Annotated in this window: 405 protein-coding genes, 2 tRNA genes and 9 pseudogenes (2 of these 416 running past the window's edge); 245 read left to right on the top strand and 171 right to left on the bottom strand. The window is 52.9% G+C overall.

What is annotated here, in order from left to right; translation table 11 throughout:
* A protein-coding gene (gene ppsR, locus F822_RS03445; RefSeq protein ID WP_025040635.1) for a posphoenolpyruvate synthetase regulatory kinase/phosphorylase PpsR crosses the window boundary here: on the bottom strand, positions 1-673 show its 5' portion. Its footprint begins 167 nt before the window's first position; only the first 673 of its 840 coding nucleotides appear in the window; its start codon is at positions 671-673; its stop codon lies beyond the left edge, outside the window.
* 121 nt (positions 674-794) lie between these two features.
* Here ppsR and ppsA point away from each other — a divergent pair, with 121 nt between their 5' ends.
* The 4 genes from ppsA to F822_RS03425 all read left to right on the top strand — a co-directional run bounded on the left by ppsA (position 795) and on the right by F822_RS03425 (position 4,993).
* Positions 795-3,185: a phosphoenolpyruvate synthase gene (ppsA, locus tag F822_RS03440; protein ID WP_025040634.1), complete on the top strand. Its 2,391-nt coding sequence runs from the start codon at positions 795-797 to the stop codon at positions 3,183-3,185.
* Between the two features lie 48 nt (positions 3,186-3,233).
* Entirely contained in the window at positions 3,234-3,848 is a 615-nt protein-coding gene (locus tag F822_RS03435) for an undecaprenyl diphosphate synthase family protein (RefSeq protein ID WP_025040633.1), read from the top strand.
* Positions 3,849-4,103: 255 nt separating this feature from the next.
* A complete protein-coding gene (locus F822_RS03430; protein WP_025040632.1) occupies positions 4,104-4,283 on the top strand; it encodes a hypothetical protein in 180 nt (59 codons plus the stop codon).
* A 302-nt stretch (positions 4,284-4,585) separates the two neighbouring features.
* Entirely contained in the window at positions 4,586-4,993 is a 408-nt protein-coding gene (locus F822_RS03425; protein ID WP_025040631.1) for a hypothetical protein, read from the top strand.
* A gap of 99 nt (positions 4,994-5,092) precedes the next feature.
* Here the strand turns inward: F822_RS03425 and F822_RS03420 are convergent, their stop codons facing one another.
* The 10 genes from F822_RS03420 to petA form a co-directional block, all read right to left on the bottom strand.
* A complete protein-coding gene (locus F822_RS03420) occupies positions 5,093-5,428 on the bottom strand; it encodes a YegP family protein (protein ID WP_025040630.1) in 336 nt (111 codons plus the stop codon).
* 518 nt (positions 5,429-5,946) lie between these two features.
* Positions 5,947-7,713 carry a putative bifunctional diguanylate cyclase/phosphodiesterase gene (locus F822_RS03415; protein ID WP_025040629.1) on the bottom strand — a complete coding sequence of 589 codons (1,767 nt, stop codon included), beginning with the start codon at positions 7,711-7,713 and terminating at the stop codon, positions 5,947-5,949.
* A gap of 23 nt (positions 7,714-7,736) precedes the next feature.
* The gene (locus tag F822_RS03410; protein WP_025040628.1) at positions 7,737-9,191 is read right to left on the bottom strand and encodes an ATPase domain-containing protein; all 1,455 of its coding nucleotides are present in this window, start codon (positions 9,189-9,191) and stop codon (positions 7,737-7,739) included.
* Positions 9,184-9,606 (bottom strand): hypothetical protein, encoded by a 423-nt coding sequence (locus F822_RS03405; protein WP_025040627.1) that lies wholly within the window; start codon positions 9,604-9,606, stop codon positions 9,184-9,186. The genes F822_RS03410 and F822_RS03405 overlap by 8 nt, the downstream gene beginning before the upstream one ends.
* A 418-nt stretch (positions 9,607-10,024) precedes the next feature.
* Positions 10,025-10,100: transfer RNA gene (locus F822_RS03400), tRNA-Thr, on the bottom strand.
* A 67-nt stretch (positions 10,101-10,167) separates the two neighbouring features.
* The gene (locus F822_RS03395; protein WP_025040626.1) at positions 10,168-10,593 is read right to left on the bottom strand and encodes a ClpXP protease specificity-enhancing factor; all 426 of its coding nucleotides are present in this window, start codon (positions 10,591-10,593) and stop codon (positions 10,168-10,170) included.
* Positions 10,590-11,189: a glutathione S-transferase N-terminal domain-containing protein gene (locus F822_RS03390; protein WP_025040625.1), complete on the bottom strand. Its 600-nt coding sequence runs from the start codon at positions 11,187-11,189 to the stop codon at positions 10,590-10,592. The genes F822_RS03395 and F822_RS03390 overlap by 4 nt, the downstream gene beginning before the upstream one ends.
* Positions 11,190-11,244: 55 nt before the next feature.
* Positions 11,245-11,982, bottom strand: coding sequence for a cytochrome c1 (locus tag F822_RS03385; protein WP_025040624.1), 738 nt, complete (start codon positions 11,980-11,982; stop codon positions 11,245-11,247).
* On the bottom strand, positions 11,979-13,226 hold the full coding sequence (locus F822_RS03380) for a cytochrome b (RefSeq protein ID WP_025040623.1): 1,248 nt from the start codon (positions 13,224-13,226) through the stop codon (positions 11,979-11,981). The genes F822_RS03385 and F822_RS03380 overlap by 4 nt, the downstream gene beginning before the upstream one ends.
* Positions 13,227-13,832: a ubiquinol-cytochrome c reductase iron-sulfur subunit gene (petA, locus tag F822_RS03375; protein ID WP_036575410.1), complete on the bottom strand. Its 606-nt coding sequence runs from the start codon at positions 13,830-13,832 to the stop codon at positions 13,227-13,229.
* Between the two features lie 580 nt (positions 13,833-14,412).
* Here petA and yacG point away from each other — a divergent pair.
* Positions 14,413-14,616: a DNA gyrase inhibitor YacG gene (yacG, locus tag F822_RS03370; RefSeq protein ID WP_025040620.1), complete on the top strand. Its 204-nt coding sequence runs from the start codon at positions 14,413-14,415 to the stop codon at positions 14,614-14,616.
* Between the two features lie 166 nt (positions 14,617-14,782).
* On the opposite strand, the gene F822_RS03365 is transcribed toward yacG, so the two are convergent.
* Both F822_RS03365 and F822_RS03360 read right to left on the bottom strand, forming a co-directional pair.
* Positions 14,783-15,787: a Nudix family hydrolase gene (locus F822_RS03365; protein WP_331458272.1), complete on the bottom strand. Its 1,005-nt coding sequence runs from the start codon at positions 15,785-15,787 to the stop codon at positions 14,783-14,785.
* A 75-nt stretch (positions 15,788-15,862) separates the two neighbouring features.
* Positions 15,863-16,726 (bottom strand): ATP-binding protein, encoded by an 864-nt coding sequence (locus F822_RS03360; protein ID WP_025040618.1) that lies wholly within the window; start codon positions 16,724-16,726, stop codon positions 15,863-15,865.
* Between the two features lie 427 nt (positions 16,727-17,153).
* Between F822_RS03360 and F822_RS03355 the strand changes: the two genes are divergently transcribed.
* The gene (locus F822_RS03355) at positions 17,154-17,660 is read left to right on the top strand and encodes a penta-EF hand family protein (protein ID WP_231623561.1); all 507 of its coding nucleotides are present in this window, start codon (positions 17,154-17,156) and stop codon (positions 17,658-17,660) included.
* Positions 17,661-17,832: 172 nt separating this feature from the next.
* Here the strand turns inward: F822_RS03355 and argJ are convergent, their stop codons facing one another.
* On the bottom strand, positions 17,833-19,077 hold the full coding sequence (gene argJ / locus F822_RS03350) for a bifunctional glutamate N-acetyltransferase/amino-acid acetyltransferase ArgJ (RefSeq protein ID WP_025040616.1): 1,245 nt from the start codon (positions 19,075-19,077) through the stop codon (positions 17,833-17,835).
* A gap of 339 nt (positions 19,078-19,416) precedes the next feature.
* Here argJ and F822_RS03345 point away from each other — a divergent pair, with 339 nt between their 5' ends.
* Entirely contained in the window at positions 19,417-19,644 is a 228-nt protein-coding gene (locus F822_RS03345; RefSeq protein ID WP_025040615.1) for a sulfurtransferase TusA family protein, read from the top strand.
* Between the two features lie 289 nt (positions 19,645-19,933).
* Here F822_RS03345 and F822_RS03340 read toward each other — a convergent pair whose 3' ends face one another.
* The 4 genes from F822_RS03340 to F822_RS03325 form a co-directional block, all read right to left on the bottom strand.
* Complete coding sequence (locus F822_RS03340) at positions 19,934-20,890, bottom strand: ADP-ribosylglycohydrolase family protein (protein WP_025040614.1); 957 nt, start codon at positions 20,888-20,890, stop codon at positions 19,934-19,936.
* A 90-nt stretch (positions 20,891-20,980) separates the two neighbouring features.
* Positions 20,981-21,160, bottom strand: a complete 180-nt coding sequence (locus F822_RS03335; RefSeq protein WP_025040613.1) for a Trm112 family protein — start codon at positions 21,158-21,160, stop codon at positions 20,981-20,983.
* A 233-nt stretch (positions 21,161-21,393) separates the two neighbouring features.
* Entirely contained in the window at positions 21,394-21,810 is a 417-nt protein-coding gene (locus F822_RS03330; protein ID WP_025040612.1) for an ExbD/TolR family protein, read from the bottom strand.
* A 149-nt stretch (positions 21,811-21,959) separates the two neighbouring features.
* Positions 21,960-22,616 (bottom strand): MotA/TolQ/ExbB proton channel family protein, encoded by a 657-nt coding sequence (locus F822_RS03325; protein ID WP_025040611.1) that lies wholly within the window; start codon positions 22,614-22,616, stop codon positions 21,960-21,962.
* A 291-nt stretch (positions 22,617-22,907) separates the two neighbouring features.
* Between F822_RS03325 and xseA the strand changes: the two genes are divergently transcribed.
* The 5 genes from xseA to htpX all read left to right on the top strand — a co-directional run bounded on the left by xseA (position 22,908) and on the right by htpX (position 27,981).
* On the top strand, positions 22,908-24,251 hold the full coding sequence (xseA, locus tag F822_RS03320; RefSeq protein ID WP_025040610.1) for an exodeoxyribonuclease VII large subunit: 1,344 nt from the start codon (positions 22,908-22,910) through the stop codon (positions 24,249-24,251).
* A complete protein-coding gene (locus tag F822_RS16000) occupies positions 24,244-24,822 on the top strand; it encodes a DUF423 domain-containing protein (RefSeq protein WP_407938226.1) in 579 nt (192 codons plus the stop codon). Before xseA ends, F822_RS16000 begins: the two co-directional genes overlap by 8 nt.
* A gap of 45 nt (positions 24,823-24,867) precedes the next feature.
* On the top strand, positions 24,868-26,046 hold the full coding sequence (locus F822_RS03310) for a THUMP domain-containing class I SAM-dependent RNA methyltransferase (RefSeq protein WP_025040608.1): 1,179 nt from the start codon (positions 24,868-24,870) through the stop codon (positions 26,044-26,046).
* Between the two features lie 418 nt (positions 26,047-26,464).
* Positions 26,465-26,959, top strand: coding sequence for a disulfide bond formation protein B (locus F822_RS03300; RefSeq protein WP_025040606.1), 495 nt, complete (start codon positions 26,465-26,467; stop codon positions 26,957-26,959).
* Between the two features lie 143 nt (positions 26,960-27,102).
* Positions 27,103-27,981 carry a protease HtpX gene (gene htpX, locus F822_RS03295; RefSeq protein ID WP_025040605.1) on the top strand — a complete coding sequence of 293 codons (879 nt, stop codon included), beginning with the start codon at positions 27,103-27,105 and terminating at the stop codon, positions 27,979-27,981.
* 366 nt (positions 27,982-28,347) lie between these two features.
* Here htpX and F822_RS03290 read toward each other — a convergent pair whose 3' ends face one another.
* A complete protein-coding gene (locus tag F822_RS03290) occupies positions 28,348-29,322 on the bottom strand; it encodes an MlaA family lipoprotein (protein ID WP_231623560.1) in 975 nt (324 codons plus the stop codon).
* A gap of 291 nt (positions 29,323-29,613) precedes the next feature.
* The gene (murJ, locus tag F822_RS03285; protein WP_025040603.1) at positions 29,614-31,152 is read right to left on the bottom strand and encodes a murein biosynthesis integral membrane protein MurJ; all 1,539 of its coding nucleotides are present in this window, start codon (positions 31,150-31,152) and stop codon (positions 29,614-29,616) included.
* 448 nt (positions 31,153-31,600) lie between these two features.
* Between murJ and rpsT the strand changes: the two genes are divergently transcribed.
* The gene (gene rpsT, locus F822_RS03280; RefSeq protein ID WP_025040602.1) at positions 31,601-31,867 is read left to right on the top strand and encodes a 30S ribosomal protein S20; all 267 of its coding nucleotides are present in this window, start codon (positions 31,601-31,603) and stop codon (positions 31,865-31,867) included.
* Positions 31,868-32,037: 170 nt separating this feature from the next.
* Here the strand turns inward: rpsT and F822_RS03275 are convergent, their stop codons facing one another.
* Entirely contained in the window at positions 32,038-32,814 is a 777-nt protein-coding gene (locus tag F822_RS03275) for a slipin family protein (RefSeq protein ID WP_025040601.1), read from the bottom strand.
* A 28-nt stretch (positions 32,815-32,842) separates the two neighbouring features.
* Positions 32,843-34,240 (bottom strand): NfeD family protein, encoded by a 1,398-nt coding sequence (locus F822_RS03270; protein WP_025040600.1) that lies wholly within the window; start codon positions 34,238-34,240, stop codon positions 32,843-32,845.
* Positions 34,241-34,384: 144 nt separating this feature from the next.
* Here F822_RS03270 and F822_RS03265 point away from each other — a divergent pair, with 144 nt between their 5' ends.
* The 5 genes from F822_RS03265 (at position 34,385) to F822_RS03245 (ending at position 40,988) form a co-directional block, all read left to right on the top strand.
* Positions 34,385-36,364 (top strand): aminotransferase class I/II-fold pyridoxal phosphate-dependent enzyme, encoded by a 1,980-nt coding sequence (locus F822_RS03265; RefSeq protein WP_025040599.1) that lies wholly within the window; start codon positions 34,385-34,387, stop codon positions 36,362-36,364.
* Positions 36,365-36,825: 461 nt separating this feature from the next.
* Positions 36,826-37,998: an aspartate aminotransferase family protein gene (locus tag F822_RS03260; protein WP_025040598.1), complete on the top strand. Its 1,173-nt coding sequence runs from the start codon at positions 36,826-36,828 to the stop codon at positions 37,996-37,998.
* Positions 37,999-38,087: 89 nt separating this feature from the next.
* Positions 38,088-39,011 carry an ornithine carbamoyltransferase gene (gene argF / locus F822_RS03255; protein ID WP_025040597.1) on the top strand — a complete coding sequence of 308 codons (924 nt, stop codon included), beginning with the start codon at positions 38,088-38,090 and terminating at the stop codon, positions 39,009-39,011.
* 179 nt (positions 39,012-39,190) lie between these two features.
* On the top strand, positions 39,191-40,432 hold the full coding sequence (locus tag F822_RS03250) for an argininosuccinate synthase (RefSeq protein WP_025040596.1): 1,242 nt from the start codon (positions 39,191-39,193) through the stop codon (positions 40,430-40,432).
* 70 nt (positions 40,433-40,502) lie between these two features.
* Complete coding sequence (locus F822_RS03245) at positions 40,503-40,988, top strand: YajQ family cyclic di-GMP-binding protein (RefSeq protein WP_025040595.1); 486 nt, start codon at positions 40,503-40,505, stop codon at positions 40,986-40,988.
* 14 nt (positions 40,989-41,002) lie between these two features.
* Here the strand turns inward: F822_RS03245 and F822_RS03240 are convergent, their stop codons facing one another.
* The 6 genes from F822_RS03240 to F822_RS03215 all read right to left on the bottom strand — a co-directional run bounded on the left by F822_RS03240 (position 41,003) and on the right by F822_RS03215 (position 44,835).
* The gene (locus tag F822_RS03240; RefSeq protein ID WP_025040594.1) at positions 41,003-41,719 is read right to left on the bottom strand and encodes a type 1 glutamine amidotransferase; all 717 of its coding nucleotides are present in this window, start codon (positions 41,717-41,719) and stop codon (positions 41,003-41,005) included.
* Positions 41,720-41,877: 158 nt separating this feature from the next.
* Positions 41,878-42,396: a FecR domain-containing protein gene (locus F822_RS03235; protein ID WP_025040593.1), complete on the bottom strand. Its 519-nt coding sequence runs from the start codon at positions 42,394-42,396 to the stop codon at positions 41,878-41,880.
* 108 nt (positions 42,397-42,504) lie between these two features.
* Positions 42,505-42,924: an ExbD/TolR family protein gene (locus tag F822_RS03230; RefSeq protein ID WP_025040592.1), complete on the bottom strand. Its 420-nt coding sequence runs from the start codon at positions 42,922-42,924 to the stop codon at positions 42,505-42,507.
* Positions 42,924-43,688, bottom strand: coding sequence for a MotA/TolQ/ExbB proton channel family protein (locus F822_RS03225; RefSeq protein ID WP_025040591.1), 765 nt, complete (start codon positions 43,686-43,688; stop codon positions 42,924-42,926). Before F822_RS03225 ends, F822_RS03230 begins: the two co-directional genes overlap by 1 nt.
* A gap of 3 nt (positions 43,689-43,691) precedes the next feature.
* Complete coding sequence (locus tag F822_RS03220) at positions 43,692-44,372, bottom strand: energy transducer TonB (protein WP_082204592.1); 681 nt, start codon at positions 44,370-44,372, stop codon at positions 43,692-43,694.
* Complete coding sequence (locus tag F822_RS03215; protein WP_025040589.1) at positions 44,353-44,835, bottom strand: thioredoxin domain-containing protein; 483 nt, start codon at positions 44,833-44,835, stop codon at positions 44,353-44,355. The genes F822_RS03220 and F822_RS03215 overlap by 20 nt, the downstream gene beginning before the upstream one ends.
* A gap of 722 nt (positions 44,836-45,557) precedes the next feature.
* On the opposite strand from F822_RS03215, the gene F822_RS03210 reads away from it, so the two are divergent.
* The 4 genes from F822_RS03210 to F822_RS03195 all read left to right on the top strand — a co-directional run bounded on the left by F822_RS03210 (position 45,558) and on the right by F822_RS03195 (position 47,420).
* The gene (locus F822_RS03210; RefSeq protein WP_025040588.1) at positions 45,558-46,130 is read left to right on the top strand and encodes an RNA polymerase sigma factor; all 573 of its coding nucleotides are present in this window, start codon (positions 45,558-45,560) and stop codon (positions 46,128-46,130) included.
* Positions 46,127-46,495 carry a DUF3619 family protein gene (locus tag F822_RS03205; protein ID WP_025040587.1) on the top strand — a complete coding sequence of 123 codons (369 nt, stop codon included), beginning with the start codon at positions 46,127-46,129 and terminating at the stop codon, positions 46,493-46,495. The genes F822_RS03210 and F822_RS03205 overlap by 4 nt, the downstream gene beginning before the upstream one ends.
* Positions 46,477-46,860: a DUF3106 domain-containing protein gene (locus F822_RS03200; protein WP_025040586.1), complete on the top strand. Its 384-nt coding sequence runs from the start codon at positions 46,477-46,479 to the stop codon at positions 46,858-46,860. Before F822_RS03205 ends, F822_RS03200 begins: the two co-directional genes overlap by 19 nt.
* A gap of 80 nt (positions 46,861-46,940) precedes the next feature.
* A complete protein-coding gene (locus tag F822_RS03195; RefSeq protein WP_407938225.1) occupies positions 46,941-47,420 on the top strand; it encodes an RDD family protein in 480 nt (159 codons plus the stop codon).
* A 122-nt stretch (positions 47,421-47,542) separates the two neighbouring features.
* Here F822_RS03195 and tldD read toward each other — a convergent pair whose 3' ends face one another.
* The 4 genes from tldD to F822_RS03175 form a co-directional block, all read right to left on the bottom strand.
* A complete protein-coding gene (gene tldD / locus F822_RS03190; RefSeq protein WP_025040584.1) occupies positions 47,543-49,003 on the bottom strand; it encodes a metalloprotease TldD in 1,461 nt (486 codons plus the stop codon).
* Positions 49,004-49,037: 34 nt separating this feature from the next.
* Positions 49,038-49,901, bottom strand: coding sequence for a carbon-nitrogen hydrolase family protein (locus tag F822_RS03185; protein WP_025040583.1), 864 nt, complete (start codon positions 49,899-49,901; stop codon positions 49,038-49,040).
* A gap of 401 nt (positions 49,902-50,302) precedes the next feature.
* On the bottom strand, positions 50,303-50,896 hold the full coding sequence (locus F822_RS03180; protein ID WP_025040582.1) for a GNAT family N-acetyltransferase: 594 nt from the start codon (positions 50,894-50,896) through the stop codon (positions 50,303-50,305).
* 604 nt (positions 50,897-51,500) lie between these two features.
* On the bottom strand, positions 51,501-55,334 hold the full coding sequence (locus F822_RS03175) for a YhdP family protein (RefSeq protein ID WP_231623559.1): 3,834 nt from the start codon (positions 55,332-55,334) through the stop codon (positions 51,501-51,503).
* A 384-nt stretch (positions 55,335-55,718) separates the two neighbouring features.
* On the opposite strand from F822_RS03175, the gene glnE reads away from it, so the two are divergent.
* The 5 genes from glnE to F822_RS03155 all read left to right on the top strand — a co-directional run bounded on the left by glnE (position 55,719) and on the right by F822_RS03155 (position 62,039).
* Positions 55,719-58,508 carry a bifunctional [glutamate--ammonia ligase]-adenylyl-L-tyrosine phosphorylase/[glutamate--ammonia-ligase] adenylyltransferase gene (gene glnE, locus F822_RS03170; RefSeq protein ID WP_036575406.1) on the top strand — a complete coding sequence of 930 codons (2,790 nt, stop codon included), beginning with the start codon at positions 55,719-55,721 and terminating at the stop codon, positions 58,506-58,508.
* Between the two features lie 162 nt (positions 58,509-58,670).
* A complete protein-coding gene (locus tag F822_RS03165; RefSeq protein WP_025040579.1) occupies positions 58,671-59,591 on the top strand; it encodes a branched-chain amino acid transaminase in 921 nt (306 codons plus the stop codon).
* Positions 59,592-59,629: 38 nt separating this feature from the next.
* Entirely contained in the window at positions 59,630-59,836 is a 207-nt protein-coding gene (locus tag F822_RS14810; RefSeq protein ID WP_082204591.1) for a zinc-finger domain-containing protein, read from the top strand.
* A 109-nt stretch (positions 59,837-59,945) separates the two neighbouring features.
* Positions 59,946-61,322 carry a phosphomannomutase/phosphoglucomutase gene (locus F822_RS03160; RefSeq protein ID WP_025040578.1) on the top strand — a complete coding sequence of 459 codons (1,377 nt, stop codon included), beginning with the start codon at positions 59,946-59,948 and terminating at the stop codon, positions 61,320-61,322.
* Positions 61,323-61,538: 216 nt separating this feature from the next.
* On the top strand, positions 61,539-62,039 hold the full coding sequence (locus tag F822_RS03155) for a low molecular weight protein-tyrosine-phosphatase (RefSeq protein WP_025040577.1): 501 nt from the start codon (positions 61,539-61,541) through the stop codon (positions 62,037-62,039).
* Positions 62,040-62,189: 150 nt separating this feature from the next.
* Here F822_RS03155 and F822_RS03150 read toward each other — a convergent pair whose 3' ends face one another.
* Entirely contained in the window at positions 62,190-65,036 is a 2,847-nt protein-coding gene (locus tag F822_RS03150; RefSeq protein ID WP_025040576.1) for an Rne/Rng family ribonuclease, read from the bottom strand.
* Positions 65,037-65,453: 417 nt separating this feature from the next.
* Between F822_RS03150 and F822_RS03145 the strand changes: the two genes are divergently transcribed.
* The 3 genes from F822_RS03145 to F822_RS03135 all read left to right on the top strand — a co-directional run bounded on the left by F822_RS03145 (position 65,454) and on the right by F822_RS03135 (position 67,990).
* The gene (locus F822_RS03145; protein WP_407938243.1) at positions 65,454-66,473 is read left to right on the top strand and encodes an RluA family pseudouridine synthase; all 1,020 of its coding nucleotides are present in this window, start codon (positions 65,454-65,456) and stop codon (positions 66,471-66,473) included.
* A 15-nt stretch (positions 66,474-66,488) separates the two neighbouring features.
* The gene (locus tag F822_RS03140; protein WP_025040574.1) at positions 66,489-66,794 is read left to right on the top strand and encodes a hypothetical protein; all 306 of its coding nucleotides are present in this window, start codon (positions 66,489-66,491) and stop codon (positions 66,792-66,794) included.
* 245 nt (positions 66,795-67,039) lie between these two features.
* Complete coding sequence (locus F822_RS03135) at positions 67,040-67,990, top strand: S49 family peptidase (protein WP_025040573.1); 951 nt, start codon at positions 67,040-67,042, stop codon at positions 67,988-67,990.
* A 20-nt stretch (positions 67,991-68,010) separates the two neighbouring features.
* On the opposite strand, the gene F822_RS03130 is transcribed toward F822_RS03135, so the two are convergent.
* Positions 68,011-68,718, bottom strand: a complete 708-nt coding sequence (locus F822_RS03130) for an SAM-dependent methyltransferase (protein WP_025040572.1) — start codon at positions 68,716-68,718, stop codon at positions 68,011-68,013.
* Positions 68,715-69,311 (bottom strand): Maf family nucleotide pyrophosphatase, encoded by a 597-nt coding sequence (locus tag F822_RS03125; protein WP_025040571.1) that lies wholly within the window; start codon positions 69,309-69,311, stop codon positions 68,715-68,717. Before F822_RS03125 ends, F822_RS03130 begins: the two co-directional genes overlap by 4 nt.
* A gap of 225 nt (positions 69,312-69,536) precedes the next feature.
* Here F822_RS03125 and F822_RS03120 point away from each other — a divergent pair, with 225 nt between their 5' ends.
* The 38 genes from F822_RS03120 to F822_RS02930 all read left to right on the top strand — a co-directional run bounded on the left by F822_RS03120 (position 69,537) and on the right by F822_RS02930 (position 107,160).
* On the top strand, positions 69,537-70,034 hold the full coding sequence (locus F822_RS03120) for a YceD family protein (RefSeq protein ID WP_025040570.1): 498 nt from the start codon (positions 69,537-69,539) through the stop codon (positions 70,032-70,034).
* A 25-nt stretch (positions 70,035-70,059) separates the two neighbouring features.
* Positions 70,060-70,239, top strand: a complete 180-nt coding sequence (gene rpmF / locus F822_RS03115; protein ID WP_025040569.1) for a 50S ribosomal protein L32 — start codon at positions 70,060-70,062, stop codon at positions 70,237-70,239.
* Positions 70,240-70,294: 55 nt separating this feature from the next.
* A complete protein-coding gene (gene plsX / locus F822_RS03110) occupies positions 70,295-71,356 on the top strand; it encodes a phosphate acyltransferase PlsX (protein ID WP_025040568.1) in 1,062 nt (353 codons plus the stop codon).
* Positions 71,353-72,312, top strand: coding sequence for a beta-ketoacyl-ACP synthase III (locus F822_RS03105; RefSeq protein ID WP_025040567.1), 960 nt, complete (start codon positions 71,353-71,355; stop codon positions 72,310-72,312). The genes plsX and F822_RS03105 overlap by 4 nt, the downstream gene beginning before the upstream one ends.
* A gap of 197 nt (positions 72,313-72,509) precedes the next feature.
* Positions 72,510-73,460 (top strand): ACP S-malonyltransferase, encoded by a 951-nt coding sequence (gene fabD, locus F822_RS03100; RefSeq protein ID WP_025040566.1) that lies wholly within the window; start codon positions 72,510-72,512, stop codon positions 73,458-73,460.
* Positions 73,461-73,543: 83 nt separating this feature from the next.
* Complete coding sequence (gene fabG, locus F822_RS03095; RefSeq protein ID WP_197272878.1) at positions 73,544-74,284, top strand: 3-oxoacyl-ACP reductase FabG; 741 nt, start codon at positions 73,544-73,546, stop codon at positions 74,282-74,284.
* A 159-nt stretch (positions 74,285-74,443) separates the two neighbouring features.
* A complete protein-coding gene (gene acpP / locus F822_RS03090; protein WP_011380423.1) occupies positions 74,444-74,680 on the top strand; it encodes an acyl carrier protein in 237 nt (78 codons plus the stop codon).
* 35 nt (positions 74,681-74,715) lie between these two features.
* The gene (gene fabF, locus F822_RS03085; RefSeq protein ID WP_025040564.1) at positions 74,716-75,963 is read left to right on the top strand and encodes a beta-ketoacyl-ACP synthase II; all 1,248 of its coding nucleotides are present in this window, start codon (positions 74,716-74,718) and stop codon (positions 75,961-75,963) included.
* Between the two features lie 323 nt (positions 75,964-76,286).
* The gene (mltG, locus tag F822_RS03080; RefSeq protein ID WP_025040563.1) at positions 76,287-77,276 is read left to right on the top strand and encodes an endolytic transglycosylase MltG; all 990 of its coding nucleotides are present in this window, start codon (positions 76,287-76,289) and stop codon (positions 77,274-77,276) included.
* Positions 77,277-77,555: 279 nt separating this feature from the next.
* A complete protein-coding gene (locus tag F822_RS03075; protein ID WP_025040562.1) occupies positions 77,556-78,506 on the top strand; it encodes an HpcH/HpaI aldolase/citrate lyase family protein in 951 nt (316 codons plus the stop codon).
* A 342-nt stretch (positions 78,507-78,848) separates the two neighbouring features.
* Positions 78,849-80,039, top strand: a complete 1,191-nt coding sequence (locus F822_RS03070) for a malate--CoA ligase subunit beta (protein ID WP_025040561.1) — start codon at positions 78,849-78,851, stop codon at positions 80,037-80,039.
* The gene (gene sucD / locus F822_RS03065; protein WP_025040560.1) at positions 80,040-80,927 is read left to right on the top strand and encodes a succinate--CoA ligase subunit alpha; all 888 of its coding nucleotides are present in this window, start codon (positions 80,040-80,042) and stop codon (positions 80,925-80,927) included.
* 63 nt (positions 80,928-80,990) lie between these two features.
* Complete coding sequence (locus F822_RS03060; protein ID WP_025040559.1) at positions 80,991-81,380, top strand: hypothetical protein; 390 nt, start codon at positions 80,991-80,993, stop codon at positions 81,378-81,380.
* A gap of 379 nt (positions 81,381-81,759) precedes the next feature.
* Complete coding sequence (locus F822_RS03055; protein WP_025042261.1) at positions 81,760-83,472, top strand: multiheme c-type cytochrome; 1,713 nt, start codon at positions 81,760-81,762, stop codon at positions 83,470-83,472.
* A gap of 33 nt (positions 83,473-83,505) precedes the next feature.
* A complete protein-coding gene (haoB, locus tag F822_RS03050; RefSeq protein ID WP_051536780.1) occupies positions 83,506-84,543 on the top strand; it encodes a hydroxylamine oxidation protein HaoB in 1,038 nt (345 codons plus the stop codon).
* A 367-nt stretch (positions 84,544-84,910) separates the two neighbouring features.
* Positions 84,911-85,618 carry a cytochrome c-550 CycA gene (gene cycA / locus F822_RS03045; RefSeq protein ID WP_025042259.1) on the top strand — a complete coding sequence of 236 codons (708 nt, stop codon included), beginning with the start codon at positions 84,911-84,913 and terminating at the stop codon, positions 85,616-85,618.
* The gene (locus tag F822_RS03040; protein WP_053111332.1) at positions 85,618-86,217 is read left to right on the top strand and encodes a NapC/NirT family cytochrome c; all 600 of its coding nucleotides are present in this window, start codon (positions 85,618-85,620) and stop codon (positions 86,215-86,217) included. The genes cycA and F822_RS03040 overlap by 1 nt, the downstream gene beginning before the upstream one ends.
* Before the next feature lie 351 nt (positions 86,218-86,568).
* On the top strand, positions 86,569-87,513 hold the full coding sequence (gene pstC / locus F822_RS03035) for a phosphate ABC transporter permease subunit PstC (RefSeq protein WP_025042032.1): 945 nt from the start codon (positions 86,569-86,571) through the stop codon (positions 87,511-87,513).
* Between the two features lie 118 nt (positions 87,514-87,631).
* Entirely contained in the window at positions 87,632-88,558 is a 927-nt protein-coding gene (pstA, locus tag F822_RS03030) for a phosphate ABC transporter permease PstA (RefSeq protein ID WP_025042031.1), read from the top strand.
* Positions 88,552-89,361, top strand: coding sequence for a phosphate ABC transporter ATP-binding protein PstB (gene pstB, locus F822_RS03025; protein ID WP_025042030.1), 810 nt, complete (start codon positions 88,552-88,554; stop codon positions 89,359-89,361). The genes pstA and pstB overlap by 7 nt, the downstream gene beginning before the upstream one ends.
* Positions 89,362-89,594: 233 nt before the next feature.
* On the top strand, positions 89,595-90,350 hold the full coding sequence (gene tpiA, locus F822_RS03020; RefSeq protein ID WP_025042029.1) for a triose-phosphate isomerase: 756 nt from the start codon (positions 89,595-89,597) through the stop codon (positions 90,348-90,350).
* An 18-nt stretch (positions 90,351-90,368) separates the two neighbouring features.
* The gene (gene secG, locus F822_RS03015) at positions 90,369-90,722 is read left to right on the top strand and encodes a preprotein translocase subunit SecG (RefSeq protein ID WP_025042028.1); all 354 of its coding nucleotides are present in this window, start codon (positions 90,369-90,371) and stop codon (positions 90,720-90,722) included.
* An 81-nt stretch (positions 90,723-90,803) separates the two neighbouring features.
* Positions 90,804-90,888: transfer RNA gene (locus F822_RS03010), tRNA-Leu, on the top strand.
* Positions 90,889-90,962: 74 nt separating this feature from the next.
* Positions 90,963-91,319 carry an NADH-quinone oxidoreductase subunit A gene (locus tag F822_RS03005; protein WP_025042027.1) on the top strand — a complete coding sequence of 119 codons (357 nt, stop codon included), beginning with the start codon at positions 90,963-90,965 and terminating at the stop codon, positions 91,317-91,319.
* Between the two features lie 3 nt (positions 91,320-91,322).
* The gene (locus F822_RS03000) at positions 91,323-91,802 is read left to right on the top strand and encodes a NuoB/complex I 20 kDa subunit family protein (protein ID WP_025042026.1); all 480 of its coding nucleotides are present in this window, start codon (positions 91,323-91,325) and stop codon (positions 91,800-91,802) included.
* Between the two features lie 7 nt (positions 91,803-91,809).
* Entirely contained in the window at positions 91,810-92,427 is a 618-nt protein-coding gene (locus F822_RS02995) for an NADH-quinone oxidoreductase subunit C (protein ID WP_025042025.1), read from the top strand.
* A gap of 3 nt (positions 92,428-92,430) precedes the next feature.
* The gene (locus F822_RS02990) at positions 92,431-93,684 is read left to right on the top strand and encodes an NADH-quinone oxidoreductase subunit D (RefSeq protein ID WP_025042024.1); all 1,254 of its coding nucleotides are present in this window, start codon (positions 92,431-92,433) and stop codon (positions 93,682-93,684) included.
* A 28-nt stretch (positions 93,685-93,712) separates the two neighbouring features.
* Positions 93,713-94,189, top strand: coding sequence for an NADH-quinone oxidoreductase subunit NuoE (nuoE, locus tag F822_RS02985; RefSeq protein WP_025042023.1), 477 nt, complete (start codon positions 93,713-93,715; stop codon positions 94,187-94,189).
* On the top strand, positions 94,186-95,463 hold the full coding sequence (gene nuoF / locus F822_RS02980) for an NADH-quinone oxidoreductase subunit NuoF (RefSeq protein ID WP_025042022.1): 1,278 nt from the start codon (positions 94,186-94,188) through the stop codon (positions 95,461-95,463). Before nuoE ends, nuoF begins: the two co-directional genes overlap by 4 nt.
* An 82-nt stretch (positions 95,464-95,545) precedes the next feature.
* Positions 95,546-97,981, top strand: a complete 2,436-nt coding sequence (nuoG, locus tag F822_RS02975; protein WP_025042021.1) for an NADH-quinone oxidoreductase subunit NuoG — start codon at positions 95,546-95,548, stop codon at positions 97,979-97,981.
* A gap of 22 nt (positions 97,982-98,003) precedes the next feature.
* Positions 98,004-99,104 (top strand): NADH-quinone oxidoreductase subunit NuoH, encoded by a 1,101-nt coding sequence (gene nuoH / locus F822_RS02970; RefSeq protein WP_025042020.1) that lies wholly within the window; start codon positions 98,004-98,006, stop codon positions 99,102-99,104.
* A gap of 14 nt (positions 99,105-99,118) precedes the next feature.
* Positions 99,119-99,607, top strand: a complete 489-nt coding sequence (gene nuoI, locus F822_RS02965; protein WP_025042019.1) for an NADH-quinone oxidoreductase subunit NuoI — start codon at positions 99,119-99,121, stop codon at positions 99,605-99,607.
* Positions 99,608-99,772: 165 nt separating this feature from the next.
* Positions 99,773-100,378 (top strand): NADH-quinone oxidoreductase subunit J, encoded by a 606-nt coding sequence (locus F822_RS02955; RefSeq protein ID WP_025042017.1) that lies wholly within the window; start codon positions 99,773-99,775, stop codon positions 100,376-100,378.
* Between the two features lie 50 nt (positions 100,379-100,428).
* Positions 100,429-100,734, top strand: a complete 306-nt coding sequence (gene nuoK / locus F822_RS02950) for an NADH-quinone oxidoreductase subunit NuoK (RefSeq protein ID WP_025042016.1) — start codon at positions 100,429-100,431, stop codon at positions 100,732-100,734.
* A gap of 60 nt (positions 100,735-100,794) precedes the next feature.
* The gene (nuoL, locus tag F822_RS02945) at positions 100,795-102,750 is read left to right on the top strand and encodes an NADH-quinone oxidoreductase subunit L (RefSeq protein ID WP_082204590.1); all 1,956 of its coding nucleotides are present in this window, start codon (positions 100,795-100,797) and stop codon (positions 102,748-102,750) included.
* A gap of 71 nt (positions 102,751-102,821) precedes the next feature.
* Positions 102,822-104,306: an NADH-quinone oxidoreductase subunit M gene (locus tag F822_RS02940; RefSeq protein WP_025042014.1), complete on the top strand. Its 1,485-nt coding sequence runs from the start codon at positions 102,822-102,824 to the stop codon at positions 104,304-104,306.
* 35 nt (positions 104,307-104,341) lie between these two features.
* Positions 104,342-105,787: an NADH-quinone oxidoreductase subunit NuoN gene (gene nuoN / locus F822_RS02935; RefSeq protein WP_025042013.1), complete on the top strand. Its 1,446-nt coding sequence runs from the start codon at positions 104,342-104,344 to the stop codon at positions 105,785-105,787.
* A gap of 491 nt (positions 105,788-106,278) precedes the next feature.
* Complete coding sequence (locus F822_RS02930) at positions 106,279-107,160, top strand: EipA family protein (RefSeq protein WP_025042012.1); 882 nt, start codon at positions 106,279-106,281, stop codon at positions 107,158-107,160.
* Between the two features lie 149 nt (positions 107,161-107,309).
* On the opposite strand, the gene F822_RS02925 is transcribed toward F822_RS02930, so the two are convergent.
* Positions 107,310-108,425 carry a PQQ-dependent sugar dehydrogenase gene (locus tag F822_RS02925; protein WP_025042011.1) on the bottom strand — a complete coding sequence of 372 codons (1,116 nt, stop codon included), beginning with the start codon at positions 108,423-108,425 and terminating at the stop codon, positions 107,310-107,312.
* 540 nt (positions 108,426-108,965) lie between these two features.
* Between F822_RS02925 and htpG the strand changes: the two genes are divergently transcribed.
* Positions 108,966-110,885: a molecular chaperone HtpG gene (gene htpG / locus F822_RS02915; protein ID WP_025042010.1), complete on the top strand. Its 1,920-nt coding sequence runs from the start codon at positions 108,966-108,968 to the stop codon at positions 110,883-110,885.
* Between the two features lie 37 nt (positions 110,886-110,922).
* Here htpG and nhaR read toward each other — a convergent pair whose 3' ends face one another.
* Positions 110,923-111,858 carry a transcriptional activator NhaR gene (nhaR, locus tag F822_RS02910; protein ID WP_025042009.1) on the bottom strand — a complete coding sequence of 312 codons (936 nt, stop codon included), beginning with the start codon at positions 111,856-111,858 and terminating at the stop codon, positions 110,923-110,925.
* Positions 111,859-112,105: 247 nt separating this feature from the next.
* Positions 112,106-112,450: a hypothetical protein gene (locus F822_RS16090; RefSeq protein ID WP_231623558.1), complete on the bottom strand. Its 345-nt coding sequence runs from the start codon at positions 112,448-112,450 to the stop codon at positions 112,106-112,108.
* Between F822_RS16090 and F822_RS02905 the strand changes: the two genes are divergently transcribed.
* From F822_RS02905 to F822_RS02875, 7 genes are all read left to right on the top strand, one after another.
* Positions 112,428-113,618, top strand: a complete 1,191-nt coding sequence (locus F822_RS02905) for a TolC family protein (protein WP_231623557.1) — start codon at positions 112,428-112,430, stop codon at positions 113,616-113,618. The genes F822_RS16090 and F822_RS02905 overlap by 23 nt on opposite strands.
* A complete protein-coding gene (locus tag F822_RS02900) occupies positions 113,615-114,778 on the top strand; it encodes an efflux RND transporter periplasmic adaptor subunit (protein WP_025042007.1) in 1,164 nt (387 codons plus the stop codon). Before F822_RS02905 ends, F822_RS02900 begins: the two co-directional genes overlap by 4 nt.
* A 4-nt stretch (positions 114,779-114,782) precedes the next feature.
* The gene (locus F822_RS02895) at positions 114,783-117,917 is read left to right on the top strand and encodes an efflux RND transporter permease subunit (RefSeq protein WP_025042006.1); all 3,135 of its coding nucleotides are present in this window, start codon (positions 114,783-114,785) and stop codon (positions 117,915-117,917) included.
* 727 nt (positions 117,918-118,644) lie between these two features.
* A complete protein-coding gene (gene argB, locus F822_RS02890; RefSeq protein ID WP_025042005.1) occupies positions 118,645-119,529 on the top strand; it encodes an acetylglutamate kinase in 885 nt (294 codons plus the stop codon).
* Positions 119,530-119,722: 193 nt separating this feature from the next.
* A complete protein-coding gene (gene slmA / locus F822_RS02885; RefSeq protein WP_025042004.1) occupies positions 119,723-120,331 on the top strand; it encodes a nucleoid occlusion factor SlmA in 609 nt (202 codons plus the stop codon).
* Between the two features lie 163 nt (positions 120,332-120,494).
* Positions 120,495-120,776: a hypothetical protein gene (locus tag F822_RS02880; RefSeq protein ID WP_231623556.1), complete on the top strand. Its 282-nt coding sequence runs from the start codon at positions 120,495-120,497 to the stop codon at positions 120,774-120,776.
* 17 nt (positions 120,777-120,793) lie between these two features.
* Complete coding sequence (locus tag F822_RS02875) at positions 120,794-122,410, top strand: tetratricopeptide repeat protein (RefSeq protein ID WP_231623555.1); 1,617 nt, start codon at positions 120,794-120,796, stop codon at positions 122,408-122,410.
* A 740-nt stretch (positions 122,411-123,150) separates the two neighbouring features.
* On the opposite strand, the gene F822_RS02865 is transcribed toward F822_RS02875, so the two are convergent.
* The 4 genes from F822_RS02865 to gpmA all read right to left on the bottom strand — a co-directional run bounded on the left by F822_RS02865 (position 123,151) and on the right by gpmA (position 127,940).
* Positions 123,151-123,915, bottom strand: a complete 765-nt coding sequence (locus tag F822_RS02865; RefSeq protein ID WP_025042000.1) for a HesA/MoeB/ThiF family protein — start codon at positions 123,913-123,915, stop codon at positions 123,151-123,153.
* A 443-nt stretch (positions 123,916-124,358) separates the two neighbouring features.
* The gene (locus tag F822_RS02860) at positions 124,359-125,801 is read right to left on the bottom strand and encodes a S41 family peptidase (protein WP_025041999.1); all 1,443 of its coding nucleotides are present in this window, start codon (positions 125,799-125,801) and stop codon (positions 124,359-124,361) included.
* Positions 125,802-125,838: 37 nt separating this feature from the next.
* Positions 125,839-127,071: a murein hydrolase activator EnvC family protein gene (locus F822_RS02855; RefSeq protein ID WP_231623554.1), complete on the bottom strand. Its 1,233-nt coding sequence runs from the start codon at positions 127,069-127,071 to the stop codon at positions 125,839-125,841.
* A gap of 119 nt (positions 127,072-127,190) precedes the next feature.
* On the bottom strand, positions 127,191-127,940 hold the full coding sequence (gene gpmA / locus F822_RS02850) for a 2,3-diphosphoglycerate-dependent phosphoglycerate mutase (RefSeq protein ID WP_025041997.1): 750 nt from the start codon (positions 127,938-127,940) through the stop codon (positions 127,191-127,193).
* 310 nt (positions 127,941-128,250) lie between these two features.
* On the opposite strand from gpmA, the gene F822_RS02845 reads away from it, so the two are divergent.
* The 5 genes from F822_RS02845 (at position 128,251) to F822_RS02825 (ending at position 131,159) form a co-directional block, all read left to right on the top strand.
* On the top strand, positions 128,251-128,667 hold the full coding sequence (locus F822_RS02845; protein ID WP_051536768.1) for a rhodanese-like domain-containing protein: 417 nt from the start codon (positions 128,251-128,253) through the stop codon (positions 128,665-128,667).
* Between the two features lie 10 nt (positions 128,668-128,677).
* Positions 128,678-128,935 (top strand): glutaredoxin 3, encoded by a 258-nt coding sequence (gene grxC, locus F822_RS02840; protein WP_025041995.1) that lies wholly within the window; start codon positions 128,678-128,680, stop codon positions 128,933-128,935.
* 246 nt (positions 128,936-129,181) lie between these two features.
* The gene (gene secB / locus F822_RS02835) at positions 129,182-129,673 is read left to right on the top strand and encodes a protein-export chaperone SecB (protein ID WP_025041994.1); all 492 of its coding nucleotides are present in this window, start codon (positions 129,182-129,184) and stop codon (positions 129,671-129,673) included.
* 2 nt (positions 129,674-129,675) lie between these two features.
* The gene (locus tag F822_RS02830; RefSeq protein ID WP_025041993.1) at positions 129,676-130,161 is read left to right on the top strand and encodes an SH3 domain-containing protein; all 486 of its coding nucleotides are present in this window, start codon (positions 129,676-129,678) and stop codon (positions 130,159-130,161) included.
* Entirely contained in the window at positions 130,158-131,159 is a 1,002-nt protein-coding gene (locus F822_RS02825) for an NAD(P)H-dependent glycerol-3-phosphate dehydrogenase (protein ID WP_025041992.1), read from the top strand. The genes F822_RS02830 and F822_RS02825 overlap by 4 nt, the downstream gene beginning before the upstream one ends.
* Before the next feature lie 36 nt (positions 131,160-131,195).
* On the opposite strand, the gene trmL is transcribed toward F822_RS02825, so the two are convergent.
* Both trmL and F822_RS02815 read right to left on the bottom strand, forming a co-directional pair.
* A complete protein-coding gene (gene trmL, locus F822_RS02820) occupies positions 131,196-131,660 on the bottom strand; it encodes a tRNA (uridine(34)/cytosine(34)/5-carboxymethylaminomethyluridine(34)-2'-O)-methyltransferase TrmL (RefSeq protein WP_025041991.1) in 465 nt (154 codons plus the stop codon).
* Positions 131,661-131,673: 13 nt separating this feature from the next.
* Positions 131,674-132,375 (bottom strand): ComFC family protein, encoded by a 702-nt coding sequence (locus F822_RS02815; RefSeq protein WP_036576686.1) that lies wholly within the window; start codon positions 132,373-132,375, stop codon positions 131,674-131,676.
* Positions 132,376-132,706: 331 nt separating this feature from the next.
* Here F822_RS02815 and bioB point away from each other — a divergent pair, with 331 nt between their 5' ends.
* From bioB to bioD, 5 genes are read left to right on the top strand one after another with little or no spacing between them, the layout of a single operon-like run.
* A complete protein-coding gene (gene bioB / locus F822_RS02810; RefSeq protein WP_025041990.1) occupies positions 132,707-133,738 on the top strand; it encodes a biotin synthase BioB in 1,032 nt (343 codons plus the stop codon).
* Positions 133,739-133,796: 58 nt separating this feature from the next.
* Positions 133,797-134,966: an 8-amino-7-oxononanoate synthase gene (bioF, locus tag F822_RS02805; RefSeq protein WP_025041989.1), complete on the top strand. Its 1,170-nt coding sequence runs from the start codon at positions 133,797-133,799 to the stop codon at positions 134,964-134,966.
* 55 nt (positions 134,967-135,021) lie between these two features.
* Positions 135,022-135,828, top strand: coding sequence for a pimeloyl-ACP methyl ester esterase BioH (gene bioH, locus F822_RS02800; protein ID WP_025041988.1), 807 nt, complete (start codon positions 135,022-135,024; stop codon positions 135,826-135,828).
* Between the two features lie 7 nt (positions 135,829-135,835).
* Entirely contained in the window at positions 135,836-136,726 is an 891-nt protein-coding gene (gene bioC / locus F822_RS02795) for a malonyl-ACP O-methyltransferase BioC (protein WP_025041987.1), read from the top strand.
* A 13-nt stretch (positions 136,727-136,739) separates the two neighbouring features.
* Entirely contained in the window at positions 136,740-137,408 is a 669-nt protein-coding gene (gene bioD / locus F822_RS02790; RefSeq protein WP_025041986.1) for a dethiobiotin synthase, read from the top strand.
* Between the two features lie 232 nt (positions 137,409-137,640).
* Here the strand turns inward: bioD and F822_RS02785 are convergent, their stop codons facing one another.
* A complete protein-coding gene (locus F822_RS02785) occupies positions 137,641-138,051 on the bottom strand; it encodes a phage holin family protein (RefSeq protein ID WP_025041985.1) in 411 nt (136 codons plus the stop codon).
* A gap of 22 nt (positions 138,052-138,073) precedes the next feature.
* On the opposite strand from F822_RS02785, the gene F822_RS02780 reads away from it, so the two are divergent.
* Both F822_RS02780 and F822_RS02775 read left to right on the top strand, forming a co-directional pair.
* Positions 138,074-138,487, top strand: coding sequence for a hypothetical protein (locus F822_RS02780; RefSeq protein WP_036576682.1), 414 nt, complete (start codon positions 138,074-138,076; stop codon positions 138,485-138,487).
* 358 nt (positions 138,488-138,845) lie between these two features.
* On the top strand, positions 138,846-141,101 hold the full coding sequence (locus tag F822_RS02775) for an EAL domain-containing response regulator (RefSeq protein ID WP_025041983.1): 2,256 nt from the start codon (positions 138,846-138,848) through the stop codon (positions 141,099-141,101).
* A gap of 34 nt (positions 141,102-141,135) precedes the next feature.
* On the opposite strand, the gene F822_RS02770 is transcribed toward F822_RS02775, so the two are convergent.
* Positions 141,136-141,399 (bottom strand): hypothetical protein, encoded by a 264-nt coding sequence (locus F822_RS02770; RefSeq protein ID WP_025041982.1) that lies wholly within the window; start codon positions 141,397-141,399, stop codon positions 141,136-141,138.
* On the opposite strand from F822_RS02770, the gene F822_RS02765 reads away from it, so the two are divergent.
* A complete protein-coding gene (locus F822_RS02765) occupies positions 141,398-142,165 on the top strand; it encodes an MBL fold metallo-hydrolase (protein ID WP_025041981.1) in 768 nt (255 codons plus the stop codon). The two genes, F822_RS02770 and F822_RS02765, sit on opposite strands and share 2 nt — an antisense overlap.
* Positions 142,166-142,293: 128 nt before the next feature.
* On the opposite strand, the gene F822_RS14805 is transcribed toward F822_RS02765, so the two are convergent.
* The 7 genes from F822_RS14805 to cysB form a co-directional block, all read right to left on the bottom strand.
* The gene (locus tag F822_RS14805) at positions 142,294-142,659 is read right to left on the bottom strand and encodes a hypothetical protein (RefSeq protein ID WP_197272877.1); all 366 of its coding nucleotides are present in this window, start codon (positions 142,657-142,659) and stop codon (positions 142,294-142,296) included.
* A gap of 233 nt (positions 142,660-142,892) precedes the next feature.
* On the bottom strand, positions 142,893-143,180 hold the full coding sequence (locus tag F822_RS02755; protein ID WP_025041979.1) for a hypothetical protein: 288 nt from the start codon (positions 143,178-143,180) through the stop codon (positions 142,893-142,895).
* Between the two features lie 185 nt (positions 143,181-143,365).
* Complete coding sequence (locus F822_RS02750; RefSeq protein ID WP_025041978.1) at positions 143,366-143,602, bottom strand: hypothetical protein; 237 nt, start codon at positions 143,600-143,602, stop codon at positions 143,366-143,368.
* 162 nt (positions 143,603-143,764) lie between these two features.
* Positions 143,765-144,031, bottom strand: a complete 267-nt coding sequence (locus F822_RS02745) for a hypothetical protein (protein WP_025041977.1) — start codon at positions 144,029-144,031, stop codon at positions 143,765-143,767.
* Between the two features lie 326 nt (positions 144,032-144,357).
* Complete coding sequence (locus F822_RS02740) at positions 144,358-145,497, bottom strand: cupin domain-containing protein (protein ID WP_025041976.1); 1,140 nt, start codon at positions 145,495-145,497, stop codon at positions 144,358-144,360.
* A gap of 153 nt (positions 145,498-145,650) precedes the next feature.
* The gene (gene mutL, locus F822_RS02735) at positions 145,651-147,498 is read right to left on the bottom strand and encodes a DNA mismatch repair endonuclease MutL (RefSeq protein WP_025041975.1); all 1,848 of its coding nucleotides are present in this window, start codon (positions 147,496-147,498) and stop codon (positions 145,651-145,653) included.
* Positions 147,499-147,556: 58 nt separating this feature from the next.
* Positions 147,557-148,483, bottom strand: a complete 927-nt coding sequence (cysB, locus tag F822_RS02730; RefSeq protein WP_025041974.1) for an HTH-type transcriptional regulator CysB — start codon at positions 148,481-148,483, stop codon at positions 147,557-147,559.
* A 335-nt stretch (positions 148,484-148,818) separates the two neighbouring features.
* On the opposite strand from cysB, the gene F822_RS02725 reads away from it, so the two are divergent.
* The 17 genes from F822_RS02725 (at position 148,819) to F822_RS02645 (ending at position 172,080) form a co-directional block, all read left to right on the top strand.
* A complete protein-coding gene (locus tag F822_RS02725; RefSeq protein ID WP_025041973.1) occupies positions 148,819-150,924 on the top strand; it encodes a nitrite/sulfite reductase in 2,106 nt (701 codons plus the stop codon).
* Between the two features lie 31 nt (positions 150,925-150,955).
* The gene (locus F822_RS02720; protein WP_025041972.1) at positions 150,956-151,696 is read left to right on the top strand and encodes a phosphoadenylyl-sulfate reductase; all 741 of its coding nucleotides are present in this window, start codon (positions 150,956-150,958) and stop codon (positions 151,694-151,696) included.
* A gap of 134 nt (positions 151,697-151,830) precedes the next feature.
* The gene (gene cysD / locus F822_RS02715) at positions 151,831-152,766 is read left to right on the top strand and encodes a sulfate adenylyltransferase subunit CysD (RefSeq protein WP_051536769.1); all 936 of its coding nucleotides are present in this window, start codon (positions 151,831-151,833) and stop codon (positions 152,764-152,766) included.
* A 383-nt stretch (positions 152,767-153,149) separates the two neighbouring features.
* Entirely contained in the window at positions 153,150-154,433 is a 1,284-nt protein-coding gene (gene cysN, locus F822_RS02710; protein ID WP_025041970.1) for a sulfate adenylyltransferase subunit CysN, read from the top strand.
* A gap of 251 nt (positions 154,434-154,684) precedes the next feature.
* A complete protein-coding gene (locus F822_RS02705) occupies positions 154,685-158,236 on the top strand; it encodes an FAD-dependent oxidoreductase (protein ID WP_025041969.1) in 3,552 nt (1,183 codons plus the stop codon).
* A gap of 265 nt (positions 158,237-158,501) precedes the next feature.
* The gene (locus F822_RS02700; protein ID WP_025041968.1) at positions 158,502-159,629 is read left to right on the top strand and encodes a Re/Si-specific NAD(P)(+) transhydrogenase subunit alpha; all 1,128 of its coding nucleotides are present in this window, start codon (positions 158,502-158,504) and stop codon (positions 159,627-159,629) included.
* A 104-nt stretch (positions 159,630-159,733) separates the two neighbouring features.
* On the top strand, positions 159,734-160,039 hold the full coding sequence (locus F822_RS02695) for an NAD(P) transhydrogenase subunit alpha part 2 (protein WP_025041967.1): 306 nt from the start codon (positions 159,734-159,736) through the stop codon (positions 160,037-160,039).
* 3 nt (positions 160,040-160,042) lie between these two features.
* A complete protein-coding gene (locus F822_RS02690) occupies positions 160,043-161,422 on the top strand; it encodes an NAD(P)(+) transhydrogenase (Re/Si-specific) subunit beta (protein ID WP_025041966.1) in 1,380 nt (459 codons plus the stop codon).
* 236 nt (positions 161,423-161,658) lie between these two features.
* On the top strand, positions 161,659-162,429 hold the full coding sequence (locus F822_RS02685) for a dienelactone hydrolase family protein (RefSeq protein WP_025041965.1): 771 nt from the start codon (positions 161,659-161,661) through the stop codon (positions 162,427-162,429).
* A 230-nt stretch (positions 162,430-162,659) separates the two neighbouring features.
* Positions 162,660-163,778 carry an alanine dehydrogenase gene (ald, locus tag F822_RS02680; RefSeq protein WP_025041964.1) on the top strand — a complete coding sequence of 373 codons (1,119 nt, stop codon included), beginning with the start codon at positions 162,660-162,662 and terminating at the stop codon, positions 163,776-163,778.
* Between the two features lie 63 nt (positions 163,779-163,841).
* Entirely contained in the window at positions 163,842-164,774 is a 933-nt protein-coding gene (locus F822_RS02675; protein WP_025041963.1) for a PEP-CTERM sorting domain-containing protein, read from the top strand.
* Positions 164,775-165,140: 366 nt separating this feature from the next.
* Positions 165,141-166,844: a cation:proton antiporter domain-containing protein gene (locus F822_RS02670; RefSeq protein ID WP_025041962.1), complete on the top strand. Its 1,704-nt coding sequence runs from the start codon at positions 165,141-165,143 to the stop codon at positions 166,842-166,844.
* Between the two features lie 110 nt (positions 166,845-166,954).
* On the top strand, positions 166,955-167,308 hold the full coding sequence (locus F822_RS02665) for an arsenate reductase family protein (protein WP_025041961.1): 354 nt from the start codon (positions 166,955-166,957) through the stop codon (positions 167,306-167,308).
* Between the two features lie 580 nt (positions 167,309-167,888).
* Positions 167,889-168,299 carry a hypothetical protein gene (locus F822_RS02660; protein ID WP_025041959.1) on the top strand — a complete coding sequence of 137 codons (411 nt, stop codon included), beginning with the start codon at positions 167,889-167,891 and terminating at the stop codon, positions 168,297-168,299.
* Positions 168,300-168,675: 376 nt separating this feature from the next.
* Positions 168,676-170,181, top strand: coding sequence for a sensor histidine kinase (locus F822_RS02655; RefSeq protein WP_051536767.1), 1,506 nt, complete (start codon positions 168,676-168,678; stop codon positions 170,179-170,181).
* A complete protein-coding gene (locus F822_RS02650) occupies positions 170,178-170,705 on the top strand; it encodes a dihydrolipoamide acyltransferase (protein ID WP_025041957.1) in 528 nt (175 codons plus the stop codon). The genes F822_RS02655 and F822_RS02650 overlap by 4 nt, the downstream gene beginning before the upstream one ends.
* Before the next feature lie 13 nt (positions 170,706-170,718).
* The gene (locus F822_RS02645) at positions 170,719-172,080 is read left to right on the top strand and encodes a sigma 54-interacting transcriptional regulator (RefSeq protein WP_025041956.1); all 1,362 of its coding nucleotides are present in this window, start codon (positions 170,719-170,721) and stop codon (positions 172,078-172,080) included.
* 121 nt (positions 172,081-172,201) lie between these two features.
* On the opposite strand, the gene F822_RS02640 is transcribed toward F822_RS02645, so the two are convergent.
* Positions 172,202-173,770 (bottom strand): LodA/GoxA family CTQ-dependent oxidase, encoded by a 1,569-nt coding sequence (locus F822_RS02640; protein WP_025041955.1) that lies wholly within the window; start codon positions 173,768-173,770, stop codon positions 172,202-172,204.
* A 272-nt stretch (positions 173,771-174,042) separates the two neighbouring features.
* On the opposite strand from F822_RS02640, the gene F822_RS02630 reads away from it, so the two are divergent.
* The 13 genes from F822_RS02630 (at position 174,043) to F822_RS02570 (ending at position 188,070) form a co-directional block, all read left to right on the top strand.
* Positions 174,043-174,753, top strand: a complete 711-nt coding sequence (locus F822_RS02630; RefSeq protein WP_025041953.1) for a dienelactone hydrolase family protein — start codon at positions 174,043-174,045, stop codon at positions 174,751-174,753.
* Positions 174,754-175,446: a phosphoribosyltransferase gene (locus F822_RS02625; RefSeq protein ID WP_025041952.1), complete on the top strand. Its 693-nt coding sequence runs from the start codon at positions 174,754-174,756 to the stop codon at positions 175,444-175,446.
* A gap of 9 nt (positions 175,447-175,455) precedes the next feature.
* Positions 175,456-176,817: an erythromycin esterase family protein gene (locus F822_RS02620; protein ID WP_025041951.1), complete on the top strand. Its 1,362-nt coding sequence runs from the start codon at positions 175,456-175,458 to the stop codon at positions 176,815-176,817.
* Between the two features lie 426 nt (positions 176,818-177,243).
* Positions 177,244-180,786 carry a beta strand repeat-containing protein gene (locus F822_RS02615; protein WP_053111330.1) on the top strand — a complete coding sequence of 1,181 codons (3,543 nt, stop codon included), beginning with the start codon at positions 177,244-177,246 and terminating at the stop codon, positions 180,784-180,786.
* 131 nt (positions 180,787-180,917) lie between these two features.
* Positions 180,918-181,691 carry a Kazal-type serine protease inhibitor family protein gene (locus F822_RS02610; protein ID WP_025039463.1) on the top strand — a complete coding sequence of 258 codons (774 nt, stop codon included), beginning with the start codon at positions 180,918-180,920 and terminating at the stop codon, positions 181,689-181,691.
* Between the two features lie 302 nt (positions 181,692-181,993).
* Positions 181,994-182,176: a hypothetical protein gene (locus F822_RS15595; RefSeq protein ID WP_197272876.1), complete on the top strand. Its 183-nt coding sequence runs from the start codon at positions 181,994-181,996 to the stop codon at positions 182,174-182,176.
* A gap of 98 nt (positions 182,177-182,274) precedes the next feature.
* Positions 182,275-182,721: an Hsp20/alpha crystallin family protein gene (locus F822_RS02600; RefSeq protein WP_025039465.1), complete on the top strand. Its 447-nt coding sequence runs from the start codon at positions 182,275-182,277 to the stop codon at positions 182,719-182,721.
* A gap of 372 nt (positions 182,722-183,093) precedes the next feature.
* Positions 183,094-183,597: a BCAM0308 family protein gene (locus F822_RS02595; protein ID WP_025039466.1), complete on the top strand. Its 504-nt coding sequence runs from the start codon at positions 183,094-183,096 to the stop codon at positions 183,595-183,597.
* Positions 183,598-183,709: 112 nt separating this feature from the next.
* Positions 183,710-184,159 (top strand): CBS domain-containing protein, encoded by a 450-nt coding sequence (locus F822_RS02590; RefSeq protein WP_025039467.1) that lies wholly within the window; start codon positions 183,710-183,712, stop codon positions 184,157-184,159.
* A gap of 295 nt (positions 184,160-184,454) precedes the next feature.
* Entirely contained in the window at positions 184,455-184,967 is a 513-nt protein-coding gene (locus F822_RS02585) for an Hsp20/alpha crystallin family protein (protein WP_025039468.1), read from the top strand.
* 168 nt (positions 184,968-185,135) lie between these two features.
* Positions 185,136-185,609, top strand: coding sequence for a YbhB/YbcL family Raf kinase inhibitor-like protein (locus tag F822_RS02580; RefSeq protein WP_025039469.1), 474 nt, complete (start codon positions 185,136-185,138; stop codon positions 185,607-185,609).
* 526 nt (positions 185,610-186,135) lie between these two features.
* Complete coding sequence (locus tag F822_RS02575) at positions 186,136-187,098, top strand: rhamnan synthesis F family protein (RefSeq protein WP_025039470.1); 963 nt, start codon at positions 186,136-186,138, stop codon at positions 187,096-187,098.
* 177 nt (positions 187,099-187,275) lie between these two features.
* Positions 187,276-188,070: an FkbM family methyltransferase gene (locus F822_RS02570; protein ID WP_025039471.1), complete on the top strand. Its 795-nt coding sequence runs from the start codon at positions 187,276-187,278 to the stop codon at positions 188,068-188,070.
* Between the two features lie 151 nt (positions 188,071-188,221).
* On the opposite strand, the gene F822_RS02565 is transcribed toward F822_RS02570, so the two are convergent.
* The 3 genes from F822_RS02565 to F822_RS02555 all read right to left on the bottom strand — a co-directional run bounded on the left by F822_RS02565 (position 188,222) and on the right by F822_RS02555 (position 190,934).
* Positions 188,222-189,976, bottom strand: coding sequence for an ABC transporter ATP-binding protein (locus tag F822_RS02565; RefSeq protein ID WP_025039472.1), 1,755 nt, complete (start codon positions 189,974-189,976; stop codon positions 188,222-188,224).
* 133 nt (positions 189,977-190,109) lie between these two features.
* Complete coding sequence (locus F822_RS02560) at positions 190,110-190,613, bottom strand: DUF2165 family protein (RefSeq protein WP_025039473.1); 504 nt, start codon at positions 190,611-190,613, stop codon at positions 190,110-190,112.
* 78 nt (positions 190,614-190,691) lie between these two features.
* Complete coding sequence (locus tag F822_RS02555; RefSeq protein ID WP_231623553.1) at positions 190,692-190,934, bottom strand: hypothetical protein; 243 nt, start codon at positions 190,932-190,934, stop codon at positions 190,692-190,694.
* A 23-nt stretch (positions 190,935-190,957) separates the two neighbouring features.
* On the opposite strand from F822_RS02555, the gene F822_RS02550 reads away from it, so the two are divergent.
* From F822_RS02550 to ligD, 3 genes are all read left to right on the top strand, one after another.
* A complete protein-coding gene (locus F822_RS02550; protein ID WP_025039475.1) occupies positions 190,958-191,188 on the top strand; it encodes a hypothetical protein in 231 nt (76 codons plus the stop codon).
* 482 nt (positions 191,189-191,670) lie between these two features.
* On the top strand, positions 191,671-192,582 hold the full coding sequence (gene ku, locus F822_RS02540) for a non-homologous end joining protein Ku (RefSeq protein WP_025039477.1): 912 nt from the start codon (positions 191,671-191,673) through the stop codon (positions 192,580-192,582).
* 24 nt (positions 192,583-192,606) lie between these two features.
* Positions 192,607-195,147 carry a DNA ligase D gene (ligD, locus tag F822_RS02535; RefSeq protein WP_025039478.1) on the top strand — a complete coding sequence of 847 codons (2,541 nt, stop codon included), beginning with the start codon at positions 192,607-192,609 and terminating at the stop codon, positions 195,145-195,147.
* 166 nt (positions 195,148-195,313) lie between these two features.
* Here the strand turns inward: ligD and F822_RS02530 are convergent, their stop codons facing one another.
* From F822_RS02530 to F822_RS02500, 6 genes are all read right to left on the bottom strand, one after another.
* Positions 195,314-196,348, bottom strand: coding sequence for a methyltransferase (locus F822_RS02530; protein WP_025039479.1), 1,035 nt, complete (start codon positions 196,346-196,348; stop codon positions 195,314-195,316).
* 76 nt (positions 196,349-196,424) lie between these two features.
* Positions 196,425-196,898 carry a PAS domain-containing protein gene (locus F822_RS02525; protein ID WP_025039480.1) on the bottom strand — a complete coding sequence of 158 codons (474 nt, stop codon included), beginning with the start codon at positions 196,896-196,898 and terminating at the stop codon, positions 196,425-196,427.
* 36 nt (positions 196,899-196,934) lie between these two features.
* Positions 196,935-197,417 (bottom strand): SRPBCC family protein, encoded by a 483-nt coding sequence (locus F822_RS02520; RefSeq protein ID WP_025039481.1) that lies wholly within the window; start codon positions 197,415-197,417, stop codon positions 196,935-196,937.
* A gap of 464 nt (positions 197,418-197,881) precedes the next feature.
* Entirely contained in the window at positions 197,882-198,736 is an 855-nt protein-coding gene (locus F822_RS02510) for an SDR family oxidoreductase (protein WP_025039483.1), read from the bottom strand.
* A gap of 106 nt (positions 198,737-198,842) precedes the next feature.
* A complete protein-coding gene (locus F822_RS02505; RefSeq protein ID WP_025039484.1) occupies positions 198,843-200,861 on the bottom strand; it encodes an AsmA family protein in 2,019 nt (672 codons plus the stop codon).
* A gap of 475 nt (positions 200,862-201,336) precedes the next feature.
* Positions 201,337-202,062 carry a Crp/Fnr family transcriptional regulator gene (locus F822_RS02500; protein WP_025039485.1) on the bottom strand — a complete coding sequence of 242 codons (726 nt, stop codon included), beginning with the start codon at positions 202,060-202,062 and terminating at the stop codon, positions 201,337-201,339.
* Between the two features lie 587 nt (positions 202,063-202,649).
* Here F822_RS02500 and F822_RS02490 point away from each other — a divergent pair.
* The gene (locus F822_RS02490; RefSeq protein WP_082204589.1) at positions 202,650-211,373 is read left to right on the top strand and encodes a glycoside hydrolase family 94 protein; all 8,724 of its coding nucleotides are present in this window, start codon (positions 202,650-202,652) and stop codon (positions 211,371-211,373) included.
* A gap of 242 nt (positions 211,374-211,615) precedes the next feature.
* Here the strand turns inward: F822_RS02490 and F822_RS02485 are convergent, their stop codons facing one another.
* Positions 211,616-212,104 carry a Crp/Fnr family transcriptional regulator gene (locus tag F822_RS02485; RefSeq protein ID WP_025039488.1) on the bottom strand — a complete coding sequence of 163 codons (489 nt, stop codon included), beginning with the start codon at positions 212,102-212,104 and terminating at the stop codon, positions 211,616-211,618.
* 298 nt (positions 212,105-212,402) lie between these two features.
* Between F822_RS02485 and F822_RS02480 the strand changes: the two genes are divergently transcribed.
* The 3 genes from F822_RS02480 to F822_RS02470 all read left to right on the top strand — a co-directional run bounded on the left by F822_RS02480 (position 212,403) and on the right by F822_RS02470 (position 214,309).
* Positions 212,403-212,717, top strand: coding sequence for an ElaB/YgaM/YqjD family protein (locus F822_RS02480; protein ID WP_025039489.1), 315 nt, complete (start codon positions 212,403-212,405; stop codon positions 212,715-212,717).
* Positions 212,718-212,878: 161 nt separating this feature from the next.
* A complete protein-coding gene (locus F822_RS02475) occupies positions 212,879-213,937 on the top strand; it encodes an SGNH/GDSL hydrolase family protein (protein ID WP_025039490.1) in 1,059 nt (352 codons plus the stop codon).
* A gap of 54 nt (positions 213,938-213,991) precedes the next feature.
* Positions 213,992-214,309: a DUF1840 domain-containing protein gene (locus F822_RS02470; RefSeq protein ID WP_025039491.1), complete on the top strand. Its 318-nt coding sequence runs from the start codon at positions 213,992-213,994 to the stop codon at positions 214,307-214,309.
* A gap of 187 nt (positions 214,310-214,496) precedes the next feature.
* Here F822_RS02470 and F822_RS02465 read toward each other — a convergent pair whose 3' ends face one another.
* A complete protein-coding gene (locus F822_RS02465; protein ID WP_025039492.1) occupies positions 214,497-216,575 on the bottom strand; it encodes a hybrid sensor histidine kinase/response regulator in 2,079 nt (692 codons plus the stop codon).
* A gap of 246 nt (positions 216,576-216,821) precedes the next feature.
* On the opposite strand from F822_RS02465, the gene F822_RS02460 reads away from it, so the two are divergent.
* From F822_RS02460 to F822_RS02450, 3 genes are all read left to right on the top strand, one after another.
* On the top strand, positions 216,822-217,853 hold the full coding sequence (locus tag F822_RS02460) for a sulfate ABC transporter substrate-binding protein (protein ID WP_025039493.1): 1,032 nt from the start codon (positions 216,822-216,824) through the stop codon (positions 217,851-217,853).
* Between the two features lie 467 nt (positions 217,854-218,320).
* On the top strand, positions 218,321-218,923 hold the full coding sequence (locus tag F822_RS02455; protein WP_025039494.1) for a BON domain-containing protein: 603 nt from the start codon (positions 218,321-218,323) through the stop codon (positions 218,921-218,923).
* 56 nt (positions 218,924-218,979) lie between these two features.
* Entirely contained in the window at positions 218,980-219,192 is a 213-nt protein-coding gene (locus tag F822_RS02450; RefSeq protein WP_025039495.1) for a CsbD family protein, read from the top strand.
* 17 nt (positions 219,193-219,209) lie between these two features.
* On the opposite strand, the gene F822_RS15720 is transcribed toward F822_RS02450, so the two are convergent.
* Positions 219,210-219,491 (bottom strand): hypothetical protein, encoded by a 282-nt coding sequence (locus F822_RS15720; protein WP_025039496.1) that lies wholly within the window; start codon positions 219,489-219,491, stop codon positions 219,210-219,212.
* Between F822_RS15720 and F822_RS14800 the strand changes: the two genes are divergently transcribed.
* A complete protein-coding gene (locus F822_RS14800) occupies positions 219,441-219,557 on the top strand; it encodes a lmo0937 family membrane protein (RefSeq protein WP_231623616.1) in 117 nt (38 codons plus the stop codon). The genes F822_RS15720 and F822_RS14800 overlap by 51 nt on opposite strands.
* 313 nt (positions 219,558-219,870) lie before the next feature.
* Complete coding sequence (locus tag F822_RS02435) at positions 219,871-220,581, top strand: REP-associated tyrosine transposase (RefSeq protein WP_025039498.1); 711 nt, start codon at positions 219,871-219,873, stop codon at positions 220,579-220,581.
* A 789-nt stretch (positions 220,582-221,370) separates the two neighbouring features.
* Here the strand turns inward: F822_RS02435 and F822_RS02425 are convergent.
* Positions 221,371-221,763 carry a mannose-binding lectin gene (locus F822_RS02425; protein WP_025039500.1) on the bottom strand — a complete coding sequence of 131 codons (393 nt, stop codon included), beginning with the start codon at positions 221,761-221,763 and terminating at the stop codon, positions 221,371-221,373.
* Between the two features lie 250 nt (positions 221,764-222,013).
* On the opposite strand from F822_RS02425, the gene F822_RS02420 reads away from it, so the two are divergent.
* On the top strand, positions 222,014-222,511 hold the full coding sequence (locus F822_RS02420; protein ID WP_025039501.1) for an REP-associated tyrosine transposase: 498 nt from the start codon (positions 222,014-222,016) through the stop codon (positions 222,509-222,511).
* A 237-nt stretch (positions 222,512-222,748) separates the two neighbouring features.
* Here F822_RS02420 and drt3b read toward each other — a convergent pair whose 3' ends face one another.
* The 4 genes from drt3b to F822_RS02400 all read right to left on the bottom strand — a co-directional run bounded on the left by drt3b (position 222,749) and on the right by F822_RS02400 (position 227,964).
* On the bottom strand, positions 222,749-224,821 hold the full coding sequence (drt3b, locus tag F822_RS02415; protein ID WP_025039502.1) for an antiviral reverse transcriptase Drt3b: 2,073 nt from the start codon (positions 224,819-224,821) through the stop codon (positions 222,749-222,751).
* Complete coding sequence (gene drt3a, locus F822_RS02410) at positions 224,814-226,160, bottom strand: antiviral reverse transcriptase Drt3a (protein ID WP_025039503.1); 1,347 nt, start codon at positions 226,158-226,160, stop codon at positions 224,814-224,816. The genes drt3b and drt3a overlap by 8 nt, the downstream gene beginning before the upstream one ends.
* Positions 226,161-226,324: 164 nt before the next feature.
* On the bottom strand, positions 226,325-226,519 hold the full coding sequence (locus F822_RS02405) for a hypothetical protein (RefSeq protein WP_025039504.1): 195 nt from the start codon (positions 226,517-226,519) through the stop codon (positions 226,325-226,327).
* 170 nt (positions 226,520-226,689) lie between these two features.
* On the bottom strand, positions 226,690-227,964 hold the full coding sequence (locus F822_RS02400) for a GIY-YIG nuclease family protein (RefSeq protein WP_231623552.1): 1,275 nt from the start codon (positions 227,962-227,964) through the stop codon (positions 226,690-226,692).
* Positions 227,965-228,174: 210 nt separating this feature from the next.
* Here F822_RS02400 and F822_RS15995 point away from each other — a divergent pair, with 210 nt between their 5' ends.
* Positions 228,175-228,315, top strand: a complete 141-nt coding sequence (locus F822_RS15995; RefSeq protein ID WP_407938242.1) for a transposase — start codon at positions 228,175-228,177, stop codon at positions 228,313-228,315.
* Position 228,316: 1 nt separating this feature from the next.
* Here F822_RS15995 and F822_RS02395 read toward each other — a convergent pair whose 3' ends face one another.
* The 4 genes from F822_RS02395 to guaB form a co-directional block, all read right to left on the bottom strand.
* Positions 228,317-229,000 (bottom strand): hypothetical protein, encoded by a 684-nt coding sequence (locus F822_RS02395; RefSeq protein ID WP_025039505.1) that lies wholly within the window; start codon positions 228,998-229,000, stop codon positions 228,317-228,319.
* Positions 229,001-229,008: 8 nt separating this feature from the next.
* Positions 229,009-229,293: a hypothetical protein gene (locus F822_RS02390; protein WP_025039506.1), complete on the bottom strand. Its 285-nt coding sequence runs from the start codon at positions 229,291-229,293 to the stop codon at positions 229,009-229,011.
* Positions 229,294-229,689: 396 nt separating this feature from the next.
* Positions 229,690-231,252, bottom strand: a complete 1,563-nt coding sequence (gene guaA / locus F822_RS02385; RefSeq protein WP_025039507.1) for a glutamine-hydrolyzing GMP synthase — start codon at positions 231,250-231,252, stop codon at positions 229,690-229,692.
* A 205-nt stretch (positions 231,253-231,457) separates the two neighbouring features.
* A complete protein-coding gene (guaB, locus tag F822_RS02380; RefSeq protein WP_025039508.1) occupies positions 231,458-232,918 on the bottom strand; it encodes an IMP dehydrogenase in 1,461 nt (486 codons plus the stop codon).
* 336 nt (positions 232,919-233,254) lie between these two features.
* Between guaB and F822_RS15140 the strand changes: the two genes are divergently transcribed.
* Positions 233,255-233,470: a hypervirulence associated TUDOR domain-containing protein gene (locus F822_RS15140; RefSeq protein WP_025039509.1), complete on the top strand. Its 216-nt coding sequence runs from the start codon at positions 233,255-233,257 to the stop codon at positions 233,468-233,470.
* A 38-nt stretch (positions 233,471-233,508) separates the two neighbouring features.
* Here F822_RS15140 and F822_RS02370 read toward each other — a convergent pair whose 3' ends face one another.
* The 4 genes from F822_RS02370 to F822_RS02350 all read right to left on the bottom strand — a co-directional run bounded on the left by F822_RS02370 (position 233,509) and on the right by F822_RS02350 (position 236,707).
* Positions 233,509-234,426, bottom strand: coding sequence for a DNA-3-methyladenine glycosylase family protein (locus F822_RS02370; RefSeq protein WP_036574350.1), 918 nt, complete (start codon positions 234,424-234,426; stop codon positions 233,509-233,511).
* A gap of 204 nt (positions 234,427-234,630) precedes the next feature.
* Positions 234,631-235,659 (bottom strand): DUF6607 family protein, encoded by a 1,029-nt coding sequence (locus tag F822_RS02365; RefSeq protein WP_025039511.1) that lies wholly within the window; start codon positions 235,657-235,659, stop codon positions 234,631-234,633.
* A 309-nt stretch (positions 235,660-235,968) separates the two neighbouring features.
* Positions 235,969-236,283: an RnfH family protein gene (locus F822_RS02355; protein WP_025039513.1), complete on the bottom strand. Its 315-nt coding sequence runs from the start codon at positions 236,281-236,283 to the stop codon at positions 235,969-235,971.
* Complete coding sequence (locus tag F822_RS02350; RefSeq protein ID WP_025039514.1) at positions 236,270-236,707, bottom strand: type II toxin-antitoxin system RatA family toxin; 438 nt, start codon at positions 236,705-236,707, stop codon at positions 236,270-236,272. Before F822_RS02350 ends, F822_RS02355 begins: the two co-directional genes overlap by 14 nt.
* A 90-nt stretch (positions 236,708-236,797) precedes the next feature.
* Between F822_RS02350 and smpB the strand changes: the two genes are divergently transcribed.
* The 3 genes from smpB (at position 236,798) to F822_RS15135 (ending at position 238,695) form a co-directional block, all read left to right on the top strand.
* Positions 236,798-237,241 carry an SsrA-binding protein SmpB gene (gene smpB / locus F822_RS02345; protein WP_025039515.1) on the top strand — a complete coding sequence of 148 codons (444 nt, stop codon included), beginning with the start codon at positions 236,798-236,800 and terminating at the stop codon, positions 237,239-237,241.
* A gap of 89 nt (positions 237,242-237,330) precedes the next feature.
* Complete coding sequence (locus F822_RS02340; RefSeq protein WP_025039516.1) at positions 237,331-238,344, top strand: COX15/CtaA family protein; 1,014 nt, start codon at positions 237,331-237,333, stop codon at positions 238,342-238,344.
* A gap of 249 nt (positions 238,345-238,593) precedes the next feature.
* On the top strand, positions 238,594-238,695 hold the full coding sequence (locus F822_RS15135; protein ID WP_156304329.1) for a flagellar basal body rod C-terminal domain-containing protein: 102 nt from the start codon (positions 238,594-238,596) through the stop codon (positions 238,693-238,695).
* Between the two features lie 196 nt (positions 238,696-238,891).
* On the opposite strand, the gene ccmI is transcribed toward F822_RS15135, so the two are convergent.
* From ccmI to ccmA, 9 genes are all read right to left on the bottom strand, one after another.
* Positions 238,892-240,199 (bottom strand): c-type cytochrome biogenesis protein CcmI, encoded by a 1,308-nt coding sequence (gene ccmI / locus F822_RS02335; protein ID WP_025039517.1) that lies wholly within the window; start codon positions 240,197-240,199, stop codon positions 238,892-238,894.
* Positions 240,196-240,681 (bottom strand): cytochrome c-type biogenesis protein, encoded by a 486-nt coding sequence (locus tag F822_RS02330; RefSeq protein ID WP_231623551.1) that lies wholly within the window; start codon positions 240,679-240,681, stop codon positions 240,196-240,198. Before F822_RS02330 ends, ccmI begins: the two co-directional genes overlap by 4 nt.
* On the bottom strand, positions 240,678-241,202 hold the full coding sequence (locus tag F822_RS02325; RefSeq protein ID WP_025039519.1) for a DsbE family thiol:disulfide interchange protein: 525 nt from the start codon (positions 241,200-241,202) through the stop codon (positions 240,678-240,680). Before F822_RS02325 ends, F822_RS02330 begins: the two co-directional genes overlap by 4 nt.
* Positions 241,199-243,244 (bottom strand): heme lyase CcmF/NrfE family subunit, encoded by a 2,046-nt coding sequence (locus F822_RS02320; RefSeq protein WP_025039520.1) that lies wholly within the window; start codon positions 243,242-243,244, stop codon positions 241,199-241,201. The genes F822_RS02325 and F822_RS02320 overlap by 4 nt, the downstream gene beginning before the upstream one ends.
* Before the next feature lie 104 nt (positions 243,245-243,348).
* Positions 243,349-243,798 carry a cytochrome c maturation protein CcmE gene (ccmE, locus tag F822_RS02315; protein ID WP_025039521.1) on the bottom strand — a complete coding sequence of 150 codons (450 nt, stop codon included), beginning with the start codon at positions 243,796-243,798 and terminating at the stop codon, positions 243,349-243,351.
* Positions 243,782-243,946, bottom strand: a complete 165-nt coding sequence (ccmD, locus tag F822_RS14785) for a heme exporter protein CcmD (RefSeq protein WP_231623614.1) — start codon at positions 243,944-243,946, stop codon at positions 243,782-243,784. Before ccmD ends, ccmE begins: the two co-directional genes overlap by 17 nt.
* 29 nt (positions 243,947-243,975) lie before the next feature.
* Positions 243,976-244,722, bottom strand: coding sequence for a heme ABC transporter permease CcmC (ccmC, locus tag F822_RS02310; protein WP_025039522.1), 747 nt, complete (start codon positions 244,720-244,722; stop codon positions 243,976-243,978).
* A 94-nt stretch (positions 244,723-244,816) separates the two neighbouring features.
* Positions 244,817-245,476 carry a heme exporter protein CcmB gene (ccmB, locus tag F822_RS02305; protein ID WP_025039523.1) on the bottom strand — a complete coding sequence of 220 codons (660 nt, stop codon included), beginning with the start codon at positions 245,474-245,476 and terminating at the stop codon, positions 244,817-244,819.
* A 1-nt stretch (position 245,477) separates the two neighbouring features.
* The gene (gene ccmA / locus F822_RS02300; RefSeq protein ID WP_036574353.1) at positions 245,478-246,098 is read right to left on the bottom strand and encodes a cytochrome c biogenesis heme-transporting ATPase CcmA; all 621 of its coding nucleotides are present in this window, start codon (positions 246,096-246,098) and stop codon (positions 245,478-245,480) included.
* Between the two features lie 1,069 nt (positions 246,099-247,167).
* On the opposite strand from ccmA, the gene F822_RS02290 reads away from it, so the two are divergent.
* A complete protein-coding gene (locus F822_RS02290) occupies positions 247,168-247,647 on the top strand; it encodes a tautomerase family protein (protein ID WP_025039526.1) in 480 nt (159 codons plus the stop codon).
* A gap of 156 nt (positions 247,648-247,803) precedes the next feature.
* Here F822_RS02290 and F822_RS02285 read toward each other — a convergent pair whose 3' ends face one another.
* Positions 247,804-248,709, bottom strand: coding sequence for a LysR family transcriptional regulator (locus F822_RS02285; RefSeq protein WP_025039527.1), 906 nt, complete (start codon positions 248,707-248,709; stop codon positions 247,804-247,806).
* Between the two features lie 182 nt (positions 248,710-248,891).
* Between F822_RS02285 and F822_RS15130 the strand changes: the two genes are divergently transcribed.
* The 5 genes from F822_RS15130 (at position 248,892) to F822_RS02265 (ending at position 252,210) form a co-directional block, all read left to right on the top strand.
* Positions 248,892-249,047, top strand: coding sequence for a hypothetical protein (locus tag F822_RS15130; RefSeq protein ID WP_156304328.1), 156 nt, complete (start codon positions 248,892-248,894; stop codon positions 249,045-249,047).
* 122 nt (positions 249,048-249,169) lie between these two features.
* On the top strand, positions 249,170-249,985 hold the full coding sequence (locus tag F822_RS02280) for a methane monooxygenase/ammonia monooxygenase subunit C (RefSeq protein WP_025039528.1): 816 nt from the start codon (positions 249,170-249,172) through the stop codon (positions 249,983-249,985).
* A gap of 151 nt (positions 249,986-250,136) precedes the next feature.
* On the top strand, positions 250,137-250,709 hold the full coding sequence (locus F822_RS02275) for a hypothetical protein (protein ID WP_025039529.1): 573 nt from the start codon (positions 250,137-250,139) through the stop codon (positions 250,707-250,709).
* Positions 250,710-250,805: 96 nt separating this feature from the next.
* Complete coding sequence (locus F822_RS02270; protein ID WP_231623550.1) at positions 250,806-251,279, top strand: winged helix-turn-helix transcriptional regulator; 474 nt, start codon at positions 250,806-250,808, stop codon at positions 251,277-251,279.
* Between the two features lie 133 nt (positions 251,280-251,412).
* Positions 251,413-252,210: a glutathione S-transferase family protein gene (locus tag F822_RS02265; protein WP_025039531.1), complete on the top strand. Its 798-nt coding sequence runs from the start codon at positions 251,413-251,415 to the stop codon at positions 252,208-252,210.
* A 378-nt stretch (positions 252,211-252,588) separates the two neighbouring features.
* Here the strand turns inward: F822_RS02265 and F822_RS02260 are convergent, their stop codons facing one another.
* The 7 genes and pseudogenes from F822_RS02260 to F822_RS02235 all read right to left on the bottom strand — a co-directional run bounded on the left by F822_RS02260 (position 252,589) and on the right by F822_RS02235 (position 258,815).
* Positions 252,589-253,344 (bottom strand): ABC transporter permease, encoded by a 756-nt coding sequence (locus F822_RS02260; RefSeq protein WP_025039532.1) that lies wholly within the window; start codon positions 253,342-253,344, stop codon positions 252,589-252,591.
* Positions 253,341-254,264, bottom strand: a complete 924-nt coding sequence (locus tag F822_RS02255; RefSeq protein WP_025039533.1) for an ABC transporter ATP-binding protein — start codon at positions 254,262-254,264, stop codon at positions 253,341-253,343. The genes F822_RS02260 and F822_RS02255 overlap by 4 nt, the downstream gene beginning before the upstream one ends.
* A gap of 38 nt (positions 254,265-254,302) precedes the next feature.
* Positions 254,303-254,425, bottom strand: a pseudogene (locus F822_RS14775) (glutathione synthase); the annotation flags it as partial.
* Positions 254,426-254,525: 100 nt separating this feature from the next.
* Positions 254,526-256,184, bottom strand: a complete 1,659-nt coding sequence (gene gshA / locus F822_RS02250) for a glutamate--cysteine ligase (protein ID WP_025039534.1) — start codon at positions 256,182-256,184, stop codon at positions 254,526-254,528.
* A gap of 171 nt (positions 256,185-256,355) precedes the next feature.
* Positions 256,356-256,613, bottom strand: a pseudogene (locus F822_RS02245) (LysR substrate-binding domain-containing protein); the annotation flags it as partial.
* Between the two features lie 603 nt (positions 256,614-257,216).
* A complete protein-coding gene (locus F822_RS02240) occupies positions 257,217-257,696 on the bottom strand; it encodes a VOC family protein (RefSeq protein WP_025039536.1) in 480 nt (159 codons plus the stop codon).
* A gap of 180 nt (positions 257,697-257,876) precedes the next feature.
* Positions 257,877-258,815, bottom strand: a complete 939-nt coding sequence (locus tag F822_RS02235; RefSeq protein WP_025039537.1) for a DUF5996 family protein — start codon at positions 258,813-258,815, stop codon at positions 257,877-257,879.
* Between the two features lie 610 nt (positions 258,816-259,425).
* Here F822_RS02235 and tadA point away from each other — a divergent pair.
* The 5 genes from tadA to ftsB all read left to right on the top strand — a co-directional run bounded on the left by tadA (position 259,426) and on the right by ftsB (position 264,337).
* Positions 259,426-259,917, top strand: coding sequence for a tRNA adenosine(34) deaminase TadA (tadA, locus tag F822_RS02225; protein WP_025039539.1), 492 nt, complete (start codon positions 259,426-259,428; stop codon positions 259,915-259,917).
* Positions 259,914-260,393 (top strand): L,D-transpeptidase, encoded by a 480-nt coding sequence (locus tag F822_RS02220; protein WP_025039540.1) that lies wholly within the window; start codon positions 259,914-259,916, stop codon positions 260,391-260,393. Before tadA ends, F822_RS02220 begins: the two co-directional genes overlap by 4 nt.
* 284 nt (positions 260,394-260,677) lie before the next feature.
* On the top strand, positions 260,678-262,372 hold the full coding sequence (gene pyrG / locus F822_RS02215) for a CTP synthase (protein WP_025039541.1): 1,695 nt from the start codon (positions 260,678-260,680) through the stop codon (positions 262,370-262,372).
* A gap of 218 nt (positions 262,373-262,590) precedes the next feature.
* Positions 262,591-263,874, top strand: coding sequence for a phosphopyruvate hydratase (gene eno, locus F822_RS02210; RefSeq protein ID WP_025039542.1), 1,284 nt, complete (start codon positions 262,591-262,593; stop codon positions 263,872-263,874).
* A 136-nt stretch (positions 263,875-264,010) separates the two neighbouring features.
* Positions 264,011-264,337: a cell division protein FtsB gene (gene ftsB, locus F822_RS02205; protein ID WP_025039543.1), complete on the top strand. Its 327-nt coding sequence runs from the start codon at positions 264,011-264,013 to the stop codon at positions 264,335-264,337.
* Between the two features lie 291 nt (positions 264,338-264,628).
* Here ftsB and F822_RS02200 read toward each other — a convergent pair whose 3' ends face one another.
* The 4 genes and pseudogenes from F822_RS02200 to F822_RS15715 all read right to left on the bottom strand — a co-directional run.
* Positions 264,629-265,255, bottom strand: a complete 627-nt coding sequence (locus F822_RS02200) for a hypothetical protein (RefSeq protein WP_025039545.1) — start codon at positions 265,253-265,255, stop codon at positions 264,629-264,631.
* Positions 265,252-265,872: an SCO family protein gene (locus F822_RS02195; RefSeq protein ID WP_051536541.1), complete on the bottom strand. Its 621-nt coding sequence runs from the start codon at positions 265,870-265,872 to the stop codon at positions 265,252-265,254. Before F822_RS02195 ends, F822_RS02200 begins: the two co-directional genes overlap by 4 nt.
* Positions 265,873-265,984: 112 nt before the next feature.
* Positions 265,985-267,505: an NHL repeat-containing protein gene (locus tag F822_RS02190; protein ID WP_025039547.1), complete on the bottom strand. Its 1,521-nt coding sequence runs from the start codon at positions 267,503-267,505 to the stop codon at positions 265,985-265,987.
* A 747-nt stretch (positions 267,506-268,252) separates the two neighbouring features.
* Positions 268,253-268,708 (bottom strand): annotated as a pseudogene (locus F822_RS15715) (IS3 family transposase); the annotation flags it as partial.
* A 377-nt stretch (positions 268,709-269,085) separates the two neighbouring features.
* Between F822_RS15715 and F822_RS02175 the strand changes: the two are divergent.
* Complete coding sequence (locus F822_RS02175) at positions 269,086-272,946, top strand: autotransporter outer membrane beta-barrel domain-containing protein (RefSeq protein ID WP_036574359.1); 3,861 nt, start codon at positions 269,086-269,088, stop codon at positions 272,944-272,946.
* Between the two features lie 236 nt (positions 272,947-273,182).
* Here F822_RS02175 and F822_RS02170 read toward each other — a convergent pair whose 3' ends face one another.
* Positions 273,183-273,734 (bottom strand): YaeQ family protein, encoded by a 552-nt coding sequence (locus tag F822_RS02170; RefSeq protein WP_025039551.1) that lies wholly within the window; start codon positions 273,732-273,734, stop codon positions 273,183-273,185.
* 303 nt (positions 273,735-274,037) lie between these two features.
* Between F822_RS02170 and nikR (F822_RS02165) the strand changes: the two genes are divergently transcribed.
* Positions 274,038-274,490 (top strand): nickel-responsive transcriptional regulator NikR, encoded by a 453-nt coding sequence (gene nikR, locus F822_RS02165; protein WP_025039552.1) that lies wholly within the window; start codon positions 274,038-274,040, stop codon positions 274,488-274,490.
* 78 nt (positions 274,491-274,568) lie between these two features.
* Here nikR (F822_RS02165) and F822_RS02160 read toward each other — a convergent pair whose 3' ends face one another.
* Positions 274,569-275,204 carry a response regulator gene (locus F822_RS02160; protein ID WP_025039553.1) on the bottom strand — a complete coding sequence of 212 codons (636 nt, stop codon included), beginning with the start codon at positions 275,202-275,204 and terminating at the stop codon, positions 274,569-274,571.
* Between the two features lie 69 nt (positions 275,205-275,273).
* Positions 275,274-277,250, bottom strand: coding sequence for an ATP-binding protein (locus tag F822_RS02155; protein ID WP_051536542.1), 1,977 nt, complete (start codon positions 277,248-277,250; stop codon positions 275,274-275,276).
* A 425-nt stretch (positions 277,251-277,675) separates the two neighbouring features.
* Here F822_RS02155 and F822_RS02150 point away from each other — a divergent pair, with 425 nt between their 5' ends.
* From F822_RS02150 to yut, 9 genes are all read left to right on the top strand, one after another.
* Positions 277,676-278,974 (top strand): hypothetical protein, encoded by a 1,299-nt coding sequence (locus tag F822_RS02150; RefSeq protein ID WP_025039554.1) that lies wholly within the window; start codon positions 277,676-277,678, stop codon positions 278,972-278,974.
* Positions 278,975-279,334: 360 nt separating this feature from the next.
* Positions 279,335-280,276, top strand: a complete 942-nt coding sequence (locus F822_RS02145; RefSeq protein WP_036574362.1) for an urease accessory protein UreD — start codon at positions 279,335-279,337, stop codon at positions 280,274-280,276.
* 106 nt (positions 280,277-280,382) lie between these two features.
* On the top strand, positions 280,383-280,685 hold the full coding sequence (locus F822_RS02140; RefSeq protein ID WP_025039556.1) for an urease subunit gamma: 303 nt from the start codon (positions 280,383-280,385) through the stop codon (positions 280,683-280,685).
* A gap of 32 nt (positions 280,686-280,717) precedes the next feature.
* Positions 280,718-281,026 carry an urease subunit beta gene (locus F822_RS02135; protein WP_025039557.1) on the top strand — a complete coding sequence of 103 codons (309 nt, stop codon included), beginning with the start codon at positions 280,718-280,720 and terminating at the stop codon, positions 281,024-281,026.
* A gap of 36 nt (positions 281,027-281,062) precedes the next feature.
* Entirely contained in the window at positions 281,063-282,769 is a 1,707-nt protein-coding gene (gene ureC / locus F822_RS02130; RefSeq protein ID WP_025039558.1) for an urease subunit alpha, read from the top strand.
* A gap of 221 nt (positions 282,770-282,990) precedes the next feature.
* Positions 282,991-283,530 (top strand): urease accessory protein UreE, encoded by a 540-nt coding sequence (gene ureE, locus F822_RS15120; protein ID WP_025039559.1) that lies wholly within the window; start codon positions 282,991-282,993, stop codon positions 283,528-283,530.
* On the top strand, positions 283,531-284,214 hold the full coding sequence (locus tag F822_RS15115) for an urease accessory protein UreF (protein ID WP_231623549.1): 684 nt from the start codon (positions 283,531-283,533) through the stop codon (positions 284,212-284,214).
* A 21-nt stretch (positions 284,215-284,235) separates the two neighbouring features.
* Positions 284,236-284,889 carry an urease accessory protein UreG gene (gene ureG / locus F822_RS02115; protein WP_025039561.1) on the top strand — a complete coding sequence of 218 codons (654 nt, stop codon included), beginning with the start codon at positions 284,236-284,238 and terminating at the stop codon, positions 284,887-284,889.
* A 292-nt stretch (positions 284,890-285,181) separates the two neighbouring features.
* A complete protein-coding gene (gene yut / locus F822_RS02110; protein WP_025039562.1) occupies positions 285,182-286,141 on the top strand; it encodes an urea transporter in 960 nt (319 codons plus the stop codon).
* 288 nt (positions 286,142-286,429) lie between these two features.
* On the opposite strand, the gene F822_RS15990 is transcribed toward yut, so the two are convergent.
* The 5 genes and pseudogenes from F822_RS15990 to F822_RS02090 form a co-directional block, all read right to left on the bottom strand.
* Complete coding sequence (locus F822_RS15990; protein WP_407938241.1) at positions 286,430-286,759, bottom strand: trimeric intracellular cation channel family protein; 330 nt, start codon at positions 286,757-286,759, stop codon at positions 286,430-286,432.
* Between the two features lie 99 nt (positions 286,760-286,858).
* Positions 286,859-287,089: pseudogene (locus F822_RS15985) on the bottom strand (trimeric intracellular cation channel family protein); the annotation flags it as partial.
* A 66-nt stretch (positions 287,090-287,155) separates the two neighbouring features.
* The gene (locus F822_RS02100) at positions 287,156-288,424 is read right to left on the bottom strand and encodes a M20 family metallopeptidase (RefSeq protein ID WP_025039564.1); all 1,269 of its coding nucleotides are present in this window, start codon (positions 288,422-288,424) and stop codon (positions 287,156-287,158) included.
* 364 nt (positions 288,425-288,788) lie between these two features.
* A complete protein-coding gene (locus F822_RS02095; protein WP_025039565.1) occupies positions 288,789-289,334 on the bottom strand; it encodes a Dps family protein in 546 nt (181 codons plus the stop codon).
* Positions 289,335-289,472: 138 nt separating this feature from the next.
* Positions 289,473-290,114: an NAD(P)-dependent oxidoreductase gene (locus tag F822_RS02090; RefSeq protein WP_025039566.1), complete on the bottom strand. Its 642-nt coding sequence runs from the start codon at positions 290,112-290,114 to the stop codon at positions 289,473-289,475.
* Between the two features lie 331 nt (positions 290,115-290,445).
* Between F822_RS02090 and F822_RS02085 the strand changes: the two genes are divergently transcribed.
* From F822_RS02085 to F822_RS15110, 3 genes and pseudogenes are all read left to right on the top strand, one after another.
* A complete protein-coding gene (locus F822_RS02085; RefSeq protein ID WP_025039567.1) occupies positions 290,446-291,021 on the top strand; it encodes an NADPH-dependent F420 reductase in 576 nt (191 codons plus the stop codon).
* 113 nt (positions 291,022-291,134) lie between these two features.
* Positions 291,135-292,634: an aldehyde dehydrogenase family protein gene (locus tag F822_RS02080; protein ID WP_025039568.1), complete on the top strand. Its 1,500-nt coding sequence runs from the start codon at positions 291,135-291,137 to the stop codon at positions 292,632-292,634.
* Between the two features lie 227 nt (positions 292,635-292,861).
* A pseudogene (locus F822_RS15110) lies at positions 292,862-293,450 on the top strand (IS5 family transposase); the annotation flags it as partial.
* On the opposite strand, the gene F822_RS02065 reads toward F822_RS15110, so the two are convergent.
* The 4 genes from F822_RS02065 to F822_RS02050 all read right to left on the bottom strand — a co-directional run bounded on the left by F822_RS02065 (position 293,449) and on the right by F822_RS02050 (position 298,082).
* The gene (locus tag F822_RS02065; RefSeq protein WP_156304327.1) at positions 293,449-294,135 is read right to left on the bottom strand and encodes a DODA-type extradiol aromatic ring-opening family dioxygenase; all 687 of its coding nucleotides are present in this window, start codon (positions 294,133-294,135) and stop codon (positions 293,449-293,451) included. The pseudogene F822_RS15110 and the gene F822_RS02065 overlap by 2 nt on opposite strands.
* A 472-nt stretch (positions 294,136-294,607) precedes the next feature.
* A complete protein-coding gene (locus F822_RS02060; RefSeq protein WP_231623548.1) occupies positions 294,608-295,303 on the bottom strand; it encodes a carbonic anhydrase in 696 nt (231 codons plus the stop codon).
* Between the two features lie 104 nt (positions 295,304-295,407).
* A complete protein-coding gene (nikR, locus tag F822_RS02055; RefSeq protein ID WP_025039571.1) occupies positions 295,408-295,869 on the bottom strand; it encodes a nickel-responsive transcriptional regulator NikR in 462 nt (153 codons plus the stop codon).
* Between the two features lie 29 nt (positions 295,870-295,898).
* Positions 295,899-298,082 (bottom strand): TonB-dependent receptor, encoded by a 2,184-nt coding sequence (locus F822_RS02050; RefSeq protein ID WP_051536544.1) that lies wholly within the window; start codon positions 298,080-298,082, stop codon positions 295,899-295,901.
* A gap of 395 nt (positions 298,083-298,477) precedes the next feature.
* Between F822_RS02050 and F822_RS02045 the strand changes: the two genes are divergently transcribed.
* Genes F822_RS02045 through F822_RS02035 form a run of 3 tightly spaced genes read left to right on the top strand, consistent with a single transcriptional unit; the run spans position 298,478 to position 301,165 of the window.
* Positions 298,478-299,446, top strand: coding sequence for a metal ABC transporter substrate-binding protein (locus tag F822_RS02045; protein WP_025039573.1), 969 nt, complete (start codon positions 298,478-298,480; stop codon positions 299,444-299,446).
* Positions 299,418-300,275 carry a metal ABC transporter ATP-binding protein gene (locus F822_RS02040; RefSeq protein ID WP_051536545.1) on the top strand — a complete coding sequence of 286 codons (858 nt, stop codon included), beginning with the start codon at positions 299,418-299,420 and terminating at the stop codon, positions 300,273-300,275. Before F822_RS02045 ends, F822_RS02040 begins: the two co-directional genes overlap by 29 nt.
* Positions 300,275-301,165: a metal ABC transporter permease gene (locus tag F822_RS02035; protein WP_025039575.1), complete on the top strand. Its 891-nt coding sequence runs from the start codon at positions 300,275-300,277 to the stop codon at positions 301,163-301,165. The genes F822_RS02040 and F822_RS02035 overlap by 1 nt, the downstream gene beginning before the upstream one ends.
* 81 nt (positions 301,166-301,246) lie before the next feature.
* On the opposite strand, the gene F822_RS02030 is transcribed toward F822_RS02035, so the two are convergent.
* Positions 301,247-301,744, bottom strand: a complete 498-nt coding sequence (locus tag F822_RS02030; RefSeq protein ID WP_025039576.1) for a hypothetical protein — start codon at positions 301,742-301,744, stop codon at positions 301,247-301,249.
* A 73-nt stretch (positions 301,745-301,817) separates the two neighbouring features.
* A complete protein-coding gene (locus tag F822_RS02025; protein ID WP_025039577.1) occupies positions 301,818-303,485 on the bottom strand; it encodes an alpha-glucosidase in 1,668 nt (555 codons plus the stop codon).
* Positions 303,486-304,194: 709 nt separating this feature from the next.
* Here F822_RS02025 and F822_RS02020 point away from each other — a divergent pair.
* The gene (locus F822_RS02020) at positions 304,195-304,908 is read left to right on the top strand and encodes a hypothetical protein (RefSeq protein ID WP_025039578.1); all 714 of its coding nucleotides are present in this window, start codon (positions 304,195-304,197) and stop codon (positions 304,906-304,908) included.
* Between the two features lie 103 nt (positions 304,909-305,011).
* Here the strand turns inward: F822_RS02020 and F822_RS02015 are convergent, their stop codons facing one another.
* Positions 305,012-306,484: an amino acid permease gene (locus F822_RS02015; RefSeq protein ID WP_025039579.1), complete on the bottom strand. Its 1,473-nt coding sequence runs from the start codon at positions 306,482-306,484 to the stop codon at positions 305,012-305,014.
* 272 nt (positions 306,485-306,756) lie between these two features.
* On the bottom strand, positions 306,757-307,326 hold the full coding sequence (locus F822_RS02010) for a DNA-3-methyladenine glycosylase family protein (protein ID WP_231623547.1): 570 nt from the start codon (positions 307,324-307,326) through the stop codon (positions 306,757-306,759).
* 581 nt (positions 307,327-307,907) lie between these two features.
* On the opposite strand from F822_RS02010, the gene ahr reads away from it, so the two are divergent.
* From ahr to F822_RS01995, 3 genes are all read left to right on the top strand, one after another.
* Positions 307,908-308,921, top strand: coding sequence for an NADPH-dependent aldehyde reductase Ahr (ahr, locus tag F822_RS02005; protein ID WP_025039581.1), 1,014 nt, complete (start codon positions 307,908-307,910; stop codon positions 308,919-308,921).
* A gap of 542 nt (positions 308,922-309,463) precedes the next feature.
* Entirely contained in the window at positions 309,464-310,153 is a 690-nt protein-coding gene (locus F822_RS02000) for a VIT1/CCC1 transporter family protein (protein WP_025039582.1), read from the top strand.
* A gap of 416 nt (positions 310,154-310,569) precedes the next feature.
* Entirely contained in the window at positions 310,570-311,928 is a 1,359-nt protein-coding gene (locus F822_RS01995; RefSeq protein ID WP_025039583.1) for a hypothetical protein, read from the top strand.
* 131 nt (positions 311,929-312,059) lie between these two features.
* Here the strand turns inward: F822_RS01995 and F822_RS15105 are convergent, their stop codons facing one another.
* Positions 312,060-312,215, bottom strand: a complete 156-nt coding sequence (locus tag F822_RS15105; RefSeq protein WP_156304326.1) for a hypothetical protein — start codon at positions 312,213-312,215, stop codon at positions 312,060-312,062.
* Between the two features lie 512 nt (positions 312,216-312,727).
* On the opposite strand from F822_RS15105, the gene ada reads away from it, so the two are divergent.
* The 7 genes from ada (at position 312,728) to F822_RS01960 (ending at position 320,239) form a co-directional block, all read left to right on the top strand.
* The gene (gene ada / locus F822_RS01990) at positions 312,728-313,831 is read left to right on the top strand and encodes a bifunctional DNA-binding transcriptional regulator/O6-methylguanine-DNA methyltransferase Ada (protein WP_025039584.1); all 1,104 of its coding nucleotides are present in this window, start codon (positions 312,728-312,730) and stop codon (positions 313,829-313,831) included.
* The gene (locus F822_RS01985; RefSeq protein WP_025039585.1) at positions 313,828-314,577 is read left to right on the top strand and encodes a 2OG-Fe(II) oxygenase; all 750 of its coding nucleotides are present in this window, start codon (positions 313,828-313,830) and stop codon (positions 314,575-314,577) included. The genes ada and F822_RS01985 overlap by 4 nt, the downstream gene beginning before the upstream one ends.
* A gap of 17 nt (positions 314,578-314,594) precedes the next feature.
* Positions 314,595-315,248 (top strand): DNA oxidative demethylase AlkB, encoded by a 654-nt coding sequence (gene alkB, locus F822_RS01980; protein WP_025039586.1) that lies wholly within the window; start codon positions 314,595-314,597, stop codon positions 315,246-315,248.
* Between the two features lie 167 nt (positions 315,249-315,415).
* Positions 315,416-316,087: a hypothetical protein gene (locus F822_RS01975; protein WP_025039587.1), complete on the top strand. Its 672-nt coding sequence runs from the start codon at positions 315,416-315,418 to the stop codon at positions 316,085-316,087.
* A 260-nt stretch (positions 316,088-316,347) separates the two neighbouring features.
* On the top strand, positions 316,348-316,755 hold the full coding sequence (locus F822_RS01970; RefSeq protein ID WP_025039588.1) for a hypothetical protein: 408 nt from the start codon (positions 316,348-316,350) through the stop codon (positions 316,753-316,755).
* A gap of 334 nt (positions 316,756-317,089) precedes the next feature.
* Complete coding sequence (locus F822_RS01965) at positions 317,090-319,330, top strand: TonB-dependent receptor family protein (protein WP_025039589.1); 2,241 nt, start codon at positions 317,090-317,092, stop codon at positions 319,328-319,330.
* Between the two features lie 90 nt (positions 319,331-319,420).
* A complete protein-coding gene (locus F822_RS01960; RefSeq protein ID WP_051536546.1) occupies positions 319,421-320,239 on the top strand; it encodes an OBAP family protein in 819 nt (272 codons plus the stop codon).
* 114 nt (positions 320,240-320,353) lie between these two features.
* Here F822_RS01960 and F822_RS01955 read toward each other — a convergent pair whose 3' ends face one another.
* Positions 320,354-320,662, bottom strand: a complete 309-nt coding sequence (locus F822_RS01955) for a putative signal transducing protein (protein WP_025039591.1) — start codon at positions 320,660-320,662, stop codon at positions 320,354-320,356.
* Positions 320,663-321,234: 572 nt separating this feature from the next.
* Here F822_RS01955 and F822_RS01950 point away from each other — a divergent pair.
* The 15 genes from F822_RS01950 to F822_RS14765 all read left to right on the top strand — a co-directional run bounded on the left by F822_RS01950 (position 321,235) and on the right by F822_RS14765 (position 337,760).
* A complete protein-coding gene (locus F822_RS01950) occupies positions 321,235-322,686 on the top strand; it encodes an ankyrin repeat domain-containing protein (protein WP_025039592.1) in 1,452 nt (483 codons plus the stop codon).
* A 530-nt stretch (positions 322,687-323,216) separates the two neighbouring features.
* Positions 323,217-324,146 (top strand): universal stress protein, encoded by a 930-nt coding sequence (locus tag F822_RS01945; protein ID WP_025039593.1) that lies wholly within the window; start codon positions 323,217-323,219, stop codon positions 324,144-324,146.
* Between the two features lie 172 nt (positions 324,147-324,318).
* Positions 324,319-325,179: a hypothetical protein gene (locus F822_RS01940; protein ID WP_025039594.1), complete on the top strand. Its 861-nt coding sequence runs from the start codon at positions 324,319-324,321 to the stop codon at positions 325,177-325,179.
* A gap of 15 nt (positions 325,180-325,194) precedes the next feature.
* Positions 325,195-325,611, top strand: a complete 417-nt coding sequence (locus F822_RS01935) for a hypothetical protein (protein WP_025039595.1) — start codon at positions 325,195-325,197, stop codon at positions 325,609-325,611.
* A 112-nt stretch (positions 325,612-325,723) separates the two neighbouring features.
* Complete coding sequence (locus F822_RS01930; RefSeq protein WP_025039596.1) at positions 325,724-326,743, top strand: HlyD family secretion protein; 1,020 nt, start codon at positions 325,724-325,726, stop codon at positions 326,741-326,743.
* Complete coding sequence (locus tag F822_RS01925; RefSeq protein ID WP_025039597.1) at positions 326,743-328,578, top strand: ATP-binding cassette domain-containing protein; 1,836 nt, start codon at positions 326,743-326,745, stop codon at positions 328,576-328,578. Before F822_RS01930 ends, F822_RS01925 begins: the two co-directional genes overlap by 1 nt.
* Positions 328,575-329,804, top strand: coding sequence for an ABC transporter permease (locus F822_RS01920; protein ID WP_082204582.1), 1,230 nt, complete (start codon positions 328,575-328,577; stop codon positions 329,802-329,804). Before F822_RS01925 ends, F822_RS01920 begins: the two co-directional genes overlap by 4 nt.
* On the top strand, positions 329,708-330,916 hold the full coding sequence (locus F822_RS01915) for an ABC transporter permease (protein ID WP_231623546.1): 1,209 nt from the start codon (positions 329,708-329,710) through the stop codon (positions 330,914-330,916). The genes F822_RS01920 and F822_RS01915 overlap by 97 nt, the downstream gene beginning before the upstream one ends.
* Before the next feature lie 136 nt (positions 330,917-331,052).
* The gene (locus F822_RS01910) at positions 331,053-331,790 is read left to right on the top strand and encodes a hypothetical protein (RefSeq protein WP_025039600.1); all 738 of its coding nucleotides are present in this window, start codon (positions 331,053-331,055) and stop codon (positions 331,788-331,790) included.
* Between the two features lie 221 nt (positions 331,791-332,011).
* Positions 332,012-333,121, top strand: coding sequence for a hypothetical protein (locus F822_RS01905; protein ID WP_197272872.1), 1,110 nt, complete (start codon positions 332,012-332,014; stop codon positions 333,119-333,121).
* A gap of 107 nt (positions 333,122-333,228) precedes the next feature.
* A complete protein-coding gene (locus tag F822_RS01900; protein ID WP_036574365.1) occupies positions 333,229-334,224 on the top strand; it encodes a hypothetical protein in 996 nt (331 codons plus the stop codon).
* Positions 334,225-334,283: 59 nt separating this feature from the next.
* Complete coding sequence (locus F822_RS01895) at positions 334,284-335,192, top strand: hypothetical protein (protein ID WP_156304325.1); 909 nt, start codon at positions 334,284-334,286, stop codon at positions 335,190-335,192.
* An 84-nt stretch (positions 335,193-335,276) separates the two neighbouring features.
* Positions 335,277-336,599 carry a S1 family serine peptidase gene (locus F822_RS01890; RefSeq protein ID WP_025039604.1) on the top strand — a complete coding sequence of 441 codons (1,323 nt, stop codon included), beginning with the start codon at positions 335,277-335,279 and terminating at the stop codon, positions 336,597-336,599.
* 82 nt (positions 336,600-336,681) lie between these two features.
* Positions 336,682-337,113 carry a hypothetical protein gene (locus F822_RS01885; protein WP_025039605.1) on the top strand — a complete coding sequence of 144 codons (432 nt, stop codon included), beginning with the start codon at positions 336,682-336,684 and terminating at the stop codon, positions 337,111-337,113.
* A gap of 413 nt (positions 337,114-337,526) precedes the next feature.
* Positions 337,527-337,760 carry a metallothionein gene (locus F822_RS14765; RefSeq protein WP_082204581.1) on the top strand — a complete coding sequence of 78 codons (234 nt, stop codon included), beginning with the start codon at positions 337,527-337,529 and terminating at the stop codon, positions 337,758-337,760.
* Positions 337,761-337,925: 165 nt separating this feature from the next.
* On the opposite strand, the gene F822_RS01875 is transcribed toward F822_RS14765, so the two are convergent.
* Entirely contained in the window at positions 337,926-338,612 is a 687-nt protein-coding gene (locus tag F822_RS01875) for a Spy/CpxP family protein refolding chaperone (RefSeq protein WP_156304324.1), read from the bottom strand.
* A gap of 50 nt (positions 338,613-338,662) precedes the next feature.
* Between F822_RS01875 and F822_RS01870 the strand changes: the two genes are divergently transcribed.
* Both F822_RS01870 and F822_RS01865 read left to right on the top strand, forming a co-directional pair.
* Positions 338,663-339,361: a response regulator transcription factor gene (locus tag F822_RS01870; protein WP_025039608.1), complete on the top strand. Its 699-nt coding sequence runs from the start codon at positions 338,663-338,665 to the stop codon at positions 339,359-339,361.
* Positions 339,362-339,363: 2 nt separating this feature from the next.
* The gene (locus tag F822_RS01865; RefSeq protein ID WP_025039609.1) at positions 339,364-340,731 is read left to right on the top strand and encodes an ATP-binding protein; all 1,368 of its coding nucleotides are present in this window, start codon (positions 339,364-339,366) and stop codon (positions 340,729-340,731) included.
* Positions 340,732-340,850: 119 nt separating this feature from the next.
* On the opposite strand, the gene F822_RS01860 is transcribed toward F822_RS01865, so the two are convergent.
* The 3 genes from F822_RS01860 to F822_RS01850 all read right to left on the bottom strand — a co-directional run bounded on the left by F822_RS01860 (position 340,851) and on the right by F822_RS01850 (position 345,207).
* Entirely contained in the window at positions 340,851-342,626 is a 1,776-nt protein-coding gene (locus F822_RS01860; RefSeq protein WP_231623545.1) for an FAD-dependent oxidoreductase, read from the bottom strand.
* 505 nt (positions 342,627-343,131) lie between these two features.
* The gene (locus tag F822_RS01855; RefSeq protein ID WP_025039611.1) at positions 343,132-343,806 is read right to left on the bottom strand and encodes a response regulator; all 675 of its coding nucleotides are present in this window, start codon (positions 343,804-343,806) and stop codon (positions 343,132-343,134) included.
* 12 nt (positions 343,807-343,818) lie between these two features.
* Positions 343,819-345,207: a cache domain-containing protein gene (locus tag F822_RS01850; protein ID WP_025039612.1), complete on the bottom strand. Its 1,389-nt coding sequence runs from the start codon at positions 345,205-345,207 to the stop codon at positions 343,819-343,821.
* 203 nt (positions 345,208-345,410) lie between these two features.
* Here F822_RS01850 and F822_RS01845 point away from each other — a divergent pair, with 203 nt between their 5' ends.
* From F822_RS01845 to F822_RS01820, 6 genes are all read left to right on the top strand, one after another.
* Positions 345,411-347,495 carry a carbon starvation CstA family protein gene (locus tag F822_RS01845; protein ID WP_025039613.1) on the top strand — a complete coding sequence of 695 codons (2,085 nt, stop codon included), beginning with the start codon at positions 345,411-345,413 and terminating at the stop codon, positions 347,493-347,495.
* Positions 347,496-347,514: 19 nt separating this feature from the next.
* Positions 347,515-347,742: a YbdD/YjiX family protein gene (locus F822_RS01840; RefSeq protein WP_036574380.1), complete on the top strand. Its 228-nt coding sequence runs from the start codon at positions 347,515-347,517 to the stop codon at positions 347,740-347,742.
* A 168-nt stretch (positions 347,743-347,910) separates the two neighbouring features.
* A complete protein-coding gene (locus tag F822_RS01835; protein ID WP_025039615.1) occupies positions 347,911-348,966 on the top strand; it encodes a PEP-CTERM sorting domain-containing protein in 1,056 nt (351 codons plus the stop codon).
* 82 nt (positions 348,967-349,048) lie between these two features.
* Positions 349,049-349,630, top strand: coding sequence for a hypothetical protein (locus F822_RS01830; RefSeq protein WP_025039616.1), 582 nt, complete (start codon positions 349,049-349,051; stop codon positions 349,628-349,630).
* Between the two features lie 175 nt (positions 349,631-349,805).
* Positions 349,806-350,207, top strand: coding sequence for a hypothetical protein (locus F822_RS01825; RefSeq protein WP_025039617.1), 402 nt, complete (start codon positions 349,806-349,808; stop codon positions 350,205-350,207).
* A 55-nt stretch (positions 350,208-350,262) separates the two neighbouring features.
* Entirely contained in the window at positions 350,263-350,799 is a 537-nt protein-coding gene (locus tag F822_RS01820) for a hypothetical protein (protein WP_025039618.1), read from the top strand.
* 352 nt (positions 350,800-351,151) lie between these two features.
* On the opposite strand, the gene F822_RS01815 is transcribed toward F822_RS01820, so the two are convergent.
* The gene (locus F822_RS01815) at positions 351,152-351,841 is read right to left on the bottom strand and encodes a response regulator transcription factor (RefSeq protein ID WP_197272871.1); all 690 of its coding nucleotides are present in this window, start codon (positions 351,839-351,841) and stop codon (positions 351,152-351,154) included.
* A gap of 23 nt (positions 351,842-351,864) precedes the next feature.
* Positions 351,865-353,202: a cache domain-containing protein gene (locus F822_RS01810; RefSeq protein ID WP_025039620.1), complete on the bottom strand. Its 1,338-nt coding sequence runs from the start codon at positions 353,200-353,202 to the stop codon at positions 351,865-351,867.
* Between the two features lie 470 nt (positions 353,203-353,672).
* Here F822_RS01810 and F822_RS01805 point away from each other — a divergent pair, with 470 nt between their 5' ends.
* The 3 genes from F822_RS01805 to F822_RS01790 all read left to right on the top strand — a co-directional run bounded on the left by F822_RS01805 (position 353,673) and on the right by F822_RS01790 (position 356,543).
* Positions 353,673-355,013 carry an anaerobic C4-dicarboxylate transporter gene (locus F822_RS01805; protein WP_025039621.1) on the top strand — a complete coding sequence of 447 codons (1,341 nt, stop codon included), beginning with the start codon at positions 353,673-353,675 and terminating at the stop codon, positions 355,011-355,013.
* 503 nt (positions 355,014-355,516) lie between these two features.
* Positions 355,517-356,338, top strand: coding sequence for a glycine-rich domain-containing protein (locus F822_RS14760; protein ID WP_197272870.1), 822 nt, complete (start codon positions 355,517-355,519; stop codon positions 356,336-356,338).
* Positions 356,331-356,543, top strand: coding sequence for a hypothetical protein (locus F822_RS01790; RefSeq protein ID WP_197272869.1), 213 nt, complete (start codon positions 356,331-356,333; stop codon positions 356,541-356,543). Before F822_RS14760 ends, F822_RS01790 begins: the two co-directional genes overlap by 8 nt.
* A 44-nt stretch (positions 356,544-356,587) precedes the next feature.
* Here F822_RS01790 and F822_RS01785 read toward each other — a convergent pair whose 3' ends face one another.
* From F822_RS01785 to F822_RS01770, 3 genes are all read right to left on the bottom strand, one after another.
* On the bottom strand, positions 356,588-357,019 hold the full coding sequence (locus F822_RS01785) for a hypothetical protein (RefSeq protein ID WP_025039625.1): 432 nt from the start codon (positions 357,017-357,019) through the stop codon (positions 356,588-356,590).
* Positions 357,020-357,224: 205 nt separating this feature from the next.
* Complete coding sequence (gene yoaA, locus F822_RS01780) at positions 357,225-359,198, bottom strand: DNA repair helicase YoaA (protein WP_025039626.1); 1,974 nt, start codon at positions 359,196-359,198, stop codon at positions 357,225-357,227.
* A 728-nt stretch (positions 359,199-359,926) separates the two neighbouring features.
* Entirely contained in the window at positions 359,927-360,229 is a 303-nt protein-coding gene (locus tag F822_RS01770; protein ID WP_331458271.1) for a hypothetical protein, read from the bottom strand.
* A gap of 173 nt (positions 360,230-360,402) precedes the next feature.
* Here F822_RS01770 and F822_RS01765 point away from each other — a divergent pair, with 173 nt between their 5' ends.
* Positions 360,403-360,603 (top strand): hypothetical protein, encoded by a 201-nt coding sequence (locus tag F822_RS01765; RefSeq protein WP_025039628.1) that lies wholly within the window; start codon positions 360,403-360,405, stop codon positions 360,601-360,603.
* Between the two features lie 12 nt (positions 360,604-360,615).
* Here the strand turns inward: F822_RS01765 and ppk2 are convergent, their stop codons facing one another.
* Both ppk2 and F822_RS15100 read right to left on the bottom strand, forming a co-directional pair.
* The gene (gene ppk2, locus F822_RS01760; protein WP_025039629.1) at positions 360,616-361,428 is read right to left on the bottom strand and encodes a polyphosphate kinase 2; all 813 of its coding nucleotides are present in this window, start codon (positions 361,426-361,428) and stop codon (positions 360,616-360,618) included.
* A 175-nt stretch (positions 361,429-361,603) separates the two neighbouring features.
* Positions 361,604-361,858, bottom strand: coding sequence for a hypothetical protein (locus F822_RS15100; protein ID WP_156304322.1), 255 nt, complete (start codon positions 361,856-361,858; stop codon positions 361,604-361,606).
* Between the two features lie 223 nt (positions 361,859-362,081).
* Between F822_RS15100 and F822_RS01750 the strand changes: the two genes are divergently transcribed.
* The 3 genes from F822_RS01750 to F822_RS01740 are packed head-to-tail and all read left to right on the top strand — an operon-like array spanning position 362,082 to position 368,399.
* On the top strand, positions 362,082-363,650 hold the full coding sequence (locus tag F822_RS01750; RefSeq protein ID WP_231623544.1) for a TolC family protein: 1,569 nt from the start codon (positions 362,082-362,084) through the stop codon (positions 363,648-363,650).
* A complete protein-coding gene (locus F822_RS01745) occupies positions 363,647-365,272 on the top strand; it encodes an efflux RND transporter periplasmic adaptor subunit (protein WP_025039632.1) in 1,626 nt (541 codons plus the stop codon). The genes F822_RS01750 and F822_RS01745 overlap by 4 nt, the downstream gene beginning before the upstream one ends.
* Position 365,273: 1 nt before the next feature.
* Entirely contained in the window at positions 365,274-368,399 is a 3,126-nt protein-coding gene (locus F822_RS01740) for an efflux RND transporter permease subunit (protein ID WP_025039633.1), read from the top strand.
* A 455-nt stretch (positions 368,400-368,854) separates the two neighbouring features.
* On the opposite strand, the gene F822_RS01735 is transcribed toward F822_RS01740, so the two are convergent.
* Both F822_RS01735 and F822_RS15095 read right to left on the bottom strand, forming a co-directional pair.
* Entirely contained in the window at positions 368,855-369,871 is a 1,017-nt protein-coding gene (locus F822_RS01735) for a PstS family phosphate ABC transporter substrate-binding protein (protein ID WP_025039634.1), read from the bottom strand.
* Between the two features lie 151 nt (positions 369,872-370,022).
* The gene (locus F822_RS15095; RefSeq protein ID WP_156304321.1) at positions 370,023-370,160 is read right to left on the bottom strand and encodes a hypothetical protein; all 138 of its coding nucleotides are present in this window, start codon (positions 370,158-370,160) and stop codon (positions 370,023-370,025) included.
* 156 nt (positions 370,161-370,316) lie between these two features.
* Here F822_RS15095 and F822_RS01730 point away from each other — a divergent pair, with 156 nt between their 5' ends.
* The 3 genes from F822_RS01730 (at position 370,317) to F822_RS15710 (ending at position 373,260) form a co-directional block, all read left to right on the top strand.
* Positions 370,317-372,539, top strand: coding sequence for a copper-transporting P-type ATPase (locus F822_RS01730; RefSeq protein ID WP_025039635.1), 2,223 nt, complete (start codon positions 370,317-370,319; stop codon positions 372,537-372,539).
* Between the two features lie 67 nt (positions 372,540-372,606).
* Complete coding sequence (locus tag F822_RS01725; RefSeq protein ID WP_025039636.1) at positions 372,607-372,957, top strand: hypothetical protein; 351 nt, start codon at positions 372,607-372,609, stop codon at positions 372,955-372,957.
* A gap of 81 nt (positions 372,958-373,038) precedes the next feature.
* On the top strand, positions 373,039-373,260 hold the full coding sequence (locus tag F822_RS15710; protein ID WP_442934965.1) for a GDCCVxC domain-containing (seleno)protein: 222 nt from the start codon (positions 373,039-373,041) through the stop codon (positions 373,258-373,260).
* Positions 373,261-373,334: 74 nt separating this feature from the next.
* On the opposite strand, the gene F822_RS01720 is transcribed toward F822_RS15710, so the two are convergent.
* The 5 genes from F822_RS01720 to F822_RS01700 all read right to left on the bottom strand — a co-directional run bounded on the left by F822_RS01720 (position 373,335) and on the right by F822_RS01700 (position 381,033).
* Complete coding sequence (locus F822_RS01720; protein WP_025039637.1) at positions 373,335-374,525, bottom strand: GIY-YIG nuclease family protein; 1,191 nt, start codon at positions 374,523-374,525, stop codon at positions 373,335-373,337.
* Positions 374,518-376,638 carry a DEAD/DEAH box helicase gene (locus F822_RS01715; RefSeq protein ID WP_036574385.1) on the bottom strand — a complete coding sequence of 707 codons (2,121 nt, stop codon included), beginning with the start codon at positions 376,636-376,638 and terminating at the stop codon, positions 374,518-374,520. The genes F822_RS01720 and F822_RS01715 overlap by 8 nt, the downstream gene beginning before the upstream one ends.
* Positions 376,635-379,433 (bottom strand): class I SAM-dependent DNA methyltransferase, encoded by a 2,799-nt coding sequence (locus tag F822_RS01710; RefSeq protein WP_025039639.1) that lies wholly within the window; start codon positions 379,431-379,433, stop codon positions 376,635-376,637. Before F822_RS01710 ends, F822_RS01715 begins: the two co-directional genes overlap by 4 nt.
* Positions 379,434-379,445: 12 nt before the next feature.
* The gene (locus tag F822_RS01705) at positions 379,446-379,640 is read right to left on the bottom strand and encodes a hypothetical protein (RefSeq protein ID WP_156304320.1); all 195 of its coding nucleotides are present in this window, start codon (positions 379,638-379,640) and stop codon (positions 379,446-379,448) included.
* An 811-nt stretch (positions 379,641-380,451) separates the two neighbouring features.
* A complete protein-coding gene (locus tag F822_RS01700) occupies positions 380,452-381,033 on the bottom strand; it encodes a hypothetical protein (RefSeq protein ID WP_331458270.1) in 582 nt (193 codons plus the stop codon).
* Between the two features lie 336 nt (positions 381,034-381,369).
* On the opposite strand from F822_RS01700, the gene F822_RS01695 reads away from it, so the two are divergent.
* The 4 genes from F822_RS01695 (at position 381,370) to F822_RS01680 (ending at position 384,091) form a co-directional block, all read left to right on the top strand.
* On the top strand, positions 381,370-381,750 hold the full coding sequence (locus tag F822_RS01695; RefSeq protein WP_025039642.1) for a winged helix-turn-helix transcriptional regulator: 381 nt from the start codon (positions 381,370-381,372) through the stop codon (positions 381,748-381,750).
* A 142-nt stretch (positions 381,751-381,892) separates the two neighbouring features.
* Positions 381,893-382,456 carry a sugar O-acetyltransferase gene (locus F822_RS01690; protein ID WP_025039643.1) on the top strand — a complete coding sequence of 188 codons (564 nt, stop codon included), beginning with the start codon at positions 381,893-381,895 and terminating at the stop codon, positions 382,454-382,456.
* 105 nt (positions 382,457-382,561) lie between these two features.
* The gene (locus tag F822_RS14750; RefSeq protein ID WP_082204577.1) at positions 382,562-383,014 is read left to right on the top strand and encodes a DUF3293 domain-containing protein; all 453 of its coding nucleotides are present in this window, start codon (positions 382,562-382,564) and stop codon (positions 383,012-383,014) included.
* A 135-nt stretch (positions 383,015-383,149) separates the two neighbouring features.
* Positions 383,150-384,091: a D-hexose-6-phosphate mutarotase gene (locus F822_RS01680; protein ID WP_025039645.1), complete on the top strand. Its 942-nt coding sequence runs from the start codon at positions 383,150-383,152 to the stop codon at positions 384,089-384,091.
* A 28-nt stretch (positions 384,092-384,119) separates the two neighbouring features.
* Here F822_RS01680 and hrpA read toward each other — a convergent pair whose 3' ends face one another.
* Positions 384,120-388,013, bottom strand: coding sequence for an ATP-dependent RNA helicase HrpA (gene hrpA, locus F822_RS01675; RefSeq protein ID WP_025039646.1), 3,894 nt, complete (start codon positions 388,011-388,013; stop codon positions 384,120-384,122).
* 444 nt (positions 388,014-388,457) lie between these two features.
* On the opposite strand from hrpA, the gene F822_RS01670 reads away from it, so the two are divergent.
* The 3 genes from F822_RS01670 (at position 388,458) to F822_RS01665 (ending at position 391,024) form a co-directional block, all read left to right on the top strand.
* On the top strand, positions 388,458-390,209 hold the full coding sequence (locus tag F822_RS01670; RefSeq protein WP_156304319.1) for a hypothetical protein: 1,752 nt from the start codon (positions 388,458-388,460) through the stop codon (positions 390,207-390,209).
* 147 nt (positions 390,210-390,356) lie between these two features.
* Entirely contained in the window at positions 390,357-390,521 is a 165-nt protein-coding gene (locus F822_RS15585; RefSeq protein ID WP_197272868.1) for a hypothetical protein, read from the top strand.
* Between the two features lie 260 nt (positions 390,522-390,781).
* On the top strand, positions 390,782-391,024 hold the full coding sequence (locus tag F822_RS01665; RefSeq protein ID WP_025039648.1) for a CopG family ribbon-helix-helix protein: 243 nt from the start codon (positions 390,782-390,784) through the stop codon (positions 391,022-391,024).
* A 631-nt stretch (positions 391,025-391,655) separates the two neighbouring features.
* Here F822_RS01665 and F822_RS01655 read toward each other — a convergent pair.
* A complete protein-coding gene (locus F822_RS01655; RefSeq protein ID WP_025039650.1) occupies positions 391,656-392,786 on the bottom strand; it encodes a TIGR03118 family protein in 1,131 nt (376 codons plus the stop codon).
* 397 nt (positions 392,787-393,183) lie between these two features.
* Between F822_RS01655 and F822_RS01645 the strand changes: the two genes are divergently transcribed.
* The 3 genes from F822_RS01645 to msrA all read left to right on the top strand — a co-directional run bounded on the left by F822_RS01645 (position 393,184) and on the right by msrA (position 395,487).
* Positions 393,184-394,116, top strand: coding sequence for an NAD-dependent epimerase/dehydratase family protein (locus tag F822_RS01645; RefSeq protein ID WP_025039652.1), 933 nt, complete (start codon positions 393,184-393,186; stop codon positions 394,114-394,116).
* A 112-nt stretch (positions 394,117-394,228) separates the two neighbouring features.
* Complete coding sequence (gene msrB / locus F822_RS01640) at positions 394,229-394,753, top strand: peptide-methionine (R)-S-oxide reductase MsrB (RefSeq protein WP_025039653.1); 525 nt, start codon at positions 394,229-394,231, stop codon at positions 394,751-394,753.
* Positions 394,754-394,773: 20 nt separating this feature from the next.
* Positions 394,774-395,487, top strand: a complete 714-nt coding sequence (gene msrA, locus F822_RS01635; RefSeq protein WP_231623543.1) for a peptide-methionine (S)-S-oxide reductase MsrA — start codon at positions 394,774-394,776, stop codon at positions 395,485-395,487.
* A 212-nt stretch (positions 395,488-395,699) separates the two neighbouring features.
* Here msrA and F822_RS01630 read toward each other — a convergent pair whose 3' ends face one another.
* On the bottom strand, positions 395,700-396,440 hold the full coding sequence (locus tag F822_RS01630; RefSeq protein ID WP_025039655.1) for a hypothetical protein: 741 nt from the start codon (positions 396,438-396,440) through the stop codon (positions 395,700-395,702).
* Positions 396,441-396,687: 247 nt separating this feature from the next.
* Between F822_RS01630 and tmk the strand changes: the two genes are divergently transcribed.
* From tmk to F822_RS01595, 7 genes and pseudogenes are all read left to right on the top strand, one after another.
* Positions 396,688-397,320, top strand: a complete 633-nt coding sequence (gene tmk, locus F822_RS01625) for a dTMP kinase (RefSeq protein WP_025039656.1) — start codon at positions 396,688-396,690, stop codon at positions 397,318-397,320.
* Positions 397,320-398,453, top strand: coding sequence for a DNA polymerase III subunit delta' (gene holB, locus F822_RS01620; RefSeq protein WP_025039657.1), 1,134 nt, complete (start codon positions 397,320-397,322; stop codon positions 398,451-398,453). The genes tmk and holB overlap by 1 nt, the downstream gene beginning before the upstream one ends.
* Before the next feature lie 167 nt (positions 398,454-398,620).
* Positions 398,621-399,385: a TatD family hydrolase gene (locus F822_RS01615; RefSeq protein ID WP_025039658.1), complete on the top strand. Its 765-nt coding sequence runs from the start codon at positions 398,621-398,623 to the stop codon at positions 399,383-399,385.
* Positions 399,386-399,388: 3 nt separating this feature from the next.
* On the top strand, positions 399,389-400,042 hold the full coding sequence (locus F822_RS01610; protein WP_025039659.1) for an ankyrin repeat domain-containing protein: 654 nt from the start codon (positions 399,389-399,391) through the stop codon (positions 400,040-400,042).
* A gap of 40 nt (positions 400,043-400,082) precedes the next feature.
* Complete coding sequence (locus F822_RS01605; RefSeq protein WP_025039660.1) at positions 400,083-400,493, top strand: VOC family protein; 411 nt, start codon at positions 400,083-400,085, stop codon at positions 400,491-400,493.
* Positions 400,494-400,595: 102 nt separating this feature from the next.
* On the top strand, positions 400,596-401,339 hold the full coding sequence (locus tag F822_RS01600; protein WP_025039661.1) for an SDR family oxidoreductase: 744 nt from the start codon (positions 400,596-400,598) through the stop codon (positions 401,337-401,339).
* A gap of 99 nt (positions 401,340-401,438) precedes the next feature.
* Positions 401,439-401,719 (top strand): annotated as a pseudogene (locus F822_RS01595) (ExeA family protein); the annotation flags it as partial.
* A 315-nt stretch (positions 401,720-402,034) separates the two neighbouring features.
* Here F822_RS01595 and F822_RS01590 read toward each other — a convergent pair.
* Entirely contained in the window at positions 402,035-403,990 is a 1,956-nt protein-coding gene (locus tag F822_RS01590; protein ID WP_025039663.1) for an aconitate hydratase, read from the bottom strand.
* 161 nt (positions 403,991-404,151) lie between these two features.
* Between F822_RS01590 and F822_RS15980 the strand changes: the two genes are divergently transcribed.
* Positions 404,152-404,631 (top strand): DDE-type integrase/transposase/recombinase, encoded by a 480-nt coding sequence (locus F822_RS15980; RefSeq protein WP_025039664.1) that lies wholly within the window; start codon positions 404,152-404,154, stop codon positions 404,629-404,631.
* A 331-nt stretch (positions 404,632-404,962) separates the two neighbouring features.
* Complete coding sequence (locus tag F822_RS01580) at positions 404,963-407,797, top strand: AMP-binding protein (RefSeq protein ID WP_025039665.1); 2,835 nt, start codon at positions 404,963-404,965, stop codon at positions 407,795-407,797.
* 336 nt (positions 407,798-408,133) lie between these two features.
* On the opposite strand, the gene F822_RS01575 is transcribed toward F822_RS01580, so the two are convergent.
* Positions 408,134-408,400 (bottom strand): hypothetical protein, encoded by a 267-nt coding sequence (locus F822_RS01575; RefSeq protein ID WP_025039666.1) that lies wholly within the window; start codon positions 408,398-408,400, stop codon positions 408,134-408,136.
* 274 nt (positions 408,401-408,674) lie between these two features.
* On the opposite strand from F822_RS01575, the gene F822_RS01570 reads away from it, so the two are divergent.
* The 3 genes from F822_RS01570 to F822_RS01560 all read left to right on the top strand — a co-directional run bounded on the left by F822_RS01570 (position 408,675) and on the right by F822_RS01560 (position 410,635).
* Complete coding sequence (locus F822_RS01570; protein WP_036574388.1) at positions 408,675-409,370, top strand: MgtC/SapB family protein; 696 nt, start codon at positions 408,675-408,677, stop codon at positions 409,368-409,370.
* Between the two features lie 293 nt (positions 409,371-409,663).
* A complete protein-coding gene (locus tag F822_RS01565; protein ID WP_025039668.1) occupies positions 409,664-410,101 on the top strand; it encodes a YciI family protein in 438 nt (145 codons plus the stop codon).
* A gap of 30 nt (positions 410,102-410,131) precedes the next feature.
* Entirely contained in the window at positions 410,132-410,635 is a 504-nt protein-coding gene (locus F822_RS01560) for a VOC family protein (RefSeq protein ID WP_231623541.1), read from the top strand.
* A 186-nt stretch (positions 410,636-410,821) separates the two neighbouring features.
* Here F822_RS01560 and F822_RS01555 read toward each other — a convergent pair.
* From F822_RS01555 to F822_RS01540, 5 genes and pseudogenes are all read right to left on the bottom strand, one after another.
* Positions 410,822-411,049: pseudogene (locus tag F822_RS01555) on the bottom strand (Y-family DNA polymerase); the annotation flags it as partial.
* A 210-nt stretch (positions 411,050-411,259) separates the two neighbouring features.
* A pseudogene (locus tag F822_RS14735) lies at positions 411,260-411,521 on the bottom strand (IS3 family transposase); the annotation flags it as partial.
* 8 nt (positions 411,522-411,529) lie between these two features.
* Entirely contained in the window at positions 411,530-414,433 is a 2,904-nt protein-coding gene (locus F822_RS14730; RefSeq protein WP_082204575.1) for a LamG-like jellyroll fold domain-containing protein, read from the bottom strand.
* Positions 414,434-414,492: 59 nt separating this feature from the next.
* A complete protein-coding gene (locus F822_RS01545) occupies positions 414,493-416,205 on the bottom strand; it encodes a fascin domain-containing protein (RefSeq protein ID WP_197272865.1) in 1,713 nt (570 codons plus the stop codon).
* 838 nt (positions 416,206-417,043) lie between these two features.
* Complete coding sequence (locus F822_RS01540; protein ID WP_231623540.1) at positions 417,044-418,060, bottom strand: NAD(P)H-quinone oxidoreductase; 1,017 nt, start codon at positions 418,058-418,060, stop codon at positions 417,044-417,046.
* 360 nt (positions 418,061-418,420) lie between these two features.
* On the opposite strand from F822_RS01540, the gene F822_RS01535 reads away from it, so the two are divergent.
* Entirely contained in the window at positions 418,421-419,140 is a 720-nt protein-coding gene (locus F822_RS01535) for a type 1 glutamine amidotransferase domain-containing protein (protein WP_025039674.1), read from the top strand.
* 196 nt (positions 419,141-419,336) lie between these two features.
* Complete coding sequence (locus F822_RS01530) at positions 419,337-419,555, top strand: hypothetical protein (RefSeq protein WP_025039675.1); 219 nt, start codon at positions 419,337-419,339, stop codon at positions 419,553-419,555.
* 153 nt (positions 419,556-419,708) lie between these two features.
* Here the strand turns inward: F822_RS01530 and F822_RS01525 are convergent, their stop codons facing one another.
* The 4 genes from F822_RS01525 to F822_RS15580 form a co-directional block, all read right to left on the bottom strand.
* On the bottom strand, positions 419,709-422,801 hold the full coding sequence (locus tag F822_RS01525; RefSeq protein ID WP_025039676.1) for an efflux RND transporter permease subunit: 3,093 nt from the start codon (positions 422,799-422,801) through the stop codon (positions 419,709-419,711).
* Positions 422,802-422,879: 78 nt separating this feature from the next.
* Entirely contained in the window at positions 422,880-424,076 is a 1,197-nt protein-coding gene (locus F822_RS01520) for an efflux RND transporter periplasmic adaptor subunit (protein WP_025039677.1), read from the bottom strand.
* A 73-nt stretch (positions 424,077-424,149) separates the two neighbouring features.
* On the bottom strand, positions 424,150-424,776 hold the full coding sequence (locus F822_RS01515; RefSeq protein WP_025039678.1) for a TetR/AcrR family transcriptional regulator: 627 nt from the start codon (positions 424,774-424,776) through the stop codon (positions 424,150-424,152).
* Positions 424,777-424,873: 97 nt separating this feature from the next.
* Positions 424,874-425,056, bottom strand: coding sequence for a SpoIIAA family protein (locus F822_RS15580; RefSeq protein WP_025039679.1), 183 nt, complete (start codon positions 425,054-425,056; stop codon positions 424,874-424,876).
* 387 nt (positions 425,057-425,443) lie between these two features.
* On the opposite strand from F822_RS15580, the gene F822_RS01505 reads away from it, so the two are divergent.
* Positions 425,444-426,070 (top strand): tetratricopeptide repeat protein, encoded by a 627-nt coding sequence (locus F822_RS01505; RefSeq protein WP_025039680.1) that lies wholly within the window; start codon positions 425,444-425,446, stop codon positions 426,068-426,070.
* Between the two features lie 325 nt (positions 426,071-426,395).
* Here F822_RS01505 and F822_RS01500 read toward each other — a convergent pair whose 3' ends face one another.
* Positions 426,396-427,121, bottom strand: a complete 726-nt coding sequence (locus F822_RS01500; RefSeq protein WP_025039681.1) for a glycosyltransferase family 2 protein — start codon at positions 427,119-427,121, stop codon at positions 426,396-426,398.
* A 288-nt stretch (positions 427,122-427,409) separates the two neighbouring features.
* On the opposite strand from F822_RS01500, the gene F822_RS15575 reads away from it, so the two are divergent.
* Positions 427,410-427,586, top strand: a complete 177-nt coding sequence (locus F822_RS15575; RefSeq protein ID WP_197272864.1) for a hypothetical protein — start codon at positions 427,410-427,412, stop codon at positions 427,584-427,586.
* A gap of 91 nt (positions 427,587-427,677) precedes the next feature.
* Here the strand turns inward: F822_RS15575 and F822_RS01490 are convergent, their stop codons facing one another.
* A complete protein-coding gene (locus F822_RS01490) occupies positions 427,678-428,325 on the bottom strand; it encodes a glutathione S-transferase family protein (RefSeq protein ID WP_197272863.1) in 648 nt (215 codons plus the stop codon).
* Between the two features lie 218 nt (positions 428,326-428,543).
* On the opposite strand from F822_RS01490, the pseudogene F822_RS15975 reads away from it, so the two are divergent.
* Positions 428,544-428,678: pseudogene (locus F822_RS15975) on the top strand (recombinase family protein); the annotation flags it as partial.
* Positions 428,679-428,846: 168 nt separating this feature from the next.
* On the opposite strand, the gene F822_RS01485 reads toward F822_RS15975, so the two are convergent.
* Positions 428,847-429,500, bottom strand: coding sequence for a choice-of-anchor K domain-containing protein (locus tag F822_RS01485; protein WP_156304318.1), 654 nt, complete (start codon positions 429,498-429,500; stop codon positions 428,847-428,849).
* An 884-nt stretch (positions 429,501-430,384) separates the two neighbouring features.
* On the opposite strand from F822_RS01485, the gene F822_RS01480 reads away from it, so the two are divergent.
* The 3 genes from F822_RS01480 (at position 430,385) to F822_RS01470 (ending at position 432,541) form a co-directional block, all read left to right on the top strand.
* Positions 430,385-430,912 (top strand): hypothetical protein, encoded by a 528-nt coding sequence (locus F822_RS01480; RefSeq protein ID WP_025039685.1) that lies wholly within the window; start codon positions 430,385-430,387, stop codon positions 430,910-430,912.
* A 658-nt stretch (positions 430,913-431,570) separates the two neighbouring features.
* On the top strand, positions 431,571-432,062 hold the full coding sequence (locus F822_RS01475) for a hypothetical protein (RefSeq protein WP_025039686.1): 492 nt from the start codon (positions 431,571-431,573) through the stop codon (positions 432,060-432,062).
* Between the two features lie 134 nt (positions 432,063-432,196).
* Positions 432,197-432,541 carry an NrfJ-related protein gene (locus tag F822_RS01470; protein WP_197272862.1) on the top strand — a complete coding sequence of 115 codons (345 nt, stop codon included), beginning with the start codon at positions 432,197-432,199 and terminating at the stop codon, positions 432,539-432,541.
* A 49-nt stretch (positions 432,542-432,590) separates the two neighbouring features.
* On the opposite strand, the gene uvrB is transcribed toward F822_RS01470, so the two are convergent.
* Positions 432,591-434,675, bottom strand: a complete 2,085-nt coding sequence (gene uvrB, locus F822_RS01465; protein ID WP_025039688.1) for an excinuclease ABC subunit UvrB — start codon at positions 434,673-434,675, stop codon at positions 432,591-432,593.
* Between the two features lie 98 nt (positions 434,676-434,773).
* Here uvrB and F822_RS01460 point away from each other — a divergent pair, with 98 nt between their 5' ends.
* Positions 434,774-435,967: a pyridoxal phosphate-dependent aminotransferase gene (locus tag F822_RS01460; RefSeq protein WP_025039689.1), complete on the top strand. Its 1,194-nt coding sequence runs from the start codon at positions 434,774-434,776 to the stop codon at positions 435,965-435,967.
* 37 nt (positions 435,968-436,004) lie between these two features.
* On the opposite strand, the gene F822_RS01455 is transcribed toward F822_RS01460, so the two are convergent.
* From F822_RS01455 to F822_RS01445, 3 genes are all read right to left on the bottom strand, one after another.
* Positions 436,005-437,378 (bottom strand): alkaline phosphatase family protein, encoded by a 1,374-nt coding sequence (locus F822_RS01455; protein ID WP_025039690.1) that lies wholly within the window; start codon positions 437,376-437,378, stop codon positions 436,005-436,007.
* Positions 437,365-438,015, bottom strand: coding sequence for a hypothetical protein (locus tag F822_RS01450; protein WP_025039691.1), 651 nt, complete (start codon positions 438,013-438,015; stop codon positions 437,365-437,367). The genes F822_RS01455 and F822_RS01450 overlap by 14 nt, the downstream gene beginning before the upstream one ends.
* A gap of 159 nt (positions 438,016-438,174) precedes the next feature.
* Positions 438,175-439,263: a hypothetical protein gene (locus F822_RS01445; protein WP_025039692.1), complete on the bottom strand. Its 1,089-nt coding sequence runs from the start codon at positions 439,261-439,263 to the stop codon at positions 438,175-438,177.
* Between the two features lie 472 nt (positions 439,264-439,735).
* Here F822_RS01445 and F822_RS01440 point away from each other — a divergent pair, with 472 nt between their 5' ends.
* Complete coding sequence (locus F822_RS01440) at positions 439,736-440,485, top strand: hypothetical protein (protein WP_025039693.1); 750 nt, start codon at positions 439,736-439,738, stop codon at positions 440,483-440,485.
* Positions 440,486-440,833: 348 nt separating this feature from the next.
* On the opposite strand, the gene F822_RS14715 is transcribed toward F822_RS01440, so the two are convergent.
* Positions 440,834-441,001: an integrase core domain-containing protein gene (locus F822_RS14715; RefSeq protein ID WP_197272861.1), complete on the bottom strand. Its 168-nt coding sequence runs from the start codon at positions 440,999-441,001 to the stop codon at positions 440,834-440,836.
* 432 nt (positions 441,002-441,433) lie between these two features.
* Here F822_RS14715 and F822_RS01430 point away from each other — a divergent pair, with 432 nt between their 5' ends.
* Positions 441,434-442,576 carry an efflux RND transporter periplasmic adaptor subunit gene (locus F822_RS01430; RefSeq protein ID WP_036574391.1) on the top strand — a complete coding sequence of 381 codons (1,143 nt, stop codon included), beginning with the start codon at positions 441,434-441,436 and terminating at the stop codon, positions 442,574-442,576.
* Positions 442,577-442,596: 20 nt separating this feature from the next.
* Positions 442,597-445,773, top strand: coding sequence for an efflux RND transporter permease subunit (locus F822_RS01425; RefSeq protein ID WP_025039696.1), 3,177 nt, complete (start codon positions 442,597-442,599; stop codon positions 445,771-445,773).
* Between the two features lie 235 nt (positions 445,774-446,008).
* Here F822_RS01425 and fliR read toward each other — a convergent pair whose 3' ends face one another.
* From fliR to fliF, 13 genes are all read right to left on the bottom strand, one after another.
* Positions 446,009-446,821 carry a flagellar biosynthetic protein FliR gene (fliR, locus tag F822_RS01420; RefSeq protein ID WP_025039697.1) on the bottom strand — a complete coding sequence of 271 codons (813 nt, stop codon included), beginning with the start codon at positions 446,819-446,821 and terminating at the stop codon, positions 446,009-446,011.
* A gap of 248 nt (positions 446,822-447,069) precedes the next feature.
* Positions 447,070-447,339, bottom strand: coding sequence for a flagellar biosynthesis protein FliQ (fliQ, locus tag F822_RS01415; protein ID WP_025039698.1), 270 nt, complete (start codon positions 447,337-447,339; stop codon positions 447,070-447,072).
* Positions 447,340-447,474: 135 nt separating this feature from the next.
* On the bottom strand, positions 447,475-448,215 hold the full coding sequence (fliP, locus tag F822_RS01410) for a flagellar type III secretion system pore protein FliP (protein WP_051536556.1): 741 nt from the start codon (positions 448,213-448,215) through the stop codon (positions 447,475-447,477).
* Between the two features lie 31 nt (positions 448,216-448,246).
* Complete coding sequence (gene fliO / locus F822_RS01405) at positions 448,247-448,831, bottom strand: flagellar biosynthetic protein FliO (RefSeq protein ID WP_025039700.1); 585 nt, start codon at positions 448,829-448,831, stop codon at positions 448,247-448,249.
* An 82-nt stretch (positions 448,832-448,913) separates the two neighbouring features.
* Positions 448,914-449,369: a flagellar motor switch protein FliN gene (gene fliN / locus F822_RS01400; protein ID WP_025039701.1), complete on the bottom strand. Its 456-nt coding sequence runs from the start codon at positions 449,367-449,369 to the stop codon at positions 448,914-448,916.
* Positions 449,366-450,343, bottom strand: a complete 978-nt coding sequence (gene fliM, locus F822_RS01395; protein ID WP_025039702.1) for a flagellar motor switch protein FliM — start codon at positions 450,341-450,343, stop codon at positions 449,366-449,368. The genes fliN and fliM overlap by 4 nt, the downstream gene beginning before the upstream one ends.
* A gap of 7 nt (positions 450,344-450,350) precedes the next feature.
* Positions 450,351-450,854, bottom strand: a complete 504-nt coding sequence (fliL, locus tag F822_RS01390) for a flagellar basal body-associated protein FliL (protein ID WP_025039703.1) — start codon at positions 450,852-450,854, stop codon at positions 450,351-450,353.
* Positions 450,855-451,429: 575 nt separating this feature from the next.
* Positions 451,430-452,857, bottom strand: a complete 1,428-nt coding sequence (locus F822_RS01385) for a flagellar hook-length control protein FliK (protein WP_025039704.1) — start codon at positions 452,855-452,857, stop codon at positions 451,430-451,432.
* A 49-nt stretch (positions 452,858-452,906) separates the two neighbouring features.
* Positions 452,907-453,356 (bottom strand): flagellar export protein FliJ, encoded by a 450-nt coding sequence (gene fliJ / locus F822_RS01380; protein WP_025039705.1) that lies wholly within the window; start codon positions 453,354-453,356, stop codon positions 452,907-452,909.
* A 76-nt stretch (positions 453,357-453,432) separates the two neighbouring features.
* Positions 453,433-454,860, bottom strand: coding sequence for a flagellar protein export ATPase FliI (gene fliI / locus F822_RS01375; protein ID WP_025039706.1), 1,428 nt, complete (start codon positions 454,858-454,860; stop codon positions 453,433-453,435).
* A gap of 121 nt (positions 454,861-454,981) precedes the next feature.
* Positions 454,982-455,668 carry a flagellar assembly protein FliH gene (locus F822_RS01370; RefSeq protein WP_025039707.1) on the bottom strand — a complete coding sequence of 229 codons (687 nt, stop codon included), beginning with the start codon at positions 455,666-455,668 and terminating at the stop codon, positions 454,982-454,984.
* A gap of 236 nt (positions 455,669-455,904) precedes the next feature.
* Positions 455,905-456,903 (bottom strand): flagellar motor switch protein FliG, encoded by a 999-nt coding sequence (gene fliG / locus F822_RS01365; RefSeq protein ID WP_025039708.1) that lies wholly within the window; start codon positions 456,901-456,903, stop codon positions 455,905-455,907.
* Positions 456,896-458,587, bottom strand: coding sequence for a flagellar basal-body MS-ring/collar protein FliF (fliF, locus tag F822_RS01360; RefSeq protein ID WP_025039709.1), 1,692 nt, complete (start codon positions 458,585-458,587; stop codon positions 456,896-456,898). The genes fliG and fliF overlap by 8 nt, the downstream gene beginning before the upstream one ends.
* Before the next feature lie 323 nt (positions 458,588-458,910).
* On the opposite strand from fliF, the gene fliE reads away from it, so the two are divergent.
* Both fliE and F822_RS14705 read left to right on the top strand, forming a co-directional pair.
* The gene (gene fliE / locus F822_RS01355; RefSeq protein ID WP_025039710.1) at positions 458,911-459,252 is read left to right on the top strand and encodes a flagellar hook-basal body complex protein FliE; all 342 of its coding nucleotides are present in this window, start codon (positions 458,911-458,913) and stop codon (positions 459,250-459,252) included.
* Between the two features lie 396 nt (positions 459,253-459,648).
* A protein-coding gene (locus F822_RS14705) for a bifunctional diguanylate cyclase/phosphodiesterase (RefSeq protein WP_025039711.1) crosses the window boundary here: on the top strand, positions 459,649-461,373 show its 5' portion. Its footprint extends 1,113 nt past the window's final position; only the first 1,725 of its 2,838 coding nucleotides appear in the window; its start codon is at positions 459,649-459,651; its stop codon lies beyond the right edge, outside the window.

Genomic DNA, 461,373 nt, shown 5'->3' with positions numbered 1-461,373 from the left:
GTTTGCGCTCGCTACGTATGCGGTGCAGCCGCCCGGGATCGATGGTAAAGCCGTACAGCTTGTGGCGAATATCCTTGAGCTGGGCTGGCAACCCCAAGCGATTGAAGTCCTCCGGGATGAGCGGATAATTTGCGGCAAAAATACCATATTGCAGCGCGAGATAGAGGCAGGTGGGGGTTTTGCCGGTACGCGAAACGCCTATCAGGGTAATATCCGCTTTGCGCCAATTCTTCCGGGAAAGGCCATCGTCGTGCTCAAGGGTATATTTTATTGCCTCGATGCGCGGGAGGTGATCGACGGCGCTATCGACCCGATGGGAAAGGCCCACGACATGCGACGAACGTACGCCAAGCTCAGCCTCCATCTGGCCGATAAAAATACTGAAGCAATCCAGATGCAGTGCGTTGACAGCGCCAAGAATGAGCCGGAATTCCGGATTTACGAAAGTACTGAATACCAGCGGGCGCACCCTATCAGCGTTAGCCCGCGCATTGATTTGCCCGGCAGCGGCTGCAACTTTCTCTCGGGTATCAAGATAGGGTAGGGCAATTTCCTCAAACGGCACATTTTCGAACTGCCTGAGAAGACTATGCCCCAGCGTTTCGACAGAAATACCCGTTCGGTCCGAGAGGAAAAACGCGGTTCGCTGGGGTGGCCTCGTTAGGGTTGACATTTATCACCGGTTCATCAATAACAATAATTTCGACTGGTCAAAATATCGCTTTTTAGCGTATAACACAATCGTTATCCCGGCGCGATTCACGCAATTCTGACCACTGGAACAGGAGCAGAAATTGAACGATTCACGATACGTGTTATGGTTTGATGAGTTGCGCATGGTCGATGTGAGCAGTGTCGGAGGAAAGAATGCGTCCCTGGGAGAAATGATCAGCCAACTGGCCGAGGCAGGCGTCCGGGTTCCCGGTGGTTTTGCAACGACCGCTGATGCCTATCGCGATTTTCTGGATCAAGGCGGGCTGACGCTGCGTATCGAAAAGAGGCTCTCGGTGCTTGATATCGGAGATATCAAGGCGCTGGCAGCGGCTGGCGCGCAGATTCGCGGCTGGATAGTCGACACACCCATACCGCCGCGTCTGGAAAAAGAAATTTCGGTCGCTTACGACAAAATGCTGCGCGATGCGGGAGAGAGCGGGATTTCCGTCGCAGTGCGTTCCTCCGCAACCGCCGAGGATTTGGCAGACGCTTCATTTGCGGGACAGCAGGAAACCTTTCTTAATATCCATGGATTGGACAATTTGCTGAAGGCGGTCAAGGACGTGTTTGCGTCACTCTACAACGACCGTGCTATTTCTTATCGCGTGCACAAGGGTTTTATTCATTCTGAAGTGGCGCTATCCGTCGGCGTACAGCGGATGGTTCGCAGCGACATCGGCGCCGCCGGCGTGATGTTCACGCTGGATACCGAATCCGGTTTTGATGAGGTGGTTTTCATCACAGCCTCCTATGGACTCGGTGAAACCGTGGTCCAAGGTGCGGTGAATCCGGACGAATTCTACGTTTATAAACGTACGCTGGCGCAAGGGAAACCTGCAATTCTAAGGCGCAACCTCGGCTCCAAGCTCATCAAGATGCAATTCGCAGCAGGCAAGGACACCGGTCGTTCGGTGGAAACCCTGGATGTGGAAGAGGGCGAGCGCAGGAAGTTTTCCATTACCGATGCGGAGGTGGAGGAGTTGGCCCGCCACGCGGTTGTCATCGAGCGGCATTATCAGAGGCCGATGGATATCGAATGGGGCAAGGACGGCCTGGACGGCAAGCTCTATATATTGCAAGCTCGGCCCGAGACAGTGCAGGCGTTGGCCGGGGTGGATACGTTGCGGCGCTATCGCTTGAAGGGAAAGTCGGATGTGTTGGCTTCAGGGCGAGCCATCGGCCAGAAGATAGGCAGTGGACCGGTGCGCCTGATCCTGGACGCCAGCGAAATGTCGCGCGTGCGGGAAGGTGACGTTCTGGTGACCGACATGACCGATCCCGATTGGGAACCTGTAATGAAGCGCGCTTCGGCCATTGTGACCAATCGCGGTGGCCGGACTTGCCATGCCGCCATCATTGCGCGTGAATTGGGCATTCCGGCGGTGGTGGGCTGTGGTAACGCAACCGGTTTATTGACGGAAAACGAGATGGTCACGGTATCTTGCACGGAGGGCGACACCGGCCATATCTACCGCGGTGTGCTGGAAATTGAAGTAACCGATCTCGCGCTCCAAAGTATGCCGAAGCCGCCGGTCAAGATCACCATGAATGTAGGCAACCCCGAACTGGCATTTGGATTTCAGCGGTTGCCGAATGATGGCGTAGGGCTCGCGCGGCTGGAGTTCATCATCGCTCGCATGATCGGCATACATCCCAAAGCGGTGCTGCATTATCCTGATCTTCCACGGGACTTGAAACAGCAGGTGGAAAGCCAAAACGCAGGTTACCCCGATCCGGTCAGCTTCTATGTGGAGAAGTTGACAGAGGGCGTCGCCATGCTGGGCGCCGCGTTTTTTCCTAAACCCGTCATTGTCCGTCTGTCCGACTTCAAGTCCAATGAATATTCCAGTCTTATTGGCGGCCAACAGTATGAGCCCACCGAGGAAAACCCCATGCTGGGCTTTCGTGGCGCTTCGCGCTATGTCGCAGCAGATTTTCGTGACTGTTTCGAACTGGAATGCCGGGCATTGAAAAAAGCGCGAATTGAAATGGGTCTTACCAATCTGGAAATCATGGTCCCCTTCGTGCGGACGCTGGCTGAAGCCAGGCGAGTAATAGAGTTACTTGAAGAGAACGGCTTGAAGCGCGGCGAGAACGGATTGCGGCTCATCATGATGTGTGAAATTCCCTCCAATGCGCTGCTGGCGGATCAATTCCTGGCGTACTTCGATGGTTTTTCCATTGGGTCCAATGATCTTACACAGCTCACTCTTGGGTTGGACCGCGATTCCAGCCTCGTCGCCGAATCCTTCGACGAGCGTGACCCGGCGGTGAAGGCGCTGCTGCGGATGGCTATTCAAGCATGCCGTAGAGCGAATAAATATGTGGGGATATGCGGCCAAGGCCCATCCGATCATCCGGATTTGGCACGATGGCTAATGGAAGAAGGAATCGAAAGCCTGTCGCTGAATCCTGATACAGTGGTCGATACTTGGCTGTATCTGGCAGAGGAAGCGAAAAAAAAGATATAATTTCAGCGCCCTGCCGCGCAATCTCGAATGTTTTGTATAAGGATATAAATGGCAAAAAACCGTACGCCTCGTCATATCGGCTTCATTCCCGATGGTAATCGCCGCTGGGCCCAGCATCGCGGCCTGCCTAAAGAGGATGGGTATGGTTGTGGCATCGACCCGGGACTCGCCTTATATGAAATATGCAAAGATCGCGGAATAGATGAAGCTTCTATTTATTGTTTTACGCAAGACAATACCAAAAGGCCCAAGGCTCAGAAACTTGCTTTTACCGATGCATCCGTGGCATTTGCTTTTGAAATTGCGCGGAGGGGAGCGGCCCTGCTTGTTGTAGGCGATGAGACTTCAGCGCAGTTTCCCACCGTACTGGAAGAATTCAGGACGCGTCAGGGTACAGGCATGAAAGTCAACTTACTTATTAACTATGGCTGGGAATGGGATCTGGGAGGCCTTAAAGATGGCAATTTGCGTTCAAACGACGTTTCGCGCCTGGATCTCATTGTAAGATGGGGAGGAGGGCGTCGTCTGAGCGGCTTTCTGCCGGTGCAATCGGTTTATGCCGATTTCTATATCCGGGACGAATACTGGCCGGATTTCCAGCCTCAGCATTTTGAGAATGCCCTATCCTGGTTCAAGCGACAGGATAGGTCATTTGGCGGATGATTCAAGGCCACGTCTTTAACCCAGATAATTCATTAGGCGGCTCTGCGAGCCTACGCGAGTGCTGGCGGTTAGTTTGTGGCCATTTTCGCCGCCATCTTTGCTACCTGCGCGGCGTCCATAGACCAAGCTATGGACTTCTCTCAACCGGCAAAACTGTCTCGCAATCTGCCTCGCCATCATCTCGCGTCCTAATGGGTTATCCGGGTTGAATTGAACCTCGAACCCGTCAACTATTCATAGTACCGGAGATCTGACATGTCAGTTGCCTCAGATGCGAAAAGAATGTTTGTGGAAAACCTTAATTTGTATGGTGACGAGCAAGCCCAGCCGGAAAAATATAATCTTTACCTTGGCCTTATCTATCTGGCTGCATCAGTGGAACAAATTCAGCAGGATTTAGAACAAATCGAGCAAGCGCTAGCCAAGCGCGATTAACCAGGCGCTCGCAAAAGCCGCCCTGCACCTCAGACAGTCATGTCTTCCTTCCGTTTGCCAATTAATTTCAATTGTTAACAAGTTAATCACATTTATGTGACGTCTTCTTCACATATCTTGTGGCAGTCTAGTGCATAACATATGGGAACCGCAAGGCTGCCTGTACGGCTCATGATCATACGGGGCGTAACATACAACCATGAGACGGGTACGTAATTGATGAATTCGGCTGACTTACTAGGCTATTCCTGAAGTAACAATTCTTTGATACTTGTTTAGAGTCCAAAAGAGAAGGGGGAGCTATGAAACAGGCTTTTTTTCATGTTCTGATGATTTGTTTATTTCTCCCGATGTTATGGGTGATTTTCGTCTCGCTGAATAGTTTTGGTTATCCCTTGATGGAGCAATATGCGGACAAATCCATCAAGTTCCTTATCGCGCTTCCCTACTTTCTTCTTGTTGCGGCGGCATTATATGCGTCGGGCTGGATCGCCGAGCGATTGGCAGTGTATTTGGTAAGGAATTTTGGTAAACCAGAGGAGCGGGACTGTCAGCCTGACGATATGGCATGGCCAGGCAAGATACTTGATTCGGTCTTATCGGAAAAAAATCGTCCCGTTTTCACCCAAAAGGTCGAGGCTTGGCTAAAAGACAATATAGTGGCAAAAATCGTAGTGGGGGTTATTATTGGTTTTGTACTGACGATATAGAAATTCGATCTCGTAAGAGACGTCAGCGGGAACATTCCAGCCTGTTCCCGCAATCCGGTGAGTGGATGAGAAGGGCTTCCTGATGGAAGCCCTTCCACATCAGCCAGTGGTATCGCTTATCGAAGCATCGGGTGCGTTTTTCTTGACCGACTCGATGCCATTATCTCGAGCAGATTCTGATTCATAAGACTCGCTCGTGCCGATTACCTGATGATTCCCTGATTTGAGGTTGAACCTGAATTTGCCGCTTTCGGTTGTTTTGCGCTCATAGCGCGCATCGTCAGGCGCATTTTTTTTGACGGATGCTATGCCGTTGGTGCAGCCGGCTTTAGCCTCGTAGCCTTCGCTTGCAAGGATGGTTTGTCCGTTGCTTGCTTTCAATCTGAATCTGAATTCACCCGCTTTATCTTTATAAATCTCGAATTTCCCAGCCATTTTGATTCCCCTCTTGTTGTTGCAAAGCTTGAAAAAACTACATTATTTCTTAAGTACTTGATTTTACGGAGTAGTCTATGACTCTTAAACTACATAAGTCAGAACAGTTAACGCAGAGCAATTAGCTATGGTTGACGTTCTTATTATTTGCCAAGGATAATGATCTGAAAAGTAAATTTGCCATTGATTATTGAACCATGAAGGTTTCCTATTATTGCGCGTAGAGAGCCTATGAGATCAGACGCGATCGATAAGAATTGTTCCAACCGTCTAGACCATACGTACCCAAGCTCGCAGAAAGAATCGATATATTGCCTTTCCTGTTGCGATCGGGTGTTTTCTGAACCGGGGTAAATTGAAGATGCGGTTAGATCCGCGGCAAGGATGGAGACAGCGATCAGAACAATACAAGATCAATTGAGTCTGACTTTATAGATTGTGTGAAGGGTTGGAGCGTGCTGTCGCCATCTAAATACGGCTCATGCGGGCTATGAATCAGAAGCAAAAAGTTTTAGTTGTCAAATGTGAGGGGCAGGTTTAATACCGGTTTGCAATAAGGTGGTGAGCGCCTCTGCCGTTATCGGATGGCTGAAATAATAGCCTTGGCCCTCATCGCAATGCTGAGCCAGAAGAAATGTACGCTGTTCTGGTGTTTCCACGCCTTCCGCGATGACGCGCAGCTTGAGGCTTTTGCTCATGTTGATTACGGCGCTGACAATGGTGGCATCGTCCGGGCTGCTGGTAATTCGGCTCACGAACGACTGGTCGATCTTCAGGGTATCGATCGGAAACTGCCTCAAATAGCTGAGGCTGGAATAGCCTGTGCCGAAGTCATCGATCGCGAGCTTGACGCCCAGGTCTGCGAGTCCATGCAGTATGGAATCGGTAAACTCGGCATCCCGCATAAGGACGCTTTCGGTCAGTTCGAGCTCCAGATAGCGCGGCTCCAGGCCCGTATCGTCAAGCGTCGCGCGTATATTTTCCAGAAAATCCGTGGCGTTGAACTCGAGTGCAGAGGTATTGACTGCAATGGTGATCGGCCGCAAGCCAATCCGTATCCAGGCTTGGGCCTGAAGACAGGCTTCGCGCAGAACCCATCGGCCAATGGGCAGGATTAACCCGCAGTCTTCGGCGATGGGTAAGAACTGCAATGGCGGCATCAGCCCTCGTTCCGGATGCTGCCAGCGAATAAGCGCCTCGACACCGACAATCAAGTTGCTGTGAAGATTTATTTTTGGCTGATAGTGCAGCACGAATTCCTGCCGTTCCAGTGCTCGGCGCAGACCGACCTCGATCGACTGACGCTGAACGGCCCGAATATTCATGGCCTGCTCGAAGAATTTGTAATTATCGCGTCCATTTTCCTTGGCGTGGTACATCGCCGTGTCCGCACTTTTGGTCAGGGCTTCCGCGTCCCGCCCGTCGTCTGGGTAAATGCTGATGCCGATACTTACCGACACGTGGAGCTCAAGCTCACCGATGAGATGTGGAACAGCTAGCGCAGTAAGTATTTTTTGTGCACTGATTGCCGCGTCGTCTGGATGCTTGATAGTAGAAAGCAGCACCACGAATTCGTCGCCACCCTGCCGACTGACAGTATCCGAATGGCGCATACAACGCACCAGGCGGCGTGCAACCGACTGTAGCAGCTGGTCGCCAACCGCATGTCCCAGGGAATCGTTGATGTGTTTAAATCGATCCAGATCCATGAACAGCATCGCAAATTGCCGACCTTGGCGACGGGCCAGCTCAATCGCGTAGCTAAGCCGGTCCTGCAGGAGCATTCGATTAGGTAAACCGGTAAGAACATCATGGTGGGCCAGATGATCCAGCTGAGCTTTAGCGGTTTCGACTTGCTGGGTCATTTTATGGGCTTCAATTCCAGAGATGACCAGCTGTGCGTTCGCGTCCTGCATCATCCTCAAGCGATCTTCGGACCTTTTTGCCTGTGCCGCATCTTCGGCGCGGATTACCCCCTCACGCAAGGTGGCCACCCCTTCTCGTGCGTGGGCTTCCCCTTCCCGTATCTGTGCCGCTCCTTCGCGCAGATGGGCAGCATCTTCGCGTAAGTCGGCGGCTTTTTCACGCAAATGCGCGGCGTCTTCCCGTGCGGTAGCGGATTTTTCGCGCCGCAAAACAGCCGCCTCATCGTCAACGACAGCACTTTCCCTGCGTGGGATATCCTTTTCCCGAGAAGCTGTCAACCTATCCTTGTGCTGGCTTGAAAAGTGCGGTTGATCTGATTCGTCGGGGTCAGAAGCGCTGTCATTGTCATTTCCGCTCATTGCCACCTTGAATCACCTGATCCCTAACCAGGGCTGATGGTTGGCTTGCCCGACAGGATGCCGGCATACCCGGACAAGGCCTCACCGATAATGATGCCTTCGCTGGTAATATCGAACAATCGAACGTCCTTACTGTGATTGCTGCCACGGACTTTAACGACGGAGAAGACGCGTTTGAGCTGGCCTTCGAGTTCGACATAGCGCTGCACGATAATTGCATCGGCGAGAAAAGCACTTCCAAACGGACTGAAGCGCAAATCAGTGTAACGATCTTCCAGTTCAGAGGTCATTAATATGGTCACGCCCATGTTAGTAAGCTGGGCAATCATCCTGTACAGCGATCCGCGAAAATCTTCGCTAAACTCGGGTGCCAGTGCCAACTCAAATCCGGACAAGGAGTCAATGACGAGCCGCTTTGCCCCCATTTGATTAATCATTTCAATCAAATCCTGCAAGGTTTCGTCAATCGACAAATCCAGGGAGCGTGTGTTAATCACCCCAACTTTCCCACTCTTCACCAAGGCAGACAGCTTGTTGCTCAGCAATTGGCTTGGGCTCTTCTCAAACGCCGCAATGACACCTGGCTCTCCTCTGCGCGCACCTTCGCTCAGAAATTCTGTTGCCACTATTGTTTTTCCAGAACCGGATGGCCCGACCACGAGTAGCGAATATCCCGCTGGCAAGCCGCCACCAAGCATTTCATCGAGGCCAGGTATTCCCAGGGAAATGCGTTTCTCGCCGATAGATACCGACTCAACCGTTGTGCCTTGTTCGATAATCGCACGGGGAAAAACTTCGATTCCTTCATCACTGATTCGAAACGTATGCAAACCCAGTGCCTGAGCCTGGCCGCGCATTTTGATCACTTGCATCTTGCGTACCATTGAATTCCGATGCATATTCTGGGAAAGCCACAGAATGCCATCCGCCACTGTAAAGACGGGGCTTGACTCTGATTCCGGCGCCAGATATTCACCGATTAAAAATGTCGTTGCCTGCCAGGTCGTCATTTGCATGCCCAGTTGCTGGATAAACCGCTGCAGTTCGAACACGCTCTGTTCCCCCTGCCTCGCTGCCTGTACCACCGATCGAAAAGAATCAACAAATACAAAGCTGGGAGCAAAGTCTTTCACCTCTTCCGCAATGCGCATTAATACGCGGTCAAAATTTCCCTCCATGAGATCGGCAGACAGGTTGATGAAGCGAATGGATTCCGCAATTTTATCAACTTCAAAAAACGGAAACTGCTGTTGATAACGAAGCATCTTTAAAGCAGGTTCGCCGAGTACCGTGAAGAATAGCGCCCGATTATTTGGCGTTGCCAACGAAAACATGATTTGATGAGCGAGGGTCGTTTTTCCACTTCCCGGCGAACCTGCTATAAGGTTAAACGAAAATTCCGGCAGGCCTCCGCCCAACAGGCTGTCCAGACCCGGTACGCCCGTTGCCAGGCGACGTATGCTCAGTTTTTCACTCATTTTTGAACTCCTTGCCAGTCTCGTTCGGAATTTCCGCGCCCCAAGCCAAACGTAGAATACGGTTGACTAACTGCTCGCCAATTAACGAGGCCAGGATGTCAGTTAAAGTGATTAATAACAGACTATTGGCTTCGCTGGCTTGCGCAGGGGGTCGTCCTTCAAAGCTCATTTTTAAATCCGCGAATGGGTGATCAGTCTGTGGTGGAAGAGAGCCCGTAGGAAGCCAGGGAAATGTACGTTGGTTCAGAAATATGCTCCTCACGTAAAGGGCATTGAAACCATCTTCACCTACGATCGAAATGATTTGGGCTGTCAGATGCTCCCATAAGGTAATCGCGGCATCGGCAGCTCCCTCGGTAGGCGTTGCTGTGAGACTTCTAATTAACTGATGTCGCGGCAGATCACTGGTTTCCATAAGAAAAATATGCGCTTCAACTGATTGGGCTAAAGATCCCAGGATTTTGTGACCGGATTCGGGTATAGATATTGGACCGGCTTCAGGTACATTACGGTACCTGATTGTATGCCCGTTATGAAACGGCTACATTATATACAACAGCATGAGTCTATGAACGGAGGCACTGAGGCCTCATTAGATAAAGCCATCCGATAGCAAAAATATGAGCGTCCCTGGTTCCGTTCTGTCAACACGAAAAACGACTTTATCCGCGCCAAAAGGGGAAACTCACCAGCTGAGAGGGCAGTACGATTAGATCATGCAGCGACATCTCCGGATAGCTGTAATATGTTACAGGTATGAAACCGATGGTAAGAGTGAGCGCCACACCCATACACATCTTAGATTGAAGGGGAAAAGCTAAGCTTTTGTTTCTTGGTGCCGACACCAAGAGTCGAACTCGGGACCTTCTGATTACAAATCAGCTGCTCTACCAACTGAGCTATGCCGGCGCGGGTGCAATTATAGAGACTGGGGGGCGGGGTAGCAAACCCTCAAGGAGCTGACAAACAATGCGGGCTATTTTACGATCTGAAAGCGTCGTTTGACACCTTTGGAGGGTGACGTACCTTCGGATGAGGGCAATTTGGCCGGTTCTTCAATACCAGCGTCCGCCTGCGTTGTATTGGCGTCACCCTCAAGGGTGAAAAGAACGCCCTGCGAGGTCTCCTTGGCGAATATTCCCTGGACAGCACCAACCGGAACTGAAATTTCACGCGAGACACCGCTAAACCGGGCGGAGAACTGGATCACATCGTTACCTAGAGTAAGATGATGCGCGGCATCGGAGCTGATGTTAAGTATGATTTCACCATCTTTCACAAAATTATTCGGTACGCGAGTCTGGGTATCTACTTTAACTGACAGATAAGGCGTGAGGCCGCTATCGGAACACCATTCGTAGATAGCGCGAATCAAATAGGGCTTGGTCGACAGTTCCTTCACTTTCGCATTGCCTTCTCGGAGGCCGTGAGCGCGTCAATGAAGGCGGGCCTGCTAAACAACCGTTCGGCGTATTTCAGCAGCGGCGCAGCCTGTTTCGGTAGCTGAATGCCATAATGATCCAATCGCCACAGCAGTGGTGCGATCGCCACATCCAGCATGGAAAATTCATCCCCAAGCATGTGCTTCTGTTTGGCAAATACGGGCGCAATCACGGTCAGGTTATCGCGAATCGCCGCACGTGCTTTATCCGCGGTTTTCGGATTTCCATGCTCGACCGCGTCAATATGGCAAAAAAGCTCCTGCTCAAAGCGATGCAGGAACAACCGCGCACGGGCCCGCATGACCGGATCGGCGGGCATCAGTTGTGGATGAGGAAACCGGTCATCAATATATTCATTGATGATGTTGGATTCGTACAGGATAAGATCACGTTCTACCAGCACGGGAACCCGGCTGTAGGGCGTCATTATCGCCAGATCTTCCGGCTTGTTATGCAGGTCGACATCGATGATCTGAAAATCCATGCCCTTCTCGTACAGCACAATACGGCAGCGGTGACTGAAAGGGCAGGTGGTTGCTGAGTATAACGTCATCATATTTGGTTACTTTCAGCGCAAACGAGCTGGGTGCATCTTTCGTAACGGGAAATAATCAATGAATGTCCTTCCAATATTCATGTTTCAGGGCGTAGGTAAGCGCCAGCATGCCAAACAGGAAGAGCATCACAATAATTCCTATTTGCACTCGCTTTGTCGCAGCCGGTTCACCTAGATAAACCAGGAAGTTCACCAGATCGGCCACATAGGCTTCATATTCTGTTTTCGAGAGCGCACCTGGCTTATCCAGCTTCAATTCCTTTACCTCATGCTTACCACCGTGACCGTCGTCGACGATGGTCGTCACCAGCGATTGCTCGCCCTGCAACTGATAGAGTACATGAGGCATGGCAGCTTTATCGAATACAAGGTTATTCCAGCCCGTAGCGGTGGAGTCATCGCGATAAAACTTCCGGAGATACGTATAGAGCCAATCAGCACCACGAGAACGGGCGATTACCGATAGATCGGGCGGGGCGACCCCGAACCACTGTTTGGCCTCTTTGATTTTCATGGCGACAGTCATGAGTTCACCTGCTTTCTGCCCGGTAAATATTAGATTGTCGCTGACCTGGGTCTCGGTCAGGCCGATATCGCGTAGCCGGTTGTAGCGCATGTATTCCGCGCTGTGGCACGACAGACAGTAGTTGACAAAGGTCTTGGCGCCGCGTTGCAGCGAGAGCTTATCGCCCGACCGGATCGGTGCATGATCCAGCTTTACGGTTGACTCGCTGGCAAATGCGACAAGCGGGGCCAAGCATAACATAACTAAAATAGTTGTTATTTTTCTCATTCTTTCACCCTGGTTGGTTCAGGCTTGGTTTTATCTATCTTGCTGTACCACGGCATAAGAATAAAGAAGGCGAAGTAGATTACCGTGAATATTTGCGCAAGCGTTGTGAACAGCGGGGTGGGCGATTTGGTGCCAAGGTAGCCAAGCACAAAGACGCTAATGACAAAAAGCGTGAGGGCAAATTTGAAAATAGGGCCTTTGTAGCGAATAGACTTTACGGGACTACGGTCCAACCAAGGTAACAGCGCGAAGATTGCGACCGATCCGCCCATCAGCACGATGCCCCAAAGCTTGGCATCTATCCACAGGAAGTTGATGGTGACCGCTCTCAGCATCGAATAGTATGGTGTGAAGTACCATACCGGGGCGATATGGTCAGGCGTCTGCAACGTATTGGCAGGAACGAAGTTGTTGTACTCAAGGAAATAGCCGCCCATCTCGGGTGCGAAAAATATGATTCCGCAAAACACGATCAGGAACACGATGACGCCGAAAATATCCTTGACGGTATAGTATGGGTGGAACGGGATACCATCGACGGGAATGTGCGTTACGGGATCTTTATATTTTTTGATTTCAATCCCATCAGGGTTACTCGAGCCGACCTCGTGCAGTGCCAATATGTGAACGACTACCAGCGTCACAAGTAAAACGGGCAGAGTCACAACATGATAGGCAAAGAAACGATTGAGTGCGGCATCCGACAGCATGAAGTCACCCAGCAACCAGTTCGAGAGCGTTTCGCCTACTACCGGAATCGCGCCGATCATGCTTACGATCACCTGCGCACCCCAATAGGACATTTGCCCCCATGGGAGGATGTATCCGGTAAACGCCAGCATCATCAGCATGAAAAATATTCCCATGCCGATTAGCCAGAGAAGTTCGCGCGGCTTGCGATACGAGCCGTACATCATCCCGCGGAACATGTGCAGATAGACCACCACGAAGAACATGGATGCGCCGGTGGAGTGCATGTAACGGATCAACCAGCCGAAATCCACGTCCCGCATGATATATTCCACCGAGGCGAACGCCATGCTGGCGTCCGGCTTGTAGTTCATGGTGAGGAAAATGCCGGTAAGAAGCTGATTCACCAGCACGAGCATGGCCAGGGAGCCGAAGTAGTACCAGAAATTGAAGTTTTTCGGCGCGTAGTATTCGGTGAGATGAGCCTTCCAGTTGGAAGTCAGGGGAAAACGTGCGTCTATCCAGTCGACCATGGACGCTAATCGCTTGCTCATTTATGCGGACTCCTTGCGATCAGACCCGATCAACAGGGTGGTATCGCTTAAATACATGTGGGGGGGGACGACAAGGTTGGTAGGCGCAGGGACGCTTTTGTAGACGCGGCCCGCGAGATCGAACTTGGAGCCGTGGCAGGGGCAGAAAAAACCGCCCAGCCAGTCGGAACCGAGGTCCGCGGGCGCAATATCTTTGCGATATACGGGAGAACATCCCAGATGGGTACAGACCCCTTCGGCTACCAGAATCGCCGGTTTGATGGAGCGTGTTTCATTCTGTGCATACTTGGGTTGCTGGTCTTTTTCCGATTTTGGATCGGATACCTGACCGTCAAGCTTTTTCAGGTTGGCCAGCATTTCCGGGGTGCGATTCAATACCCATACCACCTTGCCGCGCCATTCGACCATCAGCAGCATGCCTGGTTCAACCTTGCTGATGTCCACCTCAACCGGCGCTCCCGCCGCTTTTGCGCGTTCGCTGGGCATCATGCTCATCATGAAAGGGGTTGCCACGGCAACGCCCGCGATCCCGCCCGCAATCGAAGTTGCGGCGATGAGAAAACGTCTCCTGCCGTTCATTTCCTGTTTTTTCTCAATATCTGCCATATTTTGCAGTCCCGTTTTTAATTTCGGACCTTCTAAAAAAACTCATAAAAAACTTAACCATTTTACCATAATACATATCGAAAAATAAATATGCATTACAAAAACTATTGATTGGATGGTGGAAAAACGCACCTGACCGTTTTTATCGATCAATGGGTTATGAGCGAGATACTTGTGTCTACATGCATTCTTTCCGGCGATATCCGCCATGAATTTAACTTGTTACAAAAACCGGAAACCGCGCAACATCGGTGGATATTTATGAGGTTACGGCATTCATATGACATAATTTTATGTTTCCGGCGGAGCGAGCGGTCCGGAACGCCGTCCAACAATCTGTCGGACTTAAAGTAAATCGGCTGCAAAAGCGTCTGGGTGGTTCATATTTCGCCGCTTTTTCGGCCAATGGAATAACTACTGGTCTTCAAAATCCTCAAAATCTGCCTTCGCCCAGTCACTTTTTCGCTGCGATTCTTAAAGCCCGACAGGCTGCTGGCTGGCTTGATTCGCACAATCAAGCCATAATAGCCAAGTGGTCTGGTGATGTTTCAACGAATAGGATATTTTCAGGTTCACGATTATGAAGCAACCCATCGTCAATTGCCCACATTGCGGCAAGATTATCGTCTGGGATACGAGCAATCGTTATCGGCCTTTTTGTTCGGAGCGCTGCAAGATGATCGACCTGGGGCAATGGGCTTCGGAGTCCTATCGAATTCCGGATGCGGAAACGGACGCGGACACGGAAAAACCGAACGAAGATGTGTTTAAGGATGAGCAATAACGATCAGGCGCTGGAGTTCGAAGAATTGGCGCTATCGCAAAACGAATGACCCTAATAAATCCGAACATTACCCCAGTGCTACCTCAGCCTCGGGCTGTTGCCCCAATGTCTTTCACCGCGGGTCCTTCAGTTGGCAAACCTTCTTTTGCTCTGCAGGGCTGAATCTTTAGCCGATACCCCGCATCATGGCCACGCCATGCCCGCCGTGTTCCCATGCCGTAGTTAAATCTTCCCGGCGCAACCCGCCTAGCGCATAAACGGGTATCGAGCAATCCCGGATGAGTGCGGCAAATCTTTGCCAGCCTAGCGTCGCAGAGCCAGGGTGACTCAACGTCGGCAGTACCGGCGCAAGCACCGCAAAATCCATGCCTAATTGCTCAGCGCGAAAAAGCTCTTCTGCATTATGGCAAGAGGCGCCACACCACTCGACATCCGGACGTTTCACGATGTTCATCAATTGTCTTGACGCAAGATGTAGCCCGTCCGCCTCAGCTTTCCGATAAAGGTCGATATTGTCTATGCTGCCGTTCACCAATACTTTGGCACCATGACGATGACCGAGCGCAATCACAGCGTCGATAAAAGCATTCAACGCTTTCTCCGGCATCGCCTTCTCGCGTACCTGCAACAGCCGTACACCGCCTTTCAATGCGCGTTCAATCCGGATTAGAGCAATATCCGTCCCCAATTCCGCAGCATGGGTTATTGCATAGATTGCCGGCAAATCCAGCGCCCGCAATACCGGTGTATTTGCCGGCAACATCGGTTCAACCCGGACATTGTCCGCGGATTGCCAGGCCAGCTCCTGGTTTTCGCGGGGCTGCGGCTCGCCATGCCATTTCACTACACGGTAAAAGTGGAGACGGACAGAGGCGTGGCTATAATTAAACGTGCGGGTGATCCAAGGGTAGGCATGCTCGACAAATATACCCAGCTCTTCCAGTAATTCGCGCCTTAACGCATCCAATATCGATTCATCGGGGTTCACTTTGCCGCCGGGAAATTCCCAGTAACCCGCATAAGGTTTGCCCTCGGGCCTGCGCGCAAGCAGAAAACGGCCATCAGGGGCAGTGATAACCGCAACGGCGACTTCAGTGATATGAGTGGGAGAGGGCATGGTGAGGTGGATAAGCAGCAACCGACGAATGAAACACGCTACGCCAACGTTCAAATTTTAAATTTGCGCAAATCTGGCTTGTATATCCCGTGCTGCCCTACTTGGGGCAATGACCGGATTCTTTGAAAATCATGGCAGATTCTGCTTTCCCGCGCAGTCGCGTGCAAATTGCCATGCTACACGCCCGCTTCGTGAGCCGCGCCCCAATGCCCATTGCAGAGCCGCTTCACGTATAGGGGGAGTCATTTCTTCGATACCGAAATGGTTGAGCCAATGCCCGGCAATGTCCAGGTACTGCTCTTGATCAAACGGGTAGAAGGATACCCATAGGCCAAAACGCTCCGATAAAGAAATTTTTTCTTCGACCGATTCACTTGGATGAATTTCTCCCCCCAGATGCCGGGTGTCCAGATTGTCTCGCATGAAATCGGGCATCAAGTGGCGGCGATTGGAAGTCGCGTAGACAAGAACGTTTTCGGACGCCGTGGCGATAGAACCATCGAGTACGACTTTCAAGGCCTTATAGCCGGGGTCGCCCGGCTCGAATGACAAGTCGTCGCAATACAGAAGGAAGCGTTCAGGGCGCTGGTATATCTGTTCGACAATATCGTGCAGATCGGTAAGGTCATGCTTTTCCACTTCAATCAAGCGTAACCCCATGGCAGCATATTTATTCAGCATTGCTTTTACCAGCGATGACTTGCCTGTGCCGCGCGCGCCCGTAAGCAATACGTTATTGGCGGGATGTCCCTGTACGAACTGACGTGTATTTTGATCGATGAGATTTTTTTGACGTTCTATGCCTTGCAAAGCATCGAACGTTACGTGGTGAGGGTGATTCACAGGTTGAATAGAGCCCGTACGGCCGGACTTTCGCCAGCGAAATGCAATGGCGGAATTCCAGTTGGGGTCAGCCTGGCCCGCCGGCAGCAGCTCCTCAAGACGGGAAAGCAGCGCTTCGGCCCGATCGTACAGCTTGTCCCAACCTTTCATAAGTCTCCAGATCAAACGTCAATTTTAAATTATAACAATCACAATCGCGCGATGAGAATCATGGCAGCCTCCATCACGAATATCCCATATAACCGGTAAATACGGTTTTCGTTTTTTGCATGTTGCGAGTTTCTCCAGACTGTCCCAAGCAAAAAGTGGCGATCTGAATAATCTGAATAATGTAAACCCGTGGATTCAAATGGAGTTCATATGTGTGCTATCGAACGGAACCGCTCAGCTAAGAAGGCCATGATTCGGCATGTTACGTCCAGCGTATGCAAGGTGCCGCGGTTAAGGTATCTATCGTAACAGACTGTAAATAACGGAAACAAATAAGGTGGAATCATTGATGAGATGCAGCACTTGTATTGCATGCTCTCCCGAAAGCTTCCTTTAAATCAAACAAAATATTTAGGAGAAAAACATCATGAATAATATGCCGAGTAAAAAATCAATTATTTCTCTTGCTCTGGGATCCGCACTGGCCGCCGCGCTCGGCACCGCATCCATTGCGTCCGCGGCTGAAAACCCTTTTGCCATGCAATCCCTCGATAAAGGTTACATGGTCGCCGCGTCTGACGACTACGGTGACAAGAAGGATGAATATGGGGACAAGACGGATGGGTATGGCGACAAGAAGCGCGGAGAGGGCCGATGCGGGATGGCTATGGCGGATACCAACAATGATGGGCGGGTTAGCCAGGAAGAACATGCAAACCATTGCCAGTTAATGTTCGACAAGATGGACACCAACAAGGATGGGTACATCGATAAGGATGAAGCTAGCGCAATGAGGAAAAAGCATGGCCATCATTCCCGCAAGTCTGGGGATAAGTATGGGTCATCCGGGTCGTCTGGATCAGGCTATAACTATGGCTCCGGGATGGATTGGACCAACCCCAACCTGGAACACATGAAGACAATGGGCGAGTAGAAGACGCTTGTTGACGATTTGCGCCATCTTGCCGGGATCGGAAGTCAGCAGGAAGAGCGGAAAAAACTTGTCCATGAAAGTGCTGCAGTCGCATACGATGGTGTGCGACTGACAGCTGACAGCGTGATGCTTTATTACGTTGCGCTCGCGCTGCTAGCGGTCTGCCTGTTTGCTAACTACGATAATCCGCGTTGATCTTCACGTAATCATACGATAGATCGCATGTCCAGATGGTGGTCGAAGCCTGCCCTCTGTTGAGCACGACACGCACGGTGATTTCGGCTTGCTTCATTACTTTTTGACCATCTGCTTCCCGGTAAGTGCGCGCCCGGCCACCATTTTCTGCAACCAGAACGTCATCGAGATAGAGCTGCAATTTATTGACGTCAAGGTCTTCTATGCCCGCATAGCCTATTGCCGCCAGTATTCGGCCAAGATTTGGATCAGATGCGAAAAAAGCGGTTTTAACCAGTGGAGAATGTGCAATGGCATATGCAGCCTTGCTGCATTCGTCGAGTGTCTTCCCACCCTCCACTTGGACCGTAATAAACTTGGTTGCCCCCTCACCGTCGCGTACGATAGCCTGCGCAAGCGATGCTGCGACCTCGGTTATCGCGTTTTGCACCTGTGTGAATTGGGCACTTTCATTATCTGAAATGACCGAATTGCCGGCCTGGCCCGTTCCTATCAGAACGAGCGCGTCATTGGTTGAAGTATCTCCATCCACGGTGATGCGGTTAAATGTATTCTCCGCTGCATGCCGCACGATTTGTTCCAGCAGTGGCTGGCTCAGCGCCGCGTCGGTCGCAATGTAACTCAGCATCGTTGCCATGTTTGGATGGATCATTCCTGAACCCTTGGCAATGCCCGTAATGGTCACGGTTGTGCCGTCGAGGGAAATCTGTTTCGATACCGCCTTGGGCACGATATCCGTCGTCATGATTGCCTGGGCGGCCGCAAACCAGTTGTCTGCCTTGAGGTCGGCCACCGCCGCAGGCAACCCGGCAATAATTCTTTCCAACGGCAGCGGCTCCATAATGACGCCGGTAGAAAATGGCAGTACCTGCCGACTATCACAACCGAGCAAGTTGGCGAGTTCGGCGCAGGTGGCACGGGCATCCGCAACGCCGCCTTCACCTGTGCCGGCATTGGCGTTGCCGGTATTGATAATCAATGCCCGGATCGGGCAGGCGGAAGTGGAGCCCGGATTCAAAAGATGGTCTTTAGCGACTGCCACAGGTGCCGCACAAAACCGGTTTTGCGTAAATACACCCGCTACCTTTGCGCATTCCGCCAAAACGATGACAAGCAGGTCCTTTCGGCCGGGTTTCTTGATTCCCGCTTCGGCGATGCCGAGTGTTACGCCTTTAATAGGAAGCAGATGTTCGGGTAGTGGAGGGGTAAAGTTGACTGGCATAATGACGCTATCGGTAATTCGCGGAATCTGACGTGTTGTCGAGTCTCAATCAAAACAACAAGGTGGTATTATCTTCGGCCCTCGTCTTCGAGGCTCGAAAAAAGATCTTCTCAAGCATATGCTAACTCATCTTTAACGCTTCTTTCATATTTTCGTTTTTTGGCTTCTAATGATTATCAATACCAGCGTAACAAACAGAACTTCCAGTTGCACCATAAATAACCGCTTATCCGTTTTTTTCTTGGATTTTTCGCAGGTCATGAAAATAATTTTGGCAAATCACTTGCTGCATTCCATGGGCAGGCAACTATTCCGTAACCAGGAATCGAGGAGAAATGCATGAATTGCGATAAAGAACTGGATGTGTGCGGCCTGAACTGCCCGTTGCCTATCCTGCGCACAAAAAAATCCCTGGTGGATATGACTACCGGGCAAGTGCTGAAAATAACCGCTACCGACCCTGGCTCAGTAATTGATTTCCAGGTCTTCGCCGATCAGACGGGCAACGAATTGCTGTCCTTGTCGGAGATAGCTGGAGAATTTATCTTTTATATGAGAAAGAGGTGACAATCAGGATTTAACCCAGATAATTCATTAAGCGGGCTCTGCGAGCCTACGCGAGTGTCGGCGGTCAGTTTGCGGCCATTTTCGCTACCTGCGCGGCGTCCATAGACCGTGCTATGGACTTCTCCCAATCGGCAAAACTGTCTCGCAACCTGCCTCGCCATCATCTCGGGTCCTAATGAATTATCTGGGTTTATATGAGGAAATATTGCCGAGTTCGGTTCTTGCCGTAATCGCTTGGATGCAATCGAAACCAGATTTATAAACTGTACCGTCGGGTTTTTTGCATCATTCAAAGCGCTGCGCAGGCATCGGCAGCCTCGGCAAGTTTCCGGTATCGCGCCAGCCAAGGCAGTGGAATGGGAAAGGTAGAATCGTCTTGCATCGCCGCATGCGTTGCAACCAGGGCGCCGAGCATGATCGAGCGGCCACAGCTGTCTCCCCCGGCGCGAATGTTGGACTCTATTGCAGTACGATAGTCAGTGGCACATTGTGCAATATGAAAAATGACCGGCAGGCCTTCCGCGACATGACACGCGCGGCCGAAGCGCTCGGTAGCCTCGATGCTATCCAGCGTCGGTATGGCAAGCGCCTGTTCGAGTAATGGTTCGAGGATGGGTCCCGCAAATGGCAGAGCATCCGCCAGCGCCTGCGAAACGGGTACACCATGCAACAGCTTGAACAGTGCTGCCGAGGAAGACTGTGCCGCGGCGATCGCCAGTTCATTATTATTTGTTACCCGTACCCCCTCCTCAATGCGCTTCATAAGATCTTCCAGCGTCCCGGAGTGGGTCGCAACCAATGCTGGAAGCGCTGCCAGGGCCGGTTGTTGATCGTCATCGGCGCCGGATGTGGCGGGAAATTCCGCCGGTTCAAGGGATAACAGCGTGCGTAGCGTCAGGCGGGTGGGGGAATCGATATAACCGACGAATTCGCCGCCAGGCCCAAAATACGCGCGGTATTCCGCCTGATATTCATTACGGCTGAAGGTGCCGTGCTTTGCCAGATGCTTCAGCATCAATAAGCAGACCTCTCCGTAGCCGGTAGAGTCGCCGGATACTTTCCGACCATGCGCGACGAAGTAGCCCTTCGCCACGGCATAGTCTGCTGCCTCCGGTTGAAGAAATACGAGTCCCTTTGCTGCTTCAATCTCTGCAATGCGCGCAGGATCATAAAGCCAGTGCAGGCCAAGTGCGGCGGAATCAGCAATAAGTGCACCCAGAATGGCGGCGCTATTCGCATTTTTCATCGTTTATATTCGACTCCCATTCAGGAGAAAATGCGTTCCATCAAAAATCGAAACCTATTCGAAGTTCCGGGAATTGGAATTTTCCATGAACTAAATTTCTTCTTCTACAGGTAGTCTTCGTGCCTCGTCTTCCAGCATTATGGGAATGCCATCCTTGATGGCGAAAGCCAACCGGTCTCCTTTGCAGACTAGTTCATTTTCGGATTTTCTGTAGAGCAGCGGGCCTTTGCACAGCGGACAAACCAGGATATCCAATAATTTTAGGTCCATAATTTCCTCGACTTCCTCAGCCTTAAAGGGTTACATCAATCAGGTCGATTATACTCTCCGAGAGACGGCGGTTATGTAACGAAAACTACACTTCGTGAAAGCGCTACATCGCAGTGTATTCTTTCCGCGCTTGTATACGCCGCCACCCGGTTGAATTGTTATGTTTCCCTCACAACCCCGAATACTATAGCTGTCCGCCGCGCCGGAAAGGCATGTTGCGCCAATGAGGAGCCCTATCTGGGGTTTTCAGTGGTGAAAGTGATATGGTTGTATCCCGCTAAACGCGCGGCTTCCATCACCGTTATAACGGATTGGTGTGTAGCGTCGGCGTCCGCATTGATGACAATCACCGGGTCCGGTCGATTACCCGCAGCCACGCGTAACTCCTCGCTAAGCCGCTCCATGCTGGAATCTTTGACGGGGATGCGGTTGACGGTATAGTCCCCGCTGGCATTTACCGAAATATCGATAACATTTGGATGGTCGGCGGACTTGTCGGACGTTGCTTGCGGCAGACTGATTTCAAGTTCGGAAAACCTTGAGTAAGTAGTCGTGATCATCAGGAAAATAAGTATCACCAGCAACACGTCGATCATGGGCACCAGGTTGATTTCCGGGTCTTCTTTTTGCCTGCCGCGTTGAAAGTTCATCGTTTTTGCTATATTCCCGTAGGTGAACGGTAATCGGAAAAGTGGATCATGTCCGGAAATCAAGAGCTGATTCTATCAGTTGTGCGCGGATTGCTCGGCTCAGCTACTTCCCTGTCCTGTCTCGGCAGGATATTTATAAGTCATTTCCCTCAGGAACCGGCCAGCGGCTGTACTATTCCTTGTCTCGCTGGAGAATCATCTTGACGTTCGCCATGAACGATTTCCACCAGCTTTAACGCCTGCAATTCCATTTCAATCACCAGTGCATCCACTTTAGCGCGGAAGTGACGATAAAACATCATGCTGGGAATGGCTACTAGGATGCCGAATGCGGCATTGTAGAGTGCAACGGAAATACCATGGGCGAGTTGTGTCGGATCGCTACCGCCAGTAGGAGAGTTCACGCCAAAAATTTCGATCATGCCGACCAGCGTTCCGAACAAGCCCATCAGTGGGCTCATGGAGGCAATAGTTCCCAAGGTAGTGAGATAATGCTCGAGGTCGTGAGAGACGGCGCGACCAGCTTCCTCAATCGATTCTTTCATGACTTCGCGCGTGCTTCTGTCGTTTCTCAATCCCGCGGCAAAAATCTGCCCAAGTGGAGAATGTTTCTGAAGGCGCGCGATCATATCGGCACTCACGCCGCTGTTACGATACTCATATACCACTTTGGGCAGCAGATCTCTTGGTGTAACCATGCTCAGACGCAAGGCCCACATGCGTTCACCGATAATGCCCATAGCGACGATAGAAGCTAAAATGAGTGGCCAAATCGGCCAACCCGCCGCTTGAATCAAAGCGAACACGCAATCACCTCCGGTACAAAAATCAGAGTTGTAATGTATCTTGCCCCTGTGATTTCGGCAAGGACGCGTTTTTTTCTTGTCCACAATTACTGTGGATAAGTTTGTGGGTAATCTGCAAATAGGACCATTAAGTCGCCCTGCCATAACGACTTTTTCTGAATAGATTAATTTTTGTACTTATTAATATTGATTAAAAACAAATACTTATAAGTATGCTTTAGTATTCATGCGGGTTTGCCGGCACAATTACGCAATTTTCGTGACAGGTGGGGATTATTGTAGAATGTCAAGATGAATTTCATTATGGAAATGGAGATCGCCCGCACCGTCTTGAGCGTGAGCGAACTGAACCGTAGCGCCAAGGATTTGCTGGAGCAGGCTTTCCCATTGTTATGGGTAGGGGGCGAAATTTCGAATATCAAACGCTACGGGTCGGGCCATTGGTATTTTTCACTCAAGGATGCGGATGCCCAGATACGTTGCGTTATGTTCCGCGATAAAAATCAGTATCTGGATTGGCAGCCCAGCGATGGTATGCGGGTAGAGGTGCGCGCACTGGTGACGTTGTACCAATCCCGGGGGGATTTTCAATTAAACGTCGAGACTATTCGACGCGCCGGACTTGGCTCGCTATTCGAGGCTTTCGAGCAACTCAAGGCCAGACTGGGAAAGGAGGGGCTGTTTGATCCCGACCGCAAAAAACCGCTACCGCTATTCCCGAAGCAGATCGGTATCATCACCTCTCCGGCGGCTGCTGCCTTGCACGACGTACTGTCCACGCTGAAGCGGCGTATGTCTTTCGTGCCGCTGATCATTTATGGCACGCCGGTGCAGGGAGCTGGTGCTTCAGTCAAAATAGCGGCAGCCATTCGAAACGCGGGAAACCGCGCCGAGTGTGACGTGCTTATTCTATGCCGCGGCGGCGGTAGTATCGAAGATTTGTGGGCATTCAATGAGGAGGCGGTGGCACGTGCGATCGCCGCCTGTCCCATTCCTATCGTGAGTGGCATAGGTCATGAGACTGATTTCACCATTGCCGATTTTGTGGCTGACGTCCGTGCTCCGACACCTACCGGCGCGTCCCAGCTCGTCTGCCCCGACCGGGAGGAATTAATACGGCATGGAGAAATCATGCATGGACGCCTGCAGCGGGCAATGCAGCGTGGCATTGAAAGCCGCATGCAGCATGTCGATATGCTCGAATGCCGCCTGGTGCATCCTGGAAAACGGATCAATGATCAGCTTGCGCATCTTCAGCGTTTGCGCGACCGCCTGTCTCGCTCATGGCAACAGGATCTGGCACGCCGCTATTGGCGTCTGCGCGAGCTTGACCAGCGTACCCTGATCGCCAGCCCCGATATTCCCCGTCTGGTTGAACGCCAGCATGACCTCGGGCTGCGCTTGCGCCGGGCTATTGCCGTTCGCATCGAAACGCTTGTAATGAGCTTGCAGCGCCACCAGGAAAATCTTGCCCATCTTAACCCGGAGTCGGTGTTGGAGCGGGGCTACAGTATTGTTTATGGCACCGATGGTGCAGTGGTGAGAAGTAGCGATCAGATCGACGTCGGCGATACCATTCGGGTGGCGTTTGCCAAAGGGGGCAGCAAGGCGCGCGTGACAGAGAAAAATGAGTAACTTCCGACCATGTTTGAAATTTACGATCGGTATAGACATTTGGGCAGGGGTGATGCAGACTACAAATGTTTTAAATATCCGTATCGATTATCAATCCTTCAGTGCCCCGGCTGTCTTTAGAGAAAAAGATGTATATGCTGGGCCTGCGCCCTATCTGCCGCATTCTTTAGTCCTCTCATCAGAAAATAGGTCTCCGATGTCAAGAGTTTTCCTCACCCTGGGTGCTGTCAATGCATTTTTATGCGTCGCTTTGGGCGCTTTCGGTGCGCATGGCTTAAAACAACGGCTTTCGACAGACATGCTCGCCGTATACCAGACGGGTGTTCAGTATCATTTCTATCACGCGCTGGGCCTGATCGCCGTCGGCCTCATACTGCTGCATCTGCCTGCGTCCAGGCTGCTCACTTGGTCGGGCTGGCTGATGCTTGCCGGAATTGTTCTTTTTTCCGTCAGTCTTTATGTCCTGAGCCTGACGGGAATACGCGGGCTCGGTATAATCACGCCATTTGGCGGCGTCGCATTCTTGAGCGCCTGGGCAATGTTTGGCTATGGGGCTTGGACTGCAAAATAAACGGCACGAAGTCGCAATGCTAATTATTGTGCTCCCGGCTTTACCGTGACGCCTTACTATTTTTTCGCCCCCTGCCCGCGAGGACTGGAACCGACACTCGTGGCCGAGCTGGAGCAGCTTGGGGCCTCTTTTGCAAAGGCGTGCGACGGCGGGGTCCAGTTCCAGGGTGACTGGCAAACCTGCTACCGGGCTAATATGGAAAGCCGCATCGCCAGTCGAATTCTTTGGCGGGTGGCGCGCAACCCCTACGTCGGCGAAGCCGATGTGTACGAAACAGCCCGTGCATTGCCATGGAATGAATGGTTTGCCCCGGCTTCAACGATTCGGGTCAATGTGGCTGCCATCAAGTGCCCCCTACGCAGCCTGGATTTTGTCACGCTCAAGATCAAGGATGCGGTCTGCGATAAATTTCGCAGTACGGTTGGCTGCCGTCCCAGTGTCGATACGATGCAACCGGATATTCGCATTCATGGCTTTTTGGATGCCCGGGAATTTTCCTTATATATCGATACTTCTGGCGATGCCTTATTCAAGCGCGGCCTCAGAAAAAATACCGTCGAAGCGCCCATAAGAGAAAACCTTGCCGCCGGGATTCTGGCCTTGGCGGGTTGGCAGCCAGGCATTCCACTGCTCGATCCAATGTGTGGCAGCGGCACATTTTTGCTCGAAGCAGTGCAAATTTCATTGAATATCGCGCCGGGGCTAGGCCGCAGCTTTGCTTTTGAAAAACTGGCGAGCTTTGATAGAGGGCAATGGGAGCAGGTTAAAGAAGCAGCGTTGGCACGGCAGAAACCGAGAACGCTCCAGCCGATTTTCGGCAGTGACTTGTATGGGGATGCGGTTGCCGTCGCGCGTGCGAATCTAACTGCCGCGGGCTTCTCTGAAACGGTGACGCTCAAGCAGGCGAACCTGCTGGAAATTTCCGCACCTGCGGCTTCCGGATTTCTCGTAACCAACCCCCCTTATGGGGTACGTTTAAGTGAGCAGCAGGAACTCGCGGAGTTTTACCCGAAGCTGGGGGACGTCCTGAAGAAAAAATTCAGTGGATGGAATGCTTATATTTTCACCGCCGACCCGTTTCTGCCAAAACTCATACGCTTGACACCCTCGCGCCGTGTTCCGTTATTCAACGGTGCGCTGGAATGCCGCTTGCTGGAATATAAAATGGTACCGGGCGGAATGCGAAGGGTGAAGAAAACCGACGTCAGCCAGCAGCCCGATTAAACCTAAATCCGGTAGTTGACCGCTCATTTATAGATCAAAGTTATGATTAATAATAATATTTTATATTATTTGACGCGCCCCTTCCAGGTGAGGGCGCTACGGGGTGAATTGCACAGTTTTTGGGGCACATGGCTGCGTTGCAACTTCTTGGAATGGAACGGCGCCCCGAAGCGTCGCCCGAGGGACCCCGCGCAGCGGGGATCGGGCAGCGCAGGGGATGCCGCGATCGCGCTTCACACGCAAAGGGGCGCCCGCATTCCGCTTCGGGGTCGCACCTTCCTGCGGAAGGCACTGCTCCGCCCTGCGCGGTCGCATTCCGCGTCGTTGCGCCTTGCCCTGCACCCCAAAAACCGTACACTTCACCCCGTCCAACTACCGGATTTAGGTTAAACCCTTTAAGCCGGGTCATGTGAGCCGCATGAAACCAGGAACAAGAGTCATTTTTCTATCGATATTTCTCGGTTGCGCCAGCCTGGTCAGTTATGCCCTTTATCTACAGCTGGTAAAGAACCTGTTGCCTTGTCCGCTTTGTGTCGTTCAGCGCGTTGCGTATTGGCTGGTCGGATTAATCGCGCTATTGGCATTTTTTCACTCTCCCCGCGCAAAAGGGTCGGGAATATACAGCGGCTTGATGGCTGTCTTTGCATTCTCCGGAGCGGCGGTTGCTTTGCGTCAGGCGTGGCTGGTGCGCTTTCCCGAGGCATTCGAATGCGGTATCAGTCCCGAGGAAAAGTTCCTGAACGCGTTGCCGTTGGCACAATGGTGGCCCAGCATGTTTGAAGCAAATGGGGATTGTGCCGATGTCACCTGGCAGTTCGCATTGCTCACGCTTCCGGACTGGTCCGCAATTTTTTTCATGATTTTTGGCGGTTTAGGGGTGTATATTTTATTTGCCGCGCGCAATCGCCATTGATGAGGTGAGCAGGAAAAAGCGCGCCGGAAAGCATTATTCAACCCAGCCGGATATCAACAAATTGCAGGAATAACGGCCTTGAAATCCCGGCTTGTGCCCCTATTTACAATGTGTCTTTTACAATTAGAAACGGAATACACTCTATGAAACGAATTTTTCTGTTTATAATCACAAACTTGGCAGTGTTGCTGGTGCTAAGCATTACGTTGCGGATATTGGGCGTAGACCGCATGCTGGATGCCGAGGGCGGTATAGACTTCAATTCATTGCTTATCATGTCCGGGGTGATAGGTTTTGGCGGTTCGTTGATTTCGCTTGCCATGTCCAAGTGGTCTGCAAAACGCATGACCGGCGCGGTTGTCATTGAGCAGCCTTCTGACCCGACCGAGCGCTGGCTGGTTGAGACAGTCCGGCGCCAGGCCGAGCTTGTCGGTATCGGCATGCCGGAGGTGGCAATCTATGACGCGCCGGATATCAATGCATTCGCTACCGGCATGAACCGCAATGATGCATTGGTGGCTGTGAGCTCGGGCCTGCTCCAGAGCATGCATAAAGATGAAATCGAGGGTGTATTGGCGCACGAAATAAGCCACGTCGCCAATGGCGACATGGTTACACTCGCACTGATCCAGGGCGTGGTCAATACGTTCGTAATTTTCCTGTCAAGAATAATCGGTCATTTCGTAGACAGGGTTATATTCAAAACCGAAAGGGATCAGGGTCCGGCTTTTCTGATTACAACCATCGTGGCGCAAATGGTGCTGGGAATACTTGCCAGCATGATAGTCATGTGGTTTAGCCGCCAGCGCGAGTTCCGCGCAGACGCAGGTGGTGCGCGTCTGGCAGGACGTAACAAGATGATCGCCGCACTGGAGCGCTTGAAACAGCGGCATGAACCGACACAATTGCCGGAGCGACTGGCGGCATTTGGTATTTCGGGCGGAGAGGGCGGTCTCAAGAGTTTATTTATGTCGCATCCGCCACTTGAAGTGCGCATTGCAGCGCTACGTGCAATGCCCTGATTCGTTCATCGTTTTAATATAAAACGGCGGTAGGCTGATATGGTCACTGCCGTTTTTTCTTGCCCTATCCAGCAGAAAGTAGATTGGTTCCCGCAGAAACGGGACAGTTCGGCAAGTCGCCAAGTGTTGCGGTACGTCCAGAAAGCCAAACGTAACCGTACTAATGCTTAAGGGGGACGCTAAGGGTTATTCGCCGCGGGAATTGCTGTGGGCAAGCAGGCGCTAAATATAGCTGGCAACGCAATCATTTACCTACAACGGCTATGGATTGCGTTGCTTTCGCGAGCAGGCAACGAAATAATATCTTAAATCTTTTTTATAAGGAAGCAGAAGGAGCGCCGGCGATTTCAATTTCAGAATTCAAAATTAATCGTTATCTTCATCCTCTTTTGGCTGAGGAGGATTTCCGTCATGCACCAAATTGCGCCGACGCTGGAGGTAGGCTTCACGTATGAACTCGTATTTATCCAGCGCAGCCTCGTCCAGTGTTTTCTCGGATTTGAGCAAGCCAGCGCGCGTGTCGGCGGCTCTGCTTGCGCCTACCACCGGACCTATGAAGGGAGCAACGAAGAAGCTTCCGACGAAAACAGGATCGGAAGCTGCGTCGATTAAACGCGCGCCCGCATCACGGATCGAGCTGGGACCGAAAAAAGGAAGCACCAGATAAGGACCGCTTGCAACGCCGTGATACCCCAAGGTTTGCCCAAAGTCTTCATCATGTTTTTCCAGGCCGACATCGCTCGCCAGATCAAATATCCCCACCAGGCCAAAAGTGGTGTTGACTATCACGCGCATGCCGCTGGTCGCCGCATTGCCGAATTTCAGTTGCAGAAGGTTATTCAGCGTCACCGGTATGTCGTTGATGTTTGAAAAAACATTTCCCACCGCAGTTTCGAGCGGGTCGGGCATCAACCATCTATAGCCTTTGGCCATCGGCCTGAACACATAATCGTCAGCGGATTCGTTGAACCTGAATACGGCGCGGTTCATCGGTTCCCAGGGGTCTCTTTTACTAAAACCCGGATAGGTCGCCGGTGGGGCGGCATTCTTGAATACTGGACCTTCAAACGGTTCCCGCTGTTCTTTTATCAGGTTATCAGTCGTGGGGACAGTATCACTAACCGACGCGTTCGTGCTCGTGTTGAGCAGGATACCTGTATCATCCGAAGCGCTCGAGTTTATATTGGCCGAGGTGGTGGTATTCGTATCGGTGATTTTATCGGCGGTGGTGTTCTTGTTGGTTGTGGCGCAACCAGTGAGGAGAAACCCCAAAAGCACCATTGATAAGGTGGAATATCTGACGAAGTGAGTCATAGGTCGGGAGATAGAATGTTCTGCCATTGATGGGGGTTGATTAACCTAACCATTATAGGGTTAATCCAAGCGGGACGTGCGAATTTTTTCCAACAAAAAAGAGGGGTTTTTCTTGTGCTTTCTTTTCGATGAACACGCCTGTCGAAAGAAATGACCCAATGCAAAGATCAGACTGTTTATAAGGAATTCGCCCGAGCTGATCAGCAAAAGACATCGGAAAATAAAGGTGGAACGGCCTTAATTCATGCCCGGTCTCCGACCCTCGGGCCGGCCTTGATTTCAACGCCTATGTTCCGATATCAGGGTGCATGTTTATGCTTATTCCGCACCCCGCCGTGAGAAGTTCTTGAGACGGAAACCGAGCAGCCATAATGTGAAAAAGTAACTGGTTGCGCCGATCGCCACCACCCACGTCAGCCGTGCCGCTCGCTCGAAAGTGGAGCCCAGCAGCCACGACGCGTCACTGCTCGAAGCGAACCATAGCGTCCCGCCCATGATCGCCAGCGCTATCGATATCTTCACCATGAACATTGCCCATCCCGGCTGAGGTTGGTAGATTTGATGGCTGCGCAACTTGTAGTAGAGCAATCCGGCGTTAAGGCATGCGCCTAGCCCGATGGCCAACGCCAGTCCGGCATGGCGCAACGGTATAATGAATGCGAGGTTCATTAATTGAGTAACAACAAGTGTGATGACGGCAATTTTCACTGGTGTCCGGATATTCTGCCGGGCGTAAAATCCGGGAGCCAGTACTTTTACCAAAATCAGCCCCAGCAGTCCCGAGCTGTAAGCCACTAACGCATTGCGCGTCATCCATACATCGTTGGCGGAAAATTCGCCGTGATAAAAAAGGGTGGTGATGAGCGGTGTCGCAAGCAGTGCCAGTGCCAGCGCCGCCGGCAGCGTTAAAAGCACGGTCAAGCGTAGACCCCAATCCAGCAGGCGACTATATTCCTCAGTGCTGTTATCTGCATAATGCCGCGACAACGACGGCAGTAATACCGTTCCAAGCGCCACCCCTAGAAGGCCTGCGGGAAATTCCATCAAACGATCGGCATAGTAGAGCCAGGAAACGCTGCCAGTGACAAGAAAAGAAGCGAATATCGTATTGATCAACAAGCTGATCTGGCCGATCGATACACCGAACACCGCCGGCCCCATTTGCTTGATGACGCGCCATGCGCCGTTATCTCTCGATCTGAGACGCGGGCGTGGCATTAATTTGATACGCATGAGAAACGGTACCTGGAAGGCTAACTGGAGCACGCCGCCGATGAATACGGCCCATGCGAGCGCCAGTATCGGTGGGTCTACCAGGGGAACCAGCCACAGCGAACAGCCAATGAACGACAGGTTGAGCAATGCCGGGGTTAACGCCGGTACGGAAAACCTTCCAAAGGTATTGAGAATGCCACCTGCCAGCGATACAAGCGAGATGAACAGAATGTACGGAAACGTGATGCGCAGTAGTTCCACAGTCAATGCGAATTTCTGCGGGCTGGCGCTGAAGCCCGGTGCGCTCACGTAAATTATGAGCGGCGCAGCAATGATTCCTATGGTCGTGACTAAAAATAAAGCGATGGACAACAGCGTCGCAACTTGATTGATTAGCTCACGGGTCTCTTCGGGTGTGCGGCGGTTCTTGTATTCCGCAAGTATTGGCACGAATGCCTGTGAAAACGCGCCTTCGGCAAACAATCGGCGCAGCAGGTTGGGAATGCGAAAGGCCACAAAAAAAGCATCGGTTGCGACGCCTGCACCAAAAATACGGGCAATGAGTACATCCCGAACGAATCCCAGGATACGGGATATCATCGTCATTCCGCTGACGGTAGCGAGGGCTTTAAGCAGATTCATGGATGAGTATGTTAACCTGAATCCTCCCTGGGGTTCGGTTCGGTAGATGAACAACGGAAAAAGTTACGCATGAACGCATGAGTAAACCTCTTGACAAAAATATTCCGGATTTACCCACAATCAGCAACAATCGGCAGGGTAGGATTAACTCACCCACGATAAAGCAATGATGATCCGTAGGGCGGGTTTCACCCGCCGCGTCAAGCTGGCAAGTTCGCGAGTGTATGGGGATTCCCCCCAAGCATCATGTTGCAATGGCGCCGGTGTGAAGGTCGGCAGGACCCTCGATAGCGTGAGGATCAATAGATATCTTTGAGAAGAACCGGTTGATGTTTCGAACATCATGAGACGCTCATGGCTTATAATACTCCCCAGTTTTCCTTGCAATATGCCGGAAACATCCGTATCATTCAAAAAATTTGCGTAACATTTAATTCGAGGAATTTTAATGGCCAATAGTGCACAAGCCAGAAAACGTGCGAGACAAAATGTCAGCCAGCGCGACCGCAACACGAGCCTGCGCTCGGAATTGCGCACTGCGATCAAGCATGTGCGAAAAGCTATCGAGTCTGCCGATAAAACCATTGCGCAGGCTGCGTACGCGGCTTCCCTCGGTACGATAGATTCCATTGCGGACAAGGGTATCATCCATAAGAATAAGGCAGCTCGCCATAAAAGCCGGCTATCTGCCGCGATCAAGACGATGGCCGCCTAATCGTTCGACGCACAAAAAAGCCCGGGTTACCGGGCTTTTTTTATGTGCCCAGCATGAGCGTACTCTTGTGGGTGAAAGTTCCACCGTAATCGCAGCAAACGAAGTGGAACTGGAGCGCAACTGCATGAGGGCACCGGGTCTGGAAAGGAAGATGGAGCGGAGTTCCCGTGTCAGCGAACTTCTGGATTGCGATTCTTGAGCACATCCATCAGCGGCGATACCAGGTCCATAGGTATCGGAAAAATAATGGTATTGGATTTATCGCTGGCGATGTTCGTAAGCGTCTGGAGGTAGCGCAACTGCATTGCCCCGGTTTGCTGAGAAAGAATTTGCGCCGCTTGCATCAATTTGTCCGATGCCTGCAATTCGCCTTCAGCATGAATCACCTTTGCCCGTCGCTCACGTTCCGCCTCTGCCTGCCGGGCGATGGCTCTTATCATGGATTCATCGATATCCACATGTTTGATTTCGACGTTGGATACCTTGATGCCCCAAGCGTCTGTCTGAATATCCAGCACCTTCTGAATATCCAGATTGAGCTTCTCACGTTCCGCCAGCATTTCATCCAGCTCATGCTTGCCCAGCACGGAGCGCAGGGTAGTCTGTGCAAACTGACTGGTGGCGGCAAGGAAATTTTCCACCTGAATGATGGATTTTTGTGGATCGACTACCCGAAAATATACCACGGCGTTGACTTTTACCGAAACGTTGTCGCGCGAAATCACGTCTTGGCTAGGGACATCCATGACCACGGTACGCAGGTCGACTCGTACCATTTTCTGAATACCGGGGATTATGATGATCAAGCCCGGGCCTTTTACATTTTGAAAGCGGCCAAGCAGGAAGATAACCCCACGTTCATATTCGCGTAATATACGAAATGCCGAGAAAAGCACTGCGATAAGAATGATAATGAGCGTACTAAAAAAACCGAAATTGGCTAACATGGAAATCTCCTTTGGTTATTTCTCTGCCTTATTTCTCTGTCGGGATTACATGTAAAACCAGACCGTCGATTCCTGTTACACGCACTTTCTGTCCTCGGACCAGAGGTTGCTCACTATGCGCGTTCCACAGCTCGCCATGAACGCGCACCATGCCCTCGCCCGAAGTATCCTCCAGCATCTCGCCTATGGCGCCGATCATTGCTTCATGTCCGCTGACGATGGGGCTGCGCCGTGACTTCAGCGCCATGCCGACGACGAAAATCAGGAATAATGCGCTAGCCACGGATATCCCTGCGATCATGGGCCAGGGAATGCCGTAGCCGGGAAGGTCGGTGTCGATCAGCATCAACGAGCCGGCGATAAAAGCAATCATCCCGCCGACGCCAAGCGCACCGAAGCTTGGCAGGAAGGCTTCCGCCGTGATGAATGCGATGCCGAGCAGAATCAAGGCAAGTCCGGCATAGTTGACCGGCAGCAACTGGAATGCGTACAGGGCAAGCAAGAGGCAGATGGCGCCCGCCACGCCGGGCAACACAAAACCTGGATTGGAAAACTCGAAGAACAATCCGTAAATGCCGATAAGCATCAGTATGTACGCGACGCTGGGGTTGGTGATGACGGCAAGCAGTCGCGTGCGCCAATCGGGCTCGACAACCTGTATTGTGGCTGAAAGGGTATCAAGGGTGAGGTTCTGCCCGAGTATGATCACTTCCCGGCCATTCAGCTGCCTTAACAGATCCGGCACGTCAGCGGCGACATAATCGATGACGTTGAGATTCAGCGCGTCGACCGCTGATAAGCTTACGGCTTCATGCACAGCGCGTTCCGCCCATTCCACATTGCGTTTTCGCATCTGCGCCAGCGCGCGGATATAAGCGGCAGCGTCGTGGATCACTTTGCGCGACATTGCGTCTTTTTTCGGCATCTTGTCTTCCGCCGCTATATGTCCACCGCCGCTCTCATCTGCCTGATTTGCGGATGAGCCCGGAGACGGTTTCGGCCTGGATTCCGGCTCAGGCTCCGATTCCGGCAAACCGCCGATCTGTACCGGGGTCGCTGCGCCCAGATTGGTGCCGGGTGCCATCGCTGCGATGTGGCTGGCATACAGGATATAAGTTCCGGCACTCGCTGCCCGCGCCCCGCTCGGCGCCACGAAGGCCGCTACCGGCACGGGTGAGGCAAGAATGCCACGTATGATCTGCCGCATCGAGGTATCGAGGCCACCCGGTGTATCCAGCTGCAATACGACAAGTAGTGCCCCCTCAGCGGTTGCACGCTCCAGGCTACGCTGGACGAAGTCAGCGCTGGCCGGCGCAATAGGACCGTCTACCGTCGTTACCATCACCGGCGCTGCCGGAACGAACGTCGGCAACAGGAGCAGTATCGCTGCCATGCCACTACGCAGCATGAGGACGAACAGTTTCATTCTGTCACTATAGACTGTTCCAATCCAGGCTGCATTTCAGCCGGGGAAAATGCGACTCGCGCAGTTTATTTAGAGGTCCTGCGACTTGCAATCATCATTGTTTTGGCGCATAAAGCGATTTTCATATTTTAAGAAACGGTGTTCATGAAGAAACCGACGAGCCGAATTCTCATCATCAATGACGAGAACCTGATACTGAAGGAATTCATCAAGGGATTGAATGGGGCCGCCAAGTCCCTGGAAAACCCGTTGGGCATCACTTTTTCCGGTGTTACCACCGCACGCGAAGCACTGCAAGCGATCCAGGATGACGGCGATATTCAATCGGTACTGGTGGACGATACGCTTTATACGCTGAAAAATGGCGAGAAGAGTTCCCGCAACCTCCAAATGACTGCATTGAAGCTGGTGCAGGAAATTACCCGTTTTCGCCCTGAGCTGGATATCTATATTTTAATTGCCCAGGAGAAAGAAGATGAGGTGGTGGATGCCCTCTTTACCGAAACGGTCGATGGCTATTTCTACCGCGAAGAACGCGATTACCGGGGCATGTACCGCATCCTTAATGCCCAGCTTCAGGAAAAAGCACGCACACCTTTTTATGATCAGCTCAAGAATTACGTATTGATGGCAAAGGATGCCTGGCATACACCGGGTCATTCCTCAGGCGATTCGCTACGCGACAGCCCTTGGGCCAGCGATTTTTATCAGTTTATCGGCGAGCATATTTTTCGTGCCGATCTATCGGTCTCGGTACCGATGCTCGATTCGCTGATGGAACCGACCGGCGTTATCGCCGAAGCGCAAAAGATTGCCGCAAAGGCATTCGGCGCGCGACGAACCTTCTTTGCAACCAATGGCACCTCCACCGCCAACAAGGTGATATTCCAGACATTGCTCGCCCCGGGCGAGAAGTTGTTGCTGGATCGGAACTGCCATAAGTCCGTGCACCATGGAGTCGTATTATCCGGCGCTCATCCGATTTATCTCGACTCATCCGTCAACAAGAAATTCAGTGTTTACGGGCCGGTACCGAAACAGACGCTGTTCAATGCCATCGAAGAACATTCCGATGCACAGGCGCTTATCCTGACCAGTTGCACTTACGATGGCCTACGTTATGATTTGCCGCCCATCATCAAGGCAGCTCATGCGAAAGGTATAAAAGTTATCATCGATGAAGCCTGGTACGGTTTTGCCCGTTTTCATCCGGCTTTCCGCCCGACGGCGCTGGAGGCGGGCGCCGATTATGCTACCCAGAGTACGCACAAAGTGCTGTCGGCTTTTTCTCAGTCCAGCATGATTCATATCAATGATCCCAGCTTCAATGAGCACCTGTTTCGCGAGAATTTCAACATGCATACTTCCACCAGTCCGCAGTACAGCATGATTGCAAGCCTCGACGTCGCGCGTAAGCAGGCGACACTGGAGGGGTACAAGTTATTGTCGCGCACGCTGGAATTGGCGAAGGAGGTGCGTGAGCAGATCAATTCGACCGGCGTCTTTCGCGTGCTGGAACTCGCAGACCTGCTGCCCGATGAAGTAAAACATGACAATATCCAGCTCGACAGCACCAAGGTTACCGTGGATATTTCCCGCTGCGGCTTTACCGTGGAGGATTTGATCCGGGAATTGTTCGAGCGTTATAATATTCAGGTAGAGAAGTCTACATTTAATACCCTTACTCTACTTCTTACCATTGGTACTACCCGGAGTAAAGTATCGCGCCTGTATGATGCACTGATGCGAATCGCGCGTGAGGGTCGTGCCCCCAGAAGGCTCTATCAGATTCCGGAGATTCCCGGTTTTACCGACCTTAGATATCTGCCGCGTGACGCGTTCTACTGCGGTGGCGAACTGATGCCTTTGCTGGATGAGCAGGAACGTATAAACAACGATCTGGATGGCAAGGTTTGCGCAGATCAAATTACGCCCTACCCGCCGGGTATCCCGGTGCTGGTGCCGGGGCAAACGATCACGCGCGAGGTCGTACAATACCTTGTCAGCATGTTGCGTTCCCAGAAACGTGTTGAAGTGCATGGAATCGTTTACGACGGCTACCTGCCATGTTTGAGGCTGCTTACCGCTGCTGAGGAAAAGGGCTTGAAAAAGCTGGTTAAATAGGTAAAGATAACAGGTTGCACATAACCCGGATGTTTCATAAATTGACGTGCGCGCTTACTGGTCTTTGTTTCGTATGAAAATTTCGTTCAGTTGGGCGTATGAATAACTACGCCACTCTTTCACGAAATCTCCCTACAAAACAAAATCCTGCGCAATCATCACGCGAATTTATGAAACATCCGGGCTAAAAATTATTCTTGCGGCGCACGGCGGCTTTGGCCGCCGTGCCGCTTTCAGACTTGGTAAACATGATACCCACCTATGGAATTCCTGAACAAGTCCTCCGCGGACCCGACGGCAGCACCGCCCCATGTGGACTGCAGCAGGAGGATATCTCTACCCTGGTATTGGTACCTTTCCCGGCTTTGTATAGTTGGCCCCTGCATTCGCTCCGCGCCATACAATCATCCGGATTTTTCCGGCAGTTTACTTCACAGAGAATTTATTCAGAGGCCTCTTAAATGTCCAATTTGATGAACACCTACCTGCCGCTGCCCGTTACATTTGCAAGGGGAGAAGGGGTATGGCTGTGGGATGAGGAGGGCAAACGTTATCTCGACGCCCTCGCCGGCGTCGCCGTGTGCGGCTTGGGGCATTGCCATCCAGAGCTTGTGAAGGCGCTTTGTCATCAGGTCGGGACACTTATTCATACTTCCAATCTTTACCATATTGGAAAGCAGGAGCAGCTAGCCAGCCAGCTTGCCATACTGTCGGGCATGGATAATGCGTTTTTCTGCAATTCGGGTGCCGAAGCAAACGAAGCCGCAATCAAACTGGCAAGACTATATGGACATGGTAAAAATATCGATCTGCCTACCATTATCGTAATGGAGAAATCCTTTCACGGCCGAACCATGGCAACCTTGACTGCAAGTGGCAATCGCAAGGTGCAGGCAGGTTTCGAACCGTTGCTCACCGGATTTGCGCGGGTTCCATACAATGACCTCGAAGCAGTGGCGCAGGTGGGCGTGCACAACAAGAACGTTGTCGCCATATTGGTTGAGCCCTATCAAGGCGAAGGGGGCGTGAATGTGCCGCAAGCAAGCTATCTGCAAGGATTGCGCCATTTGTGCGATCAGAACGGTTGGTTGCTGATGCTGGATGAGGTGCAGTGTGGGATCGGCCGCAGCGGCAACTGGTTCGCTTTCCAGCACAGCGGCATCGTTCCTGATGTGGTAACACTGGCCAAGGGCTTGGGTTCGGGTGTGGCCATCGGCGCCTGTCTGGCAAAAGGTGTGGCATCGGAAGTATTCAAGCCCGGTAATCACGCCTCTACTTTTGGTGGCAACCCGCTGGCTTGTACTGCTGCGCTGACCACGCTTAGGGTAATCGAAGAAGCCGATTTGCTAAGGAACGCGATGGAGGTGGGCGACTTCATGCGCAGTATGTTCAAGGCACAGCTCGCCGACTTGCCCGATGTAAAACAAATTCGCGGTCAGGGATTGATGATCGGCATCGAACTCTCCAGACCTTGTGGCGAACTCGTAATCGCAGCGTTGAAGAAAGGACTTTTGATCAACGTAACCTCGGATAAAGTAGTGCGTCTGCTGCCGCCGTTAGTGATTCAACGGAGCGAGGCGGAACAGGTGGTAAACATCTTGTCCGGTCTGGTGAAAGAATTTTTGGCGGCATGACAAAATAGTTAATCTCGAAAAATGAGCCTTGAAAAAACACGGCCAGCTCATGTTTTTCCAAATCGGCTCAATCTATGGTTCAGCATATCATGCAGATCAAGCATTTTTTACAGTTCAACGATTTCTCCCGGGAGGAGTTCGAATATCTGTTCGAGCGTACACGCTGGATCAAGCATGAGTTCAAGCAATACCGGCGCTATTGGCCGCTGCAGGATCGCACTCTCGCCATGATTTTCGATAAGCATTCGACTCGTACCCGGCTTTCGTTTGAAGCCGGTATGCATCAATTGGGTGGCGCAGCAATATATTTATCCACCCGGGATACCCAGTTGGGTAGAGGCGAACCGGTGGAAGATGCAGCGCGCGTGATCTCGCGTATGGTGGATATCGTCATGATCCGCACCTATGAGCACGACATCATCAGGCGTTTTGCGGCGCATTCGCGGGTGCCCGTTATCAACGGACTGACCGACGAATATCATCCTTGCCAGATCATGGGCGATATTTTTACTTTTATTGAGCAATTCGGCACTATCTCCGGCAAGACGGTGGCGTGGATTGGAGATTCAAATAACGTCTGCAACACTTGGCTCCAGGCAGCTGAGGTGTTCGATTTTAACGTACATGTCTCTACGCCTCGCGGTTACGAAGTGGAGCCGGAACGAGCCGGGCTCTATGGCACAGATCATTATGAGGAATTTGCCGATCCGCATGATGCAGTGAGAGATGCGGATCTCGTTACGACGGACGTATGGACCAGCATGGGTTTTGAAGCGGAAACCGAGGAACGCAAAAAAGATTTTGCGGATTTTCGCGTAGATGCGGAAATGATGTCCTGCGCCAAGAAAGAAACGCTGTTCATGCACTGCCTGCCTGCTCATCGCGGCGAAGAGGTGGCGGCGGAGGTTATCGACGGTCCTCAATCCATCGTATGGGAAGAGGCCGAGAATCGTCTGCATACCCAAAAGGCGCTGATAGAATATCTACTGTTGGGAAGACTGGAAGAGATCTGATAACTCGCATTTTCAAACAGCTATCCCCTTCTCACGGCTGATGGAGTGGTTTATTTAGCATGGGTAAAGCGCAGCGTAACCCATCAAGATCCGTTATAGCGCGGCACCATCAAGTGTCCATAAAACACAAAGTTATATTGTAAAGAACGCATTCGCGCATTTTTATTGACGAGCCAAGCATGAAAAAAATAAAGCAAGTTGATGTATCTAAAATTAATAAGGTTGTTCTTGCGTTTTCCGGCGGTCTGGATACATCGGTAATTTTAAAGTGGCTGCAGGATACTTATCAGTGTGAAGTGGTGACCTTTACTGCCGATATCGGGCAAGGGGAGGAAGTAGAGCCGGCACGCGCAAAGGCGATGCAATTAGGGGTGAAAGAAATCTTCATCGAAGATCTGCGTGAAGAGTTCGTCCGTGATTTCGTTTTTCCCATGTTTCGTGCCAATGCGGTATATGAGGGCGAATATCTGCTTGGCACCAGTATCGCCCGTCCGTTGATCGCCAAACGGCAAATCGAGATTGCGCAGCTAACCGGAGCAAATGCGGTTTCCCATGGGGCGACAGGAAAAGGTAATGACCAGGTGCGGTTTGAGCTCGGCTATTATGCGCTTCAGCCCGATATCCAGGTGATCGCGCCATGGCGCGAATGGGACCTTACTTCCAGGGAAAGCCTTTTGAACTATGCGGAAACGCATGGTATTCCGGTGGAGATGAAGAAAAAGGGCGGTTCCCCTTACAGCATGGACGCCAATCTGCTGCATATTTCCTATGAAGGTCGAATCCTTGAAGATCCTGCGCATGAGGCGGAGGAATCCATGTGGCGATGGAGCGTATCGCCTGAGAACGCGCCGGATAAGGCGGAATACACCGAACTGGAATTCGGGCAAGGCGACATCATCGCCATAAACGGCCAGAAGCTCTCCCCGGCGGCGGTACTTGCCGAGCTTAATCAGTTAGGTGGCAAGCACGGAATCGGGCGTCTGGACCTGGTGGAAAATCGTTACGTCGGCATGAAATCCCGTGGATGCTATGAAACTCCCGGCGGTACCATCATGCTGCGCGCGCATCGGGCCATCGAATCCATCACCCTTGATCGCGAGGTGGCCCACCTGAAAGACGAGTTGATGCCGCGCTATGCCGAACTTATTTACAACGGTTACTGGTGGAGCCCGGAGCGCAGAATGATGCAAACGATGATTGATGCGTCCCAGGCACGTGTAAACGGCTGGGTGCGAATAAAGCTCTATAAAGGAAATGTAATCGTGGTCGGACGAGACTCAAAAACAGATTCTCTGTTCGATCCGCACATTGCCACTTTTGAGGAAGATCAGGGCGCGTATAACCAGACAGACGCGGCCGGATTCATCAAGCTCAATGCGCTACGGATGCGTATCGCCGCAAATCTGAAAAACAGGCAATAATTATTGAGGCTATACCTCATATTTACTCAGCGTATCAATTTGCCGCAGCCCCGAACCAGGAAGAGATATCATGCCATCATTCGACATTGTCTCCGAAGTTGACAAGCAGGAAGTCAGGAATGCAATTGACCAGGTGAACAAGGAGGTCACCACGCGCTTTGATTTCAAGGGATCGGACGCGCGCGTGGAGCAGGCGGATTACACGCTCACCGTTTATGCGGATGACGACTTCAAGCTGAGCCAGGTTCTGGATATTCTGATGGCCAAGCTCGCCAAGCGCGGTGTCGATGTACGCTGCCTGGACGAAGGGAAGCCGGAAAAAATCAGCGGCAATAAAGTCAAACAGCAAGTCACGGTTAAAACGGGAGTGGAAAGCGAGCTTGCAAAAAAGATTATCAGGCTCATCAAGGATAGCAAACTCAAGGTACAAGGCAGTATCCAGGGTGAGGCGGTGCGTATTTCAGGTGCAAAGCGTGATACCTTGCAAGAGGCAATACAGCTTGTCAAGAAGTCGATTACCGAATTTCCGCTGCAATTCCAGAATTTCCGCGAATGATTCACGCTACTATTTCACTCGGTTGTTTTGTTCATAAGACCGGAGATCCAGCGCTCATATAAGCGGCAAGCGACCTGATTCAGTGCCGATACTCGCTCGGCCAGGTTCGTCTGTATTGCCTCTGTCGATTGCACCGATGGTCCGGGGTTGTTGGTAATTTCCTCAGCGCCTGCTTTGCACCAGACTTTTACCATTTCCTCAGTCATTTCGACATGGCACTGTAGCGCCAGATGCATGTCCATCGCGAATGCCTGATTTTCGCAATAAGGACTTGAAAGCAGGAGAGTTGCTCCTTCCGGAGCGGTAAAACCCTCGCCATGCCAGTGGAACGCCTCAAAGTTTGACAATTCTCCAAGCCAATTACATGCAATGGAGCTGTCCGCGACACTTACTTCACCCCAGCCGATTTCGCTGATGGGGCTCCTGCTTACCACTCCCCCCAGCGCTTTCGACATCAATTGGCCGCCGAGGCAATGGCCTAAAACCGGAATATCGTCTCTCACCGCCTGCTGGATTAATGCGAGGGCTGGCGCAATCCACGGCAGATCGTCGTTTACGCTCATGGGTCCGCCCATGAATACCAGTCCGCTAAAATAGCCGGCGTGGGCGGGTAATGCCTCATTGGAGTCGATCTTGACGAGTTGGTAAGGGATAGAATGGGAATCCAGAAACGGGGCAAGATAACCCGGACCCTCTATTGGAAAGTGCCTGAAGATTGCAACGGGTTTCATGAGGCGTGCGATTTACAATTGATGCGCCTGAGGTTGGCGCCGAGGCGAACGTTGCTCTGCTCTTGGTGTCGGTGCAGTGCTGAAGGAAATGTTTGAATCATACAGCGGGATCGGTAGCGCATGGGGGCGCGTTGGTCGCGTGATGCTGTGCCGGGTTCTTATCGATTTGGGCGCCACGCCGCTATGTCCGCATCCGCAATCACTCTCTGGCCGGTGACCCTTATGCCATCGAAATCCGCTTGTTCGTGAGCACCGACCAGATAGGTTCCCATCTCTACCAGAATCTCCACCTGTCCGTCAGCCACCGCAATAGTGCCGCCATTCACTCGTTTGCTGACGCTGAAACGGGTTCCGACATCGTTGATATACGTAGTACCGACTTTCACTTGCAACTTGCCTGCTCCGCCGCCTTTGGCGTCAAAATAAGCGTTGCCTCGCAGCAATTCGATCTGGGGAGGCTCGCCGTTGCTGACGGTGACGCTGCTGTCGGCATCCAGACTGATGTCAATATTCGGTGTGGCGGTAATGGTCAGCCGTTCTCCCGGTACAGTCTGGTGGATTCGGGTGGCCATCGGCTTGGCGATGAACCATGACATTAAACCCAGACCGAGAGCCGTGGTCGCAATGGAGCCATGCAGCAGAAGGCTTCGCCATCGGATGCGAGCGGCTAGAGCCATATAATCCTGACCCCTGAGACAGTAAGGCGTTTGCCGCGTGGCATGCATATGCTCGAATTTCCGGCCATTGACATCGCGTTTCCCCAACCATGTTTCGGCAGTCCGTTACTATTGTGTAGTCGGATCGGTAACAAACCCGATTCGTACTAACCCGGCTTTTGCTGCGACAGACATCACCCTTGCCACGTGCTCGTACTGGACTTGCTTATCAGCGCGAATATGCAGTTCGATATCGGGATTCTGTTTTGCCGCTGCGGCGAACCGGGGTGCCAACTCATCCATGGTTACCGGTTCACCATTCCAGTATAGGCTAGCGTCGTCCCGAAGCGCAAATTCAACGTGATCGGGTTGCGTAATATTCGGACTGCTCGATGCTTTCGGCAGATCGACTTTAACTGAGTGTGTCAGCAAAGGCGCGGTGATGATGAAGATCACAAGTAACACCAGCATCACGTCCACCAACGGCACCACATTGATTTCGGACATCGGTATCTGACGGTTGCCGCCGCCCATGCTGCCAAATGCCATCACGATCTCCTTTCATTGGGCGTAATCGCGGGATTCATTGCGGGCGCGACTACACGCAGTTGGCGCTCATCCCCAGCAGAGCTGTTATTTTTGGCGCCCACCGCAATCAGTACAAATAGATCGTGCGCAAAGGCATCCAGGCGCGCCAGCCAGATACGATTGCGCCGCACAAACGTGTTATAGGCTAAAACCGCCGGAATTGCCACGGCCAGTCCCAACGCCGTCATAATCAACGCTTCACCTACCGGGCCGGCCACTTTATCCAAGGTACCCTGGCCGGACAGTCCGATTTGCACCAGTGCATGATAGATGCCCCATACCGTGCCGAATAGCCCGATATAAGGTGCAGCGGAACCGGCCGAGGCTATTACCGTGAGTCCGTTTTCGACGCGGGTCGCTTCCTGGTCGAGGCCGTTACGCAGTACGCGTGTAATGAACTCGCTTGCGCCGCCCGCCGCGGCAAGTTTTTGCAAGCCGTGTTTCTCAGAGTCAGCCGCAGCCTCTAGCGCGAGGTGCGCCAATTGCGCAAACGCATTATCGCCCGAGCCTTCGTGCAGCGTCGAGTTTACCTCCTGTAGCGAACCGGCTCCCCAGAAACGCTTGAGAAAAGCTTCGGCGTGCCGGTTTGCCAGAAAATTGGAGATACCTTTGGTGAGTATGAGATACCAGCTTGCCACGGAAAGCGAAAGCAGCAGTACAAGCACGCTGATACCGACGCCATCGAGCTGGGTAAGAAAATTTGAAAAGCCGAGACTTTTTTCCATCGATCAATCTCCTTGGAGCACAAAGTTGAAGGGTTGCAGGGCAATGGCACGGGCCGGTTGGCCATCGCGTATGGGCGGATTGCATCGCCAGGTTTTTACCGCGGCCATAGCGGCTTCATCCAGACGCTTAAAACCGCTACTGTCGATTACCTGTACCACGTTGACGCGGCCTTTTTCATCCAGTTCCACTCGCAGCATCAGCTTGCCTTCTTCGCCGAGTCGCCGTGAGAGGGCGGGATAAGCGGGCGCATTCAGTTCGGGGCACGCGACAGATAGTTCCGAGGAGAGCGTAACGGGCCCCGGTGACATCTGAGGAGGAGCGGCTACCGACACTGGCTCCGGTGCTGGTTCGGGCTCGGGTTCGGGAAGGGAAGGGGGTGCGACCCGCTCACTTTCGGCCACTACCGGTTTTTCCGCAACCAATTGCTGTGATTTAGGCTTCTTTGGCGGTTGAGGCTTGGGCAAGGGGGGAGGTGGCTCAGGCTTGGATTCTTCCTTCGGCTGGAAGGAAGGGATAAAATTGACCATCAACGTCGCCAGTTGTTGCGGCGGGGGGATCAATTGTTGCTTGAACAGATAGTAGAGTAATGCCCCATGAACGGCAAGGACAAACATCAGGCCGGGTAAAAAGGCAGGATTGTGCTTCATCGCTTTATATTCGATATCACGAGTCGGTTGTCGCATTGCGCGCTAGCCAATCTTCTACAAACTTCTTGTTGATGAGGCCGGTCTTGGCCTCACGTTGGTGCTTGCGATCATAAAAATATGCTCGAGGTATTTCACCATACCAGCGACTATCGATTTCAAAACGCAAGCGTTCTGGCATGTCCTCTGCAAAAACCCATTGCTCAACCTTGTTCATACCGTAGCTCTCTGCCCGGGAGACGAGTTGAGGCGTGTCGCTTACTGTATCGGTGGCAATCAATACGACGTCCAGCTTGGGATGGCTGCGTTTGAGTTCGCTCAACATCTTCAACTCGGTCGGGCAATATTGGCATTCAAGAGACCACAAAACGAGAATGAAAGGCTTGCCTTCCCGGGGCGAAAGAACCTTCTGGAGACTCCCCGAGGTAAAAGGGCGAACGCTTTCAGCGGCAGCGACGGCCGTTACGAAGCTTAGTATTAACATGAGAACTAAATGGCGCATTATTGAATGTCCTCCGCTGGGCTAAGTATGAGGGACAGCTTCTGTTGACTACCCATGAGCAGTGGTAAAATAACGGTACGATTCGTGATCAGAGCAGAAATTACAGATACAACAATTAACGGGCATTTTTACCATTAAGCCCGGTTCGGGCCCGAACATCAGTAATGTAAATCTAATTAAGAATCAATCGCAATCCGCATTTAAAATTTTACCACTAAACTTGGATATTTACGTATAGATATTATAGAGAGCGATACAGAAACTTTTAGGTTGAAGGCCCCTGCCGGATTTTCCGCAGATTGAAACAAGGCCATAATAGGCGTGAAATATGATTATCACAATGCGGCATATTGTCGCATGCGCGCAAACCTGAACTCGGCAAAATCCCGATGCTAACCCCTTCAGATTCCCAATCGGCTGGAGCACAGCATGGGAGTCGGAGTTGATAGTGCGTTCCGGAATCTTTCACGCTGCTTTACGTGCAACTGCTTGGCGAGGAAATATGGCGCTTCACCTTGGTTCACTGTCGGCAAACGAGCCATATCACAGCGGGCCTGACTGGTATATGTCACTTTTCACTTTTGTAAACTCTTAAGGTATCAGAGCGTTATGGATCGGCCTTCTTGGAGGTAAACTGTTCCGGCAAACCAAAAATTTGCTAGTATTGCGGCGGGGACGTGAGATCATCTCACGTTTTTTCATTTTTCCAAGGGCGAACCCTCCTGGCTACTCAACAGGAACTTTCCGGATTTTTAGCTGAAATCGAACGGCGCGCGTATAAGCAGGCATTGTTCGCAGTAAGAGACGAACATCTGGCGCTGGATGTTGTTCAGGATTCGATGACGAAACTGGTTGAAAAATATTCTGCCAAGCCATTGGAAGAATTACCTCTCCTGTTTCAACGTATTCTGCAAAATACCATAAGGGATTTTTATCGGCGCCAGAAGACCCGCTCCTTGTGGACTACCCTGTTTTCATCATTTATACCCCGCAATCAGGAAAAGGAAAATGAAGATTACGATCCGCTGGAAACTTTACAGCTGGACGGTCCCTCCAGTTTTGGTGATCCACATCAGCAATTGGAACAATCGCAACTTCTCAATTTATTGGAAAAAGCGATTGAAACCCTTCCGGAACGTCAACGACAAGCTTTTCTTCTGCGTTATTGGGAGGAGATGGATGTTGCAGAAGCGGCAGCGGTCATGGGGTGTTCTGAAGGAAGCGTGAAAACTCACTGTTCGCGTGCAACCCATCGTCTTGCTGCACTGCTGGAAAAAAATGGAATCGAGTTATGAACGAACACGAAGCAGGTAAGAAGATAACGAAGTTATTGGACCTCGGCCTTGATGATATCAAGCAGAGTACGCTAAATCGACTTCAATCCGCACGCAGGGCCTCCCTGGAAAACTACCATGTGGCCGAATCAGTGGCGAATGTCGGACAAGGTGTCTCAGCGCGGAATGGGAATGATTGGCACGTCAAGTCTCGAAAGCTGCTATCGATTATTGCGCTGTTGTTTGCTCTGGCGGGTATTTTCTACTGGCAGGCTCTACAGCAGGGCGACGAAAATGATGAAATTGACATCCTGGTGCTTGCCGATGACTTGCCGATAAACGCTTATCTAGACGACGGGTTCGATGCATGGCTAGATCAGCACTAGTAGTAGCGTTCTGTTTATGTTTTTCACTTTCCGCCGACGCCTTATCCGGCGAGCCTTCCTGGGAGGAATTGAAACCGCAGCAAAGAGAAGTCCTGGCTCCGCTTGCGCAGGAGTGGAACAACATGGACTCCGCAAAAAAAAAGAAGTGGCTGGGCATTGCCAAGCGATACTCGGGCATGACCCCTGCCGAGCAGCATCGCGCCCAGTTGCAGATGCGCGACTGGTTTTCGCTCACTCCAGAGCAGCGCGAACTGGTCCGGGAGAAATATAAAACCATTAAAAAACTGCCCCCGGAGAAGCGTCATGAAATAAAGCAAAAATGGCGCGAATACGAGCAGACATCCGAAGATCACAGGGGAAAATAGCAGATGAACGCGCTAGTTCCAAATATTTCTGGCGCTCTATCAGAGCAAGAATATCATCAAAAAAATAACAAGAACGTCCTGTGAGTGAGTTTTCCGAAGCGATAAAAATCGCCTCCCCGGGATTGGGGCGGCGACTGCTGAGCATGCTTTACGAATTTCTCATATTGATTGCCGTTCTGTTTATTGCGAGCTTTGTTTTTCATCTTGTGTTCCGGGATACCAGTTCCCTGTTTTTCCGGCCTGGGCTTCAGCTTTATCTCCTGGTAATTGCGGGCATGTATTTCACCTGGTTTTGGACCCATGGCGGACAAACGCTGCCCATGCAGACCTGGAAGCTTCGAGTGGTGAGCGCCAGCGGAGACCGGGTTTATCTGAAACAGGCGCTCGCACGCTATCTATTTGCTGTGATCGGTATTTTTTGCTTTGGCGTCGGAATAGTTTGGGCGTTATTCGATCGCGACCGTCAATTTCTGCATGACAGGCTGGCCGGTACCAGAATCGTGAGAATTGAGGGTAAGGCGGAGCAAATTTCGGATGAGAGCGACACAACCGGAACGTAGCTATTCATGTCCTCGGTTGCAGTTATCGATTATGCACGGGGTTTCAGCTTCAGAAAGTGGCTGATTACCGAAGTTTGCAGCGCTAGCGGAGATACTCCAGCTTATTTGCGTATTTTTGGCCCTTAACCGGTTCCGCCTACCGTCAACCCATCTATGCGTAGCGTAGGCTGACCGACGCCTACTGGCACACTTTGGCCCTCCTTACCGCAGGTGCCGACACCGGGATCGAGCGACATATCGTTACCGATCATCGAAACTCGGGTGAGTATATCGGGACCATTGCCTATCAGCGTTGCACCTTTCACCGGATAAGAAATTTTCCCATCCTCGATCATGTACGCTTCCGCAGCGGAAAATACGAATTTCCCGCTCGTGATATCCACCTGGCCGCCCCCAAAATTCACTGCGTATAAACCATGCTTCACCGACGCAATGATCTCTTCAGGGCTTTTATCCCCGTTCAGCATATACGTATTGGTCATGCGTGGCATGGGAATATGAGCAAACGATTCGCGCCTGCCGTTACCGGTGACCGGAACATTCATCAGCCGCGCATTCAAGCTGTCCTGCAAGTAGCCCTTCAGTATTCCGTTTTCGATCAAAACCGTGCACTGAGTGGGATTTCCCTCGTCATCGATATTAAGCGATCCGCGCCGCCGCGCGAGCGTGCCATCATCCACTACGGTAACGCCCGCCGCAGCCACACGTTCGCCGATGCGGCCAGAAAATGCGGAACTACCCTTGCGATTGAAATCTCCTTCCAGTCCATGACCGATGGCTTCATGCAATAGTATTCCTGGCCAACCTGCACCCAATACTACCGTCATTGTTCCAGCCGGCGCAGGTTTCGCATTCAGGTTGACGATAGCCTGATGTACGGCTTTCTCGGCATAATCGCGCAACACCTCGTCCGTAAAATATGCATAATCAAAACGTCCGCCCCCTCCGGCAACGCCTTGTTCCCGTTTTCCGTTTTCTTCGGCGATGACTTGCACCGAGATCCGCACGAGAGGTCGAACATCAGCTGCCAGCAGGCCATCGCTCCGCGCCACCAGCACCACGTCGTATTCTCCCGCAAGAGACGCCATAACCTGGATAATGCGCTTGTCAACAGCGCGTGCGTAACCCTCGAGTTTTTCGAGCAACGCCACCTTGTCGGTATCCTTGAGGCTGGCGATAGGATCTTGCGGCAGATAAAGTTCGCGTCCCTTGCTGCGTCTGACCGCTTGTACGGACTGCCCGACACCGGTACGTGCAATGGCGCGAGTGGCCTCGGCTGCCGAAGCGAGAGCGGGCATGCTGATATCGTCGGAATAGGCGAACGCCGTCTTGTCGCCGCTCACTGCGCGTACGCCTACTCCTTGATCAATATTAAATGTACCTGATTTGACTATACCTTCTTCCAGAGCCCAGCCTTCGGAACGACTGTATTGAAAATACAAGTCGGCATAGTCGACATGGTGCGTAAGCATTTGACCAAACACCTTCTGCAGCCCGGCGGTATCTATCTGGTGAGGTGCCAGCAGGCATTGGTTGGCGGTGGCGAAAAGATCGCCAGGTTGAATGATGGGTTCTGTGATCATGGTATCCAGGGGTCGAAAAAAATCATCGGTAATCTTAACAGTGATGCAAGGTTCGGTGATTCAGCGCGGGCAAGCTATTGCGCAAACTGGCCTGATATTCGGGGTTGATCTCCGCAACCACTACGCCTGCTCCACGCGGCAGACGATTGAGTACTACCCCCCAGGGGTCGACGATCATGCTGTCGCCGTGCGTTTCCCGACCATTGATATGATAACCCCCCTGTGCGGGAGCAACCACATACGCGAGATTTTCAATTGCACGGGCACGAATCAACGTTTCCCAATGCGCCTTGCCGGTAGTTGCGGTAAAGGCAGCCGGCGCAAAAATGATATCCACTTGCCCCATGGAACGGTAAAGCTCCGGAAAGCGCAGATCGTAACAAATTGAAAGACCGATCCGGCCAAACGGTGTCTCCAGGGCCACGACTTCACAACCTGCTTCGATGGTTTCTTCCTCGGCATAGCGCTCGTTCCCGAGCTCCAGGCCAAATAGATGTATCTTGTCGTATCGGGCAACCTGCTTCCCTTTGTCATCATACACCAGGCAACTATTTCTAACCTTGTCCGGCTTCGACGATACCAACGGTATGGAACCGCCCACCAACCAGATACCGAGGCGCTTTGCGATATTGCTCAGGAATTCCTGTATCGGCCCGCTATCCACCTGCTCGCGCACCGCTACCTTATCCGCATCCTCCATGCCCATAATACAGAAATATTCGGGTAGCGCCGCCAGCCTGGCCCCTTGGGCGGCTGCTATTTCAAGTAGTCGGGCAGCCTCTTCCAGGTTGCCGGCTATTTTTGGTCCCGCCGACATCTGAATGGCGGCAATACGGATAGGCCCGCTTTTTACTTCTCTTGAGACATCCGTTTCGCGAACGGCTGAGTTATCAAACATTATGATGCAGATTCCATAGACCGCAATAAGAAGGCCTCAGTTCACCCACACTTGGCATCCCCAATAAATCAAGCGTGCAAGCGTGCAGCGTAATAAGGTAGGTGAGACAGAGTAACTGAAAACGATATCTTTATAAAGGGCGTGCTTAAAGCGAAATGTAGTGAAACACCGCATACCATTTTCATTTTACCGTTCTGCTTGGTCTCACGTCATTATTACATCGGGCTCAGACTTGACGAAGTTGCGGCAAAACCACGAAAAAGCCATCTCTTGGTATTCCAATTAAAGGGCATTTACTAAGCGGGGTTCGGAGTGACCGTTCTACAAGAATTCAGGAGCGCGATACTCGGTCCCGCTTTGGTAAAGATACCACTGGCAGACAAACGCCCTATTAAAAATAGTCAGCGGTTGACTGATTGACTTTGACCTGGCCGTTCTTGAGAGATGACTCTGCGAAGCTCTAATCTGAAGGGCTTATTCCTTATACGCAGGGAAATTTCGATTACGGTTGCCACACGATTCCAGCCAGCGCTTTCGAACGCTCTTAAGGACGGCATGTTCGATCGCCAGATGCGCGCATACACATATTTGAACCCTCTATGAGACATATCTCGTGTAGCAAATTGTATGAGGCTTTTACCGATACCCTGCCCGCGCATTTCGGGAAGAACGAATAACTGCACTAACTTTGCTTCTTGATCTGTGAGCGGCCAGAAGTTTCTTTTTTTATAGCGCTCACCGTGCCAGAAAAAACATAGACCGACGATTCGAGAGCCTTCAATACAGGCATACGCGTGAGCATTCTGGCCATGATACCAAGCTTGATCGACAATTATCCTGTCTCTGGCGCTGTCAATTTCCTTTTTTTCAATCGTCTCAAACCTTAATTCCTTTGTTAATAATGGTTTTTCTCCCGCACAGTAGCGCCCATAGATATGGTAAAAGGAATAATCTCGAAGCAAAAGCCGAGCCAAGCTTTTAAGGTATTTTGTCATTAACAATCTCAGGTTCCGAATACCAGCACCGTAACTTTATTGACTTCAGGAATTCAGCTTACTGAGTTGCGTAACGTTTGCCTATTGGACTGAAGTACATCTATTGCAAACGGGTCTATATCATTACTCACCAATTGTGCCGATTGACGCAGAAATACGATTTCTCCCAGTTTTAGCTGTACCTATAGACATCTAATATCCTATGTTAGCAAGCGAGCTCACATTTATCCTTGGATAAGAATTCCATCTGTGCAAACGGAACAGCAGGGAAGAACGTTTCGGGGTCATCAACAGGACCCGGATCAGTATGGTCAAGCATCCGAGTGGCGCTCAAATTGGATGACAGTTTGATGCCTGATGCCGTTAAATTCTATATGAGAGATATTGATCACTACGTCCCACCCTTCATGCGATTGATCCCTACCATCATGGTCCGGTTCGATGAATTTCGGTATTAGACTGATGCGTTATCTGCTGCGCTCAGCCCATTGGTAGCTAATTTGGTTGGACCCATAGATGCCGTTTATTTTGGAGAATCGCCCAAAATACCGACTGGTGTCGTTTTGAATGAAAGTCGCTAAACGCATTATCTACCCCCCCAATTTTATTGTTCATGTTCGCTTGATTCGTGTGCTCCCCCGGCCTTTTTGATAACGGTCGGATCGGTCCAGGTACCGGTAATGTCGTATTCATTGGATGGGGTTGGGTTTTGCATTGCCGTATTTGCAATTGCAGAGGCCACGCCGACCACCGGAGCAGCCAATCCTAATGATGGATTCACTATGATATGCAATTTCTGGGTTTCTGCCTCCAGGTTTATTTCACCGTTTATGGCAACCTTTGCAGCGGGTCCTTCTATTTTAAGATCATCGGTGACGGCCACCCCACGGCCGATTTTCACATCACCAGAGATATTATCGAAACCGAAGCCTTCGCTGAATACATCATGAAAGTCCAATGTGATTCTTCGTGGTAATGATCGCAGGTCGAAAATACCGAACAGTCTGCCAATTCCCGGCTCGAATCTAGGAAACTGCCCTCGCTTGGCACTCACCTTGAAGTTGCCCGACAGCGTAGGGTAATCTACCGATTGTGGACCGCCGGACCACGACAAAACGCCCTCGAGCTTGCCGCTGCCACGTTTCACGCGATCTGGATGGCCAAGGCGCGCCAGAAATAGGCCAATATCGCTCGCCTCTACCGTAAGATTGGCTCGCATAACGGGTTGTGTGGCGCGATTGTGCCATAGGCCGCGCGCCGTTATTGAACTGTCCGAATTGGATATATGCAATTTCTCGATGTGCCAGTTTCTCTCCTCCTGGTTAGCTATCAGTTCAAGTTGGCCCAGTTGCTTCTCGCCAATAAAAAAGTTATCCGCCGTTACGTCAAGGGCAGGCAAATCTCTTTCCTGCTGGGTTTGTGCTCGTACCGCTGATTTGGGTGGACGAGAATTGGCGGGAATTATCAATCTATTCAATCGAGCCACTATTTTACCGTTGCCGGATGGGTCCCAGCTGATACCACCATTGATTTGCTCGCTTGTGATGGTGGAATACCATATCCCGTCTTCCCGGTCGGCGTCCAGGGTGACATCTTTCAGATGGCTTCCCAGAAAGTCGAGCGCGCCAATATGGAAATTGATGCTTGTCAGGCCGAGGCCCGGCCCGGGTTCATTACTGCTTTGTGTCAGCAAGCTACGCCATCGGTCCAGATTCAGGGATGGCATCTCGCCAGTGGCCGATATACCGTTCCGGGGCAAAATGGCGGGCGCCGTGCCAAAACTTACTATACCCCTCTCTACACGATAATTGCCGGCATCATCCCGGCCACGTTCGAATTTTGCCGTTACCAGATCGCCATAGCTCAAGCTTAGCTCGTCGCTATTCGAATCCATGGCTCTCCTCTCGAAACGTAGCCGTGCAGTATCGGTGGCAGCCTTCGAAAAAGGCTCGGGTAAATCGGAGGTAATGCCGACCAGCGATGATTCGATGGATACATCTGCCGACTTGTTGCGTATATCGACGGTGGCCAGCCAATCGGTATCGCCACGCAAATGGCGTCTCCATAACGGTACGGCGCGCGCTGATCCCTGCGGCGGTTCGCTCATTTTGCTGAGGTTAACCTTGCCAACGGCGGATAAACGTATACTACCGTCTGGCATATCAGTGGAGTTTATAACCACCGGTCCGCCAAGGAAATGGGCAGTCATATTTTCTGCCTTTATCCCCGAGCCGGTAAAAGCCACGACACCGTTAATGTCATTCAGGTTGGGCAGGCGAGAGCCCGGATCAATGTGATTATCGATAAACCGATAGCTACCTGATACGTTGACCGCTTCGGGATGATCCAGCGGAATATTGAGCTCGAGCAGCAGTCTTCCCTCTCCAGCGATATTGATGTTATCGACAAGGCTGCCATTGTCGCTGCTGTCCGTGCGCGATGTGGCGAATTTGAAGAATTGCTGCGTCGGGCCGCTTGCTTCCATTTCGCTTCTTAACGTGGCATCGGGCGCAGCCATGTCGGCAATGTTCAAGTTCACCCTGCTTAATTTTGTTCCAGAGATATAGGCTTGGGAAGCATCAAATTCCATGCGGCTGTTATGAAATTGCAGATTCCCGGACATATCCTCTATTCGAGGCCATCCGGGGATGCGATCCAGCGTTACCCCGGACACCTTTGCCTGTAACCTGAAAATACCGCTTTCACCGTGGGCGAAAGGAAATTGGCTCAGGTCTCCCTTGAGATGAAGCCGCGCATCCAGCGCTCCCGCCTCAACGATCGAATCGTCGAGCCAGTCGCGATAATTCACCGCCATCGGCATGTAATGCATCAAATAACGTGCATCGGCACGCGTCAGATTGGCTACCAGGTCGATCCTGCCCGGGCCGTCAACGGTGAAATGGTAAGTTCCGTAAGCCAATCCCGCAGCATTTTTATTGGAAAAGGAAATATTGTTGAACTTGAATGCAACGGAATCCTTATCGGGTAAAACATTCCAGCTCGCCTGACCGGTGAGGATATCCAGCGCCAGCGGCACACGAAATACTTCAGGCAATTCCACGGTGGCATTTTGAGAATTCAGGGTCAGGGTGCCGCCTCGCTCGGTAATGTCGATATTGCCGGAAACGCCCTTGAACGCAGGCAGCCTGCCGGATTTTCTCATCCCCAGATTGGTGAATCCTCCTTTTGCGCTGAAATGGGGTGGCACTGGCAGTTCACCACTCCAGTTTGCCCTGATATGACGAATTTCTCCGCGGGGCGCCATCTTGTTGAGCCGCTCACGCAATGATGCGCTAATTGGCAAGTATTTCACCGCATCTTTCAAAACTTCCAGATTCAGATTGTCGATACTTAATTTCGTTCTATGAGGTTCAGTCACATTAGCAGGCATTGTCTGCAGCGAAAAACTTACCGGCTGTAATATCCACCTTCGTTTGCCACGAGCGGAAGTGCTCAGTTTTTGCGCGAAAATTTCGGTGCCTCCGCCGTTTATCTTTTGCCATCCGACTCTGCCCTGCAAACGGATAAGGTCAAATTCGGGTAAATCCGGTGCCAATTGTGCTCTGACATTACGTAAGCGCATGTCCGTAGTGAGCTTCTTCATATCCGCCCCGTCAATTCCGGCCCACATACGTAGCGCTCCAACGCCTCGATTCAACCTGATTTCTTGTGGGAAAGGCAGCCAGACACCCCAGGCGGCAATGTCGGCATTATCCATCTGCATGAACAGTCGACCTTGCCAAAGATCAGAGTTAGCCAGCGATTCCCCGGTAAAATCGCCGCGCATATCCAACTGTGCAGCAAGCTCGGCGGGCGGCGTGGCGCGTATGCCGAAGCGATGACGGTGACCCCTGTTTTCAAGACGCAAGTTGACGAGTAACTCCAGTTCTGGCGCGCCACGCTGGTCATCCTGCCAGAGAATGCTGGCATTATTGATCCTGACTCGACTCTGATTCAAAAGCCAATCGGAAAAATCGTTTTCACTTCCAGTCAGTTCTTTGCTGAGCGCGAATCCGGCGACGTGGATTACACCTTTGGCATCACGGCGCACGATTAAATCGGGCTGCTCGATCTCGATTTCGCGAAAGTACAGTTTGCCGTGTAATATTGAACGCCATGAAAGCGTGCCTGACAGTTGATTCAACAGCAACGTAATGTCGCCCTCTTTATCATGTACTTTTACGGCGCGCAGCATCATATGAGGGCGGAATCCGTCCCAATTTGCGCTGATCTCACCTATCGTTATGTGCTGCCCGGAGGCATGGCTGATGGCGGAAGCGATATTTTCCCGGTATTGCTCGATATCGGGCAGCAGCCAGTAGCGCAGCAATAGCAGCAGTAAAGAAAAACAGGCTGCAACCACGATCAGCGCCCATGTCAGCAGCCCGGACAACAAGCCGGACCGTGGAGGAGGGGGAGGCGTTATTGATAAGTTCAATAAATAGATCCGGTTGATATGCGTGGGGCGATATGTTCTTCTCCACCTGCGGCTGAGCGGGAAGTATGTTTGTACTTGATCTAACCCGGATGTTTCATAAATTGACGCGCGCCCTTGCTGGTCTTTTGTTTCGTATGAAGATTTCGTTCAGTCGGGTGTATGAATAACTACGCCACTCTTTCACAAAATCTCCCTACGAAACAAAATCCTGCGCAATCATCACGCGAATTCATGAAACATCCGGGCTAAACGATAAGGTGCAAAAACGTGAAAGAGAGATTAGAGATATCCGCACCGTCTTTGTTCAACCCTGATGACCTCATAATACCCATGCAGATGGAATACAGATATTTTGATAATTTATTGTAACTCCGAATCTCGACCATGCATACTGATCGTTCTGCAACTGAAATAATCGAACGCATCCTTCCGTTCAGTCGTTACGCATACCGGATACTGGAGAGCGAGCCTGGATTACGGACCGAGCTCAAGCAAAACTTGCAATCTCCTTTTCTGCGGAAGGAGATGCAAGCATTCCTGAACACGAATGCCAAAGCTGTAAATGACGAGGCATGTCTGAATAGCGTTTTGCGCAGTCTGCGCAAACGGGTAATGCTGCGTCTGGCAGCACGGGATCTGGGAGGCTTGGCGACGCTTGCCGAGGTGATGACGAGCATGACCGATCTGGCGGAGCTCACTATTGATTTCGCCCTGGAGCGTCAACAGACATGGCTGGCTGATCCCGACCGCTATGGCCAGCCAAGAAATACCAAAAACAGAATTCAGGAGATGCTGGTGATCGCCATGGGCAAACTGGGTGGTTGTGAGCTCAACGTTTCCTCGGATGTAGACCTGATTTTCGTCTATCCGGAAGACGGCGAAACCAGCGGCCCCAGATCGATATCCAATCATGATTTTTTTGCTCGTCTTGGGCGGAAACTGATAGGCAGCCTCAACGATATCACGCCGGACGGGTACGTTTTTCGCGTGGATATGCGGTTACGTCCATATGGCGAAAGCGGCCCGCTGGTGATGAGCTTTGCCATGCTTGAAGAATATTTCATCAGCCAGGGGCGCGAATGGGAGCGCTATGCCTGGATCAAAGGCCGAGCTATAGCGGGCCCGCGGGCAGAGAGGGCAGTGATTATCGAACAAATAGCGCAACCATTCGTGTTCCGGAAATATCTGGACTTCGGCGCTTACGAATCCATGCGGGATTTACATGCGCAAATACGCCGGGAGGTAACTCGCCACGAGATGCATGGGGATATCAAGCTCGGGCCGGGCGGGATCCGTGAGATCGAGTTCATTGCCCAATTGTTCCAGCTGATCCGTGGTGGGCGGGATGCCGATTTGCGCATCCGTTCTACACTCGCCACATTGGCGTTGCTGCGGGAAAAACAGCAACTACCAGATAAAACTGTATTGGAGCTCACGGATGCTTATCGCTTTCTGCGCAATCTCGAGCATCGCTTACAGTATCTCGATGATCAACAAACGCAGATGTTACCGGAAACGCATACCGATCAATCATTGATAGCGGTTTCCATGGGCTTCTCTTCCTATGGCGAATTCTTGCAGCGGCTGGATACCCATCGCTGCAATGTTACCCGCCATTTTGAGGATATATTTGCTGCTCCACGCAAACCGCAAACTCATCATTCCTTCGCATGGTTGTGGCCGGAGAGAAACGATGGAGGGATCGAAGCCGAGGTCGCCACTACGCAACTGGTTACGATGGGATTTTCCAGTGCGGAAAAAATTGTGCGGCGCTTACAGGAATTTCATGTAAGTACCCGCTATCGCCAATTGCCGCAAGCGAGCAAAAAGCGCGTTGATGCGCTCATTCCCGCCCTGATCGAAGTGGCTGCCACACTCCCCCCGGCAGACACCACACTGGAGCGTTTACTGCAGTTACTGGAAAGCGTGAGCCGGCGCGCAGCCTATCTCGCGCTGCTGCTGGAGTATCCCCAGGCCCTGGAGCGGGTAGCCAAACTTGTCAGCACAAGCCAGTGGGCCAGCGAGTATCTGAGCAGACATCCCATATTGCTGGATGAGCTGCTCAATCCGGCTGATCTTCAGACCGCGCCGGATTGGTCTCGAGTCAAGTCAAGGTTGATTCAGCAATTAAACGAGGCTTGTGGACCCGCAGGCAATGATATCGAGCAACAAATGGATGTACTGCGGCATTTTCAACACGCTCAGGTATTTCAATTGCTCGCTCAGGATGTGGAAGGATTGCTGCCGCTGGAAACCTTGAGCGATTACCTGACCGATCTGGCAGATCTGATACTTGATTCCGTATTGGGCTTGGCTTGGTCAGGGTTGAGAAAAAAGCACCGGGATGAACCGCCTGCTTTCGGCATCATCGGCTATGGCAAACTGGGTGGGAAAGAATTGGGTTATGCATCGGATCTCGACATCATTTTTCTTTATGACGACAACCATCCTGATGCAGCGGAAATATACGCCAGGCTGAGTCAGCGCATCAACTCCTGGCTGACAAGCTACACTTCAGCCGGCTTGTTGTATGAGACCGATTTACGCCTGCGCCCGAACGGCAGCAGCGGCTTGCTGGTAAGTTCGGTCCAGGCTTTTGATCAATACCAGCGGAATCATGCCTGGGTCTGGGAGCATCAGGCATTGACACGGGCGCGATTCGTAGCGGGAGATGTTCATGTAGGGGAAGCTTTCGAGCGCACTCGCAAGGAAGTGCTTCGCCAGCGTCGCGAACTGGAAAGCCTGAAACGCGAGGTGTCGGCCATGCGGCAAAAAATGCTTGATGCCCATCCCAATTCAAGCGGGTTATTCGACGTCAAGCACGACCGTGGGGGCATTATCGATGTTGAATTCATCGTGCAATACCTGGTCCTGGGCCATGCCTGCGACCATCCGGAATTGACCAACAACATCGGCAACATTGCGCTGCTGCGGCTTGCTGGAAAACTTGGGCTTATCCATGAGGAAACTGCGGAGCGAGCGCTCGGCGCCTATCGGGAATTCCGGCGGATTCAACATCGACTAAGATTGAGCGGGGACTCGGGCCTGGCGGGAACACCCTCGACGGAAGGCAAATCGCGAAAGTTTGCACGAGTTGAAGCAGATTATTTGAAAGACGGATCCTTCGCAGTATTGCGATTGTGGGATGAAGTATTTGGTACATCCCATCTTTAGCCGATCATCTTTGATCTGTGTTTATCCCTTTGCCAACGCTCTGTTGAATTTCAGCGACTGCTGCTGATAAGCAGCGGAGTGGGTGTATGCAGCCAGCGTTTTCATTTTTCAAGGAAAAATGCGTTAGAATACGCAATTCTCAATTTTCTCCGGAGTCCCTGAATGTCAATGTCCAACCGCGACGGCGTGATCTGGAGCGATGGAAAAGTAATTCCGTGGCGTGATGCTACCACTCATGTGCTTACCCACACCCTGCATTATGGGTTAGGCGTATTCGAGGGTTTGCGTGCCTATCAAACGCCCCGAGGCCCTGCGATTTTTCGTCTGCAGGAGCATACGGATCGTTTGTTTAATTCCGCACATATTTTCATGATGAAAATACCTTATGACAAGGCGACGCTGATGGAGGCGCAGCGCGATATGGTCAGGCAGAACAAGCTGGAATCGTGCTATATCCGGCCGATCGTTTTCTACGGCTCCGAAGCTATGGGTATTTCAGCCACGACGCTTTCCGTGCATGTGGCTATCGCAGCTTGGCCATGGGGTGCCTATTTGGGCACGGAGGGCCTGGAAAACGGCATTCGTGTCAAGACATCCTCATTCTCGCGTCATCATGTCAATGTCAACATGTGTCGTGCCAAGTCGGTTGCGACCTACGCAAATTCGATATTGGCTCACCAGGAGGTTGCGACTGACGGCTATGATGAAGCGCTGCTGCTGGATGTGGACGGCTATGTGGCAGAGGGAGCGGGCGAAAATATATTTATCATCAAGCATGGCAAGCTCTATACGCCGGATATGACCTCCTGCCTCGAGGGTATCACGCGTGCTTCCATCCTGACGTTTGCCGAAGAAATCGGAATTCCGGTAATCGAGAAGCGAATTACCCGCGATGAAGTTTATTGTGCTGATGAAGCCTTCTTTACCGGTACTGCAGCGGAAGTGACCCCGATTCGGGAACTCGATAATCGTAGAATCGGCAGCGGAAAACGCGGCCCGATAACGGAAAGGCTGCAAACCATGTTTTTTGACTGTGCCAGGGGCAAGACCGAAAATCATGCCGACTGGCTCACCTACGTCTGATTCCGCGAATCTATATTTGATACAAGCTGAGAGAAACGATGCAGAATCACGCCAGCAATAATAAAGAGCGCCAAATCGAAGTCACCCTTGATGATTTGCCGCTTCATTGCCCAATGCCATCAATGTTGTTATGGAATTCGCATCCCCGCGTGTTCTTGCCGATAGAAGGCACAGGCGAAGCACTATGTCCATACTGCGGTACGCGCTATAAGCTCAAAGGGGGCGCGGCGCCAGGTCATCATTAACGAAAGCCGGTATTTGATGCTGAATACAGAAAGCCATAGTCCTGATCGGTGACTATGGCTGTTTTTTGAACTGTACTCAAATATTGCTATTCAACCTCACGCCAATCTCATGCACACATTCCCGCAAGAAATTTTCAAGGCTTACGATATTAGAGGTATTGTCGGGAAAACACTGACCGCTGAAATCGTCGAAGCCATCGGCCAGGCTATCGGATCTGAAGCACGAACACGCGGACTTGCATCGATAGCGATAGGGCGCGATGGCAGGTTATCAGGCCCGGAATTGGCGCAGGCACTCGCGAAAGGTTTGCAAAAAAGCGGTATCGACGTGATAGACGTCGGGATGGTCGCCACCCCCATGCTCTACTTCGCTGCCCATATGTTGTGCAATTATTCAGGTATTATGGTTACCGGCAGCCACAATCCTCCGGAATATAATGGCTTGAAGATGGTATTGGGCGGTGAAACCTTGGCCGCTGAATCCATTCAAGCCTTGAGTGTGCGGATTGAAAATAATGATTTTTCTTACGGCAATGGCGACTATCGCACGCACGATATTGCCGAAACATATCTTCAACGCATAACCAGCGATGTGAAGCTGACGCGTCCCATGAAAATCGTCATTGATTGCGGTAATGGTGTACCCGGCCGGTATGCACCTGAGCTATATCGCAGATTGGGATGCGAGGTAACCGAGTTGTTCTGCGAGGTTGACGGGACTTTTCCCAATCATCATCCCGACCCGTCCGTTCCCGAGAACTTGCGAGATCTGATTGAGGCGCTTAAAACCGACGATGCGGAAATAGGTCTTGCCTTCGACGGCGACGGTGATCGTGTGGGGGTGGTTACCAAGAGCGGCACCATTATTTATCCCGATCGCCAATTGATGTTGTTTGCTGCCGACGTATTGTCCAGAAATCCGGGCGGACGGATCATTTTTGACGTGAAATGTACTCGCAATCTTGCTCCCTGGATCAGGCAACATGGTGGCGAGCCTATCATGTGGAAGACAGGACATTCATTCATAAAAGGTAAATTGAAAGAAACCGGTGCGTTGCTGGCCGGAGAAATGAGTGGACACATTTTTTTTAATGAACGCTGGTATGGATTTGATGATGGACTCTATGCAGGTGCGCGTCTGCTGGAGCTACTCAGTTCCACAACGGATATCAATCTTGCACTCCATGAAATTCCGGATGCCCTTAGCACCCCTGAGTTGCAGATAAGATTGCAAGAAGGCGAAAACTACCACGTTATCGCGCAATTACAGAAAACTGCGCACTTCGATAATCCGGAGCGCGTGATTACCACCGATGGACTGCGGGTCGAATATAAGGACGGTTTTGGATTGGCACGCTCATCCAATACCATGCCCGTGATCGTGCTACGATTTGAGGCTGACAACGAGGCAGCTTTAAACCGTATACAGAAGGATTTTCGCAAGGTTATTTTACAGGTCAAACCGGATGCGGAGTTGCCGTATTAGGTAACCTCAACAGCGTTCCCGCTTTGCGGTTCAGTTGCCAGTCCAGTTGATCGGCGCGCTCAGCAGTCGTCGCACTTGTTGAAAAGTTCGCTATTATGCGGAATTTCGATTCTTCAACTTGCGGGACAGCACCGGCAATACTTGATATGACAATGTAGTATAATATTATGTGTGGATAAGATGGAATAGGGGCAGAAGGAGGTATTGCTGATTATTATGAACAGAGGAGAAAATACCAAGACTCGTGTTTTGTTTGTTTGCATGGGCAATATTTGTCGCTCTCCCACTGCGGAGGCTGTCTTTAGACATCAAGTTATCGCTGCCGGCTTTGAGAATGCCATCCACATCGATTCCGCCGGTACGCATGATTATCATATCGGTGCACCGCCGGATCCGCGGGCTCAGAAAGCGGCAGCGCGGCGAGGTTATGACGCAACGGAATTGCGCGCGCGTCAGGTGGATGAAACGGATTTCGAGGTTTTTGACTATATTCTGGCGATGGACAGGGCCAACCTGGCCATACTCGAACGAGAATGTCCGCCCCAATACAGCCATAAGCTTGGGTTGTTTATGCAATACAGTGAGCGATATTCGGAAGGCGTGGAGGAAGTGCCTGATCCCTACTTCGGAGGAAATCAGGGTTTCGAGCACGTACTGAATATGGTCGAGGAAGCGGGACGCGGATTGCTCATCCGGCTTCGCGGTGAAAATAGCTAACAGCCTGTCGGATTGAAGAATTGCGGCGAGAGAGTGTCTGGCCGGTCCTACAGGCTGCTTGAGAACGGCGCCTGAACAAGTACTTCGCAGGTGCAGTAAAAAAGGCGGGAGTGTTCTGTCCCGCCTTTTATCTTTTGCAGATACCGAATCCTATTTATGCGTTTCGACTTGCACTAACGGTTCTTCCTGGTTAACTACCGGAGGAGGGGGTGTTCTTTTCCGCCGGCGTTGCGGTAGCGCTGATTCTACTGCCGCCTCGGTTTCAGCCGTTTTTATCTTCTCCGGTTGGGTTTCGATCATGATTAATCCACTCGCCACCAGGTTCAACGGTTCGATTGCCGGCGATCGCTGGGGCAAACGGGTTTCTTCCCGTTCGGGTACAGGGATCATTACCTCGATATCGGCAGCGGCAGCTCCATTGTTTGTGTTGCCAATTTCAATTTCATCCGGAGACGGTTCCGGTATGGTTGTGATAGAGGCGGGCGAGCTTGCTGTTGCTAGTTCCTTAACGGGTTCATGAGCGGACTCATGAATGGGTTCCTGAACGGTTTGCTGCTTATCCTGCTCCGTTTCCGGCTCGGGCGCTATCGGGACAGGTAAGGGCGAGGTCGGTGCTGCCGACACTGGCTGGGTAATTACCGGCATATCAATTACCGGCATATTTTCATCCTCATGCAAAGATTCAGAATGAGGGTTACCCGTTGATTCCGAAGGTGTCTCCGCTCCCTGCAGAGGAGGGAGGGTAAGGATGAGCGCCGATGGCTCCTGCATTGATGCGGAAAGGGTTTCCGGAATGGGGCTTTTTTCATGCGTCGCCTGGTCAGCGGCTCGCTGAGTGTGAGAATCTGTCACCGCTGACTGTTTATTTTCATGGGGAGCCCGCTCTGTGCGGTCGCCCCGATCACGCTGCCTCCCGCCACGACGTCTACGTCGTCCGCTGTCTTCACCCTGCTGCAAGGTTTCTTCAGCTACAGGCTGTTCTTCTGGTCGTGATTTGAGTTCGGTTCGGATTTTCTCTTCGCGTGGTGGCCGCGGATGCTTTTTTTGAGCGGAGCGTTCACCCTGCAACTTCGCATCACTACGTTCCCCACGCTGAGGCGTAGCGTCCCGGGCAAGACTTGATGCATTAGCGGCTTCACCGCCATGCTCACCACGATCGTCGCGCCCACGCTGAGTGACCCGCGGTGTTTTTTCGTGCTCGCCATCGCGCACTTCGCGCCCGCGCTCCCGTCGACCACGGCCGCGGTCTACTCGTTGCGGACCGGTCTTTACCTGCTCTGGCCGCATGTTTTTTTCTGCCACACCCATCTGCTTGAACCAGCTGAATATTCTATCCAGAAAAGAAAGCTGCTCGGGTTCATGATGAGGTTTATGCTCACGTATCGGAGCGGGTTGCGGCGGCGTAATACCTCGCACAGCAGCTTGCTGCCGTGCCGGCTTGGCCTCCTGCGCAGCTGAGGGTAACGAAATTTCCGGGGCCGGTTTCTCCACCATTTGATAGCTGGTTTGAATTTCACCCAGTTTCACATCGTCATGGCGCAAGCGGGTGATGTTGTAGTTCGGTGTTTCGAGATGAATATTCGGAATCAGTACTACACTTACCTTTAATCGGGCTTCGATTGCATGAATTTCCGAGCGCTTCTCATTCAATAGATAGGTAGCCACATCAACCGGTACTTGAGCGTGAAGCACGGCGGTATTCTCTTTCATCGCTTCTTCCTGAATTATCCTGAGAATGTGCAATGCAGAGGAATCAGTGCCGCGGATGTGTCCGGTGCCATGACAACGCGGACAGGAGATATAACTGCTCTCACCCAGCGAAGGACGCAGGCGTTGACGCGATAGTTCAAGCAAACCAAAACGGGAAATCTTGCCCATCTGCACGCGTGCGCGGTCATAACGCAACGCATCATGCAGCCGGTTTTCCACCTCACGTTGGTTACGAGCGATTTCCATGTCGATGAAGTCAATCACTACGAGTCCGCCCAGGTCGCGCAGACGCAACTGCCGTGCGATTTCTTCGGCGGCTTCCAGGTTCGTGTTGAGCGCTGTTTGCTCGATATCCGAACCACGGGTGGCCCGTGCCGAGTTTACGTCAACCGACACCAGTGCTTCAGTGTGATCGATAACGATAGCACCGCCCGAGGGTAGTGTAACTTGCCGCGAATAAGCGGTCTCGATCTGGTGCTCAATCTGAAAACGTGAAAATAGTGGCACATCGTCGCGGTAGAGTTTGACCCGGTTGACATTGGCCGGCATGACGTGGCTCATGAACTGGCACGCCTGCTCATAGATACTTTCAGTATCGATCAGGATTTCGCCGATCTCCTGATGAAAGTAATCTCGTATGGCGCGGATTACCAGACTGCTTTCCTGATAAATCAGGAAAGCGCCGCTTTGGCTGCTGGAAGCATCTTCAATGGCGCGCCACAATTGCAGCAAATAATTGAGATCCCACTGCAATTCTTCTTCACTTCGCCCTATTCCAGCGGTACGGGCTATAATGCTCATGCCGGAAGGAATGCTCAGTTGTGCCATGACGTCACGCAGTTCCGCGCGGTCTTCGCCCTCTATGCGGCGAGATACACCTCCGCCGCGAGGATTATTGGGCATCAGGACCAGATAGCGGCCTGCCAGGGAAATATAGGTGGTTAGGGCAGCCCCCTTGGTTCCGCGTTCATCCTTGTCCACCTGAACGATGAGCTCCTGGCCTTCACGGAGCGCATCCTGGACGCGAACGCGGGCTGGGTCTGCATTTTCCTTGAAATAAGAGCGGGAAATTTCCTTGAATGGCAGAAAGCCATGCCGTTCCCCGCCGTACTCGACAAAAGCGGCTTCGAGACTCGGCTCAAGGCGGGTAATAACGGCTTTGTAGATATTGCTCTTGCGTTGTTCCTTGCCGGCAGATTCAATGTCGAGGTCAATCAGTTTTTGACCATCAACAATGGCGACACGCAGTTCTTCCGGCTGTGTCGCATTAAATAGCATGCGTTTCATTTTATGCCCCCCGCGCTCTGGTCACGGGTAGATAGCCTACGCGCGAAGAGGAAAGTCCCCCGACGCAGCGTATACGAGAGCTTTTAGTCAGGCAACTTTGTCATGTATGTCGGGCTGCTGGTGTAAGATGACTATTTCTCTGGCTTGTCACAGTGGCCCTGCTTTTCTGACAAGCAGAGCCAGGAAATTAAGTTTCAATCAGGCTTCGACTATGGCTGCCCGCAAGCGGGCGCTACGAAACTGAAAACTGAAATCGACGTGTGCTTCGAGCGCGTAAATCCATTACTATCGCTACTTTAGTGGTGAGCGACGTTAACCAGATTTCGGGATTGGCTCTTATACCTCGGACAAAATCCCATCAACAGCGCCACTTTACGCACCGGATAAAGGATAGGCTGGAACCCCGAATTGGCAAGTATAAGTAGAACTAAGGATTTAGGCAAAGAATTTCCTCTGAGTCCGGCGGTTACAGAAATTATAGGCGAGGACAGTAAAGGTCAGCGTATCGATAATTTCTTGATCAAACGCCTGAAAAATGTGCCTAAAAGTCATATCTACCAGCTATTGCGAAGCGGGCAGGTTCGACTTAACAGCAAGCGCATCGGTGCGGATTGTCATCTTCAACTGGGCGATATGGTACGTATACCACCGGTGAGGATGGCGGAAAGAAGTTCTGCACCCAGAAAGAAAGTAACTAAAAGCCAATTTATTCCATTCGAAATCTTATTTGAGGACGAAGCCCTTATCGTCATCAATAAGCCTGCGGGAGTCGCAGTGCATGGTGGCAGCGGCGTGAGTTTCGGTGTCATCGAGCAATTACGCGCCCAGCACCCCGACTGGAAATTTCTGGAACTGGTCCATCGCCTCGACAGGGAGACTTCCGGGATTTTGCTCCTGGCCAAGAACCGGGCTGCGCTCGTTGAATTGCACCGGGTGATCCGTGCAGGGATGATGGAAAAGCGGTACCTTACGCTGGTAAAAGGCAATTGGCGCAATACGAGACAAAGCGTCAAGCTGTTTCTCAGGAAATACGTGACGCCCGCGGGCGAACGGCGCGTGGCGGTGATTGCCGATGGGAAAGGAAGCGAAGAGGGAAAGAGCTCTCACACCGTTTTTAATCTGAAAAAATCCTGGCAGAATTTCAGTCTGCTGGAAGCGGAGTTAAAAACGGGCCGTACTCATCAAATTCGCGTGCATCTCGCTCATCTGGATTTCCCCATAGCAGGCGACGATAAGTATGGAGACTTCGCATTGAACAGGGAACTGATGAGGCTTGGCCCCGAACGAGGTCTCAAGCGCATGTTCCTGCATGCCTTTATCATCGAAGTTACGCATCCGGTAACCGGGAGAAAGCTTCGTATTGAGGCGCCGCTGGCGGAAGACCTACGCAAATTTTTGCTTGAGCTGGATGCCGATAGTACGCCTTTGTGCCCATAATCCTGAATCCGGTAGATGGACGGGGTGAAGTGTACGGTTTTTGTGGTGCAGGGCAAGGCGCAACGACGCGGAATGCGACCGCGCAGGGCGGAGCAGTGCCTTCCGCAGGAAGGTGCGACCCCGAAGCGGGATGCGGGCGCCCCCTTGCGTGCGGAACGCGATCGCGGCATCCCCTGCGCTGTCCGATCCCCGCTTCGCGGGGTCCTCGGGCGACGCTTCGGGGCGCCGTTCCATTCCAAGAAGTTGCATCGCAGCCATGTGCCGCAAAAACCGTGCAATTCGCCCCGTAGCGCCCTTACCCGGAAGGTGAGCGTCAAATAATATGAAATATTGTTATTAATCATAATACTGATCTATTAAATGAGCGGTCAACTACCGGATTTAGGATAATGGGCTCGGCGAGCGATATACCTGATTTTTGCGGCGGTGAGAGGCCTGCCAGGATTCTGTCCCTGACTCAGGCAAGGGGAAGGGGTTTGCGGAAATAGGGTAGAAAGCGTAACGTTTTGGTTGAACTCGGTTCCGCGCAGTTCGCTATATCACTTCATTGGAAGGATTGAAATAACATGGCAGATTCAGAAAATCGCAACGAAGGGTGGGAAAAGCAGGTGCTTGAAAAACTGGCGCTCTCTTCTTTGCAGGAACAGCGCAGGGCGCGTCAATGGAGCATATTTTTCAAGTCGCTTACATTTATCTATTTGTTTATTTTGTTATTCATCTTCTCTGGCTGGTTTAGTGGGGACGATATGTCCATGTCGCGTAAACATACTGCCCTGGTAGAGCTGCGGGGCGTAATCTCTCCCGATAGCGTTAGCAGCGCTGATAATATCAACGCCGGCTTGCAGCATGCGTTCAAGGATGCAAAAACGCAGGGCGTGATCCTGCGCATCAACAGCCCGGGCGGCAGTCCGGTACAGGCGGGGTACATCAATGATGAGATCCGCCGTCTGCGTGCCGAGTACCCGGAAATTCCTCTTTATGCCGTAGTAGAAGACATCTGTGCATCCGGTGGTTACTATGTTGCCGTCGCTGCCGATAAAATTTACGTGGATAAAGCGAGCATGGTCGGTTCCATCGGCGTGCTGATGAACGGATTCGGTTTTACGGGCGCGATGGAAAAACTTGGTGTCGAACGGCGGCTGCTCACCGCAGGGGAAAACAAGGGCTTTCTTGATCCTTTCTCGCCTCCCAATCCGGGTCAGGAGGAATACGCCAAAAAAATGCTGAACGATATCCACGAACAATTTATTCAGGTAGTGAAGGAGGGAAGGGGGGGGCGCCTGAAGGAAACACCGGAGATATTCAGCGGCATCGTCTGGACAGGTCAAAAAAGCATAGAACTGGGGCTTGTCGATGCGATAGGCAGTGCAGACTATGTCGCGCGGGAAATTATCAAAGCTGAACACATCGTGGATTACACGACCCGGGAAGGATTCAGCGAGCGTCTCGCCCGGCGCTTCGGCGCGGTAGCGGCGGAGGCACTGATTACCACGGGAATCAGTGGAGGGTTGCGGTGATTACAATTTTGCCTGATCGGTCAGCCCTGCAGCAAAAAGATGGCGGGTTTGTCATGAACATCGGGCAAAGCTTGTTTCCATTCTCGGATTGTTCTGGTTGAAATGAATTCATCTGCCAGGGTGAGGTTGCAGGCGATGCAAAGAGCAGTGTCATCACGGCAGGTGGAAAGAATGGATTCCAGCAACTTTTGGTTACGATATGGCGTCTCGATAAATATCTGGGTTTGATCGCCGGTTAACGAATTTTTTTCCAGCTCAACTATTTTTTTGGTACGCCTGTCATTTTCAACGGGAAGGTAACCGTGAAATGTGAAGCGCTGACCGTTCAATCCCGACGACATCAGCGCCAGCAGTATGGAGGATGGCCCTACCAGCGGCACCACCCTGATATTTTTTTGATGAGCAAGGCGCACTAACCCTGCCCCAGGGTCCGCTACCGCCGGAGAGCCCGCTTCAGATAAGAGTCCGATATCGCTGCCTTCGAGGAGGGGTGCAAGCAGTTTTTCATATTCCCTGGTTTGAGTGTGTTCATCCAATACCTGCATGCTGATTTTCTGTATTGGCAGGACGCAACCGATCTGTTTCAGAAACCGCCTCGCGGTCTTTGGGTGCTCGACAATATAATGATCAAGTGCCGCTACACATTGTCGGACAGCGGGGGGGATTATCCAGGTGATATCACTTGGGCCCAAGGGAGCGGGAATGAGATAGAGAGTACCGGAATTCACACTATTTCCACACCTTCGCGCGTCAGCATTTCCACCAGTGCAATCAGCGGTAACCCGATCAGTGCACTGGGATCCTCGCTTACGATATGTTCGATCAATGCGATCCCCAATCCCTCGAGCTTGGCGCTTCCGGCACAGTGATACGGCTGTTCTCTATCGAGATAATTGTCAATTTGCCGGTCGCTTAGTTCACGGAATTTGACGCGGGACGAGACAAGTCGTATCTGCATATTGTCTTTATCGCTATTCAGCAGGCTCAAGGCAGTATGGAATACAACCTCTTTTCCGCGGATGAGGCGCAACTGCTGGGTCGCATTTGCATGATTGAGCGGTTTGCCGAGCTGAATCCCCTCCAATACCGCTACCTGGTCAGCGCCTATGATCAAGGCATCAGGGTGACTCACGGCAACCATGCGCGCCTTTGCGGCGGCCAAGCGCAAGGCAGTCGTGTCAGGACGCTCTTCGGCCAGGGGGGTTTCGTCTATTTCCGGATTATAAACTTCAAATGGAATTTGCAAGCGCCGAAGCAGTTCGTGGCGATATATGGAACTGGATCCCAACACAAGTCGCTGGGCAATTCGTTGTGTTTTCAAAGTTTATCTTTATCAGGTTTTTGACACTCAGAGGCAAAAAATATATTATGCGCGCCGTATACATACTACATACACGCCCACAAGAATACATGCCGGCAGATTTTAATCTTAAATACACAAACTTATCAATTGAATAGCATTGACGGATAAAATTGAAGCGGGGTGGTGGGCAATACGCGAAAGAGAATATTCGCATTTCATTTTATAAAAAAGATTTCTACTCTTATGCCGGTACGACTCATCATTGATGCTCTCGATTTTGCCCGTAATGCCGGGGCGCATCATGGTAAAATCGCGTTGTCCGAGCTCGATCGGTTACAGGATTATCTGACATCCGGCGGCGGCGAGTTGCAATACGCGATAACTGGCGCGCTGGACATAAATGCCAGGCCGCTCCTGAAAATAGCTGTTCAGGGGTCGATAAATCTCTGTTGCCAGCGTTGTCTGGGCGAATATGGATATGTGCTGGATTTGCGGGCGTATCTGCTGCTGGCGCAAAATGAAAATGAGCTGTCCCGCCTTGATGAAGATGAGTCGGTCGAGTGTGTTCTGGCGACCCCTGACATGGATGTTGTGGCGCTGATCGAGGACGAAATAATCCTGAGTTTGCCACTTTCCCCACGTCATCGGGAAAGCGAATGCTCGATCAAGCAGGATGGTAAGGATACGGCAGGGGAAAGATCGCTTTTTGCTGCCTTGGCGGCACTGAAAAGCCTGCATTGAAAATATATTTAAGGAGCTGAATACCATGGCAGTCCAACAGAACAAGAAATCCCCATCCAAGCGCGGCATGCACCGTTCGCATGATTCTCTCACCAGTTCGCCGTTGACGGTGGACCCTGGTACTGGCGAAGTACATTTGCGTCACCACATCAGCCCCACCGGTTATTACCGGGGCAGAAAGGTCGTCAAAGCAAAAGGAGATTAAATCGCCCCGCCGTTCTGGGGATCAAATCTATCCCCACCTCAAGGGCGTTCCAAAATTGAATATCACCGTAGCGGTAGACTGCATGGGTGGCGATCACGGCCCTCATGTGACGGTTCCTGCAGTCGTCGAGTATCTCCATCGTAACACTGGAAGTGACATCATTCTGGTTGGACTGCCCGACGTTATCGAAACTGAATTGCGCGCCGCCAAGGTTGCCCCCAGCTCCCGGTTGAGGATTCACTCCGCAAGTGAAGTAGTGGGCATGGACGAGTCGCCCGCCCTCGCATTGCGAGGTAAGAAAAACTCTTCGATGCGAGTCGCTATCAACCTGGTAAAGAGTGGTGAAGCACAGGCATGCGTCAGCGCGGGTAACACCGGCGCATTGATAGCAACGTCCCGGTTTGTGCTGAAAACACTTCCTGGAATCGACCGGCCGGCTCTGGCCGTGGTATTGCCCACCATAAAAGGGCACACTTATGTGCTTGATTTAGGTGCCAACGTGGACTGTAGTGCGGAGCATCTGCTTCAATTCGGGGTGATGGGGGCAACCTTGATATCTTCCGTTGAAAACAATGAGAAGCCCAGCATCGGCTTGCTGAATATAGGCGAGGAAGAGATCAAGGGCAATGAGGTAGTGAAACGGGCAGCAGAGCTGCTGCGTAACAGCGGCCTTAATTTTTACGGCAATATCGAAGGTAACGACATCTATAAAGGAACAACCGATGTGGTTGTATGTGACGGATTCGTGGGTAACGTGGCCCTGAAAACTTCGGAAGGGGTGGCGCAAATGCTTTCCACTTACTTGCGTGAGGAATTCAGGCGCAATCTATTCACAAAATTCGCGGGACTCATCGCCTCGCCAGTCATTAATGCATTCAAGCGCCGGGTGGATCACCGCCGATACAATGGTGCCAGTTTGCTGGGGTTGCGCGGGGTCGTCATTAAAAGCCATGGCTCGGCTGATAGTCACGCGTTTGGTTTCGCTATTGCCCGGGCGGTGGATGAGGTTCGCAGCGGAATGCTGAATCACATCAGCGAACGGGTTGCGCAGCTGCCGCATCATCCGGAAAGCTCATCCTTATATCCTCGGCCTCTGGCGGAAGAGAGTCGCGCATGATGTACTCCAGGGTTATCGGGACAGGCAGCTATTTGCCTGAAAAAATCCTCACCAATCTTGATCTTGAGCAAATGGTGGATACCAGCGACGAGTGGATACGCAGTCGTACCGGTATCGCGCAGCGGCACATCGCGGCGGATGGCCAGATGGCGAGCGATCTGGCGCTCAATGCCAGCCGTGAAGCAATGAAGGCCGCGAAGATCGATGCTGGAGAGATCGATCTGATTATTGTCGCCACCACGACGCCGGACGTGATTTTTCCCAGTACGGCCTGCATTCTGCAGGATAAGCTCGGCGTGAAGGATTGCGCTGCATTTGACGTGCAGGCGGTATGCAGCGGCTTTATCTATGCGCTTGCCACCGCTGATATGTTTATTCGTGCCGGAAAATATCGTACGGCTCTGGTCGTCGGGGCGGAAGTCTACTCGCGCATACTCGACTGGAGCGACCGTAGTACCTGCGTGCTATTCGGCGACGGCGCAGGTGCTGTCGTACTCACCCGGAGCGATCGCCCGGGAATAATTTCAAGCCATCTTCATGCGGATGGAAGCTATAAGGGTATCCTGACGGCGCCTGGAAGCTTTTCTCATGGCAAGATTCAAGGCAACCCGTTTGTTATGATGGAAGGTAATACGGTCTTCAAATTTGCTATAAAAGTCCTGGAAGATGTTGTGCGCGAGGCTTTGGCGGAAAATAATCTGGAGGTATCCGATATTGACTGGCTGATTCCCCATCAGGCTAATATCCGTATCATTATTTCCACGGCAAAAAAATTGGGTATACCGATGGAAAAGGTGGTTGCCACGCTGGACAAGCATGGCAACACTTCAGCCGCCTCCATTCCGCTGGCGCTGGATGTTGCCGTACGCGATGGCCGCATTCAATCCGGTCAGCATGTACTTCTGGAGGGCGTAGGAGGAGGATTTACCTGGGGAGCGGTATTGATTTCATGGTAGAGCCGCCAACCTCCGCGTAAATCACAAGAAGCGTGCTTTTACCGTCTGATTATCCCTCGCTTTTATTGTTTGTCGCAATAAGGCATTAGAAGAATGCTATTTCCTAATTCAATGCAACACTGTTATCCCGGTTTTACTCTCATCCAAAGATATCCAGAAATTATCAACTGCTTCTGTTCAAATGGATGCAGTCAACAATGACTGCTTCCGTAAAATTCGCATGTGTTTTTCCTGGGCAGGGCTCGCAATCGATAGGCATGATGAAGGGTTATGCTGATTTCCCCATCGTGCGCGAAACCTTTGCCGAGGCATCTTCTGTGCTCGGGCAGGATTTTTGGACGATGGTCAATGATGGTTCGACCGATGAGCTTAATCTGACTGTCAATACTCAACCGCTGATGCTGATGGCCGGCATTGCGGTATATCGCGCCTGGCAAAGCCTAGGAGATGTGAACCCAGTACTCATGGCGGGCCATAGCCTGGGAGAATATACCGCCTTGGTGGCGTCGGGCGCGCTGGCTTTTTCAGATGCGCTATCATTGGTACGCTTTCGAGCCGAGGTAATGCAACAGGCAGTACCGGAAGGTGTCGGCGCCATGGCGGCAATTCTCGGGCTTGACGATGAGGTAGTGAAAGCGCTTTGCGACGAAATCACAAATTCTTCCGACGGAGAATTGCTGGAGCCAGCGAATTTTAATTCGCCTGGCCAGATAGTGATTGCCGGTCACAAGAATGCAGTGATGCGCGGGATGGAACTGGCCAGGTCGAAAGGCGCGAAGCGGGCGCTGATGTTGCCTGTGAGCATACCTTCGCATTGTTCCCTCATGAGCCAGGCGGCCGGCAGACTGCAACAGCGGTTGGAATCGCTGATGCTTAGGGCGCCAGAAACGCCACTGTTGCACAATGCTGACGTGCAGCGGCACGAAAATCCTGAAGGCATAAAAAGCATTCTGATACGGCAATTATGCAGCCCGGTGCGCTGGACCGAAATCGTTCGCTCTTTTGCTTCCGTCGGCGTTACCCATGTGGTGGAGTGTGGGCCGGGAAAAGTGCTGTCGGGGCTTACCAAACGTATAGATGCGAATTTGCAGAGCCTGGCACTGGCGGACAGCGTAGCGCTTCGCCATGCTGCCGACATATTATTGTAGGTTGCTGTACTATTGATGAGCCTGGCGGCTTTTATAGCGCAGAGCTTATCCTTGTTGATCTTGACTGGGTGTACTGGAGAATAATGCTGCAAAATCAGATCGCGTTCGTAACCGGCGCCAGCCGCGGTATCGGTCGGGCCATTGCGCTTGAGTTGGCCAGGCAAAATGCCACCCTGATAGGCACTGCCACTACCGAGGGCGGCGCCCAAATCATTAGCGGCTACCTCAAGGAAGCGGGCCTCAAGGGTGTCGGCATGACATTGAACGTAAACGATACTGTTCAGATTGAGAGCGTCCTTAAAGCCGTACAAGAGGAATTTGGCGATATCGCAATCCTGGTGAATAATGCCGGCGTCACCCGCGATAATTTGCTTCTTCGAATGAAAGATGAGGAATGGGATGAAATCATGGAAACTGATCTCAAATCAGTATTCCGTTTGAGCCGCGCAGTGCTGAGAGCCATGATGAAGGCCCGTTATGGGCGCATAATCAATATCTCCTCAGTGGTAGGCTCTACCGGCAATATGGGGCAGGCTAATTATGCCGCTGCCAAAGCCGGTATAGCCGGTTTCAGTAAATCTTTAGCGCGTGAAGTGGGTAGCCGCAACATCACTGTCAATTGTATTGCACCGGGTTTCATAGAGACTGACATGACACGTTCTCTTACTGAAAAACAACAGCAACTTCTGCTCCAGCAAGTCCCCCTGGGCAGATTGGGGCGTCCGGAAGAGATCGCCTCGGCAGTCGCTTTTATTGCGTCGCCGGGCGCAGCGTATATTACCGGCGCAACACTTCATGTGAATGGCGGAATGTATATGGATTAATAGTGCATCCTCAATTTTTTGCCATTCAACCAGTAAATTACCGGGAAAACCCCTTTATGGGTCAGGTTGATTACTTTTGAGCTTCAAAGCGTTCAGATTTTATTAATACCAAAAACTTGCTAGAATGACGGCGTTTTTCTTACCGGAAGAGGTATTTAGATGGAAAATGTAGAGCAGCGTATAAAAAAAATAGTGGCCGAGCAGTTAGGAGTGAATGAGGCCGACGTCAAGAGTGAATCTTCTTTTGTGGATGACCTGGGTGCCGATTCGCTTGACACCGTAGAGCTGGTCATGGCACTGGAAGAAGAATTCGAATGCGAAATCCCTGATGAACAGGCAGAGAAAATCAATACTGTTCAGCAGGCTATCGACTACATCAATTCCCACAGCAATTAATTTTTGCTTCAAGCACATCCCATATCGGAGCCACCTTGTCCAAGCGTAGGGTAGTTATCACCGGACTGGGCATGATTTCGCCTGTCGGTAACACCGTCTCAGATGCGTGGACTAACGTTCTCGCTGGAAAATCCGGCATTACACGAATTACTCGTTTTGATGCTTCCACATTTGCCTCTCAGATAGCCGGAGAAGTAAAGGATTTTGACGTTACGGAATATCTTTCCGCCAAAGATGCGCGTCGTATGGATATCTTCATCCACTACGGCATGGCGGCAGCCATCCAGGCGGTCCGGGACGCAGGTATTGACGATATAGCCAATACCTCTCTCGATGCCGAGCGCGTTGGCGTCAATATTGGCTCCGGCATCGGCGGTTTACCGATGATCGAGGCCACGCATGATGTTTTTCACGCTGGCGGTCCGCGCAAGATATCTCCATTTTTCATACCCAGCACCATCATTAATATGATTGCGGGTAACTTGTCCATTATGTTTGGCTTCAAGGGACCGAATCTCGCCATTGTCACTGCCTGTACCACCGCTACCCACTGCATCGGCGACTCAGCCCGGTTGATCGAGTATGGAGATGTGGATGTGATGGTGGCAGGCGGTGCCGAGTCATGTGTAACGCCACTTGCCATTGGCGGTTTTGCCTCGGCGCGGGCGCTGTCGACCCGCAACGACGATCCTGTTACCGCCAGTCGGCCATGGGACAAGGGTCGGGACGGTTTTGTCCTGGGGGAAGGCGCCGGGATTCTGGTTCTGGAAGAGCTGGAGCATGCCAAACGTCGCGGCGCGAAAATTTACGCTGAGCTAGCCGGCTTTGGCATGAGCGCGGACGCCTATCATATGACAGCACCTTCGGAAGATGGAGAAGGTGCTGCGCGCTGTATGAATAATGCGCTCAGAAATGCGGGGATGAATTCCACTGAAGTGGACTATATCAACGCGCACGGCACCTCGACGCCGTTGGGCGATATAGCGGAGACTGTCGCGGTGAAGCGCTGCTTTGGCGAACACGCGAAAAAGCTTGTGGTGAACTCTACAAAATCGATGACTGGGCACCTGCTCGGGGCTGCTGGCGGGATTGAAGCCATATTCAGTGCCCTGGCCTTATATCATCAGGTGGCTCCGCCCACTATTAATATTTTTGATCAGGATCCCCAGTGCGATCTGGATTACGTTCCCAATACCGCTCGGAAAATGGAAATTAACGCTGCCATGTCAAACTCGTTTGGCTTTGGCGGCACAAATGGCACACTTGTTTTCCGTAAAACCTGATTTTCGGTTAAGGTAATGATAAACGAGGCCCACTATAAAAGTGAGCCGGATCGTGCAGGCGGAGTAATGCCTTTCGAGGGACGTGCCATTCCGGGGGAAACACGAACTCCCTATCTTGCTTCGGGATATCTCGTGCAGCGCCAAGGAGCTTTCTTCGGCCTCAAACTGGCAACGCCGTCCGCGAGCCACATATCTTCGAGTTGCGGTAAAATAGTTCATCCACTACGTCATACTTGTGGCTGACCCTTCACGCATTGTGATCATCCCGATTTTGCCAGTCGAGCTGCCAACCGAGCGCTTCACAGACTTATTCAGAGGTTCTTTTGCGTACGCTAAAACGCTTGATCTTTCTTGCCTTTGCTGGGGTCTTGCTGTTCGCTGGATGGCTCGCTTACCAACTTAATATTCCCGTTCAGCCCCCTACGGTTCCTTACGAATTTTCCATCAAGCCGGGCAGCAGTTTAAAAAGTGTCGCAAAGCAATTAGCCGACGCTGGCATTTTGCCGGATATGTGGTCCTTTGTCCTGCTATCGCGGGTAATGGGGGCTGCGTCATCGGTCAAGGCGGGTGATTATGAGATTGGTGCAAGTATCTCGCCGCTGCAACTGCTTGAACGCATCACCAGCGGTGACATCAATCAGACCGAGATCAGATTCATAGAAGGCTGGACTTTTTCCCAGCTCAGGCAGACGCTGGATGAGCACCCGGCGCTTCGGCACGACACTGCTGGTTTGACCAGCGGCGAAATCCTGCAACTGATCGGCGCAACCGAAACCGCCGCAGAAGGATTGTTTTTTCCCGATACCTATTTTTTTGCACGTGGCAGCAGTGACGTGGCGATATTAAAACGTGCCTATCATGTGATGCAGAATCATGTCGCCACCGCATGGGCTGAGCGCGCGGCAGATCTTCCGCTGGCAAGCCCCTACCAAGCTTTGATCCTGGCTTCAATCGTCGAAAAAGAAACCGGAAAGGAAAGCGACCGCGTCCTGGTAGCCGCTGTCTTCCTCAACCGGTTGCGATTAAACATGTTATTGCAAACTGATCCCACCGTTATTTATGGTCTTGGCGACAAGTTTGATGGCAATCTCCGAAAAAAAGACCTTTTAACTGATCAGGAATACAATACTTATACACGCCGCGGCTTGCCGCCGACGCCCATTGCTTTGCCGGGGCTCGCCTCCATTCAGGCTGCGCTCAATCCCGCCCGGACCAATGCGCTCTATTTTGTCGCCAAAGGGAAGGGAGAATCGCACTTCTCCAATGATTTGGCGGAGCATAACCGCGCCGTATCAAGATATCAGAAGCAATAGCGCCAAAACTCGCTCTTATTCATAATGCATTTAATCCATAATAAAAAATACGGCCGAATTAACGCTGATCGATCTACGGCTTGCCTGGACTCCAGCCAATGATTTCCTCCATTACCAAAAGTAAATTGACATTACCGTCTTCAAAAGTAGAATGGCGAGTTATCAATAAACAACAAAATGGGGCCCGGGTTGCATTGGTTCAACCAAGGCTGAACATTGAAAATCCGTAGTCCTCTCCAACTACGCCTCCAAATCAATTAAATTCGATCAGGAAGATTAATGAGTCATACATTATATGAAGCATCCGTTTTGCGCATCCAACGCTGTGAATTAGCTGTTCCCGGTTCAAACCCGGGCATGTTTGAGAAGGCGTTGAAAAGTGGTGCAGATTTCATCTTCCTCGATCTTGAAGACGCAGTTGCCCCCGACGACAAGTTGACCGCGCGTAAAAACGTTATCGAAGCGCTCAATGATCTGGACTGGAAAGCGCATGGCATTACCGTCTCTGTGCGCATAAATGGCCTGGACACGCAATTCATGGTGCGCGACGTGGTTGATCTGGTCGAGCAAGCAGGCGACAAGGTGGATACCATATTAATTCCGAAGGTGGGGGTTTATTCTGATGTCTATATGGTTGAAGCCATGCTGAACCAGCTGGAAATGCAACAAGGGCTAAAAAACAGAATTGGTATTGAAGCGTTGATCGAAACCGCTTTAGGAATGGCAAACGTAGAAGACATCGCCCGAAACGGAGCGGCGGGCCGCCTTGAAGCGCTACATTTTGGGGTAGCTGATTATGCTGCCAGTAATCGCGCCAGAACAACAAATATTGGGGGACTCAATCCGGACTATCCGGGTGATCAATGGCATGCCGCCATCAGCCGCATGACCGTTGCGTGCCGTGCCTTCGGGTTGCGCCCTATCGACGGCCCGTTTGGCGATATTAAAGATCCGGATGGCTTCAAATTGGCGGCGAGAAGAGCCGCAGCATTAGGCTGTGAGGGTAAATGGGCTATCCATCCGTCTCAAGTCGCGCTCGCCAACGATGTATTTACGCCGCCTGCCGCAGAAATCGAAAAAGCACAACTTATCCTGGTTGCCTTGAAAGAGGCGGCCGCTCAAGGTAAAGGCGCAGCTGCATTGGATGGCCGGCTCATCGATGCCGCTTCGGCGAGAATGGCCAACAACGTGGTAAGAATGGCAGAGGCGATGCGCGCCAAAGGCGTGTAATGCACTTTTCGAGGCCGCGATTAGCGGCCTTTTCTTTGCTGGTTGTTGACTTATCGGAATGGGTTATGGAATTGCAGGAAGCCATTTCTATTGAAACAGTTAGCTGCTCGGAGCCCTATCTATGCATGGCAGGTTTGTCCATCTTGACGGAGCATAGAAAGGCTGGCGCCTGTGAAGCCCGAATCTGCTTCGGCTGAGGGTTCCTGCCTTCAAAAACGATCAATTCCGCACCGGGACCCGTTAGGACGGGCATGGTTCTCATTGATTGACGTGGTCTGTTCTGCTACAGCCTCATGAGATAACCGGATAAGACTATTTGATAATAAAATAAGGTGATGCATCTTGGATATACACGAGTATCAGGCGAAAGAGATTCTGACGAAATATGGCGTCAAGATCGCGGAAGGCGGTCTGGCTTACAGCCCCGATGAAAGTGTACAGCGGGCTAGAGAAATTGACGGAAATGTTTGGGTAGTAAAAGCACAGATTCATTCAGGAGCGCGCGGTAAAGCCGGCGGTATCAAGATCTGCAAGACGCATGATGAAGTTAAAGCGGCTGCGGAAGAATTATTGGGAAAATATTTGATAACGCATCAAACCGGGCCGATGGGTAAAATTTGCTCAAGGGTTTACGTTGAAGCAGGGACGCAAATTGCCAAAGAAATCTATCTTTGCTTTTTGATTGACCGGAGTTCGGAGCGGGTCGTCATGATAGGTTCTGCCCGAGGCGGAATGGAAATCGAGGAGTTGGCTGAAACAGATCCTGATGCCATAAAAAAAGTTTACATTGAACCCTCTGTCGGTCTCCTGGATTTTCAAGCGCGGGAGATGGCTTTTGCGCTAGGGTTGGAAGCTACGCAATTAACCCATGCTGTCAAAACGATAAAGGGTTGCTATCGCGCGTTACGCGACCTCGATGCGAATATGCTGGAAATCAACCCCCTGGTTGTTACGGGCAGCGGCGAACTCATCGCATTGGATGCAAAAATGAGTTTTGATGACAATGCCTTGTTTCGACGTCATGAAGTTGCTGAGTTGCGCGATAAAACTCAGGGGGACCCACGGGAAATGGCAGCTGGCGATCAAGGACTGAGTTATATCGGCCTGGATGGCGACATCGGTTGCGTGATTAACGGCGCCGGTCTGGCTATGGCCACCATGGATATGATTCAACTGGCTGGCGGAGATCCCGCAAATTTTCTTGACGTTGGCGGTGGCGCATCTGCTGAGCGTACAGAAAAGGCGTTTCGTCTGGTATTGGCCGATAAAGGGGTTAAGGCAATATTGGTCAATATATTTGCCGGGATCAACCGTTGTGACTGGATCGCGGAAGGCGTCGTGCATGCCGTGAACAATATCGGTATCAAGGTCCCGCTGGTTGTACGTTTATCAGGCACAAATGTTGAGGAAGGTCAACGCATCATTGCTGAAAGCGGTCTTCCCATTATCACGGCAAAAACGTTGGCGGAAGCGGCGGATAAAGTTGTCCAGGCCCGTAATGAGGTAGTTGCAGAAGAATGCAAAGGAATGTAAATGGCTATTTTAATTGACGAAAACACGCGCATCATAATCCAGGGTTTCACTGGTAAAACCGGTACCTTTCATGCGCAGGATATGATCAACTACGGTTCAAACGTGGTGGGAGGCGTAACCCCCGGCAAGGGCGGACAGCAACACCTGGGTCTGCCCGTCTTCAATACGGTAAAAGAAGCTGTGGAACAAGTCGAAGCGGATGCCACTATCGTATTTGTGCCGCCCGCGTTTGCAGCGGACTCGATCATGGAAGCGGCGGATGCCGGTATCAGATATTGTGCGGCCATTACTGACGGGATTCCCACACAGGATATGATGACCGTCAAGAACTTTTTGCGACGTTTTTCTATCAAAGATAGAATGGTGCTCACGGGCCCTAATTGTGCCGGCACGATCAGCCCAGGCCGGGCAATGCTGGGAATCATGCCGGGGCACATCTATAAGAAAGGAAATGTCGGGGTTATTGGCCGCTCTGGAACGCTGGGTTATGAAGCAGCAGACCAGATGAGGATTCTGGGTATCGGCATATCCACTTCGGTAGGTATTGGCGGGGATCCGATCATAGGCAGTTCCCATCGTGATATCCTGGAAAAGTTCGAAGAAGATCCTGAAACGGAAATAGTCGTCATGATTGGCGAAATCGGAGGGCCGCAGGAAGTTCAAGCCGGTATTTTTGCCAGAGATCATATGAGCAAGCCGGTAATTGCCTATATCGCAGGCTTAACCGCACCGGAAGGTCGTCGCATGGGGCATGCCGGCGCGATTATTTCGTCTCCGGGCGAAAGTGCGGCGGAAAAGGTTGCTATGCTGAGGGATCTTGGTGTCACGATCTGTCCGACACCTTCTGCCATTGGTGAAACCGTTGCAGCGGTATTGTCCAGAATGTAACTTCTATGTAACTTCTACGCAGATCATGGTTTTGCCAGATGTGATTGAGAGTGAGGTTTAAAAATGGCAATCTGGATAACGGCGCTAAAAATCATTCCATGGGGAAGCGTGCTGGAATCCGCACCTCATATTGTCAAAGCGGCGAAACAGGTTTTTTCCGCGGCAAAGTCCGACTCGAGTGGTTTTGCGGACGCATCAAGCTCGCCAGTCGGCGACGGGTCGGTTAATCCGGATAAGCTGGATAAGCGGGTTCGTCTGTTAGAGGCAAAAATCATTGAATTGAGCAATGAACAGAGAGCGTCCGCTGAGCTGATCAAATCACTTGCTGAACAGAATGCACTTGTCGTTGAGGCTATCGAAGTTTTTCGGATCCGGGTAAAGATCCTGCTGATCGCATGTATTTCATTGGTTGGCGTGCTGGCCGGTGTCGTATTCTGGCTTGCGACGAAATAATATCCGGATATTGAGCGTTTCCTCTAAATCTGCATTTTTTTCTCCTGTGTTTTTTTCAACTTTGTATTACATACCTCCCGCAGCCACCCCATCTATTTTTCTACGCTTTTTTTGGAATGGCAGGCCCGGACAGATTATTTGTACCGGCGCGGACAATTTATTTGTTCGCTATACTACCCTCAACTACCCTCAATTTTCTTGACATGAAGTAGTTGTACGTTTAGGCTACGCGGTGTTTTAGGGAGGCCTTGGGGATAGCCCTGGGGGTTTTACAGAAAAGACAGATATCGGACTAGGGAGAGGCCCTGATTGCCTGGCGATCCGGGTTTCGAGTCTGGATATCGGACACAACAAATCAACACGGAGTAAGGAGAGAAAAATGGTTGTCAAACCTTGGCTGAAGCTGGTCACGCTCGCATGCGGCGCCTTATTGGCGGCGTCTGCGTACGCGGACTTTCCCAGCGTCCCCAAAGAAACGTACAAAGCGCTGAACCTGCAGCAATCGGCCTCACCGAAAGAATTGCACCAGGCGCTGGTCAAGCGCTACAAAGACCCGGCACAAGGTGCGGGCCGTGGCACCCTGGCCAAATACTGGGAGCCCATTCCCATGAGCATGTACTTTGACCCTGCCTCCTTCTACAAGCCGCCCACCTCCATGAAAGAAGTGGCTGCGCGCGACGAATGCGTCAAATGCCACACCGACGAATCGCCGGTCTGGGTCAACGCCTGGAAAAAGAGCACCCACGCCAACCTGGACAAGATCCGCAACTTAAAGCCTGACGACCCCATTTACTACAAGAAAGCCAAACTGGAAGACGTCGAGAAGAACCTTCGCTCCATGAACCGGCTCGGCGCCACCGAAAAGCTCAAGGAAGTTGGTTGCATCGACTGCCACGTCGACATCAACGCCAAAGGCAAAGCCGACCACATGAAAGACCTGCGCATGCCCACCGCAGACGTCTGCGGCACCTGCCACCTGCAGGAATTTGCCGAACGCGAATCCGAGCGCGACACCTTGATCTGGCCCAACAAGCAATGGCCGCAGGGACGCCCCTCGCACGCCCTTGACTGGAAAGCCAACGTCGAAGTCGCCGTATTTGCCGCCATGCCCCAGCGCGAGATTGCCGAAGGCTGCAGCATGTGCCACACCAACCAGAACAAATGCGACATGTGCCACACCCGGCACGAATTCTCCGCGGCCGAATCGCGTCAGCCCGAAGCGTGCGCCACCTGCCACAGCGGCGTAGACCACAACAACTGGGAAGCCTACTCCATGAGCAAGCACGGCAAGATCGTGTCCCTCATGGGCGACAAATGGAACTGGGAAGTCCCCCTGAAGGACGCCTACGCCAAAGGCGGACAGACCGCCCCCACCTGTGCCGGCTGCCACTTCGAGTATGAAGGCAAATACGCCCACAACGTCGTCAGAAAGATACGCTGGGCCAACTACCCCGCCGTTCCCGGCATAGCCGAGAACATCACCAGCGAATGGTCCGAAGAGCGGCTTGACTCCTGGGTCAAGACCTGCACCCAGTGCCACTCCGAACGCTTCGCCCGCTCCTACCTCGAATTCATGGACAAAGGCACCCTGCATGGCCTGGCCAAATTCAAGGAAGCCCACGGCGTAGCCGAGAAACTCTACAAGGATGGCCTGCTCACCGGCCAGAAGACCAACCGTCCCGCCCCCCTGGCACCCGACAAAGAAATGTTTGCCGGCTTCACCCAGCTCTACTGGTCCAAGGACAACAACCCTGCCGCCATCGAGCTCAAAGTCCTGGAAATGGGTGAGAACAACCTGCCCAAACTGCACGTAGGCTTAGCCCACGTCAACCCGGGCGGCTGGACCTACACCGAAGGCTGGGGACCCATGAACCGCGACTACGTCGAAGTCATGGACGAAAACACCAAGATTCGCGAAATGGCCGCCTTGCAGGCACGGGTCGCCAAAATGGAATCCAGCCGACGCTCCAGCCTGCTTGACATCCAGAGCACCGATGACAAGCTCTCCCTGGGCGGCCTGGGCGGCGGCATGCTCCTGGCCGGCACCCTGGCTCTGGCTGGCTGGCGCCGCCGTGAAAAAAGCGAACGCTAACATTTGAGCACCTCAACTTCAACCCGCGCCCCCGTGGCGCGGCGTAACACCAAACTCCTCCCCTCACTGGGCATCCTCCTGGTGGCGGGAGGAATTCTTTTACTCCTCTGGTTTGGCTGGCTCTGGTTCAACCCCGGCCCCGCCCCCTATCGCTACCAGCTCGTCACCGAAGGCGGCATCGACCAGTTTCCGCAACTGGGCCTGCCGGCAGACATCGACCCCGCCCTCAAGCTGGCCCAATACGAAGTCTATGCCGAAGGCGTCGACCAGCCCCTGGCACTCACCCACACCGCCAGGCTGGGCGACCACCCACCCGTGCGGCTCGACTGGGAAAACCACACCAGCGAACTGCTCGTCACCGTCGACAACAAACTCAGCGAACTTGCCGCCCTGTCTGTTGCCATCGCCAAGCATGCGCCCAAGGACGCGCTCATCCTCGCCTGGTGGGACACCTCGCGCCAGGTCAACCTCCTGGCCGGACGCGACACCCTGTTCACCACCCGCATCGGCGAACCCCTGATCGTCCCCACCCCGTGGCTTGAGCGCACCGACGCCATCAAACGCTACGAGAGCGAATTCTGGGGCGCGCCCGCCGGCGAACAGGAACGCGCCACCTTCCAGCGCTTCGCCGACGCCCTCCTGGCCCCGCCCGAGACCGGCGCCGCCCTGCTGCGCGAACTGGCAGGCAACCGCGAAGCCTACATTGCCATCCACGTCAACGACCTCTACAAACTGGGGCTCATGCGCCCCCAGTTTGACATCACCTACAAGAACTTCCCCATGGAAGGCAACATGCACGGCCTGATCGGCTACCTCAAGACCTGGATGCAGAGCAACCAGTTCGACACCTACACCCTGCAATCCATTTCCGACAAAATGGTGCGCGCCTACTTCCTGCACAAAGGCCCCAACAGCGAGAGCCTCATCGCCCAGATGCTGCCCTTCACCGAATCCCAGCCCCTGGAACTGCAAGCCCTCCAGCTCATCTACCAGCAAGGCGGCTACTGGGTCTACAAGATCCCCGCCCCCGGCGACGGCGCAAGCGGCGCCGACCTCCCCGAAGGCACCTGATTCCGGCGATATAACGCAGACACAGCGCAGACACCGCGACAGATACAAGCGAGCAGACCCCAGACCCGAAGACCCACCAGACCACCGCCCCGGCCCACCCGCCTGCGGCGGGCTGGCGGTACCAGTGGTACCAGAAAGAGTCATGGTACTGGTGCTACCCGTTTACAGAAACCGGAGATACAGTATGGGCAAAATCCGGAATCCGGTAGTAGACCGCGCATTTATCGCTTAAGCGTTATAATACAAAGGATTTTACGTTTCCCGTGCGCTTCGCTTTCAGGGGCACGCTGCAAGCGTCGGATTCAGGATAAAAAAAGTTTTAATAACACCCGGATAATTTTGTCTCGCCAGAAAAAAAGGAGAAACCATGAGCCATCGCATGACATTAGTCCTCGCCGCAGCCGCCATGCTGGCGGTAGTTGCAGGCAGTGCTACCGCGCAATCGTATGAAGGCCGCAAGAAGTGCAGTTCCTGTCACAAGAGCCAGGCCGAATCGTGGGGCGACACCGCGCACGCCAAAGCCATGGACTCCCTGAAGCCCAACACCAAAGCCGAGGCCAAGAAGAAGGCCAAGCTCGACCCGACCAAGGACTACACCAAGGACAAGGACTGCGTAGGCTGTCACGTCGACGGTTGGGGCAAGGAAGGCGGCTACACCGTCGAAGACCCGAGCAAGTTCACCACCGGCGTGGGCTGCGAATCGTGCCATGGTCCCGGCTCCAAGTATCGCGGCACCCACCGCAAGGCCGGTGCTGCCTTCGAGAAATCGAAGAAGACCGCCCCGCGCCAGACCTTGGCCGATGCCGGACAGGACTTCAGCTTTGAAGAAAGCTGCAACGCCTGCCACATGAACTACGAAGGCAGCCCGTGGAAGGGCGCCAAGAAGCCCTACACCCCCTTCACCCCCGCGGTGGACAAGAAGTACACCTTCGACTTTGACAAGTACGTCAAGGACACCAAGGCCATGCACGAGCACTACAAACTGGACGGCACCTTCACTGGCGAGCCGAAGTTCAAGTACCATGACGACTTCCAGGCCAAGGCCAAAGTGGGTGTGAAAGGTTCGGAGGACTGATGGCGGGAATGAAAGCAGGCGGCACCCTGCTCACAGGTGCCGTACTGGGAATCGTGATGGTGGCGGTGGTATTCGGCGGCGAGGCCGCCGTCTCCACCACCGAATTCTGCACCAGTTGCCATTCCATGAGTTATCCCGCGGAGGAGCTCAAGACCTCCTCGCACTATGGTGCGCTGGGGGCCAACCCCGGCTGCAAGGACTGCCATATCCCGCAGGGCTTCAAGAACTTCCACCTGGCGGTGGCCACCCACGTGGTGGATGGGGCGCGCGAGCTGTACATGGAGTTTGCCGAGGATTACTCCACCCTGGAGAAGTTCAACGAGCGCCGGTTGATCATGGCGCACGATGCGCGCATGAACCTGAAGAAGTGGGACAGCCGCACCTGTCGTGAATGCCACAAGAATCCGCAACCGCCCGGTGCCGATGCCAAGGCTGCGCACAAGAAGATGGAGACCGAAGGGGCGACCTGCATCGACTGCCATCAGAACCTGGTGCACAAGGAGGCCCCCGAGACCGACTTGAACGAGAGCAAGAAACAGGGCAAACTGGTCCTCAAACCCGAAAAGAAGGATGATGACGAGGAGGATGAGGAGGAGTGAGTCGGATCATTCCGGCTACAGCACCTGGCACACCTCATCCATTCACCCGAACCGCTGTTTCCCGCGTCCGCGCGAGGGAGCAGCGGTTTTACTTGCATCAAGCAATAGTGCCGGTTTCCCAGACAGAATTCGATGAAAGAGCCCGATTGGATTTCCGGGCTGGATGGTGATAACGCTCAGTGACAAATGAGCTGACAAACAGCTGAAAAATGAGCGGTCAATCCACTACCGGATTCAGGTTGAAAGGGTGGAAAGGATTGCCGACTCCTTCTGGCACTGTTCCGATGTGTCACGAAACTGTAATATACCCATCGTAATATGTAGCCCTGCCCAAGGACCGCCCCTTTTAAAATGCAGTTGCCTGCGACAGCACACCCTCCCGACGAAATCACCCATCCCAAAAGACTCGGGTATAGCTATCGCCGTCATCTGGGCGAGCGTTTTATTGAAGCGCTACTGTTTCTGATGGCATTTGTTTCGGTTGCGATTACCGTTGCCATCGTGGTGATGCTGGTAAAGGAATCATTTGTATTTTTTGAACACGTCCCGCTTTGGGAATTTCTGACCGATACCCAATGGACGCCACTGTTTGATGATGCACATTACGGCATCCTCCCGCTCATATCCGGTACGGTGGTAAGTTCCGGCGTGGCGCTCCTGGTTGCCATACCCCTGGGCACTATCACCGCCATATATCTTTCCGAATTTGCACCTTTTGCCGTGCGTGAAGTTGCCAAGCCATTTCTCGAGTTGCTGGGCGGTGTTCCAACGGTCGTGTATGGTTATTTCGCATTACTATTCGTAACGCCCCTGCTACAGAAGATTTTCCCGGATTTGCCTGGTTTCAGTCTTCTTTCCGCCGGATTGGTGATGGGCATCATGATTATCCCCTATGTAAGCTCCATGGCTGAAGATGCCATGCGTTCCGTGCCCATGCATTTGCGGGAAGGCTCCTACGCGATGGGGGCCACGAAGTTCCAGACGGCGATAAGGGTGGTGATGCCTGCCGCGTTTTCGGGTATAGCCGCTGCTTATATACTTGGTATCTCCCGTGCTGTGGGTGAAACGATGGTGGTGGCGATAGCTGCCGGCATGCAACCCAATCTCACCTGGAATCCAATGGAACCCGCAGCTACCATTACCGCCTACATCGTACAGGTCAGCCTGGGTGACCTGCCTCACGGCAGCATTGGCTATCAAACTATTTTTGCCGCTGGTCTTACATTGCTGCTATTGACATTGGCGTTCAATATCATCGGGCATGTTCTGCGTAAGCGTTATCGCGAAGTGTATTAAAATCAGCGCGATTGCTGATCCTATTGCTATCTGACAAAATGACTTTTCCCTACCTTTCCGGCTGTTCAGTCTCTGGGCTTTCTGATGAGCACGCTTCGTTCTTTCCTGGAATCCCTGGATGAGAGGCGATAAAGATCTGAGCGAGATCCGCACGATCATTGCACGCCATAAGCTGTGGGATTTGATTTTCATGATTGTCGGTGTGTTGGCACTGATGATTGCGGTACTTACATTCATGGCGTTATTCGCTCATATGCTTATTGAGGGAATGCCGCGTTTGTCATGGGATTTTTTTACTTCTTTCCCATCCCGCCGCCCCGGGTCGGCGGGTATACTTTCCGCCTGGGTCGGCACCATTCTGGTCATGCTGGTGACCGCGATGGCGGCCGTGCCGATGGGTATCGGCGCTGGAATTTATCTGGAAGAGTATGCGTCCAAAAATATTATTACCGAGATCATCGAAATCAACGTTACCAACCTCGCCGGCGTTCCGTCCATTATTTACGGGCTGCTGGCATTAAGTCTGTTTGTACATCAATTCGGGTTTGGCCAAAGCATTCTTTCAGCTGGCCTCGCGTTGGCGTTATTGATCTTGCCGGTAGTCATCGTGGCGACGCGGGAGGCCATACGCGCCATTCCACTGGTCATTCGGGAGGGCGCTTATGCTCTCGGGGCGACCAAATGGCAGACTGTGTCTGATCATTTGCTTCCTTATTCCGCTGCCGGTATTTTAACTGGTGTTATTATCGGTCTGGCTCGTGCAATTGGGGAAACCGCGCCGATCATCACCATTGGGGCGCTGACTTTTATCGCATTTTTGCCGCCATCTCCCATTAAAGATGAATTCCCTTTTCTATCTTTCGATTGGCTGATGGCCCCGTTCACGGTGATGCCCATCCAGATGTTCAATTGGGTCTCCCGGCCTGAAGAAGAGTTTCAGGCCAATGCGGCAGCCGCGGGGCTGGTACTGGTGGTGATGACCCTTGCCATGAATGCAATAGCCATCTATCTGCGCTATCGCATGCGCAAAAACCTAAAATGGTAGAAAATTCAGCGGTCGAGCATCTCGGATTGGATGCCGCGCCTGTTCGGTACAAGTCTGAAGTCAGAAACCTGAGTTTTTATTATGGCGCATTCTCTGCGCTTAAAAACATTAACATGGTGTTGCATGAAAAACAGGTAACCGCATTGATCGGCCCATCGGGATGCGGTAAATCCACCTTTCTGCGCTGTTTCAACCGTATGCACGATCTCTACCCCGGCAATCGTTATGTGGGCGATATTATTCTGCATCCGGACAACGTCAATATTCTTTCACGTAGCGTGGATCCGATTGAAGTACGGATGCGCATCAGCATGGTATTTCAGAAACCCAATCCGTTTCCCAAATCCATCTACGAGAATGTTGCGTATGGCTTGCGTGTGCGAGGTGTCCGGCAGCGTGCCATACTGGACGAGAAGGTTGAAGAAGCGTTGCGCGGCGCCGCGCTTTGGGGCGAAGTAAAAGATCGTTTGAATCAGCTTGCCTACAACCTTTCGGGCGGCCAGCAGCAACGCTTGTGTATTGCCCGGGCACTTGCAACGGATCCCGAAATCCTGCTATTCGACGAGCCCACCTCCGCACTTGACCCAATTGCCACAGCCAACATAGAAGAGCTCATTGCCGATCTGAAGGATAAGGTTACGATCCTTATCGTGACGCACAATATGCAGCAGGCGGCACGCGTATCGGATTACACCGCTTATATGTATTTGGGCGAGCTTATCGAGTTCGACGTTACTGACACGATTTTCATCAAACCAAAAAACAAGCAGACGGAAGATTACATTACGGGACGTTTCGGATAGATCGGGAATGGGTCTATCAGTCGCTTTTGCCGTATGACCGATAACTGCAGCCTCGCGCACCTATGAACAGCCGCCATGGTGCGCCCTCATTTTATTCTTTCTGCCTCATCCGTGCCGTTTTCGCAAATTTCTTGCTTTTGTACCCTGTGATATTGTTCGCCTCGTGATTGACCCCGTATGCATTCACGGGTAACATTCGCAGCTTTCCAGTTCAAAGGCGGGTTCCTATGGCTATGCGTTCAAAGTTGGTTGTGGGTAACTGGAAAATGCATGGTGGGACGGCGCAGAACCGGGATTTGCTGAATGCGGTGATCGCTGGAACCGAAGGGATGAACGGGACCAGTTTGGCCGTGTGTGTGCCTTATCCTTATCTGTCTCAGGCACAATCGATATTGCAGGCGACGCATGTTCGCTGGGGCGCCCAGAACGTGAGCCAATATGACAAGGGCGCTTACACAGGTGAAGTTTCAGCGGCTATGCTGATGGATTTCGGCTGCCGCTACGTAATCGTGGGTCACTCGGAACGGCGTGCCTTGTATGGTGAGGATAACCATACCGTGGCACTCAAGTTTCAGGCGGCTCAGTCGGTTGGCTTGACACCCGTTTTATGCATTGGCGAAACCCTTGATCAGCGTGAAGCTGCCATTACCGAGCAAGTCGTGGCGGAGCAACTGGATGCAATAATCGAATTGGTGGGTATTGATGCGCTTGCCAAGTCGGTACTGGCTTATGAGCCGGTATGGGCCATCGGTACAGGTAAAACGGCTACGCCGGAGCAGGCCCAGGAAGTACATGCGTTTATTCGCGGTAGAATTGCCGCCAATAATTCCGAAGTGGCCATTGGTCTACAGATTCTTTATGGCGGTAGCGCAAAGGCGAATAATGCCGCTGAGCTATTCGCCATGCCCGACATCGATGGTGGGTTGATCGGCGGCGCATCGCTTGTTGCCGACGAATTCATCGCCATCTGCGACGCGGCAAAAAATTAACTCATTTTGGAGTAGGTTTTGGAAACAATCATCTGGATACTGCACCTCTTGTCGGCTGTCAGCGTAATCGTGCTGGTTCTGCTGCAACACGGTAAGGGTGCCGATATGGGTGCTGCGTTTGGCAGCGGCTCATCAGGAAGTTTGTTTGGCGCCAGCGGTTCAGCAAATTTTCTCAGCAGGACAACCGGCGTGTTGGCAGCGGTTTTTTTTATTACCAGCCTCGGGCTTACCTATCTTTCCAGCCACAAGACCGAAACGGGTGGGGTCATGGATAAAGCGATCCCGACTCAATCAGTCAAGCCGGCGGAGGAGGCTCCGGTAAAGCCTTTGGATGAAGGGGTACCATCCAAGGCGATCGAAATCCCGGAATAGTTTTAATGATGAGCTAATTGAACAATTGGCTGAAATTGGGTTCTAATCAGGTTAGGCTTTAGATTAGAGCTCAAGCAGGCTGCCGACGTGGTGAAATTGGTAGACACGCCGTCTTGAGGGGGCGGTGGCGAAAGCTGTGCGAGTTCGAGTCTCGCCGTCGGCACCATCTGATGTAATAAGGCTGAGAATCAGGCCAGGCATATGAAGGCTACCTGTTCCGGTCCTAACTTTTGATTACACATGCTTGAAAATTACTTTCCCATTCTGCTATTTATTCTGATTGGCCTTGTTGTCGGCATTCTGGCGATGACGCTTGGCTGGTTGTTTGCGCCCAATCGTCCGGACAGCGAGAAACTGTCTCCCTATGAATGTGGCTTCGAAGCCTTTGAAGACGCCCGCATGAAATTCGACGTGCGTTATTATCTCGTGGCCATCCTGTTCATCCTGTTCGATCTGGAGATCGCATTCCTGTTTCCATGGGCAGTGGTATTGAATGAGATTGGTCTATTCGGTTTTATCGCAATGATGGTTTTTCTCGGCATTCTTGTTGTTGGCTTTATTTACGAATGGAACAAGGGTGCGTTGGAATGGGATTAGATGATGAGCGCTAACAACGGTGCGATGGAAAAGGGTTTTGTTACCACAAGCCTGGATTCGGTTATCAATTGGGGGCGTACCGGATCGATGTGGCCGATGACCTTCGGCCTTGCGTGCTGTGCGGTGGAAATGATGCAGGCCGGGGCCTCACGTTACGATCTCGACCGGTTCGGTATCGTATTCCGCCCAAGTCCCCGTCAATCGGACGTAATGATCGTTGCGGGCACGTTGTGCAATAAAATGGCGCCTGCACTGCGTAAAGTGTACGACCAAATGGCGGAACCCCGCTGGGTAATCTCCATGGGTTCCTGCGCCAACGGTGGTGGTTATTATCATTACTCCTACTCCGTCGTTCGCGGTTGCGACCGGATTGTGCCGGTCGATATTTATGTTCCCGGTTGCCCACCGACAGCGGAAGCCCTGCTCTACGGCATTATTCAGTTGCAGAATAAAATACACCGCACCAATACCATCGCGCGCTGAGTCATATATGTCGTCCTCTCGTTTGGAAACGCTCTCTTTTCGCCTCAAGGATGTGTTGGCCGATAAACTTGTCAGCGTCAGCGAGCGATTAGGCGAGCTCACCATTTCGGTGCGTCAAGCGGACTTGTTGTGGACGATGGAAACGCTGCGCGATCATCCCGAACTGGATTTTGAAATGCTCATTGATCTGTGTGGCATGGATTATTCAACCTATGGTGCGGAATTTGGCTCCACAAGCGAACGAATGAATAAACGGTTTGCTGCCGTCTATCACTTGCTTTCCATCAGGCATAACCACAGATTGAGGATCAGGATATTCGCCGATGACGATGAATTTCCGGTATTGGATTCGGTAATAAATATATGGCCATCGGTAAACTGGTTTGAGCGTGAGGCATTCGATCTGTACGGCATCGTTTTCACGGGTCATCCGGATTTGCGGCGTATTCTCACCGACTACGGTTTTATCGGCAGTCCGTTTCGCAAGGATTTTCCCCTGAGCGGAAATGTCGAGATGCGCTACGACCCCGACCAGCAACGCGTGATCTATCAGCCCGTCAGCATAGAGCCGCGCCAGATAGTACCGCGAGTCATCCGCGAAGAGCATTACGGAGAGAGCGAGTGAAGCATGGCTGAGATACGTAACTACACCATGAACTTCGGCCCCCAGCATCCCGCGGCGCATGGCGTGCTGCGCCTGGTGCTGGAGCTGGACGGCGAAGTCGTTCAACGGGCGGATCCGCATATCGGGCTTCTTCATCGCGCGACCGAAAAGCTGGCTGAGTACAAGACTTATATTCAATCGGTGCCGTACATGGATCGACTGGATTACGTCTCCATGATGTGCAATGAACACGCCTACGTGATGGCTATCGAGAAGCTGCTTCAACTCGAGGTGCCCGTGCGTGCGCAATATATTCGCGTGATGTTCGATGAAATTACCCGAATACTCAACCATCTTTTATGGCTGGGCGCCCATGCGCTGGACGTGGGTGCGATGACGGTGTTTCTCTATGCTTTCCGCGACCGGGAAGACCTGATGGATTGCTACGAGGCGGTTTCGGGGGCCAGGCTGCATGCGGCTTATTACCGTCCCGGTGGCGTCTATCGAGATCTTCCGGAATCCATGGCGCAGTACAAGGCATCGAAAATCCATGACGAAAAAAGCACCAGGGTGCTCAATGAAAATCGTAGCGGTTCGTTGCTGGATTTTATCGAAGACTTTACCAACCGGTTTCCTACCTATGTGGATGAGTATGAAACTTTGCTTACCGACAACCGGATCTGGAAGCAGCGACTCGTTGGAATTGGTGTAGTCTCGCCGGAGCGTGCCAAAGCGTTGGGCTTTACCGGTCCGATGCTGCGGGGTTCTGGTGTGGAATGGGATTTGCGGAAAAAACAGCCGTATGAAGTTTATGACCGCATGGATTTTGACATACCGGTAGGGGTCAACGGTGATTGCTATGATCGCTACCTGGTCCGAATCGAGGAATTCCGCCAGTCCAACCGCATCATCAAGCAATGTGTCGATTGGCTGCGCAAGAACCCGGGCCCGGTAATAACCGATAACCATAAGGTTGCGCCGCCCGCCCGCGTTGAAATGAAACAGAATATGGAAGAATTGATCCATCATTTCAAGCTTTTTACCGAGGGCTTCCACGTGCCGCCGGGCGAAACCTACGCGGCGATCGAGCATCCTAAAGGTGAATTCGGTATTTATCTGGTTTCGGATGGCGCCAATATGCCTTATCGCCTGAAAATCCGCGCACCGGGCTTTGCCCATCTGGCAGCGCTGGATGAAATGGCGCGCGAGCATATGATCGCCGACGTTGTAGCAATCATCGGGACGCAGGACATTGTGTTTGGCGAAATAGACAGATGACATCACAGACAGTTAAACAGTTATCAAGATGTTAAGCGCCGAGTCCATAAAAAAAATCGACCACGAGCTTACCAAGTATCCCTCCGATCAAAAACAGTCGGCGGTGATGTCGGCGCTTGCCATCGCCCAGGATGAGAAAGGGTGGCTTGCTACCGAAACGATGGATTTTGTCGCCCGTTATCTTGGAATGCCGCCGATTGCGGTATATGAAGTGGCGACGTTTTACAACATGTACAATTTGCAGCCGCTGGGAAAATGCAAGATCACCATTTGCACGAATCTTCCTTGCGCTCTGTCCGGTGCCAATGAAGCGGTAGCGCATATCCAGAAAAAACTGGGCATTGGTTTCAATGAAACGAGTATCGACGGAAAATTCACGCTGAAAGAAGGCGAATGTATGGGGGCGTGCGGGGATGCGCCCGTACTGCTGGTCAATAACAAACGCATGTGCAGTTTCATGTCCGACGATATGATCGATCAATTGCTGGAGGAGTTGAGCAAATGACCCAGACTACGCAGATACTGCTGGCCGGGGTGAATCCATCCGATCCTGACAACTGGCGACTCCGGAGCTATGAGCAGCGCGAGGGTTATGCCGCGCTGAGAAAAATTCTGAAGGAAAAGATACCGCCTGAAAAAGTCATCGAGGAAGTCAAGAAATCGGCCTTGCGCGGCCGCGGCGGTGCGGGTTTTCCGACCGGACTGAAATGGAGCTTCATGCCCAAGCAGTACGAGGGCGACAAGTACCTGGTGTGCAATTCGGATGAAGGTGAACCGGGCACCTTCAAGGACCGCGACATCATGCGTCACAACCCGCACATCCTGATCGAAGGCATGATGATCGGTGCCTATGCGATGGGCATCAAGACCGGCTACAACTATATCCATGGCGAAATATGGGACACCTACGAGCGCATGGAAGAGGCGGTGGATGAAGCGCGAGAGGCAGGATTGCTGGGGAATAATATTCTCGGTTCCGATTTCAGTTTCCAGTTATACAACCATCATGGTTACGGCGCTTATATCTGCGGCGAGGAAACGGCGCTGCTGGAGTCTTTGGAGGGCAAGAAAGGCCAGCCGCGCTTCAAGCCGCCATTTCCTGCAAGCTTCGGCCTCTATGGCAAACCCACCACCATCAACAACACCGAGACATTTGCCTCGGTGCCCTGGATTATTCGCAACGGGGGCGAAAAGTTTTTACAGCTGGGTAAGCCCAACAACGGCGGCACCAAGATTTTCTCCGTTTCCGGCCATGTCAACAAGCCGGGCAATTACGAGGTGCCTATGGGTACGCCATTTGCAACATTGCTGGAGATGGCGGGCGGCATGCGGGGCGGGCGGAAGCTGAAGGGTTGTATTCCCGGTGGCTCATCCATGCCGGTGTTGCCGGGCGATATCATGATGCAGACGGACATGGATTATGACTCCATTGCCAAGGCAGGGTCCATGCTGGGCTCGGGTGCGGTCATCATCATGGATGACACGACCTGCATGGTGAAGGCGCTGGAACGGCTGTCATACTTCTATTTTGAAGAATCCTGCGGCCAATGCACGCCTTGCCGGGAAGGCACTGGCTGGCTCTATCGTGTTGTGCATCGTATCGAAACCGGCAAGGGGCGGATGGAGGATCTCGATCTGCTCAATAATGTTGCCGATAATATCCAGGGACGCACCATTTGCGCATTGGGTGATGCCGCCGCCATGCCGGTGCGAGCCATGATTCAGCATTTTCGCGACGAGTTTGCCTACCATATCGAGCACAAGAAATGTCTGGTATAGCCCGGTTGGGGAATGGCATGGATGAAGGCAATGAGCTCATCTTTCTGCGTCTACTCGTTAAGCCGAGCGGAGTATTTATCCCATGATCAATTTCGAAATCGACGGTAAACCGGTATCCGTGCCCAAGAATGGCACCGTCATGGACGGCGCCAATCAGCTGGGTATATATATTCCTCATTTCTGCTATCACAAGAAGCTTTCCATTGCCGCCAATTGCCGCATGTGCCTGGTGCAAGTGGAGAAAGCGCCCAAGCCCTTGCCCGCCTGTGCGACTCCTGCGATGGAAGGCATGAAGGTTTCAACCCACTCCGGACAGGCGGTGACAGCGCAAAAAGGCGTGATGGAGTTCCTGCTCATCAATCATCCGCTGGATTGCCCCATTTGCGATCAGGGCGGTGAATGCCAATTGCAAGACCTGGCGGTGGGCTATGGCGCGAGTTCGTCACGCTACACGGAGGCCAAGCGGGTAGTAGCGAATAAAAATCTGGGTCCGCTGATTTCCACCGATATGACCCGCTGTATCCATTGCACCCGTTGCGTACGCTTCGGCCAGGAAATTGCAGGCATCATGGAGTTGGGCATGGCCGGCCGCGGCGAACACGCCGAGATCCTGTCGTTTGTGGGAAGCACGGTGGACTCGGAGTTGTCGGGCAACATGATCGATCTTTGCCCGGTAGGGGCGCTCGTCAGTAAGCCCTTCCGCTATTCCGCACGCACCTGGGAGTTGTCTCGCAGGAAATCCGTGAGTCCGCACTGCGGCCTCGGTTCCAACCTGGTGGTCCAGGTGAAACAGAACCGTGTGATGCGGGTATTGCCGCGTGAAAATGAGGCAATCAACGAGTGTTGGCTATCGGATAAAGATCGTTTCTCCTATGAGGGATTAAACTCGGAAGAGCGTCTACGCAAGCCGATGATAAGGCGCGGCGACCATTGGCAGGAATGTGACTGGCAAACCGCGCTTGAATTCGCGGCCAATGGGTTGAAAGCCGCAAAAGAAAAATATGGAGCGCAGAGTATCGGTGCGCTGGGTTCTCCTTACAGCACGCTGGAGGAACTCTACCTGCTTCAGAAGCTGGCTAGAGGACTGGGTAGCGGAAACGTGGATCACCGTCTGCGCCAATCCGATTTTCGTGCGGATCGTTCGCAAGGGATTCCCTGGCTCGGGATGAGCATCGCGGAAGTTTCCCAGCTGAAGTCGGCGCTTATCATTGGAAGCACCCTGCGCAAGGATCACCCGTTACTCGCGCAGCGTTTGCGCCAATCGGTAAAGCAGGGCGCGCAATTGAATCTGATCAATCCGGTGGACGATAATCTGTTTACCAGCATAGCGAATCGCGCTATCGTCGCGCCCGCTGCAATGGCAGCGATGCTGGCGCAGGTCCTGAAAGCCGCCGCCGAGTCGACCGGAAAGAAAATTCCTGTCGAGGTAGAAAATGCGCTGGCGGCAATCAGCGTCAGCGATACCGCGCGTGCGATGGCTGCAAGCCTCATCAATAACAAGCCCGCGTCAATATTCCTCGGCAACCTGGCTCAACATCATCCGCAATATACGGATATTCATACGCTGGCACAGCATCTCGCGCAAATTACCGACGCGCGATTCGGTGTATTAGGCGAGGCCGCCAACAGTGTCGGCGCTTATATTGCCGGCGCAATTCCGGCCAGTGATGCGACGGCAGGGTCCGTTGACACTCAATCGGGAATGGAAAACCTGAATGCTTCGCAAATGCTGGGGATGAGCGTTGGCGGTCCTGCAGCCATCAAGGCCGAACCGTGCCGGGCTTATATCCTGATGAACCTGGAACCGGAGCTGGATAGCTACGACCCTCGGCAAGCGGTGAAAACACTGGAAGCGGCGGAGCTAGTTGTGATGATAACCGCATACAAAAGCCATGCCATCCTTCAGGGGAAGTATGCCGATGTATTGCTTCCCGGCGCGCCGTTCACTGAAACGTCGGGTACGTTCATCAATATCGAGGGCCGCGTGCAAAGCTTTAATGGCGTTGTAGCGCCGCTCGGGGAAACGCGTCCAGCCTGGAAGATCTTGCGGGTGTTGGGCAATATGCTGGAGGTCGATGGTTTTGATTATGAAACGCCCGAGCAAGTGCGTGCGGAGATCCTGCCTGGCTCAAGCGACGTCAGCACTCGTTTGGATAATCATCTGAAGAGTTTTTCCCTGTATGACATTGGGTCGCTAGGCGAATCGACCGGCGGCGGAATACAGCGTATCGGAGAGGTACCGATATACCAGGCCGATCCCATCGTGCGGCGTGCCGAGTCGCTGCAGCGCACGCGCGACGCAGCCGCACCGGTGGCATGGATGCGGGGTGATCTCATGGGCAGGCTTGGCATACAAGACGGAGACAATGTCAGGCTGAGACAGGGAGAAGGCGAGCTCGAGCTGCCTGCAGCCCGGGACGATAAATTGCCTGCCAATTGCGTGCGCCTGGCTTCCGCTCATCCTCTGACTGCAGCGTTAGGCGGCATGTTCGGCGAAATCGTGGTGGAAAAATTGTGATGGAAGAAATCAGGGTAATTTGATGGAATACGCACAACAATTATTCGGGAATTTTTTCGGTCCGGAGTGGGGCCCAGCCTTGTACGTCGTGGCGAAGGACGTGCTGTTGATTTTCGCCATCGTGCTGCCATTGATGCTCGCCGTCGCTTACCTTACTTTCGCCGAGCGCAAGATCATCGCCTTCATGCAGATGCGTGTCGGCCCCAACCGGGTGACATTCTTTGGCATTCCCTGGCTGGGCGGCTGGGCACAGCCCATTGCTGACGCGGTTAAGGCGGTGATGAAGGAAATCATCATTCCCAGCGGTGCAAACAAGGTTCTGTTTGTGCTCGCGCCGGTGTTGACATTCGCACCTGCATTGGCAGCCTGGGCGGTAGTGCCATTTTCTCCGGAAGTGGTGTTGGCGGACATCAATGCAGGGTTGCTTTATATTCTGGCCATGACTTCCATGGGCGTTTATGGAGTTATCATTGCGGGTTGGGCATCCAACTCCAAATATGCGTTCCTCGGCGCGATGCGCTCCGCGGCGCAGGTAGTATCGTATGAGCTGGCAATGGGTTTTGCATTGGTCTGTGTGTTGATGATGTCGCAGAGCCTGAATCTCGGGGACATCGTCATGGGTCAGCAGGGTGGCAGTTTACTTAATTGGTACTTCATTCCCTTGTTTCCCATGTTTCTGGTGTATTTTATTTCCGGTGTCGCGGAAACCAATCGCGCACCTTTCGATGTGGCCGAGGGTGAGTCTGAAATTGTAGCCGGGTTCCACGTCGAGTATTCCGGCATGGCTTTCACCGTATTTTTTCTGGCGGAATACTCCAATATGATTCTGGTGGCTACCCTCGCCGCTATCATATTTTTGGGTGGCTGGCTGCCGCCGGTCAATATTGCGCCATTTACGCTGATTCCCGGCTTCATATGGCTCATATTGAAAATAGGATCTTTATTGTTTTGTTTTCTCTGGTTCCGCGCCACGTTTCCTCGCTACCGCTATGATCAGATTATGCGCCTGGGCTGGAAAGTGTTCATTCCGATCACGCTTGTCTGGATACTGGTGATCGGTTTGGTGATGCAATTTCCGCCGTCGATCCGGAATGCGTTTCCCCTTAATTTGTGGTTCCACTGAGAGAGGAGAAAGCCATGAATCGTATCAAGGATTTTTTCCGTACCTTCCTGTTGTTCGAACTGCTCAAGGGGATGATGCTAACCGGGAGATATATGTTCGCGCGTAAAATCACCGTGCACTTCCCGGAGGAGAAAACACCCCAGTCTCCCAGGTTCAGGGGTTTGCATGCGCTCAGGCGATATCCAAATGGAGAAGAGCGCTGTATCGCCTGCAAACTATGTGAGGCGGTGTGTCCAGCACTGGCGATTACGATAGAATCCGAGCAGCGCGATGACGGCACGCGCCGAACCACGCGGTACGACATCGACCTGACAAAATGCATATTTTGTGGATTCTGCGAGGAATCCTGTCCCGTGGATTCCATTGTCGAGACCCGTATCCTGGAGTACCACGGAGAGAAACGCGGAGATTTGATTTATACCAAGCAGATGCTCCTGGCGGTTGGGGACCGGTATGAGGAGCAGATAGCGAAGGATAGGGCAGCGGATGCGGGCTACCGGTAAATCTCGTGGTGACATGCACGGGGCCATTTTTATAAGCCATGTTTTGGAGATGCGGATTGTCCGCTTCATTTCACACCCCTCGTTGGAGAAAATGAAAATGAGGGGCTTCGTCTCGTTAACCTGCGCGAGTTCGCTCTATAGCTTCGAATTGACAGAAATGCCCATATGAGTTTTCCGGATATAATTTTTTATTTTTTTTCGGTGGTACTGGTGGCATCCGCCCTCGGCGTTATCACCGCTCGTAACCCTGTACATTCCGCATTGCTATTGGTGCTGGCTTTTTTTACTTCCGCGGGGTTATGGCTGTTGCTGGAGGCGGAGTTTCTCGCCATCACGCTGGTATTGGTATATGTCGGTGCAGTCATGGTGCTGTTCCTGTTTGTCGTGATGATGCTGGATATCAATCTTGATTACCTGCGCGAAGGATTCTGGAAATGGTTTCCGTTTGGGGCGTTCCTCGCATTGGTGATGGCGATCGAGATGGCCGCAGTATTGATGGGCAAGCAGTTCGGTGCCGATCAAATGCCGGCTCCGCCGGCGCGCGCAGCGGATTATAGTAATACCAAAGAGCTGGGACGCCTGATTTACACGGAATATGTTTATGCGTTCGAACTGGCGGCTGTCATTCTGCTGGTGGCGATAGTAGCCGCTATCGCACTGACGCTGAGGCAGCGTACCGGCACCAAATCGATGGATGTGGCGAAGCAGGTAGCGGTGAAGCGCGAAGACCGGATCCGTATGGTGTCGATGCCATCCGAAAAGAAAGAATAAAATTAATTTACATGGTTGTGTTTTGACGTTGTCCTGAAAGGGGGCGCAGTTTGGTTTCGTTATCCCATTACCTGGTTCTTGGTGCGATCCTGTTTGCCATCAGCATTGTCGGTATTTTCCTCAACAGGAAAAATGTAATCATCCTGTTGATGGCGATCGAACTGATGCTGCTGGCCGTAAACATGAACTTTGTCGCATTCTCGTATTATCTCCAGGACACGGCAGGGCAGATTTTCGTGTTTTTCATCCTTACGGTGGCCGCGGCAGAATCCGCCATTGGCCTGGCGATTCTGGTGGTGCTGTTCCGTAGTCTGCACACCATCAATGTGGACGACCTGGACAAACTTAAAGGGTAATTTTGCGAGTGGGAAACCGGTTCAGGTGTTTAGTGGTTCAAAAAATAAAAACTGAATTTCATGACTGAGATGCAAAAATTATATCTATTGGCGCCCCTGGCGCCTCTGGCAGGTGCTCTTATCGCCGGGTTGTTCGGTCGCCTGATCGGTCCAACCTGGAGCCATCGTATTACAATTGCCCTGATGCTCGTCTGCGTCGCTGCGTCCGTCACCATCTTTCTGGATGTGTTGAAAGGGAATATCTATGACGGAGCCGTTTATACCTGGGCGACATCCGGCGATACGCGCTTTGAAATCGGCTTCCTGATCGATCAACTCTCCGCCACGATGATGGTTGTGGTGAGTTTTGTTTCCTTGATGGTGCATATTTATACCATTGGCTATATGCACGAGGATCCCGGTTATCAGCGTTTTTTCAGCTACATCTCGCTCTTCACGTTCTCCATGCTGATGCTGGTGATGTCCAACAACTTTCTCCAGCTTTTCTTTGGATGGGAAGCGGTGGGGCTCGTCTCTTATCTGCTTATCGGGTTCTGGTATACACGTCCAACGGCAATTTATGCCAACCTGAAAGCTTTCATGGTTAATCGCGTCGGGGATTTTGGCTTTCTTCTCGGCATTGCTCTGGTACTGATGTATTTCGGCACGCTGGACTATGCGGCTGTATTCGCCCAGGCTCCACAGGCCACGACGCAGACAATCGAGATTATTCCAGGCGCATCGTGGGAATTGTTGTCCGCCATCTGTATTCTGCTCTTCGTCGGCGCAATGGGTAAATCCGCACAGTTTCCGTTACATGTGTGGCTGCCGGATTCGATGGAAGGTCCAACACCCATTTCCGCATTGATTCATGCCGCCACGATGGTGACGGCAGGAATTTTCATGGTGGCGCGCATGTCGCCGCTATTTGAGTTAACTGAAACAGCATTGTCAGTGATGCTGGTGATTGGCGGCATCACGACGCTATTCATGGCGTTAGTGGCAATTGTGCAGACCGACATCAAGCGTGTCGTGGCGTATTCGACCCTATCACAATTGGGTTACATGACCATGGCGCTCGGCGCATCGGCTTACACGGCAGGCGTTTTCCACCTGATGACCCATGCCTTTTTCAAGGCCGTATTATTTTTGGGCGCGGGTTCCGTAATTATTGCCATGCATCACGAGCAGGACATGCGGAAAATGGGCGGCCTGAAGAAATATATGCCCGTTACGTACTGGACCATGTTCATCGCTGCGCTGGCAAGCGCAGGCGTACCTGGTTTATCCGGCTTTTTCTCCAAGGATTCCATCATCGAAGCATTACACTTCACCACGATACCTGGTGCCGGCTTCGCCTATTTCTGTGGGGTAACAACGGTATTCGTCACCGCGTTTTACACCTTCCGTCTGCTTTTCATGACATTCCATGGCAAGCCGCGAATGGATCATCACACCGAAGAGCATCTGCGTGAATCGCCCTGGGTCGTGACGCTGCCGCTCATTGTCCTTGCCATACCTTCCATCGGAGCAGGCTGGCTCATCGGTCCCATCCTGTTCGGGAATTATTTTGGCAGCACCATACAAATCATGCCGCAGCACGAGGCAATGGCCAAAATGTCGCTGGAATATCATGGCATATTGGCAATGATGACCCATGCCCTAACGACCATACCATTCTGGCTTTCTGTCGGTGGAATCGTGACGGCATGGTATTTCTACCTAGTGAGAACCGATTTGCCGGAGAAAATAAAAAGAGCTGCCGGGCCGTTTTCCATACTGCTCGAGCGTAAATATTTCATTGACGAATTCTATTCCTGGTTCTTTGCAGGCGGTGCACGCGGACTCGGCAGGGGACTATGGAAATTCGGCGATGTAAAAGTGATTGACGGATTTTTCGTCAACGGCACGGCACGGGTGGTGGCCGGAACCGCCGTGCTGATACGCCGCTTCCAGTCCGGCTATATCTACCATTACGCATTCACCATGATCGTTGGCGTATTTGTATTGATGAGCTTCTGGTTGTCCGGGTCATAAAATAACAAAATATTATCGAGGGTTTTCGGCCCCTTCATCCGCTGCGCGCTAATGGATAAAATGGAATAAACATGCTGTTCGGTCTTCCCCTGTTAAGCTTGATCATTTGGCTGCCTATTCTTGCCGGCGTTGGTGTGCTCGCCACCGGCGGCGACCGTAATGCGCAACTGGCAAGATGGATTGCCCTCATCGGATCAGTTGCGGGGTTGCTGGTTGCGATACCGCTTTATACACAGTTTGATCCGCTGTCGAACGGCATGCAGTTCGTCGAATATAGCCTCTGGATCGAGCGCTTCAATATTCATTACCATCTCGGCGTAGATGGCATCGCCATGCCATTGATTCTGCTCAACTGCTTCACGACCCCACTGGTAGTAATGGCAGGGTGGCAGGTGATAAGTAAACGCGTATCTCAATATATGGCCGCGTTTCTTATCATGTCCGGCATCGTCAATGGTGTGTTCTCGTCGCTTGATGCGATTTTGTTCTATGTTTTCTGGGAAGCGTCGCTGATCCCGATGTTTCTGATCATCGGTGTCTGGGGAGGACCCAACCGCGTCTATGCGTCCATCAAGTTTTTTCTTTATACGCTGCTCGGTTCGCTGTTGATGCTGGTGGCATTCATTTACCTCTATCAGGTTTCCGGAGGCAGCTTTTCAATACTTGATTATCACCAGCTGCCGTTGCCGCTTATGCCGCAAATCCTGATATTTATTGCTTTCACGCTGGCGTTTGCGGTAAAAGTGCCGATGTGGCCAGTTCACACCTGGCTACCGGATGCCCACGTGGAAGCGCCTACGGGGGGTTCGGTTGTACTGGCGGCAATACTGCTGAAAATGGGCGGTTATGGTTTCCTGCGTTTTTCGCTACCGATCGTGCCGGACGCAAGCCAATATCTCGCTGGTATGATGATCGCATTATCGCTGATTGCGATCGTCTATATCGGCCTCGTCGCACTGATACAGGCGGACATGAAAAAGCTCATCGCTTATTCATCTGTTGCGCATATGGGATTTGTCACGCTTGGCTTTTTCCTGTTCAACGCCTATGGATTGGAAGGCGCGATGGTGCAGATGATTTCGCACGGTTTTATTTCCGCCGCGATGTTTCTATGCATAGGGGTTATGTATGATCGGCTGCATTCGCGCCAGATAGCCGACTACGGCGGGTTGGCCAGTAAAATGCCGGTATTCGCCGCATTTTTCATGCTCTTTGCGATGGCGAATACGGGATTGCCCGGTACCAGCGGTTTCGTCGGGGAATTCATGGTCATCATGGCCGCCATGAAAGTGAACTTCTGGTATGCATTTTTCGCAGCTACCACGCTGATCACCGGAGCGGCTTATACGCTCTGGATGTACAAACGCGTCATATTCGGCGCAGTCGTACATCCCGCCGTGGAAGAAATGAAGGATATCGGTGGCCGGGAGATCCTGATATTGGCAATTCTAGCTGTTGCGGTACTGGGAATGGGTCTCTATCCATTGCCATTGATGGAAGTGATGCATACCACGGTCGATGATTTGCTTGTGCATGTCGGACGCAGCAAATTGTAGTGTAAATAAAGTGGCCTGCTTGTTTGAGGATGATAATGAATTTTACGCAGCCTGATTTCGCGCCCGCCTATCCAGAGATTTTTCTGCTGGGTATGGTATGCGTGGTGCTATTGGCCGATCTTGCGTGGGGCGAAAAAAAACCCTATATCGCATACTTGCTCGCGCAGATTGCGTTGCTCGGTTGCGTGCTTATCTCGTTCGTCACCTCCGCTCCCGGCGTCGTCTATACCTTCTCCGGCATGTTTGTCGACGACGCGATGGCGGATATACTGAAGATACTGGTATATATCACCGTATCCGCTGTGCTGGTGTATTCGCGAAGTTATATTTCCGTACGCGGCATGCTCAGCGGGGAGTTTTTCAGTCTGGCGCTGTTTGCAACGCTGGGCATGATGGTCATGATCTCCGCCAGTCACTTCCTGACCCTTTATCTGGGGCTGGAGCTCCAGTCATTATCGCTCTATGCCATGGTGGCGTTGAGGCGTAATTCGCCTGGATCTACCGAGGCGGCAATCAAATTTTTTGTCCTGGGAGCGCTGGCTTCGGGTTTCCTGCTGTATGGCATGTCCATGATATATGGCGCGACAGGTTCCCTGAATATTATTCGCGTAACCGAAGTAATACAGTCGGGCGTAATCAATCATGCCGTCCTGGTGGTGGGGCTCGTATTCATCGTTGCCGGCATCAGTTTCAAGCTGAGCGCGGTGCCGTTTCATATGTGGGTTCCCGATGTCTATGAGGGTGCACCGACCGCCGTGGTGTTGTTTATCGGTTCGGCGCCCAAATTGGCCGGGTTCGGCTTCGTCATGCGCTTGCTGGCGGAGGGAATGGGGGGGATGTCGGCGGATTGGCAGGGAATGCTCATTATTCTCGCCGTTATGTCCATGGTTGTCGGTAATTTTGCCGCCATTGCCCAGACCAACATCAAGCGTATGCTCGCGTATTCGACCATTTCACACATGGGGTTCGTGTTGCTTGGCATCCTCGCTGCGGATGAAAATGGTTATAGCGCGGCAATGTTTTATGTTGTGGTATATGTGCTGATGACGCTGGGTACATTTGGCATAATCATGCTCTTGTCGCGCGAAGGATTCGAGGCTGAAAAGCTTGATGATTTCAAGGGGCTCAACCGGCGCAACCCATGGTACGCGTTTATGATGCTGCTGCTGATGTTCTCGATGGCCGGCATTCCCCCGACAGTGGGCATTTATGCCAAGCTGTCGGTCTTGCAGGCGGTATTGAGTGCAGGTTACATCTGGCTGGCAGTGGTGGCGGTACTTCTTTCGCTGGTCGGCGTGTTTTATTATTTGCGCATCGTTAAGCTGATGTACTTCGATGAACCTGAAACCGATGTTCTCATTGTGCCGCAGAACGACGTCAAGGTGCTGATAAGCGCTAATGGACTGGCAATGCTCGGATTCGGGCTTTTTCCTCAGGTGCTGATTGCGTTGTGTGCTTACGCTATCCAACAGTCAATGTAGTGCGCCAAAGCTTGGGTCTCCAAGCAGTTCGTGGTCCGATGGGTCCATGTAGGGCAGGCGAACCAGGCACCATTTGATCTTATCTGGAATGCTGGATATCAGGCCGAGCTGAGGCGTATCAGAGGGAACCGGCATGTGTCGGGAAGATGCCTCATCAGCTTAAGACAAAGTCGCAGGAATATCTGCCTGGCAGCCTGTCGGATTTAAAGGAAATCGGCTGCAAAAGTGTCTGGCTGGTTCATATTTTTCTGCTTTTTCGGCCAATAGAATAGCTATTGGCCTTCAAAACCCTCAAGATCTCCCCTCATCCAGTCACTTTTTCGCTGCGATTCTTTAAGTCCGACAGGCTGTTAGACAGCCCAGCTCACTTTCCCTTTACCAGATTCGACTTGACCTGTATCTCGGCAGCAGCTATATATAGAACGTACTGCGAATGTTTGATTCTTCCGGAATAACCATATCGGCAAAACCCCGTACAGAGGAGCGTGCAAATGAAAATGAAATGGATCTTGGGACTCGTAACGGCAGTTATTTTTAGTTTGGGACCGATCGGGGCTCAGGCCGAGGAAAGCTTCCCCGATGCAACCCTTAAACTGCGGGTAAATTCATTTGCACTCGCTTTTGGTTTCAGTTGGGGCAGCGGTACGCTAACCTATCGGGGGATGGACTATCCGGTCGACATCCAGGGATTTTCGTTTCTTGACATTGGCGCATCCAGGATTGATGCAGTTGGAAGGGTATATAACCTGAACAACATAGACGACTTCAATGGCAATTATGCGGGTGTCGACGGCGGATTGACGATAGCCGGCGGCGCCAATGCCGCCGCACTGAGAAATGAGAATGGGGTGAATGTCGTGTTTGTCTCTACATCAAGGGGCCTGGAGTTCAACCTCGGTTTCAGCAGCGTGATCATGAAGATAAGTCCGCGCGAAATAGTAGCCGCCCCACCACCCGCTGCCGTTCCTGCCCCGGCAGAGGTGCCTGTAAAAGTGCGCTTCGCCACAGACGAGCTATTCGATTTCAATAAAGCCGTCCTGAAACCTGGCTCATCGCGCTATCAACTGGATGAATTTGCGGCCAAGCTAAAAACGCTTCCTTATGATTCGATCAGTATCGTCGGTTATACCGACCGACTTGGTTCTGACGGATATAACAATCACCTTTCCCGGGTTCGAGCCGAAGTAGTCAGGAACTATCTGGTAACGAAAGGGGTGGATTCTGAAAAAATCCGGATTGAAGGCAGGGGTAAAGCCGATCCAATAACCGGCAACACATGTCAGGGCAGCGAAAGAACCGAGGCATTGATCGCATGCCTGCAACCCGACCGCCGTGTCGAAGTCCAGGTGAATGGCATACGGCAAACGAATTAGATCCGAGTTGGGTGGAATGAAGCGCTCCGCTTGGCTTGCAGGCACCTTCTTGCGTTCCACCCTTAGAGCCCGGATCCGGGGGCGCGAGCGTTACGTTGGCGCAGAGCCAGTTAGCCAATCGCTCCCCTGGAGCGATTGGTTCGTGATCCCTACGGTTTCTTGTAGCTGATGCGATAAATGGCGCCCGCAAAATCATCTGAAACCAGCAGTGCGCCGTCTGGCATAACCAGCACATCCACCGGTCTTCCCCAGGCATTTTCCTTTTCCAGCCAGCCCTCGGCAAACACCTCCTGTTTCACGACCTTATTGTTCTTCAGTTTCACCACTCTGAGGCGATAGCCAATCTTGTTGCGACGGTTCCAGGAACCATGTTCCGCAACGAAAATATTATTCCTGTATTCCGGCGGAAACATTTTGCCCGTATAGAAACGCATGCCTAGCGCTGCAACATGCGGCTCGAAGTTGGCTGCCGGCGGAGTAAGCTTGTTGCAATCGCGCTTTGCACCATATTTGGGATCTGGAATATCGCTTCCATAACAGTATGGGTAACCAAAATGCATGCCTTTTGCGGGCGCACGGTTGAGTTCGTCCGGCGGCAGATTATCGCCCAGCCAGTCACGGCCGTTATCTGTGAACCATAAATCCTTTGTTCCAGGGTGCCAGTCGAAACCCACCGTATTCCTCACGCCGTTGGCGAAGACCTCGTAGCCCGAGCCGTCGGGCTTGATGCGCGAGATCAATGCGAAACGCGCCGGATCGGGCTCGCAAGCATTGCACGGTGCCCCGACCGCGACATAAAGCAGGTTATCGGGTCCGAAAGCGATGAATCTGCCGCCATGGTGCTTCTCATTCGGAAAGTTGTCTGTTATCACCGTCGGCTTCGCCGGTTTATCCAGATTTTCCTCGATATCATCGAACCGTAAAATTCGGTCGACAGCGGAGGCATATAGTGCGCCATCCCGAAACGCCACTCCTAAGGGAAGGTCAAGCCCGCTGGCGATGGTTGTCACCTTGCGTGTACCGTCAGCTTCCGTGACGGCATAGACCTTCCCTGCCGAGGTGGAGCCAGCGAATACAGTGCCCTTTTTCCCCAATGCCAACCCCCGCGCATTGGGTACCTCTGCCCACAGTTCGATTGAAAAGCCGGCAGGTAGTTTAATTTTATCCAGCGGAAGCGGGTGAGCCTGATCTTGCGCGGCGACAGGTAAAACACAACAGAACATGCAAAAGACGAGACAACGGACGAAAGTTTTTATGATGCACATGACTGGACCCCGGACTGTAAATCAAAATGGATTAATAGGAAGCAAATCACGCATTGAACCTAAATCCGGTAGTTGACCGCTCATTTAATAGATCAGTGTTATGATTAAATAACAATATTTCATATTATTTGACCCTTACCTTCCGGGTGAGGCCGCTACGGGGAGAATTGTACAGTTTTTGGGGCACATGGCTACGTTGCAACTCCTTGGAATGGAACGGCGCCTGAAGCGTCGCCCGAGGGGCCCCACGCAGTGGGGATCGGGCAGCGCAGGGGATGCCGCGATCGCGTTCCACACGCACGGGGGCGCCCGCATCCCGCTTCGGGGTCGCACCTTCCTGCGGAAGGCACTGCTCCGCCCTGCGCGGTCGCATTCCGCGTCGTTGCACCTTGCCCTGCACCCCAAAAACCGTACACTTCTCCCCGCCCAACTACCGGATTTAGGTTGAAGCAAGATTTGGCGGTTTATTAGCGCTGGGCGGCTTGAAAACTTCCAATGCGCCCTAATTTATCCTATTGCGTTATTTCAGGAGATAAAACCATGCAAGACACAGCTACAAAAGAACATCTAAGTTTCCAGACTGAAGTCAAGCAGTTGCTCAAGCTGATGATTCATTCCTTATATAGTAACAAGGAAATTTTTTTGCGCGAACTGATTTCCAACGCATCGGATGCGGCCGATAAGCTACGCTTCGAGGGCCTCTCCGATGGTGCGCTGTACGAATCCGACTCGGATCTGAAGATTCGCGTCGGCTATGATGTCGCGACCCGCACCCTCACGATTTCCGATAACGGCATTGGCATGTCGCGGCAGGAGGTCATTGACCATATAGGCACAATCGCCAAGTCGGGCACGCGTGAATTCTTCAGTTCGTTAACCGGCGATCAGGCCAAGGATGCGCATTTGATTGGCCAGTTTGGCGTCGGTTTTTATTCAGCCTTCATCGTTGCGGACAAGGTGACGCTCGTTACGCGTCGTGCCGGCATGACGCCTGAGCATGGGATCCGTTGGGAATCCGCTGGTGAAGGAGATTATACGCTGGAGACAGTGGAGAAAATAGATCGCGGCACCGAGATCACGCTGCATTTGCGCGAAGGCGAGGATGACCTGCTCAACGGCTGGCGGCTCCGCTCTATCATACGGAAGTATTCAGACCATATTACCCTTCCCATTGTGATGAAGAAAGAGGAGTGGTCTCAGGAAAAAAATGAAAACGCGATTACCGATGAAGACGAGACCGTTAATCAGGCAAGTGCGCTATGGGCGCGACCCAAGAGCGAAATAACAGCTGAGCAATACAACGAATTCTACAAGCACGTGGCGCATGATTTCGAGCCGCCGCTGGCCTATCTTCACGCCAGGGTAGAGGGTAAGCAGGAATATACGCAACTGCTTTATATTCCGTCGCGCGCCCCCTTCGACTTGTTCGATCGTGAATCCCGCCATGGCATCAAGCTTTATGTCCGGCGGGTCTTTATCATGGATGACGCCAAGCAGTTGCTGCCGAACTATTTGCGTTTTGTGCGTGGTGTAATCGACTCGAACGACCTGCCCCTAAATGTTTCGCGCGAGATATTACAGGAATCGAAAGATATAGAAGCCATACGCGCGGGTGCCGCGAAAAAAGTGTTGGGCCTGCTCGAAGACCTGGCTCAAAGCGACCAGGAAGACGACAAAGCCAAATTCAAGACCTTCTGGAAGGAATTTGGGCAGGTTATCAAAGAGGGAGTGGCTGAAGACTTCACTAATCGTGAACGTATCGCCAAGCTGTTACGTTTCGTCTCCACCCATACCGACTCCGACGAGCAGACTGTGTCGTTCAGCGATTACATCGCCCGCATGAAGGAGGGTCAGGAAAAAATTTATTATGTTACCGCCGATAGCCTCAAGGCAGCCCGAAGCAGTCCCCATCTGGAAGTCTTCCTCAAGAAAGGAATCGAAGTATTATTGCTGTCCGATCGCGTGGATGAATGGCTGGTTGCAAATCTGACGGAGTTCGAGGGTAAGCCCCTGCAATCTGTGGCTAAGGGTAGCCTGGACCTGGGAAAACTGGAGGATGAGGCGGAGAAAAAGGAGCAAGAGAAAGAAGCAGGCGAATACAAGGAGCTTACCGAGAAAATAAAGAGCGTTCTCGGCGAGCAGGTGAAGGATGTACGTGTGACGTTACGCCTCACGGAATCTCCTGCTTGCCTGGTTGCCGATAGCCACGACATGAGCGGGAATCTGGAGCGCCTGCTGAAGTCGGCGGGGCAGAAAGTGGATCATGCCAAGCCTATCCTGGAGATCAATCCCCATCATCCCATGATCCAGCGCCTGAAATCGGATGAGGCTCACTTCGATGACTGGAGTCACATCCTGTTCGATCAGGCATTGTTGGCTGAAGGTGGTCAGCTTGAGGATCCTGCCAGTTTCGTAAAACGAATCAATGAGCTATTTTTGGCGACCGAAAGTGAGAAATAGTACTGTCGAGGTACAGGCAGCAATTTCTCCGATGAAGTCAATTTTGCCGAGTGGCTTTATGAGTGCTCCCGGGATATAGGTTTGCGAATAGTTTCCGGTGAGCGGTATCATTGATGGCAACGACGGCGGGGTGGGTCAGGCGACGTTCCATGGAGATGGCGTAAAACTGTTCGGTGACGTCGTCTGTCTGACCAATAATTGTAACGCCGTGCTCACGCTGTACTTCGTCGGCTATCACCGATGGTGCGATGAAAATGCCGATGCCGGCCTGGCCAAAGGCCTGCATCAACGCACTGTCGTCAAACTCCCCCACGATACGCGGGCGAAGCTGTTGCGAATCGAACCAGCGCATTAGCGGTATTCGCACAGCGGCTTCCTTTCCGGGAATGAGCATAGGTGCCGAGTCAAGAATGTGAGGCCATGCCTGCTTGAACTGTGCCGCAAGCCGCGGTTCGGCGAAGAATGTGATGCCGCAGTCGCCGAGTTTATGGCTATAGCCTTTTACATTGGTCTCGGCCGGCATGGGCCGGTCCGCGAGCACCAGATCCAGGCGCTGGATCGCCAGCTCCACCAGCAAGCGGACAAGCTTGTCTTCTCGGCAGACGATGCGCACCGGCTCGGCGAGCGTCATCGCCGGGGTAAGCAACCGGTAGGCAATGGACTTCGGAACGGCATCATCGACGCCCACGCGGAATGAAATGAAATGGCTTTCAGGGTGGCTGCGCAGCGCCTCTTCCAGTTCGTTCCCGACCTGAAAGATTTCATCGGCGTAGGAAAGCGTGAGGCGGCCCGTCTCCGTCAATTCCAGACGTCTTCCGACGCGCAGAAAAAGCGCTACGCCAAGCGACTCTTCCAATAATCCGATCTGGCCGCTCAGGGTTTGTGGCGTGAGATTCAGGCGTTCGCTCGCCCGGACAATGCTGCCGGCCTTTGCGACGGCCCAAAAATGATGTAACTGTTTATAGTTGAGCATCGAGGTGCGCCTTGCCGTAGCTGGGAGACAATAATTCGTAAAAATCGATTATATCATCAGTAAGATACTACTTTTCTTGATGCAAATTCTCAATTAGACTAAATTTTTATCCCTCTGCCAAGAGAGGCCGAATGACGTTGCTTTTTCGGTAATTGATTTTTTATTGCTGTGCCAAATGCTTGCGGCCGGGCATCCAGTCATCGTACCTGGCACTCAGCTTCGCCTCATCGTTGGAGCAGGCATTGCTTCAGGAAAATTTAAGGTAGTACATGCATATATCACTTCTGTATCGTATTTTGCCCAGCCTGATCCTTGTTTCGCCACTTACGCCTGCTTCAGCCCAAGGGTCGGCAACCATGCCTGAGCTCACCGCACCTGTTTTTGCCCCTGCACCTACGATTGCGCCTGCAGCCAGACCTGCAATTGCTCCCTCCGCGTCCGGCGCGGTACCACCTGTTGATGTGCCTACTACGATACCTTCTACGTCGGTGCCGCCTACCGTGCCGTCTGTGGGGCGACCTTCCGCGATACCGTCCATCACCTTGCCTTCCACTACAGCATCTCCACCCGTGCCTGCCGGGGCACTCTCCATCGAAGCCTTGCAAAGGCTGGGGCTGGAAGCCAACGGACTGGTGCGCGCTGCTCAATCGCAAGTGGAGATGGCGCAAGCAGGCGTGGTGAGGGCGACAGCCTATCCTAATCCGACAGTGAGCCTCATAGGCGGCCCTCAACATCCCCGAATCCCGGCCGCAAATCCAGCAACGAACACACGTCAGGTGACTGTCAGTCAAACTATTGAGAATCCATTTGTGCGGAGCGCCCGCATCGGCTCAGCCGAGGCCGGCGTAGAGGCCAGCCGTGCCAGCTTTCATCAGGTTCGTGCAGACCTGGCGGCACAGTTGCGGGTACGCGCGTATGAACTGCTGCTACGCCAGGAGATAGCGCGTATGGAAGCCAGCGTTTTCGACCTCATGGAAGAGGTGCGGCGGCGCATCCAGGTGGGCGTAGGGGTGGGTGAAACAGCGCGTTTCGAGTTGATCAGAGCGGATGCCGAGGTACTGAATGCCGCGAGCCGCAAAGAGGCGGCGCTATTGAATGCACAACGGGCGCGGGTCGCGCTGATGCAATTTACAGCGGGTGCCTTGAAACCTGATTTTGTAATAAACGCGTCCCTGTTCGATCCGGTCAACCTGCCTCCGCTGGAGCAATTACGTCTGGAAGTGCCAGCTGTCAACCCCGATGTGTTGCGCTTGCAGGCCGAATCGGAACAAGCACGTCTGCGAATCAATCAGGAACGCGCTTCGGTGCTGCCCTCGGTGGACGTCGTGTACAGCAATTATCAGGATGCGCAGTACACGGACAACAGGGGCGGTCTAAAAGTGACGATTCCTCTGTTATACCAGCGGCGGGGGGAAATCAATGCCGCTGTGGCCGATTCTGCGCGCGTGCGGGAAACGTTGGACTACCGTCGCTTCGAGATCGGCCAGTTGCTCGAATCCGCCTGGCAAGGCCTGCAAATCGCACAGCGCAGGGTGGAGATGTTCGAGGGCGGTATTATCAAGGAGGCCGAGAATGCATTGCAGATTGCCCAGGCAGCTTACCGGTTCGGCGAGCGGCCGCTGATTGAAGTGCTCGATACCCAGCGTGTACTTAGAGGGATATTAGCGGATTCATTGCAGGCACGCTTTGATTTACAGGCTGCTGCTGCCGAAATCGATCGGCTGCGGGCTTATTATCCAGGGGAGCAAGCCCACGAATGAAACTTACGTTGCCGATGATCGGTGTCGTTGTATTTACCGTTCTCCTTGCCGCGGGATGCGGCGGCAGCAAGGAGGCCGCATCTCCCAGCAAAGAAGTCGTGCTGCAAGAGCCGGAGGATGTGAACAGCATCACGATTCGGCCGGAATTGGTGCAGCGCATCACGATCGGTCAGCCGACAATGATCGATCTCGCCGATAAATTGCAGGTTCCAAGCCAGGTCGAAGTGGACGAGGAGAGGCTCGTCAGTATCGGATCCTACGTAACAGGGCGCATCATCGACCTATACGTGACGCTGGGTGAGAGCGTTGATGCCGGAGCGCCGTTGGCGCGTATTTCCAGTCCCGAATTAACTCAGGCACAACTGGCCTATTTACGGGCGTCTTCGCGGACTGTACTGGCCCAGAAAGCGGCCGAGCGTGCTCACCATTTACTTTCCGCTGACGTGATCGCCATTGCAGAGGTGGAGCGGCGCGAGTCGGAGCTGGAGGTTTCGCGTGCCGAGCTGGAGGCGGCGAAGGATCAATTGAGGCTGCTGGGCGTGGACAACAGTGCGCTGAAAGACTTGGTGGATAAAGGCCATATCCTGCCGTCCGTTGCCATCAAAGCGTCGAAAAGCGGCATCGTTATTGGTCGGCATGTCATCATCGGGCAAGTGGTGCAGCCAGCCGATCAGCTATTTCAGGTGGCCGACCTGTCCGCCGTCTGGGTGGTGGGCGATGTGCCGGAGCAGATAGCGCGAAATGTGCGGGTCGGTCAGCACGTAGAGATCCACGTACCGGCACTTGGCGATGTAAACTTCGACGGGCTCATCATCTTCGTTGCCGATACGGTAAATCCTTTGACCCGTACGGTGATGGTGCGGACGATGGTAGAGAACCCCAAGCGGAAGCTCAAGCCCGACATGCTTGCTACCATGCATATTACGGATAACCCGCATAAAAGCATGGTAGTGCCGGAAACCGCAGTGGTGCGTGAAGCCAATCGCGACTATGTTTTCCTGTCTCAAGGCAATAATCGGTTTCTGCGTATTCCCGTCGAGCTGGGCCCTGAAGTGGCCGATATGCGTCCCGTGCTGAAGGGACTCACGGCCGAGCAGCCTATTGTGGTGGATGGCGCCTTTCATTTGGATAACGAGCGCAAGCTCGCTGAATTGGAATAAACCCATGCTTGCCTCAATCGTACGCGCCATGCTCAAGCAACGCCTGATTGTGGTGGTGATCGCGCTGGCCCTGGTCGGCATAGGACTGCGCGCATCGACGAAATTGTCGGTCGATGCGTTTCCGGACGTGACCAACATACAGGTACAGGTCGCCACTGAGGCAGTTGGTCGCAGCCCGGAGGAGATCGAACGATTGGTGACGGTACCGGTGGAAATCGCGATGACAGGTCTGCCCGGCCTGGTAGAGATGCGTTCCTTGAACAAAAGCGGGCTTTCTCTTATCACCCTTGTATTTACCGACCAGACCGACGTTTACTTCGCGCGTCAGCTGGTAATGGAAAGGCTGATTGAAGTATCCAACAGGATGCCAAAGGGTATCACACCGGTACTCGGCCCCGTATCGACGGGTCTGGGCGAGGTATATCAATACACCATCGAACATCCCGACGATGGCGAACGTGCGCTCACGACGCAGGAGTTGACTGAACGGCGCACCATACAGGACTGGGTGGTGCGTCCATTACTGCGCTCTGTTCCCGGCGTGGCTGAGATCAATTCCATGGGAGGATTTGTCAAGCAATATCATGTCTTGGTCAACCCCGACCGGTTACGCCATTATGACTTGACATTGGCGCAGGTTGACAGGGCCATCGCCAGTAATAATGCCAACGCCAGCGGCAATATACTTCCACTGCATGCCGAACAGTACCTGATCCGTGGCGTTGGCCTGATCCAGACGCTGGATGACATCCGAAATATCGTTCTTAAAGAGCTGGACGGTATACCCATATTTGTTCGTGACGTGGCGCGGGTGGAGTTTGGCACCGAGGTGCGCCAGGGCGCCAGCATCAAGAACGGCTACACCGAGTCTGTCGCGGGCATAGTAATGATGTTGCGCGGCGGGAACGCCAAGGAAATCGTTGGGCGGGTGAAGGAGAAGGTGGCCGAAATTAATGAGCGTGCGCTGCTGCCGGGTGGGCTCCAGATTGTGCCTTTTTACGATCGAACCGATCTCGTGGATTCCGCGCTGTGGACGGTGAGCAAAGTGCTGATCGAAGGCATACTGCTCGTGGTAGTGATATTGTTCATCTTCCTCGGGGATGTACGCTCCAGCCTGATCGTAGTGGCGACACTCATTATTACGCCGCTGATCACCTTCATGGTGATGAACCAGCAGGAGATCTCCGCGAACCTCATGTCACTGGGGGGATTGGCGATCGCTATCGGACTGATGGTCGATTCCACGGTGGTTGTGGTGGAAAATGTCTATCATCGCCTGGGTCATGCCACCGGTGGCGAATCTCGGCTGCAACTTATCGTAGACGCGGTGGTCGAGGTGGGAACACCGGTGATTTTTGGCATTTCGATCATTATTCTGGTGTTTCTGCCGCTGATGGCGCTGCAAGGCATGGAAGGCAAGACGTTCAGTCCGCTTGCATTCACTATCGCCATTGCACTGGCGGTATCGCTTATTGTTTCCCTGACACTTTCGCCAGTACTCTGCGCGTACATGCTCAAGGGGGGCGCTGACCATGACACCAGAATTATCGCTTTGCTCAAATCGGGCTACCGTCGCCTTCTCAATTCGGCGCTAGCCAGGGAGAAGGTGACTATCATCATATCCCTGGGCCTGCTCGTGCTGTCTTTTTCACTGTTCCCGTTGCTGGGTAAATCCTTCATCCCGACGATGCAGGAGGGCTCGATAACGCCGGTTATCATCCGGGTACCCTCAATTTCTCTAGATGAATCCATCAAAATGGAATCAGAGGCAATGAGACTGATTGCCGCAGTGCCTGGGGTCAAGAGCGTAGTATCCAAGCTCGGTCGTGGCGATTCCCCTGCGGACCCGGCATCGCAGAACGAATCGGATCCCATTGCCGCGCTGGATCCGGATTCCGGTCGCACCCAGAAAGAAGTGGAAGAGGATATCCGCAAGGTATTGGCGGTGCTACCCGGCGTATCCATCGTCTTGTCGCAACCGATCGAACAGCGTGTGGACGAGATGGTCACCGGCGTGCGCTCGCAAGTCGCGATCAAGATCTTTGGCGACAATCTGGAAGAGTTGCGCAAGTTGTCGGAGCAAGTGGCGCGCATCCTCAAGTCCGTGCGTGGCGCCAGAGATATTCGTATCGAACGTTTGTCCGGCCAACAATCGCTGACCATCGACATCAATCGCCGTGCTATTGCACGCCACGGTCTCAACGTCGCCGACGTGAACGAGCTCATCGAAACCGCTATCGGAGGAAAGGCAGTTACTACCGTGTTTGAGGGCGAGCGCCGCATTGTCCTCCTTCTGCGCTTTCCCGAACGCTTTCGCAACGATGTCGAGGCGATCCGCGATCTCGTGTTGCGAGTGCCTGGAAAAACCGGGCCGGACGGCGCCTCGGCCCAAGGCGGCGTTTTAGTGCCGCTGCGCGCGGTGGCAGACATCCAGGTTGTCGATGGGCCGGCGCTGGTGTCCCGCGAATACGCGAAACGCCGCGTGGTGATCGGCGCCAACGTGCATGAACGCGATCTCGGCGGTTTCGTTGCAGAGGTACAGGAGCGTGTCGCCAGGGAAATCAAACTGCCAACCGGCTATTATTTTGTCTGGGGTGGCCAGTTCGAGAATATGGAACGTGCCATGGCGACACTTTCGCTGATAGTTCCGCTTACTATTGTAGCGATCTTCTTCCTGCTCTTCGTATTGTTCAATTCGATCAAGCTTGCGGGACTCATCATTCTGGTGCTGCCATTTGCTTCCATCGGGGGCGTTATCGGGCTTTTCGTCACCGGCGAATATCTTTCGGTTCCGGCCTCGGTGGGTTTTATCGCCTTATGGGGCATTGCGGTACTGAATGGGGTAGTGCTGATTTCCTATATACGGAAGCTGCGCGATGAAGGGGCAAGCGTGGCCGACGCGGTCATCAAGGGCTGCGAGCAGCGGTTTCGCCCGGTACTGATGACGGCTACCGTCGCCATGCTGGGTCTGGTACCGTTTCTTTTTGCCACCGGCCCCGGTTCTGAAGTGCAACGTCCGCTGGCCGTCGTGGTGATCGGTGGCCTGATCACCTCGACTTTGCTGACGCTCGTTGTATTGCCCACGTTGTACCGCTGGTTCGACGAGAAGCCCGTACACGCCGGGTACACGCCTGAGTGAGACAATAGGCGAAGATCAAAACGCTATGCGAAGCATAACGTCAAATTCCTGACTCCCCGGATATGGCTGTGCTGGAGGCAGTTCTCTCGCCATTCCTCATTAATAACCCGAACCGAAGGAAGAGCGAACTGCTTTCGCCGAGAAGAACACAATTTGTGCCGTTGTTATGGATTCTCCTGAATCCGGCAGTTGGACGAAGTGGAGTGAACTCACCAAAAAGGTGAAGCTCAAGGGATACGAAAAATCCTTTTCGGTTATAGCGCTGGTTGACGGGTGAGCTGAAAAACGAGCGCTCAACCGCCGGGTTCAGGATAATTACCCCATCCGATCGTTCTCGCGGTTGTGCATGATTCTGAGATCGGCAATATTGATCTTGTTACCACCTGATGGATCAGCTCGTCATCTCCAGCGGGCAGCCTGCTATAACCAGCGTTTCCATAAGGTTTGAGCGGTGACAGGGCAGCGAGATGAATTTCCTTCTTTTCTCAAAGTCCTGATACTAACCCGGATGTTTCATAAATTGACGCGCGCCCTCGCTGGTCTTTTGTTTCGTGTGAAAATTTCGTTTAGTCGGGCGTATGAATAACTACGCCACTCTTTCACAAAATCTCCCTACGAAACAAAATCCTGCGCAATCATCACGCGAATTTATGAAACATCCGGGTTAAAATACTCAACCTGAAAAATACTCGTAAAGTTATCGAGAGCCACGCCACCGAGAAGAGCCATGTCATCATCCCAAACTGCTGCAAAAGATAAAGCGAAAATTCTGGCCGAGGCCTTGCCTTATATTCGGCGTTTTCACGGTAAAACGATTGTCATTAAATATGGCGGTAATGCCATGATCGAGGAGCATCTCAAACAAGGCTTCGCCCGCGACGTCGTGCTGCTGAAGCTTGTGGGAATGAACCCTGTAATCGTTCACGGCGGCGGACCACAGATCAACGATATGCTGAAGCGGGTGGGCAAGCAAGGCGCGTTTATCCAGGGAATGCGCGTGACCGATGCCGAAACAATGGATGTGGTGGAAATGGTGCTGGGACTGATCAATAAGGAAATCGTCAACCTTATCAACCAGCATGGAGGTCTTGCAGTTGGCTTGACCGGTAAAGACGGCAGCTTCATCCGTGCAAAAAAAATGCTTATGCAGGACAGCGAGAAAGCGGGCGGATGGCTCGATATCGGCCAGGTTGGGGAAATTGAAAGCATAAACCCTGCTTTGATCGAGCTATTGGAAACACGCGATTTTATTCCGGTAATCGCCCCTGTCGGCGTGGGCAAGAATGGAGAATCCTACAATATCAATGCCGATCTGGTTGCGGGAGAATTGGCGAGGGTTTTAAATGCCGAGAAGCTGATACTGCTTACTAATACTCCCGGTGTGCTGGACAAGAATGGTAACCTGTTAACCGGATTGACTGCGCAGAGAGTGGATGAATTATTTGCCGACGGAACCATCTCCGGTGGCATGATACCAAAAATCGGTTCTGCACTGGACGCAGTGAAAAACGGCGTCAAATCCTGTCACATTATTGATGGGCGGGTAGAGCACGGATTACTGCTTGAGGTGATGACGGATGAGGGTGTGGGTACGCTTATAAAGGCGAGCTAAGTGGATAGGCAGATCTTCACCAGAGATCCGGGGCGGCGTCCGAACTCGATTCCAGCTCCATTGACCAGATGTCGTTATTTTCGCTGCTGACGATATTTTCCGACTTATTTCGTGAATATTCACGCCTGAACCACCCTGGTTCGACACAGGCTTATAAGAATTTGAATGACAGAGTTATCGAATCGAGGAATACATGGCAGCCAAGCCCGGCGAGAGAAAAGATCAAATCCTGCAGGTTCTGGCGGGAATGCTGGAAGAGCCCCGTGCGGGGAAAATCACTACAGCGGCGCTAGCTGCCAACCTGCATGTTTCCGAGGCCGCACTTTATCGTCATTTCGCCAGTAAGGCGCAGATGTATGACGGCTTGATCGAGTTCATCGAGAAAACACTGTTCAGCCTTATCAATAAGTTGACGACTGAAGAGTCAAGCGGCGTTAAGCAAGTAGAAGGGATTTTAGCGCTACTGCTTGGTTTTGCGAAAAAGAACCCCGGTATGACGCGAGTATTGATCGGCGATGCGCTGATAAATGAAAATGATCGCCTGCAAACACGCATCAATCAATTGCACGACCGGTTGGAGGCGACGCTGAAACAGGCGCTGCGCTTTGCGGCCGGTGAGCGTGAAATCGCGTCCGATTCGGACATATCCGCCCAGGCAAACATGCTGATGTGCTACATTGCGGGCCGTTGGCATCAATTTGCCAAAAGCGGTTTCAAACGGGATCCGATGGAGTATTGGGAAGCGCAACGAAGGGTAATACTCTCAAGTGAAGCGTTCAGACATGCTGCTCCGGGCCAATGACTGAAACGCTGATGGGCGATCAATGACTTCGCCTGAGAAATCGATCTTGCACGATCTTGTCTCTTTTTCATGCGGCTCTACCGCCATTTATCGAGCGGTTGGACTTGATTTTAGTCAAGCCGGAACAACGTGAGCATACATGTTTTCGTTTAAGGCGGTTTCCATGAGACCTCTACATTTCGAATACATGGAATTACAACATTTTCATGTGAATGCCAATGGAGAATGGCAGAAACCGATCAATCTCGGTGATGTCATCAATACTCCGGGTGAAGAAATGTGCTGGACTTTCACGCCTGATGGTAAGAAATTTACTGGCAGTTGGGGACCCCACAACACATTTGATACGGATATCCGCTGGATAAGCAAAGAGGATATCCCATTATTGAAAAAATTCGAGCCGATCGGGCCACCACCTAATTTACTTGCCAATGTCAGAAAATGACACCCAAGGAGGCTAGAATGAATTTCATGAGGAGAAGCACTACGGTATTAGTATCGACGCTCTTGGCACTGGCATTGACTCAAGTCGCAAGAGCGGATGCCGAGGGTTCACATAAACCCATGATTGGCGATGTACACTTCAAAGTGGAGTGTAACGCTACGGCACAAGCCAGGTTTAATATGGCAATAGCGTACTACCACTCTTTTCAGTGGCAACGTGCCATTGCAACGGCTGACGACGTACTCAAGGCCGACCCCACTTGTGGTATGGCTCATTGGGTAAAAGCTCTAGCGATTCTCGATAACCCGTTTGCCTGGCCAGTCACCTTGTCAGAAAAAGCAATGACTGAGGGGCCGATATTACTCGATGCCGCGCGTAAGTCCGGGCTCAAGACTCAGCGAGAGCGTGACTATGTCGATGCACTCGAAATATTCTATAAAGGCCTGAACAACGCCAACTATCGTGAAAGGGCTGATGCCTTCGAAAAAGCGATGGCGCAGCTGGCACAACGAAATGCCGACGACAGTGAGGCAACCGTATTGTATGCGCTTATTCTCTCGAGGAACTTTGATCCCACTGACAAGACCTATAGCAATCAATTGCACGCCGCCAAGTTACTCGAGCCGATCTTTGCCCGGGAGCCAAACCATCCTGGAGTGGCGCACTATCTTATTCACAGTTATGACTATCCACCGTTGGCCAAGCGTGGGATCGACGCTGCGAAGAAGTACGCGAAAATCGCTCCGGACGCGCCTCACGCCTTGCACATGCCATCGCACATCTTCACCCTCACAGGCTTCTGGCAAGAGTCGATTGATACAAACCGTCGTGCGGCCGCGACGGCGGATGACTCGATTACCCACGACGGGCATCATGCATCCGACTACATGGTATATGCCCATCTGCAGTTAGGTCAGGATCTCGCGGCGCGAAAAGTCATGGAGCAAGAGCAAGCGAGACATGGGATTGACATGCTTGGGGTCGCGTATCCGTACGCTGCTATCCCCGCAAGGATCGCACTTGAACGCGGAGCCTGGCAGGAGGCAGCGAATTTGCGGTTGTATGCCCGGGATACCTACCCATGGAAAAAGTATCCACAGGCTGAAGCGGTCAACGCTTTCGCCCGCGGTATTGGTTCAGCGATGAGTGGAGAGCCGGCTAAGGCAAAATTCGAGGCGAAGCGGTTGACCGAACTTCGCGATGCGGCGGCGGCTATTAAATTAAACTACTGGGCCGATCAGATCGACATCCAGGTCGAGGTAATACGTGGACTGGCGGCCTTTGCGGAAGGCAAACGCGATGAGGGTACCGCAATACTGCGCCGAGCGGCAGAGCGTGAAGATGCAAGCGCAAAGAACGTCGTCACGCCTGGGCCAATCGTTCCGGCGCGAGAGATGTTGGCAACGATACTTGAACGTGACCAGAAACCGGCTGATGCTCTCGCTGAATTCGAAAAAGTTCTTGAGCAACAGTCCAATCGATATCGCGCGATCGCGGGAGCAGCTCAAAATGCAAAGCGAGCGGGCAATGAGCAGAAGGCAATTCACTACTCGGAGCAGCTGCTTAAATTGACCGAGCACGCTGGCAGCCCGCGCCCCGAGATAGTCGAGGCTAAGCGTATACTCGGAAGGTAACTGTACAGACTTTCTCCCAAGATGGGATTGCCTGGTTTCAGGCGATCCGTTATCTCATTATCTATGAACGGTCGCTGGCCAGGGCCTTCGACTCTTGGTCCCGTATGTAATCTCTCCAGCGCGACCGGGCGATTCTCTCCATTCTGCTCTTTCATCGAATCAGACGAGCGGAGTTGGCCAAACTCAAAGTGAAGAATTACAGCAAGACGCGCCGTGCGGTGGCGCATCTGCGGGCACGGTTGGCCGGGTTCTCCCAAAGTTCCATGTTCCCATGCCCAGAGCCGGCACGTTCCCCCAATGGCAGCAGGAATGATAGATACCGGTATATGATGGAAAATACTTTCGTATGCATGCTGTTTTTATGCGGCGATAACAAATTTTTCTTGTGACTCCAAAGTTGCTTTAGCCACGACAGCCCCGGCAGGCTTATGTTTAGAAAATGTTAAGCATCATTGGTAAGGGCGTCAGTACGTTGCCGTACCAACCACCGTGTTCACAGCGGGATGGAGAGGAAGGCTGCAAGCGGAATACTACTGCCGGCAAGCGGAGCTCAGTGCGAAGGCATCACCACTATGATGTGGCACAGGCGAACGGGGGAAACAGCAGTCTTTGAAGCCCAAGGGAAAATATAAATATGGTTTTCCTCACATAGGAGTCTGAGATAGGGGTGGCCCGATGCAGGCCAGCGCTCGGTGGAGACTTATCTGTTTATCCGACGGTGCCGCTCAATTGCCTGCCTATTAGATCATAACTGGCTCATCCGTACCGCATGCCGTGCATGCCGGGTCCTTATTCAGTTTGACTGAACGCCATTCCATCGTCAAACCATCGAGACGCAACAAACGACCATTCAGCGTTTCGCCGATATTCAGCAGGATTTTTAGCGTTTCCGCTGCTTGCACACAACCAATAATACCTACCAGTGGCGCAAACACACCCATAATGGCGCAACGCATATCCTCGTTTTCGCCGGTTCCGGGAAACAGACATTGATAACAGGGGCTGTGCCCCTGACTTAGGTCGAATACGGCGACTTGTCCATCGAAGCGCACTGCCGCACCCGATACAAGCGGTTTTTTACGAATGATACAGGCTTGGTTGATGGCGAGCCGGGTGGAAAAATTGTCGCTCGCATCTACCACGACATCGGCATTCGCAACGACTCTCAACAGTTTTTCTTCATCCATGCGCTCGTTCAGCGTAATCACATTGACTTCGGGATTGATTCCGGCCAGTGTCTTTTTGGCGGAATTTGTCTTGGTCGTGCCGATCCGACCAGTGCTGTGAATGATTTGGCGCTGGAGATTGGTCAGGTCGACTTCGTCATTGTCGCAAATGGTAAGTTTGCCGACACCACTTGCAGCGAGGTACATCGCCGCAGGTGAACCCAGCCCGCCTGCACCGATAATAAGCACATGTGACCGAATTAAAGCTTCCTGCCCTTGTATGCCAATTTGCGGCAATAGAATGTGGCGGCTGTAGCGCAGCAGTTGATTGTCATTCATTATTCGGAGCGGCGCGAGTGTTTAGACGCTGGCCAGGATCCGTTGTTGCCGGCAGAGGCGCGGCAAAACGGTTTATAGGACAGTGATCCCATCACCTGCCCCAGTATGGCGATGGGATTGCTGGAGATGCCGATGGGGATACTGTAAATGCAATAATCATACGGCGCAATGCGCTTTGCTTATTGACGCCCTACTGTTACAGCTCAGTGTAAGCACGCGGGTGATTTGCATTGACCGGCATCTATCGCTTATGTGGTACGAGCGTCTAATGCTGTAGGGCGCAATAAGCAAAGCGCATTGCGCCGAATAATAACTCCACAGCCGTCCTGCTCTACATAACCTGAACAAGTCTGCAATTTACCGGTAACTTGATCTGCGGAGCTACGGAGGAATTGCGCAGATTCCCTAACTCCTCCGTTTTCTGCAGCCACCGGAACTGATAATCAATTCGTTACTTTTGCCGCGTCCTTGTTCGCTGTCTTATTCGCCGTGCTATCTTTAAAATAATTCATCGCCTGGGTCAGCAATAAGTCACCGCTTGAGCCAAATTCCGCTGGAGGCTCCTGCTTCTTGTTTTTGTCCTCCCCGTTCTCCGGTTTGATTATCTTGGCCTCGGGCTTGGGCGCTACCTTTATCGCTTCTGTCGCAGGTTTGGCCTCTTGTGGCCTTCCGTTGGACAGGTGGCGGTCCAGGTCGGCTTCGCGCAAACGTTCAAATTCATCTTTCGCGGATTCGTCGAGGATATCGGGTGTAATCCCCTTGGCCTGGATAGATTGTCCATTAGGCGTGTAGTAGCGCGCAGTAGTGAGCTTTATGGCTGTGTTGTTACCCAACGGCAGGATGGTTTGCACCGACCCTTTTCCGAATGTTTGCGTACCCATCACGACGGACCGTTTGTGATCCTGAAGCGCACCCGCGACAATCTCCGAAGCAGAGGCCGAGCCGCCATTTACCAGGGTAATCATTGGCACCGTCTTGATCGCTGCCGGCAGCCGCTTCAGATAGTCGCTTTTTGTATCACGCAGGTAGAATTCGGGGCTGGCTTTGAGCTTCATCTTGGCATCTTCAGTACGGCCATCGGTATACACCACCAGCGAATTGGCCGGCAGGAAGGCGGCAGACACCGCTACGGCGCCGTTCAGCAGCCCCCCGGGATCGTTGCGCAGGTCCAGTACCAGCCCCTTCATCGGCACAGTACTCTCCTTGAACAATTTATCGATGGCCTTGGTCAGGTTTTCGCCCGTTTGTTCCTGAAATTGCGTGATGCGTATGTATGCATAACCCGGTTCAATCAGTTTCGACTTGACGCTCTGTATCTTGATGACTGCCCGTACCAGCGTGAACACCATCGGTTTGGTCTCGCCCTTCCGTAATACGGTGAGGGTTATCGAGGTGTTGGGTTTGCCCCGCATACGCTTGATGGCATCGGTAAGCGAGAGGCCTTTGACTGCGGTATCGTCCAGCTTGATGATGAGGTCACCCGGTTTGATGCCTGCCCGAAACGCCGGCGTGTCTTCGATTGGCGAAATGACCTTGACGAATCCGTCTTCCATGCTGACTTCGATGCCCAGTCCGCCAAACTCACCCTGCGTACCGATTTGCAGTTCCTTGAAGGCATCCATATCCAGATAGGCTGAATGCGGATCCAGGCCGGTCAGCATTCCGTTGATCGCCTCCGTGATAAGTTTCCTGTCTTCTACCGGCTCGACGTAATCACTCTTGATGCGACCGAATACTTCAGTGAATGCGCGGAGCTCTTCGATTGGAAGAGGATGCAGCACCCCCTGGGTTTCCTTGTCGGCATTGGCAGAAAAATTGAGGCTCAGCATCACGCCGGTGATCACGCCAAAGATGATCAAGCCAAAGTGCCGCATCTTGTTACCCATTAAACATTCTCCAGATTTGTCCACGCAGTGTCGTCACTCATTTTATTCTGACCCAGTTCAAAGGGTCAAACGGTTTGCCTTGATGGCGTAATTCAAAGTATAAACCGGATTCGGGGTTACCACCGCTGTTTCCCACCGTAGCGATCGTATCTCCTCCGCGAACGGAATCCCCTACCTTTTTATGCACGGTTTCGTTATTGCCGTAGAGGCTCATGTAGCTGCTGCCGTGATCTACAATCATCAGATTGCCGAATCCTCTCAGCCAGTCGGCAAATACGACGCGCCCACCGGCAATGGCTTTCACCTCTCCACCCATCGCCGAACGGATGAATAATCCTTTCCACGTAATACCCCCATCAGCACGTGGACTACCGAAGCGGTTCGCAAGTTCCCCGCGTACCGGCAAACTTAAGCGGCCTTTCAACGACGAGAACGGGCTTCCGTGTGTAGAAGCGTCGGGTAATCTTTCGTTGCTAAGGGAACCGGAACCGCGCGGGGAGCTCTGTTTTTTTCGCGCGAGCATTTTAGCGATTTTGTCTACCAGACGGGCGAGGCGATCTTCGTCGCGCTTGAGCTTGCTGATTTCAAGCCGCTGCTGATCGGCCTGAAGAGAAATCTGTGCGAGCAGTTCTGCGCGCTCGGCTTTTTTTTTCTCAAGGTGTTTTTTATGCTCGGCCTGCTTAGCCTGGATCGCGGTTATTTCCACGGTTTTTTCGCGGCTTTGGCTGGCGAGCACATCAAGCCGTTGGAGATTTGCGCGGAGCGCATCTATTTCCTCCATGCGTGCGCGGGAGAGATAGCCGTAGTAATGCAGATCACGGGCAATTTCATTAGGGTCGTGCTGATTGAGCAAGAGGCCCAGATACTCTTTTTTACTACCCCCATCCAGATACTGCCGATAAAGCAATTTGCCCAATTGCAACTGTTGCGCCTGGATATCCCCCGCGACCAGCCCGGACTGTGCTTTTAATTGGCTTAGTTTTCCATTGGCTTCATGTTGCTCCCGCGCAAGCGTCATCAACTTGCGATTGGCGGCGCTGATTGCCTGCTCCGCTTCACGCAGTGCACCAGCCGCACCTGATTTCGACTCCTCCGTATCCGCCAGTTCTTCCTGTAAGCTTTCAATGCGACTGCGCAGTTGCTTCAGCTCTTCCTTTTCGACTCTGGGAGCTGCATGGAGCGAATGCGGCAGTATCAGTGCCCCAGCCAGAATCAGCTTGCAAATCACACTCAACCATATATTGATGCCGCGCAGGAATGAAATTTTCAAACGTATCTTACCGAAGAAACCATACGCCACGGGAGCGATACAGATTTACCTTGGGAAACTGTCAAGCTACGATGAATACTATCGTACGTACAAATGAAATGGATGAGTAGAACTCATGGCTAAGGTGATATTTTCCCCTGATTTGCTACAACCTGCATCGCTTGTTCGATCGCTGCTTGATCGCCGAGATAGTAGCTTCGGATAGGTTTCAGATCTTCCTCAAGCTCGTACACAAGCGGAACGCCGGTAGGGATGTTGAGTTCCATGACATCCTGCTCGGAAAGATTGTCGAGATACATGACCAGCGCCCGTAGCGAATTGCCATGAGCGGCGATGAGTATGCGCTGACCGGACTGGACCCGGGGTGCGATGGTTTCGTTCCAGTAGGGGAGAAACCTTGCGACGGTATCCTGCAGGCATTCTGTCAGCGGAATGTCTTCTCTCTCCAAATTACGATAGCGGGGATCGAAGCCGGGGTAGCGTTCATCCTCCGGGGTGAGCGCAGGTGGCCGGACGTTGTAGCTGCGCCGCCAGATCTGAACCTGCTCCTCGCCATACTTGAGCGCCGTCTCAAGCTTGTTCAAGCCTTGCAGTGCACCGTAATGACGCTCGTTCAATCGCCACGTCAAGTTAACGGGAATCCACATCTGATCCAGTTCGTCCAGCACGATCCATAAGGTGCGAATCGAACGCTTCAATACTGAAGTATACGCAATATCGAACGCAAATCCGCCCTCCCGCAACAAGCGTCCGGAATTTTGGGCTTCTTCCACACCTTTTGGAGACAGGTCCACATCGGTCCAGCCAGTGAACCGGTTCTCTTTATTCCACGTGCTTTCTCCATGCCGCAGGAGAATGAGTTTTTTCATATTTGTTTATAGAAAGGATGAGATTTTCCGCAAAGCGGTTTGAAATGCTATAGTATTTTAATGTATTTCGGGCACGGCCGCAGCATGGGAGAGGGGTTCAACCTGAATACCTTGAGCGCCAGTGGTTTTCCAGGACGAGATAAACTGCCACCCCGCACCAATTTACCAATGCATGGCGCCATACCTTGATCGTCCTGCCGGCCTCTGCGCCGAGCAGTCATGGGTACGCACACTTCTTTATTCGCGGAACAAGAGAATTCCTCAATGTTCCCGTCTCTGATAAAATCCACGGTCAAGTATATCAAGGAGTATGGACGTGTCATTCTTGCAAAACAATATTGCGCTTATCGTGGCTGCTCTCGCAAGTGGCGGCATGCTGTTGTGGCCGATGCTGACGCGCCGCTCCGGCGGCGAGGTGGACACGCTGGTAGCGGTTCAAATGATCAATTACAAGGAAGGGTTGGCGTTGGACGTGCGCGAAGGTAGTGAATACGAAGCGGGCCATTTACCCAATTCAAAGCATATTCCTTCGGATAAACTTGAGCAGCGCCTCTCGGAGCTTGAGAAATTCAAGGACAAGCCGATTGTATTAATACATCGCACCGGGACGAATTCGTCGGGCAAATCTCGTTCTATCTTGCGCAGTAATGGTTTTACGCACGTATATAACCTTACGGGCGGCATCGATGCATGGCGGCAGGCAAACTTACCGGTAGTAAAAAAATAAAGGGGGGCTAATGACGAGGGTAGTCATGTATTCCACGGCTTTTTGCCCGTACTGCATAATGGCGGAGCGAATGTTGCGTGCCCGAGGGGTGACGGAAATAGAAAAAATTCGTATCGATCAGGACCCTGCACGGCGTGCCGAGATGATGGAAAAAACGGGACGCCGTACCGTCCCGCAAATTTACATAGGCGACACTCATGTAGGCGGATACGATGACCTCGCGAAGCTTGACCGCACTGATGGGTTGGTAAAGCTTCTTGCAGCCTGAGCGGCGCGATAGAAAAAACAAAGTGAACTGAGCCTTGGTAAAGTGAGCGTCCAAGCCTCGGTTCAAATTGGGCGGAACGCATTCTGGCGGGATTCTCGGCCGAGGCAAATTTCTGTCACGCGCGGTTGAAGCTGAGGCCTGCTCGAGGTTCTTGAATCTGTATCCCTGCAGCGAGCATGCCTTACGCTAACAGATATTTTCGATTATCTTTTTTGATTATCCTTTTGATTATCCCATGGACCCCATATGAGCGACCCGCAGCAACCGGTTTTCAGCATTGAAAAAATCTACGTCAGGGACTTGTCCCTCGAGATACCTAACGCGCCACGGATTTTTCTTGATCGCGAAACGCCCGAGGTCAACATTCAATTGCATACCAAGAGTGAGCGCATCGATGAAGGTATGTATGAAGTATTGCTGACGATAACCGCCACCGCGAAAGTCAAGGAGAAAACGATGTTTCTGGTGGAGGTGCAGCAAGCGGGCATTTTTCAGATTCGCCATGTGCCCGAAGGTGAAATGGATGCCGTGCTGGGCATCGCGTGTCCTAATATTCTTTTCCCTTACTTGCGTGAAGTGGTTTCCGACATTGTTACCCGTGCCGGATTTCACGCCGTGATTCTAAGCCCTGTCAATTTTGAAGCGCTTTACTATCAGGGTAAACAGCAGGCCGAGCAGAACTCGGTAACGGCAGAGAAGGTGGAAAAGGCGGAAGAAACACAAAAAATAACGCATTAGATATGAAATATGCGTGTGCCGGATTATTGAGAATGGTCCTGCTGAAGCGGGCGCTGGCGCAACTATGCATTGTCGTGCTGGCATTTCCGGCATCCGCCATTGCGGCGTTTGAGTTTTTCTCGATAAACGATGATGCTGTCATCATGTATGACGCACCCTCACTCAAGGCCGTCAAGCTATACGCTGCCAGCCGTGATCTGCCGGTAGAGGCCGTGGTGAAGGTCGAAGGCTGGGTCAAGATTCGCGATAGCGAAGGTACCCTTGCCTGGGTAGAAGCAAAAGCATTGAGCGAAAAACGCCATGTCATCGTTACTGTCCCCCTCGCAGAGGTGTATCAGGCTGCGAATGCGAGTTCGCCGCTTGTTTTCCAGGCGCAGCAAGGCGTTATCATGGAATGGCTCGAGTCGGCAGCCAACGGTTGGGTCAGGGTGCGCCATCGCGATGGCCAGAACGGTTACGTCAGAGCAAACCAGGTCTGGGGTTCATGAGAATAGCCGTTTTGGGCGCGGGCGCCTGGGGAACCTCCCTGGCGATCAGTCTCAGTGCGAATTCCAACTCCGCTCACCAAGTCACTTTATGGTCCAGGGATCCGCAGCATGTTGCCGAGCTTGCTTCCGAGCGTGTCAACAGACGTTATTTCCCCGCTTTTTCCTTGCCCGATTCTCTGCGGTTGACGTCAGCTCTCGATGTGGCCGTTGAAGCGGCGGAACTCGCCCTGATCGTCGTTCCGGTTTCCGGGCTGCGCGGGACGCTACGCGGAATCGCCGCCTGTGGAAAGCCCGTGCCGGTCGTATGGGGGTGCAAGGGATTCGAGGCCCGATCCGCAAAGCTTCCTCATCAGGTTGCGGAGGAAGAATACGGTGGTATAGCGCCTTGCGGGGTATTGTCAGGTCCCAGTTTTGCGCAGGAAGTCGCGCAGGGGCTTCCCGCCGCCTTGACTTTGGCATCTCATGATGTGGAGTTTTCACGGCGGATCGCGGCCCAATTACACACTGCGAGGTTGCGCGTTTATTCATGCAGCGATATCGTTGGTGTGGAAACGGGTGGGGCAGTCAAGAACGTGATATCGATTGCCGCAGGAATTTGCGACGGCCTCGCACTTGGCTACAATGCCCGGGCAGCGTTGATTACGCGAGGTCTGGCGGAGATTGCCCGCCTGGGCCTGAAACTCGGCGGCCGCATGGAAACGTTTATGGGGTTGACCGGCCTGGGCGACCTGATACTGACCTGCACCGGCGATCTGTCGCGCAACCGGCGAGTAGGGCTCGCACTTGCAGCGGGGCGCCCGTTACCGGCAATACTGCGGGAATTAGGGCATACCGCCGAGGGAGTTCATACAGCGGGGGAAGTATTGCGGCTCAGCCAGGAATTGAAAATTGAGATGCCGATCACGAAAGCGGTATGCAGCATACTTCATGATGGTGTGCCGGCAAGAGAGGCGGTGGAAGCGCTGCTCAACCGCGAGCCGAAGACCGAAAATTATTGAGCCAGCGCAGGGCTGGTAGACTCCTTGGTCCAGGTTTTATAGGGTTTTTCCGAAGCCGATCTGGCGCCAGGCTTCATAGACGACTATCGCAACCGTATTGGACAAATTGAGACTGCGGCTGCCGGATGCCATGGGAATACGGATGCGGTGTCGTTCGGGGAAACTCTCCAGTATTTCAGCCGGCAGTCCACGGCTCTCCGCGCCGAAAAGAAATGCATCTCCGCTCTCAAACGAAGCCAGGTCATAGCGCTGTTTTCCCTTGGTAGAGGCAGCAAAAAGGCGACGGCCCCGCAGTTGCTCCGCGCACGCTTTCCAGCTTGCATGAACCGTTATGCTGGCAAATTCATGGTAATCCAGTCCGGCGCGCAATAACTGCTTATCTTCCAGGGTAAAGCCCAGGGGTTGGATGAGATGCAGCTTTGCACCGGTATTGGCGCACAGCCGGATAATATTGCCGGTGTTGGGCGGGATTTCAGGCTGGTACAGGATTACGTCTATCATTCCAGTTCGGGAATCATGGAATTTTATCGTGGCTGGAAAGCGTTCTCGCCACCACCCATCCACTGACATGCGCAGCGCCGCTTTTGCGCAGTGCCTTTGCCAGTTCATTCAATGTTGCGCCGGTAGTCATGACATCGTCCAGCATGGCGACGCGCTTGCCTCCGAGATCAGCCTCGCATGAGAATGCGTTACGAATATTTTTTTCGCGTTCTTTCCATGGCAGCCCGGTCTGGGATGGCGTATCTTTGATGCGTCGGCAGATACCTGGCAGTAACGCGACGCCTAATTTTCTCGATACGCCCCGTGCAATTTCGAGTGCCTGATTGAAGCCTCTCTCGCGCAATCTGGCGGGATGCAGCGGCATCGGTACGATGAAGTCCGGTAGTGCATCAGGATCAATCCGCGCTGTCAGCAAATCGGCCAGCACGGAAGCCATGGCAAGGTTCGCCTGGTATCTTAGCGAATGTAAAAGTGCATCCACCGGAAAAGCATAACTCATCGCCGCCACGCTATGGTCGAACGCCGGCGGATTTGCGAGGCAGGCACCGCAAATACGAGATTCCATCAAGGGTAGTGCACATACGACACAATGCCGGGGTGGCGAATGAGGCAAACTGTTCCGGCAAGATGCACAAAAGTCGCCCTTGGCGCTGGCGCCGCAGAGCAGGCAATTATTCTTGAATAACGCCTGCACAATATTTAATCTGTTGTCCAAAAATTTCTATCAATAAATTGACAAGAATGCCGCAATCCGTAATGATACAGGTCATTCCGAATGATGGGAGCGGTTCGGCGCTTGCCCGGCGCTTCCGCTCCTTCGTTCATTGTAGCTAGCAGCCTGTCGGACTTGAAGAATCGAAGCGAAAAAGTGACTGGGCGAGGGCAGATTTTGCGGATTTTGAAGGCCAATTGTTATTCTATTGGTCGAAAAAGCGGCGAAATATGAACCGGTCAGACGCTTTTGCAGCCGATTTCCTTAAAGTCCAACAGGTTGCGAAGTGAGTCGGACGATCGCTTACGAAAATATAATGTGATAAGGATGTGGTATGAGCCAGCTTACTTCCGACATAACCGTCGATCTGGAACGATGCCCGGATAACACTGCTGGCAAATTCGCTGACAAGCTTGCCGGCACGGCAGTCGAATCGCCGCGATGGGATGTTGCCCGGATCAAGACATTGCTGGATTTACCTTTCAACGATTTGATTCATCGCGCCCAGTTGGTGCACCGCCAGCATCACGATGCCAACGCAGTGCAACTCTCGACATTGATTTCGGTCAAGACCGGCGGTTGCCCCGAAGACTGTGGTTATTGCCCCCAGGCAGCGCGTTACCATACGGATGTCGAGAATCAGGAAATGCTGGGTCTTGACGAGGTGGTGGCAACAGCGGCAGCGGCGAAGGCGCAGGGCGCGTCCCGCTTTTGCATGGGTGCCGCATGGCGCGGGCCCAAGCAGCGAGACATCGAGAAAATGACGGAAATGGTTAGCGCCGTCAAAGCGCTGGGGCTTGAAACCTGTGCCACGCTGGGCATGCTGAAGCCGGGGCAGGCAGAGCAGCTCAGGCAAGCCGGACTGGATTACTATAACCATAACCTCGACACAGCGCCGGAATTTTATGGGGAAGTCATCACAACCCGTCATTACGAAGACAGGCTGGACACTTTGCAGAAAGTCCGCGGTGCGGGCATAAATGTATGCTGTGGCGGTATCGTCGGCATGGGTGAATCGCGCCATGCCCGCGCTGGTCTGATCGCTCAACTGGCCAACCTCGATCCCTATCCGGAATCCGTTCCCATCAATCACCTGGTACAAGTGGAAGGTACGCCTCTCCATGGCACTGTGGCGCTCGATCCCCTGGAATTCGTGCGCACGATCGCGGCTGCGCGTATTACCATGCCTAAAGCAATGGTAAGGCTATCCGCCGGTAGACAGGAGATGTCGGATGCGGTGCAGGCGCTGTGCTTTCTTGCCGGCGCCAACTCGATTTTCTATGGCGACAAATTACTCACTACCGGCAACCCGGAAGCCGAACGCGACAAGGCGTTATTTGACAAACTGGGACTGAGCTCGATATAGCGTTCCCCAATCCACAAAACCGGCAGATCCCCGAACCCTTAGCTGCGAAGCCATCCAGATGCGCAACGACCTCGCTGAACACCTGCGCGAACAACTACGCGGCCGGGAGAGGGAGAAGCTGTACCGTCGCCGCCTGACGCTGGAGAGCTCGCAAAACACGCAGGTCTGCGTGGAAGGACAAGAATATCTCTCGTTTTGCAGCAATGATTACCTCGGCCTCGCCGATCATCCACGGTTGATTGAAGCGGTCTGTGAAGGGGCCCGGAAATATGGCGTCGGCGCAGGTGCTTCCCACCTGATCAGTGGGCATTTCTCGGCACACCAAGCGCTGGAGGAAGTGCTGGCGCGCTTCACGGGCTTTTCCCGGGCATTGCTGTTCTCCACCGGATATATGGCAAATGCAGGGGTGATCACAGCATTGGCGGGACGTGGCGATGCGATATTTGCCGACAAGCTCAATCATGCTTCGCTCAACGATGCCGCGTTGCTTTCTCGTGCGAAGTTTATCCGCTATCCGCACCTTGATCTGGCTGTGCTGGAACGTCGACTCGCGGCATCTCAGGCAAAACTTAAGCTTGTGCTGACCGATGCGGTATTCAGCATGGATGGAGATATCGCTCCGGTGGCCAGTCTGTTGGCGTTGTGCGAAAAATACAACGCCTGGTTGTTGCTTGACGATGCACACGGGTTTGGCGTGCTGGGTCCGCAGGGGAGGGGAGTGTCGGCACACTTCAATATCCGTTCGCCACGCATTATCTATATGGCGACTCTCGGCAAGGCGGCAGGCGTATTCGGTGCTTTTGTCGCCGCAGAAGCGGAGGTTATCGAAACCCTGGTTCAGTATGCGCGAAGCTACATCTATACTACCGCGGCTCCCCCGTTATTGTCCCATGCCTTGCTCACCAGCCTGGAGTTGATCGAGCGGGAAGAGTGGCGGCGCGGGAACCTGGTGCAACTCACCGCAGCGCTCAAACGGGAAATGCAATCGTTGCGCTGGAAACCATTGCCGTCGAATACTGCCATCCAGCCCCTGCTCATAGGCGAAAGCGGAACAGCCCTGCGGATCAGCGAGGCATTACGCGACAGAGGAGTTCTGGTGCCGGCAATTCGTCCGCCTACCGTTCCGCAAGGCGCGGCCCGGCTGCGGATTTCATTGTCCGCTACGCACACCATGGAAGATGTTGCACGGTTGGGGACAGCGCTAAGAGAACTGGATAGCGAGTCGTGAAGTACCGAATAACGATTCCCGATGGCCCTGGGTTCAATGGCGGATTCCATAACCGATGAACCTTCACATTGAATCTATCGGGTCGGGTCCCGATATCGTTCTGCTGCACGGATGGGCCATGCACAGCGGTATGTGGCGGGACGTATCCGATCAGCTGGCACGGCATTTCCGTTTGCATCTGGTCGATTTGCCTGGACACGGGTTCAGCCGGAGATCCAGTCCGGCTCGTGTATCGGCTTCGCAAAGTGCTACGCTTGAAGGCATGGCTGAGATGCTGGCGGAAGTTTTGCCTGCAAGCTTTATTGTTTGCGGATGGTCGCTGGGCGGACAGGTAGCCATCGAACTTGCATTGCGAGCACCATTACGTGTCAGAAAACTTGCGTTGATTTCGACCACACCTTGCTTTGTCAGACGTAAAGACTGGCAATGGGGGATGGAGGCCGCTACCTTGCAATTATTCACAGAAAATTTGAAGCGGGACTATTCCGTTACCATGAAAAGATTTCTGACGTTGCAGATCAGCGGTGGCGGCAGCGGCACAGCATCAGCATTGGCGCAGTTGCGCAAAAGCTTGTTCGAACGCGGTAAACCGGATGACGCTGCGTTGGAGGCGGGATTACAGATTCTGTTATCGAGCGATTTGCGTGACAGGATCAGGAATATCATGCAGCCGGTTTTACTTTTTCATGGCGAGAATGATGTCATCACACATCCTGACGCGGCGAGGTGGATGAACCGGCAGTTGCAAAATTCTGAACTGATCATGCTGCCAGGTTGCGGCCATGCGCCGTTTTTATCTTATCCCGAGCAATTTGTAGCCGGCATGCTTCGGCTGGCTTATCCGGTAGCCGGTACGCATTGAAAACCAAGTGAACTACGACCATAACATCGATAAGCGCCAGATGCGCAAGGCTTTTGGACGGGCAGCGCCGCATTACGACCAGGCGGCGGTGTTGCAGCGTGAAATCTGCGATCGTATGCTGGCGCGTCTCGCATACATTAAATACAAGCCCGATGTCATCCTCGATGCCGGCAGCGGCACCGGCTACGGCACGCGCGAGTTGCTCATGCGTTATCCGGCGGCCCGTCTGCTGGCGATCGACATTGCGTCGGCAATGCATTTGCAGGCCCGGCCCGCGGTACCCTGGTGGCGGCAATTGTTGGGGGCTGTGGGAGACAAGCGTGGACATCGGGCCAGCTATATAGTGGGCGACATGGAGCAGATACCGTTGGCGGATTCGTGCGCAGGTCTCGTGTGGTCCAACTTGGCACTGCAATGGTGCAACGACATCAAACAGACATTTGCCGAGGTGCGTCGGGTCCTGCAAACCGGCGGCTTGTTCATGTTCAGCACCTTTGGGCCGGATACGTTGAAAGAGTTGCGCCAGGCATTTCGCCATACCGATGATTACAGTCATGTCAATCGCTTCACGGACATGCACGATATCGGCGACATGCTGGTACATAACGGTTTCGCTACGCCCGTTATGGATATGGAATACATTACGCTGACTTATGATGACGTGATCGGCGTCATGCGCGATCTCAAAGCCATCGGCGCCCATAATGTCACCCAGGGAAGGCGGCGGGGTTTAACCGGGAAAGACGCGTGGCAAAAAGCGATAAGCCAGTATGAGACTCTGCGGAAAGAAGGAAAATTACCGGCGACCTTTGAAGTGATTTATGGCCATGCCTGGAAACCCCAGCCGCGGACAACCATCGTGACGCCTGAGCTCAGACGACAACTCGGCCTTGCATGAGCGGCGACTTCTTATGTCACGAGGTTATTTCATTACCGGTACCGGTACGGGTGTAGGCAAAACCCTGGTCAGTTGCGCATTGCTGCATGCTTTTGCGGACCAGGGCCACACTGTTATAGGCATGAAGCCGGTAGCGGCGGGTTGCGAGAACGGTAAATGGATGGATGTCGAATTACTCGCAGCCGCAAGCAATGTCACCGCCCCGCGTGAGCAGATAAATCCTTACGCATTAATCCCACCGATTGCACCGCATATCGCGGCGGCTCGGGCGGGCATCGAAATCGACATCGATATCATCTATCAGGCCTGCCTGGAACTGGGAAAAATTGCCGATGTAGTGATTGTCGAGGGCATCGGCGGTTTTCTCGTGCCGCTCAATGACCATCAAGACAGCGCCGACATGGCGAAAGCATTGGGTTTGCCGGTGATTCTGGTGGTAGGGATGCAACTTGGCTGCCTTAGCCATGCGCTGCTGACCGCCCGGGCTGTGCGCGCGACTGGGCTACCACTCGCAGGATGGGTGGCGAACCAGATCGATCCCAAGATGACCGTATGCGATGAGAATGTATCCGCCTTGAAGCAGCGGTTGGGTTGCCCACTTTTGGGCGTGCTGCCATTCGATTCCAGTGCCGATGCCGAAAAATTGTCGGTGTTGTTGAATGTTGGCGGGATAGAAGCGTAAGCCTGGCAGCCTGTCGGAAATCGGCTGCAAAAGCGTCTGGCTGGTTTATATTTCGCCGCCTTTTCGGCCAATAGAATAACTATTAGCCTTCAAAATCTCAAAATCTGCCCTTATCCGGTCACTTTTTTGCTGCGGTTCTTCACATCCGACAGGCTGCCAGAATCCTCGTTCATATACTTCATTCGGAATGGTGGATAATGCGCACATACCCATCCACTCACCTTCCGCAGTCTCAGATCATTATGCCTTGAGGCGCGGGGTCGGCGGGAACATTGAGGAGGATATCTTCTGATGGGAAAATAAGCATACCTGCGAATAAGCTGATGATCGTTACCACGATGCTGGCAAAAAATGCCGTCCAAAAGCCGGAAATCTTGAACCCAGGAACGAGCGCCGATACCAGAAGCATCATGAGGGCATTGATGACCAGCAAAAAAAAACCAAATGTGATCAGCGTCAATGGAATCGTTAAAACGATGACGGCGGGTCTGATGACGGCATTGGCAAAACCTAGCAGCAGTGCTGATATAAGCAGAGATTTTTTACTTGTAAACGAAATGCCGTGAAAGAGAAAGCTCGTTAGCCATAGCGAGATCGCAATTATTGCCCAGTGTGCCAGAAATACAGTTATGTTGTGCAGCATGGATCGGTCCGGAATTTATTCGATGGGTAGTATATCGTACGCTTTACTGGCGGATGAGGATGAGCGAGAGTCCGATATTCGCCTGGACGAGATTACAATTATTTTTTTTTCGGTTTATACTGATTTTCTTGCTATTCCAAACAGGGAAAAGGGTCTCCTCCTCTGGAAGGTTCCCGGCCTGGACGGCCAACTCCACGAGGATGCCATCTCCACGTTGGCTTGGCTGCTTATCGGTAAATTTTACAATAGATATTCCCGTCTTCCTGCAAAAACCCTCTCACGCCCGAAAACAGTGCCTTTAAAAATTTGGCACGAATTCTGCTTATGTTCAATAGTACATCTTCTGGCTAAAGCCGGTTCCAATCCTGCTCATGTTCAATGTTTCTCAGCGAGTATCGTTGCTTACGATGAACAGGACTATGATGCGTTCGCGTAGCTGTTGCTCCGTATGTGGGATCGGCGTTTTCCTGATCCATTAAGCGAATGAAACTTCCTGATGCGGACGAAGGGAAGACAGGTGACGAGCATAAACCAAATGATCAAACGTTAAGATGAGCCGAAGATGGGCAATCAATACGGATAAACCATTGTTAACCCGGATGTTTCATAAATTGACGCGTGCCCTTGCTGGTCTTTTGTTTCGTATGAAAATTTCGTTCAGTCGAGCGTATGAATATGAACAACTACGCCACTCTTTCGCAAAATCTCCCTGCAAAACAAAATCCTGCGCAATCATCACGCGAATTTATGAAACATCCGGGTTAATGGTTTTGACAAACATTAAGTAGAGCTCCATGACGACTTCTTCCGATATTCTCAATGCCAGCATCCTGATCGTCGACGACAGGAGAGTCAATGTCGAACTGATCCGCGCCATGCTCTCCGCTGCTGGCTACACTTCAGTGACTTCGACGGTGGATCCGCTCGAGGTTTGCGATCTTCATCGCGCTAATCGATATGATCTCATTCTGCTCGACTTGATGATGCCAAAAATGGATGGATTCCAGGTGATGGAAGGCCTGAGGTTGATAGAATCGGAAATAGAGCAGGACGCTGAATCCCGGCTTGAGTCCGGCGGTTGTCTCCCTGTTCTGGTGATTACCGCCCAGCCGGAGCAGAAGGAGCGTGCACTGCGCGCCGGTGCGAAAGGCTTTATCACCAAGCCTTTCGATCGGCTCAAGGTATTGACGCATATCCATGATGTTCTGGAAATAAAATTGCTGCAGAAAGAGTTGCAACAATTTATTTCGGGTCTTGATGCCACGCTCAGCGAGCGGACCGCTTCCCAGAACGGAACGGAAGAGCTGTTCGATCAGCTTGCCGGCAACCTCCCTCAAATCTTCTGGATCTGGGACATCCATGATAAAACGTTTCGTTATGTTAATCCCGCATGGGAGAAGATGACTGGCCGGCGTATCGCGCGCTCCGACACCCCGGAAAAATTTCTCGAGGCAGTCCATCCGGAAGACAGGCAACGAGTCATTCATGAAGCGGCTGCACTCCCGCACGGTGGAGTCGATCATGATTATCGGTTGCTCCTACCGGATAACACGATACGCTGGGTGCATTCCCGCACCTTTCCGATAAAGGATTCGAATGGGGTATATCGAGTCGTGGGGATGATGGAAGACATCACGCTTCGCAGGGAGGCGGGCCCCCGGCCACCACAGCTTGCGCATTATGACGCCCTTACAAACCTCCCCAATCGTATTCTGTTTGATGAATCGCTTCAGAAGATCATCAAACAGGCGGAGATGAATCACCGCATCATCTCCCTACTATTTATCGGTATCGATAACTTCAAAAATATAAACGACACATTGGGGCATGCGCTGGGAGACGAGTTGCTGCGCCAGTTCAGTCATCGTTTATCGGAGTGCCTGCGTATCACCGACATGGTAGCGCGGCTTGGCGGTGATGAGTTTGGCTGCATACTGGTTACTCCTGACGGTTCAGGGGATGCAGGCATGGTTGCGAGCAAGATCAGAGAAGCGTTACGCCAACCTTTTACATTGCAAGGTCATCAAATCACCGTAACAGCGAGCATCGGTATCAGCATTTATCCGTCAGATTCCGTGGACGCGGATACCCTCGTCAAAAATGGCGATGCCGCGATGTATCGGTCGAAAAGCGCGGGCAGGGATACCTATCGTTTCTTTACGGCAGAAATGAACGCACGGGCAATCGAGAAGCTGGAAAAGGAAAATGCACTGCGGGAGGCCCTCGACCGAAATGAATTCGTTTTGCATTATCAGCCGAAAGTCGAGCTTTCCATGGGGCGGATCACGGGGGTGGAAGCATTGATAAGATGGAAGCGGCCAGGGTATGGGTTCGTCGCGCCGGCGGAATTCATACCGGACCTCGAGCAAACCGGATTGATCAATCGGGTGGGTGCCTGGGTTATCGATAGCGCCTGTAGGCAGATCGCGGAATGGCGGCGCGCGGGAGCAGGGGAGATCCCGGTATCGGTCAACGTGTCCGGCAGGCAATTCCTGCAGAGCACACTCAACGAGGATGTTATTCGGGCGACGCAGGAGAACGATGTTCATCCGGAATTGCTCGAATTTGAATTACAAACAGAAAGAGCGCTGAGAGAGAACAGTATTGATTCTGATTTGCTGGAATTAGAGCTGACCGAGAGTTCGCTGATGATGCATGCCAGAAAAACAACCAGTATTCTCAAGAGATTGAAAATACTGGGAGTCCAGATTTCGATCGATGACTTCGGGACCGGTTATTCGAGTCTCGCCTATGTAAAACGATTCCCTATCGATGTGTTGAAAATCGACCGTTCCTTTATTATGGAAATTACTACAAATTCCGCGGACGCTGCAATCACAACCGCAATTATCGATATGGCACACAGTCTTAATGTCAGGGTTGTAGCCGAGGGTGTGGAAACGGTTGAACAACTCGATTTCCTGCGTGAGCGCGGGTGCGACGAAATCCAGGGTTACTATTTTGCGCGACCGCTACCCCCGGATGAAATATTCGAATTACTTTCAGGTAGTAACAGGCTTCTCAAGCCCGCGCAATCCATTAACGTATAATCCTTGATACGCACCTTGGCGAGATCGTCAAAGCTCAACCATGGCGCTGGGTGAAAAATAAGCTGAATAATGAGCGCCAACTGCCGGATTTAGAATAATGGATATCAGTTATACAGTACTGTAACGTTCGCGCACGACCTGGCGAATATTGCCTCCCATAGCAAGCATCCAGCACCATTTCAACGAGAACTGCATAAATTCCAGGAAACTCCAGGAATCGACTGCCATGCCGGAAGACCGAATGGCTGCATGCCTCTGTATTGCATTTTTTCAAAACTTTTTCTTTCTCATCAAACATGCGATTTGCCTGTTTAGGTAGCGGTTCACGAGGTAACGGTCTTGTAGTCGAAGTAGCAAATACCCGGTTGCTGCTGGATTGCGGTTTTACGCTGAAGGAAACCGTCATCCGGCTTATGCGGCTTGGCCTCGAGCCCGGCATGATCGATGGAATTGTCGTTACTCACGAGCACGATGACCATGTCAGTGGTGTAGCGCGGTTTGCGCGCAAATTTGGCACCCCGGTCTGGTTGACGCACGGCACCTTGCGCAGTACAAGGAAGGCGTTTGCGTTATTGCCAAGGGTTAATATCATAGAGGACTACCAGCGTTTCTCCATTGGAGATATCGAGATCGAGCCTTATCCGGTTCCGCATGACGCTCAGGAACCTGCACAGTTCGTGTTTGGCGACGGTGCATTGCGGCTGGGCGTACTGACCGATACCGGGTGTTCGACGCCCCACATCGAGGCAATCTTGAGACACTGCCATGCGCTGGTGCTGGAATGCAATCACGATGCACAGATGCTCGCAAACGGCAATTATCCGCAAAGTCTCAAACGACGCGTAGGCGGGCGCCTTGGCCATCTCGAGAACGCTGCCTCAGCGAATCTTCTTGCAAGTCTTGACTGCAGTCGCCTTCAACACGTAATCGCGGCGCATTTGAGCCAAAAAAACAATACTCCTCTGCTTGCGCAAACAATGCTGAGCGGCGCCTTGAACTGTGAATTAGACTGGATTGGTGTCGCCGATCAGAGCGATGGCTTTAGCTGGCGCCAGCTGTTTTGAGTGATGCTTGAATCCGAATCTGGGGTTTTTCTTGATTTATAGCGAGAGAGTTTTGTAACAACCATAAAAAAACCGCCCCTTCTCAAGCCGGAGGGCGGGTTTTTTTTACCGAACATATTACTTCGATGTCACTTCAGTGCATCCAGGACGCCTTTTTTCGCGTTTGAAGCTGTATCCGCCACAGCATTCGTTGCTTCTTCTGTCTTGGCGCCGGCTGCATCTTTAGCGGCATCTACTTTCTCGCTTAACGCATCCTTGGCGTCGCTTGCTGCGTTCTTGGTGGCATCAACGGTACCCGCTATCTTTTCTTTTGCAGCATCGACTGTTTCACCCACTGCATCTTTTGTAGAATCAATTGCAGTCTCTATTTCACTAGCAGCAGCAGAGTCGGATGCTTCCGGTTCTGCTGGCGCGGCTGGTTGCGATATGATTTTGCTGAAATTCTCTTTTTCCTGTTCGGGAAGTGCCTGGTTCGGCTTGCCACAGGCAGTCATGGCGAGCGCCACCAAGGTGGCAGCGAGTAACGTGAGTCTCATTATCTAATTCTCCCTAAACAATGGGTTATAAAACTTGATTATGTAACGAAAGCGTTTAGCTCCCAAGCCGCGGACAGGATACGAGTGCCGTAAATGGATGTGGGGATTGATGCTCAGGTTACTTGTTCAGTACACTTTCTGATCAATAAAAAAGCCATCCTCAGGATGGCTTTTTTTGCCTGTGCACTTTATTAGTGACCGGCCGGGATGGCGCTTTGACCTTCCTTTATGGGGTTGCCATTGCCATCAAGCGCGTGTCCGGGGAGAACGGCTTGACCTGAATATTCATCCTCGCCATCAGCGGCAGCAGCGGTGTGCTCGGCTGGTGTACCGGCAGCGGCACGCTCTTCATCCATCGTCGTGCCTTCTTCCGTTCTGGTTCCATATGTGGTGGAATTCTCAGGCAGGGCTTGTTTTGGTCTGTCGCAGGCTGTGAGGGCAAGTGCCATCAAAGCAGCGGCAAGAAGTGATAGTTTCATTATCGGGGAGTCCTTAATAAAAATAGAAATAGGTTGTGACGAATCATATTATATAGCAAAAATACCCCCAAACAAGTCGAAATTTCCCTCAAGACGGATGGTTGAGTTTGCTATCCGCTGGTTTGGACTGAGTCACTAGATATATGATCTATAAAACCTTGCTGAGAGTAGCTTTTATCAGTTTTTTACTTGGCAGGTTCTTCTTTTTTGACATTATCGCCACCCGCAGCATCGTGACTTCCAGCGTCGTGACTTCCAGCAGCTTCGTCAGTCGAAGGTTTATCAAGGTCGTCAAAATTCGGCGCTGAGTCACGTTCAACCGAGGCGGAGGGAGGCGGCTTATCCATAGGATGTTTTTTGCCGTCACAAGCGGTCAGCGTCAATGCCGTTACGGCAGCAGCGAGGAGCAGGTATTTCATCATTAAGTCATCCTATAGTTTCAAAGAGAAACCGTAGTGTAACAAAAGCTCCGGGATCATTCAAACCCGGCCATAGGGATGTGAATTGACGGGCTTTCCGGAAGCATTTCCCCATAAAAAATGCCGTCCCGAGGGACGGCATTATCAAATTCTGCCCATTACCGATTAGTCTACGGGTTTGCCGCTAACATCGGTCTCTTTAGGACTGGCGGGCGTATATCCCGAGTCAGCGGATTTTTTTGATTCGGTTTCAGCTGCGCCTTCTTTCTGCGCCGCATCAATTTCCGCATCGCTAAGTTGCCCTTCACGTTTATCCCAAAGGCTGGGTGGATATTGCCCCGGTTTTCCTTCCCCAGGGGTTTTCTCTCTCATTTGATCACATGCGCTAAAGGTCAGTGTTACCAAAGCGGCGGCGAGGAGCGAGTATTTCATTTTTTTAATCTCCTTTATAGGTTTAGACAAATAAATTATACGAGCGTTTCGGCCATTCAAATCTAAGAAACGACCATTTTAATAGCCACTATCTTAATAGCAGAATTCAGAAATGTTGTCTAGTCGTTGCATCTCACAACCCCAGGAAATAGCGTCAAATCGTCGATGGGCGAGCCTTACAGGCATTTGACGGAATGCTGACCGAAAGTTTTTACCTCTCTACAGAGTAGTAAATTTTGATGGCCCACACGACTCTCCCATCAGTTACAAAATTTAAAATCCGGGTAAGCTCGCCCGTCCCTCAGGTAGCCTATAGGTTAATGAAATTATGCCGGGTTCGCCGATACCTTTGCTATTTCGACATAACCATCGAGGTACCACGGGTAAAGCAGGGAGAGAGCCTCATCGTCGAGTTCTTCCGACATTGGCAGCGCAAGGCGATCGGCTAATTTTCCAAGCACCCTGCATGCCGCTGCGCCTGCGGTATACATGTCCCCATTCAAAAAAATATTCTTGCCTCTACACAACATTCGGCTTTTCAGGCTCAGTTGCAGCTTCCCTTCCTTAACCTGATACGCGAATTCCTGCTGAGCTACGGGATTCGACGGCGGCGTAAAAAAAACATGATGTTTAGGCTCGGTCAGGTAGATTCCAAGGAAACGTTCTATATCGGTCGGGCCCCATGTGATCTTGCTGAGCACTGCTCCCACCTGTTGCAACATATCCGGGCCGATGTGTCCCGGGTGCGATTGGAAGCCAGGATTCGGATCATGATAAATTCCCTCGACTTCGGTGTGATCCTGCAGGTAAACGAGAAATTGAATAACGAGCTCTTGATAGGTCGGCGCCCGAAAACCGATGGAATAGGTCATGCAATGGTCCTTTGCGACCCCATGATGTGCATAGCCGGGGGGCAGATACAGCATATCGCCGGGTTCCAGCATCCATTCCTGTTCGGGCCTGAATTCCTGCAGGATTTTTAGCGGTGCATCCATCACCAGCCTTTTATCCTGCTGGGCTGAGATCTGCCAGTTTCTGCGCCCCATGCCCTGCAGCAAGAAGACATCGTATGAATCGAAATGAGGCCCGACGCTCCCTTCCTCAGGGGCATAACTGACCATCAGATCATCGAGACGAGCGTGCGGGATGAAATTGAATTTCAGTAGTAATTCACGGGCTGACGGTAGGAAGTGGTTGATGTCCTGCACCAGCAGCGTCCAGTCTTTTGCCGGCAGACGTGAAAAAACACGAGATGTGAAAGGACCATACCTGACCTCCCATTTACCCTTCTTCCGGGTTATCAGGCGCGACTGCGCGTCGTCGTGGCAGGCGAGATTGATAAGGTCGTCTCGAGTCAGAAAACCCTGGAAATCCGGCAGGGCTCCGCGCACGAGCAAAGGTTTTTTTTGCCAGTAATCCCGGAGAAAATTTCCCACCGAAATATTCCCCAGCAGCTTGCTTTTCATTATTTGCCCAAGCTCATATGAGTTTTCCATAAAAAACGGCCCGGTCTTCCCGATCTTCTGCGCATTCCATCCTGCCCTCGCCAGTAAATTCGGCAACCAGAGTTTCCAGCCAAGGCAGGATGCAGGGGTGCCGTACCAGCGCCGGCATCAGGCTCATCTGCCGCGCATGAACATCTTATCGAGATCCGCAAGGCTTATTTCGAACCACGTGGGCCTGCCGTGATTGCATTGGCCGGCACGCTCCGTTGTTTCCATTTCACGCAGCAAGGCATTCATTTCCGTGACGGTCAATATGCGGTTGGCGCGAACTGCACCGTGGCAAGCCATGGTGGAAAGAATTTCGTTACGCTTGCTGGTCAGTACCCGGCTGGCGCCGAATTCGCGGATTTCGGTCAATACGTCGCGTGCAAGTTTCACTACGTCGGCATCCTTGAGCGCGGCCGGTACCGACCGCACCACCAGCATGGTAGGCGAGAGTGCGGAGATTTCAAACCCAAGCTCTTGTAAAGTATCGCTGTTTTCTTCAGCCGCGGCAACGTCCAGGCTATCCGAATGAAATATCGCCGGGATCAGCAAGGGCTGCATCGAGAGCGTATGGTTATCCAGTGCGGATTTTAGCTTCTCATACAGAATCCGCTCATGCGCGGCATGCATATCCACGATGAGCAACCCCCGTTCATTCTGCGACAGAATGTAGATGCCGAGGAGTTGCCCCAATGCGAAACCCAATGGGGGAATGTCGCATTTTTCGGCACCGGCACCGGCACCGGCACCGGCACCGGCATGGGCACCGGCAATGGCTGCCGATGTATCCGCCGATTTCGGGTCGCGGCTATCGGCACCGAACAGGGCGGGATAAAAAGCCTGTGATTGGGCGATGCCTAAAGGTGGAGCAAGCGATATGGTATTTTGTCGCGAATAAGCTGAAAATGCGGAGGGCGCAGCGCCAGCACCGTTTTGGTCACCACTTTCCTGCCGGCTTCCGCCTATGGGAAAAGTTGCTGCAGACGGGGGTTGCGGCGATGCCAGCGCTTTATCGATCGCATGAAAGACGAATTGATGCAGTGCGCGCGGGTCGCGGAACCTCACCTCGATCTTGGTGGGATGCACATTCACATCCACGCCTTCGGCATTCATTTCGAGAAACAGGACAAAAGCCGGGTGTCGGTCCAGATGGAGAATATCCCGATAGGCTTCACGTAGCGCATGAGCAATCAATTTGTCGCGAACGAACCGCCCATTGACAAAAAAATACTGGGCATCTCGAGAAGACCGGGAATAGGCGGGTGATGCCGCAAGGCCCCAAAGACGCAAATCCGCCGCCTGCTCCTCTATGACTACCGAGGTCCGGCTGAATTCACTGCCCAGTATCGCCTCGATGCGAAGTCGTGCGTCCGCCGCACGCAAGTGGTTGCGTACGGTGCCATTGTGTTGTAGCGAGAAAGCGATATCGGCGCGCGACAACGCAATGCGCTTGAATGCTTCCTCACAGTGGGATAATTCAGTAGCTTCAGTCTTTAGAAATTTACGCCGGGCAGGGGTGTTGAAGTAGAGATCATGCATTTCTACTGTGGTACCGTGGGCAAGTGCGGCGGGTTCCGGTGTTGACAGGCGGCCCCCTTCGGTTTCTATCCGCCAGGCATGCTTTTCTTCCGCCTTGCGACTTGCCAGCGTCAGCCGCGAAACGGCTGCGATACTTGCCAGCGCCTCGCCCCGAAAACCGAGGCTTGCTACTTTTTGTAAATCTTCCAGGGAATCGATCTTGCTGGTGGCGTGTCGCGCAAGCGCAAGCGGCAGATCATTCCTGGAAATTCCTGTTCCGTTATCCGCTACCCGGATCAGTTTGATGCCACCCTGGAAAAGTTGCACGGTGATTTCGGTCGATCCCGCGTCCACGCTATTCTCCAGCATTTCCTTGAGTGCCGCGGCGGGACGCTCCACTACCTCTCCGGCCGCAATCTGGCTGATGAGCAGGTCGGGTAGCGGCTTGATCGCATTCATAAGCAAATTCTACAAAAATTTGCTGCCATTATATCGCCCGTTGGCGGCATCATCATGCTCATGAACGCTCCATCATCGCGGCCGTCACTGTCGCCCGATCAAGATGAGGGGAAAATATTTCTATAAAATCATAAACATATCCGCGCAAATAACTATTGCGGCTTATGCCTATACGCGTCGTGCTGGGCTCGAAGAGATGGCTCGCGTCGATAGACCTCAGGTGTTTGTCGCGCTTGGGTTCAAACGCCATTTGCGCCAGGATGCCAATGCCCAATCCCAGTTCTACGTAAGTCTTGATGACATCCGCGTCTATCGCCGTCAGCACAACATTGGGAACCAACCCTTTTGCATCGAATGCCTGGTTGATTCTCGAGCGGCCGGTAAAAGCAAAATCGTAAGTAATAATCGGATATGCGGCGATGGCCTCCAATGTCAACATCTTGAGTTTAAGCAGCGGATGCCTCGGCGGGACGACAATGCAGCGGTTCCATTGATAGCACGGCAGCATCACCAGCTCATTGAATAGCTCGATCGCTTCAGTGGCGATGGCGATGTCCGCTACGCCTGAACTGACCAGTTCCGCAATCTGCGTCGGGTTGCCCTGGCGCAAAATTAATTTCACCTTGGGGTAGCGTAAGGTAAAATCCTTGATGGCGGAGGGAAGTGCATACCGTGCCTGAGTGTGGGTTGTAGCAATAGTAAGAGAGCCGCTGGCTTCGTTAGCAAATTCCTGACCCACTTGTTTCAGGTTTTTTGCGTCTTTCAGCATTCTTTCGGCAATTTCCAGAATCGCTCGTCCCGGCGGCGTGGTTTCAACCACGCGCTTGCCGTTACGCACAAAAATGTCGACCCCCAGCTCGGTTTCCAGAAGACGGATCTGCTTGCTGATCCCGGGTTGGGAGGTATGCAGGAATTCCGCCGCTTTGGATAAATTCAGGCCGTGATTGGCGACTTCGCATAAATAGCGCAATTGTTGCAATTTCATATATTCGGTCTAAATAAGATTTGGTTATGTTAATCTAACATAATATTCTTTCGCGATATATATGTTCCTGCTATTATGTCGCCCTCGAGACGCAATACGATGCAATATGACATCGATTGCGCTGCCGAGCAGGGCGTCCTGACAGATCTGATAGGCGGGAGCTAAGAAGAAGCAGCGAATTTTGGTTCACTCGGCGGCTTGAATATCACCTTGTCCGAAATCCGGGCGGAGTGCCGAATCAGTGGAGAGTTGGACCAATATGCTGCCGTGTACGTAATCCATTTTTGGGTTCTTGTGGCGTCAGGCGGATAGCCATAAATTGTGGAGGATATAAGATGAGTCTGTTGGATCACCTCGCTAATGATGAGGAAATCAATTCGTATGGCCAGTCGGTACAGGAGTATCGGGACCTGAATATCGATGCCGCGCGTTTTACCGCGGGTCGCCTGCAAATGGGGATTTATGGTCAGCGGCAGGAAGGTGTCAATATGGTGCGCATCAAGCTTCCGGGAGGACGCCTGAGTGCACCGAAATTGAGAAAGATCGCCAGTGCGCTGGAGAATTACTCGCGCCATGACGTCGTCCATATCACTACGCGCCAGGATATCCAGATGCATTACGTGCCGCTCGAGCAGACGCCGGCCGTGTTGTACCACCTGGCCGAAGCTGGATTGACGACCCGTGAGGCCTGTGGCAATACCATACGCAATATCACGACCTGCCCGCTCTCTGGCGTATGTCCTCGCCAGAATGTCGATGTCACGACGCATCTCGAGGGTACGGTCCAGCATTTGCTGCGAAATCCGCTGACTCAACAAATGCCGCGCAAGTTCAAGATCAGCCTGTCTGCCTGTGAATCCGACTGTGCGCAAGGCATGATGCATGACCTGGGCGTTATCGCCGTACGTAATGGTTCCCGATTCGGTTTCAAGGTCGTGGCCGGAGGCGGCCTTGGGCACAAGCCGCGTGAAGCGATCGTCATTGAAGAATTCATTGAAGAAAAAGACCTGCTGCCTGTGATGGAAGCGGTCATCCAGTTGCACAACCGTTATTCCGACCGCGTTAAGCGTGCTAAATCAAGAATTAAATTCCTGGTGGATAAATTTGGTCCCGAGGGTTTTGTCGAGAAATACCGTGAGGAGTTGTCGCGCACTCAATCGGCACTGGCCACCCTGGACTATCCGAAAGGCGAATGGAGTAATGGTAGTGTCGACAGCGAGGTTCCCGGTCTCGGTGCGCCGCGTCATATTTTCGCGCAAAAACAGCCCGGCTATTACGTATTTCCGATCAGTGTGCCAATGGGTAACCTGAGTGTGACTCATTTGCGTGGCCTGGCTCATATCTGCGAAACGTTAGAGTTGCCTGACATTCGTACCAGCCAGGATCAGAACATGTTTCTGACAGATGTGCCGGAGGCTAAAATTGAACCCTTGCGTGCAGCACTGGCCGCGTTGGGCCTGGGCGTGCCGAAGACGGGCGATGATGTGGTGGCTTGTCCCGGTACTTCGACTTGCCGCTTGGGGATAACTTCGAGCACGATTCTCGGACCCAAACTAAGCGGCGGCAAGCATGACCTGAAAATGCGTGTATCGGGGTGTCATAACGGTTGCGCCCAGCCCGAGGCTGGAGATATTGGCATATACGGCGAAGGCAAGCGCATGCACGGCAAGCTCGTGCCGCATTATCAGCTGCATTTCGGCGGCAATGCCATGGCGCGTGGCGCGCTGGCGTTTAAAGGACCGTCCATACCCACGGCGCGCATCGAAGAGGCAATCGAGCGAGTGCAGTCCGCTTTTGATACTAACCGTGAGTCGGGCGAAACATTCTATTCCTGGGCACACCGGATGGATAAACCCTATTTCGCCGATTTACTGGCGGACCTGGTGGAAGTCAAGCCGGAAGAACTGGCGTCGGTCCTGCGCGATCACGGCAACAGCAACGATTTCAAGGTGTTGCAACTGGGCGGGGGCGAGTGCGCCGGCGTGAGCCAGGTGAAGATCGGCACAATCTTCTTTGAAGCGGCTCATGAGCGGAATTACCGGGATGCGCTCAAGTTTCAGCGAAAATTCGAGGATTCGGCCAAGTGCGCCGAGGAAATGGCCCGATTGATCGGCCAGGGTCTGGCTGAGTTACTCGGCGGCCAGAAGCATGAAGATTTGAAAATACAGGCGGAAGAGCTGCGCCGGGTATTTCCTACCAAGCCGCGCCTGGCCAAAGCGTTAGCCCAGTTTGCGGAGGATTTTGCGCGCCCGGCCGAGGCGTTGAACGACGATGATCTGACCAGATGGTTTTCTGAACTGGATGCCTGGACAATGGAGGTTGCAGAGTTTTGCCTGAGTTTCGATCGCCAGCTTGATCTGACGGGCGCGCTACCGTTTCCGCTCTCCGCCTCAGCCAAGTCGCCGGCATCCGGGGCAGCGCAGCCATCCGTCATGGCCTGATAAATTTTGATGCACGGACCGAGCCGGTAATATGAGCCTGGATCACAAGATTGCGGAAGTGAGAGCATTGCTGGATGACGCGCAGGCAGACTATGCGCCGGCCACCTTCGCTAGCAGTTTCGGTGCTGAGGACATGGTGTTGATGGACCTCATAGCGCGGGATTATCCCGATATCGCGATGTTTACGCTGGATACCGGACGCCTGCCTGAAGAGACCTACAGTCTTATGAGAAAGGTGGCGGATCGTTATGGCATTCATGTGCCGGTATATTTTCCGGAATCCGCCGCGGTGGAGTCCTATATCGCGCGCAACGGGCCCAACGGTTTCTACGACAGCGTGGAGTTACGTAAAAAATGCTGCCATATGCGTAAAGTGGAACCGCTGAAACGTGCATTGAGTGGCAAGCGCGCATGGATCACCGGTGTACGCCGCGATCAGGCGCTGACCAGAAAGGATATGGCGGTATCGGAATTCGATACCGGCAATGGTTTACAAAAAATCAGCCCGTTGCTGGACTGGAGCCTGTCCGACGTCTGGGCTTATCTCAAACAGTTCGATGTGCCGTACAACCTATTGCATGACAAGGGGTACACCAGCATCGGATGCGCGCCCTGTACCCGTGCCATTACGCCCGGTGAAGATGTGCGTGCCGGCCGCTGGTGGTGGGAAGACCCGGAAAACAAGGAGTGTGGTTTGCATCCGGACAAACGGCGCATTAACAACGCTACAACGGCTTTTGGCGGGACGACGGATCTACCCGCGCCGGGTTGAGCCAGAATTTTGGATAAGAAAGAACATGGGCCGGGCGCCTGCCAAGTCCACGCTTGTGAAACCGTGAGGAATGCTTGATGGATCTCATATTGAACGATAAACAAGAATTTGCTGCTCCCGTTCCGGATCTTGTCATGGAGAGTGAGGGGCCGGCGCTTGAATGCCCCCCTGCAAGGCATCTGGGTCATCTGGATGAACTGGAAAGCGAAGCCATCCATATCATGCGCGAGGTTGCAGCCGAATGTGCCAATCCGACCCTGCTGTTCTCGGGTGGGAAAGATTCCATCGTACTACTGCGTCTGGCGGAAAAAGCTTTCCGGCCAGGGCGTTTTCCATTTCCATTGCTGCATGTCGATACCGGCCATAATTTTCCCGAGGTGATCGAGTTCCGCGATCGCCGCGCCAAGCAATTGGGGGAACGTTTAATCGTGCGCAGCATGGATGATTCCATCAAGCAGGGAAGAGTGGTATTGCGTTCGGCGAACCAGAGCCGCAATCCATTTCAATCAGTGACGCTACTGGATGCCATCGCTGAATTCGGCTTCGATGCCTGTATCGGCGGGGCGCGTCGCGACGAGGAAAAGGCGCGGGCCAAGGAACGCATATTTTCCTTCCGTGACGAATTCGGTCAATGGGACCCGAAGAACCAGCGGCCGGAATTATGGGACATCTACAATACTCGCGTGCATCCAGGCGAAAATATTCGCGTGTTTCCCATCAGCAACTGGACCGAACTGGATGTGTGGGAATACATTGCCCGTGAGAAATTGGAAGTGCCTCACATCTATTTCGCCCATACACGCGATGTCATCCGGCGGGGTAACGGTCTTCTGCCGGTATCTCACCTGGTTGAGCTCAAGGAAGGTGAAAAAGTGGAAAATCTCATGGTGCGCTTTCGGACGGTGGGAGATATGAGCTGCACCTGCCCGGTGGAGTCCATCGCAGTCAGCGTGACGGAAATCATTGCTGAAACCGCGATTACGCGAATTACCGAGCGCGGCGCCACGCGCATGGACGACCAGACGTCGGACGCATCGATGGAACTGCGCAAGAAAGAGGGTTATTTCTGACGCGTATCTTTCCGCTCATGAGGTTGTGATACCGCTTTTCTCAAGAATTCAGCCTTGTAAAAAGTCGGTAATACCCGACCTTCTCTTTCACCGGCGTGATTGCCGGCATATTTCGGAAACCAGAATTCCAAAAGAGTATTAAACCTAAACCCGGTAGTTGACCGCTTATTTAATAGATCAGTATCATGATTAATAACAATATTTTAAATTATTTGACGCTTACCTTCCGGGTGACGTCGCTACGGGGTGAATTGCACAGTTTTTGGGGCACATGGCTGCGTTGCAACTCCTTGGAATGGAACGACCATTCCGCGTCGTTGCGTCTTGCCCTGCACCCCAAAAACCGTACACTTCACCCCGTCCAACTACCGGATTTAGGTTAAATGTCAGCCATTGATAGTATTTCATTCGATCATAGCGAGTTGTTACGTTTCATCACCGCCGGGAGCGTGGACGATGGCAAAAGCACGCTGATCGGGCGCCTGCTGCATGACTCGAAGTCCATTTTCGAGGACCAATTGAGCGCCATCACCCATACTTCGAGCAGGCGCGGAATGGAAAGCGTCGATCTATCGCTGCTCACCGACGGCCTGCAAGCGGAGCGTGAGCAGGGTATTACCATCGATGTGGCTTATCGATACTTTGCGACGCCCAAGCGCAAATTCATCATTGCCGACACACCGGGCCACGAACAGTATACGCGCAACATGGTGACGGGCGCTTCCACGGCCAATCTCGCCATCATCCTGATCGACGCGCGCAAGGGTGTGCTTACCCAGTCGCGCCGCCATGCCTACCTCGCCAGCCTGGTCGGCATCCCTCATCTGGTGGTGGCGGTCAACAAGATGGATCTGGTGGACTATTCCAGAGACGTATTCGAGCAAATTTGCAAGGATTTCGCGGCTTTCGCCGCAGGACTCAAGCTGAGTAACATCGCATACATCCCGATGTCTGCCTTGAACGGCGACATGGTGGTCGAGCGTGGAGATAAGCTCAACTGGTATAAGGGCGTGGCGCTGATGGATTTGCTGGAGAGTGTTCCCATCGACCACGACATCAATCTTCAGGATTTCCGGTTTCCGGTGCAATGGGTATGCCGGCCGCAAACTGAGGAATTACCCGATTTTCGGGGCTACATGGGGCGCATCGAATCCGGATTCATCAGTGTTGGTGATGCGGTGAAGGTTCTGCCTTCCGGGTTGACCTCGCGTATCAAGGAGATTGTCACTTATGACGGAAATGTCGACGATGCGGTTGCGCCACAGTCCGTAACGCTGACTATTGAAGACCATCTGGATATCTCCCGGGGCGATATGCTGGTTAAAACGCTAGACGTTCCGCGGGTTGGGAAAGAGTTTGAAGCGATGCTGTGCTGGTTGTCTGAGCAGAGCCTGGACCCGAGGCGCAAATACCTCATCAAACACACTACGCGCACCGTAAAAGCGGTGGTATCCCGAATAGAGTATCGTGTCGATATCAATACGTTGAATCATGAAGCGGTCGATAGTTTGAAAATGAATGACATCGGACGCGTATCGCTAAAAGTACAGCAGCCTCTGGCATACGATTCTTACCAGCGTAACCATGCTACGGGCAGTTTTATCGTCATTGACGAAGTCAACAACAATACCGTTGCTGCAGGCATGATCTGCCCGGCAAAAGATTAGCGGGAGTTTCAATCGATTCTGATGGTGCTGCGCAAAGGGCCGCTTGAGTGCGCGGAGCCATTATGCTGAAAAGGGGCGGACAAGGTGGAGAGGAAGCCTTGCCGCTTTTGTATTTTTCGGCCATGTAAAAGCACAAGATGAGAAGGGTTTTTAGGTGCTGCAAAACTTTTTGTACGGTTACGCTCTAACAATTTATCAGATAGTTTTTTCGTCTCTTTTTTGATTCACTTTTTACTTTTGATGACTTTATCATGACAAGTTTACAATTGGCGCGCCACCCTGTACCGGAAAATGCCGCACCTTCTCCCGTGCTTGGATTCGGCATGGCTTTTGCCGATCTATATCGCCGCGAAGGGCTTGTGCGTCTGGATCAGGCATTCCTGGAATTTCTGCATGAAGGAGAAGCCGGGCTGCGCGTTCGTCTGGATCATGCTCGTGCTCATCCCGATAGCCTGGACCGGAAAGCGGAAGCGGCTCTGTTGATCGAGGTGGCGCCGTGGATGGAAGATTTCATTGCCAGACTGTTCGGTATCGAGAGAGAGGTCAGTGCTCTTGCCGCCCGTCACCATCAGCTTGCTCCGCTTTATTCCTGCAAAAGACAATTCGTTCAACGCAAGGCGATGAGCAAGGTAAGCGAGGCGGAAGCAGCGGCGGTGGATGGGATTGCGCTGGAAGAGAAACTGGTTGCCGAATTCGAAGCGCCTTTCTCCGAGTTGGCCTTTGCAGGCAAGGTCACCCAATGGTTATTGGATGAAGCCGCGAACGAAGAACATCTGAAGACTGCTTTGCTCTATGCGGCCTGGGCGTTGAAGACACCCGCAGGGCGAGAGCGTAACCGGGATGGAGTATTATTCAAGGCGCCGGCCAAGCTCGATTTTCTGCATCTTTTGTCGACGGATACCGATAGCACTGCGGGCTATACCGTCCATAAGCTGCATCATATACGACGCCGGGAAGGTTTTACGCTCACCGATCAGGGAACCGATCTGGTGGGGGCGCTGGATGAAGCAAATTATTGCATTTGGTGCCACGAACAAGGAAAGGATTCCTGCTCGAAGGGAATGAAGGAAAAGGCGAAAACACCCGATGAAATTCCCTCTTTCAAGAAAAGCCAATTGGGTGTCCTGCTAACGGGTTGCCCGCTGGAAGAGCGTATCTCCGAGTTTCACAAACTCAAGACGCAAGGCGTGGCAATCGGCGGTCTTGCCATGATTGTGGTGGACAATCCCATGTGCGCCGGCACCGGCCACCGCATATGCAACGATTGCATGAAGTCCTGCATTTACCAGAAACAGGAACCGGTCGATATTCCCCAGGCTGAAACGCGCACGCTCAAGGATATACTGGAACTACCCTGGGGCTTCGAAATATACAGCCTTCTCACCCGATGGAATCCGCTCAATCTGCGTCGACCGGTACCCAGGGCGCCGACAGGCCGTAAGGTGCTTGTCGTGGGCATGGGACCTGCAGGCTACACCCTGGCGCACCATTTGATGAATGACGGCCATACCGTGGTAGGCGTCGACGGCCTCAAGATCGAACCGTTGTCACCGGAAATTTGCGGGGTAAACCAGCAGGGAGAACATGTTCCATTCAGAGCCATCCAGAACGCCGACGAAATTGCCGAGGATCTGGATGAGCGCATGCCGGGAGGATTTGGTGGGGTTGCGGAATACGGCATCACCGTGCGCTGGGATAAAAATTTCCTCAAGCTGATCCGTTTGCTTCTGGAGCGGCGAGAGGAGTTTGCGCTTTTTGGCGGTATTCGTTTTGGCGGTACGCTTACCGCCGATGACGCCTTCGCCATGGGGTTCGATCACGTGGCACTTGCGGCGGGGGCGGGGCGGCCGACGGTACTTGATCTGCCCAACGGGCTGGCGCGAGGGGTTCGCGCCGCATCCGATTTCCTGATGGCGTTGCAATTGAGCGGCGCGGCTCAGGTTAATTCGGTCGCCAATATGCAGCTGCGCTTGCCAGTGGTAGTGATCGGCGGAGGACTGACAGCCATCGATACAGCTACCGAAGCGCTGGCTTATTATCCGGTGCAGGTAGACAAATTTCTGCGTCGTTACGAAATTCTGACCGCTGTGCAGGGGGATGCCGCGATACGTGCCGCATGGGATGAGGAAGAGCGTGTGATTGCCGAGGAATTTCTCAGCCACGCGCGCGCTATTCGCGCAGAGCGCGAGGAAGCGGAAAAGGAAGGACGGGCACCGCGCGTCCTGGAACTGCTTCAATCCTGGGGGGGCGCCACCATTGCCTACCGCAAGCGGCTCATCGATAGCCCCTCCTATACGCTTAATCACGAAGAAGTCGAAAAGGCGCTGGAGGAAGGTATATGGTTTGCCGAGGGCCTCACGCCCGTGCGAGTGGATACCGATAAATGGGAACATGCGAAAGCGGTGCAGTTCGCGATACAGGTTCTGGATGAAACGGGATCATGGCAAAAAACAGGAGAGACCGTGTTGCCGGCCCGCGCCGTTCTGGTTGCGGCCGGTACTCAGCCCAATACCGTACTTGCCAGAGAAGACGATAAGAACTTCAAGCTGAACGGCCGTTATTTCGCCGCTTGCGACGAAAATGGCGATCCGGTCAGCCCGCCGCGGGCGAACCCCAAACCTGAAACGGCCAGCGTACTGATGAGCCGTAATAAAGATGGCCGTTTCATCAGCTTCTTCGGTGATTTGCATCCTTCCTATTCCGGCAACGTCGTAAAAGCGATGTCCAGCGCCAAGCAGGGTTATCCCGTGGTTAGCGGCGTGCTTGAACGTCTGGCTCCGGCATCCACGAAACCGGCCTGGCTCTTTTTTGCCGAAATGAATGGACAGTTACGCGCCACGGTGCACAAGGTCGAGCGGCTTACTCCAAATATCATAGAAGTGGTCGTGCATGCGCCGATGGCGGTGGAACGCTTTCATCCTGGCCAGTTCTACCGCTTCCAGAACTTTGCAACACTCGCCATTACCGCAGGCGATACGAAACTGGCGATGGAGGGCATTGCCCTTACGGGAGCCTCGGTCGACGTGTCCCGTGGACTGGTATCGCTGATTGCCCTGGAAATGGGGGGATCGGCAGACTTGTGCGCCAGGCTCAGCCCTGGCGATCCAGTAGTCCTGATGGGTCCCACCGGTACCCCAACCGAAATTCTGCCTGATGAAACCGTTGTGCTGGTGGGTGGCGGCCTGGGTAACGCGGTGTTGTTTTCAATTGGTGCGGCAGCAAGAGCCGCAGGATCGAAAATTTTGTATTTTGCCGGTTACAAGAAACTGATCGACCGCTATAAAGTAGCGGAAATCGAGGCGGCAGCCGACATAGTGGTGTGGTGCTGTGACGAGTCTCCCGGTTTCAAACCCTCACGGCCGGGCGATCTCAGTTATGTCGGTAACATTGTGGAAGCGATGGCCGCTTATGGAAGCGGCGCGTTGGGTCCTCAGAAAGTTCGATTGTCGGACGCCGACCGTATCATTGCCATCGGCTCCGACCGGATGATGGCGGCGGTGGGAGCGGCACGTCATAACAAGCTTCGGCCTTACCTGAAAACAGATCATTTCGCGATCGGCTCCATCAATTCGCCCATGCAGTGCATGATGAAAGAGATTTGCGCGCAATGTCTGCAACCTCATAAAGATCCGGTAACGGGTGAGATTACCTATGTATTTTCATGCTTCAATCAGGATCAACCACTTGATCAGGTTGACTTCGGCGGTCTGGCATCGCGTTTACGCCAGAACAGTGTCCAGGAAAAGCTTACCACCCGGTGGATTACACATTGTTTGAAAAAAGTGAACCCGGTTAGTGCCTGAAGTTCCTGTGGAGTCGAGCATCAAAAAGGACCATTGTCTGTCCTGCAAAACGGGATTCCAGCGGTCTTTTCCAAAACCATTTGATTCCGACTCTGCAGAAACGGTTGCTGGGATGCGCTTTTTTCCTTGATCCAGGCGGTGCATCCAGCGCAGGTTCATTTATAATCCGAGCTTCGTGACGAACAGGGGCCGAACAGAAGTACCAGCGGCCCGGTTTCAGTTTGCTGAAGAATAGCGCACGTTAAAAAAATAAGGGAGATTAGCAATGCAGATAGGCATACCCGCGGAAATTCGCGGGGGAGAGACTCGCGTCGCGGCCACACCGGAAACGGTGAAGAAATTTACCGCCAAAGGTCTGAATACTGTTCTGGTACAGTCTGGCGCGGGAGCCGGCGCGAGCATACCGGATGCGGCGTATCAGGCGGAGGGTGCGACTATCGTGGCCAGCGCGGCGGAGCTGTACGGTCAATCCCAAATAGTGCTTAAAGTGAGGAGCCCGGACCCTGACGAACTGGCGCTGATGCGCAAGGATGCGGTGCTGCTGGGTTTACTTTCTCCGCATCACGCCGAGGGCATTGAAGCGCTCGCTCGTCATGGCCTCACTGCCTTTGCGATGGAAAAATTGCCGCGCATTTCCCGTGCCCAGAGCATGGACGTGCTGTCCTCCCAGGCAAATATCGCCGGCTACAAGGCGGTACTGATGGCAGCCAACGTCTATCAGAAATTCTTCCCGATGCTGATGACTGCGGCAGGTACCGTCAAGGCGGCACGGGTGCTGGTTCTTGGCGCGGGCGTGGCGGGCCTTCAGGCCATTGCCACGGCCAAACGGCTGGGTGCCGTGATCGAGGCGTTCGACGTGCGGCCGGCGGCCAAAGAACAGGTGGAAAGCCTCGGTGCCAAATTTGTCGAGGTTCCGCTAAGCGAGGAAGAAAAGGCGCAGGCGGAGACCGCTGGCGGTTATGCCCGGGAAATGTCCGATGATTACAAGCGGCGCCAGGGTGAACTGGTGCATCAGCGCGCCGCGGCAGCCGACATCATCATCACGACGGCATTGATTCCCGGCCGGCCCGCACCGGTATTGATCAAGGAAGAAACCGTTCGAGCCATGAAACCGGGATCGGTCATCATTGATATGGCGGTAGAGGCGGGCGGCAACTGCCCCTTGTCGGAACTGGACAAGATTGTGGTGAAGCATGGCGTGCATCTCGTCGGTATCGCCAACCTGCCGGGATTGGTGGCGGCAGATTCCAGCGCACTGTACGCGCGTAATTTGATGAATTTTCTCAATCTGATGCTTGATCCGAAGACCGGCGAATTCAACCTGAACCGTGAAGACGAGGTCATCGCCGGAACACTGGTTTGCGTCGGGGGGGAAGTCGTCCGGAAAACTTGAAGCGTTACCGGCGAACATTGAAAACCGAATGCGCTTTTCACCGCTTTCGTTCGTTGAAGATAAATCACCATTCACAGTAACAGAACGCATTAGAAGGAGCAGCCATGATTGGCGAAGTTGATCCAACCATTATTAATCTCACTGTATTCGTATTGGCGGTGTTCGTAGGCTATCACGTCGTATGGAATGTGACCCCGGCCCTGCATACGCCGCTGATGTCAGTCACCAACGCGATTTCCGGCATTATTCTGGTGGGTGCCATGCTGGCCGCCGGACCAGCCGAAACCGACTGGGGCGTATGGTTGGGCGCCGTGGCCGTCACGCTGGCCGCGATCAATGTCTTCGGCGGCTTCCTGGTTACGCAGCGAATGCTTGAAATGTTCAGAAAAAAAGACAAAAAAGGAAGCTAGTAAATGTCGGTAAATTCGGTTGCACTCGCGTATCTTGTCGCGTCGGTTTTCTTTATTCTGGCGCTGAAAGGCTTAAGTTCGCCCCTGACCGCTCGTCGCGGTAACTTGTTTGGCATGGTCGGGATGGCGATCGCCGTCGTCACCACGCTTACGATCACCAGCAACTGGGCGCTGATCCTCGCCTGTATCGCACTGGGAGGCGCCATTGGCGCAGTCGTTGCCCGCCGCGTGCAGATGACGGCGATGCCGGAACTGGTTGCGTTCATGCACTCGCTCGTGGGGTTGGCGGCGGTATTTATCGCTATCGCCGCCGTTAATAATCCTGTTTCGTTTGGTTTGCCTGAAATGCTGCCGATGGGCAGCAGGTTGGAGTTGTTCCTCGGCACATTCATTGGCGCCATGACCTGGTCAGGCTCGGTGATCGCATTCCTGAAGTTGTCCGGCCGCATGAGTGGTGCACCTATCACCTTTGGCGGCCAGCATATGGTCAATCTGATCCTGGCAATCGTGATGGTTGGATTTGGCCTGTGGTTCTTCTTTAGCGAGACGACCAACTGGACCGCTTTTGCGACAATGACGGCTATTGCCTTCGTGCTTGGCTTTCTCATCATCATCCCCATCGGCGGCGCGGATATGCCGGTTGTGATTTCCATGCTCAACTCGTATTCCGGTTGGGCGGCGGCAGGGATAGGATTCTCTCTCGGCAATCCCATGCTTATCATTGCCGGCTCGCTGGTGGGCAGCTCAGGCGCCATCCTGTCCTATATCATGTGCAAGGCCATGAACCGGCCCTTCATTTCAGTCATACTCGGCGGTTTCGGCAGCGAAACAGGCACTGCGGCGGTAGGCGATGGAACCCAGAAAACTTATCGCAGCGGCAGTGCGGACGATGCGGCATTTTTAATGGGCAACGCCGACAGCGTAATCATTGTGCCCGGTTATGGGTTGGCGGTGGCGCGGGCGCAGCATTCGGTCAAGGAACTGGCGGAAAAGCTGCACTCAAAAGGCGTCAACGTGCGTTTCGCGATTCATCCGGTCGCAGGGCGCATGCCCGGACACATGAATGTGTTGCTGGCGGAAGCAGAAATACCTTATGAGCAAGTGCTCGAGATGGATGAGATCAACAGCGATTTTTCCAATACCGACGTGGTACTGGTGCTCGGTGCGAACGACGTGGTGAATCCGGCCGCCAACGTTCCCGGCAGCCCGATATATGGCATGCCCATTCTGGATGCTCACAAGGCGCGTACCGTGATGGTGGTAAAACGCAGTATGGCAGCAGGCTATGCCGGCCTCGATAATGACCTGTTCTACATGGACAAGACCATGATGGTATTTGGTGATGCCAAGAAGGTGGTCGAGGAGATGGTCAAGGCGCTGTAAGTTTTCATTGGAGTACTCAAAATCGGCATACGCTCCGCCTGTTATGATGAGGGCGATTCATTCACCGGAGTATCTCGGAAACTGCCAGCTGCGATTTATTCAAATGGTAAATGGCGTATTTGCTTCTTTGTTGAAGCGAAATCCAGGGAATATGTCGGCAGCATAAGGCTTGGCGCGGTGCCCGAAAGGGCTAAAGCCATTATTACGATAAAGCATCAAAATAATGGGCAGCGTACATGAGTGCGATCAAGGGCTTTTCCGAGGAAACGTTCACGATAGGCGATCACTCGCTGATACTCTACGGAAAGGGGGGTGGGCCTGGCGTTATCCTCCTGCATGAATTGCCCGGTCTTACGCAGGATACAGTCGAGTTTGCGGAGTGGATTGCGGGCCATGGCTTTCACGTTGTCATGCCGCTCCTGTTCGGCCGCCCGCTTCAGCATCCGATGCTCGGCCTTTTGAAGGCCCCATTCGTATGCATTCGAAAGGAATTCAATAACCTCAGCGCCGGGAAATCAAGCCCCATTACGATGGTGCTGCGAGCGTTGTGCCGGAAAATTCATTCCGAGCGTGGCGGGCCCGGTGTAGGCGCCGTGGGCATGTGTTATACCGGCGGCTTCATTTTCGCGATGATGGTGGAAGCAGCCCTCCTCGCGCCGGTGGCGGCGCAACCCAGTCTTCCATTCTTTCAACCGGGAGCGCTTGACGTCGAACCGGAAAAACTTGCGCTCGCATCCAATCGTACAGATACGATGTCGTTGCTCGGGCTTCGCTTCGAGGACGACTTTCGTTGCCCTGCGGCTCGATTCGAGCGTTTGGAATCCTCACTGCGGAATCCGGCAGGACCAACGGGGTCGCGCTTCCATTCTGTGGTCGTGCCCGGGAAAGGGCACTCGACACTTACATTCGATTACCAGAAAGCGCTTGACCGGGGGGTCGACACCCGAGAACGGGTGATCAAGCATTTGCGAACGCAATTGCTTGATCCGGATAGCCCCTTCCGCTGACTCATCCAATAATAGCTCGGTAGATACCCTTCAGGATAATTTTTTCCTGTGGTTCGGGGATCGGGTTGTATACTTAAAAAAAGGTCGAGTTGCGGGCGACATAGTCAAGAGGAGCGTAAGCGGTTCACCTTCAAGTTGAAGCAGATCGCTATCCATATTCTCTCAATTTCACATTAATCTTATTTAAAAGAAAGGTTCTGTTCTGCTCATCGACAGTCAGAAATAAATCCATGCGGATCGGACTACCCAAAGAAATCAAAGACCACGAAAATCGGGTCGGTATGACGCCAAGCACAGTCAAAGCCTTGACGCGGCGTGGCCATCATGTGCTCGTACAGAGCGGAGCAGGGGATGGAAGTTTTATTTCCGATGCAGAATACCAATCAGCGGGCGCGATGATTGTGCCTCATGCTGACGATGCCTGGGCGGCGCAAATGGTAGTCAAAGTCAAGGAGCCGGCCGCGATTGAATATCGTTACCTGCATCGGGACATGATTCTTTTCACCTATCTGCATTTGGCCTCGGACAGACCCCTCACTGACGCTTTGCTGGAGAGTGGTACCACAGCCATCGCATACGAAACGGTCCAGACCGAAGATGGAAAATTACCGCTATTGACGCCAATGAGCGAGGTAGCAGGGCGTATGGCGACCCAGATCGGCGCAACCTATTTGCAAAAAACGCGCGGCGGCCGTGGCGTATTGATGGGCGGCGTTCCGGGTGTCGCTCCAGCCAATGTGGCGATCCTGGGGGCGGGTATCGTAGGCACGAACGCCGCTCGTGTGGCTGTGGGATGCGGCGCACAGGTTACCGTACTGGATATCAATCATGACCGTCTGAAATACCTGGATGATATTTATCGCGGCCAGTTACAGACGCGTATCAGCGACGAATATAATATCGAAGAAATCATCTACAGCGCCGACCTGGTCATTGGCGCTGTTTTGATACCCGGTGGACGCGCGCCATGGCTGATCACAGCCGGGATGTTGCCAAATATGAGGAAAGGTTCCGTAATCGTCGATGTAGCGGTTGATCAGGGAGGTTGCGTGGAAACGACGCGGCCTACCACTCACAGCGACCCCACTTACGAGCTCGACGGCGTCGTACATTATTGTGTTTCCAACATGCCCAGCGCGGTTCCGCGCACCAGTACATTCGCGCTCAATATACAGACCGCTGCTTATACGCTCCGCCTGGCCGACGAAGGATTGGAGGCTATACGGAAAAGCCGGGCGCTACAATACGGCCTCAATACCCACCATGGGTCAGTCACTTATCTCGCGGTCGCGAGGGAATTTGGCATGCAATATATTGAGCCGTTGAAAGCGCTGGAGCATAACGGTTAAGGCATTGTCCACTAAACAATTAAACAATTCGACTAATCTGGCAAAGACATAGGAGTAAAAAAGATGAAATTCAAATATCCCGTGCTGTTGGGCGCCCTGCTTGCCCCATTATTCGCTATCAGTCAGCCGGCGCTGGCCAATATCTATATCACTTTTGATTACCGGTATGATAGCTCCCACTTTTTTACGGGTGAAAACAGTTCACGCCAGAACCTGCTGAATGCGGCTGCTTCTGTATTCGAGACGCGCTTTCAGGATAACCTGACTGCAATCTCCTCTTCCGGATCGGATAGATTCGATGCGCGCTTTTTTCAGCCGGATACTGGTCTCAACACTCGACTTTCCAATTTTAGTGTCGCACCTGATCAGATCGTGGTTTTCGTCGGGACCTATAATATGGGTGGCACACTCGCAGCGGGCGGCCCTGGTAGTGTCGCTGGCGTCGGATCGCCGGGCTTCTTCGACAATGCATTAAGCAGAGGCCAGGCCGGAGCGCTTTTGCCCATGCAGACGGACTTTGGTCCATGGGGCGGTGCGATTTCCTTCAATAACAATTCCAATTGGTACTTTGACCCCGATATCACGACCGATGAGCCTTTCCCCAACCGGTACGATTTTTATTCGGTAGCTGTACATGAGCTCGCTCATGTACTCGGTTTCGGCGGTGCTCCATCGTTTAATAACCTGAGCGTCGGCGGGGTGTTTACCGGCACCGCCGTTCATGACCTGTATGGTTCGAATCCTCCCTTGACCCGCGACGGCCACTGGGCACCGAAGCTCAGCTACCAGGGACAGGAAGCCGCAATGGACCCCAGCATTGCCACCAACCAGCGCAGCCATTTCACGGAACTCGACTACGCTGCCATGAAAGACATCGGCTGGCAGGTTTCGCCGATACCAGAGCCGGAAACATGGACCTTGATGATTGCCGGGTTGGGACTGCTCGGCGGGCACCTACGCGCTTCGGCACGTAAAAGTGAACGTAAAAAGAGGTGAACGTAAAAGCTAGCAGCCTGTCGGACTTGAAGAATCACAGCGAAAAAGTGACTGGGTGAGGGTGGATTTTGAGGATTTTGAAGGCCAATAGTTATCGTTGGCCGAAAAAGCGGCGAAACATGAAACCAGTCAGAGGTTTTTGCAGCCGATTTCTTTTAAGTCGGACAGGCTGCCAGGCAGGAGGGTCACATCCGCGTTATTTGACTGACCTGCTGGTTATCACAAGTTCTTAAAATCATCTTTGCTATCAGCATGCATCGATCCGAGCCGTAGTTTCGTTCTCGGGGCGGTGCTGCACGCGGTACGGTACGACACATCATCGCGTTAGTAAACCCGTTGTCTACGCGAAAACACGCGGCAACACAAATGCCCCACAGTGTTACTCTAATCACCACCATTGCGGTCAGTTTAGGTCTTGCGCTGCTGATGGGGCTTATCGCCAACCGGTTGAAGTTGCCGGTGCTGGTCGGTTATCTTGCTGCAGGTGTCATTCTGGGTTCCAATACACCGGGCTTCGTGGCCGACATGGAGCTGTCCGCCCAGCTGGCGGAAATCGGCGTGATACTGCTAATGTTCGGCGTCGGGCTACATTTTTCGTTGAATGATCTACTGGCTGTGCGGCGGATCGCCCTGCCAGGTGCGATCGTCCAGATTGTGGTGGCGACCACTTTCGGCGCCATGGTCGCAGTCTCCTGGGGATGGAACCTGGGCGTCGGCATCGTATTTGGTGTGGCACTGTCCACGGCGAGCACCGTTGTGTTGTTACGTGGACTGGAGCAACGCGGCTTGCTCAAGTCCGTCAACGGATCCATTGCGGTGGGCTGGCTTGTAGTCGAGGACCTGGCGATGGTCCTGGTTCTTGTTCTGTTGCCGCCGCTTGCCGGATGGCTGGGTGATAACGCGGGCGGTCCAACGGGCGTATCAAACTCGGATTTGCTCACAACTTTGCTGCTCACCTTTGGCAAGGTGGCGGTCTTTATTGCGCTGATGCTTGTTGTCGGGAAACGTGTATTTCCCTGGCTGCTTTGGCACGTTGCCAGCACAAACTCGAACGAGCTCTTCATCTTGAGCGTGATAGCGGTTGCGATAGGCATCGCCTACGGTTCCGCAATGCTCTTCGGTGTTTCCTTTGCTCTGGGTGCTTTTTTTGCCGGCATGGTGATGAGGGAATCCGCTCTGAGCCATCGGGCCGCGCAGGAATCGCTGCCTCTCCGCGATGCTTTTTCAGTTTTATTTTTTGTTTCTGTGGGAATGCTGTTTGATCCGGGCGTACTGGTAGAGCAGCCACTCCATGTTCTCGCAACGCTCGGAATTATCATCATCGGGAAATCGCTGGCTGCCTTTTTATTGGTACTCGCTTTCCGTTACCCGCTGAATACGGCATTAACGGTGTCCGCCAGCCTTGCGCAAATTGGTGAATTCTCGTTTATCCTTGCCGCACTAGGCGTGTCGCTCGGGCTACTTCCGGTTGAAGCTCAGAGCCTTATATTGGCGGGCGCGTTTATCTCGATTACTCTTAATCCCTTCGTATTCCGGGTAATCGAACCGGCGCAAGCATGGATACGCTCCCGTTCCAACCTTGCCCGTATCCTGGAGCGTTCCGACGATCCACTCGCAGAACTGCCGATGACGGTTGCGTCAAGCCATGTCACAAGCCATGTCGTGCTTGTGGGCTATGGCCGTGTCGGCCGGCTCATCGGTGATGCGCTGGCCGAGCGGAGATTATCGTTTGTTGTGGCAGAACAAAACCGTGAGTTGGTTGAAGGGTTACGCAAGCATGGAATTCATGCCGTAGCGGGGGATGCAGCCGAACCGGCCGTATTGATACAAGCACATATTGCGCGAGCTGCAATACTGGTGATTGCGGTTCCCGATACACTACGTGCCCGCCGGATGATCGAAACTGCACGTATACTTAACCCTCCGATTGAGATTATTGTTCGTACACATAATGAAGAAGAGGCGGCGTTGCTACGGAGGGAAAGCAGAGGAGCAGTATTTATGGGCGAACACGAGCTCGCTCTCAGCATGACACGGCACATACTGGAAAAAATTACGGCCAATAAATGAAGAAGCTGCTATCAGATGCAAGATTCAGTAGTAGAGAATTTAATGGCAACCCGGCGTTTGCTTGAACGCCAGCACAAACTGACTTTAGTATGAGATTGAAGGAGAATTGAATGAGTGACAGGATTATTGTTTATCAGAAACCCGGGTGCAGCAAATGCAGAGCCACGCTTGAGCTTCTTGCGAGCAGCGGTGAAGAGTTCGATGCTGTCAATTATTATGAAACACCTTTGACCGTTGAGCGTTTACGCGAACTGATCGATAAGCTTGGCTTGTCGGTACGCGACGTGCTGCGTGGCGATGAACCTATAGCGCGTAGCCTCAAGCTTGCTGAACGAGCGTTGCCGGATGAAGAACTGATAAGGATCATGGTGGAAAATCCGGATTTGATTCAGCGGCCAATTGTTGTGCGTGGTGACGAGGCAATGCTGTGCCGCCCGCCGGAAAACGTGATGAAATTGCTGTAATGATTTTCCCGAAAATACAGTGAACAGGAATTGGATTCAACCTAAATCCGGTAGTTGGACGGGGTGAAGTGTACGGTTTTTGAGGTGCAAGGCAAGGCGCAACGACGCGGAATGCGACCGCGCAGGGCGGAGCAGTGCCTTCCGCAGGAAGGTGCGACCCCGAAGCGGGATGCAGGCGCCCCCTTGCGTGTGGAACGCGATCGCGGCATCTCCTGCGCTGCCCGATCCCCGCTGCGCGGGGCCCCTCGGGCGACGCTTCGGGGCGCCGTTCCATTCCAAGGAGTTGCAACGCAGCCATGTGCCGCAAAAACTGTGCAATTCGCCCCGTAGCGCTTCACCCCGGAAGGGGAGCGTCAAATAATATGAAATATTGTTATTAATCATAATATTGATCTATCAAATGAGCGGTCAACAACCGGATTTAGGTTCAATATGGTTCCGGTCGCGGGGGTTCGTGAAGTGCTTGTTCAACCAAGCGCACTATTTGAAATAATTGTATAACTGTTTAAACTGGTGCTGATAGAACGTAAAATGTAATGACAATGTAATGATGTTCGAATGTGTGTACAGGAAATTGATAATGAATATGATGTCTGTTGGAATTTTGCGATTAATATCTCGATTCGCCTTCGCTGTCATCCTGGGAGGGTTTGCTGCTTTTGTACAGGCAGAGTGTGCGGGCTGCCTCTGCCCCGGGAACCCCTGCAAGTTGTGTCCACTGCCACCTCAAAAAAATGCACCGCCGGTTGTGGATGAACCGAACATTTGTCTTAAAATCAGGGAGAGAGTCACGCCGGTTTCAAAAGATACAGAGCCGAATCAACATTATGAGAGCGTGAATAAATCGATCATGGAGTGCGTAAGAAACGGCGGCGACGTGATTATGAATTCGCGCCGAAACAAGGAATTTCCTTCCAAACATTATTGCAAGCCCTACATCGCGGAAGGCAAGGCAAATGCGGATGGTGCGCACCTTCCCCCGAAGAAATAAAGATCGAAGGAGATGTGGCAGCAAAGCGGAACAAATACCTGGTCAGGTTCGCAGATCGAGAAACGATGTCGGGCGTAGCCCGACCTACCGGCTATGTAGCAACAGCAGGTCCATCGGAATGATGGGTTATTCCGTTCCACCCGACCTGGGGAGATTGGCGTAAAAGATACGTGATGGGTATCAAAGATACGGAGATTGGTACCAAAATAGGTCGGGCTCCGCCCGACGATTGGATCAGCGCGTCGGTATCTACTGCAATATCTTCAGCAGATTTATTATCCTCCATGCGGTAGAGCCTTCTAAACGAAACTGTCAATGTGAGCATGAGGCGAGCACAAATTAAATTGTTCCGGATCCGGGTCATCGAAGGAAAAAAATGAGTGCTCGCGTAGAAATTGCCAAGCAGGACAGCGGCATTAGCGTTGGATCCCTGTCCCGGTTGCGGCGCGACCCGAAATCGTTCCTCAAATTGATTCTGCTCGGTTTTGCGCTTGTTGGCTTGCCGCTGATCATCGCGCTTATCAACAGTGCTTTTTCCATTGACCGGTTAGCGGATCAGAGTCGCAAGGCCGTGTATCAGGCGGCACAAATTGCCCATAGCAGCCGTGCGCTGGCTGACGAGATTGCCGCTATGGAGCGGGCTGTGCGCCAAGCCCATATCCTGAGCGATACGTCTTTGCTGGAAGGTTATTTCCGCGCGCATAACAAATTCGAGAGCATGTCGGCGAGCCTTTTCGAGTTGTCGTTGCAGGACGAACAGAAACAATTGCTGACGAACCTGCAAACGTCGGAAGCCTCGATTTTCGAGAAAGTATCGGCTGTAAGACAATCCCCGGAAAAGCTTCGCGATCTAATCGGTAATTTCGTGCTCCTCCGAGATTCGGCACGGACCTTTTCGTGGGTTGGCTATACGTTAATCGAGCGTGAAGTGGATGAAATGCAGGACATGGCGGGGTATGCGCGCTTTACCGTCGGATGGCAGCTACTCGCCCTGATTCCATTTGCCATTCTACTGGCATTCTTTTTTTCGGTACGGATCGCACGTCCAATCCGCCAGATCGATGAGGCCATCCGTAGTATGGGGCAAGGTGAGCTATTCAAGCCGATAAGTGTGGATGGGCCTCAGGATCTGGTGTATTTCGGTGAGCGCCTGGACTGGATGCGTCGCCGTTTGCTGAAGCTGGAAGAGCAGAAAACGCGATTTCTGCAGCATGTTTCTCATGAGCTGAAGACACCGCTTACGGCCATGCGTGAAGGGGCGGATTTGCTCGCGGAAGGCGTCGCGGGGAAACTGACCGAAGAACAGCAGCGTATCGCGAGGATTCTCCATAGCAACAGCATACAACTCCAGCGGCGCATCGAAGATTTATTGAGCTATAGCGCGCTACAGGCCGAAAAAGCCGCGCTGGTGAAGCAAGAGGCGAATCTGACAAAAATTCTGGATGCGGTGTTGCAGGACCAGAATCTTATTATCATGAGTAAAGGCTTGAGAATCGACTTATCTTGCCCGGAATTGGTTATCGACTGCGATGAACAGAAAATCAAGGTAATTATCGATAATCTGTTGTCGAACGCAGTGAAATTTTCACCTTCGGGCGGCTGTATTCGCATTTGGACCAGTAAGATAGCCGGGATGGTTCAATTGGATATTGTTGACGCGGGTCTGGGCGTTGACGAAGCAGATCGTGAAAAAGTATTCGAGCCGTTTTACCAGGGGCGGCGGATACTCGACAGCCATGTCAGGGGAACAGGGTTGGGGCTATCCATTGCGCGCGAGTATGCGCTGGCGCACGGCGGCAATATTGAGCTTATCCCGAAAATTGGTGTCGGAGCCCATTTCCGCCTCACCATACCCGTTTGTGACCCCGAGGGATCCCTATGAATCGCATGCGTCAAAAATTGCGGGTCCTGCCGGCAATAATGTTGATGTTTGTGGCCGCGTGCGCGGTCTTGCCTGAAGATCAGCCATCCATCATGCCAGCTGATCCGATCGTCACGGGTCAGATGGATGATATGATGGAGTTTTATGAATCCTTGCGTAAACAGCCGCCCGCAGAGCTTACCCGCATATATGACAAGGTAAAACAGAATTTCGTACAGAACAAGAGCGACTCGAACCGAGCCAGGCTCGTATTGCTTCTTATACTGCCCCATACCTCCTTTCGTGACATCACTTCAGCGGTCTACCTCCTTCATGAGTGGCCACGGGATTCGAAGCCGGCAACCAATCTGCAAAGTTTCAGAAATTTGCTCGCAAGCCTGCTTGCTGAGCAGCAGCGGCTAACTCACAGTGTGGAAGAATTGTCGCAGAAACTCAAAGACGAGCAAAAACGCGTCGAGACCTTGCAAAACCAGATCGATGCCATAAAAAACATGGAAAAAAACCTTATTCTCAGAGAGTTATAGATGATGCAAAATCATGTTTGATGCCAAACCCAAAATCCTCATCGTCGACGACGATACGGATCTGCTTGAGTTGCTTGTTATTCGGCTTACTGCTGTGGGTTACAAGGTGGACGCGGTACAAAGTGCAGAGGCCGCGCTGAATTATCTGGATGTATCACGACCGCAACTGGTCATCAGCGATATGCAGATGAGCGGCATGGATGGCATGGCGTTATTTGAGCATATCCATCGGACATTACCGACGTTGCCGGTAATCATCCTGACTGCGCATGGCACCATTCCCGATGCGGTTGCAGCTGTTCAGCAGGGTGTATTCGGCTATCTGGCCAAACCTTTTGACAGCAAAACCCTGCTGGCCAACATTAGCCAGGCGCTCAGGTTCGTTCCCGGCGCCCTGCCGCAGCAGGAGATATCACAGGCAGCGTGGCGCAAGAATATCATTACGCAAAGTGCCGTCATGGAGGACCTTCTTACAAAAGCGGGACTGGTAGCGGAGGGAGACGCAAGTGTACTGATCTACGGCGAAAGCGGCGTGGGTAAGGAATTATTCGCGCACGCGATACACGATGCATCCAAACGCCGCGATCATCCGTTTGTGGCTATAAATTGCGCGGCAATTCCGGAACAATTACTGGAATCGGAATTGTTCGGTCACGTCAAAGGCGCGTTTACCGGCGCTGTCCGGGACCACAAGGGGCTGTTTCAGTTAGCGGAAGGCGGGACACTGCTTCTGGACGAAATTGGCGATATGCCGCTTTTGCTCCAGGTCAAGTTATTGCGTGTTCTGCAGGAGCGACAGGTGCGACCGGTTGGGTCCGCGCAGGCGATGCCCGTGAATGTTCGCATTATTTCAGCAACGCACCGTGATCTCAAAGCTGAAATCGCTGCCGGTACCTTTCGAGAAGATCTTTATTACAGGCTGGACGTTGTGGCGTTGACGATCCCGGCCCTGTCGCAGAGACGCGAGGATATTCCATTACTGACAAATTACTTTCTGAGCACATTTTCCAGGAAATATCAGAAAAATATCAACGGGTTCTCTCCCGAAGCCATGGAGATGCTGATTAGCGCGTCCTGGCCGGGTAATGTGCGGCAGCTTATGAATGTCATCGAAAGATGTGTTGCCCTGAGTACGGCGCCCCTCATCTCGGCGATATCGGTATATGACGCCATGCACCGGGAAGAGGAACAGCTTGTTTCTTTCGAGGACGCGCGCAAAAGTTTCGAAAGAGACTATCTCGTACGCGTGCTGAAGATCACGGGCGGCAACGTGACACAGGCAGCACGCCTGGCCAAGCGAAATCGCACCGAGTTCTACAAGCTGCTTCAGCGATACCAGCTCGATCCTTCTGTTTTCAAGCAGGCGCAAGCATGATCCTGAATCCGGCAGTTGGACGGGCTACGAAAAACTCTTTTCGGTTATAGCGCCTGGTTGACAAATGAGCGGTTAATCACCGGGTTGTTTAGGACGACCTCGGCTCGATATCTCCGCCAGGTCAGGACTGGCCCTCTATGGGATTCCGCTCGTCCTCTACGAATTTGCCGCCCTTTTTTACGATAAAACCCAGCTCTGACCACCATCTGACCATATCACTGTAATCTTCAATGCCTCGTGAAAATGGCTGTATCTGTCCCGAAGCGGTAACGACATCGACAGGACGCTGAGCCGGCCACCACAGTTCGCCGCAAGCCAGAAAGTCAGCCTGCCAGGGCAATGCCATTCGCTCAGTCAGAAAGCCAGGGGGAAGCGTATGTTTGATGCGGAACGGTGCTTCATAGGTCGCTGCCTGCGCGATGACATACGTTACCTCGATACCGGGAAAAAATGGTGCGCCGATGCAGCCTTCCAATGATGCTCGCGTCAGGGCATCGGGTTTTTGTTCCAGCGGCAATTCATCGAACGGAACAGGTACAGGTTCAGTTGCCCAGTCGGCTTGGAAATCGCCCTGCGACCATTTTTCCATCATGGTGTACTGATACTCCGTCAGTGCGGTGTATTCGCCTCGCTCGGGATTGTCGGGATCCAGGCCGCTGTTCACTTTCGGCATGCTGGGCGGAACTCTGGACGGGGGAGAATTGGGATCGACGCGAGTATTGGGTTTCATCAGCCACCTCAAGACCGTTTCACGCGCGGACTTCCCATTCTCGGTCTTGTCTGCCAGCTTGCTCAGGCGCTCGGAATCGAGGAAATTTCCCGCGTCTCCATGATGACGATTCCTTTGCTCCACCACCCAATGAATCAGTACTGTCCGCTTCAGGATCGAGTAGATATCCCGTGTAAATGACGGCACATCTTTTATAAGACGTGGAGAGAAATTTCGCACGGCGACATTCAGCGCCTGGTCATACCAGGTCGTGACACCTTCAATCCCGGGTGCATACGATGGTGGCGCCACAACAACCCATGCGCCGCCTTCCGCACTGATGGGCGGTTCACCCTCGACCTCTACGACAGCACTTACTGGCCCATCGGAAACGCCATCATACCAGCCATCATTATTCGCAAAATTATCGAGACCTCGGCCAATGGGGGAGCCCGATTTACCTGGACCGCCGACAACGATCAACCGCCCTTGTTCGTCCGTGACGATGCGCCCAAGCACAATTTTTGCGCTGCCCTCGATATCTCCATTTTTGATGAAGTTGATTTCTCCAGTGAGCAGATCTCCGGCTTGGCTCCTGCCCGATATGGACTGTATTCCGGCATCCGCGATTAATCCTGCTCTGCTGTATTCCGCATTTCTGAGCGAAGTGGAAGACGGACCTCCCGGTGGAAAATTTCCGCCTGCTGCTTTACGGTTGACCAAGTGGATGCTCCATCTGATTCTTGTCTTTTCATCCAGAACGATCTCGCTATCGAGCGCTTCCTTGCCGAAATCGTCACGGATAAATTTATAAATCCGGAATCGAACCGCTTGCGGCTTTATTTTTCCCGGCGACGAGTCGTCACGATAGGGTCCCGGGGGGGTGATCCCTGGAGACTCCGGCCCCAGGAAATAACCAGTCTTGCTGTTTCCTATACGCGCTACACCTATCGCCGGGTAAATCCGGTAAATCGCTTTCATCGGTATCTTCTCCTTGCCAGTTTAATTCATCCAGGAAAAAAATTTGGCCACATCCATATCATAGCCTCCGCAAAAAATATTTCCGGCTATTTTTTCTCTTAAAAACATGACATTTACGTCGCGCTCGCCTATTCTGGAAAAAACCAATGAGGAATTTTCTACCATCATCCAGCCCGTATTGAAAACTATGTTCGGAAGCGTACGGAAACATAAGTAACGATGCTCTATAAAAATGATCGTGTTCAATCGTAGGATGTTATCGGAAGACAAATATGGCCAACCCCTTGCATAACCGAACTCCTGAGACGACAGCCGTACGAATCCCGGCAGGGGATGTCGTGCTGAGCGCAGATCTGGCTATACCGCCGGATGCGAGGGCTATTGTCGCATTCGCGCATGGCAGCGGCAGTAGCCGGCATAGCACCCGGAACCGTTATGTCGCGGAAACGCTGAACAAGTATCGCTTCGCCACGTTGCTCGCCGATCTCTTGACGGAGGAAGAAGAAATTGTCGATATGCGGACACGGCATTTGCGTTTCGATATACCCATGCTGGCGGACAGGCTGATCGATATCGCCACATGGTTGCAACGTGAACCGCAAACGAAAAATTTAAAAATAGGCTGGTTTGGGGCAAGTACAGGCGCTGGCGCCGCGTTGATTGCCGCGGCAAGGCGCCCGGAAAATATCATGGCTGTGGTTTCCCGCGGCGGCCGACCTGATCTGGCCGGAGATTATTTGCCTGAAGTCATGGCCCCTGTGCTTCTTATCGTAGGTGAAAACGATCCAGAGGTTTTGAAACTCAATAAATCGGCGCTTACGCGGCTTAACCCCAACGGCCACTCCAGGTTGGAGATCGTACCAAACGCAACACATCTGTTTGAGGAGCCCGGCACGCTCGAGGCAGCAGCCCTTCTGGCGGCGCAATGGTTTCAAACCCATTCCGGACTACCCGGAGAAGAGGCAGCCGGAGAAGAGGTTTAAATGGCAAGCTCCGTTCTCTATTTCGCAGACAGGGCAGAAGCTGGAAAAAGGCTGGCGGAAGCACTGGTCGGCTACGCTGGAAGAACCGACGTCCTCGTTCTGGCGCTTCCGCGCGGCGGTGTGCCGGTGGCTTATGAAGTGGCCCGGACTCTGGCTGTGCCGATGGATCTGTGGCTTGTCCGCAAGCTGGGCGTGCCGGGACAGGAAGAACTGGCGATGGGCGCGATAGCAGGAAAGGATACTCGCGTCCTCAATCGAGACATCATCAACGTCTTGAATATCGACAAGACTACCATTGAGGCTGTAATAGTAAAGGAACAGGCGGAACTGGAAAGGCGCAATCGGCTTTACCGTCAAGGCAGGCCATCACCCGATATTGAAGGAAAGACAATCATAATTATCGATGATGGCCTTGCCACGGGGGCGACCATGCGTGCTGCAATTGCTTCCCTCCGTCAAGCTGGCGCAGCAAGGATCATCGCGGCTGTGCCGGTCGGTGCGGCGTCTACCTGCGGAAAAGTCGAGCAGGATGCGGATGAGCTTGTTTGCCTGTATACACCGGAGCCTTTTTACGGTGTCGGACAATGGTATGACGATTTTTCACAGACTTCGGATGAGAGCGTGCTGGCGCTCCTGGAAAGCGCCACCAAAAGACCGGATGGTACCGCGATAAAACCGGAAAAAGCAGTGTGAGGATTCAATATGCCTGATCTCGATGCTCATCACAGCTTGATTGACGCACTGGAACGGCATGCGCAATCTCTGCAGGATATCGGTGACGATTATCGCCCACTGATTTACGCTGCAAAAAACAAAAAACTCATTCTGCTTGGGGAAGCCTCTCACGGCACGGCGGAATTTTATCGGATGCGTGCCGAAATTACCCAGCATCTCATTGTAGAAGAAGGATTCGACGCCGTCGCGGTTGAGGCCGATTGGCCGGATGCTTACCGAGTCAATCGCTTCGTATCCGGCACATCGGATGATACGGAGGCGGATGCGGCCCTGTCGAATTTTGAACGATTTCCAACGTGGATGTGGCGTAATACCGAGGTCCTGGCCTTCGTCGCGTGGCTGCGCGATTATAATCAGGGGGGCGAGAAATATAAGGGCCGAAAGGAATCCGTAGGGTTCTACGGCCTTGATTTGTACAGTATGACAACCTCGATGGCGGCAGTGCTGGCCTATCTGGACAAGATCGATCCGCAAGAAGCTGCGGCCGCGCGAGCGCGCTATGGCTGCTTTGGCCAGTTCATCAGTAATCCCCAGGCGTATGGCTATGCCATTGCCTCAGGCAGATGGGACTCCTGCGAGCAGGAAGTTCTGACTCAACTCATGCAATTGCAACGGAAAGCGCGCCTCTATGTTGAGCAGGACGGCGCTTTTGCCGGGAACGAGTATTTTTCAGCTCGGCAGAATGCCGAATTGGTAAAAAATGCCGAGGAATATTACCGTGCGATGTTCAGAGGGCGGCCCAACACCTGGAATCTGCGAGACCGGCATATGTTCGAAACTCTTGAAAAACTTGCTGCTCATCTGGAAACCCGGTTGGGGCGAGAACCGCGGATCATCGTGTGGGCACATAATTCTCATCTGGGCAACGCCGCAGCGACGGATATGGCGCAGCGCGGCGAGATCAATATCGGCCAGTTGGTCAATGAGGAATATGGCGATAGAGCGCTTCGCATCGGATTTTCGACCAGCCGCGGTACGGTAACCGCAGCGTCGGATTGGGATGGGCCGGCCGAAACGAAAACCGTTCGCGATCCATTGCCCGGCAGTTACGAAGCAATTTTTTCGGGACTCGAAAAGAAACGTTTCCTTCTTGATCTTCGAACTGAAGACGAAGCTGTCAGCCTGTTAAAAGAAAAAAAACTGCAGCGGGCCATCGGGGTAATTTACCGGCCTGAAACCGAGCGCGCAAGCCATTACTTCTATTCATCCCTGCCACGGCAATTTGATTTCATGATCCATATCGATAAAACAGAAGCTGTGCAGCCGTTACCGTCATTTGTTCACAAAAGGCCCGGTGAAATGGACGAGACCTATCCGTCGGGCTTTTAAACGCCTGGCAGCCTGTCGGACTTAAAGGAAATCGGCTGCAAAAGCGTCCGGCTGGTTCATGTTTCGCCGTTTTTTCGGCCGATAGAATAACCATTGGCCTTCAAAATCCTCAAAATCTGTTCTCACCCAGTCACTTTTTCGCTGCGATTCTTCAAGTCCGACAGGCTGCTGGCTTCCACGTATTCTTTCCCATCTGTAATTCCATACTTGCTTCTCAGATGTGCCGGCACGTATTAATGCTGTCGCGGCGCTGCCGTAGGCGCGCTGCTGGGGTAATGCTTCCGCAGAATGTTCCCATACTCAGCGCCTCCATTTAATTCCTTGCTTTTAAAAAAAAGTGATCTATTTTAAATAATGTCGTGTTATGCGGCAGCACGAAAACAAATCGTAAATAGCTGAGTCCCGTGTTCATTCAAGGAGACATCGATGAAAAATATGAAGAAAAATCAAATCAGCAAAAATGGGTCATTAACAAACGGGCTTTTCCGGACATTGCCGATCATTGCGGCGCTGGCTGCGTCAGGCTTCATCCAGCCAGTTCTTGCCGTCGATCGCACATGGTTTGGCAGCACGGGGGATTGGGGTGTCGATACGAATTGGTCACCCATCGGTGTGCCGGGCATCAGCGACAAAGCGATTATCAGCAGCGGCAATTCAACTCTATCCTTCAATACCGGGATAACCGGTCTTGATCTGTCCGGTGGCATCCTTGGTGGCACAGGCAACCTTACGCTCAGCGGTTTGAGTACCTGGACTGGCGGGTCCATTGCCGGTGCGGCCACCACCACCTTCAGCAGCACGCTGGTGATGAGTGGTGATCTCGGCAGGACCATTTCAGGCGGACGCATAGTGAATGCCGGCAACACCACCTGGAGCGGCAACACCGGCGCCAACCGGAACGATAACTTCTTCAGCAATGGCACCTTCAACAATACCGGCACCTTCACCGATACCAATGCCTTTTCCGACCGGATGACCGGCAGCGGCACCTTCAACAACAGCGGCACCTACAACAAGCAGAACAACACGCTGACCGACGTAGGCATTGCCTTCAACAACACCGGCACGGTCAATGTCAATGCCGGAACCCTACGCCTGGAAGCGAACGGCACCCATAGCGGCAGCTTTGCCATGGCCAGCGGCGCTACCCTGGATTTCAACTTTGGCACGCATAACCTGAACGCAGCAGCCACCAGCGGGGCGGGCACTCTTCAGATAAGCGGGGGCACAGTCAACCTCAACGGCGGCAGCCATACCGCGCACCTTCTGCTTTCCGGCGGTACGCTGTCGGGCACGAGCACGCCGATTGGCGCCGCTGCCGACTGGACTGGCGGGGCCATTGCCGGCGCGGCCACCACCACCTTCAACAGCACGCTGGCGATGAGCGGTGATCTCGGCAGGACCATTTCAGGCGGACGCATAGTGAATGCCGGCAACACCACCTGGAGCGGCAACACCGGCGCCAACCGGAACGATAACTTCTTCAGCAATGGCACCTTCAACAATACCGGCACCTTCACCGATACCAATGCCTTTTCCGACCGGATGACCGGCAGCGGCACCTTCAACAACAGCGGCACCTACAACAAGCAGAACAACACGCTGACCGACGTAGGCATTGCCTTCAACAACACCGGCACGGTCAATGTCAATGCCGGAACCCTACGCCTGGAAGCGAACGGCACCCATAGCGGCAGCTTTGCCATGGCCAGCGGCGCTACCCTGGATTTCAACTTTGGCACGCATAACCTGAACGCAGCAGCCACCAGCGGGGCGGGCACTCTTCAGATAAGCGGGGGCACAGTCAACCTCAACGGCGGCAGCCATACCGCGCACCTTCTGCTTTCCGGCGGTACGCTGTCGGGCACGAGCACGCCGATTGGCGCTGCCGCCGACTGGACTGGCGGGGCCATTGCCGGTGCGGCCACCACCACCTTCAACAGCACGCTGGCGATGAGCGGTGATCTCGGCAGGACCATTTCAGGCGGACGCATAGTGAATGCCGGCAACACCACCTGGAGCGGCAACACCGGCGCCAACCGGAACGATAACTTCTTCAGCAATGGCACCTTCAACAATACCGGCACCTTCACCGATACCAATGCCTTTTCCGACCGGATGACCGGCAGCGGCACCTTCAACAACAGCGGCACCTACAACAAGCAGAACAACACGCTGACCGACGTAGGTATCGCCTTCAACAACACCGGCACGGTCAATGTCAATGCCGGAACCCTACGCCTGGAAGCGAACGGCACCCATAGCGGCAGCTTTGCCATGGCCAGCGGCGCTACCCTGGATTTCAACTTTGGCACGCATAACCTGAACGCAGCAGCCACCAGCGGGGCGGGCACTCTTCAGATAAGCGGGGGCACAGTCAACCTCAACGGCGGCAGCCATACCGCGCACCTTCTGCTTTCCGGCGGTACGCTGGCGGGCACGAGCACGCCGATTGGCGCTGCCGCCGACTGGACTGGCGGGTCCATTGCCGGTGCGGCCACCACCACCTTCAACAGCACGCTGGCGATGAGCGGTGATCTCGGCAGGACCATTTCAGGCGGACGCATAGTGAATGCCGGCAACACCACCTGGAGCGGCAACACCGGCGCCAACCGGAACGATAACTTCTTCAGCAATGGCACCTTCAACAATACCGGCACCTTCACCGATACCAATGCCTTTTCCGACCGGATGACCGGCAGCGGCACCTTCAACAACAGCGGCACCTACAACAAGCAGAACAACACGTTGACCGATGTAGGCATTGCCTTCAACAACACCGGCACGGTCAATGTCAATGCCGGAACCCTGCGCCTGGAAGCGAACGGCACCCACAGCGGCAGCTTTGCCATGGCCAGCGGCGCTACCCTGGATTTCAACTTTGGCACGCATAACCTGAACGCGGCGACCACCAGCGGGGCGGGCACTCTTCAGATAAGCGGGGGCACAGTCAACCTCAACGGCGGCAGCCATACCGCGCACCTTCTGCTTTCCGGCGGTACGCTGGCGGGCACGAGCACGCCGATTGGCGCTGCCGCCGACTGGACTGGCGGGTCCATTGCCGGTGCGGCCACCACCACCTTCAACAGCACGCTGGCGATGAGCGGTGATCTCGGCAGGACCATTTCAGGCGGACGCATAGTGAATGCCGGCAACACCACCTGGAGCGGCAACACCGGCGCCAACCGGAACGATAACTTCTTCAGCAATGGCACCTTCAACAACACCGGCACCTTCACCGATACCAATGCCTTTTCCGACCGGATGACCGGCAGCGGCACCTTCAACAACAGCGGCACCTACAACAAGCAGAACAACACGTTGACCGATGTAGGCATTGCCTTCAACAACACCGGCACGGTCAATGTCAATGCTGGAGTGTTCAATGTCGCACACGCATTTACCAACGCCGGTACGGTGAATGTTGGCGCTGGTGGAGTATTCCAGTCCTCTTGCAGCGGTGCCAATTGTTTTGGTAACACCGGCACCCTACAGGGCAACGGTACCATTCAAACACCGGCCAACAATGAACTGGTCAACAGCGGCATGATCAATCCCGGAGACGCCATTGGCCATCTTACCATCGATGGTAACCTGCATCAGGCAGCGAACGGCGTAGTTAACTTTGAACTAGCTGGCCTGCATAATTTTGACCAACTGACGGTTACCGGCGACGTAACATTGGGCGGCGACCTTGCTTTATGGAACCTCGGCTACGCGCCTGTGGCTGGTGACAGCTTCGTAGTGGCGACTTTCGATGACCGTCTGGCAAATTCGACTTTCTCATCCGTCAGTATGCACGGGTTCAGCCCCAATACCTTCCAGGTGTTCTACCACGACCACGACGTCACCGTGGCAGTGGTACCCGAGCCTGAGCAATACCTGATGCTGCTTGCGGGACTAGGCCTGATGGGCGTCGTGGCTCGCCGTCGGCGGAACTGCATTCGGCGGTGCGATGAAACTGTTTAGCACTTGATCCGGGTTCCAGGCTGCCCGGATCCAAAAAAAATATCATGCCATTGACCCGCTCGTTTCCAGACCGGTAGCTTACAAAAAGGGCGAATGGATGTGATTTAATTAACTATCGATGGGAGGAAAAAATGAAGAAATTACCTTGTGTTTTACTGATCGGAGCTGCCTTGCTTAGCCTGCCCGCCATTGCCCAGAATGACGGTGACCGTGCGGAGGCTGCAAACCGTGCCGTGAATATCTCTCTCGGCAGTTCTGGAGGAGCGCTGGATAACGCCGCATTGAAATCGGTCCGCAAGCTGGTCGGAAAAGCGATCATTGCCGATACCGTAGATACTTTCGCTGTCTATAGCCCCAGAACAGGCGGCCCGATTCCGATCGAAGGCGGCTTGAACGCCTGCGCGGAAGCAGGTTTTAGCGCAACGCCAAAGCAGTTCAACGCTTTTGTCAAGCAGTTGCGCGCCATTCATCCCAAGGCGGGAACCTTCCTCAATGTAGAGCTCACGGATCAATGCAAGCCGATTGATGTCGTTGCGTCCGCAGTCTGCGGTGGTATTGCGGGAACAGCCTGTCCTGACGCAAAACAGTTTTGTGATTTTGGAACGGGTCAATGCAAGGTGGCGGATGCACAAGGCACATGCAAGACCAAGCCCACCATTTGTCCGCAAATCTTCAAGCCTGTTTGTGGTTGCGATGGTAAAACTTATCCGAATGCATGCACGGCGTCGGCCGCAGGCGTATCCGTTGAGCGGGAAGGGGAATGCAAAAAATCAGAACCACAAGCTTGCGGTGGAATTGCCGGGATTCCATGCCCTAGTGGCAAAACCTGCGTAGATAACTCCGCTGACGATTGCGATCCGAAACGCGGCGGTGCGGATTGTCCCGGAATCTGCGAAGCCAAATAGTAGCCGGTTTATTCTGTAAACTTTTCTGTGGCCCAATGTTAGGCAGCGCACAGAGGCAGGCATAACGAGGTGTTAAAAATTGAATGTTATTTGATCTTCATTCTTATCGTTCGGCAGGGCGATGTGATTAATTGGGTGACACCCACTCGCATAGCCCGATCGATCACTTTTTAAAGGGGTGTATCTTGTCAGGCAGACCATCCAGCAAACCGGGTGTGGTAACTAATGAAATCAGGACAGCCACCAGCAACCTTACAGGCAATGCTGTTGAGCAATCCGAAAAATCGACGCCAAGGGAGTCAATGGCAATAGATCCTGAATCGGCCGAGCGCGAGCAAAGAAAAAATCATCACGTGATTTCCACCGCCGCTTATTACAGAGTGGAGGGACATGAACCTGATGGTTACGTTTATGACGAAGCACAAGACTGGTTGGAGGCTGACGCCGAAACAGGTGAGGTGCTATATACCGAAAAGGATTTTTAACCACTGAAAACATTCTGATAGCTTAGCCGTTTACGTGATCATCCGAGAGGTAGCAGTAATAGTACGATAAATTTTTATATTTCAAAGGAAAAAACATCATGGCAAACATTGCTCGTCGTTCCCCGTTCGGTGATATCGCCCGTTTCGACCCGTTTTACAACGTTGATGACTGGTTCAAGGGTTTTGGAATGCAACCATTTTCCATGGACTCGGAAACCGCCCCTACGATCAAAATCGATTTAAAGGAAAATGACACGGCCTATACCGTGCGTGCAGATATCCCAGGAGTAAAGAAAGAAGATGTCAAGGTGCAGGTAGAGGGCAATAGAGTTTCCATCAGCTGTGAAACCAAGCAGGAAAAAGAGGAAAAAGAGGGCGAAAGAGTCATTTGTCGCGAATGCCACCAGGGATCGAGCTACAGGAGCTTTACTTTGGGGAGCGATGTGGATGAGACCAAAGCCGAGGCCAAGTATGAAAATGGCACGCTGGAACTGACGCTACCGAAGAAAGAGGGTAAAACCTCCAGACGGATCGAGGTCAAATAGCATATTAATCCCTCGAGTCGATCTCGCCGGCGTGGCTGTTGCCCATTCTGTCGAAAAGAATGGGCAACGTTCGCAGGGGTTGAGCTATAGATTCAGAAGCATTCGGCCAGGCCACACCTCGCTTCTGTAAAGCACGAGGCTGGCAGGGCGTTGAAGCGCTTGTTGCTTTAGCGGAATCGACGCAGCCTTATCAAATGGAAGAATGGAAGGCGTCCTCGACCGCACGATGGGAGCACACGCCCCTTACACGCACTACTACGTCAATGACCGGTCCGGCCTGCTTGTGGTGGTGGCAACGCTATCGCATAAGATGTCGTCTCGAATTCTCATCTGACATATGAGCAGATGTGATTCACATATAGGAGTCTTTCCATGGGCACTCATACTACGTCTCCTGGCTTTCGCCTGATTTCTCGTCGTGACAGCATGTTTGAGGAGCGCGTGCACGATGCCTATAAGGCAAGACATAAGCTGTCTGAGCCGACCGTTTGTCCACAATGCGGCGCGGTATTCCATGAAGGACGCTGGCAGTGGCTCCAGGCTCCCGCCGATGCACATCAGGAACCTTGTCCCGCATGCCATCGCATTCATGATCATTTTCCCGCCGGTTTTGTGACTTTGCAGGGGGAGTTTTTTCTCGCTCATCGCGAGGAAATCCTGCATCTCGCACATAACGTGGAAAAACATGAGCGAACCGAACATCCGCTTGAACGTATCATGGAAATCGAAGAAAAGAATGGCGTGACGCTGATTACAACCACTGATATCCATCTGGCACGAGGTATTGGCGAAGCCATACATAATGCCTACCAGGGCGAACTGGAATTTCACTATAACCCAGATGAATATCTGTTGCGTGTGAGTTGGACGCGATAGAAATCAACGATTGAATAGGGCCTGACTTACTGCCGGCTGCACCATCCATGGCGCGGTTTCATCCCTGCGGTCAAACGCTTCATATCGATATGTAACTCAAGCGGAGAGCATTATGCCTGTCGGCGAAATTTGCAACCGTGATGTTATTGTTTTGCGACGAGATGAAACCATTCTGGAGGCAGCCAAGCTCATGCGCTATCACCACGTCGGTGATGTGATCATTGTGGAAGAGCGTGATGGCGTCCGTGTTCCAGTCGGGATTGTCACCGATCGGGATCTGGTTGTAGAGATCATGGCGACTGAACTCGATCAGGCGGTTATCACCGTAGGCGATATCATCGCGCAAGAGTTGGCCACCGTAAAAGAAGACGTGGCGATCTTCGATGCGATTCAATACATGCGCAGTAAAACTGTAAGGCGTTTGCCGGTCGTGGATGAAAACGGCGCACTAGTAGGCATACTGACACTGGATGACTTATTGGAACTGCTATCGGAAGAATTGCTTGCAATTGCCAAGCTGGTAAATTATCAGCGGCAAAAGGAAACGAGGACGCGACGCTAGCAGCCTGTCGGACTTGAAGGATCGCAGTGAAAAAGTGACTGGGTGAGGGCAGATTTTGCGGATTTTGAGGGGCCAATAGTTATTCTATTGCTCGAAAAAGCAGCGAAATATGAACCAGCCAGACGCTTTTGCAGCGATTTCCTTTAAGTCCGACAGGCTGCCAGAGGTGATACCGCATCCTGTAACCCTCTAGACGGTGCAATACGATTTCGAATGCGCGGTCGGGTACGCGCCGGGCAATTCATTCTTATCCTGGTTATCACGATTTTTTCTAATAATGAGAAGGAGCATAACGATGATGAATGCCTTGAATCATGCCAGGAAAAACATTAGCCACGGGCTTAGCCGAACCTGGGACCATATTTCAGAGGGCTGGCACGAACTGGTTCACCAAAGTAGCGGCGCGCTGACTCACTTTACGCATCGTAAGGATGAGGAGGACAAAGAGCACGCGGAGGTGGGCACACTCCCCACTTTTCGAAACTGGAGCATATTGGCGGGAGAGGTTGAGGAAACAGACAAGGAGATGATGGTGCGGGTAGAAATGCCCGGTATGGAAAAAAAGGATTGCCATATTACGATAGACGGCAATATGCTTTATTTGAGAGGCGAAAAACATTTTGAACGTACTACAAGCGATAGTACGTATCATTTCACGGAGCGTGCTTACGGCGTTTTCCAACGGACCATACCCTTACCGTGCAAGGCGGATGCAGACCACGCGGAAGCGAGCTATAAAAATGGCGTGCTGACCGTGCGCCTGCCCAAGCTGGATGCAGAGCAAGGGCGGCTCATTCCAATATCCTGACAGGCGAGCATGACGATGAGAAAAAGGCTACATTTTATTTTTCGCACACACCTCGCTGCCTTATCAGGAATTATCCTTGCCTGCTTGCTGGCCCAAGTGGCTGCAGCGGACGAAACTGCCTCACTCATGAGCCAGAAGGTAAGAAACGAGAAAAAGGAGAAACCTATCATGTCAATGACCATAACATCTTCATCTTTTTCTCCTCACGGCGTAATTCCTGCGCGCCATACCTGCGATGGCCACGACACTTCACCGGAGCTTTTCTGGACCGAAGTGCCCGAGGGCACGCAAAGCCTGGTGTTAATCATGGACGATCCCGATGCGCCTGATCCTGCTGCGCCCAAGAGAACCTGGGTGCATTGGGTGTTGTACAACATTCCGCCCGGCACCAGCGGGCTATCGGAGGCAATCGCTACGGCGGATCTTCCACCTGGAACACGGGAAGGACTCAATGACTGGCAGCGCACCGGCTATGGTGGGCCGTGCCCGCCGATTGGAAAACATCGGTATTTCCATAAACTCTACGCGCTCGACACAGTCCTGCCGGATTTGAAGCAACCAACCAAGGCAAAGCTGGAGAAAGCGATGGAAGGACATGTCATCGCATATTCTGAACTGATCGGTTTATATCAGAAGCATTGAGGAGCGGGATTCAGCGGCTAACCGGACGGGGCTGCGACCGTCCGTCGTGATAGCGTATCGGCATGGATCTCATTACAGCCTCAGCAGGTGCTCCGCTTCTTTCCCCGCTGTTACGCGATTTAGTGCTACTTACAGTATTTGACGGACGCGCTGGCAGCCTGAAATCGGTTAGTGCACGGTATGGGATACACCGCACAAAGGGTATCGCCGGCGATTTCCCCGAATGCTTCGCATTCACGATGACAAAAAAATAGACGAAGCCGATACACTGGAAACACTGAAAGGCGTGCTGGCGCAATTATCTCTATCTCTTGATAAGCCGCCCTGAAGCTCATGTTTTTACAAGACACCATCATTATCATAACCTGTTTGTATTGTGTTTCCGTACGAGGCGCAGCCCCTTCCATCGTGGGGCCGCTGAACGCGCAGCAAAGATTTTTTTGAGATATTCCGATATGCCTGGCATGTAACGCTACCATTTTTATGTTCCAACTCTTGATGGAATTTGTTGACCGAGGTGTATGAAATGTCCCTGCACAAACAGAAGAATCAGCGAACCACCTGGCCGATGAGGTGGACCATCAAGATGATAGTCAAGGAGTTGCGATATGCTCTTTATTTATATGTTTATTTGCTCAAGCGGAAGAAAGTGCGTAAGGAACCGCTGGTCAGATTGGATGAAAAAGGGCTGGTATCGCCGGATTACACTAAACCGGTCTGCCTTTTTTGTAGCTACGATTACGAAAATATTGTCAGAAAGAACGTGTATCAGTACGTTGATGCGCTCGCCCTGGCCGGGTTCAACATCATATTTATCAGCTCGAGCGATGATATTTCAGTTTCAGACCTGGAGAAACTTTCAAGATGCTGCGTAAGAATCATAAACCGGGAGAATAAAGGCTACGATTTTTACGGATGGAAAACAGGACTGGAAAAATATGCTCGATACAAAGACCATGCCGGCCTTCTGTTAGCCAACGATAGCGTTATCGGGCCACTTTTCAGCATCAGCGATATCGTTACTACACTTGAGAACTGCGACGCCGATGTGATTGGAATGACCGATTCTTTTCAATTTCATCCGCATCTGCAATCTTATTTTCTGTATTGCAAGAAAAATGTAGTGTTATCTGAAGAATTTCTTCGCTTCTTCAAAGAGGTCGATATTCTGGAGCTCAAGAATGTCGTTATCCGAAAATATGAAGTCGGTTTTTCCCGGCTTCTCCGTCACAGATTCCGGCTCGCCGCTCTTTATGGCTTGGAACCCGCCTTGGCTCGAATTAATTTTAATCAAAGGCCTATAAGATGGATAGAGCCTACCTCACATCTATGGAAGCCTCTTATTACCGAGTTCAAATTTCCGTTTATCAAAAAAAGCGTTTTGACAAGAAAGGGCGTAAGTGTTAAAGAGGTCTTACCGGTGTTGGCAGAAACTGCTTCTCGTTACAACATGGACATCCTCGACGACCTGAGTTTGCCCTACAGATGAAGCGGAGCTGCTCCCTTCGACTTGAAAATCCCCTTGTGTCCGAGATAAGTCAACGCTACCTCGGCGGTCGCAGCTTCGGGCTGCGGCAAAATATTTGGGATTAAACCGGATAAAACAGATATTCTTCGGCTTCATTTAATTCCTATCTCCACTAATCAGCCTGCAGCTGAAACAAATATGTCTTCATTTTTTATGGATGTTCTTTCCGGGTTCTCTATTGCGCTTTATGGACTAAAAGGCGGTTACACAAAAGTAAATGTCAAGGGCCAATCCATACGCATCGCCGTGGATAACTTTCGGACACTTCAGCGCGCCAAAACTTATTCCATTAAAGAGCCCGATACGCTGAATTGGCTCGACAGTTTTGAACCCGGCTCGCGATTCTTTGATCTGGGCGCGAATATCGGTCAATATTCCTTATATCCCGCAAAAAAATACGGGAATGACATTCAGGTTTTTGCCTTTGAGCCTCAGTGCATCAATTATTCTTTATTGAATAAAAACATTTACCTGAACAAGCTCGAGGATAATATTACGGCTTATGGTATAGCCGTATCGGGACAGGGCGGGTTTTCAAAACTGTATATCCCGAAATTTATTGGCGGAGGAAATCGCTCACAGTTCGGAAAGGAAGACCTGAAGAACATGAAAACACCCACCGCGCATATTCAGGGAATGTTTGGAGTAACGCTGGACGAGTTATGCGGAAAATGGGGATTCCCTTACCCCAACTATATCAAGATTGATGTTGACGGCATAGAGATTCCCATTATCAAAGGTGCGGAAAATGTTCTGAAAAACCCGGCGCTGAGATCTGTCATCGTCGAGCTGGGAACCCCTGAGGAGCAGCGGGAAGCGGTAAATCTGATGGAACAGGCAGGCCTTGGAGTGAAATCCAAAACCACCAGAAATTGGGGAGAAACCTGTTTTGTATTCGAGAAAAAAACGTTAGTCGCTTCTATTTTTGCATAAGAAAATGCTATCAATCGAAGTTGCTGTTGATTAATGTTGCACTAGCCGGATCCGCGACCGTACAGCCTGTTACAAGCTATAAGGTTCACCCGGGCGTGCGGCGCACCTTAGGCAGCAAACTTTTTTTGGTTTGCCGTCATAATTTTTCAAATCAACGAAAAACCGAGGTCGCTCCCCTGCGCGATACGGATATGGCATCCGATTCATTCTCAACCTCGGATGGATGTTGCAGTCGCTCGGCTTTCCCCTTTGAAAGGGTGAATATGTAATCCGCTGCATTTATCAGCGCAGGCTGATGAGAAACGGCAACCACGGTAAGATCCTTTGCCAGCTTCTTGAGCGTGTCGCAAACCAACCGCTCGCTTTCAGGATCGAGCGCGCTGGTCGGTTCGTCAAGCAACAGAAAAAGCGGCTGGTGAGCCAGCGCTCTGGCTATTGCGATCCGCTGACGCTGACCGCCCGACAGCAGCCCCCCGCGTTCGCCGACAATCGTCTGCAACCCTTCCGGAAGGGCGCTTACGAAATCCCAGGCTCCCGCTTGGTGCAATGCTCTTTCCGCATCGGCTTCAACCAGGTCAGGCGCGCCGACAAGTATGTTGCTGAGAATGGTGTCGTGAAGCAGAACATTTTCCTGTGCGACATAGCCGATCATGCGTCGCCAGTCGCGCGGATTGATTTCACGCAGAGGCACACCATCTATGAGCATATCCCCTGACTTTGGTTCAGCCAGTCCACACAGCAGGTCCAGCATGGTACTTTTTCCAACACCCGATGGTCCTGCAATGGTGGTGAATGAATTGACTGGAATCTCGAGGTTGAGATCCTGAAATATTGGTTTCGTGCCGTAATCGAAATCGATGTGACGCAAGCTGATCCCCTTTTGAAGGGTAGGCTGACGCGTACCCGTCGTTCTCTCCGCTGCGGCACGCGCCTCTTCAATCGCTGTGCGCAAAGCCCAGTAAGCACTCTCCTGCGCCGCCAGATTCTGGTATTTGCGCTGCGTTTTATTGAGCAGGCTCAGAAGGCGGGTGAGCAGAAAGACCATCACCATCACAGACGGCAACGAAAGCTCCCATATCGACAGGGCCAGATATAAGCCTGACGCTATCAGGGTGGCCAGTATGGGTTCCTGCAAGGCCATCAAAGCTTCCCGCGCCATGATTTCGCGCCGGGTGGCTTTTTCCAGCTGCTTGGTCTGGTCGCGCAGGATGGCCTCTGCCACGTTATCCCGCGCCATGGCTTTCAGTGATTTTACCGATCCGAGCACGTCGGAAAGATAAGTCAGCAGGTGGCGCATCAGTTGAGTCTGCTTACCCCCGGCCCGGCGGGTAGCCCGAATCAGTTGATTCAGCAGCCGCAGCATTACCACGCCGACAAGTAACGAAGTAAGCGTTGCCTGCCATGAAACGAACATGGCCACGGTTCCATAGACGATGACCTGTATCACCAGCGCCAGCACGGTGACGCTGTGCTCAAAACCGTTGGCCGCACGGTATGCTTCGGTGGCGACCGAATTCGCCAGGGAACCCATGGGTTGACGCAGATAATATTGCCAGCGGCTCGCGAGCAGCGCGTCGATCAATTCAAGGCGAAGCGCGGTGGCGACATGCGCGACGGTATAGCCGACTTGCCTGTTGGCCATCAGCAATATCACGCTCTTGATGATCATGCCTCCGACAATGATCAGCAGCATGACGCCAATGGTCGGTACGATGCCGATCCCTTGCAGTACGTCGACGATTCGCTTGCCGGTGTCGGAATTCGCGTTATCGCCCACCGCAATCGAAAGTAACGGGAGAAGTGCGGTCAGACTAAGCCCTTCGGCGATACCTGCCGCCAACAGCGCGACCAGGACGTACGCGGTGCGTCGCGGGAAAAGCATGCAATAAGTGTATAGAGTTCGCATCGCTTGGGTTTGCAGACTACCGACGGGCGGTATTCGGCCCGATCAGGAAGACAAGAAGTGAAGATAACAAAATAAGGGCTGGCAATTATACGCTAGTGGTAATCGATGACTCGATTTCGGCAAGTCGGCCGGTTCAGCCAATTTTATCACTTTGTACGGTGTAAATTAGCACCAGGATGATGCAAACCACAAATCGGAATGCAGATTCCTGGCCATTCCAGTCCGGTGATTGCCACATGCAGAACCATTCCGCGCCAACGACAATAAAGCCAAAAAACCATAAGGCAAAACCGCAGGATAATCCCAGGATGGATAGAGATTTGGCATTGTCAAATGTCAGCGCATCATCACGGATATGGCGAAACAATTGCAATGCCCCCAGAAGACACAGTATGGCAATTATGAATTCAGAGAATATGATAAGTATATAGATAGCGGAATGCAGCAGCGGTTCAGTGATGGCGCGATACTTCAGAACATTTCCCGGATATACCGTATCCATCGACATCACGTGCTGAACGAACCGGAAATTCGATTGGTAATCGAGAACATTATTAGAAGCAACCACGAGCGCCAGGCAACCAATGCCGGAAATTAAAAATATTTTGCTTGCTCGGATTGCAAAAGATCTTTCCATGTTTCGAACATCATTTTGCACAAACCATGACGATATAAGCCAAAAAAGAGAAAACAGCGATGTTATCGACTGTCGTGCCTAAGTTTTTTCATCCGTTTTTTTGACGCCACGGATATTCAGCGCAGCCAAGGCTATCTGGAGGCCAATAACTGCTAAAGCCTGAGCATACCATCCCCAGGCGATCCACAAGACGTTGCTGATGAGAGAGCACCAGAAGCCGGCATTGCGCCTGCGCTTGGACTGGTAAGTCAGCAACCAGACCGCGAGTATGTTGATCACCATCGCGGGCCATTGTAGCAGGGAAAAATAATCCATATTCATTTAATCCTCAGGAAGCTTCGTGGATGGCGCAGAGTTATATCGCTAATATTTTGGCTTTTGCTTTTATCCCAGATAATCCATTAGGACACGAGATGATGGCGAGGCAGGTTGCGAGACAGTTTTGCCGGTTGGGAGAAGTCCATAGCTTGGGGTATATGGACGCCGCGCAGGTAGCAAAAATGGCGGCGAAAGGCCGCAAACTGACCGCCAGCACTTGGGTAGGCTCGCAGAGCCGTCTTTATCTGGGTTTATGAGTCTTCGCTTATTAGCCTTCACGAGGCGACCTTTGGAAGTCTTTCCACTCGACCGTACCTGGGGCTGTGGTCAGCGCAATCAGGGCGGTGCGGCGGATTCACAAATAGACTTGAATATCCTCTCATCAGTTAGCTGATCATTCCGTACGAAAGAACACACAGCGCTGTAATAAGTCGACTCTGAATAGCATCACCACCGGCATTGTCGGGCCGATAGCTCACCGCGCATTCCGCGACAACGTAAACCAATTCCCTGCGGCCCTTCACTTCGTGCGCAATCGCACATACGACAAAACGAGTGTAGAGGATGATAATTTGGGTGAGTTGGAGCATCGCCGGGTTGGTCGTCTCTTGCGTCTCTGCTCCGGCGAAGAGATGTGCAGTCCATCCGAATACTTATGGATATAGCCTGACTTAGCTGATGTCGGCTGATCTTCCAGATTGAAGGGTGTCATTTTTTGTGGATGTATAGGAAGTGAACCATGGATATTCCTAAGTCAAGCGGCCGAGCGTTATGGAAGGGCGCCATAAGCTTCGGCCTGGTGCATATACCCGTAGCCCTCCATTCCGCGACGGTGGAACAGGGGCTGGATTTCGACTGGCTGGACAAGCGCAGCATGGATCCGGTTGGCTACAAGCGTATAAACAAGAAGACCGGCAAGGAGGTCGACAAGGAAAATATCGTCAAAGGCATTGAATATGAAGATGGGCAGTATGTCGTGCTGAGTCAGGACGAAATCTCTGCTGCTTATCCGAAGGCCACTCAAACTATCGAGATAGAGATGTTTGTACCGGCCACCGATATTCCATTAGTTTATCTTGAGCGTCCTTACTATGTCGTTCCGATCAATAAAGGAGCCAAGGTCTATGCGCTCTTGCGCGAAACCCTTCTCAAGACCCGGCGCATCGGTATTGCGCGGGTGGTTATTCAAACAAAGCAGCACCTGGCTGCTCTGATGCCATCAGGTCCCGCACTTGTGCTGAATCTGTTGCGATGGGGCAACGAGATACGCAGTTGGGAGAAATTGAGCTTTCCTCCCGAGGGAAAGGAGGAGGCGGGCATTACCGATAAGGAATTGAAAATGGCCGAGCAATTGGTGATGGACATGAGTGGAAAATGGCATCCTGAAGAGTTCCGCGATTCTTTCAAGGAGGAAATCATGAAACTCGTCCATGAAAAAGTCGAAACGGGCGACATACAGACCGTGGCTCAACCAGAGGAATCCGAAACGGCACCTGGCAGTGCGCAGATACTTGATCTTACCGAATTGCTGCAGCGCAGCCTGAAGAAAAGTGGGGACAAGGGGAGTAGCGGCAAGGCGCGGGGCAAAAGACCGGCGGATGCAGACAATGTACCCACTTCCACCAAAGGTACGCATAAGCGCCGCGCATAGAAAACCGCGAATAAGTCTTGAAAAATGTCAAACTCGGATTCGCTCAAGGTCTATCGGGAAAAACGTGATTTTTCCATTACATCCGAACCTTCCGGCATCGGTACCCGCAGTAAGGCAAGAAAGACAGCCTTATCATTTGTCGTTCAGAAGCACTGGGCAACGCGGCTCCATTACGACTTCAGGCTTGAACTTGATGGGGCGATGAAAAGTTGGGCTGTTCCCAAAGGGCCCAGCTTCGACCCGAATGACAAGCGCATGGCGGTTCATGTCGAGGATCATCCCGTTTCATACAACAGTTTTGAAGGCGAGATTCCACGCGGGCAGTATGGCGCGGGTAAGGTCATCATCTGGGACAAGGGAACGTGGATTCCTCTTGAGGATCCCCACAAGGGTTATCGTGACGGCAAGCTGAAGTTTGAGCTGCGCGGACACAAATTGAAGGGTCACTGGGCGCTAGTACGCATGAGAAGGAAGGAGGAAGAAAAACGGGAGGCATGGCTGCTCATCAAGGAAAAGGATGATTATGTTCGCTCTTCCAACGAATATAGCGTGGTGGACGAAATGCCCGAGAGTGTTGCCGGGCTTGAACCGCCGGAGGTTCAAAAAGCTGCTGGACCGGTGAGTACAACGTCAACCAGGACTGGATCAAAGTCCGGAAAAAACGAACCTGGGTTGCCGGAAAACGCAGTTAAAGCGGATCTTCCCCGCATCCTGCGCCCGCAGCTCGCTACGCTGGTGGATGGGCCTCCCAACGATCCGGCTGAGTGGATTTACGAAATCAAGTTCGACGGCTATCGGATGTTGACCAGAATAGATAGCAGCGACATTAAACTCTTTACTCGAAATGGAAATGACTGGTCAGAGAGATTGCCTCATCTTATAAAATCAATAGCGAGGATGAGGCTGAAGTCCGGATGGCTCGACGGCGAAATTGTGGTGCTGAATGACAAAAACATACCGGATTTTCAGGCTTTGCAAAATGCATTTGATAGTGCCCGGACTCAAGGCATTATTTATTACCTGGTCGATATACCATTCTACAATGGATATGATTTGAGAGAGGCTTCCCTGATTGAACGAAGGGCATTACTCCGAACCCTTTTTGAGCCACCTCCGCCGGAACCGATACGCTTCAGCGATATTTTCGATGCACCACCGAAAGATATAATCGCCTCGGCCTGCCGCCTGGGGCTGGAAGGCTTGATCGGTAAGCGCAAAACTTCGCGTTATGCCTCGCGCCGCTCTCCCGACTGGATAAAGCTGAAGTGTACGCAACGCCAGGAATTTGTAATTGGCGGTTTTACCGACCCCAAGGGTTCCCGGGCCGGTATAGGCTCGCTTCTGCTCGGCTACTATGATGAAGACAAGAAGCTTCGTTATGCCGGAAACGTAGGCACGGGATTTAGCGATAACACGCTTCATGATCTTAAAGTGAAATTGGACAAAATTGCCACTGAGCGTCCACCATTTGTCGGAGCGAGCGACATTGAAAAAAATGCGCATTGGGTAAAGCCCACGCTGGTGGCTGAAGTGTCCTTTGGAGAATGGACACGAGATGGACATATTCGCCACTCGGTTTTTCAAGGCTTGAGATCGGATAAAAAAGCAGAAGTCATTATTCGGGAGAAACCGGTGCATACCGCCGATGCAAAACCTGTGGATAGGATGCCAGCGTCATCATTGAAGGTTTCGCACCCTGAGCGTGTCATTGATCCATCCACCGGATTTACGAAAATTGAGCTCATTCGCTACTATTTGCTGGTCGCACCTTTAATGCTGGAGCATCTCAAAGGCAGGCCGGTATCGCTCGTCCGCGCACCGGAAGGAATTGCCGGTCAGCTGTTTTTTCAGAAGCATTGGGAAAAAGAGAATATGGCGGGAGTCAATCAGCTTGACCCATCTCTGGATCCCGGGCATGAGTCATTGATTGAAGTTGCCAGCGCCGAAGGTCTATTAGCATCCGCTCAAATGAATGTAATCGAGTTTCATACATGGAATGCCACAAAAAATGCTATCGGCAAACCGGACAGGATGACATTTGATCTGGATCCTGGCGAAGGGGTGAAGTGGCCGCTCATCCAGGAAGCGGCACAGCTTGTTCATGTATTTCTCGGGGAACTGGGGTTGGAATCTTTCCTGAAAACGAGTGGAGGCAAGGGCTTGCACGTCATTGTGCCGATAAAGAGGCTGCATGATTGGGACACCGTAAAAAATTTTTCTCAAGCCATTGTCCAACACCTCGCCGAAACCATACCGCAGCGTTTCGTTGCCAAAAGCGGACCGCGAAATCGCGTTGGAAAGATTTTCATAGACTATCTTCGCAACGGTTTCGGGGCAACGACCGTATCGGCCTGGTCAGTACGCGCACGTCCAGGCCTGGGCGTGTCAGTGCCTTTGGCATGGGAAGAATTGGAGTCGCTTACGAGCGCCAGCCGCTGGTCGGCCTTGAATATCCACGAGCGGTTGGATAAGGGCAACGCCCCATGGGTAAACTACGGCGCTACGAAGCAATCAGTAGTGCCAGCCATGAAAACGCTGGGATTCAAGCCGACCAGCAGACGGTGACGTAAAGCCACGTCTTGATTCGGTCATTATGCGGCGAGGGACGCGACTTCACGTGGGACTGGTGTGCATTATTCAGAAGGTTGAAGGTAAGGGCGACCGACCGATGATCATGTTTGGATTTCCGATTTCCAGGTGAACCAGGAGCAATAGTTGCAAAAAATTATCACTATGGCTTTACGCCGGTAACCACATTGAAATAACCAAAAGCCGGATACACCTGAATATCGTGAAAACCAGCGTCCTTCAGCATCGTGGCCAATTCAGCGCCCGAATAGCATTCACCTTCCGTCCATCCCAGCATTAGCATGCTATATGCTGCAGCAGCAAGGGGTCCTGTCTTTTCGTCGTTGTAAAGGATATCGTGAATGATGAGGCGTCCGCCGCGCTCGAGGCTCCGGAAACTTTTCTCCGTAAGGAATCTGCACCTCTCCGGAGGCCAGTCGTGATAGATGTTGGAATAAAAATGTAGATCAGCTGCCGGGAATGGGTCGTTCCACATATCGGCAACATGGGTCGTTACACGATTCTGCACGCCGTACTGATTAATGAACTCTTGAGCGACTTCGCATATAGGCTCCAGGTCCAGAACCAGCGCATCCAGGTTTGGCGATTTCAACGCAGCCACGATCGAATGCGCTCCCGAACCGCCGCCTATGTCGAGCATCAGTTGATGGCTGGTGAGATTCAGGACACTTGGCCAGGCGGAGGCCAACGTCATACTCATGCTGTGCATGCCACGCGTAAATCTCCGCGCCAGTTCCGCCTGCTCTTCATGAGACTTATAAATATCGCCCCCTCCATAGGCCTGGGGCGAATCGGTGAGCACAGCCCTCTCCAGGCTTGCGTAGGAAAACACTTCTGAATTGTCAATCATCATATCCCAGAAAAATCCGAAGTAGCTCGGACTCTTTTCGAGGAGATAGTCTTCCGCAAGCGGAGTAAGCGAATAACGCGTGTCCTTGAGAGAGAGAAAGCCCAACGCTGTCGCAGCCGTCAGGATAGCCTCGGCCGGCCGTGGCTTGAAGTTCAGCGCCTTGCAGATTTCAGGCAATGTACGCGCTCCTTCCCCAAGCAAGGCAAAAACCTTCAACCTATGGGCTATCAGCAACGCCGGGTATCCATAAACCGCAAAAGGTACATCCCATACGCGCCGGTCATCCGATCGAGGCTGTGGAATGTTTTCATACATTATCTGGGCCATAAAATCCTCTTCCATTATGATTGATTAGCTCGCTTCCTATATCGCAGGCACCAGGGTGCGCGCCCAAGTTTCAATATCAGGGTCTTGGCAATAAAGAAGCAAGTAAACGTCTGGTATCGGCTTCCTGCTGCATGCTGAACTTCGAAATCAAGTCTCGGTTGCGGTTCACATCGTACTGGATACCAAGATAATAGATGAGTTTTCCCTGCCCATCCAGAAGTGGAGTGAGTGTCAGATGGTTAAAGAAGAGCTCGCCATCCTTTCGATAATTGCGTATGGTCACTTCGATGGGCAGGTGCTTGCTGATGGCCCGGCTCATCGCAAAACGCGCTTCCTGTTCACGATCGCCCTTCTGGAGAAAACGACAGTTGCGTCCGAGGATCTCCTCCTGCGGATATCCAGTCATGACCTGGAATTGCTTATTGGCATAAACAATGGGCATGTCATCCTGATCGGGATCCACCAGTGTGATTCCGTTTATCGAGCTGTCCAGTATTTCAGACAAGATCTGCGGGATTAATCCGGGATCCTTTTCCACTACGAAAGTCATTTGTTTCTCCTGGATATTTTGCGGAATGGCAGGCCGTTAGCTGGCCGCGTATTTTTTTGCTTCAGTTAAACGCTTCAAATTTCTTACCGTTCGTTGCGCGCCTTCCTGAACTACTACCCGAATCAATTTCTCGAACGGACGCATGAACATTTGAATCTCGAGCAATTCAAAAGTAAAGATCAACTCGGACGATTTGCCACTATCGATGCATCGTATCTCATAGCTGCAGCGGAAAGGATCGGCAACTCCGGCAAAGCCCAGGCGCTTGTTTGGCTCATACACATTTATTTTGAATTGGGTTTCCGTCCTGCGGCCCTGGTCAATACGCACCTGCCTTGCGATAGTTCCTAGCCTCGGGGGGCCGCTAGTCACAGACTCAAGCTCAACGACCTCAGGAGACCATTTGGGATAATTTTCAAAGAATCCTTCTCCCAAATAGCTGAAGACGTGTTCGGGCGAACAATCGATCACAATGTTCGCTGTCGCTACAACAGGTTCTTTGGAACCTAAACTGAACATACTTCGTGCCCCTGTTTTGCAGCCTACAGGCTTGAGTTGTACTTCGACGAATAATAATAGCTGTTACCGGCTTGGGTTGGGTACGCTTTAGGCAGGAACAAAAAATCCGGGCAAGTCAAATTATTCCATTGGAGTTATGCATACCATAGCCCGGCGCAAATTTTTTCACCACTATAGTCGAATTTCGAACAATTTCCAGACCTTTCGTCACGCCGGTTGAGGGAACTGCCACGTACTTGATCGCGCATATGCGATGCGAGAGTGGAATTCTCCGAAGCGGGCTCGCCTCCTGCTGACGATACAAATTTTGTCCAAGAGGCTGGGAAGGGATTTGTATTTTATGCTTTGCTGAAGCTCGATTCTTTGTGGGTAAATAATTCTTTGCGGGTAAATAAACCGTTATTCGAACATCATCTGATGAACCGCTGCAAAGAGGACTTTTCGCAAAATCAAAATTGCTTCTTTTAGCCGTTTACGACAGTGCCTCCATTCGGATGCAGCACTTGCCCCGACATATATGAGCATTCCCCCGAAGCCAGAAAGACATAACAGGTTGCTACCTCGTCAGGCTGTCCAGGGCGTTTCATGGGCACGTCTTTTCCAAAACTACCGACCTTTTCGGGCGGAAAAGTCGAGGGTATCAGTGGCGTCCATATAGGTCCGGGAGCGACACCGTTTACAAGAATTCCCTGTTCGATCAATTGTAGTGACAATGATCGCGTAAAAGCAACGATTGCGCCCTTCGTTGCCGAGTAGTCGAGTAAATGCGGGCTTCCTTTATAGGCTGTCACCGATGTGGTATTAATTATTCGTGCACCTTTTTTCAGATGGGGGAGCGCAGCTTTTACCATATGAAACATTGAGAAAATATTTGTGCGGAAAGTTTTTTCGAGCTGCGCATTGCCAATATCCATAATGCTATTCCGAACATGTTGCTCCGCGGCATTATTTACCAGGATGTCAATGTGTCCAAAAACCGAGATTGCCGTTGCGACGACTTCGGCACAGAATTGTTCTTTACCCACGTCACCTGCAATTAAAAGACATTTTCTTCCACATTGCTCTATTTCTTTTTTCGTGTCGTTTGCGTCTCCATGTTCATTTAGATAGGCAATGGCGATATCGGCACCTTCCTTGGCAAAGGCAACGGCTACGGCACGCCCGATACCACTATCCCCGCCGGTAATAATCGCAACCCGGGCTTGCAGCTTGCCGCTTCCCCGGTATCCCTCAAGGGTCGAGTCGGGCTGAGGCTCCATCTCTGCTTGCAAACCGGGTTGCTTTCTTTGATGCTGCCTGGGAATTTCCACTGTTTCCATCGTGAACGCCTCCTGGAAAAGTTAGTACTATAGGGATTGCCGCGCATTGATCCGTGCGCTTACACACATATGAGCGGATCGGCCGAATAATCTATTTTCGGCGCCCTTACCGATTCTCGGCGTTTTTTTCGCGCTTCTTCGGTGGGGCTTCTTTCTTTTGTGGCGAGGCCTCTTTGGCGGGATGTGACGTGGTGTCTTTGACTGAGTCAATCAGCGCCCTGCAATTGGTATCCTCGCCGGGACCCGTCTCTATCAGCGGTATCAGTGCAGCAACCGGTGTCGCGAAAATACCCAACAGAACTGCCGAGCCGATGCGTATGGCCAGCATTTTGTCCGGGTACACGTTTGGATCCTTGAAAGTGCCACCGATATGCACGGGCGTACGCAAGCTCAAAACACTGATGTGTTTGGGCTGCGGTGAAATTTTCAGGTGGATGGTTTCGTCGACGAGGCTTATCCACCCTTCGCCGATGATATTTGTTTCTGTTGTGTCTATGACAAAAGCCTTGCTGGTCATGATCCCTTTCTTGATATCGAAATCGCTGACAGCGCAGCGGATATTGGTATTTTTATCCCCCGCGATCAGAAGCTTGAGAATCCGCGCTCCATCGAGCCCTATAATATCCAGCATCAGCTTGCTGATCTCGCCGCCGGACATGATCAGTCCAAAGTTACCATCCGCCGATGCGAGAAGTGCGCCCACCGACTTGCCATACCCCGTTACCGTCGTTGTGCCGCCTATCAAACCCATGCTTTCCTTGGTTAGCTCGATCTTGGGAAAGAGCTTCGGTAACCGCAGCCTTTTAAAGTCAATCTTGGCCTCTGCGGCGGGTATGTCCTTCCGTGCGTTTATCGCGACCCTGGAAATAATATTCCCACCTGCTACCGAGAAATTGGTGGGGTCCAGGGTCAGCAACCCATCATCGACCTTGAGATGCGTTACCAGATGCTCGACCGGCAATTCCTTGTTGCGGATTGATTCACCGGTGAACCTGACGTCCGCGTCCATTGCCCGCAATCGGTCCACCTTGAATTCCTGGTCCGGCAGCACGCGGTCCCGCTGGGCCTCTATCGACGCTTTTTTCTCCTGTTTTTCGGCAGGACTATCTTGTGGTTGCGGTGCGCGCCGGGCGCCGACAAAACCTTTCAAATCGTTCAGGTCGAGGACTTTTGATACAACATCCGCGCGCAGCATGGGGCGCTTGCCGCCGGTATCAAAAAGTATATCCCCGCCGAGATCGCTTTTGCCTACCTCTCCTGAAAATTGCTTCATCGACCACTCGGTTTTCTGGTGCGTAAGCCTTCCTGATATGCGATATGGCGGTGAGGGAAAAAATACAATCCCCACCATCGGATAAAGTGCGGATAGATCCTCCCCACGTATTTCCAGCTTCAAATCCATTGCAGACAGCTCGGCAAGCCCGGTAATGATGCCGTCAACCGCGGCGTGAGTCGTTCCGATTTGAGCGCTCGCTTTGATGGGATAGGGGAGCGTTTTATCCGCAAGTGACATCACCTTGCCACCCTTGGCTTGCGCCGTGAATTTCACGCCGGTGAATGTCCCTTCAGCCGTCACGTCGAGCGGCATTTCCCGCGCGTCCGCTGCCGGATCGGTGTGTATGCTTATCGTTACGTCGGTTTTTGTCTTGGGATCGCGGAAAATGACCTTGCCCTGGTCCAGGACTAGCCTACCAATTTCCGGCAATTCCACTCTCTCTTTTTCGTCCTTTTTAAGATCCCAATTGCGCTTTCCATCCTCACTCTTTTCAAGGATGATTTTCGGCTTGGATATGGATACTTCGGGCAGTACGACATGGCCGAGGAACAGATTCCATAGACTGACGCGGAAAACGGCCTTATCGACATCGAGCATCGGCTGCTGCGTGCCCCAATCAGCATTGGCAAGTGAAAGTCCTCCCATACTGATCAGCGGGTTGAGCGATAGCCTGACATCGAGGTCGCCCCGAATCGTGAATTCGCGACCGGTCTTTTCGGTTACCTGGTGCTCGACATATGGCTTCAACATGTTCCAGTCAAACCAGATGGCAAAGAGTGTGACAAGTACAAATAACGCGCCGAATGTCAGCAATACAATCTTTTTTACGGTCTTGGGACGGATCGACATAGGCAGGGCTTACAACCGAGGGCGGAACAAAAGCGGTTCTTAAAACTTGAAATGATACTTCCGCCGGTAGCACCGTTCAGTACGTCGTCGCACATTCAAGCTTTGGGAGGAGCGCGCGCGGGTCGGCTTATGGCTGGCAAAGTGGGGCAAAATAGGTCAGGATCACGATGGCAGAGGTGTTGCGAAGTGATCGGTTGGTTTTCCCGAACACCAGCTATCTCATGATTCTTTTGCTGGTTATGCTGGCCCGATCTTTTTTATTCCGGTGGAGATCCGGAGTCGGCGGCGTCGCGGATCGTCTCGCCCGCGCTTGTTCTGGCAGCCTGTCGGATTTTAAGGAATCGGCTGCAAAAGCATCTGGTCGGTTCAGGTTTCGCTGTTTTTTCGGTCAATGGAAAAGCTATTGGCCTTCAAAATCCTCAAAATCTGCCTGTAGCCAGTCATTTTGATTGCGATTCTTCAAGTCCGACAGGTGCTAGTACTTCCGCACGTCGCGAAACAGACGATCGAATTCTTTCTTGACCACATCGTAGCATTCGCAAACATGTGTTTCGAGTCCGGCTCTGTCGAGCACCGTAATGTGGCCGCGCCGATAGCGGATAATCTCGGCCTGTTGCAGTTTTCCGGCAGCCTCTGTAATGCCTTCGCGGCGCACGCCGAGCATGCTGGCGATCAATTCCTGAGTCATGACCAATTCCTGAGAATTCAACCGGTCCAGCGTTAACAATAACCACCTGCACAATTGCTGCTCGATGGTATGGTGCCGGTTGCATACGGCAGTCTGCGAGATCTGCGTAATAAGCGCCTGCGTATAGCGCAACAGCAATCGTTGTATCGGGCCTCCTCGATTAAACTCTTGCAACAATAGCGAGGCTTTCAGCCGGTAGCCATAGCCGGCGGTTTGCACAGTGGCCCAGCTTGGCGTACTTTCACCGCCCATGATCAGCGAAATGCCGAGCAAGCCCTCATTACCCACACCTGCAATCTCGGATGATGCGCCATTCTCCAGGATGTAGTGCAGGGAAATGATGGTGGAAGTTGGAAAGTAGACGTATGGAAGGCGCCCTCCGGATTCGCAAAGAACGTCCCCAAGCGGCATATGAACCAATTCCAGGTGCGATTTTATGCGTTCAAGTTCAATCGCCGGCAAAGCGGCAAGGAGACGATTCTGGTCGGGCTGATGTGGAGGAGGGCTTGACATCCGCTACAGAAATTTTTTTATAAAAAAGTAAGTGCAGCGTTGGGCGTAGTGGAATGAAATGAAAGAAATCAGGAGATGGCAAATGCTCGAAGGCCTTCACCTTCCACCAGGCGGTTTCCATCCAACTTATGATAGCATTTATCTTAGAATGCAAATTCTGTCAAGCATAGCCTTTTTACGGAGTATTCCATTTTATGGAGTGGTATTTTGTGCGCTAGCGTACATACTATGGATGAGCCAAATTTTTATCATTGCTCCTTGGCTGAATAATAGCAGGCTTGCAGTATCGGGATATTTGCGCAATCGGGGGTGGCGCATCGAACTCACAGGTGAGTTGTAAAAGAGACTACCATGCATAAGGCTATTTCCCGAAACTGCCGCCTGTAAGAAGGAGTTGACAAACATCGTAGTGTTACTCTTCCTGCTTATACTATTTGCTCTACCGCTACGGAGCTCCGCAATCGGAGAGGTTTACATCGTGAGGATGTTGTCTCCAGATGAGACCCACGACTCAAAGAAACCCAAACCCATCAAAGAAAAGTATTTTTGATCGCGTTTAAGCGATCGCAGCCCGGAGAATAATCAAATTGAAAGCTAGAGACCTCACTGTTTCTGAGCTTTTACTTCCTATTACAGATCGGCTTAGGAAAATCGGAAGACCGCGCGTCCCGATTAGCGAAGAACTGCCGTTGCGATCTGAACTGTTCAGTGCGGATCAAATGGAGTTGTATGGCGGCATCCTTGCGGCATCTCACGAGCTATCAACGAGTGGGGGCACGGATCATCTCCTGGCGCGGCTGGATGAGAACGAAAATACGCTCTTCAACATCTGTACCGTACTGACGGAAGCGGTAACGGCGGATCAGTTGCTTACGCCGGCGGGCGAGTGGATATACGACAACTTCTATTTGATAGAAGAGCAGATACGTATGGCCAGACGTCATCTTCCCAAAAACTATAGCCGCGAATTACCCCTTCTTGCGCGCGGCGGCAGTGCGAATCTTCCGCGAGTATATGACATCGCTTTGCAGGCGATCTCGCATGGCGATGGCAGGGTCGACACCGAGAGTCTAAGGCGTTTCGTCGCTGCTTATCAGGCTGTCGTGAATTTGCAGTTGGGAGAGTTATGGGCCATCCCGATTATGCTACGGCTTGCACTGATCGAGAACCTGCGCCGGGTCGGGGTTCACGTCGCTGCCGGTGGCATAGATCGCAAGCTTGCCGCAACTTGGGCTGGCGAAATCACGAGCATTGCCGAGAAAGATCCCAAGAGCCTGGTTCTCGTCATTGCCGATATGGCACGGTCCGACCCGCCGATGACGACGCCTTTCATTTCCGAACTGGCACGGCGACTACAGGGGCAGGGGCCCGCTCTCGCGCTTCCGTTGACCTGGATCGAGCAAAGGCTTGCCGAGTCGAATCAGACCATCGACCAGATGGTGCAATTGGGAAATCAGCAACAAGCGGCTGACCAGGTCTCGATCTCCAACAGCATAAATACGCTGCGTACGTTGGGCGCGATCGATTGGCGCGAGTTCGTTGAAGCCACCAGCATCGTCGAGCAGACCTTGCGAGAGGATCCGGAGGGGGTCTACAGCCGCATGGATTTTGCCAGCCGGGATCAGTATCGGCATGTGGTGGAGCGTGTGGCGAAGGCAAGTCCGGTATCGGAAGTGGAAGTGGCGCGGCGAGCGCTCCGATTGGCACGCGAGGCAGCGGCGACGGCGGACGATAACGCCAGGGCGCATGTCGGCTTTTATCTCGTTGACGACGGCTTGCCTGACCTTGAGGAGGCAGTACGAGTACGCTTTTCATTCCTGGAGAAACTTTGGCGAATCGGCCGCCGCTATCCGCTTTTCCATTATCTCGGTGCGATCGTATTGATTACGGCAAGCCTGGTCGGCATTCTACTGGCCGAAGCCCATGCCGACGGCGCCAATGGATGGCTGCTGGGAGCGGTTGGCATGCTGTCGCTTTTTACGATGAGTCAACTGGCGGTAGCGCTGGTTAACTGGGCGAGCCCGCTACTGGTAAGACCCCATTCGATGCCCCGCATGGATTTCTCCAAAGGCATACCTGCAACATTTCAAACCTTGGTTGTGGTTCCTACCATGCTGACAAGCGAGTCAGACGTGCACAGCCTTGTTGAAGCGCTTGAAGTCCGATTTTTAGCCAATCGCGACGATAATCTCGACTTCGCGTTATTGACCGATTTCAAGGATGCGGATCAGGAAACGCTTCCCGAAGATCAGATACTGTTGGATGCCGCACGAACAGGCATTGAAGAGCTGAATAAAAAATATGCCGTTGGCGCTGCGGATAGTACGATTGAGGCAGACAGTTCCGGCGGCTCAGCGGTAAAAGGTAAGGACAGCCTTTTTTTTCTATTTCATCGCCCACGCCGATGGAACCCTCAGGAACGGCTCTGGATGGGTCAAGAGCGTAAACGGGGGAAACTTGCCGATTTAAATGCTCTTTTAAGCGGGGCTGGAAGCGACGCTTTTTCCCTTATCGTCGGTAATACGGCGGTACTGTCGAATGTAAAATATGTCATCACGCTCGATACCGATACTCAGTTGCCGCGCGAGACTGCCCATCAATTCGTGGGCGCGATGGCTCACCCGTTGAATCGCCCGAGGCTCGAAAAAAACTCCGCAGAGGGGAGGGTCAGCCTGGTAGCCGAGGGTTATGGAATTCTGCAACCGAGGGTTGCGGTAAGCCTGTCGAGTACCAACCAATCACGATACGCATGGCTTTTCGGGGGTGAGGCCGGGATCGATCCATATACACGTATCGTCTCCGACGTTTATCAGGATCTGTTTTATGAAGGCTCGTTCGTGGGGAAGGGAATTTACGACGTCGATGCATTCGAGCAGACGGTCTGCCGCCGCTTTCCCGATAATCGAATTCTGAGCCATGACCTGCTGGAAGGATGCTATGCGCGGGCAGGTTTATTAAGTGACGTGGAGTTATATGAGGAATTTCCCTCACGCTACAGTGCGGATGTAAGCCGCCGTCACCGGTGGATTCGAGGAGACTGGCAACTCGCCAGTTGGTTGTTGTGGCGCGTACCGGGGCCGCAGGGAAGCTACCAGCCAAACCCCCTGTCAGCATTGTCGAGGTGGAAGCTGATGGATAATCTTCGGCGTAGCCTGGTCCCCGCAGCCATGACACTACTCTTGCTATTGGGTTGGGTGGCACTCACCCATGCATGGTTCTGGACGCTGGTTGTTATCGGTACGCTGTTTATTCCTGCCGCAATAACCGCCATATTGGACTTGCTGAACAAACCAAAAGAAGTCGCGCTGCGTTCTCACATCATCACGTCCATGCGCGCGGCTGGCCGACAATTCGGGCAGGTAGCATTCACACTGGCATGCCTTCCATACGAGGCTTATTTCAGTCTCGATGCGATTCTGCGTACCCACGTGCGGCTATTTATCACTCACCGCGGTCTTCTTGAATGGAATCCCTCCCATTACGCGGAACGTGGGACCGATCCGGCTGACGTGAAGGATGGGCGCACTGGCCTCGGCGCTTCCTTTCGATCGATGTGGATAGCACCTGTAACGGCAATAGCCGCGGTAGCGGGAATGGTGGTTACCGCGCCATTGACATTGATAGGGACATTGCCTGTATTGTTGTTATGGGCTGGGTCTCCCGCTATTGCATGGTGGATAAGCCGGCCGCTTCCTCCCCGCAGCACAGAGTTAACCATTGGTCAGACACATTTTTTGCGTCAGATCGCACGCCGGACATGGCTTTTTTTCGAGACTTTCGTAGGTCCGGAGGATAACTGGCTGCCACCCGACAATTTTCAGGAGTATCCGGTCGCGACTACCGCGCATCGCACGTCACCGACCAACATGGGTCTGGCACTACTGGCTAATATTACCGCCTACGACTTCGGCTATATCGGTACTGGACAGCTTATTGAACGCACCATGAATACATTGGAGTCGATGGAAACACTTGAACGGTATGCCGGTCATTTCTACAATTGGTACGATACAAAGGCAAAGACGCCATTGACGCGCTATGTCTCTACAGTGGATAGCGGTAACCTCGCAGGCCACCTGTTGACATTGCGCGCTGGTCTATTGGAAATATCCGATGAGCCGATTATTCACGAGCATATATTTCTGGCACTGGCCGACACACTGCAGATACTTGAAAAAACCGCCGGTTCCATTTCTGCAAATTCTTCTTTGGCACAATTCGAAAAAGCGCTCGCGATTGCAGCAGAGGTGCGCCCGGTCACAATCGCGAGCGTGCGGGTTGATCTCGATCGGTTAACTACCTGCTCCAGGGCGATTATTCGCGAGATTACCGAAGAGCCGCTAACTTTAGCCTCCAGCGAAGCGCATGAGTGGGCGACGGCGTTGAATAAGCAGTGTGAAAGCGCACTGGCGGAATTGATCAGCCTTGCGCCCCAATCCCTGTTGGCTGCTGCCATGGATGCGGATGTAACACACCCGATGGAAAACCCTTCCTTGCGACAACTCGCGAGCCAGGGTAGCGCGATCGCGCTTGATCATCTGGCCAACCTTGAGCGCCTGGCACGTCAGGCAGGCGACATGGCGCAGATGGACTATAGCTTCCTGTTCAACCATGCGCAGCGGCAACTCGCAATAGGATATAACGTCGGTGAACATCGACTGGATGCCAGCTACTATGATCTGCTCGCATCGGAGGCAAGACTCTGCAATTTTGTCGCAATTGCCCAGGGAGCGTTGCCGCAGGAAAGCTGGTTTGCCCTGGGGCGCATGCTTACCAGTTACGGCGGCGAAGCGACTTTGCTGTCCTGGAGCGGCTCGATGTTCGAGTACCTCATGCCGCTGCTGGTGATGCCCACGTTCGATAACACACTCCTGGATCAGACCTGCAAGGGGGCAGTCAATCGCCAAATTGCGTATGGTGAGGAACGCGGCATCCCCTGGGGTATCTCCGAATCCGGCTATAACGCCGTCGACGTCCAATTCAACTACCAATATCGCGCATTTGGCGTTCCGGGATTGGGACTCAAGCGAGGCCTCGGCGAAGATCTGGTCGTTGCACCCTACGCCTCCGTGCTGGCGCTGATGATCGCTCCGGAAGCCGCTTGCCGTAATCTTCAGCACCTTGCCACCCAGGATATGGTCGGTAAATTCGGCTTTTACGAGGCGGTCGACTATACGCCATCGCGGTTGCGCCGCGGTGAAACGCGCGCCCTGGTGCGTTCGTTCATGGCCCATCACCAGGGTATGAGCTTACTTTCGCTGGCGTATCTACTGCTGGATCGCCCGATGCAGCGGCGGTTCGAGTCTGATCCCTCATTTCAGGCAACAATTTTGTTGCTTCAGGAACGCATTCCCAAGGCCACCGTTTTCAGCACACAAGCGCCCGAGCTCCCCGACGTGCGTATCATCAAGGAACTCCCGGAGATGCCGGTGCGGCTTCTATCGAGTGCAAACACCCCTATTCCGGAAATACAGCTTCTGTCAAACGGCCGCTATCACGTCATGGTAACCAATAGCGGCGCAGGAAGCAGCCGCTGGAAGGACCTTGCCGTTACGCGCTGGCGGGAAGACAGTACTTGTGACTATTGGGGAAGTTTCTGCTATCTGCGCGACGTGGAGAGTGAAGAGTTCTGGTCGAATACATACCAGCCTACCTTGAAAGAACCCAAGCGTTATGGCGTTGTCTTTTCGGAAGGACGGGTCGAGTTCCGGCGACGCGACCTTGATTTTGATACGCATACTGAAATTACAGTCTCGCCCGAAGATGACATCGAGCTACGCCGGGTCCGCATCACCAATCGTGCCTGGACACGCCGGACGATCGAAGTGACTTCATATGCTGAGGTAGTGCTCGCGGCGCAGGCGGGTGACGCGCAAGCACCAGCTTTCGGGAATCTTTTTGTGCAAACGGAAATATTGGCAGACCGGCATGCGATTCTATGCAGCAGGCGGCCGCGCTCCCAGAGCGACCCGGTGCCCTGGATGTTTCATCTGATGGCGGTACATGGTGTCGCTACCGAGGAAATCTCATACGAGACGGATCGCATGGTTTTCATTGGACGAGGAAACGACGTGTCCGCACCGCAGGCGATGAAAACGTTCGGGCGGCTTTCCAATAACTCAGGCTCGGTTCTCGACCCGATCGTCGCTATTCGCAAGTCCGTAACCATCGAACCGGGAGAATCCGCGACGATAGATATCGTTACCGGCGCCGGAGATTCCCGTCATGCTGCCATGCATCTGGTCGAGAAGTATCAGGACCAGCACATGACGAACCGCGTCTTCGATCTTGCTTGGACTCACAGCCTGGTTGTACTGCACCAGCTTAATGCAACTGAGTCCGACGCGCAATTATTTGGCCGGTTGGCTGGTTCGGTGTTGTATGCGAACGCTTATTTACGTGCTGATCCCGCCGTGCTGAGCAAAAACCAGCGCAGCCAGTCGGGACTGTGGGGATATGCAATTTCCGGCGATCTGCCCATTGTGCTGCTGCAGATCAGCGATGGCGCCAACATCAATCTGGTGCGCCAACTGGTACAGGCGCATGCCTACTGGCGCGTGAAGGGGATCGCCGTCGATCTGGTGATCTGGAATGAGGACCATTCGAGTTATCGTCAACTACTGCACGATCATATCATGGGCTTGGTGGCTGGAAGTGCCGAAGCTCACGTACTCGATCGTCCAGGTGGCATTTTCATCCGCCGCGCGGAACAGATTGCCTCAGAGGACCGGATCCTGATGCAAACCGTTGCGCGTGTGATTATTCTCGACAGCAATGGAAGTTTGATGGAACAGTTGGCTCGCCGGCTGCCTGCGGACTTACCGGTTCCCGCGGCCAGACTGGAGCGGGTACGCCGGCCTGATTCCGGACAGAGTATCGAACTGCCGGACCGGAAACTGCTCTTTGCCAATGGGCTTGGGGGATTTACTGCCGATGCACGCGAATATGTCATCACAACCGGAGGGGGGCAGACGACACCCGTGCCCTGGTCAAATATCCTGGCGAATCCGCAATTCGGCACCGTTATCTCGGAGAGCGGTCAAGCGTATACCTGGCGCGAAAATGCGCACGAGTTCCGCTTGACCCCATGGCACAACGATCCAGTTTGCGATTCCGGTGGAGAGACATATTACCTGCGAGATGAAGAAACCGGCGATTTCTGGTCGCCGACAGCGTTGCCAAGCCCGGGGGCGGCGCCATATGTTACCCGGCATGGATTTGGTTACAGTGTCTTTGAACACATTGAGGATGGTATTCATTCTGAGCTCTGGGTCTATGTCGCCCTTGACGCTTCTATCAAATTCACAGCACTGAAAGTACGCAATGAATCCGGGCGACCACGCCAGCTTTCGGTAACGGGATGCGTAGAATGGGTATTGGGGGATCTGCCCGAGAAGAGCAGAATGCACGTCGTTACCGAGATAGATCCCGCCAGCGGAGCGTTGCTTGCACGCAATCCTTACAGCAATGAATTTTCGAGTCAGGTTGCTTTTTTTGATGTAGACCATAAAGGGCGCAGTGTAACCGGCGACCGGACCGAGTTTATAGGCCGCAACGGTAGATTGAGTAACCCAGCTGCAATGAGGGCCAAAGAACTTTCAGGACGGGTGGGTCCAGGGCTTGATCCCTGTGGCGCTATCAGGGTTCCGCTTGAATTATTCGACGGCCAGACGCAAGAAATTGTGTTTCGTCTGGGCGCCGGGCTGCATACTGATGATGCCCTCAAGATCGTGCGACGCTTCCGCGGGATTACGGCTGCGCATGAGGTCCTTGAAAACATACACCGTTATTGGGTGCGCACACTCGGCACTGTACAAGTGGAGACGCCCGACCTGTCGGTAAACGTGATGGTAAACGGCTGGCTGTTGTATCAGGTTATCGCCTGCCGGTTGTGGGGACGCAGCGGCTATTATCAATCGGGTGGGGCTTTCGGATTTCGTGATCAGTTGCAGGATGTGATGGCGCTTGTTCACGCTGAGCCCGCTCTTGTGCGCGAGCATCTGCTACGGTCGGCTTCGCGCCAGTTTATCGAAGGAGATGTTCAGCATTGGTGGCACCCGCCAGCGGGCCGCGGCATCCGGACGCGCTGTTCGGATGATTATCTATGGTTGCCCCTGGTGACGTGTCATTATGTTGGAACCACCGGCGATATCGGCGTGCTGGATGAGTCTGCTGGTTTCCTGGAAGGTCGGCAGGTCGGCGTTAATGAAGAATCTTACTACGATCTCCCGCTTCACTCTGAAGAGGTGGGGACGCTGTACCAGCATTGCGTGAGGGCCATCGTGCATGGTTTGCGATTCGGCGAGCACGGTCTCCCGTTGATGGGCAGCGGCGACTGGAACGACGGCATGAATCTCGTTGGTTTCCACGGGCGAGGGGAGAGCGTCTGGCTGGCCTTCTTCCTGTATGACATACTCGTCCGGTTTTCGGAAATTGCCGAACGGTACGGAGACACGGCATTCGCAGGACGATGCCGCGCCGAAGCTGATCTGTTACGCAAAAATATCGAACTGCATGGTTGGGATGGCAAATGGTATCTTCGCGCCTTCTTCGACGACGGCTCTCCCCTGGGTTCCACCAGCAATCCTGAATGCCGCATCGATTCGATTGCGCAGAGCTGGTCGGTTTTGTCCGGAGCGGGTTCTGCCGAGCGCCAACAGCAGGGAATGGAAGCGGTGGATCAGTACCTCGTTCGACGTGATGCCCACCTGATCCAGCTTCTTGATCCACCCTTCGATAAATCGTCCTTGAATCCCGGGTATATAAAGGGTTATGTGCCCGGCGTGCGCGAGAACGGAGGCCAGTATACGCATGCCGCTATCTGGGCGACGATGGCTTTTGCGGGCTTGGGAGATCATAAACGTGCATGGGAATTGCTGGAGATGATCAATCCGGTAAACCACGCACAGACCCCCGAAGCGGTTACGGTCTACAAGACGGAGCCATACGTTGTCTCAGCCGATGTTTATGCGGTTTCCCCCCACACGGGTCGCGGCGGCTGGTCGTGGTACACCGGTTCTGCCGGCTGGCTGTATCGCCTGATGCTGGAAACATTGCTTGGCCTCACGCTGGTGGAGGACAAACTGTACTTCAAACCTTGCCTCCCGGCCGAATGGAGCACGTTCACCGTCAAGTACCGCCATGGAGAAACGATCTATGACATCACTGTCGTCCAGGCAGCCGCCGGTGAGGACAACGAGAGCCTCACTATTGATGGTATTGGCCAGCAGGATTTGGTGATTGCACTTGTTGATGATGGAGCACCGCACACTGTCGAAGTCCGGCTGGGCAACCCCGGAATTCAACAGTAGTCTCAGCAGATTCAGCGGAAATGATGGGCTATTATTTTACCTGTCGGCATATTAGCCGCAGGAAACCTTCCGGACCGGAAGGGGTATCTATGAGGCGCGGTTATGGTCGTTCCGGGAACTTGATGGAAAAGGCAACCATCGCAGAGCATGAAGGAGTGGGGGAATCACAGCATTATTTAATGAAATCGTTGTTCTCTTGTAAACTCTGTTAGAGCCCGTGAGTTAGAGCCGGGAGCACCTTCCTAAGCCAGAGGAGCAGGTGAGCCGGCGAACGGTATGCCGGATCTCAGAGCAGGGCGTAGGGTAGGCATCGTGGCTTTAGCAATCCCGGCCATGAGGCTCTGCGTATACTGCTGAAGTAGATAACGTAGTGGACTGCCCAGCTCGAATTCTCTTCGGAGATTAGTTGCTTTAAGCCGATAGCCAAAACCGGCGCGCTGCACCACTGCCCGTGTTGGGGCGATTTTTCGACCCATAAGCATGGAAATGCCGAATACACCTTCGTTGCCGATAACGGCAATTTTCACGGGCTCTTCATCATCGATGATTTTGAGCAGGGAAATAATACCGGTGGTGGGGAAATACACAAGGTCCAATTCGCCACCGTTTTCGTAGACCGCCCATCCTTGAGGCAGGGATACAAGCTCAAGGCAGGCTTGCAGCCGCTCGTAATCCTTCTCGGGGAGAGCGGCCAAAAAAAGATTTTGCTTAGGTGTGTGTAGATATGACATTACGTTCCTCTCTATTCGCCTGTCTCGACGAAAACAGTATATGGCCGACGTGCGGGGTCTTGCGCGCAATTGAAGGATACATACAAACTCAAGGATCGTATGTGCGGTGGCCGACAGACGAGTATTACGAAAAGGAATAAAAAGGTCTAGCGAAGATAATGTGCGAGTAGCAATTGAGTGGGAATGTTGCACCGGCAAGATTTTTTTTGCCAATGTTCTCGAAAGAAACAGATGAAAGGAAAGCAGCGATCTGTCGAATACAAATAGTATACCCCTATCAACTTGCCTGGAGGATGTGATGGCCAAGACCGCCAAGGAAACAAAAGAAAAACTCATTAAAGACTTTCGGTCCGTTATTGCCGATACTGAGGAATTGATGAAATTCGTCAGCAACGAAGGCGGCGGAAAGGCGCAGGCGTTGCGCGACAAGATCGACGACAACCTGAAGGGCGCCAAGGAATATCTACAAAATATCGAAGGCACTGTCGTCGACAAATCCAGGGTTGCGGCACGGGTAACCGATGACTATGTACATGAAAACGCCTGGCGGACTATCGGGTTGGCGGTTGGAGTTGGTATTCTCGTCGGACTCTTGATGAGGAATCGGGAATAATCGGCTTTCGTGAACCTGAATGCCCATCAGGAAGAGCGGATGGTCAAGCCGTAAGCGCAAAGGGAATTCCGATTTATGCCGAGGCACTGCGCTGGATTATCCGGTTCTGCCACCAATTGAGTGGGGGAACCGATGATGAAAATAGAACGGGGGAACCGATAATGAAAATACATGTAGCACTTGCCACATTTTCTGTCTTGCTTTTTACGGGGGGTAGCGCTTCGGCAGCCACCTTCAGTAGCTTATACACCTTTGGAGACAGTCTTTCAGATATTGGAAGCAGCCCCTCTGCTGTCACGAGCATTTACAAACTCCTCGGTGACAATTGCGACCCTTCTCATCCCTGCGGCCCTTATTTTCATGGCCGCTTCTCAAATGGACCCGTTGCTACGGAGTATCTGGCAGACTCCCTTTTCCCCGGCGGAGTGAACAGCACCAATTTTCGCAGCTACTCGGTGGGCGGCGCTACAACCGGTGTGGGCAACGAAGGCGACGGAGGCAGCGCAACCGAGCCAGGAGGTTTTGACATACCAGGTATAGAATTAAAGCCGCTGCCAGGTATGCAGCAGGAGGTGCAACGTTACATGCGCGATTCGGGAGGCGTAGCCGACCCCAATGCTTTATATGTGGTATGGGGCGGCGGGAATGACTATATGACACATAATTCTCCCGTTGACGCCGCGCGAAATATCGGTTCATACGTGAGTACGCTGGCGGCAGCGGGAGCGAGGAATTTTCTTGTCCCGAATAGTTCGGATCTGGGACAAACCCCTGATGCCAGAACCAATGATGAGGTAGCGCAGGCTCATGCTTACTCGATTGTTTTCAATAATGCGCTGGCAGCTCAGCTGGGAGATGTGCACTCCGCTTTTCCTGCAGCGGATATCCGTCAATTCGATACTTATTCTTTTCTGAATAATCTTATCCAGAACCCGGCAGATTTTGGATTCACCAATGTAACGAACGCGTGCGTCTCCCTGCTGGTTTTTTCTTGCGATAATTCTGACACGCACCTTTTTTGGGATAGCGTTCATCCTACAACCTTGGCTGACTCTCTTCTAGGAGCCGCGTTCGCAACGGCGGTAACGAGCGCGGTGCCGGAGCCTGAAGTTTTCTCGATGTTGGTTGCGGGACTGTTCTTGCTGGGTATTGGCGCGTACAGGCGGTCAGGCCAAGCTGGCCCGACCAGTGAGGCGTTTCATCGGGAATCAGCCGCCTGAATAGCGAAGCAAGGCTGAGCCATTCCAAACAGCTGCTGCGAGCATGGATCTCATATGCTGGTAACGTTCAAGAGCGATGCGTATGCGGATATAATGATGTTTGGAGATGCAGCGCATCGTCTATTGAAAATGATGGGGCATAGCGGAACTGTGCCCAGCGCAATATTAGCCGATGACGTTCCGGCCGCGCTTGAACGCTTGAAGCGTGCCATTGAAGAGGGAAAATCGAGATCGCAGGAACCCAGCTCGGACCCGGGAGGCGTGGATCCGGATGACCAAACTATAAGCCTGAATTATCGGGCGATACCTCTGATCGAATTGCTTACCGCGGCCGCAAAAAAGCACTGTGATGTAATGTGGGATAAAGTTTAAGTTTGGCTTATCAAGTCCTCTCAAGAACAAGCAACGGATGAGTTGGTTTTTCAAGAGACGAGTAATCGCCGATATTCATGCTTTTCGCCCCTTGAACAGGCATTCCAACCCGGTAGCCTCCGTTACCGCGATTTTCGATATTGAAGCGGATACGACGCTCATCAATATCTTCCGACTACGGTAATTTTTACTCGTCAATCGGTATTCTTCTGGCTAGATTGTTAATGGCCGTAATCAATTCAACCGGGTCGACGGGTTTGGGAAGATGATTGTCATAGCCCGCGCTCATCGCCCTTGCTCTATCATCCGCCCGAGCGAATGCTGTAAGCGCAATTGCGGGGGTCTTGCCTCCCTCTTTTTCAGGAAGATCTCTTACCTCGGCAATAAATTGATACCCGTTCTTGCCTGGCATGCTGATGTCGCTGATAATCACATCCGGTCTGTCGATCTTTAGAAGCTCCAGGCCTTCAGTAGCACTTGCGGCACTGATTACGTCGGCTTTGCATTGAGTCAACATTCGCTTGATGAGTTCGCACGCATCGAATTCGTCATCGATCACCAGCACTTTCAGTCCCGCTAGTGGTGGATTTTTTTCATCGATGTACTCTCGTAGCGTGGGTGCCGGTTCGTTTTTCACATTGTCAGCAGCAGAGAGCGGCAAATGCACGACAAACGACGACCCTTGCGCAGCGCCTGCGCTTTCTGCACGGACTGCACCGCCGTGAAGTTCCACTAATTGTTTGACAATGGCCAAGCCCAAGCCAAGGCCGCCATATTGTCGAGTAAGCGAAGCGTCACCCTGCCTGAAGCGGTCGAAAACATAAGGCATGAACTCCGGGGCAATGCCTAGACCCGAGTCGTTGATCCTGATCTCAAGAAAGGAACTCGACTGCTCAACGACAACCTCTATCTTTCCTCCTTTTGGCGTGAATTTCAGCGAGTTGGAGAGCAAATTCCAAAAGATCTGCTGGAGACGGTTGGGATCCCCTATGATCGGGCTGATGCGCGGCGCTATTTTTTTTTGCAAAGCCACTCCTTTTGCTTGCGCTGTTGGCTTGACCGACTCAACCGCTGCCTCAATCAGACTGACAACATCCAGTTGCTGCATATCGAGCCTTACTTTTCCTGAAATTATGCTGCTCATTTCGAGAAGGTCTTCTATAAGCTTATTCTGGGCGCGAGCATTTCGTTCAATGGTTTCAAGGCCTCGATGGATATCATCGTTCTTCATGTTCCCGCTCAGGATAAGTTGCGACCAGCCCAGAATCGCGTTGAGCGGAGTTCGCAATTCATGGGAAAGGGTTGCCAGAAACTCGTCCTTGAGCTGGCTGGCCCGCTCGGCTTCACTTCTGGCAACGCGTTCATTCTCAAGAAGCCGTTGTTTTTCTGCATCAGCCAAGGCTAATGCTTCGGCGAGTTTTGCAACTTCATTACTTGTCGCTTTTCCGTAACGGCTGGGGCGAATACCGCGGGTGACACCGGCTACCTGGCGGCCGAGTTCCGCCAGAGGCTGCAATATGCCGAGCCGGGTGTAAAAAACGATTCCCGTCGTGGCAAGCAGAGCGATGAAGATGAGCGTCATTTCAAACATGATCTGGCGCTCGAGCCTGGCAAATCCGAGGTTCGTTTGGGTTTGCATGCGTCCGCTGAATAAATCTATGAACTGCTGAATCGGCTGCGCAACCGCTGCTTTTCCGGCAATAAAACGTTCGCTGTACAGCAACTGAATGGCAAATTCCCTATCTGGCTTACGGCGTTTCGTGAAATTACCCTTGCCGTCATCATATAAGCCCTCAAGGGCGGCGAATGCCTGCTTTTCCAGAATAACCAGCTTTTCGGAATGCTCCAGCGCTTCTTCCAGCAAGGCATATTCCTCATTATTGAAGCCTACCTTGTGAAACATTTCCAGCAAGGGAACGGCCTCGCCTTGTTCGACTGCGGGAGCCCGATGCGCCGCCACAAGATGCCAATAGGTGCTTGAATAACTAAGCGGGCGCGGGCGTATTCCGTTGCGGATATCCCATATCTCCATGAAGTAGCGCTTGAAAGCCGGGTCCCCGGTAATCACGTAAGTACGCGCCATGGTGGTAAGGTCGTCAGAACTCTGAAGAAGCTCATGGGCCAGCAGAAGCGCCTGAAACTGGTGACGCTCGCTCTTGTTGAGTTCTTCGCGGATGCTCAGCGAATGGAATACGAGCGCGCCAATACCCGTCAGCAGCAGCACAAGGGCTATGTTGGAAAAACTGGTAAAGTTTCGGATATTCACGGGGAGTCTTCTGTCGTTCTCATCAAGATCTACGGTTAAATTTTATCAGTCGCGATCCCCAACCTGCCATTTGTTTAAAAAGTATACGGAAATAAGAGTTTATCGTTTCCTGGCTTGCATCCGCCACTATTTCATTTCCCGATCAAAATCTTCAAGCTACTCAATTTCTTCATTTTTATGCAACGCGACTGAAATAAACGAATGTTAAATTCTCTCCTGTGTTTACTACCGTGGAGGGAATAAAAGATGTATTCATATCGCTATCGTTTTATTTTTGCCGTTTTCGCAATCCTGCTCAGTTTGGGCGTGGCAATCGCTGCGCTGCATGATTTCTCAGGGATTAACTCTACTGACCCTACACAAAAAATGTACGAGGATTTCAACAAGGCTTTCCTCAACCACTGGAGAGCACGAACGGGTGTCGAGGTTACGGTTAAACAAGCCCGGAGCAAATCGGGAGTACCTATACGCGCGGTCGTGGACGGGCTTGATGTTGTATCACTTGCATTGTCCTATGATCCGGTGGCGCTGCAAAAAAGCAGCAAATTCATGTTGCCTCATTGGGTGAAACCCTTACCGCAAAATACACCCTTTACTTCGACTATCGTATTCATTGTACGCAAGGGTAATCCGAAGGGATTGAGAGATTGGAACGACCTCACGCGATCGGAGGTCGAGGTGGTAACATCCGATCCAAAAAATTCCAGCAGCGCTCGCTGGAATTATCTGGCAGCGTGGGGCTACGCGTTCAGGCAGTCAGGCGGAAGCAATACGGCAGCGCTCGAGTTTGTCAAGAAGTTATTTGCTAACGTCAAGGTGATGGATTCGGGAACGCGAGGTTCAGTCAATACTTTCGTCGAGCGCGGCGTTGGTGATGTGCTGCTGGCCTGGGAAAACGAAGCTCATCTGCTTGCCAAAGAAGGAAATGGAGATAAATTTGAGATCGTTACGCCATCTCTCTCCATTCTGGCTGAACCTACGGTCAGCGTGATCAGTGATGTGGCCGATCAGGCCGGGGCGCACGAGATAGCCAAGGCTTACATCGATTACCTCTATTCAACGAAAGCTCAAGATATCGCAGGAAAACACTACTATCGTCCACGTGATGAGAAGGTGATCGCCAAGTATGCAATGCAATTCCCGCAGATAGAACTTTTCACTATCGACGAAGTCTTTGGCGGTTGGAAGGAAGCCCAGAATGTCCATTTCTCCAATGGCGGAGTATTCGATCAGATGCAAGGATCCAGGGCTGATCCTGCCACCGGTGAGGCTGGATAAGGGAAAGCCGGTGAATACAAGCACAAGCAAAACACAACCGCGTGAGCTTATCAGGGCCAATTAGCCCGGTCGTTAAATTTTTCCCATGACACCGACCTAGCCATAACGCGCGTTGCTGGCGGATATCCTCAAGTCCTGCCAGAGTTCCTCCGAGTCTTATTCAATCTCTTCCAAGCTCCGGTACGCGTTCAGGCGAAAACCTGTTCGTGCGCAGGACGCTTTGTCGCTTCCTCTATTATTTCATATGTCATTTCAATTTTCAGGTCGGGTAAATCGTGATCGCTCAACGTCAGCGGGACGGGAATTTTAAAATTTATGTGCGGCAGCGCACTGAGCTATTACCCGTGAAGCATGATGATAGCAACCGAAGACAGCCGATGTGAAGTATGGCGAGCAATATATGCATCACTTTCAGCTGCCCGCCATAGGCAATCTTTTCATTGAAACCTACTCTGGAGAAAAATAGCATGAATATTCAAAATAAATTAGTAGTCATGACGATAACGCTCATCAGCGCGTTATCCATTGCTGGCTGCGGCAAAACCGAGGACAAAGGGCCCAAACCGGCGACAGCACCCGAGTCGGCGGCGGCACCTGCGGCTAAAACCACGGTGGGAACAGAAATTGACGACACTACCATAACGACAAAAGTCAAATCCGCGCTCCTCGCCGATGCAGATGTCAAGAGTTTCGATATCAAGGTTGAGACACGCAAGGGTGAGGTTCAGCTTAGCGGCTTTGTAGACAACCAGAGCCAGATCGACCGCGCAATAACCGTTACAAAGGGGGTTGAGGGTGTCAAGAAGGTAGACAATAAGATGAGCCTGAAGACGACCGACACAACCGTAGGCGAAAAAATAGATGATGGAATCATCACTACCAAGGTCAAAGCCGAGTTAATTGCTGAGCCTGGGCTTAACAGCACGGATATTTCTACGGTGACACGCGACGGCGTGGTTCAGCTTAGCGGTTTTGCAGACAATCAGGCTCAAATTGATCGGGCTGCCGAGATCGCGCGGGGAGTCGAGGGGGTGAAGAGCGTCGTCAATGAACTGAGCATCAAGAAATAAAGCAAAGCAAATACCATATTCTTTTTTATCAGCTGCGGCATATAAGGAGCATTAATATGAACTGGGATCAAGTAGAGGGAAATTGGAAGCAATTCAAAGGCAAGGTCAAGGAGCAATGGGGCAAGCTTACCGATGACCATCTGGACAGGATTGCAGGACGGCGGGATCAGCTTGCGGGCAGGATCCAGGAATCCTATGGGATCAGCAAGGAAGAAGCGGAGAAGCAAATTTCCGAATGGGAAAAAAGCCAGAAGGATCGTACCTGCTAAAGCAGGGAGGCGGGGTGTCACATCACGACTAGGCATCCCGCATCATTGTCAGCATTGAGCGTCGACCAAATCAGGGAAAACCAAAGCCGCTCAAGCCACTGCAAAGCTGATGCCAAGAAGAGGGAATAAGCGTCACCCGGCTTGTGGCTAATCAGGGAAATAACATCGGCATAACCGGAGCCGTTGATAAATTCGTTAAAAAGGAAGAAATCATCATGCTCTATACAATCGCAGTTGTTCTGATTATCTTGTGGCTGCTGGGATTGGTAAGCTCGTATACGATGGGCGGATTCATCCATATTCTCTTGGTGATCGCAATCGTAGTTATCCTCCTTAGGATTATTAGCGGGCGCAAGCCGCTTTGATTACGACGCACCTCACCTTATTTAGTCGCCCCTGAAATACCCTCCAAACCCGCACAAATATTGACGTTTTGGGTATTCAAAAAGCGTGGAATTTGCCAGAATTAGGTTGTTGCCCCCTGATTTCTGGTGAATTGTGATGAAACCAAAGAAGCAAGAACGCAGTGGTTGTGATGATCTTTTCCGGATGCGGCTGGAGCAGATACTGGATCAGCGCCATGCGCTGTACCGGCTGCGAAAAAAACAATAGGGTCAGACTCGATTGATCATGCAGTAACGATGTATACTGGAAACTTTTCCGCAACAGGAATTGCAAATGGCGCGCTTACCGAGATTTATCCTTCCCGGCCAACCGCAGCACATAATTTTACGTGGCAATAATCGGACAGAGATTTTCTGTGTGGAGGCCGATTATCGATTCTATCTTGATAAATTGCGGTTAGCCTGTGAAAAGCACGGTTGTGACATTCACGCCTATGTGCTGATGACCAACCACGTGCATTTACTTATCACCCCTTACAAAGAGCAGAGCTTAAGCAAAGCCTTGCAAATGCTGGGGCGTTATTATGTGCAGTTTTTCAATCATTGCTACAGGCGCACCGGTACGTTATGGGAAGGCCGCTACAAAGCTACTCTGATTGATACCGAGGCGTATTTGCTGACCTGTATGCGTTATATAGAACTGAACCCTGTACGTGCCGGTATGGTAGCCCATCCATCCGAATACCGCTGGTCAAGCTATGGCTATAATGCCTTGGGCTGGGTCAATGATTTGGTAACCCCACATTCCGAATACCTACGTTTGGGAAGAATTGACGAGGAACGCCAAAGCGCGTACCGGCGGTTATTCGAGTATCCGATTTCTGAAGAGAGCATTAATACAATCAGAGAGGCCACAAACAAGGCTTGGGTATTGGGAAACGACCGGTTCAAGCAAAGTATTCAAGAGAAATTGAAGAGGCAGGTGGAGCCTGCGGTCAAGGGCGGAGATAGGAAATCAGAACAATTCAAGATCAATCGAGTCTGACCCCATTGACCGCCACCCCATTGACCGCCCCTCCATTGACCGCCCCATTGACCGCCATTGACCGGACCCTGTTTTGCCTGATGAGGGTGCCTGATGAGGGTTAAAGGTGACGGCAGGTCAGCCAGCAATGGGGTCTGGATGCGAGCCAGCGAGTCTGAATGGAGATCTGCTGCCACCGCCTGAGTGTTGTACTCCGGGTCGTCTGCCGGGTGGGCCAATTGGGGACTGGACGCTTAAAAGCGAACCACAGGTCTGTGACCATTGCCCGTACATCTCGGCGGCACCAACGTTTCTCTGGGGCGATTTGAGCCAGGGCAGCGCCAGAATATCGGACACTGCTTGATCCACATGGGTGACAGGCACGACTCGGTCGTAGCCAATAATGAGGAAACGGGTTCGACTGGAAACAACAAACAGGTCTGCAAAAAGAAAACCCCGCTGTCAAAAAAACAGCAGGGAAAATTTGGTTTCGCCCTTGACACGGGGGCGGCTAATGGGTGACCTCATTGATCGCAATGGGCCATACTCCAGAACCATCTTGCACGGCATTGAGCTTATGCACATGATCAAGAAAGTCAGATGGTTTCTGGCTATGGCCAAAATCTGTCTGCCGCAGAACAATTTTATTTGTTGGCTGCTAAAATCCGGTTGGAAAAGACAAGCTGCACTCGAAAAAAACCAACGCAACAGAGCCTGACATGGAAAAGGATCGGGAATGTATCCAATCCATCGTTGCCTGGCCCTGGATTATAAATTCACTTCTGAAATAGAAATGGAATTACATTATTTTTAGTAAGAGAGATTCCCGTTGTTGTTGTTGATGCCGCTTAGCGGAATTGTAGTAGCATTTGCGCCTCCTGCTGCAGTGCGGCAAATAGCAGACAACATAGCACCGGAAGCGGTCGCGCTGATTTGGATATTGCCACAACTTTGTTGGAATGTGCTAGCGCCAGAGCCGCTGGTGAGCTGTCCATTTTGATTGGAAATACCCATAATTACCAATTTGGTGTTATTGGGGGTGCCAGCCGCAGTAAGGCAGGTAGCCTGAACTGCCGCATCATTGCCAGAATAAGTAAAGGTGATATTGGAACAGGTATTTTGGAAAGTGCTGCTGGCTGCCATGGCAGTGCCTGTGCTAGCTGCACAAAGTAAAGCGGAAATCAATAAAGTTTTATGTTTCATATCTTTCTCCAAAAAATAAATAGGCTGCTTGCAAGTTATCTGCAAGCTGAATATAAGAAAAATAAACGCTCTTTTTCTTAGAAAAAAGAGTACAGGAAAGCAGATTTTTTTAAACTAGGAAATAAGTGGTAAAAATAGGCTTATTCGATGGAATGCCAGACACTTTAACAAGCGAAATCGATAGGGTCAGACTCGATTGATAATGCAGTAACGATGTATGCTGAGAACTTTTCCGCGATAGGAATTGCAAATGGCGCGCTTACCGAGATTTATCCTTCCCGGCCAACCGCAGCACGTAGTTTTACGTGGTAATAACCGGACTGAGATTTTCTGTGTAGAGGCGGATTATCGGTTCTATATAGATAAATTGCGATTAGCCTGTGAGAAGCATGGTTGTGACATTCACGTCTATGTGCTGATGACCAACCACGTGCACTTACTCATCACCCCCCATAAAGAGCAGAGTTTAAGCAAAGCCTTGCAAATGCTGGGCCGTTATTATGTCCAATTTTTCAATCATTGCTACCGGCGCACCGGTACGTTATGGGAAGGGCGCTACAAAGCTACCCTGATTGATACCGAGGCGTATTTATTGACTTGCATGCGCTACATAGAACTCAATCCAATACGCGCAGGCATGGTAGCGCACCCATCCGAGTATCCGTGGTCAAGTTATGGTTGCAATGCGCTTGGCCAGACCGATAACCTGGTGAATCCGCATCCTGAAACGCACAGTCAGCCCCCATAGGTTAGCAGGAAGCACCTAACGATCACGGGGCAAAACACTTGTAAATCAGCTTGAGACAGGCCCTGCTGCGACTCAGAAATGCCGATGAAGGCCGAGAAAACACGGACGCGGCCAAGAAAGATGGAGAGACAGCCCGCTCCTGCCGTCTCATACCCTCCCCCCAATTGATATAGGAGAAGAGTTGGCGCTTGTGTGTGGGCTGCCAACAGCCATTAAGGGTAAAGCGGAGCACCGAAATCAGTATACCTCACGACTGCGCTTCGCCTCCAGTTCCTTCCCGAGATCGAATTTATCACCCCAGGTGGTAAACCACTGATCGTTGGATGATCGAACCGACGCAAGCGCTGCTGCATCCAGACCAAAAATCTGTCCGATGGCGTCTTTGGTGGCGGCACTGATATAAGGACAGACTGTGAGATCAAGCAGCAGGATCAGTGTTTCGGCGTCATTCGGACAATGGGCCTTCATATATTCGAGTTTGGCGATGAGGTGCGCCTCTACGAAGCCCTTCAGCTTTTCATAACGAACCTTGTCTTTGATATAGGACAGCAGGACCGTTATCGAAAAGTGGTTCATAAAACCCGACGGGCGAACATAGCTCCCTGTGCCTTCTTCCTCCTTGATCAGGAAGTGTCGGAGAAGAACGGAAACCGGCAGCCAATATTCCCGGCCGATCTGCGATAAGGAAATAAGTAGGTAGAGGCTCTCGACCTCACGATGGACGCTCATCGTGTTTTTTTCGAGCTGCTGTAACACGTTGTCGTGAACGTACTTAAACAGCAAGTGTTTATGCTCGTATGGCAAACTTTGCGCCTGCAGGAAAGCTACGGAGGCCGTGATTATCCGGCAGAGGCGGATCGTGTGATTGACCCTCGGGCTCGCAGAATAGACGAAAAACGCGAACTCCATAATCGCGAGCAAGGCATTGGAGAGGCGCTTACGATCGCGACCTGACTTGTCGCTCGCCACATAGGCTTTGAAGAGCTTCTCGATTTTATTCTCGGTTATGGCGAAGGTGTAGTTCAGGAGATCACCATAGGTGACGCCAGCCTCCTTGATGGCAGCCTTATACCGAATAATCAGACGGTTCGCATTTACAGGGCAGGCCAGATTTTGCTTTGGAGGGCTGGAAAGATCGGCCAGAGGTTCCTCCTCACACACTGGATCGATCTCGTCATTCAGAAGGATCGAGATACGCTCTTTAGCGATCGTAATTTCTGTGATGATCGGCTTTTGATAATGCTTTATTTTGGCCGTGTTGATGCTCAGCTTCTTAGACTTAAGCACCTGCTGAAGCGTCTCGAATATCTTCAGCTGAGTAGACTCCTTGTTGTAGAAAACAAAGAAGTCATCCACGTAGCGGAAAATTTCATAATCGGCCTTGTGGGTCAGATTTGCCCCTTCCGATAATTGCGTGATCATGTCTGCATCAACTGACTGCAGGATGATCTCAGCGAAAATCCGGGAAAACTCCGGGCCGATGACTATGCCGTTGGTCTCTTTATGGTTGAGGTTTTGCATGAGGGCATCGAAGCGGCCCCCGAAAGTATCCTTCGACTCGTCCAAATTGAATTTCGTCTGATCCTTGCCCAACACGGCCCAAGGCAGTGAGTGAGTGTAGATGCTGTCAAAGCACTTGCTCACATCGATCTGCACCATCGCATCATATTTTTTCTCGCTGCGGTGGTATTTATACGATTCAAAGAAACGGTGGATGTTTCGGTATTTCCGATAAACGAAATAGGAGCCTAACTGTTCGTACTCTCGGTCGCTTTCCTCGACCCCTGCAACGGCATCTAAGCGTTCTTCATGGAGCTTGTCCTTGAAATAAGCGTAGCGCGACACCGACACAGGATGACGGATCGAGAACTCGCTAACAGACGCGTGGTATATGATCAAGGCGCTGTGCGTTGCGTAGAAACTTGCCACGGCAACTTGATTGCGCGGATGAACAACGCTAAGCGTACGTCCATCAAGATTATGAGCGACACGGAAATTAAAAGGGATGGTTGCCATCTGGCATTTACTGATGGGTACGCTGCGGCGCGTTTTCTGCTTGCCCCACTCGTTCACAACGTTGGTCGCGATTTCGGCCTTGGGCTTGATTCCAAACAGTAACCGCATTGTCTGATCGAGCGCGGTCGTTTCGCAAACCCAGCGCAACTGGCCATTTTCGATCTCAATGCTGTTATTAACCAAGAAGCGGTAATAGCCCCGATTGGAGAAAGTCGGGGGCACTTCGAACGGCAGTATGTCGGTGAGTACAGATCTTTGCTTTCTGTGAGTAAGTGAGACGCGCCGCTTACTCATGTTTCCAGACTCCCACGATCATCTGCAACTCTCGCGTACTGAAATTATGATACCGTCGCTGCTCAAAACCAGTCGTGAATTTAAGATTTTTTAACTGTTTTTGCAGACGGGTTCGTTTGAGCTCGGCTATACGCCTCTTGAGCCGCTTATCGAGTAATTTAAAGCTCGATAGATCGGTCACGATCGAGTTGTTAAAGTATACGCCGGTGGCAGCCCGTGATTTACTGTTGGAAAGGCGTGTGTTGCCTGTCAGAAATTTAATGCGTCCGACGAGCCTCCTGAATGCACCTCGTGAATTGACGGGCTTCTCACGCCAATAGTCTGCAAACGCAGCATTCATCCGCGCCCGATATTTCACCACTTTTGCCGCGCTCGGGCTGATTTCAAACTGCCCCTGTTTGAGATGGAAGCGATACCCCAGATACTCGAACTTCTTCGGATTGGTGTCAGCCAGATCGAATTCAGAAGTTTTGTCCTCATTGAGCGCAAATCCGTTATCACTGAGGATTACGTTGATCAGTTCCTTGAACGAACCGAGGCTTTTTCCAGCGGGCGGGCGTGCAAACACGGCCACGATGTCATCGACAAACCGGCAATATAGCACCAGACCAGGAATAACCCGGATCGCCTTATCCACCGGCCTCAGATACAGTTCGGCCAGATACGCGCTGATGCCCACACCTCGGGGAACGCCAGTAGAGGTGCCAGAAATCAAGCCATATGAGTCCAGCACTTGCTTGATGTATTTTTTTGACGCGGGGCTCAATAGCTGGTCGCGCTCCAGCTTCTCTAGCAAACGCTTACGGTCAATACTCTCATAAAATGACGAAATATCCGTGCGAACCAGTTCGAAAGGAAATTTGCTGCCGAGCATATCGCGAAGCTGGCAGACGAGGTCGTGACGGTTCGCCTGTTTGACGCCATAAATGCGATGAATGTTACGCTGGATCTGCTTAATGACGAAGAAGGTTTCAGGCTCCTCGTCAATGCAGAAAACAGCCTTTCCCTTCGGTCCGATCTTTTTGGAAAGGTCGATCTTGAAGCTCGGCTTAAGGACCTTCTGGCTGATGCCATCCATCAAGGCATCGACGGCTGATGATTTATCTGCCTTCAAGGCCGTTAGTTCAGCTTTCAACGCAAGCAACCGCGCCTCGAAATCGCCAGTCTTCAGTGTGGCTTCGATTTTCCGTAAATCACGAATCTCCTGCACTTTGTTGCGTACATCGAGTGTGAACGGTTCAAGCGTAGGTAAATAGCGGGTCGCCAAGTCGGCACCCTTGCGGTTCTCAGCATCATAGATGCGACGGAAGTTCTCCGCAGTGAACATTTGGTCAAGCATCGTCAGCGCCTATTCCATTTTTGTTGTCAATTATGTTGATCGAATCACTACACTCGATACTCCAAAACACTAGGTAACGCCAAGCGAATCCCAAACTGGCATCATCGGACCTGGTTCTGCTTGCCGACCGAGCCAGCCGATGTTTTTCCTTCCTGGCGCTCAGCCTATGGCCTTGTGCCGTCTCCTCGCTCAACGTCGGCTAGGTCGCCAGGCCACCTCGACAACTGGTGATCGGTGAGCCCCGCCAGGATTTGTGGCAGATTTTGGATTCGGTGCGGAGGCATCAGCAGGTTGTCGGGCGGGCCATCTTCGGTAATGAAAAACGGTTTGTCCTGATCCTCTTGATGCGACTTCGTCATGCTCTTTGCTCCTGGCGTTTATCCTGGCAAGCGGCCAGGACTGTTCATGTATTTGGCCTGTCCTATGCCTTCACCAGCGTCGCAGCCTTGGGATCGTAGATGTACCCGGTGATGCTGCCATCCTTAATACGCGCGACAGCCTCATCAATGACGAACAGCGGAACGAGAAATCATTCTTCGGGCTGCGCGGGGTAGCCGAAACGGTCGTTGATGGTGATGTTCAACCGCGCGGGCGCGAACAGCCTGTGAAATAGGCTCTCCATCCGGGTGCGATTGATACCGGCCAGCTTGTAAGTCGCCACCACCTCAACCTTCGCCAGTAGATAGGTAGAATCGTGTTCGGCGTTCGCGATGCGGGTTTCTACCTTGCCGTCGGTCACACCAATCTTGTGGATGACATCACGATGCTCGGCCACATAGGGGTTGTCGGATAGGGAGCGCAACACATAAATGGTCCCACTCTCCAAATCACCCTCTTCTAGAGAATCGCTGAACAAGGGCCCCATATCTGGATCAATAATTCGACGTGCTGCTTCGTCTTTGTACAAAGCACGAGCCAGGGACAGCCGCAGTAGGTTGCTTTCCGCGTCATTCGAAAAAATGACGCGTAGCCGAGCATCCTTCTTGCCTTGCGGCGAGTCGAACTCTTCACTCTCTTCGGCCACATACGCCGTTTGACCATCCAGGATGAACCAGTGGCCCACTTCAATCGTTGCGTACTGCCCGAAAGGCCGAGTCACTCTCGAGCCTGAACTCAGATCACTGCGCACCTGATCAAATAGCGGCTTGAACGCCTCGAAATCCTCATACGTCTCCCGATTGGCGATTTCCTCTGCTGCCTGCTTCTCAGCGCTGGTACGCACATGGCGCAGCTCAGTGATGTCAGCTGATCCAGCAGCCCCTGCCAACTCGGCAAGCAGAGCGTCATCGTCCATCGTTTCCACCGGCTCCGCATCACTGGCGTAACCACCACTGAGCAAGCCCTGATGATCAAGGGGTGTCAGCTGCTCCCGGCATTCCTCAAGGGCGCGCAGACGATCCAGGCGCACGGTATAGAGCCGCTCGAAGATGTCTCTTTCTTCACCGCGTTGTGGAGCACGGCCATGCTGCTCGACAAAACGCTGAATTTCCTCGAAACCAGCAATGATCCGTTCTTCACGGGCAGAGAGGCTTTTCTTTTTTTCCGGCTGGGCGAACTCGTCCAGCTCGGCACGCAAATCGTCCAGATCAGTCATAACGACCTCATCTTTGAAACGCACGAACGCTGCAGCTCCCTCGGCCATACGTTGTTCCCAGGCATCTTGCGAACTGACTGACGGCAGGCGGCCTCGCTCTTTCTTGAACTTAACCGCCCTCAAAGCAAGCTCCTTGGCCTCTTCTGGAGTCAGACTGGTGCGCTTACCAGAGATAGCGGCGGCCACTTGCTTCAGGCTGTCCTCACTCATGGATTTGGCCAAAATCGAAAATCAATAGGGTCGGACTCGATTGATCATACAGTAACGATGTATACTGGAAACTTTTCCGCGACCGGAATTGCAAATGGCCCGCTTACCGCGATTTATCCTTCCTGGCCAACCGCAGCACGTAGTTTTACGTGGTAATAACCGGACTGAGATTTTCTGCGTAGAGGCGGATTATCGGTTCTATCTTGATAAATTGCGGATAGCTGTGAAAAGCATGGTTGTGACATTCACGCCTATGTGCTGATGACCAACCACGTGCATTTACTCATCACCCCCCACGAAGAGCAGAGTTTAAGCAAAGCCTTGCAAGATGGTTTTGCTAGGTTCCGTTAATCTATTCATATTTTGATTTGAAAAACCTAGCACCTACGTCATATAGCGATACTAACGTTGTAGTTATAGGAATCCCGCCAAAAGCTGTAATATCAGCAGCTAGAGTACCAACAAACTTACCGGCAATGATTCCGGTATCCTTGTTCCTTGACTCTAAGAGCTTGGATGCTGTAATAATTCCTGTGATGGATTCGATTCGTTCCTTTTGGCCTAGATAGAACGCCACTTCTGCAAGGGCTATCGGTTCAGGGCACTTAAGCAGCCTAGAGGCATCTTGAAGCGCCTCTTCAATATCAATGTTCGCTCTTGGCGTGCAGGTTTTTTCTTCAAAAGCGGAGCTCAGAGACTTATCTCGTTTATAAAACGTGTAATTATGGGTCGACACGTTATCGCGAAAGTTTGGGTAGCTAAGAAAGGGTTCTACATGTTCCTCTTGTGCAGCGGCCAGAACTAGTCCGAGCCCATGCCCAATCCCGTATGGTTCTAGCCTCCAAGAATATTCACGCCCCAGTCTATCTTTACCCATACGCTTGAGATATTCCTTTGTCCATTCTTTCCCTGCTCTTACGTCATATTCAGCAGGAGGGCCGAGCATAATTGCTTCGGACAAATTGTCGAGTTGGTGGATCTTTTCGAGTTCGATGGCAAGATCTTCATATTTATACAAATCCTTTGGAACAACCATCCCCTTATCTAGAGCCCATCGCAATATTTTTGGACCAGTAACCCGTGATTTTGGTCTAGTTTCTCATCAAGCGACGGTATTTCTATTGGATCTGTTTTGTAGCAACCATCTTGGTCTGGCAATAGGGCAAACTTACTGTCGGTACCAAATCCAGTAATAAAATCTTTTTCTTTAAAATGATCATAACGTTGTGACACCCAAACCTCCGAGTGCCTGATATCAACCGACGCCAATACAGCTAATAATCTTGCCGGGTCAAAAATCGTTGCTGCATCAATGACTATTGGATTCATAACTTCCTATACCTTCGATGATCGGACGCATCAGAAGCCTCCCGGTTGAAAGTGAGCGGTCGGATGCAAATCCAGCTTGCAGACGGTCCGCTCGACCGAGATGTTAGGTTCGTAAATCCTAATAATGCGGTTGGCTAGGCTATGTCTCAGCTCGGTAGGCTTTGCTTACCTAGTGAAATCAATAGGGTCAGACTCGATTGATCATGCAGTAACGTCGAAATATAGTGGAAACCTTTCTCTGTCAGGAATTGCAAATGGCACGCTTATGGCAATTTAACCTTCCTGGCCAATCGCAACACGTAATTTTCCGTGGTAATAACCGAACTGAGAATTTCTGTGTAGAGTCGGATTATCGGTTCTATATAGATTCCACGATCGCTCGGCAAGGCATGATGACTATTCCCACTCGATCGTCGCAGGCGGCTTACCGGAGATGTCATAGACAACACGGTTAATCCCGCGCACTTCGTTGACGATACGGTTGGATATCCTGGCTAGCAGGGGGTAGGGGAGTTCCGCCCAGTGTGCAGTCATGAAGTCTTCGGTTTGAACTGCTCTCAGGGCTACTACGTATTCATAAGTGCGTCCGTCGCCCATGACCCCTACGGATTTTACCGGCAGGAATACGGTAAACGCCTGAGAGGTTTTCTCGTACCAACCCGAGATACGTAGTTCTTCAATAAAGATCGCATCGGCACGGCGCAGTAATTCGGCATATTCACGCTTTACCTCGCCGAGTATGCGAACTCCCAATCCGGGCCCGGGAAAGGGGTGGCGAAAGACCATGTCGTGCGGAAGTCCCAGCGCTACCCCAAGTTCGCGTACTTCGTCCTTGAATAATTCGCGCAACGGTTCCAGAAGTTTCAAATGCAGTGTATCGGGCAGGCCGCCTACATTGTGATGCGATTTGATGGTCTGCGCTTTTTTCGTTTTTCCGCCTGCGGATTCGATCACGTCCGGGTAGATCGTACCTTGGGCAAGCCAATGCGCACTAGGAATTTTCGCAGCTTCGCGCTGAAACACTTCGACGAATTCCCGACCGATGATGCGGCGTTTCATTTCAGGATCGCTGACGCCTTGCAAGTGCTTGAGAAACTCTCCGCTGGCGTCTATATGGATGACTTTTACGCCCAGATTTCTGCTGAAGGTATCCATTACCTGTTCGGCTTCGTTCATCCGCAGCAGGCCGTTATCCACAAATACACAGGTAAGTTGTTTGCCGATGGCGCGATGAATGAGTGCTGCGGCTACCGATGAATCGACGCCACCGGACAGGCCCAGAATAACCTCGTCCGCTCCTACCTTGGAACGGATTCTGCCGATCGCTTCTTCCATGTAGTCAGGCATATTCCAGTCATGCCCGGCCCCGCAAATTTCGTGCACGAACCGCGCGATAATGGCCTTGCCCTGCGGGGTGTGAGTCACTTCCGGATGGAATTGTATGCCATAGAATTTTCGCGCCTCGTCCGCTATGGCAGCCAGGGGCGTGGAGGCATTGCTGGCCATGGCTTCAAAGCCGGAAGGAAGCTTGGTGACAGCATCACCATGACTCATCCACACGTCGAGAGTCTGTTTGCCTGCGGTATCGGTATGGTCGTATATGTCTCGCAGCAGAGCAATTCTGTTTTTCGCTTGCACTTCAGCGTAACCGAATTCGCGCACCTTGGAATTTTCAACCGCACCGCCCAATTGGGCGGCCATGGTCTGCATACCATAGCAGATACCCAGCACCGGCACACCTAACTCAAAAACGATCTGCGGAGCCCGTGGCGTTTCAAACTCTGCTACAGAAGCCGGACCGCCCGAAAGAATAATACCTTTCGGCGCAAAATCCCTGACAAATTGCGAACTCACGTCGTATGCGTGGATTTCGCAGTAGACGTTGCTTTCCCGGACTCGGCGGGCAATCAGTTGCGTATATTGGGAACCGAAATCAAGAATGAGTATTTTTTGGTGCATGGCCTGATAGGGTGCGCCGGGATATCCGGCAGTTTCAAGTAAAACTTGAATGAAAAGTTAAAAATGGCGTGATCGGAGCTATGCAGGCGCGAGAAAGGCTGCATAGTTATCCCACTTGTGAGGACGGGCAGCGCAGCATGAGGAGACAATTTGAATCATTCAAGTAGCGATATCTTGATGTACTACACTGCGTTACATCAACAGCTTATTCCACACGATAATTCGGTGCTTCTTTCGTGATCTGCACGTTATGGACGTGGGATTCGCGAATGCCGGCAGAGGTAATCTCGATAAACTCGGCTTTGGCGTGCATGTCCTCAATTGTTTCACAACCGAGATAACCCATGCCGGAGCGTAACCCACCGATAAGCTGATGAATTACGGCAATGACACTGCCTTTGAAGGGAACACGGCCTTCTACGCCTTCCGGTACCAGTTTTTCGGCGTTCTGCTCGGCTTGCTGGAAATAGCGGTCGCTCGAACCTTGCTGCATTGCAGAAAGTGACCCCATGCCGCGGTAGGTTTTATAGGACCGTCCCTGGAATAGCTCGATTTCGCCTGGCGCTTCGCTGGTGCCCGCGAACAATCCGCCCAACATCACAGAGTTGCCTCCTGCGGCAATTGCCTTGGCGATATCGCCGGAATAGCGGATGCCGCCGTCGGCGATCAGCGGTACGCCGGTGTTTGCCAACGCTTCGGATACGTTTTTGATTGCGGTGATTTGCGGCACACCGACGCCTGCAACAATGCGGGTCGTGCAGATTGAGCCAGGGCCTATTCCGACTTTTACCGCATCAGCTCCGTGGTCAACCAGAGCTTTGGCGGCAGCAGCAGTAGCGATATTCCCGCCGATAACCTGGATTTGCGGAAACCTTTTCTTTACCCACTGTACCCTGTCAAGTACGCTCTGTGAATGTCCATGCGCAGTATCCACCACGATCACGTCCACGCCTGCTTCGGCGAGTGCTTCCGCGCGTTCTTCACTGCCGTCGCCGACGCCAATGGCCGCGCCTACGCGTAGACGCCCCAGGTCGTCCTTGCATGCATTGGGGTGCTCGGATGTCTTGATTATGTCCTTTACGGTAATCAGTCCACGCAATTCGAAGTTACTGTTCACCACCAGGACTCGCTCCAGGCGATGCTTGTGCAGCAACGTCATCGCCTCCTCGCGGCCAGTGCCTTCGTTTACCGTCACCAGCCGCTCTTTCAGCGTCATGATGTTCTTGATAGGTTGATCCAGGTTGGTTTCGAAACGAAGGTCCCGGTTGGTGACGATACCGACGACTTTCGATCCTTCCACTACGGGTAAGCCGGATATTTTGTATTTTCGGATGAGGTTGAGTACGTCACGGACTGTCATGTCCGGCGGGATGGTGATGGGATCTTTCACTATCCCGCTTTCGAAGCGCTTGACGTTGGCTACGTGGGCTGCCTGGGATTCCGCCGACATATTCTTGTGGATAATACCGATGCCGCCCTCCTGCGCAAGCGCGATAGCAAGCGGCGCCTCGGTCACCGTATCCATCGCGGCCGAAACCAGCGGTATATTAAGGGAAATTTCGCGGCTAAGGCGCGTCGTCAAGGCAACGTTGCGTGGTAAAACCACCGAGTGGGCGGGAAGCAGCAGAACATCGTCGAAGGTTAGAGCTTTCTCAACCAGTCTCATGGCATTGATCCTTCACAAAGCGGCATTATAACGAACCTCATGGATTGTGGCGAATGAACTATTTCAAGATGGACGAGCCAGCATATCCGAAGCGGTATTCCGGGTATGACAAATAGGTGCACGGCCAAACCTTCAATCCCGAAAGTTTTGGCGGACGCGTGTAAGAGCCAGTCCTTGACGATGTGCGTTGATCGATCTATAAAACAACTCTATCCTGGCGATGCTGCTGCACGGGGTCTAGCAGTCTGTCCAGACAATTCTCACGAAGGGAGAGAAATATTCGAATCAGCCGCCGTCCGTTTAGTCGTAAGCATTAGCCGTAAGGAGCCAAACATCGTGATAAGCAAATTCAAAGTCGACGATCATGTCACCTGGAACTCGGAAGCCGGACACGTCAGCGGAAAGATTATCAAAGTGCATACAAAAGACGTCGCCTACAAGGGCTATACGCATCATGCGAGCGAGGATGAGCCGCAATATGAGATCAAGAGCGACAAGACCGACCACATCGCGATGCATAAAGGATCGGCGCTAAAAAAAATAAATGCCTGAGACACTGCTGGTAGTTTCACCGCACGTTGAGCGGTTGGTTACGTTCTCTCGAACGACGGAAGGCCGATCTCACTGCGGGATTCCAGGCGGGCGAGCAGCAGATAAAAGTACAGCATCCCCCGCTGCGGACCGAGAGTATCCAGAACGTTCTCTGCATCGTACGGTGCAGTGCCCGAGACGAGCGCAATATTACTCGCCACGCTGGTGTCATTTGCGGGGAACACATCCAGCCGTCCCAAGCCGCGCAGCAGAATGACGGCTGCCGTCCATGGACCCATACCCTTTATCTGCCGAAGGATGGCCGCCGCATCCTCGCTCTTGCATTGCTCCAGTTTAGCCGTATCAATCCTGCCGGATGCGAGCGCTTCGGCCACGCGCCGCAATGTTGCGATTTTGCTGGCGCTGAGCCCGGTTTTGCGCAGAAGATCGTCGGTTGCACGCGAAAAGTTTTCCGCAGTCGGAAATACATACAATGGCACAGGTATGCCTTCGGTTCTCACCGATTGTCCCAGGGCGACAATCAAGCGACACATGATCGCAGTGGCGGATGCCAGGCTCAATTGCTGAAACACAATCGCGTTAACGCAGGCTTCCCAGAGAGTGGGATAGCGGGGCGGTTTTACACCCTGCATGCGCTGAACCAGGGGGGCCAGCCATGGGACGGCCGCAGCCGAATGTTCGAAATCCATCGGATCATGATCGCAGCCGAGTATCTTGCGCACGAGCCCGAACACATCCGGCTCGTTATTCGTATCGCCCTCGATGGTGGCGGACAATGAGTCCTGCTGGTTCTGCATGACCCGGACGATCACAGGCTCTGGCGGGCCAACGAGTGCGCGGACATATTGTCCTTCCGGCGTGAGTAGATCAACGATATTCGTCGAGAGCCGCCGAAGCACGCTTACCGTAAGATCAAGCCGGTAGGGCGCTACGATGGGAATCTCGTACATTTTCATTGGTATCCCGCCCGGAAGAAAAAAGAAAGGAAGCCTATCTGTTGACTTGGCCGCGCTTCAGGTACCATCATCCTCAATGAAACCACGTCCAATCATCTGCCTCACCAAGCTTCTTTTGGCTTCCTTGCTCCGATCTGCGTTTACCTGCCTGACAGTATACGATTGCCTCTTAGTATACGGCTCGACGGCCAGCCACGCATACGCTCAGCGCTTGATAGCTGGCGAGGGTGTATTCACATGGACGAATTTGCTGAAGGCATCGTCAAGCTGCTTCTGGTATAAATTAAACTGGGGGTTTTTCATGTATGCGTCCCCAAGGTCGAGCAGTGTCTGGTTAAAGCTCTCGTCGCCTGTTTGAAGAGACAGTGTTATCGATCCGTTCGCGGCGAACCGGTTAGCCCAACGTGCGCGCACCTCCGACCAGAAATCAGACGTTCCCTTCCAATAGGCTAATGCGGGTCCGAAGTCGTAGCCTTCAATGCGGCGATAGTCGTTGAAGCCGAACTCACGGACCAGCGGTATGTCCTTGCCATCTTTTATGCGTATGACTTTGGTATTGTCCTGCTCGTGCGCCCAGCCTTGTGGGGTAATCGTTTGACGGTTTTCGGCATTGATCAGCTGATAATCGCTGCGCTTGGTGTATTCGCGCCGGGGTAGCGGCCGCCAAGTCCGCCCGGAGGTCCAGGTCGATATCCCGTATTTGTGATTCCATTTTCCGTTGCCGGCATACCGCGGGCCATCATTGACTTCGTAAACCAGTTGCGTCCAGGTGCCAGGTATCTCGGCCGCATTGCGCTCCTGCTCCTCAAAGCGTTGGTCGCCCACAAATACCCAGTGCTTTGGCGACTCATATATCCAGTCCTGACGCCAGTGCTTAGTAAGGGCGCCGCCACCCATTACAAGAATGTGTTGCAGCGAAATCCGTTTGCCGGTATCTTCGACCAGCACCACGGACTCAAAACCCATGCTGCGCTTGGGTTCTTTACGCTCATAGCCTGGTTTCAACACCACCGTCTCCTCAAACCTGAACTGAACTTCATATCCACCCAGCATTGCAAGAATGGCACGGCGATCGCAGTTGAAAGGGTCTTCACCAGCAGCACAGCCGGCAACCGGACGTTCTACTGTCTGATACCGGGATGAGTCAGATTTTGCCAAGCGGGATTGACCTGCGCATGCAGTGAGGAGCGAAAGCGTGAGTAAGCCTATTGCAAATGAAAACGAGCGTGTCATGAGTTCTCCATATTGGGCCCTGTTTGTCCCATTCTCGATTTGATATCCTTTTTTTCCGCCGTGGTATCTTTCTACAACATTTGACGTCGGATGCCCGGCCTGATCAGGCGGCCGGGGACGAAAATCAGGATTGTTACGGCAACAACGTGGTGCCGGTGATGATAATGATAATAATAATCACCGTCAACAAGATGGGAAACGCTTCGATGGAGCGGACCCCCGATAGCAGGGGATCGCTTATATTCTCAAGACGTGGAAAGATGAGGTGGGAGTATTTTTTTGTGATAATGCGGTGAAGAACTTTCCCGTTTATGTTTCCGTCTTGCGGATTGATTTGAGTTCTTTCGCCCGCCTCCTGCGACTCTCTTTCGGATCCACCATCAAGGGCCGGTAGATCTCTACACGGTCGCCTTCACGCAGGACCGCTTCAGGTTTGACCAACCTGCCAAATATGCCCAGTTTATTGTGGGCAAGGTCTATTCCAGGGAAAAGATCGATGATTGCGGAAAGCTCCACAGCCTGCCTCGCTGTTGTTCCGGATGGCACGGTTATCTGCCGCATAATCTGGTTCTCCGGCAGGGCGTAGACGACTTCGATCTCGATCTTGCGCTCATGAACTCCCATAAACCTCCTCCGCACGCTCGATGAATGCGTCCACAAGATTATTGGCGATTATGAAAAATACCGGACCCACCAGCTTTTCGAGAATCATGTGCGCGAACGTATAATGCAAACGGAATTCTATCTTGCAGGCGTTCTCCGCCAAGGGGGTAAAACGCCAGTGGCCATCCAGGTTTTGGAATGGACCGTTCAGCAGCGTCATGGTGATCAATTCCGGCGGATGCTTGATATTCTTGGTAGTGAAGCTATGCTTAATGTGGTGATAATCGATCTGGATCGTTGCATGCGTAGTCGAATCACTTTGCGGAGTGACGGATGAACCGCCACACCACGGCAAAAACTTGGGATAGTCTTCCACTGCATCCACCAATGCGAACATCTGGCTCGCAGAGTGCCCTATCAGTACTGACTTTTCGATTTCAGCCATAAGATAAACTGCCCGGATCGAACGAGACAGTATTGAAAGCTGCTAAAATACACGAAACCCGCATGGAACTCACCCTTTTTCTTCCAATACATGAGCATTGTTCAGAATAAAAAAGCCTTTCACGATTATTTTATCGAAGAGAAGCATGAAACAGGCGTAGTTTTCGAAGGTTGGGAGGTCAAAGCGATCCGCGCGGGGCGGGTTCAGTTAAAAGAAGCTTACGTTGTCATTCGTAATAGTGAACTGTTTCTGATCGGTTGTCATATCAGCCCTTTGTTGGCGGCTTCCACTCATATCCAGCCGGATCCGGTTCGTACCCGCAAGCTGTTGCTGCATGCCGAGGAAATTAAACGGCTTATCGGCAAGGTGGAGCGTGCGGGGTACACGCTGGTGCCGCTGGATATGCACTATAAGGCGGGTAAAATCAAGCTTGAAATCGGCTTGGCCAAAGGCAAGAAGCAGCATGACAAACGCGAGTCCGAGAAACAGAAAGAGTGGGTGCGCGACAAACAACGTTTAATGCGCGCGAAATAAATCCTCGAATCCCCCGGTTTGAAAAATCTTTAGACGGCGATTCATTCGTCATCGTTAATTTCCGCATACAGTTAACTTCCAATTTTATCATGCACAAACCCATTGCTATCTGGTTGCTTGTTTGCTGCGCTCTGGTATTTGCCATGGTGGTCGTCGGCGGCGTTACCCGGCTCACCCATTCCGGACTGTCCATTGTCGAATGGCAACCCATCGTCGGCACCATGCCCCCGCTCGGCCAGAGCGATTGGGACGAGCTTTTCGAAAAATACCATCAGACGCCTCAGTATAAAAAGATCAATGTCGGCATGAGCCTGGAGGAATTCAAAGGCATTTTCTGGTGGGAATATTTTCACCGCCTGTTGGGGCGAGTCATCGGATTGGCTTTTTTTGTGCCCTTCGTATATTTCCTTGCGAAAAAAGCAATCGACCGGCCATTGGGCCTGAAGTTGGCCGGCATTTTTGTTCTCGGAGGCCTGCAGGGTGCAATGGGCTGGTATATGGTAAAGAGCGGGTTGGTGGATAACCCTCATGTTAGCCAATATCGGCTGACAGCCCATCTGGGGCTTGCTTTCGCCATCTATGCCGCTATGTTTTGGGTGGCGTTAGAGCTGCTTTATCCCGTCGGCACATCATTATCCAGCAGCGGATTAGGCAGTTTACGCCGTTTCTCGACTGCGCTGACCACCCTGATATTCATAATGATTTTATCGGGAGGTTTTGTGGCGGGTATCCAGGCGGGTTTTGCCTACAATACTTTTCCCTTGATGAACGGACATATCATTCCGCCCGAAATATTCATGCTGGAACCATGGTACCGAAATTTCTTCGACAACATGGCAACGGTTCAATTCGACCACCGCCTCATTGCCTGGATGCTCGCGATCCTTATTCCAATTTTCTGGCTTAAATCCAGAAAATTGCCACTTTCAGGTTCGGCTCGCCTCGCATGCACGCTGCTATTGGTTATGCTTGGCATACAGATAAGCCTGGGAATTTCCACATTGTTGCTTGTCGTCCCGCTTCCGCTGGCGGCAGCTCATCAAGCGGGAGCGGTGCTGTTGTTAACCGCAGCGCTCTGGGTAAATTACCAGTTACGCCGCTAACCAACCGATAGATGCTGCAAGCCTGCTTGTGGTTGCCTTTGGGTTGCCGCAGACATAGAGAATCGCTGACGAACGTCATGGAAGTGATGGCGCTTTACGGCCAGGGAGCTTTACCAATGGATGGGGTTGGGGATGAACAGCCGATTCTCGTGGAGAAAGTCGGACAAAACCAGAGGGTAGGGCGGCAGTAAGCGAATTGCCTCGCTACTGCCGCCCTACAATACTTTTGTGCATCCTTAGTTGGTCGATATGATCTCGCTTTCCCATCAGTTTGAAATGCACATGAAGATGCTCAAGAACACGGAAGGCAACGCCCAAGGCGCCAGCGTCCTCCTGTCGGTAAACGGCTGATATCCGAACGCCAGACTCCGCTGTAATCCTGCGTCATCCCACGTAGGTCGTGGCTCCGCCCGACGATCAAGAAACGATGTCGGGCAGAGCCCGACCTACTTTCGTGCATAACTGGCGCTTCGTATCGCTTGGACGTTCTGCGTCCAGCAACATAGGGCAAGGGGGCCTATACCCTGGTTGAACAGTTGCTTCCCGGTTAGGGTAACTGCTGATCAATTACAACATTGATACCCTTGGCGCCAATCCTCACTGGTTGGCTGAAACCTTGCAAATCGCCACTTTGCGGCATAGGTGAGCCGGATTTTGAGATTCTGGCGCCTACCACCATTTCATCCGCAAAACTGGAGAGCTGCACGCCGGATCTGGCCATCGCATCGCTCAGCGAGAAAGTCGCCGGTAAATCCTTGACCTCCAGGCGCAGGGTCGCCAGCGGTGCTTTTGGCCCCACCTTGGCGCGGGCAAAGATATACAGGCTATCGTTGGGCGAACTCTTGCCAGCGAGTGCGGGGCTCAACGTAACCTTACCGGAAAGCGTGCCTGACGAAGTCGAGGCTGTTGTACCCGCAACCGGTTCGGGCTTATTGGCAGGAGGAGGAGTCCGGTTGCTGGATGGCTGATCCTGCGCACTTGCCATTAAACTGCCTTTCCCTGATGCCAGGGATTTGGCTTCTGCGATACTGTTTTTAACCGACTCCGTCAACTCCGACTCGGAGGGTGGAATAAGCGCCAGTAGTTTTTCCCAATAGGCGGCGGCGTCCTTGAATCTTCTTCTCTCAAACTCAGCCGTACCGGCCAGCGCCAACGCCTTGGGATTGCCGGGATCCAGGCGCAGTGCTTTATTGATCAGTTCGAGAGGTTCTCCCAACAGGCTGCCATTATTTGTCATTGCCAAGATGTCAGCATAATCCGTAATGACCTGGGAGTTGTCCGGGCTCAGGGCAAGCGTCTTCTCATAAGCATCCTTTGCTTCGTCGAAGCGCTGCATCATTGCATAGGTTCGTCCCAGCATGAGCCAGCCTTCTGGGTCATCAGGCTGGTTTTTGAGCCGCTCTATGAGGTTTTCCAGTACTGCTGAAAAATTTGGATGGCCTTCCTCCGCGGACATGGCGGCCTGCTCGATCGGTGGCTGTGGTAATAAAGCCTTTGTATTGCCCAACCAGAGATAAAGCGAAACCGCCAGCAGCGGCACGGCAAGCGTTGTTAATGTGATGGTGGCAACATTGCGATTTCCGCTTGTTGCCGCTGCCTCCATAACTTCGCCGTCGGGAATATCCTGCAGCATCCGCTGCTGTAATTCGCGTTTGCTTTGTTCGTATTGCTCGTGAGTCAGAATATCATTGCGCAAGTCGCTATCGAGTTCGGCCAGTTGATCGCGGTAAATGCTGACATTGGTCGCATCACGCGCCACGCCAGTCTGGCGATCTCTTTTACTCAACAGCGTAGGAAGAACGAACAGCAAGGCACCGACAATAAATATGCCGGCGACAACCCAAAATGACGTCATGCGTTATTACCCTTGCTTTCCTTTAGCAGGGACTCAGCCTGCTGGCGTTGTTGTTCGGATAGCATTGGTTCTTCAATCTGATTGCGGCGGCGCTTGAGATAAACGACCAGTAGTACCGCCCCAATCAGAAGAAAGAAAAACGGACCGAACCATAAGAACATGGTCGAAGGTTTGACTGGAGGGCGATAGAGTACAAAATCACCATAACGTGCCACGAGAAAGTCGACAATCTCCTTGTCGCTTTTGTTTGCATGCATCTGTTCGCGAATTTCGCGCCGCAGGTCATTGGCAAAATCAGCCCGTGAACCCGCCAGGGATTCGTTTTGGCATACGAGGCAGCGTAGATCTTCGGACAACGCGATCATGCGCCGCTCGATCTCGGGATCTTCTGCCACCGGCGCTGCTTCCTTGGCCCAGCCGTAAGGCACCAGAAGCATCAGGGCGAGCAACAAGGCGAGCTTTTTCATACTGACAAAACTCATCCCTGCAACTCCTTCACCAGCGGCAGAATTTTCGTTTCAAGTGCTTCCACCGTTACCGGACCAATCTGTTTGTAACGGATGACTCCGTTTTTATCGATGACATAAGTTTCCGGAACGCCATATACACCATAATCTATGCCTGTCCTCCCTTCCGGATCTCTGGCACTTGCGGTGTAGGGGTCGCCGAATTGCCTGAGCCACTGCAAGGCCAGGTCGCGCTCATCCTTGTAGTTGAGGCCGTAGACCGGGACTATTCCCGACTTGGCCAGCTCAACCAATACTGGATGCTCCTCGCGGCATGAGACACACCACGAAGCCCATACGTTCAGCAGCCATACCTTGCCAAGATTGTCTTTGGACGTCAGCATCTTTTCCGATTCGTGCAATTGCTCCAGACGGAATTCAGGGGCCGGTTTTCCGATTAATGGCGAAGGAACCTGCCGGGGATTGAGATTCAGGCCAATAAGCAGAAACGCGACAAGGACAATGAATGCCGCCAGCGGCAGCAGGAAACGCGTCATGCCTTTCCGCTCCTGGTAATCAAAGGCGCAGGGGTGGCTGTTCCGGGCTTGCCACGCTTGCCGGCTTTGTCCACTGCTTTTTTGTCGTCAACAGGCTCGCGCTGTTTGCGTGGCGAAAGACGATAACGCCGGTCGGTCACAGCCAGGGCGCCGCCAAATGCCATCAACAGACATCCGAACCAGATCCAGTCGACAAACGGTTTATGGTAAACACGCACCACCCATGCTCCGTTTTCCAGTGGTTCGCCTAGGGCAACATAGAGATCACGCAGAATACCGGTATCTATCGCTGCTTCGGTCATAGCCATTCCCGATGCGTTGTAGACGCGTTTTTCCGGTTCCATGACGGTCACTTTTTTACCGTCACGCAGCACATCCATATTGCCGATATCCGCTACGTAATTCGGCCCCGTTCCCTTCTTTGCACCGTTGAAATGGAATGTATAGCCTCCTACTTCGACGGTATCGCCGACTTCCATGCGCACGTCTTTCTCGGTTTCATAACCGCCGACGAGCGTTACCCCGATAACGAACACCGCTATGCCCAGATGTGCGGCATGCATGCCGTAATAACTACGTGACTGCGCGGCAAGTTTCGCGAACAAACCCTTCCTGCCACTGCTTTGCAGGCGATGTACCAGGCTGACAATGATGCTGGCAATGACCCAGAAAGCCAGCAGCAGACCGAAACTTACGAAAGGTTTCCATTCGCCCATGACGAACGGCATCAATAGGGCGGTCACCACACTGATAACGAAGGCCCAGCGCAGACGTATTGCAAGTTCAGGCAGGTTTGCCTGTTTCCAGCGGGCGAGGGGACCCACGCCTATCAGAAAAATCGCTGGTGTCATCAGCGGGACAAATACTGTTTCGAAGTAGGGGGGGCCAACCGATAATTTGCCGAGCTCAAGCGCATCCATGATCAGCGGATAAAGCGTGCCCAGCAGGATGCTGCCTGCCGCTACCATGAGCAATAGATTGTTGGCGAGCAGCATCGATTCTCTCGATACCAGTTCAAACTTGCCGCCCAATCCGATCTTTGGCGCACGCCAGGCAAAAAGCAGCAGTGAGCTTCCGATGACGATAACCAGAAAAGCCAGAATGAAAATACCGCGTTTGGGATCGGTTGCGAATGCGTGAACGGAGGTCAGCACACCCGAGCGGACCAGGAATGTACCGAGCAGACTCAAGGAGAACGCGCATATGGCCAACAGTACGGTCCAGCTTTTGAAGCTGCCGCGTTTTTCTGTTACCGCCAGGGAATGAACCAGTGCCGTGCCAACCAGCCATGGCATGAAAGAAGCGTTCTCCACCGGGTCCCAGAACCACCAGCCGCCCCATCCAAGCTCATAATAGGCCCACCAGCTTCCCAGCATGATGCCGATGGTGAGAAACAGCCAGGCGACTGTAGTCCACGGGCGCGACCAACGCGCCCAGGTTGCATCCATTTGCCCGCTGAGCAGCGCGGAAATGGCGAAAGCAAATGCGACGGAGAAGCCTACATAACCCATATAGAGCATGGGTGGATGAACGACCATGCCCGGGTCTTGCAGCAGGGGATTGAGATCGCTTCCCTCCATGGCGCCCGGCAGCATCCGGTCGAAGGGGTTCGAGGTGAAAAGCATGAACAACAGGAAACCTACGCTCACCAGGCCCATGACGCCGAGTACCCGCGCTACCATCTCATTCGGCAGGTGACGGCTGAACACGCTGACCGCGACCGACCAGGTCGCCAGCATTAATGTCCACAATAACAGAGACCCTTCATGCGAACCCCATGTTGCGGCAAACCGATATTCCACCGGCAGTTTCGAATTCGAATTCTGAGCGACGTTTATAACCGTGAAGTCGCTGTTGACGAATGAATAGGCAAGGCAGAAAAATGCGATGAGGACAAACACAAACTGTCCCTGAACCACCGGACGGGCCAGCGCAATCCATGAGGGAATGGCGCGGGCTGCGCCGATAATGGGCAGGGTACCTTGTATAAGCGCCAGCAGCAGGGCGAGAATCAGAGCGAAGTTACCAAGTTCTGGAATCATGGCTAAGGGTATCGGTTATGGTTTATGGATTTGGAATCGGAACTGAGGTCAGGTTTGAAGTTCAGGAAAGTTTTCCCGGCCTGCCCGGCCTTGCACTATCCGTGCTATTGCATCAGCACGGTTTTACGTGCCTTGTCCGCCTGATCGAGGGCACTGGCGGCTTCCGGCGGCATGTAATTTTCATCGTGTTTCGCAAGCACCTCATCTGCGCGAAAAACGCCATTCTGCGCGAGCTTTCCCTGGGCTACCACGCCCTTGCCTTCCTTGAACAGATCGGGAAGGATGCCCGTGTATACGACCGGGATAACCTTTGCGGTATCCGTTACCACGAAGTTCACTGTCACGCCATCATGCTGCCGCTTGACGCTTCCTTCCTCCACGAGCCCGCCGATGCGAAAGCTCTTGCCCACCGGCGCTTCGTTGTTTGCTACCTGGGTGGGACTGAAGAAGAAGACCAGGTTGCTCTGGAATGCATTCAAAACCAGTATCGAAGCAACGCCTAATGCAGTCACGCTTGAAGCGATAATTGCCAGTTTTTTATGACGTGGTTTCATTTCCCTTCTCTTGTTTAGTTGACTGATGAATCAGACTGAGATGTCTGAGCAAAGTTCGCTTGCGGTTAAAAACCAGAACAATTTCTCCGACAATACAGAGAACCGACACCAGATAGGATCCCCATACGTAGAATCCATATCCACCCATATCGAGAAAATCGGCCACGCTCGTCCAGTTCACGAAGCCACCCCTGCCCCTTGTAACTCACCTACCCACGCCGTGTGGCGCTCGCGTTCCAGAATAATTGTCCGCGTGCGGATCAGTACCACTGCGATCGCATACATCCAGCACGCGATCGACATGATGAGCATGCCGGTCAGCATGGTGGTAGCCATTTTCGGCGATTGCGTCACGCTGACGGAGGCACCTTGATGCAAGGTATTCCACCACTTTACGGAGAAATAGATGATCGGTATGTTCACCACCCCTACCAACGCAATCATTGCGCCGGCTTTGTCGGCGCGGCGCGGGTCATCTATTGCAGCCTGCAACGACATGAAGCCGATATAGAGAAACAGCAGGATTAATTCGGATGTAAGCCGCGCATCCCATACCCACCACGCTCCCCACATGGGCTTGCCCCACAGTGCACCGGTCCATAAGGCAAGAAAGGTAAACATCGCTCCTGTCGGGGCAATCGCGGTGGCCACCATGGAAGACAGGCGGGTATTGAATGCGAGGCCGATACCGGACCACATCGCCATTATCACATACAGGAACATTGACATCCAGGCGGCAGGGACGTGAATGAAAATGATGCGATAAGCTTCACCCTGCTGAAAATCGGTCGGAGCAACAAAAAACCCGATATAAAGCCCCACCGCGAACAATACAATCGCGGCAACGGAAAAAATCGGGATCATTTTACCGGCAAGAAAATAGAAACTCGCCGGAGAGGAATATTTGAACCAGTTAATCGCCATGTCAAAAAATACTGAACTCCATATTCGAGGTTTTGCGCCTCAAGTGCTTAGCTTTAAATTTTAACCTAAAAACCTTGAATTCAGAATTGGTTTTTTATTCCATCGAAATTCGCAATGACACAGCTGCCGTCCAGGGCGCCAGGGCCAGAGACGCCAGCAGAAAAGCGCCCAGCAGCGACATATGCGCCGCAGCTCCCAAACCCGCCACGCTCGATTCCACTGCGCCGGCGCCAAATATCAATACCGGAATATATAGCGGCAGCACCAGCAGCGACACCAATACGCCGCCCCCTCTCAATCCCAAAGTCAGCGCTGCACCAATGGCGCCTATCAGACTTAAAACCGGGGTTCCCAGTAATAATGAAGCCGTCAGCACCTGCAACGCGTCCGCCGACAAATCATATTGGATGCCCAGCACCGGAGCCATCAGCACAAGCGGCACACCCGTCACCAGCCAGTGAGACAGCGCCTTGCCCAGCACCAGCAGAGACAGTGACTGGGGCGACAGCAGCATTTGTTCCAATGTGCCATCCAGGTAATCACTGGAGAACATCCGCCCCAATGACAACATCGAAGCCAGAAGTGCGGCAACCCAGACGACGCCCGGTGCCATGGTTCGGAGCATGCTCATCTCCGGACCCACGCCAAGGGGAAAAAGGCTTACCACGATGATGAAAAAAAACAGTGTGGTCAACACATCTGCCCGCCGTCTCATCGCGAGCAGAAGGTCGCGCTGGATTATCCAGAAAAACATGTCAGGCGAGTTGCAACCGCTGGGTTGCAGAGGCAGTTATGTCGATCTCCTGATGCGTCGTCATCACTATCATACCGCCGTGTTCCAGGTGTCGCTCCATTAAACCCTGCATCAGCTTCACTGCGGCAGTATCAAGCGCCGTCAAAGGCTCGTCCAGTATCCATAACACGGTATTGCATACCATCAGGCGCGCCAGCGTTACCCTGCGTCGCTGGCCTTGCGACAATACCTTGGCCGGCAATAGTTCGCGTCCGCCCAACCCCATGTGTTGCAGCGCTTCATGGGCCTTATGTTCATCGATTTCCGCACCTGCCAGTGCGCTGGAAATACGCAGGTTCTCGATGGCAGTCAAGTCGTCCTTTACGCCGCTTAAATGGCCGAGATAAGTCATCGCGCCATAATAGTCTCCGCCTAACGAACGAATTTCAGCGCCATTCCAGTGAATCTCCCCCTGGGCAGGTAGCGCCAGACCGCACAGCATGCGTAGAAGGCTGGTTTTTCCGCTCCCGTTGGGGCCTTGAACCTGCATCAATCCGCCTGATTCAAGGGAGAAATTGATATCCCTGAATAATCTGCGGTCACCGCGCACGCATGTCAGGTTGTGTCCTTGCAGCGTTGGCATTGTCGAAGCAAAAGACCGGCATTATAGCGTATCGACGCGAACTTACGCGATTACGAGCGCAATGAAGAGATGCGAATGCCGCTTTGCTTCGGAATAAAGGTTCAGAGCAATGAAAGTTGCTCTCGCAAAACCACCCGAACTGTGGATAACGAAGGGATGAGCGCGTATTGGACCGTGGAGGATGAGTTGGTGTCAGGAGGTCCAGGCGGCGCAGTCGGACTTAAAGAATCGCAGCGAAAAAGAGACTGGTTGAGGGCAGATTTTGCGGATTTTGAAGGCCAATAGTTATCCTCTTGGTCGAAAAAATGGTGAAATATGAACCAGCCAGACACTTTTGCAGCCGACTTCCTTTAAGTCCGACAGACTGCTAGGTATAGTGACCTGCAATCAAAAACGGCCCGACGTGCATTCAACGGCTTTTAGGGGAGGTTTGATGAAAGGGAAATTAATGTACGTTAGTTGCATCGCATGACAATAAATCAAGGATTTATCTGACTTCCTCGGCCATGATTTCAATTAGCAATTATGAATATAAACAGATGGGTAATCAGAAACTTATAAAGCATTGACGTATTTTGATTTCCCTTATGTCAAATCTCCCCTAGTAGCCCGCTTGGCTGAGCGGTTGTGTCAGTCCGTAATTGGATCAGGTTCGTGAGCGAGCGGCCCAACCGATCCAGCCGCCATATGACGACAGCATCGCCAACGCAACACGTTCAAGAGTGCGGCCAGACCGATACGATCCGCCTTGGCGCCGGCTCACCGTGTCCTCAAAGATGCGTTCGCATCCGGCCCCCTTCAGGGCGTCCCGTTGCAAGTCGAGGTTGTGGTCGAGTGCAACAAACGTCCGTTTGTTGCACCAATCTGCCTCTCGTTTTGATTTGCAGTTATTCCTGGCTCGAAATCGCGTTGAATGCAGGTCGTTAGCTACCCATCGTTTCAAAAGTAGAACTCTGATAACCAACCTAGCAGACTACACGCCTATCCATTTCCAGGTCTATACTCTAACCACTTGCTAACTGCAAGTAGTTCACATCTCAAATCAAGGATCAATTTTAGGAGAAAAATCATGCCATTATGGAAAGTTTATCATCCCGCTGGAGCATACACTGCTCAAGATAAAAAGGATCTATCCGAAAGGATTACCAGTATGTATGCACGCGTTCCTATCCCGAAGTTCTATGTAGTCTTCATTTTTGAGGAAATAGCCAAGGACTCCTGCTTTGTAGGTGGTGAGCCGAATAACAAATTTGTCCGGTTCAGGGTCGATCACATTGCGCGGACACTACCCGGCCCAGTCATACGGGAATGGTGGGTGAGAACGCTCGATGAGCTTATTGCTCCCTTTGTAAAGGACAGAGGCTACGATTGGGAGATTTCCATTGACGAGACACCTTTCGATCTTTGGTCTCTCCAGGGAGAGATTCCGCCTCCTTTTGAATCTGCAGCTGAGAAGAGATGGGTAAAGGAAAACAAGGCGAGTCCTTACACTGTGGTGGAAAAGCTTCCTGTTAACCTGGCGTTTACTCCAGGAATAGCAGATCGCTAGATCTGGGTGGCCGTCCCCGCTTGGGCGGCCAGTTTCCCTGAGTTCGGCGCCGCACATGCCGCAAAAGAACACGAGCTCATCATTCTGATCTTTCCGGGCGGATGGGCGCACTTACTGATAGTTAGGCACATGGAACTACCAGATTGCGAGGGTAGCTTAGTCCTCCTGCAGCATCTCGAAACGCTGTGCGAGAAAATCAATTAACGCCCGCACAGATGGCAGAAGACCGCGCCGGGACGGAAACACCGCATGAATGATTTCCCGACACGGCGCCCAGTCTGGCACCAGCCTGACCAATGAACCAGCCGCCAGTTGGTCTCGTGCCATGACCACCGGCAACTGCACTACACCGACACCGGCCACAGCGGCATCTCTTAGCGCAATCATGTCCGTCGTCGCGAAGCGGGGCGTGTGATGAAGTGTTGCGTGTGCGCCATCCGGTCCATGCAGCGCCCAGGTGTGGATTTGTTGCAGGACCCCCAGGCCCAGGCTAGGCCAATTGCTCAAAGCAGATGGTGCAGCAGGAAAGCCGAGCCGCTGGACAAGGGCAGGACTGGCTACCAAACATTGGCCTCGATCAGCCAAAACACGCATAACCAGGTTACTGTCCTGCAGGGGCGGTGGTCGCACACGAAGAGCGACGTCGACCGACTCACTGACCAGATCGACACGCCGGTTAGTCGCCTCCATCTGCACTGTGACGTGCGGATAGCGCACCATGAAATCGGCCAGCATCACTCCCACATAAGCATTCACCAGCGGAATGGGACATGTCATCCGGATTACACCCCGAGGTTCGGCTTTTAAGGTGTCTATGGCTTCCTGGGCCCCCTCAGCTTCCACCAACATCGCCTTGCAATGCGTGTAATAAGTCTCGCCGGCGTCCGTAACTGCAAAGTGACGTGTCGAGCGCTGGATCAGGCGCACACCCAAGCGTTCTTCCAGCTTGGCGATGCGGCGGCTAAGTTTCGATTTCGGCATGCCCAGGACTCGGCCTGCCGGAGCAAAGCCGCCATGATCCACAGCCTGGACGTAGTAATAGAGGTCATTCAGGTCTTGCATAGGGGCCACCCATCGTTTCAAAAATAGAACTCTGATAACTGATTTAGCAGACTACACACCTTCTGTCCCCAGGCCTACACTTTAACCACTTGCTAATTGCAAGAAAAATACTTGCTAATTGGGTTAGCAAGAAGTTCCTTACAGGACGAAGTGGTAGTGAGTTAACCAAAAGGAGTACTGAAATGGCAACAAAACATCGAAGGTTGCGCAGCTATCCGCAAGCAGGTGTTCGTGCTTCCAGCATGCCGACTTTGCACGAATCAAAGATGTATAAGTTTGGCCTGCTAGGTCTGCTTGGAGTAGCACTATTCTGGAATGGGTTTCAAGTCTTTACCTGATAGGCGAAGTATTTTGCAAAGGTGAATGATGTAAACGGACTTATTCCTATTTATATATTTATGGAGAACTAAGTCAAATCTGCTCAAACAGTAGTGGGTAGTTAATCTAAAGGAGTAGTGATATGGCAACAACACTAGAAACGTCGGGCCAAGCTAAGGCGGGAGGTCGGGACTACGACATGTCGCAATGGTATGACTCGAAGTGGTACAAATTTGGGCTCATCACCATGCTGGCGGTGGCGATATTCTGGGTCTGGTATCAGCGGACCTATGCATATTCGCACGGGATGGACTCGATGGAACCGGAGTTTGAGAAAGTCTGGATGGGACTATGGCGCGTCCACATGATCGTCATGCCAATATTTGCCCTCATCACCTGGGGCTGGATCTGGAAGACCCGGGACACGAAGGAGCAACTGGACAATCTTGATCCCAAGTTTGAGATCAAGCGCTACTTTTATTTTATGATGTGGCTGGGCGTCTACCTATTTGGCGTTTACTGGGGTGGTAGCTTCTTTACCGAACAGGACGCCTCCTGGCACCAGGTCATCATCCGCGACACGAGCTTCACCCCAAGTCACGTGGTGGTGTTCTATGGCTCCTTCCCGATGTACATCGTCTGCGGCGTGGCCACCTATCTGTATGCCATGACGCGTCTGCCGCTGTACTCGCGGGGAACCTCGTTCCCGTTGGTGATGGCTATTGCCGGTCCGCTCATGATCCTGCCGAACGTAGGCTTGAACGAATGGGGCCATGCCTTCTGGTTCATGGAAGAGCTCTTTAGCGCCCCGTTGCACTGGGGTTTTGTGGTACTGGGCTGGTCGGGCCTGTTTGCAGGCGGCGTTGTGGCACAGATCGTCACGCGTTACTCCAACCTGACCGACGTCGTCTGGAATGGACAGAGCAAAGTCATCCTCAACAATCGCATCGTACCGTAAAGGGCTAACTGAGGAATCTGAGCAGTGGCCTGAAGTAAATCGCCCCGCTCCCGCATTACAGGGGGATGGGGCGATTTGCAATAAGCCACAATAAAACAGCATGCGAAGGATAACGAATACACAGTTGAACCCTACCTCAAGGAGCAATCAAATGATCAAGCAAATGATACAGCTCACTATTATTGTCACCGCAGCGCTTTACTGTGGCATGGCTGGGGCGCACGGGAAGGTGTCGATGGATGAAGATACATGCACTCGCCGGCTTGATGATGACAGCATGGTGCATTTGAGTGCCTACCAGCCTCAACATGAACCCAGCAATCAATACTGCACAGAAATACCCAGGGAAGGGAATACTTTATTGGTAATAGACCTTGCGGATCAGGCGTTGCGCGACATTCCCGTAGGGATACGCGTAGTACGGGGAACAAGCGAGGTTGATGATGAAACGGTGGCATACCTGCGTCCGAGTTATCATCCCGACGGGGTAATGAGGGGAGAGACCAGTCTGGATAAGGGGTTATATACGGTATTTATTACTGGAGAGGCGGTACCTCCGGTACGTTATGAGTATGCGTTGCGCGTACAGATGATCAATTACGCGAATATCTTTCGTGCTGCTATAGGACCGCTGATTGCATTGCTGCTGCTTACCCTGCTTGGCTACAAGCTTATGAAATCCCAGCAAGTACAGGTTTGGCGAGCTTCAAGGCGCCTGAGATAATGCGGGATCGAGAACCCGCAAACGTGGAGAGAGCGTTTTTTTACTTTTTTATACTTGTTACCTAGATTCATTGCAAAATGCAAGTATAATTTTGGATTGCAAAAAGCAAGTCAATATGTAGGCAAGCGCAAAGTTATGACGAAATCAAATCAGATCAGCCGCTCCTCCTGTCCAGTCAGCTGTGCCCTAGATATATTGGGCGATAAATGGACGCTGCTTGTCGTTCGTGATCTCATTTTCTTCCGTAAGCGATATTTCGGGGATTTTCAGAATTCCCCGGAAAAAATCGCTACCAATATCCTTTCTGACCGGCTTAAAAAGCTGGAGGAAGGCCATATCCTTTTGCGACGCCGTGATCCGGCTAATGCGCGCAAGGTTATTTATATGCCTACTGAAAAATGCCTGGATCTAGTGCCTCCAATCATGGAGCTGTTACGTTGGGGTGCAAAATATGTTCCTGAAAGTGACGCGCACGAGAATCTGGTTCAACAATTCGAACAGGATCCGATGAAATTTATGGCGGAAATACGACAATCCCTGCGTAAAGAGAATGAAGCAAATAAAGAATAGAGGGATTAGATGTTTAATTTTTAACTGAGCTTTACTGGAATCCCCTTGACACTACTACCGGGGCACATCGTGCTATATACCCCCTAATAAGGCACCTACTTAACATTAAACTGCAATGCAGAAGGAATATTCCATGTCCACACAATCAAATGTCGAGCGCACGCTGTACGGATTCTGGCTCTCACCTTATATGAGTCAGGTTGCCCACATGCTCTCGGAAACCGGTCTAACTTATCGCTATGAGCGAGTGTCTCCGTTTCAGGGGAGCACGCTCACGCCAGAGCACATAGAACGAAATCCTCTTGGAAAAATTCCCACTCTCAGGGATGTCAATGGTGTTGATATTTCGGAAAGCCACGCAATCTGTCGTTATCTCGCGAGAATCTACCCAGAAGCACGAAAGTTTTATCCAATTGATGATCCGATACTCTGTGCAGAGGTCGATGCCAAGAATGACTTCATCACTTTCTCCATTGCGGGTCCATTCTTCAACTGGTTTGTTGTCAGCGCATATTTCCCAAAAGCATGGAAACTCAAAATTGAAAAAGAAGCGCATATCTATAATCTTTGTTCTGTCTTGCTAAGCAAAATGTGGCTGCCCCGACTAGTTAATGGATCAAGAATGGAGCCGTTCCTGCTTGGCAAAGAGCCTTTTCTGCCAGATTTCCAGTTGTTCTATACGCTCGAGCTTAGCCAAATGTTTTCCGAACTGTTCGAAATACCCGAGATGCATCTGTTTCGAGATGATCCAGCATTACAGACGTTTTACGATGCAATGTGCGAGCGTCCTTCTACGCGTGAAATACTGGCGGCTAAAGAATCGGAACTGGATGTTACGAAAAAAGAACTCTTCGGAGGGTTTGGAGCAGCCTATCTTAATAACCATATCGACAGAAGAATCCTTGGAGGGCTATTCGGGCGTGAAGTCTGATCCATACATACTGCGGCTGATCATTTGGCAACATTAATATCGCGCCAGTTGCGCCTGGGAATTTCAGGCGCAACTTTTAAGGATCAGGGCTGTAGAAGGCCCAAATAAGGAATAAAAACGAGGAAAGCAAAGTACCTTCTCCACCTTGAAGCCAGGCTCGAGGGAATCGCTCCAGAAAATGCCAAGAGCGAGGGCGAGACACAAAAAAAGCAGGGCGCCAATCAATTATCTCTCCAAGACGGCGCAGGCCTCAATCCAGCATCCAGGCAACGGGCAAGAGATAATAGGCATAAAAACTCAGCCCCTTGTACCACAGGGCGACACCGAAAAAAGGAGGGCAAACTGAAAAGGGGGAGATTGTGGATAAACCACTACGGATCATCTTCGGATTTTGTACCCTGTTTTCAGCATTCGCAATGTCAGCCATGATACGGTCAGGAAACATGCCGCCAGAGCTCCGAGGCTAAGGTAGGGCGAAACATCGGAGATGCGAAAGAAGCCGTAGCGAAATCCGTCTACCATGTAGAAAAACGGATTCAGATACGATAATCCTCGCCAAAATGGAGGTAACGAGGAGATCGTATAGAAAACCCCCGATAAAAACGTCAGTGGCAGGATGATAAAGTTTTGCAACGCAGAAAGGTGCTCAAATTTTTCCGCCCAGATTCCCGCAATGATGCCTAAGGCGCCCAGCAATGCGGTGCCCATCAAGGCAAATACGAATACCCATGCGAACGAGTACAGGGGAAGTTCAAAAAAACACAGCGTTATCAGGTAGATACCAAGTCCTACCGCCAGACCACGAACTACCGATGCCAGTACATAGGCAGTGAATATTTCCTGGTAGGAAAGCGGCGATAACAGCATAAAGATGTGATTGCCCGAGACTATCGACTGTATCAGGCTCGATGAGGAGTTGGCGAAAGCGTTCTGCAACATAGCCATTATCACCAGTCCCGGAATCAGAAAAACGGTGTAGGTTACACCGGGATATGCCTGCACCCGTTCTTCCAGCATGTGAGAAAAAATCAAAAGATAGAGCAAGGTAGACAGCATGGGTGCAAATACGGTCTGGAACCCCACTTTCCAGAATCGTAGCAATTCCTTGTAGAGCAGCGTGAGAAATCCATTCATACCGATACAGGTTCCAGATTCTCTGCACTATGCATGATCTTTACGAACACTTCTTCCAGATCAGGTTGCAATATCTGCAGTTCCAGGATTTGGGTCTGGGCGGCGCGTAATGCCGCCATCACGTTTTCAAGCTGGGAGCATTCCTCGAGCGCCAGAACGTGGTAGCCTTGGTCGTGGCTGATTGCCAGTAGCTGTAACGCCGCCGGCAGCGTATCGGGGGATAACCGCAGCCGTATCCGGTGTCCGGAAATGTTGCTGATGAGATTTCTGACGCTTTCAAGCACAACTATACTGCCATTTTTTAGCATTGCCACGCGGTTGCATAAAGCCTCTGCTTCTTCGAGATAATGCGTAGTGAGCACAATGGTATGACCGTTGCGGTTTAATTCCTTGATGAAACGCCAAAGGGCCTGGCGCAATTGCACATCTACGCCTGCGGTGGGTTCATCCAAAACGATTACCGGGGGTTTGTGGACCAATGCCTGCGCTACCAGCACGCGCCGCTTCATGCCGCCGGACAACGCACGCATGTTGGTATCGGCCTTGTCGGCAAGGTCGAGATGGTGCATTATCTCGTCTATCCAGCCGTTATTCTTCTTTATGCCGTAATAGCCGGATTGAAACACAAGCGTTTCCCGGACGGTAAAGAACGGATCAAATACCAACTCCTGCGGCACCACGCCTAACATGCGGCGTGCTTCACGGTACTCGGCGACGACATCATGCCCCTTTACCCTGACACTGCCGCTGCTGGCAAGGGTAAGACCCGCGATAATATTGATCAGCGTCGTCTTTCCCGCTCCATTGGGGCCAAGCAAAGCGAAGAATTCGCCGGTATCGATTTCGAGATCAATTCCGTACAAGGCATGCAATGCACCGAAACGCTTGTGCACCTGCCTGATTTCGATTGCCGGAGTCATGGGGAAAGCCCTGCTTCAAACGGAGGAATGACGTGGGTTTCTGCCAATTCCAACAGATAAGTGGTATAGACATGTTCCATGTTGAATGGCGGGTCCTTACGCGTCAAAACAGCATCGAATTCCCGCAGCGGGATTTCCTCCGGCTCCTTTGTCCGGTACCAGCGGGTCGCTCATCGTCATCCGCCTTGTCGGTCAATTCCGGCCACGCGCAAATCTCACGGTTTGCGCATCCTTCCATGCCGCTTCATGAGTATGCGCAATTTATCGAGCAGCAATTTCGACCATGGAGACAGGCAGGTCTTGAGGCAAGTCCAGGGAATGAATGATGCTGGCTGAGGCGCCTCGCGAGAAATAGCTGCTCAGGTATTTATCGAAAGGGATCTCATCCGTGACATCGAGCTGTTTCTGTTGCGCCAGCGATGTCTTGACCTGGAGATCAAAATTCCTCTTTACCGCGGCGTCCAATGCGGCATTCTGGAAATAATGAGTGTATTCATGGGACTTCTGCAATACCAGTTCGGTAATCGACATCTTTTGCGCGCTCATGGCCGACAGCATCCTTGCTGAAGCCGTCAACTCGGGATGGCGAATTGTTTCGATCTGCTGGTGCAATGCGCGGGTGTAGGGGATATCGGCATTGCCGTTATCCAGGATCTCACAGACTTCCCGCATCTGCTCACACAGCGTCAGCGCCCACTGCCGCAACGGAATTTCATGCCCGTTGTTAAGCAGCTTCAGTCTCGGATCCCTACCGCGATTGGCCACCGACAACGCGTTATTGCTGATCTCCTCATGCTGCTTCAAGTCATGCCTCGCGTTGGGCTGGAATAGACAGAAAAGGCTCAGCACTTCAAGAAAGCGCGTGGTTTCGATCGCGATGCCCGCAGGTTCAAACACATCGACATCCACGGATCGTATTTCAATATATTGAATCCCCCGGTTTCCCAGTGCATGCAGCGGCTTCTCGCCGGACCTCGTCGGCTGTTTTGGCCGTACCGGCGTGTAATACTCGTTCTCGATTTGCAGGAAATGGGTATTCAACTGCCGGTACTGGTCGCCCACCTTGGCCCCGATCCTTTCATATCCGAGATAAGGTATCGTTGTTGCTCTGCCCAAATCCCGTATATATTCTTCGATGCTGTTAAAGGAAATATGAAACATCGATTGAACGGGATTCAAATAGCCTATCTCGCTCATCCTCAAAGAGGTGGCAAAGGGCTTGTAGTAGGAAGTCTCGTCAAATTTCTGCAATGTATCGGAATAAATAGAATTGCGGCTATCGATGAAGCTTTTGCCCACTGCCGGGGACGAGCCGAATAAATATAGGATAAGCCAGCCATAACGCTGCAGGTTTCTGATCATTCCCATATAAGCGCTGGTAGTGAACGATTGCAGATCACCCGTATGTTTCATGAACTGCTGGTATTCTGGCCAGAATGGCTCAGGAAGCGAGTAGTTGAAATGGATTCCGGCAATGACCTGCATGCAGCGGCCGTAGCGATAGCTTAAACCCTGCCGGTAGATGTGCTTCATCCTCCCGAGATTGGATGAACCATATTCAGCGATGGGAATTGCCGGGTCCCGCAAATCGCCGACAGGCATACTTGCCGCGAGCAATAATTCGTCGTTGATATTTGCGCAGACGTATTTATGCAAATCCGTTAAGGAGTCCAGCACTTCCGTTCCATCCGATAATGCTGGCGTGATTAGCTCAAGTAACGCTTCAGAATAATCAGTTGTTATATTCGGATGAGTCAACGCGGCTCCAAGCTGAACCGGATGAGGTGACAATGATATTGATCCCTCCCGGTTAATTCGGAGGCTTTCTTTTTCGATGCCTTTCAAACCATGAATTAATAATGGCTGAAGAGATTGGTTGATGGGCGTTGTGCCCTTGCTACAAGATAATTGTCTTGACATTTATCCTCCGATAATTGGTTGCAATAAGCAAGCGGTCTGAGTATAGACCTGGAGACGGATAGGTGTGTAGTCTGCAAAATCAGTTATCAGAGTCCTGTTTTTGAAACTATGAGTGGCGCAGTGGCAGAGATGGACTCGTTGCGCGAGTTCAGGTAGCGCTCTTAAGTTAGCTTAGTCCTCATGCAGCATCTCGAAACGCCGTGCGAGAAAATCAATTAACGCCCGCACAGATGGCAGAAGACCGCGCCGGGACGGAAACACCGCATGAATGATTTCCCGACACGAAGCCCAGTCTGGCACCAGCCTGACCAATGAACCAGCCGCCAGTTGGTCTCGTGCCATGACCACCGGCAGCTGCACTACACCGACACCGGCCACAGCGGCATCTCTTAGCGCAATCATGTCCGTCGTCGCGAAGCGTGGCGTATGGTGAAGTGTTGCGTGTGCGCCATCTGGCCAGGTAGTGAGTTAACCAAAAGGAGTACTGAAATGGCAACAAAACGTCGAAGGGTGTGCAGCTAGAGCAGTGCTGTCACATCACTGAGGCCAAATGGTAATGTTGGTTAGTAGTCCGTGCGACTCACAATACCGATCGCATTAAAGCCTATGAAACTTTTGTGACGTTTGTTTAAATGCACCCACTTCTTGGTGCCGGCCGAGAGAACCGTTACGGTATTGCGCCCATATCGAGGTGAAGACACGATTCGCGCTTAAAGCACGCTAAGCCGCTGCGGTGAAGTCATGTATACGGGTCCGAAGCGGCCGAAACTGGTCTGGCCCGAGTTTCGCAGGTGATCGACAGCCCGCTGCAGATAGGCCGTGCTCCACAAAATGATGGCGTCCACTGCTGAAGAGCGAGCCAGGTCAGTCGCACTTATGCCTGGTTCGCTAAGATCAAATATAGGTCGGTACGGCTAAATGCAGGTTCATTTGCAGTTAATCCTGATTTGCGGGGTAGATAGTTGCAGTTATTTCGGGCCGAAAATCTCGCTGAATGCAGGTTGAGGCGGTTTCAAATGCAGGCTATTACAGCTAGGTATCGGCCCCGCCTTGCTTGAACATCGCCGCGGCACGTTGCTTGATTTCATCCAGGGAGAGATCTTCCTTATGAGTCGCAAGGAACCAGATATGCCCGAAGGGATCTTCCAACGTGCCTGTCCGATCACCGTAGAACTGATCCTGGACCGGCTTGATGACCTTGGCGCCCGCACTTGTGGCTTGGGCAAACATTGCGTCCACATCCTTGACATATAAATGGAGGCCCACCGGCGAGCCAGCCCCTGGTTGCGAAGTACGGAACGCGCTTTCACAGCCGAAATCGTCGGCCAGCATAATTCGGGAATCGCCGATTTGAATTTCGGCATGCCCGATTTTCCCGCCGGGCGCGCCCAATCTATATAATTCCGCTGCGTTAAATGCTTGCGTGTAAAATTCGATGGCCTTGGCCGCGCCGTCAATCATCAGGTATGGCGTTAACGTATGGTAACCATCGGGTATGGGTCTGGTTGTCATATTTGCACTCCATTCTTTTCCAGGGTTCCAAATTGTGGCGGTATAAATATCCCGGTACGTTATCCCCATACCGCCACTCGTCAGATAACCAATAAAATCATCGGTTAACCAATAAAATTGATTGGCTGGTTTCGAGTGTAGAAGATTATCATAGCTGCGTCCACACCATCGCGTTCCGTATCACGTGGACGGCGTGTTGCGCTCCAGCGCCAACCGGTCCCAGTGCGCCAGCGTGGCGGCGGCATCGTAAGTGGTCTGAAGAAATGAGAGCAGCGCCTGTGCCGGGTTGTCAGCTGTTCGCACAGCTTCGTAGGGAAGAATGAATTCCCCAAGCTTGTCGTGGAAATACGCAGCTTTTGGCTGAACAGGATATTTACTGAAACCGGCAGGGGTGGGATAAGCATAGGCGTAAAAGGCAGCTTCGCCCAGACCTGTCCCCGGCCAAAAGCCCGCGCTCGACACCTCATGAGAGTAGGCCTCTTCCATTATCCGCTTAGCGACATTGGGTGCCCCGCCCGGATGCTTCGGTGCGGTTCGCCCCGAAAACCGGGTCACAGCGAGATCAAATCCGCCCCAAAATAAATGCACCGGGCTCACCTTGCCGATGAAGCGGGCGCGGAAATCCTTGAAAACCCTATCCACGTGCACGAGCGCATGCCAGAATCGGGAAACGGCATCGGCATCATAGCTCGTATGTTGAGTATCTTTCTCGAATGGTATGGCTACTTCCACCTCAACCGGCCGGGCGAAAATCTTGACCTCGATACCCAACTCGGCAAGTGCTTCCATTATCTTGCGGTAGAAGCTCGCGACCGGCATGGGTTCCAGCATAAGCGCGCGATCCGCGCCTTCCGAGGTGGTGATGCGCAATACGTGGGCAATAAAGTCGAAGTCGATGGCAAACGTGAACTTTCCGTAAGGGATGGGTGAGGTCGTAAGGCCGCGCGTCGTGATATAGAGGGTAGAACCCCAGCCGTGGTTGATATCCGGAGAGAGCGCCAATCGTATCTTGCCGACAACCTGTGTCCACATGTGGAGCGTAGTGTAAGTGTCCTGCCAGTCCTCCAGGGCGGATAACCTGGGCCAATTATTCGAGTCAGCGATATAATTAGAAGTCATGTCGTCTCCTGTCGATGCCGGTGCTAAATATCCACTGCAGGGCAAGGACCGCACGTTCCGCCCTCGTGATCGTAGCATCCACATTCTCCGGTTTCTTCGTTGCACACCACTGTAATCACAAAAGGACCATCAGTGCCCGCCGCGCCTGAAGACGATATCCGAAATTTTGTCCAGGACATGGGCGTGCCGTGCAAGCGATTCATTATCGTGCTCATCTCTTGCACGTTCCCGGTAATTTTTTCAAATAATCGAGCCATACGAACCCGATCTTGACCCTTGAGGGGCTTCAATTTTTTTTGCACGGATTGAGCAGATTGCACGGGTTGCGCCGGTTGTGCTGATTGCTCCGATTTCGCAGGTTTTGTGGGTTTCGTAGATTTAGGCATACTCATCTCCTGAAAGGTTATTCAAGGTTTACCGGGACCGCTTGACCAACACTAACTAACACTATTATTTTCATAGACTATTTTGCTTCAAATAGCAAGAAGCCCTGGTAGCCGCCTCTTCTATTGCATAATGCCCAGCATGCATTACAAGTAGTACGATATGAGATATCAAGGTACATTCTTACCGCCGAGAATTTTTACGGTAACCTGAAACGTGAGCAGCCATGAACAATAATGATTCCGACTTCATGCGCGCTGCGCTTGAGCTTGCAGCACAGGCGGAAGAGGCAGGCGAGGTGCCGGTGGGCGCCGTGGTGGTGAGCAATGGAGTCATCATCGGACGTGGTTACAATTGCCCAATCTCGGCAGCGGACCCAACGGCGCACGCGGAGGTGATGGCATTGCGGAATGCGGCAAAAAATGTGGGTAATTACCGTTTGGCGGATTGCACTCTTTATGTAACGCTGGAACCCTGCGTCATGTGCGTGGGCGCAATTTTTCACGCCCGTATCGCGCGGCTGGTTTATGGCGCAGTGGACCTTAAGACAGGGGCATGCGGGAGCGTGATCGACTTGCCGGCGGAGATGCGGCTTAACCACCATATGCAGGTGACCGGGAATATTCTGGCGGAAGAGGGAGCGGGAAAGTTGAAGCTTTTTTTTGGAAAACGCCGCAAGACAGCAGCGAAACGCCATGCTGATGAGAGTTGCCGATGAGAGTTGTAATCAGTATTCCATCACAAGAGCTTGATCTATGGGCTGAGAATCAGAATATCATCCGGAAATATCAAATTTCTTCAGCCGTCAATGGGGTAGGGCAGGAGTACGGCAGTTTTTGCACACCGCTTGGCAAGCACATCATTCGTGCCAAAATCGGAACGAGCCAGCCGATCAACACGGTATTCATCAGACGCCGGCCCACTGGCGAAATCTATACCCCTGAACTGGGCGCAAGATATCCAGGCCGCGACTGGATTCTCACCCGCATTCTCTGGCTTTCTGGCTGTGAACCGGGCTTTAACCGTATGGGTAAAGTCGATACCATGCGCCGCTACATATATATCCATGGGAGCCCGGATAGCGCAGAAATGGGCAAGCCCGGCTCCATCGGTTGCATTCGTATGCATAACCGTGACTTACTTGAATTGTTCGACCTGGTGAATGCTGGAACAGAGATTGATATCAAAGGCTGACATTCTGGTTTGGAATCCTGGAGCGTATGGCGGGTAACTGGGAGCGGTTGAAACTATCTGGCGGCCTGTCGGACAGGACCGTCACCCTTTCCGCTCCACTGGCAAAGTTATTGCGCCTTTGCTTTTTACTCCGGATGAATCAGATTCGACCGTTGATACACGCGCTGTAATAAAGAGCGCGTCTAATTACACCGCTGAGCTATCAAGCTGTTTTTCCGGCAAAAGCCGCTTTACCATTGTCGCCAATTTGTTCGAATGAACGTTTTCCGGTATCATAAGCAGCCATGACAAAGTATGTATTTGTAACAGGTGGCGTAGTATCTTCCTTGGGAAAAGGCATTGCTGCGGCCTCGCTTGCAGCTATCCTTGAAACTCGCGGCATCAAGGTCACGATGCTCAAGCTGGATCCCTATATCAACGTGGATCCGGGAACCATGAGTCCGTTTCAGCACGGAGAGGTGTTCGTTACGGAGGATGGAGCGGAAACCGACCTCGACCTTGGCCATTACGAGCGTTTCATTACCGCGCGCATGAGCAGGCTCAATAATTTCACTACCGGTCAGATTTACGAGAGCGTAATAAAAAAAGAACGGCGGGGAGATTATCTGGGCGGCACAGTGCAAGTCATTCCGCACATCACCGATGAAATCAAATTGAACATCAGGGCCGGGGCCGCCAATGCACAGGTAGCCATCGTCGAGATCGGAGGGACGGTTGGGGACATCGAGTCGCTACCATTTCTGGAAGCGATCCGCCAGATGGCAGTGCAGCTTCCTCGCGAGGATACCTGCTTTATCCACCTTACGTTACTGCCTTATATCCCATCCGCGGGAGAATTGAAAACCAAGCCAACACAGCACTCGGTAAAAGAGTTGCGTGAGATCGGCATCCAGCCGGATGTGCTGCTATGCCGTGCCGACCGCGCGTTACCGCCGGAGGAACGCCGCAAGATCGCACTATTCACCAATGTTCGGGAAGAAGCGGTGATTTTGGCGCTGGATGTGGACAGTATTTATAAAATTCCGGCATTGCTGCACGAACAGATGCTGGATGAAATCGTCTGCCACAAGCTGAATATGCTCGCCAAGGCGGCAGATCTGGGCATCTGGAAAAAACTGGTGCACGCGTTGGAGAATCCTCAGCGAACAATAGAAATCGCGCTGGTCGGTAAGTACGTGGATCTGACGGAGTCATATAAATCCCTATCGGAAGCATTGATTCATGCGGGCATTCATACCCAGAGCAAAATCAAGATTCATTATGTGGATTCTGAAACTATCGAGAAAGAAGGAACCGATTGCCTGAAGCACATGGATGGGATACTGGTTCCCGGTGGTTTCGGCAAGCGTGGGGTGGAGGGAAAAATCATGGCTATCCGCTATGCCCGTATCAACCGCGTCCCTTATCTCGGCATCTGCCTGGGCATGCAATTGGCTGTAATAGAGTATGCCCGTGACAAAGCGGACATGGAAGGCACGCACAGCACCGAATTCAATCCCGATACGCTTTATCCCGTAATTGCCTTGACAACCGAATGGCGCACCCGCGAAGGCCATCTTGAAGTTCGGAGCACAGAGTCGGGCCTCGGCGGCAGCATGCGACTGGGCGGGCAGGAATGTTTACTCAAGGAAGGATCGCTTGTTCGGAAAATTTATGGGGCGGATAAAATCATCGAGCGCCATCGTCATCGTTATGAAGTCAACAATGAGTATATTCCCCGTCTGGAACAGGCTGGGCTGCGCGTGAGTGCTGTATCGGCGGCAGACGGTTTATGTGAAATGATTGAATTGCCGGAAGCCGAGCATCCCTGGTTTGTCGCCTGCCAGTTCCATCCAGAATTTACTTCCACTCCCAAAGCGGGGCATCCGCTGTTCACGGCGTTTATCGAGGCAGCTGCCCGTTTCGCGGGCAAATGCACGGCAGCCGAAGCTTTAACGCACAATAAACCGAAAGACACCGCCATAAGCGCCAACCAATAAATTCGGTCTTGTCGAACCTGATTCGGGGCACAATTTTTCTCCCCAACTGAAGACCCACGTGATGTAAATCAACATAAAAATTGGAACCGTCCGATATTCGGATTCAAGCAAATAAGTCAGTGGTGACTTATTTTTCCTCAGACCATCGTTCGGCAAGCTGAATACCTAGCAAAACAGTTTTCGATAACTTATAAATAAATGACCCAGGGAAAAATAGCATGAGTGCAATTGTAGATGTCATCGCCCGCGAGATTCTTGATTCACGCGGAAACCCAACCGTAGAAGCGGATGTATTGCTTGAATCCGGCGTGCTCGGACGAGCGGCCGTGCCTTCCGGCGCATCCGTCGGCACTAGAGAGGCGGTCGAATTACGCGACGGGGATACTCAGCGCTATTTTGGCAAAGGCGTGCTGAAAGCGGTGGAAAATGTGAATACCGAGATTTCCGAAGCTGTGATGGGTCTCGACGCGATGGACCAGGGTTTTATCGACCAGACGCTGATCGACCTGGATGGCACGGGCAACAAATCGAGACTCGGCGCCAATGCAGTTCTTGCGGTGTCGCTTGCGGTGGCAAAAGCGGCAGCGGAGGAGTCCGGGCTGCCGTTATACCGATATTTGGGTGGCGCGGGGCCAATGGCTATGCCTGTCCCCATGATGAATGTCATCAATGGTGGTGCGCATGCCAATAACAATATTGACATGCAGGAGTTCGTGATAATCCCCCTCGGCGCGCAGAGCTTTCGGGAAGCCTTGCGCTGGGGCGCTGAAATATTTCATACCCTGAGAGGCATGCTCGACAGCAAGGGCATGCATACTGCCGTGGGCGACGAGGGCGGGTTTGCGCCCGATTTGGCTAATAATGAAGCCGCGCTGCAACTTATTGTGGAGGCCATAGAAAAAGCCGGTTATATACCGGGCCCGGATGTGGCTATCGGGCTGGATTGCGCCAGTTCCGAATTTTTCAGGGATGGTAAATATCATTTAGCATCGGACGGCTTGAGCCTCGATTCGGGGCAATTTGCCGATTATCTCGCCACATGGGTAGACAAGTATCCTATTCTCAGCATTGAAGACGGCATGAGCGAGCACGACTGGGATGGGTGGAAGCTGCTTACCAGCAGGCTCGGAAAGTCCGTGCAACTGGTGGGGGACGATATCTTCGTGACCAATGCCGGCATCCTGAAAGAAGGCATTGCGCAGGGTATCGCCAATTCCGTGCTTATCAAACTCAACCAGATCGGGACGCTTACCGAAGCCTTTTCTGCCATAGAAACCGCCAAGCGTGCAGGGTATACCTCAGTGATTTCGCATCGTTCCGGTGAAACCGAAGATACCACCATTGCCGATATCGCCGTTGCTACCAATGCGCTGCAAATCAAGACCGGCTCGCTTTCCCGCTCTGATCGCCTCGCAAAATACAACCAGTTGCTGCGTATTGAGGAAGATCTTGGCGATGCCACAAACTATCCCGGGCGAGACGCGTTCTATCAACTAAGATAATGGCTATCCAGGTTTCGATATCTCGATTCAGCCGGGCTCGGACATTGATTTAGCTTATTCTGGAATTGAAGGCGGCGCCCATGCAAGAAAAGGATCGCCGCCTTTACGATAAAGGATGGTCTCTAGGGGTATCCGGGTGAAAGTACTGGGCTTAATATTCGCTGCCCTGATTGCTCTGATGCAATACCCGTTATGGCTGGGCAAGGGTAGCTGGCTCAAAGTATGGGAAGTGGATCAGCAGGTCATCACGCAACATGAAATCAACCAGAAACTGAAAATGCGCAACGCTGCCCTGGATGCGGAAGTGCGCGACCTCAAGCAGGGGTACGACGCCATTGAAGAGCGCGCCCGCAGCGAACTGGGCATGATCAAGCAGGATGAGACTTTTTTTCACATACTGGAAGATAACAACAAAAATACTTACGCCGATGGCAAGGCCGGGGAAGGACACCCTGAGCAGTAAACGTCGCCGGAAAAATACAGTCCAGATTTCCAAAGACCGGGCTCTTGAGGTGGTGGAAGAGGCGTTTCTATTGGTAATACCAATCTTCGCGGATTTAAGAAGGATGACCTCGCGCGGCAAGCGCGACTCGGAATTGACCGGCTTGCGCTGGTTGCCGGATAATCTCAAGGTGAAGCCAAGCCCTGAGATCTAAAGAGAAAGAACTGCAAATCTTTATTTTAAGGTTTGCAGTTCCAGGATTTGCGGCCTGCCTTTTTTACCCGCAGATGCCGGGAAATAGAGAAGAGAAAATCACTGACTTGATCGCAGCCGTTGTGGCGTGCAAAGTTTGTTGAGCAGGGTAACAGCGGAGAATATGTTGCGTCCATCGCGGCCTTTTCCTGCCTGATCGTATATCTCAGTGATCTCTACAATATTCCCTTGCATGTGTGCCTTGACCGTATAAGCATCGAAACCAAAATCTTCGCCAAAATTGACCCAATCGACAGGCAGAACAAACTCTGCTCCATTGACTATACGCTTGGCATTCAAATCTACAGGCACGGCATTTCCACGCAACATTTCCAATGCCTGGGGCAATACAGTGCTGTCATGCTGCAGCACGCTTTCATACATTAGAACCTTATCGCCGTCTTCTTGATTTATCGGAATGAGGAAACCATAAGTTTTCCCATTCAGTATACGCAGCAGGAGGTGATCCCCAACTTCCCCTTTTGTCCGTTCCCCCCTGGTCTTGACTTGAAACACGAGATGATTATCCGCGGAAATATCGGTTGCCACGGATAGAATGTCGAGCTCCGGAGAAAGCGACTTATCCATGAACGATACGATGACACGGGGATCGGCATCGATCTGCATCGCAGATGCGGTGAGAGAGACGATTATCAGTATTGGAATGAGTACGACAGGCCAAATCATGACTCGAACAGGGCCTTATTCTCACGAAATATCTGCTCCATTTGAGCTGCATCCTTCAGCGCATCGAATATCACCCTGATATTTCCTCTGGAGTCGATTAGAAATGCGGTAGTACTATGATCTACCTGATAATTCTGCATATTTCCTGAATTTTTTGTGTAAAAAGCGGTCTCGACGCTGAAAGCGGCCTTGAACCGCTCCAGCGCTTCACCTTCAAAACGCAAATAGGCAAGATCCGACCCGAAGGCTTTGATGTAGCTTGAAAGAATAGCGTTAGTATCCCTGTCTGGGTCCACCGTGACGAAGATTCCGTTCAGCTTGATCTTCTCAGTTGCGGCTGCATTGACGAGCATGGATAGATTGGCGAGAGACGTGGGGCAGACATCCTTGCAATGCGTAAAACCGAAAACAACCAGTTGCCACCGCATATCCTTGTCCGCCTGCGCTTGTTTCAGTTGACCGATGATTTCCGGTCGCAAAGGTATCGGAGAGGTCGGGATGACAGTCGCGGCTTCGATGCCGGCGTGGACAAACAGGAGAAATGCTGTCAGCACAGCCGGAAAATAACGCTTCCGGAATGCCCCTGATTGGATTTCTTTTGTATATTTCAACTTCATATCAATTCGCGATCATCTTGGTTGCGTATCAGAAGGGGGGCCCATCTTGTTCAGCCCAGGATAAATCCCGGGAAAAACAGATGAGCCGAGTATAAGGCGGGATAACCGGAAATTAGCGAAGGCCTCCCGCGGCAAATATGCCGTGTGGCTTCACAAGACCGTCACTCGGCCCCCAAACCTTGGCGACAGTATCGGTTTCTGTATCAATCTTCAGCACATAGCCCGAAACCCAGCTTGCCACCAGCAAATGTCGATGGTCTGGCGTCGGGCTGATCGTGTGGGCGACAGCGTATCCCTTCGGTAGTTCAAAGCCGGGTCGAAGCCTCTTGATGAACCGTGGTTTTTCTCGATCGGTTAAATCGAATACAGAAATGTAACCATCGTTTCCGAACGTGTAATCAAGAGTATCCTCCTCTGCGATATAGAGTTTTCCGTTCACCACCGCAATATCGGATGCAGAACGGAACACGCCGTGGCCATTCGCATGATTGGTGTACTTGACTATTTCCTTTGCGGTTCCCTCCTGGGTATCAAGCAGCCACACGCTAGGCGGAATGATATCTTTCGTGGTTGAAGGAGTCAGGGAAGTTTTGTCCAGTTGCATGGACGCGGTGACAGCGTAGCGCTCATCCAGCCAGTAGACGAAATGGGTGAAAGCCGCATGCTTTTTCTCGTTGCCCAGCATGATCTGACCTACCGTCTGCAGTTCACCGGTTTCCCTGTTGGGTCTGTATATATCGATGATACTATTGTCAAAAAAGTATCCTGTCCCAAGACCAATGGTTCCAGACCTGTTGAAATTTACCCCATGCGTCTGCTCGGTGTAGCCAGGTATGACGATAGGATCAAAACTCACAAACTCGTTCGTTTTGTAATTGATCACACGTATCCTGTCCGACGTAAATTCCGTAAAGTAGAGGAAATCGGAGTAGGGGAGCAGCGTGGGACCATGAATCTGGGTTCCCCTGCCTATCAGCCAGTTGGGAATGGCCTGGACCTTGTTGACTGGTGTGACAAATGGCAACTCGGAGGGATTATTTGGGGAATCAGCTGCCAAAACCGCATTCACGGTTAACGAGGCCAAGCGTGTATCCCAATTGATCTCGTTCACGGTCAAGGCGATGATATAGGAGGAATGGTCCTTCGTATTGTCGGAAGTGATATAAATCCTCTTCCCTTCGGGCATCACGACTGTGTGCTGCAAGGGAACGTTTCCAGGCCAACCGGGGAGCGTGGTCGGGTCTATGATTATCAACTTGTCGTTTTCGTAGTTGAAGAGATAGATCATCCCGTTGTGGTAGTCGATTGCGGTGGCGACGGGCTGTATTTGATCGTTATAAACATCAGGATGTTGACTGAGCGACAATGATTTCGGGCCATCTTTTCCGCGCCGGTGGTCACGTCCTTTATCCGCGTAATCGTCATCGTCGGCAAACGCTTTGCCATTTTTTTCACGCAGACTGTCGACCCTTGTCCGCATCTTGCCGGCGTTGGTGCTCGAAAGGTCATTGCTTGGTGAATTGCCTTCTTTTAAGGGAGAGGTATGATCTGTTGCGTGGATTTCGCCGACCGATAGTGTCAATATGCATGAAGCTACCAGTGGAGCTAGAAATATTTTTTTTATTGAAGTCATTTGAATCCCTTATACGATTTGATAAATGATGATCTGGAATGACGCTGTTCCCTTCATTAAGGAATCCGGATTGCAAAAACAGCTTCTTCCGTTTTTATGCAGCCCTTAGCAAGGCCGTTATTCAGCAGTTTGTTTTTTTGGATTATGGAATCGCTCGATATAGCTGAGGATTTCCGGTCTGAAGCCCGTGTCCGATACAATATCGCGCGATTGGTCAACTCCAGGTTGGGCTGGAAGCCCGGAGTGGATAAGTATTGAAGACCTCCTGTCAGTAAAAACGGATCCAAAAGCAGCCAACCAGATACCTCCTGGTGGCGCAGGTCACTCTAATGCATTAAACAAAAAGTTGAGATGGGAGAAGGGGCTGTTTTATGTGTCTTCTTTTTATTGACTACTCAATAAAAATATCGTAGTCCCATTGAATTGGACGCACATGCGCTGGCGTAGGAAGTCGGTTTTATGTCCCCAACAGCCCGTATACGTGTTTTAGCAGAGTGTCTTTTTCCAAGGCATCCATGAAAACAAGATGGCCATTTACACTGAGCTTCATGTGCTTTGTCGCAGGCACGCGAATCAATATCAGTGCAATTGTCAGTTGCGATAAGAAGTGGTCCTGATTGTTTGAACAGCAACCTGCATTTTTTAAGTGGAATCTCTGCTGATTCTCACGCTGCCGGTTCAACCGTCGGCGGCATCACGTCATAAGCCTCGTCAGGTGTTTTCTTACCCAGACTCGAATGTGTGGCCTGGATGTTCCAGGTGCAACTCGTCAATGCGGCGCATGAGCGCCAGATCTGCGGCACTGACTGGTTTGGGCAGAGAAATATACGCTGCCCAGGATGATGCCGGCCAACTGGGCCTGGCAGCTGATTGAAAGTGCGTGGAGGACGTCTATCATCGCTTTGTGCTCAACAATCCCACCGAGGGTTCGCGAGCCTTCTAAAAAATCATTCTCCAGCGTCAGTTGCCCAATCTTGGCGTGCAATACCCTCAAATCAACGGGTGGCTCCGCCGCAGTGCCTCCTCCGCCAAATAGGTCGACAGCCCGTTCGCTCAGCTGCCGTTTCCACCCGGTAATCTGGTTGAGGTGAACTTCAACCCGCTGTGCCAGTTCGGCCAGCGTCTTGTCACCAGCCAGTGCTGCCAGTGTGCCACTTTGGCTTTAAACACCGCTGAGTGCGTTCGTCTCATTCTTTTTGCCATTCTCCGCTCCATATCAAAGCCCTCGCGGGGCGCGTCAACGGTAGCAGATCTTCCTTTCATAGGCTTGTTCCGATTCTTGGGGCTCCTTCCCATAGTAGCGGCCTAACTTAAACCAACCAGCCTCCATGAAATCCGGGGCGGTTCAGTTTTTTCCAAATTAAGCCGTAGGGGAATATTTACATAGAAAAGATACTGCACCCCGAAGGAAACCACTAGAAGGATTCAACTCATAGGATTCAACTCATGCAGAAATTGATATCCCCCGCAATTTTAAGAACTTATTGCCGTTCAGCCTCCACATTTTGCCTTCAACGATCTGACAGAGCTGAGTACTGTTTTCGTCAGAGATGCTTCTAACGCCGAGCGGCAAGCTTGCCATGGGTAAGAAATTTTTAGCGGCTGATAAATGCCAACCTGGCGCCAGGTTGGCAGCGGATCACAATGACTTGAAGAACCCTGTTCTATTAATTGCGGCAATCCTGGCAATGTTCGGTTCGGTGTACTCCCGCATTGCATTTGCAGTTAACGAATGCGGCGTTATAGCTAGTCCCACGGCGCCCGCGACAATTCACTGTGATGGTCCCACTTACTCGCAAACTATAAATTACCGCCCTCAAGCCGACCTTAACCTTATTGTCGCGCTGGATGTCGCGATTACGCCCCCTACGGATACATTTGGAATAGCAGTATGGGGACCAGACGCAGGCAATCCGGCAGTAAACATTGACGTCAATGTTGAAGCAGCCACCATTACCACCAATGGTATCAGCGGTGATGGAATCGTGGTTCAGCAGGGGACATCTGGCAATCTCTCGATTACAACTAACGGCGTCAGTATCTCGACGAGTCATGGCACCAGCCCCGACGATGCTGTAAGTACCGGAATTACCGGTGCTATCGATACTGCCGATGCTACAGGAGATATCTCGATCAATGCCATGGGCGGCAGTATCACGACTACTGGCGATACTTCCTACGGAGTGTATGCTGTTCACTATGGACAAGGCGATGCCAAAATAGTCACATCCTCAACGATTCTCACTAAGGGCTATAACACGGATGGGACAGATTCAGTAATTTTCAACAACGCGTCCACGGGCACGGCTTCGATTACTCAAACGGGCGGTACTATTACGACGGAAGGTGAAATTTCCTCCGGTCTATATGCTATCAGTCTCGGTACCGGCAATGTCAGCGCTGCGGCAGCCGGGACGATCATAACCAGTGGAGTCGGTTCTAGCGGCATCAGCGTTCGTAGCAATAATGGGGCGGATACCTCACGAGCTACAGTTGATGTCGGAAGCACGGCGCGTATCCGCACTTCAGGGTCTGACGCGGCAGGCATATTCGCAAGTTCTAAGAACACCTCCCTTTCGGTCGTTGAGATCATCACACAAGGTGATATCCAGACCGCGGGAACGGGCAGCCACGGAATTTATGGCGAGGCTCTAACCATCGAAAACACCAATTCCGTTCGCCTCGTGCAAGGCGTCGGTGGCAATATTGAAACTACCGGGGACAATAGCCAAGGCATGTACGCAAAGCATGATGGCGAAGGAAGTATTGACATGGAAAATTCTGCCACCATCTCAACAAAGGGCGCCAACGCTAACGGCATTAATGCGGTAATGACGAAAACCGACAATACCGCACCGATCTCCGTGATGCTTCAGTCGGGCGCTATCAGTACTGAGGGCGCCGGTTCCTTCGGCGTATCACTTGTTAACCAAGGCATGGGCTTGACTATAGTTAATGGAATCGGTGGCGCAACCATTGACACTTACGGTGTCCAGAGTCACGGTATTGCATCACAGTCCAGGGCGGGGGGTGTCGATTTTCAGTTGGAATCGATAACCATATCAACGCAGGGCGCAGAGGCAATTGGGATTCTGGTGTCTCCAATTATTGCAGGGGCGCCGACTTCGGCCGCAGTAACATCCGGTAAAATCACCACGAGAGGCGATGCCGCGCATGGTATTGTTGTCGGTGCCATCAATGAAGGCGCAGACACCACGGTCTTCGATACGACGAATGTGAATATCAAAGGATCTGTCACCACCAGCGGTCCGAACTCACTCGGTCTTGTGGCGGTTGCCGCGAACAGCACAACAGTGAACGTGAATGCCGATGTGACTGCGACAGGTCGATTCGGTGCAGGCATGCTGGCCTCAAGCACAAGTGGTTCTACGAATATAGTTGTTGCGCAGGGGGCTACGGTCTTCGGGGGGTGGCAAGAACTGAGCAATGGCGCGTCCACTCAACGATTTGATACGCCGTCTGCAGGGGTTGTTCTGGGTGGCACGACAACGTTCCTGACTAATCGTGGAAATATCGGGGCCTTGTCCGACCGGGCAATTGCAGCATCCGGCATATTTGCTCCGGTAGATGGCGACGTCACAATCGACAACTATGGCACCATAACGGGTTATCTTTCCTTAACAGGCACCGGTTCCAATACCTTCAATAATTATTCGCCCAACTCTTTTGTAATGCGTCACTTCGCAGATACTGATGGTGATGGCATACGTGACACGAAGCGAGTGGCGATAAGCGATTTTGGCGGGCCAAACTCTGTTTTCAACAACACCGTTGCTGGTGCTGTACGCTTTGCAGATGTGACGGACGCAGCATTTACGGATGACAGCGGCTTCTATCAACCAAAAACAGGTATTTCAGAGCAAATACTGGACCCGGTTTTCTATGATTTACATCGTAACGGTGTTGTTCAAAGCCAGTTGGTCAATCTCTCTACATTCAACCATGCTGGCGTAATCGATTTGCGTGGTCCTGCGGTTGGTAACACCCTTGTCATCACCGATATATCCGATCCAAATTCAGGCGTGGGTACAAGCACGTTCGTCTCTGATGGTGGTCGGCTACTGCTTAACGCCAGGCTTGGCGCCGGCCCCGCTTCTGGCGGCACAACTGGATCGGAGGCCGACATGTTGATCGTCGACCGGACACAGCTTGGATCTGGCGCCACTCAAGTCTATGTTTCTCAGGCCCCAGGCAGTTTGGGCGCGCCGACCGTTACAAACGGTATTCAGCTAGTGGAAGTACGGGATGCAACGCACTCGGCGGACAATGTATTCGCATTGGGGCAGCGAGTCTCAGCGGGCGCCTATGAGTATGAACTCCGAAAAGGAGGTTCAGGCTTGGATGCCGCTGACGGAAACTGGTACTTGCGCAGCGTTATCGAGAGAGATCCGACGACGACATCGTCACCCGCTATCCCCAATTATCGCCCTGAAGTACCAATCAATATGGCACTTCCAGCTCTAGGTACCCGGCTAGGACTATCAATGTTGGGAACCTATCATGATCGGCAGGGACAAGATAGTCTCGTATCGTTCGGCGCTGATGCAGGAGGGCTCGGACTCAAGGCCTCCTGGGGGCGCATTATCGGCGAGCATGGTTCGGCAAGACCTGGCGGTGGCAATATTGAACAGTTCGAGAAATATGGTCCCGCCTATAAATTTAATTATGGCGGCTTCCAGGTAGGTGTCGATACTTACCGTGGTCAATCCAATAACGGCAAGAGCTCTGACCAGGCTGGGCTTTATTTGGGTGTAGGGTATATTAATGCCAGTATTAGTGACTTTCGCGGTCATCGAGCAGGAAGTGCAACGATGGCCGGATATTCGGTTGGTGCGTACTGGACGCGAATTGTAAACTCAGGCAGTTACCTCGATACGGTGGGCCAATTTACCTATTACGGAGAAGCCACAACGCGTTCCCGTTTGGGAGAGTCGTCCAAAACCAATGGTTGGGGATTTATAGCGTCAACAGAAGGTGGTCATGCTTTTAGCCTGGGCAGTAATTGGACACTCGAACCGCAAGCGCAAGCGTTGCTTCAACACATGGATCTTCGAGACACAGCAGATACTTTTGGAAAAATTCAGTTTGGCGACACAACCAATGTGACCGGTCGCTTAGGTGCTCGCTCGACCAAGCAATGGCAATCCAGAAGCGGACGACTTATCACCACATGGGCACGCGCCAATATATGGCAGACTTTTGGTTCACGAGCCAACACTACTTTCAGCAATTTGAACGGTGAAAATCCAGTAGCCTTGCACACGGCCCTGGGCGGCACAGTGGGTCAAGCCGGCGTAGGTATTTCCGGCGAGATAGCCAAGAACGCCTACATATTTGTTACGGCCAACTATAGCCATGCGTTGGTTAGGAATAATGGCAATAGCATCGCTGGACAAGCAGGAATTAAATACCGCTGGTAGCGTCCAGGGCAATCACTAAATGGTTTTACCACACAGGGAGTAACCAAATCCTCTGAATTTCCTGGGTTTGTTAGGAATGTGCTCGCTGAGTTATGCTCAATGTTGTGTATGGCGGCTTAATCAGGCGGCGATTCGTTGATGATTTTCTTCTGCCTGGGTTGAGGCTGACTGAGACACAGAATTGACATCCAATTACGCTTCTCAAGTTTACCTGCCACAATGCTCGATTGAAGATTTCAAGCTGCTGGCAAGCTCTTCAGATTTACCAGCTCAAACAGCGTTGACTCAACTCCGTCGGCCAGCCAAATTTGTTTGTCCTGAATCGTGCAATTCAAACGCATGTTACGTTGCGCCTGCTTCGCGATGGCCTGGCTGGCTTCTCTTGGTAAATTGCTCACGGTCAGGTTCTTGATCTGTTCGAGCTTACCGCGGCATTGATTCCACCAAGTGTCGGCAATTCGCCCACCATATGTATAAACGCATACCTGACTGGCACGACCACAGGCTCTGCGAATGAGTTTTTCATCCGGGAGACCCACATCTATCCAGAGCTCGATAGCGCCGGTTAAATCCTTCTGCCAGAGATCGGGTTCATCACACGTGCTCAGTCCATTGCCGAAAGATAGTGATTCATGGGCGTGCAGCAGAAAAGCCAGCAATCGCACCATCATGCGTTCATCGGTTTCCGATGGGTGGCGGGCGAGGGTGAGCGCATGGTTGTGATAATAATTCCGGTCCAGGTCCGCAATTTGCAGATCGGCCTTAAAAATGGTTGCTCCAAGAGCCATATAGATATAAGTCGTTGTGTGATTAGCTTTATCAGCAGAACTATCAGGCGGTCGCGTTAAGCGCCATCTTCGGCATGCTTGCTGGTGTCTCTAATTCTACACACTTGCCAACTGATCTTCGTAACGCCTGAAAGCCTATCATTAATCGTGTAGGGAATCCCTGACAAGGCATTCATTTATTCTTACATCGTATTTCAGCGTTCCCCGACAGACGTCCCCTCATCAGTATGATATTTTTAATCCGATTGCAAGCCAGTCATACCTCGGAACACCAGAGCGAACAATATCTTGGAGCAGGTAAACATGGAACGTCTCACTATATCGCTTAATAATCAACTCGCGAAGCAGTTTGATTCTGTAATGCACAAGCGCGGTTATTTCAATCGCTCGGAAGCCATGCGTGACCTGATACGGGATCTGCTCGATACCGTCCGCGTGGAAGAACATGTCGAAGATCATTGCGTTGCCACGCTCAGCTATATATACGCTCCCGAACTGGCCAGTTGCATTACTGCGACACAACACAGGCATCATGACCTTATCGTATCCACCATGGATGTACATATCGATCACGATAATTGCCTGGAAGTAACTATCCTGAGTGGAACTATCAGGAACGTAAAAAAATTCGCCAATCATATTATTTCGATGCAAGGGGTGCAGCATGGCAAACTGCATCTTTTACCGGTTGAGATCGCCCAGGAGAGCTATTCTTCTGATTCCGTACCGCATGTTCATGGCAATGCTTTTGCGTGATGAATGAGATTGGCTGCATGAGCAAACGCCCTGTGAGCAAAGCGGCCGGAAGCGCTCAATATTGAATGAACATGCCGGTTATTCCAGCAACTTATGTTCGGTTACATAGCGGATTAGCTGGGCATTGTTCTGCATATTCATTTTTTCCAGAATACGGGCGCGGTAAGTACTTACGGTTTTTGCGCTTAATGCCAGTCTTTGGGAGATTTCAGCCAAGGATACGCCGGCGGTGATAAGTTTGAGAACGTCATATTCCCGATCGGAAAGCGTGGAATGCAGCGGTATTTTGGATGCCGGGCCCAGGTCGAACAGCAGTTTCTCCGCCAGTTCCGGATCTATGTATTTCCCTCCATTTGCCAAACGGCGGATCACGGATATCAGCAGATCGGTCGGACTGTTCTTTGTGAGATAAGCGGATGCGCCCGCGCGTATTGTCCTGATCGCATATTCATCCTCATGGTACGTACTTAACATCAGCACCTGATACTTGGCATCATCGGCCATTATCCGTTTTAGTACTTCCAGTCCATTCAGGCCCGGCATGCTGACATCCAGCAATGCCACATCCCATTCGCCACGGCGCATTTTCTCCAAGGCATCGAGTCCATCTGTCGCTTCCTCGACGACTCGGATGTCTGTTGTTTCGGCAAGAATCCGTTTCAGCCCATCCCGGAAAAGCCGGTGGTCGTCAGCAAGAAAGACTTTGATTGTCATGTGTATTCTATCGGTCTTATCGGTTCCAAGGAGGTCAGCTCTATTTCAGCAACGGTAGCGAGAGAGCTATCATGAAATTCCTCCATTTCGCTTTATAGGCAAACGCACGGTGACCACGGTTCCCTGCTGCGGAATACTGGTAATATCGATATCCGCCCTCAGTACCGCCGCCCGTTCCCGCATTCCAAGCAGGCCAAATGATTTTTTCCGGGCAACGTCCGCGGAATCAAATCCTTTCCCGTCGTCGCGTACTTCAACAATAAGATCATCTGCATTCTGCGACAAGGTAATTTCGACCTGACTTGCTTCGGCATGGCGTGCCACATTGGTCAAGGATTCCTGCACGATTCGAAATATCGCCACCGTCTGATCTTCATCCAGATCGATCGATGTCTCCATCAAATGCAACATGCAGCTTATGCCGCTATGTTTCCTGAATTCATCGGTCAGTTTCTTAATGGCTGATATGATCCCAAGCCCCAGCGAGGCCGGCCGCAAATGTTCAGCTACATTGCGCACGCTCTGATCCGCTTCATCCACCAGTTCGGCCATGTTACGCCTGATGGTTTCCATTTTCCCGCTTCTGTTATCTTCAATGCCATTTAGCAGCGAAATTTCGAGGTGCAATGCCGCCAGAAGCTGACCCAGTTCATCGTGAATTTCGCGGGCGATGTATTTGCGATCTTCTTCCCGCATCTGCTCCACGTGGGCCGCAAATTCTCTTATTGCGGCGTCCCGCACCCGAAGCCCCTGCTCTACCAGAATACGTGCTTCCGCCTGCTTGTGTTCCAGCCATTTCCCCAGATCATCCCCAACCACGTCAATAAGATTCTGCTCTTCCGGCAGCAAAAAAGGCTGGTCTTCACCATAAAATACATCTATCCAGCCATATGCCTCGCCGTAGACCATTACCTGCTTTCGTCGTATACATGTATGGCTCCTGTCATACCGATCGGATACAAACCGCTTGCCGTCAAGCTCGATTCTGATACTGGTAGTGTGAGGAAATTGCATCGCCGCAATCAATTGCACAAAAATAGTCCTGCAAACCTCCTCCAGCGACCCTGATTCCATTCCGCGACGGATCGCATAAAAACAGTTGATCTCCTTTAGTCGCTCGCGTAAGGATTCTTCAACCCGTTTTAGTTTTGTGATTTCATGTTCGATGGCTTCTGCCATGGTATTGAAATCAGAGCCGAGCTTGGCGATTTCGTTATGCGTTGCAATATCGCAGCGGGTGGAATAGCTGCCCTTTGCGATACTGCTTGCCTGGCGGCTGAGATAATCGAGCGGACGCAGGATATTGCGGCGCATGTAGACAGCGGCGACCGCCACGGCCAGCAATGCGGTGCAAAGCAATCCCAGTATCAGCAGGATTTGCTGATGGAATTTTGACTGTAAATTTCTCAGTGTAGTTTGAGTGCGATGATCCAGCTCAAGCATGAATTGGCTGATCGGCGCCATTATTCTGGTTTTCTCAGCCGTGTAACGTTCTCCGAACAACAGGTCAATAGCGAAATTGCGGTCAGGCGTGCGAGGTATGGTGAAGTTTCCATATCCATCGTCGTATAACCCTTTTATGGCGGCAAATGCCTGTTTTTCCAGGTTGACCAGATTGTCGGAATTTTTCTGGGATTGCCGCAGCAGATCCAGCTCTCGTTCACTGAAACCTTCACGCCGCATCAAATCCAACAGGGAAATGGCATTCCCGAGCGTGCTGGGTAAGGAGGGTCTGCTCACATTCCAGTAGGTGATCGGGTGATTTTCCTGGGGGCGCTGCCGTTTGCCATTACGGATATCGAGGATTTCGAAAAAAGATTGTTCGTAGACCGGATCACCGGTGATGACATAACTCCGAGCCATCTTGGTAAGATCTTCGGAACTGCGGAATAACTCGTTTGCGAGCTGTAGAGATCTGTTTTTCTGATGCTCTGCTCCGGTGATCTCATCCAGCGTACCCAGCGCCTGTGAAGAAAGCAATATCAGCAGGCTTAGGCTCAATACAGTGACGATAAGACAGAAATTGATGAAAACACCGATTCGCACGCTTCTCCTTTTCGTCTTGTTAAATCACACTCGTTTTTTTGCTTTCTGGGCTTGCAGCAAAGCTCGGCTTAGCCCGCAAATCTGGCATTGCTTGTATTGGTATTGGTTTTGTTTTATTGACGTGGCTTCCTCCCCTCAGGGACTTGGATTAGATCGTTTGTTTTTGCCGTTCTAATTGATAGGCCCAGCCATGTTTCCCATTTATTTAGAGGAGTGGCTGGAATTTCCTGAAATAATTCGTGCTTAGCTGCACTGTTCAGCCGGGATCTGTAAAGTATAAAAGAAAATCTTCTTACACAAAATTTGTAGTTTGTGGATATTTTTTAATGACTCCCATCAAAAAGTCCTGCATGATCATGCTGATCGGGTTAATAGGCATGAAGGAATTTCAAGAATGAAGAATTCTGAGAAAACGGAGTTACAAAATGGCCAGCTATGAACCATCAGCTGAGAGCGCTTTACGGAAAGGCTACCTTCGGAAGAAACGGCAAAATTTCTTTGCTCAAGTAGCACTCCTCGCGGTACTGGTGGTTGGTTTTCTGCCTTTATCTCCCGAGGCAAATGCCATAGATTTGATGCCGAGCAAGCCGAAGTGGGCTATTGATGAGACGAAATGGGTGACCGTTGGCATGGGGTTCCGCGGTTCGGGGATATGGGCGGAAAATCGTGATTACAGGAACGATTTCAGCATCGACAATGCTCGTGTGTACGTAAACGGGCAGGTTCATCAATATGTCAAGTTCGAACTTAACACCGACTGCTTTTTCTGTAATAACACGCATTCGGGTGATAGCCCGAAGATGCAATACAATATTCTGGATGCGATAGGAAAAGTCGAGGTTAACCGATATGTCAATATGTGGGGCGGACGCATGCTGGTGCCCACGGAACGGGGCGAATTGAGTGGTCCGTTCTTTCAGGCAACCCACGATGCTTTCAAGACGCCGTTTTTCTCGCAAGACTTCAGCACTAAATTTGGTAGCGGCGGGGCAGGACGCTATGGCCGTGATGACGGCGGCACCTTCTGGGGCAGTGTCGAGCCCGGCTTCATCAAAGGAACGTTGAGCTACGCCGTAGGCGTTTACCGGGGCCTCCAGTCTTCCTCTACCATCGGCCCCAACCAGGGAGATGACGTGCTATGGGCCGGACGATTCACCTACAATTTTCTGAACCCCGAAAAGAATCCCGGTTATTACACCAGCAGCACCTACTTTGGTAAAGCTGGAGATATTCTTGCGCTTGCTTTCGGCACCTCATATCAGCGAAATGGGGCCGGATCGTTTGCCAATCGCAGCGATTTCCTGGGTCTTGTCGGCGACATCCTTTTTGAAAAAGTCCTGCCTAAAAATATGGGTGTAGTCACTGTCAACGGAGAATACAAACAGTTTTATGCGAATTACGCTCCTGCCGCTTTTGCAGATCCAGGTTGCTTTTGCATGTTCGACGGAAAATCCTGGACTGTCACCGGGCTTTACCTGATACCGGTCAATGTGGGAATTGGAAAATTTCAACCCTATGGCAGATTTACCAGCGTTCAGCCTAACCATAGCAGTAATCGCGAGGAAATCGAGGGCGGCGTGAACTACATCATCGATGGCTTCAATGCGCGTATCTCGGCCTATTACCAGCATGGCGATCTCCGCACAAAGGGGCTTAACTACGCGCCCGACGTGGTGGGTGAGAAGGTTGATGTTTTCAAATTATCCTTTCAGCTGCAAATGTAAAGCTCGACAGCGTGTCTTACCGAAGGCTGAGTTCGATAGTGATTTGGTATCGGTCGATTGATACAAATACTTGTTATTCATGCAGGGCGCATTGTTATGCTCCGTTACCATGCCCGGTTCAGGCAAAAGCGTAAATTGTATTAAAAAATGCTTAATTTTCATACGCTTATTTTGGGAGATTTTTTCGCACCACTATTTACTTTGCACGCAAGCGGGTATATGTTTGTGACACTATCGGGAATAAAGCAAAGCCTTTCAGCTGTTTTTGAGACATGGTGTCGCGCCTCATCTCACCAGCTGGACCGGATGAAGCGGGTGGGTTTAACCTTTTGATGGACATTAATCAATAACAACCAAAAAATGCACTCGATTTCTCATGCGGAAGGTCTTCGTATTCAGCAAGACCGCGTCCTCTCCTCCAATCGTCCGGCTCTACAAAAGGTTTTGACTCAACCGACGTCAGGCGTATCTCATGTGCCGTTGCAAGCGCGGTTGTCTCTCGGGTTTGCGGATGATGCGGGCACTACCCGGTTGGTGGGTCGGGAGCACTTCGGCCCCTTGCTGGTGCAAAAGCCGCTTTATCCCGAAGGTCGCGAGGTCTGCCAGGTAGTAATCATTCATCCGCCGGGCGGTGTGGTGGGAGGAGACGAGCTGGAGATTGTTGCCAAGGTCGGCGCATCCGCGAATGCGCAAATCACCACACCCGGCGCAGCCAAGTGGTACAAAGCCAACGGCCATGTTTCGCACCAGAATATCAGACTCGATGTGGGCGTCGGCGGTTCGCTCGAATGGGTGCCCCAGGAAACGATCTTTTTCGATAATGCCCATGTAGAGCTTGACCATCACGTGTTGCTGGAAAAGGACGCGAGCTATATCAGTTGTGAGATCTTATGCTTTGGGCGTACCGCGTTTGGCGAGTCATTCAGCGGCGGCCAGATCAGGCAGCGCACCCGCATTCATCGCGATGGCAAACTGGTCTGGTTCGAGCAACTGCGGTTACTGGGCGGCAGCCCGGCCATGAAAGCTTCTCTGGTTCTTGCTGACAGCACGGTCTGTGCAACATTGATTGCAGTAGGCAAAGCGGTGCCCGGCGCACTGCTGCACGAAGCGCGCGAAGGTGCCAGTGCCATCGCGAATGGTGCAGGCTGTTTTGGCATCAGCCAATCAAAACAGATAGTGGTTGCGCGCTACCTTGGGGATTCCAGCGAAACCGCGCGGCAATTAATGCTGCATGCCTGGGGATTGCTTCGCCCGGCGATGCTGGGCCGCCAGCTTGCAGTGCCACGGTTGTGGAATACATGACAATTGCCGTTTTCCTGTAAGCGGCTTTTTTTTCGCCCCGCGAATCAGATTTATTGTAGTGCTCAGAGAATTAGCGACAACCATTTAATTTACCGAGGAGGAAGCAATGGACCTTACACCCAGAGAAAAAGACAAGCTTCAGATATTTACTGCGGGGCTGCTGGCGGAACGGCGCAAGGCGCGTGGCCTGCGGCTCAACTATCCGGAAGCGGTCGCGCTGATCACCTGTGCGGTGCTGGAGGGAGCGCGCGACGGTAATACCGTCGCGGAGCTCATGGCCGCAGGCACTCGCGTACTGACCCGCGCCGATGTGATGGAGGGAGTTCCCGAGATGATCCCCGATATCCAGGTCGAGGCCACGTTCCCTGACGGCACCAAGCTTGTGACTGTTCACAATCCGATTCCTTAAGAAACCAGGAGATTATTATGGCCAGAACGCCAATGGTACCCGGTGAAGTATTTGTGCAACCCGGCGATATCGAACTGAATGTCGGTAGAAAAACCAAAACATTAAAAGCCTCGAACGGGGGAGACCGCCCGATACAAATCGGCTCGCATTTTCACTTTTATGAAGTCAATTCCGCAATGAAGTTTGACCGGGAGGCTGCCTATGGCATGCGCCTGAATATCATGGCGGGCACGGCCGTGCGTTTTGAGCCAGGCCAGGAGCGTACGGTTGAGCTGGTTGAACTCGCGGGAGACAGGATCGTCTACGGATTCAACCAGAAAGTGATGGGCAAGCTGAAATAACAGCGCACCGCCAATAATCTACTGAGGAGCATAAAAATGACTTTTAAAATTTCCCGTCAGGCATATGTTGAAATGATGGGCCCCACTACCGGTGATCGTCTCCGCTTGGCTGATACGGAACTTTTTATCGAAATCGAGAAAGATTTCACCACGTATGGTGAAGAAGTGAAGTTCGGTGGTGGCAAGACGATCCGTGACGGGATGGGTCAATCTCAGCGCAACCACGCCGATGTGATGGATACGGTCATCACCAACGCAGTCATTGTGGACCACTGGGGGATCGTCAAGGCCGATATCGGGCTGAAAGGCGGCAAGATTGCCGCAATCGGCTCAGCAGGAAACCCGGATATCCAGCCCAATATCACGATGTGCATTGGCGCCGCCACGGAAATTATCGCAGGCGAGAATATGATTGTGACAGCGGGCGCTATCGACAGCCATATCCACTTCATCTGTCCGCAGCAGGCGGAAGACGCGATGATGAATGGCACGACCACCATGCTGGGCGGTGGTACCGGCCCGGCGGTCGGCACAGCTGCTACCACGTGTACACCCGGCCCCTGGCACATCCATTCCATGCTGAGAGCATCCGACGGCATGGTGATGAACACCGGTTTTTACGGAAAGGGTAATGTCAGCCTGCCGACTCCCAATGAAGAGCAGATTTTGGCGGGAGCATGTGGCCTCAAGTTGCACGAAGACTGGGGTACGACCTATGCGGCCATCGACAACTGCCTTAATGTTGCGGACAAATACGATGTGCAGGTCGCTATCCACACGGACACCATCAATGAAGGCGGTTATCTGGAAAACACGGTTGCCGCATTTAAAGACCGGACCATTCACACTTTCCATACCGAGGGTGCCGGGGGCGGCCATGCGCCCGACATCATAGCGGTCGTCGGCCAGGAAAATGTGCTGCCGTCATCCACCAATCCGACACGTCCCTATACGGTCAATACACTGGACGAACATCTGGATATGTTGATGGTATGTCATCACCTGCATGCCAACATCGCGGAAGATCTCGCCTTCGCGGAATCCCGCATCCGTAAGGAGACCATCGCGGCCGAAGATATTCTTCATGACATGGGTGCCATTTCGATGATGTCATCGGATTCGCAGGCAATGGGCCGCATCGGTGAGGTGGTCCTGCGTACGTGGCAGACCGCGCACAAAATGAAGATACAGCGTGGCACGCTACAGGAAGACAATTCCAGGAACGATAATTTCCGCGTCAAGCGCTATATTGCGAAATACACCATCAACCCGGCCATTACACAGGGTGTTTCGCATGCGATTGGTTCGGTAGAAGTAGGCAAGTATGCCGACCTCGTCTTATGGAGACCCGCGTTCTTTGGCGTCAAACCGTCCGTGATACTGAAAGGCGGAATGATAGCGGCGTCCCTGATGGGTGATCCGAATGCTTCGATTCCCACCCCGCAGCCGGTACATTACCGATACATGTTCGGCGGATACGGTGGGGGTATCAAGACATCGTGTTTCACCTTTACCTCCCAAGCGGCCATTAACGCGGGGCTGATCGATACCTTGAGGCTGGACAAGAACCTGATTGCGGTCAAGAACACACGCAATTTACGCAAGAAGGACATGATCCATAATGGGGCAACACCCAAGATGGAAGTCGATCCCGAAACCTATGAGGTGCGGGCCGACGGGCAACTGCTGACGTGTGGAGCGGAAGATGTTTTGCCGATGGCGCAGCGGTACTTTCTGTTTTGATGAGGTGATTTCCATTTTTTACCGGGAATTGCCGGGTAGACCGGATGGAGCCGGGCGTGGGATCGGCGCATTGTTCGCCGGGGTGGGCCAGTAGATTTTGTTACCTCCTGAAGGGTAAGTTTCAGGAGTAAGTCCAAGGGTTCGCTTCCGCTGCTTCTTACTGGCACCGTGATCGCAACAACATAGTAACAATACAAAATTCTGACCTTTGAGGCCTGTAAATGCTTACATTGAACGCCAGAACGGAGCATGCGGACTCGATTTCCGCTCAGCTTGTTCTACCCTACGAATTGCGCGAAAACAGCCGTTTGCGCACGAAGCTTGCATCAGGCGAAGAAGTTGCCATTTTTACCGAGCGGGGCACGGTGCTTCGCAATAACGACTTGCTGAGGAGCGACGATGGCCGGGTGGTGCAGATCGTCGCGGCACAAGAACCGACCTACCGGGTTACCTGCAATACTTCGCATAATCTTTTGCGCTGTGCCTTTCATCTGGGTAACCGTCATACACAGACCCAGGTGGGCGAGGATTTTTTACGTATCTATCAAGACAGCGTACTGAGAGAGATGCTGTTGGGGCTGGGTGCTACGGTGGTCGAAGAAAATGCACAATTCGAGCCGGAGTCGGGCGCCTACAGCGCGGGTGGAGGCCATCATCATCATGACGATGAGAGCCACGGTCATTCACATAGTCATGGTCCATTGGCTCCGATTCCAGCGCACCAGAAAATTCACCGTGCGACGGACTCGAAAATACCCTGAATGACAATGGAAAGCCCGATATTGCTTCGATTGCTGCAATTGGCGAGCCCGTCGCTACCGATTGGCGCCTATACCTATTCGCAGGGATTGGAAGCGGCCATCGAGACCGGCATGGTCAAGGACGAGAGCTCTGCCCATGCCTGGATCACCGAATCGCTTGCTGTCGTCGCGGACTTTGAAGCGCCGGTACTTTGGCGTTTATTGAAGGCTTTTTCCGCTCGGGACATGGCGGCAGCCACATATTGGACGGAATGCTTCATTGCGGCGCGTGATACCGCCGAGTTCCGCGCCGAAACAATTCAGATGGGATATTCTCTCGCCAAGCTGGTGGCAGATCTTAAAATCGCGGATGACGAGCTTCTGAAGATATTGACGAGCCAGCCCGAGATTCCTCTGCCTACGGCGTTTGCCTGTGCCGCAGAGGCACTGGCGGTACCGCATGAAGCCGCCTTGCTTGGAATGTTGTTTTCCATGATTGAGAATCAGGTGCTGGCCTGTGTGAAGTCTGTTCCGCTTGGGCAGGTTTCAGGGCAGCGTCTTCTGCTTTCCCTGCACCCCGTTCTGGAAAACGCATCGAATCACGCACAGCGACTGGCGGACGACGAGTTATCCAATTGGGCGCCCGGTCTGTCCTTATTATCCATGCAGCATGAAGTTCAATACAGCCGGATCTACCGGTCCTGAATTGTCTAATCGGAAACAAAAATGACAAAATCATCAAATCCCCTGCGCGTCGGTATAGGCGGCCCCGTCGGTTCTGGAAAAACCGCTTTATGCGAAGCGCTTAGCAAAGGAATGCGTGATCGCTATGAAATGGCCGTCATCACCAACGATATCTATACTAAAGAAGATATGGAGATTCTGCTGCGTGCCGATGCGCTACCGGCTGAGCGTTTGATGGGTGTCGAAACCGGCGGTTGCCCGCACACGGCGATAAGAGAGGACGCATCGATCAACCTGGAAGCCATAGCGCGCATGACCGCCGACTTTCCTGACCTCGATCTTATCCTGGTCGAGTCCGGAGGCGACAATCTTGCCTCGACTTTCAGCCCGGAGCTTTCCGATCTGACCATCTATGTGATCGACGTTGCCGCCGGCGAAAAAATACCGCGCAAGGGTGGGCCTGGTATTACACGTTCCGCCTTGCTCGTTATCAACAAGATCGACCTTGCACCTTACGTCGGTGCGGATCTTGGTGTAATGGCCCGCGATGCGAAGAAGATGCGTGGGGACCGGCCGTTTGTCTTTACCAATTTACGAACTGGGGAAGGTGTTCAGGAAATCATCGATTTCATCGTAAAACAGGGATTGCTGGAAGAAATGAAGTCTCGAAATTTGGATTTACCGGCAGCTAGCTGACGAATTGCTCTTATTTGCTTTACCTACGCGATACATCACAGAATTATCAATAGATGGCCGTGCTTTCCATGCAACCGCAACGCAAAGAAATACAGCGATCACATAACCCGGATGTTTCATAAATTGACGCGCGCCCTCGCTGGTCTTTTGTTTCGTATGAAAATTTCGTTCAGTCGGGTGTATGAATAACTACACCACTCTTTCACAAAATTTCCCTACAAAACAAAACCCTGCGCAATCATCACGCGAATTTATGAAACATCCGGGATAAGAAAAATTCTGGAGGTGAATAATGAATTGGTCATTAAAAATAGATGCGGCGCTGCCCCGGCCGCTGCGCATAATTTTTAGAGGTGTCGGGCAAGTATTTTTTTGTTGTAACGCGGTGACGGGATTTATCTTTCTGCTTGCACTTTTTATCGGTGGTTTGGCTGCGGGCGCTGCCGCTACCGTCGGCGTGATAAGCAGCACTGTGGCGGCTTACGTTCTCGGTTTCTCCGAGGATGATATCGAGGCGGGACTATACGGATTCAACGGTACGCTGGTAGGTCCATGCCTTTTTTTATTCCTGGAGCATTCACCGCAGCTCTGGCTGTACGTCGTTCTGGCCTCGATATTATCGAGTATCGTGCTGGCGGCGCTCATGAGAATTCTTCATCCTTATAACGTTCCAGCCTCGACCTCACCATTTGTCCTGACCTGCTGGATGTTCCTGGTCGCGGTGTACGCGTTTGACAGCTTTACTCGGGGTCCGATTTTACCCTTGCCCGGTATTCCCACCATCGTGACGGGTGTGGGGACGCTTCCAGCCGAGATATGGTTTATCGCGCTCGCAAAAGGCGTAGGCGAGGTCATGTTTGCGGATAGCGTTATTGTCGGTATCCTGTTTTTGGTGGGTATCGCAATAGTTTCATTGCGGGGAGCGCTGATGGCGGTGGGTGGGGCGGTGGTGGGTTTGATCGTACCCATGATTTTTGGGGCAAACCAGAATGCGATTGAGATGGGGCTGTATGCATTCAATCCAGTTTTGACGATGATGGCGGTGGGCTGGGTCTTCCTTAAACCTACCGGTAGAAGTGCCGCGTTGGCGCTATTGGCGGGCATACTAACGGTGGTGTGCCAAGCTGGGCTGGCCAGTTTTCTCACGCCGATAGGTTTGCCGACGCTCACATTCCCGTTTGTCCTGGTCATGTGGATGTTTCTGTTTGCTGCCGGAATGTCCAAATATTGGTCAGCACCTTCAGCCAAGTAACGACGGGGGAGGGGGAACGGCGGAGTTGGCTCCCCGTATCCCTGAACCTCTTCCTCATACTCTTCCCAACTCACCAGATGATTGCGATAGTCGTCGTACTCGCCACTGTGCTCCACGTACAAGTCGCCCGACTTTAACTCGTCCATCACTGCCGAAAAGACAGCTTGTTCGAAGTATTTACGATGAAAATTCGATGAGCCCTCGGCCTGGCATTTCCCAAATATCAATGCGCCATTTGTCGGGCATCCATTCCAGAGACAGCTCGGTGATGCCACTTTCGTCGGCCGACTAACGATCCTTCCGATTTTCCGCAGCGTCTATTTTCGCGCCAGGATGTTCGGGCGGGTGGGCGATCGGCAGATGCCAGCCGTGTCGGATGGCCGCCAGGCGCAGGCCAAAGCAGAGAGCCGCGCCGGCGCATGTCGTTGCAGCGGATGGAAGTTGTAGCGCATCGCCAATCACCACCACGGCCGCTCCAGCAAGGGCAGCGACGGCATAAATATCGGATCGCAAGACAACAGGAACGTCAGACAGAAGTACATCGCGCGCCATACCGCCGCCGACTCCAGTCAGCATGCCCAGCAGTGCCGCCATGACCGGGTCGAGACCGAAGCCGATGGCCTTCTGCGCACCGGAAACGCAGAACAGCGCTAGCCCCGCGCCATCGAATATAAGTACGGGATTGCGCAGTCGATTAATGGCGGGATACCAAAAAAATGTGAGCATGCCGGCAAAAAGCGAGGCCGCCAGATAGCGCCAGTCGCTGATTGCCGCGGGCGGGATTGCGCCGATCAGCAGATCGCGGAAGATTCCTCCGGAATTGCCTGCGGCAAAGGACAGCACCAGGACTCCGAAAAGATCAAGCCGGCGCTTGACACCGGCCGCCGCTCCGCTCAGCGCGAAAACGAAGGTGCCGGCAAGATCGAGCGCCAGCACGAAAATCTTCATCGCAGCATCCACGTCAAAAGCAGCGGAAGCAAACACCTTACGGCCCCAGTCCCCTGGCGCCGCGGCTCATGTTGAAAGCCAGGCCAGCGTGCCAACGACCATCGTTTCCACGCCGGTCTCCAAGGTCGGATGCATCACTGGTGCAAAGTACGGACTGTGGTTGGTTGGAATTTTGTTGATTTCACCTGCGGCCTTGGCTTTCGCGTAAACGTCGGGATCGGTGCCGCCGACGAACCAGAACATGGAAGGGACGCCCCACTCGGTTCCGAATAACCCGAAATCCTCGCTCGCCGACGCCGCCTCGACTTGCCGCACGCGGTCGGCTGAGAAATGCTGGCGGAAAGCATCGGCGACGCGCGCGCTCGCATCGGCATCGTTGACCCCCAGCGGGTAGTGGTCCAGCGTCGTAATCTCCGGCAGCCTGGGAGCTCCCGAAGCTGCAGCCTCTGCGTTGGCGATACGTTCGATGGCGGCAAGCACTCGCGTGCGCACGCCCGCATCGAAGGTACGTACGTTCAGCTTGATGACGGCATCGTCGGGTATCACATTCTCCTTCGTACCCGCCTGCAGCGCGCCGATGGTAACGACAGCGGCCTCGGCAGCAGCAAGCTCGCGCGAGACGATGGTCTGCAGGCGCATCACCGTCGCGGCAGCCATGACCACGGGATCGATGCTTGCCTGCGGCATCGATCCGTGCGCGCCACGCCCAAATAGGCGGATCTGCAGGCTGTCGGCAGCGGAAGTGATGGATCCGGCACGGCCACCGATGTTGCCAGCCGGTCCGACCATGACGTGTTGGCCGAGCACGACATCCGGCTTGGGAAAACGGTTGAACAGTCCGTCGTCGATCATGGCCTGGGCGCCTTCCGCGGTCTCTTCGGCCGGCTGGAAGACCGCCATCAACGTGCCGCGCCAGGCGTCGCGTGCCTGCGCGAGCAGTGTGGTCGCGCCGACGAGCCAGGCAACGTGCATGTCGTGGCCGCAAGCGTGCATGACTGGAACCGTTTTGCCCTCGCGATTCGTGGCCTTGGCCTTGCTGGCATAGGGAAGTCCGGTCATTTCCTCGATAGGTAGCGCATCCATGTCGGCGCGCAGCATGACCGCCGGCCCGTCGCCGTTGCGTAGCAGTCCCACGACACCGGTCATCCCGACCCTGGTCGTCACGTCATACCCAGCCGCGCGAAGCCGGTCCGCGACCAAGCTCGCAGTCCGCGATTCCTGCATCGACAGCTCCGGATGGGCATGCAGGTCGGTATATAACGCCTCCAGATCCGGCAGCAGGCTCTGCAGCCCGGCAAGTGCCTTTTCAGAAGAGCTCGTGGATTGCATGTTCATGCTCGAATTCCTTCGTCAAAAATTGCCGTGAGACTTGCAGTGCGAACCGCACCAAGCGCTATAACATTATGCTTCATTTTTTAGTCGACGAAAGCAGACCAGGACGGGATAAGGTGCATGATTCCTGGAAAGCCTGAGAACGGTGCTCCCGTCGCGCGACCCACGTTTTGAATCATACGGTTAATCGTGAGAAACGAGCGGTCAACTGCCGGATTTGGGTTCAAGGATTATCGCTGTTCAATAAACGTGAATAAGCTCATCTGGAAATGTGTGCAGTGACAACACGTGCGCTCATTTCCAAATCCTTTGAATCATTAATACTTATACTTACCCCGAATTCGGCTATTGACCGCTTGTTTTACTGCTAATGTCCGATTGCATCCCCTCGGCGGCTGGCCTCGAACAGGAACCAGGTGCGCCGCTCGGTTTCGTCGATCCAGACTTCGATCAGGCTGGTGGTGGCAATATCGCGGTGTTCTTCGCAGACGTTGTGGGCCTCGCGCAAGCGGGCAGCAAGTGTCTTGTTGTCCTCACGCAATTCGGCAAGCATATCCAGCGGTTCGACGTAGTCGGCATCATTGTCCAGTATGCGCTGACTACGGGAGATGTGGCCGATCGACCTGAGCGTGGACCCGCCCACCTTGCGGATGCGCTCGGCGATGGGATCGGTCATTGCGAAAAGCTGGTCGCCCTGCTCATCCAGCAGCAAGTGGTAATCCCGGAAATGCGGCCCGCTCATGTGCCAATGGAAATTCTTGGTTTTCAGGTAAAGCGCGTACACATCCGCCAGGATGGCGTTCATGGCCCCCATAATGTCTTTGGTCGCCGCCGCTTCGAGGTCGGTAGGAGTGGCCAGGGACCGTTTTTGGAGATTGAGGTTTTGCTTCTTTGCAGCAATGGGTTTTTTCATGATTTTTCCTTGGTTGTGTTGAGGGTTCCTGATTACAACTTGGTATTGCTTTGGCTCATAAACAAACAAATAAATGAATCAGGATGAGACTGCGCTAACCCGGTCTGCAAGGACCATCGCCGAATCTTCCTTCTGCTATCAGTACCCGGCAGTGAAGCGCTGCCGAATGTGCGCAGGGTGTTCCAGTTCGTCGATCATCGCGACCGCATAATCCTCAACCGAAATGCTGCTCTGGCCGCTGGCATCGAGCAGGAGCCGATCGTCTCCCAAGCGGAATTTGCCGGTGCGCTGGCCCGGCTGCATATTTGCCGAAGGGGCCAGATAGGACCATTCGAGTTGCGGCTCCTTTCGCAATCGTTCCAGCGCATCAATCGTCGCCAATGAGCCCGGTCTTATCCAGTCCGGAAAGTCGGGGCCATCCACTACGCGCACGCCTGGCTTGACCTCCAGGCCGCCGGCCCCTCCCACCCAAAGGACACGCCGGATACCGGCCTTCTTTATAGCCGCGATGATCGATGTTGTGCCGCGCACCTGGTCGTCGTAGAGGTCTGGATTCTTCCAGCCGGGATTGAAAGCGCTGATCACCGCATCATGCCCGCTGAGCAAGGCCGCAAGAAGTGCTGTGTCATACACATCCCCGGCTTTTGCGTTGAGCCGATCCCGTTTTTCGAGCTTCTCGGGGTGGCGCACGATCGCGGTGACTGAATGCCCTCTGTCGAGCGCCTCTTTCAACAGCGTGGAACCGACGAAACCCGTTGCTCCCAATAGTGCTATTTTCATATCGTTCCCCTTTCGGTCAGGTTCGACGCTATTTCGGAATGGATAGATCGGCCACGCACGATCAACATTAAAGTTATTTATAGCATAGCTGAATAACGCAACACCCCTGTATCTCAGTGGTCACTGACGATTTTTGCCATAGGTGTACTATAAACATACCGCCCTAATTATTTTATGATGCGAGGGACGCTGATAGTCAAGCATGAAGCCGCAACATCAGTGAATGGCATAGCTCTGTCAGACCGCGCAATTGCGGCCTGAGTGAGCTATTCTTTCCCTTGCGCCGCAAGGACGGCTGGTCAAATCGTATTCGGACAATAAGGAGGATGATATGGTGCAGAAAATCGCGATTATAGGAAGTGGAAATGTTGGCGGCGCACTTAACCGGGGCCTCGCCCGGGCCGGCTATGAAGTTCGTAACAGCCGCAAGGAAACGGTAAAGGAAACCGCAAACTGGGGCGAGGTCGTGATGATCGCGGTTCCCTACACTGCAATCGACGCTGTGCTGCATGAGCTGGCAGATGCAATTGACGGGAAAGTGGTTGTGGATGTAACCAATGCATTGACTCAAGACATGCGGCTGGCACTCGGTTTTTCAACCAGTGGCGCTGAAGCGCTGCAAAGGAAAGCCCCGAAGGCGCGCGTCGTCAAAGCCTTCAATACCGTCTTTGCACAACATATGGATACAGGCAGCGTGTTGGGGCAGCAGCTCACCCTGTTTGCCGCAAGCGATGACCAGCAAGCCCGTAGCATGGCGTTGGATTTTGGCAGGGCAATCGGATTCGATGCGGTCGATGCAGGCCCCCTCGCCAACGCGCGTCAGCTTGAGGCATTAGGATATTTTAATATCCAGCTTGGATATGTTCTGGGCAATGGCACCAACGTCGGATTCAAATTTATTCATTAGGCGGGTGAGCGGGCAGCGCCTGCCCCCTCATTTTTTTCGGCTCATGGCGTTACAACAGGGGTTTTGTGGGATTCTCCGATTTCATTTTTAACCAAACAACAGCGGGAGCAGCGATGGCAAACGAATCTGGCGCAGCAACAAATGGAAGCGGCCGCCCATACTCGGGTTTCAATGGGCAATATATTAGCGGCGCATGGCGTCCCGGCAAGCAAGGGGGAATACGGGAGGATACCGATCCGTATTCGGGAGATACGCTCGCAGAGACTGTTCTGGCGAATGTGGACGATCTCGACGAGGCTTACCGGTCTGCCGCAAAAGCCCAGATCGGATGGGCGGCCCTTCTTCCCTCCGAGCGCGCAGCCGTCATGCTCCGCTCCGCCGCTATCATGGAAGCGCGCCGCCAGGAAATCATCGGCTGGCTCATCCGGGAATCGGGCAGCACCCGCTTCAAGGCCGAACTGGAATGGCAGTTCCTCCATTCCATTACGCTGGAGGCCGCATCGTTTCCTCACCGGGCCGAAGGCCGAATCCTCCCCATCGATGAAACCGGCAAGGAGAGCCGGGCTTACCGCCAGCCCCTCGGCGTGATCGGGGTCATCAGCCCATGGAATTTCCCGATGTATTTATCCCACCGTTCGATCGGGCCCGCGTTGGCGCTTGGCAATGGAGTCGTGGTCAAGCCGGCGGAGGACACGCCTGTTACGGGCGGGTTGCTGATCGCAAGGATTTATGAGGAAGCGGGGTTGCCGCCCGGTCTTCTGAATGTCGTTATCGGGGACGTGAAAGAGATAGGCGATGCATTCACCTTGCATCCGATACCGCGCCTGATTTCTTTTACGGGTTCCACCAAGGTCGGCCGGCACATTGGACAACTCGCGATGAGCGGTCCGCAAATGAAACGCGTCGCACTTGAGCTTGGTGGAAATGCGCCTTGCGTTATCCTGGATGACGCCGACGTGGAGCATGCGGTGCGTGCCACTGTTATCGGGCGATATCTCCATCAAGGCCAGATCTGCATGAGCACAAACCGTATCATCGTCGATGCCAAAGTGTATGACGAATTCGTGGATCGCTTTACGGCGCACGTCAAAGGCCTGAAGTATGGAAACCCCAGCGATCCGGCCGTCGCGATTGGACCCGTCATTAACAAGAAGCAGCTTGCGGCGCACCTGGCGCATATAGAGGGCGCCCGCGCCGCGGGAGCGCGCCAGGTGGTGGGCGGAGATCCGGAAGGGCAGGTGCTGCCTCCGCACGTGTTCGTGGATGTAACAAACGATATGCAGGTCGCTCAGGATGAAATGTTTGGTCCGATTGCGCCCATTATCAAGGTCGATGGAGAGGCTGAGGCATTACGGGTTGCCAACGATACCCAGTACGGACTCTCAAGCGCCGTCTTCACTCGCGACCAGGAGCGCGGCGTCCGGTTTGCGCTGGGCGTGCACGCGGGCATGACCCACGTCAACGACCATAGCGTGGACGACACGTCAACCGGGCCGTTCGGCGGCGAGAAAAACAGCGGTATCGGGCGGTTTGGCGGCGAGTGGATTCTTCACGAGTTCACCCGGGATCACTGGATAACCGTTCAGCATTCCCGGCCGGCTTATCCATTCTAAAAAAGCCGAACTTGACCGGGGGAAGAAAGATCAATCAAGGGGTCAGGATTGATTGCTTTGTGCGAGCCCCCGATTGATACATGAGTATAGGTGGTGATGGAAACAAGAAAGGATGGAAACAAGAAAGCGGTTGAAAAATCGCTACGTCAGGCAACTGCGAATTGTTTGCACTGGGCGGCGTACGTAATCCTACCTGAAGCTAGGACCTGTTAACTCTAATAACCATATTGCATGTATTCGGGTACACTTATGGGCATGGAAATCACTCAAGCCAGTACGAGCGAATCGTACACTGCCTGCCGCTTCAGCGGGGCAATGTCAGTCTCAGTAATCTGAACGTATTGAACGCCATTTTGTATGTGGCCGAGCATGGCTGCAAGTGGCACGGTCTGCCCTAACGCTTCGGTAATTGGCATACTATCTACACGCGCATGAACCGCTGGAGCAAAAGCGGTATGCTGGATCAGGTGTTTGAGCAGTTGCAGCGAGCACAGATCATTCGTATCAGGATCGAGGCCGTTTCCCTGGACAGCACCATTGTGAAGGTTCATCCGGACGGCACCGGGGCATTAAAAAGAATGGTCCCCAATCCATCGGCAGATCCAGAGGCGGGTGGACCACCAAAATTCATATGGTTGCCGCGAATGCTCGAACGGCTATAACGTTTGCGCTGTCCCCCGGACAGGCTCACTGCCGGTGGAGGGACGCAAGCTGCTCGGCAGCCTGGCCAAGCCCCGCTGGCCAGTTCATCTGGTGATGGATCGCGCCTACGAGGGGAATGAAACACGGCAACTGGTTTTGAACCTTGGTTTCATTAAATGAGTCCTTGCGAAGGCTGCCGGCGACAACGGCGATTTGGTATTGGCTCACTTCTGATTCCTGCGCGTTTTCTTACCTTGGTATCGCCTTGTTCAATCGCATTGTTCAGGTAGTTTTCGAATGCTTCGGCAATCGGTGTAGATTCATCTCTGCCAAAACCTCTCATGTTGTGATAAGTCAGGCCGCTGCCGATAATCAGTACTCCCTCGTCACGCAAAGGCTGAAGCGCCTGACCGGCGCGAATATGTTCCTGCGGGTCATATCCCGATTTCAGCGATAGCATCACAACCGGCATATCTGCGTTCGGGTACATCAATGCAAGTGGAACAAACGTCCCATGATCAAAGCCGCGGCCGGAGTCTTCCTTTGCGGAAAAGCCGGCATTCGACAGTAACGTTTTCACTCTTGAAGCAAGCTGGGGGGAACCCGGCGCAGGGTATTTAATGTGATAGGTATGAGCGGGGAATCCGTAGTAGTCGTACTCCATCGGAGGATATTCCGCCGATGAGACTGTGAACTCGTCGGCTTCCCAGTGGCCGGTAACCATCAACACCGCTTTCGGTTTGGCCGGCGGGCGTTCAGGCAGCGCCCTGAACTCACGCTCTGTCTTGGCGAACTGCTGCCTCATGCCTTCGACATATGGCCATGGCCCGCCGCCATGCGAAAGAAAATAAACAGGCATCCTGATCACGTGTCCTATGCCTTATTACGAAATGAAAGCGACCGGCGTAAATAGCCCCATAACAATCGGCTGCGAGGATCTGAATTAATCGCCAAAGTTATTGCTGGCATCCAGTTCAAAAACAGCGTCATAACGACAGAAAATCATCAACGAATTGCCGCTTGATTAAGCTGCCATACACAACATTTGACTATTTCTCCGCATATATGCATCGAGTGGATGCATGTTCATGAGTAAGCCCCGTTTCAATTTCCTCTGAGTGTAAATTTTCGCATGGCGTGTGCCATCAGTTTTTTGGTCAAAAATAGCTCGGCGTAATCGCTAATCCTTTCATGCAATTCCGAAAATCAACAGAAGCAGAGTCGATTGATCCACTTGCTAGCCGGCCCACGTTTTTGTAGTCAATTCCCGGGTAAGTCTTCCGGTTCAAGCACTCCGATTTTTTTACCGTAGGTTCACGCATACAAATCGTTCAGGCCACCAGTGTAACCTCTCCCGTTTTCAGGCTATATACGCCGCCCACTACAAGAACTTTTCCTTTCGCGACCAGGCGGCTCAAAATCGGCGGTTGTTTTCTCAGTTTGTCCACATTGCGAATGACGTTCATTTTAACCACATTCTCAAAGCGCTCGCCTGGCAAGGTTGCAGCCGCTCTGACCGCTGGCGCCAGCGCACTTGCCATGGATTGAATATGTCCGGGAAACTGGGTGTTGTTGTCAACGGAATCAATGGCTGCCCGGACAGCGCCACAGCTTTCGTGGTCGAGCACCATGATCAGTGGCGTATGCAATACAGCTGCCGCATACTCGAGAGTCGCCACAAAATCCGTGGTTAAATAATTACCGGCCACCCGAGCCACGAACAGATCGCCGCGTTGCTCATCAAAACAGAACTCCGGACCAACCCTCGAATCGGAGCAGCTTAAAATGCTGGCATAGGGATTCTGCCCACTGACCAGGGCTGCTCGATCATTGCTGAAATTCAAAGGCGTGGACTGCCCGGCTACATAACGTGCATTACCTGCCATTAATCGTTCCAACGCTGCATCGGGCGTCATCACGTTTTCAGGCAAGGGCGGCATTTTGACTTTTGCAGCGAAAGCCGTTCTTCCAGTTGCCCCGGCAATACCTGCACCGAGAGCAGAGGCTGCGACCAGTTTCAGAAACAAGCGTTTGCTCGAATTTCGATGAAGGTGGGCGTTCTTTTCGTCACACATGACGGCGATATATTACAAGTGTATTTCCAGTACTGCGAACTGATCTTATCGAATGATCAGGTCAGCGGATTGCTGTGAGTATGCGGCGCGGAAGCGTGTGAATGTCTCTCTTGCCTGATTTCGACCGGCACCATGTGCAGCTTGCCATGCCGAACACCGCGCGTAGCCATGACAAGATTGGCAAAATCTTTAACGCTCTGGATCGTGCCCCGCAGGATGACCACTTCGAGACAGTTATCATGATCCATGTGCACATGCATGCTGGACAATGTAAGGTCATGATGATCGTGCTGTATCGAGGTAACACGGCTGGCAAGGTCGCTTTCGTGGTGATCGTAAATATAGCTGAGCGTGGCGACGCAATGGCCTCCACCTCCTTTTTCCAGCCGAGCGGTCTCCAGTTGGTCGCGTATCAGGTCGCGCATCGCCTCCGAGCGATTGGTATAGCCGCGCGCGCGTATGAATTCGTCAAATTGTTCGGAGAGCTGGTTATCCAGCGATATGGTGAGTCGTTCCATATTCCTTACTCAAGAAGGAGACGATAACTTTAAAATTGATACATCAAGCTGACACGGAACATACGCGATTCAATAGGGTGGAACACAATACCGTCTTTCGCTGTGGACGCCGGACTCGTCTGGTAGCCATAATAGTAAGCGATATCGTAGTTTTTGGCGTTAAGTAAATTTAATACATCAAGCTGGATTTTAAATTTCCTACGCATCTCATATCCTGTCGAGAGATTGACGATAGTTGTGCTATAGGGGGCAACAGGATTGTTTGTATCTACCGTCACATTGCCAAAATGGCGCACACGAAGGGTAGTAAAGAAATTATAGGGTAAATTCAGGGTTGCACCCGCGCTGATCGTACGCCCTACCGCATTAGGAATATGAAATCCATATGCCTGGTTTGCAGGATCGCTGGCCTGATTTAGCTGAGCCTGGTCATAGCGTGCATGAGTAAGCGAAAAATCGGCATCCAGGGTCAGCCAATTAACGGGTTTGTAGAAATTGGCCCACTCAATACCGTAGCGGGTGCTTGCGCCGCTCATTTCCGTGGTGCCTGCATCGCCGCTAAATACCAGTTCCGAGGCCGAATGCAAATACCAGATTGCCAGGGTGGATTTCAATCCTTTGATGGCTTCGGTACGGAAACCGACTTCTGCGCCCCTTGCCCGCACCAACCCATTGGCGGCCAATTGAGGCGCAAAATTATTGTTGCCTATTTGATTGGTATTTACAGTTGCGGTTACGCCACGGGCATCGTTGGAATGGTAGCCTTCGCCGGCATTAAGGTAAATTTCGGAGTCGTACCAAGGGCCGAGAATAACGCTCAGCTTGGGGCTGAACAACCCGTCGGTCTTGTTACCGGAATTTTGCGGGACGGTGAAGGCATGTACGTCGAAATTGAATATATCTCCACGCAGGCCTGCAATAGTCCTGAGTTTGGGCAACCAGTAAGTTTGGTTTTGCAGATATAGGCCGATACTGGTTTCCGTGACCTGATCCCTGCTCACATTATGATAAACGACTCCCCGGTTCGAGTTGTTCAGCAGCACGCGATTCATGTCATTACGTACCTGCACGCCTAGCGTATTAATCATATCGAAACCGGCCACCTTGTTGAACCAGCTTTGCTCGGCCCTGCCGCCGAAATAGATGCGGGATTCCCTTTGATTCATCTGGTCACTTGGGATTATTCCTCCCGGAAGTACGATATTGTCGGTGACCGAGTTGATAAAGCCGCTGAAATTGGAGGTAAGATCAAGGTCGTATTTAACCAGATAAAAAGATGCATCCCGCCGGTAGTCCTTCTCTTTTTGCCACCAGTTACCATGAAGCGTATAACGCCCGGTTTTCCCGTTATCGGTGGGGTCTATGTTGCCGAAGCGGTTTATCGAGCCGTCATTAACCGCAAACAGCGGTATCTGATTGGTTGCGCGCCAGTCAGCATGGTATGCCTTAACGCCTACACTCATACCCCAGTTACCTTTGTCGAGACTGTATTTGAGCATACCGTTGAACTTCAGAGCATGTTCGGCCAATACCCAGGGACCATCATAAGTATTCGCATCGACTGCATAGAGCAGATGACCATCCCCCATTCGGTTTGAATTGGCTGCCACCCCGCGGTAAAAGCCGAATGATCCACCCGTGAACTTGGCAAAACCTTGAGGGAGGGCGTTGAAGGTTGTCATCTTGGCATGTCCGGCTGCGGAAAAATCGCCCTGATCCGCATAGTAAGGACCCTTTCCATATTGAACATTGTCTACCAATTCCGGAATAAGACCGTTCAGATCCATATAACCCTGCCCGTGGGCATGGCTAGGCAGATTAATCGGCACACCGTCCACAAACGTAGCGAAATCGGTACCATGGTCAAGATTGAATCCCCGCAGGAAATACTGATTGGCTTTACCATCGCCACTATGCTGGGTGGCAATCATGCCGGGAATGAACTCGACGATTTCACCTGCCCGTGAAAGCGCACGATTTTTAATCTGCTCTTGACCGATAAACCCCTGCGATGCGGACTGGGTTTCGCTGATAAGATTGGTGCCACGTTCTTTTCCCAGTACTACGACCTCCTTCAGCTTGACTACAGATACCTCGTGTTTCGACGAGGTTTCAGGTTTGACGGTAGCGGCATCCGCGGCCTGCTCTGCGTAAGCACTGCCGCTACTGAAAAAAAGAAGTAAAACCGACAGGAATAAGCGTGCGATCAACATACCCATGCCGCACCAAGGCAATGTCGCTGGCAGGATCGCAAGTTGCAGGAAATGAGGTTAGCTAAAGCAGATGTTTCCCGAGCGTGCGCGCTATGTGAAACGCAATGTATGCCCGGATGAGTGCGTTGACCAGGTTTCGTGACAGGCATTTGCGAACTCTCGCAAATATTTACTTGTTTTTGTGGCATCCCCTGCCAGGAAATGCTTGAAGCTGAATTAGAGCAAGTTGTATGAATATTTTGTAAATCTTCATACATTAAATCATGGCAGCGATTTTTATGTCAAGCATTGTAACTCCCTGTTTCCCGGTGTATGAAATATTTATAACTATTCATATCCATCATGAAAAGTTAAACTAGCAAGTCACTCGATATCCTGAAAAATTGGGAATTTCCATGAATGGATCGATCCGTCTTGCCATCAAATTTTTATCGTTTCTGCTAATTCTGGCTTCATCCAGCACAGTCCATTCCTCAAACTCGAATAAAAAAATCAATGTTGTCACTACCGTCGCTCCTATCACAAATATTGTCCAGAATGTCGGCGGTGCTTATACCGAAGTAATTGGCATCGTTCCCGATGGAACCGATTCGCATACCTTTGAGCCTGTTCCCACGGATGCGAAAATATTGCAGTCGGCCGATATCATCATCGTAAATGGTCTGGACCTTGAACTACCCACCGTGAAGCTGGCGGAAAAGGTGAAAAAAGCAAAAACCCCTATCCTGCGGCTGGGTAATCACGCATTGCGAAAGGAGGAGTGGCGGTATGATTTCAGTTTTCCCCGCGAGTATGGGCATCCCAATCCGCATCTGTGGCCGAATATTGCATTGGCGATGCGTTATGCGGAACTCGTCCGGGACAAATTGATTGAGCTGGATCCGGCGCATAAGGGAGATTATCTTGCGAACACATCGGTCTATCTGGCAAAGCTCCAGAAATTGGACAATGCAATCTTTAATTGCGTCGGGACCATTCCGGAGAAGAACCGCAAACTGGTCACCTATCATGATTCGTTTGCTTATTTCGCCCCTCGCTACGGCATGAAAGTTATTGCAGCCATTCAGCCTTCAGATTTTTCCGAGCCGGGTCCGCAAGAAGTCATTCGTATCATCAAGCAGATAAAAAAGGAAAAGGTGCCCGCCATTTTTGGCTCCGAGGTTTTTCCCAGCAAGGTCATGGAGCAAATCGCGCGTGAAACCGGCGTAAAGTTCATTGATCAGCTTTCCGACGACGAACTGCCTGCTCCGCCCAATAACTCTTTTATAGGCATGATGGCGAATAACATGGGCCTCATGGCCGAATCACTAGGCGGCGATCCTGCTTGCATCGCAAATGTCGACACAAGCAATATCAATCCCTGAGCCAATCCCTGGGATCCCCGAGTCAACCCCTGGGCTGCGGCCAAATCTCGCGGTCAGGCTGGGCGGTGTTACCGCTGCCTATGAACACAATGTGGTGTTTGCAAATCTTTCGCTGGAAATTCCTGCGGGTCGGTTTGCCGGCATTGTGGGTCCCACCGGATGCGGCAAGACAACGCTGCTGAAAACCATTCTGGGAACGCATCCCGCCGACTCAGGCAATGTGCAATTGAACGGGGATTGCATAGGGAACGTGAAGCCGGGCACCATAGGTTATGTGCCACAGTTGGGAAGCGTGGATTGGAGCTTCCCCGTCACGGTGGAAGAAGTGATCATGATGGGCCTCTATACCAGCAAGCGCATCTTGCCCTGGTCCAGCAAGGAAGAGCGTGAGCGCATTCATGAACTGGCCCACAGACTCGGCATTTATGGTTGTCTGCACCACCATATCGTGAATATTTCCGGTGGCCAGCGCCAGCGCGCATTTCTCGGACGTGCGCTGGTCAATAACCCGAAGCTTCTGGTGCTGGATGAGCCCACCTCGGGTGTCGATATCAAAACCCAGCATGAAATATTGCATCTGCTAAGCGATATCAACAGCGAAGGCATCACCATTTTGCTGACAACGCATGACCTCAATGCGGTGGCTTCACACCTGCCTTGGGTAATCTGCTTCAACAACGGCGTGGTGGCGCAAGGCCAGCCACGCGATATTTTCACCAACGAAATCCTTACGAAAACCTATGGCGGCGATATCGTCATAGTGAAGCACAACGGGTACTTCCTCATCGCCAACAGCACGCCGCTAAACCTCATGGGTGAAGGCCGGTAATGGAATTTCTTCTATTCCTTCTAGAGCCGCTGGAGTATGAATTTTTTCGGCACGGCCTTCTGGCTGGACTGATGGTAGGCGCCTTATGCGGCTTGATAGGCGTATACGTAATACTGCGCGGCATGAGTTACGTGGGTCATGGATTGTCGCATGCGGCATTTGGCGGTGCAGTGGTAGGGTTTACGCTAAATCTTAATTTTTATGCCGGTGCAGGGGCCATGGGCCTGCTGGCCGCGGTAGTCATCAACCAGATCACAAAAAATAACAAGATCAAGCCGGACGCCGCCATCGGGATTGTCACCACCGCGATGTTCGCCCTGGGTGTGGCTATCGTCAGCAAGTCGCGCAGTTTTAATCAGAGCTTCGAGGCGGCTCTGTTCGGTAATATTCTGGGCATAACCGACCAGGATTTAGTGGTTATCGGGTTGGTGACCGTTGCGGCCATGATCTCGATGTTTTTCATGTATAGGCCATTGCTCTTTTCCACGTTCGATAACGAAGCGGCGCGAATATTCGGTATCAAAACAGGTACTGTTCAATTGGCGTTTTCGATTCTCCTCACGCTTTCGATCATCGCGTCCATGAACGTAGTCGGCGTTACCATGATTGCCGCCACGCTTATTGCGCCTGCAATGACGGCCCGAATGATGACGGACAGCTTCAGCCGCATGCTGATTTATTCGGTTCTGATAGGGGCTGTTACGGGCGTTACCGGAATGTATCTGAGTTATATCCTGAATATTGCCTCTGGCGCCGCCATTGTCCTGTTTAGCGCCTTGGTGTTCTGCTTATCATTGCTGCTCAAACCTGTCCGTAAGAAACGCATGTTGCGCAGGCGCTTTCAGCACCCCAGCCGTTTGGAAACCCTTAAACCCAAATCTGGCAGTTGACTGCTTGCGCTGTGCCAGCATGCTGCGATTTCAGGTGCGGGTGTGGATGTGGCGTGGGAGTAAGCTGAACAGGCGTTTGCATCAATAGGAGATGGTTCCGTCTGCCTCCAGTTTTCCCTTGCCGGTCTTGATATCCTGGCTTCCCTGTAATTCCACGCTCCCGTTTGCTTTTGAATACTGCCCCGTTCCGCCTGTGATCTGAAACGTTGCATTGGAAAAGGAATATACGGGTACCGTATCTGTCGGAACAAGAGAACCGCTATAGTCACCGCTAAGCTTATCGCCATTTGCCGCGGTGATCGTCAATTTGCCGATGAACGCGTAATGATTGTCCACCGGCGTAATGCAATCGCTCGCTGCAAACAAAATCTTGCCCATTTGCGTACTTTTACCTGTGCCGGTCGTCGTGCCGCCGAATCCGGAGGGGCAGTCTGGATTGAGCCCCATTTTTTCCTGCGTTACCACGCTAGCCTTCAAGGGCACGTTTGTCGGGCCTGCCAAGGCGATTAGCGGTAGTGTCAAGCCTGCAACGGCAATGACAGAAGTTATGGTTCGCTTCAAGGACGAGAACGACGGCATGATCAATGCTGGCTCCTTATTTCTAATTTGTAAGAGAAAGTTGAAATTAGTGGCCGATTCTAGTCTAAGGAAGCTAGCCCAACAATACCACTCGTCCTTCAAAAGGCTGTAATTGGTATGCGTCGCTTTGAAGATGTGTCGAAAGCAGTATTCTGGAATGGTTTATCGGGTTTTTTTGCGCGTACCGGGACATATTCAGTACTACCCTATATTTTTTTTCGCCGAAAATGCGATCGTATGCGAGAATTTTTTTATTGCATAAATCGTGCGCAATCTCGAGACTTCCCGCATGTAGCGCGGGCGTTTCGTTTCGAAGGTGAATCACTTTTTTATAAAAATTAAAGAGTGAATCGGAATCCGCCATCTGCCTGTCAACATTTATTTCCTTGAAATTTCCGGCGATTGGCAGCCACGGCTTTACTGAATCGGCACAGAAACCGGCATTCGGTTTTTCGTTCCATAGCATCGGCGTGCGGCATTCGTCGCGATTGAGAATTTCAGCGCTCTTATCCACCAGGAACTGCGGAACCCAGTTATGCTGAATGGCAATAGCGTCTTTTCCTTGTTTTAGCGGAATTCTCACTCTGGGGATGCCGATTTCATCCCCGAAATAGGTGAAAGGAATGCCTCTGCATGTGAATTGAAATAGCGCCAGCAATTTAGCCTTTGCTACACTTCCACCCAAACGGCTGATGGTGCGTGTGCGGTCATGATTGGCAAAGACGAGCGTGGGTATCAGGGGCTCGGGAAAATGCTCTTCAAATGTCAGCAGCATTTGACGGTAATTTTCCGCCTTGAACGGCGTTGAAATAGCCTTGAAAAGGAAGATGGCGTTCAAGCCATTCTTGCCGTTGTGATAGCAGAACTGGTTGATCAGCGCTTCGTCCCCATGCGATTCCCCTATCAAGACTCTTCTGGGATTATCGAACTCGTCCACTACGCTTCTTAACTCCGTAGCAAATTCGAAGCTTTTTTCATGGAGAAAATTGTTTTTCAGATTTTGAAAAAAAATGGACAATGATTCGTCCGACGGGGTCAATCGAAAACTGGGCGGATTGTTGCAGAGTTTGGCGTCTTCATAGATAGCGCTTATGATATCCAGCCGAAAGCCGTCTACCCCTTTTTTCAGCCAGAACCGGACGACATCGAACATGGCTTGCTTGACTTCGGGATTGTGATAGTTCAAGTCGGGCTGAAAAGGGAGAAAAGCCGTGTAATTGAACTGTTTCCGTTCGGGGTAATAGGTCCAGGCTCTGTTGCCGGCCATGGCGCGCCAGTTGTTGGGCGGCTTCATGCCATTCCTGCCTTTCCCATCTTTCCAGATATACCAATCCGCTTTGGGGTTGTCGCGTGAGCTTGCCGATTCCTTGAACCAGGAATGCTCATTGGAGGTGTGGTTCAGCACCAGGTCGAATACGAGCTTCATTTTCCTACGATGCACCTCTTGCACCAGCTTTTCAAAAAGCGCCATATCGCCATACTGTGGAGAAATGGAAAAATAGTCGCTGATATCGTAGCCGAAATCTCTTTGGGGACTTTCCGTAAAGGGAGAAATCCAGATTGTTTCGTAACCGAGGTCTTTAAGGTAATCAAGTTTTTCGATAACACCCGGTATATCTCCGATGCCGTCGCCATTGGTGTCGAAGAAGGAGCGTGGGTAGATCTGGTAAACGGTGGTTTTTTTCCACCATTCGCCATCTGAATCATCAGGGAAGATGGAACTCGTGGAACTGTCTGTCATAGCTGTTGGAAGTTTCCCATAAGAATTATTTACGATTTTGGCGATAACTGCCTTTCGGGATTGAAAGCCTGGGTTGATCTATTCGAAGGGAGCAGGATATATAAAGGGCGAAGGATATACGGGTAGACTTGGGATCTCCGGTCTCGCCGAAACCTTGATCAGGAAAGAAGGGGCAGCGCAGTTCGAACACCGGCCGAATATGATGAGCAAGATTCTCTCATTCAGCAGAGTCTTACCGTATCAAGGATGATAGGACTGCTGATTACCGGCCCGAGTTCAATGGCGACAGATAGTTCTGCGGAAACTCGATAGCTCTTGCATTGGGGTAGGGGTGCTGCAAAGCGCGGTACGACTCGGATACGATTACTGGACTATGGCAATCCAGTACACCGCGTTTAGAGAGCCCGGTAGAGGTGGCAATCGCAGGTAATCACGATTTCGCGATCAAGAATTTCTCAGGCAAACAGAAGCATTCAAACCTCAGTATTGCTATCGCGCAAACGTCTCGTCATTTTGAAGCTATCATGAAACAAGAGCAGTGTATTGACGATGATTTTCGCAGCCAGATCATCCCATCATGCTAGTACCTTGGTCCGATGGTCAAATGATTAATGCGGGGTAAGATAATGTTTTATTACGCCAACCAAAAATTATGACTTTACTTTTCGCTTCGAGATAGCAAGCACCAATTTTATAAGATGAACGTCATATGGAAAACTTGAGTGCGGCGTTATCAGTGGTGGCGGTGTTAGCGGAACCGCTGGGGGAAAATGCTACGCTGATAGGTCCTGTTCATTATCAGTCCTTCGCAGCCAGCCGTTTTGCCCGCGCTTCATTCGCGTATTTTCACCTTGAAGATTTCGAGAACGGTATCCTGGATACTTTCAACGCCCTGGCACCGCATGGAATGGTGTTGCAGCCTGCCGGCCAGGCCGCGCCGGCCGAAGCAGAAGATGGCTCGACAGATAATTCGCACGCTTTGCGTAATACATGGTATGCAGACGGCGACTCGATCCTGACATTCTCGTTCAGTAAGGAATTACTCGGCGAGCTACCTACCGATGCCGGTTTGATATGGACTGACATGGGACTTGCCAACATTCGGGGCGGTTTTAAAAGCGTGCTTTTTGAAGCTTTCGATGCATCAAATAATTTGCTGGGAGCGATCGGCCCATCCGCGATGGGAGATGGATTATTCGCGGGTCAAACGGCGGAAGACCGGTTCTTTGGCGTCAGCAGCGCCAATGGCGTCGGTTCCATACGAATAACTTCGTTGAGCAGTACCGAGCAAGGGATGGATCAGTTCCGGTACCACCTCCCGGAGTCTGCGCAATTCGACGCGAATTCTGAATCAGCCGCCCTTGCCTTGCTTGTGGTCGGACATGGGGGAAGCGGCTTCAAACGACGGCATTTGCAAAGCTGAAACGGTAAGGCCCGGATTCAGGCACGCATAAGCAGGGTTGCGCAATGTGAGATTCAGTTGCGACGAACAGAACGCCAAGCTGATCGATGCGGATATACGCGCATCAACCGCCCGCCTGCTGTTTTCCCAAATGGCTGTGTTTGCGGGCATAAGCGAAATAAACGATGAGGCCGGTCAAGGCCCAGTACAAAAACAGTCTTATCGTATTCCAGCCCAGGCTGACGAATAGCAGCGCGCATCCTGCCATGGCCAGCGGGCCGACGATCCAGATCATCGGTGTTTTGAACGGTCTGTGCCGCTCAGGTTCGCGGCGGCGCAGGATCATCACGCCCAGCGCCACCATGAAAAATGCGAAGAGGGTGCCGGAGTTCGAGACATCCGCCAGCATTCCGACCGGGAACATCGCAGCGAAGAACGCTACGGCGATACCTGTGACCAGGGTGACGACATGCGGGGTATGAAAACGCTTATGCACATGGGAAAAGAATTTCGGCATAAGCCCGTCGTGCGACATGGTAAACAGAACGCGGGTTTGCCCATAAATCATCATCAGCACCACAGAGGGCAGGGCGACGATGGCGGCAGAAGCCACCCAATTGCCGACTACCGGGTAACCTACCTCACGTAACACAAAAGCCAGGGGTTCCTTGGATAAGGATAGCTCGGCACCTGGCTGGGCGCCGACAGCGCCCACTGCGGCATATGCGACGATCAGGTAAAAAACCGTGCATATCGTCAATGAACCTATGAGCCCAATGGGTACGTTACGGTTGGGATTGGTGGTTTCTTCCGCCGCCGTCGAGACGGCATCAAACCCGATATAGGCAAAAAAGATGGACGCGGCGGCGCCGAGTACGCCCACACCGGAAAGCGGTGTACCCCAGCCATTGGGCAGCATAGGTTCAAAGTTGGCGGCATTGACGGCGGGCAGGGCGAGAATGATAAAGGCCATGAGCGCAACTATTTTTACGATGACAAGAATAGCTGTGAATCTGGCACTCTTTGAAGTGCCTATGATCAGGAGAATCGTAACGAAAAGCGAGATCAGGAATGCCAGCAGATTGAAACCGCCTGCGGAGGTTGTGTTCGCTATTGCGCCTGTATCCGTTTCAGTTGCAAGAACAATAAAATCATAAGGCCCCGCGGTCAAAGCCATGGGCAACCCATACCCTATCTCATGGAGAAAGCCATTGATATAGCCGGACCACCCGACGGCAACCGCGGCGGCTGCGACTGCATATTCCAGAATAAGCGCCCAACCCACCATCCATGCCGCCAACTCTCCAAATACCGCATAGGAATAGGTATATGCGGATCCCGCAACGGGCACCATCGATGCGATCTCGGAATACACCAGCGCTGCCAGTGCGCAGACAAAACCGGCAATGACAAACGAAAACATCATGCCTGGCCCGGCTTTATCTGCAGCAACCGATGTCAGCACGAAAATGCCGGTGCCGATAATAGCGCCGATACCAAGCATGGTAAGGTCGAAGGCCCCGAGCTGGCGCTTGAGTCCCCTCGTGCGTGCTGACTCAAGTATGTGATCCAGGGACTTGACGCGCTCAAACAACATCTGTTTCTCCGGTAAAAAGGGAGCAAAACGAATTTGCTCGCGCTCTGAATTCAATGAGGATCTAATGAGCTATCGGCGAGCGCGTTGTACTCCGCGGAGACGTACTCAGCGGTTCCTCAGGTCCAGTGGGAGTTTTCGCAAGGCGCATTCTAAACCAGCCGAGCGCGACGCGATGAAAATGCTGCTTTGAACCGCGAAAATTGCCTGAAGCGCAGCAAAATATCGGCATTAACCGGTTTAATCCGGCAAATTGCCCGGATATACCAGACTCGCTACCCTTTCTTCATCCTCTTCTTAATTTTTGTATAGCCAGGCAGTGAGGGGACACGCCATAAATACCAGGATGCCACCGTTCGATAAGGGCTGCAGAGCATGCCGGCTGTTTCCATCGCTTTGCGAGTGGGAATAGTATCAAGAGTTTTCAGGAACCGGTAGCCCTCGCGCACGCCAAAATCATCGGCCGGCAATACATCGATACGGTCGAGCGTGTAGATGAGCAGCATCTCGACCGTCCAGCGGCCAATACCCGGCAGCGCTACAAGGCGGGCGATGAGCTCATCGTTGGACATTTCGCCCGCGATATCGCGAGTTGGTACAAGGCCGCTCAATGCGCCTTCAGCAACGCTTCTTATCGTGCTGATCTTGCGGGTCGAAAAACCGCACAAACGAAGTTCTTCAAATTGGGATGCCAATATTTGGGCCGGACTGGGAAATGCATCTTCGGGGTACAAATCCAGAAATCTGCCGATAATGGCGTCGGCCGCCCGAGCGTGCAACTGCTGGTATGCCACCGCTCTCACCAGTGCTTCGTAAGGCTCACGCGCTGGTTCTGGCTGATGCATGCATGGCCCCACCGATTTTATCAGTCGTGACCAGTCCTCATCAATGAGAGAGAGATGGCTGGCGGCAAGCCAATATATATCAACTGGAGAACTTGTGCCCTTCGTTGCTGTGTTTGTCATTTGTTCGATCTTTTACCTGATTTCTGAACTGAATCGTTGCCTCTCTGCAACCCGGCGCGATAGTCACTGTACTGGATAAGGAGAAATTGGAATGATAGCGTTTTCCTCGAATTGTCGTTTGGTCGTTCCCGACGCCCGTCGATGTTGGACGAACTGTAACAGGGTAACCTTGCACACATTAATGGCGGGGGTAGTTTTTTTTGAGTGAGCGCACTACGGTGTGAATGATCGCCGGCGCTATCGGTATGAGAACTATATTGCCGAAGATTTTGAAGGGACGAAATGCGGGAATTTCGACTCGACATGGATCGATCCAATTGGACAGTACGGTATCGGTGGTTTATTCTTGCTGGAAACGAAAAGCAATAGTATCTGATGCACACGCAGCGGCTAAAAAGCATTATCGCCAGGCAGCATGAATAGAACCGCTGATGCAGGAATTCAACCGAGGAGAGCAATCAATGGATATTCGTGGATGGGCCGCGCACGGTGCAAAACAGAAGCTGGAGCCATTTTCATACAATCCCGGTCCCTTGGGTCCGGAAGAAGTGGAGATCGCTGTCGAGTATTGTGGCCTCTGCCACTCTGATCTGTCGATTTTGAATAATGATTGGGGACTATCCCAATATCCGGTCGTACCGGGCCATGAAGCGGTAGGCCGGGTCGTGGCGTTGGGCCAACATGCGAAAGGCTTACGGATGGGCCAGCGTGTGGGCGTGGGCTGGAATAGCAGTAGTTGCATGCATTGCCACCAGTGCATGACCGGCAACAACAATCTTTGTGCGGAAGCGGGCGCGACCATCATAGGGCACCATGGCGGCTTCGCAGAAAGAGTACGTTCGCATTGGGCCTGGGCAATTCCTTTGCCTGATGCGCTCGATATTTCTTCCGCCGGTCCGCTGCTGTGCGGGGGAGTCACGGTGTTTGCGCCACTGGTCATTTATGGCGTCAAGCCAACGGATCGAGTGGGCGTCGTAGGTATCGGCGGCCTCGGCCATATGGCCATACGATTTGCCAATGCCTGGGGTTGCGAGGTCACGGCGTTTACCTCGAATTCGTCGAAGGCTGACGAGCTACGGAAACTGGGTACGCATCGCATAGTATCGAGCCGCGACGGCGCCGATATTCTCAAGGCGGCCAATACACTTGATTTTCTGCTCGTCACCGTCAACATTCCGCTCGATTGGAGCGCGCTGCTAAAGACATTGAAGCCGAATGGCCGCATGCATGTCGTGGGTGCTGTACTGGAACCGATGCCCATTCCGGCATTTGACCTGATCTTTGGCCAGAAAAGCGTTTCCGGATCGCCGACGGGCGCCCCCGCGATAATGTCATCCATGCTGGATTTTGCCGCGCGGCACGATATCGCGCCGCAAGTCGAACACTTTCCGCTAAGTAAAGTGAACGATGCGATCGAGCATCTTGCGGCTGGCAAGGCGCGCTATCGCATTGTCCTGGATGCTGATTTTCACTGAGAAAATCGGGGAGAAGCTCTATTTGCAGGGGTATATCGAATAGAAAGTAGCAAAAGGTATTGCGATAGCCGGGATAACCCTTCCGTAACGTCTTGTTACAGAAGAAAACAGGAGAACGGGAAAGGAAAGATGGTATTTCCTGTATCTTGAATGGTTGAGGCGTTTTGCCAATGTCACTTTGTGGGACCAGGCCCGTGTTGCGGTTTGGTCAATACCTGTCCCTGATCGAGTGCTTCCGCGGTCTTGCCGTTCTTAAGACGATAAACGCGTGCTCCGGATTTGTTGCACCCACACGTTAATCTGGACCGGTGGAAGTGGATAGCGCTGGCATATCATCAAAATCAACAGTTGCAAGCGAGCTGTAAGAAAACCGGGACAGTATCGGGTGTGTTTTTAGCGTTATGAGATCTGTCATCGTAAGGCCGATAGCTGATGCTGATACTGATACTGTACTGATGTAAATCGGTGATCACGGCAAGATGCATTTGAAATGATTCTCCTACAGCCTCGTCAGGTGGCGGCAGGCCTCATCTTATTCTTTCATGATGCACTCTGAATTCCATCATACGGAGCGTATCGGGTGGCTTCGAGCCGCTGTGCTCGGCGCCAATGATGGTCTCATCTCGACCAGCAGCCTCGTGGTGGGCGTTGCGGCTGCCCAAGCTGGTCGCGAGCCGGTTCTCCTCGCTGCTTTGGCCGGGTTGGTCGCTGGTGCTCTCTCCATGGCCGCCGGCGAGTATGTTTCAGTTAGTTCGCAGGCCGACGCCGAATGCGCCGATCTTGCTCGCGAACGTCGCGAACTGGCCTCTGACCCGGAGCGCGAGCGCGCCGAATTGGCCGGCATCTACGAAGCTCGCGGGCTGACTTCCGATCTCGCCGACCAGGTCGCTGGTCAGCTCATGGCTCATGATGCGCTTAACGCCCACTCCCGGGATGAACTCGGGATTTCGGAGACGACCCGAGCCCGGCCTCTTCAAGCCGCCCTGGCCTCTGCGCTGGCATTTTCAGCAGGGGCGGTTCTACCCGTTCTTCTGGTCTGGTTTATTCCGATAGCTCACCTAAACTCATTGGTTGTCGGAAGCTGCTTGATCCTGCTGGCAATTCTCGGGGCCTTGGCTGCGCACCTGGGCGGCGCCTCAGTTCTCCGCGGGGCAGCGCGAGTCACCTTCTGGGGAGCGGCAGCAATGGGTGGTAGCGCACTTGCTGGCCATCTTATCGGCACTGTTGTCTAAGTGTTCTCATTGAACTCCATATATGGGGTACCGCACAGACGTCAAACTTCCGTGAATGGAAAGATATCTTGCTTGCAGGTGCCGCAACAATGGACGATTGCTGTCGTATCGCTGAGTTGCTTTACGGCGGAGTACCTGGCTCTTCCATACCTCTCACTGTCGGCTTCCTTGAGATTATCAGTGATCAGGAGTTGCACGTAACAGCCTCTATACAGCCTCTGACCTAAAGGGTAACGGACTCAGTCTCCAAGTAAAGACCGTGCCCCAGAGATTGATTTAGATATAAAACGGGATTCCACGCATCTTAGCTTAGGGGTGGTGATTGAGCCGATGGTCGGGCGACATTTGACGTTTCCCGACCGTTTCCCGATACGGCTACCATTACATCGGTGTCGCACTTCAAATTTGATAAAGCCATGATTGCATCAAGGACAGTAATCCCCAAAGTTCTAGTCCTGTTAGTGATGTTCCTTGCCAGCGTTGAAGTCAAGGCTTTGCCCAGCTTTGCCCGTCAGACTGGCATGCCCTGCATCACCTGTCATTTACAGGCCTTTGGACCCAACCTTACGCCTTTCGGCAGAAATTTCAAACTGACGGGCTACACAATGTCTTCCGGTAATAATACGAAACTGATTCCACTCGCCGCCATGGTCCAAGGGTCGTTCACGCATACCCAAAGAGGCCAGCCTGGCGGTGCGGCTGATCACTTCGGTTCCAATAATAATGCCGCCATGGACGAAGCTTCTATTTTTTACGCCGGTCGTGTTACATCCAAGGTGGGCGCTTTTGTGCAAACGACTTTTGATGGTGTGGAAAGAAAAAATCTGATTCTCGATAACACCGACATTCGTTTTGCAGATCAAGCAAGCCTAGGAAGTCAGCAATTTGTTTATGGCATATCCGCGAATAACTCCCCTACTGTTTCAGATCTCTGGAACACTACGCCCGCATGGAGTTTGCCGGCAACGTCGTCGGCCCTGGCGCCGACCCCGGCCGCAGGAACACTGATCGAGTCGCTGGCCGGTCAGGTCGGTGGCGTAACCGCCTATATGATGTGGAATAACCTTCTATACGTTGAAAGTGGTGGCTATGCCAGTCTTCCCAAAAATGTGCAGCAAACGGTGAATACGTTCGACCCCGAGCAAAATAAAATCGACGGCGGCGCGCCTTACTGGCGTGTTGCGCTACAGCACAATCATCAGGGACACTACGGCGCAATCGGCTCTTTTGGCATGAGAGCAAATGTAAATCCGCAGCGAATGCAAGGAGCCGGCACCGACCAGTATACTGATTTTGGGTTTGATGCTACCTATCAGTATCTGGCAAATCTCAGGCATATCTTCGAACTCACTGCCACTTACATTCGGGAGAATCGGAACATGAATGCCAGCATGGCGTTAGGACTGGCAGAAAAGAAGCACAGCAGCCTTGATACGGTCCGCGTCAGAGCCGCGTATACATACCAGCAAACCTATAGCCTTAGCTTGCATTATGGCCAAACTTCGGGAACAGCGGATAATGTCATATATTTCTCTACTGACCCCATCAGCGGCAGCCGGTCGGGCAAGCCGAATAATCAAGCATTCACTGCTGAGCTGAGCTACGTTCCTTTTGGCAAAACTACCTCAACCTTAAGTACATTAGCGAACGTACGACTTGCAGCGCAGTACGTTCACTATTTTCAGTTCAATGGAGGTATTCGCAATTACGACGGTTCGGGTCGCAATGCGACCGGCAACGATACGTTGTTCCTGAGCGGTTGGCTGGCGTTCTGATTCAACGAATAACAATCGGGCGTTCGTGCAGTTCTCCACGATGATCGTCGATATCCCTCGCGAGGCGGGCATGCCGCAGATGGGCCATACGGTGGTCGATCAGGCGCCTCCCACTCCCAATGCGTTATGGATCACAGCGGCCGGGAAGCTGGAACGAGAGCCACCGGATCAGTCACTGCTAACGTTTTGTCCAATGGCAATTCGCCGTAACCCATTGGGTAATGGGCGACATTCATTGCAAGTAATCTGGCGCATTCCGCCCACTCTACCTTATCTGGAGTATTCATCAGTTTATCTATGTGAGCTATACGATGCTCAAGTCTTGTCAGGTAGGACATAGTATTTTTTTCTTGTAGGTTGATTATGGACGAAAAAGAGGCCCACGCAGGGGGCGTGAGCCTGTAAAGAAACGAAGCACTATCTAGTCAAGGATGGCTTCACAATTAATTCTGCCTCAATACGAATTATTTGAACCCGAGAATAGAGGGGTAATTTCCTTCTTAACTGATGAGCTTGAGGTATAGAAAATGTGATTCCCGTGTTCGGGAACAGCAAACAAAAAACACCTTTTGGCGAGGGTGGGGGTTATTCCCGTATACGGGAATAACCCCCACCGAAGCGGATTTGAAGGACCTTAAAGAGAAGTAAACCACCTCAAGTTTTTTGGCCGGATCAGGATCGAATTTTGAATCTTCAAACAAGATCGAATTTGAAAGCAAGACGCGGAGTGCGACGGGGGTACTGACATTGATAAATTGATAACGTTACCGATGTCATGCAACTTCTAAAGGAGCCCATCATGAACACTTTAGCAAAAAAAGCACAACGCACTGCTGAAACGGTTAGTGACCCCCGTTGGGCCTCCGTTATCGCGCGTGATACCGAAGCTGACGGCAAGTTTTATTACGCAGTCAGGACCACGGGCGTGTATTGCCGTCCTTCCTGCGCAGCCCGTCCGGCGAGGCCCGAGAATGTCGTTTTTTACGCCACACGCGAACAAGCGGAGAAGGCAGGTTTCAGGGCCTGCAAACGCTGCCAGCCGGACAAGCCCCCTCGGGCTGAGCAATATGCGACCAAGGTCACACAAGCCTGTCGCATTATCGAAGAATCGGAAACGGCCCCAACCCTGGAAAAGCTGGCAATGCAGGTTGGCATGAGCACCTATCACTTTCATCGCACGTTCAAACAAGTTGCCGGGCTGACGCCAAGGCAATATGCGGCGGCGCAGCGCGAGAAAAAGGTGCGCGATGAACTTGGCCGTGGCAGTACGGTAACGGATGCCATTTTTGATGCGGGCTATAATTCCAGCAGCCGCTTCTACGAAAAATCCAACCAGGTTCTGGGCATGACGCCGAGCAGTTATCGCGCTGGCGGTACGGATAGCGAAATTCGCTTTGCCGTTGGGGAATGCTCACTCGGATCGATATTGGTTGCTCAAAGCAGTCGTGGCATTTGCGCGATTCTCCTCGGTGATGATCCCGATAAGCTGGTACATGACCTGCAGGATGATTTTTCGCACGCCTGCCTCATCGGCTGTGATGCCGATTTCGAAGAACTTGTCGCAAAGGTGGTCGGTTTTATCGAGGCGCCGGGTATCGGCCTGGATCTGCCGCTGGATGTGCGCGGGACCGCGTTTCAGCAACGGGTGTGGCAGGCCCTGCGCGAAATTCCAGTCGGACAGACCGCAAGTTATACTGATATCGCCAAGCGCATCGGCGCGCCGAAGTCGGTACGGGCTGTGGCGCAGGCATGCGCGACAAACAAAGTTGCAGTCGCGATTCCGTGTCATCGGGTGGTGCGTAACGACGGAGTGCTGGCAGGTTACCGCTGGGGCGTGGAGCGTAAGCGTAGCCTTCTTGAGAAAGAGGCGGAGGCGAAGGTGAAGTTGAAAGTACAGGCATGAATACGCCGACAAGCGAATCGTGGAGTATTGCTCCTGTGCGGAACACAGCACGCCGGGTGAATGCGTTTGATGGGTCGCGGATATCGAATGATCTGGACGCGCGGGGCTGCGCGGTGATCAAAGGATTTGCTTCGCTTGAAGAATGCGAGGCGTTGGCACGATTATATGTGCGGGACGACATTTTCAGAAGCCGGGTCGTCATGGCGCGCTACGGTTTCGGGCGCGGGGAATACAAGTATTTCAGCTATCCGTTACCCGGCATCATCACCGAACTGCGCACGTCGATATATCCTCGGCTTGTGCCGATCGCCAATCGCTGGAATGAAGCAATGGGCATAGCGGTGCGCTATCCGGAGAAACTTGCTGATTTCATCAAACGCTGCCATGAAGCGGGTCAGCTTCGCCCGACCCCTTTGTTGTTGCAATATGAACCGGGTGATTATAATTGCCTGCATCAAGACTTGTATGGAGAGCATATATTTCCGATCCAGATCACGATACTGCTATCCGAGCCGGGCCGCGATTTTACAGGTGGTGAATTCGTGCTGACCGAGCAGCGGCCACGCATGCAATCACGCCCCGAGGTCGTGCCTCTCAGGCAAGGAGACGCAGTGGCGTTTGCCGTGCATCATCGGCCTGTGCAAGGCACACGGGGCGTATATCGGGTCAACTTGCGCCACGGCGTCAGCCGCATCCGGTCGGGCTGCCGTCAAACCGTGGGCATCATTTTTCACGACGCAATTTGAGAGCCAAAGGGATAAACATGACGCTCAGCCTATTTGAAGGCGTGACGCAATGCCAGGCACAGCGGGAGGAGCTATGCGCCGGCGCGACCGTGCTGCGCGGCTTTGCGATGCGGGATGAAGCTGCCATTTTTGCACAATTATGTGATATCACAACCGCTGCGCCATTTCGCCACATGGTTACGCCGGGCGGTTTTCGAATGTCCGTCGCGATAACCAATTGCGGTTCTTTTGGTTGGGTAACGGATCGCACGGGCTATCGCTATGATAGGGCAGACCCGGAAAACGGCAAGCCATGGCCTTCCATGCCGGGCGTATTCCTGAAGCTGGCGCAAGACGCCGCGGCAAGCGCCGGTTTCCCGAATTACGCGCCAGATGCATGCCTTGTCAATCGCTACGAGCCGGGAGCGCGGCTATCGTTGCATCAGGACAAGAATGAGCGAGACTTCGGCGCACCTATCGTTTCCGTGTCGCTAGGGATTTCGGCAGTGTTTTTATGGGGTGGCTTGCGGCGCGGGGATAAGCCGGTGCGCATACAATTGGCACATGGTGACGTGATGGTGTGGGGCGGACCAGCGAGACTGCACTACCATGGCGTGCTCCCGCTTAAGGATGGGTATCATCCCCTTGCGGGTGCCTGCCGGATAAACCTGACTTTTCGTAAGGCGGTTTGAGGGGATCCAAAAATCGCGCGGCTCCGGCAAATGAATTCGAAAGCAAGCATGAGGTTCCTTAGCACCTGGTTCTGTGCTATGTTTTTGAGAGTAAATGTGGGATGCCGCCATTGGCGGCTGCGTCCTCACGATATAAACGAAGACAAAAAGAGACAATGAGAGACAGGGTGAATCTGCCTGAACGAAATTTATTGATAGCGTTCGGTTTGGCATTCGACATAATGATGTCATTCGGGTCGGCCGCCCATGCGCAACAGGCTGAGGTTATCTCCGGCGGTACAGCGAGCCTTTATCGTCCTGATAATCAGGCAAAACAGAAAGAAGCTTTCACCGGCGGCACATGCGTCATCGAAACCGGCGCGTTCCCGATCGGCTTCAATGCTTACGTGGTGCCGGATGGCGATCATCCTTCTTACCCTCCATTTTGCTCTCCCGTACCGGCAGGACCGCTGAATCTGGTGATGGATATACTGGTGTCGGAGATTCGCGAAATACCACTGATCGTAAGGTTGGTGAAAATAGAAGGTGGGGAAGCACGTGAGGTAGTGTCGATGCCCGCTCAAGCATACACATCCGGCAACATCCCGCTTGCCGTCAACCTGGAACCGCTTGCCAAGTACGAGGTGCTGCTGATAGGCGATGATGGCAGCGGCAATGTTGCCAATCTGGTCAGCATCCCCTTTGATGTGAGAAGAGCGGGCGACTTTGTCAATACGGGTACAGGCATGGGGTTTGGTTTTCTATTTCTGGTTTTGGGTCTAGCGGGACTTGTCGGTGGCTTGATCCATTTCTGGCGCCCCAAACCGTCGACGACGAATAGCTCCGTTAACCGCCTCTAGCAGTCTCGAAAGACTGGCAGTTTGCGCTCACCTCGGGCGGGATATCGTCTATATTAAGGACGCGACTTAAAGCACAACGCCGTGTGCGGAAATCCGCTATCCGTATTAGCGTGTATTGCCGATTTCAGAATTACCGAGGGTAAATGATGCTGCGGTTGAACGCGGCCACGACCTTATCGGCTGGGACACGAAACGGCCATATTCATTCAAATTCATATCGGATTAACGTCATTTTACAAACGATAAGGAGACAGCACGTCATGAATCAAACGATTCTCTTTGCAGCTTTTTTTGCGCTCACTACCGCATTCACAGCAAATGCAGGCGTACTGGAAAATGGGAGTTGGTCCGCTAGTGGATGCGGCGCCATGCCGGAAACACCGGTTATCGACTCGAGTAGCGTTGCTGCTTTCAATCGAAGCGTCGGTGCAATTAACGCCTGGCAAAAACAAATGCAGGTCTACCATGACTGCATGATCAAGGAAGCAAATGCCGACAGCGCAACTATTAATCAGTCTGCAACGGCAGGGCAGGGGCGGATAAACGGGATAGTGGAAAAGATAAATGCGGAAGTCGCCGCTGGAAAGCAGAAAGTAGAGCAGAGCCAAAGCGCTTCTCCGCCTTTATCTTCCCCACCCGGAGCAGCCCCTGGCAGTCTGGCGTATTAAACCCGGATAATTCATTAGGTGATTCTGCGAGCCTACGCGAGTGCTGGCGGTCAGTTTGCGGCCATTTTCGCCGCCATTTTTGCTACCTGCGCGGCGTTCATAGACCAAGTTATGGACTTCTCTCAACCGGCAAAACTGTCTCGCAACCCGCCTCGCCATCATCTCGCGTCCTAATGGATTATCTGGGTTAAACGAAAGAGGTTATTCTTTCGGCTCATGGCGGCAAGGACGCTATGCTATGCCGATTATGTCAATGACAGCTTCAACTAACAGCTGAGTAACTCGAAATATTGTCCCTTCTTCACATTGGAATGTATCGGCCACAGCAAAATCATTGAAGACGTTAAGTTCGATACCGGCCACTGCGGTAGTCGTATTGCTCATTCTGGCGCCGGCATCAGGTTCCTTGTTGGCACAGCCGGATGCTGAGTTGGATACTCAGTTGCCGGCTCAATCAGTCACCCAGCCAAGCGCCTCATCGTCAAGCGCTCCGCCCACCCTCCATCCTGTTGTCATTACAGGTACTCGTATGGAACAATCGAGTTTCTCGCTGCCCATGTCCATTGACGTGGTGGAGGGGTTGGTGATCCAGGACTCCCAGCCACGCGTCAATCTCTCTGAAGCGCTTTCGCGCGTTCCCGGCCTGGTTATTCAAAACCGCCAGAATTATGCGCAGGACCTGCAGGTATCCAGCCGCGGCTTTGGCGCACGCTCCACTTTCGGTATTCGCGGCATACGGATGATTGTTGACGACATCCCCGCCTCAATGCCGGACGGGCAGGGCCAGGCTGCTAATATCAACCTGGGTTCGACCAAGCGCATTGAAGTGCTGCGCGGCCCCTTCTCGGCTATCTATGGCAATGCCTCCGGCGGCGTGATACAGGCATTCACCGAAGACGGCCCGGCGGAACACACGATATCCGGCACGCTGCTGGGGGGCAGCTATGGCACGACGCGCGGCGAGATCAAGCTTGGCGGCACGCTGGGTGGGTCGGGTGCGGCAGATACGTCAGGTACAGCAGGCGCAGTGGCAGGCCCATTCAACTATGTGGTCGATATTTCACGTTTTCAAACAGATGGTTACCGCGACCACAGCGCTGCTACACGCTACCAGGCAAGTGCAAAACTTACCTACCGGGTCAATCAGGACGCCACGCTCACCCTGATAGCAAACGAGCTGCACCAGGGCAATACGCAGGATCCGCTCGGGCTCACGCGTGCTCAGGTGAGCGCTAATCCGCGCCAGGCGGATACAACTGCGACTACCTTCAACACCCGCAAGAGCATCGACAATACACAGGGCGGCCTCGTCTATACGCATAAGTTTTCATCCGCTAACACGATCAAGCTGATAGGTTATACGGGGACCCGGCAGATTGAGCAGTTTCTCGCCGTGCCGCGCGGCGCCCAGATTCCAGCCACGAGCTCGGGAGGCGTTGTCGATCTGGATCGCGAATTTGGCGGCCTTGGTTTGAGATGGATGCATCGCAGTAGCGGGCAGCGTCCTCTGACGGTCACTGCGAGTATCGATTATGAGATTTCTAAAGAAAGGCGCAAGGGATTCGAGAATTTCTCGGGGATGGCGTTGGGTGTACGCGGAAACATGCGTCGTAACGAGGACGATACGGTCTCCAGCTTCAGCCAGTATGTACAAGCCGAGTGGCAGTTCGCCCCAGCGTGGATACTTTCTGCCGGCGTGCGCCATACGGAAGTGAAATTCAGGTCGGAGGATTTTTTTATCCGGTCCGATAACACCAATGACAGCGGCAATCTGGCTTTCCGTAATGTTATTCCGATACTGGGATTATTGTATAAGGTCACGCCCACGCTCAATCTGTACGTCAGCGGGGGAGAAGGTTTCGAGACACCCACTTTTGCCGAGCTTGCCTACAGGCCAGACGGTGCAACAGGCCTCAATTTTGCGCTTCGGCCGAGCAAGAGTCGCAATGTCGAAGCGGGGGTTAAATGGTTGGCCACGAGCAATACACGTATCAATCTGGCACTTTTTGAAACACGGGTTAGCGGTGAGATACTGCCCGCGACGAATTCCGGCGGCCGAACCACTTTTCAGAATGCAGCCGATACGAGACGCCGCGGTGTGGAAGTTTCAGCCGACTCCCGATTTGGCGCTGATCTCTCCACCTATTTATCTTATACCTATCTCGATGCCGAATTCGAGGATTCATATACCTACCTCCGAACCGGAGGGCTTTCCACAACCGTAGCCAAAGGTAATTTTCTGCCTGGCGTGCCCCGCAATACCGCTTACATGGAGTTGGCATGGCGGCGCGGCCTGCCCGGTTTCTCGGCAGTAGCTGAAGCGATCTATCGCGACAAGGTTTATGCGAACGATACCAATACCGAAGCCGCTAAACGATATGGCGTCGCAAATATCCGGTTCTCCTATTCGCATCAAATCGGCGGCTGGAAGCTCAGCGAATTCTTGCGGTTGGACAATATCACCGATACGCGATATGTAGGCTCGGTAATCGTAAACGAAGGGAACAGCCGCTTTTACGAACCCGCGCCGGGGCGGAACGTAATAGTGGGGATGAGCGCAAGGTACACATTTTAGCCAGCGGTTGTTTATGCCTTGTGTGCTACCGTACCGAAACGCGCAGCGGTATCCCTATAATAAAAAACTGGAGATGATGGGGGAGATAGCATGGACGGGCTGCGTTTAAATTTTCGCATTATTTTATGTGCTGCTTTACTACCAGCACTACCACTCGCCTCTGCAGCAGGCTCCTTCGCCCAAGTGGCGCAAGCGAGCTTGCCGCCTGGCACGATACCCGCCGGCGAGGAAAAGACGGCCAAAACACGGGCGCTGGAGTTGGGTGCAAAACTTCTGCAGCGCAATTCTCCATTAAAGCCGTTTGACATCTATCTTGTCGGTTTTCATCCGATGAAGGATTCTCCGGAAGACCAGATGGAGGCACATCATTACTGTCACCAGGTGAATGAGGATTTTGCACAATGCATATTATTCGATGACAATACCGAGGACGCGAACCTGAATGGTATCGAATACATTATTTCCGAAAAGCTTTTCGCTGCCTTGCCTGAAGCCGAAAGAAAATACTGGCATCCTCACAATGGTGAAATTCTTACCGGACAGCTTGTTGCGCCGGATATTCCGAAAGCTGCGGAAAAAGAGTTGATGAAGGGGAAGATGAACAGCTACGGCAAAACCTGGCATGTCTGGAATACCGGTTATGAAGGAAACCCGGGCGATAAGATGCCGTTGGGCACGCCGATGCTGGGCTGGTCTTTCAATCGCGATGGCGAGGCGATACCGGAGCTGGTCGAAAAGCGGGATAAGAAGCTGAAACTGAACACTGCGGAGACGCGTAGACAACGCAAGGACCTGGAACAGTTTGCCAAGCCCCAATCAGGCGTCGATGATCTCAAGGGGAAGTTCGCCCGGCCCACGAAAGATATCCCCGGCGTCATCGATCGGAAGAGCGCTGGCAAGGTTGACTAAAAAGCGGCTCCCAGCTTTACCAGTTCCAGCTACGTGATTTTTTTCCAACCTGATTCCAGAGATGCTAATGCAAGCCAACTATTCCCGGTCATCATATCTTTCAGGGCACAGGTTTCACTCGAGCCCTGCTCCGCACCGCCAGCATAATTGAAAATTGCGCGGGTTTTCCTCGGTGCAAGCCCGGCAGAAAACGACGCGAGTTTCAACCGGGGTTTTTTCGAAATCCCTGACAATTGCCTGTCCTCTTGCAAGATCATTGTCGTGAACGACCCACACCTCCGGATATGCATGGGTAAAAGGGATATCTCCGAGGCCGCCCTGCGCGTGTTCATTAAACAGTCTTGCGTCTATGTTGGCGTGCGCAAGGAGATCGAGCTTGATTTGCGCTTCCATGAGATTGGCGGCAGTACAGAGTTTTTTCATATTCGAAATTTCCTGCACGGTTATTCGCCAAGCTTATCAAGAAATAGCCTGCAATAATTCTCTTCAGGGTACATCGCGGATAGATTGACGCGCATGAGCGATCTGCTGATCAGCATAACATAGAAAAAATATCGCAGTTCATGGCGACAGAAGCCGCCAGCGAGCAAGGAGAACGGTGGAAGCAGCAGTAAAAGATTGGCTCTCCATCTGGAAAACTCTTCAGCGGGACCAAGGGCTACTGACTGTAGATCAGCGCTAATACCCACTAATCAGTTGGGGTAGTAGCCAATACTCGTCCATGATATAACGGCTGCTGAGCTGTCAGCTCGGATAGGTTGTAATCGGGTTTAAGTGCAATAACGAAATTATTTATCGCCGTTACGGGTTCAATGAGATGGGCGAGTTGCGACGGTCGTGGCGTATCGGGAGGCTCGAACTTCCAAGATGAAATAGGGTGTGATGGGCATCTCTCGGAAGCTCTGGCTCGTGTGATCGATTTTTCTGCTCTTCTTCCTGCTGCCGATGTTCATGGACAAAAGCCGGAGGAATGAAACCATACCAAGGAGATCCGAATGATTGCATCGCGAAGCATGCGTATTTTAGGCATGATGATAGTTCTGATGGGCTCATGCTGCGCTTCAGCAACCACATGGGCTGACAGCGATCTGCTTGTCGCGGCCAGAAGGGGTGATCTTCCCCAGGTCAAAACACTGCTTGGAGCCAAAGCCGATGTGGATGCCAGAAGGGGAGATGGCGCCACGGCATTGATGGCAGCATCGACCACAGGTCATCTGGCAGTAGTGCAGGCATTGCTTGCCGCGAAGGCCGATGTGAACGCCAGGATGACCAACGGCGCCACCGCACTGATGGCGGCTGCGGCAGTGGGCAACCGGCAGGTGGTGCGGGCGCTTCTCGATGCGCGAGCCGATGTGGACGCTAAGGCAAGCGATGGTTTGACAGCGCTGCTGATCGCGTCGGAGGGCGGTTTCCCCCGGATCGTACAGGCGCTGCTTGATGCCAAGGCCGATGTCAACGCCAGCACCGGCAATGGCGTGACCCCGCTAATGGCGGCGTCGCAAGAAGGATACCGGATAGTCGTGCAAGCGTTGCTCACGGCCGGGGCCGATGTAAATGCCAGGACAAGTGATGGCCTCACAGCGCTGCTGATCGCGTCCGAGAATGGTCACCAGCGGGTGGTCCAGGAACTGCTGGCCGCTGGAGCCAACGTCAACGCGGGCATGGACAATGGCACAACGCCCTTGATCATGGCATCACAGAATGGGCACCAGATGGTGGTGCAGACATTGCTCGCGGCAAGAGCTGAAGTAAATGCCAGGACGCAAGATGGTCTCACGGCTTTACTGATGGCATCGGAAATGAACCAGCCCGACGTGGTACAGATGCTGCTCGCCGCCAATGCTGATGTGAATGCCAGGACGAGCAATGATGTCGCCGCATTGATCGCGGCGGCGCAGGAAGGTCACCTGATGGTGGTGCATGAGCTGCTTTCCGCCAAGGCCGATGTGAATGCTCATGCAGACAACGGCGTGACCGCTTTGATACTGGCATCGGAGAGGGGCCATCATAAGGTGACACAAGCACTGCTCGCGGCTAAACCTGATATCAACGCCACGACAACTGACGGGGTTACCGCACTGATGGCGGCGGCGAAGGAAGGCCATCAGTTGGTAGTGCACGAGTTGCTGGAAGCCGGGGCGGATGCGAACATCAAATCGAACGGCGGTATTACTGCCTTGATGGCGGCTGCGAAGGATGGCCGGTTGGAAGTGGTATATGTGCTGCTTGCCGCCGGCGCAGACGTAAATGTCAAATCGAAAGATGGCTTCACCGCGCTGATGATGGCGTCCCAGGATGGCCGCCAGGAGGTTATACGCGCGCTGCTCGACGCGGGCACCCGCTTGCATGCCAAGTCAAAGGATGGTGCCACGGCGCTAAAGATAGCAATGCAAAATGGTCACCAGGAAATAGTGCAGCTCCTCGAAAAGGCCGGCGCCAAAAAATGAAACAGCGAGTTCTTCCGCATGGTCGGGCTTGGTCACAGCGCGCTAAAGCAGAGAGGTTGCTTCTTGGAAGAATTACTTCCATATGGCAATTCTCGCTGAGGTGATACGCTCGGTTTGCGAGAGGTCGCGTTCGCCGTCCCATTAATGGATCGTCTAAAGTGCTGCCACGCGAGGCCGGCGATTTGATATGCTCATCTCTCCCAATCCCGGCTCCAGTCCCGAGCTCGCGGGATAACGGCACCATCGTCAAGTGCATTGACTTCAACGCATATTGGCCCTTTATCGGCGAGCGGAGCCGTATGCGTAGATCATCACGTCAATGTGCTTTATTAAACGTAAATCCGGCAGTTGGACGGGATGGAGTGAACTCACCAAAAAGGTGAAGCTCACGGAGTACGAAAAATCCTTTTCGGTTATAACGCTGAACTGGCAAGTGAGCGGTCAACTGCCGGATTCAGGTTGATTCATGGCGGAGTTTCATCAGGGCAAGTCAGTGGTGCCGGGGCTTCAACTCCTATTGAGGAGACGACGTGCAAAATATCAGAACAATTCTTGTGGCAACCGATCTATCCGAGTTTTCCGGCCGTGCCGGGACACGCGCCGCAATGCTATGCGCCAGCCTGAACTGGAATTCGGTCGAGTTGTTGAATGTCAAGGAAAGCGGCTTACCCAACGCGCTGGGGCTTGTCCTCAAAAAAACGCCCGCAGTGGCCGAGGCCGCCTTGGTTGAGCGCGCCATGCGCGAGTTGCGGCATATCTGCAGTCTGTTGCAAGACAATTATGGCGTTCGCTGCACCAGTACTGTCAAGTTTGGGCGGCCAGAGGCGGAAATTGTTGCCAGGGCAGATGAATTGGCCGTGGGATTAACGGTGATAGGTGCGCACGGCGGCAATTTCTTTACTGACCTTTTTCTCGGCAACACCGCCGATAAATTGGCCCGCATGAGTAAAACTCCCTTATTACTGGTAAAGAATCAGACTACAGAGCCTTATCGCCGGGTATTGGTTCCAGTAGACTTTTCTGAAAATTCGCGGCGCGCGGCGCAAATGGCGCTGGAAATTGCGCCGGATGCGCATATAACTTTCTTGCACGTGTTCGATGTCGTGCTGGAAGAACAAATGCAATACCTGAATGCTGCTCATGACACCATCCACGACTATCATGTCAAGGCCGCGGAAGAGGCGCGTCTCGATTTAAACAAGTTTATAGCGGGCCTTCAAGCGGGTCGCGAGGCTGATCATCGGCCCAGCCGCCACTCTTTTTTTCGGACAGTCGCTTTCGGTCATCCGGGGCACGTCATTTACGACCACGCCAAGTCTATAAAGGCGGATTTGATCGTGATGGGAAAGCATGGGCGGTCCCGCTTCGAGGAGTTGCTGCTGGGAAGTGTCTCACGCCATGTCATCGAGCAATGTTTTTGCGATGTGCTGATTGTGACGGGGCCGCTCCAACTGGCGTAGCGGAAAAGAAACTTGGCCAGGTCTTCCCGGCATTCCCCGAACTCAGCAACGCGCAACGCTGCTCTTTTCCGTCTACAATAAAAATGAGCTGGAAAAATGGAGCAAGCATCTCAATTTCCGTGATATTGCAGTTGAGAGAACATCCGTTATTTAGTGCTATAGGAAATAACCTATGGTTCGTGCTCTTGAAATAACTGGACGCCTCCGGTTGGCGTTAACCATGGTCTTCCTGGTGACGTCTATATCCGGATGCGCCAGTTTCAAGGAAATAAAAGCATTTGCGGCGCTTTCGTCGAGTGCTGCCACCCATGATGCGCTTACAAGGGACTACATCGGGGCACTCGACAGGCGCAAGCAATATCAGCCGCAGAAATTCCATAGCGAGCTGGAAGCGCAGAAGATGCGCCGGGAAGCGCAGCGAGCCAGTCTCGATGTGCTCCAGCAAACCGTGGCGGATTACATGCAGGGCCTTGGCGGTCTGGCCGCCGGCGAAATCCGAACCTATGACAAGTCGCTTGACGACCTCAGCGACCGCCTCAATAAAGTGACGCTGCTCAGCGATGACGAGAAGGACGCCGTTGGCGCGCTATCGACCCTTCTTGCGCGTACGGTCACGGCCGCATACCGGGAGCACGAAATCAGGAAACTGATTCGCGATGGCAATCAGCCGCTTCAGGAGGTGATCAAGGCGACCCGCAAGATTGTCGTGAAGGGCATGGCCGCGGATTTGCAGGTCGAATCCGCGCTGGTGGGAAGGTATTATGATAATTTCATATTTGCGCCAAATAATCCCCAGGAACCCATTGCAATGGCATTGGCAAATGAGGCCAAGGTAGAAGCCCTCGGCCGTGTGGATAATCGGCTCCACGCCGCCCGAAGTTATGACGTTATATTGGAGAAAATCGCACAAGGCCACCAGTATCTATTTGACCATCGGAATAGCCTTGGCGATGAAGCGCTGGAACGGCAATTCAAGCCGTACGTCGACGCGCTTCGGGCAGCGTATGCTGATTTACTTGATGTCTCACGATAAAAAGAGAACAAGGCCATGGACAAGCTTTCAGCGGATGAGGCTTTCGAGCTAGGCCACCAGTTTCGCGATGCTGCGATTATGCTTGGAGACTGGCGTTTCAAAAACCGGGCCAGCCTGAGCAAAGCCCAATGGGATGAACTCGATGAACAGGAGATTACGCTTCTAAACGCCGCCTCAAGCATTTACGCCAGTGCGGTAAGCCTCGTCCTGAAGGATAGCCGGGCTCCGGTTGTACGCCTGCAGTCCAGCGTAGAAAGTGCCAAGTCCGCGATTCAGCATATCGCAAGCTTCAAGCAGGTGCTCGACCTTGCCTCGGCGCTGATCCTGCTGGCCGGCGCAATTTCATCCGGCAACGCGGCGTCGATTCCCGCCGGGATAGTGGCGTTGGAAGATGCCGCCGAAGCTATTATCGGACCCCGTGATCCGGTTTGATGGTGGCGCTGAATAGCGGACTGATGTCTTCAGCGCAATGAGGTCCCAGCTTCTTGTGGCTGGCATTGATCTGAATTTGAGCTCCGCGATGGTTTAAACCGACCAATCACTCATGAAGAAAAGGCTTGTCCTGGTGGCTGTGCTTGTCATCATCGTCGCGGTGACGGCAGTTTGGTATTTCACCCGGCAGCAGAATGATAGCGATACGCTGGTGCTCTTCGGTAATGTCGATATTCGCCAGGTCTCGCTAGCTTTCAACGGCAGCGAACGGGTCGCCGATATGCGCGTGCAGGAAGGCGATCGGGTGGAGACCGGACAAATCCTGGCCACGCTCGACACCCGCACCCTGAGCCTGCAAATCGCTCAGGCCGAAGCACAGATCAACGTACAGGATCAGGCCTTGTTACGGCTGAGGAACGGAACGCGCCCCGAAGAGGTGGCTCAAGCCAAGGCTGAGGTCGCTGCTGCTCGCGCCGACGCGGATCTCGCCGCACAGCTCCTCAAACGTTTGCAAAATATCGAGCACGCTGCCGACCAGGCGGTCAGCCAGCAGGATCTGGACAGCGCGCGTTCACGCCAGCGTGTGGCCCAGGCACAGCTGGAAAACAACCAGAAGGCGCTGCAATTGGCTGTGATCGGTCCACGCAAGGAAGACATCGCCCAGGCCGAGGCACAATTGAACGTTTCGCAGGCTGAGCTGGCTTTGCTCAAGCACCAGCTCAGCCTGTATGAATTGAAGTCGCCCATCAATGCCGTCGTGCGCTCGCGCTTGCTGGAACCGGGCGATATGGCTTCACCGCAACGTCCGGTATATGCGCTGGCGATTACCGACCCAAAATGGGTGCGCGCCTATGTATCGGAAGTGGATCTGGGCCGCATCAAGTCCGGTATGAGTGCGCGCGTGGTTACTGACAGCCATCCCGATCAATCGATTCCGGGCCGCATCGGCTATATCTCCTCAGTCGCGGAGTTTACCCCCAAGATTGTGCAGACCGAAGAACTGCGCACCAGCCTGGTCTATGAAGTGCGTGTCTTTGTCGAAGATGTCGGTGACCGCCTGCGTCTGGGCATGCCGGCCACGGTGCTCATCCCCTTGCAAGACGACAAGAGTTTCGCTGGAACGGCGCATTGATGAGCGATCCGGCAGTCGCGCTGATTGCAAATCGCGTCCATAAACGTTTTCTGGTCAAGGAAACGGGGAAATCGACTCAAGCGGTCGCTGACGTTTCGCTTGCAGTGCAGATGGGTTCGCTCACGGCCCTGGTTGGTCCCGATGGCGCGGGCAAGACCACTTTGCTGCGGTTGATAGCCGGACTGATGACGGCCGACGAAGGCCGGCTCGAGGTGCTGGGCATTGATGTGGCAGCCGATCCACAGGCGGTGCAGGACCGCATCAGCTATATGCCGCAGCGCTTCGGCCTGTATGAAGACCTCAGCGTGCAGGAAAACCTCGACCTCTACGCCGATCTGCATGGCGTGCCGCAAGCAATTCGCCGGAAACGCTACGCAAGGCTCCTGGAAATGACCGATCTGGCATGCTTCACCGCGCGTCCGACAGGCAAGCTCTCGGGGGGCATGAAGCAGAAACTGGGCCTGGCCTGCACCCTCGTGCGTTCGCCCGAGCTGCTATTGCTCGATGAGCCGACGGTGGGTGTCGATCCATTGTCGCGCCGGGAGCTCTGGGAGATTGTTCAGCAAATGATTGACGACGAGCAGTTGACGGTATTGGTTACCACTGCTTATCTGGATGAAGCCGAGCATTGTGCTCGTGTTTTCGTTCTTCAGGAAGGCAAGCTGCTGGCTGAAGGCACCCCCGAAGAAATTCGCCAACATGCGCGCAACCTGTGTTTCGTCGTTACACCGCCGCAAGGCCAACCATCGCGTATTCTCCAGGCGCGCTTGCTGGATGACGCCGATTGCATCATCGATGCGGTTCCTTACGGCGGCGCTGTGCGCTTCATCCGCCGATCCGAGGTGGACCGGCAGCGCCTGGACAGCTTGCTTGGCGGTATTCCGGCTACAGCGGTCGAAGCACGCGTGGAAGACGGGTTCATGGTGCTGCTGCGTGAACGCCACGATGTGGCCCCGCTGGATACGGCGGCACTGAAGGCCACTAGCGGGATGAGAAACGAAGGTAACGGTGAAGATGATGCTAAAGGAGGTGAAGATGACACTAAAGGCGAGCCGGATGAAGTTGTCATCGAGGTGCGTGACCTGGTGCGCAAGTTCGGTGATTTCACCGCGGTGGACCATGTTTCATTCTCGGTTCGGCGCGGCGAAATCTTCGGCCTGCTGGGCCCCAACGGTGCAGGCAAGACTACGACCTTTCGAATGCTTTGCGGCCTTCTGCCGGCCACGAGCGGTTTTCTTCAGGTTGCCGGCTTCAATCTTCTGCGTGCTCGCGCGGTAGCACGCCGCAGGATAGGGTATATGTCGCAGAAGTTTGCGCTTTACGGCGATCTCTCGGTAATGGAAAACCTGGCGTTTTTCGGTAGCGCATATGGTTTGTACGGCAAGCGCTTGCGCGAGCGCATCGATACCGTTATGCAACAGTTCGACCTCGAGGGCAGGGAGAAATCGCCGAGCGGGCAATTGCCCGGCGGATTCAAGCAACGCCTGGCGATGGCGGTCGGCCTGCTGCACGAGCCTGATATCCTGTTCCTTGACGAACCCACCAGTGGCACCGATCCGCTCAAGCGCCGGGAATTCTGGCGGCGTATCACTGCGCTGTCGGAGGTGGGTACGACGATTATCATTACGACCCATTTCATGGAAGAGGCCGAGTACTGCGACCGTATTGTCATCCAGGATGCCGGCAGGCTGCTGGCACTCGGCACTCCGCAGGAGGTACGGATGCAAGCGGGTGGAGAGGGCGCCCGATTGGATATGGAAGAGGCCTTCATCCGCATCGTCGAGCAGGAGCGGCAGAAAAACAGTGAAAGTCCCGCCAGGGAAGCCAACCCATGAGCAAAGCCGGAACAGAGGCAGGGAGCAAGGAACATACCGCGTATAAATCGGGCAAAGCGGATAATGGGTACAAGAGACATAAAGGTATCAGGGGATTCTTGTCGCGTCTGATCTCCTTGACCCGCAAGGAAATTCGCCAGCTACTGCGTGACCGGAGCAACCTGGTCATCGGCATCGGCCTGCCTTTCGTATTGATCCTGATTTTCGGCTATGGACTTTCACTCGATGTCAGGAATGCCACGGTGGCGGTGGTGCTGGAAGATCCTTCGCCCATGGCGGCTGATGTCATCGCAGGCCTGGAACTCTCCGCATATATCTCGCCGGTAGTGGTTACCTCCATGCATGATGCGCAGCGCCTGATGCTGGCGCGCGAGGTGGATGCCATTGTGCAGGTGCAGAGCGATTTTTCGCGCCGCCTCGCGGCTGGGAACGCGCAGGTGCAGTTACTGCTGCATGGTTCCGATGCCAGTCGTGCCCTTATCATACGCAGCTATGTCAGCGGCGCCCTGGGCCAGTGGGCGCAACGTCAGAGCGATCAAGGGATGGTTACAGCAGCAGGCGTGGACAGTGCCGCCTCGGGTTCGGTTACGCTGATTCAGCGGATGTGGTTCAACGCCGCCAATACCAGTACCTGGTATCTCGTACCCGGGTTGATCGTACTGATCATGACGCTGGTCGGTGCCTTCCTCACGGCGATGGTAATGGCCCGGGAATGGGAACGCGGCACGCTGGAAGCATTGTTTGTCTCCCCAGTGCGGCCCAACGAGATACTGCTGGCGAAGATTATTCCGTACTTTATGGTCGGGATGCTTGGCCTGGGCATGTGCCTGCTCGCCGCGCGCTTCCTGTTCGAGGTGCCCATGTACGGTTCACTGCTGATAGTGCTTGGCAGTTCGATGCTTTACCTGCTGGTAGCGTTAGGCCTGGGCCTGCTGATTTCTTCGGTGACCCGGAACCAGTTCCTGGCCAGCCAGCTTGCACTGATCACCAGTTTCATGCCGGCACTGATGCTATCGGGCTTTTTTTTCGATTTGCGTAATGTGCCGACTGTCATCCATCTTATCGGCAACGCGCTGCCGGCTACCTATTTCATGGAACTGATCAGGACGTTGTTCCTGGCGGGCAACATATGGCCGCTGATTTTCAAGAACTGCGCGATCCTGGCGGGCTATGCCGTGGTGCTGCTGGGGCTGGCACGAGCCGTCACCCGCAAGAAGCTGGATTGAACATGCTGGATTTCCTGCGCCGTATCGCCAGCCTGTGCCGGAAAGAGTTACTGGCTATTTTCAAGGATCCCGCTAATCGCGTCATTCTCGTCGTTCCCTCATTGATAGAGAGTTTTCTTTTCGGTTATGCGGCCACCTATGATCTGACCAATGTGCCTTACGCCTTGCTGGATCAAAGCCGTGGCTCCGCATCAACCGAATTGATCGCTCACCTGGACGGTACCGGCGTATTTCATCGTATCGCAATGCTGCAGACGCAGAGCGATATCGCACGGGTAATCGACAGCGGAGATGCGCTGATCGTGATCCAGATCGGGCCAAGGTTCGAGCAACAACTGAACGCAGGCGAATCCGCGCCGGTGCAATTGATTCTGGACGCACGCAATTCGAATACGGCCGGCTCCGCTGCGATCTATGTTGGCGCAGTCATCGATTCGTTTAATGCGACGCTGCGCGGCGGGACCGGACCGCCGCTCACCGTTGAGTCGCGTGCCTGGTACAACCCGAATCTGGAGACCCGCTGGAATCTGCTGCCCGGCTTGATTGCCGCGCTGAGCATGATACAGACGCTGATGCTGTCTGCGCTGTCCGTTGCTCGGGAGCGCGAAAATGGCACTTTCGACCAATTGCTGGTGACTCCGTTTTCGCCGATGGAAGTCATGATCGGTAAGGCTATTCCAATCATCATGATTGGCCTGACGCAATCCACCATCGTACTGGTAGTGGCGCTGTTCTGGTTCAATATACCGATGGCAGGTTCACTGGTGACGCTCTACACCGGGTTGGGCCTGTTCACTATTGCCAGCGTCGGCATGGGGCTATCGATCTCGGCGATTTCGGCAAACATGCAACAAGCCATGCTTTACACTTTCATGCTGATCATGCCGCTGATGCTGCTTTCCGGACTGGCCACGCCGGTACGTAACATGCCGCAATTCCTGCAAACCGCCACTTTGATCAACCCGTTGCGCTTCGCGATCGATCTGGCGCAGCGCGTCTACCTGGAGGGTGTCGGGTTGCTCACAGTCGTCCATGACCTGATTCCACTGCTGGTCATATCTGCTATTACACTACCGCTGGCTGCCTGGCTGTTCCGTAACCGCCTTTTGTGACGGTCGCAGATACATTCCCCGGTCGTTTTGCTCAATCTCACTCTTGCCTTTTCTATTTTCTAAACTATAAAGAACATAGAAGCGGATACAGAGCATAGCGATGTCTGGCCCATCTTCAACGTTCTGGGGAACTGGTATGGAAAAAATTCTGGAAGTTACCGAAATCGCGCTTGCCGTTCTGGAAAGTTTCCCGCCCAAATTAAGTATTACGGCATCGGGTACCGTGCCCACCGGTGGCTGGTCCAATCCCAAACTGGATCCTTACATCTATATCCAGGCGCCACCGGACGGTATTTACGATTTCGATTTTGTTGCAGATCCTCCCGAGGGAGTTGCGACGCAGGTAATTTCTCCCATCGAAGCCGTTTACATCAGGGAAAATTTAACGCCGGATGTGAAAGGGGTCCGGATACATGCTTCGCAAATTTCAAAAACTGCGATGCTGGATGATTCCGGTCAATCTGATCGGCATCCCAATCACTTCACCCTGAGCGATTGCGACGGCCGTACGCACATCGTATTTTTCCCCCGGGCGCTCACTCCATTGGGAGCAAGCGAGTCTCCCGCGGGTGCACAACTCCAATACGATGGTCCGGAAGGTCAGTTGATATTCCATGGAGAAGATATCACCCAGGAGCAAACTATTCTCGGGTCGCTTATTTCAGTCACTCTCAGACCGGATGCCGATGCGGGTGGTATCGATTTCGCGCTTGTTCTGCCCCCGGTTAATCTGGGAGGTGAAGCACGGCAGGATTTCAAAACGCTGGGAATCAAAGCACGCAGCAGGGGTCGGGTGATAAACCCGGCCGGCGCGGAATTATCTTACGATGTATTGAACCTTAAAGGCGTCGCGGAAGATATTCCCATTCTTTGAGCCATCGTTTGAAAGGAGCGCCCTGAAAGGCCCTTTCAAAATTCTTGATGTTTGTGTGTTGCCGCACCGAAGAAGTCTAGACACACTTTTATATTACTTCCAGATTATAGCGAATGGCGTTTAGTTGGCTCGAAAATCGAATACAGGATTTCAGCTCACGGACAATCAGCGGCGACGAACTACCGAATTTATGACGTTATGATAAATCCAATGGGAAACTGGTGAGCGCTTCGGACTTGCACCCTCAGTTGCATCATATGGCCACTGCCGCATCCGGCGATCAACCACATCATACGGGTTCCGATCACACCCACCCGGAGGCGCATCAGCACGTTGCGCACACCGAGGAATGCCCCGCGTGTGCAGCGGGCCGTAACGACCACCCGCTTCCTAAAGAAGTAATCGATATGATGGCCAGCCGCGAGCACCGTATGCACCACTGGCTCTGGCATGAGGTGCGGAACAACTGGTATCAATACCCACATGATATTCAACAGAAGATCGATGAGCTTGGCTGGAAACCACCCCGGCCGGTTCTGGATGAAGGCGGTAATCCGAATATCGAAAATGATTCCGGCGAAGATTTTCTTTATATGCACCGGCAGATGATTGGAGACGTCAACGCTATCCTCAAGCAAGTCGGGGACCCGAATTATCCGCGCGTACAGGGCTGGCTGGTACCGCCGCCGCCGGATGATGCAAGCTACCCCGTACCGCCAGCCTGGTTTGATCCAGGGGGGCAAGATCAGGCACCTTTCGCGAATCTTGATCGGATCAAATCCAACATCTTCTATGAGAAACGCTTCCATTTCTGGCAAAAAGCGTTCATTGATCCCGTATTTCTACGTAGTGTAACCCTCGGAAAACTCGGTGTAATCATAGAAATGACGATTCATAACGCCATGCATATGAGATGGGCGGCCTCCACTGGCACCGTTCGTCCTGATCCTCTGCAAGCCACTGGAGATATCGATCCAACGAGAGGTGGGGTGATTGGCGTGGAATGGGATGATCCACGGTACGATTTTTTGGGAGATACGTATTCAAGTCACGTCAACCCCATATTCTGGAAACTGCACGGCTGGATCGATGATCGGGTTGAGGGCTGGAAGATCGCCAATGGCGTGTTCGGGAATAGTTTCTGGAAAGGAACATGGATAGGGAAGATGCCGGGCCACGAGGAGATGGCTGCCCCGCACGCATTGCACGGGATGCCAGAGCATGCGGTTTCCCTTATGGCCGAGTCACAGCAGGTCGTGAATCTGATCGCCCAAACAGGCGTTTTTCACCATAACCCATTCATGCCATCGTTTTCGATTGAAGCATGGTAGGAAGGCAAGGCTTTAAGCTAGTTCTGGCAGCCAATTAAGAAGGGCCTGGAGAATTGGCAATAAAGGAATTTGCATGAGAGGGGATTTTTACCAACAGCAGCACATAAATGAAGGAGATTCTTATGAACGGTTGCCCACAATTTGAAGCCCAACGCGGTTATGGCGGCTATCCGTCACTGGAAGCCCAACGCGGTTATGGCGGTTATCCGTCACTTGAAGCCCAACGCGGTTACGGCGGTTATCCATCACTGGAAGCCCAGCGCGGTTACGGCGGTTATCCGTCATTGGAAGCCCAGCGCGGTTATGGCGGTTATCCATCACTTGAAGCCCAACGTGGTTATGGCGGCTATCCGTCACTGGAAGCCCAGCGTGGTTACGGCGGCTATCCGTCACTTGAAGCCCAGCGTGGTTACGGTGGCTATCCGTCACTTGAAGCCCAGCGTGGTTACGGCGGCTATCCGTCACTTGAAGCCCAGCGTGGTTACGGCGGCTATCCGTCATTTGAAGCCCAACGCGGTTATGGCGGCTATCCGTCGCTTGAAGCCCAACGTGGTTATGGCGGCTATCCGTCGCTTGAAGCCCAACGTGGTTACGGCGGCTATCCGTCACTTGAAGCCCAGCGCGGTTACGGCGGCTATCCGTCACTTGACGCCCAGCGTGGTTACGGTGGCTATCCGTCACTTGACGCCCAGCGTGGTTACGGTGGCTATCCGTCACTTGAAGCCCAACGCGGTTATGGCGGCTATCCGTCACTTGAAGCCCAGCGCGGTTACGGCGGCTATCCGTCACTTGACGCCCAGCGTGGTTACGGTGGCTATCCGTCGCTTGAAGCCCAACGCGGTTATGGTGGTTATCCGTCGCTTGAAGCCCAACGCGGTTATGGTGGTTATCCATCACTGGAAGCCCAACGTGGTTACGGCGGCTATCCGTCGCTTGAAGCCCAACGTGGTTACGGTGGCTATCCATCACTTGAAGCCCAACGCGGTTACGGCGGCTATCCATCCCTGGAAGCCCAGCGCGGTTATGGTGGCTATCCATCCCTGGAAGCCCAGCGTGGTTACGGTGGCTATCCGTCGCTGGAAGCGGTACGTGGTTGTCAATAATCCATGAGCAGCCCGCGAGCCTTTTCCGAGAAACGTTTTTGTAATTGAGGAAAGATTCGGTGACCCCTCCCGTTCCTGAACAACTTGTCGATGCGATGGCTGCCCGAGCATGTCGAATGCATTACTATCTTTGGCATGAGGTGCGTGACAATTGGGTAAATTATCCAAAAGACCTGCAGGATGAGTTGCGGAAGGCCGGGTGGGAGCCACCCCGACCAGCCTTGGATGAAAATGGCGATCCGTTCGTGAACAATGGTTCTGGCGAGGATTATCTCTACATGCATCGTCAGACCATCCAATATGCAAACAAGATTCTTGCACGGGCAGGCGATCCTAGCTATGGGCGTATAGAAGGCTGGCTGGAGATATCATGTCCGGATGACCCCGACTTTCCCGTTCCGGCACCGTGGTTTGATCCGGGAGAGTTCCCGGTAGTCATTCAATTCATGACGCGATCCAAGACCGACCTTACCTTCGCGAAGTACCTCAAGCCCTGGGAGAACATGTTTACCGATCCGGGGTTTTTGAAGGATATAAGTCTCGGCATGCTGGGCGAGCTTATCCATACTACGGTACATGACACGGTGAAGCGGAGATGGTCGGCTGTTCCCGGTGCCAGGCGCCCCGATCCTGGTCCCGAGGTTGAGACAATACCAGTCGAATGGGACGACCCTCGGTACAACTACCTCCCTGATTTTTATTCGATGCAGGTTAATCCCGTGTATTGGAAGTTTTATGGGTGGGTGGATGATCGGGTTGAAAGCTGGAAAGTAGTTCATGGCGTTTTTGGAAGCAATTTCTGGCAGGGCAAATGGATGGGGAAAATACCTGATGCGGCAGAAGGAGCGCCCGCTGGGCTCTACGAGAGACTCGAAGATCCGGCAGTTGCCAGCGCGCACGCGGCAGAAACTGAAAAGCTACTTCTGGCCATCGGACGCCGACTTGCATCCGGAGATTCACCCACATAACCTGGCGAGATGGGCAGCTGGTCATTATTGATAAACAAAGGTCTGGAAAAATAATTTTCCCGTACCGATACTGGAGAGACTGCTATGGCAGAGATTGATCCCAAGCTAAAACAGGCTAAGACGGCCGTGGAAAAAAATCTGCTGAATCGCCCGGGAGTTACGGGAGTAGATATCGGCTTTAAGGAAGTAGGAGGCCGGCCCACCAATACCATGGCGATTCGCGTGCTTGTCGAGAAAAAACGGGATGTTTCGCCAGCGGATAGTATTCCCCAGGCCATTGAGGGATTTCCCACTGATGTGATCGAGCGAAGGTTCGTATTGCAACCTTTGGCCGTGGATGCCCTTGATCTCGTCCTGGAGGCGGATATGAAAGAGTATCCCGTTTTAAAGGGCGGGATGAGCATCGGTCCGTGCCGCCTGGTGGATCGAATGACTTGGGGTGGAACCTTGGGCGCGCTCGTCACGGATAATGCGACCGGCAAGCCCATGATCCTGAGTAATTTTCATGTGCTGTGCATCGACAAGTCGTGGTCCGTCGGCGACGCGATTGTGCAGCCCTCCCGGATTGACGGGGGCAAGTGTCCCGGTTCGGAGGTCGCTATACTGAAGCGCGGGATATTCGGCGATCAGGTTGATTGTGCAGTAGCGGAGCTTTCGGCCCGTCAGGCAGACTGGGAGATCCTTGATATCGGCAAGATAGCGGGAACCAATAAGGCAACCCTCGGCGAGTCCGTGCGGAAGCGCGGACGGACCACGGGGCTGACCTACGGCATTGTCGATACGGATGAACTCAGCGTGAATCTCGACTTTGGACATGGTATTGGTCAGATTCAGCTTACTAACCAGATCGGAATAAAGCCCGATTCAACCCGGAATGCGAAGTTTGGCGACAACGGGGACTCCGGCTCCTTAATACTCAATGATGCCAACGAGGTTGTCGGCCTCTACTTTGCGGGTGACCCGAAAGATCCTTATGGCTTAGCAAACCCCATCGCGGCGGTTTTAGCGGCTCTGGATGTGAGCATGAGCACTCAGCCAAATCAACCGGATCAGACGGGCCAGCCAAATCAACCGGGTCAGACGGGCCAGCCAAATCAACCAGGTCAGACGGGGCAGCCAAATCAACCAGGTCAGACGGGCCAGCCAAACCAGCCGGGTCAGACGGGCCAGCCAAATCAACCGGGTCAGACAGGTCAGCCAAATCAGCCGGGTCAGACGGGCCAGCCAAACCAGCCGGGTCAGACGGGTCAGCCAAATCAGCCGGGTCAGGCGGGTCAGCCATGCCAGCCGTTCGAGGAACCGGCGCTTATTCCCTATCCGCCCCCTCCGCCGTTTCCCCCGCAGCCGCCATTCCTGATTCCCTATCCGCCCCCTCCACCATTGCAGCCCGCGCCGGGGATTTGCTAATACCATGGGCGCCACGCCTTAAGCCTCACCGGTCATAAAAAATACCGATGAGTTTCATAAACAAAATCAAGAGGTTCGAACCATGACCATGCAAAACTGCATTTTGCCTCCACATTCGGTACTAGGAAGCTGGACGTACAGAAGCTTTATCAACGAACCCGATGTTTCGAAGGAATTCAATGCGCTTGAGTTCGGAAGGGGAGAACTTATCATCGAAGAATTCGGTCCGGAAGTGTTTGCGGGGCGACTGTCCTTCGGTGATACCTATCAATTCCGGTTATCGGGCTGGACGACTTTTGTTCTTCCATGCACGGTACGATTTCGGGGGATTGGCGACACCAAGGATTCCTATGGGCAGGTCTATGACTATGTGGGTTTTTTCACTCCGATGTGGTCGAATGGCATCAATCAGCGTCCAACGCTGACAGGTTCCGTGGTACGCACGGTCCCTCACAGTGATGGCCGGGCCAAGGCGGGTGATGTCACTTCCTGGATTGCTGTAAAGAGGGATTAGGAATCTTCTGAGCAGGTCGTTCCACGGCAGCTTAAAGATTATTCCTTACGTGACATTAGCTCGCAATCCCACGTTGGCAGCGGCGGCTTTTGCCAGACCGTTGTTGACACTGTCGTCAGGCGTTACACTTTACCCGGTTGCCGTATTCATGCTAGATCGTAGCCAGAACCTGGGCTTTGGATTCAATCTGTTTCCACAGATGAGATGCTGCGATTTTGTGCCGTCCCTCGGAAGGTTCGTATGCACCTTCCGCCAAACTCATCCTCTGGAAAATTGTGGATGCAGAAGGAGCTTCCTGGGCTACCCCATCATCATTTGCCGTGATGCAGTTAATGTCTGGCATGATCCTGCCGTATACCCTCGACGATCAATCGCTTTAACGGAAACTATCAGGCATCAATAAGGAGAGCTTCATGCCGAAATGTGATGGGTGCGGTAATGACTACGACAAATCTTTTCAAATTATCGCTTCCAGTAAAACCTATACTTTTGATAGCTTCGAGTGTGCAATACAGATGCTCGCTCCCACCTGCGCGCATTGCGGTGTGCGAATCGTAGGTCATGGTCTGGAAAAGAACGGGGTAATATTCTGTTGTAACCATTGTGCGGAGAGAGAGGGTGTGACGGAACTGCGTGACCGCTTATAACGCATCCGCGTATTGCGCTTGCTCGACGGTTGCATCGATCCGGTGTCCTTTCGGTATTCGTTGCCCCTGCCGGCACCTATTCATGAGTTCGCAAACGAAGAGTATGAATTTCAGATCAGTGAATGACAGCGGCCGCTTAGGCAAGCCGCTGTCGGGCGTTACGCTTTATCCCTTATCGTGATGCTCATGCCCGTCATGCCCGTCATGCCCGCCATGCTTGTGCTTCGAGCGCATCTGTTTCATCTGTTCCCGTTGCGTATCAGTCAAAATCTGCTGAATATCACTGCGTATTTTGCTGCGCTCAATGACCAGGTTTGCCACCAGGTCACCTCGTTCTCGTGCCAATGCTTGTACCCGGCTATCGTCGCTGCTGCCATCTCGCCCGAGTTCTCTTAATGCCTTGCGATTTGTCCGCATCTTCTCTTTAATCGCTGTCATTTGCGGCTTCGACTTTTCCAAAACGGTTTTAACTGATGAACGCTGTTCCGTAGTAAGTTGGAGGCGATCCGCCATCCTGTCCAGGAAACGCCCTTCGCCTTTCATGCCATGCCTCATCATCCCGGCATGTGCGCCGTGATGACATCCCCGCGCGCCATCTTTGGAATCTGCATCGGGTTGCGGAGCTGCCAAAGCGATACTACTTACTAATAAACCACCGATCAGTGAAATTTTCATGATTGTTTTCATTAGCCAAATCCTCTTGATTGCGTTATTAACGAATGTCGCCATGAACCTACACGGCTTGAACAAAGAATAAGACCAGGCAATGTCAAGTAGGGTTAAGGAAGCGTAAATTTGTGTAAAGAAGCCAGAGGCCGCTATATTTGTTCGCCATGATTTGGCAATATTCAAAACAGAATGGATTACGCTTGCATTTGCAGCAGCTTGACTTGGGAAAACGGATGGCGAGCATACTCCTGGCGGATGACGATATCGAACTGAGCAGCATGCTGGTCGATTACCTTTCGGAAGAAGGATTCAGCGTCGACGTGGCTTATGATGGCGACATGGCCTTGAGCAAGGCGCTGGCTAACGAGTATGATCTATTGATACTGGATGTCATGATGCCGAAGCGGAATGGTTTCGACGTATTGCGTGAACTGCGAGTGCGGTCCTTGCTGCCCGTGTTGATGTTGACCGCGCGTGGAGATGACGTCGACAGCATCGTCGGGCTTGAGCTCGGGGCGGACGACTATCTGGCCAAACCATCCAATCCCCGCGTCATGGTGGCGCGGATTCGCGCAATCCTGAGAAGAGCAGAGGCGCAAGGTGAGTTGCATAATGGAAACGAACACCCTGATCAGATTGCGCTGGATGATCTTGTCATGCATTTTGGCTCACGTACCGTAACGCGCGGCGATAATCCCGTAGCCATGACCAGTACGGAATTCAGCCTGCTGAGCATACTGTTGAGCGAAGCCGGCAATGTGGTGTCGAAGGCGGATCTTTCCGAACGTGCGCTCGGGCGTAAATTGAGCCGTTATGATCGCAGTCTTGATATGCATGTAAGCAATCTGCGTAAAAAGCTGGGTCCGCTATCCGATGACCAGGAGCGGATCAAGACGGTCCGCGGCGTCGGTTATATTTATTCACGGAACTGACGGTGCACAGACTTTTCTGGAAAATATTTCTGTCGTTCTGGCTTACGCTGATTATCTTTTCTGCATTGGTTATGTTTGCTGCTTCAAGTTATCTCGAACATACACGAACACAACAAGATATCGGCAGCATGCGCGTACGCCTGTCGGAATACTTCAATCAAGGTCAGGCAGCCGCAAAACAGAAAGGTATCGAAGGTCTCAAGGAATGGCTGGAAAATCTGGATCGCAGCGAAGCAATACCCATTTTTCTTATCGATGAAACAGGACAGGATGTGCTTGAGCGAGAGATTCCCGCTTATATCATTGCAAGACTGGATCGAAGGCGGGAATACGCTGAACGCATGGAACGAAAAGGATCGCGCCACCTGCAGTCCATACGGTTGGCGGATGGAAGCGCCTACCGCATGGTTCCCGACTTCCAGAGTATTACCTTGCGTAGAGTCTTGCAGCGCCCAAGAGTTATTGCGCTTCCCGTGGCGGTGGCAGCTCTGGTCAGTGCGCTGATTTGCCTGTTGCTCAGCCGTTACCTGACCTTTCCGCTCGAGCGGTTGCGCCGCGCCACCCAGCATATTGCAGCGGGTGATCTTACCCAGCGTGTTGCCCCATCCATGGGTAACCGCCGCGATGAAATTGCGGATCTGGCGGGCGCATTCGACAGAATGGCTGAACGGCTCGAAAAGGTATTTGGCGCACAACGGCAGTTACTGAGTGACGCCTCCCATGAGTTGCGTTCTCCACTCGCGCGTTTGCAGGTCGCGTTGGGCCTTGCCCGGCAGCGATCAAACGGTCAGGCGGAAAAAGAGCTCGACCGCATCGAAACCGAGATAGAACGGCTGAATGAATTGATCGGGCAACTTCTTGAACTCTCTCGCCTGGAAGCAGGGGTGGATGCTGCGCATATCGAGAAGGTCGATATACGCGAACTGCTCGAAGGACTCATCAATGATGCACAATTCGAAGCGGAATCAAGGGGCTGTGAAGTCAAGCTGAAGAACGCTTTTCCGGCCGGTGTCAAGGCAAATACCAGGTTGCTTCGCAGCGCCATTGAAAACGTCGTGCGCAATGCCGTCAAGTACACCAAACCGGATACGGCAGTAGAAATAAGCATGCTGGCCGATGCGGGTAATCCGGATAGCATCGTTATTCAGGTTCGGGACCATGGACCCGGCGTACCCGAAAAAATGTTACTCCGTCTTTTTGAGCCGTTCGTGAGGGTAGAGGAGGCCAGAGATAGTCTAAGCGGCGGACACGGGCTCGGGTTAGCCATCGCTGATCGTGCCATTCGGCTGTATGGTGGCGAAATTGTGGCAAAAAACGAATCGGATGGAGGGTTGAGTATTCTCATCCGCTTGCAGCTTGCCGCGAATTGATTGCATAAGAGAATTTGCCCACGGAAGGGAGGGGGACCAGAGGCCCTTTTCTGCCGGAAGGTTCAGGATGGCGCCCGATTAATATGTTGTCGACATGCTGCGGCATGTCCGGCCGCAGGCTATGCTCTATTGATAGCGTTCTGTGATGCCAGCCGGGCATGCACCTGCGCCGCCGCCGCGGCGCCTTCGCCCACGGCGGCGGCGACACGCTTGGTTGAGTTGGCACGCGCGTCACCGATCGCGAATACCCCCGGTACCGACGTTTCAAGCGGCAGGGGATGGTGACCGTCCGTCGAATACGCCGACCGCGCGTAGTCGGCCGGTAACAGATCGAGGCCGGTGCAAACGAATCCTTTATCATTTACTTTCACGCCGCAATTATCGAGCCAACCAGTGTTTGGATCGGCTCCCACGAACAGGAATATGCGCCGGGTAGATTTCGTCTGCATGCTGCCGTCTTTACGATGGCGCCAGTGAACGCTGCTCACGCCTTCCTCGGAGCCTTCGATTGCAACAATATCTGATTCCGGGTGCAGCGTAACATTCGCGAGTGCCCCAATGCGGTCAATGAGATATTTCGACATGCTTTTTGCAAGGTCGGGGCCACGAATCAGGTGATGCACATGCGCTGCGTGGTTCGCCAGGAATACTATTGCCTGCCCGGCTGCATTGCCGCCGCCAACCAGTATGACTTCTTCCTGTCCACACAGCGCGGCCTCGATCGGCGACACCCAGTAATAGATGCCGCGACCTTCATATTTCTCGAGTTCGGGTATGGCGGGACGCCGATATTTTGCGCCCGTCGCGATCACTACGGTTTTGGCCGAAATCCGTGTGCCGCAATCCAGCTTGATTGCGTGGGGAACAGAGGTGCAATCCAGCGATGTCACTTCGACGGGCACCACCATTTCAGCACCGAATTTCTGCGCCTGAACGTAAGCGCGTCCGGCGAGCGCCTGGCCGGAGATACCGGTCGGGAAACCGAGATAATTTTCGATCCTGGCGCTGGCGCCCGCTTGACCGCCGAATGCAAGGGTGTCGAGCACCAGCACGGAAAGCCCTTCCGACGCCGCATATACCGCGCACGCAAGGCCGGCGGGCCCGGCGCCGACGATCGCAACGTCGTAAACGCGGTCAGCGCTCAGCTCGATATACAAGCCGAGGCGGTGCGCAAGTTCCCTTTCGGTGGGACACTTGAGGACCGTTCCATCGGGGCAGATAACCAAAGGCAATTCATTCGGGCGCGGTTCGTGGAGCTTCATCACGTCTTTCGCGATGCTATTCAGCTTCGGATCCAGCGCCAGATGAGGATGGCCGTTCCTTGAAAGAAATCCCCGCAATCGCACCATGCCTGCACCGTCGGCGGGACCGATCAATATCGGGCCGCCTGCGCCGGTTTCGATCAATCCCATACGCCGCAGGATCAGGGCTCTCATGATTCGTTCCCCGAGCTCGGCTTCGGCCACGACCACGGCGCGCAACGAAGGTGAATTTATCACCAAGGCTTCGACCACGTCGAGCGCGTGTCCATAGACAAGAGAAGGGCGTCCCGAAAGCTGGCCGATTTCGGCCATGAAGTCGCCCGGTCCGTTTTCAACGATGGGAACCTCGATTCCAAGACAATTTTTGCGCGTAACCAGGACGTGCCCATCCAGCAAAACGAACATGCCGGGCCCGGTCTTGCTGGCCTCGAATAATAATTCGCCGGGCTGCCAGGTATGTACCTCACCGAAACGCCGTAACCGATCAACTTCTGCCGGGGCGAGCTTGGGAAACATCTGCTCGCGGCGCGATGCCAGACTTGGAGGCAGGGACATATCCGCCGCGTTGGCGGAAACGTCGTCCACCGGACCGGGCGTCGACGAGAGCAAACTACCGGAAACTTCGTTCATCATGGCTTGCAGCCGATTTGGCCATACTGGCGCACACGGGAAGATGTCCCTCTGAATGGTCTTCAGGCGATTTCCACAGCCATTTGCCGCAGGTATGGTCTTGCGCGAGATGCGTATGAATCATGCAACCTCCAGAACTCAATGTTTCATGTGATCCGGACTTCACCATTTATTGCTGCCGAACGATCCATCCAGGATCTATCCGCATGATCGCCTGTGTGGCGATTCGGAACCGCGATGGCCGCGTTTGTGCATTCACCAATCTACACCATTGATCGAATTGCGCACCATTTAATTCAAGCATACCCAGGCACCATTATTTCTGTTTTACCTAAATCTCGCTCTTGCCGAACTCTCCCTGGCCGCCAACTTTTCCATATAACGGGAAACATTATGCGCTCATCTCCAATTTCAGCATGATAACTCTGCCCACCGCCCAGGAGGCACCGCAACCTATCGGGAAGATCCAGCGATGCATGATCTCGTATCATACCGGCTTGTTAAGTTGTCAGGCTCGCGCTTCCTGGTCGTCTGGATTGCCGTAACGTCTTATGGCCTCTCTGTAAAGTCCGGGTGCATTGATAATATCAAGTTTCGATATGATATTGTTACGATGGCTTTTTACTGCAGATACTGATATTCCAAGCTTTCGGCTGATTTCCTTAGTCGTCAGCCAATGAGCAAAAAGCCGCATCACCTCATCTTCGCGTCTGGTCAACTCCGGCGGGCCCAGAGCCCATCTTGGCTTTGGTATTGGACCTAGGGCCGGGTCCAGGTAAGTCCATCCTCCCATGATTATTTCGATTGCCTGTTTGATAACCGGAAGGTCTGCTCCCTTCAGCAAGTATCCGCGCGCACCCGCATCCTTTGCCCGGCTGGCGAGTTCCGCATTGCCGATGCTGCTATATATGAGAATAGGCAAATCTTGATAGAGATTGCGTAATTCCGCTGTCAGCTCAATGCCGATGACACGAGTCGAACCACCTTCAATTTCAGGAAGGCAAATATCCATTATCACCAGGTCGACTTCATTGTTTTGCATACCGTGTCTTGCTGCTTCGGCATGTCTGGCTATGGCAATCACTTTAAACTTGGATATCGTCTGCAGAAAACCGCACAATCCTTCAACTATCGCTGGATGATCATCCACGATCATGATTTTGACAAGTTGCGTATTAGCCATAATGAAAGATAATCAAGGAAGAGGAACAGTAGCGACTACACATGTACCGCTGGATGATGAAGTAATCGTTAATTGCCCACCTACAGATTCGATACGTTGCTCGATGTTGCGCAATCCGATACCTCGGCCCGGACTGTTCAAAATAAGATCTTTGTCGAAGCCTATACCGTCGTCGAGGATTTCCAGTTTTATACAACTCGTCGTACCCGCCAGATGAACCGAGGCTTTATAGGCTTTTGCATGCTTCGATATATTGTGCAATGCTTCGCTTGCAACGTAATCCAGGGCTTTTTCTGTAGCGCTGCTTAGACCCTCTATCTCTCCCAGTACATTGAACTCTACCAGAAAAGTATCATGCGACATGTCGCTGCAAAGTTTGCTCAGTCGAGCTACCAGGTCGCCAGCGGGGTAGATGTCGTCTATGATTTTACGCAGTTCGGTCAGCGTTTCTTTCAATAGCATTGCTGCGGATTTAAATGCTGGTTGAGCCGAGGCTACGTGTTCGCCTGCCCTTGTATGGAGCAGTTGCATGCCAGTCTCGATTTTCAGCTTAGCTGCGACCAGCATCGATTGAACGCCATCATGCAAGTCGTTCTTCATTCTCTCACGCTCTCTTTCTCGCGCGTTTACAATGCGTTGCCTGGATTCCTCCAACTCGGTATTCGTCTTGACGAGACCGGCGTTTGCGGCAACCAGCCTCTCATCGAGGAGGCTACGCTCCTTGATATTTATCATCAAGCCTAAAAATATCGCGATCACACTCAGGAAAGAGATAGCGATAATCCACATCATCGTACGGGATATGTTGTGCGAAGCCTGTTTATCAATCTCCGTTAATGCCACATCAATATCATCCAGGTAAACGCCGGTTCCGAGTACCCAGCCCCAATTTTTTAATACGACGACATAGGCGCGCTTCGGTTCAGGGACAGTAGTCCCGCTTGATGGCTTCTGCCACGTGTAGTCTTCAAAACCGCCTCCCTCAAGTGCCCGGCTGGCCAGTTTCTGTATTGCCGGGTTGCCATTGGTATCCGTGATATCCCACACATATTGCCCCACCAGTTCTGGCTGCCGTGAATGCATCAGCATGATTCCCTGCAGATCGAACAGGAAAAAGTAACCGTCCAGCCCGTAATTCAAACTTGCCAGGATAGCCTTGGCTTCATTCAACGCGGACGTATCCGTCCGGCCTGAATCGTACAGATGGGCGATGGATTGCTGGGCCAGCGTGATGTAGTTCTTCAGTTCCTCATCCTTGATGTTCTTGTAGGTTCGCCCCATGGATTCGCGTTGCAATTGTTCCAGGGAGGTTGCCTGGTAGTAAACCGTGGATGCAACCGCTAAAAGCGCCAATACCAGTGGCAGGACCGCAAACAGGATGATTTTTTGTCGTAGTTTCATGTCGTCATCGTACAAGGTCGCTTCATCGGTGGCCTCAACTTTTGGTTGAGATCGCCTCATCTTCAGAGAGGTATCGGGCAACCTCCTCAACTGTCATATTTTCTTCCTCAACATCACGCGAGACAACCAGGTGTTGAAAACAAAATTTTTTATCTGCAATTCCAGATCATGACAAAGATGTTTTTACTAAGAGGAAAGAGAGAATGAATCGTCTAATCAACAAAGCAGGTTGGGCATTGATAGCTTTGATCGGCGCTTTTGGATTTGGCTACATCGCCCTTCAACATGATGAGCCAATCGGTGCCATCTGGATTGTAATCGCCGCCGTCTGCCTCTATACCATCGCCTATCGCTTCTACAGCCAATTCATCGCTCGCCGGGTATTGCGGCTGGATGCCACCCGCATGACTCCGGCGCACAAACACTGTAATGGGCAGGACTACGTACCCACCAACCGCTACATTCTGTTCGGGCATCATTTTGCCGCCATTGCCGGCGCCGGCCCGCTGGTAGGTCCGATCCTGGCCGCCCAGATGGGCTACATGCCCGGCATGCTGTGGTTGCTGATCGGTGTGGTGTTTGCAGGCGCAGTGCAGGATTTCATGGTGCTCTTCATCTCCACCCGGCGCCATGGCTGGTCGCTGGGTGAGCTGATAAAGCTGGAGCTGGGCAAGGTTCCGGGCATGATCGCCCTGTTCGGCACTTTCTTCATCATGCTCATCCTGTTGGCGGTGCTAGCGCTGATCGTGGTCAAGGCGCTGGCGGAATCGCCCTGGGGTACCTTTACCGTTGCGGCCACCATTCCCATTGCCTTGCTCATGGGGGTTTACAGCCGTTTTATCCGCCCCGGTGCCATCGGCGAAGTTTCAATGATCGGCTTTGTCCTGCTCATGCTGTCGATAGTAGCAGGACAATATCTGCCGGAATTCCCCACCTTGGCGGAATTCTTTACCCTGACGGGCGAGCAGTTGGCCTGGCTGCTGATCGGCTACGGTTTCGTTGCCTCCGTGCTGCCGGTCTGGCTGCTCCTGGTGCCGCGCGACTATTTGTCCACCTTCCTCAAGATCGGCACCATCGTTGGCCTGGCTATTGGCGTCATCTTTATTTCACCCGAACTCAGGATGCCGGCCTTCACCCAGTTCGTGGACGGGTCCGGCCCGGTCTGGTCGGGAAGCCTGTTTCCCTTCCTGTTCATTACCATCGCCTGCGGCGCGATATCGGGCTTCCATTCTCTCATCGCTTCCGGGACCACGCCCAGGATGATCAGCAATGAGCGCGATATCCGTTTCATTGGCTATGGCGCCATGCTGATGGAATCGTTTGTCGCCATCATGGCCCTCATCGCCGCCTCCACCATCGAACCTGGGGTGTATTTCGCCATGAACAGCCCGGCCGCGATCATCGGTACTACAGCGGAGTCCGCGTCGCAGGCGATCTCGCAATGGGGCTTTTATCTCACCCCTGAGATGCTCGCGCAGACGGCACGCGATGTGGGCGAGCACACCATCATTTCCCGTGCCGGCGGCGCCCCCACTCTGGCGGTGGGGATGGCGCAAATTCTCTCTGAAGTGGTCGGAGGGCAAACCATGATGGCGTTCTGGTATCACTTCGCCATCCTGTTCGAAGCCCTTTTCATCCTCACAGCGGTCGACGCGGGCACGCGGGCCGGACGCTTCATGTTGCAGGATTTGCTCGGCGAATTTATCCCCTCGATGAAGCACGATTCAATGGTTGTCAGCCTGATCGCGACTGCGCTTTGTGTCGCCGGCTGGGGTTACTTCCTATATCAGGGAGTAGTGGATCCCCTGGGTGGCATCAATACCTTGTGGCCGCTGTTCGGCATCGCTAATCAGATGCTGGCCGGCATCGCGCTGATACTTTGTACGTGTGTCTTGTTCAAGATGAAGCACGACCACTTTGCGTGGGTCACCATCGTTCCCGCAACCTGGGTGCTGGTCTGCACGTTGACCGCCGCCTGGCAGAAGATATTCGACATGAATCCGCGCATCGGGTTTCTGGCACATGCCGACCAATACAAGGAGGCATCCGCATGTGGGATGTTTCTTGCGCCGGCCAAATCGATGGAGCAGATGCGGCAGGTGATCTTTAACGACTATGTCAATGCGTCGATGACGGGCCTCTTCATGCTGGTGCTGGTCAGCTTGCTGGCATTCGGTATCCAAACGGTGATACGTGCACGCGGTACGAACGCGCCCACCGTCAAGGAAGCGCCATTCGAACTATTATCCGCGACCGCTGCCACTCACCGGCCTTCGAGCCTTACCTGAAAGATAAGGAACAAAAACCATGCTGAATAAGATCGACAGTCGAAAAATTAGCGCACTTGCCGGATTGCTGAGAATGACAGGTTATATCGGGCAAAGCCTGCGTTTGATGGTAGGCGTGCCTGAATACAGTACCTACGTTGCGCATATGCGCAGCAAACATCCTGATAAACCACCTATGTCCTATCAGGAATTCTTTCGGGAATGCCAGGCGGCACGGTATGACGGCCGGGTGGGGCGGTGTTGCTAGGATCGAGATGGACCACTGGTAAAACCAGCGGTACGTATTTTTACGTAGCTCTTAGACGTAATTATGCGGATTCGAAGGAAGGCGGACATAGCTACATTTCAACCTGAGCAGTAAATGAAACCGATACAAAACCAGTCAGCTTTTTTTAACCCAACCTGAGGAGATTTCATGATACATCAGAACCGAAATCGGATGCTGCGCACCATGCGCGTTGCGCTACACGGCGGACTGCTTCTGGCAGGCTGTCTGTCCCTGGGAACGGCGGCATATGCGGGCGTCACATTCCAGTTTCAATATGGCGATCCCGCGGGAACCGGATTCCTTGATCCTATCTACGGAACAAGCCGGCAAGCAGCCCTGAACACGGCAGCCAGCAATTTCTCCAGCATGTTCGGCAGCCATTTCAGCAATTCGGCCACGATCGTGCTGACAGCGAGGGCTCAAAACGATCCTTACAGCGGGACGTTGGCGTCCGCAGGCAGTTACTTTACCAATCCGGGCAGTGCGGGATTCAACCTGGGAGAGGTTGTCCGGACCAAGCTTCAAACTGGAATCGATCTGAACGGGAGTGATGCGGATGGTGTTGTAAATGTGAATTTTGGTAAAAACTGGGAGCTTGATTTCAATACGCCGCCCGCTTGGGGATGGGGATGGTATCCAGGCACATACGACCTGTACGGTACGTTGTATCACGAATTTACCCATACGCTTGGTTTCAGCCCGGTAATGACACAATCAGGGGCGAGCGCATTCGGCACGAAAGATGGAAGCTGGAGCACGTTTGCCAGCTTCATTGTCGACCAGAACAACAATCCGATCATCGATCCGAATACCTTCGCGCTGAACCAGGGAGTCTGGGATACCGGCAGTGTCGGCAATTGGGGCGGAGGCGGCTCCGACGGCCTGTTCTTCAATGGGACTAACGCCGTGGCCGCGAATGGGGGTTTTTTGGTCACTCTCTATACAGCGGACGCTTGGGAACCGGGCAGCAGCGTTTCCCATCTGGACGACCGGATGCCGGGTATCGAGGGAACGCTGATGTCACCGGCCACCTACGCAGGCCCGCAGATGCGTGACTTCAGTGCGATCGAGGTCGGCATTCTCAAGGATCTCGGCTATGTGGCGGTCGTGCCGGAACCCGAAACTTACGCCATGCTGCTTGCAGGTCTGGCTGTTCTGGGTGCGATTACACGTCGCCGCGCATCCGGTATCGCGATGGGCTAAACGACTCGGGACCCAAAAACGGGTGCCGAATTTCTTGCCGGTTAAAACTACCGGCAACAATTTTCGAGAAGGGTGAAGTCAAATGATATCCGAAGCCAACAAAGCCGATACGGACCAATTGGCTAATTCCAAATGTGAGCTTGGGGATGCGCGATTCTTCGTCGGCACTCTGCTGATCGTTATCGCGTGCCTTGGGGTGCCGGCGGCCATGGCTGCGGAACGTAATCCTGAATCGGGCGGCCCGCCATTGACCTATCGTATTGACGACGTCCACATCCGTCTGACCCGTCATCCCGGCAACGCCGCCTTTCGGGTTCAGCGGGTCAGCTTGTCCGGTTCCGGTAGCGCAACGCTGGAGCGGGACGGAAAAATCATGCCATTCACCTACCAGGTGACGAAGCTGCTGGCCCTGATGAACGAGTTCTACAGGATTCATTTCTTCGACATGCCAGATGATTATACCAACCGATATTCGGTGTTCCTGAAGGATGGGGGAACTGTCGAAACGGCTGCACTCCATCTTCTGGACGCTGGCGGCATGCGGATCTGCTTTACCGCGGCCAGCTATGAAAAATGCGTCAACCATGGCGACGAGGGGCCTTCCGAACTGGAGGATATCGCTAGGCGGATTTTTTCCGAGGCCGATGTACTGGTGAAGAAATAGAGTTCGGAGCGTTGTTCCCACCATCGGGGAAATGTATTTCCAACTTGAATATACCGCTTCGTTGTTATAGCCACTTTTAAACACAATTACATGAATTATCGTAACAAGAGTGGCGCTCCAAAGGAAAGCCCGGATTCATACACATTAGTCATTAACTTTCGAGAACATAAAAATCATGACACATAAGCTATTGGCAGTATTTCTTCTCGCGCCTGTATTGATCTTCAACTCGGGATGCTCGGTTTTCATGGCGGCGAAGCAACCCGACAAGAAGAATGTGGATTTGTTCAGGTCAGGCACTTCAAGAAATATGCTTCTGGGTGAGTTTGGTCCTCCTGCCGTATCGGAGACGAGGGATGGCAGGAAATATGAGGTTTTCAAGTTCATCCAGGGTTACAGCACCGGGGTAAAAGCCGGCAGGGCGTTGTTTCATGGTGCTGCCGATGTAGCAACGCTGGGTTTGTGGGAGGTTGTCGGCACACCCGCGGAAGCGGTTTTCAGCGGTGATGAGATGGCTTACCAGGTTTCATACGATAAGGACGACAGGGTCGATCAAGTTACGGTATTGAAGAAATAAATGCACCTGCTGATGAACACGAATATTTTAACTTAAAAAAGGAAATATCAATAAAATGTACTATTCAATCAAGATATTGCGGGTTGGTCTCCTGGCGGCGATAGGCGCCGGACTATTGCTTTCCGGGTGCGCGACAACATCCCCTAACGCGGCATTCAGGCAAGCATTACCGAAGGACCAGCGCCTGGACGCGAACGACACCGCCGATGTGAAAATAGAAGCGGCAGAGGGCATTTTTATCGACGAATATGAGAAACAGCGGCTGGCCCGGAACATTCTGGGAAAGATCGACATGCAAAAATTGCAGAATCCCGATTCTTCGGGCAAGCGTGAGTATGAGATCGCGGTGTTGCTGACACGATATGAAAAAGGCAATGCTTTCGCCAGATTCATGCTTGTCGGGCTTGGGCAAATTCATATTGATGCCAGAGCATCCGTATTCCTGCTGCCCGAGCGTGTGAAAGTTTCCGAATTCGATATCGACAAGACGTTCGCATGGGGTGGAGTCTATGGTGGCCTCACAACGATTGAAGACGTGGAGCATGGATTTGCGGAAGGCGTGGCACAGGCGGTGACGAGCGCGAAAGAATAAAGAGTCGCCCCGTTCTTTTATCGAACGCGCAGAAGGCAGCATGTGGAAGTGGAAGACTCCACGATACGTATGCTTTCTGCGCCGGGTTCTCAACGTCAAGCATTGCGAACAATAAAAGTGCATGACACAGATATCCGCAGCCGCGTGTGTACCCAAAGTAAGTATAAGCCGTGCCGCTGGTCGATAATCGACGATCGAGGCTATCGTTAGTGTGCGCCGTAATAATTTACGAGAATGTCTCAATTCTAACCGATGCGTTCGATAGCTTACTCTATGCCGGGTCAGCTATTGAACAGCCAAGCAGCGAAAGGGCAATGGTGGTCTCAAAGACGAGGCGCACTCGCCAAAGTAATTAGCGAGAGGATCCATCTTTCATTTTCGCATCAATGATGATGGGGAAGGGACAGCGATCTCTATACCTTGTGGCAATATTTATCAGAACCGTTGGATTCTCGCTGTCTTCTTCCGACAGATATTCTTTTAATTTATCCCAGATATTGGAGCGATGCTTTTCCACTGTGCGCTTAGTTATACTGGTTTCACGGAGCTTGGCAGCAATATATGCATTGGACTTCCCATCGCCAAGAAGCCATAGGACTTGTCGTTCGGTCGGAGTCAGATGCTCTTCGGGTTTCAGTACCAGAGGAAAGACTTTGTGGCCTTTAACGATCCTATGGATTGCTTCGATGACAGGATCTACTGCCGTATCCTCGTCTTTCATTACATAACCCCACGCACCCGCCTGGATTGCTTGAAGTATGTATGCTTCTTCATCGTGCATGGTATATACCAGAACGCGTAAAGCGGGAAAGTCAGCGAGCAGCTTCTTGGTCAATTGGATACCGTTGATAGTTCCGCGGCGCATCGCCAGATCGGTCACCACCAGGTGTATTGCCTCCTTACCGTTTGCCTTGTGTAATTCGTTTACCTTATGCAGGGCTTCTTCCCCGCCAGCTGCCTCCGCAACCACTCGAAAAGCTATCTGTGTTTCCAGCAGGCCTCGTAACCCGTTTAATATCATCTTGTGATCATCGACCAGCATGATGTTGATGGGTTGACCGTATATCATGGTTTTGGAAAGAAATAATTGAATAAGTAGCGTAATAAAGATATCGGAGCGGTGGCGGTTATCGTTGTGCCGCTGGTTGTAGAATTGATATCCAGGTGCCCGCCGATCTTTTCCATCCGCTTTTCCATATTACGTAAACTCATGCCGAATTCTGGTTCGGTGTCGAGCCGGTTTGTGTCGAAGCCGGTGCCATTATCACGGATGGTGAGCACTACCCGGCGCTTGCCGCCTTCCAGCCGCATCCATGCCTGGTTGGCAGCGGCATGCTCCATGACATTTCTCAGGGCTCCCTGGGCAGTCCGGAACAAGACTTCATTAACCGCAGCGGATAGATCCTCTGTATTACCCACTGCGGTGAAATCGATAGAGGTCGAACCAGTTTGCATATCACGGGCCAACTGACGGAGCGACGGCATCAAGCCGGTTATATCCGAATAAAGTCCAAGGCCCAGGTTGCGAGTGTCCCTGAGGATTTTATTCAGTTCGGCCGCCGCGCGCTCGAACATGTGCTGCGCCTGCATGAACTGCTCAGGTATTCCCAACCGGATAATACCTGTTTTGGTTAGCAATATGGCGGATACCAGTCTTTGGCAGATGTCGTCGTGCAATTCGCCCGCCAATCTGATCTGTTCCTCCACTCGCGCGGCGTGGCGCTCACGGATGCTCAGCACAAGGCCGGAAACAACCACCAGGACCACGCCTAGAAATGCAATGACGCCAATCCAGCGCATAGTGTTGAAATTATTGCTCGACACCTGGGCATCCACGGTAGCTAATGCGTTCTCGACATCATCGAGATAAATCCCGGTCCCCATCACCCATCCCCACTCCGGCAGGGGAATTACATAGGTGAGCTTGATGGCGGGTAATTTAGTGGTTGGTTTTTCCGTTGCGTACTGTACATAACCGCCCCCCTCATTCGCGCGGCTGATCAGGCTGTGGATGGTTGGATAGCCGTTAACATCCTTGTAATCCAGGCGATTGCGACCGATCAGCTCCGGCCTGCGTGAATGAACAAGTAGTGTGCCTTTGAGGTCGTATACAAAAAAATAACCATCATCCGAGTAATCCAGCCGCGTCAGGATGGCTTTGGCCTCTTCCATCGCCGCAGTATCGGTGCGCCCCGATTCATAAAGATGGGCGATCGAATGCCTGGCAAGCGTCACGTAGCTCTTCAATTCCGCCTGCTTGCTGGCACGAAAAGCCGGTTGAATAACCTCTTGCTGAGCTTTGCTTAATTCCGTTGCATGGTGATAGACAGTGAACGCAATGATGCAAAGTGCCAGAACAAGCGGCACAGTGGCAAATACAATGATTTTTTGTCTTAGCTTCATAAACTCCATTTTATCGCTCGCGTGTCATGGGCATATGCGTAGAACTACGTATCCGTGCTACGTATTTGTGCGCTTGCTCAAGAAAACAGATTGTTGCCAAATGTCAGCTGCATGAAAGCAATCAGCATTGATGAGTTGCAGATCTGGCTAAACCGGTCTTCCACGAACGAAATTGCCTCGACCATGCTGCATGCTGTTCGAATGGGAAAAACTCTAATTCAGCCAGAATAGGTGGGGCATAATATCAGCCGCGTTTTTCCCGATCAATCACTTGTATGGGCATCGACCGGGATGTAGGGGGCTCATTTTGCTGTCTATGAACAATTATGGTAAATGCGTAGTCATTTATATTCTTTCTTGCCTTTTCACGGCACAAATTCGCCAACAGATGACTGTTGTGTTTGGGTGATATGTCGGCCCTGGATTCAAGATAAGCGGTTGTCCATTTTTACCTGGGAAAATTGAGCAGCATGGATTTCCTTCTGGAACTGGCCATCATTCTTGCCTGCCTGGTTTACGGCACGCGAAAAGGGGGCGTCGCGCTGGGCTTGCTAAGCGGCATTGGCCTCGTCATATTGGTATTCGTTTTCCGGTTATCGCCAGGAAAACCGCCAGTGGATGTGATACTTACCATCATCGCGGTCGTGGCTGCCTCGGCAACGCTGCAGGCCTCGGGAGGATTGGAGGTGGTGTTGCGGGGAGTAGAGAAACTCTTGCGGCGCAATCCGAAATTCATATCGGTGCTGGCGCCTTTTACGACCTGCGGATTGACGATGGTATGTGGCACAGGCCATGTCGTTTATACGATGCTGCCCATCATTTATGACGTCGCGATCAGGAACGGCATCCGCCCGGAGCGCCCCATGGCTGCTTCCGCTGTTGCCAGCCAGATGGGCATCGTCGCGAGTCCGGTATCGGTGGCAATGGTTTCGCTGGCGGCATTTCTTGCCGCCATACCCGTGGAAGGTGCGGCAATCGATTTCATTACCGTGTTGTCAATTACAATCCCTTCAACATTGGTCGGCGTATTGATAGTCAGTATTTTCAGCGGGTTCCGCGGCAAGGAGCTCGATGACGATAAACGGTTCCAGGCATTTATTGCCGACCCCGATAACTGGAAGCGCGTGTATGGCGAGACCGCTTCATTGGAAAAGAAGCAGTTGCTGCCCGGCCAATGGATCGCAATGGGCATATTTTTCGGCGCGATAATGGTGGTGTCCATGCTCGGCGCAATCGAATCGCTGAGACCCGTTGTCGATGGTAAACCATTATCGATGGTGATCACCATTCAGATATTCATGCTGCTGGCCGGTGCCCTCATTATTTTATTTACGGAAACGGATCCCGCAGCCATAGCCCAAAACGATGTTTTCCGTGCCGGCATGGTTGCTGTCGTTGCGGTATTCGGTGTTGCCTGGATGGCTAACACCGTATTCGAAGCGAATCTGGAAGATGTGAAGATCGCGTTGTCGGGGTTGGTGGAGGCCCAGCCCTGGACTTATGCGATTGCGTTGCTGATGGTTTCCAGGCTGGTAAATTCCCAGGCAGCCGCCATCACCGCAATGGTACCGCTGGCTCTGTCGATCGGCGTGGCGCCCGGATATGTCATCGCTTTTGCGGCTGCGAGCTATGGCTATTTTATCCTGCCCACTTATCCAAGCGACCTGGCAGCCATCCAGTTCGATCTCTCCGGCACCACGCATACCGGCAAATACCTGCTAGATAGCAGCTTCATCCTGCCCGGACTGATTGGCGTATCCACTTCGTGCGTGTTCGGATATTTGTTTGCTGCGACACGCGGACTCGTCTAGCGCAGAAGCAATCTGTCATCCCGACCTGGATCTATCGAGCGGTATGTCCGCTTTGATTGGCATTCAGGCTTTTTCATACGATCGTCATGATGGGCCCAGCAGATAACGATTGCCGGTTGTCCATGAGTAAAGCCGGCTAACCATCCGGAATCGGTTTATACCATCCCGATCCAGTGCGCGACTTACCGTATGACCTCCAGGCTTTTTAAAAAACTGCTGGACGCCTTTATACAGCTCAGGTTGGAAGCGAGACATCATGCATTTTTTTCACGCTTTCCCGACGCATCCATCGCGTGCGCGTCACGACATCCATATAGGCCATCAACTGCTTCAGGTGCGTTCATATACTCCAATTTATTTATGTTTTTATTCAATCGCTTGTGGCAACTACGTATCTGTTCTCCGTATTAATACGCTTACCCAGGAAAATGAAATATCGTCGAATATCGATTGTGGGTTACGGAACGAAGCAATGAGCACGTCAGTGACATACCGGGAGAGTCATGAACGTGAGCGAATATTTGCCGATGAAAGCAATAGTTCCATTGAGGCCTTTCCTGAAAGAAAGGAAGAACCACACTCGGATTTTTGAGCCGATCTTCTTTTATGGGGTAGTTGTCGTTATGTATGGAATGTTTAAATGGGTGGCGGAAGCAAGCGATATCGTGCTTTTTTTTCTTTATTTAAGCTTAATTCTATTTTTTCCATTGTTTCAGGCGAAAAGACCTCGAAAAAAAAGACCCCGAAAAAGTGCGCAAAACGGATATCGTTCCGCTTTCATTAATGAGTACGCGTTCCCCGATTCAATAAAGGAACAAGTCAGGAATCATTATCCTCATCTATCCGACGAGCATCTGCGCCTCGTCATGCAAGGGCTAAGCCAGTATTTTCAATTTTGCCATATGAGCGGGAAGGAAGAAGTTTCGATGCCTTCCCGCGTGGTGGATTGCGCCTGGCATGAATTCATTCTGATCACACGATCTTACGAGCGTTTCTGCTGGAGTACCATGGGTCGTTTTCTCCATCATGTCCCTGCAAGCGAGGCAAGTTCGCCGACTTCCTTTGCCGAGGGCATAAGCAGAGCATGGCGATTGGCCTGTGATTGGGAGGGAATAAATCAGTACTCGCCTGAGCGGCTCCCACTTCTGTTCGCGATTGATAACACGCTGAAGATATCTGCCGGATTCAACCATGTCCTGGACAATGACTACGCCATCGGTGGCGAGCGGCATGATGATGCTTCAGAAGGTGGTTGCGGAGGTGATGGGGATGGTTGCTCAGGTGATGGAGGTGGTTGTGGAGGAGGTTGCGGAGGTGGTGGTTAAACCGAAACCGAGCCACCTCTCCACTTTGCTCTACCATGGCATCCGGCGCGCGGAGCTTGGCAAAACTGAAAGTGTAGGGGGTGTAGGGGATGGCGCATCTGCGGATCAGGGCCGCAAGACGCGCTTCATGCCCCACCTATCTCAGTACGCTTACGAGGATCTATGGTCCACCGCAAGCCCTGTCGGAAGGTGGTTCGACATTTAAGGTGAGTTATTGAAACTACCCTTAATATTGCCTCGACTTAAAATCTACCGATAGCTCGCTTGAAGTTCTTGGCTCTGATTCCCTGACGTCGCATGGTTTTCGTCGAGTTTTGAAGCCATTTGACGATGCAAAGCGGCTGCTTGCATATCTGCTGCGATAGTGCGCTCGTAATTCCGAATTAACGCTTCAGTATGGGATTGCAAGTCTTGCGCCCGCCGACCATAGAGATAGCTTTTATTCTGATACTGTTCCAGCAACTCCTTTTGTTCCTTTACTTTTACCTGCATCTGCGAAGCCGCGTCTTCATAATGTATTGCTATCGCCTCATGATCGCTCCGGGTGGTGGCATTCTGAATCGCCGCACGGATTTCAGGGGTGTCGGCAGAATTATCAGCCGCAGTAGCGGGGGCGCTTAGCGAAGCCAACAGCCCTATCATCGATATCGCGGCAAGGAACTTTCCAGATTTTGTTTTCATAATAGTAATGAACCCAAATAGATTAGTTGACCCTATCCTAGCTCGATTAGTACTATGAGTATATTGGGGAAACTCTGGTTTTATGCTAAGGGAAACTCCTAGGAATCTCTTGACGCGACAATTGCTTGCGCCAACTCGGGCAGTGGATAAGCCTGTAAGATCGCAGTCATACTAAAACCGTTTACGAATCTGAATACCCGGCCGGTTATGAGTCACCGGTCACGACGGCCTCATTATTCGTGGCAAAAAATGCCTCCACCTCAGCCAGTTCTCGCGTGCGCTTCATCGGCGGCAGGCTTTGCCAGATTTTCTTTCCATACGATTTGGTGATGAGGCGCGGGTCGCAGATCATCAGTACGCCACGATCGGTTTCATCGCGGATCAGCCTGCCCGCGCCTTGCTTGAGGTTGATGACCGCGCGGGGCAGTTGATATTCCATGAAGGCATTGCGTCCTTCCTTGTTGATTTTGTCTATGCGCGCGGCGAGCACCGGGTCGTCCGGCGGGGCAAAGGGCAGTTTGTCGATTATCACGACCGACAACGCTTCACCGCGTACATCTACACCTTCCCAGAAGGATTGACTGCCGATAAGTATGGCATTGCCCATTTTACGGAAGCGTTCCAGCATATGGGAGCGCGAACCCTGGCCTTGCAACAGTATGGGATAGTCGAGTTTCTCCCGCTCGAATGCCTCCAGCAGCAGTTCGTGCGCGCGTTTCATTGCGCGCAGGCTGGTGCACAGGAAAAAAGCACGGCCACGGCTGGCTTTCAATACTGGCAGTGCGGCTTTTATCACTTCTTCGGTGTATTCCCGGCTGTTGGGTTCGGGCATGCCGGTGGGTACATAAAGCAGGGACTGGTTGGCAAAGTCGAATGGGCTCTCCCAGCAGGCTGACTGTGCGGGATTCAATTCCGTATCCAGGCCCATTTCGTTTTTGTAGTGCGAGAAATCGCCTTTTACCGAAAGCGTGGCGGAAGTGAATACCCATGCGCGGGGAGACCCGCTCAACTGTTTGTTGAAAATTTCCGCGATGGAAAGCGGCGTGGCGTTGAGCTGCAGCGCGTGATTGAACACTTCCACCCACCGCACAAACCCTTCGGCTTCTGCCTGGTCACGCCAGCGTTTTATGTTGCTGGAAATCTCTCGCGCACGTTGCCAGCAGTTCTCAAGTCCTTCCGAGCGCTCTGCCTGGCTTTCCAGCATATCTACCAGCGCATCGAGTTTTTTCAGCAGTTCATCCAGCGCACTGCCGAATTTGGCATTCTTCATCGTGGCGGCCAGCGGCAGGCGCGTATTCTCGCCCTCGATAGTCAGCCGAAAGTCGCGTGCCGCCTTTTCCATTGCCGCTATGGCCGGGGGCAGGGCGGTAAAATCTTTTGCGCCCCGCACCGTTTCCGCTTCGGTGTCGCGAGCAAGCTCCAGCAATTGACTGGTGCTTACCGATTCTCCAAAAAACAGGCTGGCGGTTTCCGGCAACTGGTGGGCTTCGTCGAATATGACTGTGTTGCAGGCGGGGAGCAGTTCCGCTAGGCCTTCATCGCGCAACATGACGTCTGCGAAGAACAGATGATGGTTGACTACGACCACATCCGCTGCAAGCGCCTGCTTGCGGGCTTCCATGACAAAGCAATTCTTGTGGTGCGGGCATTCCGAACCGAGGCAATTGTCGCGTGTGGAAGTCACCTGCTGCCAGACCGCGGCGTTTTCCGGCACTTCGCTCAATCCGCTTTTGTCACCGCTTTTGGTGACGGCGGCGTAGCGTTCAATCAGCTTCAGATATTTCACCTCTTCACGGCTGGCAAGGATGGCGCGACCCTCCTGCACCGTGCGCTCCAGGTGGTAATGACAGACGTAGTTGGCTCGTCCTTTCAATAACGCCACGGTGACCGGGGCCTTGAGCGCCGTCCGCACGGTAGGAATGTCGCGGTTGAAGAGCTGATCTTGCAGGGTCTTGGTGCCGGTGGAGATAATCACTTTGCCGCCAGCCAGCAACGCCGGGACCAGATACGCAAAGGTTTTGCCTGTGCCTGTGCCTGCCTCGGCAACGAGGAGAGAATTTGCGGCGATGGTTTCCGCTATTGCCTGCGCCATTTCAAGTTGCTGCGCGCGCATGCTGTATCCCGGCACGGTACGGGCAAGCGCGCCGACAGCGGAAAAGAAGGTTTCGATATCAGGCATGGAGGGGAGTTAAGTGAACTGCCGCCATGATAACGCAGTGCTTTGTATAAGGCACCGCTAAACCCTGATCGGTTGCTGGTTTAATTCCTGTCGTCGGTCCGATTGTTCAGCAAAGGTTGCATACTTCCCATACTTCCGGTTCAAACATCCTCATCCGCTTCTGTAAATAGCCGGGTATCAGTATTTTGGTCTCAGATGATATAACGTTGGTCTAAACGCTTTTTCTGCCTTTAACCGTTTTGATCTTTTCTGGTAGCGTGCTTTCGTGAGGCAAATCGTGGCCGGCATGATAGGTTTTTTTCCATAATGCCTCGGTGCACAACGGATCGCTGAAAAAATCCCTTTTCTGGGCGATATTTCTCGCCAGCCCGTTCAACGCAGCGATACTGATCAAGGTAAAGATAACAAGAATTACGAGCGGAAAGCACCTCTTTATCAATGACAGCAACGATGCTCCCCTGCATATTAGCCAGATTGATTTCATATTCATCGTTTAAAGGCCACCTTCCAATAGCCTGATTCGGCTGCTATCGGTGACCTTGAATTGCGGGTCTACAAATATGGCAAAAACGGTCGCCTTGATACGTTTACCTCAATTGTTTTCAGTAGTTTTAGGATTATTGGCGGGTGTTATCTGTTTGCCGGATAAAAGTACCATAATCATCCTGCTTGAGTTTTGCCGCCATTTGCCGGTGAGCCGCTGCTTTACTGAGGCTTGTCTTTGCCGCTTATTCATACCGGTGCATTAAAGCCCAGGTATGCGATTTTCGGTCCTGCGCTTGTCTCCCGTAGAGATAGCTTTTTTCCTGATAATGCTCAAGTAATCTTTTTTGTTCCTCTGCTTTCATGCGCATTTCCTTGGCGAGATTTTCAAAACGCTTTGCCAAGGCATTGTGGTCGCCATATGTTCTGGCATTCTGAACGGCTTTAAGGATCGCGGGACTTTTAACCGCTTCATATCGGCTCATCGGTGCACAGGCAACCAATAAACCGAAAGTAGATATCATTGCCAGAGACCTGTTTATTATCATGCAAAAGCTGCGAAGAGTCTGAATTGACGCCGCGACATTCGCTGTATGCAAACCCGGCCACCAGAGGATAGAGTACTAACTGCATAGCACTTTGTCAACTTTGCTATGTTAAAAGTATCTCAGCTATCGCCAAGAATATTTATTGGTGTAGCATATTCAGTGGTTTGCGAAAAGTGCAAAGAAGAATAGGCCACCGCCTGAACGGGAACGCGGAAAACAGTCGTTATTTCCAGTTCACCGCGCCTGCGACGCAGTGGGAAATGGGTAATGGCGGCGAAATTACCGGCTGTGCCGACATATTCATGGTGTTGCCGATGACATTGCGGATTAGCGCTGGCAAGCTCCAGAGTGCTGAGACGGTACTGCGGATTTGAGCTTGGTTTTCGTTAAGAAGCCAGCAGGCCTTTCTCGATGGATGAGATCGCAAATGGGGTAACGATCTGCGGATCCGAAAGAATCAGCCGCTCGTCCTTGTCTGCGTAATCAAGCCGGCTGAGTATATCCTTGATGACATTGAGCCGCGTCAGCGGTTTGTCGTCGGCATGCACAATTATCCATGGTGATATAAAGCTGTGCGTGTTGGCCAGCATTTTGTCGCGCGCAAGGCTGTATTGGTCCCACTTCTTCAGCGCATGCTTGTCTAGCCCGCTGATTTTCCATTGAGCGAGCGGGTCCTTCTTGCGCTCATCCAGCCGTTTTGCCTGTTCGGGTTTGCTGATGTCGAGGTAATACTTGAGGAGCTTGATACCGGAACGGATCAGCATATGCTCGAAATCCAGCACCGAGTTCATGAATTCTTCATACTCGGCTTCAGTACAGAAACCCATTACCTTTTCCACACCCGCCCGGTTGTACCAACTGCGGTTAAACAGCACGAGTTCCCGCGCTGCGGGCAGATATGGGACATAACGTTGAAAATACCAGGAACTCCGATCTCGGTCTGACGGTATGCCGAGCGCGACCACGCGTGTCTCGCGCGGACTCAGATGCTCGGTAATACGCTTGATCGTGCCATCCTTTCCGGCCGCATCCCGGCCCTCGAAGATGACCAGAATCTTGTCGTCACACTTGATGAAGTGCCGCTGCAGCTTGACGAGTTCAATCTGCAGTTTGTATAGCGTGTCCTCATAGGTTTTTTTGGATATATCGGACACGGACTTGTCCGTTTCTTTTTCTTTTTTGTCGGCTTTTTTGTTCATGGCTGGAAGACCTCGATTTTATAGCGCATACTTGCTCTACATGGAAGAAATACGCATACTGGATTACATGATGTTGCGGACACAAACGTTTACACTGATTCTAATCATGTTGGCACTGCCGCTGCAAGGTGCGCTCGCTGCCATTATGCCGTTGTGTGCGCAAGCCAGGAATATGTCAGCCGGGCTTGAAGCTCATGTAGTTCAACCCTCTTCCACCATCCCATCCGCGAGTCCCCAGTTTGCCTGCAGCCAGCATGGCGGCAGTAGTCATGAGCAACTGCATGGCGATTATGACGCCGAAAGTGAAACGGGTTTCGTCCTTTCCTGCGATGGAGTTGTTTGCCACATCAGCGGCAACGGCCTGCCTTCGGCACCTGCGGCCCTGAATTTCGTCGGCGGATTTTCTTATGCTACCTCTTTTAATTCTCATTTTTTCTCCTTCAGTCTGCAGCAACCGCAGCGTCCTCCCCTCGCTTAATTCTTCGACAGAAGAAATCCGCCTGTTGCATCGGCAATCGTTTACCTAATTCATACTTAAGATTTTTTGCGGTAGCGCCTCATGGCGGTTGCAATTGCCGAGAGCGCTAACGAAAACCGCTAGCCGATGTACTGCCTTATCGGCTGCTCTACCACCATATGTTAAGGAAATCAGGATGAACCTCTCATTCCCTGTTGCATCGCAGCGACTCGGCGTTGGAAACTTCGAGGCGCTTCCAAAGGAAATGCCGTCCGCAGCCATTCAGATTCCAGTTACTCATGCTCAGCGGCGTCTTGCCGCGAGAAGCCTGTACAAAATCGCAAAGAGCACTGGAAGCGCCAGATCAATAGATGCCGGAAAACCGGCCGGAATGATTCAAAGCGCGGCAACCGCCGCATTTTTTGCCATAGCTATATTTTCAGCGAATGTAAAAGCAGAAGCCTCCGTTAGCGCCGTTGTGCCAGAAAGTACCTCGACTACTTTTGGACCCGCCATGGAAGTCTCTGCAACAAATGGCGCTACCGCATTGGCTGCGCTGATCGCGGAAGCAATGGAAAGCAATCCGGAAATCCAGGCCGCTTTGTGGGAGCGGGAGGCCGCCAGCCAGAGAATAGCCCCGGCCGAAGCGCTCGACGACCCCATTCTCGAAGCAGGGGTGATCAATGCGCCGCTGGTATCATCAACTTTCAATCGCGATGACATGACCATGAAAATGATCGGTCTGTCCCAGCGCGTGCCGTTCCCCGGTAAGCGCGGCTTGCGCAAGGACGTCGCAATGCGGGATGCGCAGAGTGTCGGCCATGGTTATCAGGAAACCGTGAACCGTGTAGCACGCGATATCAAGGCTGCTTATTTCGAGCTGGGGCTCATCCTTGAAAAGACTCGGCTGGTCGAGAAAAACAAGCTGATCCTGGAAGATATGCGCCACATCGCCGAGCAACACTACGGGGTAGGCATGGGAAGTCAGGCCGATGCACTGAAGGCACAGACGCAGGTATCCAGAATGCTGGACGAACTGCTCAAGCTCGCGCGTGAACGACCGACAGTTGAAGCCGAGCTCATTCGCGCGTTAGGCCGTAATGCAATCCTTGCATCGCCTGTACCTGAGCCGCCGCAATTGCGCGAAGAAACCTTGAGTCTGGAATCGTTGCGCGAAACTGCTCTTTCGCGGCGACCGCAATTACTGGCGCTGCAAAGTATTGTGGCACGTAACGAAAAAGCGCTGGATCTGGCGCGCAAAAATTATTACCCCGACTTCGATGTGCGTCTGGCGTACGGTCAGCGCGACAACATGCTGGACGGCAGCAGGCGCCCCGACATGGTAACCCTGACTGTAGCGGTCAATCTGCCGGTGTGGCGCGAAAACAAGCTCGCGCCACGCGTTGCAGAAGCCCTGGCGAAGCGCGATCAGGCCCAGAGCATGTACGAGGCGCAACGCAATGAGGTAGCCGCCAGCCTGCGCCAGCAGATGGCGCTGGCCGAGCAAAATTTGCAATCGGCGCGGCTCTACCAGACCGCCATCCTGCCGCAGGCCCGGCTTACGGTTGAATCGGCGATGTCCGCATACCAGGTCAACCGTGTCGACTTTCTTACGCTGCTCGATAGCCAGATGACGGTATTCAACTATGAGATCAGTCTGGCGACAGCCATGACAGGCTATAACAAGGCGCTGGCGGAAATTGATTTACTCACCGGCAAACCGCCGTCACCAGTCCGCCTGCCCATCCCAGCGGAGCCTCTGTGAAAACCATCACCAGCTTGATAGCGATTATCGCCTTGATCGCAGCGGCCCTGGCCGCAGGATATTGGTGGGGCAGCGCCAAATCCGCAACTTCTACGTCTACGGTTGAGCCGCAAAAGTCCGAGGCGTCGATACATAAGCCGAAGATTCTTTATTACCGCAATCCGATGGGACACCCTGACACATCGCCGGTGCCGAAGAAAGACTCCATGGGCATGGACTACCTCCCGGTTTACGAGGGCGAAGAATCCCCATCTGGTAGCTCCGTGGTGAAGATCAGTACCGAAAAAATACAAAAACTGGGCGTGAGAACCGAGATTGTCGCGCTGCGCGAACTCACTCGTACCGTGAGGGCGGTGGCAACGGTACAGGCAGACGAGCGGCAACTATATACTGTGGCGCCCAAGTTCGAGGGTTGGATCCAGCGGCTTTACGTGAATACCACCGGCCAGGCGGTGAAAAAAGGCGAGGCGTTGATGGATGTGTACAGCCCCGAACTGATCACAGCACAACATGAATACCTTATTGCCAGGAAAGGGATGAGGTCGGTCGAGGGAAGCGGGCCAGAGGTTCGGGCGGGCATGCAGCGGCTGTCAGAGAATGCCTTGCAGAGGCTGCGCAACTGGGACATATCGGATTTCGACCTGCAAGCGCTGCAGGAAGAAGGCCGGATCAAACGGTATGTCACCCTGCGTTCCCCAGCCAGCGGCGCAGTGATCGAAAAACCCGCAATCCAGGGAAAGCGCTTCATGGCCGGAGAAGCACTGTACCAGATTGCCGATCTCTCCAAGGTTTGGGTGCTGGCGGATGTGTTCGAACAGGATCTGGGCATAGTGCAGCGGGGCCAGAGCGCCGCCATCAGGATGGATGCGTATCCGGACAAAGTGTTCAACGGCGAGGTGACATTCATCTATCCCACGGTGATGCCCGAAACCCGTACCGCAAAAGTACGCATCGAACTTCCCAACGTTCAGGGATTGCTCAAGCCCGCCATGTACGGCAGGGTGGAGTTCGCCTCGACTCACAGTAAAAACAAGATGCTTACCGTGCCTGATTCGGCTGTGCTTGACAGCGGCACACGGCGGTTGGTGCTGGTTGATTTGGGCGAAGGCCGGTTTGAGCCGCGCACGGTAAAACTGGGCATCCACGCCGATGGTTATGTTGAAGTGCTGGGGGGATTGGAAGCTGGGGAAACGGTTGTGGTCAGCGCGAACTTTCTGATCGATGCAGAGAGTAACCTTAAGGCGGCACTAGGCGGTTTCGACCACCACCTGGGTTCCATACCCGGCGAGAACGGGCAGGCCACGCCCGGCGCATCCATGACAACACCAGGGGCCGCACCTGTATCAGCAAGTCATCATGGCATAGGCACTGTTAAAGAAATGGATTGGGTGCATGCGACGGTAACGATTGCACATGATCCGATCGCCAGCCTCGACTGGCCAGCGATGACCATGGATTTCCGTGCCAGGGACCCGGCATTGCTGCGGTCGCTGAAGCCCGGCCAGAAGGTCGATTTCGAGATCGTCGAGGAGTCGGCTGGCGAATATGTCATCGTTCGCATCCAGTCGCTGCATGCCAGCCCAACTTCAAATCCCGCTGCCAACGATCAGCGGGGGCACTGATATGCTGGGCCGAATTATCGAATGGTCCGCACGCAACGTGTTCCTGGTGTTGCTGGGGACCGCGTTCGTGATCGGCCTGGGCATCTACGCCGTGATCCGCATGCCCCTGGACGCGATTCCGGATCTCTCGGACGTACAGGTCATCATCTATACGGAATACCCGGGGCAGGCGCCGCAGGTGGTCGAAGACCAGGTTACCTATCCCTTGAGCACGGCCATGCTGGCGGTGCCCAAATCCAAGGTGGTGCGGGGCCTGTCGGTGTTCGGCGCATCCTTTATCTACGTCATTTTCGAGGATCACACTGACATCTACTGGGCGCGCACACGGGTACTCGAATACCTTAATTTTGCATCGGGGCGCATGCCGCGCGGTGTTACCCCGACCTTGGGACCGGACGCCACCGGTGTCGGTTGGGTGTATCAATATGTAGTGGTGGCTGCCCAGCATACGCTCGCGGAACTGCGCACCATACAAGACTGGTTTGTGCGTTATCAACTTACCAAAGCCCAAGGCGTGGCCGAAGTGGCGAGCGTGGGCGGATTCGTCAAAACCTATCAGGTTACTGTGGAACCACGCAAGCTGCAGGCCTATGGGATTCCCCTCAATCAGGTCGCAGCGGTTATCCGCGCGAGCAACCGCGACGTGGGCGGGCGGGTGATCGAGATGGCTGAGACCGAATATGTGGTGCGAGGCCGAGGGTACCTGCGCGGTATTTCCGACATCGAAAATCTCGTGGTCAAGGCTACGGAAGGCACACCAGTACTGATCCGCGACGTGGCGCGGGTCGAGTTGGCACCGGATGAGCGGCGCGGGATCGCCGAACTGAACGGTGAGGGCGAAGTGGTTTCCGGCATCGCCGTGGCGCGTTACGGCCAGAATGCGCTTGGTGTCATTGACAACCTGAAAAGCAAGATCAAGGAAATCTCCAGCGGTTTGCCGGAAGGCGTGTCGCTACAGGCTGTTTATGATCGTTCGGACCTGATCCATCGCGCCATCGACAATCTGAAACGGGTCCTGATCGAGGAAAGTATCATTGTGGGGGTGGTTTGCATTGTATTTCTCATGCACGCCAGGAGTGCGCTTGTCGCCATCGTCATGCTGCCCATCGGCGTGCTCATCGCGCTCACCGCCATGCACATGCTGGGGCTCAATTCCAACATCATGAGCCTGGGCGGTATCGCCATTGCCATCGGCGCCATGGTGGATGCGGCCATCGTCATGATCGAGAATGCCCATAAGCATCTCGAGCGCGCGCCGCCCGGTGCACCACGCCTTCAGATAGTGATTGACGCCTGCCGGGAAGTTGGACCCGCATTGTTCTTCAGCCTGCTCATCATCACCGTTTCCTTCCTGCCGGTATTCACGCTGGAAGCGCAGGAAGGGCGGATGTTCGCGCCGCTCGCCTACACCAAAACCTTTGCGATGGCGGGTGCTGCGCTATTGTCCATCACGCTGGTGCCGGTGCTGATGTTTCTGTTCATTCGCGGCAAGATCATGCCCGAGCAGAAAAATCCAATTAACCGCTTTCTGATATGGATTTACCGTCCCGTCATCGCCTGGGTCATGCGCTGGAAGAAACTCACCATAATCATGGCGGTTATTACGCTTGCGCTTTCGGTATTTCCAGCCATGAAATTGGGCAGCGAGTTCATGCCCACGCTGAACGAGGGAAGCCTGTTGTTTATGCCGATCACCTTGCCGGCATTGTCGATCACCAAATCCGCCGAGCTGTTGCAGACCCAGGACAGGATCATCAAGACCTTCCCCGAGGTCGAGTCGGTGTTCGGCAAGGCGGGGCGCGCCAATACCGCCACCGACCCGGCCCCGCTGGAGATGGCGGAGACGATCATCAACCTGAAGCCGGAAAGTGAGTGGCGTGCCGGCGTAACCATAGACAGCCTGATAGCAGAACTGGATCAGGCATTGCAAATACCCGGGGTCAGCAATGCCTGGACCATGCCGATCAAGAACAGGATCGACATGCTCGCCACCGGCATCCGCACACCGATCGGCATCAAGGTATTCGGCAAGGACCTGGGCGAAATGGAGGAGCTCGCCAGGCAGATCGAAACTGTCGTCAAAACGGTGCCCGGAACGACCAGTGCCTACGCGGAACGCACGACCGGCGGGTACTACCTCGATATCGAACCCGACCGTATCGAGCTTGCGCGATACGGGTTATCGGTCGGCGACCTGCTGGAAGTGATTTCGGTGGCGCTTGGGGGCGAGATGTTGACGACCACGGTCGAGGGCCGCGAGCGTTTCGGTGTTACCGTACGCTATCCACGCGAACTGCGGCAAGATCCCCTGACTATCGCCACTCAGGTCCTGGTGCCTCTCCCGAACGGCGGCATGATCCCGTTGGGACAGGTGGCAAGCGTCAAGACGATCAAGGGGCCACCCAGCATTCGTACCGAAAACGCGCTGCTGTCGGCGTACATCTTCATCGACATTCGCCACCGCGATATCGGCGGTTACGTGGCTGAGGCACAAAAGGCGGTGCGCGAACGGGTGAAATTCCCGCCCGGATATTACGCGACCTGGAGCGGCCAGTTCGAATACATGGAACGCGCCAAGCAGAAGCTGAAGTTGGTCGTGCCGCTTACCCTGGCGATCATTTTTCTGCTTCTCTACCTTAATTTCCGACGGTTCACCGAAACCCTCATTGTCATGCTGTCGGTACCCTTTTCATTGGTGGGGGGTATCTGGCTGATATGGCTGCTTGGCTACAATCTCAGCGTTGCGGTAGCAGTGGGCTTCATCGCGCTCGCGGGCGTTGCCGCAGAGACGGGCGTCGTGATGCTGATCTATCTCGATCACGCCTGGGATGCGATAAAAGCGAAACGCGCATCCACCGGCGACAAGCCGACGGTGACCGACCTCTATGCAGCAGTGATGGAAGGTGCGGTGGAGCGTGTGCGGCCAAAGATCATGACTGTGGTGGCGATCATGGCGGGTCTGTTGCCGATCATGTGGGGCACCGGTACGGGTTCGGAAGTGATGCGGCGCATTGCCGCGCCTATGGTCGGGGGCATGGTGTCGTCCACCCTGCTTACCTTGATCGTAATTCCCGCCATTTATGCAATCGTCAAGGAATGGGGTTTGCGTAAACAAATCAATATATGACGTATAATTAATATTGTTTTCACAAGGCATAAATTGACCTGCTTTAAGGGGTGTTTCACCCGAAGAATTCTCTTTAACTTTAATATATAATATTATGAAAATAATGATATATATACTATGGTCAATATGGATGAAGTGAAGCGTAACCCATCAAAGACCAGTTCGGTAGGGCGGGTTGAGCGAAGCGGAACCCGCCAAAACAGCTGATCATTTTAAACAACCCACAAAGGAGAACGCTGTGGGCATTCACCTCAGCTATCACTTTGATTCCCGCCTTATGGCAGGCAGCAAGCCGGTAAGGGGCGAACTAAGGATGCTCGTTCTCGTTCGGAAATGGGCGCACGCAATGAGATAGCCGGCGAGGTCATCGATTGGCATCAGGATGCATCGGAGTTCCGGGCCAAAACCCGGATCTGCCGAGATTTCGAAAGCGGCACTAACTACTGGATTCAGGATCAGTTCTCATAAAAGCGAGCCTCTCGCTGGAGCAAATCGTCGATTGTGATACCTACCGGCAAAAAACCGTCGAATACTGTTCCCAACCTCTTCGTCTTGAAGAATTCCGTATCGGCTCTATAAGCTCTGGGGGGTAGCGGGAAATATTGGGCGCCTCTCACCAGGGCGGAGGCATTTTTGATATAGAACGTAACAAACTCCTTGACTTCAGGTTTCTCCGCTTTCTTCATGTTCACGTAGATAAAAATGGGCCGGGACAAAGGCCGATAGGTTCCGTCTTCCACCGTTTCGACGGATGGAATGATCCCTTCGCCTCTACCATCGTCTATGGCGACAGCTCTGACTTTCTCCTGATTTTCTACATAGTATCCAAAACCGAAGAACCCCAACGCGTTCTTGTCGCCTGCCACACCCTGGACCAATACGTTGTCGTCCTCGGATGCCGTAAAGTCGCCGCGGATGGATCTTGCCTTGCCGACGATGGCCTGCGTGAAATAATCAAATGTGCCGGAATTCACGCCGGCGCCGTAGAGCTTGAACGCCTCATCTGGCCATGCCGGATTTACCTGGCTCCATCTGGTGATTTTACCTTGAGCGGCGGGGCTCCATATTTTCTTCAATTCGGCCACAGTCATGGTTTTGGCCCAGTCATTCTTCGGATTCACCGCCACTGTTATTGCATCAAACGCCACCGGCAACTCGACATATTCCACGTCGGCCTTATTGCAAACCTTCATTTCCTTTCCCTGAATGGGACGGGACGCATTGACGATGTCTATTTGACCGCGGCAGAATTTCATGAAGCCGCCACCCGTACCGGAGACGCCGACCGTTACTTTGATCGCATTTTTTTGAGTTGCCTGGAAATTTTTAGCCACCGCTTCGGTAATGGGATACATGGTGCTCGAACCGTCAATTTTTATAATCGCATCGGCGCCTGCAAAGCCAGCAGTGCTGATTAACGCACTTGATACAGCGGTCATGCCTAATAATTTAACGATACGTGAAATAAACATTTTTTTTCTCCCTTCGGTTAACTCGGATTAGTCGCCACACATCACCGCCTAAGGCCCTGTTGCTTCGCCCAGCGTTCATACAGTTTCATGTAAAGGGATTACATTTTCATGTAAAGGGATGAAACGTGTGAAATGGCTGGCGAAGCGCTCGTCAACTGATAAATATCAGCGTGACATGCTCATCATGGCAGTGTTCCAGCGAAACGTCGAGAAGTTCCTCCTGCCTCGCCGCAAGCTCATCAGCAATGATCAGCTCGGGTCTCGGGTGCTCGGTGCACGTAACCGGCAACACAATAATTCCCCCAAAATCATTCAAATATCAAAAAGTTGGCCTAATATGAATCAGGGCCGAGGAAAACGGGTTCAGTTCGGTGCGTCCTGGCGAACACTGCTTTGCAAGCCTGTTCCACCTATGGGAGATAATCTCCAAGAATCAGCGACGAACATGGATCCGAAACATTCACACCAGCCACACGCAGACGATCAGCATCATCACGATCACCAGCCTGTGGATTCTGCGCCGCCAGGCGTTGAAGCGGCGGCAGCGGGAGCCCAATGGACATGTCCCATGCACCCGGAAATCGTGCGGGATTCAGCGGGTGATTGCCCCCTCTGCGGCATGGCGTTGGTGCCCATTGCCGGTACAGGTGCGGGTGCGGGCGAAGCGGATGATTCCGAGTTGCACGACCTCGCACGGCGATTATGGGTCGGCGTCGCATTGTCATTCCCGCTGGTGCTGGTCGCAATGTCGCCAATGATCGGCATTCGTGGACCGTTCGGGCTTGAGCCGCATTCACGTGGATGGATCGAATTCTTGCTGGGAACCCCCGTTGTGTTGTGGGTTGGATGGCCGATCCTGCACAAATTCTGGTTGTCGCTTTTCCAACGCGCGCTCAACATGTATACGCTGATCGGTCTGGGAGTAGGGTTGGCGTATCTTTTCAGCCTGGCTGCCATACTTGTGCCTGACTGGTTCCCGTCCGAGTTCCGCGAGCACGACGGCGCGGTAAGTACCTATTTTGAGGCGGCGGCTGTTATTGTGACATTAGTGACACTCGGCGAATATCTCCAGACACGGGCGATGGGGCAGACCAGCCGGGCCATTCAGCAATTGCTGACGCTTGCGCCCAATCAGGCTTGGCGTCTGCGCGAAGACGGGATGGAAGAACAGGTGCCACTTGAGGCGGTGGCGGTGGGAAACCGGTTGCGCGTAAAGCCGGGAGAGAAAATTCCGGTCGACGGTATTGTGCTTGAAGGCGCCAGCCGGGTGGATGAGTCGATGATAACCGGCGAGCCCGTGCCGGTGGCCAAGACCGAGGGCGATAAAATCACCGCCGCGACTATGAACAGTAATGGCTCGCTGGTCATCCGCGCTGAACGCATAGGTGCAGACACGCTGCTTGGGCGTATTGTTCGCATGGTTGGCGAGGCGCAGCGTACCCGCGCACCGATACAACGTCTTGCCGACACCATCGCGGCGTATTTCGTCCAAACCGTTATCGCTATTGCCATCGTTACCGCGCTTGCCTGGTGGTTTCTCGGCCCGGAGCCAAGATTCACCTATGCGTTTATCAACGCCATTGCGGTCCTTATCATCGCCTGCCCGTGCGCCGTCGGTCTCGCAACGCCCATCTCGATGACTGTGGCGATGGGGCAGGGCGCCCGAGCGGGCATTCTGTTCCGCAATGCGGAAGCAATCGAACGCATGCGTGATATCGATACCGTCGTGGTGGACAAGACCGGTACGTTGACCCTGGGCCGGCCTACGCTAACGGATTTTGATGTGGAAGGCATTGCACATGACGAGGCGCTTGCGCTCATGGCAGGGGTGGAGCAGCTTTCCGAGCATCCAATAGGGCAAGCAATCGTCGAGGGCGCCAAGGCTCGCAACTTGAAACCCGGAGCCGCGGGAGCTTTCAATGCAGTCAATGGCCTCGGCGTGCAGGCCGATATCGGCGGCAAGCGCGTGCTTGTCGGTAGCCGCAATTTCCTCGTGCAGCATGATATCGATACGCAGCACTGGGAAGCGCGCGGGGAAACCTGGCGGATCGAAGCCAAGACGGTGGTGTTCCTTGCGGTTGATGGCATCGCCGCCGGCATTGCCGCAGTTGCCGACCCGGTCAAGGATGGCACGCCCGAAGCCATCGCGACGCTTCGCAGCATGGGTGCACATATCATAATGCTGACGGGCGATTCAAAACGCACAGCCGAGGCGATCGCCCGGAAACTCGGTATCGATGAGGTGCTGGCTGAAGTGCTTCCCGAGCACAAGGCCGATCATATAAAGCGGCTGCAGGCCGAGGGGCATAAAGTGGCGATGGCGGGGGATGGCATCAATGATGCGCCTGCGCTGGCGCAAGCAGATGTGGGGATCGCAATGGGCACCGGCACCGATGTGGCCATGGAGAGCGCGGGCATCACGCTTGTCAAGGGCGACCTGCGCGGCATCAAGCGTGCCATGGCGCTGTCGCGCGCCACCATGCGCAACATTAGGCAGAACCTTACCTTTGCATTCGGCTATAACGCCCTTGGCATCCCGCTTGCAGCAGGTGTATTTTATCCCGCTTTCGGTCTGTTGCTATCACCGATGTTTGCCGGCGCGGCCATGGCGATGAGTTCGGTATCCGTGGTTACCAATGCCTTGCGGCTTGATCGCATCAAACTATGAAAAAACGGATCGCTAGATGGCCGAGCAGATGAAGAAATAGAATTTGATAACCAGCATGGAGACCATCATGAGATCACGCGTATTTTTCGCCGTTCTGGTTGCTTTCGCCCTGTCGGCCTGTGCGCATATCGATCCTCATCCGATGGATATGAGCAGCGCTGTCCGCAGCGCCAAGACCAAAGCGGACCATAATGCGCTGGCCAGGCATTATGAAGCTGCAGCGGAAGCCATGCGCGCGCAAGCACAAGAACAGAAAAATGGCCTCGCGGAATACCGGGAGCATGGGTACTACTATGGTAGGCAAACTGAAGATCTGAAAGAGCATACCGAGGCTTTGGTGCGCTTGTATGAAGAAGCCGCAGAGGCAAACATGAGCATGGCGAAAGTTCATCGCGAGATGGCAGAGGAGGCGCGATGATGCCGGCAATAGGCTCCACCCTATTATGTGTCTTGCTAATGATTATGAATAAAGCAGGAACAACCCACGGTTCCCGTGTTTATGCTGGCTGATAACATGCCAATTCTGGAGTCGATACTGACGTGCCCCTGCTGTGGGTACGTCAAACGCGAGATAATGCCGACGGACGCCTGCCAGTTCTATTATGAATGCAACGGCTGCCGATCCCTGCTGCGTCCCATCCCTGGCGATTGCTGTGTCTTTTGTTCTTTTGGGACGGTCAAATGCCCACCGGTCCAGATGCAATCATGCCGCTGCGGATAACAAGCAAGAGGGGGACGTAAGCCGGAACCACCGAAAATTCCGTCACACTATCCAGGCATCGCTGCTAGCAATCGTTACTGAGCCTGACCGACCAACTGAGCTGTCTCAGGATCGTAGACCACATCGGTAATCGAGCCATCCAGAATACGCTGCACAGCTTCGTCAATCACATGGAGCGGCACCAGGAACCATTCCCTCGGCTTGACCGGATGGCCGAAGCGATCTTCGATGGTCAAGTCAAGCTGTGCTGTGCCGAACAAGCGATGGAAGATGTTTTCTAGCCTTATACGGTTCACGTTGTGCAGCTTGTAAGTGGCGATTACTTCCACGCTAGCCAACAAGTAGGTGGCATCCTTTTCCGCGCCTGCGATGCGGGCCTCTATCTTGCCCCCGGTCACACCAATCTTGTGAATCAGCTCGCGGTGCTCAACCACGAAGGGGTGGCTGGACAGGCTGCGCAGTACATAGATAGTCCCGGTTTCAATATCGTCAGGCTCTGGCGCATCACCAAACAGCGGCCCCATGTCCGGATCGGTCAGGCGGCGGCCTGTTTCATCCTTGTAGAGTGCCCGTTGCAGGGAGCGGCGCAGCAAGTTGCTTTCCGTGCCGTTGGCGTAGATGACGCGCAGACGCGCATCGCTTGCGCCGTTCGGGGCCTTGATGGTTTCGCCGGTTTCAGCCACATAGGCAAGCTGCCCGCCGACGATGAAGTGGTTGCCGCTGGCAATGCTGGCATCGCGTCCAAAACGCAGCGTTTTGCGAACGCCAGCCTTCAGTTCCCGCTCCACCTGCTCGAACAGTGGTTGGAACTTGTCGAAATCTGCACACGGCGCGCGGTTAGCGATTTCCTCCGCCGCACGTATTTCCGCCCGCGAACGCACGTGGCGCAGCACGGTGATGTCGTTCTGATCGGCGGGTTCATCGCCAATACCCAACTCGGCCAGCAAAGCATCTTCGTCCAAGTCATCTACATCGGCCGAGGCTGCTGCCGTACCAGTCAGCAGGCCGGGACTATCCAGAGGAGCCAGCAGGGTTTGCGCTTCCGACAACTTGCGCAGCTGATCCAGGCGCACCGCATACAGGCGCTCGAAGATGTCACGACCTTCGCCATGCAGCGGGGCGCGGCCATGAGCCTGATGGAAGCGCAGAATGTCCTCGAAGCCCGCAATGATGCGTTCCTCGCGCGGAGTTCGGCTGGCGGACTTGAGCGGGGCGACTTCTACACCCAACGCATCCAGCAGTTCGTCATCGTTCATCTCAGCCATTGCCAGACTCTCCCTGCGCCTGTGCCGCCTTAGCCTGTGCACGGTAACGTGCCAGTGCGGCCACGCCTTCGGCCATGCGCTTTTCCCATGCATCGGCGGAATTGATGTCTGGCAAGCGACCGCGCTCGTTCTTGAACTGCAAGGCCCGTCTTGCCAGCTCGCGAGCTTCGTCTTCGGGAATGCTCACCTTCTTGGCGGCAATGCTGGCCTGCACTTGACGCAGCGATTTCTCATCCATCGCTTTCGCCAGTACCGCATAGGCAGCATCGAAGGGATTGATGCGGTCGATCAGGTCGATGTCCAGGTCACGCACATTGACGAACTTGCGCACGCCATCCAGCAACGTCGTATTGCCCTGCGCTGCTCCGCCTCCGTTGGCATCGGCCCGAGCCAACACTAGCTTGGCCTGCTGCGTGATGTTCATGGCTGCGATGGCGTGTTGCCGGATGGCCTCCTGATCGCCCGCGCTCAGCTCCGGATAACGCTCGCGCACGATCTTGCCCATGCGCAACTGGGTCAGCTCTTCGGGCAGGGTATTTTCCTTGTCGAACAAGCCGCGCTCCAGCACGGTTTTGTCCTGCAGGAAACTGGTGACGACTTCGTTCAAGTCCTCCCTGCAGATGCGCGTGGCCTCCGGACTTTTCGGCGTTGCCAGCCCGTTGATCTCCACATGAATCTGGCCGGTATCCTTGTTCACGCCGATGTTGCGGCCGCCGTACTTATAGTCTTCCTCGCCGTAATCGAAGCCTTCCTTCGGGCCGGCATTTTTGGGGGTAAACTCATGGCGCGGGGCCAGCACCTGTTCCATCAGCAGGCTGGCGGAAATGGCTTTGAGCATATCGTTCACTGCCTCGGCCACGGCAGTTTGTTCGGCCGCGGGTTCGGCGATCAGATTGGTGAAACGTGATCGTTCCTTGTCTTCGGCGTCACGAGTGGCGCGGCCAATGATCTGCACGATTTCAGTCAGGCTGCTGCGGTAGCCAATGGTCAGTGCATGTTCGCACCAGATCCAGTCAAAGCCTTCCTTTGCCATGCCCAGCGCAATGATGATATCCACGCTGTCGCGGTTGTTCTTCTGCGTCGGGTCTTTCAACGCGGTGAGCACTTTGGAGCGTTTGCCCGGATCGCTGTCATCCACCAAATCCGCTACTTTCAGGATACGGCCATCACGGGCTAGCACCAGATGGAAGCCGGTGGCCGGGTCAACACCTTTCCATTCCCCCAAGCTGTGCATGATTTCATCCACCTCGCGCTGCTTGTCTTTGAGGCTTTCGCGGGCATTCACATTGGGAATATGGACGATGGTTTTCAGCGCCGGGTCCAACACCTTGGCGATGGCGTTCACGTAAGGACCTGTGTAGAAGAAGTAGCCGATGTCCAGCGATTTGAGCCAGCGGTAGCCGTTGAGCTGTTCGTAGTAGGTGTAAGTGATCGTCTCGAATCTGGCCTCATCCGCCGGACCCAACACAGCCTCGGTATCGCCACGGAAGTAGGAGCCAGTCATGGCCACTAGATGTACCTTATCGCGGATGATGAACGCGCCCAACTGACTACCCAGCTTATTGTCCGGGTTGCTGGAGACGTGGTGGAACTCGTCGATGGCGATCAGGCGGTTGTCGAACGCTTCGATGCCCAGCTCTTCCACCGCAAAGCGGAAGGTTGCATGGGTGCAGACCAGTGCCTTGTCGGTGCTCTCAAGGAACTTGCGCACCGCATCCACCTTGGACTTGGCCACGCGCGGCTCGTCCACGCCAGGAGCGTTGCACAGGTTCCACTGCGGGGCCACCTGCCAATCCCAATAGAAGCCGTGTTGACTCAGGGGTTCATCGGCAAAGCTGCCGCCAATGGAACGCTCAGGCACCACGATGATGGCCTGCTGCAAGCCTTGGTTGTTGAGCTTGTCAAGCGCGATGAACATCAGCGCGCGGGATTTGCCTGATGCCGGTGGCGATTTGATCAGCAGATACTGCTCGCCACGCTTGGCGTAGGCACGCTCCTGCATGGCGCGCATTCCCAGCGCGTTGGCCTTACTGGAAGTGCCCGTGCGCGCCGTGGTGATGGACACCGACGGTACGGTGTAGGCGTGGGTGGGGTTGCTGGTTTGCTCGCTCACGCTTTCTTTCTCCTTGTCGCTTTTGTGGTGGGCTTGGCCTTGGCCGCTGCCGCCGTCATCTTCGTATAAAGCTCAAACAGTTTTTCCAGCCGTTCGGTGTCGTTCTTGAAGCGGCGGCCGATATAGATACGCTCCAGCACTTCATCGTTGCGTTCGTGGGCGCGACGCAGGTTTTCCGGCATGTTGTCCGGGTCGTAGAGGTCGGCGATGGTGGCGGGGAAATGCGCTTCGCGGGCAAGCAGGATGTTCTCGGCGCAGGCGGTCAGGTCAGCCTTGCTCTGCTCGGTGAGCAGCGGCACGGGGAAGGTGTTCCAGCCGAGGGTATTGGAATAGCGATAGCGTGTTTCTAATTTGCCGCAGACCGTCGCAATCCAGACAAGGTGAAGGCGCGAAGCGATGGGTGCCATGTTCCAAAGAGGCGCGTCGTAGAGAGCGAACGCAAGGTTGCTGACAATCGAACGAGGCGGCAGAAGACCAACCGGCAGATACCCTCGGCGTTCTGAACTCACTTGAGGAACGATCAGAGCGTGACTGATGGCGACTCCTTGGATCTGCCGAAAACGGTGCGGATAATCGGCGGCCGGCCTTGTTTCCGCCGCTTTGCTTTCTTCTCGAAAGGTTCGCACCCTCTCGAATCGACGGAGCAACGCCGGAATCTGTGCCGCTACGTTCGCCTCGGCGTCATTCACCCAGATGCAGAATCGTGCCAGCCCCCGAATGTATTCAGCTGCTCCAAAATAGGGGCGCATAAACTTCTCCGTCTCGGGGTTCTCCGCGAGAAACTTATCTCTCTCCTCTGCCGCCAGTGACAAGTTGCCACCATCCGTCGGCTTATTTCCCCAGACCATTGTGGCTTTGTCCGAATCGCGAACCAAGCGTGGAATTGGTTCGATCACAACATTCTGCCCAGGCACAAGATAAGCATTGATGCTGTCAACCTCTCGCACGGCAATCACGCCATCGCCATCATCGTCAAGGAGCTTTCTTTTCTGGTTGGTGTCTCGTGAAATACCAACGACGACCACAGTTACTCCGGCATTGTGGCTTGCCAGGTTCGCCCACTTGAATGACGTATGGGCAAAAGCAATCTCATGCCCCGACGCGAAGATAAGCGGCCAAAGCAGCGCCACCTGTTCGCCTTGACAAATCGAGTTCGTCGCTACAAAAGCTGAAATCGCTCTTGTTCGCGAGCCATAGTCGGCAGCCTTCATGAACCAGCCAGCGACGTAGTCAAGCGACTTCCAGCCTTTCACGCGATGCTCGAAGATGGCTTTCATCTCTTGCTTTTGCTCTGACGATTGCCACGTGAACCCCAGATACGGCGGATTCCCGCAGATGTACGTCTCACCGCCTTCATTCCCGAAATCGATTTCCGTTTGATTCAGTGGTGTGCCAAACAAATCATCTGCCACCAGCTTCACGCCTGTGCTCGTGGGCGGGCAGATGCTCAACCAGTCCAGCCGCAGCGAATTACCACAGATGATCCAGTTCTGCGCATCCAGCGGCAAAAACTCCTCCAGAGCATCCTTTTGCCCGCGATACAGCACGTCACACTGGAATTCGGCAATGATCAGGGCCAAGCGTGCAATCTCCGCCGGGAAGTCGCGCAGCTCGATGCCTCGGAAACTTTTTATAGGAATCTCGCTACCGAGATGCATTTCTCCCCGGCGACGGTTGATCTCTGCCTCGATCTCGCGCATCTGCTTGTAGGCAATAACCAGGAAGTTGCCTGAACCGCAGGCCGGATCAAACACGCGGATGCGCGCCATGCGCTTGCGCAGGTTCAGCAGCTTACGCTCGTTATCACCGGCTTCAGCCAACTGTGCGCGCAGGTCATCCAGGAACAAGGGATTCAACACCTTCAGGATGTTGGGCACGCTGGTGTAGTGCATGCCCAAGGCGCCGCGCTCTTCGTCGTCGGCCACGGCCTGAATCATACTGCCGAAGATGTCGGGATTGATTTCGCGCCATTTCAGGCTACCGGTGTGCAGCAGGTAGGTGCGCGCCATGCGAGTGAAGCGTGGCACTTCGGTGCTGCTGGAAAACAGACCGCCGTTGACGTAAGGGAACTGATCGGCCCACGGGCGGAATTTCGCTTCGGCCCGATCAGCAATCCGGGTGTTCATAGCACGGAAGATTTCGGACAGCACTTGGTGGGTATTGGCGCCGTCGCGCTCGCTGTACTGGTCCACCGTGCGGGTGAATAGTCCCTCACCGTTGAAGATATCAGTGTCTTCGGCAAAGAAGCAGAACACCAGTCTTGCCATGAAATGGTTCATGTCCGGACGGCGCTCGTCCTTGGCCCAGTCCGAGTTCTCGCGCAGCAACTCGACGTACAGCTTGTTCAAACGGCCGGTGGCGCGTACGTCGATGGGATTATCCTTGATCTCCTTGATGGTGGAGATGCCGGCCAGTGGCAGGAAGAAACCGAAGTGGTTCGGGAAGTCCGGATAGTCGCAAGTGATGGTTTCGCCACAGCCCAGCTCTTCGGCCTCAAGGGTCTGCCCGTCGGTGGCGAGGATGAACTTGGCCTTGGCTTTGGTGGTGGCCCGGCTGGCGCGCAACGCCTTGAGGGTTTCGCCCACAGTGCCGGCTTCGCATACGGCAATATGGATGTTGTTGCGCTGAAGCACGCCACCGGGCACATCCGAAGCGTTGTTGTTGCCTGCACGCAGGCGTTTGAGGGCCGTGTCCTTATTGCCGAAAGCGGCCAGGAACGCGAACGGGAACTCGGCTGCGTCGAAGGGCTGACAGGCCAGTTCCGATATGGCTGCTTCGATTTCTACTGCATTCATGATGCATCTTGCCTATGTGACGTCTTGCATACGCTTCCCGCAGAGGGAGCGATTGCTGGTATGGGTTGCGGACACTCGTAAAGGGTCGCCCTCGTCGCCGCCGTCATCGTCGAAGCTCTTCATCATAATGGTGAGCGAGATGTAGTCCTGCGCATAGCAGCCCCTGTGGCGGCCTGGGTGCCCTATGCTGATGCTTCGGTTCGTCATGTGGGTCCAAGTGGTGTCGGGAAACAACTGTTTTGCGACAGGCATTGTTCGTGCGCCGAAATCGCCCCACTCCCACGAAAAATTGTGCGGAAAATAAGGCCGTCATGGTATAGCGTACGCAAATCTTAAGCTACCGATTTTCCGTACATGCTTGTCGGCTATGCGCGTTTCCCTCGACTCAGATCGCCGGACCACCAACCTGCGCGATGCACGGCTGTCTACTACTGCTGTCTACCGGCATTGATGCCGGTCATTTGTTTGAGGATCATGCGTCCACAACGATGGGAAGATCATTGACCTGGATGCGATCGTGGCGAGGCTGGAATTGGGTTGATGGAATTTTCGGCGGCTCCGGCTTACACCTCCCAGCAGACGGAACTCAATAAAAACCGGCAGGATCAGGCTGGATTGCTATTGGACGCAAGCCAGACGGCGTGCGGATACGAGCCGGAATGAGTTACAAGGCTCATGATCAATAACGCCCCATAACAAAATGGCTAGCGATGCCTGCCGAAGCAGATCATCGCTAGCCTATCGAAGCTGGCGACGGAGCTTGATGCCTCCCCCATGAAGGACTTCGCCAGCACATCGACACCTACCCATGTCATCGTAGTTTATGCTTTATCGCCTTAGCGTATCTCGGCGCACTTTCCAGTAAAGCTCTACGATAACGCAGAATCCATAATGGAAGCTTCTGTCTCGCTTTTGTCAGCTTCCTTGTTTGCCAGCTTCCTTGGCTGAGCCATATCTCACGTCATGTAACAGGAAACAACTTTCTTTTCCATTCCTGCTCTTTGCCGCCGAATAGCGCCTACGAGCGCCGGGACGCACGCCACTGCTTCATCCGCTTCGAGTGCATGACTTTATACCCGAGCAAGCTCAATAGAAGCACCACGATCAGTGGCCCTATCGCGGCACGAAAAGTTTTCGCATAATTAACCAGCTCTACGCGCAACGGATATTGATAGCGCACAGGAGGTACCGCCTCCCCCGTAATGAATACGGTATATTCACCCTTATCCAGACTGGTCTCTCCCTTGATCACACCGTCAGGGTGGTAAGTCGGATGCAAATAGGTCACTGTTTCATCTTCTGTCTCGTGGCTCCCTTTGACGATTCGCACACCAATCGGTATGTCACGGAGCGCGGGATCCACGAGGTCCACCACCAGAAAAGTATCGCCTCCCTTCGGGATTTCGGTGCAGTACTGATCGCTGGGCTCGTACTGAGGCTGGTAGGCGCTTAGATGCACCATGCTGTTGTCGCCAAGCCGGCGCATGCACGTGTCTTCTTCCATGGAGACTCTTCCATGCGCAGCCACCACACCGCTGTAGAGCGCTGCGGCGAGCGCAAGAGTCGATACGCCGACCCGTATCACTTCCTTGATCATCATTGAATTACTCCTCTCTGTTTATAACGCTCGCCCCTGCAATGAACCCTTCTATGAGTTACGATTTAGCAGAGGCCAAGCCATTGTCTGGTGGAAGAAATCTCACTCGCACCAGCCATAATGATTTTTCCGGAAAAGCCCGGATAAAGTAAAATGCGCTTTGAATCCTTTACAGCAGCATTAGCTGCCTTGCCGGCTTGGCAGGATAATTTTAAGACGCTCTACATCTGCGAAAATTCGCCCCGCCGCCAAGTTTATTTTATCCTGTATATGAGTTGCGCAAGGAAAGTATAATTGATTAATTGCATAGTGCAACTAAAATAATACGCTGAGGCTGTCATGGTTAAACAAGATCAGATCAAACGCTCTTCCTGTCCGGTCAGTTGTGCACTCGATATCTTGGGCGACAAGTGGACCCTGCTTGTCATTCGCGACATTATGTTTATGCGCAAGCAGTATTTTGGGGATTTTTTGACATCACCGGAGAAGATCGCTTCCAACATACTCTCCGACCGGCTAAGAAAACTGGAAGAGTCCAATATCGTTTTGCGCCAGCGCGATCCCGGCAATGCGCGTAGAGTGATTTATACACTCACTGAGAAAGGCCATGATCTGTCGCCAGCAATCCTGGAGTTGTTGCGCTGGGGCTCCAAGCACGATCCCGCGAGTGATGCGCAAGAATTTTTGAGCCAGCACTCAAATGCGACCTCTCACAATTAGTAGTTGACGCAAGATCAAGCTCGCTATGGATTGCGTGGAAGAGGGCAGTCTGTGGCAGGGTCTTTGAGCGCGCACTTTATAAAACTTCAATAAAAAATCATATTCGTTTTACTCGTCGATTTCTTGTGCCACGGGGTAATTTATGGCCCATCAGTCGGAAAAGCACAAAATGCTCACCGGACAGTTGTACCGGTCCAGCGATGAGTTGCTGTGCAGGGAAAGAAGGCACGCCAGAAAATTGCTGAGGACATTCAATGATACCTCGCCGGACGAGCTTGATAAGCGATCGATCATTCTGCGGGAGCTACTCCGTACGCTAGGCCAGCGTGCGGTGATTGAGCCGCCTTTTTTTTGCGATTACGGCTATAACATCCACATCGGCGATAACTTTTATGCCAATTTCAACTGCGTGGTGCTCGATTGCGCAGAAGTCACCATAGGCGATAACGTGTTTCTGGGTCCCGGTGTTCAGATCTATACCGCAACGCATCCGCTGGTGGCGGAAGAGCGTAATACCGGGCTGGAAGCGGCTAAACCCATTGAACTGGGAGATAGCGTCTGGATTGGCGGCGGTGCGATTATCAATCCTGGTTTGACGATTGGCCAAGGCACAACCATTGGATCAGGCAGCATCGTAACCAAAAATATCCCACCGAACGTTTTCGCTGCCGGGAACCCTTGCAAAGTAATACGGCATCTTGGCTAACCGGCAATTCCGCTGGATAAACACGTCTGAAGCGCTTTTTCTTATAAACCGGAGAACCAGGAACAAGGTTGGGAATTGCTGCAAGGGTAATCCCGGGATTTTTATTTGCCACAGTCTAAAATTACCGGCGACCTCGTCGCCGCTTACCGCTCAGCTCACTATCGGGTTGACCAGCAGGTTGACTGCCGGACAGGCTCCGGTGCGATTATCTTGCGCGTAGATCAGTATTCCGAGCCGCTATCGCGGCTTTTTTCCGCTTCGGGTCATCAATGTACTGCGTTCATCACTGCTTGCAATCCATTCGGCCAAATTCAGAGTCCTGAGACAAATCGGAAGGCTTGTGTGCATCTTTTCGGCAAACTGTGCAGCCTGGTCGGGGCCGGCCGGATTATCGAGGGTGAAGGTTTCGATCCCTCCGGGAAGTGGCCGGCCGAGAAGAGCTTTCTTGCACTTGGGCTGGATCTTGAGGCATCGTGTGCGCTTGGGAAAGCGTTTGGCCAGAACGCTATAGTATGGGCTGGCGCCGACGCCGTCCCCAGACTGATCCTTCTCCGATAATCTTCTCATATATTTTAATGATATTAGAATAAGTTATGATATCCAGAAAAATCCTTCCAAACAAATCGTTGGAATGCTATTATCAGGTTGTTTCTATCTAGTCAAATCCAGATAAAACCCGAATGGAATAAAATAATGAATATAGAACAACTGAATGCCGAATACGGAATTGCCGACCAGGTCAAATTCATCGAAGGTGTGGGAGGATTCCCTTTCATCAAGATTGATAACGTCAAGGCAAGCGCTCTGATCTCTATCTATGGCGGTCAGGTCTTGTCTTTTCAGCCTGCCAATGAGCCGTATAACCTGATGTTTCTCAGCGATGCTGCATATTACCAGACGGGTAAGAGCATCAAGGGTGGAGCGCCGATCTGCTGGCCCTGGTTTGGGCCGGACCCCGAGCAACTGGGGCGCCCAGCTCACGGTTTTGTGCGAAACCGGCTCTGGAATGTGATGAAAACTGAAGTCACCGCGAATGGGGAATGCAAGATTACCCTGGGTCTGACAGATACACCCGAAACACAGGCGATATGGCCGCATTCATTCAAACTTTCGCTGGAAATTACTGTTGGGGAATCGCTGAACCTGGAATTGATTACGCATAACCCGACAGCCCATACATTTCACGTAACTCAGGCGTTGCACACTTATTTCAAAGTAGGGCATATCGATCAGGTAGCGATATCGGGCCTGGAGGGGATCAAGTATATCGATAAAGTTGATAATGGCCTTCAAAAGTTCCAGGCAGGTTCGGTAATAATCGATACGGAAGTCGACCGTATCTATCAGGGCATACACGGTGAGGTGCTGATCGATGATGCAGGCTTGGGCCGCCGGATACGAATCACATCCACAGGGAGCAAAACCGCGGTAGTGTGGAACCCTTGGGCAAAAATTTCGGCGGAAATGGGCGACTTGAAAGATGACGATTACAAGCGCTTTGTGTGCGTAGAAACCGCCAATGCGGGCGTGGATATTATGCAAGTCGATCCAGGCAGGGAAGTGCGATTGGCGGCAAACTATCGCATAGAACAGCATTTGACTGAGTTCGAGAGTGAATTTCCATCTGCCGCTTAGCTGAATACTGTCAAGGTACCGCGCCGATTCAAGCGCTTATTTCTTCCCACAGTTTCTGCAGTCGTTTGGCGGAAACGGGGTAGGGCGTTTTCAACTCCTGCGCAAATAGCGAGATGCGCAGTTCCTCGATTTGCCAGCGGAATCCAGCTAGGGCCGGATCGTGGATTCCGGCCTTGAGATGTTTTTCCATACGCTGCTCATACTGGTTCCATAACCCGGCAATAACGGCGCCGTGGCGGGCGTCACGCTCGGGGTTGGTCGCGTATTTATCCAGCCGCAGAACCATGCCTTTCAAATAACGCGGCAGATGTGGCAGCTGCTCCCATGGGGTGGCATTTAAAAAACCGGGATAAACGAGGCTGTGCAGTTGAATGGAAAGCTTGTCCTTCAGCTTGGGAGTAGCCGATCCCGCTGCGGAAAGACTGCTCGACAATGCCTGGCATTCACCCGCGATACTTTGTATCGTTCGGATAACAGCTTCAGTCACGGCGGGTAGCCGTGCTCTCGCCCGCTGCCGCTGGGCAATAAACTCTTTTTCGCTGCGCGGCAGCGCATCGTCGCCGATGAAAGCGCGGTCGGCGATAGCGTCCAGCATATCTTCCCTGAGTAACTGGGGGCTGATAAGGGTTTGCAATTGCAATACAGCCTGGCTCTGGGATCGATTTTGTCCCGACAGATCTTTTTCCAATCGCTTCATTTGCTCCTTGAGTTCGAAGCACAGCAGCTGCCGCACACCTCCGCGCATCTTTGCTTGTGCCGCAGGGCGCGTATCGAACAAATGGATGGCTACTTTTTCCTCTCGCGTGACCAGCGCCGGGTAGCCGGTCAGTTTCTTCCCATTCCGGATAAAAGTGATTTCTTCGGGCAGGTCACCAAAATCCCAGCGTTTCACATCGTCACGCTCGATTGGGCTGCGTTCGCCCGAATCGAGCCGAGCGAACGTCAGCTGCGCGGCCTGGCCAAGTTGCGCCTTGAGTTGCGCGAGATCACGGTTCATCGCGAGTTCGCGACCTGCATCGTCCACAACGTTATAATTCATCAGCAGATGCAGCGGGGGCTTTTCGTCGTGCCACCTATCCCGCGGAACGGTGATTCCCGTCTTGAATGAGATAAAATCCGCCAATGCTTCGGTCAGAGGTTGGGGTAGGGGCACAGGGGCGGAAGCTGTAACCGTTGACTCATGGCCTTCCAGAAACTGCGTCACGAAATCCGGTATCGGTACCAGGTGGCGGCGTATCTGTTTGGGAAGGGCTTTCAAATACCAGGTTATTTTTTCGCGGATCAGGCCCGGGACGAGGTTATCGAACCAGGTAGCCTGAAGCTTGTTGAGCAGGGGTAACGGCACGGTAATGGTGACGCCATCCAATAGATGCCCTGGTTCGAAGCGATAGGCAAACGGTAGCCGTACTCCATCCACGACCGTGCTATCGGGAAAACGCGCTTCCGTAACGTTACCCGCCTCATGACGCATCAGGTATTCCCTGGTGAGATAGAGCAGGCGCGGGTTTTCCCGCTCGGCCTGCCTGCGCCATTTTTCGAACGTTGCGCCGTTGCATATCCCGTCAGGGATGAGATCGTCGTAAAACGCAACGATTTCTGCTTCATCCACGAGCACATCCGGGCGGCGTGTCTTGTGCTCCAGCGCTGCGACATCGGCGATGAGTTTGCGGTTATGCTGGTAAAACGGTGCCTGGGTCACGTATTCACCCGCCACCAGTGCCGAGCGTATAAAAATTTCGCGCGCTTCCTTCGGATTGATGGCGCCGTAATAAATCCGCCGCTTCGGCATGATCGTCAAGCCGTACAGTGTTATGCGCTCGAATGCCGATACCTGTGCGGGTGTCTTCTCCCAATGGGGGTCAAAATAGTGCTTCTTGCACAACCCGCCTGCTGCGATTTTTTCCACCCAAAGGGGGTCGATCCTGGCTACGCTACGTGCGTAGAGTTTTTTGGTTTCGGTCAGTTCGGCAGCCATGATCCATTTAGGTTTGGCTTTTTTGAGCACCGAACCCGGAAAAATAGAAAACTTGATTCCACGCGCTCCCAGATACTCGCCATCCTCGTCGGCCTTGAAGCCGATATTGCCGAGCAACCCCGCCAGAAGTGCGCGATGGATTTCGTCATAACTCGCGGGAATCTCGTTTGGTCTCAGCCCGAATTCGGCCACCAAGGTATGTAGCTGACCATGGATTTCACGCCACTCCCGCATTCTGCGGTGGGATATAAAATTTTCCTGGCACTGCTCCATCAGTTTTCGATTGGATTTTTTATGTTTCAACAATTCATTGAAGAAATCCCACAGCTTCAGGTAGCCGATGAAGTCGGATCGCTCATCCTGAAAGCGCTGATGCGCCCTGTCGGCGGCCTCTTGCCGCTCGAACGGCCGGTCGCGCGGATCTTGCATGCTCAAGCCGGATGCGATGATCAGCACTTCACTCAGGCAGTTCTCTTCTTTGCCAGCCAGGATCATCCGTGCAATCTTAGGATCGATTGGAAACTTGGCCAATTGCCAGCCTATGCCGGTCAGCGAATTGCTATCGTCTACAGCACCGAGTTCCGCCAGTAATTGGTAGCCATCCGCGATCATTCGGGGCAGGGGCGGATCAAGGAACGGAAAATTCTGTACTTCTCCAATTTTGAGAGACTTCATGCGCAAAATCACGGCTGCCAGCGATGAGCGCAGGATTTCCGGATCGGTAAATTCCGGACGCGCAAGGTAATCCTCTTCCGAATAAAGACGGATGCAGACGCCGCTCATCACGCGGCCACAGCGCCCCGCTCGCTGATTGGCGGAAGCACGTGAAATTTTCTCGACCTGTAATTGCTCCACTTTGTTGCGATAACTATAGCGATTGAGCCGCGCAAATCCTGTATCGATCACATAGCGAATGCCGGGAACGGTGAGCGAAGTTTCCGCTACGTTGGTAGCCAGCACGACACGTCTCAAATTGCTGCCACCGGGTTTGAACACTCGCTCCTGCTCGGCATAGGACAATCGCGCGAACAAAGGCAGAATTTCCATACCGGATATGGCGGCGCCACGGGGGCCGGGCCTGCTCATGCCATGCTTGCGCAGTGCTTCGGCAGTCTCGCGGATTTCCCGCTCGCCGGGGAGGAATATCAACACGTCACCAGTACTGGAACCGGCGGAGCCGGTGATCTCATCCATTGCATCAAGGATGGATTGTTCAATGTCGTCTTCTTCCTTATCCTCATTCTGGGCTTCATCCTTACTTCGGTTTTTCGCCTGATATTCAGGATCAATGGAACCGCGCGATTGGATGGGCCGGTAGCGCACCTCCACCGGATACACTCTGCCCGATACTTCAACCACCGGCGCATCATCGAAGTGGGCTGAAAAGCGTTGCGCATTGATGGTGGCGGAAGTGACGATCAGTTTCAGATCGGGCCGCGCGGGTAGCAACTGCTTGAGATAGCCGAGCAGAAAGTCAATATTGAGGCTTCGTTCATGTGCCTCATCAATGATGATAGTGTCGTAGGCCAGCAGGAAGTGGTCACCTTGGGTTTCCGCCAGGAGAATTCCATCGGTCATGAGTTTGATATAAGTTTCCGAACTCACTTTGTCGGAAAAACGCACCTTATAGCCTACCGCGTGCCCCAGCGGACTATTGAGTTCCGAAGCGATCCGGGCTGCCACCGTGCGTGCAGCGATGCGCCGAGGCTGCGTATGACCGATCATGCCGGCAACCCCACGCCCGAGTTCAAGGCAAATTTTGGGTAACTGCGTAGTCTTGCCCGAGCCAGTCTCACCGCACACAATTACCACCTGGTTTTCCCGGATTGCGCGCGCTATCTCGTGGCGCCGCGCAACCACAGGCAGATCTTCCGGATAGACCGGTTTAGGCAGGTTGGCGAGGCGGCGCTCAGTATCAATCACAGAAATGGCAGGAAGTTTTTTCATCAACCGGTTATTCAAGAAAAGACGCGTATTTTAGCGCAGCGGAAGGGCCGGGTACGAAAAGCGGGATTGGGCAGCGGAAAGCGATTTATTCTTGATTTCTCATTCTCGTCAGCTATGTTTAAAACGGATGCCTCAATCGCCACACCCATTCGAATAGTAAATAAATATATGTCTGCGTTATGCCGGGCAACTGGTTTGTGATGAGGCGACAGTCATGCCATTACCTGAGCCGCTATAGATAAGGTAGCATGACTGAGCATATTTACGCTTCGATAAGCTGCCAAAGGCCGGTCCAGGTTTCCGATGAGCTGGAGCTTCTTTCCGAACTGTCCAGGCCGGCCTGAAAAGATCAGCCGGCCGAACATGGAGCGCAGCCTTATCGACTTGTCAAAGCGAAGCCATGCTTATATAAGGCACTCATTTTTTATCCGGGAAAAATCCAACATGCGGGCTACCATTCAATTTATCCAGCCGGACAGGAAACTGGCTATCCTCACGAAGCTGCTGGGCATCATTCAAGGTATCGGCAGTTTGCGGCCGCATATCCTTGCGCATGGCGTATTACTCGACAAATTGAATAAAAACGATGTGGAGATATTAAAAAAAGCGCTGACAAACCTTGGGTATTCGAGTTATATCGCCACAGACAGCACCATTCGCCTGCTCATCGCCAATGGTGAATTGCGTACCCTGTTTGGGCTGGTGATGCCCATCGGGCGTAGACAAAACGCTTTTGCGGAAATTTTTTGGGAACGTGGTTTTACTATTGAAAATCTCCCACCCGATCAAGCCGAGGATCTGAGAAAACGGCTCGAAACCATTGCTACCGTTATTACTGCACCGGACATCCCGCAACCATCTATTCATACAGTTTGCGGCCAGGTCAGCCAGCCAGACGGCACCCCGATCAGCACTGTCGGCTTTACCGTGCGCGCTTTCGATGCGCTGGCGCCAACAAATCTTGTCCCACGTGGAAATACGGTTGCGCTTCAGACTAATGGAAATTATCGCATCGATTTTGCCTGGCAGTCAGACGGTAGAAAGGGACCCAATCTACTGGTTCACGTTTTTGATCCGCAAGGAAATATCGTTGCGGAAGGCAGAAAAACCTCAGCGGCTATTCAGGAATTCCTCGACATCACGGTCCACCACTTCGAACCTGAAACCTATGCGTTGACAATAACGATTAAAAACCATGCGACGGATGCTTCTTTGCCCAGGATACAGGTTGACGCCGTATTCCAGATTAACGGCCAGCAACTGATTCGCTCAGGTACGACAGATGCCGAAGGCATGACGCTTATCCCGGTTGATGAATCTTTTTTTGGCACAGGACATACTGTCGAGGTTCTGTTCCGCGTATATCAGGATGATCAAGCGCTCGATACCGATACCTTTATCGAAAACCTTCTACCTGGGAACCAGTCGGTGGAAATTCTGGTTACGGTGCCGAAAGCCGGGGGAGAGCTGCGTATTGTCCGAGGCGCCGTTCGACAGACGGATGGCTTCCCTTTGCCGGATGTCATCGTGCAGGCATTCGACCGGGATATGCGGACAGAGACGTTACTTGGACAGGCGGTGGCCGATACTCAAGGGTTCTATGAGATTGCCTATACCACCGGCCAGTTGCGGCGCCCGGAAAAAGCGCGGGCCGATCTGGTCATCCGCGCGTTCGAACCAGCGGGGAAGGGGGGCGAAATCGCTGTGTCGGGTATTATATTTAACGTTTCGCCACAACAAACTATCGATATTGAGGTTGAACTGGAAAAATTTCGCGGGCCGTCCGAGTACGAGCGATATCTTGCCGAGCTGCAACCGCTGGTTGAAAGCGTGCCAATTCACGAATTAACGAAGGAGGATTTGCATTTCCTGGGCGGCAAAACGGGTATTTCACCTAAGCAGCTCAATTATTTGCGGCTGGATGCACAATGGTCATTTCAACACATGCTGCTACCCGCGGTACCCTACGCTCTTTTTCGCCAGGGGTTGCCGACAGATTTGCACTGTTTGCTGGCAGAAAAACCGTTACGCTTACAGGAAGCACTTAAGGCATCGCTGGTGCAAAACATCGTTCCGGCGGCAATAACTCCCCAAATTGATCAGGTTATTGAGCAGCTTTTATCCCTTGATGATTCGCTGGGCTTTGAGCTGGGGTTGGAGGCGGAGGCCAGGCAAGGTGCAGTCAGCGGAGGATGACGCCCAGGCTTCGGACTTGCTGTACGAAACCGTGGAAACGCATGCTTGTTGCATCCGCCTGGATTCCAGCATTCGTTGGAATGATGGCATTTTCTCGCCTGCGGTCTATAGTGATATATCATCTTGTCCGCAATGAGTTTCTAAATCATGTCCAGAAGTCGTCGCACTAAACGAGTTTTATCTATTTTGCTGCTTATCGTGGGCGGCATGCTGATGTTCCTGGCGCCGGAAAACATCTGGATCGGCGCCATTCTTTTCACGCTTGGTCTCGCCCTGGAAATAGCAGGGCTGGTGCTCAGGCGCGATAAATAACGGAACAACTATAATATCCGGACTGCCAGGGCTAACGACATCCCGCAAAAAGTCATCTGAACCAATCGTCATTTAAGTTCCAAACAGATTCACTACCTCATTAGGTCATTTTTTTTCATTCCCTTAATGGATGATAAGGACGTTATCATTCATTAATGTATTTTAAAGTGGCCGAAATATTATTTCATATCCATGTTGGGACTGGGCAATCTCAATCTGAATGATTAGTATTGATTGATATTGTTTCAATAGGATTAAATATGAATACACGTGTCGTCACCGCTCACATTCCTAATGAACTTGCCGAACAAATTGATCAACTCTCTGCTCGACTTGATCGTCCCAAGGGCTGGATCGTAAAACAAGCGTTGACCTCTTGGGTTGCCCTTGAAGCAAAACGCCACCAGCTTACCTTGGAAGGAATGGCGGATGTCGATGCCGGACGCTTGGTGGATCATGCTTCGATTGATGCTTGGGCTACGAGCCTCGACAAGCCGGCTTAATTCATGACGCTTAAATGGACGGTTAGTGCTGAGCGCGATCTTGTTCGCCTTCACGCCTTTCTCGCTCCAGCAAATTCTAAGGTTGCGTCAAAGTGGTGAAGCAACTGGTAGCAGGCGCGCAGCAGCTTCTTGTTTATCCGTAGATTGGAGTGCCGCTCGACGAATTTGCACCCCGTGATGTACGTCAAGTAATTGTGGGGGATAACGAAGTACGTTATGAAGTTGTGGACAGCATTATTGATATCCTTCGCCTTTGGCACGCTCGGAAGATCGATGATGACATAGTGCCAACCTATCTGCTTCACGGATCAGTGGCACTGTCGGCGTTGTTTTCTCCCACCCCGGATGCTGTCGCGTGTAAAACCCCTGCATGCTATCTGCGCTTCTATTGTAAGAATTTAAATCCGGGGGAATTTAGCGGTCATAAAAAAACCCGAAGACGGACGGGCCGGGTTCGGGTTTAGAGTTTCCACTTACAAAGGAGGGATCACTTATCCAACGACTACATGATAAAACTCCCAGAAATAAAGTCAAGCATTTTTGCGGCATATCCCAATCAGCGAAATCAGACCGGGGCATGCCGATTTATGTCGATCAGCCGATAAAAACCCGGGATCTTTCTCTTCCCTTCCTAAATCAAAGCGCGGCGTCGGATCAGCAGACCCAATACCCCAAGCCCAACGAGCATCATTGCATAGGTTGATGGCTCCGGAACCGGTGTCAGAACGCCAAATAACCCGTGGGCTTCGTCATTGGGCCCGGCGGTGAAATACAACAGGTGGCTGCTCCCGGCCAACGTATCGTTTCCAGGGGAAAGTGCCCATAATCCATCGACCGCCAGCGGTTTATTGCTGGCATCGAGCACTTGTCCAAGAAACGCATGAGTATTCGGGTCGTAAATATTTATGTGCCCGTCGCCGAAATTACCCACCAGCAGGTCGCCCGCCATCGGGCCGAACGAAGATGGCGCGGTAGCTACCCCCCAAGGCGCGTTTAATGTTCCACCCGACGCAACGCGTCCCGCGAAGTCGCCGTTCAGGTTATATTTGTCGACAAAACCGAATCCCAAACCTGCGACATCATCCTTCTTGGTTGCATCCTGCAAGGCATAGGTGACATAGAGCGAGCCATTGAGATTCTGAACATTGAAAGGAGCATATCCCGCGGGAAGGCTCGGGTCCGTGAATGAACCTGTCAACGCTGGGGCCGAGGTGGTGCCCTTGTAGACATCAATGGTGCCGGCTCTGAAGTTGGCTGCGTACAGGTAATCCTGTCCCGAAACGCTGCCGATGGCTGCGCCCTTGTAAACATTATTCGTTGAGGCCGGGGCGATGGTGTCGGCATTTACCAATCCTGTTGTACCCAGCGCCGGGCGCCAACCGGAAACGCTACCGTTTTCAGTGACGAACAAAAAGCGATTGCCATTGAATGATGCGGTGCTGTTGAATACTTGCCCGGTAACGCCGCCGCCAGGGATCGAAATGGTCAGCGCTTGCTTGGCGGTGGCCTGTGTTGCCGGGTTCACGCTATATAAAGGCACTGTTCCAGTACCATTTGCGGAGACCCAGAACGGACCGGTTGGCGCGTATGACATCCCCCATGCATTCTGGAGGCCGGGATCGGTAAGTTGTGCGGGATTCGCCGCCTGGTCGTCGGTCACAAGACCGGTCGCCGTGAATGGAACAGCCCAGGCAGGGATAGAGAGCAGAGATACCACTATCCCTGCTGCGAGTGAAGGCAAAAAGGATCGAACTTGTCGCATGATATTTCCCCTAAGATAATTATAAGAACTCGATGCTACGCTAGTTTGTTCCCTCTCTATTCTTCTCTATCCCGTTCTGTCCCTTACTTTTTTCTCTTGAAAATAAAAGCTTACGACCTGTAGAATCGATATTGCGTTAAATTATCCATGACCGTTGGGTGCAGCCTTTTCCGGGATGAGAGGCGTGGTTCTCATTTAACACAGCCCGTGTGATGAAATTATTGTTTTACTATAAAAGTTTTGTGAAATTTCAATCCGATCACTTTGCGAAAGGCAATTTCGGCGGCTTCCGTGGAGTTCTCGCTGGAAAGCGGAAATTGATATATAGCCTTCGTCTGGCCCTCGAGGTGCGAAAGCCTATTCCAGGCATCAGAACTATTGTCCGAACGCCTCCTCCATGGGCTTGAAAGTCTTTGTCACCGGAGCCGGCGGTTATCTCGGAAATGTGCTCGTTGCTCATCTGGCCGCTATGCCAGAGGTCGAGCGTATAACCGGTCTTATTAACAATACATTGCCGCCAACGCCCCTGTCGGCTAAAGTCAATCTCGTCAAGATGGATATCCGTTCACCTGAACTGGCGAGCGTAATGGCCGGGCATGAGGTCGTTGTACACACTGCATTCCTTGTGCAGTGGACATCCAGGATGCCCGCGGCAGTTCGCGATGACATCAATTTGAGAGGCACGCGGAATTTGGCTCAGGCGGCGATCGAAAGCCGTGCTCAAAAGTTTATCTATGCCAGCAGTATCTCGGCGTACGACCCCACCCTGGTGCAAGGAACAGATAACGTAAAGGAAGAATTTCCTACCGGAAAAGGCGATTCCTCCATGTACTACTGGAACAATAAGGCGATCGCGGAAAAGATACTGACAGAGATTGTGGAACCGTCCGGGATCGTGTTGACCTTGCTCCGCCTCAGCTACATCATTGGTCCGCGCAATCGCGTGACTGTGGCGGGGTTTCGCGAGAATGCAGCAAATTTCCCAGGCCGGGATCCACGCGCGCAATTTGTGCATGAAGAGGATGTGGCTGAAGCTTTTGGGCAGGCAGTGCGCACCGAAATGCCTGGCGCCTTTAACGCTGTTCCAGATGGCGACATCCGGCTCAGTGAGGTCTATAAAATTATCGATGCGAAGCCCATACTCGTCCCATTATGGCTGGCGCACCTGATAACATTCATTCGCTGGCAATATCTCGGTTCGCCCATACACCCATCCTGGATCCGGTCGGCTTTGGTGGATGCGACCTTGAGTAATGCAAAACTGAAAGCCACGGGATGGTGCCCGCGATATAGCAGCAGGGATGCCATCCTCGCCGCCATCGAAAAATAACGGATTTTCTCAATCATTCCATTCGGAAAATATCGAGGGAGCTTGTTCAGGCCCTGAAGAACCATAACCGCGCGTACACGGTCAAAGTTTGTAATAACCGAAGGAGGATCCCATGAATCGACGCGCCGTACTGCAAAGTCTCGCCACGCTGGCGGGGTTGCCGTTGATTTCGGCATGCTCAAGCAGCAAAACAGCGGTAAATACGCCAACTGCGATAACGGTAAAACCCCTGAACAAACCGCATGAAGATTGGCGAGGCCTGGTTTCGCCCGCCGCTTATAAGGTATTGTTTGAAGAAGATACGGAGCCTCCGGGCAGTAGCGCACTGAATCGTGAAGACCGGGAAGGCACTTTTATTTGCGCCGCGTGCTATCTGCCGATGTTCGATAGCGCGAATAAATTTGAAAGCGGCACGGGATGGCCCAGTTTCACCCAGCCCATCGCAGGACATATGGAAACAAGGCGCGATTTCAAGATGATTCTGCCGCGCACGGAATACCATTGCGCGCGCTGCGGAGGTCACCAAGGTCATGTATTTAACGATGGCCCCCTTCCCAGGGGAGAGCGCTGGTGTAACAATGGCCTGGCCCTCCGATTCGTGCTGAAAGGTGAACAGCTGCCGGCCCTCAGAGGTTGATTAACCCCCAGCCCCGGACTATGTTCAAGCCATTTATATTTTACGCCATGCCTCACGCCCATCTTTTCCGCCGGATGTTCGATACCGTGATGATGGGCATGATTCTGGTTATGCTAGCCGCATGCGAACCGCCGGGCGCACACATCAATGCCTCGGCTGCCGGTCCCTCAGCGAGTCAACATGCCAACTCGTCCGCCGGGTCTTCCGTTACGGACATCGCCATTTTCGCTGGCGGTTGCTTCTGGTGTACGGAAGCGGATTTCGACAAGATGCCCGGCGTCATATCCACCACATCCGGTTATATCGGCGGCAAGGTGGCCAATCCAACTTATAAACAGGTATCTTCAGGAAAAACCGGTCACATTGAAGCAGTGCAGGTGCGCTTCGATCCGGAAAAGACCAATTTCGCCAAGCTGCTGGCAGCATTCTGGCCGACGATCGATCCCCTCACTTCCAACGGTCAATTCTGTGATGAAGGCTCACAATATCGCAGTGCAATCTTTTATTATGATGCCGATCAAAAGCGGCAGGCCGAGGCATCCAAAGCCGAGCTCGAAGCCTCAGGTCGTTTTACACAGTCTATCGTGACCGAGATTTTACCCGCCACGAAGTTTTACCCAGCGGAGGAATACCATCAGGATTATTACATCAAAAATCCCCTCCGCTATTCCTATTACCGCAGCAGCTGTGGTCGCGATGCGCGTCTAGCCCAGGTATGGGGTATTCGCAAATAGCCGGGGAGGCGGGGATCGAGGGTATGCTCACGCGTAGCAATGCGCTACGTTTATTGTAGCTCTATACTTTGACTCACTTTGAGACTCGGTTGCAGCCTGCAACCTTTTACCTCCCAGACCTCTCGAATAACGGGCAATTCTCCCCTTATTTTCCTACCCTGCTTTCGTGGGATCAGGTGTGAGTTTCTACAAGGGGTTGCGCAAGATGTCTCTTAGTGCACAGCGTTCAAGGCTGGGCCCGATGCTGGGCTTGGAGTCAAGCCCGGATTCGAACGACCGCTCCCGTCACGCCTTTCCCTGAGCTCAGTGGTATCCATATCCATGATTCGGGGATCTTTAGCCGTATTATCGTCGGCCTCCAGATATTGCATCCCGGATTCTCTGGTTTTTACCTTTGTTCCCTTCTGGTCTTTCACCTTCGAGGTCCTTACCTTTGCAGGCTGCGTCTTTGCATCTTTACGGCCTTCGGCTGTATCCAGCGGATTCTTCGAAATATCGGCGGTATCATGCCTGGCTTTGAGATTGGCACTTATGGCCATATAGCTGCGATACTCATTCTGCATCTGGGAGTGCAACTGCGAATATTGAATGCTGTAGGAGCTCCGCGTGCTTTCCAATTGCCGTAGTTTTGTTTCCAGCAGGCGCCGGTTATGGGAATTATCTTTTGCTTCGACAGTTTTTACTGCCAGCGAGACCTCCTGGATTTTTTGATTCAACTGCTTGAGCAACTGGGCCATACCATTGGCAGCATTGCTGTAGCGCCGGTGGTACAGCTCCAGTTTCTCGAAATCGGTGAGCGGTTCTCCGATAGGACGCGAAGCGTCTTCGGACACATCATTTGCCGACAGCTCCTGCTCTGCCTGTTCTGCGAAAGCATTCGGTAAGGATAGTCCCAACGCCAGAGCAATCATGGCCGCGTATCGCGTCCATAAGCGCCTCATATGCGATGTCATGGATGAGCTCCTGAGTATGTTGTTTCGTCGAATATGATGGTATACCTGTTTAACGCTCGACTCCAATTTCTGGTGCTTATCGTTTAGCTTAGGGGTCGGCTTTGAGCTCGGTAAAATCAGGATATCAGACAAGGCTACTGCTGTTTGCGAGTATAAGTTAAACTGCGCGGAGAGGAACAATACGGGAAAAAAAATGGAAAGTAGTCTTCTAATACACCGGCCATCCGCCTGACCAGCAATCCCGAGAATGACAGTTTCCAAATTATCCAAGAGTAAATTCATTACCCTGGAAGGCATAGACGGTGCAGGCAAGAGTACCCACCTAGGCTGGCTTGCGAGCCTTTTGCGTAGCAGGGGGAAAAGCGTAATCGTGACACGCGAGCCGGGTGGCACTCGTTTGGGCGAAGGGTTGCGCGAGCTTCTGCTTGCCAGCGACCAGGCCATGCATGCGGAAACCGAAGCTCTGCTAATGTTCGCAGCACGGCGGGAGCACCTGGACAAGGTTATCTTCCCAGCCCTGGATCGCGGCGATTGGGTGATTTCAGACCGGTTCACCGATGCCAGCTTCGCCTATCAGGGCGGTGGCAGGGGTCTGCCAACGGAGAAACTCGATAAGCTCGAGCATTGGGTGCAAGGGGAATTTCAACCTGATCTCACGCTTTATTTCGACGTAACAGTCGAATTAGGCAGGCAACGAATAGATGCCATCAAGCCGGCCGATCGGTTCGAAGCGGAACAGGATGAGTTTTTCCGGCGAGTGCGAAATGCATACCTGGAGAGGGCCCGCCGGTTTCCGCGACGTATTTCTGTGATAGATGCAAACCAGCCTCTTGAGGAAGTTAAGAAATCAGTTGAAAAAATCATTCTATCCTTCTGTTAATGAATAATATCTATTCATGGCAAAAAGAAGCCTGGCGGAGATTGGCCCAGGATGTTCAAGGAAGCAGGAGGGCATCAGCCCATGCCTTGCTGCTGAGGGGCAGAAAGGGCTTGGGCAAACTTGCATTCGGCCGTTACCTGGCCAAATCCAGACTTTGCGAGCATCCATCTGCTGAAGGCGAGGCATGTCAAACCTGTGCAAGTTGCCGCTGGTTTGAACAAGGCAGTCATCCGGATTATCGCCTGATCGAGCCGGAAGCCATATCGGCGCCATCCCCGATGGCAGGATCGCCCGATGATAACGGGGACGATGGAAGCGATATCGGACCGGGCTCCACGCCTGGGTCCGCCTCGGGCGCCACGACAGAGGCCAGCGGCGCGAAATCCAGGAAAAAACCAAGCAAACAGATCAGTGTCACGCAAATACGGGATCTGGCCGATTTCATCAATATATCCAGCCATCAGAACGGTTACAAGATCATCTTGCTCCATCCGGCGGAAACCATGAATGCAGCCGCTGCCAATGCGCTACTGAAGAACCTGGAAGAACCGCCGCCCCAAACACTTTTCATCCTCGTTACCCATCATGCGCAGTATTTGCTGCCGACCATACGCAGCCGGTGCCTGCAAGTTGCAATGCCCGTGCCTGATCCGGCAACCGCCATTGCCTGGCTTCAACAGCAGGGGATCAAAGATCCGGAAGCATGTCTGGCTTCCGCTGGATATGCGCCTTTGTTGGCACTGGAATTCAACGATGACGATTATCTGAAGCGGCATAGCAACTTTATCGGACAGATCAGTATGCCCACGGATATCAGCCCGATTGCGCTGGCAGAAGAGTTGCAAAAATCAGACTTGCCCACGGTGGTCAACTGGATGCAGAAATGGTGCTACGACTTGATGAGTTTTCGCACAACCGGCAAGGTTCGCTATCATCTGGATAGGCTGGCCGCCATAAAATTGCTGGCGCCAGGGATCGAGCCGCGTTCACTGGCAACGTACTCGCGGACCCTGGCCGACGCGCAACTGCTGGCAAACCATCCCCTCAATACTCGATTATTCCTGGAAGAGTTGCTGTTTTCCTATGTCATTGCGCTATCAGCGGCATCACCATCATCTCAAGTGGAAGCATAAGCAGCCTACTTGACTTGGACTGGGGCAATATCCACGCCCAGTGCGTTGCACTCCTCGGCATCCTAGACTAAGCTATCCCTTTCGTCGTACGCTTGCAATCACCCCGGGTTTGCGGCCAGCTACCGCCGATAGTCCACGGGAAGTACTTGTTCAGAGGTTCCATAGTCATGTTTGTTGATTCTCATTGCCACCTGGATTTTCCTGATCTGTCGAGCAACCTCAACGAGTTGCTGGAGAAAATGCGGGCGAACGATGTTAGCCATGCGCTCTGCGTAAGCGTTAACCTGGAAGACTTTCCTCGAGTGCTTGCGTTGGCGGAAGCCCATCCGAACCTGTTTGCTTCAGTGGGTGTTCATCCTGATTATGAAAATCTGGCCGAGCCACAAGCAGCGCAACTGGCATCCCTGGCCGAACATCCCCGCATCGTCGCCATCGGCGAGACGGGGCTGGATTACTTTCGCCTGAAGGGCGATCTGGAATGGCAGCGGGAACGCTTCCGCCAGCATATCCGTGCTGCCAGGCAGTGCGGTAAACCGCTCATCATTCACACGCGCGAGGCTGCTGCCGATACGTTGCGTATCATGGCGGAGGAGGGCGCGGATAGTGTCGGCGGGGTGATGCATTGCTTCACGGAAAGCTGGGAAGTGGCCCAGCAGGCGATGGAAATGAATTTTTATATTTCTTTTTCCGGGATTGTCACTTTCAAGAATGCCGTTGCTTTAAAGGATGTGGCGAAGAGAATCAAACTGGAGAGAATGCTCATAGAAACAGATTCGCCATATCTTGCGCCGGTGCCGCATCGCGGCAAAATGAATCAGCCTGCCTTTGTGCGGCATGTGGCGGGGGAAATAGCCGCATTGCGCGGTATCAGCATCGACGAAGTGGGCACAGCTACGACCGAAAATTTTTTCAACTTATTCAAGGCGGCCTGAAAGATGAGCTTACCAGGAAATTTTTTTTTCGCTGCTGGTCTGATGCTTGCAGTCAGCTTGTGGCAGCAGCCGGTTGCCAAGGCGGGCGCCTATGAGGATCTACGTTGGGCGGCTGAAGACAACAACACCACAGACATGGCGAAGTTGCTTGCCAAGGGTGCCGACCCTAACACGCCCGATGCGCAGGGAAACACGCTTTTGATGGTTGCGGTACGCAACAAAAATGCCGAACTCGTTGATCTGCTGATAAAGGCTGGCGCAAAGCTCAACTTGCGCAATAAATATGGCGAAACCGCCATTATGCTCGCCAGCTATAACGGGCTTGGGAATGTCGTCGAGAAACTATATGTCAAGGGTGCGGAAATCAACCATAAGGGGTGGAATCCGCTGCTTTATGCCGCAATCGCTGGTCACGCGAAAATCGTCCAATTATTATTGGAAGGCGGCGCGAAAGCTAATTCGATATCCGACAACGGATCAACCCCATTAATGATGGCGGCCAGAGGCAATCATGTGGATACCGCAAAGGTGCTCCTGGAAAACGGCGCCGATCCCAATATCAGGAACGAGTCGGGAAAAACGGCATTGGACTGGGCTTTGAGCAAAGATCATCAGAAAGTCGCTGAATTGTTGAAAACCAGCGGAGCGACGGAATAACGGAATCCTTCCAGGTAAACCGGTAACTGTCAGGAGCGACATGAGCACGATTGGATTCAATCATTATAATTTGCGCGGTCCGCGCGAGCTGATAGACGAGCTCAAGGATTTCTATTGCGAAATAGTGGGACTCACGCAAGGCCAGCGTCCACCTTTTGAGAGCTTTGGGTATTGGCTTTACGCAGGCGATCAATGTGTCCTCCACTTGAGCCAGGCACGCCCGGATGAAGTGCGCCTTACGCATATCGCCACCACTTTTGATCACGTGGCGTTTACCTGTACCGATCGCCCGGAAATGGAGGCGTGCCTGAAACAGCACAATGTCGAATTCCGGGGAGGCAAGGTACCTTCTCTTGGCATCGCCCAGCTATTTTTCAAGGATCCGGCAGGGAACGGAATAGAATTGAGCTTTGCCGAAGGCCAAGTCCAGCCTGACGGAATTAGTCGTTAACTTGATGACGCCGTTACAAGCGACAACAGATAGCAGAGGCAGCGAAAACAAGCACCACGCGTGGAACATCGCCGTATTTGGCATTCACCCGGAAACACAGTAGTGAAAAAACCGCTTCAGGATAAAGTTGCCATTATTACCGGCTCGTCGCGGGGCATCGGCGCGGAAATTGCCCGCACGCTGGCTGGTGCGGGCGCAAAGGTCGTGGTTAATTTTGCCGCGAACCCGAGTGCCGCCGAAGCGGTATGCGTCGCGATAGCGCAAGCAGGCGGCGAATCGCTGGCGGTCAAAGCGGATGTCAGCGATCCGGCTCAGGTTCGAATGTTGTTTGATACCACAATCGAACGCTTCAAACGCCTTGACATTCTCGTCAATAATGCGGGTGTGCTTCTATCCAGGCAAATTGCCGACATCAGCGATGAAGAGTTTGACCGTGTCCTGAACATTAACATAAAAGGCGTTTTTTATGCCCTGCGGGAGGCTGCTAGGCGAATCGAGGATGGCGGGCGCGTGGTCAGCCTATCCAGCACTGTTACCCGGCTTATGCTGCCGAACTACGGTGCATATGCGGCAAGCAAGGGCGCTGTCGAGCAATTGACGCGCGTCTTTGCAAAGGAAATGGGAGAACGGGGCGTTACGGCCAATATCGTTTCACCGGGGCCGGTCAATACCGAAATGTTTATTTCGGGAAAAAATAAGGAAATGATCGAACGGATGGCCGCAATGTCCTTCCAGGGTCGCATCGGTGAACCGGAAGACATTGCGCGCTTGGTACTCTTTCTGGTCAGCGAAGAAGCGGGCTGGGTTACGGGGCAGAATATCAGCGCCAGCGGCGGAGCTGCATGATCTCCATGACAAGCTTATCAGTGCGCCAGGCTAATGAATATAACGGCAAGTCAATCCCAGCTTTTGCACACCCTCTCTTAGGTGTAACAGCCTGCATTTGAAACTGTCACCTTGCGCCGGCTACAGCAGATTCTGAAGGATGAAAATCGCGTGGCCGTCGCCAAATCGCTATCGGTGGAAAAGCATAGCATCAAGCTCGCGACCCTGATTACGGCACTCTTCTATGACTTGACGCAGGACAAGCTGGTACAGATTCCCAAGCAAGGCGAGCGACGCGAGCGCGAGTTGCAGGAGAGTTGGTGAAGAAGGGGAAACGCCCGGTGGCACTGTTCGTTGATGAAGCGCATGACTTGAATGGGCACACGCTCATCGGCCCTAAAGCGTTTTCGGATGGGCACGTCTGATACCGATAGTGTGGACATAGCTGAATTGACGATTCCGGTAATTCCTAGACCCAACTGCCGATGAGTGAACTAAGTCAGTCGCACTTTAAGTCAGTCGCACTTATTTCTGGTTCGCGAGAATCAAATGCAGGTGGCGGGGATAAATGCAGGTCATTTGCAGTTAATCCGGTTTGCGGGGATGGATAGTCGCAGTTATTTGTAGTTCAAAATTGTGTTGAATGCTTGTTGACGCTGTTTCAAATATAGGCCGTTATACCTACCTGAATCTGCGGAGGGTGCTGACACGGTCGATCAATTATTTCTTGATAGGTTCAACCTTTTCTGCCGAACCAGATTGATCAGGCTGCCCGCCAGCACCATTTCCACTTGGCGCGGCGTCATCGGGTGCTCGGTCTCATAGGTCTCGTTCTTAGTCAGATTGATCACCCTCACCCGATTTCCTTTACGGATGGCATTTCGCACATCCGGGATGGAAAGCACATCGCCTTGGGCGATCTTTTTATAATCCTCCAGATCGACAAAGGTCAATGGCAGGATGCCGAAGTTGCTCAAATTCTGCAGGTGTATCCGGGCAAAACTTTTCGCAAGCACCGCCTTGAGGCCCAAATAGCGGGGTCCCAGGGCCGCGTGCTCGCGACTCGAACCCTGGCCATAATTGGCGCCGCCCACGACGAATGAGCCCCGCTTTTGACAGCCCATGGCTCTTGCGTAGTAGGTCTCGTCGATCTGGCTGAAAGCAAACTTGCTGAGTTCCGGGATATTGCTGCGGAGAGGCAGCACCTTGGCTCCAGCTGGCATGATTCCGTCCGTGGAAATATCGTCCGCCACTTTCAATAGAACCGGCCCTTCGAGTTGATTTGGCAGGGGCTCCAGAGTCGGCAGCGGTTTTATATTGGGGCCCTTCTCCAGCTCATACGGCGCGCCTTCCGACGTGGGAGGAACCAGCATCTCGGTATTGAGTCGGTTGGTCTCCGGCTCCTTGAAGCGGGGGTACGCCATGTCCAGCATGCGCGGATCGGTGATGACGCCGGTCAGGGCCGAGGCGGCGGCGGTTTCCGGACTGCACAGATAAACCTGATCTTCCTTGGTGCCCGAGCGACCAGGGAAATTCCGCGGAACGGTGCGCAGGCTAATGCGTCCAGTGGCTGGCGCCTGTCCCATGCCGATACAGCCGCCGCAACCTGCCTGGTGCAGACGCGCACCGGCACGGATGAGTTTTCCGAGAATTCCCAATTCGATCATATTCTCTAAAATCTGCCGGGAGGTGGGGTTGACATCGAAGGAAACGCGGTCGTGTACCTGTTTGCCATCCACGATGAAGGCGGCAATGGCAAAGTCCCGGAGCCCCGGATTGGCGGACGATCCGATGTAGGACTGATAGATTTCCCTGCCCGCCACCTCGCGCACCGGCACCACATTACCCGGACTGCTGGGCAGCGCGATAAGCGGCTCAAGCTCTGACAGGTTGATTTCGGCGTGTTCGTCGTATGCCGCATTTTCGTCTGCGAGGATTTCCCGCCAAGCATCACCCCGTCCCTGGCTCTTCAGAAACTCCTTGACAGCTTCGTCCGATGGAAAGACTGTCGCGGTGGCGCCCAGTTCGGCCCCCATATTGGCGATCACGTGCCGGTCCATAGCGCTCAGGGCCATCAATCCGGGACCGTAATACTCGATTATCTTGCCGATCCCGCCATCCACATCGTGCCGGCGCAGCATTTCCAAGATCACATCCTTGGCGCTCACCCAGTCAGGAAGCTCCCCGACCAGCTTGACGCCCCAGATTTTCGGCATTTTGATGTAGAATAGCTCCCCCGCCATTGCCATCGCCACCTCCAGGCCGCCCGCCCCAATGGCCAGCATCCCCAACGAGCCGGCTGCGCAGGTGTGGCTGTCCGAGCCCAATAAGGTTTTCCCCGGCACGCCGAAGCGCTCCATATGTACGGGATGGCTCACGCCGTTACCGGGGCGGCTGTACCAAAGGCCGAACTTCTTGCACGCGCTGCGCAGAAACAGATGGTCGTCGGGGTTCTTGAAGTCTTCCTGGAAGAGGTTATGGTCCACATACTGGGCGGAAAGCTCGGTCCGGACGCGCGGAATTCCCAGGGCTTCAAATTCCAGCATAACCAAGGTGCCGGTCGCGTCCTGGGTCAGTGTTTGATCGATTTTCAAACCGATCTCTTCGCCGGCCCTCATGCCGCCTTCAACCAAATGACTTGCGATCAACTTCTGCGTTACGTTTTTGGCCATTGCCGGATACTCCCGTAGGTTGTATCAATAAACTGCTGTAAATTGCTGCGGAACCAGTTGGACGAGAGCATGGGCTGGGCATCAAGCTACGCAAGCGTTTTACGCCAAAACAAAATGGCAACGAAAGTGGCACCCAATTCTTCCCCAACCTCTATCACAATGTGATCGCCGGGTTGCCCGATCAAGCCTGGGTCGCTAATATTACGTTCGTCCGTATTCAGACGGGTTTCGTCTACGTGGCGGTGATCCTGGATGCCTGCAGCCGCAAGACAGTGGGCTATGCGATTTCCCGACAGATTGACACAGATCTGACCCCGGCCGCGTTAAAAGCCGCTGTGCGAACTTGTCAACCGGCCCCCAACAACGTGTATCCACCCGACAGACCGTGGAAGTCAATACGCCAGTTGGCGTTATCGCCAGGCGTTAAGCGAATACGGGCTGACGGATTCCATGAGTGCGCCTGGAAATCCCTATCACAACGCCCAAACCGAAAGCTTTATGAAAACCTTGAAAGTGGAGGAGATATATTTGGCCGGCTACCGGACGCTTGCCGACACGTCACGTCTACCGCGCGCTTTATTGAGGACAATGCCAGATGGGATGCACTCTGCCTTAGGTTATGTATCGCCAGAGCAGTTTAAATCACAACTTGCCAGGCAAGCGGCTTAAATTCTTTATCGCAAGTCGTCCAGTTCCAAGGGTTTATTCCAAAGTGTATCAGTTTTAAATCGGCGTTGACACTCCCCAACCCCCGATACAGGATCATTATGGTCCTGCTGAGGAAACTGAGGAAATCACGTCATGATCAAAGGTAAAGCCACGCACGCTGGAAAACAATCGCGCGCATTCCTGCCAGCGAATCCTTGACGATTAATGCCACTACCACTAGTCTAAAACAGCGTGGTTGCCTAATTATGCTGCGGCAACTATCGAGTCGAGTTGCGTGGATTTGTGTGGCGAAGGAGATCAGGTTTGACTGAACGGCAGACAACAGAACAAGCAGCAACCACGGAAGATGCGGCTGGCATTCTACTGGAAACCGTGCGGCAGCTGGCAGTCGAATTGCACGTACGCTCCGGTGGGGAAATTTCGGCAACGCTCGACGATTCCCTGGAGCGGGATCTGGGTTTTGACAGTCTTGGACGCGTGGAACTGATTGCACGCATTGAGCGCGCCTTTGGAATTAATCTACCGGAACAAGTGGTAGCCAATGCCGAAACGCCACGCGATCTATTGCAAGCGGTGTTGACTGCTGCTCCTGCAGCGGCGCCCCTGAAGGGAATGCAGCGGGGCGAAACCCCAGTTCGGGTACAAGCCGAACCATCGGATGCGCTTACTCTGCCTGAAGTTCTTGATTGGCATGTGCGCACCCACCCGGACCGGACACATATTACGCTGCTGGATGCAGCGGGCAAGGGAGCCGGGATCTCCTACGCGGCATTACGGAAAGGTGCCGTGGAGGTCGCGTCGGGGTTGCTGGAACATGGGTTGCAACCTGGACAGTCCGTGGCGATCATGCTGCCGACCAGCCACGATTATTTCTTCTGCTTCTTCGGGGCGCTGCTGGCAGGTGGAGTACCCGTGCCAATTTATCCGCCTGCTCGCATCTCACAGATCGAGGATCATCTGCGTCGGCATGCTGGCATTCTGTCCAACGCGCTCGCTGCAGTCCTGATTACGGTGCCCGAGGCAAAGCCTGTCGCGAGGCTGCTCCAGGCACAAGTTGAAACATTGCGCGCAGTTGCCACCGTGGCCGAGCTTTCCATTCCCGGGCAGGCACCAGAGTACCCTATCCAGCCCGAGCAGGTTGCGCTGCTCCAGTACACTTCCGGCAGTACCGCCAACCCAAAGGGTGTTGCGCTGACTCATACCAATCTACTGACCAATATCCGTGCAATGGGACAGGCGGAGCAGGTCACGTCCACAGATGTGTTTGTCAGTTGGCTGCCGCTATACCATGACATGGGATTGATCGGCGCCTGGCTGGGCAGCCTGTACTATGCCTGCCCGTTGGTGGTGATGTCCCCCATCACCTTTCTGGCGCGGCCGGAACGCTGGCTGTGGGCGATTCACGAGCACCGCGGCACCCTTTCAGCGTCCCCCAATTTTGGCTATGAGCTGTGCCTGCGCAAGATGTCGGACGATGTTCTCGACGGATTGGATCTTTCGAGTTGGCGTATAGCTTTCAACGGCGCCGAGCCGGTAAGTCCCGAAACCATCGTCAATTTCACGCAGCGCTTCGCACGCTACGGGCTGCACCCGGAGGCAATTGCGCCGGTATATGGGCTGGCAGAATGTTCAGTAGGGTTGGCCTTTCCGCCGCCGGGACGCGGGCCGCTGATCGACCGTATTAAACGGGACAAATTCATGCGTTCCGGTCAGGCGGAGCCAGCCGGCAGCGAAGAGGCGGATGCATTGCGCTTCGTGGCCTGCGGCCGGCCGCTTCCCGGCCACCAGATCAAAATTGTTGATGCCACGGGCAGCGAAGTGGGGGAGCGGGTGGAAGGACACCTGGAATTCAAAGGGCCTTCCGCTACCAGCGGTTACTTCCGTAATCCGGAACAGAATCGCCAGCTGTTCCACGACGGCTGGCTGGATTCTGGCGACTTCGCCTATCTCGCTGCAGGTGATCTTTATCTGACTGGGCGCGCAAAGGACATCATCATCCGTGCCGGGCGCAATATCTACCCCCATGAACTGGAAGAGGCCGTGGGCAATATCACCGGCATTCGCAAGGGGTGCGTCGCGGTTTTTGGCAGTCCGGATCCAGTTTCCAGCACGGAGCGATTGGTGGTGCTCGCTGAAATACGCGATGCCGATTCCGGGAAGCGTGAGGAATTACGCGACCAGATCAATGCCCTGACCATGGATATGCTGGGAATGCCAGCAGACGATATCGTGCTGGCGCCCGTCCACAGCGTGCTCAAGACTTCGAGCGGCAAGATCCGCCGGGCGGCCTGCCGCGAGCTATATGAAAAGGGGGCGGCTCCGCTGCGCCCGGTGTGGTGGCAACTGATCCGGCTGACGTACACTGGTGTGCTGCCTCAGTTGCGCCGCGGCAGCAGGGTGGCGTCCGACATTCTCTACGCTGCATATGTGTGGACACTATTCTCCCTGCTGGCACCAGCAACTTGGCTGGCAACCGCGCTGCTGCCCCGTCCCGCCTGGGGTTGGGCGGTGAGCCGCGGGAACGCACACCTCCTTACACGCCTGTCGGGAACATCATTAGCAGTTCACGGATTGGAAAATCTGCCCCGTGAGACACCTTGCGTGCTGGTGGCTAACCATGCCAGCTATCTTGATGGAATTGCGCTCGTCGCGGCCCTGCCGGGCGAGTACAGTGCCAAGGGGTATTTCAGTTTTGTGGCCAAGCGTGAGCTGCTGGACAATATTGTTTCGCGCGTGTATCTACGGCATATCGGATCGGATTTCGTCGAGCGCTTCGATCCGGAACGCGGTGTGGAGGAATTGAAGCAGGTGGCACTCTCCCTGCAGTCGGGCCGCTGCCCGATATTTTTCCCGGAGGGCACATTCACCCGCATGCCCGGCTTGCTGCCGTTCCGCATGGGCGCATTTGTGGTGGCGGCCGAAGCGGGTGTGCCGATAGTGCCCGTAATCATTCGTGGCACTCGTTCCATCCTGCGCGCCGACCACTGGTTTCCGCGCCGTGGAGTTATAACTATCACGATCAGCAAGCCAATCGTGCCGGATGGAAAGGACTGGGCTGCCGCCATTCGTTTGCGGGACGCAGCTCGCACTGAAATCTTACGTCTGTGCAGAGAGCCGGACCTCGCGCCGAAAGTTTAGGCCATGCACGCTTCGAATAAACAGCACATGTGGAAAAATAAGCGCATCAGGAAAAATAGGATCAGACAGGGTATCGCCCCGCTACCTACGCCCTTTCGTTCGTTGGCGGACGGATATCATTAAATAGCAGAGCTCAGCCGTTTAATAGCTGTAGAATCTTACAGGTGAGCTAGAGCTAGCCCGGCTGGTTTCACGCAGCTTTTTCGAGTGGAAACTTGATGGCCCCAAGCAGGGGATAGGTTTAGCCAAGGATGGGCCTGGGCAAAAAAAAGAGGATTCCCAAGAATCCCCCTCGTGCATCGAGTAATTACCGGTAGATACCGCTACTGGCGGCCTCTACATTAATAGCCGGTCTACTTCCATTATTGCAGCGTCCTCTATTCCCTTGATGCCGTGGGATTTGACTATATCCATCATCAAGCAGAAGTTCCTCATTTGCATGCAATCCAGAGCCCATTCTCCAGGTTCCGATTCGTATACCGCGTCTTCCATCGTCGATGCAGCGGCAGCCCAGTGACCATGTGCAATCTCCAGCATGGCAATCTTGCACCGCGTTACTTGTGTCGGTGGCGCTGCCATCAATATCTCATGCATTGTTTTCATGGCGATCTCCTTGCCAAAAAAATTTCACCTATACTGAATTTGACAGCATTATCTCGATCGAGTGCCACAGGTCGAAATTTTTTATACAATGGGTGTTGTCGTGCCACTATCCCGTTATCCCATTATCACAAAAACAATCATTTTCAGTCGCTTGAAGGCTAATCCTCATTATTAAGATTAACAGCAGAAATGATGCCTGACGGCACAGGCTGAAGGCTGTGACTATTCGCTCAGTTGGTTGACCGGGTCAAGGATCACAATCGTGGAGTCCATTATGAACATTGATGGCGATTTCCTGATAATCGCCATGCATCTTGTCGCAGCGTTGGTGGCAGGGGGTGCCATCGGCATGGAAAGAAGCTTGCACGGCCATCCTGCCGGTTTCAGAACGCATGCGCTCGTCAGTCTCGCCTCCAGTTTACTGATGCTGATCACCCTATATCAATGGAAATGGCTCCCGAATGTTCCGATCGACGCCATCAGAATGGATCCGACCCGAATGGCTCAGGGAATTATGACGGGTATAGGTTTTCTGGGCGCGGGCGTGATTTTCAAGGAGGGTTTGAGCGTTCGCGGCCTGACCACCGCCGCTTCGATCTGGATCACGGCAGGAATCGGCATTTTGATGGGTATAGGATTTTTTCTTCCCGGCATTCTTGGAACTATCCTGACGCTCGGTATTCTCTCTTTGTTCCGCTTGATTGAGGACAGACTCCCCCGTCAACTATATGCTCAATATCATGTCAGCTTTGATCGCGGCAACATCATGTTGGAAAGCGAAATCCGAAAACTCCTGGTTGACCACGGGTTTGAAGTTGTCACGATGAGTTATCGCATCACTTCGGCGGCCTTGTTTGAATACCGCATGGATATTCGAACCACAGACCTTGGCGGAACTTCAGCACTTGCGGATGTGATGCGTGAAATGGAATCTGTCCGCGAATTCCGCATCTCGACGACCGGCAACTGATGTTATGCATCTCACTCGTGTAGCGATGGAGAGGGAAGCGGGGAAAAATAAGCTAGATGGATGCGCATGATAATCTGTTACCGTCAGCAGAACCGGGAATGGAGCATCGTACAGGAACATCTCTTCGTCCTGTTCGACACGGAGAACGCCAAGTGATTGCTCGGCATCAAGCCATAGCAATACCCGGGGTCAAGTCGATGCCGGGCTGAATTTAAGGTAACCTCTCGTCAACCCTCGCGGCATGAAAGCCGTATCCGGGATTCCCCAACCCGAAATTAAACGGAGAAATTACCATGAAATTCATGATCTTGCTCAAGGCCGATAAAAATACCGAAGCGGGCGTCATGCCAAGCGAAAGGCTCCTTGCCGATATGGGCAAGTATAACGAAGCGCTCATTAACGCCGGCGTGCTGCTTGCTGGCGAGGGGCTCCACCCAAGTTCGAAGGGCGCGCGCGTCAGGTTCTCGGATGGAAAGAGAACCGTAATTGAAGGACCTTTTCCAGAGGTAAAAGAGCTGATTACCGGCTTTTGGCTGTTCCAGGTAAAGTCCAGGGAAGAGGCGATAGAATGGGTTAAACGCTGCCCCAATCCCCTTGAAGGAGACGCTGAGATAGAAATTCGCCAGGTATTTGAAGCGAGTGACTTCGGCGCGGAGTTCACTCCCGAGCTGAGGGAGCAGGAGGAGCGCATGCGAGCGCAACTGGCGGGAAAGGGCGAATTTGAAACCTGACGGAACCCCCCGCCTGGAATGATGCGCATAGTGGTCGATGCGGCGCTACAAAAACCGGAGGCGGGCGCTTGCTGGATAATAATGGATTCAGCTCGATTTCTCGAATTATCAATCACCCCTAAGGAGCGGTCTATGCAACTGAACCCTTATCTTATTTTCAACGGTCAATGCGAGGCAGCGTTCAAATTCTACGAGGAGCGTCTTGGCGGAAAAATCCTTGTAATGCTCACCCACGGAAGCTCACCAATGGCAGAACAAGGACTACCCGAATGGCGCAACAAAATCATGCATGCTCGCCTAACGGTGGGAGATGCAGTATTGATGGGTTCCGACAGCCCACCCGATCACCATGAGGAGATGAAAGGTTTTTACGTAGCGCTGAATACCGAGGCTCCGGCAGATGCAGAACGTATTTTCCACGCATTAGCGGAAAATGGAACAGTGCGAATGCCGCTACAGGAAACCTTTTGGGCCGCCCGGTTTGGCATGCTCGTCGATCAATTCGGCGTGCCATGGATGATTAACTGTGAGTAAATCGGCAATGTGAATCGCGCGCAGCCAACACATTTACTGAAGCAACGAATTGGCGAAAGCGGTTGAACGGGCGCAGTATGAGATATGGGAACAAGATGTTCGACGTTGGGGCTGTAATCGCGCAGGATTGACACCGTGCGGCCATATGATCAGCCTATCGCAGAGTGTATTCCACCTAACTTACTACAAGGTGTAATTGGAAGAAAGGGCGACGATATTGTGCTTTTTCGCCAGCACCGATAGCTGGAACCAGGGCGCCCCCATCGTGACCCCAATTTCTTTCGATTCACTTGAGCGCGCCACGCAGCAACCGTCATTGTTGGAGAGCATGACTACAGACCGGTTTTCGAGGGTCGGATTGAACACCCGCTCGCAGCTGACGTAAAAATTATTGACGTCCACCAGCGCGAAAATCTGCTAGCTGGCCGTTGCGCCGGATGCAAGCATGGCTATATACAAAGCGGATACCGCGCCGGTTACGACACCCCATACCCGCAGCTCGTCGTGTTCCTGAAAGCATGGGCGGCGTGGCCCTGCACGAGCTGACGCATAGGACGGGAGCCAAGCACTGTTTAGCGCGTGACTTCGGCAGCCGCTTTGGTACAGAATCCTACGGCCGCGTCTGTTATAAAACATGGAAATATACTGCAGCACATCTTGCTGTGCTGCATGGCTAGTGTGGTAGTATTGCCAGTGGACTCGCTCCTGTTTAAGACTGCTGAAGAAGCTTTCTGCAACAGCATTATCAAAACAATCTCCGGCACGGCATGCTACCGATAAAGCCATATGTTTTCAGAAGCCATCGGTATTGTTTGCTGGCATATTGTGATCCATGATCCGAATGCACTAGCAGGCCTGCTTGTGGCCGGCGTTGCCAGATAGCCATCAGACTCTTCAGTTTTTCGAGCCCCATACAAATGCGCCCTGATCCTTAGGGCTGTTGCCCTTGTAGACGCACAAATTGCCATCATCCTGCATTTTTAGGAAGAATTTCCCACCATCGGCAAGCCGCTGGGTTCCCCACAGGTAATTCCCCTGGTTTCCTAAAGAGCCGTAATAGGTACAAAGGTTGCCGTCAGCCTGAACCACGGTAAAGAACTGGCCTCCTGACCCGGTTTTCTGGCTTCCCCATACGTAGCGACCCTGGTTCCCGGGCGTTCCCTCATAAACACACAGATTGCCGTCCGACTGCATGATCGCGAAATATTTATTATTGTTGGATACAAGGGTACCGTTCACGCCGAGCGGCTCCATCAGTGACAGATAATTGCTCTTGTCCGGAGTCTCATTCGAACCTGAAAGGCTGTGTGGCCCAGAGTATTTCCACAGTGGCTCCCAGTAGGAGGAGATCATCTCGCTGACGGCATCTTTGCCCTCCACGATGTAATCTATCTCGGAAAGGAACCCTGGATAGAGATTGTCAGACCCCACCACGTATACCTCATCATCGATGATCATAATCTTGGCGTGGTTACCCGGTGCCGAGTCCACTTTTTTGTAGATATACCCGCTGGCATTGATGACCGCCATGGCGGCACTGCCGATGACGCCTTTAACCGGAGGTTTCACGGACAACGGAGGCTGTTTCAATGTGGCGGTTTTCCCTTCAGGGCTCAGTGCAGGCCACTTGTAGGTTTGACCTTCGGTTGTCTTGTCAGGCGATACTTTGTCGGTGTAGTAAAGTGGCGCAATGAACAGTCGTTTCAGAGCATTCGCCCTTGCCCCTGTTGGATCACTTATCGGTGCGTCAGTGGTCACATCATGGGTCATGTAATACTTCATCAGTTCAAATGTTCTCACCGCACCGGAGCCAAATGAGTACTGGTCACCTGCTGCCCCAGCTCCGGCATCGAGAGGTGAAACGACTATCTGAACCTGGAGCGCCGGATTTTCCAGCAGCGCCTCCAGAACCCACTGGCAAACCTTATGATCCGACCAGTTTTTCTTCCATGCGCTCACCAAATCCATTTGCGACATACGGATGCTGCGTTTGGCATTTCTGATCAGCTGCTCTTTCATAATTTCAGCGGCTTTCTGGAAATCGGTCTTTGGATCCGGGCCGCTCCAGTATTTCCCGAGCACCAGGTTCCGGGTAGAAAGTTTGTAATCCGTAAAACCTTCATATTTTTTGTAAACCACCCGCAGAGGGAATACAGGGAGCGTCAAATCATGCAGGGTTTTTAAGTCCTGCTCGCGAATAGTCGGATTGGGTGGTGCCCCTACATCCGTGCGGGGAGACGGCTCATCAACATTGGGCTGGATGCCCGACTGGTGCAGCTTGATAATGGCCTTTTGCTGCGCATCCATATAATCAATGACCGCCTGCTGAGTACAGGGGTCGCGAGGAACGGAAGGATCTTTATCCTTGCTTTCCCAGGTTAACTTGCTGAGGTTCAGCGTTTCTTTAGAAAGCAAATCGTTACCACATTTCCACATATTGTTCAGGAAAAGCTGAGAGCCGTATGCGGGTTTCCCGTGGACAACCACCGAGACATCATGCACCGGCGGATAGCTCCTGAAGAGATCCATGTTCAGGTTGTGGCCCCCAACCAGAGCGGATGTTCCGTCCATACTGACGACCTTGGTATGGTTCCAGGTCATTTTGGTATCATCGACGCCAATCACGGCGCTGCCAAACACTTTGGCCTGAATTACCGATATGATTCCGGCCCCGAGCCGGTAAAATCTTCCCAGCCAGATTTCCGGCATCACCTCCCACTCCTTTGAGCGCTCCTGGATTAGCCGTATCAGGCCGGCCTTTAACTCCGTGTAGCTTGCAGGCTCGGTGACGGGATTGGTGGGAGTTTGTCCAAAAAGGAAACGAAACTGGGGAGGCTGTGTCCTTCCCATCTTCTGGGTCAGGCAAGTATCCATAGCCCCAAAGATCACGCGTTGCCAGTCGGGATCGGGACTGTTTAACGATGAGATATCACACCTGTAGCGGGTTTTTTGGATTATCTCATTGATCGAGCGGGCGAATTCAATCTGCCTGATCCAGGCCTGTTTCATGATGCCGCGGCCAAACTCCAACCCCCAGACATGCGGGGTGTCAAGAATTCGAATATAGGATGGGCCGCTTAACTGGTTAAAATACCCTTGCACTGCTTGTTCCACGATATCGATATAGGCGCCCGCACTGGAGGGAAAAACGCCCGGCGCTGAAAAAGAGACTTTGCCGACGACGCTGGCATCAATATGATTCCGGGATTTATCGGTCGTCTTCTGGCCATCAAAGGTGTAATAAGAAACCAGGCCTGATTCATTTCCGGTGAGGGGTTTATTCATCCAGGCTTTAATTTGATCCACCTGCAATGCAATATTCCATATGCGGATCTCATCCAAATCACCAGTAAACTGATTATTTGGCTCTTGTTTCTGGGCCGTTGCGCCAATAAATAATCCCAACGAGTTATTGACGTTGACCGGTGGATTAATATTTTTTCCAACGCTGGAGGGAATTAACTGGCCATCGATATAAATAGATAGCTGGCTGCTCTGACGGACTCCCGTCAAGTAGTGCCATTTCCCGTCACTAATTTGAGTTGTGCCGGTATTTACTTCGTAATATCCAAAGCCATTATCAGTGGCCAGTTTAATCACTCCGCCGGGTTTTATTACCAGTAAAAAACCGCCGTTCCCTGCTCCACCCTCGGTAGCTTTACGTGAAATAACGGTACCGGTTGATCGGGTTCTTACCCAGCACTGGAGGGTAAAATCGCCGGTGTTGAAATTATAAAAATTGCTGTTTGGCGTAGTTAAATATGACGGGTTTCCCGCCAAATTAAGTGCATAGCTCATGGTATTCTTTCCTGTGAAAGGATAATCAGATATGTCCGCTTATTGGTTCGGCGTGGATATTACAAAAACGTCCACTTAACCCAGCCGGCATCAGTTCTTTCATTCGTCACTGGATAAGCCATATCGTAGGGAGGATTACCCACCACGTTATCCATGTAATAGCTGTTGGTTGGATTGATCCCGTAGATTGAGGAGATACGGCGAACGTAAGGCCGTCCGGGAAGGGAACTTGTTCTGGTCTCGCCTCCTCCCATAAGGTCAAAATCTCTATGGTTGGTGTTAATTCCCTGCCGCAGCGGAACGACATCCTCGCTGACCTCGCTGGCGCGAGGAAATACCGTGCCCCACTGGGTTAAGTAGCCCCTGGCCATTTTATAAACGAGCTCTGGTACCGTCGCTACGAATTCAGACACATTGGAGGCCACGTAGTCGGCATCGGCCGTGTAGTTACCGGACACGGTGCTGTGACGCCCTCTGATCGTATAGAGTTGATACCCAGTCGGCTGCGGAAGGTTTCCTTTTACCAGCGGGTCAGTCAGCTGGGCATTGTCTGCAATATATTTCCACCGATCCCACCAGAGCAGGGATTGATGGAGCTTCACGGTGTTATCTTTGCCGGTCATAAGCCCGTTTGGACGTGGTACCAGTGCCATGTAGGGTTTATCCTGGGGCTGAATGCACATATCCCAGGCATAGACCCCCACATAGTTCACCACGTTTGGTGGAAGCTGCGTCAGCATGCTGTACCACTGCCCGGTCCCCGGAACGGGATCGATCGCAAAAATATTGATGGGGATTTTCTTCAGCTGGTCAGAGCCATAGGCATAGATAAACCATGCTGCCATGATGCACTCAACCGCACCGCGGCTGTGGCCAATAAAGTTAAACTTTTGCGCTCCGCTGGCGGCGGCAAGATTTGCTCCATGCAGCGCAAGTGCCGGGGCAGACCAGCCGTCAACTTGCGTGATAACGGAATACTGATTACCGCCAGAGTAGCTTTTTACGTAGTTGAGCAGGCTTTTTTCTGCATTGAGAGGTCCGTTAAATACCAATGGTTCACTGTTGTTGCGCGGTTCAGCCCAGTCATTCTCTCCTACCCCCCGGACAGAAATGCTCGGGGTGACGGCCCTTAATGATCCTGATATTTCTTTATGGATCCGGACTGGAATATACCCGGTGCTCGGGCAGTAGATATTTTTATCACTACCGGGTCGGGATACCTCTCCCTCGTCGCGAGTGCATGCTGTTCCACTAAAACACACTGTGAAAACAGAAGGTGTGCCCGCCGCCAGCGCCACCGTTTGAGTGGTCTCTGTTACCGGCTGAACGGTCACATTCTCCTGTTGTTCAGCCGGTAACGGTTGCCCGTTCCGATCTAGGGGAACAATTTCAAAAACATCCGCCTGCGTCAGGTCAGCGGAGCTGGCCTGTAACGTGGAGCCAGGCTTTGCAAGCTGAACATAGGACTTGTTGGCTGCAAACAGCACTATCCTGTCATCTTCGTGCCAGTTGAACATCTCAAATGTTTCTGTGCTACCCACGGCACCGCTAATGGCCGCCAGGAAGTTATTATCATTTAATTTAACCGATACGTATTTCCCGTTCGATGCCAGCAGCGCGAATACCATGTCCTGCTGATAGATCATTTCGAATATTTCATTATTTCCACAAATATTGCTCGTTGAGGTTAATAGACTCGTTCCACTCGCGACAGTGACAAACAGACCATCGCTACCTTTTAAGGCTATCTTAATCGGTTCTGAATTCATCATTTCCTACCTTGGGTGAGAATTATTATTCAATCAGATGGTTACAACAGATGAAATAAATGCTATCGAAGTAGCGCGACGTTTGGATATTACGACCACGACGCTCTATGCTTATGTGAATGGTGATGGTGCGTTAAAGCAAGCGGGGCAGAAAATTTTGATCAAGGCATAAAAGGACTCGTCTAAAAGCGGACCCAACCGCAGGTCTGCTTGGGGTCCTGCCACTCAGTAGTGCAGAAACGACTTGATTCCATGGCCGTTTGCGCCTATTACTCATTTAGGAATCCTTACGGTCCCCCTATTTGCCTACCAAGAGCTATTTGATAGCTCAGCAATATTCTAAAGAATTAAAAAATGAGCTAAAGCAAGAAAAGAGGCTGTTTTATATGTCTTCTTTTTATGGACTTCAACGGCTTGATCTGATTTAGGAATTCAGGACCGGACAAAAAGTGAGTTTTTCGGCAAACTTGACCTTGAGGGGGGCTGTTTGCCATGAAGAAGAAACGGTTTTCAATAGAACAGATCGTAGCGGTATTGAAGCGGGCGGAACTGGGAATGCCGGGTTGAGGAACTGCTGCGCACCTGCCACCGACTGCTTCACCACTTTTGCCGCAACTTTAGAAGTTACTGGAGCGAGAAAGGCGTGAAGGCGAACAAGATCACGCTCAGCACTAAATGCCGGTGCTGTTCGCCGCGCCTCGCATTGATGCGAAGGTCGAGCGCAAATTCCGTGGTGGTTCAGCCCTCGTTGGCGGTAATGCCACCGATTAGCGGGATTAACTCCAAGGCAGCGCAGGAGAGAAGGGCAGTAACCTCAAGCCGATGTTCCAGAGCCATTTGCCTACATGGCAGCAGTCGTCAAAACGAGTTTTCCGATATGTGCGCCGGATTCCATCAGCGTATGGGCCTCGGCTACGTCCTCCAGCCTGAAGGTACGGAAGATCAAGGGTTTCAGCTTTCCCTGATGCAACATCGGCCAGACTTGCTGTTCCAGTTCCTGCGCAATCTGCGCTTTCTCCAAAACGTTGCGGGACCGTAATGTGGAACCGGTATGCGTTAGCCGTTTTTTCAGCATGGTCATGAGGTTCAGGTCTTTGGCAGGACCATTCTGGACGCCAATCTGGACAATGCGGCCATTCAGCGCAGCCGCCTTATAGTTTCGGGCGACATAATCGCCGGCAATGATATCGACCACGACGTCGACCCCTGCGCCAGCCATGAATTTTTCAGCTTCCGCGACGAAATCATGCGTGTGGTAATTGATGGCCAGATCAGCGCCTAGCGCCAGGCAGGCCTGCCGTTTCTCTTCCGAACCCACCGTAACCAGCACGGTGGCGCCGAATGCCTTGGCCAACATCGTCGCGGTGGTGCCGATACCCGATGTCCCGCCATGTATCAACACGGTTTCGCCGGCTTTGAGCTTGCCGCGCTGGAAGAGGTTGGTCCAGACCGTGAAGAAGGTTTCCGGCAAGGCTGCGGCTTCTATCATGCTGAGCCCTTGCGGCACGGGCAGCGCGTTACTTTCGTGCACGGTGCAGTATTCGGCGTAACCGCCTCCTGCAACGAGTGCGCATACCTTGTCGCCTATCTCGAAGCGCACGGTTCCTTTGCCCAAGGCAACAATCTCCCCGGCGATTTCGAGCCCTGGAATCTCGGAAGCCCCCGGTGGCGGCGGGTACAGTCCGCGTCGCTGCAGAATGTCCGGCCGGTTGACCCCAGCCGCCTCGATTTTGATCAGAATCTCTCCACTCGCGGGCTGGGGAATAGGGTGTGACGCGCACATCAATACCTCCGGTCCTCCTGGATTCCGGATATCGATGGCCAACATAGTCTGCTCGCGGCCGAGTTTGAAAGTCATGCCTATTCCTGTTATATGTAATATATGCTTGGTGGTGGGGCAGAGCGCCAAGGCGTTATCGCTCGGCTCTCGAGATTTAGCTCAATATCGTCCTGCTTGCTGGCAAAGTCCCACAGGCTTGCCAACCCATGATGCGATGGCCTTCCGGCAAGTGAACTTGAAAAACTATACGCTTGAATTCTGACAGTCGCCAATCACGTCCTTGAGACCCGCACTGTCTCCCGCTAATCGTCAGGGCGAGCGAAATATGAACCAGCAGGCTTTGCAGCCGATTTTCTTTAAGTCCGACAGGCTGCTGGATCCAGCAGTTGGATGGAGCGGATTCAGGATAATGGCTTTCTAACCAGAAGGAGGTGTGTGATGAAGATTCTTATTGTTATGACATCTCACGATCAACTTGGCAATACGGGAAAGAAAACCGGCCTCTGGCTGGAAGAGTTCGCCGCACCGTATTATTTGCTGAAGGACGCTGGCGCATTGATCAAGCTGGCCTCGCCGAAAGGCGGCCAACCGCCGCTTGACCCAAAAAGTGAATTGCCGGAAAACCAGACTCACGCGACAAAGCGTTTCCGGACAGACGGCGCTGCACAGGCTGAGCTGGCGAATACGGAAGAGCTGGTTTATCTTCTGGCAAGTGATTTTGACGCGGTATTTTATCCTGGTGGCCACGGCCCGATGTGGGACATGCCCGATAACGCGGCATCCATTGCGCTGATCGAAGACTTCGTCAATGCCGACAAACCCATTGTGGCTGTGTGTCATGCGCCCGTCGCGCTGGTCAATGTGCGCGGGAAAGACGGCGAATACCTGGTTAAAGGAAAGCGCGTGACCGGGTTTTCAAATGCGGAGGAAGAGGCCGTGGGCTTGACCACGGTCGTCCCTTTCCTGCTGGAAGACCGGCTAAGGGAACTGGGCGGAAACTACAGCAAGACCAGCAACTGGCTGCCCTATGTCCAGGTGGACGGTAACCTGGTGACCGGTCAAAACCCCGCCTCTTCGGGACCTGCGGCGGAAGCGCTGCTGGAATTGCTTCGCCGCTCCACCGGAACCAGTGCATCCACGGGCAAAATCAGTCGTTAAAAATGCCATACCGGGAATTTACGCGTTTGGGCCGTTCATGATGATGAAGAGCCCAAGCAGTCCAGTTATCCTGAGATGAAGCAAATCCCCTGAGGCAAGGATTTGGATTCAAAGGGGGCAGGGCGGAGTGTTCGACAATTTGTGGCGGGAACCTGTGACCCGGCACAGCAGCAGTGACATCGATGGAGCAATCAGCGTGGACAACAGCGAATGGTATTATCAAGTAGGGTACGTGGAGGTTTTGTATGCGGCAATGGTGGTGGGCATTATTATTGCCTTATATCTTTTTCGCCGTCTTGATCGCGTGTCTGCCTTAACAGCTAATCTGATGGGGGAGAGCGGCCGTCTGCTCGGCTTGCTTACGCTGGCCGTGATGCTTTTTGTGATTAACAGAGTGCTGGGAGATCTATGGTAATGCAGGCTATCCGTGACAGCCTGCATTTGAAATAACGTCCGATCCCATTCAGCGTGTTCGGGCAACCCGAGGTCCAAGCCGCGCATACATCATGCGCAGCACTTCAAACGTTTGCACCTGTTTAACCGCATTTTCCGACAGGTCGCAGCCTGCTTAATTCCCACCCCATTTGCGCGTTGCCCAAATAGACAAGTCGTCCAGGTAGGAATAGATCACCGGTACCACCAGCAGGGTCAGCAGCGTCGATGTGACAAGGCCCCCAATGACAGCGTGGGCCATGGGCGAGCGCTGTTCGCCGCCTTCGCCCAGGCCGAGGGCGAGCGGCAGCATGCCGAAGATCATTGCCATGGTGGTCATGAGGATGGGGCGAAGGCGCACGTTGCCGGATTCGATAATTGCCTCGTGGCGATCTTTGCCCGCCTTGACAGCCTGATTGATGAAATCGACCAGCAGGATAGCGTTCTTGGTAACCAGGCCCATCAGCATGATGAAGCCGATGATGGAAAAGATATTGAGCGTGCTGCCCGTGATCAGCAGCGCGAGAAATACGCCGATCAGCGAAAGCGGCAGCGAGACCATGATCGCCACGGGTTGAAGGAAGCTGCCGAACTGCGAAGCCAGGATCAGGTAAATGAAGATAATCGCCAAAGCGAGTGCGACAGCGGCGTAGCCCATGGTCTCCTGCAGATCCTTGTTTGCGCCGCCGATCACGAACCGATATCCTGGCGGCACCTCTATGTCCTTAAGTGCGATACCGAGTTCCCGGCCCAGATCGCCCGGCGGCCGGCCGGAGGGGTTGGCGCCGATCAGGACTTCGCGATGCAAATCCTTGCGATTGATCTGGGAGACGCCGAGTGTCGGCACGAACTCGGCAATCTGCCGCAGGGACACCATGCGCGGGCTGCCGTCGGCATCGACAAGCGTGCTGGTCAGATAGAGCCTGTCCAGGTTGGCGGCCCGTGCGCGCTCCTCGCGTGGCAGGCGCACCGTTACATCGTAGTTCTCTCCGTCCGGCGCTTTCCAGGCTCCAGCGATTTCACCGGCGACGAGCGGGCGCAAGGCATTGGCAATCTGTTCAACCCCGAGCCCCAGATCGCTGGCCAGTTCGCGATTGATGTCCACTGCCAGCGTCGGTTTCGCTGCCTCCAGACTGGAATCGATATCGACGAGACCGGGAATCCTGTGCATGGTCGCCATTACTGCTTGCGACAGCTTCTCCAGTTGCGCAATATCGGCCCCTTGTATGCTTACCTGGATCGGCTTGCCGCCGCCCAGTCCGCCGGATGTGCCGACGCTGATCTCGATACCGGCGATACGGTTCAGGCGCTCGCGGATCGGGTCCTGCAGCTGTTTCTGGCTGCGGCTTCGCTGCTTATGATCGGTGAGGTGCGCATAAATGGTTGCTGAATTCTTTCCTACGGCACCGCCGCTGTTTACGGTGGCGTAGGAATATTCAACTTCCGGAAATTCGGCCAACGCCGCCTGCGCCTGCTGCACCTTGGCTCGCGTGTATTCGATGGACGAACCGACGCGCGTCTTGATAGTGACCTGGGCTTCGCCGAGATCGGCCTGGGGCGCGAACTCGGAGCCGATCAGCGGCACCAGCGCGAAGCTGCCGAAGAAGGTAACGAAGGCCAGCGCCAGGATCCACAAGCGATGCCTCATCGCCCAGTGTAATAAAGTGCCGTACACGGCATGAATACCATCGAGCAGTGCGTCGCGGCCGGCTTGCAACCGACCCAGTACGGGTCGGGGCCTGCCTCCCTGGGTCGCTGGGTCGGGCCAGACGCTGGACAGCATCGGATCGAGGGTGAAACTGACAAAAAGGGAGAGCAGCACCGCTGCGGAAACCGTGATGCCGAACTGGAAAAAGAAACGCCCGATAATACCGCCCATGAAAGCCACCGGCAGGAATACCGCGACAATGGTGAAGGTGGTGGCAAGCACCGCGAGACCGATTTCCTGCGTGCCTTCGAGCGCTGCTTGGCGGTGATTCTTGCCCATCATGAGGTGGCGCACGATGTTTTCGCGTACCACGATGGCGTCGTCGATCAGCAATCCCACGCTGAGCGAGAGCGCCATCAACGTCATGGTGTTAAGCGTGTAGCCAAAGGCATACATGGCAAGAAACGTCCCGATCAGTGCGATCGGCAGGGTCAGGCCAGTGATCACCGTGCTGCGCCAGGAATTGAAGAATAAGAACACGATGGCGATGGTGAGCGCCGCCCCCTCGATCAGCGTTGCCTTGACATCCGCCACCGAATTGCGGATGCCGGTGGAACTGTCGCGCACAACCCTGAGTTTTACATCGGGCGGCAGTATGCTGCGCAGTTCAGCTGCTGCCGCGCGCACGCCGTCGGCTACCACGATGGTATTGGATCCCCGTACTTTGACGATATCGATGCTCAGGGCAGGTTTGCCGTCCACCAGGGCCGCCGTGGTCATTTCCTGGCGGCCGTCTTCGATGCTTGCCACCTGATCGAGGCGTACCGGCGCGCCGCCGCGCTGCGCCACGATCAGGCTGCCGAACTGATGAGGTTCGGCGATGCGCCCGCGCACCTGGACCATGGTGTCCTCTCGACCGGTGGAAATGCTGCCGGCGGGGAGCTCCTGGTTTTCGCGGGTGATGGTTTCGAGGATCTTGTCCGCGCCGACACCGAGCGCGCGCATCTGGTCGGGCTTGAGGTAGACCTTCACCTCGCGCATGATTCCACCGACCAGTGTTGCCTGGCCGACGCCGCGGACGGTTTCCAGCCGTTTGCGAATGACCTGGTCGGCCAAAGTGGTAAGTTCGCGCAGGTCGCGCGTACCGGAATCCAGCGCCAGTGAGATGATGGGCGTGTCGTCCGGGTTGAAACGGCTGATCCTGGGTTCCTTGACTTCACGCCGGAAGCCGGGGCGCACCAATGCTATCTTGTCGCGTACGTCTTGCGCCGCCACCGCCGGGTCCGTGGTCAGGTCGAACTCCGCTATTACGCGCGAGCTGCTTTCGAAAGAGCGCGAACTGACGGTCTTGATGCCGCTGACCGTATTCACGGCTTCCTCGATCTTGCGCGTGACATCCGACTCCACCGTCTCGGGGGATGCGCCCGGATATTCCGTTTGCACGACGACGATGGGAAAACTGACATCCGGAAACTGGTCGACATTGAGACGCTGGTAGGAAAACAGTCCGAGCACCAGCAGCGCCGCCATCATCATGGTGGCGAAAACAGGGTTATTGATGCTGACGCGAGTGATCCACATGGCTATGCGCTGAAGAGTGCGTGATGGGTTTTATGAATGCTCAGGCAGCGGCGGTTTTCGAAATTCGGGCTGCGGACGTCATTCGTCGGGGACATTCATAACGCGTACCGGTTGCCCCGTATGCAGATTCACCAGATTGCCTACCACTACCTTGGTGCCGGAAGAGAGGCCTGATCTGATTTCGATAGTGTCAGTCGCCGCATCGCGCATGCCGGTTTCCACGGGCTGTTCGGTCAGCACGCCCGCTTCAATGCGGAAAACGGAGGCATGGCCGCCTTGTTCGCGCACCGCGGCTTGCGGTATGACAATGGCCGAAACGATGCTGGACACGCCCAGCGTGCCCTGCCCAAACATCCCCCCCTTCAGTTGACCGTCCGTGTTGGCGATCAGCAGGTGCACCATGATCGAGCGCGACCCTTGTTCGGTCGAAGGATTGATCCGCTCCACCTTGCCGATAAATACGCGTTCGCCGAATCCCTCGATCAGCAATCGGGCCTCCTGCCCCACTTGTACCGCGGGAATGTCGCGAGCCGGGACCAGGGCTTCGATACTCATCAGGGAAAGATCGTGTACGATGAAGAGTTTCGTGTTGACTGCGACCGCGAGACCCGGTTGCGCCACGCGTTCGGCGATCACGCCGGTAATCGGCGAGCGGATGACGGCATGAGCAAGCGCTTTGCGCGCCTGTTCAACTTGGGCCTGAAGCGAAACCAGCGTCGCTTCGCCGATGTGAAAATTGCTTTGTAAATTGTCGAAGGCGGTTTGTGAAATGAAATTGCGCTCCAGCAGTGACTCATTGGCATGGAGGTTCTTTCTGGCAAGCGCCAGCTGCGCTTTGCCCACGTCGAGCGCGCCGAGCTTGTCGCGCAGTTTAGCTTCAAGATCCGTAGTGTCGAGCCGGGCGAGAACCTGTCCTTTTTCCACCGGCTCGCCCTCGCGGACCAACACTTCCTGGATTTCGGCGGCCTGCTGCGATCTGATCTCCGTTTGATTGAGCGGCTGAATCGTGCCCGTGAGAGGAATAGTGCGTTGCAGTGCCCGTACTGTTGCCTCGGCGACGTCGCGCGGCAGCAACTCCAGCGCTGGAGCCGCTTTGGGAGCGGGAGCAGCGGAATTAGTCCCCGTATGGCCGAAGATACGCAGTGCGCCCGCGATGGACAGCAGCAGGAGCAGCACGACGGCTACGATACGCACTGCACGGCGCTTGCTGGATGCTTTTTGCCGGGTGTCGCCCGGGAGAGGTCGATCTCTGCCGGTATGATCAATATCCATCATGGGAATCTGTGAGATGTCCGTCGGTCGTATCTGGACTATTGGTCATATAGATAAGAATGAAGCACTCTTCCGTTTACAGGCGCCGGTCCTGGTAGATCAGGCCCGTCAATATGAAGTTGGTAATTTCGTCGCAATACCTCGCCTTGTCGCGCTCGTTCAGATAGCCGCTCCAGATCAGTTGAACCGCTCCCCAGAAAGCCGATTGCGCTCCGAACATCAGCATGTCCAGCGGTTTGCGTGGAAACAGCCCTTCCTCGACGCCTTGCATGATAGTGGCATTGATTGCCTTGTTTGTCGCTGCCTCTACTGCCTTGAGTTCCTCACTGATCCGCGCGGGCAGGTTTCGCCTGAACTCTGCACGTCCGCAGTAGAGCACTACGCGATGAAGCTCCTTGCTTGAAAGATGGGCCTCCCACGCAACCCGGGTCATTTCGCGGAAGCGCGCGATCACGGGCAATATATCCGCTTGCTGGATTTGCGCCAGCAACTTGCGATTGAATTCCAGCGCAAGCCGCGCATAAATTTCATCCTTACTCTCGAAGTGTTTGTAGATCGTGCCTTTGCCAACCTCGGCTTTTCGGGAGATTTCTTCAACCGTTACCAATTCCCAGTCGGCACGGCCGAAAAGGGCCAGAGCCGCGTTGAGAATTTCACTTTCCCGGCGATTGAATTCTCGTGCTTTTCGTTCCTGGATACTCACGGCTTCAAAACTCCTATAAGTGACCTCCAGTCATTATACGACTGTCTGTTCGTATATTTCATGCATTGTTTGGATCGCACACGAAAATGGACGCATTTTACTCTTGGCTACTGGGTTCGACATCCAGCCAAGCCCAGGCGTTGTTCTCCTGGTCAACCGGAAACGTGCGCATATCGGGATCGGGAAAAACTGGATTCAGGGTATCGATGATCTTGCACATCCAATCCAGAGTGCCGACGATGGCATAGCGCTCCACCTTTTGTAAAGCGGCGAGTTTCATCGAGACCAACCCGGCCTGTAGACAACCGAGGGATCGATGCCGCCGAAGTGTTTCATGCGATTGATTTTGTCATACATTATGCAGCTTTCATTCCAGGCGCTCGCAGCTGCTTCTTCCATCGTCCGGCAGTTTTCGCTGCTCATTGAACGAGCAATATAAACGATATGAGCGATACAAAATATTACTTCTCCGGTTTTCAGCGTGGAATCGCTTTGGCGTATTTTGATAGATAACTATTTCAGATATTCATTTCCAGCGCTACAATTGGCAGAAAATGCTATTTGAGATTTTCTATTGAAATAAACGTTGCAAAAAAATGGTAAAGCATTCTGTAGTAATACTCTTACATGGTAGCCGCGTCATATCGCTTGTTAAAAAAGGGAATATATGTGGAAATTGATTTCAGGGCTGGTTATCGTTTTCAGCATGACCGGTTCGGCCGTAGCTGCCGAAAAAACAGTAACTACCTATCTGCAGGACGCTGCGGCGGCCAGCCAGCGAGGCGATTGGAATACGGCACGCAGCATCTATTCCCGTTTGTTTACAGATGAGCGTTTAGCACAATCAGATCCTCGCTTCAAAGCGGTTCTCCACTATGAATATGGCCGCGCCCTTGGCGTGACGTGTTTTTTCAAGGAAGCAGAGCGCGAGTTCATCGCTGGAAACGAGCTTGACAAGAACGATGGAGACAAACAGACGGGGGGAGTGTTTTATCTTTCCCTTACCCAATTGGGGCGCCTCAATCTGGCTCAACGAAAGTTTCCCGAAGCCGTGTCGTACTTTGAACAGATTCTAGGCGAGCTTGATCCTGTGATCGGCGCAAACTCTGCCCCCTCTTTTTATTCTAATCTGCTCGACGATTACGCGTCGGCTCTTTCCGGGGCTGGACGTTCCGAAGAGGCGGATGTGGCAGCGAAGCGGGCCGCAGAAATCAGAGCAAGCGTAAAGACCGCGCCACGTACAATTGTTGACCCGACTCCTTATGGCACGCAATGCGTCAAAAAAACGGATTAATCATTCAGGTCGCCCCAATCTACGAATCGGTTTGTATTTGACGTAATTCGCCGGATATCCTTCTCAGGGGTTGCTGCAGTAGCAGTCGGTGCTGGCGTTCACTCGATATCCCGGAGTAAAGTTTATCGGCAGCCTGCCGAATGCCGCCATCACACCAGGTATCGCTGCGCCTTGATGAGCTGCCTCACGTCGAAGAGGCGGGCGCCCAGGATGCGGTTTTCCGGGATTGCACCCGTGTTGCGTAACACCGGATTTTCGATTTCCGTCAACGAGAAGAGCCAGAAGGGGAGAATAGGGGCGGGTTGTTACAACCATCAATATGTTTTTAGCGCCGCCCGTCATACCAGACCGGCAACTGCTTTTTGTCTTGCAACGACCGGCGCGGGTGCAGCATGACGCGCAGGATCTGGCCGCTAATCTCTCCCGCGGAGTAAAGCTGCACCTTGCGCGGTGACGACTCCAGAGGATGTTTGGTCAAGATGACGAATTGAAGCCCGCGCTGTTGTCCCCATTTTCTTAGTTTCTGACTCAAGCCTATCTCGTCGGCAGCGTAAAGTTCCTGGTCGAAGCCGCCGACGTCGCGAAACGCATCGCTGCGGGATACGACCAGCGCTCCGGCTGCCCAGCCAAATAGAACCGATATACCTGTCCAGAGCTTCAAAGTCGCACTTGCCCACCACGGCAATCCCGGCATTTGTATCGTGCTGCCACAGCCCACGCTCTTGCCTTCTTCGATAAGCCGCAGGATATCGGCCAGCAGCCCGGTATTTAAATAACTGTCCGCATCCACAAACAACAGCCAGTCGCCTGTCGCCTCAGCCGCGCCGGTATTGCGTGCCCGGCCGATCTGATTGACCGGCTCAAACACAACCCGGGCGCCTGCCTGTCTTGCCAGATTGGCCGTGTTGTCAGTGGAATTGTTGTCCACCACAATAATCTCCGATGTGAAACCGGGTTTGTAATTTGCGGCAAGTGATGTAGAAATGGATTGCAAGCATTCTTCAATCAGACGCTCTTCATTAAAAGCAGGAATGATAATTGAGAGGTGCATAGGGAGCTTCTGATTTGTCCAGTTGGAACGCCCATTATCCCGCAAAATATCGCTCCATATGAAAGACACGGAAGATATTTGCGTAAAGAATAAAATGGGAGGCAGGCCGACCTGTATTCCATCGAGGTCGACCATGAATAACCGCAACTGACCAAGTGCCAGCGCTCAGCGGCAATGTTGCGGTGACCGGTAGGTGCGTATGCCCCTTTTTTTTATCTACCGTTGCATGTCTCCTAGGAATCACACACACTAAATCCAGTTTAATTGGATATTAACAAGGACCCGACCATGCAAAGCATGACTATAGAGCAGCTACGCGCTGCAAGTAACGCCGGCGGTGTGTCGGGCGTGACCTTGAAAGGGCAGGGCGGGGCGTTTCTTGTCCAGATTGTCACCTGCAGCGGGCAGCGGTTCCGGTACCGTGCTGTCGAAGGCATGCAGCACCGAGCCGCGCCGCTTCGGTAAAATGGAAATTTAAGCACGCTAAGACGCAGCACAGCAAGTAGGGCTTTGAGGCAGAAGGGACTTTATGGGCGTCGCGGCTGGCTTTGACGATCTATCCCGCCTCGACCCGTGCGCCGTACGCCGCGATGGTGTGCTTCCACGCGGGCCGGGCTAGGCACCGATCTCGATACGACGCGACTCGTGGATATGGCACGATCAATCCCTCGTCCTTGATGCCCGAGAGCAGCACGTGTGCCATCAGGATGTCGGCGACCGTGAAATCTTTTGTCGCGACGAAGTCGCGGTCGGCGAACCAGCGCTCAAGGTTCGTCAACACCCGATTGACCCAGCCGACCAGGAAATCGCGGGGCTTGCTGCAACGCCCATCTGCTGTCCAGTCGTGCACCATCAGGCTAAGCAACGGCGGTTCCACCGAGTTCATCGCGGTAAAACACCAGCGTATTACCTGCGCCTCGCCCGCGTGGTCGCCGGGAATCAAGCGGTCGGACTTCTTCGCTAGGTAAACGACAATGGCGGCGGATTCGGACAACACCAACCCGCCATCATCGATCGCCGGAATCTGTTCGAAAGGGCTCAACTGGCGATAGGCTTCGGTGTTCAGGTCGTATGCGGGGTGGTCCATGCCGACCAGCTCGAAAGGCAGTTGCATCTCTTCGAGTGCCCACAGCACGCGCAGGTCGCGGGTGTGCCCGCATGCGTAAGCGTTGACCTTGGAAAAACCGTAGAGCTTAAGCATCATGATGTTCCTTCGATGCGTCTGTTTTGATTACTCAATCGCGCATTCAGTTCCACATGTTGCGAGTCTTGGTGCAATTGCGCAAGGGGCCGTTTGCGCAACGATACTCCTTAAAAGCAATGGCATTCCAAGCAGCCGCACTGAGGGCGGCAGGCTGTGAACGCATCTTCCGCGAGAAGGCCTCCGGCGGTCAGTGAGATTTCCTCGAACTTTACCGTCTACTCGACCAACTCCGCAAAGGCGAGGTATCGGTCGTTTGGAAGCTTGATCGATTGTCGTGCTCGCTGCGTGACGTGCTAACGCTGATGGAACGCATCCAGGAAGCCAAAGATGAAGCGCGTACCATCAAGTTTTAAGAGTGAAGCACACAAACCCAACAAGCGCCTTGATTACAGCCCCCGCGCGAGCGCCGGTATCCAAGGGGTAGCCAAGATCCTGGAGCGCTTCCAGGGTACTTTGGCCTTGAGTCACCACTAAAATTCTTATGCTTGCTTTCACTCGTCACTTGCTCTTTTTATAGCAGGCTACCAACTTCTGCCGACGTCCATTATAGGTACGATGCTGACAGAACCTCCAGTAGTTGGATTTGCCAGGCCGACTAATTGGAGGTGATTCTCGGTTGGAGTCAATTTGACCATAAGATCAACTGAGGCTGTTGCCCCTTCCAGGACATGAAAGGTATATGGAAAAGTATCACCCACGAAGCTTACGATATCAGCATTGGCTTCAGGGGTGCCGATGTTTGGATTGCTGATGTTCATCGTATTGTTAATACTCAGACTTGTGTGATAGGTAAAATTTTTGCTTGTGTCGTCAAAGTTGAGCGGGATATCCAACCTGATTTCGGTAACGTCTGTTCCTGAAATCGTTACGCCGTTATGATAGGTTAATGTTCCTAATTTGAAAATCTCTCCTGCCGAAGGAGAAAAACTATCTCCAACAAAGGTCAGGTTACCTTGTGAACCAAGAAGACCAGGCATAGGCTTACCCCAATTGAAAGAATTCCTTTCTACCCCGCTACAAGTTGCAGGAGGGCATGATGGTATCGGGTCGAGAAAAATCCCGACCGAGGTTCCAGCATCGGTCGCGTGTCCGTAAGCCGGCGCAAGCGCTACCACAATGATGAGATTTAGTCCCATTGATTTGCAACGATGCGACTTAGCAAGTTTGAGATTCATTATTCCTCCCCGTTTTTTTGACTCTAAACCATGGACCTATAGGTATACGACATGGAATTTAGGAGAAAAATGCTTTGTTGTGAATTGAACCTGGATAATTCATTAGTCCTAATGGATTATCCGGGTTGAAATGACTTACATTGTTTATAGCTAAAAAAACGGGAAAGACAAGAAATCTTTCCGCTCGACACGAACCAGCCGATCAGGCCGTTCATTTACCACGAGCGGAAGGCACTGGAATGTGTCTCATAAACCAGCATCAGCGCGGATGGGTTTTTAGTCGCGGGAAGTTCAAGTTCGGGGTGAAAGCATAAGAGCATTAGTCAATTTAACATAATATACATTATGCGCAAATTAAAATTATCTTCGCGGGTGCGGTCTGTAAATAAATTATTCACTTATGTGCGGTTGGGAACAGAGTGATTAAAGCCGATTGAGCAAACTATCATCAGGCGTCTACTTTTTTCTCCCTCTTGTAGTAGGCGTCTCTGGCCCGGCAAGGCCAACTACTCTTTGCCGGGCCTTTTTCTGGGCAACGCTTCAGCATGAGGGTTCTCATTCTTGAATATTCAGACTTGCAATGTAAAAGTTGGCTGGATCGACAAGTATTTAGCGCGATTTTAAGCCAGGGAATAACTGCGACCAAGAGCTATTCCCAATCGTTGAGTGGAATCTCATATGCAAAAACATGCTCCGGAGCGGCTGGTCTGGCTGACGAGGCTGTCAACCGGTAAGTGAGGTGGTTTTTCTGTTCTATTCCTCAATTTGATTTCGGTTCTGAATTGGTAGCCTCCATGAACCAGGCGATTGGACAACCATTAAGGATGGTTACCCAGACTGGGCTGTAAGTTCCACGCTTGAAATTAACTAAAAAGGAGAATAAGGTGGCTACCGCTCATGAAAATTTTGTATTTTTTGATATAAATGGCCTGAAAGCTTTTAGTTTTACAGAAACAAGCCACTCGATAACATCGGGGCAGCCATATCACGGCGTTACATCCGGCATAAAAAAGGAGGATGGCCATGATCAAGCCTACATCATGGTTAATGCTGGGAGAAAGAAAACGACTGCCGTTGCAAACTGGTTTAAATCAGCAACCGGTAATGGCCAGACTGTAGTATGCGATAGCGCTGGGACTTATCCCAATGAACTGAATTTTGCCGTGCAAGGCACCATGAAGATCACGAATCAGTCCAACCAGGTGATAGTTGTTGAAAATTTTATTGTCGCCCAGGGACATTTTATTTTGACCAATAACTGGTGGATCTCAAGCCCCACTATGCAAGGTATTCATGTATCCATCTCAGGGGCGGCCACGCAAGTGTGTTCCATGGAAGGTAGTGTTATACCGGTAATAGTGACTTTTAGTCCAAAGACGCCCTGCGTCAATCATTTCAGCATTGGCATATAGAAACCAAGACGACTTTTCGGAGCGCAGGTCAATTCCGCGATCCTGAGTTTTCACATATATGTTCTCTTCCCTCTTGCCGTTACAGACCCGGATAGGAGTCTGTAGCGGCACAGTTTTAAGATTATTCCTGCGGCGCCTACACGTCGAGATTACCCGCAACCAGCGCAAGCCAGATAATTTTGCATTCGCCCACTCGACCAGTTCACCCTTTTTGATCTTCTTTAGCGTCTACGCTATTTGAGGGTAAACCACCTCTCCCACCACCTCAAGAATCCGGTCTTTGGACATGTGCGAAAGTGGTCCTCCGGCGTGGGGTTCACCAGTCGGCCATGCCCAGATTCGATGCATTCATGCATGCCGACACGTCTTTCGATGGCGCGTTCTCATGGCTTGAGACGGTATTGACCGAAAACCGCCACACATAAAACCAACAAGTAAAACCAACAAGTCCAGGAGATCTTGCTGCGGTAGCTCCAACGACCATATGGGAACATGATCCGTGCGATTTGGATCTGACTTGAAACCGTTCGGCTGTCTTTATTCTTTCACTTTTCAACTTGTTGAAAACAGCTTATGATTGAATGAGTAAATAAGCGTTACAAATTTTTTAGGGCGCCGTCTTATAATTCTCAAACTCCATTCATTGAAAGGAGAAAACATGAAACTTATAGTTCTGGCTATTTTTACCACGATCATTTCAACCGTCGCATTAGCGGCGGATGCGCCTCCGATATTTGAAAAGCCGGACCCCCAAAGCAAGTTCAAGGACGCACAGCTTCATGTGAGAGAACTGATGAAAGCGGGTCAGTACAAAGAAGCGTCTGAATATATGGCTGTCTATCAAAGATTGAGCTGTGAAGCGGCAGAGCAGAAAGCAGGAACCAGCATAGAGGAAGGAACTGCAATTTGCGCGCGTAAATATCATCAGGCGGGTGTCAACGCCATCAGTGCCCAGTCTGCGACAGATTCGCTATCTTCAAGTACGCTTGCCCCTGGCATCATGGTGATGCCTCGTACCCTGCCTGGTTCGCCGACGGCGCTGGATGGTGGTTCCACACCCTCCCTTTTTGTCTTTGATCCTCGATCTACCCCTGGACAAGCGGGTCCTCCGCCTGATCGCAAGGTTGATCCCTGGACTGGAAGTCCTTGATTTTCTTTCTTCTCAGCAAAAAATAAGCATCTGAAGCAGTACGCTACCCAAGCGAAACAATTTTTTCGGTTGGAACCTCAGGAATTGAGGTGTATGATTTCGTCCTGCCAATATTATCGATCCTGGAGACAATTTTGAGAATATCCCACCTAACGGTAGCTTTTTCCATCGGACTCATGCTGCTGAGCCCGTTACATGTGCTGGCGGAAACAGCAGGTACCAGTACTGCGAGCGCGGCCGCGGGAATGCCGAGCAATGAAGGCAAAGTGCTTTCTACGTTGGATGCGCCAGGTTATACCTATATGGAGTTGGCCAATACTGAAAAACGTTTCTGGATCGCCGCCCCGACTACTCGAGTAAAGGTGGGTGATCGTGTTCGTTTTGAACAGAGCCTGGTTATGAAGGGTTTCAATAGCAAAACGCTCAACCGAACCTTTGATCAAATTATTTTCGTCAATTCAGCCACAATAGTGAATTAGCTTGAAACAACATTAATATTGCGAGGTAAGCGACTGATTTTCAGCGATGTTATGCGCCCTTCCGTATTTTTTGATATTTAATTGTTTTTTCCGGATCTTTCCCAGATTCTGGTTCAACAAACCCCACGAAGAGCTTGTTTTTTAGCTTTTTTAGTTCATCCCGATATTCTGCCGCTTTTTCGAATTCCAGGTTCTTTGCGGCATCGTGCATCTGCTTCTCGAACGCCTTGATTTCCCTGGCCAGTTGCGCTTCGCTCATCGAGTCGTAGCGCGCTTGCACTTGCGCTGCCTTGAGATGCTGCTGGGCGGTTTCAATGTTGTAAACCCCATCGATCAAATCCTTCACACGCTTATGTACGCTTCGCGGTGTGATGCCGTGTTCCTGGTTAAACAACGTTTGTTTATTGCGGCGACGCTCGGTTTCGTCCATCGCCAGGCGCATGGAATTGGTGATCCGGTCGGCATATAAAATCGCGGTGCCATTAATGTGACGTGCGGCACGGCCGATGGTCTGTATCAGGGAACGTTCGGAACGCAGGAATCCTTCCTTGTCGGCGTCCAGTATGGCTACCAGCGATACTTCGGGTATATCCAACCCCTCCCGTAGCAGGTTGATCCCCACCAGCACGTCGAATTTCCCAAGCCGCAGGTCGCGAATGATCTCTACCCGTTCCACTGTATCGATGTCCGAGTGTAGGTAGCGTACTTTGATACCGTGATCGGAAAAATAGTCCGTCAAATCCTCGGACATGCGTTTGGTCAGTGTCGTTACCAATACCCGTTCGCCTTTGGCCGTGCGCAGGCTGACTTCGGACATGAGATTATCGACCTGGGTTGTAGCGGGACGAACCTCGATCTGCGGATCCACCAGGCCGGTGGGCCGTACCACCTGCTCCACGACTTGCCCGCTGTGCACCCGTTCAAACTCCGCGGGAGTCGCGGAAACAAATACCGTTTGCGGCATGATTTTCCTGAATTCGTCAAACCGTAGCGGGCGGTTGTCCAGCGCCGAAGGCAGGCGAAAGCCGTATTCCACCAGATTTTCCTTACGTGAACGGTCTCCCTTGTACATGCCCCCTATCTGAGGGACTGTGACGTGGCTCTCGTCGATTACCATCAATGTATTAGACGGCAGGTAGTCCAGCAACGTAGGCGGAGGTTCACCCTCTTTTTTTCCGGACAAATGCCGCGAATAGTTCTCAATGCCTTTGCAGAAACCCAATTCGTTAAGCATCTCCAGATCGAAACGAGTGCGCTGTTCGATACGCTGGAGCTCCACCAATTTGTTGTGCAGGTGAAAATAATCTATGCGTTCCCGCAACTCGGCCTTGATCGTTTCGATCGCGCGTAACGTGGTACTTCGGGGGGTTACATAATGGCTGGACGGATAAACCGTATAACGTGACACTTTTTTCAACGTATGCCCGGTGAGCGGATCAAACAGCGTCATGCTTTCCACTTCGTCATCGAATAGCGATACGCGCACTGCGGTTTCCGAACTTTCAGCGGGAAATATGTCGAGTACGTCTCCCCTCACCCTGAAGGTTCCACGCGCGAATTCAAAGTCGTTGCGTTCGTACTGCATTTCGATCAAACGCTGTATGGCCTGGCGCTGGGTAATTTTTTCCTGTTCGCGCAAATGCAGGATCATGCCGTGGTAATCCACCGGATCACCAATACCATATATACATGAAACCGAGGCGATGATTATGGTGTCGTTTCGCTCAAGCAGCGCTTTGGTCGCAGACAAACGCATTTGCTCGATGTGCTCATTGATCGCGGAATCCTTTTCGATAAACAGATCACGCGAAGGAACATAAGCCTCCGGTTGATAATAGTCGTAATAGGATACGAAGTACTCAACGGCGTTTTCCGGAAAGAACTCGCGCATTTCCGCATAAAGCTGAGCTGCGAGTGTTTTATTGGGCGCCATGATAATCGCAGGACGCCCCAGCAGGGCGATCACATGGGCCATGGTGAAGGTCTTGCCAGAACCCGTTACACCCAGCAATGTCTGGAACGCGAGGCCGTCCTCGATCCCTTCCACCAGCTTGTCGATCGCTTCAGGCTGATCGCCGGCAGGCTCGAACAACTGATGCAGTTTGTAAGGACTATTGGGGAAGGTCTGGATCACAGGTATAATCGCGGGCTCAGTTATTTCGAAATCATTCTTCGGCTATCCAGCTAATTTTACCATGCGGGCACAGCCGACATCAGCGTAAGGACATTATCGTGGAACTCTCGAAGCGCGTTCAGGCCATCAAGCCCTCCCCTACTTTAGCGGTCACCGCCCGGGCTGCACGGCTCAAGGCAGAGGGCAAGGACATCATCGGACTGGGTGCCGGCGAGCCGGATTTCGATACCCCGCAGCATATCAAGGATGCCGCCATCGCCGCCATCAACAGGGGTTTTACAAAGTATACGGCAGTAGGCGGCACCCCCGGCCTCAAGAATGCGATCGTTGCCAAATTCAAGCGCGACAACGGTTTTGACTATACTGCCCGCCAGATCCTGGTTTCGTGCGGCGGAAAGCAGAGCTTTTTCAATCTGGTGCTTTCCACCATCAACCCTGGCGACGAAGTCATCATACCCGCGCCCTACTGGGTGTCCTATCCCGACATCGTTCTTATCGCGGAGGGCAAACCGGTGATCGTCGAGGCCGGCATCGAGCAGGGTTTCAAGATAACCGCGGCGCAACTGGAAAAAGCCATCACGCCCAGAACCAGGATGTTCGTCATCAACAGCCCCAGCAACCCTTCGGGCGGGGTTTATACGCTGGATGAGCTCAAAGCCCTGGGCGAAGTTCTGCTCAGGCATCCCGATATTCTCGTGGCCACCGACGATATGTACGAACATATTTTGCTTTCCGGCGGAAAATTCGTGAATATACTCAATGCGTGCCCCGAGCTATATTCGCGTACCATCGTGCTCAATGGCGTATCCAAGGCCTACGCCATGACGGGTTGGCGTATTGGTTACTGCGCGGGAGCGGCACATATCATTACCGCCATGGAAAATATTCAGTCCCAGAGTACATCCAATCCCACTTCCATTTCGCAAGTGGCTGCGGAAACAGCCCTTAACGGTGATCAAGCCTGTATTCAACCCATGGTGGCCGCATTCAGGGACCGTAACCGGTTCGTCACTGACGCGCTCAACGCCATCCCCGGCATCGAGTGCCTTTTGTCCGAGGGCGCGTTCTACGCTTTCGCAGACGTCCGGAAGGCGATAAGCGAATTGCGTGCCAAGGGCGATATCAAGGATGGCAGCGATATCGCCTTCAGTGAATATCTTCTGGAACACGGCGGCGTGGCGGTGGTACCGGGTTCAGCGTTCGGAAGCGAAGGATATATTCGTCTTTCCTTCGCCACTACCATGGCCAACCTGGAAAACGCACTCGAACGAATCGCGAAAGTGCTCGCCTGAAAAAAACACGGTGATAGTGAGGGTGAAGGTGCCCTCATCAATTCCGGGAAGCCGGGGGAGGTTCTTCAGGGAGGTGCACAAGCTCAGGATATTTTTCCAGTGCTCGCTTGCGGTCGTACCTCAGAAGATCTTTCGCAGCTGCGCTGAAAGCCTGCTGACTATCGGTCTGCGGATCAAGCTGCGGTGCCTGCGCTGTCGTGCTGGAAATCGTCTCCCGTGGCGGTGGCGGGATGTCGGTCCTTGGTTGGGCAAGTGAATCGGCGAGTACCTGCGACACGCTTTGTATCCCCAGTTTTCTCCTTCGCGCGACCTCATCGTTATAGTCCGGCGTGCCAGCGAATTTCTCGGATAGCAATTGCAGGATCGATGTGTGATCCATCGATCCCTTGAAAACAGTACCTGGCCGGATCCATGGTGATGCGATAAGCGCCGGAACCCTCGGGCCGGTGCTCCCAAACGCGGTTGAGAATAGCGAATGAGGCGGAACCACGGCAGGGATCGCGAGCGGCGGAACATGATCGAAGAATCCGCCATGCTCATCATGCATAGTAATCAACAGCGTACGGTTCCATTTTGCACTGTCCCGGGTCAGCAGGCTGTAAATATCCCGCAGGAAGTTTTCGCCAGGTCCGATAGGCGTGGGAGGATGGTTGTCGTTGGGTATCCAACCGAAATGGACAGGAGAATCAGTATACTCAGGCTCGATGAATATCACGCTAGGCATCTCCGAGACTGATTCCGACTCGAAATCTGCCGGAAAATGCCTGAAGCTGCGGAAATCAGGTCCCAGTACCTCTTCATGAAAACGATCGAAAAGAGTGAAGAATGAAACCCCGCAGTGATAGACGCGCCAACTGACATTGCGGGAATTCAGCCACTCAAAGATAAAACTTCCCTTCACTGTTGGGATGGGGCGCGGTTTCGTGTCGTCGATCATGCTGTAGCCGCTGTACGCCACTGAACGATTCGGCTGAGTATCCGTCGGAAGCGGAGCAAACCAGTTATCGCATACGGCATACTGTGCGGCCAGAAAACTCGATATTGGCGTATCGCCAGGCGATAGAAATCCCAATGATGGTGGGTCCTTGACCTTGCTGCCTGTCGCTTGGAAATAGGCATCGGCGAAACCGCTCATTGTGAAACGCGAACCGGTCTTTGCCAGTTGAGTCGCTACACGAGCCCTGCTGTGGGGCAGGTCATGCAACAGAGGTCCATCCTTCAATTCGAAAGGTTGATAACCCTGGCCGTCCAGGAAATTGGTATAGTCGAGGTTCGTTTCGGGGTCGACCAACCCATCCACGTCCTTCCGATTGCCAAAGCGGGCCATGCTGAGGTGCCCGAGAACGTGATCGAAGGATCGGTTTTCCATCATTACGATCACGATGGTCTGAAACTGGTCAAGGGCCGCCATTGGGTCTCTCCTCGCAGCTCATCTGCGTTCTGATGGTTAATCGGCCCCGTACCGCGTCGAGCGCATTATCGCAAGTTTCATCCGGAGCCAATGGGGTACGAACCGTCCATGTACCGATAACGGACGCATTCTTGAAGCGATCTGTCGTACCATTCGGTGGTATCTCCACTTCAATATCTTCCTTGCTGACAGCCAACTGTCGATTATAGTTATTTGCAATCGACACGGCTCGGACCCGTGAAGAGGTGTCTTTTTGCTGCAGTGTGAACGATGTCGATACGGATTGGGGACTGCCGCCACACTGGGCAACGCCTCCCAGCAGTCCGGTACTCTGGCTGGGTATCACCTTGACATCCCACTCGCGCTGAGCGCCCTTGAGCAGGCCTGGAACCTTGATCGTAAACCGGGTATTCTCCGTTGGAGCGAAAGATCGCGAGCCTTCCGTGGGCCCTTCCCCTATCCCCTCCAATGGAGGTGCCGCATCCAGGGCGATTTTGTCTGAAGCCTTCCAGTCGATCTCGACAGTTTCCCCAGGGCATACAATGCTCGGGGTTACGGAGAAAGATTTGATCTGAGCACATCCTGCGACCAGCGGCGCAATAAGCAACGTGGTCAATACTAGAAATCTGTCATGCATTTGCTATCTCCCCGAGACGACCTGCGCTGTCCGTCAAACGTGTCCATGTTCTTTCCCTTCATGGCTCAACTCTGGATCATCAAACCCAGCACCCCTGGATAGCAACGATTGGGACGTGTAATCATGCCCGGCTTCCCGCATCCAGCCTCTTGGCTGGTTTTACCAATATCCCGGCGGCACCAGGTAAAGTCCTGTGTCCCATTTCCATTGCCGGACGGGGTTCTCGGTCATCGCGTCTTTGTCATCAGGCTGCGCAGTCCAATGAAAATCGCACACGCTCCCTTTGTGCCCTACGAACGTATGTATGCCGCCATTCGCGACTCCGACGAAGAAAGGTACATTTTCCAGTTTTTCCAGCATCATCAAGGTATTGCGATCCGGCGTGACGCCGCGGTAGCCCGTAATGACTGCATCGCAGCGCACGCCATTCGATCCTGGAATCGGCGATTTCCATACGCGGGTGCCCGCCTTTGCCATATTAAGCGCGCCCAACTTCTCGCGCTCGTTTGAATCCGCAAGGTCTTCGGCGGTTCTCGGGCAATAAAAAATGGCGGTCCAGCCGTCTTTCTGCAATTCCTCGCAGAGTACGGTGCCGCGTAGGTCGGCATCCTTTACCCTGTTGTTGATCTCGGCGAAACGCTCACCATAGCCGCCCCCCTCGTAGGCTGCCTTCACGTTTTCCATTACCCAGCCGATACACGAACTTTCCTTAAGCCGCGCAGCCTGTCCGGATATACTTTCTATGATGACCAACCCAGGCTCAATCGATCCCATTCGCCAATTTCCCATGCTCATGGCATCTATTTCCGTTCGCAGGGCTGGCCGGTCGCCTCTCAGGATAGCATCATGGAAAGGTGAGTGGTCGCCGTAGTAGAGGCCGATACCGGTATTGTCGATAGCGGCCTTATGCGCATTGCTATTGTCGGTAATGCTCTTGTCACCCAGTTCCGCAACCTTCTTCCAATTCCCTGCCTCGTTTCTTCCCAGCGCGGGACCCCCCGTTTTTGAGAATAGCCATTGAGCAATGGCCAAGGCCGGTGGGTCAGAGATTGTATTAACGTTGCCGTCATGGTCATAATTATCAATGACCTCCCACAACTTCTCAAGGTTTTGGGTCGTGCCCTCGATAATCCCATTGCTGGATATACGCCTCACATTCAAATCCGGGTGAGCACTTTGAAGCTCGGCGGTATTGATGAATTTTCCCCTCAGGCGATTAACGAAGGTATTGTGGTCGAGTATGGGCATTTCGTAGCTCCTGGCAATAACCGAACAAGATCGAAATGGCGGAGATTTCAGCTTCCAATTTTCCTCATCCTATAAATTCACTTTAGCAGCAATTGCGAAAAGTTCAATTTCCTTCAAGTCAGGATCAGCGCTGCACTGTCTATATGGATCATATGAGTCATGTCGTCATGGAAGACGCTGGCGTATAAGGATTGAATGTTTCAGAGGCTTGTTCGGCATTAATTGGAGATTGAGTAGCCTCAGCTCGGGCTCATGCATATAAACCTTGTGCTGGCGCCCAATAGAGCCTTGCCAAGCTGACAAATTGGAAGCCCGCATGAAGTGCGGGCCACATCATATTGAATATGCTTGATAATTTTGATTGACGCGGAAGGTCAGACATTATAAATTTGCGCCGGGACAAACTTACACTTCTGTTGACTACCGAAATTCTGATGCGTTGTGCTTACTTGCTCACTTGAAAGGAGTTAACTTGAAAACGGTCAGTTCAAATTTAATCAAGCGCCTCGCGGCATCCGCTTTGGCAATCGCATCTGTTGTTGCGCCGTTGACTGCCGAGAGCGCGCTGTTGTCGATTAGTGGAATCACGCACGAACAAACAGGTTATAGACCCAATTGCGCTTCGGGTTTCGGCGGCACGACTACGGGTGCCGGGATCAGTTCGCTCCTGGGAGCAGTTTCCCTCGAGGCTAACGATTGCATCACTCCTGCTGCAACTTACTTTTCTTTTACCGGAGAAATGGTATTTACGGTATGGGGTGGAGATGAACTGTTTGCCGACTATAGTGGTTCCTTCACTCCGACGGCTTTTCCATCCATTTTTTCGTTAACTGATTCTATCTTCAAGATAACGGGGGGTACGGGAAGTTTCCTGAGAGCAACGGGAGGTGGAACATTGCAAGGAATTCAGAACATCGCGAACGGTTGGGGAGTAATGCAGCTCACGGGGCAGATAGCCAATATAAAGAAAGATGGGGGTAAAACCCAATCTTTATTTTATCAACATGCCAGCGATAGCCCGGACGATTTGGCAATGATTTATACCGGTTCCGATGGCAGCTTGTTTCCAGGTTCGACTACGCTCGGTGATTATTTTTATCAGGATCAGAATGGACAGCTACTTGCGATCAATGTGCTACCCGCATCCGGCTCATTGAGCTTGCTGGCTATCGGCCTCCTCGGTTTCACAGTCATGCGCCGCCGCAAGATATCAAATTCGTGAAATGACCTTCGCTTGGCACAGCCTCTTCGCTGTGTCATGGACGACTTTAAGGATTGGAAGGTCCTGATTTGAACTCGAGAAGTGCTCGAATCTTCCATTTCCGTACATGCCGCCCCCCCCGTTCTATAAAATTTATTATGCCGCTATGCTTGAGCTAAATGAGGGTTTAAATGATTTGTGGAAATTTCTCTATTTTCAGAAAAGAGCTACACCCCCACTACGGCTTACTTATCCAATTCCTAAATCCTTTCTTTGTTTTCATACTTATTTCGCCTACCGTATCAGAAAAAGTGGCTCCATTTATTTGAACAACAGAATCTCTTTTTCAAGCGGAATCTCTGCTGATCCTCACGCTGCCAGTTCGATCGTCGGCAGCATCACGGCATAAGCCTCATCAGGCGTTTTCTTGCCCAGGCTCGCATGTGGCCCGGACCGGTTGTACCAATCCATATATTGCATAATGGATACTCTGGCTTCTGCGAAACCGCTGCGCCAGTTCGGCCAGTGTCTTGTCACCAGCCAACGCCGCCAGCGCTACTTTGGCTTTGAACACCGCTGAATGGGTTCGTCTTGCTCTTTTTGCCATTTTCTACCCCATATCAAAAGCCCCCACAGAGCATTCAAAGTAGCAGATTTTCTACTTATAGGCTTGTTCAAATTATTGGGGTCACTTCTGTGGCCCTGGCCCTGGAGCGGGAGACGAATGGGAATAATAGTTGTCATGACTCACTTTTTGAGTATCATGTTGCGCACAGTATGAAGCCCTTTCTGCCTCGTTAACCACCACGATTCTATTCGCCTTCAATAATCCGGTCGTGCCGTATGATCACAAGCGTGTCTGTTTCGCAAGGGTATCTGTTGACTCCAATAGGGGTAGACAAGCTCCTACCTTGTTGCCTTGTTGCTTTGTTGCAATAGCCAAGGGGGATTTGCATGCGCCACTCTCAAATGGGTAAAGTGTTCCGTACACGATCGATTATGTCAGGCGTAATCGTCGCATCGACGCTAGTGCTGGCAGGTTGTGACAGCGGGCAGGCTGGGGGTGAGCAGGCGCCGCCTTCGCCGGAAGTCAGCATTGCCCAGGTGCTCTCCAGGCCGGTGCAGCAATGGAATGAATACACCGGTCGCGTCAGTGCGATCCATACCATTGAACTTCGAGCCCGCGTGAGCGGCTATGTGCAGCGCGTCGCGTACAAGGAAGGCCAGGAGGTGAAGCAGGGTGATCTGATGTTCCTCATCGACCAGCGGCCCTACCGGACGGCGCTGGCCAATGCGCAGGCGCAACTCGATCGTGCGCGCGTGGCGGAACAACTCGCGCGCATGCGGGACAAGAATGCCCAACTGCTGATAGAAGCCGAGGCAATCTCACGCGAAGAGTCGGACACGCGTCGTACCACGCACACGCAGAGTGCTGCAGATATCGATGCGGCCGAAGCGGTGGTAGCGAATGCGAAGCTCCAGCTGGAATTTACCGAGGTGCGCGCGCCAGTCGCCGGGAAAACGAGCCGTGCCCTGGTAACCGTCGGCAACCTGGCCGTTGCCGACCAGACCATACTGACCACGGTAGTGTCGCAGGATCCCATGTACGTATATTTCGACGTCGACGAGAACAGCTACCTGCGCTACGCCGAACAGGTGCGCGATGGCGGAGGTGCGCCGGCAGGCACCTCGGTACGCGTCGGCCTGGCCAACGAGGAAGGCTATCCCCACGCCGGCACAATCGACTTCTTCGACAACCAGGTTAATTCGGCCGTTGGAACCATACGCGCACGTGCCGTGCTCCCCAATGTTGATCGCGTTTTTACCCCCGGCTTGTTCGTACGCGTGCAATTCGTCAGCGGTAGGAAGAAAAATGTCCTGCTGATCGATGACAAGGCCGTGATGACGGATCAGGACCGCAAGTACGTCTACGTGGTGGACAAGGATGCCAAAGTCCAGCGCAGGGACATCGTGCCCGGCCGCATGGCGGAGGGATTGCGCGTGATACAGTCCGGCCTTGCGGCGGACGACAGGATCGTGGTTGCCGGCCAGCAGAAAGTTCATCCCGGCATGCCGGTCAAGCCCAATGAAATCCCGATGGCTGCGCTGTAAGGCGCGGTGAGGTAGCTTCAGTGGATTTCTCCAGATTTTTTATCGACCGGCCGATCTTTGCGGCTGTGCTGTCGATCGTGATTTTTGCCGGCGGCCTGATTGCGATCCCCCTGCTGCCGAATGGCGAATATCCGGAAGTCATCCCGCCGACCGTTCTTGTACGCACCAACTACCCTGGCGCCAACCCGAAAGAGATCGCCGAATCGGTAGCCGTGCCGCTGGAAGAAGCCATCAACGGCGTTGAAGGCATCATGTATCTGAAGTCTATCGCCAGTTCCGACGGCACCCTGCAGATAGTGATCACCTTCACGCCCGGCGTGGATCCGGATATCGCCGCAGTGCGCGTGCTGAACCGGGTGAGCCAGGCGCTGCCGCGCTTGCCGGAGGCGGTGCGGCAATATGGCGTGACGACCCAAAAGCAATCCCCGACGCCGTTGATGTACATGAACCTTTTCTCGACGGACGGGCGCTACGACTCGCTTTATTTGCGCAACTACCTGGTGCTGCATGTCAAGGATGAGCTGTCCCGCCTGCACGGCATCGGCGATGTGCAGCTGTTCGGCTCGGGCGACTACGCGATGCGCATCTGGCTCGATCCCGATAAAGTCGCCTCGCGCGGCCTGACGGGCGGCGACGTGCTCAACGCGCTGCGCGAGCAGAATGTGCAGGTATCGGCCGGCCAGTTGGGTGCCGAGCCCTCGCCGAACAAACCGGATTTCCTGGTTTCAATCAATGTGCGCGGCCGGCTCAGCACAGAAACCGAATTCGAGGAGATCATACTGAAGAGCGGCCCGAATGGCGAAGTAGTGCGCCTGTCAGACGTGGCGCGCGTGGAACTCGGCTCGGGCAATTATACGGTGCGCGCGTATAACAATCGGAACACCAACGCCACGGTAGGCGTCTTCCTCTCGCCGGGCGCCAACGCACTGGCGGTGGCGGACTCGGTGTATGCGAAGATGGATGAGCTATCCAAGCGCTTCCCGCCGGGCATCGTCTACGACCCGACATGGGACCCTACCGTTTTTGTGCGCGATTCCATCCGCGCCGTGCAGAACACGCTGCTGGAAGCCATTTCGCTGGTCGTGGTTGTCGTGATCCTGTTCCTGCAGACCTGGCGTGCGTCGATCATCCCCCTGATCGCGGTACCCGTGTCGATAGTGGGCACCTTTGGCGTGCTGTACGTACTCGGTTTTTCGATCAACACATTGACTTTGTTCGGCCTTGTGCTCGCGATCGGCATCGTCGTCGACGATGCCATCGTTGTCGTGGAAAATGTCGAGCGCAACATCGAGGAAGGGCTGACGCCGCTTGCCGCCGCGCATCAGGCGATGAAGGAGGTATCGGGCCCCATCATTGCCATTGCGCTGGTGCTGTGCGCGGTATTCGTGCCGATGGCCTTCCTGACGGGTGTAACCGGCCAGTTCTACAAGCAGTTCGCCGTGACGATCGCGGTTTCCACGGTGATTTCGGCTATCAATTCATTGACCCTGTCGCCGGCATTGGCTGCCTTGCTGCTCAAAAGCCACGACACGCCCAAGGATGCACTATCGCGCCTGATCGAGCGGTTGCTCGGCTGGGTGTTCCGTCCCTTCAACCGCTTCTTCCAACGCAACTCCGAGAGATATCATCGTACCGTCGGGCGCGCTTTGACAAAACGCGGGCTCGTGTTCGGTGTCTACCTCATGCTGCTCGCCTGCACCGCGCTGCTGTTCGGCAAGGTGCCGGATGGTTTTATCCCGACACAGGATAAGCTTTATCTCTTTACCGGCGCCAAGCTGCCCGAAGGTGCCTCGCTTGCACGCACGGACGAGGTCGTGCGCAAGATGATCGATATCGCGCTCGGAACCGACGGCGTGGAGAAAGTCGCGGCCTACGCGGGCCTCAACGCCTTGCAGGTGACCAATACGCCTAATTTCAGCGCCGCCTACGTCATCCTCAAGCCGTTCGATCAGCGCAGCCGCAGCGCCAGCGCCATCGTCGCCGAGCTCAATGAAAAATTCTCCTCCATTGAGGAGGGCATCACCTTCGCGTTGATGCCGCCACCGATCGAGGGATTGGGCAATGGTTCCGGTTACTCGCTGTATGTGGAGGATCGCGCCGGCCTGGGTTATGGGGCATTGCAGGATGCGACCAAAGCATTCCAGGGCAAGATCGCGCAAACCCCGGGGTTCACCTATCCGGTCAGCGCTTATCAGGCAAATATTCCCCAGCTTGAAATCAAGGTCGATCGCACCAAGGCCAAAGCGCAGGGCGTGCCGCTGAACGAGCTGTTCGATACGCTGCAAATCTACCTGGGCTCAGCGTATGTGAACGACTTCAATCTGTTCGGCCGCGTCTATCGCGTTTTTGTCCAGGCCGACGCCGGACAACGGCAACGCGTTGAGGACATCGAGAAATTGCGCGTGCGCAATGAGCAAGGCGACATGATCCCGATAAGCGCCATGACGACGATCACGCCGGCCTACGGCCCCGATCCGGTGCTGCGCTACAACGGCTATCCGGCTGCCGACCTGATCGGCGATGCCGATCCGCACCAGTTTTCCTCGGGACAGGTCATCGCCCGACTAAAGGAAATAGCCGGGGAAATACTGCCAGACGGCATGATGCTCGAATGGACGGACCTGAGCTATCAGCAGGTGACGCAAAGCAACGCCAAGCTGATCGTATTTCCGCTTGCCGTCATGCTCGCCTTTCTCGTGCTCGCCGCGCTGTACGAAAGCTGGACGCTGCCGCTTGCCGTTATCCTGATCGTACCGGTATGCATGTGTGCCGCCTTGCTCGGCGTATGGCTGACCGGCGGCGACAACAATATATTCGTGCAGGTGGGGCTGGTCGTGCTGATGGGCCTGGCCTGCAAGAATGCGATCCTGATCGTCGAATTCGCGCGTGAGCTGGAATTCCAGGGCAAGGGGATCGTTGAAGCGGCACTGGAAGCCTGCCGCCTGCGCCTGCGGCCGATCGTCATGACCTCCATCGCCTTTGTCGCCGGCTCCGTGCCGCTGGTGCTCTCTACAGGTGCCGGCGCGGAGGTACGTTCGGCCATGGGGATTACCGTGTTCGCGGGCATGATCGGCGTAACCCTGTTCGGTCTGTTCCTCACGCCTGTATTCTATGTCGCCCTGCGCAAATTGTCGGGAAGCGCGCTGGTCCGCCACGATCCGAAAGTGCATGGCGACGCGGGGAATACCCGGGGCTAACCTGTATTCGCCAAAAATAATGGATTTGCCGTTGCGCGCTGCCAAAACCTGATTAGATTCCAGTATCGTGAGTTAGAAATTCGCAGACAAAATCGCTCAATGGTGGCGAGAATATCATCAGCCATTTTTGTCCAGATAAATGGCTAGGGATTCTCGTTGTAAGTATCGGGATATTGGTGAATGGCTCGGCACCGGTTTTGAGTGGATTTATCGAGTGCGGACTCAGGAGTCACGATCACAATGACGGTAACCGTTCAGGTGACGGAGGTCGGGCATCATGCGCTATCTGCAGCATGGTTTCCAGTCCTTTCATGATCAAATGTTCGATCACTGGAATAAAGTAAGGCAGCGACAACATCAATACCACCATTCCCACCATTAGCGTGATCGGGAAACCGACTGCAAAGACATTGAGCTGGGGTGAGGCACGCGTCAGGATACCAAGCGCCAGATTGACGATCAGCAATGCTGCAACGACCGGCAGCGCAAGCTGCAGGCCTGCCAGGAAAATCGTGCCTCCCCACTCCGCGAGCCTTCTCCATCCCCCGGCTGAAAAGGGTTCGGCCGAGATGGGAAATGCGCTGAAACTTTCGGCCAGCACAGACAGCATCAACAGATGACCATTTAGCGACAGGAACACAAGCGTCGCCAGCAGCCCGAGAAATTTACCCACTACCAGCGTACTCCCATCGCTGTGTGGTGTGAAGAAAGTGGCGAAACCCAGGCCCATCTGCAAACCCGCAATCTCTCCCGCCAATTCCACGGCACTAAACACGATACGCATGGCAAAGCCCATCGCCAGCCCGATTACGATCTGCTGGCTCAGCACCAGCAGTCCTGCGGGCGAAGCCGGCTCCAGGCCTGGAAGCGGTCCTATGGCAGGCGCCAGGATCAAGGTAATGAGAACGCCCAATCCGATCTTCACCCGCATGGGTATGGCCGTATTGCCGAGTACCGGCGCGGCTGCCAACAGCGCCAGGATGCGGACAAGCGGCCATAGGAACGAGGTCATCCAAGCGTCAAGATCGGCAGAACTGAAGGTGATCACTAGAGGTATCTTTAACCTGAATCCGGTAGTTGGACGAGGTGGAGTGCGCTGCTAAATCCGTCCCGTAGCGAGCTCAAAAAAAGATAAAGCTCATGGGGTGCGGAATCCTTTTCGGTTTTCGGTTATTGCGCTTAGTTGACAAATGAGCTGGCGGATGAGGTGAGAAATAAGCGGTCACCTGCCGGATTCAGGCTCAAGGATGCGCTTCGCTTATTGCCGCCTGGCAAGCTGCAAGCCAGCGTGGATTGCTAGCTCACCAATGCTGGAATTCCCTCAAATACCTGCCGCATGTAGTCAAGCATCACCGAGAGCATCCATGGTCCAGCCAGTACCAGGGCCGTAAATAGGGCCACCAGCTTGGGAATGAAGGATAAGGTCATCTCATTGATCTGCGTGGCGGCCTGGAAGATGCTTACCAGCAGGCCGGTCGCCAGCGCAACCAGCAATAGCGGCGCAGAAATCATCAGTGTCACCTCCATGGCCTTCTGGCCCAGGGTCATCACGCTTTCGGGGGTCATCGTTTCATCCTTAAGGGTTGATATGGCAAGAACTGGTCTACTTGCCGCCACAAATATTTTTGCTCGATCATTTCTCCCGGATCGGAGAAGATTTCAAAACCGGTTACCTGTCAACCGTAAAGCCATATTCCGCCGTCATTGGTAAAAGCTCTCCGCAAGCGAGCCGATCAGCATGTGCCAGCCGTCGACCAGCACGAACAGCATGATCTTGAACGGCAATGCCACAAGGGCGGGCGATACCATCATCATGCCCATGGACATGAGCACCGACGCCACAACCATATCGATAATAAGAAAGGGAATAAACACCGCAAAGCCGATCTGGAAGGCGGTTTTCAGTTCGCTTGTGACAAAGGCCGGGACGAGTACGCGCAATGGCACGTCTTCCGGGCCATTCAGTTGTGGGCCGCCGGAGAGCTTGACGAACAGCGCCAGATCCGCTTCCCGCGTCTGCTTCATCATGAACGCTTTGAGCGGCGCGGCGCCCTTGTCCAGGGCCTCCGACATCGTTATCTTATTGCTGGTATAGGGTTCGTAGGCATTCTCATAGATTTTGTCGAAAACCGGCCCCATGACGAAAAAAGTAAGAAACAGCGCAAGCCCGACGAGTACCTGGTTTGGCGGCGAAGACTGTGTGCCGAGTGCCTGGCGCAGCAGCGAGAGCACGATGATGATACGGGTAAAGCCGGTCATCATCAGCAGCGCTGCCGGCAGAAAGGTGAGTGATGTCAGCAGCAGCAGGGTTTGCAGGCTTAGTGAATAGTTTTGCCCGCCGCCCAGAGCCGGCGTGCTGGTGAATGCGGGCAAACCGGGATTCTGCGCCAGCGCGAGCAAGGGCGCGGCCAATAGCACGGTTCCGAGCGCGATCCCCGGCATGGCGCGTGTCGTGGACGAAAACGAAAAGTTGTTATTTGCCATGCTGCTCACCATCACGTTTCGCCGTCACCTGCCGGAACCAGACGGAAAAATGGTGATCCGTGCTGGCGCCGCCGACGGGATCGGCAATGCCGGTAATCTCGCCCTTGGGCATACTGTGTAATGCGGTGACATGCCCCGGTGCGACGCCTATCACCAGCCAAGTATCGGCGACCTCCACCAGCACCACCCGCTCGCGCTGGCCGACAGCCGAGCCGCCGATTACCTTGATACCGCCGCCGGGCCTACGCTGGAGGCCGCCAAAACGCCTCAGCAGCCATGCGGAACCCGCCATGACGGCGAGTACCAATCCCAGGCCGAGTATGACCTGGAGCATGCTTCCGCCGGAAGCGGCACTACCCGTTGCATCTGTTGCTACCGTTTGTGCCATGGTGGTCACCGGCAATGTCCACAATATCAATGACAACGGAGCCAGAAAAAGTATTGGTCCAGCCGAAAAGCCTTTCGGGTGGCGCGCGAGGTCAACGCGATAGGGTGAGTTTATAAAATATGCGCACTTGCCATGGAAATGCACAAATAGGTTGTTGCGGATGCCGCCGATTTTCATCTCGTCCATACCTGAATTCGTGGTCTTTGAACCTAGCAACCTGTCGGACTCAAAGGAAGTCGGCTGCAAATTCTTCAAGTCCGACAGGCTGCTAGCGGTTTAATTTACGGATACGCTCGCTCGGCGTGATGATATCGGTCAAGCGAATACCAAATTTCTCGTTGACCACTACAACCTCGCCTTGGGCGATCAAATAACCATTGACCAGCACGTCCATCGGCTCGCCTGCCAGGCCATCCAGCTCCACGACCGAACCTTGTGCCAGTTGGAGCAGATTCTTGATGGCGATTTTGGTACGCCCCAATTGCACGGTGAGTTGAACGGGTATATCCATGATCATGTCGATGTCATTGTGAATCTGCATCTTCTGACCGGGGGTAAACTGCTCGAAAATTGGAGCTGGAGCGCCTTCGGCCACAGCGGCTGCAGCAGTTTCCTGCTCAGTCATTCGTGATTCGGAATTGGCTTGGTTTGCGTGCACGTTCATCTCCTTGGATTGTTTCATAAAGGGTCGCCTGGACAGATCGCGGCGTTCATCGGCGCTCATTCGTTGCCCGCGGAACCAAGCATTTTTTCCATGCGCAGCGCGTACCTGCCGTTTGAAACGCCATAACGGCATTCCATTACCGGTACGCTGTCGACGCTGGCGGTGACAAATTCCGGGATATCCAGCGGAATTACATCACCAACCTGCATGTTGAGTATTTGATCGAGGGTAACGTGCACATGCGCCAGATTCACCAGCATCGTTACCTCAGCCGACTGCACCTGTTTTGACAGGCGGCCAACCCACCGCTTGTCGACCTCCAGCGCCTCACCCTGCATGCTGCTGGAAAGCAGGTCACGTATCGGCTCAAGAATGGAGTATGGGATGCAAATATGCATCTCTCCTACGATGGTGCCGAAGTTGACCTCGAACGTAGTGGCGACAACCACTTCGTTGGGTGTCGCCACGTTGGCGAACTGTGTGTTCGTCTCGGCACGTACATATTCGAACTCGATTGGATATACGGGATGCCAGGATTTTCCGTAGCTGTCGAATACCAGATTGAGCAGGCGCTGGATGATGCGCTGCTCGGTTTGAGTGAAGTCGCGCCCTTCCGCCGTGGGAAGAAGGCGGCCATCGCCGCCGAACAGGTTATCAACCACCAGAAACACCAGGGTGGGATCGAACACGAATAGCGATGTACCACGTAGCGGCTTGACGTGCACGAGGTTCAGATTGCTCGGCACTACCAGGTTGCGCACGAATTCGCTGAATTTGATGACCCGGACCGGGCCTGCAGTGACGTTTGCGCTCCGGCGCATGAAATTGAACAGGCCAAGCCGTAAAAGCCGGGCAAAACGCTCGTTGATAATTTCAAGCGTAGGCATGCGCCCACGCACGATACGCTCTTGAGTCGCCAGGTTATATGGACGGAAACCTGAAGGTCGGACCTCCTGCTGAGTTTCGTCCGCACCGCCTCTGATCCCTTTGAGCAGCGCGTCCACTTCTTCCTGCGAGAGAAAGTCGTTACTCATGAGGCATTCACTGGATCACGAAAGAAGTAAAAAGCACGCTTTCGACGACTTCCCCCGAGTTGTCTTCACTGAACGGCTGATTGATCTCTGCGAGCAATTCGGCTGCAAGCGCCTTTTTGCCGTCTGTGGCAATAATCTGCGAAGCAGCCTTGCTGGAAAGGAGCAGCAAAATCCGGTTGCGCACCTCCGGCATATGCAGCTTGATCAATCCTGCTGCTTCGACATTTTCAACCTTCAAGGTCAGATTGGTCTGAAGATGCTGTTCGCTGTGCTCGGGCTGCAGATTGACGGTAAACGTATCCAGGCTGACGAATATGGGTGGCTTCTTCATGGGCGTTGCCCCGTCCTGGATCTGGCTGAAATACCATGCTGCACCACCGGCACCGGCGCCGAGCAGCAGTACGGCCGAAACAATTAACAGAATCAATTTGCTGCCTTTGGGCTTTTGCTTCGGATCGACGACAGCGGACTCGCGATATTCCCTTTCCTGTTTGTTCAGCCTGGTTGCCATGACTCGTCCTGTTCCTAAGTATGAATACCGTTACAAAGTATAAATACCATTATCACAGTAGTAGTGTTGCGGCAGCACGGCGAACAGAAGGACAAAAACCGGCCATCTCGGAATTTGATGTGTGGGACTAAATCCACAGCGATTAAACTAAATCCGGTAGTTGACCGCTCTTTCAAGAAAAGGCTCGATGATGGTTACGCTCCGCTGGTAGGTCGGGCTATGCCCGACATCATTTTTACGATCGTCGGGCGCAGCCCGACCTACCTTGGCATAATCTGATAAATAATCAGTGTCCTGATTAACAACAATATTTCATATTATTTGGTGCTCACCTTCCAGGTGAGGTCGCTTCGGGGTCGCACCATCCTGCGGAAGGCGCTGCTCCGCCCTGCACGGTCACATTTTGCGTCGTTGCGCTTTGCCCTGCACCCCAAAAACCATACACTTCACCCCGTCCAACTACCAGATTTAGGTTGATCCTGAATCCGGACGTCCAACTATCGGATTCAGGTTGAAGGAGCGATGAAAATAAGGCGCAAAAAATTCTGCCAGTTGCGGCTTTGCACTTTTATAAGCTAAGCGAACGTATCCACCAGACTGTTTCCTCCGGAACGAATAGGGTTTGCACCCGCATCTATCCCCGGCATGGTCATTTGACCGTTGCCCTTACCGTATCGTGCGCCCGAATGGTTTTGCTGTTCGGACTCTGCCTGTTGCCGGGTGGAATCGGCACTCACGGTCGTATTGCTTAGATTGATCCCGCTGTCCGCCATCATTTCCTTGAGTCGCGGAAGTGCAGCTTCCAGTGCTTGCCGCACATCGGCCTGTTGCGAAATGAACATTGCGCTGACCTGGTCATCGGAGATGGATAAGACGACTTGCAAGGGGCCCAGATCGGGCGGGTTGAGGCTCAGCTCCGCAACCTGTTGCTGGTTGGAGACCATCCAGAGGACTTTCTGCAGTGCATTATCCCAGCCGGCAGCACCGAGGCGGGGTTCCAGCCCAAGCGTGGCGTGAACAGGCGTGCCAGACGCGGCTGCCGAAGCTGCGGATATGGCTGCCGATATGGGACCGCGCTCAGGTACGGCCGCCGCCCCCCCCTCTATCTGTGCGGCGGACAAATTGTGCTGCGCAACTTCAAGCATGGATTTTTCAGCTTGCCGGTTTTCACCCGCCAAGCTGAATTTCGGCGCGCCGAACTCCAGTTGGGGCAAAGTGCCCTGTCTCCCATTCTGGGACGGCTTGATCGGGGCGTCGTCGCCAGTAACGAAAGTCTTATCCGGAATGACCGGATCGCTTACATCGCCCTGCCCCGCTTTGGTTGCTATCCTGGCCATTACGCCAGACGCGACGGTAGCGAGTGCGTCAGATGGTAATCTTGCGTTCCGGGACGTGCCCGCACCGGCGGTGGCCGTGGCCGTGGCCGCCCTCGTGTCGATGCTGGTGCTGTCCGGAATTCCAGCTGACCGTGCAGTAACCGCACTGAACTGCGAAACCACCAACCCTGCATGCTGCGCCACGGCAGTGGCGAGTTCGGCCGGGGACATGCTGGCCAAGGTATCGGCGGGGTCGTTGTGCTGGTGTTGGGTATCGGCCTGGACATCGGCTCGGGCATCGATTCCGGCATCGGTTCGGGAACCCGGCGTACGGGCAGCTGCCATACCGGGCAATATTTCCGTCATATCCATGGGCTGAAGTGCCGCAGCAACCACAACCAGATTACTTTCCCTTTCCTTTATATCTTTCATTATTTCTGCATTTCGCGCTTCCATCTCCCCGGCGCTGGTGACCCTGCCATCGGGATCTTTGCCTGGGGCTGTTTTCTCATCGGGTAGCCCAACGTCGGAGCGGTCCGTTCCGCTCATTTCATGCGCAAGCACTTCGCCAAAACCAGCAGTAGCGGCTGCTTGCCCGGCTTCCTGCGCATCACTAGCGGGAGCGGAATTCCTGAGCGCAGACACGGGAGATGAAGACATACTGTTGAGTGCGGGCAAGGTCAGCATAATGTTGGTTCCGATATTTTTCGATGGTAATGGTTAAGAGGGGAAGTGATCAGCGCGACGGATTCTGGCGTGCGGCGACATTGCCCGTATGCTCGTCGGTTTCACGCTGTTCGCGCTTTATGGCACGCAGCAATTCCGCGCGAGCCTGGCGTTGCACGAGCGTGTCATAAGAATTGAAAGTGCGCTTGGCCGACTGCCAGGCGATCTTGCCTGCCGCGACGCGCTGCTGCGCCGAAACCAGGGCTTCGCGCTGCTGGGTGATTGCGGCGTCGAGTTTGTCGATGAACTCCTGGTAGTTTCGCCAGTCGGATGCTGTCAGCCCCTGCCGCATCGACACCTGAAAGCGGGCACAGTAATCATCCCGATATTGCAGTAGCAACTGGAGCTTGGCTTCTACCTGTACACCTTGTGTGCACAGCATCCCCAGGCGTTTTGCCGCATCGTCCGTACGTGTCTGCGCCAGTTCGATCAATGTATCCAAAGCGGGTAGTTTTGCCATTCTCTTCTTTTCCGGTCAGGGTTGGTCAGGATCAAGTTTGGGCTAATTCGATCAGGTCAGGCTAAACCAGGCCAAGTCAGGTTTGGTCAACCGCCCGGGGCTGTTCGCCGAGCAGCACGCCTAGTTTAGCGGCGCTGTCCGCATAATCCGCACGTTCGAACATGCCTTGCTGAAGGAACGCTTCCAGTTGGGGATATAGCGCGATCGCGCGGTCCAGCAACGGATCACTCCCGGACGAGTAGGCCCCTACACTGATCAGGTCGCGTGAACGTTGATAACGCGAATAGAGTTGCTTGAAGCCACGTACCTGCTCGAAATATTGCGGCGAAATCAATCCGGTCATGGCCCGGCTGATCGAAGCTTCTATATCGATGGCGGGATAATGGCCCGCTTCCGCAAGGTGGCGCGACAGCACGATATGACCGTCGAGGATTGCACGGGCCGCATCCGCGATAGGATCCTGCTGGTCGTCCCCCTCGGTCAAGACGGTGTAGAACGCGGTAATCGAACCGCCTCCCTTGAGGCCATTGCCGGCCCGCTCCACCAGTTGCGGCAATCGGGCGAACACGGAAGGCGGATAACCTTTCGTTGCGGGCGGCTCTCCAATTGCCAGCGCTATCTCTCGCTGTGCCATGGCATAGCGCGTAAGCGAATCCATGATCAGCAGGACATTCTTGCCCTGATCGCGAAAATATTCGGCGATGGACGTGGCATAGGATGCACCCTGTAATCGCATCAACGGCCAGGTATCGGCGGGGGCGGCCACCACCACCGAGCGGGCCAGCCCTTCCGGACCCAGGATTTGTTCGATGAATTCCTTGACCTCGCGGCCTCGCTCACCGATCAGCCCCACCACAATCACATCGGCGCTGGTGTAGCGCGCCATCATGCCGAGCAGGACGCTTTTTCCCACGCCGGAGCCGGCAAACAGGCCCATGCGTTGGCCTCGTCCAACGGTAAGCAGCGCATTGATGGCGCGTACGCCGACATCCAGCGTCTGATTTATCGGATCCCGATCCAGCGGATTGAGCGGCTGATTGACGAGTGGTGCGCCATGTTCCGCCTGCAGCGGTCCCAGACCATCCAAAGGGCGTCCAGCACCGTCCAGTACGCGTCCCAGCAGCCCGTTCCCCACCGGAAAACGCTTGAGCCGGTCAGAGGCACGGCGTCGTGGCTGGCGAGCGTCATCCAGTATCGGCAACGCACCGGTGTTGCTCCAGGGAATGACCTTCGCGCCAGGTGTCAGGCCAAATACGTCGGTGTTGGGCATCAGATAAAGTCGGTCGCCTTGAAAACCCACTACCTCCGCTTCTACCCTGTTCCCATTGGGCGTCAGCACGGTGCAGCCGCTTCCCACCGCGAGCTTGAGCCCTACTGCTTCCATTACCAGTCCCGTAACGCGAGTAAGATTGCCGGAAACCTGGAAGGGTCGAGCGTTGCCAGCCATGTCGCCGCAGCTCTTGAGAAACTTGCGCCACTGGTCTGTGTGAAAGGAAGCTTGCATAAATTTGTCCTGAATTCGCCGGTAGCGAACTTATCAAAAAGTGAAGATCAAGCGTTCCATCGGTTATAGCAAGTCATGACGCCGGCGAAAGTGAGCGGTAAACCACCGGACCGGGCTTGTATTACTCCAGCCAGTTGCTGTTTTGCCCGAGCGTTTGAACCATGCGCTGCCAGCGCGTTGCCAGGGTTGCGTCGATCTGGCCACTGCCCGTCTTGATGCGGCAACTGCCACGATCGAGGCCGGAATCAACACAGATCGTGCAATCGTTGAGTTCGTGATGCAGATGTTCGCGCACAAGGGCGGCATCATCCGGATGCAAGAATAGTTGTACCGGTTGACCGAACGCGGCGTCATTTTGCAGGCAATCGCGCACCACCCCAAGCATGAGCTCCGGTTTCACCTTCAAGGCTTCACGCAACATTTGCCTGGCGAGGCATAAGGCCAGAGTGAGCAAGTTGTCGGAGATAGCCTGATCGGCATTTGTCAATTCCCGCTGGAAATCATGCAGCAGTACCTGCAATTTGCCGACCTCCGCCGCGCCTAGCGCACTGGCAGCCTGATAGCCGGCCTCTTGGCCCGTGTTGAAGCCAGCTTCATATCCAGCGGCGTAGCCTTCCTGCCGTGCTTGCTGATGAATCTGTTCGATCTGCTCGACCGTAGGCAGGATCACTGCCGTGCCGGCGTTATTCGCACTCTCGTGCTTTCCCTCGCCAGGCTCGGGCGTCGATTTCCCGACAGGCTCGAAAGTATCCATTTCCCAACGCCGATAGGCAGCGAGACGTTCCTTATGAATAATCCGACTGGCCATGGTTCTCATTCATCCTTTTTTACCTTATCCATCCGGCTGAGCGCATGAGCGAAAGCGGCGCCCAGGCATCGCCGCGGGATAAGTTGGAAATACATCGGCGCTCGCTCATTTGCGTATTTGACAGCTAAAAAGTTTCAGTAATGCAGGTATTGCAAGATCGGATTTTGAGATCCCGTTTACGTGGCAGCCTGCCGGATTTGAAGGGAATCGGTTGAATTCTTCAAATCCACAGGCTGCTAGATATAACTTTCTTCCTTCTTGCTGCCGAATACAATCCGGCTTTCGTCGGCAAGCCGGCGAACAACCTGTAATATTTTCCTCTGCTGGGCTTCCACCTCACTCACCCTTACCGGTCCCATGACTTCCAGGTCTTCGCGTAGCGTTTCGGAAGCCCTGTTCGACATGTTTCTGAATATTTTTTCGCGAAGTTCCTCGGCCGCGCCCTTCAACGCGATGACAAGCGACCCGGAATCAATTTCACGCAGCAAGAGTTGAATGCCGCGGTCGTCTATGTCCATCAGATTCTCGAAAACGATCATCTGGTCCATTATTTTTTGCGCCAGATCCTCGTCGAACTCGCGTAAATTGCCAAGTACGGAGGTCTCGGCTGCGCTACCCATGAAGTTGATGATTTCGGCTGCCGTCCGGATTCCTCCCACAGGGCTTTTGTTGATATTTTCGCTGCCGGAGAGCAGGTCGGTCAGTACATCGTTGAGCTCACGCAATGCGTAAGGCTGAACGCCCTCGAGCGTGGCGATACGGAGCAGTACGTCATTTCGCAGTTGTTCGGTGAGTTGACCTAGAATATCGCTTGCCTGATTGCGATCCAGATGCACCAGGATAGTGGCGATGATTTGTGGATGCTCGCCTTTGATCAACTCCGCTACCGATTGCGAGTCGATCCATTTGAGGCCTTCTATGCCGCTGGTGTCGTTGCCTTCCAGAATACGACTGATAATGTCCGTGGACTTGTCCTCGCCCAATGCCCTTTCAAGCACCGCGCGGGTATAGCTTTCCGAGTCGAGATCCATCAGCAGGTTTTTCCCGCTGGCGTGGGTGCAAAAATCGCTGAGTACGGCATTGATCTGCTCCTGGCTCAGGTTCTTGACTTTTGCCATCGCGATGCCCAGTTTTTGTACCTCGAGGGGGTTCAGATACTTGAGTACTTGCACTGCTTCATCCTCTCCCAGCGATAGAAGCAGGATCGCGCCCTTACTGATGCCCTCCTCATTCATTGCCTGTCACCCACTGTTTGACAATGCCCGCCACCAGCTTCGGGTCATCCCTGGCCAATTGTCGGGCAAGCGCCAGGTTTTGCTCATAACCGGGGGATCGCGGCACGGTAGCCAGGGCCGGAGTGGGTTGTTGCTCGATTTTATCCTCGCTTTTCTCGGTGGAATCCGTCAGCAAGGGCGGCGGCGGCTGATTCGCGCGCTTCAGCATCGGTCGCAATACGCCCAGTACCAGATACAGAATCAACGCCCCGATCAGCAAATTCTTTCCGGTCTGCTGGGCGAGATCAATCATTTCCGGCTGTTTCCAGAGCGGCACCTCAGGCAGGACATCCTGCTCGATGTCCGTAAATGGGCTGTTGACTACATTCAGGGTGTCGCCACGCTCATTGCTGAAGCCCATGGCTTCCTTCACCAGATCCGTGATCTGTACCTTCTGGGCGTCGCTCAACGGTTTGCTGCTGACCACTCCATTCCGATCCGTCATCTTGCTGTGGTTGACAACCACAGCAACCGACAGGCGCTTTATGCCGCCTACCGGTCTGCGCACATGCTGGATCCTCTTGTCCACTTCATAATTGGTGGTGGCATCCTTGCGCGTGTTCATGCTGGTTTGCACAGGAGGCGTTACGGGTTCCGTGGCGCCGGTCGTGGGCGTCTGGCTGAGGGGCGAGCCCGGCGGTGTCGTGATCGGAGCCGTTGCCGGCATGGGAGGCTGATTGGAAAGGGCGCCCGGCACGCCGCCCTCCTGACCGGTCCCATTGGCTGATTCCGAGGTTTGCTGACTGCGCACCGTGGAACTGCCCGGGTCCTGGTTGGGTTTGTAAATCTCATCCATTTGCTCGGAGTGAGCGAAATCGACATCGGCGGTGACCTGGGCGCGCACGTTTTCCTTTCCCACGATGGGCGCGATGATGGCTTCGATACGCTTGATATAGCTCTGCTCCAACGCCAGCAAATATTTTAACTGGTTGGGGTTCAAGCCCGTACTGGCGTCCGATTCATCAATTTTGCTCAACAGGTTGCCTTGCTGGTCCACAACCGTGACATTGCTGACAGGCAGGTTCGGGACGCTGCTGGAAACCAGATGTATGATTGCGTTTACCTGCTGCTGGTCGAGCACGCGGCCGGGGTAAAGATTTACCAGGACCGAGGCGCTTGGTTTTTGTTGTTCACGCATGAATACGGATTGCTTGCCGATGGCCAGATGGACCCGCGCGCTATCAACTGCTGAAACCGCCTGGATCGAGCGGGCGAGCTCGCCTTCCAGCGCGCGCTGGAAGTTGACCTGCTCAAGAAACTGGCTGGTGCCGAACTTCTGGTTTTCCATCAGTTCGAAACCGACCAGGCCGCCCTTGGGCAAGCCCTGCGCCGCGAGTTTGAGCCGGACGTCGTGAACCTGATTGGCAGGCACGAGAATCGCTCCACCTCCATCGGCAAACTTGTGCGGTACATTCATCTGCTGCAGGGATGCAATGATGGCCCCGCCGTCACGGTCGGATACATTGCTGAACAGCACTTTGTAGTCGGGAACCTGACTCCACATCCAGCCGCCCGCCAGCAATGCGACAATGGCCGAAATAGCCAGCATCAGGCTCATCTTCTGCTGACTGGACATCCGCGCCAAAAAACCCTGCGCGAAAGTCTGGACTCCACCCGGTGCGATGGCTTCGGCAACTACCGACATGGTGTCTCCAGCGATTCGATATGAATAGAATGGATTTTTTTATTGTTCGTCATATAAGCTCAACTTGGCATTCAATCTGAATTCGGCGGCTGTAGTGAGGTAGCATGGTGAGGCCAAGCGATGCGGGAAATCTTTATGGATCATGGATGCTGAATTTAAAAATGCGCTGTCGGCTGCTAGGCGAATTCGAGCATTATCAACATGCACGCAGGTTTTAAAACAAGGAATAGAAGCGGGTTTTACAGCCTTTTCAGCGAACGGATCCGAGGTAGGGCCGTGTTATCGTGCACACTTTCCAGAAAAGCGTAAAAAACGGGGATCAGATGGATGTATCGAAAATAGACGCAATGCTCGCCCAGTTGCAAACCGGTGCTGCGCTCGCGGCGGGGAAGCCGGCGTCGGCAATAGCCGGCGCTCGCGGTGGCGGCGGTGAAGGTATGGGTGTCGATTTCACCACCGTATTCAGGAAATCGCTGGATCAGGTGAATAACGTCCAGCAGCATGCGGCAAAGCTCGCGCGGGATTTCGAACTGGGCGCGCCCGACGCAAATCTTACAGAGGCAATGATATCGATGCAGAAGGCCTCCATCTCATTCCAATATACTCTGCAAGTCCGCAACAAGATGGTATCGGCATATCAAGATATCATGAACATGCCGGTATAAATGTCAACTTCGGCTTCGCCTGTTGGACTCGAAGGATCACAGAGAAATATGAACCGACTGGCGCTATAATCATTGCTGAAGTACTGGCAGGCAGTTGAGCTCGCAACATGGAAATTTCTTGGTAGCAAGAAAACAAATCAATTCCCAAGAGCCCCTTGTCGTGGAACGGCCTCTCGCCTAAAAAAACCACAGAATTGTCGACAAGACTAGCTCGCAGACCCCTACAACGAAGAATATACACCAGCGTTTGCAACAATGCTGCAAGAAGCGCTGCTGCCATATCATCTTTGCGGTATTGACCTAACCCTTTGAACCAGCAATTTTCCGGAGGCTTTACGATGGTGGCTTTACCATGCGTAATTTCAGAATGAACGAATTTCTTTGCGAGCAATAGTGATGGCAACAGATTTTGGCAAGCTTGTTCTTGATGAAATGCCCGACGGAATTGTGATTACCACACTTGACGGCATTGTTGTTTACTGGAACAACGGCGCGGAATCTGTATTCGGCTATATCGTTGCAGAGGCCTTGCAGCATTCGTTTGAAAAGCTTATTAGTACTTCCGGTTATCAGTGGAGAATGCAAGATGAGATCAATGATCTTTTGCAAACCCAGGTTTCCGTACACGAAGCATTGTGCCGGAAAAAAGACGGCGCTCTGATCCATGTAAACCTTTCATTCAAGGTCCTGTTATCCGAACAGCAGCGGCAGGGATATGTATTGATCAGCAGCACAGACATAACCCACCTGAAAGCATTGCGTGATGCCAAGCTGATCGGGACTAAATTCGGCAACCTGCTCGATTCGACCCCTGACGGGATAGTGATAGTGAATTCGACAGGTCGCATCGTGCTGGTCAACGTGCAGGCCGAGAAGCTGTTCGGCTATCAAAAGCAGGAATTACGAGGCCAGACGATAGAAACGCTATTACCGCAGCGCTATCGCAGCCCTCATGTTGGACATCGCGCTAATTACTTTACCCAGCCCCGTACCCGCACCATGGGTGCTGAATTAGACCTATACGGTTTGCGCAAGGATGGCATTGAGTTTCCGGTCGAAATCAGCCTGAGCCCCATCGAAACGGAAGAAGGAGTTTTTAGCATGAGTGCGATTCGCGATATCAGCGAACGCAAAAAAGCGGAACAGAAATTCCGTGGCCTGTTGGAAGCTGCACCGGACGCGATCGTGATCGTCAATAATAAAGGTGAGATTGTGTTGGTCAACTCGCAAACTGAAAAGCTTTTTGGCTATCCGCGTGAACAGCTTCTGGGCAACAAGATCGAGATGCTAATTCCCGCCCGTTACAGGAAGAAACATCCGATTTTTCGCAAAAATTTCGCTAGCGCGCCGCGAACACGGCCAATGGGGATTGGGCTGGAACTGTATGGATTGCGCCAGGATGGCACTGAATTTCCTGTTGAAATCAGCCTTAGTCCCCTTGAGACCGAAGAGGGCACTCTAATATCCAGCGCCATTCGCGATGTCACCGAACGCAAGCGGATCAAAGAAATACAAACACAGCTCCGGCGCGATCTTACAGAACGAGAGATTGCCGAAAAAGCACTCCATGAAGAGAAGGAGCGCCTGCGCGTAACGCTCAGCTGCATCGGTGATGCCGTTATCACGACCGATGTGGCTGGGAAAGTGACTTATCTGAACCCTGTTGCAGAAACCATGACTGGCTGGACTTCGGAGGAAGCGAACGGTCTCCCGCTGCCCGACGTATGTCAAATAGTCAACGCGCAAACCAATGAACCCGGCCACAACCCGGTTGAACGAGTTTTCTGCGATAAGGAAACCCGCATCGACGCGCATATGCTTCTGGTACAGCGAAACGGCAAAACTTCTCCCATTGAACAGTCTGTTGCCCCTATACGCGATCAACATGGGAAATTTATCGGCGCTGTGCTCGTGTTCCACGATGTTACCCATGCCCAGAGAATGGCAACCCAGATGACATATCAGGCAACCCACGATGGGTTAACCGGCCTGATTAACAGGCATGAGTTTGAGCGGCGCCTGAAGCACGCACTGAGGACTGGTAAACAGGACGGCACCAAGCACACGTTACTCTATGTTGATCTTGATCAGTTCAAGATCGTAAATGATACTTGCGGCCAC

This window comes from Nitrosospira briensis C-128, from assembly GCF_000619905.2.
GTDB classification, from domain to species: domain Bacteria; phylum Pseudomonadota; class Gammaproteobacteria; order Burkholderiales; family Nitrosomonadaceae; genus Nitrosospira; species Nitrosospira briensis.
The sequence above is the reverse complement of the archived record's forward strand: the minus strand, read 5'-3'. Positions and strand labels throughout refer to the sequence as shown.

Coding starts and splice junctions, on each gene's coding strand:
- F822_RS02175 (WP_036574359.1), top strand. CDS start 269,086: ATGGGTAAGAAATTTTTAGCGGCTGATAAATGCCAACCTGGCGCCAGG.
- F822_RS01845 (WP_025039613.1), top strand. CDS start 345,411: ATGAATCGTCTAATCAACAAAGCAGGTTGGGCATTGATAGCTTTGATC.
- F822_RS01885 (WP_025039605.1), top strand. CDS start 336,682: ATGACCATGCAAAACTGCATTTTGCCTCCACATTCGGTACTAGGAAGC.
- F822_RS02520 (WP_025039481.1), bottom strand. CDS start 197,417: ATGTTCAGTTTAGGTTCCAAAGAACCTGTTGTAGCGACAGCGAACATT.
- F822_RS03430 (WP_025040632.1), top strand. CDS start 4,104: ATGTCAGTTGCCTCAGATGCGAAAAGAATGTTTGTGGAAAACCTTAAT.
- nikR (WP_025039552.1), top strand. CDS start 274,038: ATGGAACGTCTCACTATATCGCTTAATAATCAACTCGCGAAGCAGTTT.
- ccmI (WP_025039517.1), bottom strand. CDS start 240,199: ATGACGTCATTTTGGGTTGTCGCCGGCATATTTATTGTCGGTGCCTTG.
- fliQ (WP_025039698.1), bottom strand. CDS start 447,339: ATGACCCCCGAAAGCGTGATGACCCTGGGCCAGAAGGCCATGGAGGTG.
- eno (WP_025039542.1), top strand. CDS start 262,591: ATGAGTGCAATTGTAGATGTCATCGCCCGCGAGATTCTTGATTCACGC.
- F822_RS01540 (WP_231623540.1), bottom strand. CDS start 418,060: ATGACTTTCAAACTCGGCCGCGAGCAGACTATGTTGGCCATCGATATC.
- F822_RS02550 (WP_025039475.1), top strand. CDS start 190,958: ATGGCGCAGAGTTATATCGCTAATATTTTGGCTTTTGCTTTTATCCCA.
- F822_RS03335 (WP_025040613.1), bottom strand. CDS start 21,160: ATGGACCTAAAATTATTGGATATCCTGGTTTGTCCGCTGTGCAAAGGC.
- F822_RS02785 (WP_025041985.1), bottom strand. CDS start 138,051: ATGCTGCACAACATAACTGTATTTCTGGCACACTGGGCAATAATTGCG.
- F822_RS01890 (WP_025039604.1), top strand. CDS start 335,277: ATGGCAGAGATTGATCCCAAGCTAAAACAGGCTAAGACGGCCGTGGAA.
- F822_RS01535 (WP_025039674.1), top strand. CDS start 418,421: ATGAAGATTCTTATTGTTATGACATCTCACGATCAACTTGGCAATACG.
- bioB (WP_025041990.1), top strand. CDS start 132,707: ATGAGCCAGCTTACTTCCGACATAACCGTCGATCTGGAACGATGCCCG.
- F822_RS03120 (WP_025040570.1), top strand. CDS start 69,537: ATGCCGGTACGACTCATCATTGATGCTCTCGATTTTGCCCGTAATGCC.
- F822_RS02140 (WP_025039556.1), top strand. CDS start 280,383: ATGGACCTTACACCCAGAGAAAAAGACAAGCTTCAGATATTTACTGCG.
- F822_RS02755 (WP_025041979.1), bottom strand. CDS start 143,180: ATGAAACTATCACTTCTTGCCGCTGCTTTGATGGCACTTGCCCTCACA.
- ald (WP_025041964.1), top strand. CDS start 162,660: ATGCGGATCGGACTACCCAAAGAAATCAAAGACCACGAAAATCGGGTC.
- F822_RS02630 (WP_025041953.1), top strand. CDS start 174,043: ATGGCCAACCCCTTGCATAACCGAACTCCTGAGACGACAGCCGTACGA.
- F822_RS02565 (WP_025039472.1), bottom strand. CDS start 189,976: ATGCGAACTCTATACACTTATTGCATGCTTTTCCCGCGACGCACCGCG.
- F822_RS02590 (WP_025039467.1), top strand. CDS start 183,710: ATGCCTGTCGGCGAAATTTGCAACCGTGATGTTATTGTTTTGCGACGA.
- F822_RS01820 (WP_025039618.1), top strand. CDS start 350,263: ATGTACTATTCAATCAAGATATTGCGGGTTGGTCTCCTGGCGGCGATA.
- guaB (WP_025039508.1), bottom strand. CDS start 232,918: ATGAGACTGGTTGAGAAAGCTCTAACCTTCGACGATGTTCTGCTGCTT.
- F822_RS02400 (WP_231623552.1), bottom strand. CDS start 227,964: ATGAGTGAGGACAGCCTGAAGCAAGTGGCCGCCGCTATCTCTGGTAAG.
- F822_RS02720 (WP_025041972.1), top strand. CDS start 150,956: ATGAGCCTGGATCACAAGATTGCGGAAGTGAGAGCATTGCTGGATGAC.
- F822_RS02505 (WP_025039484.1), bottom strand. CDS start 200,861: ATGTCGATCCGTCCCAAGACCGTAAAAAAGATTGTATTGCTGACATTC.
- F822_RS01995 (WP_025039583.1), top strand. CDS start 310,570: ATGATTGCATCAAGGACAGTAATCCCCAAAGTTCTAGTCCTGTTAGTG.
- fliL (WP_025039703.1), bottom strand. CDS start 450,854: ATGGCAACCAGGCTGAACAAACAGGAAAGGGAATATCGCGAGTCCGCT.
- nuoG (WP_025042021.1), top strand. CDS start 95,546: ATGATCAATTTCGAAATCGACGGTAAACCGGTATCCGTGCCCAAGAAT.
- F822_RS02930 (WP_025042012.1), top strand. CDS start 106,279: ATGAAAATGAAATGGATCTTGGGACTCGTAACGGCAGTTATTTTTAGT.
- tadA (WP_025039539.1), top strand. CDS start 259,426: ATGAACAATAATGATTCCGACTTCATGCGCGCTGCGCTTGAGCTTGCA.
- F822_RS16000 (WP_407938226.1), top strand. CDS start 24,244: ATGAGTAACTTCCGACCATGTTTGAAATTTACGATCGGTATAGACATT.
- fliN (WP_025039701.1), bottom strand. CDS start 449,369: ATGAGCGCCGATGAACGCCGCGATCTGTCCAGGCGACCCTTTATGAAA.
- F822_RS02090 (WP_025039566.1), bottom strand. CDS start 290,114: ATGAAAATAGCACTATTGGGAGCAACGGGTTTCGTCGGTTCCACGCTG.
- F822_RS01825 (WP_025039617.1), top strand. CDS start 349,806: ATGACACATAAGCTATTGGCAGTATTTCTTCTCGCGCCTGTATTGATC.
- xseA (WP_025040610.1), top strand. CDS start 22,908: ATGAATTTCATTATGGAAATGGAGATCGCCCGCACCGTCTTGAGCGTG.
- F822_RS15720 (WP_025039496.1), bottom strand. CDS start 219,491: ATGGATGAATCCGCCCATCGTATACGAGCTTACCAATCCCAGCAGCCA.
- ureE (WP_025039559.1), top strand. CDS start 282,991: ATGCTTACATTGAACGCCAGAACGGAGCATGCGGACTCGATTTCCGCT.
- mutL (WP_025041975.1), bottom strand. CDS start 147,498: ATGAATGCGATCAAGCCGCTACCCGACCTGCTCATCAGCCAGATTGCG.
- nhaR (WP_025042009.1), bottom strand. CDS start 111,858: ATGCTCAACTATAAACAGTTACATCATTTTTGGGCCGTCGCAAAGGCC.
- nuoF (WP_025042022.1), top strand. CDS start 94,186: ATGACCCAGACTACGCAGATACTGCTGGCCGGGGTGAATCCATCCGAT.
- F822_RS02290 (WP_025039526.1), top strand. CDS start 247,168: ATGCCATTATGGAAAGTTTATCATCCCGCTGGAGCATACACTGCTCAA.
- F822_RS03165 (WP_025040579.1), top strand. CDS start 58,671: ATGTCAATGTCCAACCGCGACGGCGTGATCTGGAGCGATGGAAAAGTA.
- F822_RS01870 (WP_025039608.1), top strand. CDS start 338,663: ATGGCGAGCATACTCCTGGCGGATGACGATATCGAACTGAGCAGCATG.
- F822_RS02190 (WP_025039547.1), bottom strand. CDS start 267,505: ATGACTTCAATAAAAAAAATATTTCTAGCTCCACTGGTAGCTTCATGC.
- F822_RS01750 (WP_231623544.1), top strand. CDS start 362,082: ATGAACCTCTCATTCCCTGTTGCATCGCAGCGACTCGGCGTTGGAAAC.
- F822_RS01855 (WP_025039611.1), bottom strand. CDS start 343,806: ATGGCTAATACGCAACTTGTCAAAATCATGATCGTGGATGATCATCCA.
- F822_RS03300 (WP_025040606.1), top strand. CDS start 26,465: ATGAAACCAGGAACAAGAGTCATTTTTCTATCGATATTTCTCGGTTGC.
- F822_RS03205 (WP_025040587.1), top strand. CDS start 46,127: ATGAACGAACACGAAGCAGGTAAGAAGATAACGAAGTTATTGGACCTC.
- msrB (WP_025039653.1), top strand. CDS start 394,229: ATGAATCGACGCGCCGTACTGCAAAGTCTCGCCACGCTGGCGGGGTTG.
- F822_RS02940 (WP_025042014.1), top strand. CDS start 102,822: ATGCTGTTCGGTCTTCCCCTGTTAAGCTTGATCATTTGGCTGCCTATT.
- F822_RS02865 (WP_025042000.1), bottom strand. CDS start 123,915: ATGAATGACAATCAACTGCTGCGCTACAGCCGCCACATTCTATTGCCG.
- ppk2 (WP_025039629.1), bottom strand. CDS start 361,428: ATGAACAAAAAAGCCGACAAAAAAGAAAAAGAAACGGACAAGTCCGTG.
- F822_RS03155 (WP_025040577.1), top strand. CDS start 61,539: ATGAACAGAGGAGAAAATACCAAGACTCGTGTTTTGTTTGTTTGCATG.
- F822_RS01450 (WP_025039691.1), bottom strand. CDS start 438,015: ATGCATGACAGATTTCTAGTATTGACCACGTTGCTTATTGCGCCGCTG.
- F822_RS02645 (WP_025041956.1), top strand. CDS start 170,719: ATGTTTGATGCCAAACCCAAAATCCTCATCGTCGACGACGATACGGAT.
- murJ (WP_025040603.1), bottom strand. CDS start 31,152: ATGAATCTGCTTAAAGCCCTCGCTACCGTCAGCGGAATGACGATGATA.
- F822_RS02330 (WP_231623551.1), bottom strand. CDS start 240,681: ATGAGTTTTGTCAGTATGAAAAAGCTCGCCTTGTTGCTCGCCCTGATG.
- F822_RS03355 (WP_231623561.1), top strand. CDS start 17,154: ATGAATAATATGCCGAGTAAAAAATCAATTATTTCTCTTGCTCTGGGA.
- F822_RS14810 (WP_082204591.1), top strand. CDS start 59,630: ATGCAGAATCACGCCAGCAATAATAAAGAGCGCCAAATCGAAGTCACC.
- F822_RS01690 (WP_025039643.1), top strand. CDS start 381,893: ATGGCCCATCAGTCGGAAAAGCACAAAATGCTCACCGGACAGTTGTAC.
- F822_RS02525 (WP_025039480.1), bottom strand. CDS start 196,898: ATGACTTTCGTAGTGGAAAAGGATCCCGGATTAATCCCGCAGATCTTG.
- F822_RS01645 (WP_025039652.1), top strand. CDS start 393,184: ATGGGCTTGAAAGTCTTTGTCACCGGAGCCGGCGGTTATCTCGGAAAT.
- F822_RS01730 (WP_025039635.1), top strand. CDS start 370,317: ATGGATCCGAAACATTCACACCAGCCACACGCAGACGATCAGCATCAT.
- nuoN (WP_025042013.1), top strand. CDS start 104,342: ATGAATTTTACGCAGCCTGATTTCGCGCCCGCCTATCCAGAGATTTTT.
- F822_RS02460 (WP_025039493.1), top strand. CDS start 216,822: ATGTATTCATATCGCTATCGTTTTATTTTTGCCGTTTTCGCAATCCTG.
- pstA (WP_025042031.1), top strand. CDS start 87,632: ATGAGAGGCGATAAAGATCTGAGCGAGATCCGCACGATCATTGCACGC.
- tmk (WP_025039656.1), top strand. CDS start 396,688: ATGACAGTTTCCAAATTATCCAAGAGTAAATTCATTACCCTGGAAGGC.
- F822_RS02280 (WP_025039528.1), top strand. CDS start 249,170: ATGGCAACAACACTAGAAACGTCGGGCCAAGCTAAGGCGGGAGGTCGG.
- F822_RS02780 (WP_036576682.1), top strand. CDS start 138,074: ATGGGTAGTATATCGTACGCTTTACTGGCGGATGAGGATGAGCGAGAG.
- F822_RS01455 (WP_025039690.1), bottom strand. CDS start 437,378: ATGGCGGCCCTTGACCAGTTTCAGACCATCGTGATCGTAATGATGGAA.
- F822_RS02390 (WP_025039506.1), bottom strand. CDS start 229,293: ATGAATCCAATAGTCATTGATGCAGCAACGATTTTTGACCCGGCAAGA.
- F822_RS02700 (WP_025041968.1), top strand. CDS start 158,502: ATGCAGATAGGCATACCCGCGGAAATTCGCGGGGGAGAGACTCGCGTC.
- yoaA (WP_025039626.1), bottom strand. CDS start 359,198: ATGCCTGATATCGAAACCTTCTTTTCCGCTGTCGGCGCGCTTGCCCGT.
- F822_RS14765 (WP_082204581.1), top strand. CDS start 337,527: ATGCCGAAATGTGATGGGTGCGGTAATGACTACGACAAATCTTTTCAA.
- F822_RS02085 (WP_025039567.1), top strand. CDS start 290,446: ATGGTGCAGAAAATCGCGATTATAGGAAGTGGAAATGTTGGCGGCGCA.
- holB (WP_025039657.1), top strand. CDS start 397,320: ATGAATAATATCTATTCATGGCAAAAAGAAGCCTGGCGGAGATTGGCC.
- ligD (WP_025039478.1), top strand. CDS start 192,607: ATGTCAAACTCGGATTCGCTCAAGGTCTATCGGGAAAAACGTGATTTT.
- F822_RS03360 (WP_025040618.1), bottom strand. CDS start 16,726: ATGAAAGGTTGGGACAAGCTGTACGATCGGGCCGAAGCGCTGCTTTCC.
- F822_RS02595 (WP_025039466.1), top strand. CDS start 183,094: ATGGGCACTCATACTACGTCTCCTGGCTTTCGCCTGATTTCTCGTCGT.
- F822_RS01830 (WP_025039616.1), top strand. CDS start 349,049: ATGATATCCGAAGCCAACAAAGCCGATACGGACCAATTGGCTAATTCC.
- F822_RS15105 (WP_156304326.1), bottom strand. CDS start 312,215: ATGAATACTCCAGATAAGGTAGAGTGGGCGGAATGCGCCAGATTACTT.
- F822_RS01900 (WP_036574365.1), top strand. CDS start 333,229: ATGAAGGAGATTCTTATGAACGGTTGCCCACAATTTGAAGCCCAACGC.
- F822_RS02040 (WP_051536545.1), top strand. CDS start 299,418: ATGTCGACACAAGCAATATCAATCCCTGAGCCAATCCCTGGGATCCCC.
- F822_RS02420 (WP_025039501.1), top strand. CDS start 222,014: ATGGCGCGCTTACCGAGATTTATCCTTCCCGGCCAACCGCAGCACGTA.
- F822_RS02845 (WP_051536768.1), top strand. CDS start 128,251: ATGGACGTGTCATTCTTGCAAAACAATATTGCGCTTATCGTGGCTGCT.
- F822_RS02340 (WP_025039516.1), top strand. CDS start 237,331: ATGCACAAACCCATTGCTATCTGGTTGCTTGTTTGCTGCGCTCTGGTA.
- F822_RS02510 (WP_025039483.1), bottom strand. CDS start 198,736: ATGGAAACAGTGGAAATTCCCAGGCAGCATCAAAGAAAGCAACCCGGT.
- F822_RS03200 (WP_025040586.1), top strand. CDS start 46,477: ATGGCTAGATCAGCACTAGTAGTAGCGTTCTGTTTATGTTTTTCACTT.
- F822_RS01810 (WP_025039620.1), bottom strand. CDS start 353,202: ATGAAGCTAAGACAAAAAATCATTGTATTTGCCACTGTGCCGCTTGTT.
- ureG (WP_025039561.1), top strand. CDS start 284,236: ATGACAAAATCATCAAATCCCCTGCGCGTCGGTATAGGCGGCCCCGTC.
- F822_RS02895 (WP_025042006.1), top strand. CDS start 114,783: ATGCTTGCCTCAATCGTACGCGCCATGCTCAAGCAACGCCTGATTGTG.
- F822_RS02135 (WP_025039557.1), top strand. CDS start 280,718: ATGGTACCCGGTGAAGTATTTGTGCAACCCGGCGATATCGAACTGAAT.
- F822_RS01770 (WP_331458271.1), bottom strand. CDS start 360,229: ATGATAATAAACAGGTCTCTGGCAATGATATCTACTTTCGGTTTATTG.
- ureC (WP_025039558.1), top strand. CDS start 281,063: ATGACTTTTAAAATTTCCCGTCAGGCATATGTTGAAATGATGGGCCCC.
- rpsT (WP_025040602.1), top strand. CDS start 31,601: ATGGCCAATAGTGCACAAGCCAGAAAACGTGCGAGACAAAATGTCAGC.
- F822_RS16090 (WP_231623558.1), bottom strand. CDS start 112,450: ATGGAGAGTGCCCCGGCAGGCACGGGTGGAGATGCTGTAGTGGAAGGC.
- petA (WP_036575410.1), bottom strand. CDS start 13,832: ATGGCAGATATTGAGAAAAAACAGGAAATGAACGGCAGGAGACGTTTT.
- F822_RS15115 (WP_231623549.1), top strand. CDS start 283,531: ATGACAATGGAAAGCCCGATATTGCTTCGATTGCTGCAATTGGCGAGC.
- fliE (WP_025039710.1), top strand. CDS start 458,911: ATGGATGTATCGAAAATAGACGCAATGCTCGCCCAGTTGCAAACCGGT.
- cysN (WP_025041970.1), top strand. CDS start 153,150: ATGTCAGCCATTGATAGTATTTCATTCGATCATAGCGAGTTGTTACGT.
- tpiA (WP_025042029.1), top strand. CDS start 89,595: ATGCGTTCAAAGTTGGTTGTGGGTAACTGGAAAATGCATGGTGGGACG.
- F822_RS02670 (WP_025041962.1), top strand. CDS start 165,141: ATGCCCCACAGTGTTACTCTAATCACCACCATTGCGGTCAGTTTAGGT.
- F822_RS01490 (WP_197272863.1), bottom strand. CDS start 428,325: ATGATGCTTAAGCTCTACGGTTTTTCCAAGGTCAACGCTTACGCATGC.
- F822_RS02875 (WP_231623555.1), top strand. CDS start 120,794: ATGAATTTCATGAGGAGAAGCACTACGGTATTAGTATCGACGCTCTTG.
- htpG (WP_025042010.1), top strand. CDS start 108,966: ATGCAAGACACAGCTACAAAAGAACATCTAAGTTTCCAGACTGAAGTC.
- bioH (WP_025041988.1), top strand. CDS start 135,022: ATGAACCTTCACATTGAATCTATCGGGTCGGGTCCCGATATCGTTCTG.
- F822_RS01520 (WP_025039677.1), bottom strand. CDS start 424,076: ATGATGGATATTGATCATACCGGCAGAGATCGACCTCTCCCGGGCGAC.
- F822_RS02640 (WP_025041955.1), bottom strand. CDS start 173,770: ATGAAAGCGATTTACCGGATTTACCCGGCGATAGGTGTAGCGCGTATA.
- nuoH (WP_025042020.1), top strand. CDS start 98,004: ATGGAATACGCACAACAATTATTCGGGAATTTTTTCGGTCCGGAGTGG.
- F822_RS02655 (WP_051536767.1), top strand. CDS start 168,676: ATGAGTGCTCGCGTAGAAATTGCCAAGCAGGACAGCGGCATTAGCGTT.
- F822_RS03135 (WP_025040573.1), top strand. CDS start 67,040: ATGGCAGATTCAGAAAATCGCAACGAAGGGTGGGAAAAGCAGGTGCTT.
- F822_RS03150 (WP_025040576.1), bottom strand. CDS start 65,036: ATGAAACGCATGCTATTTAATGCGACACAGCCGGAAGAACTGCGTGTC.
- F822_RS03160 (WP_025040578.1), top strand. CDS start 59,946: ATGCACACATTCCCGCAAGAAATTTTCAAGGCTTACGATATTAGAGGT.
- F822_RS03215 (WP_025040589.1), bottom strand. CDS start 44,835: ATGCGCCATTTAGTTCTCATGTTAATACTAAGCTTCGTAACGGCCGTC.
- F822_RS03060 (WP_025040559.1), top strand. CDS start 80,991: ATGGCAATCTGGATAACGGCGCTAAAAATCATTCCATGGGGAAGCGTG.
- F822_RS03105 (WP_025040567.1), top strand. CDS start 71,353: ATGATGTACTCCAGGGTTATCGGGACAGGCAGCTATTTGCCTGAAAAA.
- nuoE (WP_025042023.1), top strand. CDS start 93,713: ATGTTAAGCGCCGAGTCCATAAAAAAAATCGACCACGAGCTTACCAAG.
- F822_RS02745 (WP_025041977.1), bottom strand. CDS start 144,031: ATGAAATACTCGCTCCTCGCCGCCGCTTTGGTAACACTGACCTTTAGC.
- F822_RS02485 (WP_025039488.1), bottom strand. CDS start 212,104: ATGTCATATCTACACACACCTAAGCAAAATCTTTTTTTGGCCGCTCTC.
- F822_RS02660 (WP_025041959.1), top strand. CDS start 167,889: ATGAATATGATGTCTGTTGGAATTTTGCGATTAATATCTCGATTCGCC.
- F822_RS02065 (WP_156304327.1), bottom strand. CDS start 294,135: ATGCCTGTTTATTTTCTTTCGCATGGCGGCGGGCCATGGCCATATGTC.
- F822_RS01815 (WP_197272871.1), bottom strand. CDS start 351,841: ATGCTGGTCGATGATCACAAGATGATATTAAACGGGTTACGAGGCCTG.
- F822_RS03425 (WP_025040631.1), top strand. CDS start 4,586: ATGAAACAGGCTTTTTTTCATGTTCTGATGATTTGTTTATTTCTCCCG.
- F822_RS03410 (WP_025040628.1), bottom strand. CDS start 9,191: ATGAGTGAAAAACTGAGCATACGTCGCCTGGCAACGGGCGTACCGGGT.
- F822_RS01370 (WP_025039707.1), bottom strand. CDS start 455,668: ATGGCCAGTCGGATTATTCATAAGGAACGTCTCGCTGCCTATCGGCGT.
- F822_RS02560 (WP_025039473.1), bottom strand. CDS start 190,613: ATGGAAAGATCTTTTGCAATCCGAGCAAGCAAAATATTTTTAATTTCC.
- bioD (WP_025041986.1), top strand. CDS start 136,740: ATGTCACGAGGTTATTTCATTACCGGTACCGGTACGGGTGTAGGCAAA.
- F822_RS01655 (WP_025039650.1), bottom strand. CDS start 392,786: ATGCGACAAGTTCGATCCTTTTTGCCTTCACTCGCAGCAGGGATAGTG.
- F822_RS02020 (WP_025039578.1), top strand. CDS start 304,195: ATGGAAAACTTGAGTGCGGCGTTATCAGTGGTGGCGGTGTTAGCGGAA.
- gpmA (WP_025041997.1), bottom strand. CDS start 127,940: ATGAAAAAACTCATTCTCCTGCGGCATGGAGAAAGCACGTGGAATAAA.
- F822_RS01935 (WP_025039595.1), top strand. CDS start 325,195: ATGGACAAGCTTTCAGCGGATGAGGCTTTCGAGCTAGGCCACCAGTTT.
- F822_RS01955 (WP_025039591.1), bottom strand. CDS start 320,662: ATGAAAAAACTCTGTACTGCCGCCAATCTCATGGAAGCGCAAATCAAG.
- F822_RS03340 (WP_025040614.1), bottom strand. CDS start 20,890: ATGAAAAATGCGAATAGCGCCGCCATTCTGGGTGCACTTATTGCTGAT.
- F822_RS02775 (WP_025041983.1), top strand. CDS start 138,846: ATGACGACTTCTTCCGATATTCTCAATGCCAGCATCCTGATCGTCGAC.
- F822_RS02145 (WP_036574362.1), top strand. CDS start 279,335: ATGCACTCGATTTCTCATGCGGAAGGTCTTCGTATTCAGCAAGACCGC.
- F822_RS03435 (WP_025040633.1), top strand. CDS start 3,234: ATGGCAAAAAACCGTACGCCTCGTCATATCGGCTTCATTCCCGATGGT.
- yacG (WP_025040620.1), top strand. CDS start 14,413: ATGAAGCAACCCATCGTCAATTGCCCACATTGCGGCAAGATTATCGTC.
- smpB (WP_025039515.1), top strand. CDS start 236,798: ATGAGCATTGTTCAGAATAAAAAAGCCTTTCACGATTATTTTATCGAA.
- F822_RS02045 (WP_025039573.1), top strand. CDS start 298,478: ATGAATGGATCGATCCGTCTTGCCATCAAATTTTTATCGTTTCTGCTA.
- F822_RS02615 (WP_053111330.1), top strand. CDS start 177,244: ATGAAAAATATGAAGAAAAATCAAATCAGCAAAAATGGGTCATTAACA.
- ku (WP_025039477.1), top strand. CDS start 191,671: ATGGATATTCCTAAGTCAAGCGGCCGAGCGTTATGGAAGGGCGCCATA.
- fliO (WP_025039700.1), bottom strand. CDS start 448,831: ATGGACGAGATGAAAATCGGCGGCATCCGCAACAACCTATTTGTGCAT.
- F822_RS01545 (WP_197272865.1), bottom strand. CDS start 416,205: ATGATGAATTCAGAACCGATTAAGATAGCCTTAAAAGGTAGCGATGGT.
- F822_RS02580 (WP_025039469.1), top strand. CDS start 185,136: ATGTCAATGACCATAACATCTTCATCTTTTTCTCCTCACGGCGTAATT.
- bioF (WP_025041989.1), top strand. CDS start 133,797: ATGCGCAACGACCTCGCTGAACACCTGCGCGAACAACTACGCGGCCGG.
- F822_RS01915 (WP_231623546.1), top strand. CDS start 329,708: ATGGCCGCTGATTTTCAAGAACTGCGCGATCCTGGCGGGCTATGCCGT.
- F822_RS02260 (WP_025039532.1), bottom strand. CDS start 253,344: ATGAATGGATTTCTCACGCTGCTCTACAAGGAATTGCTACGATTCTGG.
- F822_RS02320 (WP_025039520.1), bottom strand. CDS start 243,244: ATGATTCCAGAACTTGGTAACTTCGCTCTGATTCTCGCCCTGCTGCTG.
- F822_RS02170 (WP_025039551.1), bottom strand. CDS start 273,734: ATGGCTCTTGGAGCAACCATTTTTAAGGCCGATCTGCAAATTGCGGAC.
- F822_RS03240 (WP_025040594.1), bottom strand. CDS start 41,719: ATGAAACCCGTTGCAATCTTCAGGCACTTTCCAATAGAGGGTCCGGGT.
- F822_RS02555 (WP_231623553.1), bottom strand. CDS start 190,934: ATGAATATGGATTATTTTTCCCTGCTACAATGGCCCGCGATGGTGATC.
- F822_RS03345 (WP_025040615.1), top strand. CDS start 19,417: ATGAATTGCGATAAAGAACTGGATGTGTGCGGCCTGAACTGCCCGTTG.
- pstB (WP_025042030.1), top strand. CDS start 88,552: ATGGTAGAAAATTCAGCGGTCGAGCATCTCGGATTGGATGCCGCGCCT.
- F822_RS01500 (WP_025039681.1), bottom strand. CDS start 427,121: ATGCACCTCTCAATTATCATTCCTGCTTTTAATGAAGAGCGTCTGATT.
- argB (WP_025042005.1), top strand. CDS start 118,645: ATGTCATCATCCCAAACTGCTGCAAAAGATAAAGCGAAAATTCTGGCC.
- F822_RS15710 (WP_442934965.1), top strand. CDS start 373,039: ATGCTGGCTGATAACATGCCAATTCTGGAGTCGATACTGACGTGCCCC.
- fliG (WP_025039708.1), bottom strand. CDS start 456,903: ATGAATGAGGAGGGCATCAGTAAGGGCGCGATCCTGCTTCTATCGCTG.
- fliP (WP_051536556.1), bottom strand. CDS start 448,215: ATGCCGGGGATCGCGCTCGGAACCGTGCTATTGGCCGCGCCCTTGCTC.
- grxC (WP_025041995.1), top strand. CDS start 128,678: ATGACGAGGGTAGTCATGTATTCCACGGCTTTTTGCCCGTACTGCATA.
- tldD (WP_025040584.1), bottom strand. CDS start 49,003: ATGATCACAGAACCCATCATTCAACCTGGCGATCTTTTCGCCACCGCC.
- F822_RS02695 (WP_025041967.1), top strand. CDS start 159,734: ATGATTGGCGAAGTTGATCCAACCATTATTAATCTCACTGTATTCGTA.
- cysD (WP_051536769.1), top strand. CDS start 151,831: ATGGAGAGTGAGGGGCCGGCGCTTGAATGCCCCCCTGCAAGGCATCTG.
- F822_RS03385 (WP_025040624.1), bottom strand. CDS start 11,982: ATGAGAAAAATAACAACTATTTTAGTTATGTTATGCTTGGCCCCGCTT.
- F822_RS02235 (WP_025039537.1), bottom strand. CDS start 258,815: ATGACTTCTAATTATATCGCTGACTCGAATAATTGGCCCAGGTTATCC.
- F822_RS01590 (WP_025039663.1), bottom strand. CDS start 403,990: ATGGCCAAAAACGTAACGCAGAAGTTGATCGCAAGTCATTTGGTTGAA.
- F822_RS02030 (WP_025039576.1), bottom strand. CDS start 301,744: ATGCCGTCGTTCTCGTCCTTGAAGCGAACCATAACTTCTGTCATTGCC.
- F822_RS02035 (WP_025039575.1), top strand. CDS start 300,275: ATGGAATTTCTTCTATTCCTTCTAGAGCCGCTGGAGTATGAATTTTTT.
- argF (WP_025040597.1), top strand. CDS start 38,088: ATGCAGATCAAGCATTTTTTACAGTTCAACGATTTCTCCCGGGAGGAG.
- F822_RS02995 (WP_025042025.1), top strand. CDS start 91,810: ATGTCGTCCTCTCGTTTGGAAACGCTCTCTTTTCGCCTCAAGGATGTG.
- F822_RS02625 (WP_025041952.1), top strand. CDS start 174,754: ATGGCAAGCTCCGTTCTCTATTTCGCAGACAGGGCAGAAGCTGGAAAA.
- F822_RS03040 (WP_053111332.1), top strand. CDS start 85,618: ATGGCGGGAATGAAAGCAGGCGGCACCCTGCTCACAGGTGCCGTACTG.
- rpmF (WP_025040569.1), top strand. CDS start 70,060: ATGGCAGTCCAACAGAACAAGAAATCCCCATCCAAGCGCGGCATGCAC.
- F822_RS02405 (WP_025039504.1), bottom strand. CDS start 226,519: ATGACGAAGTCGCATCAAGAGGATCAGGACAAACCGTTTTTCATTACC.
- F822_RS03380 (WP_025040623.1), bottom strand. CDS start 13,226: ATGAGCAAGCGATTAGCGTCCATGGTCGACTGGATAGACGCACGTTTT.
- F822_RS01575 (WP_025039666.1), bottom strand. CDS start 408,400: ATGAAAACAATGCATGAGATATTGATGGCAGCGCCACCGACACAAGTA.
- nikR (WP_025039571.1), bottom strand. CDS start 295,869: ATGGAACGACTCACCATATCGCTGGATAACCAGCTCTCCGAACAATTT.
- F822_RS03275 (WP_025040601.1), bottom strand. CDS start 32,814: ATGTTAGCCAATTTCGGTTTTTTTAGTACGCTCATTATCATTCTTATC.
- F822_RS02220 (WP_025039540.1), top strand. CDS start 259,914: ATGAGAGTTGTAATCAGTATTCCATCACAAGAGCTTGATCTATGGGCT.
- F822_RS01565 (WP_025039668.1), top strand. CDS start 409,664: ATGAAATTCATGATCTTGCTCAAGGCCGATAAAAATACCGAAGCGGGC.
- F822_RS03250 (WP_025040596.1), top strand. CDS start 39,191: ATGAAAAAAATAAAGCAAGTTGATGTATCTAAAATTAATAAGGTTGTT.
- F822_RS02365 (WP_025039511.1), bottom strand. CDS start 235,659: ATGACACGCTCGTTTTCATTTGCAATAGGCTTACTCACGCTTTCGCTC.
- F822_RS15100 (WP_156304322.1), bottom strand. CDS start 361,858: ATGAGAATTAAAAGAGGTAGCATAAGAAAATCCGCCGACGAAATTCAG.
- F822_RS02425 (WP_025039500.1), bottom strand. CDS start 221,763: ATGAAACATAAAACTTTATTGATTTCCGCTTTACTTTGTGCAGCTAGC.
- fliF (WP_025039709.1), bottom strand. CDS start 458,587: ATGTCGGTAGTTGCCGAAGCCATCGCACCGGGTGGAGTCCAGACTTTC.
- F822_RS02100 (WP_025039564.1), bottom strand. CDS start 288,424: ATGAACATGCAATCCACGAGCTCTTCTGAAAAGGCACTTGCCGGGCTG.
- glnE (WP_036575406.1), top strand. CDS start 55,719: ATGCATACTGATCGTTCTGCAACTGAAATAATCGAACGCATCCTTCCG.
- F822_RS03330 (WP_025040612.1), bottom strand. CDS start 21,810: ATGAACTTTCAACGCGGCAGGCAAAAAGAAGACCCGGAAATCAACCTG.
- F822_RS02900 (WP_025042007.1), top strand. CDS start 113,615: ATGAAACTTACGTTGCCGATGATCGGTGTCGTTGTATTTACCGTTCTC.
- F822_RS14805 (WP_197272877.1), bottom strand. CDS start 142,659: ATGACTGCCTGTGGCAAGCCGAACCAGGCACTTCCCGAACAGGAAAAA.
- hrpA (WP_025039646.1), bottom strand. CDS start 388,013: ATGAAAAAACTTCCTGCCATTTCTGTGATTGATACTGAGCGCCGCCTC.
- F822_RS02990 (WP_025042024.1), top strand. CDS start 92,431: ATGGCTGAGATACGTAACTACACCATGAACTTCGGCCCCCAGCATCCC.
- F822_RS01385 (WP_025039704.1), bottom strand. CDS start 452,857: ATGCTGACCTTGCCCGCACTCAACAGTATGTCTTCATCTCCCGTGTCT.
- drt3b (WP_025039502.1), bottom strand. CDS start 224,821: ATGAGTAAGCGGCGCGTCTCACTTACTCACAGAAAGCAAAGATCTGTA.
- F822_RS01910 (WP_025039600.1), top strand. CDS start 331,053: ATGGAAAAAATTCTGGAAGTTACCGAAATCGCGCTTGCCGTTCTGGAA.
- gshA (WP_025039534.1), bottom strand. CDS start 256,184: ATGTCAAGACAATTATCTTGTAGCAAGGGCACAACGCCCATCAACCAA.
- F822_RS02685 (WP_025041965.1), top strand. CDS start 161,659: ATGAGTGCGATCAAGGGCTTTTCCGAGGAAACGTTCACGATAGGCGAT.
- F822_RS02000 (WP_025039582.1), top strand. CDS start 309,464: ATGATGCACTCTGAATTCCATCATACGGAGCGTATCGGGTGGCTTCGA.
- F822_RS02830 (WP_025041993.1), top strand. CDS start 129,676: ATGAAATATGCGTGTGCCGGATTATTGAGAATGGTCCTGCTGAAGCGG.
- F822_RS01700 (WP_331458270.1), bottom strand. CDS start 381,033: ATGATGATCAAGGAAGTGATACGGGTCGGCGTATCGACTCTTGCGCTC.
- fliJ (WP_025039705.1), bottom strand. CDS start 453,356: ATGGCAAAACTACCCGCTTTGGATACATTGATCGAACTGGCGCAGACA.
- argJ (WP_025040616.1), bottom strand. CDS start 19,077: ATGCCAGTCAACTTTACCCCTCCACTACCCGAACATCTGCTTCCTATT.
- acpP (WP_011380423.1), top strand. CDS start 74,444: ATGGAAAATGTAGAGCAGCGTATAAAAAAAATAGTGGCCGAGCAGTTA.
- F822_RS03415 (WP_025040629.1), bottom strand. CDS start 7,713: ATGAGCGGAAATGACAATGACAGCGCTTCTGACCCCGACGAATCAGAT.
- F822_RS01740 (WP_025039633.1), top strand. CDS start 365,274: ATGCTGGGCCGAATTATCGAATGGTCCGCACGCAACGTGTTCCTGGTG.
- ccmC (WP_025039522.1), bottom strand. CDS start 244,722: ATGGCGATTAACTGGTTCAAATATTCCTCTCCGGCGAGTTTCTATTTT.
- F822_RS02880 (WP_231623556.1), top strand. CDS start 120,495: ATGAGACCTCTACATTTCGAATACATGGAATTACAACATTTTCATGTG.
- F822_RS02470 (WP_025039491.1), top strand. CDS start 213,992: ATGCTGGTAACGTTCAAGAGCGATGCGTATGCGGATATAATGATGTTT.
- F822_RS02275 (WP_025039529.1), top strand. CDS start 250,137: ATGATCAAGCAAATGATACAGCTCACTATTATTGTCACCGCAGCGCTT.
- F822_RS02480 (WP_025039489.1), top strand. CDS start 212,403: ATGGCCAAGACCGCCAAGGAAACAAAAGAAAAACTCATTAAAGACTTT.
- F822_RS02150 (WP_025039554.1), top strand. CDS start 277,676: ATGGCCAGCTATGAACCATCAGCTGAGAGCGCTTTACGGAAAGGCTAC.
- F822_RS15585 (WP_197272868.1), top strand. CDS start 390,357: ATGTCCAGAAGTCGTCGCACTAAACGAGTTTTATCTATTTTGCTGCTT.
- F822_RS01960 (WP_051536546.1), top strand. CDS start 319,421: ATGGACGGGCTGCGTTTAAATTTTCGCATTATTTTATGTGCTGCTTTA.
- F822_RS01840 (WP_036574380.1), top strand. CDS start 347,515: ATGCTGAATAAGATCGACAGTCGAAAAATTAGCGCACTTGCCGGATTG.
- fabD (WP_025040566.1), top strand. CDS start 72,510: ATGACTGCTTCCGTAAAATTCGCATGTGTTTTTCCTGGGCAGGGCTCG.
- fliI (WP_025039706.1), bottom strand. CDS start 454,860: ATGCAAGCTTCCTTTCACACAGACCAGTGGCGCAAGTTTCTCAAGAGC.
- sucD (WP_025040560.1), top strand. CDS start 80,040: ATGGCTATTTTAATTGACGAAAACACGCGCATCATAATCCAGGGTTTC.
- cycA (WP_025042259.1), top strand. CDS start 84,911: ATGAGCCATCGCATGACATTAGTCCTCGCCGCAGCCGCCATGCTGGCG.
- F822_RS03225 (WP_025040591.1), bottom strand. CDS start 43,688: ATGGAAAAAAGTCTCGGCTTTTCAAATTTTCTTACCCAGCTCGATGGC.
- alkB (WP_025039586.1), top strand. CDS start 314,595: ATGACGCTCAGCCTATTTGAAGGCGTGACGCAATGCCAGGCACAGCGG.
- F822_RS02650 (WP_025041957.1), top strand. CDS start 170,178: ATGAATCGCATGCGTCAAAAATTGCGGGTCCTGCCGGCAATAATGTTG.
- F822_RS03000 (WP_025042026.1), top strand. CDS start 91,323: ATGAGCGCTAACAACGGTGCGATGGAAAAGGGTTTTGTTACCACAAGC.
- fabG (WP_197272878.1), top strand. CDS start 73,544: ATGCTGCAAAATCAGATCGCGTTCGTAACCGGCGCCAGCCGCGGTATC.
- F822_RS03420 (WP_025040630.1), bottom strand. CDS start 5,428: ATGGCTGGGAAATTCGAGATTTATAAAGATAAAGCGGGTGAATTCAGA.
- F822_RS15135 (WP_156304329.1), top strand. CDS start 238,594: ATGATCTCGCTTTCCCATCAGTTTGAAATGCACATGAAGATGCTCAAG.
- F822_RS02570 (WP_025039471.1), top strand. CDS start 187,276: ATGTCTTCATTTTTTATGGATGTTCTTTCCGGGTTCTCTATTGCGCTT.
- F822_RS03245 (WP_025040595.1), top strand. CDS start 40,503: ATGCCATCATTCGACATTGTCTCCGAAGTTGACAAGCAGGAAGTCAGG.
- F822_RS01615 (WP_025039658.1), top strand. CDS start 398,621: ATGTTTGTTGATTCTCATTGCCACCTGGATTTTCCTGATCTGTCGAGC.
- F822_RS01860 (WP_231623545.1), bottom strand. CDS start 342,626: ATGATGAACGAAGTTTCCGGTAGTTTGCTCTCGTCGACGCCCGGTCCG.
- F822_RS02770 (WP_025041982.1), bottom strand. CDS start 141,399: ATGTTTGATGAGAAAGAAAAAGTTTTGAAAAAATGCAATACAGAGGCA.
- F822_RS02665 (WP_025041961.1), top strand. CDS start 166,955: ATGAGTGACAGGATTATTGTTTATCAGAAACCCGGGTGCAGCAAATGC.
- ccmD (WP_231623614.1), bottom strand. CDS start 243,946: ATGGGTGGATATGGATTCTACGTATGGGGATCCTATCTGGTGTCGGTT.
- ccmE (WP_025039521.1), bottom strand. CDS start 243,798: ATGAAACCACGTCATAAAAAACTGGCAATTATCGCTTCAAGCGTGACT.
- F822_RS02750 (WP_025041978.1), bottom strand. CDS start 143,602: ATGATGAAATACCTGCTCCTCGCTGCTGCCGTAACGGCATTGACGCTG.
- F822_RS02740 (WP_025041976.1), bottom strand. CDS start 145,497: ATGAAAAGCAAGCTGCTGGGGAATATTTCGGTGGGAAATTTTCTCCGG.
- F822_RS01505 (WP_025039680.1), top strand. CDS start 425,444: ATGTGGAAATTGATTTCAGGGCTGGTTATCGTTTTCAGCATGACCGGT.
- cysB (WP_025041974.1), bottom strand. CDS start 148,483: ATGAAATTGCAACAATTGCGCTATTTATGCGAAGTCGCCAATCACGGC.
- F822_RS01735 (WP_025039634.1), bottom strand. CDS start 369,871: ATGTTTATTTCACGTATCGTTAAATTATTAGGCATGACCGCTGTATCA.
- F822_RS03230 (WP_025040592.1), bottom strand. CDS start 42,924: ATGGCATTTGGCAGCATGGGCGGCGGCAACCGTCAGATACCGATGTCC.
- F822_RS03005 (WP_025042027.1), top strand. CDS start 90,963: ATGCTTGAAAATTACTTTCCCATTCTGCTATTTATTCTGATTGGCCTT.
- F822_RS02325 (WP_025039519.1), bottom strand. CDS start 241,202: ATGACGCGTTTCCTGCTGCCGCTGGCGGCATTCATTGTCCTTGTCGCG.
- pyrG (WP_025039541.1), top strand. CDS start 260,678: ATGACAAAGTATGTATTTGTAACAGGTGGCGTAGTATCTTCCTTGGGA.
- htpX (WP_025040605.1), top strand. CDS start 27,103: ATGAAACGAATTTTTCTGTTTATAATCACAAACTTGGCAGTGTTGCTG.
- F822_RS03180 (WP_025040582.1), bottom strand. CDS start 50,896: ATGACAAAATACCTTAAAAGCTTGGCTCGGCTTTTGCTTCGAGATTAT.
- F822_RS02395 (WP_025039505.1), bottom strand. CDS start 229,000: ATGGTTGTTCCAAAGGATTTGTATAAATATGAAGATCTTGCCATCGAA.
- F822_RS02255 (WP_025039533.1), bottom strand. CDS start 254,264: ATGACTCCGGCAATCGAAATCAGGCAGGTGCACAAGCGTTTCGGTGCA.
- F822_RS02675 (WP_025041963.1), top strand. CDS start 163,842: ATGAAATTCAAATATCCCGTGCTGTTGGGCGCCCTGCTTGCCCCATTA.
- F822_RS03140 (WP_025040574.1), top strand. CDS start 66,489: ATGGACGGGGTGAAGTGTACGGTTTTTGTGGTGCAGGGCAAGGCGCAA.
- F822_RS01445 (WP_025039692.1), bottom strand. CDS start 439,263: ATGCCCATACTCGACCACAATACCTTCGTTAATCGCCTGAGGGGAAAA.
- F822_RS02600 (WP_025039465.1), top strand. CDS start 182,275: ATGGCAAACATTGCTCGTCGTTCCCCGTTCGGTGATATCGCCCGTTTC.
- F822_RS14730 (WP_082204575.1), bottom strand. CDS start 414,433: ATGAGCTATGCACTTAATTTGGCGGGAAACCCGTCATATTTAACTACG.
- F822_RS01630 (WP_025039655.1), bottom strand. CDS start 396,440: ATGACATCGCATATGAGGCGCTTATGGACGCGATACGCGGCCATGATT.
- F822_RS01570 (WP_036574388.1), top strand. CDS start 408,675: ATGAACATTGATGGCGATTTCCTGATAATCGCCATGCATCTTGTCGCA.
- drt3a (WP_025039503.1), bottom strand. CDS start 226,160: ATGCTTGACCAAATGTTCACTGCGGAGAACTTCCGTCGCATCTATGAT.
- F822_RS01430 (WP_036574391.1), top strand. CDS start 441,434: ATGGGTAAAGTGTTCCGTACACGATCGATTATGTCAGGCGTAATCGTC.
- F822_RS01670 (WP_156304319.1), top strand. CDS start 388,458: ATGCGGGCTACCATTCAATTTATCCAGCCGGACAGGAAACTGGCTATC.
- F822_RS03235 (WP_025040593.1), bottom strand. CDS start 42,396: ATGGCTCTAGCCGCTCGCATCCGATGGCGAAGCCTTCTGCTGCATGGC.
- F822_RS01985 (WP_025039585.1), top strand. CDS start 313,828: ATGAATACGCCGACAAGCGAATCGTGGAGTATTGCTCCTGTGCGGAAC.
- ada (WP_025039584.1), top strand. CDS start 312,728: ATGAACACTTTAGCAAAAAAAGCACAACGCACTGCTGAAACGGTTAGT.
- pstC (WP_025042032.1), top strand. CDS start 86,569: ATGCAGTTGCCTGCGACAGCACACCCTCCCGACGAAATCACCCATCCC.
- slmA (WP_025042004.1), top strand. CDS start 119,723: ATGGCAGCCAAGCCCGGCGAGAGAAAAGATCAAATCCTGCAGGTTCTG.
- F822_RS02500 (WP_025039485.1), bottom strand. CDS start 202,062: ATGTCAAGCCCTCCTCCACATCAGCCCGACCAGAATCGTCTCCTTGCC.
- F822_RS02455 (WP_025039494.1), top strand. CDS start 218,321: ATGAATATTCAAAATAAATTAGTAGTCATGACGATAACGCTCATCAGC.
- F822_RS01835 (WP_025039615.1), top strand. CDS start 347,911: ATGATACATCAGAACCGAAATCGGATGCTGCGCACCATGCGCGTTGCG.
- F822_RS01785 (WP_025039625.1), bottom strand. CDS start 357,019: ATGAAAACAAAATCTGGAAAGTTCCTTGCCGCGATATCGATGATAGGG.
- F822_RS02200 (WP_025039545.1), bottom strand. CDS start 265,255: ATGATTTGGCCTGTCGTACTCATTCCAATACTGATAATCGTCTCTCTC.
- nuoI (WP_025042019.1), top strand. CDS start 99,119: ATGAATCGTATCAAGGATTTTTTCCGTACCTTCCTGTTGTTCGAACTG.
- F822_RS01720 (WP_025039637.1), bottom strand. CDS start 374,525: ATGGCTGAGATGAACGATGACGAACTGCTGGATGCGTTGGGTGTAGAA.
- F822_RS02195 (WP_051536541.1), bottom strand. CDS start 265,872: ATGAAGTTGAAATATACAAAAGAAATCCAATCAGGGGCATTCCGGAAG.
- F822_RS01930 (WP_025039596.1), top strand. CDS start 325,724: ATGAAGAAAAGGCTTGTCCTGGTGGCTGTGCTTGTCATCATCGTCGCG.
- F822_RS01725 (WP_025039636.1), top strand. CDS start 372,607: ATGAGATCACGCGTATTTTTCGCCGTTCTGGTTGCTTTCGCCCTGTCG.
- F822_RS15580 (WP_025039679.1), bottom strand. CDS start 425,056: ATGAAACTCGCCGCTTTACAAAAGGTGGAGCGCTATGCCATCGTCGGC.
- ccmB (WP_025039523.1), bottom strand. CDS start 245,476: ATGTTTTTCTGGATAATCCAGCGCGACCTTCTGCTCGCGATGAGACGG.
- F822_RS02620 (WP_025041951.1), top strand. CDS start 175,456: ATGCCTGATCTCGATGCTCATCACAGCTTGATTGACGCACTGGAACGG.
- F822_RS01695 (WP_025039642.1), top strand. CDS start 381,370: ATGGTTAAACAAGATCAGATCAAACGCTCTTCCTGTCCGGTCAGTTGT.
- F822_RS15130 (WP_156304328.1), top strand. CDS start 248,892: ATGGCAACAAAACATCGAAGGTTGCGCAGCTATCCGCAAGCAGGTGTT.
- F822_RS01850 (WP_025039612.1), bottom strand. CDS start 345,207: ATGAAACTACGACAAAAAATCATCCTGTTTGCGGTCCTGCCACTGGTA.
- ahr (WP_025039581.1), top strand. CDS start 307,908: ATGGATATTCGTGGATGGGCCGCGCACGGTGCAAAACAGAAGCTGGAG.
- F822_RS02285 (WP_025039527.1), bottom strand. CDS start 248,709: ATGCAAGACCTGAATGACCTCTATTACTACGTCCAGGCTGTGGATCAT.
- F822_RS02265 (WP_025039531.1), top strand. CDS start 251,413: ATGTCCACACAATCAAATGTCGAGCGCACGCTGTACGGATTCTGGCTC.
- F822_RS02690 (WP_025041966.1), top strand. CDS start 160,043: ATGTCGGTAAATTCGGTTGCACTCGCGTATCTTGTCGCGTCGGTTTTC.
- F822_RS01680 (WP_025039645.1), top strand. CDS start 383,150: ATGAATATAGAACAACTGAATGCCGAATACGGAATTGCCGACCAGGTC.
- F822_RS03260 (WP_025040598.1), top strand. CDS start 36,826: ATGTCCAATTTGATGAACACCTACCTGCCGCTGCCCGTTACATTTGCA.
- F822_RS02860 (WP_025041999.1), bottom strand. CDS start 125,801: ATGGGTAACAAGATGCGGCACTTTGGCTTGATCATCTTTGGCGTGATC.
- guaA (WP_025039507.1), bottom strand. CDS start 231,252: ATGCACCAAAAAATACTCATTCTTGATTTCGGTTCCCAATATACGCAA.
- F822_RS02095 (WP_025039565.1), bottom strand. CDS start 289,334: ATGAAAAAACCCATTGCTGCAAAGAAGCAAAACCTCAATCTCCAAAAA.
- F822_RS14760 (WP_197272870.1), top strand. CDS start 355,517: ATGAACGTGAGCGAATATTTGCCGATGAAAGCAATAGTTCCATTGAGG.
- F822_RS02160 (WP_025039553.1), bottom strand. CDS start 275,204: ATGACAATCAAAGTCTTTCTTGCTGACGACCACCGGCTTTTCCGGGAT.
- F822_RS03055 (WP_025042261.1), top strand. CDS start 81,760: ATGGTTGTCAAACCTTGGCTGAAGCTGGTCACGCTCGCATGCGGCGCC.
- F822_RS01610 (WP_025039659.1), top strand. CDS start 399,389: ATGAGCTTACCAGGAAATTTTTTTTTCGCTGCTGGTCTGATGCTTGCA.
- F822_RS03405 (WP_025040627.1), bottom strand. CDS start 9,606: ATGGAAACCAGTGATCTGCCGCGACATCAGTTAATTAGAAGTCTCACA.
- F822_RS03390 (WP_025040625.1), bottom strand. CDS start 11,189: ATGATGACGTTATACTCAGCAACCACCTGCCCTTTCAGTCACCGCTGC.
- F822_RS01950 (WP_025039592.1), top strand. CDS start 321,235: ATGATTGCATCGCGAAGCATGCGTATTTTAGGCATGATGATAGTTCTG.
- F822_RS03270 (WP_025040600.1), bottom strand. CDS start 34,240: ATGAAACTGTTCGTCCTCATGCTGCGTAGTGGCATGGCAGCGATACTG.
- F822_RS02575 (WP_025039470.1), top strand. CDS start 186,136: ATGTCCCTGCACAAACAGAAGAATCAGCGAACCACCTGGCCGATGAGG.
- F822_RS02705 (WP_025041969.1), top strand. CDS start 154,685: ATGACAAGTTTACAATTGGCGCGCCACCCTGTACCGGAAAATGCCGCA.
- F822_RS03185 (WP_025040583.1), bottom strand. CDS start 49,901: ATGTTTGATAACTCAGCCGTTCGCGAAACGGATGTCTCAAGAGAAGTA.
- F822_RS01925 (WP_025039597.1), top strand. CDS start 326,743: ATGAGCGATCCGGCAGTCGCGCTGATTGCAAATCGCGTCCATAAACGT.
- F822_RS01605 (WP_025039660.1), top strand. CDS start 400,083: ATGAGCACGATTGGATTCAATCATTATAATTTGCGCGGTCCGCGCGAG.
- F822_RS01970 (WP_025039588.1), top strand. CDS start 316,348: ATGAATCAAACGATTCTCTTTGCAGCTTTTTTTGCGCTCACTACCGCA.
- F822_RS01485 (WP_156304318.1), bottom strand. CDS start 429,500: ATGAATCTCAAACTTGCTAAGTCGCATCGTTGCAAATCAATGGGACTA.
- F822_RS01940 (WP_025039594.1), top strand. CDS start 324,319: ATGGTTCGTGCTCTTGAAATAACTGGACGCCTCCGGTTGGCGTTAACC.
- nuoL (WP_082204590.1), top strand. CDS start 100,795: ATGACTGAGATGCAAAAATTATATCTATTGGCGCCCCTGGCGCCTCTG.
- F822_RS01525 (WP_025039676.1), bottom strand. CDS start 422,801: ATGTGGATCACTCGCGTCAGCATCAATAACCCTGTTTTCGCCACCATG.
- F822_RS02610 (WP_025039463.1), top strand. CDS start 180,918: ATGAAGAAATTACCTTGTGTTTTACTGATCGGAGCTGCCTTGCTTAGC.
- fliM (WP_025039702.1), bottom strand. CDS start 450,343: ATGAGTAACGACTTTCTCTCGCAGGAAGAAGTGGACGCGCTGCTCAAA.
- F822_RS01805 (WP_025039621.1), top strand. CDS start 353,673: ATGGATTTCCTTCTGGAACTGGCCATCATTCTTGCCTGCCTGGTTTAC.
- yut (WP_025039562.1), top strand. CDS start 285,182: ATGAATTGGTCATTAAAAATAGATGCGGCGCTGCCCCGGCCGCTGCGC.
- F822_RS02585 (WP_025039468.1), top strand. CDS start 184,455: ATGATGAATGCCTTGAATCATGCCAGGAAAAACATTAGCCACGGGCTT.
- F822_RS02370 (WP_036574350.1), bottom strand. CDS start 234,426: ATGAAAATGTACGAGATTCCCATCGTAGCGCCCTACCGGCTTGATCTT.
- F822_RS02010 (WP_231623547.1), bottom strand. CDS start 307,326: ATGCATCAGCCAGAACCAGCGCGTGAGCCTTACGAAGCACTGGTGAGA.
- F822_RS02765 (WP_025041981.1), top strand. CDS start 141,398: ATGCGATTTGCCTGTTTAGGTAGCGGTTCACGAGGTAACGGTCTTGTA.
- F822_RS01475 (WP_025039686.1), top strand. CDS start 431,571: ATGAAACTTATAGTTCTGGCTATTTTTACCACGATCATTTCAACCGTC.
- F822_RS02355 (WP_025039513.1), bottom strand. CDS start 236,283: ATGGGAGTTCATGAGCGCAAGATCGAGATCGAAGTCGTCTACGCCCTG.
- F822_RS02955 (WP_025042017.1), top strand. CDS start 99,773: ATGAGTTTTCCGGATATAATTTTTTATTTTTTTTCGGTGGTACTGGTG.
- F822_RS02015 (WP_025039579.1), bottom strand. CDS start 306,484: ATGTTGTTTGAGCGCGTCAAGTCCCTGGATCACATACTTGAGTCAGCA.
- F822_RS01705 (WP_156304320.1), bottom strand. CDS start 379,640: ATGACGAACCGAAGCATCAGCATAGGGCACCCAGGCCGCCACAGGGGC.
- F822_RS02050 (WP_051536544.1), bottom strand. CDS start 298,082: ATGTTGATCGCACGCTTATTCCTGTCGGTTTTACTTCTTTTTTTCAGT.
- secB (WP_025041994.1), top strand. CDS start 129,182: ATGAGCGACCCGCAGCAACCGGTTTTCAGCATTGAAAAAATCTACGTC.
- F822_RS02240 (WP_025039536.1), bottom strand. CDS start 257,696: ATGACAACCAGACCCATACCCGATGGTTACCATACGTTAACGCCATAC.
- ccmA (WP_036574353.1), bottom strand. CDS start 246,098: ATGCCAACGCTGCAAGGACACAACCTGACATGCGTGCGCGGTGACCGC.
- F822_RS15575 (WP_197272864.1), top strand. CDS start 427,410: ATGCAAAGCATGACTATAGAGCAGCTACGCGCTGCAAGTAACGCCGGC.
- F822_RS02450 (WP_025039495.1), top strand. CDS start 218,980: ATGAACTGGGATCAAGTAGAGGGAAATTGGAAGCAATTCAAAGGCAAG.
- F822_RS02350 (WP_025039514.1), bottom strand. CDS start 236,707: ATGGCTGAAATCGAAAAGTCAGTACTGATAGGGCACTCTGCGAGCCAG.
- F822_RS03290 (WP_231623560.1), bottom strand. CDS start 29,322: ATGGCAGAACATTCTATCTCCCGACCTATGACTCACTTCGTCAGATAT.
- F822_RS02025 (WP_025039577.1), bottom strand. CDS start 303,485: ATGACAGACAGTTCCACGAGTTCCATCTTCCCTGATGATTCAGATGGC.
- F822_RS02825 (WP_025041992.1), top strand. CDS start 130,158: ATGAGAATAGCCGTTTTGGGCGCGGGCGCCTGGGGAACCTCCCTGGCG.
- F822_RS03220 (WP_082204592.1), bottom strand. CDS start 44,372: ATGCGACAACCGACTCGTGATATCGAATATAAAGCGATGAAGCACAAT.
- F822_RS03265 (WP_025040599.1), top strand. CDS start 34,385: ATGAAGAAACCGACGAGCCGAATTCTCATCATCAATGACGAGAACCTG.
- F822_RS01920 (WP_082204582.1), top strand. CDS start 328,575: ATGAGCAAAGCCGGAACAGAGGCAGGGAGCAAGGAACATACCGCGTAT.
- msrA (WP_231623543.1), top strand. CDS start 394,774: ATGTTCAAGCCATTTATATTTTACGCCATGCCTCACGCCCATCTTTTC.
- F822_RS01710 (WP_025039639.1), bottom strand. CDS start 379,433: ATGAATGCAGTAGAAATCGAAGCAGCCATATCGGAACTGGCCTGTCAG.
- F822_RS15595 (WP_197272876.1), top strand. CDS start 181,994: ATGGCAATAGATCCTGAATCGGCCGAGCGCGAGCAAAGAAAAAATCAT.
- F822_RS02475 (WP_025039490.1), top strand. CDS start 212,879: ATGAAAATACATGTAGCACTTGCCACATTTTCTGTCTTGCTTTTTACG.
- F822_RS03075 (WP_025040562.1), top strand. CDS start 77,556: ATGAGTCATACATTATATGAAGCATCCGTTTTGCGCATCCAACGCTGT.
- F822_RS02080 (WP_025039568.1), top strand. CDS start 291,135: ATGGCAAACGAATCTGGCGCAGCAACAAATGGAAGCGGCCGCCCATAC.
- trmL (WP_025041991.1), bottom strand. CDS start 131,660: ATGATAGACGTAATCCTGTACCAGCCTGAAATCCCGCCCAACACCGGC.
- F822_RS02925 (WP_025042011.1), bottom strand. CDS start 108,425: ATGTGCATCATAAAAACTTTCGTCCGTTGTCTCGTCTTTTGCATGTTC.
- F822_RS02530 (WP_025039479.1), bottom strand. CDS start 196,348: ATGGCCCAGATAATGTATGAAAACATTCCACAGCCTCGATCGGATGAC.
- F822_RS01665 (WP_025039648.1), top strand. CDS start 390,782: ATGAATACACGTGTCGTCACCGCTCACATTCCTAATGAACTTGCCGAA.
- F822_RS02435 (WP_025039498.1), top strand. CDS start 219,871: ATGGCGCGCTTACCGAGATTTATCCTTCCCGGCCAACCGCAGCACATA.
- F822_RS02725 (WP_025041973.1), top strand. CDS start 148,819: ATGAGTCTGTTGGATCACCTCGCTAATGATGAGGAAATCAATTCGTAT.